Consider the following 461,373-nt stretch of genomic DNA (forward strand, 5'->3'; position numbering starts at 1 on the left):
CCAAGGGGCGAGGTATCAATTAGTTAGATAAAGACATTAGTCCGCCGCAAGCGGCTAGGAATTTACCCTACTGAGATTAAAATTAAACAACCCGAATTCATCCATCAGATCAGTGCTGAACATTCATATACTTGCCAAAATCACCGCTAGCTGCGTTATAAATTTTGCAAGTAGAAACGAAGCAACGACAGTTTTGTATGTCGGTAACCACTACTTGCTGCTATTCATACCTTGCTATCAGTAGTTTTTCTGCGTATATGAACGCTCCCTACCGATTTATTTAGGATCATTCAAAAACGTGTGGGCAACCGCCAAAATTATTAACTTGATCATTCCATCGGCGAACGTCATTCGCACGGCGCCAACGGGAATGGAAGAACTCCATTAAACAATTTCCCTGAGCCAGTTGGATAAGGATTTTGTCACCTTCATTCACTTTATCGTAATCAGGGTAACTATCTGTCTTTCCCCACGTTAAGCCACCATTTTGCTTTGCGTATTCGAGCCAAAATGGTTCAACATTCAACCAAGATTGGCGGTTGCTGTCCCACATGGTCAAAACTCCATTTTCACCTTGCTTCGCTTCACCATTTGTAGGTTCAGCTGTCGCAGCGCAAGCCGACAAGCCAAGCAATAACCCAATCGCTAATTTCTTCATATCATCCCCATATCGTTCACACGTAAATTCCTAATGAAAGACTGATAATACCAATTACAGTAATTAAATACTCAACTCAGAGCTAAGTACCTGATTATAAGTTATTGAGTACTTTTTTGTTCATAGTTTGAGTGCAATACAAGACGTGGGGAGGGACGCATAGCCGTAGCTATGCAACCTGAGACACAACGCTGTAGAGTGCTCAATATATGAGCAAAATGTTTAATAATTTATCGTCAGGTACTTATGTATGCGCACAAAGTACAAACGAAATTGCTGAAAACATAGTTATCTACGTTGAGATAATTTTGTGGAGTATTCTTTATAAACCAAAGTGTGCGCATACAAGCTCCCGAAGGGCAAGGCTAAAGGTTTCCATTACTGCGTTGCACGTTCTTGAATTATCCCGACAAAAGCACTAAGGGATGTCGCAGTTCAAATAATACCAATTTAAATTTCAACGCTTAATTTGTCATACCTGCGAACGCAGGTATCCAGCGACTTGTGCCCAAATTAACCAAAGACTCTGGACTCCTGCGTTCGCAGGAGTGACGATAAAATTGGTATACATTCTTCCGCCACGTCCCTAAGTGCGTTGAACGCCAGTTTTACATGGCGGCCGTAGGGTATATAGTACTTCGAACATGCGCCTTGTACTGAAAACCTTTATCTCTTGCTGAGTGAGAGATTAATTACTGTAATTGGTATAAGTATAGACCCTATGGCAGAACAATAACTTCCCGTACAGCTTGATGTTTTTGGTACAAGGCTAAACGCTGCTTTAACTCATTCGAAAGATCACTTTTCTGCTCCTCTTTTACGAATGCAATGGCTTTTGTTTGTAATTCAATGGCGGTTTTAAATTCGCCAAGCTCGGCATAAGCCGCAGCAAGATTATCAATAATTGTCAGACTAGTAGGATTTGATAAGTAAAGCTGCTTGCCAAGTTCAACAGCACGCTCACCATTACGATATTCGGCGTCTGGACAGGTTGCCATTACCCAAACCGCGTTTGACTTAGATAACTCATCTTCAGACTGTAAAAACTGTTTAATGGCTTTGCCGCAGTTACGCTCAATGCCATCACCGCCTGCAGCATAGATAAATCCTAACCGGAAATGAGACCACTGAGTCCCCTGCTCTAAATACCATTTTTCAGCCAACTTTAAATCTCGCGGCACCAGTTTTCCATCAAATGCAATATCAGCAATAAAACGCTGAGCTTTTTTATGACCTTGTTGTGCAGCAAGCGTTAACCAATGCACCCCAAGACCAATATCTCGTTCAATGATCCTTCCTGACATCAACAATAAGCCGTAAAGATATTGTGCTTCGGCTCTACCCTGTTCAGCTTTTACTTGAATAAATGCAATCTTACTCGCCACTTTTTCTGCTTGGGGCTGAGGAGTTGGAAACGCAAAACTTGACTGGCTAAAAAACCCCAGACATAAGACTAAAAAACCACTGGCTAATTTCATAATGTCCATATCAATTATGGTAATAATATACTTTCCTCTAGTTTATCCAGATAATTATGCTGATGTCGAGTAGATACAGAGCATTCCCATTAGCTATTAGGGATGTCGCAGTTCAAATAATACCAATTTAAATTTCAACGCTTAATTTGTCATACCTGCGAACGCAGGTATCTAGCGACTTGTGCCCAAATTAACCAAAGACTCTGGACTCCTGCGTTCGCAGGAGTGACGATAAAATTGGTATACATTCTTCCGCCACGTCCCTTACTGATAGCAAGGCATGAATAGAAGCAAGTAATGATTAGGAACTGTCCCAAAATAATTTCCCTGTTTTGCTGTCGTTTATTTTTGAGCTTATACAAAGCGAAGAAAGTGTGGTGTGGTGTAGTTACTCTACATAAGCTTTCGACAACACAGTAGAAGCCAAAAATAAACACAGCCCAAAGGGTTACGCTTAAAATTGCCACTCTCTGCGTTACTCATCTTTCATTTAGAATAACTAAACTTCATTCTTCGCGCCTTGATATTGACAATTTTAAGCAGTAACAAATCGGTAAATTATTTAGGGACAGTTCCTTACCGACATACAAAACTGTCGTTACTTCGTTTCTACTTGCAAAATTTATAACACAGCTAGCGGTGATTTTGGCAAGAATATGAATGTTCAGCACTCACCTGATGGCTGAATTCGGGTTGTTTAATTTTATATTTAACTTCAATAGATTAAAGTTAAATTGTGCGTTCTACCGATTTATTTAGGTTGAAGTCATTTATACAATAAAAGTTCATTGCGTTTTTCTGTATCTCGCAGGTATGATATCGGGCGTCCCCCCTATTTATATGAGGTTTGTTTCTTACCTATACATCATGTTGTATTACTTATTTATTGTTGCTAAAAAACAACAATGTAAAAGCATGATCACTTTTTTTTGCATTTTCAACTTTGTAGCTTATTGAAAGTGAAGAAAAAACTTTAAAAACAAACAAAGGTGAAACAGAGAACACTAAAGATCACCAGCCTAACCCATTAAATTAAAAGGAATATTTGAAAAAATATTGCACTGCGATTGACGATCTAAATCAAAGTTTTATCCAAAGTAATCGCGTACATTGAATGTAATTAATTTTCTTTGATTTCATTTTTAACCGATAGAGGAACATAACTATGGCTCTGATTGGTAAACCAAAACCTGATCCGACTCTCGAATGGTTTTTATCACACTGTCACATTCACAAATATCCAGCAAAAAGCACTTTAATTCACGCTGGCGAAAGCTCTGACACTTTATATTACATTGTGAAAGGGAGCGTGGCTGTACTAATTAAAGACGAAGAAGGCAAAGAAATGATTTTGTCTTACTTAAACCAAGGTGACTTTATTGGTGAAATCGGTCTTTTCGAAGAACAAGCAGAACGCACAGCATGGGTACGAGCTAAACAGGCATGTGAAATTGCAGAAATTTCCTATAAGAAATTTAAACAATTAATTCAGGTAAATCCTGAAATTCTCATGAAACTTTCTCAGCAAATGGCTTACAGGCTTCAAAGTACAAGCCAAAAAGTAGGTGATCTCGCTTTCTTAGATGTTGCAGGGCGCATTGCCCAAACATTGCTTCACTTAGCAAAACAACCTGATGCAATGACACACCCTGATGGCATGCAAATCAAAATTACTCGTCAAGAAATTGGCCAAATTGTTGGCTGTTCAAGGGAAACTGTCGGGCGGATTTTAAAAATGTTAGAAGAGCAGAATCTCATTCAAGCACATGGTAAAACTATAGTGGTTTACGGTACTCGTTAACCTTAATGTAGAGTAGGCTACTGGCTTCGCTATCGCTTATCCAGCAGCCCCTCTTCGATTCCGTGCATGAGGTTTTCCCTCACACGGCTCTGTTGTTACACTTCTCTCAGCCCCTTCACTTTGCTTATCATCTTGTCGTGGGTAAATACTCAAGACCAGCTTGGCGTAATTTTTCGTAAGCACCTCGTGATAGATACTTGCTTCGACGTTGACTTAAGCGACGATGCCAGCGATAGAACCGGTTTACTACAAATCCATTTATTCTGAAAAATACACCTCTGGGATAACCTATCCCACCAAAATAGTGTTTCCATCCCCTCAGAACTTGATTAACCTTATTTATCAGTACGCCAAGTGTATTTGAGGTTCGGTGTTTCACTATGTCTCTGAGTTTATTTTTCAGCTTTGTTTGGCTCTTCTTAGACGCCTGTATCTTGATGTAACTGGTGCCTTTGATGAGGCCTGTGATCCGTTGAAAGTTAAAACCGAGGAAATCAAACTCATTCATCAGCTTTCCCATATCCACACAGTGGGTTTTACTTTGATTTAGCTTCAGACCTTCATCACTTAATTGCTGTGTTATCCAGTCCAGTTGCTCTTGTGTGTAGGTTTGCTTATAAAGTACAACAAAATCATCTGCATAGGTAACGATTTTACACGGTGTTTTTTCGTGTATTTTCAAACAGAAATCGTTGAGATAGATGTTAGCCAGTAGTGGAGAGATAACTCCGCCTTGCGGAGTGCCACATCGGCTTGCTTCTATTCGCCATTTCCCGTTGACCGTCTCTATGCTGATGGGCGCTTTGATAAAGCTTTTCAGCAAACTCAGAAAGCTGCTGTCGCTTATTCGCCTTTCTACTTTTGCCATCAACTTAGCGTGCGGGATGGTATCGAAATAGGCGCTCAAGTCAGCATCAAGTACGTGCTGATAGCCTTGTTTTAGGCTCATTTCAATGACTTTTACCGCTTGCTGGGCGCTTCGACATGGACGATAACCATAACTGTGTTCATGTAAATGAGGTTCGTAGGCGGGTTGCATCACTATTGTCATCGCCATTTGCACAATTCTGTCACTGATTATCGGGATCCCAAGTTTCCGCGTTTTGCCGTTGTCTTTGAGTATTTCTACTCGTTTGACTGGGCTAGGTCGATAGTTTTTCTGTTGTAATTGAGTTTGAATTTCTTTTAACAGCGCAACGACTTTCTTTTGCTGCTCTAGATAACTGAATGTGATGCCATCAATTCCTGCTCCGCCTTTATTGGCTTTGCATCGTCGATAGGCTTCTTCGAGTATATCTAGGCGACTGAGTTTATCGTACAAGCTGTAAAATCGAAGCTCCGAGTTAAGCTTTGAGCGTAAGTAAAGTTTTCGCTGTAATATTCTGATATTTACTGGAGTGTTAGCCATATGGCAATTTCACCTCAAAAGTTACGTTAAAAAACGGGTGTAACACTGAGCCCCTTCCCTGATGTGAAGTTATGTTGTCTTCACGGTTAACGGTACTATGGGCTCATCCGACTGCCTGAGCGCCCTATCTGAAATTTCGGTTTACCTTATATTCGGATAGTGGAAGTCACTACCTTCCAACACTCAGGCTCTCCCACGTTCACTTTATTTCCTTCAATACATGCCACTTCATATTACGCCGGAAGATCAAACAGATGCATTTACCAGTTGCTTCTCTGTTTGTGTCAGGGTTCGTCAACTAGGAAAGACTCCCCATCTTCATTTTTTGATTTACGACGCTTAACTGAATTCGCTTGATGCTGCGGCCTACATTGCATCTCAACCTTTATTCAAGGCCTTTGTCACAGGGCTTCATGTCATAGCGGTTACCCATTATGCATGCCCGTCAGATTTCGGGATGAACTGGTAATTATCCCGTCAGGTACGTTTCAACCTGATGGACTTATTATAAATAATAACGTTGCTGTCTCTGGTTTATGGCCATGTAATCGCTTGGCTGCGTATACGTTGAGACAAATCCCGCAACAGAATAAAGCGCTTCGTGGCGCTCCCTAGAATCATCAGTTGACTGCGTTCTCAAGCGTAGAAAAAATGGCTGATAGTAAAGCATAGCTTGCAGCAAGTAGTTATTCTACTTGCAAAAGTTACAACGCAAATAGCAGTCATTTTAGCAAGCTTGTGAGCGTAGAGCACTTCACTCATTGGGTGAAAGCCATGATGATAAAATCATCATATTGCTCAAGCAGTTATCGTTCAACTGATGTTTTTAGATTCATTTGTCAGATGTTTAATGCCAGTTTAAAAGCTGGCATATGTCACTTCAAATCGATTTTAAATAACCCCACCGCAAGCAGCAGGGCTTAGCATATAGCAATTAAAAACCTATCGCTGCAGCTCCTGGTCTTCTTGGATCAGCCGATCCGTAAAAATAACCACCTTTATAAACGATAGATTGAGTACTACCCATCGAGTTTTTAGAGGTAACAACCTTATGACCTTTCGCTTTTAATAGCTCAATCGTATCCTTATTCAAACCCGGTTCTATAAGTATTTGATCCGGTAGCCATTGGTGATGAACACGTACAGCATGTGTAGCCTCAGCAATATTCATATCATGATCAATAACATTTAGAATAACCTGCATCACTGTGGTAATAATTCTGCTACCACCTGGGCTGCCCGTGACCAAAAATGGTTTGCCGTCTTTCATTACAATCGCAGGAGTCATCGAGCTTAGCGCACGTTTTTTAGGAGCAATAGCGTTGGCTTCACCGCCGACTAAACCATAGCCATTTGGCGAACCAGGTTTAGCCGAAAAGTCATCCATAACGTTATTTAATAAAATACCTGTACCTTTTGCTACGATACCTGAGCCGTAAGAGTAATTTAATGAGTAGGTGTTAGACACCACATTGCCAAACTTATCCATCACAGAGAAATGGGTGGTATCAGGGCTTTCTGGCAATGGTGCTGTACCCGGGTTTACGTCCTTTGATGAACGAGCTTTATCCATTGAAATTTGAGCAACGGTTTGTTTTGCATACTCGTTACTGGTCAACCATTTTATTGGAATATTATTGAAATCTGGGTCGCCTAAATGCTTACTTCTATCAGCATATGCTTGACGCATGCTTTCACTCATCAAGTGAATTGTCGCTGCCGTATTATGTCCCATGGACTTTAAATCAAACTGCTTAAAAACATTCAGCATTTGGGCAATGTGAACACCACCAGAGCTTGGGGGCGGCATAATCACTAAGTCATGTTTGCGATAACTGGTTCGCACTGGCTCGCGATCAGCCACTACGTAGCTTGCCATATCCGTTTGGGTAACTAAGCCACCGCCGTCTTTCATATCTGCCGCAATTCGTTGAGCAATTTCACCTTTATAAAAGGCATCAGGCCCTTTTTGAGCGATTTGCTCAAGGGACCAAGCTAAATCTTTTTGATAAAGTGTATCACCAGCTTGTAAAGGCTTACCATCTTCACGAAAAAAGATCCGTTTCGCTTCAGGATCTTTTCCTAGGCGTTTTGCTGCATAAACTAATGAAAAAGCTAAATCATCGGTGACCTTTATACCATTACGAGCAAGGTTAATTGATGGCTGCAACACTTCTGCCAAGGTCATAGTGCCATGTTCTTTAAGCGCTTTCGCAAATGCCGCAACTGTGCCCGGTACACCAAATCCTTTACGAGTATAACGAACCGAATGCTTGTCAACGCTACCGTCGGGCAAGATATACATATTGCGGCTCGCTGCAGCTGGTGCCATTTCTTTGTAATCTAATGCAACAAACTTATCTTTATCTGCAAGGTATACCAGCATAAAGCCGCCACCTGCAATGTTACCCGCTCTGGGTAACGTCACTGCAAGCGCAAACCCCACTCCAACAGCGGCATCAACAGCGTTACCACCACGTTTTAAGATATCGACGCCAACTTGCGAAGCCAGTACTTCTTGACTGGCGACCATGCCATTACGTGCAATAACAGGATGAACGATACTGCTGTATTCAAGGAGTGGTGGCGCACTTTGCGTTGCGGGTTTCGCTAAAACTTTTGAATCAGCAGCAACTTGACCTGCTGTTAGAAAAAAAACTGCAGCCAGTAGCGATGCAGTTTTTTTGAATTTTGTGGATATTGTCACAACTTATTCCAATTTAAATTTGATAGCCTGTAAATGCTATCACTAAAAATGGAGAAAAAACCAGCATAGAATCTGGTTTCTCCTCACCTTTTAATTAGAAAGCAAGGCTAGCTCTCAAATATACATAACGACCTTGGAAGCCATAGGGAGAAAAGTTAGCGTATGGAATGATGTAATCAAATTGACTGGCATCTTCACCATCTCTTACCACCGCAGACGTTGGGTATTTATCAAATAAGTTATTAACACCAATACTGCCGACTAAGGTATCGGTAAATTGATAATTAGCTTCAGCATCAAAGATAAACGCTTTATCAACCGTCACATCGCTGGCACTGATACTGCCCGGTTGTGTTACTTCACCGTAGTAATTGGTACGAAGCATTAAACTTAGGGCGTCTTGGTTCCAATTCGCAGTCACGTTCGCTTTATGCTTAGGTGCTGCATTTTCTAGACGTGCACGCTCACGACGTGCGAACAACTGATCTGAGGTAAATAATGATGAAGGCCCTGCACTATCAAGCACATCACTTACTTCAGTGTTGTTGTAGTTAAAGCCAGATGAAAGCCTTAAATCACCCGCAAGGAATTCAGTTTCATAAGCGAGATTAACATCAACACCTTCAGTAACACTGTTCACACCGTTGATAAAGAAACGAACTGCATTAACGCCTTCAATATTATTTTCAGCAAACACTCTTTGCACGATTTCACGCTCAGCATCGCTGTTACCAAGGGTTTCTGACAATACGACTCTGTCGTCAATTTTAATGCGGTAAGCATCAAGGGTTAGATTAATGTTTTCTTGGATATCCCAAGTGAAACCTAAGCTGTAGTTCGTAGCTTCTTCTGCATCGAGCTGCTGACCACCTAGCGCCGTAGCGGCTGCACTGGTTGACGCCACTGTACCCACTTCAAATGCAACACCTCCAATAAAATTCGTATTGGTGGAGGTATAAAATTGCTGTTGCAATGATGGCGCTCTAAAGCCTGTGCTGAATGAGCCGCGCAGTGCAAAGTCATCCGTCAGATTATAGCGCGTCGCTATTTTACCATTTGCCGTGCTGCCAAAGTCAGAGTAGTTCTCATAGCGTGCGGCAAGCACTAGGTTCCATTTGTCAGTTAGATCCATGTCTACTTCGGCATAAATCGCTTTTGAATTGCGGCTTTCATCTACTTCACTGGCTTGTGAAAAGAACAGTGAACCTTGAGCAAACAAACGACTTGTTGGATAAACAGGATTACCATCTTCATTGAAAATTGGGTTGCCATTTTCATCTAAAGAGGGGCGATTCGTGTAGGCTTCTACATCACCCGACTGTATTTCGTAATGATCTCGACGGTATTCAGCGCCAAATGCAAATGCAATTGGAGATTCCAAAAATGTCACATCATAGAAACGAGTAAAGTCTAGGTTAACAACATCTTGTCCAGAAACCAGCTTACCACCATAAAAACTCGTAGGGGTATCTAGTAAATAAGTCGCATTGGCCGTATTGGTATTGTTATACGAAACACTATTTTTACCAGTTACCACACTTGCATTGTAACCCCACTCACCAAGCTCACCTTTGTAACCAACCAACACAGACCAGTCATCGATATCGGCATTAATTTTAGGAGTAAAGCCGTCTGGGTAAATCTCTTGGATTAGCAATGCTTCATCTGAGGCTTCTCGGAAAAATGCACCTGAAACAGACTTACGGTTTTGCAGCGTAAAGGTAGAATATAATTCGCTGCCAGAATCAAAGTCATAACCTGAGCTTGCTAACAAAGAATATGATTCACTTTCTGGTGCACCAAAAAAGAAACGATCTCGATCAGTGGTAATCTCACGCTGATCAAAAGTTCCATCTTCATTTTTAGCATAAGTATCGCCGTCATCTAAGCCACCACGATTAGTAGCATTCGCATTGTTATATTCAGCGGTTAGATTTAAGTATCCTGAGTCTAAAAAACCAAAGCCTATGTTGCCTGCTAAGTTGACGGTTTCACCATCTTTACGGGAAATGTCATCCCCGTAGATACCTGCAACTCGATTGCTACCATTAGCGACCACATTACCATTAGCATCGGTTTGCACACCTGTTAACTCAGGTACGCCATCTAATGTCGTGATGTACTGTCCAGCAGTCGCGGTAAAAACGCCACCTTCTGCATCTTTTTTGGTAATAATGTTAATCACACCTGCTATTGCGTCAGAGCCATACTGAGCAGCTGCACCGTCACGTAAAATTTCAATACGTTCAATAGCCGCAGATGGAATAGCATTTAAGTCCACAGAAACAGAACCGCGACCAGCAGTACCATTTAAATTCAACAATGCACTTGAGTGAAAACGACGACCATTAACTAAAACTAGGGTTTGATCCGGTGCTAAACCACGAAGCGATGCAGGTTTAATGTGCTCAGTTCCGTCTGCCAAAGAAGGTTGATAATAGTTAAAACTTGGCACTGCATTTTGTAATTGACGGTTCATATCCGTAAAGCCGCCCCCTTGCAGTGCAGCTGCAGTTAGCACATCTACGGGAACATTACTGTCACTGATTGTACGACCTATACGGCGTGAACCTAAAACGGCAATACGCTCAACGCCTTCATCGTTTTGCGCTGAAACATCATCATTTTCAGCAGCATTAGCAACTGATGAAAGAGACAATCCAAGTGTAGAGATAACCCCGAAGGTAATTTTTGATAACGAGAACTTCATTGAGCCAATGATCCCTTAATTATATTTATTTCCTGACTTTAAAAAATGAGGAAGGTGTTTGAGTCTATTTAAAGACATCTTCATGATTGTGATCTTATCATTACAATCAGGGATCAATGACGATAATAAATGGTTCAATTTGTTATTTAATATAACCTAAAGTTTTAAAATTAAACTTTATATACCAAAAACAACTAAAGAAGAAAGCATATTTAACCATAAGTTAACCCAATGATATGATCCACTGAACAATCACAGAGAAAAACAACTAATGTCATTAACTGTATGGGAGTTGGCAACCGATTTTGCCATCGCAAGCACTTTAATTTTACTGTGCAAATTTATTCGCGTAAAAGTAACGATCTTTCAAAAACTTTATATGCCCGTGGCCATGATGGCTGGGCTACTGGCGCTAACTTTAGGACACAATGGCTTTGATGTTCTACCTTTATCTGATACCAGTTACGGTGGCGTACTAATCGCCATTATTTTCGCTTCACTTGGCTTAACAACGAGTTTCCCGAAGAAAGACGATTTAGTTCATCGAACAGGTAAACTACTGGCTTTTAATCAGATCATCACCATATCTCAATGGTTATTTGCGATTGTAATCGGTGGGTATCTTCTGCAAACGTTTTGGCCTGAATTACCACAAGCTTTTGGCTTAGTCATGCCTTCTGGATTTATGGGTGGACATGGAACCGCAGTTGCCGTTGGAGACACCTTAGAAAAATTGAGTTGGGATGATGCAACAAGTCTAGCACTGACAGCAGCCACTTTTGGTGTTTTTCTTGCGGTACTCGGCGGCCTTGTCATCGTTAACATTATTTCTAGACTCGGTATTGTGACTCATATTCGCCGTTTTGATGAGTTAGATGTTCACTTCAGAAAAGGCGTCATTCCAAACGAACAACGTGAAAGTATTGGTGCAGAAACCGTTTCATCTTCTTCTGTAAACGCTTTTACACTACATATTGCTTTGGTTGGTGCAGTTGTTGGTACGGCTTATTGGTTTTCAAACTTTGCTTCATCTTTCAATGAATTTGTTTCAGTGCCCACCTTTGCTTGTGCGTTTGTATTTGGCTGTTTATTAAGAGTGTTTCTGAAAACCACTCATTCTCTTCATCATTTCGATAACAAACTGTTGAACATGACTGCTGGCTCGGCCACAGACTATTTAGTTTTTTTCGGTATTGCATCAATCAAACTCAGCGTCTTAATCAGCTTTGCTGCACCATTTATGATATTAATGCTGCTTGGTATTGTGCTTTGCTTATTTCTTACATTTGTTCTGGCTCCAAAGTTGTTTGGCAAGCAATGGGTAGAAACAGGGTTATTCTCGTGGGGATGGATGACGGGCACTGTGGCAATGGGGATTTTGCTTTTAAAAATTGTCGATCCTAAAGGGAAATCAACGGTTTTGGATGATTATGCTATTGCTTATTTACCAGGATCTATTATTGATATTTTAATTGTGGCTCTTATACCGAGTTTAATCATGACAGGAAACATCAATGTCGTAATAGCAATATTAAGCAGTTATTTGCTTTTTGTTTTATTTGCAGCAACTAAGTTAGCTAAAAAATAGGTTAGCTAAAAAATAACTAACTTGCTCAGTAACCTGAAAACACTCTATTAACTTAGAAACATCAGTTGACTGCGTTCTCAAGCGTAGAAAAAATGGCTGATAGTAAGGCGTAGCTTGCAGCAAGTAGTTATTCTACTTGCAAAAGTTACAACGCAGATAGCAGTCATTTTAGCAAGCTTGTAAGCGTAGAGCACTTCACTCATTGGGTGAAAGCCATGATGATAAAATCATCGTATTGCTCAAACAGTTACTCATATACTCAGCGTTCAACTGATGTTTTTAGGTTAAAACTTTCTAAATCGCTAGATCCCTAAATTGTTATTTTACTTTTTTAACGATGTCACTCAGTCCCATATTTTTAGCAAGATCTTTAACTGTATGTCGCTTAACTCTTCCACTCAAAGCAGTATGTTGATATTTCAAATTCGTTGCAGCGTTATACTTTAACAGTTCATCAACAATTTCATAATACTGACGTGCAACAGATAAATACAACGCCGTTGGGCAAAAATCTTGTAGGGTTTCATTGTGATCTGTTCTCGCATTCACCTTCGCACCATAAGAAAGTAAACACTTAGTCGCTGTTATGCTTCTTTCATCAATTGCAATATGAAGTGGGGTTAACCACTGACCATTTTGAGATACGTCTACAGCTTTTTGCGCTCCTCTGTCAGCACGCGCTACTCGAGCTGGATTAAGTCTATGAGGGAAATAAAAACGACTCTCTGTGTTACCGCCTCTTTCAAGCAAAGTAGCAAGACAATCTGTTTTACCAGCCATTATTGCGACACAAATAGGGCTATCAACATCAGGTCTTGTGACATTAATGAGCGCCTTACACTGTTCAATATCCAACCTCAACAAATAACGTTGTAAAGCTTTTCTATTGCCGTGTTCTAAAATAAAATTGAGATGCCAAGTTTCGCATACAAACTTTTCCTTTGAAAACAATAGTGAAATCATCTCTGTTTGATTATTCATCACCGCAATATCTGAAAGATTTAACTCTTTGCCATCAATCATGCAATTTTTAATTTTAATAGGTAGAGTAAATAAAAATTCCACAAGCGCGCAATGTCCATTTTTTATCGCTAAATGCAATGCATTTTCATTTGTTGTTGGAAGGGCGGAATTAAATTCAACTTGATGTTCGCTTAAGAGTTTAACTATATCTAAATGACCGTTTTCAGCTGCAATCATGAAAGGAGTCATTCCATCCTCTCGTGGATTATTAAGCGTACCAAGCGAGTGAAACAAAATCGCTTTTACAATAGCAATATGTCCATATCTTGCAGCAATTAATAAAGGGGTTGATTGAAGGGCTGTTATAGCGGTTAAAGACAGGTCATTTTTTAAAAGTGTTTTGAAGCTGTTTAATTCGCCTTTTTCGGCGCAGCGATGAAGAAGCGTGCAACCAAATGAATCAACACAATTAATATCTAATTTGTTTTGTTGAAATAAAATATTAAACGTACCCTGTTGTTTAAACTCTACGGCTTCAAATAAATAATTTCCCCCATTTTCAGGGACCTTATAATCATTTAACTCTGCCTTTGTTAAACCGTTAACAATTCGCTCTACTCTACTCTCGTAACCACCTCGAATTAGCAAGCAAAAAGGGCTAGAATTAGTTGCTGAAGGTTTGTCCACCAACTTACGCTCTATTAATTCATCCAATAAAACATCAATTAACTCATTGTCTTTTTTAAAATAAGCCATTGTAAACGGAGTTACATAGTGTCTATTTTTCCCATTAACTTCCAGCTCTAATGTAGTTTCTTGTTGTATTTTTAGTTCTTTGCATGCCAAAAGTGTCTTAACACATTCACATTTTTGTTCAAAAACCGCTAAATGTAACGGAGCCATTCCTTCAGCATTCACCTCTAAACCTAAAGATACTTTTTTGCCAAGAATTGCTTTTACTGCTTCTATGTTGCCAGCGGTAACCGCTAGGTGCAGACAGTTGTTTCCCTTTTCATCCAACGATTCGAGATCGGCTCCTTCAAAGCCCAGTGCGAAATTAATGGCTTCTGAATTACCCGTGTTAATGATGTAGGTTAATAATGACATACCACAACAAACCTCATTAATGCTTACACCGTAAGCAACTAATTGCATCATTTTCTTCGGTTCATTCGTTTTTACCACGTACTCTAATAACTTATTTTTTAACCTAGGTGACAAAAGTTGCTTTACAATACCTTCTTCAACGACTTCAAGCCCCACGAAGAAACACTCGACAACCGAGGTTTCATCCTTTTTATCTGCCTTTGCAGCAATTTTTTCAGCTACAGATAATTTTAATACTTTTTGCTCGATGGCTCGTGATATTTGGTTTTGAAACACTTCTGTTATTTCACCTAAATTGGTTAATCCCCCCTCAAGAAAGCCCATAAGCTCTTGTATACTAGGCGAATGAGCAATAGCATGTTGGCACATTCGAATTAAAGTTAATTGACTAATGCCAGCTCCATTTTCAACTTGTGTTAAATCAAGCAACGAGGTGACTTTCTTTTCATTCCCCGCCTTCATCGTAATAAAGTACAAATTGGCATGTGTGGCTATATACCCTTCGTCATTGAGTAAGTTACAAACGTTTTGTAATTCCTTTTCTTTGCCATACATTAAAATCGCTATTGAATTGTGTAAGGCATCAACCAAGCCAGCTTCATGCATTGATACATTTCTATTTTTGCTTCTTCCCATAGAAAGCATTGCGTATAAAGGGGAGCTATCTCCCATCAAATCGAAAAGTTTTTGATCTGTACTCGCATAAGCTGCTCTCTTTTCTGTTATTGAAAACATTTTTACATTCTTCATGCCATTGAGAGTCGATGGCGCCTGTGTGTCCATGATGTACCTTGCCCAATCAATGGATAATCTAATGATCACTTCATTAATATCCAATTGATGCAATACCTGCTTTCTAAAATCATCTAACTGAGATTGCTTCAGCACTTCATCTTGCTTGCGAATGGAAACCGTTTCTAAACAAAAGTCAGCGCTGATGGATTCTCTCAACTGCTTCATTGCGACCATTAATGAGGCAGTTTTTAATTCGAGACCTTCCAAAAATCGCTGAGATTCATCAGCTACAATCCTTGTTATTACAGGTAAATAGTCTTGAAAGAGATCCGCTTGAATAATGTGCGCAACCAATGTGGCATGCATTAAGTTAATTTTCAGGTTATTATCATTTTCATCGTGTCTATAACGTATGTGTGCAAGAATAATGACTCTATCTGAGTCATTCAAATCTTGACTTTGTAGAATATTTATCAGTGTGTTTAAATTAAGCGAAAAGACTTGTGAGTCGACTTGCTCTAAATGCTTAACACTAAACTCTAACTCTCCAGTTTCCAGCTGGGTTAGTGTTTGCTTCAAGTTATCAAGTGCTAATTTTGGATCTATGATTTTGTTTACCAAGGAAATTAGTGGTTCGAACTCGGTAGAATATTTGCCAAGTGAAGCATTCTCAGCTTCTGCAGGCTCTTGCTCTTCAAAAGAAACTGCTTCACTTTCTATTTTAGTCATTTCTATGCTTTCAACGGCCATTTTCTTTCCTCAGCTTCAGTTTGAATGCAAATATCTGAGCTAACGACTTTTAAATACACTCACCCTCTAGTCAATGAAAAACCTCTCCTTCTTCAGTTACTGTAAAGCTAAAAAAAGCGCCCTTGAGCGCTTTTAAAAAAATATCAAAATTAATTAGGGTCTGTTGATCTTTAGTAATTGTTTTTGTAGCGATAAATTGGTTATTTTATGCAAGGCAGAGTTTGTGAGGTTTGGTTATTATCGACATACAAAACTGTCGTTACTTCGTTTCCAAATAAGAAAACGATAACGCAGCACCTTTTATTTAGAAAGAGCGACCAATTTACGCTCTCTCTTTTTTCGATGCTTTTGAGCATTTACTGTTCTGTGTTGTGACCAGCTCACTTAGATGGCTAAGCATCACTGCTCACGCCTTAAACCTAAAAACATCAGTTGAACGCTGAGTATACGAGTAACTGTTTGAGCAATAAGATGATTTTATTATCATGGTTTTCACCCAATGAGTGAAATGCTCTACGCTCACAAGCTTGCTAAAATGGATGCTATCTGCGTTGTAACTTTTGCAAGTAGAATAACTACTTGCTGCAAGCTACGCCTTAATATCAGCCATTTTTTCTACGCTTGAGAACGCAGTCAACTGATGTTTCTAGGTTGAACAGATAAATGCTCAAATAGCACAAAATTTAATCATAAAAGATCAACAGACCCTAGGTTTTCACATTGGTACTTTCGAAAATTTTATCTGCTGATGCAGCAACAAAACCGGTGTAGATTTCACCATCAGCTTTTGGATAACGGATGGCAAATTCATAGAAACAACTTGGGATTTCAACTTGCGCGTCGTCGAACTTAACCATAACTTTGTCGGCCATCGTTGATGATTGCTCAAGGAGTACTTCTTTTGATCCCTTCACTTCGCCACCTGCACTATTCAGTACAAAGTCGCCATCTTTTAGCGCTTGGTTCACTTCAAGGATGTTTTCATAACCCGGTAAATGATTAATTGACACAGTAAAATGATTAGCTCGATAACCAAAAGCTGCAACCCAAGCTGCATATTCACTTTCTGCCAACAAGGTTTGGTAAGTATTGTGATCTAACTTCCAATGACGACCAGAGTAGATAAAGTTTTCGGCTTTAGTCGCTTCAACATTTACTTGCTCAACCAAACTTTTAATGATGTTTTGTAACTCATCACTGAACGCACTGACATTAAGCTCCGAAATAAATACTTTGGGTTGAGTTGGATCTGGATGTTCAAAATGCTTAGCTGTTAGCTTTTTTGCTTCGAACTTATAATCACCACAGGCCACATAACCTAATGTTAAAAAGTGCTCAGCAAGAACATCAAGGTTAACTTTATCAATATCGAAGGTACGTAATGCGATATGATCATTGATTATCGCTTCGCCTTTACCTAGTAACTGTTGAATTTTGGCAGCTGATGGGGTCATTTCGATATAGTCTTGCCATAAAGCGGAAAATAGTGCGTTTACATCTGTATGCATCAGTGACTCCTTACTGCGATGCGACCGGTTATTCCGGTGAGAATATTTATCAAAAGGGAGTGGTTCTCCCTTTTAGTTCTTAGTTTATTTAAAAATGAATCACCTCGCCCCAGAGGGGCGAGGTATCGTTTAACGTTATCGTCACTTCAGCGAATGCTGGAAACGAAGAAACGACAGTGTTGCATGTCGGTAGTCTAGCGCCTTTTTCTTGTTTAGTGAAAGTCGCTGGATACCAGCCTACGCTGGTATGACAAAATAAACCCGAAGTGATTAAAGGCTTAAACCTGGACTTAATGTCCCAGGCAAGCTCACCGCATCAGCTTCAACAGAAGCGACAGGGTAAGCACAGTAATCAGCGGCATAAAATGCACTGGCCCTGTGGTTACCTGAAGCGCCAACGCCACCAAACGGTGCAGCACCTGAAGCGCCGGTAATTTGCTTATTCCAATTCACAATGCCTGCACGAATGCGGGCAATGAAATAATCATAATCCGAACGACTATCAGCTAGTAGGCCTGCTGATAAGCCATATTGTGTGTCATTCGCCATTTCAATCGCGTTATCAAATTCTTGATAACGAACCACTTGAAGCAGCGGACCAAAGTATTCTTCGTCTGGTAATTCAGCAATGGCGGTTACATCAATCAAACCAGGGGAAACTAAACCTGTGCCAGCTTCAAGGTGCTTCAATTCAACCAATGATTGCCCCCCCAAGCTCACTAGATTACTTTGCGCTTCGACCATACCTTTAGCCGCCCCTTCAGAGATCATTGATCCCATAAATGGCTGTGGCTGAATGTTCCATGGCCCGACTTTAATTTGTTTGACTGCATCAACGAGCTCAGCGATAAGCGTATCGCCTTTTTCCCCTTGCTGAACATACAGGCGGCGCGCACAGGTACAACGCTGACCTGTAGAAATATAAGCTGATTGCAAAATTTCATGAATAGCCGCTTTGGTATCTGTCACGTCTTTAACAATAAGTGGGTTATTACCACCCATTTCTAGTGCTAAGATTTTACCCGGATGACCGGCGTATTGCTGATGCAAAATGTGTCCCGTACGTGAACTGCCAGTAAAGAACAAACCATCAAGTTGCGGATGAGATGCTAATGCTTTACCTGTTTCAAGTTCACCTTGCACTAAGTTAACCACGCCAGCTGGCAAGCCTGCACTCTCCCACACTTGCAGCATAATTTCAGCTACTTTAGGTGTCAGCTCTGAAGGCTTAAAGACTACGGTGTTACCTGCAAGTAGTGCTGGCACAATGTGACCATTTGGCAAGTGACCGGGAAAATTATAAGGGCCAAAGACTGCAACAACACCATGAGGTTTGTGGCGAAGTACAGCACGACCTGATGGAATATCGCTTTGGGATGATCCAGTACGCTTATTATAAGCCGAGACTGATAGACCGATTTTACCAATCATGGCGCCAGCTTCAGTAGCGGTTTCCCATTGAGGTTTACCCGTTTCTTGAGCGATGGTTTCAGCGATTTCAGTTTTACGCGCTTCAAGTGCGTCACGGTAAGCTTCAACAATCGCTAAACGCCCTTCAAACCCAAGCATAAACCAATCAAATTGAGCGTTACGTGCCGCTTCAACAGCGGCATTAACTTGACTTGCTGTCGCACTGACACCATTCCAAATTACATCTTTACTCGCTGGGTTGGTTGATGCCATTTCATGGCCTTCACCAGCAACCCATTTACCATTAATAAACTGTGTCATGATCATTTCCTACTGCAATTTTATACGTCACTTGCAAGCAATTTACATTGCAAGTACACGAATTTGGTCACCCGCATTAACCATAAGAGCATCAGCCAGTTTATGACTGATAACCACTTCTGTTTTATCAACATCAACCGATAAATACGCTGAGGTAGCGCGGTAATTTTCTAATAAAGTATTAGAGATAATGTATTGCGTACTCGATTTTGCTGTTTCGCCAATGGAAACAGTTAACAAACGACTCAACTTCACTGAACGAATGTTTTCTAACTCACATTCAACCGTTGGTCCACCATCAAAAATATCGACATAACCACGGCATTGAAAACCTTCACCCTGTAATAACTTGAGGGCTGGAAGTGTGTTTGGATGTACTTCACCAATCACTTGTTGCGCTTCTTGTGGGAGTAAACATACATAGACAGGATTACGTGGCATCATTTCAGCCATAAAGGCCTTTTGTCCTAATCCTGATAAATAATCTGCTTTGAGAAAGTTAATACCCAAGAAGAATTGTTGCAGCCAACCATAAAACGATGAATTACCCTCAGCGTCTGAAACACCGCGCATTTCAGCTATCACTTTATCGCCAAATCGCTCAGCATGCTGCGCTAAAAATAAGAAGCGACTGCGAGATAACATGCGGCCATTATTATTTTTACGATATGAATCTTGTAAGAATAGCGTACACAGTTCGGCAGAACCCGTATAGTCATGGCAGAGGGTTAACGTTTCTACTTCATTACGAACGTCAATTTGCTCAGAATGATAAACTTCAGTACCAACGCGATAATGGTAAAACGCATCGATTAACCCAACAGCAGCTTCAAGTCCACATGTACCAACGACATCGCCAGTTTCTGTGTCTTCTAGCACCATTAGGTAACCTTCATCATGGGGCTTATTTTCTTTCTTTTTAAATGAAGCTTCAACGCGGGCTATCTTTTTGCGTAATAATTCTTCGTTAACGGGTAATGAGGTAAACCCGTGCCCCGACTCCTCAGCTATCTGCATTAATGCAGGTAGATCAGAACTTCGGATTGGACGAATGATTAACATTTTTCGATCTCCAAACGTGATTTCTTTGGTTCATAAAATCCGAACCTGAAACAAAAACAATATAAAGGGCGCTGACTTTCAGCACCCAATCAATTGTTAGCCTGCAACAACTTTTGCTACAGCACGTTCAAAACGCTCAAGACCTTCAATAATATCGGCTTCAGGGATAACTAAAGAAGGAGTGAAACGTACAACATTGGCACCAGCAATTAAACTCATTAGACCTTCAGCTACTGATGCGACTAGGAAGTCACGACTACGACCTTGGTATTTTTCATTCAGCACACCACCAATCAACAGGCCTTTACCACGAATTTCAGAGAATACTTGGTACTTATCATTGATTGCCGCTAAACCGTCACGAAGCATTTGTTCACGGCGTTTAACGCCTTGCAATGTTTCTTCAGTATTGACAACATCCAGTACAGCATTGCCAACAGCACAAGCTAATGGGTTACCACCATAAGTTGAGCCGTGAGTACCAATTTTAAGATGTTTTGCAATGTCGGTTGTGGTCAACATTGCTGCGATAGGGAAACCACCACCCAAAGCTTTAGCTGTCGTTAACACATCTGGCACAATTTCAGTGTGCATATAAGCATACAACTCGCCTGTACGACCTACACCTGTTTGTACTTCATCGAAAACCACTAGAGCATTGTGTTTGTCAGCTAAGCGACGTACAGCAGCAAGAAATTCAGGATCGGCATCAATGATACCGCCTTCACCTTGGATAGGCTCAAGCATGATAGCGCACGTTTTGTCAGAAATTTCAGCTTCAAGTGCTGCAATATCATTAAATGGCAAATGCTTGATAGATTGAGGCTTAGGACCAAAACCATCTGAATAAGCTGCTTGCCCACCAACCGTTACAGTAAAGAAAGTACGGCCATGGAAAGCTTTTTCAAACGCGATAATTTGATCTTTTTCAGCACCGTGATTATCTAAAGCGTAACGACGAACAAGCTTCAATGCCGCTTCGTTCGCTTCTGCGCCAGAGTTTGCGAAATAAACTTTATCTGCAAAGGTAGAGGCTGTTAATTTAGTCGCAAGTTCCAGAGCTGGTTCGTTGGTCATAACATTAGAAAGGTGCCATAGCTTTTCGCCTTGCTTTTTCAATGCACCCACTAAAGCAGGATGACAATGCCCTAAACAGTTCACGGCTATGCCGCCAGCAAAGTCAATGAACTCTTTACCTTTTTGATCCCACACACGGCTACCTTCACCACGAACAGGAATTACTGCTGAAGGTGCATAGTTAGGCACCATTACGTCGTCAAATTTAGCACGTGTCAGATTCATGTTACCGCTCATACAATCCATCCTTTGTTTTATAATGCAGGCTAAGTCCTGCTGAAATTGACCGACTTTTTAATACGTTAATAATATCGTCGGACATTTTCTTTATTGAATTATGAACATTATTAGCCAAAACGTGATCTAAATGCCAGTTTTCTGACATATTCTATTCACTAGAGCCTTTAAAAAGTGAATAAAGATTGCTATACAGGGGGTATAAAGTCGCATAATCGCGAATTTTTACGCATAAGTAATCATAAAAAACTTATTTGGCTGTGATGACGAACTCAATCTATTAACTATTCAACTTTAAAGACTAAAAACTCACTATATATAATACCAATTACAGTAATTAATCTTTCACTCAGCAAGAGCTAAAGGGTTTCAGTGCAAGGCACAAGCTCGAAGTATTATCGGGATAATTCAAGTGCTTGTAATACCAATTACAGTAATTAACTTCCCACTCAGCAAGAGCTAAAGGATTTCAGTACATGGCGCAAGTTTGAAGTACTATATTTCCTACGGCCGCCATACAAAGCTGGCGTTCAACGCACTTCATGCTTTTGTCGGGATAATTCAAAAACTTGTAACCTAGTAATGGAACCCTTTAGCCTTGCCCTTCGGGAGCTTGTATGTGCTCAAATTACTTCTCAAAATTGTCTTGACGTAGCAATGTAATAACGACAGCGGTGTATGTCGGTAACAACTATACCTTCATCAATTTCGATTGCACTTTGAGCACATAAGTACCTGATCATAAGTTTTTTAAGATTTTCTAGTGCCCAGTTTCAGCACTCTACGGTGTTGCAACTTCGGTTACATAGCTACGGCTATGCGCCCTACATTGCGTCTTGTATAGCACTAAACCTGAACACAATAATTATCAAAGAACTTATCGACAGGTACTTACATAGATCTGAGTTGAGCATTTAAGGGACGTGGCGGAAGAATGTATACCAATTTTATCGTCACTCCTGCGAACTCAGGAGTCCAGAGTCTTTGGTTAATTTGGGCACAAGTCGCTGGATACCTGCGTTCGCAGGTATGACAAATTAAGCGTTGAAATTTAAATTGGTATTATTTGAACTGCGACATCCCTAATTACTGTAATTGGTATAACAAGGTAAATCCTAATTGTTCAAAAAACACACTCACTAATTTACCGTTAACTCTTCATATTCAATTGAATAAATTGATGTATTTCATGTCTTGCTTGTGTCGCTTCAGGTAGCATTTCGAAAAGTGGAAATACATGTGGCATATTAGGATAGAACAAGCCTTGAACACGTCCTTCACAATCTTGTATTTTTTTAACCAACTGCTTAGCGTCTTGCAAGAGCAATTCACGTGTCCCTGCAATGATCATAACTGGCGAAAGATCGGAAAAATCACCTTGAAGAGGTGATACGCTATCTAGCATGGGGTTTTGTCCATTCAGATAAGCACCACGTAGCCTAAGCAAGGATTCTATTGTGAATAGAGGATCATCAGCGGCAAGCGTTTGCTCTACATTTCCAAGCAATGCAATATCCAAAGCTGGTGATAGCAGAACAGTGGACTTTGGCTGTGGCAGCCCCTGTCGTTTTATTTCCAGTAATAATGCTGCTGCAAGGTTACCGCCCGCTGAATCTCCCATCAACACAATGTTTGCATCGGGTTTAAGTTCAATGAGTTTTTGATAACCTTCAATCACATCATTTAATGCCGCTGGATAAGGGTGCTCGGGCGCTAATCGATAATCAGGAATAAAAGCATCAAGCTGGCAATGATGCATTATATTAGCAATGAATTTAGCGTGTGCATTTGGAGTTTTAAAGCAAAAACCGCCACCTCGAACGTAAAAAACTACGTCGTTTTGGGTATTGTTTGTTTTAAACTGATAAGCTAAAAGATGACTACTAGAGAGCGCTATTTTTTTAGAAATCAATGATTCAGGCCAAATAATCCAGCGTTTATCCATGTGCAACATTCGTTTGCGAATTTCAGAGATAGGTAATTTCGAGCGGCCACGGCTCATTGATGGTTTTGCTACATAAGACAACATTAAGTTTAAAATAGTAGACTGCCAACTCGACATTCGTCACCTCTCGAGCTACTCGTCGCTTAACGAGCAATTAATTTATAAACTGTGTTCATTCAATATATAAAAATCACAAAACATATAAAAGTTAATGATAATTTATTGTTTCTATTATTTAAATTTCAATATATAGGAGCTACAAGGTAAACGCATGAATGTTTTTCGGGCAAAACCGTAGACTTTATAATCCGTCATTCCCGTGAAAACGGGAATCCAGTGACTTTAGGTATTCAAATATAAAGAGCTAGATGACCGACATACAAAACTGTCGTTATTTCATTGCCCACTTTCGTGGGAATGACGAAATTACCACGTGGAGTTGTGTATATCGGTTGCCCTGATAGGAGCTATCTGCTTTGTATCATAAATTTTAAATTGTGTTATTTACCAAGTCTTTTTTAAAAAAAGAAAAACTCTTGAATATCAAACCAAACAATCCCACCTAAAAACAAAGTGCAAACACACTTATTTACCAATAAATTCAATACATTTTGACTAACCAGTCATTTTACGTAGCGTAGTACAATCTATGATATAAAGGATAATTATTACTCAATAACAATAAAATAAATAATGATAAACAGCGATTAGTAACCCTTCATTTCTTTCCACTCACTATTTTTCATATATTCGATTTATTGATTTTACCAAAACAATTTTACTCAAGCCGAAAACTTACTCATCATTATATCTGGAGAAAACTAATGGCTGTAGCATCATCCTTAACCATCTCACCTGAAGTGTTAAAGTGGTCTTCAACTGACAAACAATTATCAGGGCTTTCTGAAAACCTAGTAAAACAACTATCACTGGCTATAGAAAATAAAGACACTACTGTTTCTTTCAATGTGAAAACAGACAAAGCCAACCCTAAACTGATAAAATTTCATATTTTCCATGAGCAAAACGCTTCGGGGGAGCAACAAACCATACTTAAAGAAGGTAAAGTTCTTAAAACCCAAACTGACATTGCAGTAGCACTGATTAAGCAATATCGAATAGAATCTCAAAAAAGCAGTGCTAGCTCATCTGACGAGCCAACATCAAACTCATCACCTCAAACGTCCACACCTCCTTCTTCGACTAGTCAAGCTCATGAATTAGCTGATAATTTATCTACCGAAGGTACACAGGACTCACCGAATGCCCAAAAGGCTTCAGAGCCAGTGAAAACGCCTTCTTTAGAACGCAAGAACAGTAATGAATCCGATGATAATTACGAAGATGTTACCAATGCAATTCAAAAAACTGATGATGATGCTAATGTTGATAATGGTGCAGTTACAGCAGATGGTAAATCTGAGGCTTTAGCAGAGCAATCTAACAATGAGGAGACTGCATCTCAAAAATCTTCAGAATCACTGGCTGCAGATAAATCTACACCTTCAGAATCATCTAAATCTGATACTGCAGAAGAGTTGTCTACTGCAAAATCACTTGCTACTGATAAATCTGCTCCACAACAATCTCCAAAGACTGTGCGTTCAGAAGAATCTATTGCTGATGAGGAAACAACTAAACCTGAAGTAACATCATTAAAGGGAGATGAAGCTCAGGCGAAACCCGTTACACCCGATACGAGTCTGCACCCCAAAAAAACCAATGTTGATGGTGTTCAATATATTATTGTTCCCGTAAACAAACCTGCATCAGAAGCCACTTCTTCGACACCGATGAAACCAGTATCAATAGTTTTTCAACAAGAAGGCGATAAAATCAAATTGTATAATGCCAATGGCAGCGCTGAGTCTAATCAAGCGATAAAACTCCCAATTTCTGATCAATTTGAAGGCCCTTTTCACTCAGATGAAATTTTTGTTACTGAAATTAAAGCAGAAGGTAATTACACCTTGTTGTTTAAGCCTATAGAGAACAGTAATACAGCCAGCGTGATGGTGAAAAAAGTGGATGAAAGTGAAATAAAAAATAGCTAAGGGACGTGGCGGAAGAATGTATACCAATTTTATCGTCACTCCTGCGAACGCAGGAGTCCAGAGTCTTTGGTTAATTTGGGCACAAGTCGCTGGATACCTGCGTTCGCAGGTATGACAAATTAAGCGTTGAAATTTAAAGTGGTATTATTTGAACTGCGACATCCCTAAGGAAAGTTTGCGGGAGAAAGTATACCAATGAGTTCTCGTCACTCCAGCGCAGGCTGGAAACGAAGTAACGACAGTTTTGTAAGTCGGTAGTCTAGGGGCTGTTTATCTTTCGTGATTATTTTTGCAGCGATAAATTGGTCGTTTTATACAAGACAGAGCTTGTGCGGTTTGGTATTCCAAATACGCAAGCGATAACGCAGTAGAAATGACCAATTTATGTTGTCTTAGATGCTTTTGAGCGTTCACTGTTCTGTGTTGTAACCCGTTTACTTAGATGACTAAGCTTCACTGCTTACGCCTTGAACAGATAAACGCTCAAATAGCACAAAATTTAATCCTGAAAGATAAACAGCCCCTAGTGTCTTTGCTTTTTCTATAAAAGTCACTGGATACCAGCCTTCGCTGGCATGACAAAGATTGATACTTTCTAAATAGCTAGCTCTCTAAGTATTAAACCAACATTAAGGCAAGGATGCCTATTTAGGCTCTGTCGCAAACAGAAATTTTGTTGCTACAATTTAAGGGGATAGCTCCCTTCAAATACAATTAAGTACCTGTCGATAAGTTCTTTGATAATTATTGTGTTCAGGTTTAGTGTTATACAAGACGCAATGTAGGGCGCATAGCCGTAGCTATGTAACCGAAGTTGCAACACCGTAGAGTGCAGAAACTGGGCACTAGAAAATCTTAAGAAACTTATGGTCAGGTACTTATGTCGCTAAAGAATAGAATTGCTCCCAAGAAGTCATCCCTCAGGGTAAACGTGTGAATGTTTTTTAAGTAAAAACCGTAGACTTTATAGCTAGTCATTCCCTTAAAAACCAGTGGCTTTGGGTATTCAAATATAAAGAGCTAGAACCGACATACAAAACTGTCGTTATTTCATTACCCACTTTCGTTGGAACGACGAAATTATACCAATTACAGCGGAACAGATTTTAGCACTTTTAATTCCTGCCCAAGATAAAGCTTATCCCCACTCAATTTATTTATACTTTTCAATGATGTAGCTGTTGTTTGGAACTTTTTCGCAATACTGTAAAGAGTGTCATGTGAACGCACTGAATACAAAACCCATTTAAGTACACGTTCTTTTGAATAACCAGCATCTTTAATTGTAGAGTTTATAGGTAGCAAGATATAATGGTAGTCTCCTTTAACAGTCTCCCACTGTTTTAGCCCTGGATTCAGTTTAAGAAATTCTTTGTAAGAAACTCTAGCTTTGCTTATCATTTTTGTTAAGTCTGCTTTCCCATAAATTTTCTCTACAGCAATAACGGGTTTATATGGAATTTCCGGCAAAACTATGTGATATTTTTTTGCCCGTGAAATAACGAACTTTAAAGCTTCAAACTTTGCAATATAATTTTTTGTTTCACGAGGTAACTTTAAACTCCAAATTGAAGGCTGTTTACTTAAATTTCCTGAGATAGCATTATTGATAGTACCTTGACCGGCATTATAAGCTCCCATGGCGTACAGCCAGTTGTGTTCATTGGCCTCATACAAGTGTTTTAATAAATCTAGAGCCGCATTTGTAGATTCAAATATATTTCGACGACCATCGAACCATGGGTAAACCCTTGTACCAAATTCTTTCGCTGTAGGCCCTGTTAGTTGCCAAATACCCGCTGCTGACACTCTCGAGGTAGCACTTGGAATATATGAACTCTCAATAATTGGTAAAAGAGCAAGTTCGATAGGAAGATGGCGTTGCTCGAGCTCTTTTACAATCATGTACAAAAAAGAACTAGCATGTTCAGATATAACGACAAGAAAATTAGGATGTTGAATAAACCATTTTTTATAGTCATCTGCATGCTTGTTGTAGGAAAATTTAATTTTATTACTCGAAGCAATCCTCTGCCAAACTCCGCCTTCGAACTGTTTTGTGCATTGTCTATTTGACGGCTCTGAAAAATACGCACTGATGCTCGATGAGTGCATTAGACCAAGACTTAATAAAACTATTTTGGTTATTTTTTTCATTAATTATACTAATTTAGCTAAATTTATTGAAAGAATCATTCCTTCGAAATTTAAATTATGTAATACACTTACATTGCAATACGATAAAATTATAAGAATGAATAAAGTTACATATAAAAGAGGTATAGTTTAGTTGCGAAAACTCGCTTTAATTAGCGTTAGCATTTGATTCGCAACGATATAATTATCATATTTCAATAAAATTCGATGACTCTTGTACAGCTTCCCTTCATTAGTGACAAAAGTGATTATAAAACTTTAGCTTGGATTTATTTGAAAGCGGAAATTTATTACGGCCATCTATGATGGAAGCATAAATTTAGTTTTTTAACTTGGGCGTAAACACTCGAAATCTTTGACCTCTATTAAATAACAGCTTAATACCGCTCACCTTTTATCACCCACTTTATAAATAACAATACTTTGAAATACTTTAATAATATTTGATTTGTTAGTCGCTACAATACCACAAACTGTATACGCATATTTATATATTTCATTCCAAAAATGAATTTTTTATATTTATTGGATATGTTGCTGCCTTTAAATAAATTACCTCCTATTTAAACAGCAAAAAAAAGGAAACTCTTATGTCTTATATAGTTAATTTTGATATAAAGCTTAGGATTGATTTAAGATAGTATTAACACTAATAACAGTAGTTGGGCTCACTTATACACCCTCCATTTTTAAATCAAAAAAGTTAAAAAGTGACGACAGACAAATATTTACGTTTATATATGAAATCAAAATTATAGCGTATATACCTATCAGATATAACGTAGACAAAATAATCAATAATCATATTCAAGCCAAATACCGTTCAGGAGATGATTCTTTACTCTTAAATGTGAATATTAAATAAGTTATGTTTCATGATGTGCTTTATTTTATGCAGCATTCAATATTTAATAAAATTTTATATTATCCAAATGCATAATTATTTTGGTCAAGCATTAATTGAGTACCGTTCTTTATGAGTCTTTATGAAATAATCTTATTATATAACCCGAACGTATCTTACCGAACAGTAACACATTGAATATTAAAATTTTACTTTTTTAAAAGTAAGGATGAAAAGATATGGATGAAAGATTTTCTAACTTAGCACGTGATCATGATGCCTTTTACGTGCATTTTGAGCAATACAATAACCGAGGCTTATACAGAGGCCCATCAGGTTTGTCCCATGTTGCGTATGTTATGGGAAAGGAAAATGATGAATCTGATGGCTACTGTTTAGCATTAAGTATGTTTACTGTTGAATGCAATTTCTCACCTGACCGTTTTCTTGAGGACCATGCCACAGTTGAAAATCGAGGAAAAATAAGAGGTTACCAAAAAATCACTGAAATGCTGACTTCTGATGGGCAGGCTAAGTTCAACTTTATATCAAGCACAATGACTGACAGCCATACGAAAATCCAGAGAAAACAATACATTGATCTCGATCATCTAGCAACGCTACTTTCCAGCAAAAATAACGTCGATGTGATTCTTGAGCTTAGGAGTAGAAAATCTGCTCATGCTATAGCTGTTCGTTTAGGTGGTGGAAAAAGCCTGCTTTCCGGTGGTATGTTTTTTGATCCTAATTTTGGTTTTGCTGTCTTTAAAAAAAAGGAGTTAATAGGATCTTTCTTTAAGCGTTTTATGAACGAAATTTATTACACACATACCGGTATCACTACTGCAATGGTTTTTAAGCCGAACGGAACCTAGAGGTAGTAGACTGTATTGAACGAATAAACAACCCCGCATAAGCTATCTCTCCTTCGGTTCGACTTCGCTACGCGAAGCGGGGAATTAAACCCAAAGGGACTAAAGTTTGCCATTACCGCCTTGTGCGATCCTCAGTCCAATTTCAATAAAGGTTAAATAATTGGATTTAGCATTTTCCCCATCGGGATGAACAGCTGATAAATTAATACAACCTGCTACAGCCTGAGCGTACAAGTTAGATGGAGGAGGAATTATTGGCGCATCTACAGCCAACATACTTCCACCACTCCAAAAAGCGGCTTGTGCAGCCCAACCAGCACCAGTTTCAAGCCCTGCTGCTGCAGCTGTTTTTTCTGCTAATCGCCGAGATGACTCATCGGGATTGAAAACCCATGACTCAGCTGCATCGATAGCCTGTTTTTCAGGTATACTCCAATCAGTGCGATGTTTAGCACAACATACAGCCCACCAAATAGCTTCTCGAAATGGTAAACCATGAGCTAAGAAAGTGACCGTATCTGAAAATAATTCTTTTTCTAGCCCTTCATTAATCGCATCGTAGGGGGTGCAATCATTCTGAGCTACTATTGAAAGAAAGTTTGTATTTGCTTCGTATACATCAGTAATCTGACATGCTGCTGTATAAGGAATTTTAATCAATTTCATCAGTTTATTTTGGCAATGCCACCTTGTATTTCTACCATAGCCCCAGCTTTAACTTTAGTAATTGCTGAACCTTCTACTGAAACTATCGCGCCTTTTAGGTCAACTTTAGTCTGACCTTCAACGGCAACTTGTGCGGCCGATATCTCAGTTTTTGCTTGACCTTTAATTACAATTTTAGGAGCTTCAATGTTAATTCCGCTTGAACTTAAAGCAATCTTGCAGCTTCCGACGACGAGCTCTATTTTCGTTTTTCCATTTAATGAAAGTGTTTGTCCATCAATTTCAATTTTCGACTTAGCTTTAAGTCCCATATTGTTGCCTGATTCAGCTGTAGTATCTTTATCGGATTTCAGTTGAAGTGCACCTTTGGCTTCAGCTCCAAAATCCTTCTCTGTATTGATTGTGATCTGCTCTTTAACGGTACACTCAAGAGTCTTTTCAATTTGTGTTTTTTGGGCACCCTTAATCGTTGTTGATGCATCTTTTTCTACTTCAAGCGTCAATAAACCTTGTGAGTGCATAAAGATCTCTTCACTATCTTTTTTATCCTCAAACCTAACTTCATTGGATTGGGCGCTACTACCTTCTTTACTTGTCCGAGATTTAAAACCCGTTTGGGTGGGGACATCATAAACTGGAATATTCTTTTCATTATATATAGAGCCTATAACAACAGGTTGGTCAGGATTACCATTTATATACTGAACCAGTACTTCGTCACCAATACGTGGCAGAAATGACAATCCAAAACCATTACTAGCAAAACCTTGAGCGACAGGTAACCAACAAGAAGTATTCTCATCGTTTTTACCATCAGTATCCCAATGAAATTGAACTTTTACTCGAAGTTTTTCTGTATAAATTTCTTCTTTACTTGGCCCTGTCACTGTTGCACAGTGAAGACCTGAAATTAATGGTTTAGACACTATTTTGGGGCGAAAAGGTGTTGATTTCACAATGCATCTATATTCATTTTTGTAAACCATGACTGAGCTTTTTTCTTCAGGAGATATTTCGTGGGTGATATCTAATACAACAAACTCCTTGTTTAAATCAGATACAGGATGGTTTTTCAATTTAAATGTAGAACAACATGAAAGACTATAAAGTTTAGAGGACACTTCACAGCAAACTCTTTCAGCATCTAAAGACTCCATCCAAATTTTGGTTGCATCTTTAGCTTCACTTTTATCTTTAAAACCTTGCCCAAACCGGTATAAAGGAAGCGATTTTAGTTTTTGATTTAACGCTGACTCTTTAGCACTACTTTGGAACACATCAGCAAGCTCTTGTGTGTGGTCGGCTAACATAACTGAGCTAGTACCAGCGCAAGCAATATAGCTTAAATTATCTATGAATCCGTCATAAGAACCAGTTTTATCAACAAAGCTTATGTTTTCCTGTTTTGCATTTATGTAAGCGCTAGAAGAGTCAGCAATGATTAGCGTGGGGTTTTGTTCGTCGTGGGTCAAAAAGTAAAACCAGCCTTCTTCTGCTAACAACCGTTTAACAAATTCAGCATATGTTTCATTGATAACGGCACAATATTCATGCTCTTTTCCGGGTGAAGAAATTGAAAATTTGACAAACTTTTTCAAGCCAGTTTTGTCGAATACATCTTCAACGATCTTTTTCGTGGACAGGCTTTGATAAACAGCGTGAGTACGAGATAAGGAAAGAAAATGGATAGGGTCAACACTAACAACTCTATAAGTATATTGTTCACTTTCTTTGCTGTAACTTAATAGGGTAAACTCAGATATTAATGCCTTAAATGTTCTAATATCTGCAGTTTGCATATCAGCATATTCGACAATCACTTCTGCACCAACGATATCACTGGCAATGTATTCATCTGATGAAAATACTGAGGTTTGTATATATTTTTCTGAAATAGTTTGTGTTGCTTTGAAATAAGAACAAATATAAGGTCCTGTCCCATCTACCATGATGGTCAAATTTCTTGTTTTTGAGGAATACTTCATGACTTAAAGTCTCTGCGCAATTTCAACTGAATGATTATTTATTTTAAACCTATACCGCTTAAGATTTTATTATTAATAAGGTTTACCATTTAAATTAGCATAAATACTTTTCCTTGTTAGCTGTTATAATTCTTTTAAATTCACAAAAAGAATAAAAACTAATTTATTATTTTAAATTATGATATATGCAAACAATATATAGACTAAGCCGCTTTTAGCTTGACACTTTTTTAGTAGAAGCTGATCATTTATAAAAATATCTCGCCTACTACGAATAAATTAATATCTAATTATTTGTTGCTTAAGTTTAAGGTAACCTTGTTTTAGTTGGGTAATAAATGCTGACTGATGAAGACATTGAAAAAATGCACACTGTTATTAGCGAGGAGTATCCTTGCGGCGTTTCAATAAATAGTGATAGAACTGAATATAGGAAGCTTAGGAATTTATATAATGTCTGCCAAACATCTTTAAGAATGATGACTGAGGTTAATGAGGATGAAGATCTTGATACATATAGTGTTAAAAATGTAGAAAATTGGACGCAACTTTCTGAAGACTTGATCAATGTTTTTAGCACACGCTCAAAAGACATTGAATTGATAGGTTGGTTTATTATTGCGCAAATAATAATAGATAACAGCTTTGATAGTCTAGAGAATACTTTTAAATGGTTATATAAATTAGTTGATGAAAACTGGGATAATCTACCACCTTTAGTAAGCAAAGATAAACTTGATACAGAAAGCGAAGAGGATGCTAAAAAAGAGGTTACGAAATGCAAAACAAATGCTTTATCACCGATACTTGGTGATAGTCTAGAATCGACGATATTATTTCCACCTATTTTAATCCATGAAATTAATTCAGAAATTAAAGTGTTTGATTATATAAGTGCAGAAAAAAAATCAACTTTAGAGTCTTTGAAAGAGAGTGCGGCTCAACAGTTAATAGACAAGGATTACGAACTTAATAAAGTCAGTAACTTATCAACAATAATAGGATTGCTGGAAAACCTATCTGAAAAAATAAATGAAAAAACGATACGTTGCAACGTAAGTCATTGTAATTTTACATTTTTAATAAACTTATTTAATAAAGTGAAACAATCAATCACTTTTATTACAGATGTCGAACTCAATGAGACAGTTGATGCTGAAAGCAGCTTAGAGGATATTAGAGATGATGAATTAACCTCTAATGAAGACTTGGAAACTGGTTCAAAGCAACCTTCTGGAAGTAATATAATTAAAGAAAGTAAAATTAATTCAATGGATAAAAGTTATTTAGAGAATGCATACAAATCAAATCAAAATAGAAATGTTGCATTACAAAATCTAAAAGAAATTTCTGAATTCTTTTACATTACTGAACCACATAGCCCAGTATCATTTCTTCTGAATAAAACTATTAGATGGGCTAATTCTCCCCTATCAACACTATTGGATGAATTAATAGGTGGTTTTGATAAAGATTTATTGAATGATATATATCGAGCCACAGGAATTGAAGGACAAGTGCAAACCAAGATCATGAGAAAACAAAGAAATGACGAGAAAGTACAAGTTAGTGAGGTCGGCGATATAGAAGAAAACACAAAACATGTGTCGATAAACGGTAGCAATGATAAAGGTACTGTAGAGATAAAAAAAACTGAATCATCAAAAAATGGTGATGATAGTTTAAAAGTAAAACCTGTTAAGTGGTAGAAAGTATTTTAGTTGAGGAATAGTTATGGCTGGCATGTATATGAAGATAGAAGGCATGGATCCAACGGGTGCCGCAACTCTTAAATTGAACGGTGAAGATGGCTGGATTGCTATTAAATCATATAAGTGGGGCGGCACTCGTCATGTCGAAATGGATATTGGCAACAGTAACAATTCTGATAAAGGTGTGGTCAATCTTTCAGAGGTAACAGTAACGAAAGAAATTGATGGATCATCAGGTGATCTTCAATCATTCCTTTATGCACCAGGTAAAGAAGGTAAAAAAGTTCAATTTATGTTAACCAAGCCAGAAAAAGATGGAACTGGAGTGCTCGTTTTTTATCAAGTGCAAATAGATAATGCACGATTATCTGGTTTTTATGTTGAAGCGACAGATGGTGGAAATGTCGAAAACCTTGTTTTTTCGTATGTTCAAATAAATCAGAAGGTTAACACTGAAGATGCAAAAGGTGAGCTCGAAGAAGGTGGACTTGTTTCATTTAGTATACCTGATGGTGAAATGGTGTCTGGTTCTAAAGGTTAAATTTTATTTGTATAAATTGCGGACTATTCTGGAGGTCAGCCGATGGCACTAAATTCCCAGCATAAAAGAATTTCAAAGAATCGAGTGAGTATTACTTATGATGTAGAAACTAATGGTGCAAGTGAAACCAAAGAGCTTCCGTTTGTTGTCGGTGTTATCGGTGATTATTCTGGTCATAAACCTGAAAATGAGAAAATTGATCTAGAAGATAGGGAGTTTATTGGAGTAGATAAAGATAATTTTGATTCAGTCATGGCTAAGGTTGATCCTCAATTAACGTTTAAAGTTGAAAATGTTCTATTGAATGATGACTCGGAAATTGAAGTCAATCTCAACTTCAAAAATATGAAGGACTTTCATCCAGAAAGAGTCGTAGAGCAAGTTGAGCCGTTAAAAAAGCTGGTTGAGACAAGAAATCAGTTTAAGGTGCTGTTATCCCAAGCAGATAGGTCTCGCGAATTGGAAAAATGCTTAAAGCAAATATTACAGAATTCAGATACGTTAAAAGGTTTAGCTGGAGAGCTAGGAATTGAGACTTTAACAGGCAAGGAGGGTGAATAATGCCTGAAGAAGAACAAAAAACTACCGAAGAGGTCGGGGAAAATACTGTAGAAGAAAGCATATTAGACCGTGTTATAAACGCTACTTCGCAAACCCCTGCTGATAGTACCAAAGAACTGCTTTCTATGCTTACTAGTAACATTATGGAAGGCGTTGTAACTTGGGATAAAAACTTAACTCTCACCATTGAAAGTGCTATAGCTGGTATTGATGAAAAAATTTCAAAACAACTCTCAAAAGTTTTACAGGATAAAAATTTTAAGAAGTTAGAAGGGAGCTGGCTTGGTCTGCAAAAACTAACAAAGAATAGTGATCTAGGACCCATGCTTAAAATAAAGCTGGCTGATTATTCAAAAGACGAATTAATTGATCAGTTCGAATCTGCACCCGCAATAGACAGAAGTCGTTTTTTCAATGTGGTTTATCAACAAGAGTTTGGTACTGCCGGTGGGCAACCTTATGGACTATTAATAGGAGATTACGAGTTTGGATATGGCGATGAAGATGCTTGTCTTTTACGTTACATGGGGGAAGTTGCAGCTGCATCGCATGCTCCCTTTATAGCGGCTGCAGCTCCCAGTATGTTTGACTTCAAGTCTTTCTCCACGTTTTCCGATGGCAAGCCCGTTGCTGCTGGTTTTGACTCTCCCGCATACGCGAGTTGGAATGGTTTTCGAAGTAATGATGACTCACGTTACGTGGGTCTAACTTTACCTCGAACTCTGGCAAGACTTCCTTATGGTTCAGCAAGCAATCCTATAAAATCTTTCAATTTTGAAGAACTAAACCTTGCTGCAGACGGCCGTCAAATTGTTGAATCAGCGGATAGCTTTGTTTGGTCTAATGCCGCTTATGAAATGGGCTTACTTATGACAAGTGCGTTTACTGCATATGGTTGGTGTACTGCCATTAGGGGTATGGAAAATGGTGGCAAGGTAGAAAATTTACCAAATTTTACTTACTACACCGATGCTGGTGATTTACAGCAGCTTTGTCCTACAGAAGTTAACCTCACCGATGAGCGAGAAAAAGAGTTAAGTGATTTGGGTTTTTTACCCCTTGTTCATTATAAATCTACTAATTTCGCCGTGTTTATGGGAGGGCAGTCTACCCATAAACCAAAAACCTATACTGACCCAGATGCTACAGGAAATGCAGCGATTTCTGCAAGGTTACCGTACACAATGGCGAGCAGCAGAATTGCTCATTACTTGAAGGTCATGGGCAGGGATAAAATAGGTTCAAGCTTAGAAGTGAATGATGTTGAGAAAGAATTAAATACATGGATACATCAGTATGTAAATAAACTTGCTATAGGAAACGAAGCGAAAGCGAAACATCCGCTAGCAGAAGCAAAAGTGACAGTGAAGGAGCAACCAGGCAAACCAGGTGCTTATTCAGCCGTTGCCTACTTAAGACCATGGCTCCAGTTAGAAGAATTAACCACATCATTGAGAATGGTTACAAAAATACCGAGTAATTAACCTAAGTTTTGAATAATAAAGTCAATAAATCGATTTAGATAAATGACATAAAAATGCTACCTACAGTACTGATAGTTTTGCCAAAAACTTTAGTTTAGTCGTTACTTATTTATAAGGTGCTGCCCATGCAGATGACTTCATATTCAGGAATTGAACATAGCGATATAAATAAAACAACAAAAAAAATGATTAATCACTCACTTGTAGTTCATCTTATCAATAAATTGGATAAATTAATTAGCCGGCAACTGTCGTTAATAATACAAAACAAATGCTTTAAAGAACTTGAATCAGCATGGCTAGGTATACAACGGCTCATTTCTAATCGTTATAACCAACGAAGAGTTAAGGTAAAGCTACTTAATTTATCATGGTTTGAAATTGCAACAGATCTCAATATTTCTTTCGATATAAAACAGTCAATTTTATTTAATATTATTTACACACGCGAGTTTGGCACTCCTGGAGGTAAACCATTTGGTGTGCTTCTTATTGATCACAAAATTACCTTTGAGAATGACAATAACCATTCATTCGAGGATTTATTTACACTTCAACTTATTGCTGAGTTGGGTGAAAAATCACTATGTCCAGTTATATTAGGTTTGGATCATAATTTCTTTGGTGACTCCCCTATACGTACTCTCCACGACAAAAAGAGAGTAAACAGAATGCTTGAAAGTGAAGAATTCCATACTTGGAAACTTTTACGCAGTCGAGCATGTGCTCGTTTTTTACATATTGTTTTACCAGAATATTGCATTAGAAGGGCATATAAGAGCTATGCCGCAGGGTTCATATTTAATGAACAATTTAAAACTGAACATGCCTTATGGGGAAACAGTGGTTTTTTACTTGTAGAAAATATTATCAAAGAGTTTGAGCGAATAAGTTGGTTTGGTTTTTTACGAGCTTATGATCATACAGGTGTTAATGGTGCAATAGTCTGTACAAAAGATAAATCACCTACAGTTCCTAGAATCACTTTGTTTAGTGAATCAGATAGTTTTTGGGCTTATTTGGGCTTTGTTCCACTCACAAAAATTTATTTAACAAATCAATTAGGATTCTTTAGCAATCAGTCCGTTTGGGAAGCAAAGAATGAACAGCAAAGAATTATTGGAATGTTACAAACAAACTTGATGGTATGTCGTTTTGGACATTACATCAAAGTAAAAACAAGAGACATGGTTGGGAGCTTTGATAGTGCAATAGACTGTAGAGCTAGATTAGAAAAATGGTTAAGTCAATACGTAAGTAACATATCGTATGGTGAAGATTCGGTTATGGCAAAATATCCGTTGAAAAAGGTTAGCATAAAGCTAAAAACCGACCCAAAAGACCCGACTCATTATGTTTGCAGTATTACTATTCAACCTCAATATCAATATGAACTTATTGATGTCGATGTTGCATTAAGCACACCTATACCAACTAACAATATTCGTTAATGCCTATGAAGTTGATGATGAATTTGACGGAAGCGATAGTAAACGATGGCTACTCAGATCATGATGCAGTTATAAAACATATTTGCAATCTAATTTCTAGCCGTGCTCCGTTATGGGTTAATGCGCAACCTAACGAATATACTTCAGGAACCATTGTCGACTTAGGCATGAACTATTTTACTCATAATCATAGTAAGTTTAGAGTTGATGAGTTGAAAGCTAGAATTTTAAAATTGATTAAAGATTTCGAACCTAGGTTAACACAAGTCGCAATTGAAATTGATGAAAAGAGGTTTGGTACAAATGTAATTAAATTTGAATTATCGGCACTTTTAAATACTGATAAAGAAAATGAGGTACTGTCGCTTGAGTCTTTCTTGGACTTTAGTTCCAATAATTTTACAGTGAATAGTGGTGTAAACATTGTTTAGTACGCTTCTTAAATATTATGAACAAGAGCTTCGCTTTGTTAAAAACGAAGGTTCAAAGTTTGTAGAAAAACACCCAAAGGCAGCAAAGACTCTGGGGCTTAATAAACAAGGAGTGGCTGATCCAGAGTTGATGATGCTAATCGAGAGCTTCGCCTTCTTGAACGCTCGGTTACAAAGTTCACTTGATGATACTTTTCCAGACTTTACCAATGGTCTTCTAGAGCTATTTTTTCCTCACTATGTGAAACCGTTACCATCATATTCTCTTTTAAATTTTGATTTATTTACAAAAGTTAATGCAAGTCATGTAATTCCTAAAGGTACTGAATTCAATATACATGTAAATACTGAGTCTGAAATGATATTCCGTTCTTCTGAAGGAATTGTAATTCATCCTATTCAGCTTACTAACGTTACGGCAGAGTTTGCGCCTTTTAATAAAGACAGTGGCATAGATAATGAGCAAGCGAAAGCAATGATAGAGCTCCAGTTAAATACATTAGATGAGGATACACAGTTTAATGAACTAGATATTAATAAAATAAAACTGCAGTTGAGGGGCGAAAATAGTTTCATACTAAGACTGTACGATTCGATTTATAACAATAGAGTTGAAACTAGAGTTGTAGCAGATGGAAATTCATTTTTACTGAGTAAAAATAAAATATCTCCAGTTGGATTTAGTCATGAGGAGATTATTTTGCCTGAAGAGTCATCAAGCCTAGACGGATACAATATTTTAACTGAATTTTTTGCATACCCAGAGAGATTCTATGCATTCAATGTTGAACTTGGTGAAGTTATACAACATTTAACTGACAGTGAAATAAAAATCCAATTACTTTTGAAAGAACTCGATGTCGATGTTAAACGCCTTATTGATATTAATAACATCTCGATTTTTACATTGCCAATAGTAAATCTTCACGATGTAACCGCAGAACCTATGGAGATAGACTTTCTAAAAGAGGAGCATGAGATCATCATCGACTCATGGGACGTTGAAAGTCACAATATTTATTCGGTCAATAATGTTTTTGATATGACAGTATCTAAAGAAAAAGTGCCTAAAATTTTTGAGCATAAATTTTCAAACTCTACTTCTAACTATAGATGGCAGCTCGTGAGAAATAAATTAGAACTCGAATCTAAAAAAAGGTATCTAAAAGTATCTGATCTAAAGCATCAAGGTGATTTTAACGAAAAAAGAATTTGGCTGATTAAAACCACAGTATCACAACCAGACTTAGAGGATAAAGTGAACCAATCTAGTCAGGTCAGTTGTAGGGAAAGCTTTACCATTCCAGCTGATATAACACTCATTGAAAGACCAACAAAATCCCAATCTCAGCAAGAAAATGACGAAAGTATATGGACCTTACTAAATCATTTACATAAGAACTATCAAAGTATTTTTGATGCCAAAGATCCAGTTTATGAATTAAAAATAGTTCTCAGTTACTACAATTTTACAGAAAACTCGTTGAATAAACTTATGATCGAATCGATAGTTAATTTAAGTCAAGATCATGTAGTTGAAACTATAAGGTTAAATGGGAAAAACTGCTTTGCTTTTGGTACACAGATCACGATAACACTGAGTAATGAAGCTCTTTTTTTCGGTTTGACTCTTTTTTCGCAAATGTTGAATATCTATTTTTCACAGTTTGCTGGCTTTAATAGCTTTATACAAGTTCATATATTAATTGATGGTCAAGAGGGTGTTTATATTAGCTTTCCGAGAGAATTTGGATGCAAAAGTTCAATATGACACCTAGTAATTTGGAAGAGAGCCAAGTTGAGATCGTTAGGCTATCGCAGACTTTAAAGCACATTGCTGCAAAGCATGGTGATATTCCAAATATTAGGTTTACCACTGAGTTACTTCCAGCTTTTTATCACTCTCAAATTAGGAAGATTCAAAACAAATCTGACGCTTGGATTGTAGAAGTTAGTTCTGGTGCTCTTTATGGTAACAACTCTGTACTTCCTCATTACATGCAAAATCAGATTATTAAATTATTTGTAGAACTGTCAGATGAGTCACTAAAAGACTTTTTTGATATATTTAATAATCGTTATTGGAAACAATTTTGTAATTTATGCACCAAGCATAGCTTATCTATGCAACTGGAAGAAGAAACGTTCAAATGGAATAAATATAAAAAAGGGATCAGTCAGCTTTTAAAATGTCTAACAGGATTTAGTTGTAATGATCCTGTGCTGCCTAGTGAACACCTTATCCAGTATGTAGGCCTACTTGGCCCATCGCAGATAAACCCAAACTGTCTAAGAAAAATTCTTGAAGATTATTTTAATTGTAAATTTGAATTGTACAGCTCAAAGCTTGAATATCAAAAACTAACGTCATCTTCATTATGTAAAATAGGAATTTCAGGTCGAAAACAGCGATTAGGGCAAGAATTAATATTAGGAAAGAAAGTACCTGTAGTTGGGCAAAAGTTAATTTTAAAAATATGTCCTGAAAGCTATGATGAATATATTAAAACGCATGAAAACTCAAGCTTTGTCAAGGCTGTTAAGATTATAATTTCAAACTATATTGGGACTAATTTCAAATATCATCTTTTTATAAAAATAAATAGTAAATATTTATCTAGGTTACAAATATCAACAAATTTTAAACATTCTAAAAAGTTAGGACATTCTACATGGATATATGACTCTCAAGAGGGAGAACATTTTGTCGAGTTCCCATTAAAATAAATTGTTAAAAAATGAAGTGTTATTTTTAAATTATCTTTATTTAATTTAACTTAACTTATCTTATTTTTATGGGAGATATATTTACTTTAAGAGTCAGGATTTTTATTGATAAGATAAATTATATTGCTCATCATTAATTAAGTTGAGTTTGGTAAACATATTATGCAGAGAACACTATGTCACTTTCAATGAAAATAATCAAAAGTCCATATGGTGAAAGTATTTATGAGTGGGTTAAGACGTTTCCAAAGGACGGAGGTGATATAGGGAGAGCATTTGGAAATACATTTAAGCTCAGTGACTCTACTCAAGTAATATCAAACAGACACGCGAAAATATTACCAATTGAAGGTGGGTATAAAATTATTGATACGAGTAAAAATGGGTTATTTATAAATGATTCAAAAACACCTTTAGGAAGAAATAATGCAATTATGCTTAGTGACGGTGATGTACTAGGTGCAGGAGAGTACTTACTATTAGTTTCACTATTCAATCCATACGAAAATAACATAGATGAAGCCCCAGACGAAAACAATACTCTGGAAGTAGAGCCTATTTTTGCTGACGATCCATTTCACCAATTGGATTCAGAGAAGAGCGTTGTTTTGACTGCTGATGAAATTAATGGCATGTCTGATGATGAAGAGCGTGAGAGATATTTAGCGGAGTCTATTGAGCATGATGTTTTTGAAGATGTAGGAGAACATAAGGCAGAAATTGAAAATGATTTTTCTACAGGATTTACCAGCATGGAAGAAAACCCTTTTGAATCTCCTCTAGAAAACCCATTTGAAGAGACTAGTTTTAGAGCAACATCACAAACAAGTTTTGATGAAAGCTGTGTGCACTATGAGCGACCTCGTAAAGACATGCTTGTAGAGCATAAAACGGCTGAGGAACGTTTTGTACAATACTCTGAAAAAAGCATTGAAATAGCATTGAATCGTCTATTTAAAGATATAGATCCTGAAAAAATTGAAGAACTCTTTAAGGAACTCACTGGTACGAGTTTTTTTGCGGAAAAGTCTAGATATTGGAATATGTACAAAAAGTACTTTGCTAGATTGATAAGAGATCGAGATTTGCATATTAAGTTTTATTCGTATTATCAAGAAGCCATAAAGATACAAATCAGCCTCGATGGTGACCATTAAATGAAAAAGCATACAGCGGTAGTAATATTGATTTTAATGCTTATGGGTTGCCAAACAATCAAGCATTGGTTTTCCCCAATAGAACTCCATCAAATAACCGTTAAAGTTATAGCGGAAAAAAATATTAACCCGAATTTACAAGGTAAGCCTTGCCCCCTTGTTTTGCAGTTATACCAGATGTCAGACAGTGACGCGTTCAGCACGTCTGATTACATAAACATTTATAATGATCAACAAGGCACTTTAAAAAAAGATCTTCTATCAGAAAGAGTTATAGGCATTGTTTATCCTGGAAAGACAATTGAGAAAACATTTGATCTAAAAGATGGTGTTAGTTATGTCGGAGTAATCGCAGATTTTTCTGATTCTTCTGACGCCAACGCTAAAGTACTGTTTAAACCCAAATCTGAAGGTAAGTCACTCTTAGTTCTTGATGTCGATGGCGTTAATTTATCCTCGAGAAGGAGTGACAATAATGATTAAAAATAAAAAGATTACTTGGACAGAGGGGATGTTTATTTGTCCTCAACACTTTCAGCAACAAGAGCGTTATTTTGAAAGTTATGTTCTTCAATTTATTAACCAATTACAGCATCAGCTTTATGGGTTTTCTGAGTTAGAAATTGATGTAGAAATGCTGAAAATAGGTAAAGTTAGAGTTAATTCAGCAAAGGGAATATTTCCCGATGGCACTCCGTTTGAGCTTAATCAAAATATATCAATTGAAATACCGAACAACGTCTTAAAAAAGAAAGTATATCTTGTTCTGCCACTTACAAAGATCGGCGCTGTTGAAGTAGGAGAAGCTGAACATCACAGATACAAAGTTTTCCAACACGAAGCCTTCGATAGCTGTACCGATGAAAATGATCTCGTAAAACTTGATTTATCGGACTTGAACATGCAACTGAAGTTAGAAGGTGACAACTTGAATGAATACGCCATGCTTGAAGTTGTACAAGTTATGGAATTTGATTCTGACGGAAAAGTGGTATTAAACGAGGCTTTCATACCTCACTCTCTTCAGTATGGTGTCTCTAAATATCTGGGAGATAACTTAAGAGATATTTATGCACTGATGAAATATCGTGCAACTGCCATTTCCAATCGCCTGAGCACTGATACTGGGAGTAAGAGCTACCAAGCATTAATTAGAGACTATCTTTGGTTGCAAGCATTAGGTGTCTGGATTCCACAAATTAAACTGTTGTGCGATAACAAAGATTCATTGACATATCACTTATACAAAGACTGTATTGCTCTTACCGGGCACATGTTGGGATTAGATGGTAAAAATATTGAAGAGTTTCCCAATTTTAACCCCGGTGAACTGTATGACATCTTCTCTTATGTTTTTTCAAAAATCATATTGTTATTGAGAGAGATACAAACTGAAAATGTGCATACTTTGAAATGGGATTGGAGTTTATTCAAAACTAGGAGATTGCTAAGGACAATCATAAAAGATCCTAGTCTTTATGGTAGTGGGAAATTTATTTTGCTTGTGTCATCAAGTATGAATCTTTCAACATTAACTAACGAATTTCCTACTTGTGCAAAATTAGCAGGAAATAGCATTATCGCAGAGTTAGTTCGAAGTGCACTTCCAGGAATTCCACTAAAAAGTCTTCCATTTGCACCCGCTGAATTAAAAAACAAACCAGACACGGCCTATTTCGAGGTTGATACAAAGCATGAAATGTGGGAGGAAATTAGATCTAAGGGAGAAGTGATTGCCTTACATATAGATGAAAGAATTGAAAATGTTGATATTGGATTTCACATAATTAGGTAGGTGAAACTTGAATACATTATTTACTGAAGAAGAAACAAAGGAAGTAAGAAGAGCATACACTAAAACACCTGAAACGAAATTAAGCAAACCTGAAATTCCAGCAGTAGACATTTATGGTTTTGATAGATTGCTTGCAACATTGAATATCTATAAAAATCCACTATTAAATGAAGCTTCAGAATTACTGGGTATTTTAATCTCCATTCCAAGGCTCAAAAAGCCTAAAAATATTGAAAAATTCAGGCAATCCTTGCTTGAGTCACTAGCTAAATTTAGGAAGCAAGGAAGGTTATTAGATTTTCATTCCAGCATTATTGAAAAGAGTTGCTTTGTTATTTGTGCTGCACTCGATGAAGCTATTCTATCTACTGACTGGGGAAAGTCTGAATGTTGGGACAACAGCTCGTTATTAAGCATATCTTTTAAGGAAAGAAACGGTGGGGAAGTGTTTTTTGTTTTACTGGAAAAAGCGATGAAACAACCCACAATTCTTTCTGATTTTATTGAATTGCAATATATATTAATGATGCTCGGCTTTCAAAGCAAATATCGATATCGTGATGAAAAGATTCTTCAGCAAATTAAAAGAAATGTTTATGAGATTATTTACCGAAATACAGAGATTGAATCTAGGTTAGTCAGTCCCATTACTGTAACAACTGAAAAAGTGATAAAGCCAACAAGATTAATTAACATGAAACTGGTAACCTTACTGGTTTTATTATCGGTATGTGCTGGATATGGTATTAGTGACTATTTTTATAACATAGAAAGTCAGAGTATTATAAAGAAAATCGATAATATTAACAAACAGTCTGACGCAATAGTAAGTGGAAATATAACTGCAAGTGAACTCTATTATAAAAACAAAACAACTAACCAGTGGGAAATCTTATATGGGCAATTTTCGGAGATGCAAGATGCAAAACATTTCATTGCTTTATTAGATGATGATGGCTATAAAGCCTATACGAGACGATCCGGAAAAAACATAGAAGTTGTGTCGTCATCTAGTAATAACTTACCCATGCTAAAAAGTATTTTAAACGAACTAAATTTCAAGTTTGATGTAAATGCAGTAATTAGAAGAGCAAACAAATGACATTAAAAAAAATAATTTTATTTTTATCAATTATTGTAATAATTTTTAGTACTGCTTTAAGTTGGTTTTTTATTGGTACTGAAAGTAAATTCCTTTGGGTAAGGTATACTTCATTATCCGTTCTTATCGTCAGTCTATTATCCATAGCCGTTTTCTTTGCATTTAAAAAAGTAAAGTTTATTACTGATAAAAACAAGGTTGAGAAAGCAGAGCGTAAGCTGGTGAAGCTGCTTTTCAAATCCTTTATAAAAAAAATTAACGGGTTATATTTTGGGCAAGTAAAGCTCAAGAGTGTCTATGATATCCCTTGGTATTTGGTGATCGGTAGCAAAGATGATGATGTTAATGAATTTCTTTATCAAAATAGGCTGGAAAAATTAAGCTTTGAGAATGAGGCTCTATCTCAGACGGAAGGGTATCTCAGTTTTTGGGTAAGTGAACAAATAATCATCATTCAGGTCGGTGATAAAATATTTGATAACGTTCAAGTACACTTTAGTATGTGGAAACTTCTTATAAAACAGGTGAGGCGGTATAGGCCGAGGCAAGGTATAAATGGCGTTTTATCAGTAATAGCATGTGATAGAGTTTTAAGTAGCAGGCCTTTAGATACAAGGAAAAACAATGAACTCATTAAACTGGTTGTTAGCGATCTAGAAAACAGTATATCACTATCAGTTCCTGTTTATTTTATGTTTTCAAAACTTGATTCACTCGCGGATTTTGTTGAGTTCATGAATTATTATGTTGAAAAAGAACTGGAGCACCCGCTAGGTTTTACTTTTAATAAAAAACAGAAGAAATTTGATAAAGAAGTTTTTCAAAAAGATTATCAGAACTTCATACGGCATGTATCAGAAAAAAAAGAACTCATGCTTTTCAATATAAATGAAGGTATTTCTAACTCCATCATAGCCTTACCATATCAATTAAATTTCTTTTTTAAAATTATTGAAGAAAAGCTGGATGAAGTCAGCAAAGACAAAAGACAGAGTAAGTGTGTATGGATCAGAGGAGCATACTTTTTTAGCTGTACCCATTCAAATAAACACTATGATCTATTGTCTCAAGTTCTTGCGACTAAAAGCGATTTAGAAACGATAGAACCAAGTCGTATTGGTAGGAGAAATAAAGAGTACTTCGTATCGAACTTAATTAATCAAATTATTTTACCAGAGAAGTCCATTATTGGCATAAATAAAAGATTGAATGTAGCTGTCAATATAGGACAAGTAATGCTGTGCGTATCATTAGTCTTTGGAGGATTTCTATTAAAGAGGGTCTTTGATGATAACTGGAAACAAGATAAAGCCTTTCGTCAGTTAACGTTACATAATTTAAAAATATATGACACCGATTTAAAAATCGTCAACAGTAAACCCTCTAGCCTTGAAAATTTGACATTTGTATTAAATCAATCTAGAAAGATTTCGATAGAAGCGCCCACGAATACCCCTTGGTATAAGGCAATTAGCTTTAATCAAAATCAGTTGAGTAATAAACTTCATGATTCTTATTACTCTCAACTTAAAGCATATTTACTTCCTAAATTAATCGAAATGATTGGGTCTGAATTAAAATCTTCAATTGATCTATCAAAACCAACAAAAACTTTTAATATTCTAAGATACTACATGATGCTCTTTAATGTTAAAAACAGGAAGAATGGAGAACTTGTTAACTATATCAATCAACTTATATTGAATAATAACTCATTAGATTCAGATGGTCGTAATCGATTTATGCTTTTAGTTAATGATCTATTTTCTAGTAACTTTACTACAAACTTTTCACCTTCAAAAGAACTTATTAATTTAGCCAGAAGCAGTTTTGATGGACTGTCGAGAGACAAGTTAATATACGAATTAATCAAAAAACGCCCGGAATTTTATAACCGTGTTGACATAAGACACCAATTTGGTGGCGATTTTAATAATATATTCAACTTCAAGCCTCATTACAAAAACTACATGATGCCTTTGTTATTCACAAAGCAAGGTTATAAAAAATTAAATATTAACCCTGAATCGTCACTGCTCAAAGAACAATTGCGGGAAGTTAATATTGTCACAAATTCTTCTGAAAGAGTAACAATAGTAGAATTAGCTAAGTCCAGTATCAATATAAGAAAGATGTATTTTTCAGAGTATATAGAAAAGTGGAAAGATGTACTGAGCAACATTAGTCTTAACAAATTTAAAACTTCAATGGAGTTATCGTATGCGCTTCAAATACTACGTGATCCATCGAGAAGTCCATTAAATATGTTAATCGAAGCGGTAGTCGAAAACACTCAATTAGCAAAAACAAAAGCAAGCAATAAAACAGTTGATGCTCTAACAAAAAAGGCAGGTGCTGAAATTAATTCGATGATAAAAAGTAATATCAATAAGATAAAACCTTCACTTGCTGTAAATAATGCCTTTGCTGAGTACGCGACTTACTATAGTAAAAAGAGTACGGTAGGTACTATAGAAAATTTAACAAAATCAATTGACTCACTAAATAATGATTTTAATTCTTTACTTACTGATGAAAACCCTGAACAGGTAATGTTTAAATATGCTGTAGCCCACACAAAAGGTAGCCAAGATTCAATAAAATCTTTGAGTAATGAAGTAAAAGCTGAGCCTGATAATGTTCAAAGGTGGTCTAAAAGCCTTATTGATCAGATTTGGGCAAGTGTACTTAATTATGGAGTGAATTATTCAAAAGGTGTATGGGTTGATAAAGTATACAATTTTTATTACGACCGTATCTTTGATCATTTTCCATTTTCACCACAAGCTACGATTAACGTTTCATTGGCTGACTTTAAAGCATTCTTTGCTCCAAATGGAATTTTAGATAGCTATATTCAAACATATATTCTTCCATTTTCAAGTTGGCAAGGTGGTAAGCTGCAATTACACGCATACAACGGGCGAATTTTACCAATGTCACAACACTTACTTGATGAAATAAGCAAGTACAAGGGTATTGAACAAGTATTCTTTAATGGGGTGAGTAATAAATTGAACCTTAGCTTTCAAATAAGAGCTAAGTACATGGATTCTGACATAACTAAATTTGAAATTCGTGGCAATACAGAGCTGTTCAATTACATGAATGGCCCAAGAGAGTGGAGCAAGATTAATTGGCCTAACAAAGCTGATGAAGAATCAATTTCATTTAACTTTTATAAGGATGATAATAGAGTTACTCATGATACTTTCTCTAGTGAGTGGAGTGTCTTAAAACCATTATTAGAGTCTAAATGGTCTGAAACAGACGATAGTAAAATTCAGTTACTCACTTATTCTTCAAAAGGACATAGTATTTCTCTAGATTTTAGCTCTCTTGATTCTAACGTAATTTTTGCTAAATCATTGTTTACGTCGTTTTCATTGCCGCCAAAATTATAGGTTCTTTCGTTGATGAACAATTAAAGCGACAACTATCTTAAAAAACAGCGGCAGCGCACGTGCGGGGGTGAGTGCAGTAATGCTCATTCCTACTGCGAACATACTAATTGACTTATGATGACTGAGCTAAAAATTTTGCGACCATTACATCTGCTATATTCTCCACTTGGATGGAATCATTATGAGCGTCTTCTGCCTCTCTTGGGTTTATCCTTTCAATGAGTCTTTCGATAACTTCCTTTTGTGCACTATTAACTTTTTCTGAATCTTCATAAAAATAGTTTGAAGTAAAATGAAAAGTGACTTTTAGTAACGTTAACTCAGGGTGGTCAGTACCAGAACAGTTCAACTCTACGTTTAAGTCTCGCTGATAGTGCAATGCAATTAATGACTTAAGATGTCCCATTAATAGAACTCTCTCTCGAAGTTCATTATTAATTTTTTTTCCAGATATCATTTTTAGCAACTCTTTCGCTCGTTCGGTTTCAGTTGAGCTCGCTAGCAAACGTTCAAATTCATTTTCAAAAAAATCATCAAATTCTTTTTCTCCTAACATTTTTATATCAATGGGACCAGTCGATGCATCAGTTGCTCTTTGGGTATACTCTGGTGAAGATACCTGACAATTTAAACTAACGCTCATATGAAAACCTCGCTGTTAAATAGTTATACCAATTACATTGCTCAAGAGGATTTAAGGAAAGTTGCGGAAGAAAGTATACCGATAAGTTCTCGTCACTCCATCGCAGGCAGGAAACGAAGTAACGACAGTTTTGTATGTCGGTAACCACTACTTGCTGCTATTTATGCCTTGCTATCAGTAATTTTATCTGCGTATATGAACACTCCCAACCGATTTATTTAGATTAAAGAATATTTTGTTTACGGTAATTCTTGCCTTTCAAATGTGCAAGTTCTTCAGTGCTAAATTCATAATAATCAAACATGAGTTGCTTTTCTTGGGGTGATAATTGCTGCTGCTCTTCCATCAACAATGTTTTCGCATAAACCGTCGCTTTCATCGCTAACGCAGAATCAGTGCACAATTTCCTGAACTCCAAGGTTTGATCAATTTCATGGAGCACTTTACAGAATTTTAAATTACCAAACTCAAAATGCTCTAAGATTTGCCAATTCAGTTTACTGCCGTGTTTGAGTACGTTTTCAAAAACTTGTTGAGACGGAAACTCTGTGGCTAAAACTGCATCATGAACCGCTTTATCGCGGCTATCACTAGCCTCTCGTAGCCATTTACCACGAATGCCTTCAAACACTTGTGCGCAATTACCCAGCACCACAGTTGTTCCCATTAGATTGGTTAGTGTTGTGGTATAAATTAAACTGATGTCTCCTTCATGAAATTCACCGAGTGCTTTTGCCGCTATCGCCGCAACATTCGCAAAACGCCAAAGCTTTCGTGTTGTCCATAAAATGGATGTATTTTTTTTAGGTAACCAATTGCGCAAACAGTAATATGGAATAATCAGCTTGAGTTGCTCTATACCTATATAGTTGAGCACCAGTTTTAAATCTGACACTTGAACTTCAGTTTCCTGAGCGCGGCTTTGGCGAAAAGCGGGACTATTAACAAGATTAATTAAATCTCGGCTTAGCCAGCTAATTTTATCCAACACTTTTTTTAGACGGCTTAAGTCGAGCGTATTCGATTGCAAAAACTCTAATAATAACCATTGCTGCGAAGAAACAGTTGAATGAGAAAGTAATGGTTCAACAGTGTCAAATTGATGCTGCATTGAGTCTATAATCGTCGCCATAAGTTGGCTCGATACGGCTTCAAAAACTTGTTTCTGTTGTTGTTGCTTCAATAATCGCTCTTGCAGAGCTTGCTGCTCAATCTCAAGCTTATTGGCTACATCCAGTAACTCATCATCCAAATCATCCTCTGCCCATAAAGACTGTTCGTTCCCAACAATCAGCAGATGGTAAAAACGATTTTCTATGTCAATGATCATGCCTGGCTTCATTCCACCAGCAACTGAAAATACCACTCGTTATCCTATCTATGACTTTCATTCTTTAGAAATTCTAGTCGCTAGCGTGACAGAAGTAAAAAAGCTTCCATTTGGAAGCTTTTTATCGGTTATATTTTGGGCGAACTCCTGCGCATTACTTAAGCTCTTGCTCAAATAATTTATAAATACGACGATATTCGTCCAACCAACTGGATGGTTGCTTAAAACCATGAGGTTCAACAGGGTAAATTGCCGTTTCAAACATTGGCTTTTCTAACTCAATCAAACGTTGTACCAAACGAACACTGTCCTGAAAGAACACATTATCATCGAGCACACCACTCATGATTAGTAATGGTTTTTCTAATCCTTCAGCGTGGTAGATTGGTGAGCTTCGCTCATAAGCAATGGCATCGTCTTCTGGCGTATTCAAAATGTTTGAAGTATAAGGTGCATTGTAATGCGCCCAATCCGTTACAGGACGAAGTGCCGCGCCAGCTTGAAATAATTCAGGCTCGTTAAATAGCGCCATAAAGGTTAAAAAACCACCGTAAGAGCCACCATAAGTCCCGACTTTATTAGCATCAACATGAGCATTGCCTGCCATCCAATTTACGCCATCAATAAGATCTTCAACTTCAGGATGTCCCATGTTCCGATAAATTGCCGTTCGCCAGTCACGTCCGTACCCTTTAGAGCCTCGATAATCCATATCCATGACCACATAGCCCTGCTGAGCCAGTAAATTATGGAACATGTATTCACGGAAGTACCCCGAGAAACCATAATGAGCGTTTTGTAGATAACCTGCACCGTGGTTAAAAATTACCGCCGGATATTTATCCGCATTTTGTTTACTGAAACCTTGTGGCACATAAACTCGTGCATAAACTTCACCGGCATTATGGCTAGATTTCACTTTTACCACTTCAGGCGCTTGCCATTGGTAGTTGAGAAAAATCTCGCTTGTATAGTGGGTAAGTTGGGTTAAATCGCCGCCTATTTTTTGGTTGTACAGCTCGTTTGGCTTAGTACGAGTTGATGCAGTAAGCAACAACGACTGCCCATTTGGACTTAACCGATAATCGAGCGTACCTTCCCAGTCAGTAAGTTGCTCATCTTTACCTGTGTTAATGTTTACACGGTAAACATTGTATTTTCCCGGGTGACTTTTATTCGCTTTGTAATAAAGATACTGACTATCTGGCCCTACAGTGACACTACTGACTACGTACTTACCTTGGGTTAACGGCTTGGTATCTCCACCGAGTGTTCTCAAATAAAGGTGTGAGTAACCGCTCTTTTCAGATAAGAAGTAATATTGTTCAGTGTCACCAATCCAGCTGTACTGGTTATGGGTGTAATTGACCCAAGCATCATCGTGTAAACGATCTTCGGTTACTAATTTACCGCTGTTCACATCGACATTGGCAATCCAGCGATCTTTATTGTCCACAGCTTCTATCATAACGAGCAATTTATTGTCTGAGCCATGCCATTGCACCGCGCTTTGAGACCAACCCCAATCTTGCATAAGTTGCAATTTACGTGGTGATTTTTTGCTTTCATAGCGCTCGCCAATGCGCTTGGCGTTTTCAGCTTTCACCGCAGCAAGCACATCTTCGTCGAAGCCATTTAATCCTTCGATGGTGATTGGATATTTTTTATGTAACTTAAGATCCAGCAGCACAAAATCTTGCCCAGGATACTTATCTTCGGCCACACGAGCTCTTGCTGGAACCGCATCTACATAGCCATCTTGGCCAATGTAATTAGGCATAATGTCGTGTTTATCACGCCAGCTGTACTTATTGCTTTCAAGTGCAACAAATAAATAGCGACCATCTGGCGATAAACTTTGTTCAACAACTTGATTATCTTTCCCTAAATACCATGCTTTAGCCGCACGAGAAGGGTCAACTTGCTGCAACTTTTGCTGATAGGCTTCTCGTTGTTCGGCATTTTTCTGTTTGTTCGCCACATAATTAATCAATTTATGTTGCTCTTTAGCAAGATAAGCTTCAGGTTTTGTCACGCCTTTTGGCTTATTGCCCATTTTTATATCGGCAAGCTGTTCAATCAAGCCGGTCAAACCATGAATGCGAAATACGCCCAAGCCTTGATAATAAGCTAAATCACCGTTGGTAAGATAACGTACGCCGCTGATTCTTTTATTTTGACGAGTGATTTGAATCACTTCGCCACTGTTTAAGTCTTTTACGAAAACGTTGCCCTGATAAACATACGCTTTTTTCGTGCGCTCTTGGTTAAAAACACCTTGGTTTTGATCCGCCAGATGTAGCTCAGACAATTCAAGTTGTTTCGCTTTACCATTTAAGCTTTGTTCATAATATTGCTTAATCGGAGAACCATATTTTTCTCTGACAAAATAAATGGACTCACTGTCATCTCCCCAATAAGCTTGTTTGGCCAGTACGCCCATCCAGTCAGGATTAGCCATAATTTGTTTCAAAGTAAGTGGCTGTCCAACTTGAGGCGGCGAAACCAATGGTTTAACTTGAGTTTGTTGCTCTACCACAGGCTTTGAAGATGGTGCTGTAGAAGCACAGGCAGATAAAATCGCAAGGCTTAAGGTGCCTAACGCAAGATTTCGACTCAGCAATTTCATGCTTTTTCCTTTTGTTATTTTATTGCTAAAAAATTATTCAGCAGTTCCAAACCTTGCTCGGTTAAAATAGACTCTGGGTGGAACTGAACGCCATAAAGCGGCATCGTTTTGTGGCTCATGGCCATAATTTCTCGGCCACACTCTGCATCATCAAACCAGGCATCAATATTAAAATCAGACGGTATACTATCCACCAGCAGCGAGTGATAGCGCGTCACTGTAAGCGGGTTAGCTAACTGCGTAAATAAACCTTCACCACAATGCTCAATTACGCTGGTTTTTCCATGCATAACTCGTTTAGCTCTGATCACTTTAGCGCCATGTACTTGTGCTATCGCCTGATGCCCTAAGCAAACGCCCAACAGAGGTATTTTCCCCGCAAAATGTTCAATGACTTCTATTGATACGCCTGCCTCATTTGGAGTACATGGGCCTGGAGATATCACTATATAGCTCGGATTCAATTGCTCAATTTCAGCAATTGAAACGTCATCATTTCGCTTAACTAGAACTTTTTGATCCAATTGCTGGAAATACTGAACCAAGTTAAAGGTAAACGAGTCATAATTGTCGATCATTAGTAGCATAACCCTGCTACCTCTCTCAATAAAAACATCAATACTTTCCGAATGAACGACATAAAATCCGTGGCAAAATAATAGCATTAACCCAGAACGAACTTAAGTTTTAATCTTTAGCCTTATGGCCTAATAAAGTCATTTAGTGTTACAGTCTATAAACAAGGGTAACTAGCTATATTTATTCAGGAAACCCCATGATCAATAAAATATTTTGGATTTTTCTTTTATTACCATTTCAACTTTTTGCTAATGATGAGCCCCTCTCCCTTGATAGGGTTGTACCCAGTAACTTTACGCTGGCCTTTCCAAACGAAGACAATATTCGTCCCAGCATCAGTACGTTTAAAGTCAATAACTTTGCCTTAATGAGCAATGAAACGGGCGAGCGATGGGCCATTGTCACGCTGACAAACCAAGCCAGTGGCAGAAGAACGATCAGCCAAAAACATTTGATGGCATTAGTTGCTGACGGGGAGCACATCACTCCTTTTGAAATAAGTCAGTCGTTTAAAGCGGGGGAAACCTTATCGCTTACTCTTTATTTTGGTGTTAGTAAGTTTCCCATATTAACGGTTTTTACCAGAACAAAAACATAAGGAGTTGCCTACATAAAATATCAACCAATCAATTTTAACAGAAGCATGATTTATTAATGATACTTGAACCTAAAAACATCAGTTGAACGCTGAGTATATGAGTAACTGTCTGAGCAATAAGATGATTTTATTATCATGATTTTCACCCAATGAGTGAAGTGATCTACGCTCACAAGCTTTCATAACGTAGAAGAATAAGTGTTGAAATGCTCAGGTAGTGCGACTTCTCTTAACATAGCAATGTAATAACGACAGTTTTGTATGTCGGTAATAACTTATGTCTTCATCAATTTCACTTGTACTTTGAACACATACATAGCTCTGAGCTGGGAATTTAATTAGTATAACTCTCACTAAAATCATGCATTATCAGACAACATGAGTATATTTTGCCTTATTCTTAGTCTTGCGGATTATTTACCCCTTAACCCCTTATTACAGCCGTTTATAAATCTTAAATATATTTCATTTGTACTCATTTAAAATGATATTTACCATTCTAATCTCAACTGCTAGTTGCGGCTTAAATTCAAGAGGGAATTTGCTTTGATAAATCCTGGGTGAAATAAGGATGATTAGCAAGGAGGATAATATGTTTAATCAGCCAATACCTATATATAAACTCAAAAACACCTGCACTTAAAGAAGGTAGTAAACATGGCACTCAACTCCACTTCAAATGCAGTTTCCGGTGCCATGTATGATACATCCTCAAGCTCAAATTATGCTGAGAAGTCAAGCCGTAAAAGATCGAGGACTGAAGAAAGCAAACCCGGTTCTAAAAAATCGCGCATCACAACTGCGGCGAGTAAATGTTATTTAGTTTCGCAGGATAACAAACTGCCTAAAGAACTTCAGGACACAATGGATAGCAAAGGCATTAAAGTTGCTCCTGCATTCATAACGTTATTATCAAAGGTCGAGATTGAATCTGAAGCGCAACGAGCTCAATACAGCAATAAACTAACACTTTTTTTTATAAACATCGCCGATAAAAAGATAAAAGATACCAGCTTTTTTACTAGCATGGTTCGTCGAAAGTATAAAATAGAAATGTTCTTTAACTTCAGCGATAAACACATCATTCTGATAGCACAAACCCAACCGATGAAATCCCTGTCGGCAATGTTTCATAAACGCGGTTTGCCTGAAAAAAAGGAGATAGAGCGCTTCAATCTGCTGTTAACACTGCCGGAGCTGCAGGAGGGCGGTACATTAAACCTGCCACTGTTCAAATCCCTGTCGTCAATATTTCTTGGTTGTGGATTGCCTAACAGATCGGATATTAAGAGCTTTAAAACGTTACTAAAGCGACCACAGCTGCAGGAGAACGGCAGATTAAGCCTGCCGCGACTCAAATCTTTATCGTCGATACTTAGTGGCTGCGGTTTGCCAAACGAAACAAAGATAACGCATTTTATTGAGTTGCTAAAACTGCCGCAGCTGCAGGAAGGCGGCAAATTAAACCTGCCGTTGCTCAAATCCCTATCGTCGATAATTAGTGGCTTTGGTTTGCCTGACGAAGTGGATATAGCGCGCTTTATTGAGTTTCTGGAACTACCACAGCTGCAGGAAGGCGGCACATTAAGTCTACCGCGCCTCAAATCCATGTCATCGATATTTAGTAGCCGCGGTTTGCCCGACAAAGCATCGATGACGCGCTTTATCGAGCTGCTAAAACTGCTGCAGCAAGAAGTCGGTACTTTGAGACTGCCGTTGCTCAAATCCCTGTCGTCGATATTTAGTGGTCGTGGCTTACCTAAAGAAGCGACTATAACCCGTTTTATTAATCTGCTGAAACTGCCACAGCTGCAAGAATACGGCAAATTAAGTCTGCCGCTGTTCAAATCCCTGTCGTCGATATTTAATGGCCGTGGTCTGCCTAACGAAGCTACAATGGCGCGCTTTATTAAGGTTTTGGAACTGCCGCAGCTACAAGAGGGCGGCAGATTAAGTCTGCCGCTGTTCAAATCCCTGTCGTCGATATTTAATGGCCGTGGTTTACCTGATGAAGCGGAGATGACGCGCTTTATTGAGCTGCTTGAACTGCCGCAGCTGCAAGAGGGCGACACATTGAACCTGCCGTTGTTCAAATCTCTGTCGTCGATATTTTGTGGTTGTGGTCTGCCTAACGAAGCAGCGATGAGGCGCTTTATTGAGCTGCTGAAACTGCCGCAGCTGCAGGTGGGAGGCAGACTAAGTCTGCCGCTATTCAAAACCCTGTTATCGATATTTTGTAACCACGGTCTGCCTGGCGAAGCAACGATGACGCACTTTATTAAGTTGCTGAAACTGCCACAGTTGCATGAGGGTGGCAGATTAAATCTGCCCTTGTATAAGCAGTTATTAATTAAAATGATGAGGCAGCCTGATAATGCCGACGGTTGGTTTAACTTGCTTGAATACTCGGCGCTGCAGCAAAATGGCCGAGTCCACCTTCTTAAATTAGCCTGTGTCTTTGCGGTTTTCCCTCTGCCGCCAAAACAGGATGAAATAACTCACCTACTTTCTTTATTAAGCATTGATGGTAAACCCGACGATAAACTACTGCAACTCTGCATTCACGAGTGGAAACAATCATCTCTTAAAGCGGTGAAAAAGGCTTTTTCCTGCTCACCTATCGTAGATCTGTTCACTCATGATAAGGATGAACTAACATCGCTAAAAGCGGTGGCGTTAACCATTAAAGGCGAGCCTGAGCTGCTGAAAAACTTGCGTAACTACTGCTCCTTGAGTTCGTTCGAAACAACGGGATTAGGGCACCAATACGTAATAAAAAGCCATTTGAACGCACTCGGTGAAATCAGCTTCGCCAACGGTCAGCTGGGATTAAAATTATTCTTTGCAAATGCGCCTTGTCCAAAGAGTGGCCAGCTTCTGAGCACTGAGGAAGTGAAGGAATCCTCATACTGGGAACGATTGCTCAGTAAGCCAATCAGTAAAAGCACCCTGTCCTGTGCGCTCGAATTAAAAGGGCAGAGCCATGAAAGTATAAGCCATTACTTTCATTTTTGCAGGGTAACCCGCTCATGTCCCACATCTGCACAATGGGTTAATACCTTGTATCCGGTGGTGATTAAGGGCGTTGAGGATGAAGATGTGAATACGATTCAGGCATATTTAATTGCAGCCAGCTTGATTTCATTCGTGTCTGAAACTGAGATATTGCTTAGCGATCTCAGTTGTTGGCGGGTGTTATGCCAAGTGTTCAGTACTGCCAATGACCTATATCAATTATCGATGACATTATCAGCTAAAGAATTTTGTACACTTTGCCTAGCGGGAAAAGATTACGGTCAGTATCTGAAAGAAGCCGTAAAACCCAAAATAAAAACCATGAATACACTTAATTTTGGGCTGGTCATTAGGGGGATAATCTTGCCTATAAAGCACCCTACAACTTTAAATGCCGTAGCGTTTCATGTATCCACCGACGGTATGAATACAAAAAAAGGAGTCACATTACGCATTGAAGAGCAATCACAACAAACAGATTGCCCCGTGGTGCTTTTTTGTTATTGGTTCAGCTTATCCTTTGCCTGCGCCCCTACTCCTTATCATATAACTCAAACTCAAATGACGCTGCTCAATATTGATGAGGAAGTGGTTAAGCTACCTTTTCCTCAGTTAAGCCAAAGTAGTTCAAAGAGTATCACTATCCGCAACTGGTCTGCCGATGAGCTTTCTCTGTTTATTGATACATTAAACAGTGTCTTTCCGGTTAAGTTTACTGACATCAATGGACAAAGCGTTGTCAGTACATACGTTACACGACGACGAGAACGGTTGTCACAAAAGCAAGTGACAACAGCCACAGGCAACACGGAGGCACAGCAGGGTAGCTGGCTTGATTTGGCCATCATTGAAAAGTGTGTTCAAAAAGGCTTGTACCTGAACCAGAAAACCCGCCACAATCTCGTGTATCATGCCGATTCTCTGAGCACTCCTACAGTAAAAGCGCTCGTTGAGAAATACTCCCTCGCCGACATTCCTTTCGCATTAAGAGAGAAGTTAAGTTCATCTGTGCAGTACCAAAACATACCGCTCGTTTCATGGCTTCAGGATAGTGCAGCAACGAATGACATTGCGCAAGAGCCTGAGCTTATGGAAACGAGTGTTTGCCAAGATGGTGAAAAGGAGGCTTTGTTTCCTTTAATAAAAGACGATGTCTTTTGGGGTACGGCCACGTTATGCAAAGATAATCAGCCAGTACAATTAAGCGAGCTTGATGACGAATGGACCAGCAGTTTATTCTTAGATTTACCGACTGAAGCAGGCTCTAACCCAATTTTAGATAAGCCTCAACTGGGTACAGAAGACGTTGAGGTGCTGTTAGCTCGTATTGAGGAGTTCACCCTCTCAGAGTTAACAGTTATTCTGAGCAGAATAAGCAGTGATGTCGATAGTAGGTTAGTCAAACGACTTGATAAAGCATATGAAAGCCAGCAAAAAGACATGTTACTTAAAAATGCCGCGAACCATGAAGACGCACTCTCTATTACGGATTTTTCTGATTACACAACATTTCCACCGCCATAACATCAAGCGATCGATACTGCTATCATAGCCTTTGTTAAAATGCCTTTAAATAAACTACCCCGCAGCAAGCTGTCTTACCTTCGGCTCGACTTCGCTCCGCGAAACGGGGTATTAATCTCAGAACAACGTTAACTGATTATCTTTATGTAGAGCTTTGTACTTATCGCCTTTTCCTTGGCTATTGACGTAATTCGCTATCATCGATTCATCACCATGTTTTTCGACCGTGCTTGCAAAATAACCATCACTCCATTAAGTAGGATTACTGACAATTTTCAAACCCTAAAATCTGCAATTTGAACTCCGTTGGGTAAGCATATTAATTCATCCCTGTATAGTTATTTAATCTAAATAAATCGGTTGGGAGCGTTCATATACGCAGAAAAAATTACTGATAGCAAGGCATGAATAGCAGCAAGTAGTGGTTCTACTTGCAAAATTTATAACGCAGCTAGCGGTGATTTTGGCATGTATATGAATGTTCAGCACTCACCTAATAGGTGAATTAGGGTTGTTTAATTTTGTATCTAATTTCAATAAATTAAAGTTAAATTGTGCGTTCAACCGATTTATTTAGGTTTAATCGTCAACTACACCAGTGGCGACGGGGTATCACTGGATGTGGGGTTATATTATATGCCAATGCGGTAGGTCGATTATTAGGTACGGTATTATCAGGCTGGTTATATCAAATACATGGTTTAGAGGCTTGCTTATGGATATCAAGCGGATTATTACTCTGTGCGATGTTGGTTTCGGTTAAGCTTAAAAAATTAATTACCTCTAAACTTATTTCTCTAACGTAGGAAAAGGCTCACCTTTTGATATTAAATAAAAGTGACAATCATTAGGTTTATTATATTTTTGATCATCAAACAGCATTGATTCGTGTTTAAAGCCAGCATCATCTAAAAAGTCTGCTTTAGCTGTATCAAAGCCTTTGAAATACGGCGCATTAAAGTATTCTGCCTGCTTAAGCTCAATGCCAACGGTATAAAATAGAAATTTTATTTCAGAGTATGAATATGTAGCGTGTGTCATCACTAATATTTTGTGCCCCTTTGACTGTATAGCTGCAACTTCACGCAACGCTTTATAATCGTAATAAAAGGTTAATCGTCCATTTTGTGTAACAAACTCCTCATTAAATCGACCATAAGCCTTCCCAAGTGATAAAAGAGTTTCGTCTAAATCAAGGATCATGGTTAAAGGAGGGTTAATATCAGACACAAATAAAGCCGCTCTTTCCAACCACTCTTCTTTAGTTTCTGGGTATTGATATTCAAGCTCGATAGCTCCTTCATTTTCAAGCAGCCGTTTTTTCTCTTGTGTAACGTCTTGTTGAGTTTTTACCGCTTTACACCTATGAACATAGGCTTTAGAAGGCTGAAAAAAACGGTTAACCTCAGGGAAAAAAACCGATTTCACGTGATCAAAGTTAAGCGTCTTCTGTCCTTCGGGCTGTATGAAAATGCTTTCCTTTTGGCTACTCAAGATTTTATTATCAAGAGGCATTGAATTACCTAAAACTTGTGATGGAAATAAAATCGTATATGAAACGCTCATTCATTAGCCCTCCAAAGTTTATTTCAACAAATGTAATCTAATACCAACTACATTAATTGATCTCTCACTCAGCAAGAGATAATGGTTTTCAGTACAAGTCGCATGTCGAAGTACTATATTCCCTACGGCCGCCATACAAAGCTGGCGTTCAACGCACTTCGTGCTTTTGTCGGGATAATTCAAGTGCCTGTAACGCAGTAATGGAACCCTTTAGCCTTGCTGAGCGATCACTATTGAATGCGGATTGGTATTACTTCAGTCCTTGCTGATACGCTTTTAAACCTTCCCGAATGCTATCAATCGTGGATAATAACCAACAAGCTACAAGCAATTTAAACTCAAACCCTGCTGATACTAATAGTTCACCATAGATACCTTGGTGTATTTCTGCCATTATTTGACCCAGTTCGATGGGCAACTCACCACTGACGATTTTATCAGCAACTTGTTGAGAAATCGCCATAATGCTCTGAAGCAGCATGATTAAGCTAATTAACGTGACAGCAATAAAAGCATACCCTCTATAGCGCTTTTTAAGTAAAAGGTGTCCGCTTCCCGGTAAAACAAAAGCAGAGTACAAGCCCGCCTTTAAAGCAATATGCATCTTATCATCCAATTCTTTTTAATACCCTGAACCGATTTATTAAGCATAAACCAAAAATTATAAAACTAAGGTAGTCATTACAGTTTTATTTCATTGTAGATTTTACTAATACCAATTACAGTAATTAAATTCCCAGCTCAGAGCTATGTATGTGTTCAAAGTACAAGTGAAATTGATGAAGACATAGTTATTACTGACATACAAAACTGTCGTTATTACATTGCTACGTTGAGACAATTTTGCGTAGTAATTTGAACACATACAAGCTCCCGAAGGGCAAGGCTAAAGGATTCCATTACTACGTTACAAGTTTTTGAATTATCCCGACAAAAGCACGAAGTGCGTTGAACGCCAGCTTTGTATGGCGGCCGTTAGGGTATATAGTACTTCAAACTTGCGCCTTGTACTGAAATCCTTTAGCTCTTGCTGAGTAGGAAGTTAATTACTGTAATTGGTATAATCTCATTTTTAGAAACAACCCAAGAGGAGTATCTATACTTTTATGCATTCACAAGGTTCCTATTACCCATTTTTTCTTTAGACAACAAAAAAGGAGCCACAGCTCCTTTTTTATTTACTCAAATGAATTGGGTTAGTTAACCATTATCTCTTGAGCGACGTGGACGGTCTGAACGATTACGATCGCCACTTGGACGGCGATTACGATCACCGCGAGGTCCGCCTCTGTCATTACGACGACGAGGTGCGCTCTCAGGGATCACTTGATCACCCGCTTCACGAATATTTAATTGACGTCCACACACTCGTACTTTCTTCAAGTGTTGTACAACATCTTTAGGCATGCCTTCTGGTAGATCAATTGTTGTGATCGCATCATACAATTGAATTTGCCCAATAAACTTACTTTCAATATTGGCTTCGTTAGCAATGGCACCAACAATGTTTCCTACACCTACGTTGTTATCACGACCTACATCAATAACATAGCGGCACATTTTCACATCAGGGTTATCTTTTAACGCGTCAGCTTTACCTACATTAATAGGTCCACGCTCACGACGACGACCATCACGACTGTCTCGGTTATCACGATTACGCTCTTGAATCGCTGGTAACTGCAATGGACGCTCTTTTTGCACTTGTTGCAACAATGCCGCCGCCAATAAATCTGTATCGACTTCTAGCTGGTTACACAATTCGGCAACCGCATTTTTCATGTAGTCTAGATCCCCAGCCAAAGTCTTAGCCATTTGCTCGCCCAAACGAGACAAACGCTTCTCTGAAACTGTTTCAGGACTTGGAATTGTCATTGGCGAAATACGGCTATTCGTTGCACGCTCAATCGTGCGCAACATACGCATCTCTCTGTGCGTTACGAATAAAATAGCCATACCTGTACGCCCAGCACGACCAGTACGACCAATGCGGTGAACGTAAGCTTCAGTGTCATACGGAATATCATAGTTAATTACATGACCAATACGCTCTACATCTAAACCACGCGCTGCAACGTCTGTTGCAATGATGATGTCCAGACGACCTTTTTTGAGCATTTCAACAGCACGTTCACGCGCTTGTTGGTTCATGTCACCGTGCAAAGGTGAAGACGCATAGCCGCGAGCTTCTAGTTTTTCAGCAAGCTCAACACATGAATTACGTGTGCGGACGAAAATGATAATACCTTCAGTATTTTCAACTTCTAATACTCGAACAAGTGCTTCAAGCTTGTTGTGTTGCGAAACCTGAACAAAGCGTTGCTCGATGGATTCAACGGTAGTGTGGCTAGCCGCAATACTGATTTGAGTCGGTTTGTTAAGGTGCTTATTAGCAACTCGCTTAATTTGCTCTGGCATAGTAGCCGAGAAAAGCGCTAATTGGCTTTCTTTTGGCTTATGCTCAAGCACCCACTCAATATCGTCGATGAAACCCATTTTTAACATTTCATCTGCTTCATCGAGTACTAATGCTTTTAAGTTATCTAACTTAAGCGTACCGCGACGCATGTGGTCCATAACACGACCAGGAGTACCAACAATGACTTGTGGTCCACGTTTTAGGTGTTGTAATTGTTGCCCCATGCTTTGACCACCGTATATAGGTAGTACATGAAAGCCCTTCATAAATTTAGCATAACTGCCAAATGCTTCAGCAACCTGCACGGCCAATTCACGTGTAGGAGCGAGTACCAGAATTTGTGGTGCACTTAATTTGGCATCACACTGACTTAAAAGAGGAAGTGCAAATGCGCCTGTTTTACCAGTACCTGTTTGAGCTTGGCCTAAAATATCTTTACCCGCCATGAGAGGCTCGATACTTGCTGCTTGAATTGGGGTAGGTTTTTCATAACCAAGTTCATCTAAAGAACGTAGTAATGGTTCGGATAGACCGAGATCACGGAAAGTTTTTTCAGTGGTTGACATTGAGTTGTAGCCTTGTGGATGCGCTGAGGAGCGCTTAAGTTTCACAGACAGAAAATCAACCCCGTGTCGATTCCCCGCGTCGAAGGCGGCGGAGTATAGCAAGACTTGCGACACTTCTCCAGCTATAATTATTTCTTTAGGTAATTTATTTGATCTTATTCATAGCAGCCTGAATTCTTGCATAGTCTCTTCTATCTTCAGCGCTTACCAAATTTTGTATTCTGTTATGTCTTTTACTAATAGGTGCATGCGGTTCAAAATGGCGCAGCAATGCTTCTTGTCCATCGGCTAATCGCATTCTATATTCAATACTGTCATTCACGCTAACTTTATAAAAATTTACATCGTGGCTTTGGCATTCACGATTTAAATAGCTTAAATAAGTGTCTAATTCCCTTTCGCTTGCCCACTTTTTAGTCATCAATAACTCAAGCTGTTCATTTGCCGCTTTTGAGTGTTCAAATTGACCTTTAAGGTGGTCCTTAATCGCAATTAATCGATAACGGATGTTAAGAGAATGAATATTTGGTACGCAAGATAACAGTTTTGGCGGTTCAACTTGATCTAGAAGGATAGGATCTTGACCATCAATCACAAGACTATATTGATAGAAGGTTTTATTGTTCTCTTGAATTTCTTTGCACTGAACTCGGCCTGAAGCACCCTCACCCAACTGAGAATTTAAGCTATTCATGGCCTGATCACAGTCATACTTATTCTTTGAATGTGTTAAAGTAAATAGATCTTTAGAGGCCGCTTCAAATTTAACCCCAAACATACTACAAACCAGTTCAACAATGGTGCGTAACGGATTGATATTTGGTTGCGACTGATCTTTTATTTGTTGGATAGATTCAGCATCGAGAGCAAGATCACGCTTGCCCGAAAAACTAAACGGCCTTTCTGAAACGGTAAACTGAGACATACTGCCTCCTAAAGAGTCCTAAATACCACTCTTTAAGCATAGCTTATGCTAGATTAAGTGAGTTTTTTCAAGAAATTAATTAAGGTTCACCTAATTTTTAAGGATATTTAGCAACACTTTCGATAAAGATTGTGCTAATCAATTTGCCTGTTTAAAAATATCTTGCATGTGATTGATTTCAACATAGAAGCGTTAGCTGCTTGATTTTATCCATTCAATTTACTGAGAAGAGCACTCCCTAATTGAACATAGGGAGCTTTTATCGTACGAGGGAGCCGACCGAACTAATGAAGCATCGGTTTTAAAAAGCGCGCCGTATGCGAGGTAGGATGCAGTGCAACCTGTTCGGGCGTACCCGTCACCAAAATAGTGCCACCGCCATCACCACCTTCTGGGCCTAAATCAACAATCCAATCCGCAGTTTTTACCACATCAAGATTATGCTCGATGACCACAACCGTATTACCGTGTGATTTCAAACGGTGCAATACATCAAGAAGCATTTGAATATCAGCAAAATGCAGACCAGTTGTGGGTTCGTCTAAGATATATAAGGTTTTCCCCGTATCTCGTTTCGACAACTCTTTCGCTAATTTAACTCGCTGCGCTTCCCCACCAGACAATGTCGTCGCACTTTGACCTAAACGAATATAAGACAAACCAACATCCATTAGCGTCTGGAGTTTACGAGATATAGCAGGAATAGCATCAAAAAACTCACGAGCATCTTCTACTGTCATTTGCAGTACTTCGTGAATATTTTTTCCTTTGTAACGCACTTCTAAGGTTTCACGGTTATAACGCTGGCCTTTACATGAATCACAAGGGACATAAACATCAGGTAAAAAGTGCATTTCGACTTTAATTAAGCCATCGCCTTGACAGGCTTCACAACGCCCACCTTTCACATTAAATGAGAAGCGTCCCACTAAATAACCGCGCGTACGTGACTCTTGAGTACCTGCAAACAGTTCTCGAATCGGTGTAAAAATTCCGGTGTAAGTAGCTGGGTTCGAGCGCGGCGTTCGACCAATGGGGCTTTGATCAATATCGACCACCTTATCGCAATTGTCCATGCCGATGATTTCATTATAAGGCGCAGGTTCATTAACCGTGGCATTATTGAGCATGATATGAGCAATTTTATAAAACGTGTCGTTGATCAATGTTGATTTACCGGAACCAGATACCCCTGTAATGCAGGTCATCAAACCAACTGGAATGGTTAAATCTACATTTTTTAGATTATTACCACTCGCGCCTTTTAATTGAATGGTTTTTTCGGCATCAAACTCAACACGCTCACCTTTCACATGGATTTGCTTCTCACCTGAAAGGTACTGCCCTGTTACTGACTGTTTACACTTTACTAAGTCATTAAGCTTACCGCTGGCGATCACTTCTCCGCCGTGCACACCAGCACCGGGACCAATATCAATGACATGGTCGGCCATGCGAATTGCATCTTCGTCGTGCTCAACCACAATCACTGTATTACCAAGATCACGAAGGTGCTTTAGCGTGCCTAATAAACGTTCGTTGTCACGTTGATGTAAGCCAATGGAAGGTTCATCAAGTACATACATGACACCCACAAGACCCGCACCAATTTGGCTGGCAAGCCGAATACGCTGTGCTTCACCACCGGATAAGGTGTCCGCTGAACGGGATAGATTCAAATAATTCAAACCAACATTGACCAAAAAGCCTAACCGTTCCCGCACTTCCTTTAAGATTTTATCGGCAATTTTTGCTTTTTGTCCCGAAAAAGCCAAGGCTTCAAAATACGCAGAGGCTTCACCAATAGACCATGTGGTGACTTGCGGTAAATTCACCTCATCAATGAAAACATTACGGGCTTCTTCCCTAAGGCGGGAGCCTTCACAGGTCTGGCAAGACTGAGTATTAATGAATTTAGCCAGCTCTTCGCGCACAGAATTACTTTCAGTTTCTCGATAGCGCCGATCCATATTATTTAGGATCCCTTCAAAAGGATGCGTACGCTGCACGACATCACCTTTGTCATTCATATACTGGAAATTTATTTTTTGTTTGCCTGAGCCGTAGAACACAATTTTCTGAACTTTGTCATCTAACTCATTAAATGGCTGCTCAACATCAAATTTATAATGCTCTGCCAGTGAGTTTAACATTTGAAAATAATAGAAATTACGTCTGTCCCAACCGCGGATCGCGCCACCAGCCAGCGATAAGTCTCCATTAATAACGACACGTTCTGGGTCAAAAAATTGCTGAACACCCAGTCCATCACAAGTGCCACACGCACCTGCGGGATTATTGAATGAAAATATTCTTGGCTCTAATTCCGCCATCGAATAACCGCAATGTGGGCATGCAAAATTAGCTGAAAAAATCAAAGATTCTTCATCTGATGCTTCTAAAGGCGCAACAATGGCAATACCGCCAGACAAGGCTAAGGCTGTTTCAAACGATTCTGCCAATCGCTGCTTAATCTCATCACGTACTTTAAAACGGTCAACCACGACTTCGATCGAGTGTTTGACATGTAAATCTAGCGCTGGCGGATCGGACAAGTCACACACCTCGCCATCAATACGCGCACGCACATAACCTTGTGCCGCTAATCCTTCAAGTAACTTAACATGTTCGCCTTTGCGCCCGTTGACCACAGGTGCCAACAACATTTGACGACTGTCTTGAGGCAAAGCTAAGGCATTATCCACCATCTGACTGATGGTTTGTGCTGTTAATGGTACTTGATGCGTAGGACAACGCGGCTCACCCACTCGAGCAAACAAAAGACGAAGATAATCGTAAATTTCAGTAATGGTACCCACTGTAGAGCGCGGGTTATGTGAAGTTGATTTTTGCTCAATCGAAATCGCTGGGCTTAACCCTTCGATATGATCCACATCGGGCTTTTCCATCAAACTCAAAAATTGGCGAGCATAAGCAGACAGAGATTCGACGTAACGTCGCTGCCCTTCGGCATAAAGCGTGTCAAAAGCGAGAGAAGATTTACCTGAGCCCGATAGCCCTGTAATGACAATCAACTCATTTCGAGGAATCGTTAAGTTGATATTTTTTAGGTTGTGTGTCCGAGCCCCGCGTATTTCAATCTTATCCATCTGACTTTAGTCACCTTAGCTCTGAAAAAAAGATTCATAGTATGCCAGATTCTATTTACCGAGGTAATAACATTTAAATTCTGAAGCTAAACTGACAAAGAACCATTTATTACCCCAAAAAAAATATGTAACGATAGAATCAGCTTTCATCGTTATTAACTATTAGTTAGGGGTGTTTAATGGCTATACAAACTGTAACAAAATCTGAATTAGCAGGCCTTTGGGCAGCGAACTATTTAACCCACGTTGTAACCGAAGGAATCGCCCTTGGACCTGCTGCTCCAATGGCACCTTTTATGGCGCTTGGAACGGCAACCATTCAGACCACGATTCAGTATGAGATTCGCAATTCTAAACACGCCGATAATAAAATGTTAAACGTAGGCACTTGGATTGCAGAGGCCGGATTAGTCACAATAGCCACTGGTGGATTCGCTGCCTTTTTTCGAGGAGGAAAATTGACTCTCGGTATAGGTAAAGCCGCATGCACTTCATTATTTTCCAATCTTTCAGCCGAAGCTTTAGATCAGTTTTTTGCTCATCAAGGCTTCCCCCAAGAAAGTCGCTTGAGAAGATGGGGAAGACCTATGACTAAACTAATTTCAAGTGTCCCACTTGGAGTTGGCTTTTCTTATTTATTAGGCGGTTCTACAACAGCAGCTGGTGCGGGAGCCGTAGTAAAGAATGGCCTAAGACAAGAGCATGAAATAGACACTCGGCAAGCAGAAATGCCAACTAATGATACAGCTCAAAACCCAGAAGCAACCACTCAATCGTCTCCTTCTATTCCCACTCCAGTTTCAGAAAATCAACCAAGTGAGGGTTCACATGTCAACTTACCTCTCACTCTCGGGATAGCTTTGCCTGGTGGAGTTCTTTTCATTACATTGGGCATCTGCTTATGTGGCTTAGTTATTCATAGCGCAAAAGATGCGAGTAAAGCGGCAAATCTATTACTAAAAAAATGCCAAGACGCAAACTTAAACTACACCAAAAAAGATGTACTGAAAGCCATATCTGAATACGGTGAAGAAGCTGAACATAAATTATTAGTCGATAGCATTCCAGCAAGGCAAATCCATGGTGTTATTGAAAGAACAACCACGGTCTAAAGCAACATTTTAAAATATCGGGAATCAAGACTTGTTCAAGCTGGTTTCTGCCTAATTTTAAGCATTAAGGATTTAGTATTATATGAAATTTCTCTGGTTAATCAAAATTAATAAATACAGGTAAAACAACAATACCAACATCAACAGATTAAATATCAATAACTTACAACAATATTAATACGGAATTACCCAACTTTGTTTTTGAGTTACCTAATTTCCCTATGGTAATATGATCGTTCTGCAGTTTTTTGATGTTTAAGGTAAAAACATGGCCAATAGTGGCTTATCTAACATAGAAAAAAAAGTCGCCTTCTCTCTCGCCAGTGTGTTCGGCTTGAGAATGATGGGATTATTTATGATCATGCCCGTCTTCGCACTTTATGGTCAACATCTTGAAGGATTTTCACCATTATGGGTTGGTGTTGCCATTGGCGCTTATGGTTTAACCCAAGCTCTTTTGCAAATTCCATTAGGCATTTTATCGGATAAGATTGGCCGTAAGCCAGTCATACTGTCTGGTTTGCTCTTATTTGCCATCGGCAGCATTATTGCCGCCAATTCAGACAGTATTTACATGGTCGTTTTCGGCCGCGCGGTACAAGGTATGGGAGCAATTGCCGCTGCCGTGTTAGCGCTTGCCGCTGACTTAACCCGCGATGAGCAACGTACCAAAGTCATGGCAATTATTGGTATGTGTATCGGGTTTTCATTTGCACTGGCGTTATTAGTCGGACCGATTATTGCCGAGCATCTTGGGCTTTCTGGGCTGTTTTTTATGACCGCTTTATTTGCGGTATTTGGCATGATCATCGTACAAGTTTTTATTCCGACTCCAGTATCACACGCCCCTAAAGGCGATACACTCGCGGCTCCGGCACGCTTAAAAGCCATGTTAAAAGATCCGCAATTGCTCCGTCTCGACCTCGGCATATTCATTCTTCATTTAACTTTAACGGCTGTATTTGTGGCTTTACCATTTGTGTTGGTCGATGCTGGTTTTGCGAAAGAACAACATTGGAAACTCTATTTCCCTACCTTTATCGGTGCTTTCTTTTTAATGGTGCCCTTGATCATCATTGGCGTAAAAAAGAAAAACACCAAAGTTACTTTTCAAATTTCGCTTATCATCATGGCACTTGCATTGGGAATATTAGCCATATCCGCAGGGCATTTACCGCTTATCATCATGGCGATTTTATTCTTCTTCACAGCCTTTAATTACCTCGAAGCCTCACTGCCCAGTTTAATTGCAAAGTTTTGCCCAGCTGGTGATAAAGGCTCAGCCATGGGCGTATATTCAACCAGTCAATTTTTGGGTGCATTTTGTGGCGGCATGCTTGGCGGAGGCATCTATCAGTTTGTCGGAGCAACAGGTGTATTTTTATTGGCTTTAGCTTTAATATGTTTTTGGCTAGTATTAACCTTAGGCATGAAAAATCCGATATTGCTAAAAAGCTATACCTTAGCGGCTAACATTAAAGATAAACAGCAAGCCAGTGTTATTGCAGAGAAATTATCCGCCATGAAAGGCGTTGCTGAAGCAATATTGATCATCGAAGAGCAAGCGGCATACTTAAAGGTTAATGACCAATTTGATATATCCGAAGCTCGAGCTGTGTTAGGCTCTACAGAATTGTAAAAAATCGAACCGCGTACCTTTGCCGTAACGCAAGTAAGCAATAATTCAAAATAATCTCAGGAGATATTAATGGCCAGTCGTGGTGTTAATAAAGTAATTCTAGTTGGTAATTTAGGTCAGGACCCTGAGGTTCGCTACATGCCAAATGGTGGGGCTGTCACTAACTTCACTATCGCAACTTCCGAAACTTGGAAGGATAAACAAAGTGGTGAGCAAAAAGAGAAAACTGAATGGCACCGTATTGTGATCTATCAGCGTTTGGCTGAAATTGCCGGTGAATACCTGCGTAAAGGCTCAAAAATCTATGTTGAAGGTCGTTTACAAACAAGAAAGTGGCAAAATCAGCAAGGTCAAGATCAATATACGACCGAAATCATTGTTAATGAAATGCAAATGCTAGACAGCCGTCAAAGTGGCCAAGGTGCGCCTGCTCAAGGTGGTTATGGTAATCAAGCTCAGCAACAACCTAAGCAAGCTTATCAACCACAACAGCAAGCACCTGCTGCACCTGCTGCACCTGCTTATCAACCACAACAACAAGCTACACCTGCTTATAACCCTGCACCTCAACAGACACCAGCTCAAGCTGCGCCAAAACCGGCACAAGCCGATCAACCACAGCAAAACTTTACACCGAATTTAGATGACGGTTGGGATGACGACATCCCATTTTAACTTAAGATAAATGACTAAGGAAAATTGCGGAAGAAAGTATACCGATGAGTTCTTGTCACTCCAGTGCAGGCTGGAAGCGAAGTAACGACAGTTTTGTATGTCGGTAGTCTAGTGTCTTTGCTTTTTTCTATAAAAGTCGCTGGATACCAGCCTTCGCTGGCATGACAAAGATTGGTACTTTCTAAATCGCTAGCTCCTAAATGTTGAAAAACATTCACTCTGTATAAAAAAGCCCAGCCACTCACTGGGCTTTTCTTCTGTAAAAAAAGGGATTAATAGTTTATTATTTCACTTCACTTCAAGGAATGAGGATTATTTTATGCTTACAAGGACGTGGCATTTTGCTTTATTTACTATTTTTTTATGTTTATCTTTACCCACTAATTCAAAAAACATTACTAAAGCAGATGTTATCAAGACTTCACTGCCATTTATAAAACAGAGTTTGAATGCAGCACCTTTAGAGTGTTTAGGGATCAGCAAGTCACAGCTTGACTCAACCTTCGAACAAGCGAACCAGACCTGTCAATCCAATATCCCTCAATCAATGCCGCAACATGAATTTGAACAACAGCTTGATCAGTTTTCCAACTGTATATCGGCTGGTGTACAACAAGCTTTTGATATACCGGATGAACAAGTGCAACAATGTGTAGATCTTGCCGAATTGAGAGATTCAGAATTCGTAGAATCTGACTATGATGATCCCAAAGCTTATCTAGAACGAATGACTGGTAAATTAAATGATGCTTTAATTCAACACGCTCAGTTGTCTGATACAACAAATATCCCATTTCCTTTATATCCTAATCATAAGGTGATCAGTCACTTCCCTGATGGAATGGGGAATTTGTCGAATGAAAAGTCTTTGCCTGTATTGGTTATTGCGAGCAACGACTCATTTGATGATGTCGTCACTTTCTACCAGAAGCATCTAACAAGCTTTCCACGCTATAACGTCAATGATGGCGTAATTTTTATGGAAGAAGAAGTCCCTAATTTTGACCTACTCAGGCATTTTAGTGTTTACACTTCAACACCTCATGTAATGATTGAAGATATGAGAGACAGTCCAATCGCTAATAAAGTGGGTGGTACAAAAGTCGAAATTAGCTATCGCAAGAAAAACTAAAAAAGGGCGATTCAGCCCTTTTCCTTAATCCTAGAAACATTAGTTGACTGCGTTCTCAAGCGTAGAAAAAATGGCTGATAGTAAGGCGTAGCTTGCAGCAAGCAGTTATTCTACTTGCAAAAGTTACAACGCTGATAGCAGTCATTTTAGCAAGCTTGTGAACGTAGAGCACTTCACTCATTGGGTGCAAACCATGATGATAAAATCATCGTATTGCTCAAACAGTTACTCATATACTCAGCGTTCGACTGACGTTTTATCGTGAAAATAACCGCTAATACCTATTCCCAAGCCTGTTAGTGAAAACATAAAAGCTAAAAATCACTTCGTCTTTAGCTTTAGGTTGGAAATAATCTTCAAATCTCAGCGAATACAATTTTCATGGTGTAGGGTGATAGAAAAATAGATCAAAAGACCCTAGTGCCTTTGCTTTTTTCTATAAAGCCACTGGATACAAGCCTTCGCTGGTATGACAAAGATTGTACTTTCTAAATCGCTAGATACCTAAAAACTTTAACTCATTCACCGATAGAGAGTTTTATTTACTGTTTTTTCTTTATTAGGGTAAGATTACAATTAACTATCTAAAAACAAACTTTGGAAGGCATTATGACAATATCTAATACTTCCTCTGCTACCTCCCTTCAAGCAGTTAGCTTTCATCAAGGCGATTCTTCTTGCTCCCTTAGAAATGTCGACACACAAAGCAGCTCTAGTATCAATGAGCACAATAATGCACTAGGTAGTTTTCACTCAGGAAGTGAATCAGGACTCGGTTCAAGTGCTTCAAGTCAGGTTTTTTCAAACTCACCTTCAAAAAATCTTTCTACAACTAGCATGGGTGCACTACAAACATCCGAGCAGGGAATTGGGGCTAATGCACCTTTTAATATGAATTTTGATTTGTCATCCAAGTCACAAATCGCACTTACCAATGCTTCAGCATTAACTAAATTTATGAAACCAGGAAGGGTTAACAGTGAATTAGGACAATTCCACAATGCAACCCCTCCCATGTTCACCATAGGCAGCTCAAATTTAGAAGATTCAATCGAAGAGCTTAAATCCTCCTCTCCTCCGAATCAAAAGCCTGCTGAGTCCGTTCGTCACTCCCCAAAAAGTGAACTTTAATTTAATCCTAAGTTAAAGGATCCACCTTCTTAGAAGTTGGCTTTGCCTTTCGCCCCCCTATAAGGGGGCTGGTGCTTGCCCTCTTAGAAGGCAAGCTGTTGTCCCCGATACTTGCGAATTAAAAATCTAATCTTTCTTGTTCCTTTTCAAGCTCTTCCTGATACTTGGCATACTTTCTTATCATTTCTGCGTCTATGCCTACTGTTCAACACAATACCCTTTAGCCCAAAAATGATTACCCAAATATGGCTTTTTCCGTATATGTGGGAACTGTTTAACCTAAATGAATCAATTGGAAGCGTTCATATACGCAGAAAAAATTACTGATAGCAAGGCATGAATAGCAGCAAGTAGTGGTTACCGACATACAAAACTGTCGTTACTTCGTTTCTACTTGCAAAAATTACAACTCAGATAGCAGTCATTTTAGCAAGTTTGTGAGCGTAGAGCACTTCACTCATTGGGTGAAAGCCATGACCCTAGAAACATCAGTTGACTGCGTTCTCAAGCGTAGAAAAAATGGCTGATAGTAAGGCGTAGCTTGCAGCAAGTAGTTATTCTACTTGCAAAAGTTACAACGCAGATAGCAGCCATTTTAGCAAGCTTGTGAGCGTAGAGCACTTCACTCATTGGGTGAAAGCCATGATGATAAAGTCATCTTATTGACTCAAACAGTTACTCATATACTTAGCGTTCAACTGATGTTTTTAGGATGATGATAAAGTCATCGTATTGCTCAAACAGTTACTCGTATACTCAGCGTTCAACTGATGTTTTTACCGTGAAAATAGCCGCTAACACCTATTCCCAAGCCTGTTAGTGAAAGCATAAAAGCTAAAAATCGCTTCGCCTTTAGCTTAGGTTGGAAATAATCTTCAAATCTCAGCGAATACAATTTTCATGGTGTAGGGTGATAGAAAAATAGTAGTCAAAGTAAACGCATATGACATCTATGCCTATCATGAACGTTTAGGTTTAAAGAGGATGACTGTAAAATTTATGCTGATGATGGAACAAGAAATTCAGCAACCATTAAGCGAAAAATTTTGAACTTGGTGAAAAGTCACACTTCAAAAGACAGTGTTGCTGGCAAGGTGCAGCGAGCCTGATGGGATGCAAAATTTAGGGCTGAGATTTTGCTTGGTTAATAATCAATCAAAGCATAATCCCGCCCTGTATCAAATCGCCGTTGTTAGATTCATCTATACTCAAAATAGTCAAACCACTATGTGAATGGGATCTTTCTATGTCTTCAATGCCTCTCAATAAAAATTTACATTTTGTTAGAGAAGCGACCTCAATCGCCATCAATCAGCAGGTGTACAATAAAAAGCATCAAGGTGAGCGAGTCATTACACTATCGCTTGGTGAAGCTTATTTTGATATCCCTGATTTTGGATTTGATGCGATTAACTTTAAGCAAGGTTATCATTACAGCGACACGGCAGGTTTACCTGCTCTACGGCAAAAATTGGCTGCTCATTACTCCAATCAATTTAATATCCATTCCATAGATGCCGATAAAAACATCATTATTTCTGCGGGCTCTAAATTGCTCACTTATCTATCGATGCTTGCCATACTAAATCATGGCGATGAAGTGTTACTGCATGAGCCTGCTTGGTTAAGTTACCAAGATCAAGCCAGTTTATGCGGGGCTGAAACACGTTATATTCCTTATCATGTTAAGGCAGAAAACTTTAGACAGTATTTCTCAGAAAATACAAAGTTACTCATCATTAATAACCCCAATAATCCTGCTGGTTGGATTTATGACAAACACGAGTTAGTTCAACTTATTAAACTGGCTGAACAAAGTGGAATTTATGTCCTTTTCGATGAAGCGTATAGCGACTTTGTTGCGAATACTGAGCACTTCCATTCTGCAAGTTATTATATTGCCGACTTTGATAATGTTATCGTCGTAAATTCTATGTCTAAAAACTTTGGAATGTCAGGTTGGCGGGTAGGTTTTCTTGTTGCTACCCCTCATCTCGTGCAACATATATTGAAACTCAACCAACACATTATTACTTGTGCACCGACGCCATTACAGATGTATTTTGCCGAGCATTTCACTCAAATTTACCATTCATGCCAGCAACAGATTAACGCGCTCATGGTTAAACGACAACAGGTTGCAAACTTGCTTGAACAGCATCAACTTAAACCTTTATCAGGTAATGCTACTTTTTATTTTTTTATTGATATTAGCCAAAGTAGTATGAGCTCAAAACAGCTCTGTAAAACCTTACTTGAGCATTTCAATATTGCCCTTGTTCCAGGAAGTGCCTATGGACATTCTACTAATGGTTTTATCCGGTTATCTTTTGGCACCGAGCCCCTTACTGATATTGAATACGCAATAAAAACCATTGCATCATTCTGTAGCGGGGAGCAAGAATGAAACCTTGGATTATTCATATCGGTTCAGGGCAATGGCAACAACAAGCCATTATTGCAATGAAACAACGCGGATATAAAAACCTTGCTGTTGATGGCAATCCTCATGCTGCTGGCTTTGTTCATGCAGATGACACTTTAGTGACCGATATTTTAAACCCAAGCCTTACCTTACATACCGTCATCAACTATTGTCTTTTGCATAAGATTGTTCCAAATGCCATTTTCAGTATTGCCAATGAAGTTGGTCAAGTTTCAGCGGCGACCCTTAGACAACACTTTGCTCTTGCTGGTGTCCATGCGGAACTCGCCATGAAACTTACCAATAAAGCTTTGCAACGCCAACTCTACCAAGGACAGCGCTTTTCACCACATTACCAAGTGTTCGATACCAACTTGCTTGACCGTTTAATCCCATCGCATTTTCCTGATGGTTTTTTACAGCAAAAACTGATTGTAAAACCTGTTGACGCTTCAGGGAGTCGAGGGATAACCATTGTAGCGCCATCAGAAATTAATGAACTACGTCAGGCTGCTGAATATGCTAGCCATTGTTCACGGACTAAAAAGATTATTGTTGAACAATTTATTGAAGGACAAGAATATACCCTAGAAAGCGTTATCATCGAGGGGAGAACTCACCCTTTATTGATCACAAAGAAGGTGCAAGGGAATTGTGGCACAGTATCTCGTATGCTAATGACCGCCGAACTACCTAATTTAACCAAACAAGCCATCTACGACACTGTTGCCAATGCACATCGTTTATTACAATACGAAAATGGCATCAGTCATGCTGAAATCATTGTCGACAATAACAAACAAGTATGGATAGTAGAGGTTGCTGGCCGTGGTGCTGGTTGGGCTGTTTCTGAGAAATTCATCGAATTTGCCACTGGTTATCATTACTTTGATGCAAGTTTAGCTTTCAATTTAGGTGAAAGAATTGAAATTCCGAGTTCAATTCAACCATCTTCATGCTGCATTCGATTTTTTGAAACTCAATCGGGTGAGCTAATAGAGTTATCGATTCCTCAAATCGAAGGGGTTTACGGTGAACAAATACTTCTAAAAGGCGCAAAAATGCATGATGCTAAAACCGATAATGATCGCATTGGCTTTGCTATGTTAAAAGCCAACTGTAATAAACAATTAATTGAAAAACTGGATCATATAGAAGCACAAACTCAAGTCGTGTTAAAAACAAATTGAGTTTGTGCTTTTTATTTATCTACATATTTAATGGCTGAATTTATATTTTTTCAGCATTTGTGCCCATTGGTTAGAAACATTAGCACCAAGTACCAATAAACACGGCGTTAAGAACAAAGTCAGTATAGTCGCAAAACCTAAACCACCAGCAATCGCGCTAGATAACTGCGTCCACCACTGGGTTGAGGGAGCACCAAATGAGATTTCACGGTTAATAAAGTCAATATTCATCGACAATACCATTGGGATCAGTCCTAAAACCGTTGTGCCAGCTGTGAGTAAAACTGGTCTAAATCTCAGCTCTCCAGTTATAAGCGCCGCATCGATTGAGCGGTGCCCTGCTTTTACTAAACTGTTATAAGTGTCTATTAAAACAATATTGTTGTTCACCACAATGCCAGCTAACGCAACAATCCCTAGTCCAACCATCACCACACCAAAGGGTTGCTGTGCAATCAATAATCCAAGCAAGACGCCCGAGGTCGAAAACACAATCGCACTGAGTACAAGCAGACTTTGGTAAAAGCTATTAAATTGGATCAATAGGATCATAAGCATTGCAAATATTGCAATCAAAAAGGCTTGCCCTAAAAACAGACCTGTTTCTTGTTGATCCTCAGAGTCCCCTTTCACCGCGATGCGAATATCCGCTGCAAATGAAGCATCTTTGAGCTTTTCTTGCAAAGTAGTTAAACGCTCGTTAGCTAAAAAGCCTTCTCTTACATCCGACTGCACAGTAATCACGCGCTTAGCATCGACTCGTTTAATGGTGCCCACTTTCGCTACTGGCTTTAAGGTGACGAAGTTGGATAAAGGCACTGTGCCATTCACCGTTTGAAGATTAAAATTCACGAACTCATCAAGGTTTCGTGCGCTTTGTGGAAAGCGGATCACAATATCGACTTCTTCTTCTGAATCATCAGGGCGAAAATCGGTAACTTTATAACCACGAGTCATCATTTGGATCGCGCTGCCGATCAAGTTTACATCCGCACCATATCGAGCCGCTTCTTCTCGATTGACCGTAAGTTGCCAATCAATACCCGGCAATGGTCGGTTATCTTCCATATCTTTAAAGCCATCAAGCTCAGCCATGGCCTGACGAATTTGCGAAACCGCATCGTAAATGTGTTCTTGACTGATACCACTCACTTGCAACTGAATAGGTTTACCACCAGACGGCCCATTTTCTTGAGTGCGAAACTCTAAAATAACTCCTGGAATATCCGCCGTAGTTTTCTCCATTTCTGCCAAGATTTTGCTTGCTGGGCGTCTCAATTTCCAATCAACAAACTGAAACTGCAATGAACCAATCACATCTTCCGCTTTATTGTTCCCGGCCTGATTAAATGAGCGTCCGTATACTGATTTCAGTTCACTCAATCCCAGTAAACGTTTTTCAACCTTATTGAGTAAGGCATCTTTTTCATGGATGGACAGATCACCACGTGCATGTACAAACACTTGAGCGCTATCAGGCTCCACTTCAGGGAAAAACTCAGTACCTAAACCAAAGCTAAAATAACTCACATAACTGAGAATGATCGCAGCTAAGGAAATCCCCAATACTTTAGCTGGGTGGTTAAGTCCTAAGCGTAATACATCGGTATACCAGCCTTTACTCCCTGTACTGGCTTGCTCAATATCATCAAGGTTTATTTCAAGTTCATTATTACCTGTCAGTTTGCCATCTTTGCCAATCAAACCACCAAGAACAGGCAAAAAGACCAAGGCTACGACCAATGATGCAAGAAGACAAATCATCACTGTAATTGGCAAATATTTCATAAACTCACCAACGGTGCCTGGCCAGCCAACAAGGGGCACAAATACCGCTAAAGTGGTTGCCGTAGATGCAATAATCGGCCAGCTCATCCTTTTAGCCGCTAGCGCAAAAGCTTTACGCGCTGTCAGCCCTTCTTTTGCGTAACGGTTGGCCAGCTCAGTGACCACAATGGCTCCATCCACCAACATGCCAACAACTAAAATCAAGCTGAACAATACGACAATATTCAGTGTAAAACCAATAAGGTAAATGACTAAAATACCAGCTAGGAAAGACGCTGGAATGGCCATACCTACCAGTAATGATGAACGCACACCTAACGCACCAACAATGACAATCATCACCATAATGATGGCGCTGCTCACATTGTTTTGCAGATCTTTAAGCATGTCTTCAATTTGGCCAGATTGATCCAAAATATAATCGAGTTCAATATTGTCAGGCCAATAGCCTTGTTTATCCGCAACAATCACTTTGATCTGCTCAATCGTATCGATGATATTAGCGCCAACACGTTTCGAGACCTCAAGTGAAATAGCACTTTGCCCATTCACTCTTGCAAAACCGGGGGAATCTTTAAAGGTACGGCGTATACTGGCTACATCACCAAAAGTCACCACCGTATCATCCACAGTTTTGATCGGCAGAGACAACATGTCGTCGACGTTTTCGATTACACCCGGTACTTTAACCACTAAGCGTCCATCGCCATTATCTAACGCACCTGCAGCAACAAGTTTATTATTGTTACTGATACTGCTGATCACGCTTAGAAAGTCAATTTGGTAAGTCTCTAAGATCAGCGGATCGACGATAACTTCGAGCACTTCTTCTCGGTCGCCGCCAATATCGACCTCAAGCACCTCAGGCAGAGCTTCAATATCGTCTTTTAAATCTCGCGCCACTCGAAGTAATTGCCGTTCAGGGATTGGGCCAGATAAACTCAGCGAAAGTACCGGAAATAAAGCGACATTTACTTCGTGAACTTCAGGCTCTTCACCACCTTGCGGCAACTTAACTTTGGCTAAGTCGACTTTTTCTCGCACATCAAGTAAAGCTTGATCACTGTCAAAACCGGCATCAAATTCAAGGGTTACTGAAGCATGGCCTTCTGAGGCCACTGACTTCATTTCTTTCACTCCTTCAATGCTTCGCAGCTCTTTTTCCATAGGGCGAATAAGCAATCGTTCAGCATCAGATGATGAAATGCCTTCGTGAGACATTGAAACATAAATTGTAGGAATAGCGATATCAGGCTGTGATTCACGAGGAATTGACGCATACGCCACAATGCCACTAATAATTAAACACAATAGGAAAACTAAAACCGCTCGACTGCGAGACATGGCCCAATCAATGATCGAATTCATTCTTGATTATTCCTCGGCCGCTAATGCAACTTGCGGATCAACCAATTGACCTTGACGAACAAAACCTTGGCCAACAGTGATAAGACGCACCTGATTAGGCAGTCCAGCCAGATAAGTTCCGGTATTGTCAGAACGGATAATCGTCACTTGAATATCTTTGACTTTATTCTCACTGTCGACAGCTTTGACTTGCAATTGGCCTTGAGTCGATAAGTCGAGTAATGATGGTGACAATTTATGAGCCCATTCTTTTTCGAGTTCAATACTGACTTTGGCACTTTGTCCAAAAGCAGGAGCATCATTTAATTCACTGATCTTGGCCTCGATCCGATATGTCCGAGTTTTAGGATTGGCATCCTGCGACACATAACTTAATTTGGCCGTCAATTTACGCCCTGATATCAGTTCAGCATGCACAGGCATACCTAATTTAAGCTTTTGCACGAAATGCTGCGGTACATTTCCGACTATCAGCAATTGTTTATCGTCAACGAGGGTGCCGATTTTATCGCCTATCGATAAGTAGTCACCTTCATTTACCGTTAATTCATTTAAAACCCCATCAAACGCCGCACGTACCTTCGTATGTGCAACATCTAAAGCCAGTTGTTTCACTCTGGCTTTGGCTTGTGATAATTGCGCAAGCGCTTGTTTATTTTGATTATCAGATACGAGACTTTTTTGCATTAATTTGTTACTTGCTTTGAGCTCTGATTGCTTAAGCAATAAGTCCGCTTTGGCATAATCGAGTTCGGCTTGTCTATGGTTAACTTCAAGCTCAATGACCGTCTGTCCCTTTGTCAGTTTGTCGCCTTTCAAAGCTGATTTTTTAGCGACTTTTCCTTGAAGCTCAGACTTAATATCAATGCGGCGATATGCTTCAATTTGACCTTGTAATTCAACCAAATTTTCGATTGGTTCAGCGCTAAAGTCTTGCACCTGTACTTTGAATATAACTGGCGCCTTTGCTGACGATGTTTCGACATTATCTGTCGAGGCTTGAGATTGACTACCACTGATTGTGCCAGTAATGATCCAAACTACAGCAACCACCGACAACACCATTGCAATAATGAGCGAATTTGATTTTGATTTCAGCATAATCGTCCAACTTAAGAGTCCATAAATGACTTTTCATTTGCTTTTCAATAAGACGCAAAAAAGTCTAAAAGTATTTATTCTAACCACATATTATGACTACTATTCACAATGTGACTACCAGTCATAAGTTTGTTAATTTTTTTAGCGCAAATTCAACCTTGGTAACCAAGGATCCCTGCAATCATGAATTTGGTCGTAATGCGGATAAAATCTTCTTGTTTTACCGTACCATATTGCTGCAAATCGCCATCCCAAATCATTGCTAAAGCACCATGAAAATTAGCGTGTAAAGCCAAGGCTATTTCTTCAATCGGTTGAACAGGAATTTCACCTTTCTTCATCCCCATTTCCAACACTTTTTCAAAAATGTCGTCACACTTTTTATCAAAACGTTCGAACGCAGCAGTTAGTTCGGGAGATAACCGCTGTTTAAAGTCTGTACGTTTGCAATAATGCGCAATTTTAGCCGCGACAGGATGTGCAATCGAGGTGAGTAAAGATTGCTCGATGACTTGGCTTAACCAGTCAATCGCGCTTTGTTCATGATCTATCGCCAACCAAAGTTTTTCATAACCACCAAAATGAGCCAAAGCAATCCGTGCATAAATCTCTTCTTTACAAGAAAAGTGTTTGTATACTGTTCCCTTACCAATTCCGGCTTGCTTAGCGATGTGTTCAACCGTCACACTTTGCCAATCAGAGCCTTCAAACAAGCTCAGCGCCGCCGCAAGAATATCTTGCTCACGCCTTGCGAACTCACGCTCTTTTCGACTTGATTCGTTCTTCATCCACATAACCTTGTTGTACTTTTCAACATTAAATAGAACTCACAGTCATTTTGTGACTGCCAGTCACGAAATTAAAGCATAAATGAATTAAATATAAAAGGAAGAGAATTGATTTATTTAGCACCCACAATAGGTAATACCAATTACAGTAATTAAATGCTCAACTCAGAGCTATGTATGTGCTCAAAGTGCAATCGAAATTGATGAAGACATAGTTGTTACCGACAAACAAAACTGTCGTTATTACATTGCTACGTCAAGACAATTTTGAGAAGTATTCTTTATAAAGCAAAGTGAGCACATACAAACCCCCAAAGGGCAAGGCTAAAGGGTTCCATTACTGCGTTATAAGCACTTGAATTATCCCGACAAAAGCACGAAGTGCGTTGAACGCCAGCTTTGTATGGCGGCCGTTAGGGTATATAGTACTTCGAGCTTGTGCCTTGCACTGAAACCCTTTAGCTCTTGCTGAGTGAGAGATTAATTACTGTAATTGGTATAACTCAAAATTGTTCTGAGCGCATCCACCATGAGTGATAAAAAAATAAAGAGCATGCTTTATGAGTCATTTTCATTTGTTCTTGCCAAAAAATATCAAAATAAAAATTTTAAAATTGACGTTTATTCAGAACGCTCTCTTGTTGTTTGAGGTATCTTAAATAAAGAGTTCTGTGAGGTGTCTTAAATAAAGTAGAGTAGGCTACTGGCTTCGCTATCGCTTATCCAGCAGCCCCTCTTCGATTCCGTGCATGAGGTTTTCCCTCACACGGCTCTGTTGTTACACTTCTCTCAGCCCCTTCACTTTGCTTATCATCTTGTCGTGGGTAAATACTCAAGACCAGCTTGGCGTAATTTTTCGTAAGCACCTCGTGATAGATACTTGCTTCGACGTTGACTTAAGCGACGATGCCAGCGATAGAACCGGTTTACTACAAATCCATTTATTCTGAAAAATACACCTCTGGGATAACCTATCCCACCAAAATAGTGTTTCCATCCCCTCAGAACTTGATTAACCTTATTTATCAGTACGCCAAGTGTATTTGAGGTTCGGTGTTTCACTATGTCTCTGATTTTATTTTTCAGCTTTGTTTGGCTCTTCTTAGACGCCTGTATCTTGATGTAACTGGTGCCTTTGATGAGGCCTGTGATCCGTTGAAAGTTAAAACCGAGGAAATCAAACTCATTCATCAGCTTTCCCATATCCACACAGTGGGTTTTACTTTGATTTAGCTTCAGACCTTCATCACTTAATTGCTGTGTTATCCAGTCCAGTTGCTCTTGTGTTGTAGGTTTGCTTATGGAGTACAACAAAATCATCTGCATAGGTAACGATTTTACACGGTGTTTTTTCGTGTATTTTCAAACAGAAATCGTTGAGATAGATGTTAGCCAGTAGTGGAGAGATAACTCCGCCTTGCGGAGTGCCACATCGGCTTGCTTCTATTCGCCATTTTCTGTTGACCGTCTCTACGCTGATGGGCGCTTTGATAAAGCTTTTCAGCAAACTCAGAAAGCTGCTGTCGCTTATTCGCCTTTCTACTTTTGCCATCAACTTAGCGTGCGGGATGGTATCGAAATAGGCGCTCAAGTCAGCATCAAGTACGTGCTGATAGCCTTGTTTTAGGCTCATTTCAATGACTTTTACCGCTTGCTGGGCGCTTCGACATGGACGATAACCATAACTGTGTTCATGTAAATGAGGTTCGTAGACGGGTTGCATCACTATTGTCATCGCCATTTGCACAATTCTGTCACTGATTATCGGGATCCCAAGTTTCCGCGTTTTGCCGTTGTCTTTGAGTATTTCTACTCGTTTGACTGGGCTAGGTCGATAGTTTTTCTGTTGTAATTGAGTTTGAATTTCTTTTAACAGCGCAACGACTTTCTTTTGCTGCTCTAGACAACTGAATGTGATGCCATCAATTCCTGCTCCGCCTTTATTGGCTTTGCATCGTCGATAGGCTTCTTCGAGTATATCTAGGCGACTGAGTTTATCGTACAAGCTGTAAAATCGTAGCTCCGAGTTAAGCTTTGAGCGTAAGTAAAGTTTTCGCTGTAATATTCTGATATTTACTGGAGTGTTAGCCATATGGCAATTTCACCTCAAAAGTTACGTTAAAAAACGGGTGTAACACTGAGCCCCTTCCCTGATGTGAAGTTATGTTGTCTTCACGGTTAACGGTACTATGGGCTCATCCGACTGCCTGAGCGCCCTATCTGAAATTTCGGTTTACCTTATATTCGGATAGTGGAAGTCACTACCTTCCAACACTCAGGCTCTCCCACGTTCACTTTATTTCCTTCAATACATGCCACTTCATATTACGCCGGAAGATCAAACAGATGCATTTACCAGTTGCTTCTCTGTTTGTGTCAGGGTTCGTCAACTAGGAAAGACTCCCCATCTTCATTTTTTGATTTACGACGCTTAACTGAATTCGCTTGATGCTGCGGCCTACATTGCATCTCAACCTTTATTCAAGGCCTTTGTCACAGGGCTTCATGTCATAGCGGTTACCCATTATGCATGCCCGTCAGATTTCGGGATGAACTGGTAATTATCCCGTCAGGTACGTTTCAACCTGATGGACTTATTATAAATAATAACGTTGCTGTCTCTGGTTTATGGCCATGTAATCGCTTGGCTGCGTATACGTTGAGACAAATCCCGCAACAGAATAAAGCGCTTCGTGGCGCTCCCTAGAAACATCAGTTGACTGCGTTCTCAAGCGTAGAGGAAATGGTTGATAATAAGGCGTAGCTTGCAGCAAATAGTTATTCTACTTGCGAAAGTTGCAACGCAGATAGCAGCCATTTTAGCAAGCTTGTAAGCGTAGAGCACTTCACTCATTGGGTGCAAACCATGATAATAGAATCATCGTATTGCTCAAACAGTAACTCATATACTCAGCGTTCAACTGATATTTTTAGGATAAAGATTACAGACCGATTTCAAGCCCATGTTTATACAAGGCATTTTTCTTTAAACCATGTATTTGGGCAGTGAGTGCTGCCGCTTTTTTCAAAGGCAACTCTGAGCAAAGAATTTTAAGGGTCTCAATAGACTCTGCGGGTAAGGCTTCTTGCTCAACGACTTCTGCTCCATGGGTCATCAGTACCATTTCGCCGCGTTGCTGATTCGGATCAGACTCAACTTGCTGCAAAACCTCCGTAACCGAACCCGATAAAAAAGTTTCAAATGTTTTGGTTAATTCACGAGCCATTACCATTTTTCTAGCACCGCCCAAATGAGTCTGAATAGACTGTAAACTTGGTAAGATGCGGTGTGGTGATTCATAAAAAATTAACGTTCGTGTATCTTCTCTCAACGCTTTTAACTTATCGGCACGGCCTTTTTCTTTTGCTGGTAAAAAACCTTCAAATGAAAAACGATCTGACGGCAAACCCGAAGCGCTGAGTGCGGTAATCGCAGCACAAGCTCCCGGTAAAGGAATAACGGCAAAGCCTGCTTCGCGTACAAAATTCACTAAATGGTAACCAGGATCGGAGATCAAAGGCGTCCCCGCATCAGAAATCAATGCGACTGAACCACCAGCATTAAGTTGTTCGACTATCCAAGAGGCTTTCTCACGTTCATTATGATCATGCACCGCTGTAGTACGAGTTTTAATGCCTAAATGACTCAATAACCGACCGCTGTGACGCGTATCTTCGCAGGCAATTAAATTTACTTGATTGAGTATTTCAATCGCGCGAGAGCTGATGTCTCCCAAGTTACCAATTGGGGTGGGAACGATATAAAGTGCAACAACTTGATCCATAATATCCTCATTAACACACTCTGGACTTTCGTCATGGATAAGAGCAGGTTAAACTATATTCAAAATCAACGTTACTGTGACGAAAGTGCCACATTAGTCAGTCTCAGTAACAATGAAAATTCAGAGCCCGAATACTATCACACCAGAGAGTGAATCTGTGTTGAAAAGCCAAACGTTAAACAAGTTTATTACGCTAATCCTGCTGAGTTTGACTTTGTCAGCATGTAAATCCACTGCGCCAATAAATCAGCCAGTCGTGGATATCTCATTAAGGGAAGTATCTAAAACGGCTGAGCAATATTTATCTCAAGCGGCTTACGCACAAAATAATATTCAACGAGATAAATTGACTCTTTTAGCAGCTCACGCTGAATTGAATCAACAACGTATAGATTCTGCAGATAGATTATTAAAATCACTTAAAGTCAAACTGACGCCTCAACCTGAATTGTTGGCCGAGCATAAGCTTTTATCGGCTCAAGTATTTATTAAACGCCGACAATTAAATGATGCACTTAATGAACTAAATTACCCAAGTCAATGGCGGTTACCCAGCTGGCAGTGGATCACTTATCATCAACAAAAATCATCGCTTTATCAACAAACGCTACAACCAATCAAACAACTAGCTGAATTAAGCTTGCTCAGTAAATATTATTCCAGAGCAGACGCTCAAGCGATCAATGATCGTATTTGGCATGGCTTACAGCCTTTGAAGCAAGAACAACTTGCTAAGCTTTCGCAACAGACCACAGAGCCTCTATTTTCTGGTTGGTTACAACTTGGTTATATAGCTAAACATTATGGTGCCGATCCTTTGCAATTAGTGAGCTATTTAAGCCGTTGGCAAAAGCAACATCAGGCGCACCCTGCGGCGAGAAAACTACCTTCTGATTTAGAAAAAGCTTTAAACACGGAACCTTATCAGCCGAAACAGATTGCGGTTTTACTCCCGTTGAGCGGCACAAGGGCAACGCTAACCGACCCAATCCGTTCCGGTATTTTAAGTAGTTATCTAGAAATGAACATACCGCAAGTTTCGCTTAATTTCTATGATACGAGTTTGGGTGTCGAAGCTGCTTATCAACAAGCTCTTTCTGAAAATGCTGACTTTATTATTGGCCCAGTATTGCCAATGAATGTCACTAAATTAAAGCAGCTCCAAGCTCAGCAATCACAACCAAACACAATTCCTCAGCTGTTTTTAAATCAATATGAGGGCTTTACCGCTGATGCAGATCAATACTATTTCTCACTCTCACCACAGCAAGAAGCAGTGGATTCAGCGATGCATATGCACAAAGATGGGATTACAAGTCCTTTAATTTTCGCCAGTAACGATGGGTTTGGGCATAGAATGGCCACTGCTTACAAAGCGCAATGGCAACAACTTACAGGCAATCCAGCCGATGTGCACTTTTATGATGCTGGCGATAAAATGAAGCTCACGGTACAAGAAGCGATGGGCGTGAAAGCTAGCCAAGCCAGAATCAAGCAAATGAAGGCCATGTTTGGCAATAAAATCAAAGCCGATTTCCGTTCACGCCGAGATATCGATGCCATTTATATGATTTCAAGCTCACAAGACTTGTCATTACTTAAGCCATTTATTGATGTGAATTTCAGCGTGTTTGCTCAACCAGTTCCGTTATACTCAACCAGTAGAAGCCGTCCAAACGGTGGTCAACGACGTGCGGCAACAGAGTTTAATGGCATCACTTTAAGTGATGCCCCTTGGCTCATGCAAAACACCCCTGAAAATCGAGTTATTAATACTTTATGGCCCAACTGGACAAACAGCCAGCAACGTTTATATGCCATGGGATTCGATGCGTTTTCTTTGATCAATAAGCTGGCTCAAATGCGAGCCTTCCCTGGTTATCATCTTAAAGGGCATAGCGGTAGTTTATCGATTCAAGCTGACGGTGTTATTTATCGTCAATTACAGTGGGGACAATACCGTCGAGGATATTTAACCTCATTATGAATATTGGATCGCAAGGCGAAAAGAAGGCAAGAACCTATTTAGAGCAACATGGTCTTATATTTAAAGCGAGTAACGTACGATATCGTTTTGGTGAGCTGGATTTGATCATGAGGGATGATCAATACTGGGTATTTGTCGAAGTTAAATTTCGCAGTAACGCCCGTTTTGGTGGCGCCATCAGCGCAGTATCTACAAAGCAAATGGCTCGTATCCGTCTTGCTGCCGATCACTATTTACAACAACAAAAAATTGATGCCCCATGTCGTTTCGATGTAATAGCCATCGACAATGATGAAATTCAATGGCTCAAAGCCGCATTTTAGCACTTTGGGCTAAGAACAGATTATGGCAATATAGGTTTAATGTCATCGAAATCTACTATTTTCAACGATATTGAACAACTAAATTAATTTAATAGGATATATCCATGTTAGACCGTATTAAAGACAGTTTTACCGAGTCAATTCAAACTAAAATTGATGCTGCAGAAGCCTTACCGGAATCAATCGAACAGGCGGCTCAAATGATGGTGAACTGCTTACTAAATGGAAATAAAATCCTCGCTTGTGGTAATGGTGGTAGTGCAGGTGATGCGCAACATTTTTCAGCCGAGTTATTAAACCGATACGAAATTGAGCGCCCTCCTTTACCAGCCATTGCCCTCACCACTGACTCATCAACTTTGACCGCTATCGCAAATGATTACAGCTACGATGAAGTGTTTTCCAAACAAATTTTAGCCTTAGGTCAACCTGGTGACATTCTTCTTGCCATATCAACCAGTGGAAACTCGGGTAACGTAATTAAAGCTATGGAAGCTGCATTAAGCCGTGACATGACCATAGTGGCAATGACAGGCAAAGATGGCGGAGCCATGGCAGGCTTGATGGGACCAAACGATGTTGAAGTGCGTGTACCATCTAACATCACAGCTCGCATTCAAGAAGTTCACTTACTGGTAATTCACTGTTTGTGCGATAACATTGATAAAACATTATTCCCACAGGATGAACAATAATGATCCGATTAACGGCAATCTTATTAAGCTTAATGTTACTTCAGGGATGCGCGGGCTTGATTGTTGCTGGTGTTGTTGGTGGTGCTGTCATGCTCAACGATGAGCGGCCTCTTAAAACGCAGTTAGGCGATACAGACGCTGACTTTACCATCAGCGCGGCACTCGCGAAACATGAAGACATTAAAAATCACACTCATATTCGCGCCATTACGGTTAACCGCAAAGTGTTGGTGATTGGACAGGCACCCAATGAGAGACTTAAAGTTAAAGTCATTCAAATCATTAACGAATTAAAATTATCAGACAAAATCTACGATCAAATCCGTATCGGCTCACCAACCAACTTTGGCACACGAAGTAACGACACTTGGATCACAACGAAAGTTAAAGGTCGAATGCTGAATACCGATGGACTCGACATTACGCGTATAAAAGTCGTCACAGAAAACAGTGAAGTATTTTTGTTGGGTATAATTGATAAGAACCAAGCTGACATTGCGGCCGATATTGCTCGTTTTACTACTGGTGTAAAAAGGGTCATTAAAGTGTTTGAAAGCCCTAAAAAATAGTCAGTATTCCGCTTTAAAACGTCAAAAAGAATCTAGCAGCTAATTGTGCTGGATTTTCCCTTTAGACAGGTCAGTTAACCTAAACCTGGGATAATAAAACCTATAATTCAATATTTTATAAACAATAAGTTTAAATTCAACCTACAGTGCGGCTAGTTTCTTACTAGGCGAAAATAGCTGTGCTGTAGAGGTTTGCTTATCCAGAGTTCAGGTTATACCAATTACACTAACAAGCCTATCTTTTCATAAACGTTTTTAATTGTTACTTCAGCACGCGCTTGTGCTTTTTCCGCGCCTTCACGCATAACGGTATCTAAATAACTCTGATCCGCTCTGAACTCTTTATAGCGTTGTTGTAACGGCTCAAGCATGGCAACCACAGCTTCACCCGTTGCTACTTTAAGGTGACCGTACATTTTTCCTTCGAACTCTTTTTCGATATCAGCAATGCTCCGCCCTGAAGCGCCTGACATAAGGCTCAATAAATTCGAAACACCCGGTTTATTATCAACATCAAACGCGACTCTTGGTGGCTCTTCTGAATCAGTCACCGCTTTTTTCACTTTTTTCAATATCGCTTTTGGATCTTCAAGTAAGCCGATAACATTATTGCGATTTTCATCAGACTTAGACATCTTCTTAGCGGCATCTTGCAACGACATCACTTTTGCCCCTTGCTTGGGAATAAAGGGCTCAGGAATCGTAAAAGTGTCTCCATAAACATTATTAAAACGCGTAGCAATATCACGTGTCAGCTCAAGATGCTGTTTTTGATCTTGCCCAACAGGAATTTCATTGGCTTGGTATAACAATATGTCGGCAGCCATCAACACTGGATAGCCATACAAGCCCACGTTAATGTTATTTGAGTGCTTCTGGGATTTGTCTTTAAACTGAGTCATTCGATTCAGCTCACCCATTTGGGTATAACAATTTAAGGCCCAACCCAGCTGAGTATGTTGCGGTACCTGAGACTGAATAAATACAGTGCTCTTTTTAGGATCAACACCACATGCAAGATATAACGCGAGTGTATCTAAACAAGCTGTTCTTAATTCCTGAGGATCTTGTCTAACCGTAATGGCATGCAAATCGACAACACAATAAAGGCAATCATGACTGTCTTGCATTGACACCCACTGGCGTAACGCACCCATGTAATTGCCTATGGTGAGTTCACCGGATGGTTGTGCGCCGCTAAGTACGATGGGCTTAGTCATCTGCTTTATTGCTCCTTTATTTTACATTAATTATTATTCAGATAATTTGCGCAGTTTAAAATGAGTCAATACCCAAGATAAGATATCGCTAAAATCATCAAACACGGCATCAGAACCGCTGAGCCCAATATCTTCTCCGTAGTTATAGCCATAGGTCAAGCCTATTGAAGCAATTCCTGCGGATTTAGCGGCTAAAATATCGTTTTTAGAGTCACCCACCATTAAAAGTTGATCTTTTTTTAATGCCCATTCACTAATAATATAATTCAGTGGCATAGGATCAGGCTTTTTAGCCTCAAGACTATCACCACCTAAAATCAGTGAAAAACAGTGATCAATTTCAAAGGCTTTTAATATTGGCGCTACAAATTGGATAGGCTTATTGGTCACAACCGCGAGTTGATAACCTTGCTCTATGAGCTGAAGCAAAGTTTCTTTCACACCGTCATATAAACAACTGTGTTGATTAAGTTGTTGATGATAATGTTTCAAAAAAACCACTAAGGCTTGTTCAACTTGCGATGAAGTCGGGATCTGCTTATGTGCGTGTGCTAGTGCTCGTCGAACAAGCACTTCAGCGCCATTACCCACCCAACTACGAACCTCAAGTTCACTACAACTTGGTAAGGTTAATTCATTTAACATCAACTGCGCAGCGACTGCCAAATCCGGCACACTGTCAACCAGCGTGCCATCTAAATCAAACGCAATGGCTTTGAATTTAATATCCACCATTATGAATCGACTTTAGCCAATTCAACACGCATTTCATCAATCACCTGCTTATAATCAGGCTTGCCGAAAATAGCAGAGCCAGCGACAAACATGTCTGCACCAGCCGCTGCAATTTCTGCAATATTATCCACTTTCACTCCACCATCTACTTCAAGACGAATGTCATAACCACTCTCATCAATACGACGGCGAACTTCACGCAGTTTATTCAAGGTTTCTGGAATGAAAGATTGTCCACCAAAGCCTGGATTCACAGACATCAACAATATGGCATCTAATTTATCCATCACATGATCTAAATAATGTAATGACGTTGCTGGATTAAGCACTACCCCAGCTTTACAACCGGAAGACTTAATCAGTTGTAAAGTACGGTCAATATGCTCAGAAGCCTCAGGGTGAAAAGTAATTATCGAAGCGCCCGCATCGATAAAATCAGGAATAATCCGATCGACTGGCTTCACCATCAAGTGCACATCAATATCAGCAGTTACGCCATGATCACGTAATGCTTTACAAACTAACGGGCCAATCGTTAAGTTCGGTACATAATGATTATCCATAACATCGAAGTGGACGACATCCGCACCAGCGGCTAATACATTATCCACTTCCTCACCCAGGCGAGCAAAATCAGCAGATAAAATTGATGGAGCAATCAAAAATGGACGCATAGCAGACTCATGACAATGATAATTGTGGTTATATTACTCTGGCTGACCGTTAGTCTCTAGTATTCAGTTCTCAAAAATTTAGAAAAAAGAATTAGAGTAAATAAACTGTTTAAAAATAGAACTATCTTGTTATAATCGGCCATTGGAAAAGCAACAATGCACTTACGATTACATCTTATGAAAAGATACGGAAGGGATAACATGTATACTTATACGAGAAAGTTTCTAGCCTTGTTGAGCTTTCAAAAGTTTGGTACTCGCAAACGGATGTTGAGCTTCAGTGTTATCGCCTGCACGGCATATTTAGGTCTATTTGGTTCTCAAACATTATTTAACTCATCTGAGACCGCCGCTTGTATGTGTGAATCTGGGATCGCCTATAATGCGATGCTTCCTGCTAATCACCCTACCAATCGATGCGCTAACCAAACAAAACAATTAAATTGGGGAGCTTGGTTCGCTGGTCAAGGTTCTAATCAATTTCATTTTTTAGATTTAGTCGAATTATTAAATCGAAGTAAAAACCAACACATTGATTCTGACAATGACAACTTACCAGCGAGATAATTGATGATAACGAAACTGTGGCAAGTGTTTTCTAGTACTTTCGCGGCATTTTTTGGTGTTCAAACCGAAAACAACCGCCAGCGAGATTTTACCACTCACTCTCCAATATCTTTTATTATCATGGGCATAGTTATGGCCATTATGCTTGTTGGCGGTCTGATTATGATCGTTAATCTTGTTTTAACCTAGAAAAATCAGTTGAACGCATAGAAGTAAGATAACTAACCAAGTTCAACCATAAAAGCCACAAAGTGTATTCATCCATTGAGTGAATGCTTGACGTTCGTAAACTGGCTAAAATGACCGCTTGCTGCGTTATAAATTTTGCAAGTAGAAACAAAGTAACGACAGTTTTGGATGTCGGTAACCACAACTTGCTGCTATTCATGCCTTTCTATCAGTAATTTTTTCTGCGTATATGAACGCTCCCTACCGATTTAATTAGGTTCAAGTCACGCCTTGCTATCGAAAATTTTCTCTGCGTTTAAGAGTGCCACCAACTGATTTTTCTAGATTTAAATTAACTAGCGACTTATTACTATATTAAGTTAAATCGCTTTTGTGGTACTTACCATCATACAAGGCAATTAATTCGTTCACTTTTTTTCTTGAACTGCCTTTTTGACTGATGCTTCTTTGCACTTGGATCTGACGAAGCCTTGCCCCATGATATAACTCTCGAGTTAACGGAATATCATGATTACTTACCACGACATGAACCTCTTTTTCCATCGCCATATGACGAGAAAGCCGCGCTAAAATCGCCTGATCATCAAGCGAGAACCCTGCTCCAACATAAGTAGTAAAGCTGGCCGTTGTTGAAAGCGGTGCATAAGGAGGATCGCAATAAATCACATCCCCTGAAGTTGCCAGTTCAAATGCCTGTTCATAACCGATACATCTAAATTCTGCTTTTTGGGCTTTTTCTGCAAAAAATTGCAGTTCTTTTTCAGGGAAGTAAGGCTTCTTAAAAGAACCAAAAGGAACATTAAAGCCACCTTTACGGTTGTAACGACACAAACCATTAAAACCATAACGATTTAGATATAAAAAGTACAGGCTTCGCTCAAAAGCATCATCAGTTTGATTAAATTTTTCTCGAATCGCGTAATACGCTTGTTTTTCATTCATTGATTCGACAAACAACTTACTAGCTTCTTTAATGTAAAAGTCAGGTTGTTTTTTGACGACATTATAAAGATTAATGAGATCTTGATTAATATCACAGAGCAAATACTCTTCGTAATCGGTATTGAGAAATACACTTCCGGCACCCACAAAAGGTTCAATCAGTCTTTCACCTTCTGGCAAAAACTCCTTTAATGTATCAACAAGTTTGAATTTACCGCCAGCCCATTTAAGAAAGGCTCTATTTTTTTTATTCATGGAATGGGTTATGTGCCGAACAAAACAAAGATGACGATTGTACGATGAATATGACTCTCATGTCATCTGTGTTAATGATTTTCTCTACGGTTTATCAGTGTGAAATCCCCGTTAAGACGTTTTTCATTATCATTGAACGCTAGTCGATTGAAATTCAAACTGTTTAAGCGCTTTCCATTTCCTCAGCCAAGGTTTAGGAAGTGATGTTTCTTCACTCAATTTTTTCTCAAATTGTCGTGCCGTTTTTCTATCGGAAAAATCACCAACAACTACTACCCAATGTTTGTTAAAACGAGCAACTTTCACTGCCGAATAAGGCTTAAGTTGATTAAGAATATTAGTCAGAGAACGCTGCTTGGATACTGACGCAATCTGCAAAGTAAACCCCTCAGGATGCTCAATAATCGCAGTAAAACTAGTTTTCTGTTCGTTACTACTATCGTTTTGTTCAGCAGTATCAATTGGCTTTGCCCTATTTCGTGTCTCAGAATTTGGCTCAAAAGGCGCTGTTGTTTGCAAAGGTAACTCAGAGAGGCTTTCAGCGTCATGACTCGGCCGTTCTATCAGAGCTAAAGCCATTGTAGGTTCAGCTTCTGAATCGCTCAATGTGTTAACGGCTTCGAGTGCTTCTGAAGATACCTTTGGCTCTTTTTGTTTTGTGTCGTTATCAATATCACTTACTACAGGCGATACAAATCGTGTAGAAATATTATTAATACCTTCTGTTTTTACTGGTTGCAAAGCTGTAATAGCACCGACAAAGATTTCGCTTTTTGAAGATTTAATTGCTTTTGGTTGCTCATTAGCTTTTGGTATTTCTAGCCAACCAAATTGCCAATTTAATAATACCAATGCAACTAAAGTCATTACTGTTAAACCCGACCATAATAGCCAAAGTTTGTTCTTGTTACGTTTGCTATTAGGTGTTGTTGCTTCATCTAAAAATAGCTCGGTAATATCACCGACATATCTCTCCCCTTCGGTAAAGTCTGGTTTCTCCAGTTTCCGTTCTGAAAAACTCTGTTGGTTGGCGTTCGCCAATAAAGATAAGTACAGCGCATCTTGCTCTTGTACCGACAATGACTCAATTGCCAGAGACTGCAAATGGCCTTGATGAGACTTAGGCAGTAATTCAATAAAATCATCGAAAAACTCATTATCTGAACTGGCGACAACGGCTACGGGGCGGTTGTCTACCTGCATTTGACTCAAAGCCAAGAGTTCAGCCCAAATTTGATGTGAAAGACGATGAGCGTCGTCCAGTATGATTATAATCGGCCGTGCAAAGTCGTTTTCTATATTAATCAAAGTATCAGTTAACGCGGCTTCATCATCAAAGATCGGCGTGGTACAGAGTTGAACCCATATTTTCCGCCGAATTTCAACATCTTCACTATGTTTGGGACAAGCAATGAAGGCGAAATCGTAATCTTCGATGTTTGAGGCTAATTGAGTCAATAACCGAGTTTTTCCCGATTTTGAGTGGCCAGTAAGCACTTGCAATTGCTGACTATAATAGAAGTTATGCTGCAGCCGTTCCAGCAAATCAAGTTGTGAAGGCAACAAAATTGAATCGTCCATAAAGTCCCTAAATCGTTTTACACGCAGAAGCTAAAATTGGTGCAATTACGAGTATAAAATTAGGATGTTTTCCTTAACCCTAAATAAATCGGTTGAACGCACAATTTAACTTTAATCTATTGAAGTTAAATATAATTAAACAACCCGAATTCACCCATCAGGTGAGTGCTAACATTCATATACTTGCCAAAATCACCGCTAGCTGCGTTATAAATTTTGCAAGTAGAAACGAATTAACGACAGTTTTGTATGCCGGTAACCACTACTTGCTGCTATTCATGCCTTGCTATCAGTAATTCTTTATGCGTAAGATGAACGCTCCCAACCGATTTATTTAAGTTAACTTAGTACATCAATTAAGATTTTATTATCGACGTCAGAAGTAACCACTGCTGCACCGATTTTTGTGGGCAAAACCAAACGAATTTTGCCCTCAAGTACTTTTTTATCCCGCTGCATATGTTGGATAAAGTCTGCTGGATTCATTGCTTCTGGAGCGGCGATTGGTAAATCAAAGCGATTAAGAAGCTGAATAACTCTCTTAACGCAGTTTTGTGAAATCCAACCGAGTTCATTAGCTGTTTTTGCCGCCAGTACCATCCCTGTTGCCACTGCTTCACCATGCAACCAATTGCCATAACCCATGTGAGTTTCAATAGCATGACCAAAGGTGTGCCCAAGGTTCAACAAAGCTCGACAACCACGCTCAGTTTCATCTTCAGAAACCACGTCGGCTTTTATTTCACAGCAACGTGAAATGGCATAAACCAACGAAGATGCTTCCTGTGCTTTTAATTGATTTGCATTATTTTCAAGCCAGTTAAAAAAGGTTTCATCCCACATGATGCCGTACTTGATGACTTCAGCCATACCTGCGTTGAATTCTCGTTCAGGCAAGGTCGTCAAAAGTTGCGTATCAATCAGGACTGAATTGGGCTGATGAAAAGCCCCAATCATATTTTTACCTAGGGGATGATTAACGGCCGTTTTGCCCCCTACCGATGAGTCGACCTGTGCGAGTAAAGTTGTTGGCACTTGCACAAAATCAACGCCACGCTGATAGCATGCCGCCGCAAAGCCTGTCATATCACCAATAACACCGCCGCCTAAAGCCACTAACAAACAATCTCTCGCATAGTTTTCTAACAATAATTTGTTAAAAATCTTATCCAGATATTCAAGGGTTTTATATTGCTCACCATCCGGCAGCACTACAGAATCTATATTTGCAATTTCAGCAGCTTTGGATATTTTTGACAGGAATGACGAAAGATACAATGTCTCGATAGTATCGTTTGTAACGACTAACACACGCTTATTATGAAAATAGCGAGACAAAAGCTCGCTATTGGTTGGCAAGTTCAGACACAGCAAATTCTGGCCAATATAGATTGAATAACTTCTTTTACCTAAATTGACCGGAACAGTTTGCATGCTTAAATTTACCTAAGGTTTTTAGAAACCTAGTTTTTCGATAATTTGATTTGCAACAGCTTTAGCACTTTGATCGTCAGTTTTGACAACCACATCGGCAATTTCTTCGTAAAGCGGATTACGTGTCGTGGCTAATGCTTCTAATACTTCGCGAGGATCATCAACTTGTAAAAGTGGACGACGTTTATCGCGCTGTGTGCGTGCAACTTGCTTGTCGATTGTTGTTTCTAAATAAACAACAAATCCACGTGCTGACAAATGGTTGCGAGTCTCTTTACTCTCAATCGATCCACCACCTGTTGCTAGCACAATACCTTGCTTTTCAGATAACTCTGAAATCACATTGGTTTCGCGCCGACGGAAACCTTCTTCGCCCTCAACGTCAAAGACCCAAGCAATATCAGCACCTGTACGGTGTTCTATTTCTTGGTCAGAATCGTGAAAATCTAAATGAAGCATCTGCGCCAAATGGCGACCTATAGTGCTTTTACCTGCGCCCATTGGGCCTATCAGAAAAATATTGCGTTTTTCAGCCATGGTTGATACGTCTGAATCTTATGAAGTGTATGCCCATATCGATTTATGTTTAAACCGACCTAAATGTTACCTTGCTCTATATGAGACTTGACCACAGATTATCTCAGTTTATACCCATCAATGGCAAGTCAAGAACACGAAATATGCACGATTTATCCAAGTTATGTGCTGTTCAATGGGTCATAGAAATGACTAAGCCAGAGCTGACACTCTGGCTTAGTCAATGTTAATTAAAAGATTTTATAGTTTCATGTCGATGATTTTTGGTGTCACAAAAATAAGCAATTCTCTTCGCTCATTTCTTTTTTGAGTATTTCTAAACAGGTATCCTAAGTAAGGAATGTCGCCCAATACAGGTACTTTATTAACATTATTGACAATTTGTTGCTGGTAAATCCCGCCAAGGACAATCGTTTGCCCATTTTTGACTAAGGCCTGTGTACCAATTCTCTGCGTATCAATAGATACGGCATTACCAACGGCTGTTGCGACGGTTTCACCTTTTGAGTCTTGAGTGATATTTAAATCTAAAATAATTCGATTATCAGGAGTGATTTGCGGTGTAACCTCAAGCAAAAGTACCGCTTTTTTAAAGGTGACCGATGTAGCGCCACTCGAAGTTGATTGAACAAAAGGAATTTCAACCCCTTGCTCAATGTAAGATTTTTGCTGATTTGAAGCTCTAAGTCTCGGGCTGGCTACTACTTCTGCTTTATCTTCTTGCTCTAAGGCACTTAGTTCCAAATCTAACAAGGTGCCGTCGGCCAACTTTGCCACATGAAAAGCAATACTCGCAGCATTATTGTTACGAGCGGGTAAATTAACATTTAAGCGATCGTCTAAATTGGGAGTGATACCATTTGCAATGTCGTTAGCACCGATTAGCGTACCTGAAGTACCATCATCGCCCTGTTGATCACTAAATCCCCAACGAATACCTATATCTTCTGCAATGTTATCTCGCACCGTAACGACTCGCGCTTCAATCAATACCTGTCGAATTGGCACGTCCAATACTTTGACAAGCCGATGAATATTTTCTATCGATTCAGCCGTATCTTTAAGCAGTAACATATTAGTACGGGCATCAATGGCGACGGAACCACGCTTGGTGAGCAAAGTGGAGTCTTCATTCTTAAGTAATTCAGCTATTGAAGCCGCTTTCGCGTAATTAATTTGAATGTACTCGGTATAAGTTGGTATTAACTCTTCAACTTCTTGTTTGCTTTTAAGTTGTTGGCTTTCACGGATTGCAAGTTCTTCAGCTGGTGCAATCATTAATATATTGCCATCCAAGCGCTTGCCAAGCCCTTTAATTTGCAATATTTTCTCTAAAGCTTGATCCCACGGTACATCATCCAAGCGCAAAGTAATATCACCTTCAACAGTATCACTGGTAATCAAGTTAAAATTATTAAAGTTTGCAATGATTTGCAATGCTCTGCGCACGGATATATTTTGAAAATTGAGAGAAAAAGTTTTGCCTTTATAAGTTTTCTCTTCTTCGACGACAGAAACAATTTGTTTTTTATCTACATTAAGTTTGAGGGTGTTACCTTCTTGATTATAGTGGTAATCATAATCGCCCTCTACATCGACTAAAATTCTTGTGGTTAAGTCGTCACGAAAAGTTTCAAAACTATTGATAGGGGTATCAAAGTCTTTTACGTCAACGATATAGAGTAAATCATCATTGATTTCAGTGTTAAAGAGTTTTATTTCGAGCTTAGCGCCCACTTGTTCAATATTAGCGGCGACAGTATTGTTGTTTAATTCAATCAGTAATTCACTGCCGCCACTTTCAGCCCGTTTGAAGTCAATGTCTTTAATGCTATTAACAGAAACTTGTGTTTGCTGCTGGGTTTCTTGTTTCACTGCATCATTGATAGTAAGACGATAGCGATTTCCAATAGTTCGGCCTTGATAGGGCAAAACCTTGTCCATACTAATGGTTAATTGCAGACTCGAACTCTGCTGCTCGACGATTAAGCCTTCAACGCCAACTTTATTTACTGAAAATTCATCTTTTTCTAAATCTGAAACGCTATCAGCAAACTGCAACACAAGTTGAATAGGATCTGTATTCACATCAACTCTAGGCACCGCAATGTCATTTTCAAACAAGAATTCGATTTCAAGTTGATGATCAATCACAGCATGGTATTTAACATCGATTAAACGGTTAGCGCTAAAAGCTTGCGGAGCAAAGCCAATTAAAAATAGCAACCCCACAATGGATTGCAAAAATCTAGTTCGCAAACACTTGGCATGCAACAACCTTGTTGTCACCAATGAAGCTTTGTTAATGGCAGAAAATTCCATTGTTCTTATCCTTTGCTCTCTACTTACTTGTTAATTCCATTGTGCTGACTCTTTCAGTCCAGCATCCAGAACCATCAGGAATTAATTCAACGATGTTCACGTGTTGTTTAGTCACGTTCACTATTTTCCCGTGATACAAGCCTAAATGCTCACCCACTCCTACTTGATAAACACTATCAGCTCCTGCCTCAATTAATGCCCAAACTTTTCCATTGGAACTTAGTGTTCCACGCATTTTTAAGTTATCTAACGCGTACGTTTCTAATTGGCCTTTTCGGCGTTTCAAATTCGGTTGTAAACAATTTTTACTCAAATCAACCGCTTCTTCTGTCAACTCTCTTGAAGGTGGTACAAACGGGCTGCGCAACAGCTCAGCTTGATATGGGTAGTGTTCAAACCGTGGAGCCTTTTTTACTGTAGGAATATGTGCAACATGTTGGGCTTTCGTAGTTGTCACAAACAGCTCAAGATCGGTGCGTTCATTCGAACAGCCCACTAATACAAAAATAATTAATCCCAGAAAAAGAATACGCATTATTTATTCTCCTTCTTTTTCGGAGAGACTTCATTCTGCTCTGTGAAGCGATATGTTTTTGCCAGAATTTCCATCGCCAATTTGCCGGATTTATCTCTTTGAATCGTAAAGTCATGAAGACTCACAATTCTGGGTAATTTAGCCACACTCCCTACCATGTCACCGATTTGATGATAGTCACCAACGACCGACATGTTAATTGGAAATTCAATATAGAAATCTTTTGGAATTTCATCATCCCAATTTAAGCTATTAATTTTTAATCCTGAGTCTGTTGCAACAAAGGTTAAATCATCGACAAGGCCCGGCATTTCATTCTGTGACGGCAACATTTTCAACAATTCAGAAAATTGTTCTTCCATCTGAGCCAACTGCTCTCGGTACAATTTTAAATTAGCAGCCATTTGATATTTAAATTTAAAATCTTTGCGCAATTGAATCTCTTTGTCTTGCATTCGACCCAAACTGTCTATCTCGTCAGAAATAAACAAAAAGTAACTGGCCACAAATACAATTAATGACACTATCACAGCAAAAACCACTTTTACTTGATTAGGCCAAACGCCAATATTTTCAAAATCAACATCATTAAACTGACTTATATCAAACTTCATTTCGCCACCTCTTTAGCTGGTAACGACATCGAAAGATCTTTATCCACGATTCTTATGCTGGTACTGAATTTGTGTAATTGCCTATTTTCAGTCTCTTTTAAAACAATCTCTTTCATTGAATAACTGTCAAGCCATTTAGAGGTTTCTACTTTTCTCATCATATTGGTGACATGATTATTCGACTCACTTAGACCCTCTATCCAGAGTAAATTGCCTTTTTTCTCGATATTGGATAAATAAATTCCAGGGGGAACGATGCGAACAAGTTCATCCAAAACACGTGTTGGTAAATTTCTGGCTTGCTGTAAATCTAAAATAATATCAGTGCGACGTTCAATATTTTCTCGTCGCTTGGTGATCGCGCGAATTTCTTGAATTTGAGTTTCAAGCAATTGAATTTCTGACTTTAGATATGTATTTCTGTCACGCTGTTCATCTTTCATCATGCCAATGAATCCCATGACTGAGTAAACCATAAGGCTTGAAAAAATAAACACTAAGGCTAATATTCCAAGGTAATCACGCTTCTTTTTTTCCCTAGCTTCTTCCCGCCAAGGCAACAGGTTTACGTTCGCCATGGTGAATAGCTCCTTAGTGCAAGTCCACACGCCATCATATATTTGCTGATGTTATGTTGAAGAATTCCTTTATCTTTATCGTCGGCGGTTAAACACCCCTTAAAAGGATCTGCAATGATTGTGTGAATACCAAGTTCATTAGTTGCAAGATTAGCCATGCCTTCTAGCTTTGCTGTTCCACCCGACAAAACGATGTAGTCCACTTTTTCATTACCACTTGATGAGCAATAAATTTGCAGTGTCCGTTTAATTTGTTGCAGCAGTTGAGTTTGAAAAGGAGACAGGACTTCAAACATATAATCACGGGGCAGCTCACCAGTGGTTTTCGCGAGCTCAGCATCCTCGTATGACATATCGTAAAAAGACTGAATGGATTGAGTGAATTGTTCACCGCCAAAGGTTTGCTCTCGAATAAAACTGGTGTCACCATTATCTACAACGGCAAAAGTGGTGATATTGGCACCTACATCGACCATCGCAATAATTTTATTGGCGGCTCCATCGGGTAACTGATCCACAATAAGTTCTGACGAACGACCTAGTGCGAAACCTTCAACATCAATCACTTTAGCTTCAAGATCGACACTATCTAACGCATCAACTTTAGCATCTACATTTTCTGTTCGGCATGCACTCAGTAGTACATCAACTTTACTTGGATCGGCGCGGTTTGAGCCAAGCACTTCAAAATCGATACTCACTTCATCGAGTGAGTAAGGGATTAAATGATCTGCTTCAACATCGATTTCAGCTTCTAACTCTTCGTCATTTAATGAGGCATCCATATAAATGACTTTCGTCATCACCGCTGAACCAGAAACAGCTGCAGCAGCATATTTAACGCCTTTAGGTAATCGCCTTTTGATGAGTTCTAAACATTCAACAACTGCTTCTGAATCACGAATATCATGATCCATTACTGATCCTTTTTTAACTGGAACAGTAATACAATTGTTAATTTTGTATCCATCCGTTGTTTTACTCAGCAAAATAGCTTTTATTTCATGGGAACCAACATCGATCCCGACCATCTGCGGAGCCAAACGAGTCCATAAGTTTGCAAGCATAGTTGGTTATCACTTAAGCGTTAATATTCAAAATCAGGTTATTATAATACAGGCATGTTATCTTTTATCGAATAAGATGTTCAATAATTATGCATTTAACAGAATGTTTCTCAATAATTATTTTTCATTTTGTATACTTTTTATCAGCTTTTGCGATCAAACACCATAACTTAATGTCCATTTAACAATAAATTCATTAGCTTAAACGAAAAAAGCGTCAACTTTTTTTCAAAGAATGGGATATTGACGTTTTAGAATCCATCATCCACATTTTTGATTTTTATGTTTATACTAACGCGTTACTTATTACACTATTTGGAATAAAATCAAGTGAAATGGCTAAAACGCATTGGAATTATTTTCACAAGTCTACTACTGCTTGGAATAGGTTCTATTGCGGCAGCTTATTTTTACGTACTCCCTGATTTACCTGATGTTGCAACCTTAAAAACCATTCAATTGCAAACACCACTGCGCATCTACAGCCGTGATGGCAAGTTGATCTCTCAATTTGGAGAAAAACGCCGTATTCCCTTAAAGTTAGAACAAATCCCTAAGCCATTATTGCAGGCATTTCTAGCTACAGAAGATGCGCGGTTTTATGAGCACGGTGGTGTTGACCCTATCGGAGTATTACGTTCCGCATTTGTATTGCTCAGTACTGGTCAAAGGAAACAGGGGGCCAGTACCATCACGATGCAAGTCGCAAGGAACTTTTTTCTTACCCGTGAAAAAACCATCATTCGAAAAATAAAAGAAATTTTTATTTCTATTCATATAGAACAATTGCTCACTAAAGATGAAATCTTAGAGCTTTACGTCAACCGAATTTTTCTTGGTCACCGCGCATACGGTGTCGGTGCCGCTGCTCAAGTTTATTACGGAAAAAACGTTAATGCGCTTACTCTACCTGAAATGGCTGTAATTGCTGGCATTCCAAAAGCCCCATCAACAACGAATCCGATTTCTTACCCAACCCGAGCCATCTCACGTCGAAATATTGTTTTATTTAGATTAAAAGAAGTCGGCGATATTTCCGAAGCACAGTATGTAGAAGCTATAAAAACACCCAATACGGCTTCATATCACGGTGCTGAAATCGACCTTTATGCTCCTTATATCTCTGAAATGGCAAGAGACTATATGGTACAAAAGTATGGTGAAGAACAAGCGTATACGGGGGGTTACAATGTTTACACTACCATCTCATCAAAAATACAAATAGCCGCCCAAGCAGCACTAAGAAATAATGTTTATGCTTACGATCAACGCCATGGCTATAGAGGCCCCTACAAAGTGTTGTGGGATTCAAGTCTGCCTGAAATGATCCAACCTGAAGTCGACATTATCCAATCGAAACTTAAAGCAACATCGAACGTACAAGATTTAATACCTGTCGCCGTGATCAGTGTTACAGAACAAAAAGTTCATGTCATAGATAAAACAGGAAAAAGCTATTGGATTGAATGGGACGGCTTAAAGTGGGCTCGTTCATTTATATCGGATACTCGCCAAGGCTCCGCGCCAAAGAGCGCATTTGATATTGTCAAAGTGGGTGAGCAAGTTTGGATTAGAGTGGTTAATGGAGCATATCAATTGGCACAATTGCCAAGCGTGTCCAGTGCCGTCGTGACACTGGATCCTTACAATGGTTCGATACAAGCGCTAGTTGGTGGGTATTCCTTTAGCCAAAGCCAATATAATCGAGTTACCCAAGCGAAACGCCAATTAGGTTCAAATATTAAACCTTTTGTTTATAGCGCTACTTTAGAAAAAGGCTACACACTCGCAACCTTAATTAATAATGCACCAATTAATGAACCAGACACTCGACAAGGCATTGCATGGCGGCCAAAGAACTCTCCTGATGTTTACGGCGGCCCAACTAGATTGAGAGAGGGATTGGCGAAATCAATAAACGTCATGGCGGTTCGAGCTATGCGCCTAGCTGGACTCACATCAACTCGTCAACAATTGCTTGATTTTGGATTCAATCCTGATGATATTCCTCGTAATGAGTCTATTGCGCTAGGTTCCCCTTCTGTTACCCCTTTGCAAGTCGTTCGTGCATTCAGTACCTTCGCGAATGGCGGCTTTTTAGTTGAACCATTCTACATTGATAAAATCACCGATCCGCACGGTGAAACCATTGAACAAGCTATACCTACAATTGCTTGTAAAAATGAAATATCGCAAGCTCAAGCTGATGATCCGTGGGCAGAAACTTTTGCGGCAATGTCTGAAGAGCATGGGATAGTTACCGAAGAAGAGCATAAAGAAAACCTTAGTTGCGAAATTGATAGCGAATTTCGCTATGCTGAACAAGTTATCTCACCGCAAGTCTCTTTTTTAATACGCCAAGCACTCAAAAGTACTATCTGGGGCGGAGGTAATTGGAGTAAAGGCACTGGCTGGAATGGTACAGCTTGGCGAGAGCAGTCATTAAAACGCCGTGATATTGCAGGTAAAACCGGTACGACCAATGAATCCCGTGATACTTGGTTCAGTGGTTTTAATCCTGATTATGTCAGCACAGTTTGGGTTGGATTTGACGATCATGCTCGAGAATTAGGTCGAACTGCATGGAATAATAACTTAGGAAAAGCACAAATATACGGCGCCGAGTCAGGCGCTAAAACAGCCGGACCAGCTTGGAATGAATACATGAGTAGCGTGCTTAAAGGGCTACCAGAAAAACCTGATACGCCTCCAGAAAACATCATTTCAGTACGCATTGACTTAGAGACTGGCAAGCTGACACGAAAAACGGATTATACAACTCGCTTTGAATACTTTATTGAAGGCACTGAGCCTACCGAGTATGTAACCGATAGTACCAGCGATACTAATATTTTTATCAATAATAGCGAAGAAGATGATTTATTTCAGTAAGTAATACCAATTACTGTAATTGGTATAAAACTGTATTTATTCAAACATAGCACTGTCAAATTGACGGTGCTATGTTGTAAAGAGTTGACATAAACTGTCCATTACCATAAAAAACCTTTATCCTTAACGCACCCTCATCTGTTTCACTTAATTATCAAGACTAACTATCCATGCTAATTTTTCTATCCATTATCGGTGGCTTTTTAATATTAACTTTTGGTGCTGAAGCACTTGTTCGTGGCGCCAGCACTATTGCTTTGCGACTGGGCATTGCACCGCTCGTTATCGGATTAACCATTGTTGCATTTGGTACCAGCGCTCCAGAGTTAGCGGTCAGCTTGGAATCGGCACTTAACGAAAAAAGCGGTATTGCTTTAGGTAATGTCATCGGATCTAATATCGCCAATATTGGACTGATCCTTGCGATCACCGCTTTGATCAAACCCATAAAAATACAATCTCAGGTTGTTAAAAGAGACATCCCGCTCATGATCGGCGTGACATTATTGTTTTGGGGGTTATTGTTAGACGGCGAACTCGATATTATTGACGGAAGTATTTTATTTGCATTATTAGTTGGCTATTTAAGCTACAGCTACTACGACTCTAAAAAGACAGGTGATATAGAAGAGGTGCCTGAAGGCAAAGAGCATCCAATCATATCGTTTTTATTGATCATTTTTGGTATTGCCATGTTGATTGGTGGCGGAATAATTTTCGTCGACGGCGCTGTCGATTTAGCGAAGTATTTTGGTATTAGTGAAGTCATTATTGGACTCACAGTCGTTGCCATTGGCACGAGTATGCCAGAACTTGCCACAGCGGTTGTCGCCGCTCGCCGTGGACAAAGTGACTTAGCGATTGGGAATGTAATTGGCTCAAATCTATTCAATATTCTTGCTGTGCTTGGTATTACCGCGATTATTCACCCTATATCAGGTGACGGCTTAGAATTAATCGACTTTGCCGTAATGCTTTTACTCGCAGTTATCATGTTGCCTTTTGCATACACGGGCATGCGCATAAGCCGCCAAGAAGGTACCTTACTTTTACTTATCTACCTTGCCTATAACGTTTATTTGGTCAGCGAAGCTATCGTATAAGTTTTTATCTAAAGCTTCTGTGAGCTCGATTATTAACAATTACAGTAACTAATCGAGCTCTATATCTAAACGCATCCATAAAGAATCTAATAATGATTGCAAAAAATAATGTTGAGTTGAGGAATTGTTTTTAACAAAGAGAAAGGAAATTGGAGCGACATATCAGGTTCGAACTGATGACCTATACCTTGGCAAGGTATCGCTCTACCAACTGAGCTAATGTCGCATTTGGTGTGAATATTTTACAACGTAAAGTTGGAGCGACATATCAGGTTCGAACTGATGACCTATACCTTGGCAAGGTATCGCTCTACCAACTGAGCTAATGTCGCATCATAACACTTTACTATTCAAAATTATTGGAGCGACATATCAGGTTCGAACTGATGACCTATACCTTGGCAAGGTATCGCTCTACCAACTGAGCTAATGTCGCAATTTTGAATCATCTTTAACGAATACCGCTGAAAGATGAGGCCGCATTATAGGGGTATTTTACACTTGTGCAAGCCTTTCTTGGCAATATTCGTCTGATTGATTAAATTTTAAATACTTTGCTGCGATAATAAACCAATTCAGCGATTGACTCTTGAATGTCTTGCAACGCTTGATGAGTATTCTGCTTTTTGAACCCTTTTTGAACTTCTGGACTCCAGCGATTCACCAATTCTTTAATCGTACTAACATCAATATTTCGATAATGAAAATAATCTTCAAGCTCTGACATGTACTTATTCAAAAAACGCCTGTCCTGACCAATGCTATTGCCACACAAAGGAGACTTTCCAGCTGGTACATATTGTTTTAAGAAATCTAACGTCTGAGCAACAGCGTCGGCTTCTGAACACTGACTGATCCTTACTCTATCAATCAAGCCTGACTCACCGTGATGTTTTTGATTCCAATCATCCATTGCTGCCAGAACGTCATCAGATTGATGTATGGCAATAACAGGTCCTTCGCCGATAATGTTGAGTTCTTTATCGGTGACTAAGGTCGCAATTTCGATAACGCGATCCGTTGCTGGCTCTAAGCCTGTCATTTCTAAGTCAATCCAGACTAAATTGCTGTCGTTTACTGGCATATCACTGCTCCAAATAAGGAAATCGGTCTCAAGAGGGTGTATCATACCCACTTTTCAGATAACGCAACATCACCTTAGGAATCTTTGTGAGCAAAAAGAAGCCCCTAAGCAAAGGCCAACTCAGGCGGATGCGGGACAACCAACAAAAACGACTACAACGAAGTAGTGAAAAACAGGCTGAAAATTCACAAGACGGCTCTTTAGGTCCAGAGCAAGCTGGGCGTGTCATTTCAAGGTACGGGCAACATGCTGATATTGAAACATCAGACGGTACAGTTAGACGCTGCAACATTCGCCGCAATATCGATAGTCTCGTTACAGGTGATGAAGTCATAGTGCGTATGCCAGTGGAGCACCAAACTCAAGCCATTGGTGTAATCGAAGCCGTTCATCCAAGACGATCATCTTTAACCCGCCCAGATCTATACGATGGTGTAAAAACCATTGCGTCCAACATCGACCAAATTTTGATTGTGAGTTCAGTGGTTCCCGTTTTCAGTAGTCAAATCATCGATCGCTATATCGTTGCCGCCGAAGATACCGGAATTCAACCTGTAATCGTGCTCAACAAAATCGATCTTATGGATAAAGAGTTAAAAGAGCTGATCGACGAAACCTTGCAAGTCTATAAAAAACTGGGGTATCAAGTATTTCAGCTCAGTAGCCATACAGGTGAAGGTGTTAGCAAATTAAAACAACTATTGGCTGATAAGGTCAGTGTTTTTGTTGGACAATCAGGTGTGGGCAAGTCATCGCTTATCAACGCTCTCATGCCAGATGCTGAACTCGTAATAGGAGATGTATCGCAAAACTCTGGCCTTGGTCAACACACCACAACAACCGCTAAATTATTACATTTAAAAGATAGTGGCGACTTGATTGATTCCCCCGGTGTACGTGAGTTTGCTCTTTGGCACCTTCCAGCAGAACGAGTGGCGTGGGGCTTTACCGAATTTCGTGATATTCTCGGAACCTGTAAATTCCGTGATTGTAAACACCAAAATGATCCTGGGTGTGCCATTCAAGAAGCCTTTAAAGCGGGTTATATCGATGAAGAACGATTAGAAAATTATCATCGCATTATTGCCAGTCTTGATGAGCAAAGACATTCTCGGCAGTTTAGAGCCGGATCTGAAGACTAATAAATAAAGGAATACCTAGACCGTGGACAAAGTAAAGATAGCACTGCAGTACATCATGCCAAAGCATCTCATATCGCGTTTAGTTGGAAAATTAGCGGCGGCAAAAGCCGGAAAAATAACAACGTCTGGCATTAAGTGGTTTATCAAACAATACAAAATTGATATGGATGAAGCAGCCCAACCAGATCCTGAATCATACAAAAGCTTTAATGATTTTTTTACCCGTGCGTTAAAGCCGGGGATCCGCCCTTTATGCACCGACGCCGACAAGCTCGCACATCCTGTTGATGGTGCCGTCAGCCAACTGGGTCCAATTAAAGACGGCGAAATATTCCAAGCCAAAGGTCATTCATACTCAACCTTAGCTTTATTAGGTAATCAGCCACAAGATGCTGAACGTTTTGCTGGCGGAGATTTTGCCACTATCTATTTGGCACCAAAAGACTACCACAGACTACACATGCCAATAAAAGGCACTCTATCGAAAATGACTTATGTGCCTGGCGATCTGTTTTCAGTCAACCCACTTACCGCAGAAAATGTGCCCGGACTATTTGCTCGTAACGAACGGGTTGTTGCAATATTTGAGACAGAAATAGGCCCTATGGCTATGGTACTTGTAGGCGCGACTATTGTCGCTAGTATTGAAACCGTGTGGGCTGGCACAGTAACACCTCCTGCTGGCAAGCAAGTATTCACTTGGGATTACCCAACACAAGGCTCAGATGCGATCACCTTAGACAAAGGCGATGAGATGGGACGATTTAAGCTTGGAAGCACGATTGTTATGTGTTTTGCAAAAGACGCCATTGATGTCTTTGCTCAAGGCGTTGAACCTAAAGCAGCTACGCGTATGGGCGCTGAGTTTGCCCACATCAAGCGATAAGCTTTATCATATGCCCTAATATCAGTTAGGGCATCAGCTCGATTCATTCTTCTTAAACTGCTTATCATGAAAAGGGCAACAGTGTTTAACACTCTGCTGTGCACGTAACCGAGAAGTTGCATTGTCCCTGTAATGAGTAACCTTTTTTGGAGGTTTTGACCTGTTTGGTGCTGGTTTGGATGTGGCTTTTTTAGGATCTTCATGAATTTTAGTCGCTTCAGTTTGGGTAGCTTTGTCATGAACTTCTGGCTTTTTTTCGCAAGCTAGTGTCGAGACAGTTTTCAGCCAACTATCACTATCATTTAAAGGGCATTTAACTTCAAGAAACTCTTTGTGTATTTTCCTTTCGCTGGTTACAAATTTGGTTAAACACCGATCTGAAGTGGAAAGCTTTACAAGATGGACACAAACCGCATTGACATCATTACCTAATTCACTCGGCAAGCACACCAATCGAACAAGTGAATCTTGGAGAATCTGATTAAGTTGCCCGATCAAGGTGAGAGTTACAGAAGGTGTTTGAGTAGTGATAACCTCACTATAGATCTTTGCAAATTGTTCAAGCTTATCAACTGGACATTCGCTAGATAACTTTTCCCACTGGGGCAGCTCTTTAGGTGACAAAGGCTCAGTATCAGTATCAGCCAACCTATAGTGATAACTACCTGACGGTACTTGTGAATGAGATAAACTATATGAAGTTGACATTGCCATTTAGTTTTTACAACAGCCCATAATCATTTCTGCTCTTAACTCTTAAATTTGAACTTGCATTAATAATCATACACCTATGCTGGACAAAGCCTGAACCAATATGAAAAATACTAATTCGCATATATTATACCTATTACAGCAAATAGCTTCCCACTCAGTAAGAGCTAAAGGGTTTCACTATGGCTCTGAATTTATTTTTCAGCTTTGTTTGGCTCTTCTTAGACGCTTGTATCTTAATCCTAAATAAATCGGTTGGGAGCGTTCATATACGCAGAAAAAATTACTGATAGCAAGGCATGAATAGCAGCAAGTAGTGGTTCTATTTGCAAAATTTATAACGCAGCTAGCTGTGGTTTTGGCAAGTATATGAATGTTCAGCACTCAACTGATGGGTGAACTAGGGTTGTTTAGTTTTGTATTTAACTTCAATAAATTAAAGCTAAATTGTGCGTTCAACCGATTTATTTAGGTTAATGTAGAGTAGGCTACTGGCTTCGCTATCGCTTATCCAGCAGCCCCTCTTCGATTCCGTGCATGAGGTTTTCCCTCACACGGCTCTGTTGTTACACTTCTCTCAGCCCCTTCACTTTGCTTATCATCTTGTCGTGGGTAAATACTCAAGACCAGCTTGGCGTAATTTTTCGTAAGCACCTCGTGATAGATACTTGCTTCGACGTTGACTTAAGCGACGATGCCAGCGATAGAACCGGTTTACTACAAATCCATTTATTCTGAAAAATACACCTCTGGGATAACCTATCTCACCAAAATAGTGTTTCCATCCCCTCAGAACTTGATTAACCTTATTTATCAGTACGCCAAGTGTATTTGAGGTTCGGTGTTTCACTATGTCTCTGATTTTATTTTTCAGCTTTGTTTGGCTCTTCTTAGACGCCTGTATCTTGATGTAACTGGTGCCTTTGATGAGGCCTGTGATCCGTTGAAAGTTAAAACCGAGGAAATCAAACTCATTCATCAGCTTTCCCATATCCACACAGTGGGTTTTACTTTGATTTAGCTTCAGACCTTCATCACTTAATTGCTGTGTTATCCAGTCCAGTTGCTCTTGTGTGTAGGTTTGCTTATGGAGTACAACAAAATCATCTGCATAGGTAACGATTTTACACGGTGTTTTTTCGTGTATTTTCAAACAGAAATCGTTGAGATAGATGTTAGCCAGTAGTGGAGAGATAACTCCGCCTTGCGGAGTGCCACATCGGCTTGCTTCTATTCGCCATTTTCTGTTGACCGTCTCTACGCTGATGGGCGCTTTGATAAAGCTTTTCAGCAAACTCAGAAAGCTGCTGTCGCTTATTCGCCTTTCTATTTTTGCCATCAACTTAGCGTGCGGGATGGTATCGAAATAGGCACTCAAGTCAGCATCGAGTACGTGCTGGTAGCCTTGTTTTAGGCTCATTTCAATGACTTTAACCGCTTGCTGGGCGCTTCGACATGGACGATAACCATAACTGTGTTCATGTAAATGAGGTTCGTAGACGGGTTGCATCACTATTGTCATCGCCATTTGCACAATTCTGTCACTGATTATCGGGATCCCAAGTTTCCGCGTTTTGCCGTTGTCTTTGAGTATTTCTACTCGTTTGACTGGGCTAGTAGTCCATTCAAGAACAAATAATGACCGAATGGTTATATCCTAACAACTCCTGAACACAAGAAACACTGGAGTTGTTATGAGGGTTAAATACCACGTTCGTTTGAGTAATGAAGAACGTTCAATGCTTGAGGCTTTGATAAAGCAGAAGAAACCACGTGTTGCTCAACATAAGAAACGACACGCCCAAATTTTACTTGCTATTGATGAGAATAATTCGCCACTGACCAATCAACAGATTGCTAAAGCACTAAACATCTCACCACTTGCAGTAACGAGCCTTAGAAAGCGTTTTGTCGAAGAAGGATTAGAAGTCGCTGTGAATAGCAAACACAGCCATCAAGGCCGCAGACGCATAATGGATGGCGAAGCCGAAGCCCACCTAATTGCACTGGCCTGCTCTACGCCTCCTGAAGGACGTTGCCGTTGGACATTAAATCTTCTTAGAGACAAGATGATTGAACTCAAATATATCGATAACATATCAAGAACTTCTGTTCATTATGCTTTAAAAAAAACGAACTTAAACCATGGCTTAAAGAAGAGTGGTGTATACCTAAAGAGGAAAACGCTGCTTTCGTGAGTGCTATGGAAGATATATTAGAACTCTATAAACTTCCTTACAATCCTAAGCGTCCTTTAGTATGCCTTGATGAAACCAGCAAACAACAAGTTAAAGAAGTTCGCAATCCGTTACCCTTAGTTTCAGGTTATCCAGAGCGATACGATACAGAGTATGAGCGTAACGGTGTCAGCAACCTGTTCATGATATTTGAGCCTTTAGCGGGCTGGCGACATGTTGAAGTCACTGAACACAGAACGGCCATTGATTGGGCTCATCAAGTAAAAGCCTTAGTAGACGGGCGTTATAAGGACGCTGAGACAATTGTATTAGTTGAGGATAACTTGAATACTCATACACCGGCTTCATTTTATAAGGCCTTCGAACCAGAAGAAGCTCGTAGGTTGATCAATAAAATAGAATTTCATTACACGCCAAAGCACGGAAGTTGGTTGGATATGGCTGAAATTGAATTAAGTATCTTGAGCAGGCAATGCTTAAACCGAAGAATACCCGATCAGGAAACACTAAATACTGAAGTCGAAGCCTGGGTTACCGAGCGTAATGAGTCCAAGGCTAAGATGAACTGGCAGTTCACGACTGAGGAGGCACGTATAAAATTAAAGAAACTTTACCCCGTACTCCCAGAGTAAAGTGAGCCTTTTAACAGAAGTTCACTGATTAACGAAATCCAGTTACACATTCGTTAATCAAAGCATGAAAAGCTAGAATCCTACTGACTTGCCAAGGGGTGGGAGGAGGTGTTTTGTTCAGATATCACTTATTTGTCAATTGATTGTGAACAAAAGTTAAGTAAGAGTTTAAAACAATAAATATCGATATATGATTCTTAGCTCTCCTATGACTATGGTTTACCAGAACAGCTTTAACTGTAGAATTCATATGAATGGACTACTAGGTCGATAGTTTTTCTGTTGTAATTGAGTTTGAATTTCTTTTAACAGCGCAACGACTTTCTTTTGCTGCTCTAGATAACTGAATGTGATGCCATCAATTCCTGCTCCGCCTTTATTGGCTTTGCATCGTCGATAGGCTTCTTCGAGTATATCTAGGCGACTGAGTTTATCGTACAAGCTGTAAAATCGAAGCTCCGAGTTAAGCTTTGAGCGTAAGTAAAGTTTTCGCTGTAATATTCTGATATTTACTGGAGTGTTAGCCATATGGCAATTTCACCTCAAAAGTTACGTTAAAAAACGGGTGTAACACTGAGCCCCTTCCCTGATGTAAAGTTATGTTGTCTTCACGGTTAACGGTACTATGGGCTCATCCGACTGCCTGAGCGCCCTATCTGAAATTTCGGTTTACCTTATATTCGGATAGTGCAAGTCACTACCTTCCAACACTCAGGCTCTCCCACGTTCACTTTATTTCCTTCAATACATGCCACTTCATATTACGCCGGAAGATCAAACAGATGCATTTACCAGTTGCTTCTCTGTTTGTGTCAGGGTTCGTCAACTAGGAAAGACTCCCCATCTTCATTTTTTGATTTACGACGCTTAACTGAATTCGCTTGATGCTGCGGCCTACATTGCATCTCAACCTTTATTCAAGGCCTTTGTCACAGGGCTTCATGTCATAGCGATTACCCATTATGCATGCCCGTCAGATTTCGGGATGAACTGGTAATTATCCCGTCAGGTACGTTTCAACCTGATGGACTTATTATAAATAACTCATGTTACGCACCGCCTAAAAATTAGTGGCATAATCAAGCTATGAACGATGAATTACTAGAGCTGTATAGCGATTACCAACTATCTAGCTTTGGACAAGTAACAGCAACAGGGATGTCAGACTTACTAGATGGTGCTTACAGTCATGATCAGGTAACAAGACTCCTTTCTACTAACGAGTTCACCAGTAAAACTCTTTGGGGAATGGTTAAATCCACTGTAAGACAGGTCGAAGAAGATGATGCCGTTCTTATTTTCGATGATACGATTGAAGAAAAGCCTTATACGGACGAAAGCGACTTGATCGCTTACCACTACGACCACACAAAAAATCGAACCGTTAAAGGGATTAACCTTCTTAATTGTCTTTACTACTCCCAAGGTGTATCAATTCCAGTATCTTATAAGTTGATCACTAAGCCAATTCCCTATTGTGATCTGAAAACTAAGAAAGTTCGCAGAATGTCTGAAACAACTAAGAATGAAGATTTTAGAGAGCTTTTACAAATTAGTTACCAAAACCAACTTAAATTCAAATATGTTCTAGCAGACAGTTGGTTCTGTTCAAATGAAAATATGGTGTTTATCAAACACAAATGCCACAAGGATTTTATCATGGCGTGCAAATCTAATCGTCTTGTTTCTTTGAGTGAAGATGATAAGAAGCATAAGAAATCACAACGGGTTGATACACTTGAGTTTCAAGAAGGGCAGTCTGTCAAAGTTTGGATATCTGGGGTAGATTTTGAGTTACAGTTATCCAAGAAAGTCTTTAAAAACAAAGATGGAAGTACAGGCGAGCTTTACTTGTTATGCAGTGATTTAAGTTGTGATGATGAGTTCATCCAAGCGGTCTATCAAAAACGATGGAACGTTGAACTCTTCCATAAAAACCTGAAGTCAAATGCGGCAATTACCCGTTCTCCAGCACATACAGTTAAAACACAAAGTAATCATCAATTTTTATCAATTTATAGTGCATTTAGGCTTGAAACCTTAGCTTTAAAACTGAAAATGAATAAATTTCAACTGAGGGCGAAACTGTATATAAAAGCATTAAAAACAGCCTTTACAGAACTTCAAACTCTAAAAGCTGTTAGTGCGTAACATGAGTAAATAATAACGTTGCTGTCTCTGGTTTATGGCCATGTAATCGCTTGGCTGCGTATACGTTGAGACAAATCCCGCAACAGAATAAAGCGCTTCGTGGCGCTCCCTAGAAACATCAGTTGACTGCGTTCTCAAGCGTAGAAAAAATGGCTGATAGTAAGGCGTAGCTTGCAGCAAGTAGTTATTCTACTTGCAAAAGTTACAACGCAGATAGCAGCCATTTTAGCAAGCTTGTGAGCGTAGAGCATTTCACTCATTGGGTGAAAAACATGATAATAAAATTATCGTATTGCTCAAACAGTTACTCATATACTCAGCGTTCAACTGATGTTTTTAGGATAAATAGAACAGCCAAATATACACTGGGTGCCCGACTAAAGCATTCGGGCATGACGTTTGCGATTTAAGGAAAAGCTTATGAATTCTATGATATTTATTAATCCAAAGTTTGATAGTCACCTAAATCAAAATATTTTAATGAATTTAAATATTTAACCAGTGTCTTAAGAATAGAATAAACTCGTTGTATAAGGATATATACCAATGGCACTAACTTAAGAATTACTTCTGATATACCTTAAGCCTACGTGCTTGCTTTCTTGAATGTTGTAACCTTGGTGTCGGTTTCGGTCGCCTTTTCTTTGCTCTCGGTTCTTTTCTCCCTGGGCGATTGCCAACGATATGCTCGCCGATAATATCTGCTATCACATCCAATAAAGTGTCAATGATCCCTTCGGTGGCTTGCAAAAGTAATATCTGAAAATCTTGTAATGCGTCATGTGCGGCTTTAAAACTTGCCTCTCTAGGCGATATTCCTTTTTTTTTCTGCCGCTCGGCACATAAGTGCCCTTATCATGTTGTAAACTAACAAATGAACATCAATTTCCTTACGCACCATATCTGGACTACCACACCTTAAAATATCCATTTTCATCATGGTCTTGATTGACCTAAAATCCAACTCGATATGCCATCGTGAAACGTATAAATCAATAATATCTTGCTTCGGATAGACTTCTTTATCCGTGAGCGTGGTAACAATGATACGTTTCTTTGTTCCTACCATTCTGACGATAAGCTCTTCTGGCACTTGAGCGTAATCCTCTGGGGTCATCCATTCTGGACAGGATGGACGAATTAGCTTAAATAAACCATCTCGCTTACCCAGCTTTTCTTCACAGGTTCTGAAATCGACATTTCTGGCTCCGTTTTTTTCGAAAACAGCATCAACGCCTAACCCCATTAATCCTGCAAGAACAAAGTAGTTTTCGAAATTAGCATCTCCCAGCACAATGTCACTTTGTTTCAAGTCTGACTGCATACTTCTTAATAGTGCCTGCTCGCCAGTACCTTTCCCTTTACAAGGTGAAACAGCCGAGTCAATGACTGCACCGCTACCCAAAGAAATTAACACTAAAATCCGCAGCTGAGGAAAGCCCAGCCCTTCTTTTTGTGATTTAGGTTGAGGGAATTGGGCTTGGTTCTCGTGCGTATCAGGCATAGATAGTGTTGAGCCGTCAGTTAATAGCACTCTACGACCATGCCATAAGTATTTCCCTTGAATCGCTTCATCTAAGTTTTTTCCTGATTTCTTCAATAGCGATTTAATTGACTCTGGAGATAACCGTTTTCTTGCTTTACAGTAGGGACCTGTAATTGTGCTGTTTTTCTCTCGACCTATAGCAATTTGATCTCTAGCGTCACTGATTAGTGTGCAACGACAAGACTTGTTTTCACTGGCAACTTGCTTCATGAAAAGCGAAAGTGTGTGGCAGGCGGGATACTTGCGTACTCTTTGAGTATTATCTTTTTGAAAATCTTCTAAATCTTGCAGAGTGAGAATTGAAGAAAGTTCATCTTCTTCCGTTTGAGCAAAGCGACGTAACAATTCTGGGGCATCATTGAAGAATTGGCGAGTTGTAGTATTCATGGCGTGACACTAGAAAAACCTTAATCTGTATGATTTACTCTCTATTGTTCAATTAGTAAACCTTCAGCTAAATCTTAAGTTAGTGCCATTGGGATATATACCGTAAATGAAGCTTAAAAAAATAATAGTTAATTTGGCACTTTTTTTTGTTGCTTTCAGTACGAACGCAAATCAAAATAAAATAGACTGTGGTGGTATAAATGAATTAGAACTGATGAATAAACATCAGTTTATCATGCTAGGAGAAATACATGGAACGGTTGAAGTTCCTAAATTATTTGGTGATATTGTTTGTCATTCGGTAAACAAAAACAACAGAAACATAGCAGTAATGCTTGAGTTGCCTGCCAGCTTACAAGCCAGTTTAGATCTATACATGGCAAACGACATCAACGAAGATAAATTTCTTGCTCACCCTGTTTGGTCTTCCAAGTGGCAAGATGGGAGATTCAGTGTTGCCATGTTGGGTTTAATCAATAAATTAAAAACGATAAAGCAGCAATACCCGCAAAAACTTGATGTTTTTCTCGTTGATTTATTCAAAAACACCAATAATAAACCTAAGAGTCAATACTTGGCTAATAACATCTCTAAGCATCTATTAGGAGACTACCAGAAAACGCTAGTTTTAACTGGTAATTATCATAATAGGATTAACTTACAAGAGGAGAATTCGGCAGCAACAATATTGAGTGACTTCAACCCGTTTAGCTTAACCATTAAAGCACCAAAAGGTAGCTATTGGGCTTGTACTGGTCCCAAGCCGAGCGACTGTAAAGTGAATATTTTCAATAATGAACAAGTAGTAAAGCGTGAAGGTCTTATTCTTTTTGAAGAAAAAAAGCGTTGGCATGGAGCTTATCAATTTAAAAAGATAACCTTTTCACCCCCAGTTAGACCCTAAGCTGGATGACCTGCCAAGCATGCTTTTGCCCCAAAGTTACTTAGAGCTTTTTATTCACAAAAGTCTAATTGGGGTTGCAAGTCAGATTATAAGGGATGTCGCAGTTCAAATAATACCAATTTAAATTTCAACGCTTAATTTGTCATACCTGCGAACGCAGGTATCCAGCGACTTGTGCCCAAATTAACCAATGGACTCCTGCGTTCGCAGGAGTGACGATAAAATTGGTATACATTCTTCCGCCACGTCCCTAATACCGCAACTTTTCACTTTTATAGGGTCGGTTCATTTAGAGTGATAATGGGCTGAATAGGCAGTAAGAAACAACTATATATTAATTAAAAAAACCATCTGGAGCATCAGCTATCATTTGAAAAATTTTGTTATATTCCTGTGAGTGTGACTTTTTTTGTATAGCTTTAGTTAACATCTGAGTTTCAGATTGAGGGTCAAGTGTCTGTTTTATGTAGAGCTGTAAGTGGGTAATAGTTTCTTTTTTTAGATAGCGAAAAAATTCAAACTGCAACTCAGGTCTACATGTTTCAGCTATAACTCTTATTTTAATTACTTCTTTTTCATTATTAAGACAGCAATCTGGAAATAAATGATTTCTTGTTAAAAATTCTTCTGCAAAACCTAAAGTTATAAAATCTTTATCGTTACGTTCAGCCATACTGTTAAAGTACGTATGGACAGTGTTCCAAAAGATTTTTTCTTCTTTTTTTTCTGTGTTAGTTCCGTAGAACTTGATTTGAGAATCTAATTCAGTCTGAGTTGGTAGTCCATGGTTTTGCCTTAACAATTTATTTAAAAAACATTCAAATGTTTTTTTTAATTCAGTCGTAGCCATCGACTCAATAATGGCAATTAAATCAGCAGCTTCAACGCCTAAAAGAGAAGATGTTTTCAACTGTAATTGATAAGCTTGTTCGTGACCAAGGTGATTTTCTGGTGATGTACCAGAATGATACCATGGCGATACAGATAAATGACACTTTCCCAAATTTTGGTATAATTCTAGTGTATTAGCGCCTTCATAGAATACAGGTAAATCACTAATTGAAACCATATGCTCGAATATGGCTTTTGGTAATGAATATTGATGAAATAGGTAAATACACTTTCCCCGAGATAGAGTTATCTCTCTAAATTCTTCATCATCTCTTATCAATTTTATTGTATCAGTTGCAATGGATTCCCACTGGCATTCAATATCTCTATCGCCAGTACTTGAATTAACAATAAATAAAATAATAATTTTCTTTTCAAAAGACTCTAATTCAGATTTTATTGCTTCAATGAAGCAACATAAGTTGAATTTTCCGCTGTCGGAACTATTGTAGCCATGAGTTCCATATGAGAAGCTGATGTGAGCACTTTTTCTTTCGTATTGGTCTGTTATCCACTCAATCGATTTAATATTATTTTTTGTAGAGTTAAGCATCAAACTTCCAATTTGAGTAGTGTCTAAAAGGCATGAGTTTAGTGTATTAACTAAGTGCATAGGATAATACTTACTTTCAGAGTAACCTGAACTTTCTTGCTGTACAATACGATTAAAAACTATTTCATTATGACTTATCCATAAATATGGAGAAATTATAAAGTAATTGCGTTCACTAAGAAGCTTAGAGCAACCTAAAGTTGATATCGTAAGTGATTTAGGTATTTCTTGAAGAGGATTCTTTGTTAACAGTATCTCGCAATTCATGCCATCTATTAATAAAACGCTCTTAATAGATGTTATATCTAAATTAGGTAGCATTAAGGCTAATTTTCTTATGGTTTCGGTATCACCAGCATCTACTACTATTTGTACAGTTTGACTTTTAGATATATAAGACCAACTCCGTATAATATCTAATGTTACATTTAGGTTTCCAAAGGCAGGTCCCAGCGAAAGATAAATCCTAAGTATTGATACCTTATCAACCCGTTGTCTTACTTTTGTTAATTGGCTAAGGTAAGCATCAGCAGACAAAAATTCAGAGGGCTGGGCTGCAGAATAGAGGTTGGAAAAATCACGTTTATGATTTAAATAGTGCATTGATTGAACGCCTAACTTAGAGTTTTTTTTCCTCCCTTCTCTTACGTTATATTCTTTGTTGTTAGCTCCCTTAAGTATCTGGCACTCTGATGAACAAGCAATTGGCTTTACACTATAAGTATCGACTGAAGTAACTGCTGTTCTTAATTCCACTAGTTGACTCAAATAAAAGATAATATAAAAGTATATCTATTTTTTTATGCTGGTTAGTTAAATATCGTTAATACCTTGATAGCTCCAAATCATTGGGTGCTCAGCCTAAATAATGTGAAGATATAAGAAGAAAGTTCCTTTGTTTTAAAAAGTTAGGAACATGTAAAGGTTATATGTCCACTTAGTTCTTTCTAAATGATGTTAGCTAAAATTTCAAATTCAAAAAAATGCCAGATTTTGCTGTTTTAACCTTAAAAATAAGGTTAAAACTAGATATTTTTACCGAAATGGCGACTAAGTGGTTATAAAGGTGAAAGCCATTTACAGGTATTTTTATTTGTTCGCTTACAGAAAATCAATAAGTTAAAAAACTAACATCAATTAGGCTGAACACCCAAATCATTTATGTCCAAAAACGAGTCAACCAGCTGATATTATTTAATTTGTAGCTCATTTAAATTGGTTTATTTATAGAATCGTTTAAAGTGAGCAACATAGCTTTATAAAATCACTTAATCTGAGCAACTAATTTGATAAAAGCAATTAATGTGAGCAAGCTGGTTTTTATAAAGTCATTTATTGTGAGCAGAAAATGACGGATAAATGCGAGCAACTACAGTTAATGGGCAGACTTGCTCAATACTATCATTCCTGAGTTGAATTCATCCTCGATAAACTCAAGTCCAAATTCATCTTTGAGAAAACTTATCATTCCATTTTTTAACGTATTATTGCCATGGTATCCAGTTATGATCGATGTTATCTTGGGTTCATTGTTTTGTTTGTGGTAACAAAATAATAGTTTTGCGAAAGCTAATGGAACACCTTGAATATGTGTACCATCACCTGAATGTCCTTCGAAGATTTTATCCATATGCAAATCGATACAATGATTCATTAAGCCAACATTTTTTTTATATATTCCTTGTGTTATCCCTTTATCAATCATGCTTGCGAAATTATCTTTTTCAAGCGGCGCAAGTTGAGCATGTATTTGTGAAAAAGTACTCATGTTACATTTGTTCATTATTTTTTCTAAATACCATATTCCAGTGTCTAATTCCTTTGCCTTAATACATACTTTAATAAAGGCATTGTAAATGGCAACATCAGGCTTGATGCCCCATTGTTGCATTAAGCTGACTGTCGCTGTAGCCGTATCGCCATCGCCCAACACCAATGATTTGGCTTCTGTATAACGCCCCGCTTCAGCGCAGGCCGTCAGCAGATTCAGGCAGGTGATTGAATCTGCCTTTAGTGGTAGATGAGGTGCCATCACAGGCTCGTCACCACACACCAGTTGCCAAGCACTATCAAACTGGCCCGATTTAGCGCACACCGTGATAAAGGCACTGTAAATGGCAACATCAGGCTCGATGCCCCATTGTTGCATTAAGCTGGCTGTAGCTGTATTGCTATCGCCCAACACCAATGATTTGGCTTCGGCATAACGCCCCGTTTCAGCGCAGGCAGCCAGCAAATTCATGCAGGTGATTGAATTTACCTTTAGTGGTAGATGAGGTGCCATCACGGACTTATCACCACACACCAGTTGCCAAGCACTATCAAACTGGCCAGTTTTAGCACATACCGTGATAAAGGCGCTGTAAATGGCACCATTAGGTTTGATGCCCCATTGTTGCATTAAGCTGGCTGTAGCTGTATCGCCATCGGCATCGCCAAACACCAATGACTTGGCTTCGGCATAACGCCCCGTTTCAGCGCTGGCCGTCAGCAAATTCATGCAGGTGATTGAATCTGCCTTTAGTGGTAGATGAGGTGCCATCACGGGCTTATCACCACACACCAGTTGCCAAGCACTATCAAACTGGCTAGTTTTAGCGCATACCGTGATAAAGGCGCTGTAAATGGCAACATTAGGCTTGATGCCCCATTGCTGCATTAAGCTAGCTGTAGCAGTAGCTGTATCGCCATCGCCCAACACCAATGATTTGGCTTCGGCAAAACGTCCCGCTTCAGCGCAGGCCGTCAGTAGATTCAGGCAGGTGATTGAATCTGCCTTTAGTGGTAGATGAGGTGCCATCACGGGCTTATCACCACACACCAGTTGCCAAGCACTATCAAACTGGCCCGTTCTAGCGCATACCGTGATAAAGGCATTGTAAATGGCAACATCAGGCTTGATACCCCATTGTTGCATTAAGCTGGCTGTAGCTGTAACTGTATCACCCAACACCAATGATTTGGCTTCTGCATAACGCCCCGCTTCAGCGCAGGAAGCCAGCAAATTCATGCAGGTGATTTGATTGGCTTTTAAAGGTAAACGGAGTGCCATCACGGGCTTATCACCACACACCAGTTGCCAAGCACTCTCAAACTGGCCCGTTTTAGCACATACCGTGATAAAGGCATTGTAAATGGCAACATCAGGCTTGATGCCCCATTGCTGCATTAAGCTGGCTGTAACTGTAGTTGTATCACCCAACACCAATGACTTGGCTTCTGCATAACGCTCCATTTCAGCGCAGGCAGCCAGCAAATTCATGCAGGTGATTGAATCTACCTTTAACGGTAGGTGAGGTGCCATCACGGACTTATCACCACACAGCAGTTGCCAAGCACTATCAAACTGGCTAGTTTTAGTGCATACCGTGATAAAGGCACTGTAAATGGCAACATTAGGCTTGATGTCCCATTGCTGCATTAAACTGGCTGTATCACCATCGCCCAACACCAATAATTTGGCTTCTGCATAACGCCCCGTTTCAGCGCAGGTCGTCAGCAAATTCATGCAGGTGATTTGATTGGATTTTAATGGCAAATGAGGTGCCATCACGGGCTTATCACCACACACCAGTTGCCAAGCACTATCAAACTGGCCCGTTTTAGCGCATACCGTGATAAAGGCATTGTAAATGGCAACATTAGGCTTGATGCCCCATTGTTTCATTAAGCTGGCTGTAGCTGTAACTGTTGCTGTATCGCCCAACACCAATGATTTAGCTTCTGTAAAACGCTCCATTTCAGCGCAGGCCGTCAGCAAATTCATGCAGGTGATTGAATCTGCCTTTAGTGGTAGTTGAGGTGCCATCAATGGGTTATCACCAAGCACCAGTTGCCAAGCACTATCAAACTGGCCAGTTTTAGCGCATACCGTGATAAAAGCATTGTAAATGGCAACATTAGGCTTAATGCCCCATTGTTGCATTAAGCTGGCTGTAACTGCATCGCCCAACACCAATGATTTGGCTTCGGCATAACGCCCCGTTTCAGCGCAGACCGTCAGCAAGTTCATGCAGGTAATTTGATTGGCCTTTAATGACAAATTAGGTGACATCACGGGCTTATTACCACACACCAGTTGCCAAGCACTATCAAACCTGCCAGTTTTAGCGCATACCGTGATAAAGGAGCTGTAAACGGCAACATCAGGCTTGATGCCCCATTGTTGCATTAAGCTGGCTGTATCGCCATCGCACAACACCAATGATTTGGCTTCTGTATAACGCTCCATTTCAGCGCAGGCCGTCAGCAAATTCATGCAAGTGATTGTATCTGCCTTTAGTAGCAAATGAGGTGCCATCACGGGCTTATTACCACACACCAGTTGCCAAGCACTATCAAATTGGCCCGTTTTAGCGCATACCGTGATAAAGGCATTGTAAATGGCAACATTAGGCTTGATGCCCCATTGTTGCATTAAGCTGGCTGTAGCTGTATCGCCATCGCCCAACACCAATGATTTAGCTTCTGCATAACGCTTCATTTCAGCGCAGGCCGTCAGCAAGTTCATGCAGGTAATTTGATTGGCTTTTAATGACAAGTGAGGTGCCATCACAGGCTTATCACCACGCACCAGTCGCCAAGCACTGTCAAACTGGCCGGTTTTAGCGCATACCGTGATAAAGGCATTGTAAATAGCAATATTAGGCTTGATGCCCCATTTTTGCATTAAGCTAGCTTCAGCGGCATTGCCTAGCACCAATCTTTTGCCATCTGAAAAATTTAGATTCAACTTAATTAATTTCAGTAATAGTATGCATGTTTTCGATTCATAGGACGATTTAAATCGTGTTATGTCACTAAAAACACCGTCGAAATCAGATGAGTGGCTGTTAGGAAAATCGGCGGCTTTGTGTAACAGTTTATGGATTAATCTTATATCCCATGATGTTTCCATGACCCGTTTGTCGTTTTTTAGGGTGTGAATGATTTCAATAAGCTGCGAAAGTTTAGTGCAACCACCAATTAATGCATTTAAATCAATACCCAGTTTATTTTTGCTTTTCTGTCTAAGTTTCCAAGAGTGAATAAGCGCACTGGTCTGAGTAAAAAAGGGATCAGGGGAGGAAGGTGATTGCTGTATTTGCTTGGTATATCGAGTGCTCGATTTTGGAATAATGGAGCGAGATTCAGTTGCAAAGCGTCGGTAAGGATTACTTGACTTCTTACAATAATGAGCCTCTTGTGTACGAGAGTTAAAGCAAGTCGACGATGATTTATTGTTGAAAAAATCATACAGCTTTTGTCTATCGATTTTGCTTAATCTTTGATAACCCTGTTGTAACTCTTCATTATCATCAAACCTTGAAACCTCAAAGTTAAGATAGGATACGGCTTCGCTTGGGTATTCTTGGAGACTTTTGAGCATGAATCTATATATTGATTGTTGCTCAGCAGGTGTGCGCACTGTCGCCATCACATTACTCAATAAGTGAGTGAATTAACAAGCTAAGAAATAACGCACTGAAATGATAAATACAAAATTATTCAGCTTTAAGGCATTCTATAAATGTATAACAGAAAATTATCCACTGCACAGAGGAGCCTTTTGGTAGCTCATAGTTGTATCTCAGACTCAAACAAAAAATAATGGAATTGTGCGTAAATTGGTTTTGCCCCTCCCTTGCTAACTTGGTCAGCTGGCGCATTTCTGTCCAGAAAAAATTTAAGTAACGAAACGCTGAAAACCCAAAAACACAGTATACGACGTTCACAACTGAGCAATAAAATCCGGAATCGTCGCTTCACTGATATCGACAATACTTTTTCGATTTAGGGTGATCTTATATCTCGCATAACGCTTTTCTTGTTCACCATCTCGCACACATATAATGAGATCGATTTGATATCGCCGCTCGACAGGATGTCCGCTTACATGGCCTTCATGCTCGCTGTATACTCTGGCTTTCCCGCGTTGTAAGTGGCTTATAAATGGGATCAAACTGAACTGAACTTGCTCTCGCAAATGAGAATAACCTACCGGAAACTGCTCATTGTACATTTGAGTGTTTATTCGGTAATGCAATAATTTCGACTCAATATTATTTTGGCTACTTCTTCTTGAAAGTGTCGCACTTATGGCTTCTGAAATGTCTTTAGAACGCAGATATTCAAGCCATATAAATTGCTTTGCAATAATGCCCTTAGTGTTAGTGTCAATCAATGTTCGACTCCATTTTGGGCGACCTCGGCGTACCACTCGTAACAGTGTATTCCTTACGTCATTTAAAAATACATCACGTAAACCGTAGATGACCGCCATCACCAACACTAGCATCAAAGTCACATTGCTGAATTCAGCTTTTGCATAAAGTACCATGGCCGTTATCAACATCATCACAAGTGCCATCGAGATCCCTGATGTAAGCTTTTTAACTCCGCCTCCAAGTGGTTTGAGACATTCCTTTAACACCACACCTTGCTGCAGTAAACGCGCTGTCAACAGCATTTTATTTGAAATACGATTTGGATCGGCTAAGGTTTGTTTGGCGTTATATTTACGGTTCATTCTATGCGCGTTTTCATCACGACATAACTGCAATACTTGGTCACTCAAAACACTCTCTGATGCGTCATTTTGTGTTTTTTCGAGAAGTTTTAGCAACTGCTGCTCGCACAACCAAGAAAGGTAATTATCCGCATTATTAAAGTAGGTCTGACGGCGTTTATCATCGGGCTCATTATTACGAAATTGCATCAGTAATAACCTCACCTGCTGGCATAATTTTTCGGTTTCATTTTCAAAAAGTGTTGTGTCATTACTATGATGGATCAGTTGATTAACGTCATTTTCCACCGCGATACCTAGTTGATAGACGAACAGGTTTAAATGCAGTCGAAACTGCTCGACACTATGTTGGTTAAATTGAGTAAAACCTTGTTGAACATTAGGAAGATGCAAACCATCGGCGTAATAAAATCGCCGTCCAATAATCGCGCTATAAAAATACTGCTCTTCGTCTAACGTTTCTGAGCTGATGCCCATTTCTTTCGGAAGGGAAAAAAACAACTCCAATTGCCGATATTGTCCGCGGGTAAATTTTTGATCGATACCAATTGCCAATGAATCCAGTTTCGTCAATTGAACTATCGGCATGTATGGCTTCCATCATTTAGGCAGATAGTCCAAGTCTAGTGCCAGAATTTAGCGCATTCAAATTATCGGAAGGACAGTGATGCAACATCACCAAAAAGCGACGTTTTGGCAACAACCAAAACATCACTTGTGAAGACTTAACTTTGTAGGATTTTTAATGGCAGTGATAATAGCTGATCGCCACTGTCAGCGGTTAACCAAATGATCCCCATAAAGCCAGCAACGGTTAGAGCGTACCATACAGCAGAAAATAACTGCCAGTATTTATCCAACGGCAGTAAATGGCTTTGATGGCGTGCACGCCATTCAAGGACAATTTCAATAGATCCGATGGCAAGCAAAAAGCCGAATAAAGTAAAGCCAAACATATAGCAGATGACAACACCCAACACTGCACCAGCGATACAAATCGATAATCCGACTGAACTGTTCATCGAAAAGCTAATACTTTTAATAATATGTCCGCCATCAAGCGGTAAAATCGGCAACATATTAAAGAGGTTAAGCAACGCACTTAACGAGGCCAGCGCCGCGAAAAAGACATTATCGGTGAGCCAATAGCCCATTAGGCATGCCAATGACATAAACAAACCAAATGTAGGCCCCATAATGGATATCATTACATCTTGCCAGCGTGTATTAATTTTTTCGTCTGTCAGCGCCATGCCGCCCATGAATGGGATTAAATAAAAGCCTTTTGTTTTCATGCCAAAATACTTCATGGCACGAACATGTCCGTATTCATGCACCACCAAGCAGGCAATTAACGCTAACGCAAATTGAAAAGAGAATAACCATGAATACGCTGCTAGGCTCGCACCTGCCAACACCACTTTAATGACTTTGGCGCTTTTTAATAGCTTGAACCCAAGCGAGGCTAACCCCATTAATCCCGGTTTTCTGACTTCCTTCACTGGCGTGACAGGTTGCTGTTGCTCAATATCTTTAGTGTTTCTCTTCCCTTCAAGTTGATGTTGACCATCAACCATCAGCTGGTATTTCAAATCAAACGGTTGCCATTTAACATCAATGTTTAATTCAATCGAAATCGTTTTAGCTTCTTCCTGTTTATTCTCATCTTCGGCCAGCAAAGGAGAAGCCGCGCTCAGTTCAAAATGATGGCTAAATTTGCCTTCATTATTCTCACTGGCAACGTGCTGCGACACCAGTTGATTATCCCAAAATAATTGTTGCCATCCTGCTAAGGAGGCCTCTAAACGTAATTTTTTCCCTAAGCAATCAATATTCAGCAGTTCCATTTATTTCACCCGATTTTGGTAAACTTTGTATTTGTTGTTTTCAGCCACTACATTCACAGTGCCAAAATGTTGGTCGATATCATCGGCATAAGGTAAGTGTCGATTGGCGACAATCTGAAATACGCCATGTTTAAATAATGAATGCGCACTTTCTTTAACGAATTGCTGGGCGATATCTGTTGTTGCAGCTAACCCATCATGAAAAGGCGGATTCGAAATAACTCCGTTAAATTCGCCTTGAATTTGTGCGTAACCATCGGAAGCGTATACCTTAGCCTGGAGATTATTGGCTTGTAACGTCAACTCACAAGATGCCAGCGCCATGGCGTTTATATCAACGCAGTCAATCTCAAGTTCAGGCTGAACTTTTAGCAGTGCCGCAGAAATCACGCCAGCACCGCAACCAAAATCTAATACACGTCCTGAAAACTCAGCTAGATTTTCTAACAATAGTTTTGTGCCTGCATCTAACTGCTTTTGGCTGAACACTCCAACGCAATTACAGATATTAATTTCGCCTTGTGGCGTGGGTAATGAATAAGTAGTCACCCAATCATTGAGATCAAACTTTGGAGCTGGCGCAATCAACTCGGATGCGAATAACAAACAATGCCGTGCATTATCAATTTTTACCGGTGTTGAAAAATACTTAGGGAACTGCTTTGAAAACGACTTTATCCCGCCTTTGTTTTCACCAACAATAAGTACTTGCCCACCAACATCAAGATACTGAGCCGCCAAGGAAAATAAATATTCAGCTAATGGTTTCGCCTTAGGAAAATAAATAACTACTGTGTCAAACTTCGTCTGTGTGGGTAACTGATGAGAAAAGTGCAATGTTAGTTTATCATTTGCAAAGGGTTGCAGTTGCAAATGATGATTAAAATCTAACGCCAGTGCGGTGACATGAGTGGCTGCAGACAATTCACGTCCTAAATGATCTGCTTCGTGGTTTAATAGCAAAACACGCTGATCTGCAATCAATGAGTCGTTGCGTTGAATAATTTGTGATGGGTTGGTAAGCACGTTTTGACAGACCTATAATTGATTAGCCTTCTATTATACTCGGATGGGTGAATTGGTAAAATCAGCTTAAGCAGAATTCGACTCATTGATTTTACATTTAAAGTCCCATCCTCAACGCTAAACTCAGCTTGTCATTGTGTGATTACTTTTCACCATGAGCTTAAACTGCACGAGTGCCATCCAGATTCAAATACCCAAAATAGCAATTAGCTCATGGCAACTTCTGCTTCATCATCCGTTTGATAACGGGTAAAAGCTTGGCAAATATTGTGTTCGCCATTTTGTTTAGCCCGTTTTAAAGCGACTTCAGTATTATCAATAAACTGCTCAAGGGCTTGGTCTTTATGATACGCCGCAATTCCAACACAAATCCCTTCTGCCAGTCCGATATTATTAAGATTATCCACCAACTCAACCGCAAATTGATGTGCTTCATCAGCACTGGTATTAGGTAAGATAATCATCAATCGGCCAACTTGCCATTTCGCCAATTGGTAAGCTTTTGGTAACTCCAGCAGCAAATGCATTTCCACATCTTGTTGCCGCTTTTCAAGCTTATCGATATCACTCATATGACTAAAAACACCTGTTGGTGTAATGTCGATTAGCATCATACTGGAGTGTAAGCGTTTGGTATTATCTAAATGTTCAAAGTAGCGATATACATCTACATAATTGACCAAAACGGCGCTGCGATGAGGGATTTTTTTTAGTTTCTGGCTTCCGTTAAAACCATTATCTGCTGAGGGAATCAAGGTGCAAATCCATTTGTCTGCATCGGCTTCAACGGCCTGATCAATGTGAATATCAACATCATCATAACGCCCTTGCCATTGGCCTTTTAAGCTCAACTGCTGTTGTATGTTTAGCCATTGACTTTCAACTTCTGAGCCCAGCAAGGTTTTCATGTCACTTGATGAGCAACCTTCGCGTTTTAAACGCTCATTAAATTGTTGATTCGTATTGAGCAAGGTACCTTTTGTATCTGTTAATGCTACAGCAACGGCACTATTGGCTAACTGAGTTAATGATTGGTTCTGTTCTTTCACCACGCTCAATTCACTGATATCGTAAAAGGTAACCAGTACATAACGGCATTCTGAATGTTCTCGGCGATGACTGTCTGGTGCTGGAACAATTTGAATATTTAACGCATTACCTCCGTATGGACGTAAATCTATTTCCCCTGTCCAATACATATGCTCATTAAACTGATCCATAATCTTAACGTAACTATCAAATTCTAAATGAAAGATACGCTGCAAACTTCGTTCACTGAGCTCTTCTTTGGAAATATTTAACGTTTTAGCCGCCATACTGTTAGCAGAAATGACTCGGCCTCTATCCGTTGCAATGATATTGCCTTGTTTACCATTAAATAAGCTCTCAACAAGTTCAATATTGTAGAGCTTTGCTCGCCTTTCTAAGCGAAACAAATGGCTTAACAATATCAAAACAATTCCCATCAATGATATGCACACAGCGGCAAAAATCAATAAACTTTTCCAGTGTTCAAACTTAGCTTTAACGTCTTTATCTTGTAAATATGAGACAAGAAAGTAATTGCGCTTAGTTTGATCGTCTGCAGTCAAATCGAGTTTGAGATAAACGAAAGTTGCATTTTGACCATTAAACTGGCCAAATTTGCTCAGCGTAATTTCTCGCCATAGCATCGGATAATTCTGGCTTAAGCTGCTACCCACATCATCGTCGATGGCTTTTTTGATTAAAGATGGCTTGCCACTACTGCCCGCGTAAACCGTTCCCAGCGTATCAAGCATGATGAGTGGCGATTGCTTCATGCCTAAATCTGGACGAATCGACTGTAAAATACGACTCACCGAACTGTAAGTGATCAAAAAGCCACGGTGATTCATATCAGTATTTTCAAGCCAAGCAACTTGATAAAAGTAGGGTTCAAGCACACCATCAATGGGAGCAAAATAGATGGATGAAGTATAAATATCGCTGCTTCCAAGTGACCGTTGACCGCGCAGTATCTTTTGTGGGACTAACTCAAAGGGAAAGTTGTTCGATGTTGATAACAACAATTTTCCACTTGGACCAATTAATGCAATATCAAGCAGTTCTGGAATATTACCTGAAAGATTTAGCCAGTTTCCTATCAACTTTTGTTGACTTTCATCGTTCGATTTTTCTAAGTAATCCGTCAGTACTTCACTTTGAGAAAAAGTTCGGGTACGAAACTCTTGAAATGCTACTTTATCCGATAACAAAGTCCCAAGAGTTTGAAGTTCACTGTATCTTTGAGTCGCCCAATCGTTTTGTAGTCGTCTTTCACCCACGGTTATAACAATACTCACTAACAGTAAAACACCAAGAAGTAACATTAAAATTTGGCTCGCGACGGCCAGTTTACGTTGATATGACCAATGAATGCTTTGACCTGCAAACAAAAGTGATTTTAATTGTGGAATTGAGCCGTGTTTCAACATGAGCCATGCACAGTAAAGCAAACTTATTCACATGGTAACATGAAGGTAATACTCATGGCATCGACGTGAACCGTCAGAAGTTCAAATTAACATCGAGTAGGGTGAGGCGTTAGTGCCCCATCCCTCTCACAGAACCGTACGTACGGGTCTCGTATACGGCTCCTGCTTAATTTTATTCAATTACTTTGTGCTGAGCACATAGCCCGTTCGTACTTCTTCAAGATTGTATAGCCCCATCTCTGCAAACCATTTATTCGGCATTGCATAATGAGAGAGTGGACTACTTGCGTTCTTCCACTTCATCATTTGAATGAACTTAAATGGTGGCTTATAACCAAGTTGCTTAAGTCTGCGGTGTAGCCTACTTGGCTTTTTCGGTAGTGGGCTGAAGCAGTGAATTGATCTATCATCCTAAAAACATCAGTTGAACGCTGAGTATATGAGTAACTGTTTGAGCAATTGGATGATTTTATTATCATGTTTTTCACCCAATGAGTGAAATGCTCTACGCTCACAAGCTTGCTAAAATGGCTGCTATCTTCGTTGTAACTTTTGCAAGTAGAATAACTACTTGCTGCAAGCTACGTCTTAATATCAGCCATTTTTTCTACGCTTGAGAACGCAGTCAACTGATGTTTCTAGGATCATGGTTGCACTCTAGTTTCATTTATTTTAGAGAATATCATGCGTCACTCTGTAGATGTTCAATGCCCTCACTGCCAAAGTACTTCAATATCAAAAGCAGGAAAAAGCCCAAAGGGGCAGCAAAGATATTTATGTACCAACTCTGAGTGCCCGAAAAAACATTCTTACTTCATTATGTTAAGCGTGCTTGGGAAGATGGAGTAAAAGAAACAGCCATTGACATGGTACTTCTTCTTTCTGCCTGTCGGGTTTGCCAGCTTCGCTGGGCAAACAAAAAAGGAGCCGAAGCTCCTTTAATACCAATCCGCCCTAATGTTGTGGTTGCCACCACCAATTAAACAACCAATGGGATCCTTTTTTAATGTCATCAAAAATGACATACAAAGCTGGCATGAGTACCAGTGTCACTAGTGTGGCAAATACAATGCCGTATGCTAATGAAATCGCCATTGGAATTAATATTGCCGCTTGCAGGCTTTTCTCAAGCAAAATAGGTACTAGCCCTACAAAAGTCGTCAGTGACGTCAAAACAATTGCTCTGAAACGTCGGCAACCTGCATCAACGGCTGTCTCGAAAACAGAGATTCCTCTTGCTCTCGATTTATTGATGTAATCAACCAGTACTAACGCATCATTCACCACAACGCCTGATAAAGCTAAAATACCATACCAACTTAAAATACTCAGTGATGCATCATGAACCCAATGACCAAAAATCGCACCTATGATCCCAAAAGGCGCAACAATAAGGATCAAAATAGGTTGCGTGTATGACTTGAGCGGAATCGCCATCAAAGCGTAAATGGCCAAACAAACAAAAATCGCATTGAGTAAAAACTGCCACTTCGCTTCTTGTTCATCTAGGCTAGCACCTGTTAATGAAGTAGTCAGTTTCGGGTATTTTTGTAGCAGCTGAGGTATAAACTCGGCTTGTATTTCACCGACAATTTTTGAAGGCTCAATTTGAGTTTTATCAACACTGGCTTCTACTGAAATCGCTCTTTGCCCATCGGTACGATTGATTAAAGCCATAGACTCTCCAATATCAATCTGTGCAACAGTGTTAAAAGGAACTGTTTCACCTTGAGGCGTGCGGATCATCATATTTTCTAGATGTCCCATCGTCTTACGATGTTCTGCAGGATAACGCACCATCACTTTAACTTCTTCATTATCACGAAGAATGCGCTGGGTCTCATAACCATAAAAACCGTAACGCACTTGACGGGCTAAATCCGATAAGCTCAGTCCTAATGCTTCAGCTTCAGGGCGGATCTGCAAACGAACTTCTTGGCTGCCTGATGATAAATTGTCTCCAATACCATAAACACCCTGATATTCCGCTAATTTGTATTTAAGTTCGTTGGCCGCTTGCGTAAGCTGGTTAAGATCCGTCGACACTAAACTAAAAGCAATATCAGCACCTCCACCAGCAGCTGTACTACCATCAATAGACAGCTTTTTAACACCAACGAATTTAGGGAGTTTCTCTCGCCATGCTTTAGCAATCATGTCAGCGTTCGCTTCTCGGCTTTCCCCTTTAATCAGTTCAGCAAACAAAAAGGCAGAGGTATTCGAGTAAACATCTACCTGACTGTGCGCCAGAATTTGATAACCGTATTCCTGCTCCATTGCGGTATTAACTCGGTACAAAGCATCTTCAATTTCTTGTATTACATCTAACGTGTGCTGCTCTGACGTCCCTTTTTCCATTTCAACATTCACAGAAATAAAGTCAGATGGCAGATTTGGGAAAAATACTTCTCTTACCGCGCCACCGTCTTTCATACCTTTAGCTAAAAAGCCCAAAAGAATAAACAATGCGAGTACAACATAGCGTTGCTTGATGCACACTTTGATGAATGGACGATATTTATCAGAGATAAACGTCATCATACCTTGGTGGAAATTTTGCTTTGTCCGGCCAAATACTGTTTTAGGCGGTCTATTGAGTTTCATGCTCATTTGGGCTAGATGAGCTGGCAGAATTAACTTTGATTCAATCAATGAAAACAGCAAACAAAGGATAATTACCAGTCCTATCGATGATGTTATCGAGCCTAAAAAACCATCTCCCATCAGCAAGGTAGTAAACGCGACCATGGTCGTTAACACGCCAAACGTGGCCGGCATGGCAACACTTTTCGCGCCACTGATCACATTCGAGACAGAATGCCCTTTCGATTCTATCTCGCTATAAACACTTTCACCGATCACTATCGCATCGTCCACAACAATGCCCAGCACCAATAAAAATCCAAATAACGTGATCATATTGATGGATAAATCAAAAGGTTCATGGGGCATTAAAAATATGGCTCCCAAGAAACACACAGGAATACCCACCATGACCCAGAATGCTAACTTTACATCCAAAAAGAAGGCTAATAGTAAAAATACCAACAGAGCACCGTAAAACAAATTCAACAACATCATGTTTAATCTGTCTTTTAAGTAATGGGTTAAATCTCCCCAATAATCGATGCTGACTCCTTTTGGCAGCGTCGCTTGTTTATTATCGATGTATTGACGAACTTGATCGGCAATAGCGATAGCGTTTTGATCATCAACGCTCATGACTTCGATGATTGCCGCAGGCTTAGCGTTAAAGCGCGTATAAAAAAGCCCTTCTTCGAAACCATCCTTGATATCAGCCACCTGTGACAGCATGACTCGGCTACCATCATGACCCGTTCGCACCACAATACGTTCAAAATCATCTTGGGTATAAGCTTGGCTTTTGGTACGAAGTAAAATATCTCCGCCTTGAGCACGAATCGCACCGCCGGGTAGATCTAGTGATGACTTTTGCACTGCTTGAGCGACTTGTTCAAAACTTAAGTTATATTGTTTAAGCTTGCTTTCAGAAATTTCAATGGCCACCTCGTAAGCTGGCGTACCACGCAGGGTTAACTTAGTGATTTCTGGAAAAGCGGCTAAGTCGTCACGTACCGATTTCGTGATTTCTTTTATCTCTTTTTTACTAATGTCTCCGTAAATCGAAACCCAAATCACACTATTGATAGGTTTGATTCTTTGGATAGTCGGTTTTTCAATATTGGCAGGAAATGTGGCAATAGCATCAACGGCAAGCTTTATTTCATCGAGCACTCTAAACACATCGAAGCCAGAACTGACTTCAATATTCACAGAGCCAATACCATCACCGGCAACGGATGATATTTTTTTAATTCCATCGATTTCTTTAATGGCTTCTTCCACTTTTATGACAATGCCATCTTCAATGTCTTGTGGCGCGGCACCGGGGTAGGCAACCGACACTTGAACTTGGTTGATGTCATAAGTTGGCATCATTTCTTTCTTGATCATCACAGCACTAAACAAGCCACCAATGATAATGATCAGCATGAGCAAGTTTGCAGCCACGCTATTATGAGCAAACCAAGCAATCAATCCTTTAGGCTGCTCCATTATCGCTCACCTTGTAATATCATGCCCTGTCCCTGAACTTCGTCCGCTTTATCTCCTAAAATGGAAACTTCTAACCCATTTGACAACTGATTAAACTGAGCCAGCGAAATTCGCTCTCCAGACTTCAAGCTGCCTTGAATGTAAATAAACTCAGTGCCACTTTTGACTATATTCACGTCACGCATCGCAATTTTATTTGCTGCATCGATCACGGCCACTTGATTATCTCGTACCAAATGGCGAGGTAATTTCACCAGTTGTTCGACCTGCTTACCTTGAATTTCAGCGTCCACAAATGTGCCGAATTGCAATGGAAATCGATTTTGATCAAGCATGGCTCTTTGGTAAGGATCGTTAATTTCTGCAACCACATAAAGCATTCGATTTTCGTCATCAATCACGCCTTCACTACGAACGAGTTCAGCCTGCCATTGAAAGGTTTGTTGACCGACAGTACTGGTTAATCGCACGGGCGCATTAGGAGATTGAATAGAGTTGAGTTGAGTCATATCATCAAAACTTACGGGCAGGCGTACTTCGGCAATATCCGTGTTAAATAACTCACCGAGTTCGCTGCCAACCGAAACATACTGACCTAAATCTATGCTTCTTGTTTTCACCAATCCATCGAACTGTGCACGGATAAGCGTACGTTCAAGGTTACGTTTAGCTCGTGCTAATACAGCTTCAGCAGATTTAACATTCGCTTGTTCTCGTTGTAGTTGTGGTAATCGCAATCCTAGAGTTGGAGCACTGCCTTGCTTATAATCTTTAAACTCTACCTTAGCCACTTCACCACGGGCTTTTTCTTCATCCAATGATGCACGAGCTTTTGCAAGTTCAGCTTCAGCCAAAGCCAAGTCAGCTTGATAATCAGACGCTTCAATTCTTGCGAGTACATCACCTTGGCTAACCATTCCACCACTAATAAAAATGGGCTCAACATGAACAATTCGGCCACTGACTTCCGCAACGAGTCGAGTTTTATACTTAGGTTGCACCACACCAAATGAGGCTAAAGTTAGTGCAGACGTTTCAACGTTCACTTCCATTACCTCAACAATGGGTAATGATGGTTTTTGACTTTTTTGCTCTGGGTAGGCTTTTGATTGCGTTAACCATGCATAAATAAACGCGGCAATGACGATGATACTCACAGGTAACAATATACGTCTTAACCATAAACTCAAATTGCTCATAGGGCCTGGCTTTCCTTCTCAAGGCGAAATTCTGATCACGCTACCAGAGTTCATGTAAAATATAAACGCAATATTGTAAATAAATTGTGATAAGTATTCTTGATTTTTTACTAATACTAACAACAGCTTGCACACTTTTTAACCAGTCAAAAAATTGACGAAATTTAAGCTTGTGATTTACTTTATTAAAATCACAAAAAAAGGCCGCTCAAGCGACCTTTTTTGACGATAATAAACCAGCATTACCAATCAAGCTCAAAAAACTATTTTTTAGATTTCTTTTTCTTTGCCTTAGCTTTGGCTTTAATTTTTTCTTTGTTCTTTTTCTTAGCTGGCGCTTTAGCTTCTTTGTTTTTCGGTCTAAGAGTTTCAATCACTCGACGTTTCAGCTTTTGCTCTATGTAACGTTCGATTTTAGCTAAAATGCGCACATCATGAGCTTCAACCAGTGATATTGCAGTACCTTTAGCTCCAGCTCGTGCAGTACGACCAATACGATGAACATAAATGTCTGACGTTCGCGGCATGTCATAGTTAATCACATGAGTGATCCCTTCAACATCAATACCACGGGCGGCAACATCAGTACACAGTAATACATTTACTTCGCCTTTAGTAAAACGCCCGAGCGCCTGAAAACGCTTCTTTTGCTCCATATCGCCGCGCATAAAAGCACTACTGATCCCTGCTTGCTGCAAATGGCCTTCGAGACTTGCTAAACCTTCGCGAGTTTTGACAAACACTATCGCGCGCTCTACTTCTTCAGAATTCAATAAGTGGCACAGTAAATCAAATTTATGCTTTTTATTATCAGCAAGGTGCACCCACTGATGCACTTTCGCTTTTTCACTTCTTGGCGATTCAATCGTTACGTTTAACGGATTGATCAGCAACTCTTCAGCAAAACGCTTAACACCACCTGTTTCTAACGTGGCAGAAAACAGCATGTTTTGTTTTCGGCCTTGCGCTTCAGTAGCAATCGATTTAACGACCGATGAAAAGCCCATATCCAGCATGCGATCAGCTTCATCAATAATCAGGACTTCAACAGCTTCCGCTGAAAACTTACCTTTATCTAAATATTCTAATAAACGTCCCGGTGTTGCGACGAGAACATCATGCCCAACTTCAAGCATTTCTTCTTGTGGCCCATACGGAACACCACCAGTGATAATTCCTATGCTCAGATCAAGCTCTGTGGCCAAATGAGTCGCGTAGCGATGGATCTGACTCGCGAGCTCACGAGTTGGCGATAGTATTAACACGCGAGCGGGTCCTGGAAATCGTCTAGGAAAGTCAATCAAGTGTTGCAACGCCGGTAACAAGAAACTCGCCGTTTTTCCTGTACCCGTTGGTGCCATAGCAAGAATATCGCGCTGCTCTAAAGCTGCTGGGATCGTTTGTTGTTGGACAGTGGTAGCTGACTCATGCCCCATATATTTTAGGGCATCAAGTAAATCATGATCCAGATCGAATTCTTCAAATAGCATGGTAAGGCTCTCGGCATTTATTGGCGGCGCATTATATACCCAAAAGGTGCTGAAGTGCAGACTAAAGTTTTAAATAAAAAGCTTGAGTGAGGACTATCATTGCTTCGCTGTACTCTCCTGTCTTTTCTCGAATGATAAGCGCTGGCATTTCAATAGCAAAACTAATGTTAAACCCTACTTCGAGCAGCACTCTATTCGGCTGTTTTTCTCGAACACTGATGACACGCTGTTGTCGATGTATTGATAACTCCGAATCATTCAGCGCATTTTCGAAGAAACCCAAAGACTCAATTGGCAAAATCAAACTGGCTCGACCCGTTGACTTCAACAAACGTTCGATTTGAGTTAAAAGTACGGTAAAGGTTAATGAGTTTGTGTGCCTAGCTTCAGCGCGTTTTGAGTCTTGAGATTGCGGCCCTGATACAAAGTAAGGTGGGTTACAAATAATATGCTCGAAGCGTTCCTGTTTAGAACCCGTATATTCAGCGGTAAAGACATCAATACTTTGATTGACAATTTTCAGCCGTTCACCCCATGGACTTTTTAGGCAGTTGACTTTGGCAACATCACACGTGGTTGCATCGATTTCAACGCCCACTATCGTAGCTTCACTGCGTTGAGCTGCCATAATACTGAGCACACCGCAGCCTGTACCTATGTCGAGAATACGTTTTGCTGAACTTAAATTAGCCCATCCGCCAAGTACAATAGCGTCAGTGCTAACTCGCATGCCACAATGAGTATCGTCGATATGAAATTGTTTGAAGGTAAAAGGCATGTTTCGAGTATCTGGAAAAATCAAAATTGTACTGATAAAGCAGTGTGGATACCAGAATCTTCAGTAAACTCATGCAATTTTTTCAAAATATTAGACGTGATCATCTACAAAACTATCAATTTTCATATGTTGAAACTGTAGCCAAGTTCACAAATTTCGCTTAAGTTGTATCCATAAAAACAAAATGATCATTAAAAATGAGGCAAAACGTGCAGAACAATCATATGAGTGTTAGTGACACATTCGGTTTAGGTTTTATGACCTTTGCCTTTTTTCTAGGAGCTGGAAACCTGATTTTCCCTCCTTTTGCTGGTTATCTTGCAGGAGAAAACACTAATTGGGCTATGCTCGGTTTTCTCATCACTGCGGTAGGTTTGCCTTTGTCCGGCTTAATTGCGGTTGCAAAAACCAACGGTAATGTCATGTCACTTTTACCGCCTTTTGCTGCAACGGCACTGGCTGTTGCCATTTACATCATTATTGGCCCTGCATTCGCGGCACCTCGAACTGGCCTTGTTGCCTATGAAATTGGCGTAAAGCCATTTATTGACAATGCAACAGCCGTTATCCACATCGGTTCGTTGGAATTAAATCAATCACAAATGTTGTCGACACTTACTTTCTTTACGATTGCCATGTTGCTGTCGTTATACCCAGGAAAGCTTTTGGATAATGTCGGTAAGGTATTGACTCCTGTACTACTGTCTTTACTTCTAATTCTTGGCATTTCGATTTTGATGTTCAATGGTTCTGAACCGGGCAGTGCCATCGGTGACTACCAAGCCAATCCTTTAAGTAAAGGGATCATTGAAGGGTATAACACTATGGATACCTTAGCTTCTTTGATGTTTGGTATGCTGATTATTGACATTCTAAAACGTAAAGGGATCACTGAATCCAAATCACAAACTCGCTACTTAGTACGTGCCGCTATCATTGCAGCGTGTGGGCTTGCGTTTGTTTATATTTCTTTATTTATATTAGGATCTACGGCCGGAGAATTGGCCACAAACACTGAGAATGGTGGCCAAATCCTAACAAATTATGTTGATTCACAATTTGGCTCTGTAGGTTTATTACTGCTCTCCACCGTTGTTTCTTTGGCATGTTTAACCACGGCTGTAGGTCTCATTGTTGCCTGCTCTGAATTTTTCGAAGACTTGGTTCCAAGCTTTAGTTATCGCCCACTTGTTATTGTATTTAGTATTATTTGTGCCACTGTGGCTAACGTAGGTTTAAGCCAATTGATCAGTATCAGCATTCCTGTATTAGTCTCGATTTACCCTGTTGCTATTGCTTTGGTTGCTATTACTTACATCACACCAAAACTTTCCCGTCCAGCATTCTCTCATCGTCTGGTGTTAAGCGTTGCGTTAATATTTGGTGTTATCGATGGATTAGGCGCCGCGGGTGTTAATGTTGACATGTTCGATTTTTTACCTCTATTTGCACAGGGTATGGCATGGGTCATTCCAACCTTAATTGCTATGCTCGTCTGCTTATTTTTGCCAAAAAAGGTATTAACACAACCAGCGTAGTTTTAATTATGCTTGAACATTATGCATGTCAGAAAGTTCTGACATGCATAATGTTCTGAGCTTATACCAATTACAGCAATTAAATGCTCAACTCAGAGCTATGTATGTGCTCAAAGTGCTATCGAAATTGATGAAGACATACTTGTTACCGACAAACAAAACTGTCGTTATTACATTGCTACGTCAAGACAATTTTGAGAAGTACTCTTTATAAACCAAAGTGAGCACATACAAGCTCCCGAAGGGCAAGGCTAAAGGGTTCCATTACTGCGTTACAAGCACTTGAATTACTCCGACAAAAGCACGAAGTGCGTTGAACGCCAGCTTTGTATGGCGGCCGTTAGGCTATATAGTACTTCGAGCTTGTGCCTTGCACTGAAACCCTTTAGCTCTTGCTGAGTGAGAGATTAATTACTGTAATTGGTATTACCCTCAAGATTCAAACTGAACAATTCCTGACACATTCACAAATAACTCAACGTTAAACTGTGTAACAACTAACAACTTCACTATATTTATTTACCTTAATCCTTCAGATGTACGCCCATTTTGTCAAAAGCAATCGTTCCAAGAATTGATATTATTGGTCTTTCCCTTATGGCTTTTGGGTTTATTTTTGGAGCAGGAAATTTAATTTATCCTTCTTTCATTGGATTTCAGTCAGGAAGCGATTTGATTTCATCGATGACTGGCTTTCTTATTTCAAGTAATGGCTTAACCGCACTGGCTTTTATTGCTATCGCAAAAAATCGGGGAGAATTAACTCGCTTTCTCCCTCAACAAATAACGATGATTTTTACTGGGGCAATATTCATCACTTTGGGACCTCTGATTGCTGGGCCAAGAACTGCTCTTGTTACCTATGCCATGTCAATTAAGCCCTTTATTTCTTATTTCTTATTCAGTACTGCTCATTTAAGTTCAACACACTTAAACAGCACGATAGATATTCCTCAAGTAATTTCAATCTTATTGTTTTTCGCTTTGGCCATGTTATTTGCACTTTCACCGGGTAAGTTAATTGATAATATAGGAAAAAAAATGACCCCGATCCTCTTGTGTATCATCAGTGTTATCTGTATTTCAGTGTATTTTTTACCAAACAAACCACTTTTATCAAGTGTAAAAGGCAGTCTGTCCTTTCCTTTTGTTCACGGATTAAAAACAGGCTATGCAACTCTTGATGGATTTTGTGCTCCTGTTTTTGGTTCAGTGTTACTTAATAGCATGAAAGAAAAAGGGCTCACAAATAGACAACAAAGCCATTACTTAATTAAAGCCGCCATTGCCGCTACGATTATTCTCTTGATCATATATGTATCACTATTTTTTGTTGGTGCAAGTGTATCTAACTTAGCCGAGGGAGCCACCAATGGCGGTCAAATTATATCGATTTACACTAAGTTGCACTTTAGCTTTGCTGGAGAATTAATATTAGCGAGTGTGGTATTGCTTTCTTGTTTAACTACCGCGATAGGTTTGATTGTTGCTTGTGCCGAATTATTTGAACAATGGCAGTCATTTTTTTCCTACCATCAATTAGTCATCATTGTAAGTCTGCTATGTGCATTAACGGCAAATATTGGTCTTGATACATTAATGACACTCACAATGCCGGTGTTAACATTTTTATATCCACTCGTCATTTCTATGGTAGCAGTTACTTTGATCCAACCTTACTTAAAACAACCAGCATTAACCCAACAACTTGTCTTTATTGCGGCAACCATTTTTGGGCTAATTGATTGTATAGAAACTTCTGGCTTTCACTTATTTTGGCTTGAAGTAATTCCATATAGCCAACAAGGAATGAGCTGGATATTACCTACTGTATTAACCATTTTCAGCTGTTTAATGCTGCCATCAAAAGAAAATTTACCCGCCTAGTCAAATTAACGTATACAATCTTGCTTAATGGCACTCTACTTTGTAACCTTTGTGAATAAACATCAATATCAAATCGACCCACTCATTGATACATTTCTCGATGATTTATGGTCAAACAATGGACTCAGCGATAATACATTAGCCTCCTATCGTACTGATCTGCGTCACCTTGATAAGTTTGTTCAACAAAAGCGTGCTTCACTGACCACTGCTACTCGTGCTGATATACAAGATTTTCTAGAAAAACGTTTCAGTGACGGTGCATCTAATGCCAGTAGTGCTCGGTTACTCAGCAGCATGCGACGATTATTTCGTTACTTACTCACAAAAAAAATCATTACTGAAGATCCAACAGCCTTGGTTCAATCGCCTAAACTCTCAAAACGATTACCAGAAAGCTTGACGGAAATCGAAGTCGAAAAGCTACTAAACGCCCCTTCGAATAACGATCCAATCGAAGCTCGAGATGCCGCGATGCTTGAGCTATTATACGCTACCGGGCTTAGAGTCAGCGAATTAGTATCATTAACAGTTGAGCAACTAAGTTTACGTCAAGGCGTAGTGAGGATAACTGGTAAAGGAGGCAAGGAGCGCTTAGTCCCGTTAGGAGAAATTGCCACAGAGCAAGTTGAACAGTACATAAACTTTGTCAGAAATGATTTATTAAAGAATAAACCTTCTGACGTGTTATTTCCTTCTAAACGCGGCACACAAATGACCCGCCAAACTTTCTGGCATAGGATCAAAACGTACAGTATCCGCGCTGGTATCAACGCCCATTTATCACCACACACATTAAGACATGCTTTTGCCACTCATTTACTTAACCACGGGGCCGATCTCAGAGTAGTACAGCTTTTATTAGGTCACAGTGATTTGTCGACCACACAAATATATACTCACGTGGCTAATGCTCGATTACAAGAATTACACAGTGAACATCATCCTCGTGGTTAGTACAACATTGCCAGAAAGCAGCGAAAGCATTTGATTATTAAACTATTAAACTCATGCACTTTCATTGTTTACAGGTATAATTACCTGAATAAAGAATCCTTCATTTGCTTTAGTTAAAATAAGCTTGTAACTTTTAAGCAAATACTCAGGTCTAAAATATAAGACTCTAAACCAGTTAGATTAGGACAATCCATGAAGTTACCCCGTATTTTGTCATTGTTAAGTATATTAGCTGTGACTTCCGCCTTCGCCGCAAACCAGACAGTATCATTACCTGACGCTGATGCAATTAAAGCCAAACTTCAAAATTCAATTGGGGTGAAAGTCATCGCGATGCAAGACTCGCCAATTAAAGATCTTTATCTTGCTATGACAGATCGCGGCATACTGTATATCAGCAAGGACGGCTCAAAAGTGTTGCATGGCAACATGTACGATTTAAATAATCGCATGAAAAATTTAACTGAAGCCGCCATGGCGAAACCAAGAGTTGAACAGCTTAAAAAGTTTGAACCTGATATGTTGGTCTATAAAGCTAAAGACGAAAAACACGTGATAACCGTATTCACAGACATCACTTGTGGTTACTGTCGTAAATTGCATAATCAAATGCAAGAATACAATGATGATGGCATTACAGTTCGCTACTTAGCCTTTCCTCGAGCAGGAGTTCCCTCTAGTGTAGCTAGCGAAATGGAAGCCATTTGGTGTGCCAAAGATCCGCTTAAAGCTATGACCGATGCTAAAGCTGGCAAAGACGTTACCAATAAAAGTTGTAATGCTAACATTGCCCAGCAATACGAATTAGGGCAAAGCTTTGGCGTAAATGGTACGCCTGCTATTGTTTTAGATGACGGCACGCTCATCCCAGGTTATCAACCGCCTGAACAGTTATTGAAAACCATAGAAAACCACTAAAAAATCCGCTAGGATTTGGAAAAGGCGGCTTAAGCCGCTTCTTTTTTATGTTCTTCATTCTTGATCAATTTGGAACTTTCTGTGCATTATAATGTTATTCGTCGTCCAAATGTTGATGACTCACACCTGCCTGCAACCTTACCATTTTTATTAAAACAGCTGTACGCACGCAGAGGGGTTACTGTCAGGGACTGTAACAGCAGCCTAGCGTCGTTATTACGTCCTGATACTATGAAGGGTCAACAACAAGCCGCAACTTTAATTTGTGACGCTATCGAATCTAACAAAGCCATCATCATCGTCGGTGACTTTGATGCCGACGGCGCGACATCAACTAGCATTTGCTTATTGGCGCTGAAGATGATGGGTGCCAAGCGTGTCAGTTATCTCATTCCAAATCGCTTTGATTACGGTTATGGTTTAAGCCCTGAAATCGTTGAAATTGCCGCTCAACAAGGTGCCGAACTGCTCATTACTGTTGATAACGGTATATCTTCCATTACCGGTGTTGCTGCAGCTAATCAACTCGATATCCCAGTAGTGGTTACTGATCATCATTTGGCTGGAGATACCCTTCCTGAGGCGGCAGCCATTGTCAATCCAAACCAACCTGACTGCCCTTTTGCCAGTAAGGCTATTGCTGGAGTTGGGGTTGCCTTTTATTTAATGAGTTCAATTCGTGCTGAGCTTAAACGTCGAAATTGGTTTGAATCTCAACACATCATTGAACCTAATCTTGCTATTTTATTAGACATTGTCGCATTAGGAACCGTCGCCGATGTCGTCCCTTTAGATTCAAACAATCGCATCATCGTCGAAGCGGGTTTACGCCGAGTTCGATCGGGTCGCTGCCGAGTAGGGATCACAGCCTTGCTTGAAATTGCTAAAAGAAATCCACAACGAGTAGTTGCATCCGATTTTGGTTTTGCTGTAGGTCCTAGACTTAATGCCGCTGGTCGGCTTGATGAAATGTCACTCGGTGTAGAATTGTTACTTTGTGAGGACATCAATAAAGCACGTACCATGGCCGCTGAGCTTGATGGCTTAAATCAAGAACGCCGTGAAATCGAAGCGGGGATGCAACATGAAGCCCTCGCAAAATTAAAACAACTCAATATTAATGACGACAACCTGCCCCAAGGGTTAGTCGTATATCAACAAGATTGGCATCAAGGTGTGATCGGCATTTTGGCTTCACGCATTAAAGACAAATACCATCGTCCCGTTATTGCTTTTGCTCAAGCAGAAAACGGTGAAATAAAAGGTTCAGCGCGCTCTATCAAAGGTGTGCATATGCGAGACTTACTTGAAAAGATAAATACTCTGTCACCTGATTTGATCATCAAATTTGGTGGTCATGCTATGGCTGCGGGACTGTCCATTAAAGCAGAGGCCATATCAAAATTTGAACAGTTATATCATCAAGTAATCGCTGAAACCGTTACTCCAGAATTACTCACCGGTGAGCTTTTTAGTGATGGTGAATTAGCCGCTAACCAGTTGGAAATAGAAACCGCCGAAATGATCCGTTATGCAGGTCCATGGGGACAAGAGTTCGAAGAGCCTTGTTTTGATGGTCGCTTTACTATCATCCAACAACGCTTAGTGGGTGAGAAACACCTTAAGTTGGTGCTTGAAACTGAATGTGGCAGTAAATTAATTGATGCGATAGCTTTTAATATTGATCTAAAGGCTTGGCCAAATTTACAAGCAAAGAAAGTTGATGTCGTTTACAGCTTAGAGATCAACGAATTTAGAGGTAACCAAAGTTTACAGCTTATGGTGAAGCAGATTAGCGCCGTTTAATCTCAGTAGGGTAAATTCCTCGCCGCTTGCGGCGGACTAACGTCTTTATCTAACTAATTGATACCTCGCCCCTTGGGGCGGGGTGATTCATTGCTAGGGCGAGCCCTAAGAGCGGCTAACAATACTGCTTCTTCTTGAACTGACTCTAGAAGTTGGTACCGATTTTCCTTCGGCTTTTAGTTTTTCTGCTTCAAGGGTTTTTTTAGCGCTTTGATTAGTGACTAAATCATATTCACCGAAATCTTCCTCATCCATAAACTCATCCATTAACTCCTGTTCTGCAGCGGCTTCTTCCGCTAGGCGATGTTGTTCTATGGTATCAGCTTCCCGCTGAGCTTCATCAGCCCTTTCTTTTTGGGCTTTCTTGTCATCTGCAAATCTTCTTAGGTTTTGTAATCTTGAATTGAAATCATCGGATAGCTTGCGCTCTTCTCTGGCAAACCAATCGTCCTGGACGCCATCACTGGATTTAGGTCCTTGAGGTCTGAGTGTTTCGTGATCACTTAATTCAATATCACGCCCATGCAGCTTATCGTGAACATTTTTTCTAATTTCTTGCAGTCGTACTGGATCAATATTACGTTCAAGATTCTCAGGATGTTTTGCGTAAGGAGCTGTATGCACAGCGGTAAATGGTGCTACAACTAGGCGAATACCCAATGAAATTCTGTCGGCATACTTTTCTCGTTTTTGAGAGTCTTCAACACCGAAACGTTTTTGCATTACGTTGATCAGTTCAGCAAGGCTATCACCACGATGTGTAAAACCCTCTTTACCATTCGCTCGATTTCGCCAGTCTTTAAAGGACATACCAGCATCTATGGCTGACATAGTAAATGAGCCACCAGCAACGACCAATAAGATGGCTCCGCCACCACCTGTTGCTAAGGTCAACACCACTGCCCCCGCCAGTAATCCTGCTGAATACAACAAAGTTAACATACGTTCCATAAACTCAGTTCGTGAAAAATCGGCATTCATCATCCGCATCATTTTTTCTGACGCGGCTTGTTGTTCTTTGGCTTGCGTACGAATAGCTTCGTGATCGGCTCTGATCTTTTCTTGAGTATCGAGTTTATGGGAAGTCGTTTTTAATGGAGGAAGCGGAACAGTCTTTGGTTGAAAGCTCACACCTGTCACTGGCCGAGTATGTTTAGGATCAACGTCGTTATCTAAATTCCTTCCAAGGTCAATTTGATCAGGTATCCCAGCTTGAGATTCCAGCCCCATCGCATCTAAAGTCGGAGAATCACTGTGGACAACTGGTGGTTTATTGATTGGAGGAACACTCATCATTTGACCTCATAAATTGGCTGACTTTTTAAGCTGACACAATTTAAACGTTATAATGCCACTTGATCCTAAATAAATCGGTTGAACGCACAATTTAGCTTTAATTTATTGAAGTTAAATACAAAATTAAACAACTCTAATTCACCCATCAGGTGAGTGCTGAACATTCACATACTTGCCAAAACCACCGCTAGCTGCGTTATAAATTTTGCAAGTAGAAACGAAGTAACGACAGTTTTGTATGTCGGTTACCACTACTTGCTGCTATTCATGCCTTGCCATCAGTAATTTTTTCTGCGTATATGAACGCTCCCAACCGATTTATTTAGGTTGATGTATTAAATATAGCTCCTGTAAAAATAACCAGCAACAGCCTGAAATAAAATCTGAATTAAGCTTTGTTCATAAATCACATAAAAAAAACCGCTGCACAAGGCAACGGTTTTTATTCGTTAAGAAATTAAGCGGCAATAATTACTTTTTAGCTTCTCTTTCTTTAACTTCAGCAATTACTTTTTCAGCAACGCTGTTAGGACATGGAGCATAGTGTGCGAATTCCATAGAGAATTGACCACGACCTGAAGTCATTGTACGTAGTGAACCAATGTAACCGAACATTTCTGATAACGGCACGTCAGCTTTAATACGAACACCAGTAACACCAGCCATTTGATCTTTGATCATGCCACGACGACGGTTAAGGTCACCAATAACATCACCAACATTGTCATCTGGGCTGAATACGTCAACGTTCATGATAGGCTCAAGAAGTTGTGCGCCAGCTTTGGGCATTGACTGACGGAAAGCGCCTTTAGCAGCGATTTCGAACGCGATTGCTGATGAATCCACGGCGTGGAAAGCACCATCTACAAGTTCAAGTTCAACGTCCAAGACTGGGAATCCAGCAACAGTACCTGTTTGCATCAATGAAGCGAAACCTTTTTCTACTGCAGGCCAAAATTCTTTAGGTACGTTACCACCAACAACTTTAGAGCTGAAAGTGAAACCAGAATTCTGTTCACCTGGACGGATTACATAGTCGATCTTACCGAACTGACCTGAACCACCAGACTGTTTCTTATGCGTGTAGCTGTCTTCAACTTCACGAGTAATCGTTTCACGGTATGCTACTTGTGGCTCACCTACGATTAGGTCAACGCCATAAGTACGCTTCAAGATATCAACTTTAATATCTAAGTGAAGCTCACCCATACCTTTAAGGATGGTTTCACCTGAATCTTCATCAGTTTCAACGCGGAAAGATGGATCTTCAGCAATCATTTTACCAATTGCGATACCCATTTTCTCTGATCCGCCTTTATCTTTTGGCGCAACAGCGATAGAGATAACAGGCTCAGGGAATACCATAGCTTCAAGTGTACAAGGATGCTTAATATCACATAAAGTGTGACCAGTTTGTACGTTCTTCATACCAACAATAGCGATAATGTCACCCGCTTGAGCGGCATCCAATTCGTTACGTTCGTCAGCTTGCATCTCAACCATACGACCAACACGTTCAGTTTTACCTGTCGCGCTGTTAAGAATGGTGTCGCCTTTCTTGATTTTACCAGAGTAAATACGTACGAAAGTCAAAGCACCAAAACGGTCATCCATGATCTTAAACGCAAGCGCTTTAAATGGCTCATCAATTGAAACTAAAGCGTGTTCGCCAGTTTCGTTACCTTCTTCATCAGTAAGTGGCTGTGGATCAACTTCAACTGGGTTAGGTAGGTAATCAACAACAGCATCAAGAAGAAGCTGCATGCCTTTGTTTTTGAACGCACTACCACAGTACGTAGGGAAGAAGTCCATTGTACGAGTACCTTTACGGATACAACGCTTAATGTCGTCCATTGATGGCTCTTCACCTTCCATGTACGCTTCTAGAAGATCATCGTCTTGCTCAAGAGCAGTTTCGATAAGCATTTCACGGTATTCTTCTACTTGATCAACCATGTCCGCTGGAACATCTTCAATTTTGTAGTTTTCAGCTTCACCTGTTTCATCCCATATCCAAGCTTTACGAGTCAATAGGTCAACAACACCAGAGAACTCATCTTCGATACCAATAGGTAGAACCATAACAAGTGGATTAGCAGCAAGAACGTCTTGAGTTTGCTTAACAACACGTAAGAAGTCAGCACCCATACGGTCTAACTTGTTTACGAAGATGATACGAGCAACTTCTGATTCATTCGCGTAGCGCCAGTTTGTTTCTGATTGAGGTTCAACACCGCCTGAACCACAGAATACACCAACACCACCGTCAAGTACTTTAAGAGAACGATACACTTCAACTGTGAAGTCAACGTGTCCTGGAGTATCAATAACGTTAAAACGGTGATCGTTCCAGAAGCAACTAACAGCAGCTGACTGAATGGTAATACCACGTTCAGCTTCCTGCTCCATGAAGTCAGTAGTAGATTCACCATCGTGAACTTCACCGATTTTATGGATCTTACCGGTTAGTTTTAGGATACGCTCAGTAGTTGTGGTTTTACCCGCGTCAACGTGAGCGAAGATACCAATATTTCTGTACTTTGATAATTCGGCCATGATTCAACTTTATCTTATAGGTTAAGAAGTAGACGGAGTATGAGACGTAATACCAACACACTACACATCAGAATTTAAGGCGCATATTGTAAAGTGGAACCCTCTTTGGTGCAATTAACTCCTGCAAATTTTAATACTGCCACAAACAAGCGGTTAGCAAGTAGTTGCGATAAAATCAATTAAAAACAACAACATAAATAGGCTCCATATCATTTATTTCTAGTGATTTTTTTCGCTTGTTTCACAGTTTTGATTAAAATATTTCCCTATAAATCCCGTTATTTTGACGTTCGACTGCAAAACGAACGATAAAATTTACTTTATTGTTTCAATTTTAATCTATGGAAGCGCTCGTTCACTCCAATTTTTACTCTCAAGAATATAAACCCGAACCTAGACTTGAGAATGATTTTTTCCTTACCCTTAAAAACAAAAAAGCTCTGATCCGATAGATCAGAGCTTTTGTATTATCTAGCGAGTTCGAGCTTTATCCCTCGATAGGAGACACAACAAACAACAAATCACCTTGAGATACTTGCTGTCCATTACCGTTTAATATCCTTTCAATACGGTACTTTTTATCCGCTGGGTATAATTCGGCATCTTTACGGTTAAAGTTAGCCAAACTAAGCTGTGAAAACATCTTCATCGCTTCTGTAAGAGCAAGTGTTTGATCAACAGTGACAACATCCCCTTCTCTAACAAAATCAGCTTCACCTGGCGCTGGTGAGGTGTAGAAGATACCTGCACCTTGAGCCAACACCTTCAACTCGTTACTTTCACCAACTCGTAATGATTCAGTTGAAACGCCAGTTGTTTCAGCAGCAGCTTCCATTTCTTCAATCAAAGCTGGAATATCAAGCTCCGCCATCAAACGAGGTAGATAATTGGTGTCGTATACCCCTTCGTTAAAGGTACCGTCTTTCAATATACGTTTTAGCAAAGGAATATTGGTTGCAATACCTTTGATTACTACTTGCTGATCGAGGTAATCATGAAGTTTATTAATGACATCTTCACGGTTTTCACCACGCATAATGACTTGAGCAATCAAGCTATCGTAGTATGGCGAAACTTCTTTTCCTTCAGATGCTATCGAGATAACTTCAACATCATCACGCTCTGGGAATTCACAATCCGTAATTGAACCTGGGTTAGGGATCAACTGCAAAATACCTTCGCCATCTAGCGCTGCTTTTTCTGCGGTGATCCGCACTTCCATTGCATAACCAATTTGACTAGGCGATAAGTCTTCAATAGAACGGCCAGCTGCGATATCAAACTGTGCACTAACAATATCAATACCAGATGTGGCTTCCGTCACAGGATGCTCTACCTGCAGACGAGTATTCATTTCCATGAAATACACTTCATTGGCATCTAAGTTATAGATGAACTCAACAGTACCTGCCCCCATATAGTCCGTTACATCACCTAGTGCGCGGGTATATTCTAGTACTTGCTGTTGAAGCTCAGCAGGCAGCATTGTTGACTCTGATTCTTCAACGACTTTTTGGTTATTACGCTGTACAGAACAATCACGTAAGCCCAATACCTTAGTGTTACCAAATTTATCACGTAGCAATTGCACTTCGATGTGGCGCAATGATGTGACATACTTCTCTAAATACAAGTCACCATTACCGAATGCGGCTGCGGCTTCTGTAGAGGTTTGCTGGAACAAAGCAATCATGTCATCTGGACGTTCAACAACTTGGATACCTTTACCACCGCCACCTTGTACGGCTTTTAAGAGTACTGGATAACCAATTTCTGCTGCTACATTCACTGCTTGCTCAGCATTATTCAGAATACCGTGAGATCCAGGAACAACAGGAACATTCTGACCTTGTGATGTTTTAATTGCGTTCGACTTGTTACCCATTGTCGTCATTGAATAAACGCTTGGTCCAACAAAATTCACACCATTATTCACACATAAAGCGGCAAACTGCGGGCTTTCAGACAAGAAGCCAATACCTGGATGCAATGCATCAACATTTTCGTACTCAGCAACTTTCAATACAGAATAAGCGTTTAAGTAACTTTCGTCTGAAGTATTACCACCGATACAAACCAGTTTATCATTTGGTTTAAGCATATCAGCTGGGACTGACGTCATATCTGGGTCGGATGCCACTAACACGACACTGATATTATTATCATGTGCTTTACGAATGAGCTTCACCGCAGTACAACCACGAGCATGGATCAATACTTTGTTAATTGGTGCCATCAGAGCGCGCGGATCGTCTTGTAAGATTTGATCATCTTCTGCAGTGACTTCAGGTACCAAAGTCGATAATGCGTTCGCAATAACGTCTTCAATGTGAAGTGTTGGCAGTGGCATTAATGGATCAATGCTGGTCAACTGTGCATCTAAGGTGTCGCTAAACGGATTAATCACCATTCCATTCATCGCACCCGGCACTTTAGACAAATAGTTAGAAAGTGTCGATGTAGACGGCAAGTATGCTGGTACAACCATTTGCCCAGCAAATGGCATATTTGTACCTGATAAATAATAAGTTTGCACTAAGGGATGAGTAACAAAACTTGCTTGTGCGCCACCTGTACAGTCACCATAACCAAACATCATGACAGGCAATTCATTATCACGAATAAAACGAGTAATACGATCATTCACAACGGCCATAGAGAACAGCGCTGCAGCACCTTCTTTGGTCTGCATGCCGCCTGAGCTAATAAAGCAAACAACAGGTAAATTGCGCTTGGCACATTCAATCAATAAAGCACTGAATTTTTCTGCCGCCGCCATATCAAATGCACCGGCTTGGAAAGCAGTATTTGAAACAGCAACACCGACACGCAATCTTTGACCATCTCGTTCAAATTCACCGACACCTGTGATCAAACCACATGGTCGAATACCTTTGTCTAACGCATCTTCGATAGATAATCTAAACCCTGGGAAATTTAACTGGTTAGCTGACATTAAGTCGCCGTTAATTTCTTCAAATTGACTGAAGAATTTAGCCACAATGTTTTCCCAGCTCATCTTGCCAGCACGTTTTTCATCACGCAGCACTTTTTGGATAAGAAGATCTTGATAACCCATTGTCAAACGGTTCCAGAAGTCTTTACGACGTCCAATACGTACTGGGTTAATAGCACCTGTGTAACTGCTATTGTCATCTTCACTATCGAAGTATTCAGGTAATAGACGCTCAAAGAAATAGGTCAAGATCACGAACAAGCTGTCGTTCAATTGAGGGAAACCAACACTTTTCCACTGCTCTACTCGTGTCAATAATTCCGCACGATTTGATTGAGACATGAAGTACTTCAACCACTTATAGAACTTACTCTTATCATTTGCGATATCTTGGGTTGAGATGGCTTTATCAATTGAAGTATGCAATAAACTGTCAACTGAACTGCGAGACAAGCCTTTTGCCATCATCGCTTCTTTTGCGATGGACGCTAAATTAACCACAACGTTGTCATAAAGCGCGTTAAAAATCAGAATGTTGTAACATTGCCAAATAAAGTCTTCACGCAGTTCATCATTAACCACGACATCGAGTACCGTCAATTGGTTCAGTTCAGGCCAATCTTTTTGAGTAACTTCTGACGGTAAACTTTCCAAATACTGGATCAAGCCTTGGAAGTTATTCGCCGCATTACTCTTCCAACGGTGATATAACGACCAACCGATGTTAAATAATAATGCCTTACGGGCTTTTTTATAGTTCTCTTTTGGCTCACCCAAAATAAAGCGAGTCAACATATTACGTTCTGTAGAAATCTCATCACGTTTCGACGTAAAGTTGCTCCACAGCTTATTTAACTCGTCGTCATAAACCAATTTATCAGGGCTGGCTAACCAAGTTTGGAAGACTTTGTCTTGCTCTTGCTGAATACGTGCAAGCAAATCACCTTCAGGTACGCTGACTTTTGACAATCGCCCATATTCACCTTCTGAAATGGAGTGAATACGGCTACGAAGTGTTAAGTAACGTAAATAACGATAAGCACTACCAAACAAGTTCAAATGCATGGTTGGGTTACTTGCCACAGCCAGTTCAGCATTCACTTCAAGTGAAACTAAATTCGCAGAAGGGTTGAGAAAACGGTTTAGACTGCGGTCATAATGTTCACGAAGATCATCAGAATCCCGAACAAAATCAATCGCTGCTTTTTCTACCGCTTCGATACTGCTGATAATGGCGCGACGTAAGTTATGTTGACGTTCATCTTTATCAGCGGGCGTAAAGTCGATAACCCCATCAATACAACCTGTACTGTATAACTCTTCTGGTGAAACACCGACCGATTTAGCACACTCTTGCCACGATAAGTTGTACTTACGAGCAATACTTTGTAAACCTTGAGGCTGAATGGTATTAAATATACCATCACGTAATGACAACAGAATATTGGCAGCAGCAAGTGGAATAGCCCCACCTGAGTAACCTGCGCCAATTACAATCCCTACCGTTGGCACATCGACATTGGCACTTTCTGCAATCGCTTTTGAAATTGAGTGTGCTTGGTTTTGACTATTAGCGACTTCACCTGCATCAGCCCCAGGAGTATCAATTAGATAAACAATTGGCATCGACAATTCGGCAAAATGACGAATGGCTTTACAGGCCGCAATGTGGTGCTCTGGCATCCATGCACCATTAGATGTTGAACGCTCTTGTGCAATAAACCCGACACGTCTTACGCGCGAACCAAAACTTAATTCCACTTCTGCACTGTAAAACGGTCCAAGATGCGTATCTAAAATGACTTGACCTTTCAAGTCTGCGATAATTTTCTTCGCGCCTGGACGGTTTTTGTCAAGTGTTGGCTGAATTACTTTCGAAACGTAGCCATCAACGTCGAGTTGAGATAATGTTTTTAAGTTAGCTTGAACCGTATCTTCATCTAACAAACCTTTCACTTCATCCGAAAGGCTTTGCTTACTGTGCTTGGGAAATAAAGAAAAATCGTTTGCCAATTGTTCGGCTTTTAAAAAAAGCAAGTCTGCGTTTTGAGCTTGAGTCGTGCTCATGGGCTGATTGTTGCTGGTCATCCTAAGATCCTCTGCTTATCCTAGCCTCAAGGTCCCGTATTCGCATCTCATTAGTAATCAAAGTCCAAATGAGAAACGTCAACAAAGCCTTATAATTTTTATAAGAATTAAATATAACTTTTATCTATCCCAAATTACTATTAAACTGCACTAGACGCTTTGTTCCATTTTTGAGACAGTGGTAAAAACATGCCTGATTTGAACGGGATGATACTCTTTGCGGCCGTAGTTCGAGCTAAAGGTTTCTCTCAAGCAGCCAGAGAAACTGGACTGCCAAAGTCAACGATTAGCCGTAAGATTGCTCAACTTGAAGAGCAACTTGGGGTAAGGCTATTGCAACGAGACACTCGTAATGTAAGTCTGACACAAGTCGGAGCACTGTTTTATCAACATTGCGATACGATTGGGAACGAAATCGAAGCTGCAAAAGCAACTATAGAAAACACCCATAATGACGTATCAGGTTCATTAAGAATTGCCATCCCAGTATCCTTCAGTCAAGAACTGATTGCCAACTTGGCAAGCGGATTTATGCGACTGTATCCTAATGTCACCTTAGATATCCAGTTTACTGATAACGATGTTGGACTGGTCGGAGAAGGTTACGACATAGCTATTAAATATGGTCCTTTGCAATCGTCCGATCTTGTGGCTCGTTTACTTATTGAAAGGCAACCAATTTTAGTAGCTAGCCCAGTGTATTTAAAAACCAAAGGTACGCCAGCGACACCTAAAGCATTGATTGAGCATGATGGCATTTTGTTAGGTACATCTCGCTCAGCTCCAATCTGGCCTCTTGGTAAGGGATCACGTAAAACAATGGTCAGTTTTCAAAAGAAAGTGCGAGTAAACAGCGCCGTTATGGTTAAAAAATTAGCCCTCGATGATTTTGGTATCGCCATGCTGTCTAACTCAAGTTGTAAGCAAGAACTCGCTTCAGGTTCATTAGTTCCAATTTTGCAAGAATGGCCAATTGAGCCGTTTAAAATTTATGGCGTTTATTCAAGTCGACGCCAATTAGCGACTAACATTAGTACCTTTTTAGACTACTTCACCAAGCGTTTTTCGAGTCAAGAGTCACTTCAATCATTAATGATGTAATAATTCATTTAATTCGGCTTTATGCAATTGTAAAATCTGGTTCAATAACTTATTTACATAAAGGCACATAATGTGTCATCGTCTAATTTAATCCATCACTCTATTGAACTCACGACAAATCAGGCATCACACATGATTAAAAAGTTTATAATTATTAGCTTATTGCTTTTTTCAAATCTGAGTATCGCAACCTCTTTAGATGTGGAAGAAGCGCGAGTTAAGAAAGCAGAAAATGCCCTGCCAAAAGTTGCTCAACGTTATAACACTTTTATGGAATCATTAACTGAATCCGTGAAAAATAGTACAACTGAAAGCCAAATATCACAATCAGTCGCTGACCTATCACATCGTTTGTGGCAACAAGCCGTAAGAGACGTTCAATCTGGTTCAAACGATGATCGCCCATTGTATTGGAGCCGTTTAACAATGAGGCGAGCACTAAAACAACTTTCCCCAAATTTTAAAATGCTTCCATGGCAACGAGAGGTTTTGTTACGTTCAGTAGAAACAGCAACAAGAGGCTTGAATGATGTATCTTTCTCAGAAGATAGCCAAATAAAAATTCTACTAACAGGATTTGATCCTTTTTTTCTTGATAGAGATATTAGCCAAAGTAATCCATCTGGGCTCGCCGCATTGGCATTAGATGGTCATAAATTTAACGTTCATGGCAAGCAGGCACAAATAGAAACCGTTATGATCCCTGTTAGATTCAAAGATTTTGATGATGGTATGATTGAATCTATTTTGACACCTGTCTATCGCGATAATCTAGCCGATATGGTTTTTACCGTTAGCATGGGACGCTCAGATTTTGATCTTGAACGATTTCCTGGACGTAATCGCAGTGCCAACGCCCCTGATAATTTAAATGTGTATACAGGTGCAACCAAAAGGGTTCCAAAAGCCCCAATGCTTAATGGTTCAACTTTAAACGGTAATGAATTTATTGAATTCACTTTACCCGTTGCCGCTATGCAAGCTGTTAAAGGGAAGTGGAAGGTGAATGATAATGCAAATATTTCAACATTAAAAAAAGGTGAGTTCATAGCAGAATCCTTATATCAATTAAGGGATGAAACTTCTGTAACAGGCTCTGGTGGAGGATATTTATCAAATGAGATTTCTTACCGAGCTTTGAGGTTGATGCATCAATATCATTCAAACATACCTGTAGGACATATCCATACACCTAGAGTCAAAGGGCATGATCCCATGCTTGAAGCTGCCATTGTTCAGCAAATTAAAAAAATGGTTATATCGGCCGCGAAAGCTTACTAAAATTCTTTTGATTCGACTTTTGCTAATAAGCCAGATGGGCTCTTCAAGAGTGAGACTAAAGCTACTGTTTCTTGATGCACTTCATTTGGCTGCCTACATAAACTCACTTTTCCGTTTTGAATAAGCGTAAAAGTAATATCGTCACCAGTCACCATAGTGCCGATTTCCGCTAAACTTAACTTTACTTTTGCAAGTTCAGCCAACAATGGCGGATAATGAAAATCGGTTTCAGGCAACACTTCCTCAACGATCATCTCACCATGTCCAGCATCAAGTTCATCATTTATCTTAACTTTTGCAATTGGCCCTTGCCACCAAAGTATGGCTTCACCTTGCTCAACATCAGTGCTGTGATCAAGCCATAAACCGGCTCCTTTATTCGGTAACAAAGGTTCTTTAGAAGTCTGGTTTTTATAACCAGCGATTAAACTAAGTTCAATTTCTGGTGATTCACCGGTAAAGGGTGCCCAGTGAGCCACCATAGATTTCCATTGCTCCATAGGCCAGTCAATCAGCACACAACGTATCCCTGCTAAGGTAAACACTGGGTATATATTGTTTTCTAATGTGCGATTTTCAGGGGTTTCTTTTACACCTTCTACCAACCAGTCGCCAGCAACTTCCAAAATGGCGGCGGTTACACAGGGTAAAAAGTCTTCGGGAACTTGTTCAAGTATCGAGATACCTGTATAAGTCAGGATTGCCTTTTTCCAGTCGCTTAACGGGCACCATATTCCTACTCCAGCAGGTAGCTCTTGATGTTGCCAAAACACACCATCTCCGCCAATATGCTTTAATTCAAAAAGACAATCTTGAGCCTCAAGCCCATAACCAATCGCTTGGCTGGCACTAATTATCACCCGACTATCCATCTACATTCCTATTATTTTTTACTTAGCAGCTAAATAACTGCAACCAATGATGTGAGATGACACCTCTAACCTCACTCTTATACTCACCAAACTATTTTCAACCTAAATGAATGTATTACTTACCTTTTACCGCCATTAAATTTAATGAAATCGGATGGCGCCTTCCTTTCAAGTTTTGACTCAGATTTGGTAAAACATTTTGTATTGCTGTAGCTTGCCGAGCATTCTTCGGAAATAAACTTAATCGAATGCCTTTTTTATCGTAATTCGCCTGAATAATTAATCCCATCATTGGGCCATTTAATAAACGATAATGAAGCATATCTCCATTGCGTGTAACTTCTGCACTACCTACCTTGCAAACCCCACCATGCTGACTTAACACCGACTTGGCCGATTCCAGCACTTTTTTTGATATGCCAGAGTCCCCCTCTGCCTTTTCTTGAACTGGCATCAACATACCTAAGAATTGACTGACAGCACCCGATTGCGGCTCAGATTTATTCTCATGTTTATCTTCTGGCAACTTAGGGTGATGTGTTCGACCAACATTAATTTGATTACTCATCAAACACCGCCTTTAATTTTTCTTGATCTTTTACTAATTGTAGAACTTCACGATTCATTTGCTTTATTGTTTGCTCTATTTCTTCTATTTCCTGCCCGATAGAAATCACGTTTTCAGCCAGTTTTCTTTCATCTTGATAACATTTAGCCAGTTTTATTTTAAATTTAGTCAGTTTGTTTTGGCTTAACGATTCTGTTGGCAAATCTAGCTGTTTGATATAGCGAATCACTTCTAGACGTTCATCAATGGTCTGTTGCTTTTTGTCACTCAGTTGGGCCGATTGCTTTTTCGTTTGACTGATTTTTCGGCGCAGCTTATCTTCTTTTTTGGAGCGGATCTCAAGAATTCTTAGCAGCATCTCTTTGTCATTTGGGTCAAATTCACCTTGTTTCATATCATGCCTATAGTTCAATAACGGTGAAATGAGTTATTGATGCGAAGTTCATCAAAAATTTCCAAAGGTAACTGAATTTAATTGAATTTGTGTATCTTCGTAAGCGCTATATTCATCCGTTGTTTGGCGCAAAAATTGTTGAATCGCCGGGTAACGCTCAATCGCTTCATCGGTTTCTTCATCTTGTCCAGTTTCGTATTCGCCGACTCGGATAAGCAGTTGAACGTCTTCATAACTTGCTAGCATTTTTCTGAGTTTTGCCGCTTGCATTTGCTGCTCTTTAGGCACAATTTGATCCATCACTCGGCTCACACTAGCATTAATATCGATGGCGGGATATTGCCCTGCACCGGCTAGCTTTCTGGATAAAATAATATGTCCATCCAAAAGTGAGCGAACCTCATCCGCAATAGGTTCATTCATATCATCCCCTTCAACCAGTACCGAATATATCCCAGTAATACTTCCTACTGCTGCTGGTCCAGCCCGTTCAACTAAAGATGATAATTTAACAAAAACACTCGGAGGAAAACCGTTTGAAACCGCAGGCTCTCCTGCTGCTAATCCAATTTCTCTTGCACTGCGAGCAAAACGCGTCAATGAATCCACCATCAGCAACACGTTTTTACCTTTATCTCTAAAATACTCTGCGATTGTTGTTGCTGTTATTGTTGCTTTCATACGTTCGAGTGGCGGCCTGTCAGAAGTTGACACAACCATTACCGTGCGCTTTTTAGCTTCTGGAGTTAAGTTATATTCCAGAAACTCTTTCACTTCACGACCACGCTCCCCCACCAAAGCCAACACAATGACTTCTGCATCACATTTAGAAGCAATCATCCCAAGCAATGTACTTTTTCCTCCTCCCGCAGCGGCGAATATGCCCACTCGTTGCCCAACTCCGCAAGTCAAAACACTGTCAATTGCTTTTATCCCCAAAGGCAAAATATCTTTGATTAAACTTCTACTTAAAGGGTTTGGGGCAGAACCTTGGTTCAACCTCACTTCAGAAGTTACTAAGTCACCTTCGTCAATCGGTCGACCCAATCCATCAAGCACACGGCCTAAAAGTCCATCTCCAAGCGCAATTTCATGACCATGTCCCAACAGCTCGACATCTTCACCAGTTTGCAACCCTGTTGTACTATCAAAAGGAGACAAAAGTGCCTCATCACCATTTACACCTATAACTTCAGCTTTTAATTTCCCAGCTATTAAGCAAAGATCCCCTTGATGTGCACCTGTTAATGAAGAACGTACAAGTGTCGCGCCGACTTCCTTAATGCGTCCAAAAAAACGAACCGATGGAATCGATTTTTGAACATCAAACGGATTCAAAAATAACTGTTCAGATAGTTCTTCCACAATTTCATTTACTTCTGGCAACTTCATTATTCAACCTTAGCAACTAACTATTCATGGCGTTATCAAGCGCATCACCCACAAGATCCACGTGGTCAATGACCTTTATTTCTACGTCATCACCCAGTTCTTGATACGACAACACTGCAGTAGTAAATAGTTCTCGCTCGACAATTTTTCTTAAGTAACGTCTTACATCAAGCGAAGTTAATAATGCACAATGTTGATTTGGAGGCAGTAACTCTTTTATTGCTGTTAAAATAATGTGTGTTTGTGCGGTATTAAGAACTGAATATGATCCAGCCGTTGACTGCCTAATTGACTCCCTAATTAAATTCTCAATTCCTTCACCAACCATAAGCACAGCAATCCAGCCTTGAGGAGTCGCAAACTTTCGACGAATATGTCTCCTTAACGAGATACGCACATACTCAGTCAGCATAATAATGTCTTTCTCTTTAGGTACCCACTCAACGAGTGTTTCAAAAATTGTTCGCAAATCTCGAATGGATATACCTTCTTCAACTAACCGTTGCAGTATTTCAGCGACTTTACCGACTGAGAGTAATCGCTGTAATTCTCTAATAAGTTCACCATACTTACCTTCCATGGCATCCATTAAATATCGAGTTTCTTGGACCCCTATAAATTCACCAATAAATCGATCTACAACGATATTTATCAGGTGAGTAGGAATCGCTTCACCTTCTACCACTGAAAAACCTTGAGCTCTTACTGCACTAATTTCTGACTTTTTGATCCAATGTAAACTTTGTCCATTAAAGCTCATTACTTCTTCACGAGTCGTAATGGTAGGAAATGGAACATCTAACAGAGCTTCTTCGGGATCTAACTGCAACTGCAACACAGACTCTTGATAAAGATGAATATCACACTGACCGGACTCACTTTTGTTCACTACCTGCAATTGTATTTCAGGCAAAGGAACACCCAACTTTTCGAATAAAGACCAACGTAGCCGATGTAATGCTTCTTTCATGCCTTGGTGAGGGGAATCAGAACTTAAATAAAGGGTTAAGGGGACTGCGCCTGGCTGCATATTCGCATCATCACTGGCTTCTTCACTGCCAGCTTCGGAAAAGGCTTGATCGTCTGTGCTATCACTTTTCTTCTGCAATCGACCAAGCCACCAAGTGCACAAGAAGATAATGGTGCCAATCGAACCAAAAACCCACCAAGGAAAACCTGGTATAATCGCAAAGGTTACCATGACCAAACCAGCCATTTGTAAAGATGACGGCTGCTTTGAAACTTGGACAACCACTTCTTTACCTAAATTCTGCCTTTGCTCACCTGGTACTCGAGTGACAATTAAACCCGCGGTAAGTGAGATCAGCAGTGAAGGAATTTGCGCAATTAAGCCATCACCAACAGAAAGCACAGCATAGGTATCTAATGCTTCTGATGCAGACATCTTATGTTGCATCACCCCCACCGCAATACCACCAATAATATTCGTTAAGATGACAATAATACTCGCTATCGCATCACCTTTAACAAACTTCATTGCACCATCCATAGCACCGTATAACTGACTTTCTTTTTGTACTTTTGAACGTAATTTTTTAGCTTCTTTTGCATCAATAACACCAGCACGCATATCACCATCGATACTCATTTGCTTGCCTGGCATTCCATCAAGTGAAAATCGAGCACTTACCTCAGCAACACGTTCTGAACCTTTAGTAATAACGATAAACTGAACGATGGTAATAATAGAAAAGATAATAATACCAACAGCCAAATTTCCACCAACAACGAAGTTACCAAAAGTGTAAACAATGTCACCAGCGTCGTGCTGCAGTAAAATCAAACGACTAGTACTAATGGTTAATGCTAATCGATACAGTGTAGTAATAAGCAAAACGGAAGGAAACACTGAGAACTCAAGAGGATCTCGAATGTAAATTGCAATCATGAGCAACACAATTGATAGCGCTAAGTTAATTGCAATAAGGACATCAACGAGAGGTGTTGGTAACGGTATAATCATCATGAAAACCGCCACCATGAGCATAACCGCTAAAATAATATCATGCCTTCCAGCCGCTTTATTCAACCATTCAGATATAGAAATCAAACGAGACCTCCATGATCTACTTTGCTCAAGAACTGCTGCTGTAATAGGAGCATTTGATACCAATTTCGTCCTTCTGAATTCGATGGACACAAACAGCTGATCATCATTTTTTGTTTTATCAAAAATAACCTCTGTGGAACACCTAAGAAAGCTTGAGGGTGCCAACGTGTAAGCCATATATTAAGATCTTGTACTTGGGTATCTAATAACCAAGACGTCATCAATAGCCTCTGATCCTTAATTTCTAGCATCAAACCGTATGGAACCCAGTGATATTCCATCTGATCTTCCAATGACACTGGCCAACGGTTTAACAAATGAAACAACTCTTCTAGATTTCTTGACGACTGCAAATCCATCTTATCGGCCTACTTAATTACTCAAGCAATAAATACAAAATGTTCGTATGTTTTATGTAAAACAATTCATTAATAACCCTCTACCCTAAATAAGCTTAGGAGCAATATAAAAAAACGATAAATAAATCTTAAAATAAATCTTAAATATCTGTGTTTATTTTATATTTTGGATTAGCTATAAAATAAATATGACTCGAAATGAATACTAAATTTTGCGAAAGAAAAGACTATTCGTCTTCACACCATTGATCGAGAAGATCCATCATTGATTCAGCAATATGCTCTTGCTGCTCTGGATCACGAAAACACTTATGTGGTAACTGGAGAAGCAGATCTCGCCATCTCCTTAAAAAGCCAATTTTTTTGTCTTCTGCGAGTGACAAGCTATTAATTCGTTCTTCAAGCCACTCTGCATAAACCCAAGATTGCTCTACAAGTTCTAAAGTTACAGTAAGAACGCTTGAATCTTCAGCCTGACAAGATCTCGCCAATAACGTGCAATAATCCTCAATACTCATAAAAATAAGCAAACGCCTAAGATCGTCAATCACTGAAATCAGTTTGACCATGTCCGCGCTCGTATCATTATCATTGAGCGAATTTGATAACGCTCTTAATAACACTTTTATACGCTTACGCCTTTCAGGCATATCTTTTAATAAGCTAAACCATTTCGCTAATCCGTTTTCCCCATGTGTTGCTCTTTGATACAAGTTTTTAAGCGAATCTAAGCCTGATTGGTCAAGAGGTAAATCTTCCATTGCAGCGATTAGTGCAAGCTCGGAGCCTTCTTCAGCCAGCATTTCTTGCAACATTTTTCGGAGTTTTTTAAGCACTTCTTCACTTAAACCACCAGACCCAATAATGCTGGCTAATAGCATCATCACATTACCAGTATCTAAGTTCATTTGACCTATTTGGGACATTATTGCATCGGCATCGCCTAAGCTTGCTAATTCACCAGCAAGTTTAGACATTTCAGCCCCTTGCTTACCTTCTATAGTCGCAACAAGCTCCTCAAGATCCGTAACTCTTGCTTCATCTTGATTATCTTTACTGAGTGTTTTTTTGAATTTACTCGCGACAAGACCAATATCTTCGAACGCTTGCTCCATTGATTCAGCTTCGATATTAAATTCTTCAATTGCTAGTGACGATGAAGTGTGAGCAGGTTGTACCTGTCCATTAACTGATTTTAAGTTAACTTCTGTATTAAAGTTTACAGCATTTGCATTATCCACTCGCATAACCAGTACCCTTTCTATTTTTTAAGAACACTCGTTTTATTTATTGTTCAGAAATTTCGATACCTTCAGCTTCATTATCTCCTTGATCCAACTCATTTTCATATTCGTACTCAGAATTGAATGAATAATCTACTTCAACAACTGGCTCTGATTGATCCACATTGGCATCAATAGCTTCGTTTTTTAGTTCTGATATTTCGTCAACATCTGTAGATTTATTCGAGACAAACGCATTGATAATAAGATCTAAATGCTCAAATAACTTTATGTGTGCAGATAACGCGTTCGAACGCAATTCAGCATCTCCAGAGTCAAGCGAAGAGTCAATTTTGACCTCAAACTTATCATTAAACTCTCTAGAAACGCTCTCGAAATCCTCTTCTGAAACCATCAAACAAATTTCACCATCACCTAGGTTATTGATTACTTCTTCTGATAATCGCTCAGCAACCAGAGGACCAATTTCTACTTCCTGAGACCAAGATCGAATTACATTGCCTATTTGCTGTGATATTTTTGGTTTTAATTCTTGAAGCACTGCTTTGGTAAACGATGCTTCGTCTTTAACCCAATCTACTGCATCTTGGATAGCTACAGCCTGAGCTTCAGCATGCCATTGCAACATTTTTGCATCCGCTTCTTTCTTAGCTTCCTCAATAATATCTTGAGCCTGCTCACGAGCATCCTCCCTTTGTTGATGAGCAGCCTTTAGCGAGAGCTGAATTCTTTGTTTAACTTTCTGCTCCATATCTATTAATTGAGCTGAAGCTGCCAATTGAGTCTCTGAAACAAAGTCATCGCCATCTCTCTCTATTTCGCATTGCAAAATTTCTATATTAAATGGATTCATAACAAGCGCTCCAGCCTTAGCAGCCAACGCTTTAAATTTATTACTGTTATGGAGTTCTGATATTTATCTAAATTGACTTCATCTGCGTCATTAACTGAAATAGGTAATGTCATTGCTAACGCTCTCCATATTTGATCGTCTTCCATCTCTTTAGTCAGCAATAATAAGCCGATGACTTGAGCATTAATAATGAGTTTGTCTGCCGAAATAGTATCTAATGACTCGCTTTGCTCTGCCGTAGGCCTTTGAGGCCACAATGCCCATGCTTGTTGGATTTGGTCATCTGTTAGTACATCAGCTAATGCTATTCTGTACTCTTTCAAAGACAAATACTCTGGACAATTCAGACAGAAAATCCCTAGAATAGTCACTAAACTCGGTAAACGTTCCTTTAAGCTAAACAGTAATTCATCGTTTTCAGACAATTTATTAGGCAGGGGCTTATCCACTATCCCCATTCTTTTAACTATCAGCGTTTCAATTCGCTCATTCAGAGTCGGACTTCGATGAAAAACCGATTTCCATTGCTGTAACCCTAATTTTTTCCACCAACTTGGATGCATTTGTTCTGCTGGATGCCAAACAAATTCGTAGTACTGCCTAAGTTCAGATTTCTCACCTGACTCTGTTGAAAAAAAATCAGAACTCATAATGCCCCCAATTAGGCCATACCCAAGTTATTTTTTATCATTTTCTTCTTAGCCAAAAGAACCCAAACATACAGAGTAATAACAACATCCCTAACCCAATAACTATAGGCACTTTATTGTACTCAATCTTGGCAATGAGTTTAGCCCATTCATTGTCGTTCTTTACTGGCGGAGCTGATTGGTAACCATAATTTGCTGCCTGTATAAAGAGTGTAATTCGATCATAGGAAAGCCCTGGCACTGCATTTTGAATCAAACTTTTTATTTGATTCTCTTGGGTAGTCAAATTCGCTTGGGGTGAATATTTAATATAAACAGACGCGGACTTTTCTTCTTTCACTTGAAATTCATCTGATTGAGTAGACTCGGCGATTGACACTCTCGCACTGATAACCCCTTCTAGATTTGATAAAGTACGCTCTAACTGCTGCTCTTTAAGATAACTAATTTTTGCATCTTCTTGGGCTGGTGATGTAACTAGCTGCCCTGAAGGAAATAGATCCTCAATACTCATGTATTTAGGTTTTGGAAATCCATTCTGCCTCAATAATGCAACGGCATTGATAAATTTGTTTTCATCAATCATGAGTGTAGCCATACCTGTTTTAGGATCGATATCATTGCTTGCATCAATGTTATTTAACCTAAGCAATGCAACCATGTGATTCGCTTCATCTTGAGGTAGGTCACGATAAAGCTCGACTTTACAAGCCGTAAGTAACAGCAATAATATTGCCAAAATACTAAAACGAAGTTTCATTGCATACTCGCCAGCTTATTAATGGATTGTGACAATGACCCTGCAATTTTAGCTACTAGGTCTACTTCTACAACTGCTTTACTAATAGACTTTTGGCTCTCTAATATTGCAAGCGGCGACATGTTTTGACCCATTTTTTCTGCCATAGCAGGATCTGTAGGCGCCATTTTTTTAATCAAATCAGAGTCACTTCCAAGTGCAGCACTTGATGTGGCTTGAGTTAAATCTTTATTACCAATACTTAAAAGGTTTTTAAACTTATCCACCAACTCAGTACTTACGTCATTACTTTCTTTCTTGGTGGGTGCTTGTGGAGCAACCTTTTCTACATGATGAATAGGTATATTACTCATAGTAGCCTCCTTACTAACTTCTTACAGCTATCAGTTTATTGGACAACACTTCTTTCTGCTTTTGGCTAGAAATAGGTCCTGAAAACAACACCCTAAGCGCTTGGGCTGCTTCGCTATTACAAGACTGCAACTCACTCACTGCTTTAGATGCTTCATTTAACGCAAAATAAATCACACTGGTGCATATTTTTCTGTCTTCCTCATCAAGAATAAGCTCAGGAAAGACTTTTATCATTGCATATGCTTGCTTTTTTAAACCATGATTGCCTGCAGCAACTGCGGCTTCGACTAGTAGTCTTTTATCTTCACTTTCCATTATTTTTTACTCATAAAAAATTAAATATCTAATTCAGTTAATCTTTGCAATAATTCCTTGAATCATGTCTTTTATCATCTTGATGATTGCACTTTCGTAACCAACAAAATTTGAGTATTGCTGAAGTGAAAACTGTGCTTTCAGCATTTTATCCGTATTATTGATATCGCCAGCTTTCATATTTGACTGAGCATTTTGCGCTGACTTAGCCGAAAGTTGAGATAATTGATTAACAACAGAGCTTAAATCCATATAACCCTCTCTAGAGCGACGTTGCTCTTACCACTGTAGGACAACACATGTATCTTTTTTTAAACGCATCAGTAAAATGCGCATGGTTACTAAAGCCACTATCCAGTGCGATGTCTGCAATTTTCTTTGATGTAATCAATAATTGCTTCCTTGCATAACTGAGTCTTCTTTCCAACAACCATTTTTTTGCCGATACACCATAATTTTTATAAAACAAAAAATTAAGTTTCTTTACATCAACATCTAAATCTTCTGCAAATTGTGTAACAGGCCAAGGGTTCATAAAATGTTCTTCAAGATAACTCAACACTTTGTCATTATGAGCTAAGTAATAAATAAGCATTTTTGAGAAATATTCTTTATCCATGCTTAAACAATAAATAAAAATAAATTTCATCATCATATTCTTATTATTACTAAGCTGCTCTATCACCTTAACCAACTGACTTGCTACTGGTATCGTTTTAGTAAAATCCAATTTAAAAAACTTCACTTCTTTTTCTTGTGAAATTAAATCTACCACTTCGTTGTAAAGCGAATGTAACTCTCCTGAATAACAAAATAAGTTAATCCAATTTTCTCTACTTACCGCAGAGACCATTGCATCTTCTGATGTCATAACAAGCTGATTAGCAGCAACATTCGACACTTCATTTTGATAACGAATAACACCAGGCTCTTTAAACAAAACAATTTGAATTGCACTCATGTTATCTGCGCCTCAAAATAGAACATAATTCATTTTTAAATAACCCTGACCAAACCTATATCAGGTAATGACCTTAGTTTTTTATTTTTTTCATTAAGTTCCTTTAATTATTAGTATAGATTAATTTCATGAAACTAGGATTTAGATCCAGTACTGAAATATTTATCTAATGTTTTGAGCAATCGTTTTATTCATCTCAGCTAATAATGTTTGCATTGCATTAATTAAGCTAACTGTGACATTGTATTTTTGTAACAACCCTTGAAGCTGCAATTGAGATTGTGAAACAAAATCTGAAGCTCTGTTTGATTCGGTTTCAAGTGCATTTTTTACAGCTTGTAACTGCCCCTTCTTTAAATTTGTACCGTTCTTTTTCAAAAAATCTTCAACAGATAAGCCATCTACTGGAATATGCATTTTTTTCATAAAATCTAATGCTTCTTTGGGTATTTCAGCTGTGGCATCTTGTCCACTCACTGAAACACCACCTATGACTTCATCCAACTGATTAGCCATGCTGTGTGCATCCCGAGATAAATTGGCTTTCTCCTGTAACATCTTATATTTATCGCTCGCTTGCTCAGAAAGCATATTCATATTATTAAATAACGTATGAATACCATTAGAGAACATTGAGTCCCCTTGAGCTTGGGGTAAGCCCCCGTCAGAGCTTGCATTAACCACGGCTCCCGAATTGAGAACATTTGTATTTGTGGTTACACTCGAACTTGAATTACCTACAATAGATGGAGACATTGTTAAACCTCACTGTTACACAATTACACAATTACACAATACTATTTACTGTTGATATAACTTAAGTTAAAGGTAGCTCCGCACCTTCTTCTTTTTAGCTTTTGGCGGGTCAATTTCAGCAGCCTCTAATCCATTTTTATCATTACCTTCCGTACCACTTTTAATGGCCTTTTTAGGTGCTTTCTTATCACTAATATTTACGAATTCTTGCTCTAATTGTTTAAAGTTTTGCCCTAACTCAGCGACTTTTCCTAATACTTTCTCCTGCTGCTTACCGAAACCCTCAGGAAATGCGGCCTGTAATTTTAATAATTTATCTTGAGCAGACTTGTCTGTTTTCGCTTGTTGAACCAAAGTTCTTATTTCTGCTTGTAAACTTTGAAACTCCTGCAACTGATTATTAATAGCTTTTTTTCTTTGCTGTATGTCGTTCATTACAGATTTTATATCTTGAAAAATATTCATAATTTAACCTTTATTTCACCTTATGAAATTAAACATTCAGCTTTTACTTCCGCTTCTTTAACCTTTTGTATAACAACTCTATAACTTCTAAAGCTGAGTCTAGCGCTATTTTAAAATCCGCTTTTTTTTTAAACTCTGAATCATTGAGCTCTGAATGCATCAACTCAAATCTAAGCTGATATTCTTCCAATGTATTTACTCTTTTTCTAATATCATCTTCTAGTTTAGTTAGTCTTGGCATGTTGTATTTCCTTAAAATAATAGAGGAATATGAATAATTTGCCCGTTTTTACTCAAATCAACGCCTTTAATATCAATAAATTCGATAACATATCCGTTATCAAGTTCATTCCCTATGCTAAGCCTATACCCATTTTCTAATTCGATAAAAGGCAATTCAGAGTTTCCACCAAAACTTACTACCGGTGATGTTAGGATTCTATTAACCTCGTGCCTAACCGGAATATTTTGAAATACGATTTTTATACCATTCTGTTGAATTTTTTTAATATTATGAGCAATTTTAATGACCCTTGCTTCTGAGTTCTGATCGACCTCTCCGGTTATTACAATTGAATCATCCAATTGAGTTATCATTAAACTTTCAATTAAATTTTGCTTTCTTAATGCGTCAATTAAAGGTTTAATTTGCACTCCAGATTCATTAATTACATGCCAACTTACTAAACTAGGAATTGTTTTCAAAACAGTAATAGCTTTATTCCATCTTTCTCCAGCTTGAATAGCACCAGATATTGTAACGCTTCCAGGGATAATATTTTGCTCAACAGATACATTTTGAAACCCGTTCTGATTCAAAACTTGTTTTACATCAGTAACCAACTGATCCGTACACTCCGCATGCATTACAAATAAAATTCCATGTTTTTTTACTTCGTCAACAAATTGATTAAGTTTTTGCGAATTCTCACAAAAACCGTTAAAAGTAACGACTCCATTTTCTGACCATATAGACTTAATTCCATCCAATTCATTAACTGTTAGTCTTTGATCTACCCACTGTTTTGGTGTCACACTATGTTGAGGAGCATGAACAGGATCAATTAATAACAACACAATTAATAGAGTTGAGAAAACTGAAATGATAAACAGCGCCCAATGAGAAGCGCTTTTCTTTGGCATTTTCTTTCTAGGTATACTTTTCGCTTCAATTTCTGTATCTGCATCACCTAAAATAAATGCAATACCTTCTATCTCGATTACTTCTCCATGTGCAATTTCATCGATAGATTCTTGCTTTTCGCCATTCACCCAAACTTCAGTTTCATTAACTAAGCTGACTTTATCTTCCGAAATATCAAATTCAAGCTGTTCAGAGTTATCTAATACAGCTAAAACATCACCATCGGAGCCAATAGTAAAACTCCCTAGAGGAAGTACTAGCTGTCGTCCTTTGAGCGGACCGTTTAACCATAATATTTTAAATGTCGATGGCATATGGTTCTCATTGATTAACTGGTTCAGCTTTTATTAAAAACAATCTCATCACCCTCTGCGTATGATGTTCAGTTGATCTGAATAATCCCCCCAAAATTGGAATGTCTCCAAGTAAAGGGATTTTATTCTTACTCGTCTCATCTTTATCTTGAACAAACCCGCCTATCAATAAACTTTCTCCTGATTTAAGCGTCGCTTGTGTCGAAATTTCAGAGTTTTGAACTTGTGGTATACCATCAGTTCCTTGAACCGCAGCGCTTTGTTGACCATCCTGTATATTAAGTACAAGCATCACTTCCTGCTGACCATGATCTGTAATGATCCTCGGTGTAACTCGTAATAATGAGCCTGTTGTTACAGATTCAAGCTTTGCAACTTTCTCACCACGAACTTTAGTATAAAAAGTGATGTTTTTATCCAAAACGGCTTGAACATTATTGAGGGTAACAACTGAAGGACGTGACAATACTTTTGCTTTCGAGTTTTGCTCTAACGCATTTAAGCGAACCATAAAGTTTCCAGTATTCCCTATAACCGTGGAGAAATTATCTCCCACTGAACCAGAATTAAAGCTTACCGAACCTCCACCAAGTTTGGCTGATGCTGACCAATCAATCCCTAACTGATTGAAATTTGAAGCATCAATATCAAAAATTGACACTGACACCTCAATCATTGTCGGTTTTATATCCAATTGTTTAATAAGGGTTTCGAAGGTTTTTTGATCTTGTGAACTGCCCCTTACTATGATCGCATTCTGTCTTGGGTCGGCAGCAAAAACTGGCCCTGTAGCCTTATCCGATTGCTGTAATTCTTTCCCCATTTCACGAAGTACACTAACTAAGCCCGGAACCGTTACGGGCTGCATGCGGTAACTGTAATCAGAATCACTCGCTGATGCGTAACTTAAATGATAAACCTTCACAATTTCATGATTTTCTGAAGCTTGTTTTGCATTTGAGTCAAGCTTTTCGGTGAGCTTTGTAACATTCATGACGCATATCGGTACGCCAACTAACTGCAAACTACTGATCCCTGGCTCTGGTTTTACGTTACAGGCATGTTTATCAAGTGCCCCAGCGTTCCTTAAGTATCGGCTTACTTCAACAGGTGTAATATTGTTAAGTGGTAAAACTTCACTCATCAGTTCGCTTGTTTTGTAAACATATAGAACACCGTTGTTGTAATACCAGACAAGACCATATTTTCGACTTAATTCAGTAATAACAACTAATGGTTTTTTATTTTGAATTCGACCACTAAACTGATCCGTAATCTGGCTACTAATCACAACAGGAATACCATAATTAGTGCCGAAGTCAGTAATCACTGCATTTAAAGGCGTACCTCTACTAATCATGACAAAAGGATCACCTTGCCATCGAATACTGTTTAATGAAGCAGCTTGTGTAGCACCAGTTACTAATAACAAAACAATCAAGACTATTCTTTTCATGTTCTCATTCTCATGACAAAATCACGCTTATGATTTTTCTTCTCTTTGAAACCCTTTTCTAAGTACTTAGCTATTGCTAAATGCATTACTACTCCCTGAGATAACTCATTTTCATCAACATTGTCATCGTAAAACCGCCACAAAAGCCACTTTTCATCTTGCAGTTGCAAGCTACAATCCTGACCACCTTCATAAGCCGCTAAAATTAAGGTTGCTTTTCTTAACCATTTTAGTAGCTCTGACTTTTCAACCGTCGGAATTATTTCAATTGCGACGGTTAATGAATCAGAAATTTTCAACACACTTGCGTTGTGATCGGCAAGCTTCCATTGATCATGTTTGGGTTCGGGAGCCTGAGCTTTTAAAAAGCCTGTTTCAATTAGCCTTTGTAACATTCTGGCTCCGAATTTTTCTCTTGGTTATTTTAAAGCTACACTCAAAACTCACTATCAGGTATTCACCTTAATTTTTGAAGATTAAGCTTGTCGCTTCAAATCAAATATTAATGTGAAACTATTCAATTACAGCGAATGGATCTAGGTTTATTAAGGTGGTCTTTTCAGAAGTATAGTTAGGAATTTCTTGTTCGCTAGAATATTTACGGTGGTATTTATTATAAATCTATCTCTAGGGTCTGTTGATCTTTCGTGATTGTTTTTGCAGCGATAAATTGGTTATTTTATGCAAGGCAGAGTTTGTGAGGCTTGGTTATTCCAAATAAGAAAACGATAACGCAGCAGAAATGACCAATTTACGCTGTCTTCGATGCTTTTGAGCATTCACTGTTCTGTGTTGTGACGAGCTCACTTAGATGGCTAAGCATCACTGCTCACGCCTTGAACAGATAAATGCTCAAATAGCACAAAATTTAATCTTGAAAGATCAACAGCCCCTAGGATGCTGATCCCTAAAAATCCACTAATATTAAGTATCTTATCGAATAAGTTGGAATACTCGGTCATCAACGAATAGCTGAAGCTACCGACTAAACCCCGATTTGCATACATCGTGATGGAGGCAGATATTTTAATGAGAAAATTATCATTAGTTTCTAAGCTCACCATAACACTAGTGAGTCTTTTTATTGCGTGGTGGTTACTGATTGAGTATCAATCCTACCAACAAACTATTCATCAGAAAATACATAAAGGCCTACTCGATTACCAATCAATGAACCAGCTTCAACTCGATTTAGTTGATCAATCACTTATCTCAGCAAAAAAAAACTTAATCGCTTATAACCACATACTGAAAAAGAACTCATTCCAAAAGACCAAAGAAGGTCAAGCCGCATTTGGCTATTACATTCCTCGCATAGGTTCATTCCCTGAAAAGGGCCTAAAAAAAGCTGAATCAACAATAGTAACTATTCCACCATTAATCCACTCTAATTATCCATTTGTTATTGTTTCTAGCCCTACTGGCGACTCATGGGTGTATTCCAAATATAAAATGCAACTGGCTCAACTTACACAAATAGTACTCTTACTTAAATCGAATGTTTCTGCTGAACTTGATAAGTTTGTATGGTCAAAATCGTATAAAAACTTTACTAATGAAGTGACTTCTATTCTGAGTTATAAAGCAAATCGTTCAAAGGAAGCACTCACTATCAGTATTCCAGTGACAATATATTCCTCCCTATTAACAAGGTTGCAATCACACAGTAAAAGTCAGTATGCATTAGTCACTCCCCGAGATCATTCCTTATCTTTCATAGCTAACCCAGATAAACTCGCTCCATCGCAAGAACTTGTTGACCTTGTTTTAAATAACCGACATTTACCTGAACAACAGCTAAACAAGGAAGTCGTTATTAATGGCATGGACTACTTTTTTATGAGTTCGTTTACTGAAAACCCCAATTGGCAACTACTCTCCATCATGCCTAAAAGTGAAATAGCTACCTCGGCTAAAAATGCTTTTATCCAAAAGCTTTCATCTTCTCTTTTCCTTTTACTCGCACTCACTATTTTGGTGGTTATCATATTCAAATTACATTTAGAAAAACCAATCAAAACCTATATCAAAATTTTACAAGATGATAATACTCCAAATCTTGAGCGTTATTTACCTCATTCTCCCTACGAAGAGTTAGACGAAATTGCCCAAGCCTATAACCGACTATTGGATGAAGTAAAATTGAGTCACCAAAGGCTTGAGCTTCAGGTTGCAGAGCGAACGAAAGAACTACTGGCTGCATCTCAAGCTGCTGAACTGGCGAATGAAAGAAAAACCGAGCATTTAACCAGTATCAGTCATGAAATCAGAACACCATTAAATGGTATTTTGGGTGCGCTTGAGTTGTTGCTTAATAATAGCTTATCGGCTAAGCAAAAGAGCCTGATTATAACCGCTTCCAACTGCTGCCATTCGTTGCTCTCATTAATAAATAATCTCTTAGATTTTTCGCGAATTGAAGCCGAACAAATTCAACTAAAATTAGCGCAATATTCTTCATTAGCACTCATTGACGAAGCTATGGCCAGTATAGAGTCTCAGGCCATTTCTAAAGGTTTACGCCTTAATGTACAAGTTAACACGAATGTCCCAGAATACATTAATTTAGACGCCCAGAGGGTTCGGCAGATCCTCACAAACTTGCTAGGAAACTCAGTTAAATTCACCGATAAAGGTCATATTTTTTTACAACTTTCATTTTCAGTGCAACAACTTCATTATCAAGTTGAAGACACGGGTTGTGGCATGAACGAACAAGAGCAATTAACCGTTTTTGAACCTTATGTTCAAGGACAGCATCAAAAAATTGGTTCAGGTTTAGGCTTACCCATTTCTCAAAAACTGGCTCAAATAATGGGAGGTACTCTTACTGTCAGTAGTGTAAAACATCAAGGCAGTGTGTTTTGTTTAAGTATTCCTATTACCCATGCTATGGATATAATCAACTTGCAAGGACAGCACATTTCAGCACCAGAATCATTACATGCCCAACTTCTGCTATGGAAGGCCATTCCTGTTAATTCAGAAAGCCAGATACTCCAATCATCCGAGCTTACTTATATGCCTGCAAGGTTATTACAATTTTGTCGAGAAATTCAAAACAACTTTCCCCATTTCGCCCACAGTAATATGCCAGCACTTCTCACTTGGCAATTAAAAGTATTAGTCGTAGACGATGTTGATGTGAACCGAGAAATTTTGTCAAAAATGCTTCATGAGCTTGGTCAAAAAACCTATACGGCTGCAAGTGCTATGGATGCACTTGATTTAGCGACCAAACATGTCTTTGATTTGGTATTGATGGACATAAGAATGCCTGAAGTAGACGGCTATCAAGCTTCAAAACTCTGGCGACAATCCAACAGCATTCTTGATGCAAATTGTCCAATATTTGCCTTAACGGCCAATGCTGAACCACAAGCTCAAGCTGAAATAGAATCCTGTGGAATGCAACACTATATTACTAAGCCTATTTCTTTAAGGTCGTTAAACCATGCTTTAGAAATTGCTGCAGATATTCAACTTGAACGGGATATGTCACTCACCATTAATAGTGATATTGACACGCCACTCATCGATATCATGCAGACTGATTTAACTCACAAGCTATACAGCCAACTAACAGAAATGTTATTGACGTTAAAAAAACAAATAGATACAAACGATTTCGAGAAAACCAGTCATTTACTTCACACCTTAAAAGGAACTTCTGGGCTAGCGGGTCTTCATGATATTGTCGCTGAGGTAACAAAATTAGAATCTATATTTGTATATGATTCTGAGTTGAAGCTACCCCAACTAAAAGCCCTAAATACACTCATTCAATCTATTGATGATCAATCATTTGAGTCCTAAACGGTCTGCCCAAGAGATCAATTCTGCTACGTTATGTGCGTCGAGTTTTCTCATCAAATTCGTACGATGAGTTTCGACAGTCTTTAATCCAATCACAAGATCTTCGGCAATATCTCTATTTCTTCGGCCTTCACAAATCAAAGTAAGCACTTGTTTTTCTCTATGAGTCAAGATAGGTAATTCATTATCATGAGCATTACTCAAAGCGATAATCTGTTGCTCATCAAGATTTGGATCGATAAAAATTTTTCCTTTGAGCACACTCTTAATGGCCGCAAATAATGTACTTTTAGGGCTATTTTTAAGTAAATACCCATTAGCACCAATATCTAACGCTTCTCTTGCACTTTTTTCTTCTGCTACCGCCGTTAGCATAATGATCAACATGTTAGGCCATCGCTGCTTCAATTGCCTTATAACCTCTAATCCGTTCATTTTTGGAAGCTTTAAATCCATAAAAACCAGATCAGGCTGCAACTTTAAGCACTCTTGATATACCCCTAAGCCATCAGCGACAAAGCCAACCAATTGCATATTTTGGTAAGGCGCTAAACAACTGTTGAGGCCATCGAAGATAAGAGAATGATCATCAACAACAAGAATTCGTGTTGGTTTTACTTGATCGAAAGCCACCATATTTTCCTTAAATAAGAGACAAATATGATTTCAGTTTAACTTAAAATGGGCGATATATTTGAATGAACTATTGCCAAATACATTTGCATGTCGCCAAATGCATTTGGTTTTAATACCAATTACAGTAATTAAATGCTCAACTCAGAGCTATGTATGTGCTCATAGTGCAATCGAAATTGATGAAGACATAGTTATTACCGACATACAAAACTGTCGTTATTACATTGCTACGTCAAGACAATTTTGAGAAGTATTCTTTATAAACCAAAGTGAGCACATACAAGCTCCCGAAGGGCAAGGCTAAAGGGTTCCATTACTGCGTTACAAGCACTTGAATTATCCCGACAAAAGCACGAAGTGCGTTGAACGCCAGTTTTGTATGGCGGCCGTAGGGAATATAGTACTTCGAGCTTGTGCCTTGCACTGAAACCCTTTAGCTCTTGCTGAGTGAGAGATTAATTACTGTAATTGGTATAAGGTTAAAAACGCCCTCTAGAGGTAAGTCAGTGTACCGCTTAAATGGGGACGCTTGCCTTTCTTATCTCTCAACTCAAACACAACAAGGTCTTCATTAACATCCTGACAAAAACCAATTTCAGATGGCATGAAAATTGGTAATTTAAACTCAACGTCAATTGAAAACTTTTCACTCTTTAAATTACTTGAAAGCTTAGACATACAACAAGCTTTAGACCACATTCCATGTGCTAACACTTTTTCGAACCCAAAGCGCTTAGAAAGCATCGGATGTAAGTGGATCAAATTGTAATCATCAGAAGCCCGAGCATATTTCCAACCTAAATCTGAAGATAAAACTATTGGCTTAGCATTAGAAAAATCAATACTATTTGCTCTTGGAGGTCTTTTTCTTTTTCCACCTTCAACGCGGTACAAATAAGTTGAAGTAGACTCCCACACCAATTCGTGATCGATAAATGCCTTAGAATGTAACACAAACTCTAGTCCCGAATCAGTCAGGTCACTGCTGACAAGTTCGCAAATCGTATTCACTTTTTCTGATACATTAATATTACGATAATGATGAATTTTATTTTTTAAATGGATCATTCCAAGTAAAGGAAATGTCACTGAATCTTGAGTAAATATTGCAGCATGCAAACGAAACATAATGACATGTAAATAAGTCGGAGGAACGATATTATCCTTGAACTCGAAGCCACAAACCTGCGCATACTGCACCACTTTTTTGCGATTTAACTCTACATTATCTAGCGACATGCGGATAAAAGGTAACGGTTTGTTGTCCCAACCAGGTTTACGAGCAAAAAAAATTTTTCGATAAAGCGAAAACAATGACGGCATTGTTTGCAATTCAACTTTCTGTTGCATACCTAGGTTCATTTCCTTGAGATGATAATTTAAGCTCCGAATTATATAGCAATATTCCCTTTTTGAAACATGGTTATCAGCTGCAATGTTTCATAAGTAAAGCAAGCACAGATTAACCATTTGATATAAAAGTTATTTTCATATCAAAAAATACAGAGTTTATAAAAAGCATCATAATTTAAACTGCGATACAGTCGTCTCGACTTGTTTCATCGAATTGAGTACGCTCATACTGCTTGTTTGCAAAGTATTACTTCCTTGAGCTGTTTGCTCTGCAATCACGACAATATTGCTTAAGTACGTATTTACACCCTCTGATACTTCAACTTGATGGCCACTTTGCTCAGTGATGATTTCGCTGGTTCGTTGAATACTGGTTACACGTTCAAGCACTTCATTTAAGGAGGACGACAACTCAGTGTTTTTTTGCATACAACTTTTGCTTCCATCTAACCCAACTAGCATCAATTCTCTGGCTTGATGAGTTTGATCTTGGATCATCTTAATCGTGTGTTGAATGTCTTTCGTTGATTCTTGAGTTTTCATTGCTAAAGAACGAACCTCATCAGCCACCACCGAAAACCCTCGTCCTGCATCGCCAGCTCTTGCCGCTTCAATCGCCGCATTTAAAGCGAGTAAATTTGTTTGATCGGCAATATTTTCAATAACTTCTAGAACTTTTCCAATAGCAGCGCTCGATTCAGACAGCGAATAAATGACTTCAGAAGTATGTTCTACGTTATTTGTTAGAGCACTTAACTCTTGTGTCGCTTCGGTAACAAGGGCCGAACTGTCTTTCGTGCCTTTAAATATATTATCAGCTTGCTCTTTCGCGGTATTAACACTTTCACTGACAGTGATCACTGAACCTGACAGTGTATCCATCGCTTGAGTGATATGCTGAATTTGTTGTTTTTGTTCAGTAGTCCCTTGGCGAGTCTGCTCAGTAATCGATGAAAAATCATCAAGTTGGTTATGAACAATACTCACTGATCCTGCAACATCAGAAACCGAACATTGCACTTTTTGAATAAATAAATTAAATTCTCGGGACAAGTTTCCCATTTCATCATTGCTGTTTTCGTCCAATCGTTTAGTTAAATCACCATCTCCTCGAGTTAACTCAATGACAGCTGAAGTTAATTTCCGCATTGGATTCACGATGCTTTTGGTAATAAATAACGCTGAGAAAATAGCAATGCCGCTAATTGAAATCAGTAAACTCAGTACCCAAAATAGCTGAGATTGAACATTAACCTCTACCTTCTTTGCTAGGTGCATCGCTTCTGTAAGTGTTTCATCAATTAGCTCATGTAACCCTTTTTGGATAGCATTGCGTTTCTGATTCAAAATACGACGATCTAATAATCGTTGCTCACCATTGCTTGCTAAGTGCTGCTCAATATTCTTAAACCAACTTTTCGCTTGCTCCTCAATACGCTGACTTTGTTGTTTCGCAGTGTCTTCTAGGGCATTTATCTTTGCTAATTGTAATTGATTAAAAAACGTCTTCTCTAAAGCTGTTAATCTATTAAGTACATGATCTGCAACTTTTGGCTCTGTCATTGCCATTATTTCGTTGGCATACATCTCTATTTCGAGAAAAGTTTCCCACGCACCTCGACTGTTATTAATTGCTATCAGAGGCTGATTAAGCGCAAAAACAGTCTGCTTACCTTGATCATCCAATTGCTTTATCAAAAACAAACTTAACAAAGTAAACAGCAAAATGAGCAAGGAAAAACTGAATATGACTTTATTTTTTATTTTCATGATATCGCCTAATAAGGAAGGATAGGTAAACTAACTGCAGCATCCTTGCCTGTCAGTGTTAACAAAAACGCTTCGATATCTGCGATTTCTGAAGGAGATAATCGAACGGAGATCATTAACGGGGATAACGAGTCACGACGAAGAAAACGACCGGAATAATGTTTAATTACCTCAGTGAGGTCATTCATCGAGCCATCATGCATGTATGGGGCTCGTTGGCTGATGTTCCTCAAACTCGGCGTTTTAAAAGCAAAGTTATGTTCAGTATTACCGCTAATTAAAGCCCGACCTTTATCATTACTGGCAAGCCCAATGTCATGGTACTTTTGATCAGTAAAATTCCATCCACTGTGACAACTTACACAACCCGCTTTTCCATTAAACAATTTAAAACCGCTTTTAGCCGCTAAGCTAATTGCATTCTCATCTCCTTCAACCCAGCGATCGAATGGCGACTCACCTGACACAATCGTACGTTCAAATGTGGCTATCGCTTTTCGTACATTTGTCTCATTAAGACCTGTATCACCAAATACTTCGGTAAATAAGTTGCGATAACCAGAGACTTGACTAAGACGATCAACAACTTCATCCATACTGATGTTCATTTCAACAGCCGCTTCAATGGGTCCTTGAGCTTGTGCTTCTAAATTTCCGGCTCGACCATCCCAAAAAAACTCATTACCCCAAGCGACATTGATGATGGTTGGCGAATGTCTGCCAAGTTCAGTATTCTGACTTCCTACAGAACGTGCTGTTGCATCCTCCCATCCGAAACTCGGGTTATGACAAGTTGCACAGGTTAAGTTACGGTTTTTACTTAAACGAGGATCAAAAAATAACATCTTACCCAAAGTAGCTTTGGCCGCACTGTATGGGTTCGAAGCCGGAAATGGAATATGATCGGGCCTGCGATATTGAGTTTTATCTACTGCAACAACAGTGCTTGAAAAAATGAGAGAAAAAAGACAACTGAAAACAAATTTTTTTTTCATAGATAACCTAAACATACATTATTTTGGTCGCAAATTACGACACTTAAAGCCCATAAGTCGCAGGCACACTTTTCAAGTAGAGTAGGCTACTGGCTTCGCTATCGCTTATCCAGCAGCCCCTCTTCGATTCCGTGCATGAGGTTTTCCCTCACACGGCTCTGTTGTTACACTTCTCTCAGCTCCTTCACTTTGCTTATCATCTTGTCGTGGGTAAATACTCAAGACCAGCTTGGCGTAATTTTTCGTAAGCACCTCGTGATAGATACTTGCTTCGACGTTGACTTAAGCGACGATGCCATCGATAGAATCGGTTTACTACAAATCCATTTATTCTGAAAAATACTCCTCTGGGATATCCTATCCCAGCAAAATAGTGTTTCCATCCACTCAGAACTTGATTAACTTTATTTATCAGTACGCCAAGTGTATTTGAGGTTCGATGCTTCACTATGTCTCTGAGTTTATTTTTCAGCTTTGTTTGGCTCTTCTTAGACGCCTGTATCTTAATGTAACTGGTGCCTTTGATGAGGCCTGTGATCCGTTGAAAGTTAAAACCGAGGAAATCAAACTCATTCATCAGCTTTCCCATATCCACACAGTGGGTTTTACTTTGATTTAGCTTCAGACCTTCATCACTTAATTGCTGTGCTATCCAGTCCAGTTGCTCTTGTGTGTAGGTTTGCTTATGAAGTACAACAAAATCATCTGCATAGGTAACGATTTTACACGGTGTTTTTTCGTGTATTTTCAAACAGAAATCGTTGAGATAGATGTTAGCCAGTAGTGGAGAGATAACTCCGCCTTGCGGAGTGCCACATCGGCTTGCTTCTATTCGCCATTTCCCGTTGACCGTCTCTATGCTGATGGGCGCTTTGATAAAGCTTTTCAGTAAACTCAGAAAGCTGCTGTCGCTTATTCGCCTTTCTACTTTTGCCATCAACTTAGCGTGCGGGATGGTATCGAAATAGGCGCTCAAGTCAGCATCGAGTACGTGCTGATAGCCTTGTTTTAGGCTCATTTCAATGACTTTTACCGCTTGCTGGGCGCTTCGACATGGACGGTAGCCATAACTGTGTTCATGTAAATGAGGTTCGTAGACGGGTTGCATCACTATTGTCATCGCCATTTGCACAATTCTGTCACTGATTATCGGGATCCCAAGTTTCCGCGTTTTGCCGTTGTCTTTGAGTATTTCTACTCGTTTGACTGGGCTAGGTCGATAGTTTTTCTGTTGTAATTGAGTTTGAATTTCTTTTAACAGCGCAACGACTTTCTTTTGCTGCTCTAGATAACTGAATGTGATGCCATCAATTCCTGCTCCGCCTTTATTGGCTTTGCATCGTCGATAGGCTTCTTCGAGTATATCTAGGCGACTGAGTTTATCGTACAAGCTGTAAAATCGAAGCTCCGAGTTAAGCTTTGAGCGTAAGTAAAGTTTTCGCTGTAATATTCTGATATTTACTGGAGTGTTAGCCATATGGCAATTTCACCTCAAAAGTTACGTTAAAAAACGGGTGTAACACTGAGCCCCTTCCCTGATGTAAAGTTATGTTGTCTTCACGGTTAACGGTACTATGGGCTCATCCGACTGCCTGAGCGCCCTATCTGAAATTTCGGTTTACCTTATATTCGGATAGTGCAAGTCACTACCTTCCAACACTCAGGCTCTCCCACGTTCACTTTATTTCCTTCAATACATGCCACTTCATATTACGGCGGAAGATCAAACAGATGCATTTACCAGTTGCTTCTCTGTTTGTGTCAGGGTTCGTCAACTAGGAAAGACTCCCCATCTTCATTTTTTGATTTACGACGCTTAACTGAATTCTCTTGATGCTGCGGCCTACATTGCATCTCAACCTTTATTCAAGGCCTTTGTCACAGGGCTTCATGTCATAGCGGTTACCCATTATGCATGCCCGTCAGATTTCGGGATGAACTGGTAATTATCCCGTCAGGTACGTTTCAACCTGATGGACTTATTATAAATAATAACGTTGCTGTCTCTGGTTTATGGCCATGTAATCGCTTGGCTGCGTATACGTTGAGACAAATCCCGCAACAGAATAAAGCGCTTCGTGGCGCTCCCTAGAAACATCAGTTGACTGCGTTCCAAGCGTAGAAAAAATGGCTGATAGTAAGGCGTAGCTTGCAGCAAGTAGTTATTCTACTTGTAAAAGTTACAACGCAGATAGCAGCCATTTTAGCAAGCTTGTGAGCGTAGAGCACTTCACTCATTAGGTGAAAGCCATGATGATAAAGTCATCTTATTGACTCAAACAGTTACTCATATACTCAGCGTTCAACTGATGATTTTAGGTTCAAGGAGAAATTGGTAAAAAGTGACTATTTATTTTTTATTAAACAAACCTAACATAATTACAGTATTTTAAATGGTTAAATCATCATCAAATGAGTTTAATTTATTAGCATTCGGATAAATTCATAGATTTAAGTCTTACTTAACGGCTGATAAACATCATTCTTTAACTAATTTAAAGGATTTTATTCATCTTTTATACACAGAAAGGTTACGTCATGCTCCCTCAGTATTTTTCCCACATTTCTTTTAAACAACCCGGTAATCCCGATGTACTTTCTCTTTCAATGTCACCCCTTCCTAAGCCTATCGATGAACAAGTTCTCATCAAAGTTTCTGCTGCTGGAGTGAATGGCCCTGATATCGCTCAAAGGCAAGGTATCTATCCTGCACCTATTTCAGCGTCACCGATTTTAGGGCTTGAAGTTTCTGGAGTTATCGTTGCCATTGGAGAACAAGTTTCACACTGGAAAATTGGCGATAAAGTTTGTGCATTATTGCCTGGTGGCGGTTATGGAGAATATGTACTCACCCAAAGTAGTCATTGCTTACCGATTCCAAAAGGATTTTCTGACATCGAAGCCGCCGTATTACCTGAAACAATGTTTACGGTTTGGGGAAATCTATTTGATCGCGGGGAATTACAAGCTGGCGAAACCGTGCTGATTCACGGAGCCTCTGGCGGATTAGGAAATTGTGCCATCTCTCTCGCAAAAGCGTTTGGCGCTACCGTTATCACCACTTCAGGCTCAGAAGATAAACAACAACACTGCCTTGGACTTGGCGCTGATCATGCTTTTAACTACCACGACCCAGAGTTATTAGAACAAATCAATCAAGTTACAAACCATCAGGGCGTAGATCTGATTTTTGATATGGCGGCTGGAGATTTTGTAAACTTAAATTTAAAACTGCTTGCCGAGGATGGTCGTTTGGTCACTGTAGCCCTTAAGCGAGGTGCAAAAGCCAATGTAGATGTATTCCGCTTGATGGCGAAACGCATAACATGGACAGGCTCAACTTTACGTCCACAAAGTGATGCTGCCAAAGCTAATATTGCTAATCGGTTACTTCAATCTGTATGGCCATTATTAGAGCAAAACAAATTTAGGCCTCATATTCATCAAACTTTTAAGCTCACCGATGCGAAAAAAGCGCATGAATTGCTCGAATCTGGACAACATAGAGGCAAAGTAGTGCTCAAGATCTGCTCTCTATAGCATTAGTGAATTTCCCCAGTATGAGCCCAATTACTTTCTATAAAGTAACGAAAGAGCCTAAAATTTCACTAAAAATTGAAATGTCGTAAATGTGAAACAATTCAAAATTAATATTGGAAATAGCAAAAAAACTTGAAGCCCAGAAATTTTCGGCTACAGTCGTAATGAGTCAAGTGGAAAGCACGTATGAGTAGGCTTTCCACTAAGTTAACCGTAAATTGAGATCTTTTTTGAAGTCTGAATCTTCAATATTTCGATGTAAAATTCAGACGTATGTGTTGAGTGAAGGACATTAGCATATATGAACAGCATGACAAAAAATCAAGTTTGGTATGGTGAGTTACGCTCATCAAGAGGTAATACTGTTGTCATTTACGATAAAGATCTCCCCGAAGCCTCCTCTGGGCGGATATACTTATATAATACAAGTCGTCAAGCAATCGTCGAATATGTAAAAGATATCGTAGAAAATAATCTGCATGATCTCGACACAAGTAGTCTCAAAAAAGCACAAGATAATTTCACAGAAGCTTGGAAAAGTGCCAAAAACAAATTCTTAGAAGAACATAACAAACATGTGACTCTTGAAGAAGACGTAGTCAGCATTATTGGTACTAACACAAGTGACGATGAACCTGCTCTTGATATCTCAGGCTCTGACACTGTATCCGATACTGAAAGTGACAGCTGGGAAACTGGTTTCGATGATGATGACGTTTAAATCAATGGCCACTCATGATGTTATCAATCATTAATTATACCAATTACAGTAATTGGTATTAAACATCAAAAGTGCTCACTGATACAAAATGCTTTGCTACTTAATCGTTTCAAATTGGTAACGACTAAGGTGATGATAAGTTTGATCCGGCAATGTCCACCCTTCACTAGACAGTTTTGGACTATTAGGCGCATTAGGAAAGAGTTGAGGCTCAATACATATCGCTTGGTGTTGTTGATAAACTTTTTGATTTTTACCTACGGTGCCTTGTAGAAAATTTGCCGTATAAAATTGCACCCCAGGTTGGTTAGTATGTACTGTCATCTCAATGCCACTAACAGCTGAACTTACACAACCAAACCTTTGTAACTCTTCGTCATTTTCAGCCATAACAAAACAATGATCAAATCCTTTAGTTGCTGACAGTGACTCGCTCTGCAAACCTGCTGATAACGTTTGTTGATATGCAAAATCGAGCTCAGTATCGGCAGTAGACTCAATAGAAATTGGTATCCCTTCATGATCGGCTTTCAGGTAACTTGTGCAATCTGTTTGAAAGCTGTGCGAACCAATATGTGTCGAGCCATCTAAATTAAAATAACTATGTTGCGTTAAATTAATGGGGCAAGGTTTTGTGGTTGTGGCATAAATCTCGACAAACAAGTTATTACCAACTAAACGATAATCAAGCTGTACACTACACTTGCCCGGAAAACCCATCTCACCATCAGGGCTGCATAAAGTTAATCGAACACCATCTACTAAATGGCCAATTTTCCATTGTTTTTGATTAAATCCGTCACGGCCACCATGTAAACAATTCGCCTGATTGTTAATATCAAGCTGATATTGTTGACCTTCGTGTTCTAACTTCCCTTTGGCGATACGGTTAGCAAAACGCCCCGCGATGGCTCCAAGGTGCGCATTTTGTTCTAAGTAAGCTTCAATAGAGTCGCAACCCAAGACAATATTTTGTCGAGTTCCATCTCGATCTGGAACCCATAAATTGCGAATAATTCCGCCTAAACTCAGCACTTCAATCGCGATAGTACCGTTATCAACAATGACACGATCAATTTGACCTCCGCGAGGATCGGCCCATGGTTCTAGTACCTTAATATGATTCATTGGTATTCTTCTTATCCTATGAGCAGAGTTTAAGTATCAATTCTTGATGCCGCTGAAGCTGCGCTACACAAGTACACTTGGGCTTCAATTCCCGTTGCTTTTAAGTATTCACTCTCAACCGCATAAACGACATCATCGGTCAGCTCATGCTCAACAAGTGCGACCACACTGCCACCAAAGCCACTACCCGTTAAGCGAACGCCTCCTCTTTCACCGATACAAGCCTTAACAATGTCAACCAACTTATCTAACTCTGGAATACTCATTTCAAAATCATCTCGCATCGATTGATGCGACTCTGCCATTAAGCTACTAAGCTTTTTAATGTTACATTGCTCTAAGGCTCTCGCAGCATTTTGAGTTCGGCGGTTTTCTGTGATGACGTGTTTGGCTCTCCGATACAATTGTGTTGATAACTCTGCTTCAATTTCATGCAATTGATTTAATTTCACATGCCTTAAGCTTTCTAAACCCAAATGCTCAGCAACCTGCTGACATTCATGCTTACGTTGTTGATATTTTTGCTGAACTTCGCAAGCATATTTTCCAGAATGTATAATGATTAAACTTAAACTTTCCGGAATCGCCACAGCTTCATAATCAAGATCAAGACAGTCAATAAGTAAAGCTTGGTTTTGTTCAGCTAGGGCACTGATCATTTGATCTTTCATACCACAAGTGCGCCCCATATAATTGTACTCACCACGTTGAGCGATTTGTGCGACCGCTAACGGTGATAAGTGCAGTTGATGGGCATCGTTCAATGCTGAACCAAAGGCAATTTCTAAAGCCGAAGAAGAGGAAAAACCACTTTCGATAGGGATATCGCTGACAATAGCAATATCAAGACCATTCGCTTCTAAGCCTGACTGCGCTAAAGCAGAAGTAAAACATTTTAAATAGTTTGCCCAACAAACTCCCGTTGCTTGTACACCTTCATCGCCGAAATTCCATTCAATAAATTCATCCGGTGCGATGTCAGTTACAGCACGAAATACCTTGTCATCTCTGCGTTTTGCGGCTATCACAACACGAAAGTTAATCGCAGCAGGAAGTACAAACCCCTCATTGTAGTCAGTATGCTCTCCCATAAGATTAATCCGCCCTGGTGCTTGATAACAAGCATCGGCGGTAGTGCCAAATGTTCTGACAAATAACTTGGTTGCACGTTGAACTGGGGATGACATAAAGGGCTATACTTCCAACATTAATTATTTTTCACTATTTGAGAGTTATATCACGACTTTAATCCTAATGTAACCAAAGACCGCGATTCTAAAGGGCTTACGAAGAAGAACACCAAACAAATGGAAGTGACCTCAAGGGAGAGGCCACTATAAATTCGTTACTTTTAGGTAGTAGCAGGGTTTGTAGCTGATGAATAATAATGGAAAACTTTACTCAATATTAACGTGATCCCTATCGTCATAGCTAAAGTAATCGCCATTAAATCAATAAAATGCAATGGGCTCCAAATAAAAGTAAACACGGCATAGATGCCAACACCAATGACTAGACCAATTTTAATCGCCCTAGCGTGAACATTTTTAAATACTAAGGCACAAATAAATGCGGCAAGTACTGGCATAGAATATAAACCATTCAGTTGCTGCAACAAGCTGATAATGCTTTCTGACTGCGCAAAGACAGGAACCAAGCACAGTGCGATTAAAGTGAACACGAGTGCAACTCTTGAACCCACTTTTTTCACATCAGCCGAGTCGTTTACATAATTCAGGTGGATATCACAGGTATAAAGTGCAGCAGCAGAATTTAAGCAGGAATTAAATGAGCTCAAAACAGCACCCGCGATGACAGCAGCAAATGCGCCTGAAAGCCACGAAGGTAATACATTGCCAACTAGCATGCCATAAGCCACATCTCCCACATCACCATAAAGTTTTAATGCGACTAAGCCGGGCAAAACGACAATCAAGGGAATGATGAGCTTCATGAATACCGCGGCATATAAGCCTTTTTGTGCTTCACGAACCGACTTAGCGGCCAAAGCTCTTTGGGTGATCACCATATTGGTTCCCCAATAGAAAATTTGAATAAAAATCATCCCAGTAAAGAGCGTATGCCAAGGGATATCTGAATTTTCATCTCCGATAAGAGTCAAATTTTCTACAGGTAAACCGGATAAATCCCAATTGATGGCATGCATGGCTAAATAGGACACTACAACACCCATCAATAATAAACCAATGCCGTTCATTGTGTCAGAAATAGCAATGGCTCTTAGCCCGCCAAAAATCGCATAAATGGAACCTGCAATAGCAAAGGTAATGGCCAGAACGACCACAGAGATATCAAGGTTGAACATTGATTTCATAAACAGCGAGCCCGTATAAAGCACCACAGGCAATAAAATAAATGCGTACCCCATCATAAAGAGTACTGACACCATGGCTCGAATACCTTTATCGTTATACTTTTTTTCGAGCAACTCCGTCGTTGTCGTACAGTTATACTTGTAATAAATCGGGATCAGCCATTTAGCTAAGATGACCAAACCTACCGCAGCAGCAATTTCCCACCAGGCTACCAGTAAAGTTTGTGCGCCATTCATGCCGACGATTTGCTCGGCACTGATATTGGTCATCACCAGTGAGCCTGCAACAACAACCCAGCTTAATCCCCCGCCAGCAAGAAAGTAATCACGGCTATCATTGGTATCTCTTGGCGTTTTGCGACATTTAACATAGGTAATAGCAGCGACTAATGCTGTCAGCAATACAAATATACTTACTTGAATAATAGTATCCACGATATCAGTCCTGTTTCAGTAATTGAGTTTGACCAATCTGACGCGCCACGGTTGCAACATCGTCGCTGGCTTCAATTGGTTTTAAGATAAAGCTAAAATGCATAGGTTGCGACGGAATTCGATAAGGCTTATGTACTGGTCGTCCCCAAGACGTGTCGCCACCAACGCCCATCTGTTTTGCATCAATATTCCAAGTAACAAAATCTCGTAATGGAATTTCTCCACCATGGTTTTGTGTAACTGGCACTAAACCAGACGCTGAGTTTTGCGAATCCCCATCTCGAAAGTCAATGTCCGATTGAGCAAAAGGCCAAAAACTAGTCTGCAACTCATTCGCCGCAACCACCACCAACCCCTTACCTTTCGTATCTGTTACAGCGGCGTAACGAACTTGTGTTCTTTGTCCTGTCTCTTGTGGACGAGAGTAACGATGAAACCCTTCCTCAACAGGCAAGTGATACCAACCCAGTGGATTTCCTGACAGTCTGTCAGCATAAGTTTCTTCAGGCCCGCGTCCATAGTAATGCATTACTCGTTGACTGAAAGGCAATCGAGTACTAAAACCAAAACGGGGTAAATCTGCTAATTTTTCTACCCCTGACTGATAGTAACTACTTACCACCAAACTACCTTGAGCACCAACTTGATAAAAAGTGACTAAATTAAATCCTAAACTAGGGTGAGAATGAGTGACTTTCACACCCCGTTCAGCGGTTCTTTCGATGTTCGTAACTTCAAGTTCAGCGGCCGCATCTTGCCAAATATCAGCCCATTTAGGCATACCATTGCCTAAATCATTATCCGTCGGCGCCCGCCAAAAGTTCGCAGCCAGAGGTTGTATTAGTAATTTTTCGTCTTTATTTAAAATTTGCGCCAACCAGCCGTTTGTTTTTGAAATTTGATAACTCACGCCTTGGCTGTTCAATAACCATAAATCATCCGTCTGTTTCAATTGATGCTCAGGGGCTTTAGCACCTCGGTTTGCAGTGGGTGATACCAATAAAAATTGTTCGAAAGCGATTTTATGACCAATAGGCAGTAACGGCTGAGGTGCATCCACTTCAAGAATCAAGAGAAGTTGATATTCATAGAGAGGGTCAACCGCAAAGCTGAGTGGGATACTTAACGATTTCTCTTGTTGTGCGGGAATACTAAGCGCGTTCTTCCGCCCCGATATTATGGTGACACCATCTTTTTGAACCTGCCATGTAAGGCTTAAACCCGCGCTGCTGATAAAATCATATTTATTGTTCAGCGTGACATTTACCTGATTATTGTCATAACTAAAATCTGTAAAACTAAAAGGCTGGTAAACTTTCTTCACTTCACTTAAATGAGGATGAGGATTACGATTGGGATCCACCAGCCCGTTATTTAGAAAATTCCCATCCGTTGGCATTGTTGGATGATAATCCTTACCATAAGCAAAGAACTTTTGACCATTTTTATTTGTTCTTTCAAGTGATTGATCAACCCAATCCCAAATAAATCCGCCTTGTAAATGTGGATAACGCTCAATCACATTCCAATAGTCTTGCAGATTTCCGACAGAATTCCCCATTGCATGAGCATACTCGATCATGATCAAAGGCCGCTCAGGATTATTCTTCGCGTATCGTTCAATTTTTTCAATCGATGGATACATTGGCGCATAAATATCAACATAATCAGCTAATTCTGCGGGTTCATACTGTACTGGACGACTGCTATCCCGCTGCTTTATCCAATGTGAAAGTGCCTCAAAGACACGCCCTTCACCGGCTTCATTACCTAATGACCAAATAATTACCGAAGGGTGATTTTTATCACGCTCAACCATACGTTCAACACGCGCCATGTGCGCGGATAACCAACTTAACTCATCGCCAATTTGAGTTTTTTCATCAATAGCTAAAGGGTGAGATTCAATATTGGCTTCATCCACCACATACAAACCATACTTATCGGTGAGCTTTAACCAATATGGATCATTAGGGTAATGGCTAGAGCGGACGGCATTAATGTTATTTTGTTTCATCAAACGAATGTCTTGTTCCATGCGGTCACGACTGACGACATGAGCGGTAACTGGATCCGTTTCGTGACGATCAACACCTCGAATAGTAATGGCTTGATGATTAACGGTCAGCTGACCGTTTTTAATTTCAATATGACGAAAACCAATTTGTTGGCTGCTTACCTGCAATAACTTGCCTTCAGCATTATAGATGCTCACCAATAATTGATATAAGTGAGGTGTTTCTACCGTCCACAATTTTGGTTCTAATAATTGCACATCAAAATCAACGACTTGCTCATCAACAAGCTCAACATTTTTTTTGGCGCTTGTCACAACAAGTCCATGAGGAGATAACAGCTGATAATCAACTTGAACGGTTTCAGGTTGGTCATGATTGTTGAGCAAAACTTGAACATGGGCGCTGGCTTTATCTAATTTTTTATTCAGCTCAGATGAAAACTCGATATCGGCAATGCGCTGGGCCTCTGTGGCATACAAATAGACGTCTCGTTCAATCCCTGATAACCGCAGCATGTCTTGGCTTTCTAAATAACTGGCATCACTCCATCGAATTATTTTCATACCAATGACATTGACACCTGATTTCAATGCTGGAGTGATATCAAATTCAGCGGCAGTTTTCGCGCCTTGGCTGTACCCAATTTTTTGACCATTTACGTACAAGGTCACTGATGACCGTGCGGCTCCAAGATGAAAGAAAACTTGTTTATTTTTCCAATCCTCAGGCAAAACAAATTCACGCCGATAACTTCCGGTAGGGTTATAGTCCTCTGGCGCGTCAGGCCATGTGGTGGTAAACGGGTAACGTTCATCAAGATAAATCGCATGGCCAAAACCTTGTGACTCCCAATTACCCGGAACCTGTATGTGACTCCAACCTTCAGTGTCAGTATCGGCTACGCTAATATCAGCTGGCGCAGAAGCTGGATTATTAGCAAAATGGAATTGCCAAATACCATTTAGATCATAAAAATTTCGGCTTAAACGATGATCGTCTGCCATCGCAAATTTCATTGATGAGTAAGGAAAAAAACTCGCATGTGCAGGTAATTTATTGTCTTCGAAGTATTGGTGGTTTTGCCAAGGCTCTTGAGCTATCACTATGGTCGACAACAAGAAACTCAGCCAAACGCTAGGTATAATCCATTTAAAGTAAAGTTTTTTCATCGCTATTCTATTCCCAATAAAATCACTTTTAAGCGAGTCGTTCCAAAAAGGTAAGTTCGTTGGTTATTTTCTGCTCCAAACGATGGTTATATAACGATTATTTGGGCTAACGGCAATACGATTGGCCATCTTGTGATCTTTACTCGGCGGCACCAAGCTTGTTACCTTTTGCCAGCCCGTTTGTGCTGAAGGGAGCCCAGTTTCAGGTAATTGCCATGCAAATAGCCCATCGTCTGATGCATTAAATATCCATGGTGAGCCAACAAGTTGCTGACCGCTCCATGCATAGTCTTCACTGCCAGAGTCCAAACTCACTAATTTACGATGGCTATTTTGCAGTGGATCAAATTGTGTAATTTGACGATCACCGTCTTGTTTCTTTAGCAAATAACTGAACGTCTTTGAATTAGGCACAACATGTAGACTTCGGCCTGCGTTGGCCACGGTAAAATGACCTTCATTAGCTTCTTGACCTTTTGGTTCGAAATACAAACTGTAGGCATATCGAGCCCAAATTAGAGTACCCAGTTCCGGATGGGTGGCGTAATAGCCAGCAGGGATATAACTTTTTATCGCTCGTTGTCTTGCTTGTCCAGCTTGTTTAACCCATACACTCTGGCGAGGGACGGCTTGTTCAACTACATACTGGAGCCCACTGGCAGTATCAGTTGGAGAAAATTCACTTTCATCTGGGGTATTGGTTAACTGGGTGAAAGTATTGGCTTCGATATTATATCGGTAAATATCATTGTGATTGGCATTTCTATTTGAAGAGAACACAATCCCTTTACTGTCTTGAGTAAAGCTGGCTTGATTGTCATAACCTTCACGGTTAGTAAGCATTTTGCCTTTACCGAGAGACCAAGATGACGTTTCAGAATCAAAAGAGAGTGGGTATAACACGATATCGTAGCCAGCGGCTTGAACAGTAGAAGTGAGCAGTACACTTAGAGTAAGAGATTTCAATAAACGCATAATGTTAATAATTTGTAATAGTTATTTCCCTCACCATATATTAGTTTTTGAATAATGTATACAGAAGGGTTATTCGATAACCCTTCTGTATTACAATCAGTTATTATACCAATTACAGCAATTAACTTCCCACTCAGCAAGAGCTAAAGGGTTTCAGTACAAGGCGCAAGTTTGAGGTACTATATACCCTAACGGCCGCCATACAAAGCTGGCGTTCAACGCACTTCGTGCTTTTGTCAGGATAATTCAAAAACTTGCAACACAGTAATGGAATCCTTTAACCTTGCCCTTCGGGAGCTTGTATGTGTCCAAATTACTACGCAAAATTGTCTTAACGTAGCAATGTAATAACGACAGTTTTGTATGCCGGAAATAACTATGTCTTCATCAATTTCACTTGTACTTTTAACACATACATAGCTCTGAGTTGGGTATTTAATTACTGTAATTGGTATTACTCAACAATCACATCAGCATTTCGTACCAAGGTAAAATATTCCTCATTTTGATTCAGTTTTAAGTCTATAGAGACTCGGTAACTTTCATCATCACGCTTACTAACATGACCCTTACCCAAATTAATATCCACGTTAAAATTGACGACTTCTAAGCCATCTTTAAGAATATCTTGTTTGGTTTTTAAAAAAACTTTCTGGTTTTCTGAATTGAGCTTAAAGGTATAAATGTTTTTTTCAGGTGTAGGGATTATCCAGCCTTGCTTAGGATCTTTATGCTTGTGAGAAACCAGCTGTAAAGGAAACTTCAGTAATGCGTTGCTCCCATGCTCCTTCAGACGATATGATAATGTCAACAAAACAACATCTGACTCTAGTTTTATTCCACCTTTATAAGTGATCTTTGCTCTTAATTGCTCTGCATTTGCCTGTTCTAACACTTCTCTATCAGTATGAGAAAAAATAAATAGCGTTGTTAAAGGAACACTAGCGCACCCTGTGAGTAACGAAAAACCTATAATAAGGCTAAATACACGTTTCAACATTTTACTTTCCTTTATAACCAATCTGTTCAAACGTCCATGTACTGTTATCCAAAAACATTTCGAAACAAAATTAACACTCAATTAACAATCAAACAAGGCGAATTATACCAATTACAGTAATTAACTTCCCACTCAGCAAGAGCTAAAGGATTTCAGTACAAGGCGCAAGTTTGAAGTACTATATTCCCTACGGCCGCCATACAAAGCTGGCGTTCAACGCACTTCGTGCTTTTGTCGGGATAATTCAAAAACTTGTAACGTAGTAATGTAATAACGACAGTTTTGTATGTCGGTAATAACTATGTCTTCATCAATTTAACTTGTACTTTGAACACATACATAGCTCTGAACTGGGAATTTAATTACTGTAATTGGTATTATTGCCCGAAGAGGTACAACCACAACACATTAAAGTAAATTCAGCTTATTTGAGTTTGCAAATTTAGAAGAAGTTCAACGGTTTTGAAAAAATGTAGAAGATTAGGGAGCTAGCGATTTAGAAAGTACCAATCTTTGTCATGCCTGCGAAGGCTGGTAGCCAGTAACTTTTATAGAAAAAAATAAAAGCACTAGGGTCTGTTGATCATTCAGGATTAAATTTTGTGCTATTTGAGCATTTATCTGTTCAAGGCGTAAGCAGTGATGCTTAGGATAGGAACTGTCCCTAAATAACTTCCCGATTTGTTACTGCTTAAAATTGCCAGTATCAAGGCGCGAAGAATGAAGTTTAGTTATTCTAAATGAAAGATGAGTAACGCAGAGAGTGGCAATTTTAAGCGTAACCCTTTGGGCTGTGTTTATTTTTGGCTTCTACTGTGTTGTCGAAAGCTTATGTAGAGTAACTACACCACACTTTCTTCGCCTTGTATAAGCTCAAAAATAAACGACAGCAAAACAGGGAAGTTATTTTGGGACAGTTCCTTAGCCATCTAAGTGAGCTGGTCACAACACAGAACAGTGAATGCTCAAAAGCATCGAGAAAAGAGAGAGCGTAAATTGGTCGCTCTTTCTAAATAAAAGGTGCTGCGTTATCGTTTTCTTGTTTGGAAACGAAGTAACGACAGTTTTGTATGTCTATAATAACCAAACCTCACAAACTCTGCCTTGCATAAAATAGCCAATTTATCGCTGCAAAAACAATCACGAAAGATCAACAGACCCTAATACCGACATACAAAACTTTCGTTACTTCATTTCCAGTCTGCGCAGGAGTGACGAGAACTCATCGGTATACTTGCTTCCGCAACTTTCCTTAGAGCTTGTTGTTCAGTTTTAGCAACTCGATAGGTCTGTGGACAATAAAATTAGCAGATTCTGCGGTTAATTCAGCCAATGAACCATAACCCCATAATACTGCGGCTGATCTCAAGCCGTTTTGTTTTGCCGCTGAAATATCAACCCCACGATCACCAATCATAATAGTAGAACTATCCACAGCTCCTTGTTGTTTCAAACTGGCAATTTGCTGGCTTTTTTGAATGCCAATGTCGCCGCCGCTGATAAACTCAAAATAAGCGTCTAACTTGAATAACTCTAAGATTTGTTGAGCGAAGTGGCGTGGCTTTGAGGTACAAACTCCCAATATCACATTTTGTTTTTGTAAAGTTTCAAGTACAAGTGGGATATCATCATAGAGTCGATTTCCAGAAAAACCGACTTCGCTAAAACGTTGACGATACTTTTGCACCAACGTCTGAATTTCAACGGGGTTACTCTGTCCAGTTATTTGTATAAAGGACATATCAAGCGGTGGACCAATATACTTTGCCACCTCAGCTTTCGATAGACTTGGATAGCCAAACGACTTGAGTGAGTAATTGATGCAATTTGTAATCCCGTCAATTGGGTCGCTTAAAGTGCCATCAAGATCAAAAAGCAGTTTGGCCATCATGATCATATTTCCTTATATAAATAAATCACCCCGCCCAGAGGGGGAGGGGCGAGGTATCGTTTAACGTTATCTTCACTCCAGCGAAGGCTGGAGCCTAGAGGCTTTTTCTTGTTTAGTGAAAGTCGCTGGATACCAGCCTACACTGGTATGACAAGGTACAAACCTTTTGTGTTAGTTCGCCTCAAGGGGAGGGGAATTAAACCCGAAATGATTAAACCCCTGTTTGTTTCACTTGTTGAAGCCAACCGTTAGGGGCTGTGCGTTTACCTAACTGCATATCGGTAAATACTTGGTAGATATTTTTAATGTGTTTACCAACCTTACCATCACCAACGGTAACGATACGGCCATCTTCAAAAATGTATGAGCCTACTGGCGATACCACTGCCGCAGTACCAAAGCCGCCTGCTTCAATGATTTCACCAGATTCGATATCTGCAATAAATTGGTTAAGCATTACGGTTTCTTGTCTTACTTCACACCCCAATACCTCGCCAAGCTCCAATATGGTTAAAGAGGTGATCGATTTTAAGATAGTGTCTGTAAATTTAGGAATGACTATACTGCCATCTTTGCGAACGTGAAAATGGTTCATCGCGCCAACTTCTTCAAGCTGAGTATTGGTAGAGTCCAAGTACAAGACCTGAGCGGCACCATATTCTGCGGCTTCTTTCGCGGCTCTCAGTGAAGCAGAGTAATTGCCAGCCGCTTTAGATGCGCCCGTACCACCTGACACAGCACGATGAAATTTTTTCGTGATCAATAGACGAATAGCTTTATCAGTACCAGCCTTATAATAAGCACCACTTGGACTTAGCATGACACAAAATGTGTATGCTTGGCTTGGGCTTACTGACAGGCGATCTTCAGTAGCAAAAATAAACGGCCTTACGTATAAGCATGCGCCGTCTTGCTCTGGAAACCATAATCGATCCACATCAATCAGTGCATGAATCGCTTGTTGTTGCAAGTTTTCATCTAAGTTGGGAATACAAACAATATCTGCAGAATTGTTCATGCGTTCGGCATTTTTGTCTAAACGGAAGGTATAAATTTCACCATCATCATGTTTAAACGCTTTAGCACCTTCAAAAATAGATTGTCCATAATGAATACACATTGCCCCTGGCATCATGCTTATTGACCCGTAGGGAACAATGCGTGGATCTTGCCAAACACCATCTCGATAATCCATCAGAAACATATGATCAGTACGCAAACGGCCAAAGCCAACTTCACCTTCCGGTGCAAATGGCTCACTACGACGCTCAGATGCCGCTTTTAACTGATAATCTATCTTCATGTTTCCTCACTCTTTGACTGCAAAACTGCATTGGTATCCACTAAATTCATTAGCAATACCTTGCAAAATTGGCTGAAGCCTAAAAACCCAAGTGAGCAATGTCAAGAAAACCCGAAGCGAGAGCATGATCTAACTCTCATCAGGCTGTAAAGTTTGTGAGCCGATGAGATAAATAGAGTTAGATTATGTTATTGAAAGTGCTTTAGATTATCAGCATTTAACATTCAACAAACTCACTGCCGCCTAAGGAGGCTCCCCCAAGCGGCAAATGAGTCAATCAACTCTTATTTTTACGATAGTATGTTTTTATTGCAAGGTATGAAAACACTAAAGAGTATAAAACCAAGATGCTGATATGCTTAATAATTGAGCCACCAGCATCCATATCTATGATTTTAAGTCCAAGCTGAGCTAAGTGATATGGCGGAAACACATTGGCGATTTCTTGCAGCGCTTTTGGCATCATATTTATGGGTATCCATAAACCAGATAAAAAGCTCATGGGTAAATAAATTAAGTTAATGATTGCCGCTGCACTATTGGCCTTTAAATAAAGCCCTAATGTCATTCCAATGGCACAAAAAGGCAATGAGCCAAAAACAAAGATCCCCGCCAGACTCAACCACTTAATCAATGGCAATTCCACATTTCCTAATGTCGCTCCTATCATGAACAAAATCAGCACAATAATTACCGCAAAAATTGCACTTAAAACGATCCTTGAAACAATGTAGGCTGAAGCTGGCATCGGTGATACTTCTTTCAAATGAAACCACCCTTGACCTCTTTCTACCGCAATGCCGACACCAAATGAAAATAATGCAGGGCCTACGATACCAAACACACAATAAGTGATCATTAAATAAGTGGGGGCCGATGATGGGTTTTTCGAAAACACCACACCAAAAAACACATAGAACATCACCGGAAATAGTATCGTGGGTAAACTAAACGCGGGGGTGCGTATTAAACGCTGTAATTCAGCTTTTGACTCCATAAAAAAGATTCTAAAAAGACTGACTTTATTTGCTGTTAACGTGCTCATTACTCTACCTCCAATATGGTTTCACTATTGTCATCAAGCGAGTTAATCATTGTAAATGCTTGCTCTAAGTCAGCCCCTGTTACCGTAAGATCACTCAGAGGTACGTTTCGATTGAATAATTCTTTTAAGGTTTCTTCAGCACAACTGGACTCTATGGTGTACTGAAATTGTTGTAAATCAGAATCATAATGGCTTGAAAGGTTAACAGCACGGCTGACGTTGGTGATTTCAACGTTACAAGTAAATTTGATGCATTTCACTTGGATTAGAGTTTTAATTTCTTTAGGCGTTCCTTCATGGATAATATTGCCACGGTTTAGGATGACAACTCGATCAGATAATCTATCCGCTTCTTCTAAATAATGCGTTGTTAATACGATAGAAGTGCCAGTGAGTTTAAGCTGCTCAATTGCTTCCCATAATGCTTTTCTTGAATCAATGTCCATTCCAACGGTTGGTTCATCTAAAAATAAAACTTTTGGATTTCCACAAATTGCTAATGCAAAAAGTAGTCGTTGTTTCTGGCCACCTGAAAGGTTCTTGCTGTACTCATGCTCTTTTTCTTGCAAACCAGAATAACCGAGCACTTTTTGGTAACTCATTGGGTTGGGGTAATAACTCTGAAACAACTTGATGTGTTCAGAAACAGTCGACATGTCCGGTACACCTGAAACTTGCAACATCACACCAGTTAGACGCCTAATACCGATATCACCAGCTTGATACCCTAAAAGGCTAATCTCTCCTTTTTTAGGTTTTATTTGGCCTAACATGGCTTTAATCAAGGTCGTTTTTCCAGCGCCATTTGGGCCTAAAATCGACAGCGTTTCACCTTGTTTAATTTTTAGATTTACATCATTTAAGACTATGTTTTCTTTATAGCCAAACGATAATTTATTCACTCGGCCCACTGTTTCCATTTGCTCACTCATCATGACGCGTCCTTGTATTCCATTTCAATAGTGGCAATTATCGACGTAACGACAATCAAACAACACTGAGCCTTGTCACCACATGACCATGACAAATGTCATTCTTATACCAATTACATGATTAACTCACTGGAAATTATTCAAAAAACAAAAAGAATTATCAATGAGCATAAGCAATGCTTAATGAGATATGCGTAATGCCTATTTTGGTAGCAATACAGGGGAGTTAGCATCAGAATTATTATGGTTATTAGCTACAGTTGTTGGTTTATATATTCATATTATTTAATTTAACCAATCACCTACGGCTTGAATCGGCTTACCTTTATACTCAACCCAACTTACCCAAGCCAGTTTTTCAGCTTGTTGAGCCAATGACGGCGCAGTTTTCACTGTTCCAGAAAACTCTAAATTCGAACCTGCACTAAATGATTGTAAGCTGATCACAGTAAAATCTTGCTTTAAAAACTTATGACGATTTTCGCCACGTAATACGTCTGTTTTAAAACCACTGCCAACCAAGGCCAATTTGAGCTGGTAATCTTCATTATTGTTTTGAGTAATTTGATTTGAAGGTTTAAATGAAGCAATGAGTTGCTGCTGGTGAATATCAAGATTAAGCTGGCCTACGCTATGATTTCCCGCTTGCTGTACTTGACGAAAATCTCTATCAAACCACCCTCGCCACTCATTTCCATTAACTAAAAATCCTGGAGTATAAACCTGACGAATATTCAGTTTATTAAGATGATCATACTGACGTTGACTAAACTGTCTTTTTGAAAAAGGATCGCGCCAGCCGAGATAGTTCCAATAAGTCACATGAAATGAAACTGGAAAATAGCTTTGCCACAGTGCGTCTTCATCCATAAATTTTGACAACCATTCTTCTGCTGGCGGACAACTGCTGCAGCCTTGGGAGCTAAATAATTCGATAAATATCGGCTTTTTAGAATCACTTTGTTTCGTGAATTCCGTTAAGCTTTGCGCTTGAGTACCCGATGCTAATGCCACCAATAACGCGCCAATAATCATTCGAACCATATTTACCTCGCACCGTATGCATATTTTCTCTATTGCTTATAAGACCACTTACTTGTTAAGTTCATTTCAACCTTCACTTCATTATAAGTTACCATGATGACGCCATATCAACCTATTAGCTGCAGCCTTTATGATCAAATCGAACTCGCCTGCATAAAAGGGAAAACCATCAAAATTGAACTACTTGATGGCAGTGAGATCACCGCCGTACCGAAAACAACTGAAACCCACTCTGACAAAAACGAGTATTTAGTGCTGACAAATGCTGAACAAGAGGTAAGTATTCGACTGGATTTAATCGCAATGCTTCATTTCTGCCTCTAAACTGAATGAATAGGCTCAAAAAGGCAGGAAGTGGATGAAAAATGAAATATCTATTCTGCACCTTAGTTTTATTACTTTTTCAGACAGCAAGTCTGGCGCACTAAACAGAAAAAATTCAGATATCCATTAACTTCGTCAATAAGTCAAACTGCTTCATGAGCAAGTTTGTCGCTTAGAATCAGAATTGCCACACATAAATTTAAACTCAGCAGGAGCTGCCGCTGCGTACTGTGTTACATGCAGCAACACAGTACGCCTAAGAAAATCAAATTTTTCATTAAGACATTGATCATTCAGGATTAAATTTTGTGCTTTTTGAGCGTTTACCTGTTTAAGACGTGAGCCATGAAGCTAAGGGATCTAGCGATTTAGAAAGTACCAATCTTTGTCATACCAGCGGAGGCTGGTATCCAGTGACTTTTATAGAAAAAACAAAGGCACGAGACTACCGACATACAAAACTGTCGTTACTTCGTTTCCAGCCTGCGTTGGAATGACGAGAACTCATCGGTATACTTTCTTCCGCAACTTTCCTAAGCCATCTAAGTGAGCGGCTCACAAAACAGAACAATGAACGCTCAAAAGCATCAAAGACAGTAACAACGATTGATGAACACAATAATTTTTATTCTGGGGGGAAGAAAAATTATCTCGGGTTAAAACTGAAAGATTGTCCGGCCAACGAAGCTTCAAGCATCAAGCCACCTTTCGCGACCGTGAAAACGGCCAAGCCGTTAATGTATTCACCCGCTGAGGCTTGTTTACCACCCGATTGTCCTGCCCCTACAGAATTACCTGTTGTACCAATTTGAGCATTGGCGCCTAAATTAATCGCAACGGCCGTGGCTTGTGCATTAAATTCGAAATTGCCACGAGTAAATGTGTCGTAAGCTTTTTTATCTTTAAAGAAAATGATTTCACTGTAAGCTTGCCCACCAATCTGAAACCCTATTGATAATTGTGTTAAGGTCGTATCACCAGTGTTTATTCCGGCTTGGTACACTTTACCTTGCCCATAGGCGCCACCAACTCCCAGCCCAGCTTTACCGACAGTAGGAAAAATGGCGTAACCATAAGCATTATTCAAATATCGCTGTGTTTCAGAGGCGTGAGAAAAATTATCTACGGCTTGTGAATAGCTGTCCGATGCAAAAGCGTTTGATATTGTTAAGTTAGTAACAATAAGGACAATAAGATATGTGATTCGATAATACGACTGCATGATGCTTACCTATTTATATTTAGAAACATTAACTCAGAATATCGACTATTCACTTTAGAGCTCTTTTTTTATGCATTCATGTCAGTTTAAATTCAGAAATCTTTACCTTGAATTACCTTAGATAAGAATGCCTTTTCATCTTGATTCAACACAGTTTCGTTCTGCTCTGATGCTTTAGCATCATGACTTGTATTCAATCCCGATTGATACCCAATAATAGTAAGCTGCTGTAAACGATAAATAGCTAACAAATACAAGGTTAACAATAAACTTAGTTGAATCGCAGTTTGAGCAAAAAGGACAAATTGATCGCCTAAAATAAACGATAAGCTCGCCAACAAACTCCGCACAAACCAATTTACTATCACGGCACTGGCTAAAATTAATAGCCAGCGTATAGTGACATCGGAAAGTGGTTCAGTGTTAATACTGAGTTGCTGTTTATATCGACGTATTAACTTCACGATACAAATAGAATAAATAATAACTTGAATCATCAACAGAACCGGTAACAAAACACCTAAAAAAGTCATGTTATGCATTGATTCACTCATTATAAAACTGGACAAGTTATAATGGGTTGTGGAGAAAAAAACCACACTAAGCGCCACTATTGCAGCTGGAACTAAGTGCCACACTAAGACACTAGAATGTGTCGCTGTAGGCAAAGTTTGGCGACAGTATTGATAAAGCAGCGGCATTAATAGAAAATAAATAGGGGTCATTAACGCCAATAATAAGTGCATTGGCAAAGGTGTGTTTTCACGGTTGAGCAACCCTGTAAAAAAGTAAACCGCTAAGGTGATAAATATCAAAAATTTCGTGTGATTTTTCGCACTGTCTGAATGTTTTTTCCAAATCAAGAACATAAAGGCAAGCACGACGCAGTGAATACCACCAATCAGTGATAACCACCAATACGCTTGATGCAAAAATTCCACTAACGAACTCAAATAGATACTCCAATTCAATTAAAAATGCTTAAAAATCATCATTTTTATTGATTATGATGACTAAATATCGAAAAACTTAGCAAAAATGCAAATAAACACTTGATTTTATAGTCACCATTGCTCTAAATATAGCCTTGACTGGTTAATTATTCGACTCTAACATTTCATCACCTTGGAATGTGAGCGAATTAACACATCAATGATTAACAACATTACTTGATAGAGGAAAGGATTTTGGTTAAATTTTTAGCACTGGTTGTAATCGTAGGGTTGGGATATTTTTTATACAACCGTGCCCGTCGCAAAGACAGCAGTGAAACTCTGCCAACCTCTGAAAAAGCCCCTACTCCTACAGAGACTGAAGAAGTCGTGGCTGTAGAAGATTCACCAAAGGCTGAAACTCAACACGAAGATGAACCTGAAGTCGCCGTGGTTGCTGAAGCTCCTCAGCTTGATTGGGCCGATGACAATTTAGTTAATGCCATGACTCAAGTGAATAGATCTGACGATTCAAACCAACAATACCAAGGCATGCTCTCGGCCATTGCTGTGTGTTATAAGCAACGCAAAACACAGCAATATTTGATCTTTGGCTATTCATTGAGTCAGCAATATCAAACTCTGTTTGGGCAGCAGGAATCATCAGCCAAACTAAATGGCACAGGTTTTATGCAATTAGCCACACTTGCCACAGATAATGGCGATTTCGATTTGGCCATCAATTTGTGTCAACAAGCCTTGGATAACGACTTATCTGACGGCACCGTGACCGGATTCGAAGGTCGTATCAAGCGCATACAACAAGCGCAAAAGAAAGCAGCTCAATAAAGCAAATACAGCCGTTCCATTGAAGGGTATAATCCATCACTAATTTATACGCCCAAATACTTTTCAATGGAACTTTAAGTGGCCAATCCTTTACTCAAATTTAACCTTCGCCATATTCAACTCGACACAGAATCAATGAACCTTCAATTTCAAGCCGACATTGATTTTGAACAGTTCGACTTATTTGCTGATGTTTTCATTCAATCTATTGATTGTCGCTTAATAGAAAAACACTGGGGCGCAGATCGTCATCAATGGCTTATCAATTTCGAAGGTTGTTATATTTCACTCAACTATGAATTTTACGGTGACTGCTGCTGGCTGAGCGTCGAGCAAGCGTCTGATATGGAAACTTTACGCTTTTTGTCCGGTCTAATTCAAAATGCTATTGTTGAACCCTTGGCTGAAACATCGCCACCAGACGCGGAGAGTGCAAATGAATAATGACACATTATCTGTTGAAGGCAATTACGGCAATCAACACTCGGATAGCATCATCCAAACGCCTGAAATCAATGATGTGCCAAGTGCAGGCTTCCATTACCAATCTCTCACTCCCGATAGCATTCTTGATGCCATCGAAAGCATAGGTATTTATCCTGAAACAGGGCTATTGGCATTAAACAGTTATGAAAACCGCGTCTACCAATTTCGCAGTGATGATGGCAAACGCTATGTCGTAAAGTTCTACCGTCCCGAACGTTGGAGCGACAAGCAAATCATAGAAGAACATGAGTTTTCGTACGAAATCGCTGACGCTGAAGTGCCACTTGCTTTGCCACTCACCATCAATGGCACCACGTTACATGAACATAATGGGTTCAAATTTTCGTTATTCCCCTCTATTGGTGGGCGTAATTTTGAAGTCGACAATTTAGAACATTTGGAAATCGTTGGTCATTTTATCGGGCGCTTGCATCAATGTTCTATGCGTCAAGATTTTGATCACCGTCCCATGTTAACTCCTAAAAACATGGGTGATGATGCCATTGCTTGGTTAAGAGACTCTGGTCATATTCCTCAATCACTTGCCGAGCCATTTTTTACCATTGTTGAGCATGTTCTATCCGAAGCGAAAAGCATTTGGATGAATATTGATTGTCAACACATTCGACTACACGGTGACCTGCACCCCGGCAACATTTTATGGACGCCCGATGGTCCTGGATTTGTGGATCTCGATGACGCTCGCAGCGGCCCAGCAATCCAAGATCTATGGATGATGCTCACTGGCGATCGCACACAACAAACCATGCAATTAGAAATTCTGCTCGAAGCTTATGAAGACTTTTGCGAGTTTGATACTCAGCAATTAAAACTGATCGAACCTTTGAGAGCACTAAGAATGTTGTATTACAATGCATGGATCAGTCGACGTTGGGACGATCCAGCATTTCCAATGCATTTTCCATGGTTTAATACTGAAAAATATTGGGAACAACAAATTTTAGCCTTTAAAGAGCAGCTGTCGGCATTGAATGAACCACCATTAACCTTAATCCCTTACTGAATTTGTAACAATTTCAGTAGCAAATTTCGTGAAATTTACTTGAGTTAATAGGTAAAAACGTATTATGTTATCGGCAATTATACAGTTCCGTTCGGTAATGAAGTTCCAACTTACATAAAATAGGATACCAAATGAAAAAGATATTATTCATGGCTGCGGCTTTATTTTTAGTCCCTATGCTCTCACAAGCAGCGCAGTATAAAGAAGGCGTCCATTACACCGTTATTCATGACGGGGCAGAAACTGCCAAGCCAGAAATCAAAGAATACTTTTCATTTCTTTGTGGTCATTGTTTTAACTTCTACCAAACCGTACTTCCAAAGCTTAAAAAAGGCTTACCAGAAGGCGTGACATTCAAACAATCACATGTTGACTTCCTTGGCGGTAAAGTGGGTGTCGAACTCACTAAAGCTTTTGCTGTGGCTTATCAGCTCAATATTTCAGCCAAAATGGAAAAAGCATTTTTCAATGCAATTCATGTACAACGTAAACGTTTAGTATCAGCAGATGATATTCGCCAAGTCTTTATTAGCAATGGTGTAGACGCGAAAAAATATGATGCCGCGGCGAGTTCATTTATGGTGAATGCACAGGCTAAAAAAATGGGCCAAGATGCACGAAAAGCTAAAGTAACGGGTGTACCCGATCTTGTCGTCAACGGTAAATACCGCATTGAAAAAGGCGCGATTAAATCGTGGGATGATTACCTAGCGATTGCGTTTTATTTAGCAAAAAAATAAGTAATACTCATATATATCAATTAGGGAGCTCAGGCTCCCTTTTTTACACTTATCGTTATTTCTATTCCAAGAACAAAAGATGAAACGCTCATTGACAGCACCACTCATAATAATCATATTGTCATTACTTCCAGCAATGTCGCACGCTACTGAATTCAAGCAAGGCGTTCATTATCAAGCGATTGATAACCCATCAGTTACATCCACACCAACGTTTACTGAATACTTTTCATTTTTTTGTGCTCAGTGCTACCGATTTTCAAAAACGTTCGCACCTGTTGTCCGCAAGAAACTGCCTACAAACATCAAATTTAGACAAGTGCATGTTGACGGCTCTCAGGTCACGAATGAACTCAGTAAAGCCTATGTACTTGCAGAGCGGCTCCACAAAGACATTGAAGTTGAAACTGTTTTATTCGATGCAATTCATCAACACAAAGATCGTCCAAAGAATATCGAGGACGTTCTCAAATTAGTCACCCAATCAAGCCTTAATGATAAAAGCTACGCACAAGTTAATTCATTTACCGTTAATTCAGCCGTTGCCGCGAACCGAGCCGAAGTAAAGCACTTTAACATCACCGTCATCCCCACCCTCATCGTCAACGGCAAATACCAAATTAATTATTCATCGCTTAAATCAGAACAGCAACTGATTGAGTTAGTGACGTATTTAGTGGCTAAATAGACAGTTTTTGTCGGTAGTCTAGTGCCTTTTTCTTGTTCGAAGACAGTCGCTGGATACCAGCCCACTCTTGTATGACATATTATAGGTTTGCTTACGCAGAGCTCAGCTAAAATGAGGAAGTTAAATGAAGTTTGCTCAAACTCGGTTTCAAGATAATTTTTCACGTTTTTACGAAGCATTTTGTTATATCTGTTATTTAACCTTTGTGGCTGTCATTCTTAATTATGTATTTTCTATTGATTCCAGTTTTGTTAAGCAGGAAATATTTATTGTCATTATATTTACGATTGGCACTTTCATTTACATCAAAATTAAATTTAAGTCGGGTTCTCACTCATTAGAAATTGATGAAAATAAAATTATATTTAAAGATGAAAGGTTCATTACAGAAATAAAGAAGGCTGATTTTCAAGGTTATCGGATTACTACGCTCATGCCACATCGAGTAGTGATAAAAAACAAAATCTACGGTAAAACCTCTTTCAGTTATTATGCTTTTTCGCCCAAACAACGTAAAAAGATTTTCGATTTATTGAATAATTATTACTAACCAGAATTCAGGGCAACCGCACGAGTAGACGCAAGATATTGCGTCTACTCGTTCAAATTCAATCCTCAAGAATTATCCTAATGACTCTAGATACTCAACCAAAGTATTCACTTGTACATCAAGTGGGTCTGAGCTGGTATCAATGGTCAATTCTGCATTTAATGGCGCTTCATACGGTGCATCAATACCCGTAAATTGCTTAATTTCACCTGCTCTGGCTTTTTGATATAAACCTTTGGGATCCCGCTGTTCGCAAATCTCAAGCGGTGTGGATACATGCACTTCAATAAATTCGGCTTGAGGAAACTGTTCTCGCACCCTTTGTCGTTGGAGCCTTGAAGGCGATACAAACGCGGCTAACACAATCAATCCTGCATCGAGCATCAATTTACTGACTTCCGTGATGCGGCGTATGTTTTCGTTTCTGTCTGTTTCACTAAATCCTAAATCATGGCACAAGCCATGACGTATATTATCACCATCAAGCAAATAAGTGAGTTTACCATTTTGATGTAATTTATGCTCCAGCGCCCCCGCAAGTGTCGACTTTCCTGAGCCTGAAAGCCCTGTAAACCAAAGTATTCTTGACGTTTGATTTAATAGTGCGCTGCGTTGTTCGCGATCAACATCATGAGAATGCCAGCCAATGTTACTCATTACTCTTCCTTACAAAAATCTACTTAAACTTAGAAAAATTACTTTGACGCATTGAACCTAAATAAATAGGTTGAATGCACAATTTAACTTTAATTTATTGAAGTTAAATATAAAATTAAGCAACCCTAATTCACCCATCAGGTGAGTGCTGAACATTCATATACTTGCCAAAATCATCGCTAGCTGCGCTATAAATTTTGCAAGCAGAAACGAAGTAACAACAGTTTTGTATGTCGGTAACCACTACTTGCTGCTATTCATGCCTTGCTATCAGTATTTTTCTGCGTATATGAACGCTCCCAACCGATTTATTTAGGTTTAAGTAGAGTAGGCTACTGGCTTCGCTATCGCTTATCCAGCAGCCCCTCTTCGATTCCGTGCATGAGGTTTTCCCTCACACGGCTCTGTTGTTACACTTCTCTCAGCCCCTTCACTTTGCTTATCATCTTGTCGTGGGTAAATACTCAAGACCAGCTTGGCGTAATTTTTCGTAAGCACCTCGTGATAGATACTTGCTTCGACGTTGACTTAAGCGACGATGCCAGCGATAGAACCGGTTTACTACAAATCCATTTATTCTGAAAAATACACCTCTGGGATAACCTATCCCACCAAAATAGTGTTTCCATCCCCTCAGAACTTGATTAACCTTATTTATCAGTACGCCAAGTGTATTTGAGGTTCGATGCTTCACTATGTCTCTGAGTTTATTTTTCAGCTTTGTTTGGCTCTTCTTAGACGCCTGTATCTTAATGTAACTGGTGCCTTTGATGAGGCCTGTGATCCGTTGAAAGTTAAAACCGAGGAAATCAAACTCATTCATCAGCTTTCCCATATCCACACAGTGGGTTTTACTTTGATTTAGCTTCAGACCTTCATCACTTAATTGCTGTGTTATCCAGTCCAGTTGCTCTTGTGTGTAGGTTTGCTTATGAAGTACAACAAAATCATCTGCATAGGTAACGATTTTACACGGTGTTTTTTCGTGTATTTTCAAACAGAAATCGTTGAGATAGATGTTAGCCAGTAGTGGAGAGATAACTCCGCCTTGCGGAGTGCCACATCGGCTTGCTTCTATTCGCCATTTCCCGTTGACCGTCTCTATGCTGATGGGCGCTTTGATAAAGCTTTTCAGTAAACTCAGAAAGCTGCTGTCGCTTATTCGCCTTTCTACTTTTGCCATCAACTTAGCGTGCGGGATGGTATCGAAATAGGCACTCAAGTCAGCATCGAGTACGTGCTGGTAGCCTTGTTTTAGGCTCATTTCAATGACTTTTACCGCTTGCTGGGCGCTTCGACATGGACGATAACCATAACTGTGTTCATGTAAATGAGGTTCGTAGACGGGTTGCATCACTATTGTCATCGCCATTTGCACAATTCTGTCACTGATTATCGGGATCCCAAGTTTCCGCGTTTTGCCGTTGTCTTTGAGTATTTCTACTCGTTTGACTGGGCTAGGTCGATAGTTTTTCTGTTGTAATTGAGTTTGAATTTCTTTTAACAGCGCAACGACTTTCTTTTGCTGCTCTAGATAACTGAATGTGATGCCATCAATTCCTGCTCCGCCTTTATTGGCTTTGCATCGTCGATAGGCTTCTTCGAGTATATCTAGGCGACTGAGTTTATCGTACAAGCTGTAAAATCGAAGCTCCGAGTTAAGCTTTGAGCGTAAGTAAAGTTTTCGCTGTAATATTCTGATATTTACTGGAGTGTTAGCCATATGGCAATTTCACCTCAAAAGTTACGTTAAAAAACGGGTGTAACACTGAGCCCCTTCCCTGATGTAAAGTTATGTTGTCTTCACGGTTAACGGTACTATGGGCTCATCCGACTGCCTGAGCGCCCTATCTGAAATTTCGGTTTACCTTATATTCGGATAGTGCAAGTCACTACCTTCCAACACTCAGGCTCTCCCACGTTCACTTTATTTCCTTCAATACATGCCACTTCATATTACGCCGGAAGATCAAACAGATGCATTTACCAGTTGCTTCTCTGTTTGTGTCAGGGTTCGTCAACTAGGAAAGACTCCCCATCTTCATTTTTTGATTTACGACGCTTAACTGAATTCGCTTGATGCTGCGGCCTACATTGCATCTCAACCTTTATTCAAGGCCTTTGTCACAGGGCTTCATGTCATAGCGGTTACCCATTATGCATGCCCGTCAGATTTCGGGATGAACTGGTAATTATCCCGTCAGGTACGTTTCAACCTGATGGACTTATTATAAATAATAACGTTGCGGTCTCTGGTTTATGGCCATGTAATCGCTTGGCTGCGTATACGTTGAGACAAATCCCGCAACAGAATAAAGCGCTTCGTGGCGCTCCCTAGAAACATCAGTTGACTACGTTCTCAAGCGTAGAAAAAATGGCTGATAGTAAGGCGTAGCTTGCAGCAAGTAGTTATTCTACTTGCAAAAGTTACAACGCAGATAGCAGTCATTTTAGCAAGTTTGTGAGCGTAGAGCACTTCACTCATTGGGTGAAAGCCATGATGATAAAATCATAGTATTGCTCAAACAGTTACTCATATACTCAGCGTTCAACTGATGATTTTAGGTTTAAGAGCGCCAACAACTGATTTTTCTAGGTTAAACTAAAACGGAAACCACAACGGCACCAAAAATACCACAATGGATGAATACAAAATCGATAACGGCAAACCCAAAGAAATAAAATCTTTAAATCGGTAACCTCCCGCATTAAACACCATCAAATTAGTCTGGTAACCATAGGGCGATATGAAACTCGCACTAGCACCAAAAACAACCGCCAATATGAAGGGTTTTGCGTCAACACCTAAGCTGGCCGCAATCGCTAACCCGATAGGAAACGCTAAAGCCGCTGCGGCATTGTTAGTGATCAGCTCTGTCAGTAATAGGGTCAGAAAATACACACCGACGAACGCGCCAAAAACACCATAACTCGCTGATACACCGCTGAGTAATTTTGCCATGTTATCGGCAAGTCCTGTCGATAACATCAAATCAGCCAAACACAACGCGCTGCCGACAATGGTAACCAAAGTCACAGGAAAACGTCGCTTAATGTCACTCATCGTCAGTATGCCACTGACGAGAAAAACCAAGAGCAATAATATCAACCCTTTAGCCAGTGAGAGTAGACCAATTAAGCTCATCGCTAAGGTAGCGGCAAAACCAAACATCACCCAATGGCTGCGCTTTTTATCCAGTTTTAACGCGAGATCTAAACCATTCAATGCTGCAAACTCATTTTGCTGATCTATGTCGGCTTTAAAATCCACTCCTGGGCTCAGTAATAACACATCACCTGGGCGAAGAATGACATCACCTAATCCACCTTTAAGTGGTTCACAACCACGACGAATGGCTAACACTGCAGCAGAGAATCGCTCCCTAAACTGTGCTTGTTTCAGTGAGACTCCAACCAAACTACTGCTTGGAGCAATGACGGCTTCAATTAAGTTTTGTCCATTAGCCTGTTGCTTACCAAACCATTCTAAACCATCAAATTGATGTAATAGTTCAACGGATTCCATCGCACCACTAAAGCGTAATGTATCCCCTTGCAACAACACCATATTGGGCGGCACTGGTGACATTCTTACTCCATTGCGTTCAAGTTCAACGAGGTACAACTTCTTTAATGCACGCAATTGATTTTGCAGTACCGTTTGACCAATTAAACTGGAGTATTCGCCGATTCTGGCTTCTAATAAATACGGTAGGCCAATTTCACTCTCTTCACGTCCACGCTCTGGCAGTCGATGTGACAACAGCAGTAGCAGCAACATGCCAGCAATCACTAATACAACGCCAACTTGGGTAAATTCAAAGAAAGATAAAGGTGCTAGCCCTGCGTGCTCGACAAATGAATTCACAATAAGACTGGTCGATGTACCGATTAACGTCATTGTGCCACCCAGAATGGTGGCGTAATTCAAAGGTAGCAATAACTTTGAAGCACTGTGACTTGAATTTTTTTGTACGGGACCAATTAACGAAGCAATCACTGCTGTATTGTTGGTGAAAGATGATAATAACGCTGTAGAAAAACCCAATTTTACTAAGGTCATGGGAAATGATTCTTTGGCAATAAATTGGCTTAGTTTACTGAGTAGATAAGTTTTTTCTAATGCGCTGGCCACCAAAATTAACAATACTAACGTGATCAAACCACTGTTGGTAAAACTGTTCAACGCCTGACTTAAGTCAACCAACCCAAATAAATAGCAGGCCAACGCGGCGCAAGCAAAACAAATTGCAGGCACCACTTTACCAGTAAATAACCCCGCTAAAAGTCCAACTAAAATTAGCGTCAGAACCGTCACATCGGTCATTAGCTCTGACTCAAGTCTTTCGCATTCCAGTGTGGATAATACTCACGCACCCACGCATTAAGTGCGAGTTCTTCTGCTGAATAACGGGCTGATGAGTTAGTTGTTGTGCTTTTGGCAAACGTGGCTGGCGTTGCATTAACAACCATCAATGCGGCCAATGTCGCATTAGACAAACGATCAATGAGGATCAAACTCCCTGTCGCCTGACACTGACTGTAAGCTTCAAGTGGTAACGCTTCTACCAACTGAAGTTGCACTCTGGCGATGGTATTTAATCCAACAAGGCCTGTTGTAGTTTCTAAGCTATTTATATCTTTAATGTGATCGATATTAACGATCTTAGCTTGGGTCAACTTACTCGCCACTTTGACGTTGTATAAGCGATCAATTTCGAGCGGAGTTTCATCAAGCCACACCAAATCAACGGTTACTGAGTTACTGATCGTTGGCAGTAGATTATGATCATCACCGCTAACGATCAGATCGCCCCGTGACACATCAACTTCGTCGGCTAAGGTTATTGTGATCGCTTGCCCAGTTTGTGCGCTGTCTAAGTTGCCGTCGAAAGTAACGATACTGACGACTTGAGTTTGCTTACCAGAGGGTAAAATTGTCACTGGATCGCCGACTCTGACATGGCCCGATGCAATGTATCCAGAGAAACCACGAAAGTTGAGATGTGGACGTTGAACATGTTGAACTGGGAATCGAAACCCTTGAGTGATCGTTTTATCATCACTATTAGCATCGAGATCAATGGACTCTAATGCCAACAACAATGTTTGACCTTGATACCAAGGCATTTCACTGGATACATTCACAACATTATCACCGTCAAGGGCAGACAGTGGTACATAGTCGACATTTAATGGAGCCAGTTGCTTGGAAAACTCTGCAAACTGCTCTGAAATATCTTTAAACACTGATTGCTCAAAGCCCATTAGATCCATCTTATTAATTGCAATCACTAAATGTTTAATACCCAACAAACTAGCAATGTACGCATGTCTTCGAGTTTGGGTTTGTACGCCATAGCGCGCATCAATCAAAATAACAGCAACATCACAGGTTGAAGCTCCGGTAGCCATATTACGGGTGTACTGCTCATGCCCTGGTGTATCGGCGATGATAAACTTACGTTTATCGGTGCTGAAATATCGATAGGCCACGTCGATGGTAATACCTTGTTCCCGCTCAGCTTGCAGGCCATCAACTAAAAGGGCTAAATCAAGTTTGTCACCTGTGCTGCCTATACGAGCGCTTTCTTGCTCTAATGTCGCCAGCTGATCGTCGTAAATTTGTGCACTATCGTGCAGCAATCTACCGATCAAAGTACTCTTGCCGTCATCCACACTGCCACAGGTTAAAAATCGCAGTAATTGCTTTTGCTGTTGTTGTTCGACATAACCACCCAGATCTAATTCGTTTTCATTTTCTAATGACTCATGAACGGATACTTCATTCATCAGTGATCGACTCAAAGAAACATCTGTAATTTTTGTGTTTTGATTGATCATTAGAAATACCCCTGCCGTTTTTTAAGTTCCATTGATCCCGCTTGATCCGCATCAATTAAACGCCCTTGTCGTTCACTGGATCGCGTAAGCAGCATTTCAGTAATGATCTTATCGAGACTATTTGCACTTGAATGCATAGCCGCTGTCAACGGGTAACAACCCAATGTCCTAAACCGCACCTGTTCATGTTTGACTTCGCTTTGATCGTGGGGCAAACGATCATCATCGACGAGGATCATCATGCCATTCCGTTCGATCACAGGCCTTTTCTCAGCAAAATAAAGGGGAACGAGTTCAATATTCTCTTGTTTGATGTATTGCCAAATGTCCAATTCTGTCCAATTCGACAAAGGAAATACTCGGATACTTTCACTAGGATTAAGCGCCGAATTATAATTATTCCACAGTTCTGGGCGCTGGTTTTTAGGATCCCAACGATGGTGATTATCACGGAACGAATAAATGCGCTCTTTTGCACGGGATTTTTCTTCATCACGTCTTGCGCCGCCAAAAGCCGCATCGAAGCCATATTTATCTAGAGCCTGCTTCAGTCCTTGTGTTTTCATGATGTCGGTATGTTTAGCACTGCCATGATCGATGGGGTTGATGTTTTGAGCCACCCCGTCAGCATTCTTATGGGTTAACAGTTCAAAACCATATTTTTTCGCCTGCTGATCACGAAACGCAATCATCTCTTTAAACTTCCATCCAGTATCAACATGAAGCAGTGGGAATGGAATTTTACTTGGATAAAACGCTTTACGAGCCAAATGCAGCATGACTGAAGAATCTTTGCCAATTGAATAAAGCATGACTGGGTTTTGAAATTCAGCGGCGACTTCACGGAGAATGTGAATACTTTCAGCTTCTAATTGCTGTAAATGGGTGAGTGGGGCTTTATCCATGATTAACTCCTTTTTCAGCCGAATATTCATGCGTATTTTCAGGCTCGCGATTAAACCAACTTAAATCCTGTGACAACTTGGTCACTTCCCCCACGATGATTAACGTGGGTTGCTTTTTAGGGATCTGATTGGCCAATATCTCCAATTCAGAAAGTTTGCCTAATAGCAGCTGTTGTTTTGGCGTAGATGCATTGCTCACTAGTGCGACTGATGTGTCTGCATTTCTTCCTGCGATGAGTAATTGAGTTTTAATGCGACAAGCTTGAGATAACCCCATATAAATCACTAAGGTGTGATTCGATTGTCCATACTGTTTCCAGTCAACTTTACTTGGCGCATTGAGTTTTTGATGGCCAGTGATAAAGCTCACTGCTTGTGTATGATCGCGGTGGGTTAACGGAATGCCCGCATAAGCAGCGGCTCCAGCGGCGGCAGTGATACCAGGCACAACTTCAAATTCAATTTTAGCCTCAGCGAGAGTTTGCAACTCTTCACCACCACGACCAAAAATAAACGGATCACCACCTTTCAAACGGATGACGATTTTATTGTGGTAGGCTTTCGTCACAAGCAACTGATTAATTTCTGCTTGCTCTGCACTGTGATGGCCAGCCCGCTTGCCAACAGAAATTTTTTCAGCCGCTTCAGGGATCAGTGCCAATATTGCTTCGCTGACCAATGCGTCAAATAACACCACGTCAGCTTGATTAAGCAAGCGCCATGCTTTTAACGTAAGCAGCTCTGGATCGCCGGGCCCAGCACCAATGAGGTAAACTTTTCCTTGTGCGCTGTTTGCCGATAATGACACCAGTTCCATAAGTTTTATCCGCTATATCTAAGATTTGAAATTTGATGAGTAAAATATAGCGACTTTCTTATATTATTTTAAATATAAAAAACAGAATAGTTATTACTTTTTAATATAAGCAGTATGTGTTTTTAGGAGAAAATCGATGTTGGAAAAGTAAGCGTCTAGCAATCTCCACATTCCCACTTCGAATTCAAAACGTAATCATTACCCATTTAGATAATGTTAACGGGAATAGTATGATCCTAAAAACATGAGTTAAACGCTGAGTATACGAGTAACTGTTTGAGCAATACGATGATTTTATCATCATGGCTTTCATCCAATGAGTGAAGTACTCTACGTTCACAAGCTTGCTAAATGACTGCTATCTGCGTTGTAACTTTTTCAAGTAGAAACGAAGTAACGACATTTTTGTATGTCGGTAACAACTGCTTGCTGCAAGCTACGCCTTGCTATCAGCCTTTTTCCTGCACTTGAGAACGCAGTCAACTGATGTTTCTAGGATGATGGCAGTCAATGCCCAAAAACAATGGCAGATGCTGATTAGGGCACCGCCGAAAGGCTTTACCACTGTTGAACGAGTTTAAAGTCTAGCTGGACAAGTCTGTCAGTTAAATGTTACCAAGTCACTAACCGATATCGCAGTGGAGTAAGTCTAAACCAATAGCCTAAGCTACTTCGCTATATCGAGGACGGTCGTCTTGATATTGATAACAACCGTGCGGAAAGAGCGGTAAAGCCGTTTGTCATTGGCAGGAAAAACTGGCTGTTCTTTCATACGACGAGAGGGGTCAAAAACAGCGCAGTTCTCTACAGTGTCATTCAAACTTGTAAGGCTAACGGAATCAACACAAGCGATTACCTGACTTACATTTTAAAACAATCATCATGCAAAACATCTGTCACAGAGCAACTTATGTCTTGGAACCTTAAAATTAATGATTATTTCAAGTGAGTCAGGAAATAGAATACAAACTTATCAAGATATGGCTGAAAACTGCCTATCCAAGTACGTTCCTATCAGCGAAGATAAAACTATAGATAAAGAACGTTTTGTGAGTAAAGCTCAAGATATTTATGATACAAGAAGTACAGCAACATTTACTCTGGCCGAGCACACATGTTTTGGGGCTGGTGTCGAATGGCTACGGTGTTATTAAAAATAGCACCAGTTTTGACTGCGAGAAAGCTGCAACCATACAGCAAAGTTATTTTGCTACCTGTTCTACCTGTACTAATGGGTCTTTACCTAGAGAACAAAAATATGCTATTTCACAACAAGGAATTTATTGTTACTTAAATCAAGAAATGGACCAATATGGATTGAACGTAAAACTTGAAGGAGCCAGTTTTGATCATATCAAATCAATGATTGGCTGTTTTTCAGATATTTTCTGCTCTATGAGTAAATGTGCAGTATTTGTAACGCTTCATGGGGGGATTATCGAAAATGGATTTTACCATTATTATGCACATAATATTATCTTAGCGAAGACATCACAAATAGAAGTTGAAAATAATGTAGAGGATAAAATCCTTTTATTTGATTGTTGCGGTATTGAGTTAAGTTGGACTAGAGAGAAGCTGTAGCCTCTTACTTCGTTCATAGCCAAAGTTATGAATGAGATTTCGGTTTGGGTGGAAGGTTTAGTATTCTGCGATAATTACAAGCAAGAGCAATTTAGGACTTGTTATGTATATGAAGGCTCATGGCCTAAGACTCTGAGCATAGACTAACAACTAATTCCAGAGGATTGGACATCACTATGCTTCTGTTGCTTTGCTCTCTTTTGGTGGTATTTACTAGACGCTTACTTGGAAAATATTGGTAAGAGATAAAATAAAACGGGCACGATAACCCGTTTTACTCTCAATAAAGCACAACAATTACTACTTTACTACTTTGCCTTTATCGTCATTTTTTCGTTGATGACGATGCCATTAGCAGTAAAATCAATGGATACACTAATTTGACCATCTTCTTGCATCATCTTCAATTCATCTGGGATAGCTTGCCCTGATAATTCGGCCATCGCTAATATTGGCTTCATGATTTTGGCCTGATCGCCACCGAAGTGCATAAAGCCATTTGCTTCAACGGCTTCATTCGTTAGGCTATCCGCCACTTTTTCTGCTTTACCCGGCGTATAAAGTACAATATTTTGCCCTTTAATCGCCAACATAGGTTTAACTCCTAATTCTGCAGGAATTGGCAATAACGTAGATAAATCAACTGGTTCACCGTTTTCAACTAATGAAACATTCGCAAACATTGGAGCAAAGCTTTTCAGATTATTGAATAGAGTCTCAGGCTTTAATGCTGTAACACTGACTACAGCATCCAATTGTTTCACTTTCGGCTCTGCAGTCCCATTGGCTGAGTCCAGTTCAAAATCTAAAATAGCCGCTGAAATACCCTTCACGCCCGGTGCCATACCAGTAAACATGCCTAACATGGCTGGGCTTTGCTGTGCTAATTGAGCTTGCATTTGCGACAATGGCTCACACTGATAATCTGGTGTTTGTAGCTCGGTCCAAATATCGGATAATGCTGACACTAAGTTATCGTTATCAACTCCAAAACCCATGCTAAACGCGGATCGTCCATGTGCTGAAACATAATCAGGAATAAAACCACGCAGCTTACTTAGTGCCGTCATCATCACCTGATTTCGGCTTTCAACCACTACTGATACATCCATATCAGCAGCGGAGTCGCTTAAATTAAACTCATTGAATCCACCGACAGTTCGCGGCCAATTCTGTGAAATTTGCTGTAACTCAGTGGCACATTGAGCTTCTTTGATCTCTGAGAGTGGATCTTGATTCGTAAGCGCGAAAATTCCAGTGAGTTGTTTCGCAAGTTCATTACCATCTGTGGTGGTTAACCCTTTCACTATCTCAATATGATCCATAAAAAAGATACTATTTGGGTTAAAGCCGTATTGCTCAATAACTTGGTTAACTTCACCGGATTCGGTTAACGATTTCTGTGGCTTTTGCTGACCTAATGCGATGTTAAGCGCTGTACCATCGATTGAAAAACCATCAAGAGTAATCGTTAACATGCCGTTTTGTTCAGCAAATAACAATTCCATTGGCGAGCCATTGGGGCCTTGCTCCATTATCCTATAGGCACGATATGATAATTCGCCCAGTTTACGTTGCTGATGAGTAAAGCCGCTTTCTTGTTCGGCATTATCTAATAATGCCCAGAAAGCTTGTGGTTTATCGAGCTCAACTTTTACGACTGGCATAGCACCAATAGTATAAAAATAAGATTTGCCTTCATCAGGTATGCCTAAGCTGGCAAGAAGCGACGCAGGATCATCTGAATGGTTTACTACGGCATAAAACAGTGCCATACCAAATTTAGCCAGAGGTTCGTCTGGCTTATCAAACTCTTTAAGCTTATCTGCTTGCATTTTCAGCGAAGACAAATTGACATGTTCTAAATACTTTTTAGTCGGAAAATCCGTTAAGCTCCCTGAAAATAACAGCGTATCGGCAGGAATATAATCCAGAACAGGATTATCATCGATGGAAGGCGTTTGATTTTGAGTAGCCCAATAACCAGCGGCTCCAGCAGCAACGATGGCTACTGCAATAGCGGCTTTTTTCATTTTAAACTCCATTTTATAATAAGCTGAAATATTTTGTGCTTAAACTGACTTTTAATCAAGCAGTTAATCGTGAAGCTTTGATGTCTCAGACCTTGCTGTCATCAACTCTGTCGTCATTTTAACCCAATGAATTAGCAATAACACTGGGAAACCAATTAAGCTTGCTGCAATAAAAAAATTGACGTAACCGAAATTATCCACATAAACGCCCGAGAAACCCGCAATAAATTTAGGAAATATTTGCATAATTGACGATAAGATAGCGTACTGAGTCGCACTGAATTGGTTACTGGTTAAACTCGACAAGTAAGCTAAAAACGCAGCAATGGCGATACCACCACTGAAGTTATCGACCGAGATGACAAGCGTCAGCAAAGTCACGTTATGGCCTTCAACCGCTTGCAGCGCGAATAATAGATTCGTTATCGCGGTCAGCAGAGCCCCCAAAAAAAGAATTTTCATGGTGCCAAAGCGCTTTAACAATAACCCGCCTACACCTGCGCCCACAAGCGTCATAATCACGCCATAAACTTTGCTAATTGATGCTATTTCACCTTTAGTAAACCCCATATCGACATAAAACACATTGGCCATGATCCCCATAACAATGTCCGAAATTCGATAGGTTGAAATGAGGGCTAGAATCAAAATTGCCGCCCAACCATAGCGTTTTGAAAAATCTACAAATGGCAACACAACGGCTTGATAACCCCATGAAAAAAACGCCGCCAATTGCGGTGAATATTTCAAGCTCAACTTCGCTTTCATTTCCAGCTGTGATTTATTGACTTCACTGTCATCGATGTTCGGCTCTTTACTCAGCAAGGTGGCCAACACCCCCAGAAACATCAATCCTGCCATCACTTGAAATGACGTTTGCCACGCCAATAATTGATAAGTTTGGCTTTCGGTTTCAAACCATGCGGCTAAAGTCAGTACCCCCGCGGTACCTGCAATCATGGCACCTCGATACCCCACAAGATACGAAGTCACTAGTGCTGCTTGCATATCTTCAGGTGCTGAATCGATACGAAACGCATCAATCACAATGTCTTGAGTCGCTGATGCAAATGCGACCATCAAAGTAAATATCACTAAGTGTTCGAGATCTTGTAATGGATCACTCATCGACATGCCGATAATGGCGGTGATCAAAGTGGCTTGCGCCAGTAAAATCCAACTTCGTCGTCGCCCAAATAATCTTGTTAACCAAGGCAATGACATTCTATCCACCAGCGGCGACCACAACCATTTGAGGGTATAAGCCACGCCTATCCAACTAAAATAACCAATCGCTGTACGATCGACACCAGCTTCTCTTAACCAAAAAGAGAGGGTTGAAAACACTAATACATAGGGTAAACCTGAGGAAAACCCCAAAAATAACAGACTGAGCACTCGTTTATGAGCATAAACAGAAAACACCTCTGCTATGCGCGTCGAAAACGTCATAGTTGAACCGAATAAAGATTATGTTAATGCAAGCTTACGGATCGACTTGAGGATATTCAAGTTATTGCCGTAAGTAGCCGTTTGAGTGATAAGAAAAACCAAAAAATTTCCTGATTACCCTTTAAGTAGAGTAGGCTACTGGCTTCGCTATCGCTTATCCAGCAGCCCCTCTTCGATTCCGTGCATGAAGTTTTCCCTCACTCGGCTCTGTTGTTACACCTCCGGCTCTGTTGTTACACTTCTCTCAGCCCCTTCACTTTGTTTATCAAAAGTGTCGTGGGTAAATACTCAAGACCTGCTTGGCGTAATTTTTAGTAAGCACCTCGTGATAGATACTTGCTCCGACGTTGACTTAAGCGGCGATGCCATCGATAGAATCGGTTTACTACAAATCTATTTATTCTGAAAAATATCGCTCTGGGAGAACCTATCTAACTCAGATATGGCTTGATGCTCACCCACTAATAAATGTTGGTAAACTTCCTTAACAGGCTCAGAATACTCAATCAGTTCATCATCTTGCGGCACAATAGTAGAAGTTCGCAGTAAAGACTGCCTATGACTGATCCCCCGCAGATATTGATAGCTGTTAATCAACACTTTTGCTCTTGCTTCATCTAATAATTTTATTTCTGTTAACCGCTTGAAGATCCGAATATTATCAGACCACTCTGCCAGTTCAGGGTATTCATTTGAATAACAAAGCACTAAAAACTGGGCGATAAATTCTATATCTACAATGCCGCCATCACTGTGTTTTAAGTCAAACTCGTTTGGCTTTACTTTCGTCAAGTGTTCACGCATTTTTAAACGCATTCGATGAACATCCTCGGCCAGTTTAGGCTGCACTCTATTCTTCTGCAAAATTTGGCGACGATGAGCATTAAACTGTTTTTCGAGTGCGCCGTCGCCGTAAATACATCGAGCGCGAACCAGTGCTTGCTGCTCCCAAGTTTTCGCTTGGCGTTGATATTCACCAAAGCTCTCAACTTCGCTGACTAACAGGCCTGATGCACCTGATGGTCGCAGCCGCATGTCAACTTCATACAGCTCACCTGAACTTGTCCGTGTTGAAAATAAATGAATAATACGCTGTGCCAATTTGACGTAAAATCGCACGCTATCAATGGGCTTGTCACCGTCCGTTTGGGAATGAGTTTCGGTTAAGTTGTGTAAGAATACTAAATCGAGATCGGAGCCGTAGCCAAGTTCGCGTCCACCCAATTTACCGTATCCAATTACAGCAAATCCCATTTCATCATCCACAAGGTACGAAGGCTTACCGTGGCGAAAAACCAACTGTTGCCATGCATAAATAACCACTTGCTCTACAATCGCTTCCGCCAGAAATGTTAAGTGATCACTGACTTGGATAACAGGTAGTACGCCAGTAATGTCAGCGGCGGCAATTTTTAATTGTTGCGACAACTTAAATTGACGCAACGCTTCCATTTGCTGCTCCATGTCATCATCTTGCACACGTAAGCAGTATTGCCTTATTTCGCTGTGGTAATCATCGAATTCCGTTGTGTCATAGAGCTGTTTAGGATCAATAAGATCATCCAACAACATTGGAAATTCAGCGAGTTGCTCAGCAATCCAAGGGCTGGCTTTACAGAGTTTGACCAGTTGTTTTCTTGCCCCAGGATTTTCGCACAGCAATTCTAGATAAGTGGTTCGACAAACAATTTGCTCAATTACTTGTGATACAGGAATAAACACCTTGATGGCATTTGCATGCTGGAGTATTTCTGCCAACATGTATGGCATTAACTTATCTAAGGTATCTCGCCCTCTTGGTCCTATAGGCTTTTTATGTACATGAGTACGCCATTTTAATAATGCGGGGATAAGTTCTGAATCTTCTATTCCCTGAGCTATTAACACTTTTTGTGCATGCTCTAATTCGGTTTCTTCCCACAATTGCTCCGCCCAAGACTCTTGCTCATTATCTTCAGTTTCACCGCCAACACTGTTTAAAAACTGTTGATTAATCTTCGCCATGACATCTTGAATTTTTTTGCGTAATACTTGTTCAGTGTCTACGCCTAATACCCAACAAATGCGTTGCCAATCGAGCCGATTGTCTGGCAGTGTTTGAGTTTGCATATCGCTTAACCCTTGGAGCAGATTTTCTGACTTTCTTAGGAATAGATAAGCGTTACGCAATTCAACCATTAAGTTGTAATCTAAAAAGCCGTGGTTAAATACGCTTTCAATGGCAAGAAAAATATTTTGTTTGCGTAAGTCAGGTTGTCGACCACCATGAATAAGCTGAAAGTTTTGCACGATAAATTCAGCCTCACGGATACCACCAGCGCCAAGTTTAATATTATCTGTTAGCTGACGACGGCGAACTTCTTGCGCAATGAGCTGTTTCATTTTTCTTAATGATTCAATGGCGCTGAAATCAATATAACGTCGATAAATAAATGGCCTTAATAGCGCAATTAAATCTTTTTTATCCTGACATATTGGCCCTAAGACTCTTGCTTTTACTAAGGCGTAGCGTTCCCATTCACGACCTTGATCTTGATAATAGTGTTCAAGCGCATTAAAGCTACACACTAATGGACCACTTTCACCGTAAGGTCTTAGCCGCATATCAACCCGATACACAAATCCATCGACAGTAACTTGATCCAATAAGGCAATCAGTTTTTGCCCCAACCGAGTAAAGAACTGCTGATTATCGAGCTCACGGCGACCACCACGGGTTTGGCCTGATTCTGGGTAAGTAAAAATTAAGTCAATATCGGATGAGAAGTTCAACTCACCTCCGCCCAATTTTCCCATCCCCATAATAAGCAGGGGTTGAGGCCTACCTTCGGCATCGGTTGGTGTGCCATATTGATCGCATAACCTGTTATACATCCAGTCACGGGCGTTAATGATTAAGGTCTCAGCCAAGGTAGAGATATCCCATAATGACTGCTTAATGGTGCCATGTGACATAAAATCTTGCCATGCGATACGTACCATATGGCGATTACGAAAGTCACGCAGCACACGCTTTGTTACTTCTTCGTCATTGACGTCTTGGAGTTTCTTTTGCAGCATAAAGCGATAAAATTGACAAATATCTGTTTCTTTTACTTCATCGACTAACACCGTTATCCACTCAGGGTGCCGTTGCAATTGATGATTAATGTAGTCACTTAATCCAAGCACTGCAGTGAGTTCAACCAGACATTCTGGCTCAAGCTTGGCAATGATTTCAGGTTGCTGTGCTCGAATTTGCTCAACTCGTTCGTCTGCGAGTTTTTGAATTTCTGTAGGAATTGGCTTGTTACTGTGAGTGTCCATCGTCATAATCATTCCAAGACGCTTAACTATCGACATATTATGTCGTTAGTGATATACAGAGAGTTTACTGATCCTAAATCGCTATTATCGAAAAAGCTATTTATATCATTCAGTAAAAGCAATATTACCGTTTACTTTTAGCTTAACCTATTTTTGGAGAGCCCATGGCAGGTATGCTACGTCGAGTCATCATAATGTGTACTCTTGTGTTAGGAACCTTATTTTTAGCAGGATGCGGTGACGAACGACCTGACAAAATCGCCCAGTATCAGCAACTCACAAAAAGCCGAATTGACAGTCTTGCAGTGATGCTGAATAACGGCCAATTACGTAATGCTGAGCTATTAAAACAATACAGCCAAGTACTGGGGGAATCGAGAACAGAATTAACGCCGTTACTGAATCAATTGTCTAAAGACGCGACTCCTGAAGGCACAATGTTTTTAAGCTTAGAACAACGCTTAAAAGACGCTTCAGTGGCCAGTAATTTTGTCGATTTAGATCAACAACTCGCTGAAATTGAAAACTTATATCAAGCGACAGATCCAAGTTTGTTCAATGATATGCTTTCTGATCCTGTCAACGTGATTGCTGATATGTCAAACGGCAGCCTTGCCAGAATTAACGCCATTAGTCGTGAAGCTGAGTTATTGGCTAATGGTGCGCAAGATTTTGGTTCTGGCAGTCAACTCGTCGGTAATCCAAGTTACGGAAGTTGGCAAACGAATAGTAGCGGTATGTCATTTTGGGCATGGTACGGCATGTACTCAATGTTCTCGAACCTGTTTCGATCGCCCATCTATTATGACAATTGGTCGAGTCGTCGAGGTTACAGTTACTATGGTGACAAAGGTCGCTATCGTTATACTTCCCCGAAACAGCATCGCAGCCAAGAAAAAGTGTACCAAAATACCAAAAAACGCTTTTCAAGACAGGGAAAAACCTTCAACAGCCCCTATGCTAAAACACGCACCGGAGCGACTAGCTTATCAAGAGCCAGTCAGAGCGCACCAAAAAGCTCAACAAATGCTCGAAGTAAGTTTCGGTCAAATTATGCGAAAAGCAGTGGTTTTCGTAATTCATCCAGTCGAACGTCTCGCAGTGTCAGTCGCGGCAAATAATCAGTTTAATGTTAGATAAGGAAAGATAATGTCCATATTTGAAGAATTCGGCCTTACCTCAGAGCTGCTGATCATCTTGTTGATTGATCTTGGTATTGCTACGGTACTGCTGACCTTAATGCGCTATTTATTTGGCTGGAGCGCCAATGTGAACAGTGCTCACGAGCTGGCCGAAAAAGATAATTTCGCTTTTGGCATTAGCACCGCTGGCGCTGTAGCCGCAATGGGGATTGTGCTGACTGGTGCTATTACCGGTGAAGCAGGCAGCAGTTACGCGATTGAAGCCATTGGCTTAACAGCTTATGGCATTTGCGGACTCATACTCATCAAACTAGGCCGTTTATTGCATGATAAAATCGCTTTAAATAAGATCAATAAAACACAGAGCATACTGGCAGGCAATAAAGCCATCAGTATCGTGGATGCTGGTGCTGTAATCGCCACAGCTATTATCATCAGAGCGACATTATTGTGGGCAGAAGGTATGACAATCAATACCTTTATTGCAATTATCAGTAGCTTTGTTGTTTCTCAATTAATGATGGTGCTATTGACTCGCTGGCGTGAATACAGCTACACCAAGCGTAATCAAGGTGAAACCTTCCAACAAGGTCTGCAAAATGGCAATACGGCATTAGCATTGCGTCACTCAGGCTATTTAATTGCCATGGGATTAAGCTTTAATGCCGCAAGTCATTTCATTGTGTTCTCACCGACTGAATATGTCACCAACATTGTGTCTTGGCTGGTGTTTTCAATCATCATGCTGTTGGTACTTTCAGTCATACAGGCCATAGTGAAAACAGTGGTTTTAAATAAAATTAATCGCAGTTTAGAAGTGGAAAAGCAACAAAATATTGGTGTCGCCGCCATTGAGATGGCAATCAGTATTTCAGTCGCAATGATCTTAACGGCACTCATGGCATAACCTTAATGACAGTTTCAGTAAGTGCTCAGCCACCGATAAAAAAGGTGGCTGCTTTATCTCGTATTGATGATGTATTGTTACTTGGCATTATGGCGATGCTAGCGGGCTGTGGACTTATTTATGAGTATTTACTATCACATTATGCGGGTCGCGTATTAGGCGCACTCGAAGCCGCTATTTACACTATGATTGGCTTAATGATTGTTTCTATGGGGTTTGGGGCATTTGCAGCACGTAAAATTCGTTGTGCTTTCACCGGATTTGCCATTTTAGAACTCACCGTGGCCATTTGCGGCTCATCAGCCATTATCATTACTGCCGCAATTATTGGTTTTGGCCAGCAACTACCACAAATACTCACGCAGACTTTTAACCTTCCTCCTGATCAATTGTTAGATGGACAAGCTATAGAAACATTGCAGTTCATCAGCCAATATTTGCCTTATATGTGGGGCACCATTCTTGGCTTGATGATCGGTATGGAGATCCCGTTAATTGCAAGAGTAAGACAATCACTTTCAGATGAACATCTGCTACATAATGCCGGAACCATTTATGGTGCCGATTATATTGGTGCCGGTGTTGGTGCCGCTGTATGGGTTGGGTTCATGCTGGCTATGGATATTGAGCTTGCAGCAAGCTTAACCGCGAGTGTCAATCTCCTTGCTGGTTTTGTATTTTTATTCCGCTTTAAAAAACGTATTCGAGGTTTTCGCTGGTTACTCATCGGCCATGTGTTGGCATCGGGATTATTATTGATCTTAGCCACTTTTGGACCGAACTGGCAGCAAGGGTTTAATAACCTCCTCTACAAAGATACTGTCGTCTTCACTAAAGCTACCCGTTTCCAACAACTTACTTTTACAGAGCGATTACGTGGAAATGGGCTTGAACCGGTTTATTCTATGTATATCAATGGTAAGTTGCAGTTTTCCAGCGAAGATGAACACATCTATCACGCTTTTTTAGTTCACCCAACCTTGGCAGCCAGTGCCCGCCACGATAATATTCTTGTCATTGGTGGCGGTGACGGTCTTGGCGTTAAACAAGTACTAAAGTGGCACCCTAAACTCGTCACACTGATGGATTTAGATCGTGGTTTAGTGGATTTATTCACTAAAGATGAAGTCAGCATGCCAGCGTATTTAAGCCGAGCACTGCACCGATTAAATGGTGATGCATTGAATGATCCAAGAGTTAACATTATCTTCGATGATGCTTTTAACGGTACAGACAAGCTTATTGCCCAGCAACAAAAATACGACGCCATTATTGTTGATTTACCGGATCCAAGCCACCCAGATTTAAACAAATTATATTCTGATGTGTTTTATCGAAAACTAAAACAGTTGCTTAGTGCTGATGGTGTCATCACAGTGCAATCAACGTCTCCCTATCATGCTCAACAAGCCTTTATTTCAGTGGGCAAAACATTAGAATCTGCTGGATTTAAGGTGAAACAGTATCATCATAATGTACCGAGTTTTGGTGAATGGGGATGGAGCATAGCCACCGGGTCAGGTGCCGATGCTCAAAAACGATTGGAAGTTGTAAAACAATTTCCGATCAATGAGCGTTGGCTAACCCCTTCTCTAACACGAGCAGCATTTGAATTTCCGGGTAACTTTTATCAACATAAAGGTGAAGTAAAGCCCAATATACTGGGATCGTTACAATTGTATCGATACCATCAAAACGCATGGTCACAAGAGCTTGGACTAGAATTACCGACCAATGAAAATTAAACTTAAAAAAGCGCTTGACATATTATGTCTCAATGCTAAAGTTTGGCTCAGACATAATATGTCAGTAAGGATAAAAATGAATATTCACACGATTGCAAATTATTTAAATGGACTTGGCGATCAAGGACAAACTGGCTTCAATTTTGATTGTTACCCCATTGATGGTGAAGTGGAAGTCGTACAAGTTAATGTGGCTGGACGCGAAGAGATTCCAGTTTTTATATCTGTTACAGATAACCAAATTTTGTGCATTAGCTACCTTTGGGACGAAACCGAAGTTAACCCAGATAAGCGCACAGAAATGTTTGAAACCATGCTAGAGCTCAACATCCCAATGCCATTATCGGCATTTGCCAAAGTTGACAATAAATACGTGGTATACGGCGCCTTGTCGCTACAATCAAGCTTAAATGAAATTGAACAGGAAGTAGCCGTTCTTTCCGATAACTGCATCGAAGTTATCGACGAAATGGTCAGCTATCTGAAATAAGGAGAGAAACTATGGGTATTTTAAATAAGATTCTTACCGCGTTTCGTGGCGGTGCCACTGAAATCGGTGAAAACATTGTAGACGCAAACTCAACACGTATTTTTGAACAAGAAATTCGTGATGCTAAAAAGCATTTAACCAATGCAAAGCGTGAACTTACCGATGTAATGGCGAAAGAAATGCAGGCCAGTCGTGAAGTTGAACGCCTAAAGCGCAGTGTTGAAGAACACGAAGGTTATGTGGCTCAAGCGCTAGAAAAAGGCAATGAAGCGTTAGCACTAGAAATCGCTGAAAAAATTGCTCAACTCGATGAAGAGTTGAATGAGCAACGCTCAGCGAATGAAAGCTACAACAGTCACGCGGCACGTTTGAAAGATTTAGTGAAAAAGACCGAAAGACAATTGAATGATTACCAACGTCAATTGAGCATGGTTAAAACCACTGAAAGCGTGCAGAAAGCCACGGCTACCATTACCGACTCTTTTGCATCAAGCAATTCAAAACTGATGAATGCTAAAGATTCACTAGAGCGAATCAAAGCACGCCAGCAAAACTTCGATGATAAACTTAAAGCTTCAGAAGCGCTGGAAGATGAAAACAGTGACAAATCGCTACACGCGAAACTTGCTGAAGCGGGTATTGGTGAGCAAAAGTCTGATGCCAGCGCTGTACTAGATCGCATCAAAGCTCGAAAAGGTTAAAAAGTAACAAATTAAGCTCCCTTGCTTATCGCCGCTTATTTTGTACCCTAAACGAAATAAACGACAACTTTTGCGACTCATGCAGACGGTCTCCCAACCACCAATTTCTGCATGAGTCGTGTTCTTGTTTCTGGAGTACTCTAAGGAGTTTATGTGGGATTTCTGAAATCAATATTTGGTAAAAAAGAAGCAAAAGCTCGCCAATTAACCCGTCCTCATGATCTGTTAGCCGATGATTTAATCACGCTAGATGACAGTTTCGCATTGCCCAAACAGCTTAAAGGGCAACAATTCAAAGTTGAGTCAATAAACACCTACGAATTTGAACACAAACTGACAACAGAATGGCAACTCAAAGGTGTGAATGATCAAGCCATCTATTTAACTCTCGATGAAGATGATGAAGTCTATCTCGCGCTTTCAATGAAAGTCACCCGCGATCAAGTAGAGCAGCTCTTTGATTTAGAACAATTCAGTCAAATTTTTGAAGAGCCAGGCCAAGCCCGTATTCAAGTGCTTGCCGATCAACCATTCAGCGAATTACAGCAATGGTTAGGGGAGCATTATCAACAAACCAGTTTTGCTGAATTTGGCTATTTCCATCACAAAGATTATCGTGGCAGTCGCCCTCCTCAAGAGGAAGGCCATGGACAAGGTGAAGAATTTGAAAGCTACCAGCTTATGGATGACACTGAAAAGTATGCAATAGACATTGAAGTTTATCATGGTGGCGAAACTGAAATTAGTTTGGTGATGTACCGACCTGTGACCGATATTCGAGAGTACTGGCCAGCCAGCTAATACCATAAAATGGTTACCAAACTACTGACGATTTTTGCTAGTATGTTGACAGAATATGACAAACCGCGTGAGCAGGTGATCGATAAATGAGTAAAGCTAAACACAGTTTGCCCGAGCCGTGGCGCCAAAATCAAAAAGCCGCTAAAGCAAGTCAAGTGGCGTTTGATTTGGACGAACAATTCCAATACTCCATTCGAAAGGCGGCACTCGACTCAGGTGTCAGCCCTTCTGATCAAATCCGCACCATTCTAGGTTTGTCTGTCTCCAAACGTCCTAAACGACCTCGTTTAACGGTTTCGCTCAGTGAAGACGATTACGCCATACTCGCCCAAAAGTATGATTTGGCTGCTGATGCTCAATTAGAAATCAAAAAGCGTGTATTTGATGATTTAGTCCAGTTTGTTTCTTTAGAGCTAGAATAACGTAGTCCAATTAATAGAGAAATTTCTAAGATGAGCAATCAGCATAAATGGCTTCCGGACGATATTGATGGCCCCACAGCCTTTGAACTAGCTCTGATGCTATTATCTCTGTTTGCCGTAATGATTATGTTGGTTTTGGCATTCGGATCCCTTGACTCTGAAACTCATCAATTATTGTTTTTTATTGATACTGGTATTTGTTTCATTTTTATCAGTAACTTCTTTTTTTGCTTATTTAAAGCTAAACATAGAGTCCAATATTTTCGACGTCATTGGATCGATCTTGTTGCCAGCATTCCTGCCGTAGAGCCGTTGAGAGCCGCACGAATTTTTCAAGTATTGCGTGTCGTGCGTCTTATTCGCTCCAGTCGCTCTCTGTTAGTCCCGTTAATCAAACAAAAGAAAGAAGCGACCCTAGCCAGTTTATTATTAGCCACACTGACCATTCTTGCGATTTCATCAGTCGTGATTTTATTAGTAGAAAGTGGTGAGCAAGGTGCCAATATTCATACTGCGGAACAAGCTATTTGGTGGGCGTTGGTGACCATATCAACCGTTGGTTACGGTGATTATTACCCAGTTACTACAGTCGGGCACATCATTGGCAGTATTGTCATCATCACAGGCGTCAGCTTTTTCGGGGTCATTTCAGGTTACATGGCTTCGATTTTTGTCGGACCTGATGAACATAAAATCAACGAACAACAAACTACTCATCAGCAAGAAATTCGCTCTGAACTTGAACAAGCCCTAAAACGCATGGAAACCAACCAAGCGCAAATGGAACAAAATCAGAAAATCATGCTGGCTGAAATCAATTCACTTAAACAATTAATTAATCAGCCACCGAGAACTGACACCTAATACCAATTACAGTAATTAATCTCTCACTCAGCAAGAGATAAAGGTTTTAAGCACAAGGCGTATGTTCGAAGTACTATATTCCCTACGGCCGCCATACAAAACTGGCGTTCAACGCACTTAGTGCTTTTGTCGGGATAATTCAAGAACGTGCAACGCAGTAATGGAAACCTTTAGCCTTGCCCTTCTGGAGCTTGTATGCGCACACTTTGGTTTATAATCCTAAAATCATCAGTTGAACGCTGAGTATATGAGTAACTGTTTGAGCAATATGATGATTTTATCATCATGGCTTTCACCCAATGAGTGAAGTGCTCTACGCTCACATTTTTTGCTAAAATGACTGCTATCTGCGTTGTAACTTTTGCAAGTAGAATAACTACTTGCTGCAAGCTACGCCTTACTATCAGCCATTTTTTCTACGCTTGAGAACGCAGTCAACTGATGTTTCTAGGATAAAGAATACTTCACAAAATTATCTCAACGTAGCAATGTAATAACGACAGTTTTGTATGACGGTAATAACTATGTTTTCACCAATTTCGTTTGTACTTTGTTCGCATACATAGCTCTGAGTTGAGCATTTAATTACTGTAATTGGTATAACATTGTGCAGATTACTTTATTAACATTCATAACCCTATAGCACTAATACTTTATTACTATTTTATTTGACGAATCCAATTTCATGCACTCTAGCTGGTGACGAACGTCATCGAAACTTGCTAATGTAACCAGCATAAGAATAATTAATGGATATAAGCGGCTACGCTATGAGATGGATTCTCACCAAGACCCTGTGGTTCGGTCTACTGTTATCATTTACTACACAGTCATCTGCCAATTCAGAAGGTATTGAAATTAGCGGTCTGGTTATTGATAGAACCCTGACCAGATTCGGTAAAGACTTCAATTTCTACTATTCGAGCTACTGGCGCGATCTGCCTTATACTCAAGGTTATAACGTTACGCTAACCGAAACCGTCTTTCCACAAGCTGGCACACTGTTATTACTTGAAATTAATGGTAAAGCAATTTACAGAACGCACTTTGGCCGGAGAATGAGCCCCGTAGAAGAGCGCGCTAAAGAAGCCATGCTGTTAACACTGGATTATATTGCCAAAGTCAGAGCTAATGAAATGACTGGTGACGCATCACTACAACTCGATGGATTTTAATTTTAGGGATGAAACATGAAAAAAATCATATTCGCTGGACTTGTGCTTAGCTGCACGCTAGCACCACAATCGTTCTCAACGGAATTAATTTATACCCCAATCAACCCTACATTTGGTGGAAACCCGCTTAATGGTTCGCTTTTACTGGCTAAAGCGAATGCCCAAAATGATAACTCTGAAAGCCAAGAAAGAGACTTTGTTCAACGTTTTAAAGAGTCTTTAGAAAGAAACATACTCAGTAAAATTACTCGTGGGATTTCATCAGGAGAACTCACGGAAGGAAGGTTTGTAACTGGTGATCATACCATTGTAGTTGCAGATTTAGGTGAAGGGCACTTTGAGATCAGTATCACAAACGATATTACAGGTGAAGTCACTGTGATTGAAATTTACAACCCTGAGAATTTGAGTGGGCAATAATGAAAAAATTAATAATGAGCTTCACCTTACTGTCGCTGACGGCTTGTAGTATTGTCCCTAAACCAGACTTAAACATTTCGCCTGCTCAAATTAACCTTCCTAGTTCAACAATGCTAGCCATACAAAAGAAGGCATCACCGAAATATCCTATCCCTGTGGCGGTTTACTCTTTTAGGGATCAAACGGGTCAATACAAGCCACAACAAAATGTCAGTTCATTCTCTACAGCAGTCACTCAAGGTGCGACACCCATTTTGGTGCAAACCTTACTTGATTCGAATTGGTTTTCACCAGTGGAACGTGAAGGGTTACAAAACCTGCTTACAGAGCGAAAAATTCTGCAAAAAAACCAAGTAAAGAAAGATAAATCTAATAAACACCTACCTGATCTTGCCAACGCTAGACTGTTACTTGAAGGCGGCATCGTCAGCTATGAAACTAACGTCAGCACTGGTGGCATAGGAGCTGGTTATTTTGGGATCAGTGCTTCAGAGTTATATCGTGAAGACCAAGTTACGGTTTATCTCCGTGCCATTGATGTTCACACAGGCAAGGTCATGCTTTCTGTAAACACGACCAAAAAGATCTATTCTCAAGAAATCCGAGCAGGCTTAACTCGCTTTACCAGCTTAAGTCGTCTTGCTGAAGCTGAAATGGGCTATACCACGAATGAACCTGTTCAAATTTGTGTCACTCAAGCTATTGAGTTAGCGGTTTCACAACTTATCGATTCAGGAATCGAAAAAGGTCTATGGTCGGGAAACAGTGACTCAAAGGCACTATAAACCCCAGACTGATCTTGATTATTAGGCTCTTTATTTTTCTGAGCCTAATAATAACCGCTTGTGAATATATTAAAACGCTGTTAGATTCCAAAATAGCTAATACAAAATAATTAGTTATCGACAAATGACAGCAGATTGTGTAACTTTATCGTTAAATTTTGAACGAATGCATTAGTTGAATACTCTATCGTTAACTTGAGTACGAAGTCATTAACCTATCACTGTAGAAAGCTTAACAATAAACCTATATGAACAATTCCATAGGTTAAAAACGCGCTACGAGCATAATTGAACTTTTAGGGAGAAAAGTGATATGTCTCAAGTAAAGGAACTACTATTTCTTCATGAATTTAATACCCCTTGCCATTTAGCAATTTTAGCTGAATCTGTCGGTCTGAAAGTCAGGGTTTTAAAATCTACCGCTGAGGTTATTCAAGCGAATAAAAATGCTGAAAGCTTTTGTTTAGTACCGCAGAAAGGCATGCCATTAGACAGTAAAGGCATGCCTTTAGCCATAGCAAAGCTCATCGGTGAAATGTCAATCGCTATCTATCAAGCCGAACGCGGACGACTAGCGGAAGAGCAAGCTATCGTCTTAGGTATACAAGGCATACTTTATTCCGATCTTGGCATGGATCTGCTACTGACCGGACTAAAAAAAATGCTCAATAATGAACTTTGGTATGATCGTAAACTGCTCAGTAATACACTGCAAAATCTGGTGAAAAAGATACAGCCTGAAATAGAGCACAGCATCAACGAAGAAAGTCTTGCCATGTGGCAAATGCTGACATTTCGAGAAAAAACAATTATTAAACTGGTTGCCAGTGGAGCACGCAATAAGGAGATTGCGTATCGTCTTTGCATCAGTGAGCACACAGTAAAAGCACACATTTCATCAATTTTTAGAAAAACGCAATCACGGAACCGAGTCGAATTACTGCGTTGGTCTAATAACTACCAAGCACAGTTTGTATAAATGCATCGTCTTTTTTTAATAAAACGGTTTTCATAAAAATATGAAAACCGTTTTATTTGGGGTATTAGAAATAATCCTAAATAAATCGGTTGAACGCACAATTTAGCTTTAATCTATTGAAGTTAAATACAAAACTAAACAACCCTAATTCACCCATCAGGTGAGTGCTGAACATTCATATACTTGCCAAAACCACCGCTAGCTGCGTTATAAATTTTGCAAGTAGAACCACTACTTGCTGCTATTCATGCCTTGCTACCAGTAATTTTTTCTGCGTATATGAACGCTCCCAACCGATTTATTTAGGATAATGATTACAAGCTTATATCATTATCATTACCGCCGACTTCCACTCTATCGACACGCTGTAATCCTCGTGGCAGTTTAGCGCCACGGCGACCACGCTCACCTTGATAATATTCTAAGTCAGCAGGTTTTAAAGTTAACTTGCGCTTGCCTGCCCACAGAGTTACCGACGTATCAGCGGGAACAATGTGCAAATGAGCTAACCATTCATCACGAGTTTTAGCGCGTTCAGTAGGAATACCTATGATCTTATTGCCTTTACCCTTACTCAACTGAGGCAATGCATTGAAGTTAAACAGCAACATACGGCCCTCATTAGAAATCGCTAAAATAGAGGCGTTTTCAGACACATTAACTAATGTTGGGGTCAAAGATTTCGAATTCTTAGGTAAACTCAGTAAAGCTTTGCCCGCTTTATTCCGAGAAATCATATCGGCAAAGGTACAAATAAACCCATAACCTGCATCACTGGCTAACAAGAAACATTGTTTATCTTCTGATAAAACGACATGCTCCATGCGCTCATTGGGAGCCAAATTAAAGCGAGTGGTAATAGGCTCGCCTTGGCTACGCGCGGATGGCATAGTATGGGTTTCGGTCGCAAACGCACGACCAGAAGAGTCAATAAACACCGTTTGTTGGTTACTTCGTCCTATCGCACTCGATAGATAACTATCACCCGCTTTATAGGATAAGGTTGTCGGATCAATATCGTGTCCTTTCGCACAACGTATCCAACCTTTTTCGGATAACACCACGGTAACGGGTTCACTGGGCACTAATGCTTGCTCAGATAACGCTTTGGATTCACTGCGTTCAATCACTGGCGTTCTACGATCATCACCGTAGGTTTCGCCGTCTTTGATCAATTCTTTTTTAACCAGCGTTTTCAAACGACGATCAGAACTTAGAGTTAGCTCTAGTTTGTCACGCTCTTCGGCTAATTCATTTTGCTCAGTTTGAATTTTAACTTCTTCAAGCTTTGCTAAATGGCGAAGTTTTAAATCTAAGATGGCTTCGGCTTGACGCTCACTCAGCTTAAAACGAGCCATCAATTCCGCCTTAGGATTATCGTATTGCCTGATAATTTCAATGACTTCATCGATATTAAGGAATGCAATCATTAACGCATCGAGTACGTGCAAACGAGCTAATACTTTATCAAGTCGGTATTGCAGACGTTTACGAACCGTTTCAGTCCTAAACGACAACCATTCTGTCAGTATTTGCTTCAACCCCTTAACCTGTGGACGTCCATCCAAACCGAGTACATTTAAATTAACTCTAAAACTTTTTTCGAGATCCGTTGTGGCAAACAAGTGTGCCATCAATTGATCGCAATCGACACGATTCGAGCGTGGAATTATCACTAATCTTACTGGATTCTCATGATCAGATTCGTCCCGTAAGTCAGCAACCATAGGCAATTTTTTCGCCTGCATTTGCGCTGCGATTTGCTCTAATATTTTAGCACTGCCGACTTGATGTGGCAGTGCAGTAACGATGATTTCACCTTGCTCCATGCCAAACACTGCGCGCATTTTGATTGAACCGCGCCCTGAAGCATAAATCTTTTTAATGTCTATTGCAGGAGTAATTATTTCAGCTTCTGTCGGATAATCAGGTGCTGGCACAAACTCCATAAGACGTTCTAAATCAGCCTTAGGGTTATCGAGTAATTCAACACTGGCTCCCACCAGTTCATTAACATTATGCGGTGGTATATCGGTCGCCATACCAACGGCAATACCGGTAATACCATTAATTAAAATATGCGGAAGTCGTGATGGCAACACTAATGGCTCTTTCATTGTACCATCAAAATTTACTCCCCAATCGACCGTACCTTGTCCAAGCTCACTCAATAATACTTCTGAAAACTTTGATAATTTTGCTTCGGTATAACGCATGGCGGCAAAGGATTTAGGATCGTCGGGCGCCCCCCAGTTACCTTGACCATCAACGAGTGGATAGCGATATGAGAATGGCTGCGCCATCAGTACCATGGCTTCATAACATGCACTGTCACCGTGAGGGTGATACTTACCTAAAACGTCACCCACTGTACGGGCTGATTTTTTATACTTCGCCGCAGCAGATAACCCTAATTCACTCATGGCATAGATGATACGGCGTTGTACAGGTTTAAGACCATCCCCAATATTCGGTAATGCTCGATCCATAATGACGTACATAGAATAATTAAGATAAGCTTCTTCGGTGAAACGCCTTAATGGCATTTGTTCGACACCATCTAAACTTAAATCAATTGCATCACTCATGATTTATTTCCTGTTACTTTTGGCTTAGGTGAAGGAGGATTTTTATAAAACAGGCGATAAATGTTGCCTTTTAAATCATCAGAGATATACATAGCACCATCATGGCCTATCGCTAATGAGTAAGGTCTTGCAACGGGAAATGCACCATCTAAAAAACTGATTAAGGTATTACGTTTAACAACTTTATTATTTTCTACTTCTAACCACACCACCTGATATCCGACTTTACTAGAACGATTCCAAGAACCATTTTCAGCAACAAACAACTGATCATGATATTTCTCAGGGAATTGTGTCCCACGATAAAAGCGGACGCCCACAGGTTCTACGTGGGCTGGCAGCTCAAATGTTGGAAGGGTGATGGTTAAACTTTTTGGCTTTCGATAAGCGGGTTCAACAACAGTACGTCCGTGTAAATATGGGAATCCAAAATGGCTGCCTTTTTGTTCAACACGATTAATTTCATCGGCTGGGATATTATCCCCCATCCAATCACGACCACTGTCAGCAAACCACAATGCATCATCAGTCGGAGACCAATCAAAACCTTTTACACTGCGAACGCCACTCGCTATCAATTCATTGGCGCCAGAGGTTACATCAATGGCGATAATGCTACCCAATGGTGTTTCTGGCTCACAGACATTACATGATGCACCAACCGCCACATATAAACGTCCATCTGGGCCAAAGTGCATGGTGCGGCTGCCACGTTTTTTTGACTCGGGCAAATTATCATAAATGACTGCCGGACGTCCTGGGCGACGAAGCCTTTGCTCAATGTCTGAGAACCGTAAAATGCGATTTTCTACAGCAACAAACAAGCTACCATTGTGAAAAGCGATTGCATCGGGATTTTTCATGCCTTTAGCAATTACATATCGTTTTTCGACTCGTCCATCTAAGTCTGTATCGACCAGAGCCGTAACGGTACCAGTCTTACCAGAGCCAACAAATACCGTTCCTTTATCACCTATCGCAAGCTGCTTAGCATCACCAAGATTTGAAGCGTACAGCGTCACACCAAAGCCTTTTGTGACCGTAATCAATAATGGTTTTGAAGCCGCAATAACTTGGTTGGCCGCGGCCAACAATGCTATAAAACTAGCAAACCACACGAATAGCTTGTATTTAATATTCAGCTTCATCATTGCCTCAACTAACCGCATCCTTATAGTTCGGCTAAATCACCTTTTGACTCTAGCCACACTTTGCGGTCTGCAGAGCGTTTTTTGGCTAGTAACATATCCATTAACATCATCGTTTCTTCAGCGCTATCAATGGTCAATTGTACCAAGCGACGGGTATTTGGATCCATCGTAGTTTCACGCAATTGTAAAGGGTTCATTTCACCCAGACCTTTAAATCGGGTGACTTGCACTTTACCTTTTTTATTTTCAGCAGTTATCCGATCTAATATGCCTTGTTTTTCAGCTTCATCAAGGGCATAAAAGACCTCTTTACCAATATCTATTCTAAATAATGGCGGCATAGCTACATAAATATGTCCAGCTTCAACCAAAACTTGATAATGCTTCATAAACAATGCACACAACAAAGTAGCAATGTGAAGTCCATCGGAATCAGCATCCGCTAGAATACAAATTTTACCGTAACGTAATTCTGAAATATCACTGCTGTCTGGATCGCAACCAATAGCGACGGAAATATCATGTACTTCTTGAGACGCCAGTACTTGAGAAGCATCTACTTCCCATGTATTTAATATTTTGCCTCTAAGGGGCATGATAGCCTGAAACTCTCGATCTCGTGCTTGTTTAGCACTGCCTCCTGCTGAATCCCCTTCTACTAAAAACAATTCACCACGCATGGGATCTTGTGAGCTGCAATCTGTGAGTTTACCCGGCAACGCTGGCCCTTGAGTCACGCGCTTTCTGGCCACCTTTTTAGCGGCTTTCAGGCGACGCTGCGCATTATTAATGCACATGTCTGCCAATGCTTCTGCGAGCTCAGTATTCGAATTCAACCATAATGAGAATGCATCACGCACAACACCTGATACAAAGGCCGCGCATTGCCTGCTGGAGAGCTTTTCTTTGGTTTGCCCTGAGAACTGGGGATCTTGCATTTTCACCGACAGCACATAAGCTGATCGATCCCAGATGTCTTCGGGAGAGAGTTTAAGTCCACGCGGTGTGAGATTACGAAAATCACAAAACTCACGCATGGCCTCCAAAAGCCCCTGTCTAAAGCCGTTAACGTGTGTTCCGCCAAGTGAGGTAGGAATGAGGTTGACGTAGCTTTCATTAATGCAGTCGCCACCTTCAGGCAACCAAGTAATTGCCCATTCTGCGCCCTCGAGTTGTGCACTAAAGCTTCCAACAAAAGGCTGCTCTGGCAACATGACATGGTCCTTTACCGACTCTACCAAATAATCAGTAAGCCCATCTTGATAATGCCACTCATGGGTGTCACCGGTTTGTTTATTGCTGAATTTAATATTCAAACCCGGACATAATACGGCTTTCGCGCGTAATAAGTACACGAGCTTAGTAACCGAAAAGTTCGCTGAATCAAAGTAACTAGGATCTGGCCAAAAATGAACGCGTGTACCTGTGTTTCTTCGTCCGCAAGTACCCTTTTCTGCTAGAGATTCAACCTTATCACCGTTTTCAAAAGCAATTTGATACACTTTTGCATCACGACGAACACTGACTTCAACCCGTGTCGATAGCGCATTGACTACCGAAATGCCCACTCCATGTAAGCCACCTGAAAACTGGTAATTTTTGTTTGAAAATTTACCACCAGCATGAAGCTTTGTGAGGATCAATTCTACCCCAGGAATACCTTCTTCTGGATGAATGTCAACGGGCATGCCACGACCGTTGTCAGTTACTTCTAATGAGTTATCAGTGTGTAGCGTCACTTCAATTTTTGTCGCGTGACCCGCTAAGGCTTCATCAACGCTGTTATCAATGACTTCTTGGCCTAGATGATTAGGACGTGTCGTGTCCGTATACATTCCGGGGCGGCGTTTTACTGGGTCAAGTCCATTCAGGACTTCAATTGCATCTGAAGTATATTGGTTCGTCATAGCTCTAAAAGTTATTAAGAATTATGGCCATGTTGCGGCCCTGTATATTAATTTGTCAACTTCAAAAAATTACTTATTTCAGGTAAATGCTTTTTATAATCGACAAAACCGTGGTCGCCATTAGGCTCTATCAACATTTTACAACAATGATATTTATTTACCGCTTGACGATAATCTAACACTTCGTCGCCAGTTTGCAGTAGGACAAAAAATCGGTCTGGATGCGTGATGACTTCGCTATCAATTTCTTTCAACCATTGCTGATGCTCTGGTGTAACCTCAAAAGACTGCTCTGTAAATGGATTGTATTGTGTACCGAGCAACTCTTCCATTAGCTCATAGGGTTTAACGACAGGGTTTATCAATACAGCCTTGCCGCCATAATGTTGTGCCAAATGCGTCGCAAAGTATCCCCCAAGCGATGAACCAATATACCTAAGAGGTTGATTAGCAGCTTTAGCTTGCTGCACTATGTTACTTAATAGTTCGATAGCCTCTTTAGCGCAATTGGGTAATTGAGGCTGACAAAAGTTTAGTTCAGGAAAGGTACGCTGTATAAATTCAGCGGTTTGTATGCCTTTATCCGATAAAGGCGAACTATTAAATCCATGAATGTAGAGCAGCATAGTTCCTCACGCTGCGGTGTCTGGCAATGAATGATTCGTTGTCGCCTAATAACCGCTGACTTCATTTTCTGGGGTAAACCGATCGCCAACAACACGATGCACTTGGGTGACAATGCTACCATTTGCGTGCAAGTGCAGCAATCGATAACCCGGCTGTAAGCCATCTACAGCAAAATGATCGGACTGTGGCGTAAATTGAATGCAGGTCGAAGGCGTCGCCATAAGCGAAATGTCATGATGTTCACCACGATGTGTATCATCAAACTCTTGGTGAATATGCCCCCATAAAACCCCTCTTACTTGAGCATATCGTCCAATCCGTTGTAAGAACTCATCACCGTTCGTCAACCAATGCCTATCGAGCCAATCACAATTTATCTTTAACGGGTGATGATGCAGGCAAATTAGCACGTGTTTTTCAGGGTATTGTTCGATAGCCTTTTGAATAAACTGAAACTCTAACTCTGGCAAAAAACCTGCTGGTTTCTTCGCAATTGTAGAGTTCAATAACAACACTTGCCATTCATCAAACACAATTTGCCGTTGAGGCTTAATATGCTTGGCTATCATATGTTGTTGCATCAACTGCCATTCATCATGGTTGCCGGGTAGATAATGGCAAGGCAATGCCAGTGCTTCTGAACACTTATTGAAACGTTGATAGGACTCACTGGTATAGTCTTGACTGATGTCTCCGGTTGCCAGCAAAACATCGGCTTCATGTTTTTTTAAGCTCATGAGATCAACCACAGCCTGCATGCTGTTTGCCGTGTTCACTCCCAACAGTTGACCATCAGGATCGGCGAATAGGTGAGTATCGGTCATCTGCATTAAACAGATGTTGTTGCTATCCTTTTTCGGATAATAAATTGCTGCGTCGCGCACCATTATTTTCCAGAATTATTGTGTGTAGGGACGGTTACCGAATCGTGGCGACCAATTTTAAGTAATTCTTCCAAAAATGCATTAATTTGATATTTTTCATTAGGCTGATGCATCGATGGATTAGGGTAATGATACACCGGAAGTAATCGATAAATCTGTTGACTAGTTAACACTTCTGCTAATTGTGCATCATGATAAATCCGAACTAACACTTTGGGTTGATTAACAAATTGACTCCCAGAGTGAGGGCGGATCACTTCAATCAATTGAGTGTATTTAGTGCTCTCTAGCAACTTAACATCGAGCGTGCCCACTTGGCTGCTGACTTGCCACCTAGATTCATCACTAGGTGGCAACCATAATAAAATTCGATGATAATTTCGGCTGCATAATGCTAAAAATTGACTGACATTAGGTCGATACCGACGTGACATTAACGTCATTGCATACACCTTACGTTAAGTCTTGATAATTCAATTGTAGCCATTGCAAGCCAATGACAGAGGCCGCGTTACTAATCTCGCCGCTTTTTACCATTCTGTATGCACTTTCACGATCAATAGCATGCACACGAATATCTTCATTTTCAATGTCTAATCCATGTATTCCCTTAGCATCGTTTGCATTGACACTGGCCCAGTAAAAATAAAATAGTTCTGTTGTACCTCCGGGGCTTGCAAATATTTGTGATATTGGAATCAAACTGTTGGCTTTTACTCCAGCTTCTTCGAACAATTCATCATTCGCAACTTGCTCTGGTTGGCGATGTTTATCCACCATGCCGGCCACCAGTTCAAACATCCAAGGCGTGCCTTTCTCCCTCAATGAAGGAATACGAATTTGTTCAATCAATATCACTTTGTCGGTAACAGGGTCATAAGGCAACACTACAACAGCATCACCTCTTTCGAACACTTCACGGCGAATTGGCTGACTCCAACCACCAGCAAACAAACGATGTTTAAAACAGTATTCATCTACTTTAAAAAAGCCTTTAAAAACAGTTTTCTTTTCTATTAACTGCACATGGGTATAATTAAACTGGCTGGTTAATCGCGTCATATCAAGAACCGGAACAATTAGTTGCAAATTTCCTGTAAGGTTATCACACAGTTGTCAAATAAAATCTGTTACACTTTTCGTTTGACTGAAATACCATTGGTTTTTAATATCTAACGTATTAAAAATTTGCTGTATCGGGAAGCGTCGGGAAGCGCAAACCGCCAGTGTTTTCAAAGAAATTCTTGCCTTGTGCCAGACTTTGAAAATAAGGCATATTTTTGAAGTTAATATGTCTTCACTATAAGAAGACCGAATGTCTAAAAGGACAGCACATGAAATTTAAGCTTAAATCTGTTTGTGCCGCGCTTACACTCGCTGTAGCGTCAACAGCCGCTCATGCAGATGATTTATTACAGATCTATCAGCAAGCGTTAACCAGCGATACCATTGTTTTGCAAGCCAAAGCGCAGCGTGATTCTTCGTACGCCAAAATTGAACAAACACGAGCAGGCTTACTGCCAACGCTAAGTGGCTCAGTAGGTTATAACAAAAGATGGGGAAATTCTTCTGAATTTACTTCTTCAGGTATTTCTACCGGTTTAACTCTAACCCAAAGCGTTTACGATCATAGCGTTTGGATCGGTTTAAGCTTAGCCGAAAAAGCAGCTGCACAAGCGGATTCATCTTATGCCTCTGCATTGCAAGAATTGATGGCACGAGTGACATCAAGCTATTTTGATGTATTAACAGCAAAAGACAATGCCGAATTCAAAATTGCTGAAAAGCGCGCCATTGAACGTCAACTTGAGCAAACTAAACAACGTTTTGCGGTCGGTTTAACTGCCATTACCGATGTTCATGAAGCGCAAGCTCAGTATGACTTAGCCACGGCGTCTGAAATCTTGGCTCAAAACACTCTTGATAATAGCTATGAAGCATTGCGTGAAATTACTGGTATTGATCATCTCAATATTGATGCTTTAGATACTGAACGTTTTTCAGCGGTGACACCTGCACCACAATCATCTAAAGATTGGATCAAAATTGCTGAAGCAAACAGTATAGAGTTAATTGGCCAGCGTTTAGGCAAAGATATTGCTCGTGACACAATTAAAGTATACGAAGCGGGCCACTTGCCATCGCTTAATTTTAATGCTGGTTACAGCAAGAGTTTCGATCAAGATACTAATGATGCGAGCGATACTAATTTAAATAAAGAAAGCAAGAACGTAGGGCTCACGCTCTCCGTGCCTATCTTCCAAGGCTTTGCAGTTGATTCACAAGTTGAACAAGCTAAGTATGATTATATTGCTGCAAGCCAAAAGCTTGAGCAAACGCATCGCAGCGTTGTTAAAAATATCCGCAATAACTTTAACAATGTAAAAGCGTCTATCAGCTCAATTAAAGCGTACCAACAGTCAGTCATTTCTTCTGAAAGTGCGTTAAAGGCGACTCAAGCAGGTTTTGAAGTCGGTACTCGTACAATTGTTGATGTATTAAATCGTACTCGTGATTTATATGACTCTAAACGCCAACTTTCTGATGCACGCTATGGATACATTAAATCTGTATTTGCCCTTAAACAAGCGGCAGGTACACTGAGCGAAGACGACATCATTGGTATTAATAACGGCTTAAAAAAGTAAGTTCATTAGAATCATAATGTGTTTATTTAACAATAAAAAACCGCCAAAAGGCGGTTTTTTATTGTTTCAACCCTAGGGTCTGTTGATCTTTCAGGATTAAATTTTGTGCTATTTGAGCATTTATCTGTTCAAGGCGTGAGCAGTGACGCTTAGCCATCTAAGTGAGCTGGTCACAACACAGAGCAGTGAATGCTCAAAAGCATCGAAAAAAGAGAGAGCGTAAATTGGTCGCTCTTTCTAAATAAAAGGTGCTGCGTTATCGTTTTCTTATTTGAAAACGAAGTAACGACAGTTTTGTATGTCGATAATAACCAAACCTCACAAACTCTGCCTTGCATAAAATAACCAATTTATCGCTGCAAAAACAATCACGAAAGATCAACAGATCCTAGAATGCCTCAAGTGATTAAAAATCGATTTCTAATCCTAAGAAATAACCATCGATTTTAGTATTCGCATTCACACCAGAAAAATTATCCGCTTCAAAATTAAATTCACGATAACCAGCCCGAATACGATAATCAAGCGCCAAGCCATCAAAGGTGTAGCCCATACCAACGGAGTAATCGTAGACGTCTTTTTCATTGATACCAGCCATCACATCAACAAAACCATACAAATCGAAGCCGGGTAAGCTGGCTGTTGCATTTGCATAAGCCATAACAATACCACTGTCGATATCAGTGCGATTACCCGATATTTTTAAATTACCATGCATCTTTCGATAAGCTGCACCCGCATCAAGCGAGACCAAGTCATTATCAAGCAGTTCATAATAAAGCGTAAAATCAAGATGACTTAAATCGGTACTGTCATCTGCATTCACATTTTTACCGTCAATCTTTAAGAAGTTTTCTCGAAGCATAACATTGGGAATAAATGGAACTGGATGCTCAACCGCTATCCAAGCTCGCCCTTGTTTTTCCGAATCAAAATCACTTAACGAACCCGTATCTGTCGATATCGCCCCTGCTGAATCTAAGGCCCAAAGATCGGCGCCTAAATGAACACCCGCGACAGTAGCCGCTTGAGTTGCACCACTCGCCAACAACGCCGCTGTAACAAGTAATTTCTTCATGTTTATCCCTTTGATAATAAATGAGTTAAGTCAATGATAGCTGCATTAGCTCGTGAGATATAATTCGCCATCACTAATGAGTGGTTAGCAAGTAAACCAAAGCCACTGCCATTAAAAATCATTGGACTCCACACAGGTTGCTGAGTGGCTTCTAATTCACGAATGATTTGTTGAAAACTCGCTCTGGCGTTTTTCTTTTCGAGCACATCTGCAAAGTCCACTTCCACAGCTCGCATAAAGTTAAGCAAGGCCCAAGCGCTTCCTTTCGTTTCATAAAAAACGTCATCAATTTTCCACCAACTGGTTTTTACTTTATGCTCTGAAAAATTGAATGTTGATTGCCTCGCATCAGGATCGCCGGCAAGATCGGTATTAACACGAGTTGTCGCTACACTGGCAGATAATCGTTGTGACAAACTGCCAAGCCTGTTTTTTACGTCTCTCAACCACTCATTAAGATTATCGGCTCTGGCATAAAACTGGACATCAGGGTTATTTGGATCAGTAATACTTTGGCGATATAAGTTCACTAAATTCACTGCATCTCGGTATTCAGTTTCAGGCCGTGGGATCAACCAGCTAGTATGGTCGATATTTAACTTAGCTTGAGCTTGACTGAGATCTTGATTTTCAACCGATTGTGATTGGGAACGGCTAAACTCTTTACGCATCACTCGCACTAAATCTCTGGCTTGTTCAAGAGCACCAAATTCAAAAGCGTGCATATTATCCATGAACACTGACGGTGGCATGGTATCGTTCGATGTCCAGCCACCAGGTTTTTCTAACAGCACCGTGACAGTATTGATCAAAGCACTGCTGGTAGCATATCCAACTACTGTTTGCCCTGTTGTTGATAGCTTAGTTTCTGGCTGGATTGGATCAGGCTCTATACCCCACCATACACCTAAGCTAAATAACAAAACAAACATCACAACCAAACCGATTGCAATTTTTTTACCTAATTGTAAATTCCAATTGATCGCCATTGGATGGTTCCTTAATGATGATGTTTATGTTCGTGCTTGTGATCATGAGGCATGGCCATTTTCTTAACCAGAAGCTCAATGGTCATTGAACTATTATCAGAAAATGTCAATGTAAGCGGTATTTTCTGATCAAGTTGTAATGGTTTCTTAAGCCCGATAATCATGATGTGATTTCCAGACTGCGAAAGGGTTAATTTGCCATGCTCCGCAATATCATAGCTTTCTACTCGGCGCATTTTTATTATGCCGTTTTCTTCTAATAAGGTATGCAATTGTGCTTCTTTGGCAACTGGTGTTTCAGCCGCAACCAAACGAATGGCAGCACCATGATTCTCTAATGTAAAATAAGCGGCGGTATTAGGTACTGTCGCAGGCATAGCTCGAACATGACCTTCAATTAAATGGAGATCATTAGCCCAAACTTGAAAAGTAAAGCTCGCTACGATCAATAATTTCAATGAGTATTTAAATACGCTTAGCAATGTCATAAACTCCGTGTAGGTTCACACCCTTCTTTAAGGAAACCCAATTATGAGCAGTCTCCTGATTAATGATAGTAATGGCGTGAGAACAATTCGCTTTAACCGTCCCGATAAGCGTAACGCCATCGATCTTGAGATGTATAAACAACTGACAGAATACCTTATTCAGGGTGAGGCCGACAATGAGATTCGAGTATTTCTATTTACAGGAACCGATGATTGCTTCACTTCTGGCAACGATATCGCCGACTTTATCAAAAATAGTGATTTAAAGAACGATCACCCCGCTGTTCGCTTTCTATATTGCTTACTTGAGCTTAAAAAACCCATCGTAGCAGCTGTCTCTGGTGCCGCTGTCGGTATCGGCACGACAATGTTATTACATTGCGATCTTGTCTATGCTGCTCCCAGTGCCAAATTTCAATTGCCTTTTGTCAATCTTGCACTGGTACCTGAAGCAGCTGCAAGTTTGTTATTACCTGAATTAGTTGGCCATCAAAAATCTGCTGAATTACTGCTGCTGGGTGAAGCCTTTAGTGCTGAGCAAGCCCACAATTTCGGTTTAGTCAATCAAGTTATCGGGGAAAAAGAATTACATCAATTTAGCCTAAAACGCGCAGAACAACTTGCAGCGCAACCCGCTGATGCCGTTCAAGCCACAAGAATGCTTATGCGACCGAATAAAAGCCGAATTCAACATCAAATGCACCAAGAGTTAGAAATATTCAGTGAATGTTTGAAAAGCGAAGAAGCAAAAAAAAGATTCAAAACCTTTTTAAGTTAATATCTTTAGTGATGGGCTGATGACGTCTTATATTTTTTGTAAAAGGCTCTCAGTCCAAAACAACCAATTAATATAACGGTGAACAATAATAATATCCCAGGCCAAGTCATCAAATGGGTGGCGATAAAAGCCATGCCTGTTGCCAATAATGCAAAAAATGCCTGAATCATACTTAAGTTAAAAAAAAGTATATAAATCCCACCTAAAAGGATACTCGTCAAACCTATGAGCCACCATGGCGTAGACCTAGGGCAAACGGGTCTAAATTAGACAGCCAGTTTGCCCACAGTTAATACCTTCATCAAATATTCTTCATCCCAGCCCGCTTTTAAACGTTTGCTTTTTATTCCTACTTTTGCTGTTTTCTCATTTTTCAGCATGTTGAGTGCTGTTTTATTCATGATAGCCATATTCTCTGCTGCGTTTCCACTTCTTAACCGACATGAGTCTTCATCAAAGCTTACATCCAGTTGCCAGTGGAGTTTATTTTCAACAAACCAATGAGAACGTATTGCATTTGAGATAAACTCAGCTTTAGGTTTCAAATGACTACTGATGTAATAGCGTCTTTCCATGGTCTTCTCTATCCCTTTTTGTTCCCTAGTAGATTCTACGACTACAATGCTGTTTAAGCTTGACCATCTACTATGGCGTTTTCTGAGCCACTCTACGTCAGACGTGACCCAAACTTTTCTTTGTTCAATTCGACCGTGATCTTTATCGACTTCCTCAAACATATCGCAGTGAATTTTTTTAAATCTAGACTCGAGTTCTGTATCTAAAAATAATTTGATATCTTCAAAGAACTCACCTTGGCTACCTTTAAGGGCGAAAATATAATTAGCTTTTTTTTCAATGATTTTATCGGCAATTTTAAACTGGCAACCCATTGCATCAGTGGTAATGGTTGCCCCTTTAATATCGAGGAGCTCTAACAACTTAGGAATGGCTGTTATCTCGTTGCTTTTACCGTCAACTTTCATTTGCCCTAAGCAAAGATTATTTTTTACTGACCAAGCATTAACGATATGTATTGCTGGAACTTCATTCACTTTATCCAGAGTTCTTCTCAGTGTCTTGCCATCAAGAGGAATGATATCTTCGTCAATTGTACAAAGGTATTGCGCCCACGCTATAAAAGCGGCATGAAAAGCCTTAGGACATAAGCGGTTGAGAACATCGTTAAAGGTATCATGGCTTGGGACGCCATGAGGCATATCTAAAAAAGTTTCGAACCATTTTTTCTTCGATTTCCCATATTCTTCAATAGCATTGAAATTATCGCAGCCACAGATAACCGCACATAGAGTAATGGTTATAATGTTAATCAGAGGATGATGTAAAGTTCGTGACATACGAGGGTCGGGTAGGCCATCAAAAAAGTCGCTGATTGTCGTAGTTTTCATAGAAATTAACAAGCAAAGACTATTATAAACCACGATCGCTATAGTTTGGCAAACGATCAAATTTGATTGCTTATTTTTGACCCGTTTGCCCTACGTAGACCCGATAAATTGTACAGTTTCTAACGTAAAACTGAATTGCTGCAGCGCTTCTCCGTCTACTAATGAATAACTACTATTTGGAATAAACAACCACCCAAAGGCGACCAAACATGCGAATAAACTCCCTACTACACTCAATAGACGTGTAAAAAAAACCATTGTTCTATTGCTCATAATGCGTACTCACTAACGACGCTGAGGCATGAATTGGGCAAGCGCTAGATAGGCAACTGCGGTTAATAATGGTGCCGCAAAACAACATCCTATCCAAACGACTCTTGTCCAGAGCGGTGACCACGAAAACCGATGTGCGATTTCAGCAGCGACACCACAAATCATTTGGGGTGATTTTTTAAAACGTAATTGCCATTGTTCCATCGACATTATTTTTCTACCTTATATCTTTGAATAAATAACGCTAATCCACCGCACACTCCAAAGCTCAGTACCGGCATCAATAGCAGAGTTGCCAAATTTTGTAGGATGAAATGCATTACTGATCACCTTCTTTAGTGTTCTTAGCCTTTGCTAACTGTTTAGTATCAGCGGTTGTTTCAGACTCTAAATTCACCAATCCTGTTGTTGACATTTCATTCATTATTTCTGCAAGTTGAGTTTCAATAGACAACATGATTTCCGTTTTCGCTACTTTCAATAATTCAGCTCTTTGCTTGGCTATGCTCTGCTCAATACTGCTTGAAATATCTGAAGGTAAAACCGAGGCTTGTGCAGAGAAACTTAAACCAAGCACCATAGTTAATCCAATAAGCGTGTTGGTTGTTTTTTTAGTCATTTGAGTAAACATAATAAATTTCCTTGTTAATAAATTCCTTAGACATAGGGTTTACTACAAGGGGCGTGCCAACTTTAAGACCTAGGCGTAACAGGCTGAATTTAAAGGTATAAATAACTTTAAAACGAAATATGGACCAAGGATAATTAAAACCAGTGAGATTGATTTGGTGAAAATAACCACTGGTTTAGCTATTTTCACCAATAAGATATTTAGAGCTCAACTTTGCTGAATGCGGTTTTAATAACTTCGATTCCTGCACCTTGTTTATGTGCATTTTCGCTCAAATAACGACGCCAATTTCTTGAGCCTGGTAAACCTTGAAATAAGCCTATGATATGGCGAGTGATATGGTTTAATCGCCCTCCTTGTTTAAGATGCCGCTCTATATACGGCATCATTTGCTCAATGACCTCAGCGCGAGTCATTACAGAAGCATCAATCCCACAGAGTTGAGAATCCACTTGGCTTAGAATAAATGGGTTGTTGTATGCCTCTCGGCCAACCATCACACCATCGACATGCTCTAAGTGCGATTTCATTTGCTCAATACTGTTAATTCCGCCATTAAGGCTTAGATGAAGGTGCGGGTAATCCTTCTTTAGCAGATATACTCTTTCATAGTCTAAAGGTGGAATTTCACGATTTTCCTTTGGACTTAACCCGTTCAGCCATGCTTTTCGAGCATGAATCGTAAAATCAGTGCATCCCTTAGCTTGAACAATGTCAATAAATTGAGTTAAAAACTCATAGCTATCAAAGTCATCAATGCCAATTCTTGTTTTGACCGTCACCGGAATATCAACAACCTGCTTCATGGCATCAACACACTCCGCCACCAACTCAGGCTCTGCCATTAAACAAGCCCCAAAACGCCCATTCTGAACACGATCGGACGGACAGCCCACATTCAAATTGATCTCATCATAACCACGATCCGACGCAATTTTTGCACATTTGGCCAGTTCGACAGAATTTGAGCCACCTAATTGAAGAGCAAGAGGATGCTCCTCTTCGTTATAAGCAAGATAATCGCCTTTACCATGTAAAATGGCTCCTGTAGTCACCATTTCAGTATAAAGCAACGCCTGCTTAGACATGATCCTAGCGAAATAGCGATAATGTCTGTCCGTCCAATCCAGCATCGGGGCAATGGAAAAAGTTCTGTCTATGATTTTCGCTGAATTCATTGGTATCTCTAGGTTTTTATTGGGTTCTATACTTTTCATATTTTCTGATATTTTGATACGTTTTTGCCTATTTTAAGTAGTTCAGGTACCCTCACAGCAACCCTGGTTACTTTGGACGATTTCAAAAATGGCATTTTTCCAAGTAGAAAAACGTACCAGTAATAAGACTGGAGCTGTCACCTACAAATGCTCGATTCGTGTTAAATCAAAAGGGAAGATATTGTATAGCGAATACCGCAACTTTAGCAAAGCTCAAGCCGCTAATGCTTGGGGCAGAGCAAGAATTGCTGAAATAGAACTCAATGGCATTCCAAGCCAACAAGATGAACTTCCAACATTACAAGGTTTGATCAAATTCTGCTTTGAAGATAACAACATCAACACCACCATCGGTCGTTCAAAACGCTACGGATTAAGCCTCATATCAGATTGTAATATAGCCAAGCTCCCAATTGATCAATTAAAAACCAAGCACATCATTGAACATTGTAAATTACGCCGAGCAAGTGGAACAGGCGCTTCAACCGTAGCAACCGACATCAGTTTTATTCGTTGGGTATTCAAAACTGCTAAAGTAAACTTCAGTCACGAGATAAATGACTCATGCATTACTGAAGCATACGATATTCTTTATTCGCAAAATCTCATATCTAAATCAGAAAAGCGAAGCCGAAGGCCAATAGAGCTTGAAAAACTAAAAGTAGGATTAGCAGAACGCCAAGCACAAAGAGCCAGTGGTGACATCCCTTATGTTGAAATGCTGGATTTCTCAATATTAAGCTGTATGCGCATCGGCGAAGTTTGCAAAATCACATGGGAAGATCTGGACGAAGAAAACAAAGCCGTCATTGTTCGGGATAGAAAAGATCCCCGCAAAAAATCTGGGAATCACATGCTAGTGCCTTTAATCGGTGGTGCATTCGAGTTGGTGATGAAGCAACCAAGAAAGGACGAACGAATTTTCCCATATAATTCAAGATCGGTAACTCCAGGCTTTCAACGAGTACGAGCTAAACTGGGTATCGAAGATCTCCGCTATCACGATCTTAGGCGAGAAGGTGCAAGCCGACTATTTGAAAAAGGCTATGCCATAGATGAAGTGGCTCAGGTGACAGGACATAGAGCAATGGCACTAACTTAAGAATTACTTCTGATATACCTTAAGCCTACGTGCTTGCTTTCTTGAATGTTGTAACCTTGGTGTCGGTTTCGGTCGCCTTTTCTTTGCTCTCGGTTCTTTTCTCCCCGGGCGATTGCCAACGATATGCTCGCCGATAATATCTGCTATCACATCCAATAAAGTGTCAATGATCCCTTCGGTGGCTTGCAAAAGTAATATCTGAAAATCTTGTAATGCGTCATGTGCGGCTTTAAAACTTGCCTCTCTAGGCGATATTCCTTTTTTTTTCTGCCGCTCGGCACATAAGTGCCCTTATCATGTTGTAAACTAACAAATGAACATCAATTTCCTTACGCACCATATCTGGACTACCACACCTTAAAATATCCATTTTCATCATGGTCTTGATTGACCTAAAATCCAACTCGATATGCCATCGTGAAACGTATAAATCAATAATATCTTGCTTCGGATAGACTTCTTTATCCGTGAGCGTGGTAACAATGATACGTTTCTTTGTTCCTACCATTCTGACGATAAGCTCTTCTGGCACTTGAGCGTAACCCTCTGGGGTCATCCATTCTGGACAGGATGGACGAATTAGCTTAAATAAACCATCTCGCTTACCCAGCTTTTCTTCACAGGTTCTGAAATCGACATTTCTGGCTCCGTTTTTTTCGAAAACAGCATCAACGCCTAACCCCATTAGTCCTACAAGAACAAAGTAGTTTTCGAAATTAGCATCTCCCAGCACAATGTCACCTTGTTTCAAGTCTGACTGCATACTTCTTAATAGTGCCTGCTCGCCAGTACCTTTCCCTTTACAAGGTGAAACAGCCGAGTCAATGACTGCACCGCTACCCAAAGAAATTAACACTAAAATCCGCAGCTGAGGAAAGCCCAGCCCTTCTTTTTGTGATTTAGGTTGAGGGAATTGGGCTTGGTTCTCGTGCGTATCAGGCATAGATAGTGTTGAGCCGTCAGTTAATAGCACTCTACGACCATGCCATAAGTATTTCCCTTGAATCGCTTCATCTAAGTTTTTTCCTGATTTCTTCAATAGCGATTTAATTGACTCTGGAGATAACCGTTTTCTTGCTTTACAGTAGGGACCTGTAATTGTGCTGTTTTTCTCTCGACCTATAGCAATTTGATCTCTAGCGTCACTGATTAGTGTGCAACGACAAGACTTGTTTTCACTGGCAACTTGCTTCATGAAAAGCGAAAGTGTGTGGCAGGCGGGATACTTGCGTACTCTTTGAGTATTATCTTTTTGAAAATCTTCTAAATCTTGCAGAGTGAGAATTGAAGAAAGTTCATCTTCTTCCGTTTGAGCAAAGCGACGTAACAATTCTGGGGCATCATTGAAGAATTGGCGAGTTGTAGTATTCATGGCGTGACACTAGAAAAACCTTAATCTGTATGATTTACTCTCTATTGTTCAATTAGTAAACCTTCAGATGAAGCTTAAGTTAGTGCCATTGGTATATGATCACAAAGTAAGATCTGGGTCAAACTTTATTCTCCAATCGGTTAAAAAGCGTTCGCGATCTTGCCCTGCCGTTTTACTGTGCCTAGACTGCATTCTTTACCTGTTGAATTCTGTATTAAAGACTGCGCTCTTTTAAGTTGATGAGGCTCTTCATCAACAAATGATTTTAAGAGTGAAGCTTCCTCTTGAGAGTAAATGCTAGGTCGACCTGAACACGTTTGTCATCAAATAAACTTGAGACACCTTGCTCGTACCAAGCGGTAATCCAGTTTGATACTGTAATTTCGCAAACTTCGAAAATGTCAGCTATCTGTTTAATTGAAAACTTCTTATTACTTAACAGAAATGCGTGTGCTCTGGTTCGACTACGATGTTTGGGATGATGTGCTACGGCTGCTTTCAATGTTTCAATTTCAAATTCTGAAAGTGCTACGACTTTTTTCATGATAACTCTCGCACATGAGATAAAACTATATTTAGGGTACTAAGATTTAAAATAAAATTTTATGAGGAACTTCAATTTTCTGAATAGTTTTGTGATTTAAAAAACTTTTAGTCGACTACTTAGTTTTGTTCGAGAACCAAGTTGATTGCGTCAAGCTTAAATTCTTTTGAGTATTTCTTTCTAGTCATTTTCATTCTCCAGTTAAGTTATTATTTCTTAACTGGGGTGGTCATATCCGTTAAACCACGTCAAGCCTTGCTAAAAGATGCAGAGATAGAATGTCCTGAGCCACCCAAGATAGATGGGAAACGAGGAAGAACAAAAAAAGTAAAAGCCGAAACCTCTTAGAGCGACTACAAAATTACGAAAAAGAAGTACTCCGATTTATGGTTAACCCTGATATTCCTTTTACCAATAACTTGGCAGAAAATAACATTAGGATGACCAAAGTTCATCAGAAAATTTCAGGTTGCTTCCGAAGCGAAGAGGGAGCGGAAATTTTCTGTGTGGTTCGCAGTTACATATCAAGCTGTCGCAAACAAAGTATCAGCGCATCAACTGCCCTACAACTACTGTTTACTGGGCACCTTCCCGATATTTTTGTTCAACATGCTGAATAGTTACATTTATTTTATTATTTATTCTTGCTCGCTACAGCTAATGTAAGCTCTTGTTTCTTTATAGTAAAAGACTCAGAAGATGAATTTAAAGGTGAGCTCTTCTCTCTCAATATAGCCTGTTGAGCTTTCAGCTCATCATTTTCTGTAGTTAGCTGTATTATGGTCTCATCTCTTGCTTTAAAACTTTCCTGAAGCTGTTCAAATCTCTTATCACATCTTAACAATCTACTTTTTGCTTCTTCTAACTTTTTCTTTACCGTTTTTAACTCACTTTCTATATCATCAAGTGTTTGCCTTAACACTTTTAAGTCATCTTGTATAGGGGAGTCAGGGACTGTAAGTGATTGAGAAGAAACTTTGAAAAACTTTTCTTTTGCTGCCTGAACTTTATCCGCCGTCAAATTTTTATTCCTATCTCGTAAAAGAGAGACAAAACCTTCAATACCCTCATATCTTTTATTTTTCTTGCTTTCTGGATCAGCCCACCACTTTAATAATACTTCGTAACAGTGAACACAGCTATCACCGTGATCAATTTTTAAATTTTCGACATTAGGATATTCCATCATTACTGCATAATTTTCCCACTGATGAGCCAAAGGTTCAGTCTCTTTTAGTAATTCATTTACGTCAATTTCTTTTGTTAGAGGATAACTATGAAGTCCCCCCATAGCTGAAGTAGTTGCAGTCATATTTATCCTAAAAAATTATATTGGTGGAGTTGAAGCTTACATTCCGACATTCCGCACCTAGAAAATTGCATTTTAAACACTGATACATCAAAAGGTTAAAGGATAAAATTTAAAATCAATAAGTTACGATTTATTTTGCTTTATCATTTAAATTCAATAAGTTGACTTCACCATTTTTAACAATGTGCGATACTACTGGTATGGCCAATTCAGTAATCTATTGTTTTCTTAACTATATTCAGGTTCGGAAAGTGGGCTGAAAGATCAACAGACCCTAATAAATTAATTCAACGTATACACGTCTGAAATTAGACGTTTTAGGTTAAAGCGAATCACCTATAACCGACTAAGGAGTCCTATAGACATGTTTTAAATTTGAAAAGGTTTTTCCACGTACCACGCTGTAAAAGCCTAAAGAAAGTAGTGAACATTGTTGCTTGGCTCCAATCTCTTTTAACTTAATAATACAATCTAATTTATTGCAATAAAATGCTAAGTGCAAAGGGGTAGAACCTTGACGGTCGCGTCTGTTTAGTTCATTGCCGAGTGTTTTAGTTTTCAGTACATCAACCAATTCGACCTGATTGCCCAACACAGCAGCATGAAATACATTTGAACTGTAATTATTTCGTATGGATGCATTCGCACCACTATCAAGTAGTTTCTGTGCACATTCAGTTTGCCCGTAACTTAGCGCTACTAAGATTGCGGCATTACCAAATTTACTCTGAATATTTCGACAACGTTCCGTATTGAGGAGATCCAAACATGCTGAATAACCGTATTTTGCTGCCACTATTAGAGGTGTCGCCCCCTTTTTATTGACAACTATTTCAGATGCACCATGTTGCATAAGAAAATTTACGCATTCTGGACGATTACTTAAAGTAGCAAACTGTAATGCCGTTCCCCCCCCCTTACTTTTTACATCAACAGCTACGCCTTGCTTCAGTAGCTCCTTGATTATTTCAACATGCCCATTTATTGCCGCAATATGTAATGCAACAAGCCCATTTCTATTAGTCTGATATAAGTTCAATCCTTTCTCTAGGAGGTGTTGAATACCAGCCCCCCCAGTTTGACACTCGTCAAATATGGCTTCGTATAGTTCCTTATTAATTATATTTAATGCTGATTCAATAGTTGGAATATCATTCACTGTGATTTTTTCACTAAGAACTCCTATATCACTTATATCACTACCTGCATCCAAAGGTGGTTTGCTTATTGAAACACCTTCCTCATACTGAGGGCCCTTGTTTTTTGAATACCTTACACAGACGACTTCATCAGGTTTCATTAAAGGTTGAGAATTAGATCCTGAAGAAAGGAATCGTGTGAATTTATACTGATTTTTCACTCGCTGAACTTGATAATGCTTTTCAGAACCTTCTTCGTCAAAAACTATAAATGGAGAAGCGTCAAGTGCAGCAGTTTCTGTAAGAAATTGAGTGCTAAAACCCTGAACATCAACCATCGAGCCCAATTCAACAGGTACACAGGATGCCATGTATGTATAATCCAATTAATAAGTTTTGTTTATGTACAGAGTAGAGGTGATGACTAATGAAGATAAAGAGTTTTTGGATATAAACAATAACTCAGAGACTGGATAGTTAGTGAACTTAGTGAAAAGCGCTGTTTGTCTCAAACAATAATACACCTAACATCCAGAGTAATCGCACGAGTGAGTGATATATGCACAATTCCATATGGTAATTTCGTCATTCTCACGAATGTGGGAATCTAATGCCTTATCCTATTAATTGCAGTAATTAAATGCTCAACTTAGAGCTATGTATGTGCTCAAAGTGCAATCTATATTGATGAAGGCATAGTTGTTACCGACATACAAAACTGTCGTTATTACATTGTTACGTCAAGACAATTTTGAGAAGGATTCTTTATAAACCAAAGTGAGCACATACAAGCTCCCGAAGGGCAAGGCTAAAGGGTTCCATACTGCGTTACAAGCACTTGAATTATCACGTCAAAAGCACTAGGTGCGTTGAACGCCAGCTTTGTATGGCGGCCGTTAGGGTAGATAGTACTTCGAGCTTGTGCCTTGCACTAAAACCCTATAGCTCTTGCTGAGTGAGAGATTAATTACTGTAATTGGTATTATATTGGAATCCCAAAAGTCACTGGATTCTCGTTTTCACGGGAATGACGGATTATAAAGTCTACGGTTTTTGCTCAAAGTATACCGATGAGTTCTCGTCACTCCAGCGCAGGCCGGAAACGAAGTGACGACAGTTTTGTATATCGGTAGTCTAGTAGTCTGTTGATCTTTCAGGATTAAATTTTGTGCTATTTGAGCATTTATCTGTTCAAGGCGTGAGCAGTGATGCTTAGCCATCTAAGTGAGCTGGTCACAACACAGAACAGTGAATGCTCAAAAGCATCGAAAAAAGAGAGAGCGTAAATTGGTCGCTCTTTCTAAATCAAAGGTGCTGCGTTATCGTTTTCTTACTTGGAAACGAAGTAACGACAGTTTTGTATGTCGATAATAACCAAACCTCACAAACTCTGCCTTGCATAAAATAACCAATTTATCACTGCAAAAACAATCACGAAAGATCAACAAACCCTAGTGCCTTTGCTTTTTTCTATAAACGTCACTGGATACCTGACTTCGCTGGTATGACAAAGATTGGTACTTTTACGTAAGTTGAATGAGCTTAAAATGATATTTCATAATAAAATTCGCACTTATTTTTATTGGAATAGCGACAGCAATTCTTCTGCCCTCCCTTCCCATGCGGTTTGTTTTTTACCTGAAAACACACTATCCGCTATACCTTGTTTATGTTTTTGCATTTCTTGAATTTTTTCTTCAATTGTCCCTTCAGCAATTAGCTTATACACAAACACAGCTTTATCTTGTCCTATTCGATGGGCTCTGTCTGTTGCTTGTTTTTCTACAGCAGGATTCCACCATGGATCATAATGTATTACGGTATCTGCTGCAGTCAGGTTAAGCCCTGTACCACCGGCTTTGAGGCTAATTAAAAATACAGAATTCGTGCCTTCTTGAAAACCATCTATTTGCGGTTGGCGCTTGCGCGTTTGCCCCGTTAATTTACTGTACCTAATGGATAGTTCTTTTAGCTCAGCTTCAATGAGCCCTAGCATAGTAGTAAATTGACTAAAAATAATTATCTTCCGACCTTCTGCAATCATTTCAGGTAAGTTGTTGATCAACCAATCCAATTTTGCATTGCTTTTGACACCTTGTGCTTGCTCTAATTTGACTAAACGAGCATCACAACAGGCTTGACGTAATTTCAATAATGCATCTAAAAATTCTATGTGACTGTTTGCCATTCCTTTTTTTGCGAATAAATCACGAATCTTTTTCTCCATGGTCACTCGAATAGCTTCATAGAGGTTACGTTGATCTTTCTCCAGTATGACGTTTTGCTCAATAATCGTTTTCTCTGGCAACTCGGCCATGACTTCATTTTTTGTGCGCCTCAATAAAAACGGCTCAATTCGACGGCTTAACTCTTTAGCCTTTGCTACATTGCCATGCTTTTCAATCGGCTGCCTAAAATATTTATTAAAGTGTTGATGGTTACCTAATAAGCCAATTAAAGAAAAATCCATTAAAGACTTAAGCTCACCTAAATGGTTTTCAAGCGGTGTGCCCGATAAACAAAGTTTAAATCCGGCTTTTAACTCTTTTACCTGCTGCGTAACTTTAGCTTGTATATTTTTGATTTGTTGCGCTTCGTCCAATACGATATGATCAAATGCTCTGTCTTGGTAATGTTTGCTATCACGCACAATTAACGGATATGTTGTTATCACAATGTCATACTCATCTAATGTGCTTAAAATTGACTGCCTTTTACTTCCGTGACAAACCACAACCCTTAAATCGGGTGTAAATTTTTGTGTTTCTTTTAGCCAATTTCCAACTAAGCTCGTTGGACAAATAATTAAGCTGCCTCTTTGATTCAGACTAAGCTCTTGTTGCTTCATAATAAAAGCTAACGTTTGCAGTGTTTTGCCAAGCCCCATATCATCGGCAAGCGTACCACCAAAGCCATATTCTTTTAGAAAACACAGCCAGTTAAGCCCTTCTTGTTGATATTCTCTAAGTGTCGCTTGCATCGACTTAGGCACAATAACAGGTTCAATACCGTTAAAGTCAGCGAGTTTATCTGCTAACGCTTTCACTCTTTGTCCGTTTATCAGACTGATGTCATGGGCAGAAAAATCATTGAGCAACATGGCACGATTTTGAGGAATACGTAACTGCTCGTCTCTTCCAGTAAAGAGTTCTTCAATCAAGCTTATGATAGGTCTAATAGAAGATACTTTAATTTTAACAAAACTGCCGTTGGGCGTCGGCAGAAGAAGTTCTTCTTCATCTTTAGGCTCTTTATTATGACTCAACCATGCAGCAATCAAAGGTAATAGTGAGATTTGTTGGCCATCAATATCAGCAGTTAATGCCATTGAGAACCAACCTAAGTCTTCTTGATCGTCAATATCAATAATCAATTCTGGTTCAACAATTTTTAAATCAAAATCGTCCGCGACTTCGACAATAAAACCACTATTTTTACATTGCTCAATTCCAACCGTTGTGAATCCTATCCAATCCTGAATACCTTCTGGCAAATGCCCTAACGTCCAAACACTACCTTCTTCTAATTGCCTTTCTACACCCTCTTGCAATGCTTCAAGAGGTAAGTATTCGGAAGCAATTGCACCTAAGCTTAATAAATGGAGATCATCGATAGCATACTGCTCAGCTCTTAAATCTCGAATGACCTTAATGTTTTTACTATGTTGTTTAAGAATAGTAAACCTATCCTTATTCGAATGTGCTGGAAAACTAATATCCCCATAAATGAACTCAGCAATAACAACTGGCTGTAATTGAACTTGATTTGAGAATTGCGCCATAGTTAAGGTTATTTTTTTTATAAGAGGCAGGTTAACCTCTTCGAATTCAACCAGTAGAGTTTCTGGTAACACGTTGACAGGGAAGTGCTTAATGAGTTGATGGCTCAATTGTTCGACGTTTGCATCAGACATAACAGGTGCGTGTTTCAACAACATCAATTTTTCAATGGGGATGTCAGTATTAATTTCACCTATGTTGAAATTATCTGTATCGATATAGGTTACAGGCTCTGTGGGAAGCAGTTGCCAGTTTTCTACATTTGCTAATTCAAGATGAAGTTGTTGTTGGTTGCCCTGTAAGCTATTCCAAATAAAACTAATATCTTTAGTTTCATTTATTCTTAAAGGGGTTCTATCATCTCCCAAAAAACATCGACCTGTAGCCAACATTTTTTTTAACGCTAAATAACCTTCTTCTTTTTTGATGGTAAGTTTGCAGTCATAGTGATTTTGATCCGCAAGTAATCGTATCAATTTTATTTCTTCTTCGGAAAATTTCCAACTTGAAAGGTAGTTTGGATTACTAATAGCTATGACAGAACCCTTACCATAAAACCCTTTTTTGTTTAACTTTCCTTTACGAATTTCAACGAAACAATTTTTACTAGTAAGGCGTAAAACATATAAATGTTGGCGCTCATCAATTTCCTCAGTCTCCTTTTCATCGGTAATATCATCAAGTTTTTCAAGCCAACTCTCTACAATATCGTCATTATTATTGGAGTGAGAAATAAAATGATAAATGACTGCAGCTGCATGTTTACAACATTTACCAACTGGACAATCACATTGGCTGAATATAAATGTTTGAGAGCCTGAACTAAAAGCACCAACAATTAATGCGTATTTTTGATTTGTTGAACTTAATACTGTCGCACTGGCCGTTAAATGACCTTCACTGTAATCCACCGCCAGTACTCGCCCTTCTTTAAAGTACTGCTGACCTTTTGAGAGGGTAATTTCACTAAAAAACGAAGCAAGGTTTTTTGAGGTAAGTTGCGCTAAGGGCTTTGGTTGAGTAGAAGGCATTGTAAGTATTGTAGTTAGTTAACAGCGAGCAGCATAATAACGAAATTTATCATCAAGAAATATATTTATTGTCGTTTGTTAATATAACCTGATGTGTGAATTTTCTAACTCATTGAAATTGCTTAAATCGTCATTCCTACGAAGGCAGGAATCCAGCGTCTTTTTCTTTTTTAGAGCAAAAAGGCACTAGATTCCCGCTTACAACATGCGGGAATGACAGACGTTTGAATGGTTCAGTGGCGCAGTTAGACTGCCAACATTCCCTCAAATTTCATTACATCTCTACCAAACTCAAGATTGAGATAAGCACCACTGGTTAATCCCAGCATCTTTCTTCCCATTCGACTGGTCAAGTGCCACAAGTCTCGGCAGTTAACATGCTCAATATCAAAATATTTAACAAGTTGTCCTATGGTTGTTTCAACCCTTCTGCGTACATTCATTATTAGCTTTACTGCCCATTTAGGACGACTATCTTTCATATTTTTTCGTAACGGTGTAAATCAATGTCAGCTTGAAGACAGTCTTCATTGAGTATTGGTCTAATAAGCCCTTTATCACCAATTAAAAGACCTTTGATATTATTGATAATTTCATAAGCGGCATCACGTTCGTCAATATTTGCGGCGGTTAAAGTGAACTCTACTGGAATGCCTCTTTCATCAACAAGTAGATTCCCATGAAAACCGTAGTATCTCATATCCTTAGAGGCACAGTAGCCATAATTTGGGAACCCATCAGATACGGGTAACAAATAGATGAGAAAATCTGAGGAGAAAAACGTTATTTATTGAGATGATAAGCCGACTAAAACTATTCTCAAAATAAAATGCCGATACTCGACCGAACACCGCTTAACTCCTCAGACAAACTCGATCTTCTCTTAAAAACTATCGCTTGCCAAGTGCATGGTGCAGTTGCTTCTCTTTCTGATGAATTTAATGTTTCTCGTAAAGCCGTTTAGTCCGCTAAATATGCGGCTCAATCGGCACTAAAGTGCCTTGTTACTACCAACGACGAGTCTGATGTCATTACATCTGTAAATGTTGACGTACCACATCTTCGCCGTTCTATTGTGGCTTTATCAATCACAGCACCTAACTCCGAGCAATTGAAGAACAAATCCCACTCATTTATCCAGGCTATAAAGTCAGTTACGGTTACATTCAAGGCGTTATCGTTGAAGCTCAAGAGCAGGCTAAGTTATTTAACGAAAAAGTGTCGCTATCAGCCATAAAGTAGAGTAGGCTACTGGCTTCGCTATCGCTTATCCAGCAGCCCCTCTTCGATTCCGTGCATGAGGTTTTCCCTCACACGGCTCTGTTGTTACACTTCTCTCAGCCCCTTCACTTTGCTTATCATCTTGTCGTGGGTAAATACTCAAGACCAGCTTGGCGTAATTTTTCGTAAGCACCTCGTGATAGATACTTGCTTCGACGTTGACTTAAGCGACGATGCCAGCGATAGAACCGGTTTACTACAAATCCATTTATTCTGAAAAATACACCTCTGGGATAACCTATCCCACCAAAATAGTGTTTCCATCCCCTCAGAACTTGATTAACCTTATTTATCAGTACGCCAAGTGTATTTGAGGTTCGGTGTTTCACTATGTCTCTGATTTTATTTTTCAGCTTTGTTTGGCTCTTCTTAGACGCCTGTATCTTGATGTAACTGGTGCCTTTGATGAGGCCTGTGATCCGTTGAAAGTTAAAACCGAGGAAATCAAACTCATTCATCAGCTTTCCCATATCCACACAGTGGGTTTTACTTTGATTTAGCTTCAGACCTTCATCACTTAATTGCTGTGTTATCCAGTCCAGTTGCTCTTGTGTGTAGGTTTGCTTATGAAGTACAACAAAATCATCTGCATAGGTAACGATTTTACACGGTGTTTTTTCGTGTATTTTCAAACAGAAATCGTTGAGATAGATGTTAGCCAGTAGTGGAGAGATAACTCCGCCTTGCTGGGCGCTTCGACATGGACGATAACCATAACTGTGTTCATGTAAATGAGGTTCGTAGACGGGTTGCATCACTATTGTCATCGCCATTTGCACAATTCTGTCACTGATTATCGGGATCCCAAGTTTCCGCGTTTTGCCGTTGTCTTTGAGTATTTCTACTCGTTTGACTGGGCTAGGTCGATAGTTTTTCTGTTGTAATTGAGTTTGAATTTCTTTGGGTGTAGATCTTTTAGATCGACGAAAAGCATGAAAAGATCATTAATTATCAATTGGATGGGTTTAATAAATGGTGCGAAAGGAGCAATTTTATAGTACTTATCAGTTTCCACACACAACAAGTATATAAAAAGGCTCCTTTCATGAAACTAGCATACTCAAACTCACTCGAATTTTCATTCTTTTCTGAAGCCAAATTGAAATTTGAGCGTATTATTTCGCACCTCGAAGACAAACAAGTTAAGCAAGAGAGCCATGGAGAAGTTGAAGCCTATATCGATACCGAAGGAACTGAGTTGTTGCGGTGTTTATTGCAGGGTTTCTTAGATATCAAAACCGCTGAAGAGCCCCGTCAGCAAGTTTGTTCCAACCGTGACATTGCATTGAATTATTTGAAAAATAACTGCAAACGAAACTTAGAAAGTTTATTTGGTACCGTAACGATGCATCGAAAAGGTTACAGTCAACGTCGGTGTGATAGCGTGTTTCCAATGGATGGTGAGCTGAATCTTTCGAAAGATAAATACTCTGATGGTGTACGCCTAAGACTCGCTACAGAAGCAGTCAAAGGCTCATATGATGATGCAGTAAGCTCAATAGATACCACCACAGGTGCGCACGTGCCCAAGCGACAAGCAAGGCAAATTGTGCAGGATATTGCACAAGATTTTGATGGTTTTTATCTCCAGCAGAGATACCTTAAGCCAGAAAATACATCTGATTTACTGGTATTGACTATGGATGGAAAAGGCATCGTTATGCAACCTAATAGCTTGAGAGAGGGCACGCAAAAAGCAGCGAAACAACAGAAGCTCAAAGGACGCCTAAGTGCTGGAGAAAAAAAAGACCGCAAACGAATGGCAGAAGTTGCAGCGGTATACACCACCAAGCCTTTGCATCGTACCCCAGAATCAATCATGTCTAGAAACGATAATTCAAATGTTCGTCCATTACGTGTGCCACCAAGAAATAAACGTGTGTGGGCAAGCGTAGAAAGAAGCGCTGCGACTGTGATTGAAGAAGCATTTTTAGAAGCTCTGGAACGAGACCCTACTCAAAGCCGTCAGTGGGTTGTACTCGTTGATGGTCATCCTCATCAGCTAAAACAAATTTATCGGGTGATGAAGAAACTCAACATCAATGCAACGGTGGTCATGGATTTCATCCATGTGCTTGAATATCTCTGGAAAGCGGCGTGGTGCTTATTTGAAAAAGATGATCCAGAAGTCGAAGATTGGATAGAAAATCGAGCGACTGAAATCTTACGAGGTAATGCGTCACAAGTAGCAAAAGGCCTTGGGATCAGTGCAACAAAACGGAAATTAAAACAACGAGAAGGCATTAATAAGTGCATCGGTTATCTATTGAAAAATAAATCAAGATTAGAATACGGTAAAGCGTTAGAGCAAGGTTTCCCAATTGCTAGCGGTGTCATTGAGGGAGCTTGTCGTCATCTGATTAATGATAGGTTGGATATCACTGGAGCGAGATGGAGCCTTGAAGGTGCAGAAGCTATATTAAAACTTAGGTCGTTAAGATCGAGTGGTGATATTGAAAAGTATTGGGAGTATCACAAAAAGCAATCCAAACAGAGGTTATACAGATGTGGGTAACTTCGTCGTTTTAAAAGACCCACACCCAATTTCTTTTAACAGCGCAACGACTTTCTTTTGCTGCTCTAGATAACTGAATGTGATGCCATCAATTCCTGCTCCGCCTTTATTGGCTTTGCATCGTCGATAGGCTTCTTCGAGTATATCTAGGCGACTGAGTTTATCGTACAAGCTGTAAAATCGTAGCTCCGAGTTAAGCTTTGAGCGTAAGTAAAGTTTTCGCTGTAATATTCTGATATTTACTGGAGTGTTAGCCATATGGCAATTTCACCTCAAAAGTTACGTTAAAAAACGGGTGTAACACTGAGCCCCTTCCCTGATGTAAAGTTATGTTGTCTTCACGGTTAACGGTACTATGGGCTCATCCGACTGCCTGAGCGCCCTATCTGAAATTTCGGTTTACCTTATATTCGGATAGTGCAAGTCACTACCTTCCAACACTCAGGCTCTCCCACGTTCACTTTATTTCCTTCAATACATGCCACTTCATATTACGCCGGAAGATCAAACAGATGCATTTACCAGTTGCTTCTCTGTTTGTGTCAGGGTTCGTCAACTAGGAAAGACTCCCCATCTTCATTTTTTGATTTACGACGCTTAACTGAATTCGCTTGATGCTGCGGCCTACATTGCATCTCAACCTTTATTCAAGGCCTTTGTCACTGGGCTTCATGTCATAGCGGTTACCCATTATGCATGCCCGTCAGATTTCGGGATGAACTGGTAATTATCCCGTCAGGTACGTTTCAACCTGATGGACTTATTATAAATAATAACGTTGCTGTCTCTGGTTTATGGCCATGTAATCGCTTGGCTGCGTATACGTTGAGACAAATCCCGCAACAGAATAAAGCGCTTCGTGGCGCTCCCTAGAAACATCAGTTGACTGCGTTCTCAAGCGTAGAAAAAATGGCTGATAGTAAGGCGTAGCTTGCAGCAAGTAGTTTATTCTACTTGCAAAAATTACAACGCAGATAGCAGTCATTTTAGCAAGCTTGTGAGCGTAGAGCACTTCACTCATTGGGTGAAAGCCATGATGATAAAATCATCGTATTGCGCTCAAACAGTTACTCGTATACTCAGCGTTCAACTGATGTTACCGTGAAAATTAATAGTATTAGACGCAACATAGTCCTCCCCGCAATTATTGAAGGGATAAAAATAAGTCTGGCTGTCTGTTAAGCTTTTTGCTTAACTGTTTATACCATATTGTATTTAACCATCATTTGAAGCCATCGGGGACTATTTCTCCTGACCATTAACTCCTCGTAGTTAATATCTGGGTCAAAATAGGCTTTCCTTCGGCTTAATACTGTGTAGATAATACGTAAAAGTTTGTGGGCGATAGCAATGATACTTCTCTTGTGTCCTCAACGGATGACCAAACCTTGGTACTTGCCTTTGAATTGACTTTTCGTCTTAACGGCAGCATTAGCTACTTCACACAAGAGTGTTTTGACCATTTTGTTTCCTTTACGCATTCGCCCACTTTTTCTTTTTCCTGCACTTTCATTATTTCCCGGACATAAACCTGCCCATGAGCTGATACCCTTCATTCCATCGAAGCAACTCATGTCGTCACCGATTTCACCAATAAGACAAGCTGCACTGATAACACTAGTGCTCGGTATCGTTTGCAAAAGTTCCAGAGCCTCATTCCACGGTTTTATCGTTTCAATAAGTAAGGTTTCTAGCTCAGCAAGCTGCTTCTCTAGAAACTCAATGTGACTTTTGATATTACGCAAGATATAAAGGTGTGACGGAGTAAGAGTTTCGTCCATACTCGCCATAAGTTCACTTCTATCGGCTTTCAGTCTTGGGTCGACCATTTTTATCAAGTCACACAATGGCTTTCCTTCAATCAGACCGTTCACGAGTATTTGCCCTGATTTCCCGTTAATGTCGCTAATAAACCCGCCCAGACGAATACCAGCATCATCTAAGGTTTTATGTAATCGATTTTTCTCATTACTCAATTCCTTTTTTTGTTTGTCTCTTCTGCGAGTCAGTAATCTGAGTTGCTTCTGCTGTGGCGCTGGAACGAAACTTGACCGAACAAGTCCAGAGTGACCAAGTGAAGCGAGCCATTGACTGTTAATGACATCTGTCTTTCGACTGGGAACATTCTTGACATGTCTTGCATTAACGACCTGCGTTTTTATGCCAGCTGTAACAAGTGAAAGGTAGATGCTTTTCCAGTAAACACCTGTACTTTCCATTACAGCTAGCTCAATATGATGCTGCTTGAGAAAATGGCATAATTTCAAGCGTTCTTTTTTTAAAGTACCAAAGGATTGAGTGGTTTCTTAAATTCCCTGCTCTGTCTCCTTGCGGATAGTGACCATCATCTTGTGGACATCTAATCCTGCACAACTGTTTACAATAGGTTCCATAAAATACTACTCCACTGAATTAAAGTGAGTAGCAGAGCCTAGTGGATAGATTGGATTGCCAAGAACTCTAACGAGAACTGGTCATTTTACCGTTCATTCAATGCGTAAAAGCTGAAATAGCCGAGGGTACGAGCAACCATATCCAGATCAGTTTAGGTTCAGTTATGAAAACTAAAAAAAATGCGACCACGATTTAAGCTCTGCTAATAGTTAGAATAAAACAGAAAGAATTTTCATGGTGTAGTGTGATAGAAAAATCGAAATTAAAGTAAACGCTCATGACATCTATGCCTATCATGAACGTTTAGGTTCAACCGCATAATGCGCTGAAGGCAAGAAACTCAATTTGATCAACGCTTGGTCGAGACACTAAATTACGAGGGTGAAGGGGCAACTGATTTTTTTTGGTTGATGGATGGAACTGCTCTTCAAATATCGGACTTAGTATATCGTTTAGGCATTGTTGTACGATTCGGTCTCGAACTGTTGGTATCCCAAGCTTTCTCACTCCACCATCATCTTTCGGGATTTCTACCCGTTTGACGGCTGAAGGTCGGTATTGCTTGGTTTTGAGTTCGATAAGAAGTTTATCAAGTTCGTTACTCAGATTTGAGGCGAATTGCTCTAAGCTCTGCTCATCAATTCCAGCAGTGCCTTTGGCTCTCCACACTTTCTTAAATCCGTTGTACAGTGATTCTTTGTTAAGTAAGCGACCATACAAGCTGTAATAAACTCTTATTGATCTCTCTGTGTGCGTTGTTTGGGTTCAGTGTCTTGTTTTCATCAGTTGGTGTATTTCACTCAGCCTCAAAGCCTTCTAGCCCTTGGCAATTTACTTTGATATGACTGAATTACTCCCGTATACGGCTTCGGTCTCCAGAGTCATTATTCCTAATGCCTCCAGTCGGAAATGCCTCACTCATCTTTTTTTTTGTGATTTTCTGTATCTGTGAAAAAAAATCCTGTCCATCACAAACTTAAATTAAGCTTCACCCCTTCGCCAACATCAAGGCTTTTGGCTGTTGATGTCGCCAATAAACTACGTCATTGGTCAATCCAGTTTTGCCCTCCACACCATTACTGGCTTTCATCGGCTGGATTTTACTCACTACTACGGGCTCATCGGCCACCTCGCACCAACTTCTACCTTGAGTTTCCTCTTGTATAAAAGCTTCTGGACTATCCCAGATAAGGTGTCAGGCTTCCCCAGTTACTGCACTCGCTCCCTGTTAGAAATCCCACCCTCAAGCACATGATAGAGCTGACTGAGTATATGGCGTTGCGCTATTTCGCACGCTTACCTCTCTATTATGCCGAATCAGGTTCGCTTTCGCTGTGTACCTCTAACTTCCTATGGCTTCCTTCAGACCTTGCCGTTAGCCCATAACGCCCTTGCCATTCGGATTATCTTCCCCTCAGTCTGGGTGATACAGGCTTCTTTCTGCCTGTCGGGTTTGCCAGCTTCGCTGGGCAAACAAAAAAGGCGCTATTTTAAATAGCGCCATTCATTTGAGATTCACAAAGTCAGTGATTGGTTAACTAATTTTTCCGTGACACTGCTTGTATTTCTTTCTCGAACCGCAAGGGCAAGGATCGTTGCGACCAATCTTTTCACCGTCTCGAACTATCGGAGTATGAGATTCGAGCGCAGCGACTTCTTCTGTTTCAGCTCCAACCATTGACTCAGCCTGCTGATGTTGGAAGTCACGATGCAAACGCGCTTCTTCTTCACGGCGACGCTGTTCCATCTCATCGACATCCGATTGGGCTTGAACTTGTACTTTAGACAAGACGCTAATGACATCATATTTAAGAGTGTCTAGCATTTGTTGAAACAACTCAAAAGATTCACGCTTATATTCTTGCTTTGGATTCTTTTGAGCATAACCTCGTAGGTGTATACCTTGGCGAAGATGATCCATCGCCGCGAGATGCTCTTTCCAAAGCGAATCTAATGTTTGAAGCATGACTGACTTTTCAAACTGTCGTAAAACAGAACCACCTACTGCTTCTTCTTTTGCGGCATAAGCTTCCGACCAGCTAGTAACAATACGTTCGCGTAATGTTTCTTCATGAAGATCGTCTTCTTTCTCTAACCATTCATTAATTGGTAATGCTATTGAGAACTCTTGCTGCAGACGAGTTTCTAATCCAGGGACGTCCCACATTTCTTCAATTGACTGAGGTGGAACATATTGCTCGATGACACCAGCAATAACATCTTCTTTTACGTTATCTATGGTATCTGCAATACTTTGCGCATCCATAAGATCGTTTCGTTGTGAATAGACAACTTGTCGCTGATCATTCGCTACGTCGTCAAATTCAAGAAGTTGTTTACGAATATCAAAGTTACGTGCTTCAACTTTACGTTGAGAGTTTTCAATTGCACGTGAAACCCAAGGATGTTCGATGGCTTCGCCTTCTTCCATACCTAATTTTTTCATCATGCCTGAAACACGATCTGAAGCAAAAATCCTCATCAAACTGTCTTCCATTGATAAATAGAAGCGAGATGAGCCGGCATCACCTTGACGACCTGAACGACCACGTAGCTGATTATCGATACGACGCGACTCATGACGCTCTGTACCCAATATGTGCAAGCCACCGGATTCGATAACTGCGTCATGACGAACTTGCCATGCATCTTTAATAGCAGTAATTTGCTCAGTTGTTGGATTATCTAGCTCAGCGACTTCCGCGTTCCAATTGCCGCCCAGTACAATATCAGTACCACGTCCAGCCATATTGGTTGCTACGGTAACCACACCAGCTCGGCCAGCTTGCGCCACAATATCTGCTTCTTTTTCATGGAATTTAGCATTCAAAACACTGTGCTTAATCTTCTGTGCATTCATTAAGCGCGACAACAATTCAGATTGCTCAATAGACACTGTACCTACGAGAACTGGCTGACCACGTTCTTGACAGTCTTTAATATCTTCAATGATCGCATTGTATTTTTCTGCGGCTGTCAAATACACTAAATCAGGCATATCTTTACGCACCATTGGACGATTCGTTGGAACCACAACGGTATCTAAGCCATAAATATGCTGAAATTCAAAAGCCTCGGTATCAGCAGTACCTGTCATGCCCGCTAATTTCTCATAAATACGGAAGTAATTCTGGAAGGTTATAGAAGCAAGTGTTTGGTTTTCATTTTGAATATGAGCCCCTTCTTTAGCTTCTACCGCTTGGTGTAAGCCTTCAGACCAACGTCTACCCGGCATTGTACGACCAGTATGTTCGTCTACGATAATAACTTCATCATCTTTAACAATGTAATCAACATCTCTTTCGAATAAAGTATGCGCACGTAACGCGGCAGTAACATGGTGTAATAAGGAAATGTTTGCTGCAGAATATAATGAGTCGCCTTCAGGTAATAACCCACGTTCGACCAATAGTTGTTCAACTTTTTCTTGACCACGCTCAGTCATGTGAACTTGCTTGGCTTTTTCATCAATACTGTAATCGCCTTCACCAACAAATTCTTCAGTATCTTCTTTTTCTTGACGTACAAGATTAGGAATAAGCGTATTCACTTGCATGTACAATTCAGAACTGTCTTCGGCAGCTCCTGAAATAATCAATGGGGTTCTTGCTTCATCGATAAGAATTGAGTCGACTTCATCGATTAACGCATAATGCAACGGGCGTTGAACGCGTTCTTGCGGAGAAAACGCCATATTGTCACGCAGATAATCAAAGCCAAATTCGTTATTGGTTCCGTATGTGATATCTGCAGCGTAGGCTTGCTTTTTCTCTTCTGGCGATAATCCCGCGACATTAATACCAACAGATAAGCCTAAGAATTCAAATAAAGGTCGATTAAATTCAGCATCACGGGCTGCTAGGTAATCATTCACGGTAATAATGTGAACGCCTTTACCTGTTAAACCATTAAGGTATGCGGGTAATGTTGCGGTAAGGGTTTTACCTTCACCTGTACGCATTTCTGCAATACGGTTACTATCCAAGACCATGCCGCCGATAAGCTGCACATCAAAATGTCGCATTTCAAAAATACGCACAGATGCTTCGCGAACAACTGCAAAAGCTTCCGCCATGATATCTTCGAGCGTTTCGCCATCAGCAATTCGTTTACGAAACTCTTCGGTTTTTGCTGATAACTCATCATCAGAAAACTTACTGTACTCTGCTTCTAATGCATTTATTTGATTAACTATTTTGCCGAAACTTTTAAGGGTACGATCGTTACGACTACCAAAAACTTTTGTCAGTAATTTTCCAAACATCTGAATCACTTATCTCAATGGAGGCTGTAAATTATTTAATTTTATGCCAATGTTTCAATTAACCTGCCTTGCGGTAGACGTATTTTTGAGGATCGATTTGTCGCCCGCCCCGCAACACTTCATAGTGTACGTGTGGCCCAGTTGAGCGGCCGGTGCTGCCCATACTTGCCACTTTTTGTCCTTTAATGACCACATCTCCTACTTGAACACTCAAGGATGCATTGTGTCCGTATCGAGTATGAAGTCCGTTACCATGATCAATTTCGACAAGATTGCCGTAACCAAACATGCTACCAGCCCAAGTCACTACTCCTGCTGCAGTAGCAACAACTTCAGTGCCTTTCGCACCAGCGAAATCAATCCCTTTATGCATTGCGCGACGACCTGTAAAAGGATCATTGCGTAAACCGAAAGGAGAAGATAACCAGCCTTTAGCGATCGGACGACCAGAAATATATCGTTCTTTATCTATATGGAGATTAGATACCACAGTTTCAAGTACTGAAAGCTGTTGTTCTCTATGATCAATCTGAGAAGCGAGTTTATCCATGTCTTGAATAAGTTGGTTCAGCTCGACGCTTGCTCCTAAATCACTCATACCACCCACACCGACTTCATCGGAGAAATCAAATTGTCCGTCGAGATCATTTTGTGATGCTACTTGCTGACCGAGTGCTTCAAGACGAGTTATTTTAGCTTGCATTCTCGCGACATGAGTGACTAATAACGATAATTGGGATTCTGTCGCTTGTTTGAGATTGAGCACTTGTTGTTTTTGCTCTTCCCTTTCTAGGCGCTCAGAGTTCATGTTCGCTTGCTGATCGACAAAGCGTGCATTACTGTTTTGATATAGAATGATAGCAAGCGCAGCTAGGATGACAGGCAGCATTAACCAACGTTTGCCAAGATGCCAACGTTTTACATCTTTTCTGCCTTGGATAAATACTGTTACACTCATATTCTTATCAAGCCACCAATTATCATATGAAAAAGCTACCTCACGATCTCAGTCAGTTATTGAACGTTTCCGGCAAACTTCCTGAGCTTAAGGAAAAAGCTGAATTATTATTAAGTTTAGACCAACTCATTAAACAGCAGCTGCATGGTCCAATTATCACGCAAATTAAAGTCGCTAACTTGCGTGAAAGCACATTGGTTGTTGAAGTTTCTTCAGCATCTTGGGCTACAAGACTCAACTTTCAAAAATCACAATTACTGCTTAAACTTCAAAATGAAGCGTTACCAATGCTCTCTAGTATTGACGTTAAAGTCAACCCAAGGATGTTTGCGGTCGCTTCAAATGTCGAGCAAAATCATGCGCATCTTAGTAATACAGCGGCCTCACACATTGAAGCTTTGGCTGAAAATATAGAAGGTAGCCTAGGCCACAAACTAAAACGGCTGGCTGCATTAGCCAGCCGTCAAAGGCATTTCAGTGATGATTAGGTCGTTATCGCAGCATTATTCATTGTCATAAAGCTCACTGGGACATCAGCCTCATTTTCATAACTGATCAATTCCCAAGCTTCTTGCTCGGCGAGTAATGCTCTGACTAATTTATTATTTAAAGCATGACCTGTTTTAAAGGCTGAAAACTCACCAACAATGGCATTACCTGCAACATAAAGATCGCCAAATGCATCAAGAATTTTATGTTTCAAAAATTCATCATCATACCTTAAACCATCAGGGTTTAAGACTTTGTATTCATCTAAAACAATGGCATTTTCCATACTGCCACCTAATGCTAAATCGTTAGCACGTAAATACTCAATGTCACGCATAAAGCCAAATGTTCTGGCACGGCTAATATCTTTAATGAATCCAGCGGTAGAAAAGTCCATAATCATATGTTGCTGGCTACGAGCTATTTCTGGATGTGAAAAATCAATTTTAAAGTCAATTTTGAAACCTTGATACGGCTTCAGCATTGCCCATTTATCACCGTCTTCAACTTTAATCGTTTTCTTAATGCGTAAATATTTCTTAGGCAAGGACTGTTGCGCGACTCCCGCTGACTGGAGTAAAAATACAAATGGACTGGCGCTCCCGTCCATAATGGGAATTTCAGGGGCATCGACTTCAATGATGGCATTATCGATACCTAAACCGGCTAACGCTGCGAACAAGTGTTCAATAGTTGCGACTTTAACGCCATCATCATTCGCTAACACGGTGCAAAGCATGGTTTCTCGAACTTGTTCAGCTTTAGCTGTTATGGCAACGGTTGGTTCAAGATCGGTGCGAATAAACACAATACCACTATTAACTGGTGCTGGTTTAATTGCCAATGTGACCTTATTACCCGAGTGTAAGCCCACTCCAGTAGTTTTCACCATTTTTTGAATAGTTCTTTGAAAAATCATTCAGTTACCAGTACCTAATTTTTTTAAATTAAAATTTTTCCGACCAAAAACAAACCGCAGGCAAGCTTGGCTGGTCGGATATGCTAACATATTTTTACGGTGAAACAAAAAACCACCGATATTACATTGTACAAAGCAGATCAAAATCATACTTTTACACGCATACTTTAGTCAGCTTGTTTGCGTAAAAACGCCGGAATATCTAAATAATCTATGTCATTTTTTTGGGCCGGACTCGCTTGACCAACGCCAACTTGAACGACATTTCCAGCCGTTGTAGTTGCCATATCAGGACTCGGCTCCGCCACTGATACTTTTTCAGATGCTCTAGATACCGATAACACTTCCGGAGCAGCTTCTGCTCTAGGAGTTGGTTTACTCACTAATGTGATATCAGGCTTTTTTTCTGCACCAATTCCTGTTGCAACAACCGTTACTCTAAGTTCATTACTCATTTCAGGATCGATAACCGCACCAACTACAACCGTTGCGTTATCAGAAGCGTAAGCTTTAACATGATTACCAACCGTTTCAAACTCTTCGATACTCATGTCCATTCCGGCAGTGATGTTCACTAACACACCTCGAGCACCAGCAAGATCAATATCTTCGAGTAAAGGACTGGCAACCGCAGCTTCTGCTGCTTCTTCTGCTCTATCTTCACCACTCGCAATACCTGTTCCCATCATGGCATTGCCCATTTCAGACATTACCGTTTTGACGTCCGCAAAGTCGACATTGATCAAACCAGGGCGGGTAATCAATTCTGCAATACCTTGCACGGCACCAAGTAACACATTATTCGCAGCCGCGAAGGCATCCAATAACGATGTGCCTCGGCCTAATACTTTTAATAACTTCTCATTCGGGATCGTGATCAATGAATCAACGTTTTTACCAAGTTCTTCAATACCTTGCTCGGCAAATGTCATTCTCTTTTTCCCTTCAAAAGGAAAAGGTTTTGTCACAACCGCTACCGTTAAAATACCTTCTTCTTTAGCAATTTGCGCGACGACAGGTGCTGCACCTGTTCCAGTACCGCCCCCCATTCCAGCTGCAATAAAAATCATATCGCAACCTTTTATCGCTGAACGAATGCTTTCTTTATCTTCCTCAGCGGCTAAACGACCGACTTCAGGATTTGCACCTGCTCCCAGCCCTTTAGTCACATCACGCCCTAACTGAATTGTAGAGCCAGCAGAAGATTTACGCAGAGCTTGAGCGTCAGTATTCGTCGCTACAAACTCTACCCCTTCGATATTGTGCTTCACCATGTGTTCGACAGCATTACCACCTCCGCCGCCAACACCGATGACTTTAATCACCGCTTCATCTGAGTGAGTGTCCATGATCTCAAACATAGTTTGAACTCCATATTGCCTGCATTAAAAACTAAAATTCACCTTTGAACCAACTTTTGATCCGGCTCAGAGCATCGGTTACGCCTTGACGTTCCGGACGCTCAAATTCACTGTCCATGATGCGTCTTGCACCATAATGCAACAAGCCGATACCTGTTGAGTAAAGTGGTTCGCTGACATAATCGTATAGGCCTTTTACTTCGAGTGGGCCTGAGACTCTAACTGGCATTCCGAATGTAGCTTCTGCAACATCAACGACGCCTTCAATTGAGGCCGTACCGCCAGTCAGTACTATTCCCGCCGCTATTTGTTCTTCATAACCGCTGTCACGCAGCTCTTGTAGTATCAATTCAAACATTTCTTGATACCTTGGCTCGACGACCTCTGCCAAAGTGTGCCTCGACATTGACCGCGATGGCCGGCCACCGACTGATGGCACTTCAATATTTTCTTCACGACTGACCGCTGCACTTCTTGCATTTGCAAACTGTACTTTTATTTGTTCAGCATGCGATAAAGGGGTTCTGAATATCTTTGCGATATCATTTGTGACTTGATTACCCGCAACAGGTATCACCGCACAATGGCGCAATGCACCATTCGTGTAGATAGCAATATCTGTCGTACCGCCACCAATATCCACAAGGCACGCGCCTAAATCTTTTTCATCATTTGTGAGTGTCGCATCAGCTGAAGCAATACCAGAGAAAACTAGATCATCCACTTTTAAGCCACAACGCTCAACACTTTTTGTGATATTTTTCGCCATATCGTTGGCACAGGTCACAATATGTACTTTTGCTTCCATCCGCATACCTGACATTCCCATCGGGCTTTTAATGCCTTCCTGTACGTCGATAGCATACTCTTGTGGTAATACATGTAAAATTCGGCGTTCCGTCGGTATCTTAACTGAGCGAGCTGTGTGTATAACATTATCCACATCTTCTTGAGTGACTTCATCGTCATCAATTGACACCATACCATTCTCGTTTTGGCAGGCGATGTGCTTTCCTGAGATGCTCAAATAAACAGATGTAACCTGACAATCGGCCATCAGCTCTGCTTGATCTAATGCACGCTGCAAGCTTCGAACAATCGAATCTAAATCATTCACCCCGCCTTTATCCATACCTCTGGAGGGGTGGTTACCAAGACCTACGACCGTAATTTCGCCATCAGGTAATACTTCACCTATTATCACGGCGACTTTTGCTGTTCCTATGTCCAATCCAACAATCAGATTTCTATCTTGGTTCTTGGTCATCAGTTATCGACTCTCACTTTGCGTTTGGGCCCAACCCACGGCTAAACCAGTATCGTATCGTAAATCAATTCTTGCTATGGCCTTATCTTGCTCCTTTAAATAAGGGTATACATCTATAAAGCGTTGGACTCGGCTTATTTTATCTTCACGCCCTAAGTCCAATTGAATACCATTATCAAGTAACAAATTCCATGCATGTCGCGGAGTTAAACTTAGTTGATTTAAACTCAACCCGTTAATTTTTAATAATTCTGCTAACTGCTCATACGTCGTTAAAATATTTTTAGCCATACCTTCAGGACCTGACAACGATGGAAGCTTCAGTGATTCATCCGAAAGTACTGCTTCAAACACATCTCCATGACGATTTAACCACGAGTTTCCGTTCCAGTGTGCCGCAACGTCTTGTTCTTTAATAAATACTTTTAACTTTGCTGGCCATTCTCTTTGTACTGAAGCTCGATAAACCCAAGGCAACGTCTCTAACGTTTTTTGAATTTCGGAAACATCAGCACTAAAAAAACTGCTTTTCAATAGCCCCTGTAAAGCGAGCTGTATTTCAAGATCACTGGTGTATTTTCTTTCGCCTTTGATCACCACCGCTTCTATTGGCAACTCTTTCGCATCATTTACGATACGATTCAACTTCCAGCCCGCAGCACTCAAGCCTATAATCACTGACAATAAAAACACTAAGCCACAGCAAAAATACCAATTTATTTGGTGTTTTTTTCGCTGAGAAATAGCATTTTTTATTTTCAAAAACACAGTGATACAAACTCCTACTCTATTTGTTGTTCAATATGATCAAAGTTCCCTTTATAGGATGCCATATCTCATTAATAAATACTGAGTTTTTACAGTATTAATTCTCAATACGGTTTAAGAAACCTAACTCAGTAGCAACCAATTGTTTCGCAACGGCACCTATGGTTCCTGCACCTTGCGTTAACAGTAAGTCATTTTCTTTTAATACATCCGGTAACAGTTCTATCAGCTGTGTTTTATCCGCAATGAAAATAGGCTCAATTTTTCCTCGTTGACGAATCGCTCTACATAAAGCCCGACCATCTGCACCAGGAATTGCTTGCTCGCCGGCGGAATACACTTCTAAAAGCAACAAACAATCAACTTGAGATAATACCTCGGCAAAATCTTCAAATAAGTCACGTGTTCGCGAAAATCGATGTGGTTGATAAGCCATTACTAAACGTTTTTCGGGGAAAGCCAATCTCGCAGCTTGTATCGTCACAGCAACTTCACTAGGATGATGACCGTAATCATCCACCAACAGGATATTTCCCTTCGCCGTATCAAACTCGCCTAAATGTTGAAAGCGACGACCAATTCCTTGGAATTCTGATAATGCTTCTACAATAGGTGCATCACTTATTTCATCTTCCGATGCAACGGCAATGGCGGCAAGTGCGTTCTGAACATTATGTTTACCTGGCATGTTCAGCTCGACAGGCAAATCAGCTTTTCCTTCTCGATGTACAGTAAAGCGAGTAATTGTACCCACTTGGCTAAAGTTTTTAGCTTGTACATCCGCGTCATCACTGAACCCATAAGTGACGACTTTACGACTGATCTTAGGGAGCAGCTCTCGCACAATAGGATCATCGATACAAACAACAGCCACACCGTAAAAAGGGAGGTTATGTAGAAAGTCGATAAATGCTGTTTTTAAATTTTCAAAGTCACCACCATAGGTATCCATGTGATCGGCTTCAATATTGGTGATCACCGCAATCATAGGTTGTAAATGCAAAAAACTGGCATCACTTTCATCAGCTTCAGCAATCAAATACCGACTGCTGCCTAAACGTGCATTTGTTCCTGCACTATTCAATAAACCACCAATGACAAAAGTCGGATCATTTCCAGCCTCGCCGTAAACACTCGCAATTAAGCTGGTCGTAGTGGTTTTTCCATGGGTTCCAGCGACAGCAATGCCATGTCGGTAACGCATGAGTTCAGCTAACATTTCAGCACGGCGCACAACCGGTATGCGTTGTGTTTTTGCTGATATCAACTCAGGATTATCTGACGAAATAGCCGTTGAGACGACAACGACATCAACACCAGTAATATTTTCCTCACGATGCCCAATAGCAATGATTGCACCAAAAGCTTTGAGTCTTTCTGTTACATTATTAGTCGCAATATCTGAACCGCTGATAGCATAACCTTCGTTTAATAACACTTCAGCAATACCACCCATTCCAGCACCACCTATCCCAACAAAATGAATGCGTTTAATCCGACGCATTTCAGGGATTTGACTTCGTAATTGTGCGTGCTTTTCTGACTTAGTCATATTATTTTTTCACCGTTAACGCAGCGCAAACGTTAGCTACTCGTATAGTCGAGTCTAATATTGCTACCTGCTTTGCTTTCTGTCCCATTTTAATTAATTCTTGTCTGTCATTTGCTAGCATATTTAACTTATTTACTAAGCTCTCAACATTAACAATGGGTTGAGGCAGTAAAAACGCTCCACCGGCTTCAACAAGCACTTTCGCGTTGAGTGTTTGATGATCATCCACGGCATGAGGATAGGGCACTAATATGCTGGCTTTTCCAATCGTTGCTAACTCAGACACGGTCAACGCACCAGCTCGACATAGTACAACGTCTGCCCAGCCGTAAGCGGCTTCCATATCGTCAATAAATTCAGCAACTTTAACTGTTTCTAACTGTCCATTGCTCTGGTAATCATTTTCGATTGATTCTTTATTATTGCGACCCACTTGATGCCAAACTGTAATGGGATGAAATTGCCCCAAGTTAGCCGTAACTTTAGGCATTAAATCATTAAATACCTTTGCTCCAAGGCTACCGCCAACCACTAAAATTTTCAGCGCATCATCGCGGCTTTCCACTTCTTGGTGTCTAAGAGCTACAAGTTCTTGTCTGATCGGATTTCCAACTACCTCAGCTTGAACTTTTCCTGTAAATGTATCTTTAAAAGCGCACAATACTCGGTTAGCAATATTTGACAACAATTTATTGGTCATGCCGGGTACAGCATTTTGCTCGTGCAGCACTAAAGGTATACTCGATAACTTAGCCGCCACGCCACCTGGGCCGCTTGCAAAACCTCCCATTCCAAGCACAACATCTGGTCGAAAGTGTTTAATTACCCTTCGAGCTTGTACGATTGAGCGAAGTACTTTAAAAGGGGCTGCTAACATTCTTAATAAACCATTCCCTCTTACCCCTTTAATATCGATAAACTCGATATTAAAGCCATGCTGTGGCACCACTTTCGCTTCCATCCGCTCAGCTGTACCTAACCAAAGAATTTCCCATCCTTGGTTTGCTAAATATTTTGCAACGGCTAATGCTGGAAATACATGCCCTCCAGTACCTCCAGCCATAATTAATATTCTTTTTTTCATTGAGCCGTTTTCACTCATGGTTTACCCCGTCGCTGTACTGCCTGAGTGAGATCTAATCGTCTTTCATGATCAATCCTGATCAACAACATAGCGGCCGCAGTCATAATCCATAAACTACTTCCGCCATAACTAATAAACGGGAGCGTTAATCCTTTCGTTGGTAGCATTCCAATACTTGCGCCGACATTTACTACGGTTTGAAAACAAATCCAGATACCTATGGCATAAGCCAAATAACCATCAAATGCTTTATCCTTTTGTAAGCAAAGGCTGCCTAATATTATCGCTCTGTATGCTAGCCAAAACAACACCGCTAATATGACTAGAATACCGATAAACCCTAACTCTTCTCCTATAACGGCGAAGATAAAGTCCGTATGCGCTTCAGGTAAATATTCCAATTTCTGAATACTATTGCCCAGTCCTTGGCCAGACCAGTCACCTCGACCGTAGGCCATCAACGACTGAGTTAATTGATAACCACTGCCGAAGGGATCATCCCAAGGATTCAAGAAAGAAGTGACCCGGCGCATTCGGTATTCTGCTGTTGCCACCAAAAAAACAAACAATACTGTGCCGAACAACATCATTAAGAAAAAATCGACCAGCCTTGCCCCGGCCAACCACAATAAGCCAACAGTAATAACAAATAGCACTACAACTGAACCTAAATCAGGTTGCATGAGCAGTAAGCCTGCAAAAATAATCAATACAATAATTGGCTTTAAGAAACCAAACATTCGTTCACGCACTTCTTGATGGCGACGAACAAGATAGCCTGCGAGATAAACACAGAAGGCAAATTTTGCAACTTCTGCAACTTGAATTCTAATTGGGCCAATATTCAGCCATCGGGTTGCCCCATTTACTGTGGTGCCTACTATCAATACTGCAATCAAACCAAATAGTACGGCAAGCAACATCACTGGACTGAACTTTTGCCACCAATGCAATTCAATTCTAAGCACAACGGCGGCTATCAATATGCAACCCACTAGATTTCTTAAGTGCCGCAGCACAAAATGAAACTGATTGCCCTTTAAACTCTCTCCTTCAGGCATCGAGGCAGACATTACCATCACGAAACCGAGAGATATTAATGAAATAATCGCCAACAATAACTTGCGATCATATAACTGACTGCCAGGGCGATCATAATCAATACTCCATTTTGGCCACGTCCATTTAAGCCCTGAGCCGAATAAATTAAGCTGCTTTTCTTCAGAAGCCATGTAGCGCCTCCACTTGCAGCTTAAAATCATCACCACGTTCGGCAAAACTTTTGTACATATCGAGACTGGCACATGCAGGCGATAGCAAGACAATGTCACCCGTTTCAGCTTCTTTAGCCGAAATTGTTACCGCTTGTGCCATATTTTCAACTCGAATCGTGTCATCTTTTAACTTAGCTAACTGCTGAGCATCTTTACCAAAAACAATCACCTTTTTGACAAACTCTAACCCAGCGATAAGGGGAGACAGATCAGCGCCTTTAGCATCACCACCTGCAATCAAAATAATCTCGCCTAACTGTTCTCTTAGTCCATTGATTGCTGCTAATGTAGCTCCGACATTAGTCGCTTTAGAATCATTGATATAAGTAATACCGTTCTTCTCAGCGACTTTTTCACACCGATGAGGAAGTCCCATGAACATTTTTACAACCTCATTCATCGCTTCAGTTTTAATGCCCGCAGCGTCTGCTAACGCCATGGCTGCCAGTATGTTAGCTTGGTTATGCAAGCCTACCGCCGCCGCTTCATTTACTGAAAGCAAAGTACTATTACCATGAACAAATGCACCGTTTCGTATGCCCCAATCGTCTGATTCAGGTACATTAAGCCCAAAGCTAATTTGATTTTTAGGTTGTAAAGGTTGGGTCAATTCATCTTCACGATTAATAACGACTAATTTACTTTGATCATACAAACGAAGTTTTGCCCGACGATAGGCTTGCAAGCTCTCGTATCTATCCATATGATCAGCTGTGACGTTCAAACACGTCGATGCAACACATTTTAAGCTAGCCGTAGTTTCAAGTTGAAAACTGCTGAGCTCTAACACGTATAAACCAACATCATTGTGCAGTAAGTCTAATACTGGTATACCAATATTACCGCCAACACTTACCTTCAACCCTGCTTGTTTCGCCATTTCACCGACCAGTGTTGTCACCGTCGATTTCCCATTAGAGCCTGTTATTCCAATAACTTTAGGCGGCTGATTAATTAGCTCTCTTGCAAATAATTCGACATCACCAATGATTTCAATGCCAATATCTGCTGCGGCTTTTACTTCTGCGGTATTTAATGCAATTCCAGGGCTGATAATAATTTGCTGAGCTTGCACCAAATATCGAACATCAAATGAACCACAAATGAGAGTAATATCAGGAAACTCTTCAGCCAACACATCAGCACCTGCGGGCTTAGGACGGCTGTCCATAACTAGCGGGCGAATACCTTGTCGACTAAAATAGCGCACAACAGAGAGCCCAGTGACTCCTAATCCTAAAACGATGTGCGTATAAGCTTCCTGCATACCTTACCTCAACTTTAAGGTCGCAAGACCTAACATGACAAGAAACAAAGAGATAATCCAAAAACGTACAATGACTCGTGGCTCAGGCCAGCCTTTCAATTCATAATGATGGTGAATAGGAGCCATTTTAAAAATACGTTGGCCACGTAATTTATAAGATCCAACCTGTAAGATGACAGACACGGTTTCCATTACAAAAACACCGCCCATGATCACTAATAGAATTTCTTGCCTGACTAAAACAGCAATAGCACCAAGGGCCGCACCCAATGATAAAGAGCCAACATCACCCATAAAGACTTGAGCAGGATAGGTATTGAACCACAAAAAACCCAACCCTGCGCCAACCATTGCGGTACAGACAATAACCAGTTCACTCGCACCGGGTAAATATGGAATATGCAAGTAATTGGCAAACTGGACATGACCAGATAAATATGAAATCAAGCCAAACGCGCCTGCAACCATCACGGTAGGCATTATCGCCAAGCCATCTAAACCATCCGTCAAATTCACTGCATTACTAGAACCAACAACAGTGAAATAAGCCAGCACAATAAAGAATCCGCCAAGTTGAGGCATAATATCTTTAAAGAAGGGCAAGACAAGTTGAGTTTCTCCGACATGGGTGGATGACCAATACAAATACACAGCAACAATCATTGCGGCAATGGATTGAAAGATATATTTCCATCTAGCAATCAGACCTTTTGGATCTTTTCTGACCACTTTACGATAGTCATCTAAGAAGCCTATTGCCCCGAAACTAAACAGAACAAACAACACTACCCAAACGTAACGGCTGCTTAAGTCACCCCATAATAATACACTGGCAAAAATCCCAAATAGGATCAATAATCCACCCATTGTTGGCGTGCCACGTTTACTAAAGTGAGATTCAGGACCATCATTGCGAACTACCTGTCCAATTTGCATCAACTGCAATCGCTCTATTAACTTAGGCCCAAGCCATAAGCTAAATAACAGTGCCGTCACGAGACCTAAAATCGCTCTAAAAGTGACGTAAGAAAATACGTTAAAACCCGAATAAAACTCGGTCAAATATTCCGCTAGGTAAACCAGCATTAACTCCACTCCTCACGCTCATAGGCGTTACTCAATGCTTGTACTACATGTTCCATTGCGGCACTACGCGAACCTTTAACCAGCATATTCACTGGTCCGTGATGCTGATTAATCTCATTAATTAACGCCAATACTAGAGCGTCTAAATTTTGAAAATGTGTACCACCAAAAGCCGAAGAGGTCAGTTGGCTAACCTGGCCTTTAGTGAAGACTTGCTGAACGTTATTATTTTTTGCATAGACACCCAAGGATTGATGCATTGCATGTCCTTCTGTGCCTAATTCAGCGAGATCTCCTAACACTAAGATATTGTTACCATGACGCCTTGAAAGCCAATCAATCGCAGCGTTCACTGATGAAGGGTTGGCATTATAACTGTCATCAATTAAGAGTACACGCCCAAGTTGTCTTGGCTCCATCCTTCCAGCAACGGGCTTAACCGATTGCAAACCAGAGGCTATGACGCCAATATCGATATCCAACGCAAGACAAATCGAAGCGGCTGCAAGTGCGTTGTACACTTGATGCAGTCCATTTAGTGATAACTTAATATCAGTGTGTTTATCTTGGTAACGCAGTTTAAATGAATATTGCCCAAGTTCATCTTCAGTAAGGTTTTGAGCGGTAACATCTGCTGTTAGCTGGATACCAAAACTTAGACAACTGTGTGGATAGCAGGCCCGTTTGAGCTGTTCTGCAAAGGCATCATCCGCATTATATACTCCTACACCTTTAGGCTGTAGGTGGCGATAAATTTCAGATTTTGCAGCAGCTACGCCTTCTAGACTTCCGAAGCCTTCAATGTGTGCCTGACCAATATTGTTTACTAGTGCTACTTGTGGTTGCACCAAGTTGGAGGTGTAATCGATCTCACCTTGATGATTGGCACCAAGTTCGAACACACCAAAATCATGTTGAGTCTCTAGTCTTAATAAAGTTAATGGTAACCCAATGTCGTTATTGAAATTTCCTGCTGTAGAAAGCACTTGATGCTGTTGCGATAAAATAGCGGAAACCATTTCTTTTACGCTGGTTTTTCCATTCGAACCCGTGATCGCTATCGATATTGGAGTTACACGCTTTCGGACTAATTCTCCTAATGAACCTAATGCGACACGCGTATCCGAAACTAACAATTGCGGCACCGATATGTCCTGCTTCTTTGATGTGATTACTGCCGCTACACCATTTTCAATTGCTGTTGGTACAAAATCGTGTGCATCATATCTCTCTCCGATTAACGCAATAAACAGCCCTTTGCGACCAATGTTGCGACTATCAGTACTGACGCTTTCAATAGAAGCATTCGCACCAATCAACTCCGCATTAAGATGCTTCGCAATGTCGGATAATAACAAGCTAATCATGGCTGAGCCCTCACGAGTTCAGTAACCAAAGCACGCTCATCATAGTGATGCTTAACGCCATTAATTTCTTGGTAGGTTTCATGACCTTTTCCAGCAAGTAATAACACATCACCAGCCTGAATTTGTGCGAAAGACTGTTTAATCGCCGTCACTCGGTCAGCTTCTACAGAAACAGTATTTAGACGGTTAATGCCAGTAAGGATATCGGCGATAATTTGTTGCGGTGATTCAGTTCTTGGATTATCACTGGTTATGACAACATTGTCCGACTTTTGCTCTGCAGTTTTTGCCATTAGGGCGCGTTTTCCTTTATCTCTATCACCACCACAGCCAAATAGACACCATAATTGGTTGTCACAGTGCAATCTAATGGCATCTAATGCTTTGGCAAGTGCGTCAGGAGTATGAGCATAATCTACGACAACAGAGGCTCTGTTTTTAGTGTGGTAACACTCCATCCTCCCTGGTACAGCTTCAAGCTTTGGCACATTTTCCAGCAACTGATGGACATCAAAGCCTTCCAATGCCATAACCGTAATGGCCGCCACTAAATTGGATAAATTAAAATGCCCAAGTAAAGATGATTCTATTTTTCCATGACCATCTGGCCATGAAAAATCGGCTGTCATACCTTGAGGGTGAAACTGCTCATTCCTAGTTGCAAATGTAGCCCCATTTTGTTGCTCAACGCTAAAACCAACCCCAATGTCTGAGCTCATCTCAACAAACCATTGCTGAGCCGTATCATCATCTAAATTGAATACTTGATGCGATAAAGATGGAAACTGAAACAGTTGCTTTTTTGCGGCCGCATAAGATGCCATGTCGCCATGATAGTCCAAATGATCACGGCTCAAATTTGTCATAATTGCACTTGAAAAAGAAATAGCCGCTACACGATGTTGGATCAATGCATGACTTGACACTTCCATCACACACAACCGCACCCCTTGTTGCTGTAATTCATGCAACTGCTTTGCGACTGTAATCGCGTCTGCTGTGGTATTTCCAGTATCTTGTAACTGCCCCCAAAGGCCGTTTCCTAAGGTTCCCATCACAGCAGAGTTTATGCCTGTTAGCCGCGCTAGTTGCGCGATGAGCTGTGATACCGTCGTTTTTCCATTAGTACCTGTCACAGCAATTATCTTCAAAGCGTTATTATCTACTGGATAACGATGACAAGCGATCGTCGACAGCTGCTCTGCAAGCTGGTAGAAATAAAGTATTTTACTTTTTTCCGCCTGCTCTATTAGGCCGTGTTGTTTCATTTCATTGGTGTGCGCTAAACAAAGCACAGCGCCACGCTCAATAGCTTGGTTAATGAATCTTCGGCCATCAACTTGATGTCCTGGAATCGCCACAAAGATATCTTCTTGTTGTACTTTTCGGCTATCTAATACCAAGTGTTCGAAATGCGTTTTACAGAGCTCATTATCTGATAAATCGTCAAACCACGGAGCGAGAAAATCGGCAATTTTCATTATTTCACTCCTCTTGAGTAGGCGGCTAAACGCGATTGCTCGGTTGAACTGATTGGCTCAACATTCAACATTTGCAGCGCGCCAGACATAACTTTTGCAAATACAGGTCCTGCGGCATCACCACCGTAATAACTGTCAGTTTTGGGATCGTTTATTACGACTGAAATAGCCAGTCTTGGATTGTTTACTGGCGCGATGCCAGCAAAAAGTGCAACGTAATCGTCACCATATCCACCAGCAACAGCAATCCGGCTAGTTCCAGTCTTACCAGCCACTGGGTATCCATCAATATGCGCTTTCTTGGCTGTTCCGCCCTTCTCTGTTACTCCAACCAGCATTTTCATCACATTATCGGCCACTTGTGGATCGAGCACTTGTTCGCCTTTAGGTTGCTGTTTCAATTTCAATACCGATACCGGATACAATACGCCACCGCTGCCTAGAGTAGCGTACATACGTGCAAGCTGAAGAGGGGTAGCCGTCAGTCCGTAGCCAAAGGACAGTGTTGCACGTTCAAAATCAGACCAGCGGTGACGATCATGGATTAACCCTGCACTCTCGCCGATAAGGTTAATACCTGAATAATTCCCCAATCCCATCGACTGATAGGTGCCAAGTAACTGCTGTACAGGCATTCTTAATGACAACTTACTGACACCCATATTGCTCGACTTAACCAAAATTTTAGCTAATGACATATCGCCATAATTAATGGGATCTCGAACTTGTCGACCACCAATACGCATCCAGCCCGGTGACGTTGGCACGATTTCATCTATTTTCACAACCCCAGCTTCTAAAGCCGCTGCGACTACAAAGGGTTTTATGGTAGAGCCAGGTTCATAAGTATCGGTCAAGGCCCGATTACGCATTCGATGACTTTGCATCCCTTCTCTGGAATTAGGGTTATAAGATGGTGTATTTACCATAGCGAGTACTTCGCCCGTGTGAACGTCAAGTACAACAACCGAACCTGAAGTCGCTTGATTATACTCAGTGGCAAGCTTCAACTCTCGATAAGCCAGTGCTTGAATTCGTTGATCAATGCTCAATACGAGATCATTCGGGCTTTCACCTTCTTGCACTACTCCTAATCGTTCTACAACATGTCCATCTCGTGATTTTCGAACTTTTTGTTTAGATGGTGTACCAGTTAGCCATTCATCATAACCCCGTTCAATTCCTTCAATACCAACGTCATCAATATTGGTAATGCCTATCAATTGAGCATTAGTTTCCCCTGCGGGGTAATATCGACGAGACTCAGCTTTTAAATAAATACCCGGTAATTTTAACTGCTTGATATAGTCAGCCACCGCGGGAGCGACCTGCCGTTTAATGTAAGTAAAACGCTTTGTTGGCTTATCTTTAATACGTTTTAATAATGTATCAATGGGCATTTGCAAAACATCAGCTAAAGCTTGCCAGCGACGCTGATCTTTAAAACCGTTTCTATCGTGAACGATTTTAGGATCCGCCCACACTGCACGCACAGGAACACTTACCGCAAGCATTTCACCATTACGATCACTGATTAAGCCTCGGTGTACATCATGACTAGTAGTACGTAACGTCCTCATGTCGCTTTCGTGTCGCAGCTTTTCAGGTTCAATAATTTGGATATAAGCTGCACGGCCAATCAAGCTAACAAACATCAAAAACACAAACCCTAACAGCGTGTATACACGCCATTGAAATGATTGTGGTTTATGTTTCTGCTTCGCTTGTTTCGTCATGGTATTTTCACCACCTTTTCCTCGTTCGGTAACGGCCTTTTCATATCCAACTCTTTTGTCGCAATGCGAATAATTCGACTGTGCTCAGTTTGCGCTTGTTCTTCTAACAACAAATTTCGCCACTCAATATCTAATCGATCTCTTTGTTGCAGTAGTTGATCCCATTCACTGGTTAACTTACGGCTTGCATGGCTGGTATACACGACAACCACAGCGTTCAAAACCACAATTACAGCCATTACTATCAACCACTTATGATTCCATAAATCTTGAATAATAATGCTTGGTAAGCTCAACTGTCCTTTTGTCACCTACAACTCCCTAATAACTCAGCCGTTGCGCGACTCGTAGTACCGAGCTGCGAGCTCTAGGGTTGTGTTCGACTTCGATGTCTGACGGTTTTTGTGCTTTGCCAACCGCTTTTAACTTTCGGTTTTTATTTAATTCGGCTTCCGTAACTGGCAAACCAAATGGCGCTTCGGCGGCTTGACTGTGACGCCTGATGAAACGCTTTACGATACGATCTTCTAATGAATGGAAACTGATCACTGATAGTCGTCCTTCAGGCGCTAACACATTCATCGCACCTTGAAGTGCTTGTTCAATTTGCTCTAACTCACTATTTATATATATTCTAATGGCCTGAAACACCCGAGTGGCTGGATGTTTATGCTTCTCTTTTTTCTTTGTGATCCGAAAAATCAAATCTGCTAGGTCTTTCGTACGTAAAAACGGAGTCTTTTCTCGATCCGCCGCGATACATCGTGCAATGTGACGTGAATTTTTTTCTTCACCATAGGTTTTAAATACCCATGCCATATCTTCAATTTCGGCTCGCGCTATCCACTCTGCCGCTGTTTGGCCTTGGCTATTATCCATCCGCATATCAAGTGGACCATCACGCAAAAAACTAAAGCCCCGTTCTGCATCATCCAACTGGGGTGAAGAAACACCAAGATCTAACAAAACACCATCTATTTTACCGACTAGATTTAATTCATGAACATACTGTTCCAATTGACCAAATCCACCATGAACAATGCAAAACTTTGCATCATCTGAAAATTGCTTTGCTGCTTCAATAGCTTGAGGATCACGATCAATAGCAATTAAACGACCATGAGAACCCAATTGAGAAAGCACGATCCGTGAATGCCCTCCACGTCCAAACGTGCCATCAATATAGATGCCGTCAGGTTTAATATTTAATCCGCCTACGGTTTCATTCAGTAGGACGGACAAATGGGCATAATTTTCACTCATACAGCTCTTCTTTTAGTTGCTATCACCTACAGCGAAAAGTTAGCCAATCTTTCATTATTGGCTAAGGCTTCACTTGATATGGCTTGTTTGCTTTCTTCTATGAGACGTTGCCACTCGTCAGCATCCCACAATTCAAATTTATTTAATTGACCCACTAGCATGGTATGCTTTTCGAGCCCAGCATATTTTCTCAGGCTTAATGGCAGCAGTAAACGACCATTATTGTCTAACTCACATTCGTGAGCATAACCAAGTAATAATCGTTTTAATGCGCGCTCTGTCGGCTGAGTATCAGACAGTGATAGCAACTTAGTTTCAATGTGTTGCCATTCATGAATGGGATATATCAATAAGCAGGAAGATTGTATATCAACGGTAATGACTAATTTTCCAGAAGATTCAACGCGCAGTAACTCTCGGTATCGCGTTGGCATCGCGATCCGACCTTTACTGTCTAAGTTAATCCCACTGGCGCCTGAAAACACTGTTTACCATCCTTGTCAGCAAATGTTCCACAATTACCCACATTTTCCCACATTAGCTAAGTTTAGGGACAGTTGACAATAAATGTCAAGCAATGTTCACTTTTAAGAATCCCGCCACAAAGCGGGTTATAGACCAATGGCACTAACTTAAGAATTACTTCTGATATACCTTAAGCCTACGTGCTTGCTTTCTTGAATGTTGTAACCTTGGTGTCGGTTTCGGTCGCCTTTTCTTTGCTCTCGGTTCTTTTCTCCCTGGGCGATTGCCAACGATATGCTCGCCGATAATATCTGCTATCACATCCAATAAAGTGTCAATGATCCCTTCGGTGGCTTGCAAAAGTAATATCTGAAAATCTTGTAATGCGTCATGTGCGGCTTTAAAACTTGCCTCTCTAGGCGATATTCCTTTTTTTCTGCCGCTCGGCACATAAGTGCCCTTATCATGTTGTAAACTAACAAATGAACATCAATTTCCTTACGCACCATATCTGGACTACCACACCTTAAAATATCCATTTTCATCATGGTCTTGATTGACCTAAAATCCAACTCGATATGCCATCGTGAAACGTATAAATCAATAATATCTTGCTTCGGATAGACTTCTTTATCCGTGAGCGTGGTAACAATGATACGTTTCTTTGTTCCTACCATTCTGACGATAAGCTCTTCTGGCACTTGAGCGTAATCCTCTGGGGTCATCCATTCTGGACAGGATGGACGAATTAGCTTAAATAAACCATCTCGCTTACCCAGCTTTTCTTCACAGGTTCTGAAATCGACATTTCTGGCTCCGTTTTTTTCGAAAACAGCATCAACGCCTAACCCCATTAGTCCTACAAGAACAAAGTAGTTTTCGAAATTAGCATCTCCCAGCACAATGTCACCTTGTTTCAAGTCTGACTGCATACTTCTTAATAGTGCCTGCTCGCCAGTACCTTTCCCTTTACAAGGTGAAACAGCCGAGTCAATGACTGCACCGCTACCCAAAGAAATTAACACTAAAATCCGCAGCTGAGGAAAGCCCAGCCCTTCTTTTTGTGATTTAGGTTGAGGGAATTGGGCTTGGTTCTCGTGCGTATCAGGCATAGATAGTGTTGAGCCGTCAGTTAATAGCACTCTACGGCCATGCCATAAGTATTTCCCTTGAATCGCTTCATCTAAGTTTTTTCCTGATTTCTTCAATAGCGATTTAATTGACTCTGGAGATAACCGTTTTCTTGCTTTGCAGTAGGGACCTGTAATTATGCTGTTTTTCTCTCGACCTATAGCAATTTGATCTCTAGCGTCACTGATTAGTGTGCAACGACAAGACTTGTTTTCACTGGCAACTTGCTTCATGAAAAGCGAAAGTGTGTGGCAGGCGGGATACTTGCGTACTCTTTGAGTATTATCTTTTTGAAAATCTTCTAAATCTTGCAGAGTGAGAATTGAAGAAAGTTCATCTTCTTCCGTTTGAGCAAAGCGACGTAACAATTCTGGGGCATCATTGAAGAATTGGCGAGTTGTAGTATTCATGGCGTGACACTAGAAAAACCTTAATCTGTATGATTTACTCTCTATTGTTCAATTAGTAAACCTTCAGCTAAATCTTAAGTTAGTGCCATTGGGTTATAGACTATTTACTGGGGGTTAGAGCTTATATTTAAGGCTGTTAACAGATTAAGATTAATGTATTTATTTCATAGACAATAAGATTCAAATTTGTTTAATTTAATCTATTGATCACCTTTTGCTGATCTAAATCAGAGCATTTCGATATAAGTTAAATACCCTATATCGAATTGAGAGTTAGGTTTTATTTGTATTGAGCATCATATTTTATGTGGAAGAATACTCGACGTTGGCACTGGTGGTTATCTATTTTAATTGGAGCTCAAGTGCTGATTTGGAGCTTATCTGGTGCTTATATGGTACTCACAGACATCCATTTTATTCGCGGGCAACATTTAACTAAACCTCTGTCGCCTATCGAACTAACACCGAAACATATTGGTTATGGTTTTCAACAGGTTTTTACTGATTATCCTGAAGCTACAGATGTACAATTAAACTTAACCACCCAACCGCCACAGATTCAGTTTAACACTGGCCAACAAATCATTAACGTAAGTATTATTGACGGTAAAGTGTTACCGAGGTTAACAGCAGAAGATATTTCAGCCCTAGCTCATGCCCACTATGCGGAAAAAGCATCAATTAAAAACATCCAATTACTTGAGCAAGCTCCTTCCGAAATAAGTGCCCGTCACGCACCCATTTGGCAAGTTACTTTTAATGACACAGCAAATACTACCTTTTACTTCAATGAGGAAACCCATCAATTAGTAATTAAACGTCATGATTTTTGGCGCGTTTTTGATTTTTTATGGCGACTACACATTATGGATTATTGGCAAGGTGAAAATATTCACACACCTTGGCTTACCGCAACCAGCATCTTTACATTGTTCATGTCACTATTAGGGTTGTTGTTAATTTATCCATGGCTAAGACATTCGTTTTTTAGTCTCAAAACAATCAAGAGGAAATGACAATGTGGCGTAAACTCCATCGCTATTTAACGCTTATTGTCGGTCTGCCTTTTTTATCTTGGCTATTGAGTGGACTAGCTTTTAATTTATTCAGCGACAATGCATTAAGTGGAAGAACACATTTTCAAATCACCCCTATAGTCGAAACCAAGCTACCCTGTAATTTCAACCTTCAGCAGACATTGAGCCAATTGAACGTAAAACGTCCCCAACACTCAATATCTAAGATAAGGCTTTCACAATCATTGGGACGTTCTATTCTGATCATCAAATCTAAAAAAATATCACTTACTGACACTCAATATTTATGGGCTGATACCTTGTTACCCATTGAATTGACTCAACAACAACTATTAGAGTTAGCAAAGGCTTCTTACCGATATAAAGAAAATGATGACAACAATAGTAATAAAGTCACTTTTTCTACCCCAGAATTATTGCCAGAGCATTTTAGTCGATTTAGAAATGAAGGTTCAACGCACCATAATCATTATCTGGTTCAGGTTAACGATAGACTAAAAACTCGTATTTATCTTAATGGAAACACGGCAAAAGTACTTGCCCATTTAAATCAGCAATCGGATGTAAAAGATATTTTATTTGCATTTCATTTTTTCGATTTTGATCACGATAATGGCTTGGCCTTCAACCATTGGTTTATTCGGGTGGTTGCAGTGTTAACACTTTTATTGGCGATTTCCGGTACGGTCATCTTGTATCGCAAGTTGAAGCTAAAATTTCAACGAGTTTGTTAGGGTCTGTTGATCTTTCGTGATTGTTTTTGCAGCGATAAATTGGTTATTTCATGCAAGGCAGAGTTTGTGAGGTTTGGTTATTATCGACATACAAAACTGTCGTTACTTCGTTTCCAAATAAGAAAACGATAATGCAGCACCTTTTATTTAGAAAGAGCGACCAATTTACGCTATCTTCGATGCTTTTGAGCATTCACTGTTCTGTGTTGTGATCAGCTCACTTAGATGGCTAAGCATCACTGCTCACGCCTTGAACCTAAAGACATCAGTTGAACGCTGAGTATACGAGTAACTGTTTGAGCAATACGATGATTTTATCATCATGGCTTTCACCCAATGAGTGAAGTGCTCTACGCTCACAAGCTTGCTAAAATGACTGCTATCTGCGTTGTAACTTTTGCAAGTAGAATAACTACTTGCTGCAAGCTACGCCTTACTATCAGCCATTTTTTCTACGCTTAAGAACGCAGTCAACTGATGTTTCTAGGTTGAACAGATAAATGCTCAAATAGCACAAAATTTAATCCTGGAAGATCAACAGACCCTAGTACGTTAAATGTCACTGTTCACATCTTGAACCTAGATAAATCGGTTGAACGCACAATTTAACTTTAATCTATTGAAGTTAAATATAAAATTAAACAACCCGAAGTCACCCATCAGGTGAGTGCTGAACAGATAAGCACAAATATCCAGTCTTAAGGGACGTGGCGGAAGAATGTATACCAATTTTATCGTCACTCCTGCGAACGCAGGAGTCCAGAGTCTTTGGTTAATTTGGGCACAAGTCGCTGGATACCTGCGTTCGCAGGTATGACAAATTAAGCGTTGAAATTTAAATTGGTATTATTTGAACTGCGACATCCCTAAATAAGAAGCAACTCTTAATTGGTACGAGTTCTAGATACGGCCTGTTGCCAACCTTGGCCAAGCGATTGTCGTTCATTATCATTCATATCTGGAATAAAATGCTTTTCAGCTTGGGTTTTATGTTTTAACTCTTCAATCGAAGACCAAAAGCCTACGGTTAAACCTGCAAGAAATGCGGCACCCAATGCCGTTGTTTCTTCAACACAACTTCTGATCACCTTGATATTAGCGATATCAGCTTGAAACTGCATGAGAAAGTCATTAATTACCGCACCTCCATCAACATTTAATTCAGACAGTTCAACACCACTGTCTTTTTCCATGGCATCAAGTAAATCTTTGGTTTGATAAGCGATGGATTCTAACGCAGCTCGAATAATGTGGTTACGATTTACCCCTCGTGTTAATCCAACAATTGCACCTCGAGCATCAGCATCCCAATATGGAGCACCTAATCCAACAAACGCTGGTATTAAATAAACATTGTTAGTATTTTCAACTTGTGTCGCAAAATATTCGGTATCTTTGGCATGACGAATAAGACCCAGCTCATCGCGCAGCCACTGTATGGTTGCTCCTCCCATGAAAACAGAACCTTCTAGTGCATAAGTCACCTCCCCTTCACCGCCAATGGCAATGGTCGTCAACAGCCCATGACTTGATGTAACGATGTTGTCTCCAGTGTTAAGCAATAAGAAACAACCTGTTCCATAAGTATTTTTTGCTTGGCCTGGCTTTACACATAACTGTCCGAATAAAGCCGATTGTTGATCGCCTGCGACTCCAGCGATAGGCACATTGGCGCCTTCCCCGATAATTCGGCTATAACCAAAGATTGAACTTGAACCTTTGACTTCTGGCAGCATGTTAATGGGGATATTAAATAACGTCAGTAATTCGGTATCCCAAGCTAACGTATGAATGTTATAGAGCATGGTACGAGCGGCATTGGTTGGATCGGTACAATGCACATTTTCTTCGGTTAGTTTCCAGATTAACCATGAATCAACGCTGCCAAACAGTAACTCCCCTCGTTCGGCTCTTTGTTGTCCATCATCGATATGATCTAAGATCCAACGAATTTTCGAGGCTGAAAAATAGGGATCTAACACCAACCCGGTCTTTCGAGTGATTTCTGTTTCGTGTCCTTGTTGTTTTAAGGCCTCGCAAATATTGTTACTGCGCCTACACTGCCACACAATCGCATTGTATACGGGTTCACCTGTTAGTTTATCCCATACAATAGTCGTTTCTCGTTGATTGGTGATCCCTATAGCCGCGACTTGATCTTTGGGAATATTTGCTCGTGCAATCACCTCAGCTAACGCCGAACTTTGCGATGACCATATTTCCATCGGATCATGTTCAACCCACCCAGCTTTAGGGTATATTTGTTTAAACTCGCGTTGAGACTGAGCAACCATTTTAGCGTTATGATCAAACACTATGGCTCTTGAACTTGTAGTGCCTTGATCTAGAGCTACGACATATTTCTTCGTCACCAAGTCATCCATTTTTTATGATCATGAATAAGTTAAAACTATCAGAAAATCAGCGATATCCCAAAAGATAGTCAACTCAAGTAGTAAAAAGCCCAGCATTAGCGAGGCTTTTTTAAAGAAATATGATATTAAAACCTGTAACTGATTTGGGAACCCACTAGCCAAACATCACCTTGTGCTTCACCTTCAAAATCAATTTCGGCTATATTTTCAAATGGCAATCCTGGTGGCGCTTTAATCGCTTGCTTTTCAATAATCGGAGCTTCACCACGAGATTTGATATAAGTGATGCCAAAATCAACATTCAAGTTTTTACTGACTTGATAACCTGCACCGACTGAAAACCATAAACGATCGGAATCAGGAATGGTCGTGGTTCGATATTCATCACTGACAGCGGTTTGATCGAGTGCCATACCCGCTCTCATTGCCAACGATGGGTTTACTTGGTATGTTGCACCGATGGCATATCGCCAGTTATCTTCGAAATTTTCAACTTTCAACACTTGATTGGCTATCGGCAAGTCAGTTGATGGATCAATAGGCTTCTCGATTCCAGGAAATTGCGCTCGTAATTCTTTAAATTCACTCCATTGTGTCCAATTGATACTGGTATGGATTGCAAAATTATTGCTCAATTGATGATGGGTTGAAAATTCAGCAAAAGCAGGAAGTTCAAGAGGTAACTGACCATCAAACTTTATATTTTTACCCTGCGCGTTTCGATACAATGCACCAGAGGCTGTACCTTTCAGTTCTAGCTCGACACCCGAGTGATAAGCAAGACCGAAACGATGGTTTGCAGACAACTTATAATTTGCTCCTAATTGCCAGCCAAAAGCAACATCATCACCTTCAAGTGATTTTAAACTTGTGCCTGCTGCTGGTAATCTTTGTGCAATTGATTCAGGAATATTAGGATTGGCCTTTAATCCTTCAATCCACCCCGGCATCGAGGCATTGAGCTCACCATCACCATACACAACACGAACACCCGCGCCTAAAGACAGTTTATCGTCAACCTTAAATGCAATATTCGGGTTAAACTCAACCGTCTTCACTGAGGTATGTTGACCAAATAATGCTGCGGCATGAGTCGCATCCACCTCTGTAGCTAAACCATAATTAGAGTTGACTGCCATGCCCCAAGTCCAATGCTCATTTAATTGGTTTGAATAGTAGAAGTTTGGTACAACCGCATTATCTGCCACATCAGTGGCACTAGCAGGCATCATGAGTGGTGCAGAGCCTAGCAGAGGCGATAAAATAGAGACATCTCCTGGCACATCAACATTTGGCATGACATAAATTGCGCCAGCAGACACTTGGCGGCCTTTAAGTTCGATAAGTAATGCAGGGTTCTTTGCTTGAGCACTCGCATTATCAGCAATGGTTGCTTCACCAGCAAAAGCACGGCCTAAACCAGTTGATGAGTACTCTGCTAATTGAAAGCCAGCAGCGTGAACTTGAGTTGTTGAAGTGAATAATGCAGTCATTATTGCTGCATTTAATATACGTAGTTTCATTATGTTATTTCTCTGATTTGTTACTGCGCGCTGTTGATAAACAGCCACAATTAGAGCAAACACTCGACTGAGTAGACGGGAAGTGTACTGTGCAGATAAATCTTTGCAACTTTTTCCATTAATTATGGTCTCAGGCTATGCATCACATCTAGCTAATATGAAATAGAACAACATTCTGTTTTGCAGATATTATTCTTATCTCCGTTGCTATTCACTAATCATTACCGGATTGTTACAATCAATTCATTATTGAGAAAAATAAAAAGAAAAGTTCGTCATTTTGGGAGTTTTTAAATGGATTTTCGTTACTTAGTACTGGGACTACTTTTGTGGTTGCCCAATGTACATTCCTCTCCAATGAAACAAATGGATGAATTGGTTCCTTTAATTAGTCAATCTCCTTCAAAAGCTTACGAAAAGATAAATTATTTACAGTCTAAACAATCTGATACTCTCTCACCAAGAGAATCTCTTCGATTAAATGTTTTAAAGTGTTTTACTTTAATCACATTAGGCGAAAGTAAAGCTGCAATTAATCTCGCTTTACTCGGTGCAGCAAAAGCAAAAAGCTCAAATATTAGTGAAGCTCAACCTTACTTTCTTACATGCATGTCAGAAGCTAATATTGATCTTGGAAATTTTAAAGAAGGTCTCCCTCTACTTGACACATCAATTGCACTCTCTAAAGAATATCAACAACCGCAAGCATTATCCTACGCATTAAGAATGCGGGCTCAGCATGGTACCAACTCAGAAGATTATGGTTCCGTAATTGAAGATTTACGTCTCATGTTAGATGTTTATAGAGATATTTTTACCCAAAAAAATAACTGGTTTTGGTCATCTGAAGCTTATATATACTTAACTGCAGCAAATTTTTGGTATTCCTCTGGAGATCTAGAAAATGGCCTTAAATACCTTAGCTTATCCTTGAATGCTAAAGATTCTATTGGTGCTATTCATCACAGAATATTATTAACGGCCTCTAAAATTAATTTTCATACTAACAACTTTGAAATAAGTAAAGCGCAATTAACAGAAGCGAAAGCTTCCATTTCTAGTCTCGACTCGTCCTTAGAAATGGCATACAGCTACGCTATAATTGCATCAATTCATGTTGATTTTGGTCAATTCAATCAAGCTGAAAGTTTTGTTTTATTGGCACTAACGAAAATGAAAAGCCGTTTTAAATTCATCGACGTTATGAGAGTAAACCGTTTACTTGCTCAAATAAAGTTTTCACAAGGAAAGCCCGAAGAAGCTTTGAAATTGATGAAAACCATTGTTGCTCAAGCAAATAGACTTAAACAATATGGTGATCTTAAAGAGTTTTACCACATCCTAAAAGATTATTATTTATCGCAAAACGATTATCCAAAAGCTTACGAGTATTTAAACAAAGCATTAGAAGCCACCAACGAAGCCAACAAAACGCTCAACAGTGCCCGTTTTATACAATACAAAGCAAGGTTAGATAGACAAGCCGCATTAAACAACAAGGATAAATTTTCTGAGTTTAAATCCAAACCGACTCGCAATTTACTTTACGATCAGTGGATGATAGTGGCAGCGACATTCGTTACTTTGATAATCATCGCTTTGTTTGTTTTGGGGAATCACCGCAAAAAACTGGCCACTAAACGTAAAGCCAAAGCCAATGAAAAAAGAACAATCTTCACTCAACTTGATGAAATATTGAATCAAGCAAAGTTTAACGAGTACCCACTATCTTTACTGCTTGTCGATATTTCAAAACTCACAGATAATCAATATGAAAAATTAGAGCAAGGCGGTAACGATGTACTCAGAGAGCAAGATTTCATGGTTCGTTACTCTGATACTGAATGGCTCATTTTACTCCCTCACACTACTAACGCTGGTTGCCATAGAATCATTCGTCAGTTTCAAATTAACCTGAAACAATATACCAATGACGAACACATTTTTGGTATGAGTTCACTGCAACAGTTTGATAGTTTGGACAGTTTGATCAAGCGAGCCAATTTAGACCGATTAACTCAGTTTAAAAACCGTCAAATCCGCGTTAACTCGTTTGAGTCGCAAGCGTCCTAATATATATTGATGATGACCGAAATTCAGAGTTTTAGTCATCTAATACCAATTACAGTAATTAAATGCTCAACTCAGAGCTATGTATGCGCACAAAGTACAAACGAACTTGGTGAAAACATAGTTATTACTGACATACAAAACTATCGTTATTACATTGCTACGTTGAGATAATTTTGTGAAGTATTCTTTATAAACCACAGAGTGCGCATACAAGCTCCCGAAGGGAAAGGTTAAAGGTTTCCATTACTGCGTTGCACGTTCTTGAATTATCCCGACAAAAGCATGAAGTACGTTGAACGCCAGCTTTGTATGGCGCCCGTTAGGGTATATAGTACTTCGAACATGCGCCTTGTACTGAAAACCTTTATCTCTTGCTGAGTGAGAGATTACTGTAATTGGTATAATTTTGGCTATTTTTGATATCACTATGCATTAGGGTCTGTTGATCTTTCAGGATTAAATTTTGTGCTATTTGAGCATTTATCTGTTCAAGGCGTGAGCAGTGATGCTTAGCCACCTAAGTGAGCTGGTCACAACACAGAACAATGAATGCTCAAAAGCATCGAAAAAAGAGAGAGCGTAAATTGGTCGCTCTTTCAAAATAAAAGGTGCTGCGTTATCGTTTTCTTATTTGGAAACGAAGTAACGACAGTTTTGTATGTCGATAATAACCAAACCTCACAAACTCTGCCTTGCATAAAATTAACCAATTTATCGTTGCAAAAACAATCACGAAAGATCAACAGACCCTAGCCAAATATTCGTTAATTTCAGCTAAAAAATCAGCGCCAAAACGCTCCAACTTGCGTTCACCGACACCATTAACAGCCAGTAGCTGTTGATTATTGGTCGGCATATTGGCAGACATCTCCGCCAATGTTGCATCGTTAAACACTAAATACGGAGGAATATCTAGCTCATCCGCTAAACTGCGTCGTAATGCTTTCAGCTTGGCAAACAATTGTCGATCATAATGCTGCGGTGCTCGGCTGTTTGACTTCGATTTTCGAGTAGCGACTGTGAACTGCATTCTCGGTTCGGCTAACATCAACATTTGCTCTCCTTTCAACACACTTCTTGCGGTCGGGTTGAGCTTAACCGATGAGCCTCGAGTTATATCCTGACTCGCTAAACCTAAATGGATTAATTGACGACAAATACTCAGCCAATGTTCATGGCTTTTGTTCTTGCCGACACCCCAAGTTGATAAAGTATTATGCCCTCGCTCAACAATCAAGCTGGCTTGTGATCCTCGTAGAACGTCAATCAGGTAATTGATACCATATTTTTGCTGAAGACGATAAATACACGACAACACTTTTTGAGCATCTTCAGTGCCATCATATTGAGTGGGGGGATCTAAACATACGTCGCAGTTGCCACATGACTCTAATGAGGGCTCATCAAAATAATGCAATAACACCTGTCGTCGGCAAGTTTGGGCTTCAGCAAATGCTGCCATCGCATTCAATTTGTGGCTTTCGACCAATTGCTGCGGCCCCGGCTCAGACTGCTCAATTAAATGACGTACCCGGCCAATATCACCAGGATCAAATAACAATAAGGCTTCTGCATCTAAACCATCACGCCCTGCTCGTCCTGTCTCTTGATAATAAGCTTCAATACTTTTTGGGATATCGTAATGCACGACAAATCTTACATTTGATTTATTAATTCCCATTCCAAAAGCGACCGTTGCGACCACAACATCAATATGATCTTTTAAAAATTCGTCTTGAATGTTAGCGCGCTCATTAATATCCATGCCCGCATGGTAAGCCTGAGCTTTCACACCTTGTAACTTTAAGCGTTCGGCAACTTCATCAACACGGCGACGACTTGTGCAATATACAATACCATTCTGACCTTGCTGCAATTTAATAAACTGACTGAGTTGTTGAGCAGCATTGAGTTTTTCAACCACTGTATATCTAATATTGGGCCTGTCAAAGCTCGATAACCACTTAAAAGGGTTAATCTCTAAGCGCTGACAAATGCTTTCACGTGTAGCTTGATCGGCCGTTGCAGTGAGCGCCATAACTGGTATGTAAGGAAATACTTGTTTCAAACGACCTAACGCCGCATATTCAGGCCTAAAGTCATGCCCCCATTGGCTAATACAATGTGCTTCATCAATAGCAAATAAGCTAACATTTACTTCAGCTAACCTTTCAAGAAATCCACCATTAAGCAAACGCTCTGGAGAAACATATAACAGTTTTAACTCTCCAAAATTCAATTGGCGCAGTACAGCGCTGCTTTGCTCTCTCGGTTGAGACGAGTTTAAATAAGCGGCCGCAACACCAGATTGAATTAAGCTATCAACTTGATCCTTCATTAATGATATCAGTGGTGAAACAACGATAGTCACACCAGGTAACAACATAGCGGGGATCTGGTAACAAATACTCTTACCACCGCCAGTCGGCATAATCGCCAGCGTATCTTCACCCTCTAAACAATGTTCAATAATTTCTCGTTGCCCATTTCTAAAATCTCGGTAACCGAAAACTTGCGCAAGGCAATCAGATAGGGGATCAGCAGCATTATGAACAACAGTGTCGGGCATCAGGTAGCTTATTCAGAAATCAGTAATGGTCGTTATTCTAATCGACACAACCTGTTATGTCTCGAATCACAGAAATAAAAAATGCTTCATTTAAGGCCAATGCCTTGAATAACGCTATACTCACTCATACAATTCACATCTCTACCTCTTTGAATTTATACAATTATGCCCGACACTGAACACCGCAAAGGCGTTGCACTTGCCCTTTGTGCTTATTTCCTTTGGGGAATTGCTCCATTGTATTTCAAACTAATTGATACAGTTGCCGCGACGGAAATTTTATTGCATCGCGTCATTTGGTCATTTTTATTCATGCTTATATTGATGTATTTTATAGGCGGCTTTAGCAATTTTAAGCGCCTATTTAACCATCCTAAACAGCTTGCAGTGCTATGTGTCACTTCAGTATTAATCGCCGGCAATTGGTTATTGTTTATTTGGGCTGTGAATAATGATCATATGCTTGACGCAAGCTTGGGTTATTTTATCAATCCACTGCTGAATGTGCTAATCGGGTTAATTGTTTGGGGAGAGCGACTGCAACGTCTTCAATGGATTGCTGTGGGTCTTGCTTTGACAGGCGTATTGGTGCAATTGATATCGTTTGGTTCAATCCCACTCGTATCTCTCGCCTTAGCGGGCTCTTTCAGCATTTACGGTTTATTGAGAAAGAAAGTCAATGTGGATGCTAAAACCGGGTTACTTGTTGAGACGGCAATACTGCTACCGATTGCGCTCATTTATATTGGTTATCAGTTACTATATGGTGATATGGCTTTCTTTAGTCACCCTTTGACGCTGAATATGCAGTTGATGCTTGCAGGAGTCGTAACATCCATTCCCTTATTGTGTTTTGCTGGTGCCGCAATTCGGATCCCGTTTTCAGTATTAGGTTTTTTTCAATATATTGGACCAAGCTTGATGTTTATTATCGGTACTATGATTTATCAAGAACCGTTTAATTTAGAAAAAGGCATTACTTTTGGTTTCATTTGGGCAGCATTGCTTGCATTTACAAGTAACATGTATTTGAACTACCGTAAAACCTCAAAACGGCGAAAAACCGTTTAATTGTTCGACCACGTCTTCAGGATTATCGACACTGAAAATCAACAATAGATTTTCAGTTGTCGGCACTACAATTACTTTACTCGGTTCAGTCACTGAAACTAGCGCCATTGAAATCTCATGATAAGGCCTCTGAAGACGGTAATACCCTAACTGATAACCTGGTAAGCCGATGCCATTTTGACGATAGTCCAGCTTAATGGCCTTAGAAGTTGATAAATCGATGGTTGAAATTTTAGAAAATTGGACATCGGTTAGCGGGAGGGTTTTATGATAAAAAGGCACATTAAACACGAGATCATCAGCAATAATGTTAACTGTTGAATGCCAACTTTTAATGAACACATAAGTTAACATTCCTAAAATACCAACAATAATAATAACCCAAAGGTATTTAAAGCCACTTACTGCCGTTCTCGCTCTTAAAAAAGCAATAAGCAATATCGCTATTAATCCAACAAATGACCACAATCCAATTGTGCTCAATGTTGTCATCGGTATCGTTAAACTTTCCATGTCATCCTTTCCATGTAAGTACTTATTTATTCATGATTACACAGATGACAATATCAATTCAAATCTAGCCATTTGCAGGCATAAAAAAAGCCCCTTAACGGAGCTTTTTATGGCTTACAAAGTAAAAAATTATTTAATTTTTGATTCTTTGTACATAACGTGCTGACGGATTACAGGATCAAACTTTTTGATCTCCATCTTTTCAGGCATATTACGTTTGTTCTTTTCAGTAGTGTAGAAGTGACCAGTTTTAGCACTTGAAACTAATTTGATCTTCTCGCGATTACCTTTAGTTTTAGCCATTTTCTATTATACCTTCTCGCCACGGGCACGAAGTTCAGCAACAACAACTTCAATACCTTTCTTATCAATAATACGCATACCTTTAGTAGATATACGCAACTTAACAAAACGCTTTTCAGTTTCTAACCAAAAACGGTGGTTCTGTAGGTTAGGCAAAAAGCGACGACGAGTCGCGTTCTTTGCGTGTGAACGGTTGTTACCAACCATTGGACGCTTGCCAGTTACTTGGCATACTCTTGACATGTCAATCTCCAAAACAATTTTTTAACGCTCGAGCATTTTTAGTGTGCCTCGTATGGCCGTCGCCCGAGACACAAAGAGGGCGCATTTTATACACGATTCATAGGGTAAGATCAAGAGAATTTTCAATTAATCCATCCGCGCTCTGCAAAAGATACAATATCTTGATCACCAATAACTAAGTGATCAAGCAAAGCCACCTCTATGGTTACCAAGGCATTTTTAATGCGCTCAGTAATGTGTTTATCCGCCAGACTTGGTTCAGCAACCCCTGACGGATGGTTATGACACACGATCACTGCTGCGGCGTTTTTTTCTAACACCAGTTCAACCAATTCTCGTGGGTAAACTGATGCGGCGTTAATGGTGCCGCGAAATAACTCAACAAATTGAATTACCCTATGCTGACTGTCCAGCATTAAAACGGCAAACACTTCATAATTCCGATCCGCTAATTGTCGAATTAAATAATCACGAGTGATATCAGGATTACTCAACACCGGACCACGATGCAAGCGCTCTTGCGCCAAACGCTTTGAAAGTTCAGCTACAGCTTGCAACTGCGCGCATTTTACAGGTCCTACTCCCGGAAGTCGACACATCTGTTTCGTTGTTGCCGACAACAACGCCCTTAATCCGCCAAAAGTAGTGACTAACTCTCGGCTCAGTTCCACAGCATTCAGTTTTTTACTGCCATTGCCAATGATCACCGCCAGCAGTTCAGCGTCTGACAAATAACTGCTGCCCCGCGTTAATAATTTATCCCTCGGCCCTTCTCCTTCTGGCCAGTGTTTGATTGCCATAATCATCCTTGATTAGTCACTATATTAATCACAGTATGCCAAGTTTTTCACGTAAGACAATAACTCAAACTATTAGCTTTATGGTATGGTTAAACAATGTGAAATTATAAATTGAGCAAGATGGTGGAGCTGAAAAATAAAAAAATTCTCTTAGGAATTTGCGGCGGAATTGCCGCTTACAAAAGTGCTGATTTGGTCCGAAAACTTAAAGAGTGTGGCGCCGATGTCCGAGTTGTCTTAAGCCAAAGCGCAAAAGAATTCATTACACCACTTACCTTACAAGCACTTTCAGGCCACCCTGTTGCAGACAGTTTGCTCGACCCTAATGCTGAAGCGGCAATGGGGCACATTGAACTGGCTCGCTGGGCTGAACTTGTGATTATTGCTCCTGCGACCGCCAATTTTATCGCAAGACTGACTGCTGGAATGGCGGACGAACTCATCACTACATTATGCATTGCTACCGAAGCAGAAGTTGTCATTTGTCCTGCGATGAACCAACAAATGTATCAACACCCTGTTACCCAAGAAAACCTAAAAACCTTAGCCCTGCGTGGTACGAAAATATGGGGGCCAGACTGTGGCAGTCAAGCATGTGGTGAAGTTGGCCCCGGTCGACTATTGGAGGCTGTTGATATCACGCAACGGGTCATCACATACTTTCATCACGTCAGCGCAGACAAGCCTTTGCTTGGAAAAAGGGTAATGATAACCGCAGGCCCGACTCGTGAAGCTATCGACCCTGTGCGTTATATTTCTAACCACAGCTCAGGAAAAATGGGCTATGCCTTAGCGGTTGCCGCTCGAGTTCTTGGCGCTCAAGTCACCATAGTATCAGGCCCTGTTGCTTTAACATGCCCAAGCCAAATAGCAAAAATTGATGTTGAATCAGCTGAAGATATGTTGAAAGCTGTAATGACGGATATCGATAAGCAAGATATTTTCATTGGCTGTGCTGCCGTCGCCGATTACCGCATTGAGCAAGCCTCTTCCGATAAAATAAAAAAATCAGCAGAAAAAATGCAGCTTGCACTGACACGTAATCCTGATATCTTAGCCACGGTTTCAGCACTTCCACAACGACCTTTTACGGTAGGTTTTGCTGCTGAAACCAGTAATGTTGTCGATTATGCTCGCGACAAACTCAAGCGTAAAAAATTAGATATGATTGCGGCAAACGATGTGTCAATTGCAGATCAAGGTTTCAATTCAGACAGTAATGCTCTTCAAGTTATTTGGGATGGTGGACAACACGCCTTACCCGCCATGAATAAACAGATCTTAGCCCATCAATTGATGTCGATTATTGTTGAGAATATGAGTAATAAATGAAAACACCAATAGAACTAAAAATCCTCGATTCACGTATTGGATCTGAATACCCACTTCCTGAATACGCTACTGTAGGTAGTGCAGGCATGGATTTACGTGCCATGATTGATACAAATATTATTATTGAACCGGGTGAAACTCAGTTAATTCCTACAGGAGTAGCTATACACGTAGCCGATCCAGGACTTGCCGCCGTGATCCTTCCTCGTTCAGGCCTTGGACATAAACATGGTATCGTGTTAGGTAATTTAGTCGGTTTGATTGACTCCGATTACCAAGGACCGCTCATGGTTTCGTGCTGGAATCGCGGAAATACTCCATTTTCATTAGACATTGGTGAACGTTTAGCACAACTGGTTTTTGTTCCTGTCGTGCAAGCACAATTTAAACTCGTTGATGAGTTTAATACTTCTGATAGAGGTGATGGTGGCTTTGGCCATTCAGGCACTCAATAAATCCAAACGTCAACATTTTAAACATCGCTCGTCAGCTTAAAAAAATAAAAGCAAGAAAGCGCTAAGGAACAGACAATGGCTGCAAGCCCCAAGAAGAGTCGTAAAGAACATATTCTACAATGTTTAGCACACATGTTAGAAACCAATCCTGGACAACGCATTACGACAGCAAAACTTGCTGCTGAGGTTGGCGTATCTGAAGCGGCTTTATATCGTCATTTCCCAAGTAAAGCTCGTATGTTTGAAGGATTAATTGAGTTTATTGAAGAATCGATATTGTCGCGCATTAACTTGATCATGGATGAAGAGAAAGACACCATGCGTCGTTGTCAGCTAGCATTACAACTACTATTAATGTTTGCTGAGCGGAATCCGGGGATTTCCCGAGTCCTAAGTGGTGATGCACTTCTTGGTGAGCACGAACGTTTACGCGAACGCATCAATAATCTATTTGGTAAAATTGAAACTTTACTGAAGCAAATTTTACGCGAAAAAACATTGCGTGAAGGCCAAGGGTTCAATCTCGATGAAGCTGTATTAGCGAATTTACTGCTCGCCGTTGCTGAAGGTCGAATTTCACAATTTGTTCGCAGTGAGTTTAAACAAAAACCGACTCATAATTTTAATGAACAGTGGCAGTTCATTCAAAAGCAATTATTGCAAAGCTAAAATTAACATGTATTCCTTCTAGCGCCTGAATATACTGGGCGCTCATGATCTCTTTTCTTCATTTAATCTAAACAATCTCTCTACTTTTACCAACCATTTGTTTACAATATTTTAAAACTAAAACAAACAAGGATGTAAAGTGAATAAACTCCTTTTATTAATCTGTGCTATAACACTCACCTGCTCTAATTCGTTTGCAAAAATACCCTCCGATATTGATGAGCAGATTTCAATATTTACCAAACCTTACCAATACTCTGAAGTAAAAATTTCCCCTAATGGAACCTACATCAGTTTTATTTATAACGAAAATAACATCAGAAAACTCGCATTTTTAGATGCCAAAACCTACCAAGCTACTTATGTAGTCCGATTTTCTGGTGATGAAGAAGTAGGAAGTTATGAATGGGTAAATGATGAACGCGTGGCGCTAGAGAAAGTCTACAATCGTGGTTGGAAAGAAGAGCCTGAATATTACGGTGAAATATTTTCCGTTAATGCTGATGGTAAAAAAGCTACCTATCTTTTTGGCCAAAAACATGGTGGTCAAACTACAGGGTCTCGTTTGCACAAAAACACAGCAATCAATGCTATAGGCTATATTCGCCACGGCTTACCCGCTAATGATAAATATATGCTTATCAAAGCTTACCCTTTCAATAACGGTACTTCAGGGTTCATGTCAAAAGTACAACCTCAATTGTATAAAGTGAATGTCTATTCTGGTAAGCGCAAAAAAATAGCTACGGCCCCAATCACTAACGCCAATTTTATTTTAAATAAAGACTTAGAACCGACTTTTGTTTCAGGAACAAACAGCAACAATGAAACTCATCATTTTCAGTTGATTGACAAAAAATGGAGCGAAATTGATCTCATTAGAGGTCGTCTAAATAATTTTTCTATTATAAGTGTCTCTGATAAAGCCGATCATATTTACGCTGAAGGATTTTTACCGAATGAGAAACAAGCACTGTTTGAAATCAACACAAGGACAGGAAAGCAAACAAAAATAGTCAGCAATGATAATGTTGAGCCTCAAAAGTTTTGGGTCGATGATAACACCAATGAGCTGTATGCCGTTGAATTTGAAGACGGTTACCCTGAGTATGCTTTTGTTAACAAGGAGCATAACTCTGCAAAGCAATTAAAATCATTATTGAGTGCTATTCCAGGTCATCAACTACATCTGCTCAGCAAGACCTTAGATGGACACAAATCGATTGTTGCTGCATTTAATGACCGTAATCCGAGTGATTATTATGTTTACAATAGTAAGAAGAATGAGATTAAGAAAATACTTGCACAGGCTGAATGGTTGAACCCAGATGATCTTGCTGACGTTAAACCCATCAGCTTTAAAAGCCGCGATGGATTAACAATTCACGGTTTCATTACCATGCCATACGGCATTGAACATAAAAACCTCCCTTTAGTCGTTAATCCACATGGGGGTCCCATTGCCCGAGATTATTGGGGCTATAACTCACAAGCCCAGTTCTTGGCACAACAAGGTATTGCCACGTTACAAATTAACTTCCGTAGCTCTAGCGGTTATGGGTTGGCCTTTGAGAAAGCAGGCAATGAAAACTGGGGGACTAAAGTCCAATACGACATTATTGATGGCACACGCTATGCTATTAATCAGGGTTGGATCAACAAAGATAAAATATGCATCGAAGGCGGCAGTTTTGGTGCTTACAGTGCAATTCAAAGCGCGATTATTGAGCCCGATATGTTCAAGTGTGCAATTGGTGTGGCAGGGGTATATGACTTAACCCTAATGAAAGAAGAAGGTGATATTCCATCGATTAATTTTGGCTCAAGTTATCTTAACGAAGTACTTGGTAATGATCAGAGTAAACTGCAAGCAATGTCACCTGCACATAATGTCAATAAACTTAAAGCCAAGATACTCTTAGTTCATGGAAAAAAAGATAAAAGAACGCCCATAGAGCAATACGAGGCATTAGAAGATGCACTCAATTCAGCTCAGTATTCATTTGAAAAAATGATTTTTGACAAAGAAGGCCATGGATTATTCAATCCTGAGAATAGAGCAAAATATTATAAAAAAATGCACAGCTTTTTAAAAGAAAATCTAGCACTATAACCTACTGGCACGTCTAAAAATTAAACGTCCCAAGTATCATAATTGAACTGGGACGTTTTTTTAATTGTCTCGCAAATATACCGTTAAAAATGGATTTCAGCTGTAAATTAACAGGGTTTCACGTTATTCTAGTCGGCTTGCTTTATGTTATCTTTTGACTGAGAGTCAGCGATTAAAGGCAGAACCGTTACTGTAAGCCAGATTTATATCTATACTTTCGGTAATGTTAATAGACGCTAATGTGAGAAATCTATGACAATACAAGCTGTAACACTCAACCAACCTCTACTCAGTGACGCTGCATTAAAAGTCCAGCAAGCTTTAATTGAAAAAGGCTTAGAGACACCAATGCTTCCGAACACGCTCAGCAGCGAGCAACGTAAGGAAAAAATTGAGCATCATATGCGAGAAATCTTATCGCTCATGGCGTTAGATTTAAACGATGACAGCTTGGCGGATACACCCAGACGCGTCGCTAAAATGTATATCGATGAGATTTTTTCTGGATTGGATTACTGTAACTTTCCCAAGATCACCATGATCGATAATAAGATGAATGTTGAAGAGATGATCAAAGTGCAAGACATCAGTCTCACCAGCACTTGTGAGCATCATCTTGTTACCATAGATGGCGTGGCCACTGTCGCTTATTTGCCGCGTAAGAAAATCATTGGATTATCTAAAATCAACCGCATTGTGCGATTTTTTGCTCAGCGGCCTCAGGTACAAGAGCGGTTAAATCAACAAGTGTTGATCGCACTGCAAACGCTGCTTGAAACCAATGATGTAGCCGTAAAAATGGATGCGGTACATTATTGTGTGAAATCACGTGGGATCATGGACGCCACCAGTTCCACCACCACCTCTGCATTAGGTGGGATTTTTAAATCTGATCCTGCCACCAGAGCTGAATTTTTGATGCGTAAATAAACGCGTTTATATAAAAGCCAGATATGCTCAACATAAGCATTATCTGGCTTTATACCAATTACAGTAATTGGTATAATTGCTTTATTCAGTCAGTTAGGAACTGTCCCAAAATAACTTCCCTGTTTTGCTGTCGTTTATTTTTGAGCTTATACAAGGCGAAGAAAGTGTGGTGTAGTTACTCTACATAAGCTTTCGACAACACAGTAGAAGCCAAAAATAAACACAGCCCAAAGGGTTACGCTTAAAATTGCCACTCTCTGCGTTACTCATTTTTCATTTAGAATAACTAAACTTCATTCTTCGTGCCTTGATATTGACAATTTTAAGCAGTAACAAATCGGTAAGTTATTTTGAGACAGTTCCTTACGATTTTAAATTCCGAATTGCTCACGATAAGCGCGCACAGCAGCCAACTCTGTTTTCATCCCAGATTCTTGCTCTAAATAAATCAATAAATCTGCTAAGGTCAAGATAGAAATAATCTGACAGCCAAAATCACGCTCTACTTCCTGAATAGCCGATAACTCACCCTTACCTTTCTCTTGTCTATCCAAGGCAATCAACACCCCTGCAAGCTCTGCCTTATTCGCCGCAATGATTTCCATTGACTCACGGATTGCTGTGCCAGCAGTAATTACATCATCCACCAGCATGACCTTACCATTTAGTTCACTCCCCACTAACGAGCCACCTTCACCGTGTGTTTTTTTCTCTTTGCGGTTAAAACAATACGGCGCATCAATATCATGATGCTCTGCTAGCGCCACAGTAGTAGTGGTGGCAATTGGAATACCTTTGTATGCTGGGCCAAAAACCAAATCATAATCAATGCCCGAATCGACCAGTGCAGCCGCATAAAATCGCCCCAGCTTGGCTAAATCACGACCAGTATTAAACAAACCGGCATTAAAAAAGTAAGGGCTGGTGCGACCTGACTTTAAAGTAAATTCGCCAAAACGCAGAACCTTACGTTCAAGCGCAAATTCAATGAATTCTTTTTGATAGGCTTTCATTAATTTATCCTATTTTCGTTTTTATGGTTGTAGAATACGGTCAGAAAAAACGCTCCAATTCGGAGCGCCTGATAATTAATTCAATGCAGTTTTTTGCACATCAATGATTTCTCGAATGCTGTTTTTAGCTAATGCCAATAACTCGAGTAACTCTTCATGACTGAAAGGCTCACCCTCTGCCGTACCTTGTACTTCAATCATTTTACCCGTTTCAGTCATCACGACATTCATGTCGGTTTCAGCTTCGCTGTCTTCTAGATATTCCAAGTCACTGATAGGCTCGCCTTTGTAAATACCAACACTTACTGCAGCGATTAAGAATTTAAGAGGATTTGTTTTGATGATCCCTTTGCTTCTAGCGTGATTTAATGCATCCACCAATGCCACACAAGCACCTGTAATTGAAGCTGTGCGAGTACCACCGTCCGCTTGGATCACATCACAATCTATAACAATAGTATTTTCGCCTAGGGCTTTCATATCAACACAAGCACGTAAACTGCGACCGATTAGTCGCTGAATTTCCTGAGTACGTCCAGATTGCTTACCACGAGCCGCTTCACGATCCATTCTTGAATGAGTCGAACGAGGAAGCATGCCGTATTCAGCCGTCACCCAGCCTTGCCCTTGGCCTTTCAAAAAGCGAGGGACGCCTTCAGTGAAACTCGCTGTACATAATACTTTCGTTTCACCAAACTCAACTAAAACAGAGCCTTCTGCATGAGCGGTAAAGTTGCGTGTAATGGTAATTGGGCGAGCTTGTTCTGGCGTACGTTTGCTAGGGCGCATGGGTATATCCTTTAGACAGGCAAAATAAATATTGCGAGCATTATAAGGGTTTGTCGTGTCAGCACCAATAGCCAAACTCAATTGTCAATGATTCTACCCATACAGAGGTAAACTATTGCCAATAAAGAAGTGTATAATCAAACCAATTTCACTATTCACATATGAAAAGGATTTGTTCATGATCCAGAGCATGACCGCCTACGCTCGCCTTGAGCACAAAGCCAATTGGGGTGCAGCTTCATGGGAGATTCGCTCGGTTAACCAACGTTACCTTGAGACCTATTTACGTTTGCCCGAGCAATTCCGCAGCTTTGAGCCCATCTTGCGCGATAGGCTCCGTAAACGCCTTAACCGCGGTAAACTTGAAGTCAATTTACGTTACGATCTTAACGATAAATCATCTGATGAAATGCAGTTTAATCAAAGCTTGGCCAAGCAATTGATTGATACCGCAAATTCACTACAACAACAAGCTGGTCAAGGCAACATAGACATCGTAGAACTGATGAAATGGCCCGGAGTTCTAGCAAGTAGTGAACAAGATATGGACGCCATTGGCAAAGAGTTACTATCAATATTTGATGCTGCCATCGATCAATTCATCGAAGCGCGCTCTCGCGAAGGCGAAGCCATTAAAACTATGCTTGAAACTCGCCTTGTTGCCATTGAAGAACAAGTTTTAATCGTCCGTGAGCACATGCCAAAAATTATGCAATGGCAACGTGAAAAACTGCAGTCCCGTTTCGATGAGATCCAAGGTGCACTCGACCCTGCACGTATTGAACAAGAGATGGTTTTATTAGCTCAAAAGCAAGATGTCGCCGAAGAAATAGACAGGCTTGAAGCCCACATAGCCGAAACCCGCCGAATTTTAAAAAAAGGCGGCCCACAAGGCCGTCGTTTAGATTTTATGATGCAAGAATTTAATCGTGAATCAAACACCTTGGCATCAAAATCCATCAGTTCTGAAGTAACTGCTGCCGCTGTTGAACTGAAAGTGTTAATTGAGCAAATGCGTGAGCAGATCCAGAACGTTGAATAATTTCTCAGCAGTGCTCATTACGTTTTATTTTTATTTAAATTCATAAGGTTAAACTAAAACATTGTATCACAATCTCTCAGATCAGATCACGTAATCTTATAATTAGTGGTGAGTACATCGGTAAGTACTCACCATGTTGACATCACTCTTACTGGTCAGTACATTTGTTGTACATCAATCAACCAGTTAGAGTGACTTTATGGCATCTCTCGAAGATACAGACTTCGCAGAATTAATCAGAAATGGTGAAAGCAGAACAAGCCTCGGAGATGGTTTGTACTTTGTCGTACCAAAGCGTGGACAAGCCTATTGGGCCTTCCGGTATGTGTTACACAAAAAACGTAAGCTGATGACTTTAGGTAAATATCAAGAAATGCTACCTAGAGACGCTAGGGAAGAAGCCATTCTTAAAGCTAGAGAAATCAGAACAGGTATTGATCCTATCCGAGCTCGCAAAAAAGCGATGCAAGAAAATATACACACTGTTAATACTCTGTTTGAAGACTGGCATAAAGGAAATGTTCGAAGGCTAAAGTACCCAGAGATCCCCGAGCGAGTTTATCGTAAAGATATTGCCCCACATATCGGTGAGTTTCTGCTCAGCCAAGTTACAGCTAGAGACATCAGAAATATCATTGAGGCAATCACAGCCTCTGGTCGGCCAACAGTCTCTAATGACGCCCTTGCATACTGCAAACAACTTTTTAATCACGGTATAAAATTAGATTTGGTTGGTGCTAATCCAGCTGCCGCATTTAACGTGTCTGACGCTGGAGGGATAGAAAAAAGTAAAGTTCGACACTTAACAATTGAAGAAGTAACACATTTTTTCAATGTGGCCTATGAAAATTCAGACAGCTTTAGTCGAGAGAATTATATCGCTATCAGTTTACTTATTTGTCTTGGCGTGCGTAAATCCGAATTAGTTGAAGCTAAATGGTCTGAATTTGATCTGCCAAAGCGAATTTGGTTTTTGCCTAACGAAAGAAGTAAAACAGGGGTAGGGATCAGCATACCGCTTTCTGAAACGGTCATTGAGTGGATTCAAGAATTACAAGTCAGAGCTTGTGATTCGGAATATATTTTCCCAAATAGAAGAGCAGGTAAAGCCCCTCATATGGGCAAAGACACTCTTAACCGTGCGATTACAAAACTTTTTGGGCATGAAGCTGGTAAGAAAAAGCAACCGCTAAACCTAATGGGAAAAATGAACCATTTTACTGTTCATGATCTAAGAAGAACATGCCGAACTCTTTTGGCTAAGCAAGGCACATTAGGACATGTTGCAGAACGTTGTTTGAATCACAAACTCAAAGGCATTGAAGGGATTTATAACCAACACGATTACTTTGATGAACGAAAAGAAGCGTTAGATCAGCTATCTTTAACTATCGCTAACATAGTGAATAGATAGGCCTTTAATACTGATAACTGTGAACATTGTTTTGAGGTAGAAAAATTACGGCATGAACTAGGATTAAAACCTTAACGCCATGTATTTAAAGGCTTGTTTATATTTATATAGACAAGCCTTTTTGTTTTGAACCCACAATTGAACCCACATTTATTCCTGTTACCATTTTTATAGCCATCAACTAAACGATAATGAATATCATTCATATTAATTAAACCCTTATTTTCCTTGGTTAGCACTACACAGGTATTCTCACTTTTTCTTTATCAACGCCATTACGACAGCTTGGTTGTTCGTTACCTCTGAAGTTACTGCATCCCCAAAATTCCTTATTGCCACTTTTTCGTAATACCATGTCACCACCGCATTTACTGCACAGTGGGGCGATGTAGCCACAGTGGCTATTGATACACGCTTTGAATCCCTTATAGCGCTTTCTTGTCATTGGGCCTGAGCATCTAGGACAACCCTTTTCTTTGTGATCGCATAGTGGGTAATGTGAGCAAGAATAAAACTGACCGAACTTACTGGTTCTTGGCTGCAGTGTCCCCGTCGTGCATTGCTGGCAATTTATTTGTTCAAATAGTTTTTGCACGTCAGAAGTAGCAAACTCATCCAGCTCTATAGGGTACTTTTCCTTAATGAGTTCAACCACAAACGGACTCACATTGGTCATGTCAGCTAAGACATAAGCTCGATGTTTGGCACGGGTTAAGGCTACGTAAAATAAACGACGCTCTTCTGCAAATTTGAATGCTTCCTCCTTTGGAAGCATGGCATCTAACAGTGGTGGCGTCACTTTCATTGATGGGAAACCATGAAGTCCGGTAGTCAATCCCATAATGATCACATAATCAGCCTCTTTACCTTTTGAAGCGTGGAATGATTGATTTTCTATTTCAAGATTTGGGAATTGACTTTTCAACGCATTCAAATGGGTTAAGTCGGGAAGCTGATACCAAAACCGAGCGAGTAAATAGACTTTTTGTTTTGATGTTTGGTTACTTATCTTGTTATTGATAGCTGCTAGGGCTTGAGTTACTGCATCTGGAGTCGGTTCTTCATTTGTTGCACCTTGATTTGCTCCCCGGCGGAGAATGGATACAGCAGCGTGCTTCACTTGTTTGAATGAGCGAATGTCTTTCTTCAATTGAACAGGGTTTTGAGTGACAAACTGAGTGGCTACTTCACCGATGGCATTATTAAACCGAAAGGTACAATCTAAATAGGTTTTAGCCGTTGGACCAAAGTACTGAGTAAAATTGGTCGTTAAGCTCACATCAGCACCACTAAAGCGATAAATAGCTTGCCAATCGTCACCCACACAAAATACCGATGCCTTGGCATTTGAATCACGCAGCGCTCGCACTAACCTTGCTCTAGGCTCTGAGATATCTTGAAACTCATCAACCATAATGTACTTCCAAGGCGCTGAAAATTGCCCTTGTTCAACATAATTAATAGCTGTGCTTATCATATCTTCAAAATCAATCTCAGATCGTTCTGACAAGTGTTGCTGATATCGAAGTAAGATAGGTTCAAGCAGCTCAAGCGCTTTTGTCATTTGTAACCTATCAGCCGCATTGTTCAGTACTCGCTGTAATCTTTGCTCGTCTAAACAAGCCGCTTTATACAAACCAATTAGCTGACTGAATAGCTTAGCCATTGCAGTGACTCGGCCAAGTTCACGTAAAGTCTCTAGTATGGCTTCATCTGGTAGCGGATATAATTCAGTGTTCAGTTGCTGCAAAGTGTGAGCTAATACATCCGTTAAATTGCCTTTGCGTTGCTGGTGGTAAAATAACTCAATACAAATCGTTTGATGTTGGTTATGTAAGTCTCGCTTCCATTGCATGGACTCATGGTAAACGTTTTGATCAACATAAGGTGCCGTATTGCCTTCTTCATCAATACCGTAATATTCAATATAAATATCGAGCTCAGGCAAATAAAAATCAGGTTCGTATTGGCGAAAATCAACACTTCTTACATCATGTTGATATTTCGCCTCATACTGATACTCAATGCCATTTTGAAATAACCAATTTGCGATATACAGCTCACCAAAGCTTTTTACTTTTTCACCTTTCAATGTGCGGATATCGTTATCATTGAGATAGGAAAAGTATTCGCCTTCTGTTTCAAATTCAAAAGGGCTTTTTTCAACATAATAATACTGGCTAAAGTAGGTAAAGAGTTTCTTACGATAATCATCTTCTAAGATGAGTGATTCAAGTTGATCGTGTACCCACTTATCTTTGGCTTTTTCGTCATTCACCCAAGGTGATAAACTCGGTTTGGCTTGCTCAACTTCTGCAATGATTTTCATGCCTAAACTATGAAAGGTACTGGCTTTAATACTATCAGTATGCAGTTTTATCTTGATTCGCTCGTCCATTTCATCGGCGGCTTTTTTACCATAAGCCAACAACAGAATATCAGTAGCACTGGCTTGCTGACTTTCTATCAGATATCCGGCTCGACCTACCATGACGCTCGTCTTTCCTGTTCCGGCTCCCGCTAACAGTAAGTTATTGTTGTCATCAATCACGCAAGCTTTCCGCTGCTTATCCGTCAACGGGTTTGACTCAACACTTTGAAAGAAATCGGCGTATTTGATGAGCTGAGACTGAACGTAATCATCACGTACTTGTTGTATATCTGACTCTTTCCATTGATGTATCGTACATAGCTTAATAAGCATCTGTTGAAGTGATTGAGGAAAATGTTGTGCTCTCGCTTCACTCCAAGGAAACCAGCGACGGTACTCCCTATCGACTCGTTGTGCTATCAACTCTAGTCTGGAGTGGCGTAAATATTCTTGCGTACATGCTTGATCGATTTTAGCGAGTAACTTTTCTAAATGACTCGTATTATGCACAGCCCAGCAGTCTTCAATGAGTGAAGCGAATTTGTGTTTAGACAGATAACCCAGAAACGGGATCTGAATTTGTTTACCACCAGCATTAAAGCATAAGATCAAACCCAGCCAACTCCAAACAAACTCAGGCGGTCTGTTAAGCTGTTCCCATGGTATGCAGGTTACTTTGGTATTGTTACTGTCTTTAAAAGAAAAATTAGTATCTGTCAGCTCTACAGCCGAAAATCTTGGCTGGAGTATACGCCCAATCCAAGACAATGAAATTTTGTGTGATGACAACTTAACACCTACCACTCACTACAAACGAGCATTAATTTGCTACTAAAGAAGCAGCATTATGAATCTAAACCGTACTAATGACCACAATGCTGTCGTTTACATGGTTTGCCATCACCATCACCGTCCATGATGGTGCCAGGACAGTTGTTCAAATAAAATGTTGCCTCTGCGCATGACCTCATCTCTGAGCAATGTTTCTTACCGTTACAGCTGAACTTCTGAGAGCTTCTTGATGGCCCACTTTCAAAGGTTCGAGTAGGTTCGACCGGAACAGGCTCAAATATTGGTGCACTGTTTATTGGAGTATGAGGTGCTGTTATCTTTGTATATTGCTGGTAGAGATAAACGCCACCAGCAAGTAGGGCGATAATAACCAACTTACTCATAAAACTTGATTTTTTTCTATGTGTCTTGCGCTTACGTTGCGCTTTTTTGGCGACACCTTCAATTCGGCAATGTACCGCTCTTTGCTTTCCATCGCTTTGTGTCTCAACATCAAAATGAATAACGTCACCAATAACAGGTTTTCGAGACATGTGCTTGAGTGCGGAAATATGAATAAACGTGTTGGAGTTAAACGAACTGGAATATATGAAACCAAACCCTCGTTCATCATTCCATGATTTTAATATTCCTTGGTACATCAGAGTCTCTTATTGTAATTGTGTTGTGAATCTAATATTACTTTCCACGACTTGCTAAGCCAAAAATGAGAGCCGTTAGTGCCGCTCCAACAACGAAACCTTTCACACCAGTATTGTCTTTATTCTCTTGCTTAGACTTAGAGGTGTTTCCTCGTACTTGAGGCTCAACTTTAACGCTATTACTTTGTAACTTACCTACGGTAGTAGTTAACTGTTGAAAAAGTTCATTAGGATCGATGCCTAAAGCTTCTGCGCATTGAAACATTTGATCTATCGAGAAAGCTGACCGTCCTGACTCTAACCTACTGTAGCTAGCTTGCGACAAACCTACCCTTTCTGCGACTTCTCCTTGCTCTAAATTCATAGCTTTTCGGTTGTTAGCAATGACAGCACCAAAAATTGCTGAATATGAAGTGAGTTCTTCAGACATATGATCACCTTAAAAAAATGCTTGCATAAAAATAAAAATGCAATAATATAGCTCTTACAACATAATTATCGTTAAACGTAAACTGAGTTATAAAGTGGAAATGGATTTAAATATAGGTGATTTACTGTACCGAAGCAAGGGGATTGTTCAGCATGTAGGAGTATTTCTTGGTGGCAATAAGGTGCTTCATAACTCACCGGACTGTAATACTGCAATTGTATCGCTTGAAAAATTTTCAGCGGACAAGCCAATTAAAGTAGTTCGTCGCAGCATTAAAGAACCAGAATTCTTCAAGCAAAGAATCGATTACGCTTTAACAATAGAAAAAACATACAACCCATTCAGCTATAACTGTGAACAACTGGCAACTTATGTCGTAGAAGGGAACAGTCAGAGTAAGCAAATAGTGGGGACAGTTATTGGGAGCGCTATTGGGTTAATCGTTGATAGAGTTTTCAACTTAAAATCCCCTGTTCTTTCAATGGCTGCTGGTGGTATTGCTGGTTGTGCTGTAATCAATAAACAGAGGCAATATGACTCTAAGGTACATGTCTAAACGGTCTGTACAGCACCAAACCATAAAGCCCAATGCTTATCAAACTTGAGCGTTTAGTTGTAACCAGTTTTGAGCTTTTAAACGTTCAAAAGCTGAAACAATATGGCTTGGTTTCATACTGGCTTTATGCTCATTCCAGCTATGTACTCTTTGTATAAGATCAGTTTCAGTGAGATCAATATTCGCTGAATCTTGAGTCGCAACCCAATGAACTGTTGACAATAGTTCCATCCCATTTTGAGATTCAAAACCTTCAATCAAATTGGCGACTTGCTCAAACCTTTTTTTAGTTTCTGGCTCCGATTCAAGAAACTCAAAAGCATCTCTGACGGCATCATCTTTAAGTGAAATAGGCGTTTCTGGTTTATTTTTACCATCGCCATAGCCAGTAATGAAATGCCCATCCATTCTCTCTAACACATGTCTTAATACATCTGCATAAGGTCCGAAATGATGTTTAACAAAATGAACTTTATTTAGATGCTCACCTGTCGCAGTTAAAAAATAAACCAGCTTTTGCACTTCTAGTAACGACAATCTATACCCAAACCCAGTCGATAAGTAACGGTCAATTAAACCAATAATTGCTGCTCGGCCTTTGGTCATTTTAGGTCGTTTAGTGTTATTTATCATTTGTTCAGCCTGTGGTGATTGCTGAGGTGGATAAACCCGCCAATCAACTTCTGGCATATCTGATAAAGAGCGCTCTATTAGACTGTAGACCTCTTGCCAATTCAGTCCACCAAGACCACTACCCAAAGCAGGTATCGCAACTGACTTTAAACCAAGTCGATTCACTTCTTTTTTTAAATCTACCAGCCCTTGCTCAATATATTCAATCTTAGATTTTGCTTTCCAGTGCGCTTTAGTTGGAAAGTTGATGATATAAAAAGGGCTGCTCATGCTATTAAGTTCCACAGATAGCACTTTGCCTGTTACTAAAGAATCATCATCACATGCTTTTTTATAAACAGTAAAATTATGAGGAAAGGCTTTTTTGAACTGCAAGGCTAACCCTTTGCCCATTACACCAACAGTATTTACCGTATTAATAATGGCGTCGGCTTGGTCATGTAGAATATTACCTGTTAATTGAGTGATCATAATTTTCCTATCAATAGTACCAATCAGGTTTTACTATCACCTTTGGCTGGTGGTTAGCACCTTCTAGCAAGATATTAACCTCTTGCGCCATTTCATCAGTTTTCACACCAATGTATTGAATCACATTCCAGTTTACGCTTTCGAAGGCCAAAAACTCAGCTTGTTTTTCTTCTTTAATTGCCGACCAAAAACGCTCTTTTGAAATCTTATCTATATCAAGCTCGTGAATCCTACTAAAGTCATCTATCTGTTCTGCGTAATCTAAATCAGCGTGAATGTCGGTAAAAAAGCAGCCAGAGTTTGTCTGACGAACCTTATCAGTATTACTGATCAAGTGTAGTATACGGTCTTGTCCACCTTCAAAATCAGCATAACCACGATGAATCACATATAACATTACTGAACGAGGACAAAAGTTAAAAGGGACATACTGACCTATAGTACCACCAGCTGAGACACGAACAGGACGACGTAAACGGCGATCTTTAATATGGCTATAGCCTATATTCTGGTTTACCAACTCCAGTTCAATACGCTTTGAATCTGACCACAAGCAACCTTGCTTAAGAATACTGGTTAGGTTATCAATATGAGTAATATGCGAAATTTTAACTGTCATATCTTTAGTATTATTTCCACTTTAAACTCGAATAATATTATTAAAATAACCAAATTTGGCTTACTCGCATACACTACGTTCATAAACAGGGCTGATTTCACTAAATATTGTAGCCTCTTGCATTTCGCCTAGCTTAGCCAGCTTTAATGATTGTCTAAATCCAGAAGAGTGATCGCATTGGATAGCTTGGCACAATGTTACTACTTCACTAAGTTCAAGTAGCCAATATAGGTCTTCCCCAACTTGTGATACATCAATGCCTGATTGCTGAGCAGAAATCTCATCACGTTGCTTCTGTGTTGCTTTTTTGATCCTATAAACCTTTGTAATTTCAAGCGAGCTAGCATTACTCTCAATGATCGCTAAATAGCTTAACTCTTGTGCAATATGCTTCCCAAACTTTGCATCAAAGACGGAAACAGGGATATGAAACCACTTTGCAGTCCCATTATTGAAGCCGTCGTAGTAAGTTTGATCTCGCTCTTCACCAAGTTTTGAAATCAATACAAGGTCGTGGTGTAAAACCTGCTTCATATCCGAATACGGAATTCTTGCAGGTTCATTAACATAAAGTGCATCACGTATAAAATCCGTTGAATAACTGAACGAACCTGCACCTAACTGCTGCAATAAAAAGTTTTCTAGCCAAACGTTTTTATATTCATCAGTGCTCGGTAACATAGCAAACGCACCAATACCAACTTCATTGATTACAGTTTGATATGGGTTATCTGCTTTTTCTTGATTATAAAAACCTGGATATAAAGCAAATGCACCAAAAACTGGACGGCTTTTTGACTCAAAATCACTTTGGTTATCAATTCTAATTAGTGCATCACGATAACGGTGCATCTGATTGATAGCATCATCAGGTACATAATCATTGCAATCAATATCATCGGTATCATAACGGTTATTTTTACTCTTTATACGATACTTAGCATCAAACAACCAAATACACTTCTTACCATCAGGGAACGTGACTTCTAGTAAAATATCGGGTTTTTGTGTTACCCCAAATGAACGAATATATTTACTTGTTCGACGAAAGACGGGCTCATGCGCTAATCGTGCATTGAGGCCATCGAGTCGACCAAACTCAAAGGCCCCCGCCCCAGTTAATCCATCTTCTAGCTGTAACTCAAAATAATCATTCAGCTTTAACTTTGATTTCAGTTGCGCTTTTTCTTGGAACCCAAGTACATTAATTAAGATTTTTCGAATTTCTAAAAAGCACCATACTTCATATGTCTCTGCGACAGACTTCATTGACACTGTAGAGTGCTTGGATAAAACATCTAGGTAGTATTTTAATTCCTGCCACGTCTTATAAACAGTGCTGTAGCCCGTCTTTTGCTGTAGCACTAAAGATTCACGTTGCTGCCCATTGAAATTGCCAACTTCTTTTAAAAAGCTCTGCCTTTCCATTTGTAATAATGGCTGTTGCCAAGTTTTCAACTCGTTCAGGAAGTGCTCTGATAAACGGGAGTAGGTTTTATTATTTTTATTATTATAAAGTTCGAGCTGTTTTAATATTTGTTCTAATTGATGCTTACATTGAATAACGACCATTTTGATGTAGCGGTTTTCAGGCGTGTCGACGCTGAGGTGCTTTTTTTTCTGCTGGTAACGCCCATCATAAATTTTATTAACGATATCCTCTCTAACCTGCTCAGCTAAGCGATTGGGTAAGCGGCCTTTTAGTCGATCAGCTTTAGTATTAAAGTTTTTATTCTGTAGTCGATTATGAGGAGAGTTTGCTATGATTTTTAACCCAAGTTCAAATGCTTCCCTCAACATCTTAAACTGAGCCAGCCACAACAACGGGAAATTACCACGATTCTGGCTCTTAGCTGCATTTTGTTCTGTCTTTTCCGCTAGGCTAAAACGCCATAATGGAAAAGCCTGGTCAATACATCGATACATAGAAGGCAAATCTTTATGAAGCTGCATTTTCGTTGGTAAAACTTCTAAAGTAAGCTTAAATTGCTTTATATTGCCTTCAATCTGAAGGGTAAGTGGCAAAGTCAATTGTCCGATATCATTACTGGTATTGATTGTGCCTATTAGGCTTGCTGCGCTATGTTTACGCTTCGGCGTAAAACGAAAAGCGTCAGAAACCCCTTTTAAAGGGTGAGTAATAAAAGCCTGCTCAACGCCTTTTTGTAAAAATATCCACTCAAATTGGTAGAAAGCATTTTCAAAAAATATGGGCTTGGGGATAATGACTTCAGACACAGGCAACTCGTCTATAAACTCATAATTTTGACCACATAGGGTTATTTTTTCTGGGCTAATTTCCGGTTTAATTTGCAGCAGACTAGGTAGAAGCTCAGCACCTCTTAGGCTAAGCATATTGAAATAAGTATTCTGCCTAGCTTCTAAGTGCTGGCTACTTATCGTTAACTCCCACTCGGGTGTTTCTATACAAATCAGAGCTTGCATCCCTACCTACCACCCTTGTTTATGGCCAAAAGCTTGTGAAGCCATGCTTCAATTGAGCATTCATCCACTCTAGCTTCATTTTACTACGGCACTCAATCTTTATTATTGGGTCGTCATCAAGTGACTTTAGGAACAAGTCATGCCGTGTGTTTGTATCCCATATTGTCGATAATTCAGAGGTCAATAATGCACTAAGTTGTTCTAGGATAGTTTGATTGCTATCACCTTTAGTGAGCTTATCAATATCACCTTCAATTCGAGGTAACACTTTACACATTAAAAAATCATCCAAAACCGATTGCAGCTCTATTTCACTTTGAGGGCTCTGAGTTATTACAGCTAATAGCAATTCATTTAACGCACGGTAAGCAAGCTTAAACGGGGTGTGTTCTAAAATAATATTGATTTGTTTTAAGAAAGATAACGACAGAGCCCCGTCTTTATCAAAAGTGCCGCTTAATTCGGCCTTATCTCTCCCATCGGTAAGCACTGGGTAACTTAAGGCTTTAGGTGTAGAATTTGGCTCGAAAAACGCATCAAAATCATTAGGGAAAAATTCGCCAAAATCAAATGTTAACGCTCGGTCAATCACTTTTCGAGAAAAACCATGGGTGGTCTCATCCATGTTAACGGTACCAGCAACAATTAAATTAAATGGAATTGCAATACCATTAGCAATAAAGTGTTGCCATAACTCTTCATGCTCATCTAAGCCTAATTCTTGTTTAAGCTTGTCTTGGCTGACGGTTTCAAACACAGTGGACTTTAGTAGAGCATCACATTTATACGTAAAATTTTCGCCTTGCCATTCCCATTCTCTGGTTTCTAACACTGATAGATAGTCGGCAAAATATTGCTCGATAGGTGCAAGGTTCATTTCATCTAGACATAACCAAAATGGTTTTACTTGCTGTTGTTGGATTTGTTCTCCAGTAACCTCTTTGCCCTGAAATATAATTCCTGCTTGCTCTAACGCAATCCACGCTTTTACAATAAATTTGAGTACATCGGTGACTATGTATTCAGTGTTACCACTAAGCCTTGAGACATATCCAAGTATGTCGGAAGGCTCATGCCAGTCTGGGCGAACGGAAGTTAGGCAATAAGTATCTTCTATCGAGCCCGTAAATTTGGCTTGCTCTCGAATAAAGCGAGTTTTTCCAGTTCCTGAAATTCCTGCTAGGAGAAGGAAAGGTTTAGAGAGAGGATGAGCCTGTTTAATAGCTTCTCTATTTGGTGTTTGGATTCCTGTATGAACATCAGCGTATATTTCCAAAAGCTCCGTTAGATCTGAAATTAGAACACTATCATCTGGCATGTTTTCTAATGGATAAAATTTTGCCCCCGCCGAAGCCCACTCATAAGACCTGCCTAAGGACGTTGTGGAACGAAGGTCAATCTTCTCATCCCAACGATTCAATCTCAGATCTGAGTTACGTATATTACTTCTCAGCTCTTTAGCCTTAAACCTCGCTTGTGCTGCCCCATGCTGTTTTTTAAGGTCTGTAGTTCCAAAACCTAAAGATAAGTAAACTCCACTACCATCAGAGCAAAATAGATAAACAGGATAAACTCCTGATTGAGTAGATTCGGTAATGGCAGGGTTTAAAATTGAAAGCCATGGCACATCGGCCCAATTGCCCGCGCCTGCACTAGCTTTTATCAAATAGTTGCTTTGAAGGTCTAGCTTACTTTTAATTGCTAAAATTAAATCTTTTCTTAGTAAGGTTGCTATAGGGTGGCCAGTAAACTTCTCATTTTTAGCTTTTACCCAACCGCCTTCTATTTCTGATAGAAGTCGTTTTAAACTCATAAAAATCCCTTATATTAAGACTAGAAATTTCTGATATTTCAGTTCGATTTTTTTGTTTTTACATATCCTGAAGATATTAGATTTGCAATTCCAAAAACTTTCATGCCTTTCTGCGTCCTCGATACATTACTGACCGCTCTGCCTATCAGAGAGGCTAGCTCAGTCACTGATCTCGGCTGCTGTTCAGCAATAACTTTTAATAAGTGTTGATTTTCTTTCGACAACACATTGGCAACTGATTTTAGTGAATTAAACCAAATATCTACCGAATAATCAGCATCTGATTATTGCCCATGTATGCCAATCACAAAGCTCTTCTGTCTGATGTGTTTTATAACGCTCTCTTGTAGGGCTTAACTGTATGCATATACACATAGCGCAAATCCTATCATTTGATGATAATTGAGCAAGTTAATTTTATTATTTGGCCTTTCCCCTTGTTCAATTATGGTTATACAATTATTGAATCAACTTTAAATCTTAATCGAATTGCGACTACGGCTAGTGTCGTGCAACCCAAATTAGATGTTTAAATATGTAATCATTTCAAGTAATTGTTTTATCAAAAACCTCCATTTGTTTAAGACAAATAGAGGCTCACTAAATGTACTGCACTAACCATTTTTGTAGTAGTTACTGTCGAATCAAATCTAATACTTCATCGAAATATGGTGCTTTTTTATGTGCTTTAGGTGAAGGGGAGAGAGCTAACCTCCCATAGCCACACTGGGCTCCAGTCAAATTCATCATTATTTTATTTACAAGCAATCACTCGATTTATCGGCTCGTAATATCCCCAGCTATGATTCAATGCGACTGATTGTTCTAACAATATGGTTAGACAGTTAGATAAGGTCATCGCACTATGTGCTCGATCAATCACGTTCAGCGCACTTTTCTTCTATCCACTCGATAATTTCACTTTCTCGCCAAACGACAGAGCGAGCACTGAGCACAACTTGCTTGGGAAATTGCTGTTGTGCCATAAAACGGTAGATGGTGGCACGGCTAAGGCTGGTTAAATTCATGACGTCTTTAAGTTTGATGAGTTTCATAATAATTGTCCGGTTGTCTTATGTCATACCATGACGTCTCCAATAATTTTTTACCGTTTTACCCCGATTGAAAGCTGCTTCAGATATATGTCATCTCCCTGAATTCATTCATCAACGGTTTATTTGGAGGCAGATATGTCTGATGTTGAACCACCCCAATCTTCTTTACTGGCCTTAAACGGCTATGAGTTGTTAGAAAAAGCGGCGCAGTTTCTGGCGCAGCAATTCAGTGACAAGGATGTCTACGCCAACCCCGACACCACCAAAGCGTTTTTAAGTTGCAAACTAGCCCATCTTGAGCGTGAAGTGTTTGCCATCATGCTGCTCAATAACCAGCATCAACTCATTCAGTATCAAGAATTGTTTCTAGGCAGTATCGACGGTGCACAGGTGCACCCCAGAGAAGTCGTAAAAGTAGCGCTTAAATACAATGCCGCCGCAGTGATTGTGGCGCACAACCACCCTTCAGGGGTGGCAGAGCCTTCAGAGGCCGACAAACACCTCACTCAGCGCTTAGTTGATGCGCTGAGTTTGATTGATGTCAGAGTGTTGGATCCTATCGTGATAGGTAAAGAGCCAGTGTCGTTTGCAGAACGAGGCTACCTCAATACGGGAGGCGCTTATGAAGCTTAATCTTCAGCGGTTAGCCATTCCAGGGATGCCGGATGGCGTATATGAGATGTTGGCAAAGGCTTTAATATCTTATCCAGAGCCAAGTGCTGAGACTACTCGGCTCACGCTTAATTTATTCGATTCTGACTACGACATGGACAGCGGCGGTTTTCATCCAGTAGAAATTAGCCTGATTCGTCAAGGGGAGGAGTGGCAAATCAGTTATATCACTGACTTTGCCTATCACAGCCAGCCATTTCCTGAGCTCATCAAAGACATTGATGTCGATATTGAGCAGGGTTGTGTTGAGCATGTGTTTACCGGTCGGCAGTCATTAGCAGCAGGCGCTGAGCTGACGCAGTTGTTCATCTCTAATCTGATCGCTTATTATGACATGGGCGTCTATCAGCAAAAGTTGACCATCGACGACCTGTCTTAGTTCACCCCATTACCACTTTTAAACCCCTTCCCAGTTTGCGATTGTGGGCAGTTAACCCCTCAGTGTTTATCGGCCTTTCAACGCCTTACCTCACTTTGGCTACCCACAATCGACCTAGAGAGAAAAGGAGGAAGCATGCAAGAAGTCGACGCCATCAAGCAGCTCGATACCGTGCATCTCATCGGTCATTTACTTAAGCGTCGCTGCTCTGAGCAAATGGCGGATGTGTGGCACATTGGCCTCAATCTGGCGCTGCGCATTTCTGACTTGTTATCCATTCGTTTTGATGACATAGACGGGCAGCGACTGCGATTAACCGAAAACAAAACCGGCAAGCGTGCCGACATTCCGCTCAATCGCAAGGCGTTAGAGCGCATTGAGCGAATTCGGGCTCAGTTCCCTTGTCACGTCTATTTGTTTCAATCCTATCGCAATGCTCAGTCATTTCGAGGATCACCTCGGCCACTGAGTCGCCGTGCCGTCAGCGCCGCCTTTGCCCTAGTCGGTGAAGAGTTGGGGCTGCGTCTTGGCACCCATTCGATGCGTAAAACCCGAGGCTATCTGCTCTATCAACAAACCAAAGACATTGGCCGAGTGATGCACATGCTCCGCCACTCCAAAGAGAGCGTCACCTTGCGTTACATCGGCATCACCCGAGCACAAATCGATCACGACTTTCTGTCATTAGAGTTGTAACCCTTAGCCTTACTGTCACAAGGATGTGGTTTTCACACCATCAATATATTCATTCATGTTGGGACCACCATTATGTCACCTTGTTCACCTTCCTATCGCCTTGGCGATCACCTGATCACTCGTTTTGATGCCTATGGCATCCTCCATCACCACGGTTTGTACGTGGGTAACGATGCGGTCATTCACTTAAGTCCAGATGCAAATGGCGTTGAGCTCACCGGCCTGTCTGGCTTTGCCAACCATCACCCTATTCACGTCAAACGCCATGCTCCCAATCCCGAGCAGGCGGTCAATCGAGCTTATGCGTTATTGGACGACGGCAGCTACCACTTGCTGCATTTTAACTGTGAACATTTCGTCAATTATTGCATTGATGGGATTGGCTACAGTGAGCAAGTCGGCCAAGCGTATTTCACAGCAGAACTGACTGCCAGTGCCAGTGGATTATTGGGCAAAGAGATGCAGCGCCATGTGACCAACACCCCGCTCAGCACATTACAGCTTGCCGGGAATAGAATAGCGGCACCACTGGAAAGAGCCGTGTCCGGCGTAAGCACTACCCTATCCGATACGACTGCGGCTTTATGTCAGGGACAGGTATTACAGGCGGCTGAGCAGTTGATAAGCGGCCTGTGGATCACCAGCACCGAAAGCGTAGAACTCATCGTTCACCAAGCCGTTAACGATATTAGTGCTATTAAAGAGAGCATTGAGGACATGTGGGATTGGCTGTGGAGGTAAGCTTACGGCCAAGGACGGCTAGCGACTGCATCCAAAGCAGCGTTTGCCTTCCCCACGAGGCTTGGTTCTTTTTTTGGCAAAATAGCTGAGGCGATTGAATAAGACTGAATAGTCTTGCTCCCAACCAGGCTTACCATCTTTAATCCAATAGCTGTGGTTATCAGGAAAATGTACAAGCGTCTTCACTTCTTGTTCTTGCTCACCTAATGCTCGGGCCCAAGCCCGTTGGATAAGACTCAATACACTGTACTGATTTTGATGGTTACCTAAAGTATTAAATCGGTCCTTATTAAAAAACAACACCAGATGAAAGTGATCAACGAGGCTACGATGTCGCTCTCGGCACCACACATAACGAATTCGACAGGAATATTTTCGCTTGCCGAGTCGCTGTCGACGTCGGTCTAACGCTTCTATTTGCGCTCTGAGTGATTCAATAAAGCGTTTCATTAATCGCTCCGATACTGGCACTTCATACACTTCGTCACGATGCCGTTTGTGTTGCGGTACAAAGAGCGACGGTAAGCGCAAATCCACTCGCAGCGCATACGTGCGAGGGTAATGCATCACGGCTTTATTTAACGTATTTAAGGTTTGCGCTAAATAGCGCTCTTCGCTGTCGGCAAGCAACTGCTGTATGGGTAGCTCTTCAAACCAATCTTTGATGATCAGTTTATGTTTAGGGTGTTGTGGTTTAATTATGTCCATGGGTTTGTCCTATGAGTGGTTAATTCATAGGTATGCCCATGGTCATTATTTTTTACTGGATTGTGATGAGGTGTAGCCTTTCTCAATACTTGTTATTGGTGCTACTTCTTTCACTGATCAATCTGTTTATTGGAATACCCTATACAAAAGATCCTATTGCTATATTACCTATCCAACTGCTTGAGCTGTTCTTGGCCTTATCTACGTAAGGGATATTCCACAACATGAACTCTGCTTTTATGTAAACATCACACTGAGTGATAGAAACCGATGTATTCTTGTACCAATGAAACGACAGTTTATGCCAGTGTTTATCAGGATTTTCTGAAAATTTGACCTTTTTACAACACTAAAAATACACTCTAACCTTGTTAATAATACACCTAGGCATCACTTTAACTTCTTTAAAAGACACGATAAACCAACTTAGAAGTGATTTAATTTTTAGCTTGAATAGTGTGAGTGATGGTTGTATTTCAGTCATTAAATGTTGCTTAAATTGATTATCAATTAAGGCTTATCACTTACTAAAGTACAATAACTAAGGAAGGTTAGAGATGGCGTTTAATGTCGTTACTCATGACGAGACCAAAGAAGAACTCAACCCAATGAGTTTTCGTGAGTGTTGGTTTTATTTTGGATACTTAATCGAGCACTATAAGGCCAGAAAACCACATAACCCCCATGAGCTATCGCTTTCAGACCTAGTCGGTAGATTAAATGATGATATTTACTCAATTGTCGAACAAAGTGACACTAAGACAATTTATAAAATTAACAATGAGTTAATCAAGGAATTTGAGAAGCAAGATCAGCTTGCGGTAAGTGAATTAAAATGGTTAACATCCCAAGGTGAACGTTTTTGCAATTGGGTATGGTGTGTATTGAAAGATGCATCTCAACGCCAGCCACTTAATAAGTACTATAGACGAGAAGGTCTTCTCCATAGGCTAAGAGAATACCTTCCTCGTAAAAGTTTTGACGACAATTGTAATAATCATCATGACCGCCAGCAGGATATAATAAAAGCGTTTAAACATAGTGAACTAGCTAGAAAGGATCAACTTCTTCTTACTAAAGAAATTGTGGAGTTCAGCAAAGATAGGCTCGAAGATAATCGTATCTGTAAGATGTTTGATAAGCATAGCTATGATCCACAATGGGCATGGGAATACGTGCAGAATGCATCGAAAGATGCTGAATATTTAGCTTGGCGCCCCACCTCTGATGATGAATATAAAGCAGCGACGATTGCTTTTATCAATATGAATCATACAAAACTGATTAAGAACTCTTTGATAAGCGGACTCAGCAGAGCATGGAGTCAACGACTGCAGCGACAGAAGAATGAAGATAAGAGTTGTTGCAATATCTATTTAAATCCAGCACATAAAAGTTGGCTCGACACCATGGTTCGACAAGATAAAGTACGCTTGGCAGAAATGGTTGAAAAACTCATCGAACAAGAAGCTGAAATGAGAAACTTAACTTAGGCGAGTGCAATTTTATAGCGCTGGCTTCTGCCTCCAGCTTCACTCTTGCATAAACAGCCCTGTTCAACTAAATAAACGAGGTGTCGAGTCGCTGTGGCTCGGCTCACCTTAGCCACCTTTTGATATTGGCTGCTACTGATCCCCTCAGAAAAATCGCCATCAAGTAAACGATTCAGCACTTTGACTTGCTCTTGAGTCAAAGCCGTTTGATCGACACGCTGCCAAAACTGGGTCTTAGCGACCGTTTGCTCAATATCTTTTAAGGTATAGAGCAGAGTTTGATTCAAGGTTTCTAAAAACCAGTGCAGCCAAGGAGTAATGTCCAGTGTGCCTTTTTGGCTGTTTTCTAATAGGTTGTAATAGCTTTTACGCTTTCCCAGAATGCTCACCGACATGGCATATAAACGAATCGATTGGTTTTCAGCTTGTGCCAATGCTAAATCGGTCAGTAACCGAGTGATACGCCCATTGCCATCGTCCAGAGGATGGATAGTCACGAACCATAAGTGCGCAATAGCGGCACGAACAAGTGGGTTGAGCAATGTGTCTAATCTAGATTCATTAAACCAATCAATAAACTGAGCCAGCTCCGATTCTAGTTCAGCTCTTGGCGGCGCTTCAAAATGTACGGTTGGTCTATCCAATCGACCGGATACCACTTGCATTGGCATATCGCCTCGCAAAGTGCCACCAGCGATTGGGTTAAGTGCCGTCTGCTCAACAGGGAAAAGCAGTAAATGCCAATACAATATACGCTCTAGCGTAAGACGTTGGTCCCAGTTATCAATAGCATCGACCATCATCTCGGCCAAGCCTTCAGTCTGCTTAGATGTTGGATAGGGCTTTGTTTCTTGTACGCCAAGCTTATTCGCCAGAGAAGAGCGCACTGAGCTGGCATTGAGTTTTTCGCCTTCAATAGCACTAGAATGAACGATATTTGCAAGCAGAGTGTCTAAGGTAACCTGAGCATTGGCATGTCCCATTTGCCCTAATAATTTACCTTGATTGAAATGCACTTCACACAAAAGTGGATTAATGCACTCGTGGCTCCATTCAAAGTTAGGCCAAGCCGGTTGTTGCCAAATCCACATAATCGATTCCTGAGGCGAATAATGACTTTATTTTAATCATAAAATGAGTCAAATACAAAATTATTTAACTCACAATTTGAGTAGATTAAGATTGCTAATGTACTCAATCCCATGAAAAATCAATCTAATGATTGGCCAAACATGTTGCTCACCTCATTGATAGATCAAATTGCAATCCGTTTGGCTCTTCCTCTCACGCCAGCAAAAATTGCTGCTGCAATATGTTCAGGAAATTGTGTTGGGATCTTACTTTCCACCAGCTCAATCGCTGTTTCTAACTCATCAGCAATGCGCTCTAACGTTTGCTTAGCGGCAAGCTCAGAATAACCAACCTGTCTTGCGGTAGATAAAAAGTGTCGAGGCAGGATCTTATCCCACTTCCATTGGGTATTTTTTCCTTTTAATGACATCGCCATTTTTATTTTTTGCTTTGCCAAACCACCTGGTTTTTGCATTAACGGGTGAGCTGACAATATGTCGTACAGTGGTGTCATTCGATACCGATTATCCGGCATTAAGTACACACTGAAATTTTTCGCATGACCATCGATGCCCGCTAATAACCAAAATAATATTTGGCTACTGAAAAAAGTGTCTCTATCTTCTTTACAAGAAGAAGCGCTCAGCAGTTTCATGCAGGCCTGAATATCAGGACCACCATCCGCTTGATATTTCAATGCTGATGACATTCCCATAGCCTGGCAAAAATCTTCTTGAGGCAGACGCATTAGCCAAGAACCATCTCTGGCATATTTACGGTCAAAGCGTTCAACACTCAGTACTCGTTGCGATCCAAACTGTACCACTTCACTGCGAGCGGCTTCAAACCCTAATGCCCGAGCGAGCTCTAAACAAACAAATTCGTTTTCGCAACTTTCCGACAAGTCGATATTCACATGCGGCAACTCCCCCATTGGCAATTTTAAAATATGGCTGGTGGGCGTTGATCCTATGGGCTTATTCCAGGTATCTCCGATTTTAAGCAAAGCTGTTTTCTCTTGGGCTCCGGCAATGGAGATCCGAAAATCCGTATCCTCGGCCAGCATTCCCAATGGAGCTTCACGGTAACCAGCCAATAGCTGCTCGATATCGGTTTCGGTCAGTGACTCATATTGCATGGTCTTAACGGAAACCGGAGCATGTTGAGATAATTGAATGGCTCCGACGCAATCGTGGCCAATAGCAGCTAACAAATCAAAAGCATGATTGGTGGATAATTGAAATCGTGATTGAATTTTATTTCGTATCGCTGGGTTATCAGGCAATAAATTGTCGAAGAAGTTATAGACGATCTCACCAGAATACTTTTGTGCGGTTAATGGCAAAGAGAGCGAAATGGGCCTAGCCCCCGCCGTTGATAGCCACTCAGATGTGTATTCAAAATAAAGACCACCATGCTTGTCTTTAGATAAATACCCCACCACGAAATCATTCAAGCTGACATGCAATTTCATACTCACCATTCCTCAGTCCATTGCCGAGCATCAGGTACGGTTTCATGTTGAGTCTGAAGGTGCACTTCTAGCCCTAGTTCATGAGCAATTCTAAATAAGGTTTCAATTTTAGACTGATCAGACTGCTTCTCAAACGAAGAGAGCGATGGCTGGTGGAGACCAATTTTTTCGCACACATCGGCTTGTGAACGCTTGAGTTGCTTTCTCTGTGCTTTGAGAAAAGACGACAACTCTGCTGGAGAATTCAGTTTCATATATCCCCTCTTTAAGTGAAAACCCTAAATTATAACCTGCAACATATAATAATAACTTTATATGCTAAAGGATATAAAATCAAAATAATTACTCGAAGGTAATAGTTGAAAGCATTATCGAGGGTAAAGAGCTTAAACGAGGTTCAATGAAGTACCCCCTGCATTATCTTTAACAAGCGAAAAGATTTACTGGTAATTATGCAGTTAGGGTATTCATTAACATTACACCTTTAAATCAACATATGTGATTTATATGTTTATACAATGATACAAAAAGAGCAATAAACAAGCATAATTCCATCAAATAAAGATCTAATGGTCAGTACAGAGGTAAGTATAATTAAGTAAAAAAACCTAAAACACCCATATAAAGCCCAGCGAATTAACATTTAACATAAATGTTAATAAATAGATCCAGAATATTGAATAACATTTCACAAGGTTCAACGAAAGTAACTACTCAATAAGTTGTGGTAGTTACACATTTAGGGCATCAAAATTGAAAGACTTTTTAGCCTTAGGAGAAATTCATGCTCCACTCACTATAAATTCGTCATTTCGCACTGATATGACCGTGATACTGTGCCTTATTTTTTGGCTTTATGGATGATTTATTTCGTCCCCTTAAGCCCTTAGGGATGTCGCAGTTCAAATAATACCACTTTAAATTTCAACGCTTAATTTGTCATACCTGCGAACGCAGGTATCCAGCGACTTGTGCCCAAATTAACCAAAGACTCTGGACTCCTGCGTTCGCAGGAGTGACGATAAAATTGGTATACATTCTTCCGCCACGTCCCTTACCACAGTTTGTAAATCTTAAATATATTCCATTTGTACTCATTTAAAAGGCCATTTAACATTTCAAAACCCTGCTGCTAATGCAGTATGAGCTCAAGAAGAAGGCTTCATTTATCTATACCCGTGATGCTTAAAGAGGCAACTATCAGGGCATTTTCAGGTAAAACGAGTATATAAACTCAAAAACACCCGCCCTTAAAAAAGGTAATAAACATGGCACTCACCTCCACTTCAAATACGGCTTCCGGTGTCATATATGACACTCCCTCGTCCTCAAATAACGCTAATAAGTCTAGCCGTAAAAGGCCGAGGGCTGAAGAAGGGAAAGTCGGTTCTAAAAAATCGCGTATCACAACGGCGGCGAGTAAATGTTATTTAGTTTCGCAGGATAACAAACTGCCTCAAGAACTTCAGGATACAATGGATAGTAAAGGCATTAAAGTTGCTCCTGCATTCACAAAGTTATTATCAAAGGTTAAGGTGCAATCCGAAGAACAACAAGCACAGTACAGCAATAAACTTACACTTTTTTTCAAAAAAATAGCCGATACAAAGGTAATAGATACCAGCTTTTTTACCAGCATGATTAATGAGGGTAAGATAAAGAAGTTCTTTAGCTTTAGTGATAGTCACATCGCTCAGGTGGCGCAAACCAATCCGATGAAACCACTATCGTCGATATTTCATAGATACGGTTTACCTAACGAAGCCGAAATTACGCGCTTTTTTGAATTGCTGAAACGGCCGGAGCTGTATGAGGACGGAGTATTGAGTTTGTCGCTGCTCAGGTCTCTGTCGTCTATATTTAATGGAAGAGGTCTACCTAACGAAGCGGAGATAGAGCGTTTTTTTGAACTCCTGGAACGGCCGCAGATGCAGGAAGACGGCAAATTAAGCCTGCCTCGGATCAAGTCCATATCGTCGATGTTTAGAGGTCGCGGCCTACCTGACGAAGCGGAGATGACGAAAGTTCTTGAACTGCTGGAACTACCGCAGTTTCAGGACGGCGGTAAATTAAGCCTGCCGCGGCTCAAGTCCATGTCGTCGATATTTAATGGCTGCGGTCAGCCTGACAAAGTGGAAATGGATCGCTTTACTGAGCTGCTGGAACTGCCGCAGCTGCAGGAGGGGGGCACATTAAAACTACCGTTGCTCAAATCCCTGTCGTCGATATTGAATGGCCACGGTCTGCCTGATGGAGTAACAGTGACGCGCCTTATTAAGCTGCTGGAACTGCCTCAGCTGCAGCAAAACGGCAAACTAAGTGTGCCGTTGCTCAAGTCCCTGTCATCGATACTAAGTAGCTTCGGTTTGCCTGACGAAGCGGATATTACGCGGTTTATTGAAATTGTGAAACTGCCGCAGCTGCAAGAGGGCGACGCATTAAACTTACCGTTATTCAAATCCCTGTCGTCGATATTTAGTGGCCAAGGCCTGCCTGACGAAACAGAAATGAAGCACTTTTTTCAGCTGCTTGAACTACCGCAGCTGCAGGAGGGCGGTAAAATAAGCCTGCCGTTGCTCAAATCTCTGTCGTCGATATATCATGGCTGCTGCCTGCCTGACAAAACAGAGATAGAGAGCTTTATTAAGCTGCTAAAACTGCCGCTGTTGCAGATGGATGGCACATTAAGCCTACCGTTGCTCAAATCCCTATCGTCGATATTTAATGGTCGCGGTCTGCCTGACGAAGTGGCAATGGAACACTTTATTAAGATTCTCGAACTGCCGCAACTGCAGGAGAACGGTAGATTAAGCCTGCCGTTGTTCAAATCTCTATCGTCGATACTTAATGCCCGCGGTCTACCTGACAAAGTGGAAATGGACCGCTTTATTGAGCTGCTTGAACTACCGAAACTGCAAATGGGCGGCACATTGAGCCTGCCGTTACTCAAATCTCTGTCGTCGATATTTCATGGCCACGGTCTGCCTAACGAAGCGGAGATGAAGCGCTTTATTGAGTTACTGAAGCTTCCGCAGCTGCAGGAGGGCGGCACATTGAGTCTGCCGTTACTCAAATCCTTGTCGTCGATATTTAATTGTCGCGGTCTACCTAACGAAGCGGAGATGAAGCGCTTTATTCAACTGCTGAAAATGCCGCAATTGCAGGATGGCGACAGATTAAGCCTACCGCTGTTCAAATCCCTGTCGTCGATATTTAATGGCCGAGGTCTGCCTGACGACGCCAGTATGAAGCGCTTCATTGAGCTACTGGAACTGCCGCAACTGCAGCAGGGCGGCAGATTAAGTCAACCGCTGTTCAAAAAGTTGTCGTCAATATTTCGTGGCTGTGGTCTGCCTAACGAAACCGATATGAAGCGCTTTATTGAGCTGCTGGAACTGCCGCAACTTCAGCAGGACGGCAGATTAACTCTGCTGCTGTTCAAATCCTTGTCGCTGATATTTCATCGCCGTGGTCTGCCTGACGAAGTGTCGATGACGTGTATTGTTAAATTGCTGAAACTGCCACATTTGCATGAGGGTCGCAAATTAAATCTGCACTTGTATATGCTGATATTCGTTAAAATGATGAGTCGGCCTGTTAATGCTGACAGCTGGTTTAATTTGCTTGAAGACTCTGCGCTGCAGAAAAATGGTCGGATCCACCTTCTCAGATTAGCTTGTGCTTTTGCGGTTTTCTCGGTGCCGCCAACAGTGGATGAGATAACTAAGCTGTTTTCTTTATTAAACATTGATGGTCAACCCAACGACCAACTACTGAAGCTCTGTATTCACGAGTGGAAGCAATCATCTCTTAAAGCTGTGAAAAAGGCTTTTTCCTGCTCACCTATCGCAGAGCTGATCACTCACTTTCGCGATAAGGGTAATGATGAGCTAATATCGCTAAAAGCGTTGGCGTTGACCATTAAAGGTGAGCTTGAGCTGCTGGAAAACTTGCGTAACTACTGCCTATTGAATTCGTCCGAAATAACGGGATTATCGCTCCCATGCTCAATAAAAATCCATCAAAGGATATTGAGCGCGCTCGGTAAAATCTGTTTTGCCAACGGTCAGCTGGGATTAAAATTATTCTTTGCAAATGCGCCTCGTCCTGAGGGAAACCGCCCTCTGGGCGATGAGGAAGTGAGGAAATTCTCCTGCTGGGAACAATTACTCTGTAAGCCAATCAATAAAACCATTCTATCCTGTGCTCTCGATTTAAAAAACCAGAATCATGAGAGTGTAAGACATTACTTTCATTTTTGCAGGGTAACCCGCTCATGTCCCACATCAACACAATGGGTTAATGCTTTGTATCCGATCGTCCTTAAGGGCGTTAATATTAAAAGTTTGAATCAGGTTCAAGTGTATTTAATTGCAGCCAGTTTGTTTTCATTTGTGTTAAAAACTGAGATATTTTTTAACGATATCAACTGTTGGCTGGTATTATGCAAGGTATTCAGTACTGCTAATGACCTACATCAATTATCAATTTTATTACCAGCTAAGAAATTTTATACCCTTTGCCTAGCGGGAAAAGATTACGGTCAATATCTGAATGCGGCTGTAAAACCCAAAGAAAAAACGATGAACACACTTAATTTTGGACTGGCCATCAGAGGGGTAGTTTTGCCAGTAAAGTATCCTAGAACAATAAATGCTGTGACTTTTTATGTACTCAGCAACAGTATGGATACAAATAAAGGAGTCACATTACTCACTGATAAACAATCACAACAAACAGATTGCCCCATGGTGCTTTTTTGTTATTGGTTCAGCTTATCCTTTGCCAGCGCCCATACTCCTTACCATATTAATCAAGATGATATTCGTCTGCTCAATATTGATGATGAAGTGATTGAGCTGCCCTTTCCTCAGTTAAGCTTAAGTACTCAAAATAGTATCACTATCAGCAACTGGTCTGCCGATGAGCTTTCTTTGTTTATTAATACATTAATCAGTGACTTTCCGGCTGAGTTTGCTAACAACTGTCCGCAAGCCGTTGTCAGTACTGACGTTATACAACGAAATGAGCCGTTGTCACAAAAGCAAGCGCCAAGAGCCACAAACAACAAGCAGGCACAGCAGGAAATTTGGCTTGATATAGACATGATTGAGAAGTGTATACAAAGTGGCTTGCTCCTGACCTCGGAAGTCCACCGCAGTATCGTGTATCATGCAGACTCTTTGAGTTCCCCTACATTAAAAGCGCTCCTTGAGAAATATTCGTTCTGCGACGTACCTAGCCAATTGAGAGAGAGACTAGGTTCATCCGTGCAGTACAAAAATATACCGTTCACTTCATGGCATCACGATGGTGCAGCGACGAATGACACGGAGCAAGAGTTTGAGCCTATGGATACGAGCGCCAGCCAAGGTGGTGAAGATGAGGCAATTTTGTCTTTAATGGATGACGATGACCTTTCGGGTACTACCTCGTTAAGTAAGGATAATCAGCCGGTGCAATTAAGTGAGTTTAGTGAGGAATGGCAGAGCGGTTTACTTGTGGATTTATCGATTGCAAACTCTCACCCAATTTTAAATAAGCCTCAACTGGACTCAAAAGACGTTGAGATGCTGTTAGATCGTATTGAGGAGTTCACCCTCTCAGAATTAACAATTATGCTGAGCAGAATGGGCAGTGATATCGATAGTACATTAGTCAAACGACTTGATGAAGCCTATGATATCCAGCAACAAACCAGATTACGTTTTAATGCCGCGAACTATGAGGACGAGCTTTCCTTCATGGATATTTTCTGATTACACATCATCTCCACCGCCATAACATCAAAGTGATCGTTACTTAGCCAGTGGTTTCGCAACAAAATCTATAATAATTTGATTTTAAAAAGATAATCCTAAATAAATCGGTTGGGAGCGTTCATATACGCAGAAAAAATTACTGATAGCAAGGCATAAATAGCAGCAAGTAGTGGTTCTACTTGCAAAATTTATAACGCAGCTAGCGGTGATTTTGGCATGTATATGAATGTTCAGCACTCACCTAATAGGTGAATTAGGGTTGTTTAGTTTTGTATCTAATTTCAATAAATTAAAGTTAAATTGTGCGTTCAACCGATTTATTTAGGATAATGAAAATATTATTTATAGTGAAGATAGTTATATGAAGTTTATGGTTTAGTTGCTTACGCAGCTTACATAGAAACGCATTATTATTGATTTGATTATCCTATATAATTCTACGACTTCTCAAATTTTGGTTTTTGATTTTTTTATTGAAATTCATTATGAAAAGTTCGATGTGCTGTTTTATATTTATAACCCAGCGCTACAGTGAAAAGAATTGGTCACAATGAATTCCAGTATTTGATCACTTTTAAGCTTTATATTTTGGCTTATGTTATTAATAAAAGCTGTTAAACGTAGAGAGCTTATTTTGAAATTAATCACTGCGATAAAGTTCACAAATATATTAGCCTTGGCCTTGGTTGTCTCTACACAAGTTGTAGCCAACGACAGATGTGCGTACTCCAACTCACCTCTTAAAACAAAAGATAAAATAGACATCTATGCCCATCGTGGTTTTAGAGCACTCGCCCCTGAAAACACTCTTATTGGCTATGAGACAACTCTTAATCTCGGTGTGGATGTAGTCGATATTGATGTCAATATGACAAAAGACGGTGTTTTGGTTGCCACTCACGATTATAAGCTCAACCCTCAATCAACTAAAGATAAGTTCGGTAAATGGATAAATCTGCCTATTGCAGTTCGCTCGCTAACACTAAAACAATTACAAACCTTCACTGTTGGTGAGTTGAAAACAAACTCACGGTTAAAAAAAATGTACCCATATCGAGTCGACAAAAAACACATCATCATCCCGACACTTGAGCAAGTTATCGATTTTGTACAAGCCAATAAACAAAGGCCTATCCGTTTTCAAATAGAAATGAAGACAGATCCTACAATCAGAAATATCACCGTTGCACCAAAGGTTATGGCTAAGGCCTTAGCTAAAGTGATCAACCATAAACAAATTACTGCAAATACTGAGGTACAAGCTTTTGAATGGGCCGCCTTGCTAGAGTTAAAAAAATTAGTACCTAAGGTGAAGACAGCATTTTTAAGCTCTCAATCCTACAGCCCTTATTCACATGCCGATCAAGTCTCTATTGGCGATGGGTATTTATGGACTGCTCCCTTAAAAGCCGCTGATTTTAGCTTTAATTATCCGCAAATGGTACATAAGCTAAATGGTGATTTATGGGAACCCTTCGAAATGGAACTGACTAAAAAGGCACTCAATGAAGCTCAGTCACTTGGGATAAAAATCGTTACTTGGGGTTGGACTGAACAGCAAGGCACCGATTTTAACTACGCAAAAATCCAACAACTTATGTGTTGGGGAGTGGATGGAATTATCACTGACAGACCTGACATTTTACGAGGCATGCTCGTTTCCCATGGTTTTCCTGTACCATAATATCACTCAAGTATTTATTGTTTATCAATTAATTATTTATAAAAAGTTAGATGAAGCCCACGTTTCGCACCTTGAATTAATTAATTTTCAATATTGATACAAAAGTCTCAATTAATAAGCTTTTACTGACAATAGATCACAAACTTTATAGCAATTAGATCACATACAGACTTCAAAATCATTGGCATGATGTAGCTTATTTTGTCAAAGAATTTATCGATTTTTATGGGTTCAACCTAAAAACATCAGTTGAACGCTGAATATACGAGTAACTGTTTGAGCGCAATACGATGATTTTATCATCATAGCTTTCACCCAATGAGTGAAGTGCTCTACGCTCACAAGCTTACGAAAATGACTGCTATTTGCGTTGTGACTTTTGCGAGTAGAATAACTACTTGCTGCAAGCTACGCCTTACTATCAGCCATTTTCTCTACGCCTGAGAACGCAGTCAACTGATGTTTCTAGGTTCAATACTATCAGGATTTTTGACCTGTCTTAACGTCGTGCCAATATGACCTTTTTGCCCGCCAGCCTTACTATTATTACGAGGCTTTTTGTCTTTATTATTGTCAGGGTCGGTTGATGGTGGCTTACTACTGTTTTTATTGTTCAAACCTAAGCGATTGGCAAGTATATGAATGTTCAGCACTCACCTGATGGGTGAATTAGGGTTGGGTTGGGTTGTTTAGTTTTGTATTTAACTTCAATAGATTAAAGCTAAATTGTGCGTTCAACCGATTTATTTAGGATCATGGCTTTCACCCAATGAGTGAAGTGTTCTAAGCTCACAAGCTTGCTAAAATGACTGCTATCTGCGTTGTAACTTTTGCAAGTAGAATAACTACTTGCTGCAAGCTACGCCTTACTATCAGCCATTTTTTCTACGCTTGAGAACGCAGTCAACTGATGTTTCTAGGTTCAATAAATATTTGAAAGTGCTTGCCACTTTCAAATAAAAAGCTTTTACTGTCTGGTAACATAAATTGTTAATATAAGTACGCTTAAATAAACAATCTTTAACAAGGATGACTGCACAAACGGCACGGAAAGCTGTGACATAAACAAAATCAGCCAAAAATTCCGAACTGGACGTGAGTACCCTACTGTTATGATACGAGTAATACACTTTGCTTTTTTAATCTTAAGTGGATTGTTAAGCGTTACATTTATCAGTGAAAGTAAAGCAGAAAAAGTTGTTAAGCGGGTTATTTCAGCTAACAATGGCCTGAATTCTGGCGTTAAAGATATCGCATTTGATGAAAAGGGTTTTGCTTGGTTCGCCACTGAAAATGGCTTGTATCGAGCCCATAATACCACGTTATTGCGGATTCATTCAGAGGATAAACACCAAGAATTAACCGATCAATTTTTCTACAAAGTGATCAGTATTGGCGATAACAAACTACTCACATCCAACTTTCAGCAAGATTATATCTTTGATATTACCACTAACGTTTTTACGCCATTAACTCACTTTGCGGCATTTACCGATTATCTTAGCATCAATATTACGGATGCTATACGCCTTAACAATGGCACTTTACTGATGCTAACCGATTCTGGAGATTTGATGACAATTGATGATCTCAATCAGCCAGCTACATCGATATTACAACTGGACGCTCCGACGAACTTTCCCTACAAAGGGATGACATTAATAGCGAATAATAAAGTTTTAGTTTATACCGAACATAAAATTGAACAAATCGACTTGTTCACCAAAAAAGTAATTCGCGAATGGAATTTTAGTGATAACACCATCAATCAAATAGTAACAGACGATAACCAATTGTGGGTTGCAAGTAACCGCGGTTTATTGCAGATCGATTTAACCCAAGAAGTCACCCTTGAACATCCACAATTTTCACAAGCTATATTTTCAGTAGCCACAGATCAAAATCAATTCTGGCTAGCCACAGAGCATGGTGTTTTTCATTGGCTCCCGAAAACGAATGAGATTATTCCAATTAACGATGAGTTAAAACGGACTGCTAACTTTACTCGTCCTATGAAAATTGCTATTGACGACTCAGGGCTCGCATGGATTTACGATGACGTGCTTGGTATTGCATTATTGCATAATCGACCACAATTTATACAAAATACCATTCATTCTGGTTATCAATCATCCATTTTTGAACAAGATATTTGGTCCATATATTCTACCAACAACGAGCTTTGGTTAAGCAGCAATAACAAGCTTATTCGTATTGAACACGCCAATCAGCAGCCACAGCCCATCACCATTCAAGGGTTGGAGGCCACCGATAGAATTTACGGTATTCAACCTTGGGATGATAAACACCTTTTGTTATTAACGACTCATGGGTTACATGTTTTTAATACCGCAACCATGCAAACTCAAAGTTTCTCTGCCTTGACGAATAGTGCTCCCGTTTTAGCAAACGAAACCATATTCAAAAGTACCTTTGATCCAATGGAAAAGCGTTGGTGGTTTGCGACATCGGCTGGCTTGTATTATTGGCAGAAAAATCAAAATCAACTGCTTGAATTTCCCCTTATCCACAATCCTAAGAATGTACTGTCTGTTCGAAGCGTATTTTTAGCTTCTGATAGAAAACTCTGGATTGGCGGCGAAAACATTTTTGGCTATATCAAAGATCAGGAGTTTGTTTCTCAATCAGCAGATTTGTTAAACCTAGACAGCCTACCGACAATATCTCATATTGCAGAACCAACACCTAATACCTTGTGGTTTGGCACCGCCTTTAAAGGGTTATTTGAGTATGAACAAACGACCCAAAAAACGACTTCACTTAATCAGCAATGGGGAACTCAGTGTGATAGTGTTTTTTTCATTCAACCTGCTAACAAACACTATTTAACAGGCTGTGATGAAGGTTATCTTATCAAATACAATACGCAAACAAAAACTGTCGCTTCCTTCGATGTAAATGATGGATTAATCTCTAGCGACTTAAATGAAGGCGCAGTATTTTATCACCCTAAACAAGGTGCCTATGTAGGGACTCCAGAAGGTGCCATGCTCATTGATGTTGAAAATATGCAACAGAGATTAGCTGAAGATGGCGTGTTTTTAGCGTCGACTGAAATCTACTATGATCACCATACTGAGATAAATTTATTACCTACTCATGAAATCCACATAAAACCTGATGTGCAATTAATTACCTTACAATTAGCCAGCCATGATTATTTAGATCAAAATTTGCCACACTTGCAATATCGACTGCAACGGGAAGGAGCCGAACCTAATAATGCATTAGTGTCGCTCTTTGGCCATTCACAACTCACTCTTTCAGGGCTTCAATCAGGCCAGTACCGATTAGAATTTTTTAGCGTAATCAATGGAGTAAATCAAACCAGTCTTCACCCATACATTTTTATCGTCGACGAGCATTGGTGGCAGTCTCAACAAGTGAAATCACTGGTGGTTTTTACGCTATTTATGTTTGGTGTTCTCATAGTAATTCGCCATCGTGCACGTACAGAGAAATTTAAAAGGTTAAATAGCACACTGTTTGAAACTCAAGATCGGCTCCATCAAGCCCTGAGAGGCAGCGAATCTGATTTATGGGAATGGCATGTTGATGATTTAAAATTGCACCTCGGCAATTACACTACAATTCTCCATCAAGGCTCAGATAAACTCGTTTATTCAATGGAAGAACTCAAAATCCACCCCGATGACCAACAAGTTTTGCTTGAAAAATGGCTGCTCATGGTTTCAGGTAAAGTAGACGTTTTTACTGCTGAGTATCGACAGATGGATAAACATGGGCAGTGGCGTTGGTTGCGCACCATAGGTAAACCAGTCAAACTCAATATCGACACCAAAAAAGTTGAAACTGTAGCCGGCATTTCCACGGACATCACTGAGTCAAAAACATTTGAAGATAAAGCGAATATACTCGCTCAAGCATTCGAGAACACTTCAGAGGGCGTGCTCATTTTCACCGCTAATGAGATGGTCACTGTGAGTAATGCTGCTGCACAAAAAGCGTTCAACAAAAACACCAAAACATTAATGACCATGTCGTTCAATGAACTCATTCAACAACATGCTCAACCAATTTCAATTAACACTTTATTGAATGGTTCGAAGTCATGGACCGGAGAGCTAACGTTAATAATCTCAGAGACTGAAAGTTGTCCAGTGTGGCTTAATTTATCTGTTATTCAGTCAAGTAATGACAGAGAGTCTCAATATGTGACTGTATTTTCTGACATCAGTGAACGTAAAGTCGCTGAAGCAGAGCTGTTACGCTTAGCCAATTATGATGATTTGACTGGGTTATGTAACCGTTCTGCCTTTTCTGCCACATTAAATCAAGCCATAAACGATGCATCAAAAGCCAACAATAGATTGGCATTATTGTTTTTAGATCTCGACCGCTTCAAGCACATCAATGACTCATTTGGTCACAGTATGGGCGATGAATTGCTCATTGAAGCCGCCCAGCGTTTATCTAACTGCCTACCCGATTCTGGCTTATTGTGTCGATTTGGCGGAGATGAGTTTGTGGTGTTACTACGAGACGCAAAAAACATGCGACTCATCAACAACATTGCCCAAGCCATGTTGGATCAAATTATTGCGCCATTTGAATTATTTGGTCGTGAGTTCTTTATCAGTACCAGCATTGGGATCAGTATTTGGCCTGACGATGCAAAAACGTCTGAAACCTTGATTAAGAACGCTGATATGGCCATGTATCATGCCAAAGATGAAGGCCGAGGTCGCTACCAATATTATTCATCCGACAGAAATCAACAAAAACTATACGCTCTGAAGTTAGAAAACGATCTGCGTAAAGCCATCAAAGCTCAGCAACTTGAGCTGTACTATCAGACCCAAGTCGATGTGTTATCGGATGATAAAGTTATAGGTATGGAAGCACTTTTACGCTGGCACCATCCCGAAGAAGGTTATATCAGCCCAGATGTTTTTATACCTATTGCGGAATCGAGTGGACTCATTATTGATATCGACCGCTGGGTGTTTGTGCAAGCTTGTCGACAAGTAGAAAAATGGAAGCAAAGGTATCAACAACCTTTTCGTATTTCGGTCAATGTGTCTGGGGATCATTTCAGGCACCCTGATTTTGTCCAGCATGTACAAGATATCTTGCGACAGAGAAATATTTGTGGGCAATATATCGGTCTTGAAATCACCGAAGGCGTCTTGATGAAAGAACTCGAAATGGGACAACGACATCTCAAACAACTTCGAGCACTAGGCGTAGAGATCTCTATTGATGACTTCGGTACAGGCTATTCATCTTTGGCCTATTTGAGAAACTTGTCAGTCAGCACACTAAAAATTGACCGTAAGTTCATTATTGATATCATCACTAACAAAGCTGACCAAGCGATTGTAAGCAGTATTGTTGAGTTAGCTCGTAATCTAGGGTTGAAAGTCGTGGCTGAAGGCATTGAAGACGTTGAGCAACTGGAACAGTTACTTCGCCGAGGCTGCTATTTAATGCAAGGTTACTATTTTTCTATGCCCAGCAACTGGAAAGTGATGCAGGCCCATTTAGATAATACCATTGGTCGACGTGAAACTCTGCCATTGAACGACCCGGAAATGGAATCAATTGGATAAAAGGATTTAACCATGTTCTCAAAACGCGTCTTTATAAGTTTCATCGCGTTACTCGCATTTTGTACAAGCGCTCAAGCAAGACCAAAAATCGGTTTAGTACTCAGTGGTGGAGGCGCTAAAGGGGCTGCACATATTGGAGTGCTAAAAATACTTGAGCAAAACAATATTCCTGTTGATTACATTGCCGGAACCAGCATTGGTGCCTATGTTGGTGGCATGTATGCCCTAGGTTACAGCGCTAACGAAATTGAACAATTAATGCTTCATTCAGATTGGAATAAAGGTTATTCGGATTCCATTCCAAGGCAGTCACTCAGCTACCGCGATAAACAACAACGAGATCAATTCAATGTGCCCATTTCAATAGGGCTCAACGAAGGACAAGTCGAAACCCCAAGTGGTCTTCTTCAAGGCCAAAATATGTCGATGCTGTTCCGCGATTCGACCAATCTTGTTCATGAATTTTCCAGTTTCGATCAACTCGCGATACCGTTTCGTGCGGTCGCCACTGATTTAGCCAGTAGCAATGCGGTGGTACTCGACTCAGGCAGTATGATTTTTGCTATGCAAGCATCAGCAACCGTGCCAGGTGCGCTAGAGCCAGCTAAATGGCAAGATAAATTACTCATTGATGGTGGCATCGCCAATAACATGCCCGTTGATGTGGTTAAAGCCATGGGCGCAGATATCATCATCGCCGTCGATATTGGTTCGTCACTGGCTCCTAAGAATGCTCTCACTAGCACCATTGCAGTTTTAAATCAGCTGTCAACGATTCTGACGAATGCCAGTACGGATAAACAAAAAGCCTTGCTCAGCAATCAAGATTTTCTAATTCGTCCAGTTGTAGGCCAAATGAGTACTACCGATTTCAGTATCTTACCCGAAGCGCTGAAACTGGGTGAGAGTGCGGCAACAATACTACTACCCAAGCTCAAGGCATTATCTATCTCTGACGAAAATTTTGCCAAATATGCCCTAGCAAAAAGCGATAAACGTAAGCAGTGGTTTGATCCAATCAAACAACCAGTCACACAAATAGTGCTCAATAATCATTCTACTACTAATGATTCTGTGATTTATGAACGCCTACAATTAAAGAAAGGGCAAGTTATCAGTCAAAAGCAACTTTCTAGTGCGATTGAACGAGTCTATTCGTTAAATGAATTTGAGCGTGTTAATGCTGAATTCACCGACACGGATGCAGGACGAATTTTAACCATCACCACCAAAGCCAAGTCGTGGGGACCGAATTATTTTCAATTAGGGCTCAATTGGGAAGACGATTTTAATTTAGGATCCAGCACTTCTGTTAGTCTGGCCTATACCTTAACCGACATTACAGATAATGGTGGAGAGTGGCGCAACGAGTTAAAACTTGGTTATGAAAAACTACTGGCTACCGAGTTCTATCAACCGTTAGATCTTAAGCAAAAATTTTATGCCAAGTTGCGTTATCAATTTGATAAAACGAATCAAACGATTTTTGAAAATAATGACGCCATTCTTGGGCTCGAACGCAGTACCAATCTGGCAAGGCTTGGAGTCGGTTACAATTTAACGCAAAACACCGAAATCGAAATCGGCTTTCGTGGACTGAAAGGAACCATTTCCAATAATGCGCTGTCTGATCAAGATGTTGACACCAAGGGGTATGGTGGTTACATCAATTTGGGTTACGATAACTTAAATAGCATCAGTTTTCCGACCGACGGAGACCGATTTACACTACAAGTTCGATTTGGCCGCGATGACGTTACACAAGGCAACGAAGACTTTTCATCTCATTTTACCCTGCATTATCTGGCGGATTGGAAAGGGGCGCTGAGTTTCGGCAACCACGGTTTTGTCGGTAAGCTCTCTCTGGAGACTCAAGATACCGACTTGAATGAATTAGTGCCCGAACCTGCTGAGCTTGGTGGATTTTTAAATTTATCTGGATACCATAAAAACTCACTCATCGGTAATCACAAAATATTCGGTGCTTTTATTTATCAATACGACTTAAGTAAAGACGTATTCGGATTAGATAATTTCCCTCTCTATTTAGGCGCAAGTATCGAAGCTGGTAACGTGTGGCTCAATAAAGACAGTGTCGATCTCGATGACTTAATTTACTCAGGCAGCCTCTATTTAGGTATTGATACGGAGCTCGGTCCAGCCGCGTTGGCCTTAGGATTTACCGATGATAACGAACATGCCATCTATCTATTCGTCGGTAAGAATTTTTAATATGTCTTACCTGCAGGTATAGGGCAAACGGGTCAAAAATAAGCAATCAAATTTGATCGTTTGCCAAACTATAGCGATCGTGGTTTATAATAGTCTTTGCTTGTTAATTTCTATGAAAACTACGACAATCAGCGACTTTTTTGATGGCCTACCCGACCCTCGTATGTCACGAACTTTACATCATCCTCTGATTAACATTATAACCATTACTCTATGTGCGGTTATCTGTGGCTGCGATAATTTCAATGCTATTGAAGAATATGGGAAATCGAAGAAAAAATGGTTCGAAACTTTTTTAGATATGCCTCATGGCGTCCCAAGCCATGATACCTTTAACGATGTTCTCAACCGCTTATGTCCTAAGGCTTTTCATGCCGCTTTTATAGCGTGGGCGCAATACCTTTGTACAATTGACGAAGATATCATTCCTCTTGATGGCAAGACACTGAGAAGAACTCTGGATAAAGTGAATGAAGTTCCAGCAATACATATCGTTAATGCTTGGTCAGTAAAAAATAATCTTTGCTTAGGGCAAATGAAAGTTGACGGTAAAAGCAACGAGATAACAGCCATTCCTAAGTTGTTAGAGCTCCTCGATATTAAAGGGGCAACCATTACCACTGATGCAATGGGTTGCCAGTTTAAAATTGCCGATAAAATCATTGAAAAAAAAGCTAATTATATTTTCGCCCTTAAAGGTAGCCAAGGTGAGTTCTTTGAAGATATCAAATTATTTTTAGATACAGAACTCGAGTCTAGATTTAAAAAAATTCACTGCGATATGTTTGAGGAAGTCGATAAAGATCACGGTCGAATTGAACAAAGAAAAGTTTGGGTCACGTCTGACGTAGAGTGGCTCAGAAAACGCCATAGTAGATGGTCAAGCTTAAACAGCATTGTAGTCGTAGAATCTACTAGGGAACAAAAAGGGATAGAGAAGACCATGGAAAGACGCTATTACATCAGTAGTCATTTGAAACCTAAAGCTGAGTTTATCTCAAATGCAATACGTTCTCATTGGTTTGTTGAAAATAAACTCCACTGGCAACTGGATGTAAGCTTTGATGAAGACTCATGTCGGTTAAGAAGTGGAAACGCAGCAGAGAATATGGCTATCATGAATAAAACAGCACTCAACATGCTGAAAAATGAGAAAACAGCAAAAGTAGGAATAAAAAGCAAACGTTTAAAAGCGGGCTGGGATGAAGAATATTTGATGAAGGTATTAACTGTGGGCAAACTGGCTGTCTAATTTAGACCCGTTTGCCCTACCTGCAGGTATTACTCATATTATTTTACAAAATTAAGCTATAGATCTGCAGGTGATTTTGGTAGCGTTAACGGTTAACACTTTATCAAATTCATTATCGACATTAGGGATCAAAATGAAAAAAGTAAGCACACTCGCGCTAAGTATCGCGTTCAGCCTAGGACTCGCGTCTTGCGGTTCTGAGCAATCAGCAGAAACAAAAGTCGCGGCTACTCCAGTTAGCACTGAAAAAGCAATATCAGGTGTTGAATTAGCAAACTTTGATAAAGCTGTACGTCCTCAAGACGATTTTTATTACAGTGTAAATGGCACTTGGTTGAAAGACACCCCTATTCCTGCAGATAAATCCAACTATGGCGCATTTTCTGTGCTTTACGAGCAAAGCCAGCAAGCGCTGAAAAAGATTATCGAAGATACGGCAGCCAAGCCAAACAAAGCTGCTGGTTCGAGTGAACAAAAAGTCGGTGATTTTTATACCAGCTATATGAATACCGATAAAATTGAAGCTTTAGGCATTACGCCATTGACTGCCATATTAAGCGAAATTACTGCCGCTAAAACTCATGATGATATCGCGTCATTAATGGGTAAATTATTAGTCAATGGCACCAGCATTCCTTTTGGTTTTTATGTAAATAACGATGCCAAAAATTCAAGCCAGTATGCGGTGTATTTCTATCAAGCTGGACTGACACTGCCAGATCGTGACTATTATCTAAAAGACGATGAGAAATTTGTCGCTAACCGAAAAGCCTTGCGCCAATATACGCAAGACTTGTTAACACAAGCAGGTTATAAAAATGCCAAAAACGCGCCTGAAAGCGTTTTATCTATTGAGCATTTTATCGCTGAAAATCAGTGGGATCGTGTTCAAACTCGTGACGCAAACAAACGTTACAACAAACTGCAACGCGCTGAAGTCACCACACTTTTAGGTAATGTTAACTTCGAACAGTTTGCTCAAGCTTCTGGTCTTGGCTCAAACGTCACTGAAGTCATTGTAGGCCAACCTTCCTATCTTGAAGCCTTGGGTAAACAATTCAACCAGTTTTCTGTTGATGCATGGAAAGATTACTTAGCCTTCCATTTAGTTGATGGCTACGCTAATTTACTCAGCAAAAACTTTGAAGATTTAGCCTTCAACTTTCATTCTAAAACCTTACAAGGTATCGAAGAGCAGAAACCACGCTGGAAACAAGCCGTCGATGCAGCTAACGGTGTCATTGGTGAACTTGTCGGCCAAGAGTACGTTAAAGAAAACTTTAAGCCTGAAGCCAAAGCTCGTATGGAAAAACTTATCCATAACTTGATCAAAGGGTTCGAAGTCAGCATCAACGAACTTGAGTGGATGACGCCTGAGACTAAGGTCGCTGCACAAGAGAAACTTTCTAAGTTTACTTACAAGATTGGCTATCCTGATAAGTGGAAGGACTACACGAACCTAAGCATCAATGCTGACGAACTTGTTGGCAACTACTTACGTTATTCTCAGTTTGAATACAGCGAAATGCTAAATAAACTCGGGAAACCAATTGATCGCACTGAATGGCACATGACCCCGCAAACCGTGAATGCCTATTACAATCCAGTGATGAATGAAATTGTATTCCCAGCGGCTATTCTACAGCCTCCTTTCTTTAATATGGAAGCAGACGACGCGGTTAACTACGGCGGTATTGGTGCGGTAATTGGTCATGAACTCAGCCATGGGTTTGATGATCAAGGTTCAAAATACGATGGTGACGGGAATCTGCGCAACTGGTGGTCAGAAAAAGATCAACAAGAATTTAAAAAGCGCAGCCAACAACTGTCTGCACAATACTCTAAGTACGAAGCTCTACCGGGGAAATTTGTCGATGGTGACTTTACCTTGGGTGAAAACATTGGTGACTTAGGCGGATTAACCGTCGCTTATCGTTCATACCAAATGAGCCTAAACGGTGAAAAATCACCAGTCATAGACGGCTTTACCGGCGAACAACGTCTATTTATCGGTTGGTCACAAGTATGGCGTCGTAACTATCGTGACACTGAATTGGCTCGTCGTTTAAAGACTGACTCACATTCACCAAGCCACTTCCGCGCAATGGGTACACCACGTAATATCCCTGCATTCTATGAAGCCTTTGAGTTAAAAGAAGGCGACAAAATGTACTTACCTGAAGACCAGCGTGTCAAAATCTGGTAAACGTAAAGCTTGATTAAGACAGGCGTGCTGTCTAAAAAATTAGACTGGAACACGCCTAAAAAATACCGTAATCCATGTGGTTGCGGTATTTTTTAAGCTTTTATACCCGTACATTTTTTTCTAGAGGAGTTTCTTTCGATAAAGCCCTGCTTTGCGACTCACTAACACAAAGCTTTTCTCTGACTCATATAAATTAATATCTTCTTTTATTCCCGTAACTAAATACCCCCGGGAAATCAACGTATTCCTGATTACTTCCAATGCACTCAGCTTGGTTGTTTTTTCAAAATAAATAAAAACGTTTCGACATAATACTAACTGCGCTGAAATGAATTCAGGCTGCTGTATTAAGTCATGCTGTTCAAAAGTGATGTGTGACAGCAGCTCTTCACGCAATTTAACGCCATGTGACGAATAATCAAAATAATCGTCAAGACTATTTTGTCCATTAGATTGCTTATAGTTATCACGGTCTTCTTCTGTGGGTGGTAATTGCAATACGCCAGAAGTGGCTTGTTCTAGTGCGTTTGGACTAATATCTGTTGCATAAATCTGGGTATGCTTTAATAACCCTGCTTCCGATAAAAGGATGGCTAATGAGAAAGCTTCTTCACCATTTGCGCAACCGGCCACCCAAATTATTGGCCTCGGAAACGATTCTAAATATGAAAAAACTTCACTTGTAATGCGCTGAAAAACAACTGGATCACGAAATAACTGAGAGCAACTTACGGTTAAGTTATCAATCACATAATCACGGAAATGCTTGTCATCTATCACTCTAGGGATCAATGACGCAAGGGATTTCGTTTTCTGTAATGCCATTAATCGGCGCACTAAGCGCTTTAAAGAAGGCTCTGAATACTGACTAAAATCATGACCTGTAAAGCGCCGAATCGCTTCAATAAAAATATCAAATTCTATTTGTTGTTTGGCGTCCCATAAGTGTGCACTTGGTTCCGTTACGGTAGACAACGTTTCATTCGCTCCAACAATAGTGGGACATCAATTGGCTTAGGCAAATAATCATTGGCTCCTGCGGCTAAACATCTTTGTTTATCACTCTCAAAGTTGTTCGCTGTTAAAGTGATAATTGGCAGTGTTTTAAATTTCGCCTGCTTGCGAATATTAGATAACGTATGATATCCGTCATTCTCTGGCATCATGATATCCAAGCAAACAATATCAATTTTAGGAGACTCCTGTAAAAGCACTAATGCTTGTTTGCTGTTTAAAGCAATTTCAACGGACATATCGTGATTACGCAATACCTTGGCAAGTGAAAATGTATTACGCATATCATCATCAACAAGCAAAACTGTTCGTCCTTTTAGAGCACTATAATCGGCGTTTTCTGTAGACGTTGATTCACTCGCTACATCATTTTTAACAGAATAAGAAGGCTTAAATAACTGATTTGTTGCTTTTTCATTCATCAATGAGGTTAATTCTTCATTCAACCGTTCTTCAAATCGTGCAGACTGCATAATAATTTTATTCGTATATTTATTGATATCGAAAACTTGGCTGTCCGTAAATTCACTTGAGCTGCAAATAATAATGGGTGGCAATGCACGGCTTACACTGTTTGATAGTTCCGGTAAAATATCTAAAGCTGTCTCATCATCAATAACAAAATTCATCACCAAAGCATCATATCGTCTATTGTTCAACGCACTTGTTGTTTCCATACGATCTTTCGCTGAATCAACATTAACATTCTTTAATATCAAAGATGCTGTTATTTCAGCTGTCCATGGCTCGCCAACGACTAAAACTAAGAAACTATCTAGCTGGCTCTGAATGTTCGACGTGTCTGAAATAATATCAGATTTTAACTCTTCAACGTTTAACACAATATTTGTTTCAAGATCTGACGTCACCAACGGTAAAACTAATCTAAATGTACTGCCTTTTCCTTGTATCGTTTCAAGCTCAACTTCGCCATTTAGTAGTGACGCTAATTTTGTACTGATTGAAAGACCAAGGCCTGTGCCACCATATTTACGAGTCATCGAACTGTCAGCTTGCTGAAAAGCATTAAATATTTTCTCATGCTTATCTTTATGAATCCCAATCCCTGTATCTTTAACATTAAAATGAATTTGCTGTTGATCTAATTCATTGGTTGAACTCAATACTTCAACGGTTACATTCCCTTTGTTGGTAAATTTCAACCCGTTACCAATCAAATTCGTTAATATCTGTTCAACTTTAAGCCTGTCGCTGATGAAATAAGCTGGGGCATTCGAATTTATTATAAATTTAAATTCAATGCCTTTCTCTTTAGCAATGACGGAAAAGCGATCTTCGAGACATTGTTTGAATTCAGCCAACATTACTTTTTCTTGAGTAATATCCATATGACCGGACTCAATTTTTGACAAGTCCAAAATATCATTAATTAACGCTAATAAATGCTTACCACTTTGCTCGATGGTATTGGCGGAATAGACTTCTTCTTCGTCTAAATGCCCACTACTGTTTTCTTTCAACGAACCCGCTAAAATGAGCAAACTGTTTAAAGGTGTTCGCAATTCATGTGACATATTCGCCAAAAATTCTGATTTATAGCGGTTTGCGTTTTCCAGTTGCTCAGCTTTCTTTTCAATCTCTATTTTAGAGTTTTGTAATGATTGCTTTTGATCCTCTAATTCTTCCGTTTTTTTCACGAGCAAATCATTTGAGATTCGAAGCTCTTCTTGTTGCGTCTGAAGTTCTTCAGATAGAGTTTGAGAAGAATCTAACGCATTCTTCAAACTCTGATTAGCCAATATGTTTTCAAATGTAATACCGAGACTTTCTCTTATTCGCTCAAAAAACTCTTTTTTCACATCAGTAACATCGGTAAAAAAACCGAGTTCCAACACCCCTTTTAACTCATTTCTGTAGAAGAATGGAATGACGACAACATGTGTCACTGGGCTTTCACCGATTGAAGATTGAACTACCATGTAATCTTCAGGAATATCATTATAAATAATAATTTCACCATCTACCGCTGCCTGCCCAATTACTCCTTCACCTAGCTGATAATTTTTTTTATTCGCCATAGAGTCATAGTAAGAAAAGGTCGAAATATTTTGTAACTCTCCTTTTCCATCATCATGAACATTCTTTTTCCAAATATAAAGAGAGCCAATTTTTGCGCCCGAGTAATTCGCTAAAATAGAAAGAACACTTCGACCAAGTACATTAGGGTTCTGTTCTTTTCTTAAAACATCATCAGTTAGCGCTTGCCCTTGCTGAAGCCACGACTGAGCTTCAAGTTTAGCTCGATTTTTTTTCAAACTCTTATTCATTATGCTCAGAGATTTATACAGCCCATTGGCTTTGTCTTTGAATGAGTAGTGAAAATTTCCTTTGGTAATTTGATAAGCAATATCTTGTAATACTTGTGGCTCTTCTCCTAGAGGTTTAAGTATATAACGCACTAGAGCCCATGAGGTGGTTAAGGTAAATAACACAAGAAATAGAGACATAAAAATTAATACATTGAATAAAAATTTACCATCTTTTGAAAAGGTATCGACGGCTGACCTTGTTCTCACATTGAGCAGATTAAAAAACTCATCAACAGGTTTCATAATTCGATATTTTTCAAGATGATACTTATTATCGTGCATCATCATGGTCGCTAAGTCGTAATTAGTGCTATTTTTATCAAGAGAGGAATAAGGGCGGTTTTCTACCATATTCATTGCTATTGTTTCAATTTTCACCAATTCATTAGAATTATTTTCTGCAGTTTCCAATGCGGTAAACTCTTGTTGTGAAATTCCTTGTTCTTCCATTAACTTATGTAGAGATTTTGTCTCCCCATCTTGCCTTGGAGCAAAACCATTTGCCAATAAATCCCAGTAAATCCTCTCGTAGTGTTTTGGTCGTGGCTTATCACCATTGCGAATCGCAAGCACCTCAAAATAAAACTCTTTATATTTTTTATCACCTGTAACCACATAGGTGCGAGCAAAACGAGTAAGATCATCTGAGCTTTGACGAAGTTGATCGGCAAGTAGATATGATTCATAACGACTTTCGTAACTATCCAGTAATTTGTTTTTGTTTGCATCGATTAAATAAATCAATCCCAATAATGCAATACAAAAAAGCATCATAAATAAGATAATAAAAGCAACTACTCGTTTGATGGTCATGAACTTCCCTTACTCTTGGCTGCCACTTTTACCAATATCATTTTTTTAACCTAAATATATCAGTTGAACGCACAATTTAACTTTAATCTATTGAAGTTAAATACAAGATTAAACAACCCGAATTCACCCATCAGGTGAGTGCTGAACATTCATATACTTGCCAAAATCACCGCTAGCTGCGTTATAAATTTTGCAAGTAGAACCACTACTTGCTGCTATTCATGCCTTGCTATCAATAATTTTTTCTGCGTATATGAATGCTCCCAACCGATTTATTTAGGTTTAAATAAGCATTAAATTGTTCACTGTCGATTGCTTTTGAGAAGTAATAACCTTGGGCTAAATCACACCCTTCAGCTTTTAAAAATTCCCATTGTTCTTGAGTTTCGACCCCTTCAGCAATCACTTCGATGCCTAGTGCATGGGACATCATAATGATAGCTCTCACGAGTGTGTTACATTCATTATCATGTGGTGTATCAGTGATAAACGATTTGTCAATTTTCAATTTATTTACAGGGCATCGTTTCAAATAGCTTAATGATGAATATCCTGTACCGAAGTCATCGATAGAGATATCAACCCCTAAATCTCTTATCTCATGGAGCATTTTTTTTACTCTTTCAGTCTCTTCTAATAACAATCGTTCAGTTATTTCAATACACAAATTGTTATTTGACAGCTCCCCAGCTCTAAACAATCGTTTTATCTCAAGAAAAAGCTGCTCATTATTGAATTGAAGTGAGGATGCGTTGATCGATACTTCCAAATCAGAGTGCTGTTTTGCAAATGACATTGCAGAAGATAGCACCCACAACCCAAGTTCATTAATAAAACCATTACCTTCTGCAACTTGAATAAATTCTTCAGGACTTACGGTTCCTAATTCAGGACTATGCCAGCGTAATAACGCTTCTGCAGCGACAGTAGTCCCCGTCTGTACATCAACAATCGGTTGGTAATGGAGCGTTAATTCATTTTGAGTGTGTGCTTGTTTTAGCTTTTTTTCTAAAAGAATTTTTCTGAGTAACTTTTTATTCATTTCGGTGGAGTAAAATCGAAAAGTATTTTTACCGACCTTTTTAGCCAAGTACATCGCACTATCAGCACAGCTGATCAATGCGCTCGTCGTATTACCATGATCTGGATATATGGATACTCCGATACTCCGATACTCACACCAGCATTCATCACTCCATCTTTCCAGCTGATATCTTTCGATACTGATGTTATTAAACTTTGCAATTTGTTTGATAAGGCAATTGAATCTTCAATATCAGCCAAAACGATGACAAATTCATCGCCACCATAACGCGCTGCAATGTCAAAGCTTCTTATTTCTATTTTAAAGCGAGCCGAAACTTGTTTAAGAAATGAGTCACCTGCATCATGACCGAGTTCATCATTTATTTTCTTAAAACCGTCCAAATCAAGAAATAACACCGCAAAGCGATTATGACTTCGCATGGAACGATTAATTAGTTTATCGAGCTCTAAATGAAGTTGGCGTCTGTTGATTAAATGGGTAAGTGCGTCGTGTTGTGCTAAATACTCGATTTCTTTTTTCAACAGAAATTCGGCGTTTAATTTCTTGCTCCATATCGAAATTAATTCGCCACATGTTTAAAAAGATGTCGACTTTATGAAGCAGAACATTTGGATGGACTGGTTTTACGATATAATCGATAGCTCCACTACTATCAATGGCACTAACTTAAGAATTACTTATGATATACCTTAAGCCTACGTGCTTGCTTTCTTGAATGTTGTAACCTTGGTGTCGGTTTCGGTCGCCTTTTCTTTGCTCTCGGTTCTTTTCTCCCCGGGCGATTGCCAACGATATGCTCGCCGATAATATCTGCTATCACATCCAATAAAGTGTCAATGATCCCTTCGGTGGCTTGCAAAAGTAATATCTGAAAATCTTGTAATGCGTCATGTGCGGCTTTAAAACTTGCCTCTCTAGGCGATATTCCTTTTTTTTTCTGCCGCTCGGCACATAAGTGCCCTTATCATGTTGTAAACTAACAAATGAACATCAATTTCCTTACGCACCATATCTGGACTACCACACCTTAAAATATCCATTTTCATCATGGTCTTGATTGACCTAAAATCCAACTCGATATGCCATCGTGAAACGTATAAATCAATAATATCTTGCTTCGGATAGACTTCTTTATCCGTGAGCGTGGTAACAATGATACGTTTCTTTGTTCCTACCATTCTGACGATAAGCTCTTCTGGCACTTGAGCGTAATCCTCTGGGGTCATCCATTCTGGACAGGATGGACGAATTAGCTTAAATAAACCATCTCGCTTACCCAGCTTTTCTTCACAGGTTCTGAAATCGACATTTCTGGCTCCGTTTTTTTCGAAAACAGCATCAACGCCTAACCCCATTAGTCCTACAAGAACAAAGTAGTTTTCGAAATTAGCATCTCCCAGCACAATGTCACCTTGTTTCAAGTCTGACTGCATACTTCTTAATAGTGCCTGCTCGCCAGTACCTTTCCCTTTACAAGGTGAAACAGCCGAGTCAATGACTGCACCGCTACCCAAAGAAATTAACACTAAAATCCGCAGCTGAGGAAAGCCCAGCCCTTCTTTTTGTGATTTAGGTTGAGGGAATTGGGCTTGGTTCTCGTGCGTATCAGGCATAGATAGTGTTGAGCCGTCAGTTAATAGCACTCTACGACCATGCCATAAGTATTTCCCTTGAATCGCTTCATCTAAGTTTTTTCCTGATTTCTTCAATAGCGATTTAATTGACTCTGGAGATAACCGTTTTCTTGCTTTGCAGTAGGGACCTGTAATTGTGCTGTTTTTCTCTCGACCTATAGCAATTTGATCTCTAGCGTCACTGATTAGTGTGCAACGACAAGACTTGTTTTCACTGGCAACTTGCTTCATGAAAAGCGAAAGTGTGTGGCAGGCGGGATACTTGCGTACTCTTTGAGTATTATCTTTTTGAAAATCTTCTAAATCTTGCAGAGTGAGAATTGAAGAAAGTTCATTTTCTTCCGTTTGAGCAAAGCGACGTAACAATTCTGGGGCATCATTGAAGAATTGGCGAGTTGTAGTATTCATGGCGTGACACTAGAAAAACCTTAATCTGTATGATTTACTCTCTATTGTTCAATTAGTAAACCTTCAGCTAAATCTTAAGTTAGTGCCATTGCCACTACTATATCCTTCAAGACGAGTAGCTTCATCTTGGTTATTTGCAGTTAAAAATATAATAGGGATGTTGCTCGTTTCGTCCAATTGCTTAAGCAGTCTAGCAACTTCAAAGCCATCCATCTGCGGCATATTTACATCTAGTAAAACTAAAGCAATATTATCTTCTAAAGCAAGCGCTAATCCTTCATTACCTGAATTCGCCGTGAGAAGAACAGTATCGGTATTTTTTAATAATACTTTCATTGCAACTAGATTTTCTGAAGTATCATCAATGACCAAAATCTTAGGCCGAACAATCTGAGCATTAGCTTTTACGGGTGATCCCATACGTCTCTTTCTAAATTCATGCCATTGTTCAAATAAGGCGATTGCTACCAATATCCTCTTGATAAACTATATAATACAGTGAATATCGAGAATTATTATCAAAGATAATAGTTAAGATCATAGAACGGTTGATCTTCTGAGTTTAATTTATAGGGCTTCTATGTTAAACCTACATCTTGCAGCAAATTATAGACAAAAAAGTAACAACATACACAACCGTAAAGCATTATCCTTTTTTATGTCTCTAAAAGTAGTATCAACTGTGGTTAAAATATAAAGAGAAAGCTCATTGTAAATTCTGGTGCTATTTCATCTATAAAATGCTTAATAGCTCTACTAAGTCGCCCATTTGATGATGAGCGATTTGCCATTGACTTAAATGTTGTTGCTCTTGCGCTGGAATGGACACTGTTTGCATGTTTGCTGCTCTAGCAGCAATTAATCCGTTGAAAGAATCTTCAATAGCAAGGCATTGCCTTGGGTTAATTTGTAAAGCTGTCGCACAATTTAAGTACACTTCAGGGTGGGGCTTGCCGTATTGTAGATGCTCTGCCGATTGTATCGATTGAAAGTAACCTCTGATTTGTAGCTTATCTAACACCGCATCAACCAAATTCATGGAAGAAGATGTGGCTAGGCCAATTTGATAACCATTAGCATGGCAATACTCGAGCGCTTCTAGAACACCTCGCATCGGTTTACCATCATGATTAATATAATCAATCACTTTAGAGACAATATCTATAGAGGTTTTTTGGTTGTTATACTCTCGCCAAGGGTGTCGTTGATACCAATATTCGACCACTTGATCGATTCTCAGCCCCGTCGTCAGCAAAGTATCATCATGAGTCAAAGGCACTCCAAGCTGAATCAAGATATCCAGCTCAGCCTGTTGCCATGCTGGCTCTGAATCAATTATGACTCCATCCATGTCAAAAATGACCGCTGATATCTGTGACGGTAACATAAGTGCCCTCTTTAAAATTATCCATTATACCAATCAGCAATAAGTATTATAACCTCAGGGAAACGCATAAATGTTTTCGAACAAAAACCGTCGGCTTTATAATCCGTCATTCCAGTGAAAACGGGAATCCAGTGATTTTGGATATTCCAATATAAGGCGCTAGATTCCCACTTTCGTGGGAATGACGAAATTACCACATGAAGTTGTGCATATTTCACTCACCCCTGCGGTTTCCTGATTATAACCTGTGCATTTTCCATTACAGTAAATACTTATCTTTGCCAATTCTTTATCTGCTCAAGAGTGTGAGCTGATTCATACTTTTTCAAAGCTGTAGTATACTGTGTGACTAATTTTTAGAGTTGAGTCTAACCGACTGTCAGCTTCAATTTATAACGAAGTGCAGTAGGTTGTTGAAGTGCTAATAAAAGAGGAATGTTGCCGTGCTAGAAGCATATCGTAAACACATCGAGGAGCGCGCAGCGCAGGGCATAGTCCCTCAGCCGCTGAATGCCCAACAAGTTGCTGAACTGGTTGAGCTAGTAAAAAATCCACCAGCTGGTGAGCAAGAGTTTATTTTAAATCTGTTGGAAAACCGTATTCCTCCTGGCGTAGACGAAGCCGCTTACGTCAAAGCCGGTTTCCTTGATGCATTAGCAAAAGGCGAAGTCAGCTCTCCTATTGTTTCTCGCGAGCACGCCATTAACCTACTTGGCACTATGCAAGGTGGTTATAACATCGAGCCACTTATTCACCAGCTTGATGATGCTGAACTTGCGTCTATCGCCGCTGAAAAGTTATCTCATACGTTATTGATGTTTGACGCGTTTCACGACGTAGTTGAAAAAATGAATGCAGGCAATACTCACGCTAAACAAGTAGTTGAGTCATGGGCTAATGCGGAATGGTTTACCTCTAAGCCAAAACTGGCTGAAAAAATCAGCTTACGCGTATTTAAAGTTACGGGTGAAACTAATACCGATGACTTATCACCAGCACCTGATGCATGGTCACGTCCAGACATCCCATTACACGCTCTAGCCATGTTAAAGAACGCTCGTGAAGGGATCACTCCTGATGAAGCTGGCGTTGTTGGTCCAATCAAAGAAATTGAATCAATAAAACAACAAGGTTTCCCATTAGTTTATGTGGGCGACGTTGTAGGTACAGGTTCATCACGTAAGTCTGCGACAAACTCAGTACTTTGGTTCATGGGTGATGATATCCCAAATGTACCAAACAAACGTGCTGGCGGTTTCTGTTTCGGAGGTAAAATTGCTCCTATCTTCTTCAATACCATGGAAGATGCAGGCGCCCTACCGATTGAGCTTGATGTCGATAAAATGAAGATGAATGACGTCATTGATGTTTACCCATACGAAGGTAAAGTTAAGCGTCACGACAGCGACGAAGTGATCTCTGAGTTTGAACTGAAAACCGACGTACTGTTAGATGAAGTTCGTGCAGGTGGTCGTATTCCATTGATCATTGGCCGTGGTCTTACTGATCGTGCACGTGAAACCTTAAAATTAGACGCTTCTGACGTATTCGTTCGTCCACAAGACGTAGCAGATACAGGTAAAGGCTACACACTCGCACAGAAGATGGTTGGTAAAGCATGCGGCGTACAAGGTGTTCGCCCAGGTCAATACTGTGAACCTAAAATGACCTCTGTAGGCTCGCAAGATACTACAGGCCCAATGACTCGTGACGAACTGAAAGACTTAGCTTGTCTTGGCTTCAGTGCCGACCTAACCATGCAGTCATTCTGTCATACTTCAGCTTATCCTAAGCCAATCGATGTGAATACGCACCATACTCTACCTGACTTCATTATGAACCGTGGTGGTGTATCACTACGTCCAGGTGACGGTGTAATCCACTCTTGGCTAAACCGTATGCTATTACCTGATACTGTCGGTACAGGTGGTGACTCACATACTCGTTTCCCGTTAGGTATTTCATTTCCAGCAGGTTCTGGTCTTGTAGCATTCGCAGCAGCAACAGGTGTTATGCCATTGGATATGCCTGAGTCAATTCTTGTTCGCTTTAAAGGTGAAATGCAGCCGGGTATCACACTACGTGATCTCGTTCATGCCATTCCACATAAAGCAATTGAAATGGGTCTGTTGACGGTTGAAAAGTCAGGTAAGATCAATGCCTTTTCTGGCCGAGTTCTTGAAATTGAAGGTCTTGAGCACCTGAAAGTTGAGCAAGCGTTCGAGCTTTCTGATGCATCAGCGGAGCGTAGTGCAGCCGGTTGTACCATCAAGCTAGATAAAGAGCCAATCATCGAGTACTTGAACTCGAATATCGTTATGCTTAAGTGGATGATCTCTGAAGGTTACGGCGATCGCCGTACTATCGAACGTCGTATTAAAGCAATGCAAGAGTGGTTAGCAAATCCAGAGCTCATGGAAGCGGATACTGACGCTGAGTACGCCGAAGTGATTGAAATTGATTTGAATGAAATCAAAGAGCCAATCCTTTGTGCACCAAACGATCCAGATGATGCTCGCCTACTATCTGAAGTTAAAGATACTAAGATCGACGAAGTATTCGTAGGTTCTTGTATGACCAACATAGGTCACTTCCGCGCCTTAGGTAAGATGCTAGACAAGTTTGCCACGTCTATTCCAACTCGCCTATGGATTGCACCGCCAACGAAAATGGATAAAGATCAGCTGATTGAAGAAGGCTACTACGGTGTATTCGGTCGCACAGGCGCACGTATCGAAACCCCTGGTTGCTCACTTTGTATGGGTAACCAAGCACGTGTTGCTGACAACTCAACGGTAGTATCAACTTCTACTCGTAACTTCCCGAACCGTCTAGGTACAGGTGCAAACGTCTACTTAGCTTCAGCTGAACTTGCTGCAGTCGCTGCACTTTTAGGCCGTTTGCCATCACCAACCGAATATCAAGAATACGCTCAAGAGTTAGATGCTACAGCCGCTGACACTTATCGTTACTTGAACTTCAACGAGATCAAACACTACACTGACAAATCAGAAGAAGTGATTTTTCAATCAGCGGTTTAATTTATTAAATTCAAAAAGCTATCTTTAAGATAAAGTTAGAGAGTTAAATTGACTTAGCAGTCAACTTTTTATTGACTGCTAAGTCAAAATGGCAAATAATCTTCACATAGCACCCACGGCTTCGCATGGTTTTTTATTTAATGACTATGCCTTTCCCGTGGGTTTTTTGTTTTTAAGGGATATACACTTATGGATATGAGAGTTGCGGTTTTAGTTGATGCCTCTTTTTTCTTGAAGCGTTTAGAATTTTTTAAGAAAAAATACTTTCCTACACAAGCCGAATTAGAACCAAAGCAAGTTGTTCAGGTGCTTAATATTTGCATAAAACGTCATCTCAATGATTTCAATTCCAATGTATATCAACATTTGTATAGAGTTTTTTATTATGATTCACCGCCTTTAAATATTAGGGTGCATTACCCTCTTATTAACGAAGGTGAAACAAATCCTCGCGTTCTTGATTTTTCAAAGTTGCCTGAAACTAAGCATAGAAATGATATACTTACAGAAATAAAAAAGCAGAGAAAATTTGCCCTTAGATTGGGATCCATAAAGCATGATAAGCAATGGAAGCTTTCTGATCGAGCTTTAAATTAAATACTAAAGGGACATCGAACATTTGGTGATTTAACAAATGATGATTTTTATTATGGTATGCGTCAAAAAGGTGTAGACATAAAGTTAGGAGTCGATATTGCTACGATTTCACAAAATAAACTTGTTGATAAAATTATTTTAATTGCTGGTGATAGTGACTTTGTTCCAGCCGCAAAACTAGCAAGAATGAGTGGTATCGATTTTGTATTGGATGCTTTAAGGAATAATATTGATAATAGCTTACATGAGCATATAGATGGTTTAGTCTCACACGATTTAGTCGCTATTTTGAAAGATGTTTTGGATAAAAACCCAGAGAAAACCCCCAGCTGGTGATCAAATGGTACTAGGCCGGCTAAAAGCAAAAGAAAGAAGTAGTTGAATAAAAATATAACAGGCAAGTCACGCTTTATACTTCATCCAAACTGGCATCACGCGATCTAAAAAGCACATGAATTTTCCTAAACCGACATCGTATTCAACATTACCAAGGGGATCAACAACGCGGCATGGGTAGGCAATGCCAAGCCCAAATAATCCCGAAGCAATGATGCCATTGGTATCGTTATGTTCCAGATTATGCCCAAAAGGCCTAATATTTATATTTTTCCTTTTCTCAAAACCTATCGCATAAATAACTTTTGTGCACTCTGCCATTTCCTTTGGTTCAGTATCTCCAGTACAGTGCACTCTTTGTAAATTTGCGGGTAACGATCCGTCAATGTGTTTTCTCGCCCAATTGGCTGCGCCATCTTTAAGCCCTGTGTTATCAAACAAGATAAAATCATCTAAATACACGGCATACTTCAATGGGTTACGATAAAAATTGATAACTTTCTTTGCGTTACAATTTAATAAGTTTTCAAGCACCACCATTGCAGAATGCGACGAACCAAATACGCCTATAATCTGATCTTTGAGATCAAGTCGCATTAGTTTTTCATCATTCAAAGCAACATCGAGTGCAATATTAGGTTTATCAAAAGTGAGATTCTTTGGCTCAGCACCGTGTGCCAATACAACATTATCAGCGGTTATGGTTTGGTTGCTTAATTCGACATGCCACTGATGATTATGCATTGAAAGAGCTTTAACGGAAGCGGTAAGATCTTTAACTTTTTTCCTGAAATTCGAGGTGATCCATTGTAAAGGTTCAGCGATATGTTCAAGTCTACAACTTATTTCAGGATTAAATGTGCTAAGTATAAACTTCGGTGCCTGAGCGTAGTTGAAGCTTCTGCAATGAGCGAGGTAATTAACAAAACTTTTAACTTGCGTATTGCCCACTACACGATGCCATTTTTTTTGGAAATCACCCACTTGAAAGTACGGATCAACCCACGCGATTCTATCGCTTTCGATACCAGCATCTAATAATTTACCCACAGCAGCTATGCCAGCAGGCCCTGCTCCAACAACACACCATAAGAAGTGATCCATAACAGTGCCTTATGTTTATACTTTCAATGAGTGTAGCAGGAGGAACCGTCTCATATTCAGACTGAATATGGAAATGCTGAAAAATTATATAATTATATCGAAGGTGGTAAATTGTAAGATACAGGGTTTTTGACTTAAAAAATGTCGATATTATACCAATTACAGTAATTAACTTCCCACTCAGCAAGAGCTAAAGGATTTCAGTACAAGGCGCAAGTTTGAAGTACTATATACCCTAACGGCCGCCATACAAAGCTGGCGTTCAACGCACTTCGTGCTTTTGTCGGGATAATTCAAAAACTTGTAACCTAGTAATGGAATCCTTTAGCCTTGCCCTTCGGGAGCTTGTATGTGTCCAAATTACTACGCAAAACTGTCTCAACGTAGCAATGTTATAACGACAGTTTTGTATGTCGGTAATAACTATGTCTTCATCAATTTCACTTGTACTTTGAACACATACATAGCTCTGAGCTGGGAATTTAATTACTGTAATTGGTATTATGAGCGTAGGGCTCAAGATATCGACAGAGTTTTAACTTGAACTAGGGTCTGTTGATCTTTCAGGATTAAATTTTGTGCTATTTGAGCATTTATCTGTTCAAGGCGTGAACAGTGATGCTTAGCCATCTAAGTGAGCTGGTCACAACACAGAACAGTGAATGCTCAAAAGCATCGAGAAAAGAGAGAGCGTAAATTGGTCGCTCTTTCTAAATCAAAGGTGCTGCGTTATCGTTTTCTTATTTGGAAACGAAGTAACGACAGTTTTGTATGTCGATAATAACCAAACCTCACAAACTCTGCCTTGCATAAAATAACCAATTTATCGCTGCAAAAACAATCACGAAAGATCAACAGACCCTAATATCTGGTTATTTTACTCGAACCACTTCGCCACCGAGCTTTTTAAACTTATCTTCAATGTGCTCGTAACCGCGATCAAGGTGATAAATACGATCAACCAGTGTAGTCCCTTCAGCCATCAAACCCGCAATCACTAAACTGGCAGACGCTCTCAGATCTGTCGCCATTACTGGAGCAGCCTTCAAGCTTTCAATTCCATGAATGATACAAGTGTGACCCTCAAGCTCCATGCTAGCTCCCATTCGGATCAGCTCAGGCACATGCATGAATCGATTTTCAAAAATGGTTTCAGTAATGGTACTGCTGCCTTCAGCCAGTGCATTCATTACGCAAAACTGAGCTTGCATGTCCGTTGGAAAACCCGGATACACCGCGGTACGAATATTAACGGCTTTGGGACGGCGCCCGTGCATATCAAGCTCTATCCAATCTTTACCTTTAGTGATCTGTGCACCTGCTTCTTCAAGCTTAACAGTGACCGACTCTAATGAGGCTGGATCTGCATCTAAACATCGGATCCGTCCACGAGTGATCGCCGCTGCGACAAGGAAGGTACCGGTTTCAATGCGATCTGGCATAACCCGATATTCACAACCACTCAGCTTTTCAACACCTTCAATAACTAACTTAGCGGTACCAATACCAGAAATTTTTGCGCCCATCGTCACAAGGCAATTGGCAAGATCGGTAACCTCAGGCTCTCTGGCAGCGTTTTCGATGACAGTTTCTCCGTCAGCCAATGAAGCCGCCATCAATAAGTTTTCCGTCGCTCCAACACTGACGGTATCCATAAAGATATGCGCACCTTTCAAGCGGCCATCGACACGAGCTTTGATGTAACCGTCTTCAACGTCAATTTTCGCACCCATTAGTTCCAAACCATGCAAATGAAGATTCACAGGTCTTGCACCAATGGCACAACCACCAGGAAGCGATACATCGGCTGTGCCATAGCGAGCTAGTAGTGGCCCTAAGATCAATATGGATGCACGCATGGTTTTCACTAATTCATAAGGCGCACAAAAATGATCTAGGTTTTTGGTTGAGATCCGAACTTGGCCATCTTCATTATGAGTAACTTCAGCACCGAGGCATTGCAGTAACTTACAACTCGTTTTCACATCTCTTAATTCAGGAACATTCGAAACAAAAAAATCAGTCTCAGCTAATACGCCCGCCATCAAAATCGGTAAGGCCGCATTCTTAGCACCCGATATAACAACATTGCCAGCTAAGGGTGCACTGGCTTGTATGGTCAGTTTATCCACATCAATTCTCTATTATTAATTATGCTGGCATATTAAAGATTTTTTCACGTTTCCACTGCTCGGGAGTGAAGGTCTTGATTGTTAATGCGTGCAGTGCGCCGCTGGCAATATGCTCATTTAATGGAGCATAAATAGCTTGTTGCCGTTTCACTGGCGATAGTTCACCAAAAAAATCAGCAACAGCAATAATTTTATAATGAGTGCCCTCTGAGCTAACAAACAGCTCTTCTACGTCAAGTTTTTCGCGCAGGATATCTTCTACTTGTTTGCATTCCATCTGATGTACTACCTTAAAAATGAAGTCAGGATTGGCTAAGCTTCGCTAAATAATGTTTGTAGATTATACAGAGCTATTAGCGGTTGTAACTGTTCGGCGGGATTAATTAATTTCAATGGCTTGTTGGCTTGCTGCTGTTGCTCTACGAGATGAAACAAAAAAGCAATGCCTGAACTGTCTATAAACTCCAGTGCTGACAAATCCATCAACTCAACTTCAGCCGCAAGCAAAGTATCTTGCTTGGGCCAAAGCGTCACAACATCTTGGCGTGCTAGCCGCCCTGTCACTTTGCAATAATTGTTGTAGTTTTGGAACTCAGCCATTACTTACTGCTCGCTTTCTGGGCTTCAACGCTCGCTTTAGCACGTTCGTTTAGCATGTTAATGACTGATTCAATACCTTCTTTTTGAACTAAACCACCAATTTCAGACTGTTTAGATTGTAATAAACTGATACCTTCAGCTACTAAATCTATCGCTTTCCATTGATCGCCAACTCTTGGTTTTTTGTCCTTACGTTTGCCCGTCATCAATCGGCGCACTTTAAAAGAGAGTTTAATTGGCGGTCGTCCTGCTTCAATGACCTGTACCGCAACATTGACAAATTTCTCATCATCAAATTTTTTCGCGGGAGCGAAACTGACTTTCTGATGTGTATAAGCCGTAAATGCTGACGCATAAGTACTGACTAAGTAACCGCGAAACGCTTGAGCGAAAGCGGCACGTTGTGCTTTTGTAGTTTTATTCAAATACTTACCAAGCACTTTATAAGCGGCGTACTTGTAATCAATGTAAGGCAATAATTCTTGCTCTATGATAATTTTCAAATGATTAGGATCAGCCTTAATTTTCGATTGATCCGCATCAAAGCGCGCAAAGGTTTTCTTCGCCGCTTGTTCAATCATTTGATAAGGATCTTGCGTATTTACAGCACTGGCTGCAATCACTTGTCCACAGCTTAATAGCATGGTCAGTGGTAATAAAACACGAGCCATCAATTTTAACATCTTAAACTCCTAATCTTTTTTGCCTGTGCTGTATAGAAACTGGCCTATCAAATCTTCTAAAACCAACGCTGAGTGTGTATCTTCGATTTTGTCACCATCGGTAAGCATCGCAATGTCATCGTCAACAAAACCCGGCGTTAATCCAAGAAATTGCTCCCCAAGCAAACCAGATGTTTGAATAGCTACGCTACTGGTTTCAGGGAATTGATCATAAGTTTTGTCGATTTGAATGGTCACAATGGCATCTAATTTCTCAGGATCGAGGTGAATGTCACTCACTCGACCCACCACCACGCCACCCACTTTTACCGGCGAACGTACTTTCAAACCACCAACATTACTAAAATGCGCGCTAAGGCTATATGTATCGTCACCTGAGCTAACTTTAACATTGGCGACATTAAAGACTAAAACCAGAAAAGCCACCAAACCCGATAATAAAAACATCCCAACTAAAAATTCAATTTTACGTGTCAACATATAGGCCTACCACAGTTCAATAAACTCATAAAAACGAACAGATTCCATTGTTCGTCATATTAAATAATTATTATTTGGCATTAATTGCCAAACATCAGCGCCGTTAATAAGAAATCAAGTGCTAAAACGGCCAAACTTGCTTGTACAACGGTTTGCGTAGTCGCTCGGCTGATCCCTTCAGGATTTGGTATTACCTTATAGCCGCGATATAACGCAATCCACGTCACAACAATGGCAAAAATACCACTTTTTATTAAGCAGTTAACGATGTCTTGTCGCCATTCAACCGATGCTTGCAATATAGACCAGAACGCCCCGTTATCAATGCCTTTCCACTCCACTCCAACCAAATATCCGCCATAAATGCCGACAGCGGTAAAAATAAGTGCCAATAAAGGCATGCTAATAAAGCCAGCCCAAAATCGAGGAGCGATAATGTGTCGCAGTGGATCTATCGCCATCATCTCTAGGCTTGAAAGTTGCTCTGTGCTTTTCATTAACCCGATTTCAGCCGTTAATGCTGAGCCCGCTCGACCAGCAAACAATAGCGCCGTCACCACAGGACCTAACTCACGCAGTAAGCTTAACGCCACCATGGGCCCTAAACTTTGCTCTGTGCCAAATCCAACCAAAATGGTGTAGCCTTGCAAGGCTAATACCATGCCGATAAATAAACCTGAAATCGTAATGATGACAAGTGATTGAACCCCAACAACATAAAGCTGTTTGATCAACATCGGTGTGCCTTTTTTGAATCGTGGCCAATGGGCAATTGCCCCCCACAACATCAACCCTGCATTACCGAGATTGGTGATCATTTCAATACCGCTACGACCCAATGATGCGATTCGATCAAAAATGCTCACGTATTAACTCCTTTGCATAACTTTCTGCCGGAAAATGGAACGGGACAGGGCCATCAGGCTCGCCTCCCATAAACTGGCGTAGCTGCGGATTATCAGACTGTTGAAGCTCGTCCGGAGTGCCTTGGGCAATCACAGTTTTATCGGCCACAACAAAAACGTAATCGGCAATACTTAATACTTCGGTTACATCATGAGACACAACAACGGAGGTTAAGTTTAATGAGTCAGATAACTCTTTAATTAATTTAACGAGTACGCCCATCGCAATCGGATCTTGCCCCGCAAAGGGTTCATCGTACATCACCAGTTCAGGCTCTAAAGCGATGGCACGAGCTAAAGCGGCACGGCGCTGCATCCCACCTGAAAGCTCATTGGGCATCAATTGACCTGCGCCTCGTAATCCAACCGCTTCAAGCTTCATCGACACAATCTTTTTAATGATCGATTCTGGTAGCTTTGAGTGTTCACGCAAGGCAAAACCGACGTTATCACTGACGTTCATGTCCGTAAATAACGCACCACTTTGAAACAACATGCTCATACGCTGTCTCAACTGAAATAATTCATTACGACTGATTTGATGGATATCTTGACCATCGAAGAGTACCTGACCTGAGTCAGGTGTAAGTTGGCCGCCCATCAATTTTAATAATGTTGTTTTGCCAATACCACTGGGGCCCATAATGGCCGTGACTTTACCTGTGGGGATCGTAAGATTGATATTGTCGAAAATAACACGTGAGCCACGGCTAAAGCTCATATTGCGAACTTCTACCAGTGTTGGAGTATCTTGTTCCATGCCGGGCCTTATATAATCAGTAAGTTAACCGCGCCTACTGTAATCGAGAAAGTCATTAATTGTACGTAAATGTATAACTGTAATCAATGAAGACAGATTAATTCGGCGTGAGTTCATTGTTTGATAATGAAAGCGACAAAAAAGATTATTAAAGAGCGCTTATCAGCTCAGTTCAAGAATAAAAATAAACCGTAAGTCCAGTACAAGTAAGCACTTTCATTGATAATAGGAGTCATAACACCTGAGAGAATGACGACTATTGATTAAGATACTTTCAATTTATGTCAATACCAGCGAAAATACTGTTTATTAGATCTAGGATCTGTTAGCTCCGCTAATAGACGCCGCGTATTAAGAGACAAATATGGCCGATAAAACCCAGCTCCAAAAATGGGGCAGTAAAGTAATCGATATTGAAAAAGCGGCATTGGACAATTTGTATCAATATGTAAATTCTGACGAATTTGAAGACGCCTGCAAGCTAATATTACAATGCTCTGGCAAAGTCATTGTCATGGGGATGGGCAAATCTGGCCATATCGGCAACAAAATTGCTGCAACCTTAGCCAGTACAGGCACACCAGCGGTATTTGTTCATCCCGGAGAAGCCAGTCATGGGGATCTTGGGGTATTATCTAAAAATGATATTGTTATTGCGATTTCAAATTCTGGTGAATCTTCTGAAATTCTTACTTTAATCCCTGTAATAAAAAGAATGGGCATTCCATTCATTTCCATCACAGGTGTTCCCACTTCAACAATGGCAACCCACGCCAAAATCCATTTGTGTATTCAAGTACCCGAAGAAGCTTGTCCACTTGGGTTAGCGCCAACATCTAGCACCACAGCAACACTGGTAATGGGCGATGCCTTAGCCGTGGCTCTGTTGCAAGCTCGTGGTTTCACGAAAGATGATTTCGCCCTTTCTCACCCGGGTGGCATGTTGGGTCGTAAATTACTCTTAAAAGTCAGTGACATCATGCACAAAGGCGTTCAGCTACCTTTGGTCTATGAAGACACCTTAATTACTGAGGCCTTATACGAAGTGTCACGTAAAGGTCTAGGGATGGCGGCCATAATAGATAACGACAACAAGCTATTAGGCGTATTCACCGATGGTGATTTACGTCGTATCATCGACGCTGAAGTGAACTTAAGTACCACTAAGATATCTCAAGTAATGACACCAAATTGCATTACGACCCATGAAGATGTTTTGGCGGCTGAAGCATTAAAAGTTATGGAACAAAAAAACATCAATGGACTGATTGTTGTTGATGAAGCACAATGTCCGGTTGGCGCGCTTAACATGTTAGACATGGTGAAATCGGGAGTTATCTAAAATTGGCAAATACGACAAGAGAGAGTTTATACGGCCCGATTTCCAATGATGTTTGGAAAAAAGCCAGCCAGATTAAGCTGGTTATTTTCGACGTAGACGGTGTGTTTTCAGATGGTCGAATTTATTTGAGTAATAGCGGTGAAGAGCTCAAAGCCTTTCACACTCGAGATGGATTCGGGGTGAAGTCGCTACTCAATGCTGGTTTTGAATTAGCGGTGATCACTGGACGAAAATCAAAGCTGCTTGAAAAAAGAATGGCAGCGCTGGGCGTAAACCGAATTTACCAAGGTGTCGACAATAAGTTAGTCCCCTTTGAAGCCTTACTTTCCGAACTTAAGTTAACGGCTGAGCAAGTCGCTTATATTGGCGATGACATGGTTGATTTACCCGTTATGCAGCATGTCGGTTTGTCGGTTTGTGTCGCTGACGGGCATCCTTATGTGAAAAAACACACAGACATGATCACGTACACGAAAGGTGGCCACGGCGCGGTGAGGGAATTAACGGATTTAATACTGCAAAGTCAGGGATTGTTTGAATCAGCACAAGGCATGAGTGTATGAATCGCGTTACGATAGCGATTGTTTTATTTTTTGGCACCGCCTTGTATTTATATTGGCAAGTGCAAGTAAAACAAAGCCAAAAAGAAAATAATCTCCCAAGTGTTGAACAGCCAGACTATGTTGCCACAGATCTGCGCAGTGCAGAGTTCAATGAACAAGGCCTGATAAGCAGCCGAGTTACAGCTAAGCACATGGAGCATTACCAAGATAATAATGTGACATTATTTACACAACCAGTATACATCGTATACGGTACTGATAGAACCAGTCCATGGCGGATAACTGCCGAAAAAGGACAGTTTCAGAAGGACATGGGCAAGGTATACTTGCAAGGCGATGTCACATTACAAGCCGTTGATCTTCAAGAGCCGCTACAAAGTGTCAATACCAACGCCTTAGAAATGGATTTGATAACAAAAACCATGACAACCGAAGAAATGGTATACATCAAAGGAAACAGTTTTAATAGTCAGGGGAAAGGCATGTTTGCTGATAAAAATGCTCAGACCATCCGTTTGAACAGTCAGGTAACAGGAACTTATGAAGCAAAGTAAAATATTAATGGCTATTATGTGTTGCCTATTAGCAACACCTTCGATAGCTAAACTGGACGACATCAATCAAATCATTGAAATTGACGCGGATCATTCTGAAGCCGATTTTCAAAATAACCTTATTTTTTATAAAGGCAATGTCAAAATCACTCAAGGCACAATCAAAATTAACGCTGAAGAGTTGAATGCTTTTAATGATAAACAAAATGGCAATAAAATTTTAACTGTTTTAGGAAATCCTGCTACATTTTTTCAAATATTGGATGACGGTCAACAGGGTACGGCGAGTGCAAAAAAAATTCGTTACGATAAAAAAACGGGTACGTTAGTGCTATCCGGAAATGCCATTTTAGATGTGGGTGGTAGCAAGTGGACCGCTGAAGTCATTCGTTATAACATTGAAAATCAACACGCTATTGCAGAAAGCTCTTCAGATGGTAACAGCCGAGTTAGAACGGTTATTCCTGCTGACAACTACCAAAAGCTGAATAAGCAAGAGAAAGACAAAAAAAAAGCTCAAACTGAGAAAAAACAATGACTCAGAAAACCTTAACAGCCAAACATCTCGCCAAAAGTTATAAAAATCGTCAAGTCGTTAAAGATGTCAGTTTAACGATTTCAACGGGTCAAATCGTTGGGTTACTCGGGCCCAATGGTGCAGGTAAAACCACCACTTTCTACATGGTTGTTGGTCTGGTAAAAAGCGATCTCGGTGAAATCCTGATCGATGATGACAATTTAACCCTTGACCCTATGCACCTACGCGCTCGCAAAGGCATAGGTTACTTACCGCAAGAGGCCAGTATTTTCAGAAAGTTGTCGGTATTTGATAACATCATGGCGGTATTGCAAACTCGTAAAGACTTAAGCGTCAACGAACGTTCAGAGCAACTTGAACACTTGCTCGAAGAATTCCACATTACTCACATTCGAGACAATCTAGGCATGTCATTGTCTGGTGGTGAACGCCGCCGTGTTGAAATTGCACGCGCTTTGGCGGCTAATCCTCAGTTCATTTTATTGGATGAACCATTTGCCGGTGTTGACCCTATTTCAGTGATTGATATCAAAAAAATTATCGAACAGTTGCGTGATCGCGGTTTGGGCGTATTAATCACTGATCACAATGTGCGGGAAACACTGGATGTTTGTGAACGTGCTTATATTGTCAGTCACGGTAACTTAATCGCCGAAGGCACGCCGGAAGAAATATTAGATAATCAGCAAGTCAGAGCAGTGTACTTAGGCGAACAATTCACGTTATAGTTAAGGCATGAAGCCAACGTTTTTTACGAAAAAATAACAATAAGGGAATAGCGGTAACATGAAAGCGTCACTCCAGCTCAAGTTGGGACAAAGTCTAACCATGACGCCTCAACTGCAACAAGCCATTCGCTTATTGCAGTTGTCGTCGTTAGAGTTGCAGCAAGAAATCCAACAAGCTCTTGAGTCAAACCCACTATTAGAACTCGATGAAGAACAATTTGGTGATACCGACACCAGTGAAAACCTTAATACAGATAGCCATGACACCAGCGAAGATTCTACTCCAGTAGAAACCGCTGCCGTTGACACCTCCGATGCCATGACTCAAGACTCAATGCCAGAAGAGCTGCCCGTCGACACCACGTGGGATGAAGTGTATACCGCTGCACCAAACTCAAGCTCTGGTGCTATGATTTCTGATGATGACACGCCATTTCATGGAGCAACCAGCCACGGTTTATTTGAACATTTAGAATGGCAAAAAAACCTCACACCTTTCACTGACATTGATGCTGCCATCGCCACTACCATTATCGAAGCCATTGACGAACGTGGTTACTTAACCCAAACCACCGAAGATATTCTTGAAGCAATGGGAGATCCAGAAGTAGAACTCGACGAGGTAGAAGCGGTATTAAAACGGGTTCAGCACTTCGATCCTATCGGTGTAGGCGCCAGAGACATCAGTGAATGTTTATCAATTCAGCTTTCTCATATTGATCCCGAAACACCATTACTAGAAGTCACAAAACAGTTAGCCCATGAATTTTTACCCTTGATTGCTACTCGTGACTTTCGAACTCTGATGAAAAAAACTAAGCTTAAAGAAGCTCAGCTAAAAGAGGCGATAGCACTTATTCAAACTTTAGACCCTAGACCGGGCTTATCCATTGGTCAAACGACGGATGATTATGTGATACCGGATGTATCAGTAACCAAAAAAAGTGGTCGCTGGCACGTAGAGCTTAACCCCAACAATATGCCAAAAGTAGGGGTTAACCAACAATATGCTGCGCTTGCTAAAACAAGTCGCGGCAATGCTGATGGACAGTTTTTACGTGGGCACCTGCAAGATGCAAAATGGTTTATAAAAAGTATAGAGAGTCGTAATGATACCTTATTAAAGGTATCCAATTGCATCGTTAAAAATCAGCAAGCTTTTCTTGAGCATGGCCCTGAAGCCATGAAAGCCATGATCCTCAATGACGTGGCAGAAGAAGTAGAAATGCATGAGTCGACGATATCTCGGGTAACGACACAAAAGTTCATGCATACCCCAAGAGGTGTTTTTGAGCTTAAGTACTTTTTCTCTAGCCATGTCGCGACCGACGATGGCGGTGAATGTTCATCAACGGCCATCAGGGCATTCATTAAAAAATTAGTTGCTGCTGAGAATCAAAAGAAGCCATTGAGCGATAATAAAATGGCGCAATTACTGGCAGAACAAGGAATTAATGTTGCAAGGCGCACAATAGCCAAATACCGAGAAGCAATGCTAATACCACCATCAAATCAGCGCAAGAGTTTGTAATGACTTAAAAAACACAAGCAGGAGGCAATGGATATGCAAATTAATATTACTGGGCAGGAACGTGAAGTCACTCAATCACTTAGAGAATACGTCAGCAATAAGTTTGCAAAACTTGAACGTCATAGTGAACAGATCAATAATGTGCGCGTTGTTTTAAACGTACAAAAAACCAATCAAACCGCTGAAGCAACCATTTTGCTCAGAGGAAAAGAAGTATATGCCAAATCACAACACGTTGAGATGTATGCGGCGATTGATACCTTACTTGATAAACTGGATAGACAAGTGATTAAACACAAACAAAAGCTGACTAACTATTGATGATGGAACTTAAAATCATCCTGAAACCAGAATGCACAACTTGTGCAACACCTGGTAGCAAAAAGAAAGTATTAGAGCTGATCAGCGATTTAATTGCCGCTCAGTACCCTGATTTATCAGGCCAAGAAATATTCGAAAGCCTATTGAGCCGAGAAAAAATGGGCAGTACAGGTATCGGTAATGGCATTGCAATACCACATGGTCGATTAGACAGTATTGATACTCCGATTGCCGCACTTATCAAATGTGAACAGCCAGTTCAATTTGAAGCCATTGATAAGCAACCCGTTGATATTTTGTTTGCTTTATTGGTGCCATCTGATCAATGCCAGCAGCATTTAACCACATTGTCAGCCGTTGCTGAAAAACTCAGTGACAAGCAAACCTTAAAACAGTTACGTCGTATCCACGATGAACAAGAACTCTACCAGGTGATAACGCAATGAAGCTGGTCATTGTTTCCGGTCGAAGTGGCTCAGGAAAATCCGTTGCTTTACGGGTCTTAGAGGACATGGGATATTATTGTGTCGACAATCTTCCCGTTCCTTTGCTCGGTGATTTAATTAATGAACTCAAACCCAGTAACGATTTCGTAGCCATCAGTGTTGATGTGCGAAACATGCCTGAGCAAGACAAAGTACTGTCACAGCAATTAGACCAATTATCTGAGCTAGAAATGACCAGTTTCTATCTCAGCTCAAGCGATGATATTTTGTTAAAACGTTACAGTGAAACTCGGCGCTTACACCCACTTTCGAAAAATGAAGTGACATTACCTCAAGCGATTCAGTTAGAGGGCGAGCTTCTCAGCCCTATGTCAAAATTAATGGATCACTTTATCGATACTTCTCAGCTCAATATCTATCAATTGAGTGATAAAGTCAGAGAGATCTTATTAGGCCGAGTCGAAAAAGAACTGGCCATTAATGTCGAATCTTTTGGCTTTAAACACGGTATGCCGACCGACGCCGACTTCATGTTTGATGTACGTTTTTTACCTAACCCCCATTGGGAAGCTGAATTACGCCCATTGACTGGATTGGACATGCCTGTTCAAGAGTTTTTTCAATGTCAGCCACTCGTCAGCAAATTTGTCTGGCAAATAGCCAACTTACTTGATACTTGGCTTCCACACCTTGAACGCAATAACCGCAGCTATTTGACAATTGCTATCGGCTGTACAGGAGGTCAACATCGCTCCGTTTATGTCACCGAACAATTAGTTAAATACCTACAATCCAGTAAACATAATGTCAAAGCTCATCATAGGGAACTGGATAATGGCACAGCTTGAGCGTCAAGTAACGATCTGCAATAAACTTGGTTTACATGCCAGAGCAGCCACGAAACTTGCGGTATTGGCCGCTGAGTTTGATGCCAATGTTACGCTCAAACAAGGTGATAAAACCGCTTCAGCATCCAGTGTACTTGGCTTGTTGATGCTAGAAACCGGCATGGGGAAAACCATCACAGTAATTGCAGAAGGTAAAGATGCAAAAGCGGCATTAGCTTCGGTTTGTCAATTGATCAATGATTGCTTTGATGAAGCCAGTTAATCACTATTTCCATAACCTGCCTTGGAGTTAATTTAACCTTCTCGATTCAATTAAATCTCGTAAAAAACGCAAAATTTGATTTATCAGTTAAAATTACCCATAGCATAAAAGCATCAGGAGTAGCGCTTTATGACAGATAAAATGATAGGATAAATCAGCCAAGAAGGAGACGACACATGCCAGTAGAAGCACTCGATAACGAACTCACTGAGCAACGCCTCTTTCAACTTAACGAAGCATTAAATAGTGGGATGTTTGTCCACGTCAGACACATGCTACATGATATGCCAGCCTCTGATGTCGCTTTGATCCTTGAGTCATCCCCCCCAAAAACCCGTGAAGTATTGTGGCAATTAATCGAGCACAACCAAGCTGGTAGCATCCTTGAGGAGTTAGGTGAGGAGCTAAAAGACTCGTTTATCATGAATATGTCTCCAGAGCGTGTTGCTAAAGCAACCGCAGGAATGGATACGGACGATCTCGCTTACGTACTTAGAAGCCTGCCAGACAGCATTTATCAACAAGTTCTACAATCTATGAGTAGCCAAGATCGACTTAGAGTCGAACACGCACTCTCATACCCAGAAGACACCGCTGGCAGTATCATGAATAACGATACCGTCACGATCCGCCCTGATGTAACCATTGACGTGATTCTCAGGTACCTTCGAAGTCGTGGTAGCCTACCTGAAGCCACAGATACCCTTTATGTGGTTGATCGAAAAGACGCGTTCTTGGGTGGCATCGCCCTTTCTGATTTACTGACTTGCGATCCTAACCTTTCGGTTAAAGCGGTTATGAACCTCGATCTCGAAGGTATTCCTGTCATGATGGAAGACACCGATGTCGCGCAATTATTTGAACGACACGATTGGATTTCAGCGCCTGTAATTTCCGATAACGGCAAGCTCCTTGGTCGTATCACCATTGATGACGTTGTTGACATCATTCGTGAAGACGCCGAGCATTCCATGATGGGAATGGCCGGCATGGAAGATGATGCCGACACCTTCGGCCCTGTACTAAAAAGTAGTTTTCGGCGTTCAATGTGGCTTATTATCAATCTTTTTTCGGCATTTTTAGCGGCTTCTGTCAGCAACATGTTTGAAGGCACCATCGAAGAATTTGCCACTTTAGCAATTTTAATGACCATTGTCCCCAGTATGGGAGGCGTCGCAGGGAACCAAACTCTTGCCCTTGTAATTAGAGGGATTGCCCTCGGTCATATAGGTAAGAGTAACTCCCGCTGGCTAATAGGCAAAGAGCTAGCCATTGGCTTTCTTAACGGCGTTTTTTGGGCTGCTATTGTTTTTGGATCTGTTTGGATGTGGCGAGGTGACATATTACTTGCGAGCTTGATTGCCGGCGCGATGTTAATCAACATGACCGTAGCAGGTTTATCCGGTGCAGTGATTCCTATTGTGCTCAAAAAATTCAATATCGATCCCGCATTAGCCGGTGGCATGCTACTCACCACAGTTACGGATGTGATTGGATTATTTTCGTTTCTAGGGCTAGCCACCTTATTTCTAATGCAATAAGGTTCACACTAACAATTCTAAGTTACTGCAGTTCCTCTAGGTATAATGGCCTAAATTCATAAATTGAACTCTTCACATAAGTATCTGAATATGATTCAAGATCGCGATATGAAAGGTTATGGTGCCACCAGCATAGATCCCAAGTGGCCTAACAAGGCTAAGCTTGCTGTGCAATTTGTGATTAACTACGAAGAAGGTGGTGAAAACTGCATACTCAATGGTGACAAGGCGTCAGAAGCCTTTTTATCTGAAATCGTAAACGCACAACCAATTATTGGTATGCGAAACATGAACATGGAATCACTTTATGAGTATGGGAGTCGAGCAGGGTTCTGGCGCCTTCTCCGTATTTTCACTCAACATCAATTACCCGCCACAGTGTTTGCCGTCACAACAGCACTGCAAAAAAACCACGACGTGATAGAGGCCATGCAGAAAGCCAACTGGGAAATTGCTTGCCATGGATTAAAATGGGTTGATTATCAATTTATGGATAAAGCCACTGAACGTGAACACATCACACAAGCCCTAAATGGACACCGAAAGCTAACGGGTGTATTTCCTCAAGGTTGGTACACTGGCCGCATAAGCCCAAATACTCGAAGTTTGGTTCTTGAGCAAACTGATTTGGCTTATGACTCTGACTCCTATGCCGATGATTTGCCATACTGGTGCTACGATTATGACAAACCACACTTGATAATTCCCTATACTCTAGATACGAACGACATGCGATTTTGCACTTCTCAAGGGTTCAATTGTGGCGATCAGTTTTTTTTCTATCTTAAAGATGCCTTCGATCAACTCTATTCTGAAGCTCTAGCTAATCCTAAAGCCGCCAAGTTGCTTAACATTGGCTTACATTGCCGGATCACTGGACGTCCAGCGAGAACAGCATCATTAGCTCGATTTATCAATTATATCAATCAGTATCAAGATATTTGGGTAACCCGAAGAATTGACATCGCAGAGCATTGGAAAAAACACCACCCCCCTATGCTTTTGAAGGCTTAGTTGATAACCATTTGTAGCACGCACTGGCTAACATAGCACCGAAAATCCCACTGAAGTTCGACAAATCAACCATCAAACCATGCCACTGGGATTTTTCAGCAAACTCAGGTAACAGCACAAATAAAATGCTGATCAAGGCCGCTATAGACAAAGATAATATTGCCGTTCGATTAAACCCATGAAAATACCAGTACTTTCCGTCTTGTTCGCAATGATACAGTTCAGCTATAACAATACGTTGTTTTTTTATCAAATAGAAATCAGTGATAACAATGCCCAAAACCGGCCCCATAAAGGCGGCAAGTAAATCTATCGTGTAATGAATAATTTGTGGATTATTAAATAGATTCCAAGGAGTGACACATGCTGATAATAAAGCAGTGATCATTCCAGCTGTTTTTAAATTTAATCGGTTTGGCTGTAAATTAGAAAAGTCAAAAGCACTTGAAACAAAATTGGCCACGATATTAATTCCTAAGGTGGCCGTTATAAAGGTCAAAGCACCAAAAAGCACAGCAGTAAAAGAATCGATACGTGCCACGGTTTCCAATGGATCAAGAATTAATTGCCCAAATACCGGTATTGTCCCAGCTGTGATAACCACTGTTATGACGGAAAAAAACACAAAATTGACCAAAATACCCAGCAAATTGCCTTTTAATATGTCACGAAAACTAGTGGCATACCGAGCAAAATCGCCAAAATTAAGGATAACTGGCAAAAAATAAGACACGACGAGAGATACGGATATGACTAATTGCCAACATTGCTGACCTGCCGACAAATTTTTGGATGCTAAGTTAAAATCAATATTCTCCCAACCTGCTTGTGTCACTATCCAGTACACTAGTAATAGCATTACGGCGTAAACCGCAGGTCCAGCAAAATCCACGAAGCGCTTAATGGTTTCAATACCACGCCAAAATAAAATCATTTGCAGTAACCAAATAACGATAAAACACATCCAACCTAGCGAATGTAAACCAGCAAACAAAGTTCCTTCAGTATATTTCGATAATTGAGGTGCAACATGCAATAACATGATTTGTAGTGACACGGACGCTAAATAGGTTTGAATTCCGTACCACACAGTAGCCACAATGCCTCTGATCATTGCGGGAATATTGGCGCCTAGCACTCCGAATGCCAATCGGCAAACTACAGGAAACGGTATACCAGATTTTTGACTGGGTTTCGCCATCAAGTTAGTGAGCTTCATCACCACCACTACACTGGTTATTAAGCCAACAAATACCAGCCATGGCTCCATACCCAATGTAAAAAGGCTGGCCGCAAAGATATAACCGCCAACACTGTGAATATCAGCCATCCAAAAAGCAAAAATATTGTACCAATTCCACGATTGGCGCTGTTTCCCTGATATCGGAGCCAAATCTTCATTATAGAGCCGTGGGTCATACTGAACATTAGATGGCATAGGAGGCACTCTTTGGCGTTAAAAAATTAAACAGATTTATTCTCGGGATAATTCAAAGGATAGCTGATTGGCTACCGCTTATCGCTTTAATTGATGTTGAACCTAAATAAATCGGTTAAATACAAAATTAAACAACCCGAATTCACCCATCAGGTGAGTGCTGAACATTCATACACTTGCCAAAATCACCGCTAGCGGCGTTATAAATTTTTCAAGTAGAAACGAAGTAACGACAGTTTTGTATGTCGGTAACCACTACTTGCTGCTATTCATGCCTTACTACCAATTACAGTAATTAAATGCTCAACTCAGAGCTATGTATGTACTAAAAGTGCAATCGAAATTGATGAAGACATAGTTGTTACCGACATACACAACTGTCGTTATTACATTGCTACGTCAAGACAATTTTGAGAAGTAATTTGAGTACATACAAGCTCCCGAAGGGCATGGCTAAAGGGTTCCATTACTGCGTTACAAACACTTGAATTATCCTGACAAAAGCACGAAGTGCGTTGAACGCCAGCTTTGTATGGCGGCCGTAGGGAATATAGTACTTCGAGCTTGTGCCTTGCACTGAAACCCTTTAGCTCTTGCTGAGTGAGAGATAAGTTACTGTAATTGGTATTACTATCAGTAATTTTTTCTGCGTATATGAACGCTCCCAACCGATTTATTTAGGTTGAAGAATGATATTCTGTTTTTAAATACACCACTTTTTAGCTAAAAGACGCTCTTCTTTGTAATTTAGCCTGAGTATCCTTTAGTGCTTCCTTATCAACAGAAGTCCGCACTTGCCTTCTTATTTTTGCTTTATAGCCGATTTTACAAAAATGATTTGGTCCACTTTCACAATTGGATTCGTGAATCATCTTGGCGGTATGTTGCCAGAATAACATGGCAAACTTTAAGTCACTGAAGATAATTTTAGCCCCCTTTCTAAAACCAAAGTGAGCGATAAACTTTTCAATTGAGGATTCAAACAAGCTATTACAAGGTAACGCTTGGTTTTCAATGGCATGCTGACAGCAACTTTGAAAAAGCAAATAATTGACGAACATAAAGTTGACGGCGTTCATTGGGATAAGTTCTAGTCGATTAAAAGTATACCGCCCAGCCATGAAATTTGGATCAAGTTTTTCGTCAAACGTAAACTCTTGATCAAGAAATGGCCTCTTTTTCTCCATTGATTGCTTCAATTCCAGATATTTTTTCGCCTCATCAAAAGTCAACCATGTTCTCGCAGGCGTTGCTTTAGAATACTTGAGTAGTAGATCACACAGCTTATAATAATAATTTTTGAATACTTGATTCTCACTTTCTATGAGGAGGGAGAAGCCTTCAATCGCTCGGCTATTGTCTGCCACTCCAAAGAATTGCAAGCAGTAGGTATCGAGATCGAGAAACATATTCCGATAAGGCTTTGGAATTGTGCTAAGTAATTGGGCGTGATACAAATCATGCAGCAAACCAAATAACTGATCACAATAGATACGATCAGGACAAGTGAGATTGTTATCCACGAGATCGTTATACACTAATACAGGGTGTTGTTGCTGAAGTCTCATCACTTTCATATCTTCAGCCGATGTAGCTCCTAGCACTGGCATCATTGCAATAGGATGGCCATGTAACTCACACAATCGCTCTACTGTTAAAACCGATAAGATATACAAGCGCTTGGTATAAAAATCAAATACCACCGGCCCACTTTCTACAACAATTAACACATTCGCCCACCGCCTCGGTTTTCCTGGCCTACAGTCTCTTGCTTCTTTTGATTCTCTTACTATTATTTCTTCAGGCGTTTTTTGTTGTCTATTTTTTACCCTTGGAGAAGTCATATTGTCATTTCTTATAAAAAATGGTGCTTCTTTATCGGTTAATTGACAACAAATAACCTGAGCTTCTTCAGTCGCATATTCAGTCAAGAATTGATGCAATTTAGGTTTACTTGCTTGACCTCTAGATGAAGCTAAAACTCGTTCTTTGTGTTCTATGTTACTAGGATGGTTGAGATCTAATACTTCAACATTAGATGTTGCAATGGCGTACTGAGACGGCATAACGGATTGATTAAATTGTTTGAATGTTAAAACAATTTGTGTAGTAAAAAGGTAAATTGACTTGCTGATTTTCCCCATAACGTACAAAGCAATAAGAATATTTTCTATCTCTTCTTGTTTGAATTCAACCGCATTCCAATCCTTGCGCTCACAGCATTCGAGCACATACTCAACTCTATTTTCTTCAAGGCTAAGCAGAGCCTCGATAAGCGCAGAGCAATCATTAACACTCAGGCATAAGTTAGTCATGCACTCATTTTTCATCGCTTTTATTAAGTCAGAATGAAATGAGGTCTCATGGCTCTTTTTCTCATAGGACTGCCAAGTTTCAATTGATGAAAATTCAATTAGCGGTCCAACGTGACTCACGTTTGCAGTACACACCTAAGATACTCTACAAGATAAATTACGTACTCCCATTGTGCGCGAATTTAAGTAAATAACGGTTAAATTAAATAAAAAGTAATGCAGAATTCATTATTCAACCTAGAAAATCAGTTGGCGGCGATATTAAGCCTAAATAAATTGGTATAACTCTCCCATCTACCAAAAAGGCAGCTATATCAGCTACCTTTTTATCTTTTAAAATCAAATCGTAAGTTATCTTTGTCTTACCGCTTCGAACAAGCACACACCTGTTGCAACCGACACGTTCAAACTTGATACCTGCCCGGCCATGGGAATGGAGACTAAACTATCACAGGCTTCACGGGTAAGGCGACGTAGTCCTTTTCCTTCTGCGCCCATTGCAATAGCCAGTGAGCCTTTTAAGTCTGCTTGATATAAATCACTGTCGGCTTCGCCCGCCGTACCAATAATCCAAACACCAACTTGTTGGATGTGACGCATGGTGCGCGCCAGATTTGTCACTTGAAAAACAGGCACAATTTCAGCAGCGCCGCAAGCCACTTTACTCACTGTTGAGGTAACTGTAACCGAATTATCTTTTGGAATAATGATCCCATGAACACCTGCTGCATCAGCATTACGTAAACAAGCGCCTAAATTATGCGGATCCGTTACCCCATCTAAAATCAGTAAAAATGGTTTATCTGTTTTTTTGAGCAGAACATCAAGATCGTTTTCTGTCAGAGCTTTCGCAGGCTTAACTCGTGCCACAACACCTTGGTGCTGGCCACTTTGTGCTTTATCTTCAAGTGTCTTTTTTGCTGCTCTTTGCACCGTAACGCCAGTATTGTTAGCTAACGAAACAATTTTTTTTAGGCGGTCATCTTCCCGACCTTGCAACAACCATAAATCGAGTACACGTTCTGGTGCTTGAGTTAATAAAGATTCAACGGCATAAATGCCGTACATCATATCTTGTTTTTTCATAGTAATATCTTACTTCTTAACTGTTCGTTTTTTCACGCGAGTTCTGCTTTTAGATTTCTTCGCAGTTCCTGATTTTGTATTGTTAGTTTGGGTTTTATTTTTAGCTGTTTTTTTCACCGAGTCTTTCTTTTTCGGATCTGTTGCCTTAGCTTTGCGTGAGTATTTAGCTTTATCAGAACCTGTTGATGATTCCTTTTTTGACTTAGCCTGCTTAGCACCTTCAATATTAACCCGCTCTCTTGCGGTTAATGGTTTACGCGCTCCGCTTTTACGCCTCGATTTTGAATCACCCACAATGGCTAAATCAATTTGTCTGTCATCAAGGTTCACCCCTGCAACACTAACCGTGACTGCATCACCGAGTTGATAAACTTGTCCCGAGCTTTCACCGATCAAACGCTGTCGACTCGGATCAAATTGGAAATAATCGCTCGCCAAGGTCGATACATGAACTAACCCATCAATAAACAACTTGTTAAGGCGTACAAAAAAACCAAAGTTAGTTACGGAAGCAATCACACCATCGAAGGTATCACCAACATGATCCTGCATGAACTCGCACTTAAGCCAGTCACTGACATCGCGCGTAGCTTCATCGGCGCGGCGTTCATAATTCGAACAGGTTTCCGCTAATACATCCAGCTCTTCGAGTTGATAATGATAACCGCCATCACGTGTCCATTTTTCTTTATTTTCGCCTTGTTCTTTAGCCAGTAAGTGCCTAATTACACGATGCAATACCAAGTCTGGATAACGACGAATGGGCGATGTGAAGTGTGCGTATTGCTCTAAGGCTAAACCAAAGTGACCATTATTGTCAGGTGTATAGACCGCTTGGCGCATCGAACGCAGCAACATCACTTGGATCAACTCAGCATCTGGCCTGTCTGCTATCTCCAACATCAAATTCTGATAGTCAATTGGATCAGGCTCATTACCGCCGTCCATGGTCAAACCCCGTTCGGCTAAAAAGGCTTTAAAGTTACTCAGCTTTTGATCAGACGGAGAATCATGCACACGATATAACACTTCACCTTTATGCTTTTTAACAAACTTCGCGGCGGCTACATTAGCCAAAATCATACATTCTTCAATGATTTTGTGTGCTTGATTACGGCTGCGTGGTTCGATGCGTTCAATTTTACGTTGTTCATTAAAAATAAACTGGGTTTCAAGGGTCTCAAAACCAATAGCACCTCGAACAGCACGTTGCTCATTTAAGGTTAAATATAAGCTCTGTAAGCACTGTAAATGTGGTAGTAAAGCTTGGTGTTCATCCAGCCCTTGTGCGCCTTCGAGCATGGCCGCCACTTGGGTATAAGTGAACCGCGCATGGGAATGCATTACCGCAGGATAGAATTTGTAACCTGATAACTTACCATTGGCTGAAATGGTCATTTCAGTCACCATACATAAACGATCCACCTTAGGCTTTAATGAACATAACCCGTTCGACAGCTTTTCAGGCAGCATTGGGATCACTTGTGATGGGAAATATACCGATGTACCACGTGATTGTGCTTCTTTATCTAACGCTGAATCGGTGCGTACATAATGACTGACATCGGCAATCGCGACCCACAAGCGCCAGCCACCACTTTTTTTAGTTTCCGCATAAACGGCATCGTCAAAGTCTCTGGCGTCTTCACCATCGATGGTCACTAATGGTAAATGGCGTAAATCAACGCGGTTTTGCTTTTCCTCTTCAGTCACGTCATCAGGAATGCGGCGTAATTTTTTTTCAATCACACTTGACCATTCATGAGGCAGATCATAATTACGCAGCGCGATCTGAATTTCCATACCCGGTGCCATTTGCTGACCAAGTACTTCAACAACTTTCGCAGTGGCTTTAATATAACGGCTAGGACGGCGTGTCAGTTCGAGCACGACTACATCGCCATGTCTCGCACCATTTTTATCTTCTTTAGGTATGAGTATTTCTTGGCTGATGCGTCTGTCATCGGCGACAACAAATCCCATTCCTGCATCGAGGTAATAGCGACCAACCAGCGGCGCTTTTCGCTCTGATACTAAACGCACAATGCGCGCGTCACGGCGGCCACGTTTATCTGATCCCGCTTTTTGTGCCAGCACTTTATCGCCATGAAAGTACATTTGCATATCACGGGCGGAGATGTACAAATCATCGCCACCTTCATCTGGCTTAAACCAGCCAAAACCATCTCGATGACCTAACACAGTGCCGGTAATTAAATCCATTCGTTCTGGCAAACCATAACTGTGACCGCGGGTATACACTAACTGTCCATCACGCTCCATTGCACGTAAACGACGACGAAGGCCTTCGAGTTGTTCTTCATCGGTGATGTCTAACGCGGTAGCAATTTTTTCACGTGTCATCGGTGAGGTTTGCTTGGTTAAGTACGCTAAAATGTACTCACGACTTGGGATAGGGTTTTCGTATTTATCTTGTTCACGCTCAAAATGAGGGTCTATTGTCATTCATGTTCCAATTTTTTATGGCAGAAAAGGTCTTCAATAGCCTCTTTCTGCACGTTTAACAGCACTGACGGGCATTTTTGTCGCCAATTGCTGTAATAAATGTTCGGCTTGTTGCTTAGTATGTTGCGAGTCAAAAGTATTGTTATGCAATAAACGGTAACCTGTTTCATAGTCTACAGGGCTACCGATATCTTCAATAAATAACTTCACCAACAGCATTTGTGCCGGAATATAACCGCTGTATGCAGCGGGCAAGGCATACTTCATTGCCTTGTCTTTATTTTGTATCACTAACTCGCCTTTATCATGGTAGCTGGCTAAACGATACATGGCCTCAGCTAAACCTTGTTTAGCACTGTCTGCCACCAAAGTCATACCACGCTTCAAGTCAGTGTTCACACAGGTCCCTGTATTGAGCATTTCACCCCATAAAAATTGATACAAGGGCTCTTTTAATACTTCAGCTCGTGCTTCAATGTCTTGCACAAGCTGGCAATCATCTGCTTTTACTCGTTGCAAATACTGGTTATTACGGATCAACTGTGACAATTGCTTTTGTGAATATATGTCGACGGCCTCTAGCTCTGCCTTTGCAGTGAGACTTAAACATAACAACATAACAGTGCTAATGATACGTAACATAAGCGATCTCAATGACAGGAATATTACTCTATGCATCGGCATTATAACTCATTTCTTGAGCAATCGATGATTCTAGGGGCAAAAAGAACATAATAAATGGAATTGTTAATTCGATCTTAACGGTTGGCTCCTGAAATGTAGATTATTCCGTTCAACTTAGAAACATCAGTTGACTGCGTTCTCAAGCGTAGAAAAAAATGGCTGATAGTAATACCAATTACAGTAATTAACTTCCCACTTAGCAAGAGCTAAAGGATTTCAGTACAAGGCGCAAGTTTGAAGTACTATCGGGATAATTCAAAAACTTGTAACGTAGTAATGGAATCCTTTAGTCTTGCCCTTCGGGAGCTTGTATGTGTCCAAATTACTACGCAAAACTGTCTCAACGTAGCAATGTAATAACGACAGTTTTGTATGTCGGTAATAACTATGTCTTCATCAATTTCACTTGTACTTTGAACACATACATAGCTCTGAGCTGGGAATTTAATTACTGTAATTGGTATAAGGCGTAGCTTGCAGCAAATAGTTATTTTACTTGCAAAAGTTACAACGCAGATAGCAGTCATTTTAGCAAGCTTGTGAGCGTAAAGCACTTCACTCATTGGGTGAAAGCCATGATGATAAAATCTTATTATTGCTCAAATAGTTACTCGTATACTCAGCGTTCAACTGATGTTTTTAGGTTCAACCACACTATCATCGCAATTAAAGAACTCATGGCAAGCAAACGGAATGAAATGCCACAATGAAGCTATGGTGAGGTATTAAAGAGCACTAGCGAAAAGTGTCCCCATATTGCCACCCCGGGTATTAGCAGATACAAAAATGCCGCTCAATAATATGAGCGGCATTTTTATTGCAGTCAATTAACTGAGTAATTTAGATACTGAAAGATTTAGTTGAATGGGCTAACCAAAACCATAGTTTCGTTACGATCTGGCCCTGTAGAAATAATATCTACCGGTGTTTCAAGCAACTCTTCGATACGTTTGATGTAATTACGTGCGGCTTGAGGTAATTGCTCAACAGAAGTCGCGCCAAAGGTTTCTTCACTCCAACCTGGCATACTTTCATACACAGGTGTGACTTCATCATAGCCTTCTGCTGCCATTGGCGTTTGCTTCATGATAGAGCCGTCTGGCATTTGATAGCCAATACAGATTTTCACCTCTTCCAAACCGTCTAACACGTCAAGCTTAGTTAAACAGAGGCCGGTAATACTGTTAATTTGTACCGCGCGCTTCATCGCAACCACATCTAACCAACCCGGACGACGTTTACGGCCAGTAGTCGCACCAAATTCGTGACCTTTTTCACCAAGGTAATCACCAATTTCGTTATTCAACTCTGTTGGGAACGGACCGCTTCCCACGCGAGTGGTATAAGCTTTAATAATGCCTAAAACATAATCTAAATGACAAGGACCAAAACCAGAACCTGTCGCGACACCACCAGCGGTTGTGTTTGAAGAGGTTACAAATGGGTAAGTACCGTGGTCAATATCAAGCAATGTGCCTTGCGCACCTTCAAACAATATTGGCTCACCCGCTTTACGCGCGCTATCCAGTAGCTCCGTCACGTCAACACACATGGCTTGTAAGTAATCAGCAATCTCAAGTGCATCAGCCAATGTTTTCTCGTAATCAACGGCTTCGCATTTGTAGTACTCGGTGAGCATAAAGTTGTGATATTCCATCACCTCTTTTAGCTTTTCTGCGAATAGCGCTTTGTTAAACAAATCACCCACACGCAAACCACGACGAGACACTTTGTCTTCGTACGCAGGACCAATACCACGACCAGTAGTACCGATAGCGTTATTGCCACGTGCTTTTTCACGGGCTACGTCTAATGCACAATGAAACGGAAGAATTAACGGACAAGCTTCAGAAATTTGAAGACGCTCTTCAACCGGAATACCGCGCTCTTTCAGCATGGTAATTTCTTTCAATAATGCGTCAGGAGCCAGCACTACGCCGTTACCAATAATGCATTTAACATTATCGCGTAAAATACCTGATGGAATTAAATGAAGTACGGTTTTATCGCCGTCGATGACGAGCGTATGACCAGCGTTATGGCCGCCTTGATAACGAACCACATATTTTGCCTGTTCTGTCAGAAGGTCGACAATCTTACCTTTTCCTTCGTCACCCCATTGAGTGCCGAGAACAACTACGTTTTTGCTCATTTTTCGCTGTGTAGGTTGAGATTAAAAACGGATTCTAACAGATTTGAGCCATGAAAAGGCAAGCAATTTATGAAAAAATAACCAATAAAACCAAACCTGCCGTCACCAAGCACCCTCCCAGCCGTTGCATAGCCTGAGGAGACTGTTCTGAAAATGAAGCTAATACCTTTTTCCAGCGCTTTGGGATCAATAAAGGCCCAAAACCTTCAAAAATGAGCATTAAGCCTAAAGCGAGCATGATTACTGTAAATGTCATACATTCCCTTTTAAATTAAGTATTGTGATTTCCGTCTTCAGCAGCTACGAGATGGGTATGTAAAACTCCCTCTATTTAATACTTCGAAAATAATATTCTTTGAACGTTTTCATAAACTCATATCTAATGCTTCAAACTGTAATTTATACTCATTTCTGTGCATTTTCCCTTTGAGTATTCCTTGCAACTCAGCTGATAGTTTATTGGAGTAAAGTCCGTGAACCGTATCACAATTGAATTGATATTTTTTTATATTTGTAATTAGTGTATTTATATTTTCGTTATTCACATTGCACCCAAGAAAAATGCGTCCTATTTTTCTTGGGTGCCCCAGACAACCTTCATTTATTCGTGAAAAGAACATAGTGTCGTTACCATCTGAGTTATGCCAAAGCTTGCTGATTAATCCCAAACTTCCAGTGGAGTTAATCCCAATGTGATCCGGTTTGATGAAATACGTTTTATCTTTTTCAGATTTCTTATCATCTATACATTTTATTCGATCTGAATACTTACCTAAGATTTCTTTTGCTATCTCATATCCATTTTTTTGAGAATAATTGTAGTAACCCAAATGAATCACCCCGCCCCAAGGGGCGAGGTATCAATTAGTTAGATAAAGACGTTAGTCCGCCGCAAGCGGCTAGGAATTTACCCTACTGAGATTAAATAGTATTTATGATGTTCGCAAGACAAGTGAATACAAAAGCTGTTTTATTTCCCATAAAAAAACCCAGCATAAGCTGGGTTTTTCGACAAACTCCTGAGCGTAATATTAACGCTTAGAGAATTGTCTCTTACGACGAGCTTTACGGAAGCCGACTTTCTTACGTTCAACTTCACGAGCATCACGGGTAACGAAACCAGCAGCACGTAGAGATGGACGAAGCGTTTCGTCAAGTTGCATAAGAGCACGTGTAATACCGTGACGGATCGCACCAGCTTGACCAGTAGTACCACCACCTTTAACAGTGATGTTTAGGTCTAGTTTTTCTAGCATCTCAACCAATTCAAGTGGTTGACGTACTACCATGCGAGCAGTTTCACGTCCAAAATATACGTCTAAAGAACGTTTATTTACAGTGATGTTTCCACTACCTACTTTTGCGAATACGCGAGCGGTAGAAGTTTTGCGACGGCCAGTGCCGTAATACTGAGTTGCAGCCATTAGCTTAATCCCGTTTAGATATCAAGAACTTGAGGTTGTTGTGCAGTGTGGTTATGTTCTGCGCCAGCGTAAACTTTAAGTTTACGGAACATAGCGCGACCCAATGGGCCTTTTGGTAACATACCCTTAACTGCTTTCTCGATAATCATTTCTGGCTTATGAGCTTGCAGCTTCTCGAAGCTGATTTGCTTAATGCCACCAGGGAAGCCTGAGTGCGAGTAGTATGTTTTGCCTTTCGCTTTATTACCAGTAACAGTAACTTTATCAGCGTTAACAACGATGATGTAATCACCAGTATCAACGTGAGGAGTATATTCTGGCTTGTGTTTACCACGTAAACGAGTAGCAATTTCAGTCGCAATACGACCTAAAGTTTTGCCGTCTGCGTCAACGACAAACCAGTCACGTGTTACAGTTTCTGGTGTAGCAGTAAAAGTCTTCATTTTACAAAAACCCAAAGTTATGTGTTGTTTCACACGTTATTGCCTATGCAAATAACGTAAAAAGTGCCTTCATTTTTGCCCCTTCGAGCAAACGAAATGGCTGAATAATCCGCTAGTTAAAACGGTTTAACGTGGGCAGGCGACGGATTATATAGAAATATCGGCTAAAAATCATCTATTTTTTATTTAATGCCATGATTCTTTTTTATGGTAAATGCTCTAACGCTAAATAGTCATGGGATTGCATTTCTATTAGTCTGGATCGACATCGTCGAAACTCAAAGTTAAGCCTTCCATCTGTGTAAATGTTTTCCAACGCCACTTCAGCTGAAATGATGAGTTTCACGTGTCGTTCGTAAAACTCATCCACCAAAGCTAGAAACCGCCTTGCTATGTCGTCACCGGTAAGCTGTTCGCCCATTTGTTTGACGCCACTTATCATCACTGTATGGTGTAAGCGCGCTAGTTCCATATAGTCACGTTGACTGCGAGGCCCATCACACAGTGCAATAAAATCGACCAACAACACACCTTGGGCTTGTTGCCTGATTGCAATTGGGCGATCTTCAATGTCAATGCTTCCCGTTGTCACTTCAGACTCCGGCGCTAACTTTGAAAAATAATCCGCTAAGTTTTGTTCTGCTTTGTCATCTAGTGGGTAGTGATAAATTTCAGCTTGCTCTAGGGTGCGAAGTCGATAATCTACGCCTGAATCCACATTCAACACTTGGCAATTATTTTTTATCTCATCAATAGCAGGCAGAAAACGGGCGCGTTGGAGCCCGTTTTTGTATAACTCATCAGGAATAATATTTGAAGTCGCGACTAATACCACCCCTTCATCGAATAAGGCTTGAAATAAAGTCCCTAGTAACATGGCGTCGGTAATGTCTGAAACGAAAAACTCATCAAAGCAAATAACACGATATTGCTTCGCCATTTTGCTCGCCATCGTAAGAAGTGGATTTTGTGTGCCCTTAAGCAAGCTTAATTCATGATGGACTTGATGCATAAAGCGGTGAAAATGCGCTCTTAACTTATTGTCAAAAGGCAGTGCGTCATAGAAAGTATCCATTAAATAGGTCTTCCCTCGACCAACCCCTCCCCACAGGTATAGCCCTTGCACTGAGTCTTTGCTTGAATGTCCAAACCAACTCAAGGCCTTTCTCCATACGGAGTCGCTTTGAGATTCATTCAATAAATCATCGTAAACGCGTTGTAAAGAAATAACAGCTTGCTCTTGTGCTGGATCATGTGAAAAGTCATCGCGAAATAAGTCTTGTTGATAATGTTGCCATGGGGTTAGATTCGACACTGAACTGCTGCTCACTTTCTATTTGTTGTTAATCCTTCTGAGAATTTTAGCATGCCAATCAATAGCCTGATAGACGTAATTGTTTTCCCTCTGATGCACTCAATCATTTGAGTTTGTGACAGCTAATGGTTTGATAAAATCAAAATTATTTTAATTATCGTCAGCTTACGTCCAAGTTTAATCGTGATAATAGTGATACGTACTCTTTAATTGACTATATGAGTGAGCACATTATGGCTGTAGCATTAAATCCTCAACAATCGACGTCTTCATTACAAGAAGCACAGTATACACAGCAAACTGTCAACACCTTAGCACAAGACGAGAGCAGCAAAAGCTATGCTGTTGATTGTCCGTATGGGGTTCAAGCTACCGTTGTGGCTGCGGCACTGAGGATTATTGACTTCCATAGCAGTTTTTCAAGTCAGCTCATACCTTCGAACTGCTTTTTTCTCGATGTGACCAGTGAATGTTCAGCAGAAGATAATTTTTCCGTACAATGCGCACTCACTCTTACTTGCCAAGAATCAAGCAAATGCTCACAATATGACACCGCCGTAGTTAATTTTTTTAAGCTACCAACTCCGAATCAAGTTCCAGCAGCAAAGTCCACCAATAAGCTGAGCACCTCCGCTCACACTAAAGTTGAATCTGCAAAAGAAGCTCAAACTCAACTTATTGCGCCGCCATTTCATGCCTTTTACAGCAAAACGACAAAGGGTAAACAGCATTTAGAGCATATGTCAGCAAAATTAAAAACCTTAACGGATCATCCTTTTCTCATTCACCCAGCCATTCACCATTTGAGAGCCATCGGCAACCCCGCACCATCAGTGTTATTGAACACGCCTCCACAGTTTCAGTTTTTATCACTGTTAGTGTTACAAAACTATAATATGTCCAACTTAACAGAAACTGCAAAACATTATGTTGAAGGAAATATGTCCGACTTCTCCGAAATCCGTCCAAATCAGTTGTCAGACGACGAAATGCTTATGGTTATTGAAAAATTAATCGAAGGCTTCCTTGAATTAAAACGAAGAGGCTTTTCTTGTCACAATATCACTTTCCATGATTTATCCTTCGACTTACATAGCATGCAGCCATACATCAATAATATGGAATGTGTCTGTCCGGCATCTGATACAAATCCTGACGTTCCTTCTCCATTAGGTGCGCATCCTCACGAGATGACTTCGTCAACAGAAACCCTCTGCCCGAGTCAATCAAAAGCCCTAGAGACTCAAGAGCAACAATCTGTAAGACAATTAGGTGAGATATTTTTATTACTTACAGGGCACGTCCCCAAGTACATTGGTGAAATCATTGATGGACAAACAGGTCTAAAGCCAACTAAAGAGTATAATTGGCACAAAATGAAAGCCGATGCCGTTCAAGCCCAAGCTGAATTCTCAGTAACAAGCAATAAGGGTAATAAGCTAAAAAAGGTATTTTCATCCACAACGGGGAAAATCCAACAGAAAAACTACAGCAGTAAACAACCATTCAAGGTTAATCTATTTAAGTTTTTAGAGTTATTACTGAGAGGCACGCCAGAAAAACGTCCAGGGTTTGGTGACCTGCTTGACCATATCACATCATTAAAAGAAAAACGTACAGCATATAAAACAGGCAAAAAATAACTGAATCATACAGATAGAAGACTTGATATTTTAGCCATTCGCACCTATCTATAGTAAATGTGGATTAGGTGCTGAAAAAGCATCCAACCAATTAATGTTTAAAATGAATATTGAACTTTCCCCTGCCAACTGAGGTCGGAAAAGAACACTCTTATTCAATAAATACAAATGTTTCACCGCTTTTATCTTTTGCCAAGACATCTCGCAAAAGTGTTGTGAACAATGGATGAGTTACCCATGCTTAAGCAATTTAGGTTACTCAAATATCAATATTATTGACGTTTTTGGAGCAATAACTACATGAAGATTAAACTCTCTGCCCTGTCTGCTGCCGTTTTAGGTGCAGCGTTAACCTTAGCCCCTGTAGTGTCTCATGCGGCAATGCCTGTAGCGATTGATGGCCAGCAAATGCCTAGCCTTGCGCCTATGCTTGAACAAATCACCCCGGCTGTTGTTTCCGTTAACGTATCTGGTGTACAAGTATCAAAGCGTCAATTGCCTGATGCATTTCGTTATTTCTTTGGACCTAATGCCCCGAAAGAACAAGTCCAAGAACGCCCATTCCGTGGACTAGGCTCAGGCGTTATTATTGACGCCAAAAAAGGCTATATCGTAACCAACCATCACGTTATTAATAATGCCGATGATATTACTATAGGCTTAACCGATGGTAGAGAAGTTCCAGCAAAACTTATTGGCAGCGACTCTGAAGCGGATATTGCATTATTGCAGATTAAAGCCGATAACCTTTCTGAAATTAAGTCGTCAGATTCAGATGACTTACGAGTCGGTGATTTTTCAGTGGCTATTGGTAATCCATTTGGATTAGGTCAAACCGTCACGTCAGGTATCGTTAGCGCATTAGGCCGAAGTGGTCTTGGTATCGAGATGTTAGAGAACTTTATTCAGACCGATGCTGCAATCAATAGCGGTAACTCTGGTGGCGCATTAGTGAACTTACGCGGTGAATTAATTGGGATTAATACCGCAATTGTTGCACCAAGCGGCGGCAACGTTGGTATCGGCTTTGCTATTCCAGCGAACATGGTACATAACCTAGTCGACCAGATTATTGAACACGGTGAAGTCCGCCGTGGTATTTTGGGTGTAATGGGTCGTAACTTGGATGCCGATCTAGCCAAAGGTTTTGGTTTAGATACTAGGCACGGTACCTTTGTCAATGAAGTGCAACCTGATAGTGCGGCTGACAAAGCGGGTATCAAAGCGGGTGATATCATCGTCAGTGTAAACGAACGCAAGATCAAGTCATTTGAAGAGCTCAGAGCCAAAGTTGCCAGTTTAGGTGCTGGAGCGAAAGTAACACTTGGTTTGATCCATGACGGTGATGAAAAAACCGTTGACGTCATTTTAGGCGAAGCGAAACAAGTCGCAGAAAAGAGCGCAGGAGCTTTACACCCTATGCTTGACGGTGCAGCCTTAAAAGATGGTAATCAGGGTGTTGAAATCACCGATATTGCAACAGGATCGCCCGCGGCTGCCAGCCAACTCCAGAAAGGCGACATCATCATTGGCGTGAATCGCGATCGTATTCGTACATTAAAGTCACTACGTAAGATCCTGAAAAACAAAGAAGGCGCCGTTGCACTTAAAATTCTTCGAGGTAAAACTCATTTATTTTTAGTATTACGTTAATTAGTCGCTGATCAATAAAAGGAGGCTTATGCCTCCTTTTTTATTTTCAAGATACAAATCAAGGTACTCCAATACTAACAATTAAAAAAGACTCATTTTGAATCAAACATTTTGTCTGATAGTATTCTCGATTTATAGACTAACTTTTTGAGCCGTAATGCTGGTAAAAGACACCTTGCTGTATATATGTAAAGCCGTTATTTTTGGCCTTATTATGGCTGCGGCCATTCTTATTTTTAGCCCATCTTCTGGTAAGTTTTTTTCCTTCAGTCATTTGTTTAGCCAAAGCAACAATTCTAATCAACTGTCATTTTCTAGAGCCGTCAGAGAGGCTGCCCCTTCTGTTGTTAACATTTACAGCATTAATATTGTTACGGCTCGACAATTAGATTCGAGTTCACTGCAAAATAGAAGCGAGCTTCAAGGCCTTGGCTCTGGTGTGATCATGAGCCACCAAGGTTACATATTAACCAACTATCATGTTGTAAATAAAGCCGATGAAATTGTGATCATCTTGCAAGACGGTCGTCGTTTTGAAGCCGAGGTGATCGGTATGGATCCCGCCACCGATTTAGCGGTCATTAAAATTAACGGTGAAAACCTCCCTATTGTACCGCTTGACCTCGATGTATTACCGAATGTTGGTGATGTCGTATTAGCCATTGGTAACCCTTACAACGTAGGTCAAACCATCACTCAGGGGATAATTAGCGCAACAGGTCGCAACAGTTTAAGCTCAGGCTACCAAGAGTTTCTCCAAACGGACGCCGCCATCAACGAAGGCAACTCCGGTGGTGCGCTTATAAACACCAATGGTGTACTGATTGGCATTAACACCGCAGCGTTTCAGGTGGGTGGAGAAAGCGGTAAAGGGATTAATTTTGCAATACCGACTAAGCTTGCTTACCACATTATGGAAAAACTGATTGAGTCAGGTCGGGTAATCCGTGGTGCGATCGGTTTCAATGGTCAAGCCTTAAGTCTAACCCCCAAATACGCTCAAGTGCTTGGGTTAAAGAACCTCGAAGGTGTTGTTGCCACTGACATCGAGCCAAACAGTCCAGCTTTCCATGCACAATTACGTAAAGGTGATGTGGTCATAAAATATCGAGAAGAAGTGGTTCCAGCAGGCCCTGCTGGCGTATGGATGCTTCGTGATCGTATTGCTGAAACAAAACCCGGTACTCAGGTTGTACTCAGTATTATACGCCGTGGTTTAGCAATGGATTTAACGGTTACCGTTGCCGAAAAGTCTACGGTCAATATTCCACAGCAGTAAATATTTATACCAATGACCCATAAAAAAGCCCTCATAGCGAGGGCTTTATATTTAAGAATCAATTACTTCTTTTTCTTTGCCTTTGGATTTGGCAGATCAGTAATAGAACCTTCGTAGATTTCAGCCGCTAGACCAACAGACTCATGCAATGTTGGGTGTGCATGGATAGTTAGAGCGATGTCTTCTGCATCACAACCCATTTCAATTGCTAGGCCGATTTCACCAAGTAATTCGCCACCATTAACGCCTACAATAGCACCACCAATCACACGGTGAGTGTCTTTATCGAAGATAAGCTTAGTCATACCATCTGCACAATCAGATGCGATGGCACGGCCACTTGCTGCCCATGGGAAAGTCGCAGATTCAAAGTTAATACCTTGCTCTTTAGCTTCTTTCTCAGTAAGACCAACCCACGCTACTTCAGGAGCTGTATATGCAATAGAAGGGATAACCTTTGGATCGAAGAAGTGCTTCAAGCCAGAAATGACTTCTGCCGCTACGTGACCTTCATGCACACCTTTGTGCGCCAACATTGGTTGACCAACGATGTCACCGATAGCATGAATGTGCGATACGTTTGTGCGCATTTGCTTATCAACGTTAATAAAGCCACGCTCATCAACATTAACACCGGCTTTTTCGGCATCGAGTAGCTTGCCATTTGGCGTACGACCAATAGCAACCAAAACAGCATCATAACGTACAGGCTCACTAGGCGCTTTTTTGCCTTCCATTGATACGTAAATACCGTCTTTTTTCGCTTCAACCGCAGTCACTTTGGTTTGCATCATCAAGTTAAACTTCTTCTTGATTTGCTTAGTGAACACGCGAGCGACGTCTTTATCAGCCGCAGGGATCACTTGATCGAGCATTTCAACCACATCAATTTCACTGCCTAATGCTTCATACACAGTACCCATTTCTAAGCCAATGATACCGCCGCCCATAACAAGTAGCTTGCCAGGCACTTCTTTCAATTCTAGTGCGTCAGTTGAATCCCAGATACGTGGGTCTTCATGTGGAATGAATGGTAGTTGGATTGGCTTAGAACCCGCCGCGATGATAGCGTTGTCGAAGTTAACAACTGTCTTACCGTCTTCGCCTTCTACTTCAATCGTATTAGGGCCTGTGAATTTACCGTAGCCGTTAACTACGTTCACTTTACGCATTTTAGACATTCCGCCTAAGCCGCCAGTCAATTGGCCAATCACTTTTTCTTTGTAGCTGCGAAGCTTGTCTAGGTCGATTTGTGGCTCACCGAAAACTACACCATGATGGCTCACTTCTTTCGCTTCTTCAATGACTTTAGCAACATGAAGTAGTGCTTTAGAAGGGATACAACCTACGTTTAGACAAACACCACCTAAGGTGCTAAAACGTTCGATGATAATAGTTTCTAGACCTAAGTCAGCGGCGCGGAATGCAGCAGAATAACCAGCAGGGCCTGCACCTAATACGACGACCTGAGTTTTGATTTCTTTACTCATGTTTTCCTCTAATTTCATTCATTCCGTTGGAGGGCGCACCTGCCAACTGAACATGTTCAGCTTTGTAAGGTGAGCGCATTTTACATTGGCTTTATTGCCAAGCACAACAAAAAGGCTGCCTTTACAGCAGCCTCTTTAATCGGTATTACAAAATCATAGTACGAATGTCGGACAAGATACCAGATAAGGTCACACTAAAGCGTGCTGCCATGGCTCCGTCAATCACTCGGTGATCATAAGAAAGTGATAACGGCAACATAAGCTTAGGCTCAAAGTCTTTACCATTCCACTTAGGCTTAATTTCAGACTTAGACACTCCTAAAATAGCCACATCAGGATAATTTACAATAGGCGTAAAGGCTGTACCACCAATACCACCCAAGCTTGAAATCGTGAAACAACTGCCTTGCATATCCGCTGATTTCAACTTGCCTTCACGAGCCTTAACAGAGATTTCCATTAATTCTCGTGACAGCTCATGAATGCCTTTTTGGTCAACATCACGTACCACTGGCACGACTAAACCATTAGGCGTATCAACCGCAACTCCAACATGGTAATATTTCTTCATTACCAGTGATTCACCATCAGCACTTAAGCTTGAGTTAAAGACAGGGAATTGTTGTAGTGCTTTAGCCACGGCCTTGATCATAAACACAAGCGGAGTAATTTTGAGATTCTGCTTCTGTTTGGCTAACAATTCATTTTGTTGCTTGCGGAACGCTTCCATTTCTGTGATGTCAGCTTCATCAAACTGTGTTACATGAGGAATCGTTACCCAGTTGCGATGCAAGTTTGGCCCAGAAATTTTCTGAATACGGCTCAATGGCACTTCTTCCACTTCACCAAATTTAGCAAAATCCACTTTTGGTGCAGCAATCACTTGCAGGCCACCAGCGCCACCAGCAACCGACGATGCTGCCGTTGCTTTAGGGCGAGACAGTTCATACTTCACATACGCTTGAACGTCTTCTTTTACAATGCGTCCCTTGCGACTTGTGCCTTTCACTTGAGTAAGATCAACACCAAACTCACGAGCTAAACGACGAACAGAAGGCGAAGCGTGTACAACTCCGGTAGATACTGGCGTTCCAGCACTTGGATGATACGGCACTGGTGGTTTACTCGCAGAAGCAGGCTTAGCAGGGGCTGCTTTTGGTGCTTCCACTTCAGCGGCTTTAGGTGCTTGAGCAAGAGCGGCGGCTTGTGTTTCGCCAGCAACTTCTAGGGTAATTACAAGTGTACCTTGGGATACTGTATCGCCTACCGATAACTCAACTGACTTCACCACACCAGCGTGCGATGAAGGCACATCCATAGTCGCTTTGTCGGTTTCAAGTGTTACCAAGCCAGCTTCAGCTTCAATGGTATCACCCACAGCAACCAAAACTTCAATTACTGGCACATCTTCGTCGCCACCAATATCAGGAACCGTAATGTCCATAACAGAAGGTGCCTCGTCAACAACTGGCGCAACTGACTCAGCTTGAACAGGCGCTGCTTTTGCTGCTTTTGCTGCTTTTTCTGCTTTTTCTTCAGCAGCAGGAGTCGCTTCTGCAGAGGCTTCACCGCTCATCATGGCAATTAAGGTGCCTTCAGAAATGGTATCGCCTACGGCTACTTTTAACTCGGCCAAGGTACCAGCAAAAGGTGCTGGAATATCCATGGTCGCTTTATCGCTTTCTACAGTAAGAATTGAGTCATCTGCTGCTAAGCTATCGCCTACCGCTGCACACAATTCAATTACTTGCACCTCGTCCCCGCCTATATCAGGAACTAATACTTCTTTTAATTCAGCCATTAGGTTTCCCTCTTACGCGTATTGCGGGTTAACTTTGTCAGTGTCGATGCCGTATTCTTTGATGGTTTTTGTTAACACATCCACTGGCAGCTCACCACGATCAACTAAACTCTTCAATGCCGCGATTACAATAAACTTCGCATCAACTTCGAAATGATGACGCAAGTTATCACGACTATCAGAGCGACCGAAGCCGTCAGTACCTAATACTTTATAGTCCGTAGGCATATAAGCACGTAATTGCTCACCGTACACTTTCATGTAATCTGTCGCTGCAATTGCGGGGCTATCGCTAGAAATGACATCACTGATGTACGCTGTTTTTGGTGTTTCAGTCGGGTTTAGCATGTTCCAACGCTCAGCGGCTTGACCATCACGGGTCAGTTCATTGAAGCTGGTTACGCTGAACACATCGGCTGTAATGCCAAAGTCTTTTGCTAAGGCTTGCGCCGCGCTACGTACTTGCTCAAGGATAGTGCCACAACCCATAAGTTGGACTTTACCTTTACCAGAACCTTCAACAGTCTCTAACTTATAAATACCTTTGACAATGCCTTCTTCAGCACCCGCAGGCATTTCAGGCTGAACGTAATTTTCGTTCATTGTTGTCAAGTAGTAGAATACGTCTTCTTGATTCTCACCGTACATGCGACGAATACCATCTTGTACTACTACAGCGATTTCATAGCCGTATGTCGGATCATAAGTAACACAATTCGGAATGGTATTCGCCAATACGTGGCTGTGACCATCTTGATGCTGTAAACCTTCACCATTAAGCGTTGTACGACCTGAAGTACCACCGACTAAGAAACCACGCGCTCGCATATCACCAGCTGCCCACGCCATGTCGCCAATACGTTGGAAGCCGAACATTGAGTAGTAGATATAGAACGGGATCATCGGTGTATCGTTCACCGAGTAACTGGTGGCCGCTGATACCCAAGATGACATCGCGCCAAGCTCGTTAATACCTTCTTGCAACACTTGACCGGTTTTATCTTCACGATAATAAGCCACTTGATCTTTATCTTGCGGTACGTACTTTTGACCTTCATGTGCATAAATGCCCACTTGACGGAACAAACCTTCCATACCAAATGTACGTGCTTCATCAGGGATGATTGGAACGATTTTTTGTCCAACGCCTTTATCTTTCAGCAATGCCGTCAAAATACGAACAAAGGCCATTGTCGATGAAATTTCACGCCCATTTGAACCTTTTAATACCGCATCAAAGATGTTCAGTTCAGGGACTTTGATTTGCTCAGAGAATTGCTCAAGACGTTTTGGCATTGAACCATGAAGCGCATCACGACGCTCCATCATGTATTTGATTTCTGGTGAATCGGCACCTGGATGGTAGAAAGGAATATCTTCTAATTTGTCATCCGGTACTGGAATATCAAAACGATCACGGAAGTGTCGTACTGAATCCACCGCCATTTTCTTCACATTATGGGCGATATTTTTACCTTCACCAGCATCACCTTGACCATAACCTTTCACAGTTTTAGCCAAAATAACCGTTGGACGACCTTTGGTCTTTTTCGCTTTATCTAATGCGGCGTATACTTTAACTGGATCATGACCACCACGGTTCAAACGCCAAATGTCATCGTCAGACATGTTAGCGACCATTTCTGCCGTTTCTGGGTATTTACCAAAGAAGTGCTCACGCGTATACGCGCCACCCTTAGCTTTACAGTTTTGGTATTCACCATCAACGGTTTCTTCCATCAACTGCAATAGCTTACCACTGGTATCACGAGCTAATAGTGCATCCCAATAACGACCCCAAATCACTTTGGTCACTTCCCAACCTGCGCCGCGGAATTCGCCTTCGAGCTCTTGGATAATTTTACCGTTACCCCGCACAGGGCCATCAAGACGCTGTAGGTTACAGTTAATAATGAAAACTAGGTTATCCAATTCTTCACGAGCCGCAAGCCCAATGGCGCCCAATGCTTCTGGCTCGTCACACTCACCATCACCTAAGAAACAATAAACCGTTTGCTCTGAACAATCTTTAATACCACGATCGGTCAAATACTTAAGAAAACGTGCCTGATAAATTGCTTGGATAGGACCAAGACCCATAGAAACTGTAGGAAACTGCCAGTAATCACTCATCAGTTTAGGGTGAGGATAAGAAGACAGACCTTTACTATCGGCTTCTTGACGGAAATTAGCGAGTTGCTCTTCAGTCAAACGCCCTTCAAGGAATGAACGTGCATAAATACCCGGTGCAATATGACCTTGGAAATAAACCAGATCACCACCATCTTTATCATTTGGCGCACGGAAGAAGTGATTAAAACACACATCATAAATCGTCGCGCTTGATGAAAAGCTTGATATATGACCGCCCAGTTCAAGATCTTTCATTGAACCACGCAATACCATAGCAAGCGCGTTCCAACGAACTAACGCACGAATACGGCGCTCCATTTCTTGATTGCCCGGCATGTTTGGCTCTTGGCCGGCTGGAATGGTGTTTATGTAAGCCGTGGTTGCAGTATATGGTAAGTGAGTACCATTGCGGCGTGCTTTATCAATCATCTTTTCTAAAAGATAATGAGCCCGTTCAGGACCTTCTTGCTCCAATACAGCTTGCATGGCGTCAAGCCATTCTTGAGTTTCTAATGGATCTACGTCTTGTAGCATATCTTCAGACATGACACTGTCCTTCTCTCTATCAGATTTAGGTATCAGGCAATTGCGCCTAATCACCACTCTTCAATCGGCGCAAACTACGCTGCAACCGGCTATCTTCTTCCCGCATGGATAACATGACTTCTTCAATGTAGCTTAAATGCTCATTAGAGGCTTCACGCGCCAATTGTGGGTTTCGTTCTACAATGGCAGCCAACAACGCTCTACGATGTTGATTAGCCATTTTAGCCGCGTCTTCACGGCGGCTCAGCAATACTAAATTTTGAGCGACATTTTTGTGTAATACAGGCTCAAGACTAAGCACTAAATGCAACATGGCAACATTGTGAGAAGCCTCAGCGATTGAGCGATAAAAACTCACAATTGCCGCGGCTTTTTCTTCAATATCGTCGGCTTGCTCGACTTCCAAAATACGACGTTTAATGCTTTGCATGTCTGCATCTGTACCGCGAAGTGCGGCAAAATAAGCCATCATGCCTTCCGTTGCATGACGAAACTCCAACAAGTCATACTGACTTTCGGAGTCATTATTCATCAGTTCAACAATGGGATCGGCCAAGCTTTTCCAAAGCTGCTGTTTGACATAAGTGCCACCACCTTGGCGGCGCATTAACAAACCTTTGGCTTCTAACTTTTGAATGGCTTCGCGCAATGATGGACGTGATACATCGAATTGGGTCGCTAACTCGCGCTCTGGCAATAATTTTTGCCCGGGTTGCAAGCTGCCTTCGAGGATCATTTGTTCCAACTGCCCCATAATGACGTCAGAAATCTTGGGTTGATTAACTTTACTATAAGCCATATGGCTCCCTGTAAATTGGTCTTACCAATTTTTTTGAGTGGCCGCACTTTATCAAATCAATGTGTTAATGTCCACAAAGTGCGATTTTACTCTGTGTGATCTCGCTCAGTGAGCTTGATCAACATTTACTTGAGCATAACCCAAAATGTTGGCAAAGGGGTCAGACCATTTGACCCTTTAATAAAATTGATTGGTTGAGAAAAAATCGATAATTGATATAGTTAACTTATAAAAAGCTGATTAAGTAATGATAAAATATGGCTCATGAATGGAAATCAGGTTGGTTTATTCCAGCACAGCATCGTGAATCACCTCATTTTAACGCTCGTCCGACAGCTGAAGTTAGTTTGTTAGTGATCCACAACATCAGTTTACCTGCTGGAAAATTTGGTCAACGTTATGTGGATGACTTATTCATGGGAAAGCTTGATTACCAAGCAGATAATAGCTTTCATTTACTTGAAGGGATCCGAGTTTCAGCTAATTTTTTCATTCGTCGAGATGGCGAGCTCATTCAATATGTCAGTTGCGACGACAGGGCGTGGCATGCCGGAGTCTCCGAATTTGAAGGGCGTTCAGGTTGTAATGATTTCTCCATCGGCATTGAGCTTGAAGGCACTGACCACCAGCCGTTTACTCATAAACAATATCAACAACTTATCCAGTTAACTCGAGCTATTATGGCTCAATACCCTGACATAACGAAGCAAAGGATCACTGGTCACAGCGACATTGCTCCCGAACGCAAAACTGATCCAGGCCCTTATTTTGATTGGCAATATTACTTAACTCAATTATGCTAACTCACGAGTATCATTTACATCTCAGCGAATAGGATTTTTTAACATGGCGTTATTTTCACTTTTAATCGCAATTTTCGCTGAGCGAATGAAATTCCTCCCTCAAAATTGGCAAATCGCATCACTGCTATCCCAATTTCAACAGCGGTTCATAGGTTCACATTCGTTATCCTCTCCTGTGTTTACTGTAGTAGCTTTAACCTTTCCCGCGGCCAGTATTGCGGTTTTATTATGGTTAGCCCAAGGCGTTTTATTTGGTGCGGTAACATTATTACTCTGGGTTGGGATATCGGTCATTTGTTTAAGCCATTTTCACCTCAGATCAACCTTTAAACATTTTATGCAAGCCGCTTGTCGAGGTGATGTGCAAGCCTGTTACCATTTGTCTACAGAATTAGAAGGCACCTGTACTAAAGCAGTCTCAGAATCCGAATTGGGTACAACTGTGGGGCAAAGTGTTGCTTGGATCAATTATCGAAATTACGGTGCGGTAGCCATTTATTTAATTGCCTTAGGTCCTGTAGGTGCCGTATTTTATAGTACACTACGTTTTTATAGTGAAACGGCACAAAAAGAATCAATCAAGCCGCCTTTTGTCTCTCAATTGTGTTTTTTATTGGATTGGCTGCCAAGTCGACTATTTGCTTTTGGTTACTTGCTCAGTGGACATTTTTCTCACGGCTTATCAACTTGGTTACCTTTAATTACTAAACCAGCCACCCCAGCACGAACCATCATTGTAGATACCGCGCTTGCATCTGAAGTATTACCTGAAAAGTCTACGGCTCCCATTTGTATTCAGTCTACTATTGCCTTGCTGACGTTAGCAAAACGCAGTTTCATTTTATTTGTTACTTTAGTCTCACTGCTGACTATTTTTGGCTGGTTAAACTAGAAACTATGAAGGACAGTAACTCAACTACCCTTTAGTTACCACAACACAAGGGGAATATTATGAGCACCGTCCTTCAAGTAAAAGATAACGCAAAATTTGTTAATTTGTACATTGCTTTTGAACTTAGCAGTAAAACTTGGAAGCTTGGCTTTTCAAATGGTGAAAAAAAGAGAGTCAAAACGATTGATTCCCGAGACTGGAAAGCCCTACATCATGAAATAGCCTTAGCAAAAGAAAAGCTATTCTGCGTTGAAAACTGCAAAGTCATTAGCTGTTACGAAGCAGGTAGAGACGGATTCTGGATACACAGAGCGTTAATTAAAGACGGCATCGAAAATCATGTGATTGACTCAGCCAGTATTGAAGTCAGCCGAAAACAGAAGAAAGTCAAAACCGATAGAGTTGATGTGATTGCTTTGCTCCGTTTACTGATGCGTTATCACTCTGGAGAGCAAGAAGCTTTAAATATCATCAATGTTCCAAATGTAGAAGCTGAAGATAAGCGACGAATTAACCGAGAGCGAGAACGATTAGTAAAAGAGCGTGGCAGTCACAGCGCACGAATTAAGTCACTTCTGTGTTTGCATGGTATCAGCGTGGAAAATATCTCTAAACTAAAGGGGAAAGTTAATCAACTTAAGACGGCGGTTCTCAATAAGCCTTTACCGACAGATTTAGTGACGGAAATAGAGCGAGAACTTGATAGGCATGAAATTGTCGACAAGCAAATTAAAGCAATTGAGAAATTACAAAAACAACGTGTTCTTGATGACTGTGATGACGCATCGCAAAAAATTAATCAGCTCATGCAGCTTAAAGGCGTAGGCTGGCAATCGAGCTGGGTATTAGTAACAGAGTTTTTCCATTGGCGAGAATTTAAAAACGCTAAACAAGTGGGAGCTTGTGCAGGAATGACACCAACGCCTTACGATAGTGGTGACAGTCAAAGAGAGCAAGGCATTTGCAAGTCAGGTAATCGACGAATACGAAAGATTATGGTTGAACTCAGTTGGTTTTGGTTACGGTATCAACCCAAATCAGAATTGAGTTTATGGTTCGAACAGCGTTTCGCTCATGGCAGTAAACGAATGAGACGCATCGGCATTGTTGCTATGGCACGTAAACTTCTTATCAAACTGTGGAAGTATTTAGAGCATGGAGAAGTGCCATCAGGTGCAACGATGTCACTTTAATCAAAATAACCAAGTAAAGAGTAAAATGTAGTAAAGCGTTGTTCGATGCTAACTGTACAGCCCCTTGATAAGCAAGGCTAAATCGTTTTTCTAGAAGAGTTAGTATCATTATTCAGGTTAGGCGTGATAATGCGCATGCAATTTAAGGTGACTGACTAAAGTCAGAACGGATAGAAGGTGGTTAGCCATTAAGCTGACACAACAAAACCTGAGCAACACTTTTAACCAGAGAAACTGAATGAAATAAAGTAAAAACTGAAGGGCTTGACAAAGATGTCCTCATAGAAGGGGCTGTTGATCTTTCGTGATTGTTTTTGCAGCGATAAATTGGTTATTTTATGCAAGGCAGAGTTTGTGAGGTTTGGTTATTATCGACATACAAAACTGTCGTTACTTCGTTTCCAAATAAGAAAACGATAACGCAGCACCTTTGATTTAGAAAGAGCGACCAATTTACGCTCTCTCTTTTTTCGATGCTTTTGAGCATTCACTGTTCTGTGTTGTGACCAGCTCACTTAGATGGCTAAGCATCACTGCTCACGCCTTGAACCTAAATATATCAGTTGAAGGCACAATTTAACTTTAATCTATTGAAGTTAAATACAAGATTAAACAACCCGAATTCACCCATCAGGTGAGTGCTGAACATTCATATACTTGCCAAAATCACCGCTAGCTGCGTTATAAATTTTGCAAGTAGAACCGCCGTAGCTATGTAATTGGTATAACCGAAGTTGCAACACCGTAGAATGCTGAAACTGGGCACTAGAAAATCTTAAGAAACTTATGGTCAGGTACTTATGCTTTCATCAATTTCGATTGCGCTTTGAGCACACACATAGCTCTGAGTTGAGCATTTAATTACTGTAAGTTGGTATTAGTTGAGCAACTTGAGTACTTAACATCGCTGATTGCCCCCATGAAAGCCCTTTTGGCCGCCGAGGTTTTATCATCACCTTTAACCGATGCAGAAGAACTATTTTCATCGGCTTTTCTCTGTACGGTTAACAGAGCGTTTCCACCCCAAACACTGCTCCCAGAACTCTTTGTACTATTCCAAACTTTCTCAGGTTCTTCCACCAACGACCTTGGTTTCACTTGTTTCTTTCCTGTTTTTTCAGTATTTTTAACTTTTTGATGAACGACTGACTTAGCCTGCTCCACCTTCTCTTGCCGTTGCTTTAAATTCAATTGAGCCAGAGTAAAAGCTTGCTCTTCCCGTTGATACTGTTGGGTATAATATACTTGCCAATGCGCTACGCTTTTTAGTCTTTTTGCTAATACACCGAGTTTTTGATTTTCAATTTCAACTCGTGCACATTGTTTCTGGTATTCCTGTTTAATAGATTCCATTTGAGTTTGTATTGCTAAGTAATTGTTTTGCGCCTGTAAAAACTTTTCTTCTTGTCGCGTTGCACATCGAGTTGCATCTGTAAGTTTACGATTGCCTCTCAGTTGATGTTGAATCGCAGCTTCTAAATCCATCCTATATCTCTGTTCTATCTCATCTTCGAGGTCAGAAACCATTATTGGCGAACTTTGTTTTTCAGCTGAATTCTGTTTTGGTATTGATAATGAACTAAAATTTGCGCTTAACTGCGGTACATCATTTTCGCTCTCAGTCAAACAATACGCTTGTGCTTGTGATGAATCTGGTGTACCTGAACTCTCCTTCATAAACTTCAATAGATTCGAATTTTCCCTACTAGCAGGCACTGCAGCAAAATCGTGGCTAAACAGAGATGTTTTCTCCGATTGTTCAGCAACTGGGCGGACACAATTTCCTTCTGCTTGCACCGTAAACACAGCGTTAACCTTTGTAGCTATGCCATGACTCGCCATGAGTAATACATCAGTTGGAAAATTTGAAATTCAGTATGCCAGCAAAAAAGATAAGCAGAGGTTAAATATCGTTCATCAATTTTTTGGCGATTGCAAAAATGCAACCCTTTCCTTAACCATTGCAACGGTTACGGTTTCGAAGCCTTTTTTGTTGTAACGCCTCATCATTAATGTGTATTTTTTTGGCCCTGCTTTTTGAGTATGTTTTTTGATAATACCGTCAAGTATGGCTAAATCCGCTTGATTCATTTCCTTTAAACTTTTTGCTTCATTTTTCGGAAGCTCTGACAACATGAAATGTCTTCCATGTGCTGGCACTGGTACTCGTTTATATTCTCTCGCAGTTTGAGCATTAGGAGTTGTCATACGCAATGGTCGTATAGCATCGACATCTACCGTAGGTTTCTCTGCTTCAAAATTTGATGGCATCTCTGCTAAGTGTTCAGCCCTAGCCTTCACGAGATCACTGTTAACTTCGCCCAATTTTGCGCTGTTAAACTGCGTTGCAATAAATTCATAACGATTTTCCAATGAAGGGTCTTGATGCAGGTAAATTAATTTATCTAAACGTTGTAAATTGTAAGGAGGTAACTTTATAAATTTGGTCACAGTTTTAGCAGAAAAGTGAGAAACCTTAAAATGCATGCCCCTTTCTGAGTGCATTTCATCGATTATTGTAGTTTCCACCAATTTTGGGTACTTAACAGAGCGGCTATCTTCAGATGCTTCTACTGAGTTTATGGCGCGTTTTTGAGGTCGCTTAGCTTGCGTTGCGGACGTGTTTAATCTCTGATACGTATTGGCTTGTCCGCGTGGCTCACTACTAATATTACTTTCCTGAATTCTTGTTACCTGTGATTCTGCATTTTTCGACCTTTCATTAACGAATTTAGTTAACGCTTTTGCTACGGCGATAAGTTCACTTTTAATTAATCCCCACATTTCAATTTCATTAACTTTAATAATGGCTATGCCTCGAACTTCCTTTGACAAAGAAACAAAATCTCCACCTCGCAAAATGAGATCTTCAGCAATTTGTTCAATTTTTGTTTTTTCGGTAGCTATAGCCGTAACTTGTGCAACATGGTCACTCGGTGACTGAATTTTAGAGCGCTGATCTAAATCACCAAACAATTTATCAGCCAATTGCGCTCTACTGTCTTCATCTAACATAATCATTGGCTGAGTGTTTTTACTGCTAGTAGCATGAGATGGTGATACAGGCTGACTGGTTGCATCAATTTCGATCGAAAAAGGTTGTCTCGCTTCAGCTGATGGTAAATTAACCTCCGAGTTAACGCTTGTAAATTCAATATCTCTCCCAGTTATCGTTGTGCTGATCCTTCTTACTAGGCGCCTATCCGTATTCAAATTTCCAATGAACGCTGTTTGATCCTGTTTTTCAAGTAAATCTCTTTCGCCCTGCTGCATCTTCCATAAATCAGTCATATCTAAGTCCATGGTCTCTATATCATCAAATTTTCCGTCAATTCCAAAATCTGGATGACTGGATATTCTGGATAATCGCCTTTGTGGTATCAAAGTCTGACTTTGAGAATAATTTATAGGGCCATGTATCGATGATTGCCCAAAAAAACGTTCCTTAAGCGTGTCGCTCAATTCCAAAGTGTGAGTGTGAGTCGTTGCTTTACCATGCGCAACATCGCTAGGCTTACTTGTTGTTCCTTCCATAACTGAACTGTAAGCAAGACTTTGTTGTTGCAATTGCTGCTGTTGATGCCATTGCTGTGTCGAACGAGATGTCATCACATTTGGAGGCATGACGCTAAGTTCTTCGAGCCACTCCACAGGTTGCTGTGTTGGATAGCTTGGCTCAAGCATAAGTGGAGGAAAATTGTCAGATATTAGTGTATTGGGTTCTGACATAACTGAAGTATAAAATGACTCTTGATTAGCTTGTGCTGGATAGAAGTTATGTGGGTTTAGCATTGAGTAACTAGGCACTTGTTTCGTTAAAGGTTCGGGTTGAAGAACTGGACGAGAATTGAGAATATTGATTATCGCTATTCGCTTATAGTACCAATTTAGCTTATTTAGTTCATCGTTGTTGAGTGCCGTTGGCTTTGCACTCAACTCTGCACTTTTTGCTTGCAAATATAAGTAATACCAACCTCTGACGCCCGGCCTATCACTCAATACCTTCATGATATGTGCTTCATCCAAGCTATTGAGTAAAACCGTATACTCAACCATTTTACCAAAATAATCAAACACCTCTGGCGCTAACCGTGCTCTTAATGCATTGCTACTTGGTGTGAATTTTGGTGTAAATTGTTGCGATGCAGTTTGTGCCCCATCAGTGAGTACTCCCATCGTGCCGATATTGTTGTAGCTCGGTGGTGCATCAGGCACATCACTGTGATTTTGGAATGAAAAAGCGGGCAAACCTTCAAGTAAACCAGGTGTCATCGCCTCATTGATATTAAAGTCTTTAAATTCGAAGTCCTCTTTTTCTTTTAAACAAATATCAAGGTTATTTATTGAGCCTGCATTATTGTCTGTTTGTGCTATAGGTGTGGACTCGCCGATTGCCTCAATATTCTCTGTTTGCACTTCTGGTGTTGTCTCATGACGCTTATCACTACAAGTTTCCTCATGGTGTGAAACCACAGAAACCACACTATCTTCGTCATCTCTCTCAAAGTCATAATCACAATCATTGTATGGCGCAGGTGTTTTGGCAATCGTTGATTTAGGAAGTCCAGCTGCACTCGGTTTGAATCTTGCTAGATTCAATCTCAGACGGTCACGATTTTTAATCGCCTCACTTTTCTTATTAAAACTATTTTCTGAATCAGAAGGTATCGGTATTGATCTTGGGGTCGCTGGAGATAAAGATTCCACAAGAGAGGATTGAGGGCTCAAACAAGTCAATGACCCGTCATCTGATGAACTCTCATCTGATGAACTTTCACCTGATGAACTTTCACCTGATGAACTTTCCAGATCAGGATAAAAATCCTCAAAGACATTATTATACGAAGGGGAATTATCCTGTGTTTCAATTTTTTCAGGAGAAAGCAAATCACTTACAGATACCATAGAATCATTTCGGTTAAATTGCTTTTCAGCCGTGCCGCGACTGACCACGACCACTTCTGGTTTCATTTCAGGCTTATCAGCATCCACTTGAAACGCCATCGCATCAAGTGGTGCCACCAATTTAGGCCCAACCAATACAGCTGGTTTGCTTGAAACTTTCCCATTTTCAATTTTCACTAAAGCAAGCTGTGTACTATCACCTTGACGAGCAACTAAATCTTTTTGACCAACATTAGAGCGTACATAGAGCCATTTACATATTTTGAAACGATAAGGTGAATGATTTTTCGCTAAATACTCATTTACCCAGCCTGCCAATTGATTCTGCTCATCTAAGTTTTTCAATTTATGTCTAGTTGTATTAGAAAGCGCACTACTTTCATCAGGTGCGTCAAGACCTCGAATATAACCGACAACAGGCGCAGGTAAATCACCAAAGCTCTGCATATGCGCGAGCAACGCCTGTGCAGATTGGATTTCATCAGGCATCAAATTCTCAACGACCACAGGTTTGGCGTCTTCAAATTGTCGAATGGATGCGACTCCAACAGTTGAAACACTTGACATAAACTGGACAGCCTCGTTCAATAAACAATACAAAATACTGAAACCGAGAAAAAGTTTCGAGTTATACCAATTACAGTAATTAATCTCTCACTCAGCAAGAGCTAAAGGATTTCAGTACAAGGCGCAAGTTTGAAGTACTATATTCCCTACGGCCGCCATACAAAACTGGCGTTCAACGCACTTAGTGCTTTTGTCGGGATAATTTAAGTGCTTGTAACACAGTAATGGAACCCTTTAGCCTTGCCCTTCGGGAGCTTGTATGTGCTCACTTTGGTTTATAAAGAACACTTCACAAAATTGTCTTGACGTAGCAATGTAATAACGACAATTTTGTATGTCGGTAACAACTATGCCTTCATCAATTTCAATTGCACTTTGAGCACATACATAGCTCTGAGTTGAGCCTTTACTTACTGTAATTGGTATTAATTATTATTCACATCATAGTTAATTCTTTTTCGCTAACTCTCTATTAGCTTCATGAACCAATTGGATAAACTTGCACAGTGAAATATTCAGTGTTTTATCTGTACCCAGCTCAGTCATAGCTGTTTCATAATTGGCGCAGGTTTTTCCTTCTTGTTGTAGCTGAGCAAGAATCACATCCTTCACTCGCTTAGTTTGTGGTTCCGTTAAAGGCACGTTATGAGCAGAATGAAAAAAACTTATTTGTGAGTATGGCTTTTGTGAGGGGATCAGAATGGTGGTTTTCTTTTCAGTGGCTTGTGTCATACCTTCACTGCGACGCTTTTTAGTATGAACATGACTTTTTTTATCAGAATCCACTGACAAATGCGGCAAGTTATTGGTTATGGGTATATCAGTAGGCCGCGGCCTTTTGGATGGTGGAGCACTATCTATTTTGGGTTCACCAGCTTTGGACTCATCAGCTTTGGATTCACCAGCGCGTCCACAATTTTTGATATGATCCTCTGCCTTTAACTCTGCTTCCATTGACCTCTTCTGAACTTTTAGTCTTGTTTCTTCCATCACAAGCGTGCTTTTCTGCGGGCGTTTTAGTGGCTTTTTTTCTATTTCAGCTATTGCTGATTTAGGTTTATGCGAACATGGGCAAGACGATAACGTCATCTGCAAGTTAAAATAACTTTGCTCAATTTCTTTTATTCGAGCAGTCACTTTTAGCAGCTCTTGTTGGCACAGTACATATTGAGCCAGTAGCGTTGCCCCCATCGTTTTTATATTATCCAACATAGCCAAAGTTTGTGATGACGACTGTTGGTTAACTAGCGTAGATAAAATTACACCTGTTTCTTGAAGGTTATTCTTTTCAACACAATGATGACCAGATAGTTCATCAATGGCGGCAGGAAAACATCTCACTTCAGATTCCGGCTCCGTTTCCGACATTCTTACAATGGCTAAATGCCTGTACGCTCTATCATCAACAAGGTTGTTCGGCGCATGTGAACAAAAGGCCAATAAAAGATCACAATTTGGATTTAAACTGTTATTCACGGAAACCGCAATTTCTTCACGTCGTGCATTCGTAGTAAAAGCCGTCAATAACGCTAATTCTTTAGCCACAAAGTCAGATTTTCCAGCTTGAATATTTGGTGCTAATAGCGCCCAAGCCTGCCGATAACCGTCATAAGGCTCTTTATTCAGTCTCGGCTGAAATTCCGCAGCATCACAATGTTCAAAAGATCTATTTTGTACGATAGAAAAAGCCATTAACGTAACCATCTCCCCCAACCTCTTTCTCGCCTCCATACTACTTAACTCATTACAACATATCAGGTTAATTATTATTCACGCCTCGGTAAAACCACTAGGGTCTGTTGATCTTTCATGATTGTTTTTGCAGCGATAAATTGGTTATTTTATGCAAGACAGAGTTTGTGAGGTTTGGTTATTATCGACATACAAAACTGTCGTTACTTCGTTTCCAAATAAGAAAACGATAACGCAGCACCTTTTATTTAGAAAGAGCGACCAATTTACGCTCTCTCTTTTTTCGATGCTTTTGAGCATTCACTGTTCTGTGTTGTGACCAGCTCACTTAGATGGCTAAGCATCACGGCTCACACCTTGAACAGATAAATGCTCAAATAGCACAAAATTTAATCCTGAAAGATCAACAGACCCTAATAGCTCGCTGGTTCATTTTCATTGATTCAGGGGATATGTTAACCTCTCGCTCTTTACATTATCCTTTCCGCTCAAGGACAGCATTCATGCTTAACAGTGATATTCAATTAGCCGTAACGACTGCACTTTATGAAGATCTTGGTGTCACACTCAAACCTCACCAAGCTCCTCAAGATGTCCGAGGTCAAGATCTGCTCGCCGCTGATGTTACTGCCCAATTGATCCCAGCGAATAAAACTGCAACCGCTCAGTTAATCACTCGTGAATCAGGCATTTTTTGTGGTAAAGCTTGGGCGGAAGAAGTGTTTGTTCAATTGGGCTCTGAAGTGGTCATTAATTGGCAAGTAAGCGACGGTGATGCTGTTACTCCTAACCAAGTACTATGTACCTTAACTGGCTCAGCTCGCGCTATTTTAACCGGTGAACGCACCGCAATGAATTTTATTCAAACCTTGTCTGGTGTTGCGAGTCTTACTCAGCAATATGTTTCACAATTAGCTGGCACCCACACCCGTTTATTAGACACACGCAAAACCATTCCTGGGTTGCGACAAGCGCAGAAATATGCCGTCACCTGTGGAGGCGGGAGCAACCATCGCATTGGCTTATTTGATGCTTTTTTAATTAAAGAGAACCATATTATGGCCTGCGGCAGCATCGCTAAAGCCATTCAAACAGCAAGGCAAATGCATACAGACAAAACCGTAGAAGTAGAAGTCGAGTCATTAGATGAGTTAACCCAAGCCTTAGACGCTGGGGCAGACATCATTATGTTAGACAACTTTACCGTTGAAATGATGCATAACGCCGTAGCGTTAAATAAGCAGTTTATTGAAAATCATAAAGGCAGCAAGCTCGAAGTATCAGGCAATGTCACCATTGACACCTTAGCTGAATTTGCCGCAACTGGGATCGATTATATTTCAGTTGGTGCATTAACCAAACATGTTCGCGCATTAGATTTATCATTAAGATTAGGGTCTGTTGATTTTTCGTGATTGTTTTTGCAGCGATAAATTGGTTATTTTATGCAAGGCAGAGTTTGTGAGGTTTGGTTATTATCGACATACAAAACTGTCGTTACTTCGTTTCGAAAACGATAACGCAGCACCTTTTATTTAGAAAGAGCGACCAATTTACGCTCTCTCTTTTTTCGATGCTTTTGAGCATTCACTGTTCTGTGTTGTGACCAGCTCACTTAGATGGCTAAGCATCACGGCTCACGCCTTGAACAGATAAATGCTCAAATAGCACAAAATTTAATCCTGAAAGATCAACAGACCCTAGTGTAGATCAGTATTGGTGTAGTTCAGGAGTTACTTGGGCATCAGCAACGAGTTAGTGAGCCGTTTTCGAAACCATTGCCAACAAATTTTGTTGGAATGTCGCAAGCTCATTCACTGTTTCCGTTAACCATGCATGATTGATTGCGAGCTGCTTATTCAGATCTTGTTGCTGTACTATATCAACCCTAGAAGGCAGCAAAGCCAAGTTATATTCAATCCTATCAACTTGATTCCTGAATCGATTAAACAAACCTTGTAATTGATCTGGCAACATCGCTAATTCCTGCTCATAACAAGGTTTTTGTCCCCATAAGTCATTTGGCCTAACCACTTTTGCCGCTGCAGGTCTCACTATATCCTTATAAGATCGGTGGGTTATTTGACTGATGATTAATATCTGCTCTCTTACTTTTTCAATGAAACGGGCTAAATAATCTAATAATTGTGACAAATTTTGTTGGTCTAATTGCCTCCCTATGAGCCCTTTTGACATTAAACCAAACAGTTTGAATAAGTTAATTTTATCCTTCTCTAAGTCATACACCAGCGCTTGTATCATAGTGACTTTTATTTGGGGTGGTGTCGTTGGTACTGCCGCCGTTTTAGAGGGAGCAGCCACTTGCATTGCATCAACAACGGAATATACACTTTGCTGTTTCAATAAAGGTGGTTGAGGGTGTACAGTCGCAACAGGTTTGTCGCACGAAGTCAGTGATAGGTGACTCTCAGATAATGCTGCGTTATTCGCTAACAAAGTTTGAGATAACGCCTCTAACTTTTTCATGTGTTCTCGAGTTTCAGCAGCTGACATTTCATGATTTACTGAGCCAATTAATGTTTTCAATTGCTCGTAAGAATGCCCAGTTTCTCTTTCCAATTTTCCGACATCAAATTCAGGCATAGCGGCTAACATTTGGGCTTGCATTGATGGATTCGGCACTTTATCAGTTAGGTTGACGTCAATAACTTTTAATTTCTTAACCTCTGATGACTCAACAGAGGTGGAGACAAAAGCTCTTTTTCCCCCTAATCTTTCCTTCTGCCCCTGGATTTCACTTTTTTTACTAGCTTGTTTTTTATCGGGTGAAATCGCTGAACAAGGTTGTGCCATAGGCACTTTATTCGCTTTTCTTTTTGTGCTCGAAAACACCTCTTTACAAGGTGCCGTGATTAAAGGTTCTTCCGATATAAAATGAAACAAAGCCTTGTTCCATCCGCCTTTTCTAGAAAGGATCAACTGATATTGGTAACTGTACTTAGGCTGAGTGTCTTCAAGTTTATGATCAGTAGGTAATTTAGGCAGATGTTTGAATTGCGCTGACGGTTTCAGTGGCCTCTCCACTTCAAGTGGATGCTTAGTCACAAAATTGAACCCAAGCGCATAACCACGGCCTCTAATAAGTACGTTTATCTCAGCGCAGGCGTTTAATTCCACCTTCTTACCTTGCCCGAAATACAATTTATCAATCGCTTGTTCTAATTTTGATTGTTGTTCAGTAGGTGTAGCTTCTTTTAATAACCCATTCAAGTATCGTCGACTGCGGTGCCTTGCAGCCATAGTCGTTAAGATTTGACAGTCTCGTGATGCCGATACATCAGGTAATACCAGCGGCAAACCGGATTCAGGGCATTGTTTTGGCTTATCAATAACTGAGGGCACTTGATGAAAGTGGCCAGAACTGAGTACTTTAGCAACAGTACTTTCAACGGGCTTTTGAGGCACTTCCACTATGTGTTCAGCCGCATTGAACTCTGGTATCGCTTTCAGAAAATACCGATAACTCAACCCTCGCCGCCTGTCATTAACCAACTCATCATCAACAATAAAGCCTATTTTCCGTAACGATTCAGATAATTGGCATATCGCATCCACATTACACTTGTTTTTTTTCCCACGACCGAGAGATGCTAATCCATCTTCAATTTCTGATATATTTTCAGTGATTGCATCCCTAAATAATCCTGAGTTCATTTGCTCTAACAATAATGAACTCACGTCTTGCCTAAGGACACCAATATCTTCTGTTTCACGATAACCATTAGCCAATTTGGCAAAAGCCAACTGCATAATACGATGTTCAATATTCACTTCTTCCGATAAGGGTTGGCTCGGCGCGTAAATCATACTCTCGAATCCATTAGAGTCAGAATAATAGTCGGTGAGCCAATTTGTTTGTGCTTGTGAATAAACGGCTTGCATCATAATTTGAACCTAATGGGTAAAAATAATATGGGTCAATATACCCAACACAACATTGATAATCTCGTTAACATTTATTCATTAAAATAAACAACTTTATACATCAAAGACGCACGATGCTTATCAAACTTTCATTCTTCTTTTACTAAGGGAGCTAGCGATTTAGAAAGTACCAATCTTTGTCATACCAGCGAAGGCTGGTATCCAGTGACTTTGTATAGGTTTAAGATTCGTTCTCGCCACTGGCTGTATTCGATCTTTTACGTACCCGCTTAAGCGTACAACTAAATTCAGGGTGCGGTATAGATCGCTCATCATTATCGTCAGCTGTACTGGTTTCCATACTTTGCGCCCTTTTTCCTAGCATTGAATCAGGACAACTAAAACTCCTAACATACTTTGTTTCATTGGTATCAAGCTGGTTGGCTAATTTTCGACTTATTGAATTAAAATCAGGATGCGTGAGCTTTCGTTCTTCCCATGATAATAACCGCACAAACTGTTTACCTGTAACAGGATGGAAGCTTTTAGTTCTACTTACCGGTGATGATTGGGGGGTAGGCGGACAGTATCCAGACACACTATCTTGAGCATGATTAAAACCCTCATCAACGACCTCCATCGACTCAGACTCTATATCGTCAGGAAAATCATACATTCCATATGCACATGCACCTCTAGGCTCTATCGCCATAAACAACACCAACTGAATATTTTTTTTGATGTTAACAGTACTCAGGTTGGATCATTAATTAAATAAGCTTAACGGTTATCACTCGCCATACTGTCATCTTGTTTTTCCCTATTAATCAGGCTCGATTTGATTGGCATTGCTAGCCGAGTCAACTCTGAAATGTGTTGTGTTTGTTCTTCCTCACTTAAAATCTTGTCAGTACCAATAAACTTACTTAAAAATTTCGATAATATTGGATTTACCCGCTGGGCATTCTGCGCATTAGTGGATCCCGCCGCCTGTGTCGACAAGGCCGAAGACGGATCACTTGTTAAAGCAGGGAACTCAACTGAAGGCTCTCCCCAACAGCGTCCACGTCGATTATTGCTTGAACTCATTCTTAGGTGGCCTTGGGGCTTAGAATGAACCGCAGAGCTTTCACTACCGCTAAACGAGCTATCTAAACGCTGCCTTTTCATTGCCCGAAAGGACTCTGATAAATCCGCCGCAGATTGGTTTAAGCTCCCCGCCGAGGACTCATCATGAAAAACCGATTCATTGTCTTCATCTATTTCGGGTAGTTCATCCACATCCGCTAATGATCGAAGATCGTCTGAGGAAGTAAACTGAGTACTGATACTGCTGCGTCTGGACAGGCTGCCATCACTTTCAGCCACACCTGACACCAGCCAATAGCGTTTTGTTCTCCCTAAAATATCAAGTTTTCCTTTATCACTGTGTTCATTACCACTGTATCTCAGTTGAATGTGGTGAGGCGCAAGATATTGATTTAATTTAATCATTGCATCTATTTGCTTAAATAAATCCGCAGTGCTCAGCGCATTAATCCAAAACTGGACATCGGTACGGTCAACATTAACTCCGCGACTATCTAATAATCGACCTAACAATACCGACTCATCATTCGGCTTTACTAGCGTTTGAGTGATCGGTTTATTGGTTTTTACAGCAGGTACAATCAAGCCTAAGCTCATCGGCTCATTGGCTTGTTTTTTAGATAATGAAAACAAGCCTGTGAGTAGCTTTTGAGTTTTGGGTGATTTTAACGGTGGTTTTATTGTTAAGTAATTGCTGCTTGCGCCGTTCGTCCGTGACGTTTGACGTGACAAAGCACTCAGATAACCAGTAACAGGATAACCAATCACCGGATAGTCAGCCGCCGCTGAAGCCTGTACAAGATTAACCTTTTGATGTGTGACAGCCAAAGGTTGAGCAATATGCGGTAGCCTACTTTGATTTTGAGCCTGCTCAAGCACTGGTTGTTGTACACGATAACCGACAGAGCCCTTTGAATGAGCACCTTGATCTAATGGTTTGCCAAATAAGCTTAATACAGGTACGACAGCATCTTGCTCAGGTGAATACTGAACTTGCCGAATATCAGGGACTAAGCGACATAGTTTAAATTCGTTAATTATCACTTGGCTAGCATGACGGCCTCTTGCCTGCAAAGCCGCCCCATTGGAATAGTCACTAGCTGGTACAGCACTTAGTGACACATTGGTAGAAACAGTCATTGCACTCATGCTTAGCGGCCTTAACGTAATTCAGCAGTGATATTATACAAATCTACTCTGCCCTCCTTTACAAGGCTCGTTAACTTTTATTCATTAACAATCTCGTTAATAAAGAGAGCCTCTAGTCAAAAAAACATCACTACTCTGCCATTTGTCAATTTTTAGGCTGAAATTAATCAAATAAGACGTTAATAAAGCATAATGCTCTGTATTTTTGATTAACAATTCAATCTAAACACTGCTTTTGATCAAAATTTAATACATTTTGTACGAATTAATGTTTCAATTTATCTGTGTTTGTAATACTTTTATCCATGTAATTGAAATGATCACATTAAATCAACATTTTCTTTGATCATTTACCATGTCTCGACAGAGCAAGGATAAAAGATTAAGTGGTTAAGCTGTTTTAAAGCAATAATGATAAATCACTTTAATACAATTACTTATAGAAAAAACCATAGGGAACAGGCGTACTAACAAGTACAACGACAGTTCAAAATGTTGTCAATTTAATGGATTGCAACAATGGTGGAAGTGAAAAGGTTAGAGTCAATAGTCTAATGTTGTCACGCTCAATCATCAATTAATCTTGATGGTGTGAGTAAAAAGTAAGCAACAAAGCAACACTTTAGAATTACGGCCTAACTATTTACCCTTTTTGCAAAAATATGCAAAGCCATAGCCATTATTGACAGTCAGGAAAACAACTAACGGCTCATCGCGTACAGCAAGATAGAATTTGGTGCAAAATTGTTTGAAAAATATACGCCAACCATCTTTATGAGTCAGTGAAAACAGTGTTACCATGTAACAAAACTTAATTTACATATAGTATACAATAGAAAGTTGAAGCCCTATCCATCACAGGATGCGGCTGAAGCTCCAACTATGGACAAACGGAGAAACACCCATGAAAGGTATTAAACTAAACAAGAAAGCTCAGGGTTTTACTCTGATTGAATTGATGATTGTTGTGGCAATTATTGGTGTGTTGGCGGCAATAGCATTGCCTGCCTATCAAGATTATACACGTTCAGCTCGTTCAACTGGTTTGGTAAATGCAGCAATGTCGTATAGAAGTGCTGTTGAAATTGCCGTTCAAACTGGTCAAGTCACTACCCCAGCTGGAATTACTCTTGGTAGCGATAGTGTACCTACTGCTGTTTCAATGCAAGAAGACTCTAATGTAGCAACTGCAGCTCTTGCAGCTGGCGTATTAACGCTTACCGGTACTACAAATTTAGGTACAACTTCTAATGTACTAACTCTTGCACCCGCAATTGATGCAACCACTCTTAATGTTACTTGGACATGGGGTGGTAACTGCTTTACTTCTGATGTATGTAAAGTTAGCAACTAAATCATATACAATAGTAATAGGCCGCTTAAGCGGCCTTTCCTTTAACCTACACAACAAGAACACAAACAACAAGATAATGGATTATCACTTTTTACTACACGGTATGCAGAGCCGTTATGATTTATTCAAAACTCTGCCACACTTTTATTAAGGATAGCCAATGCCCACCAGCGGACTGCATCTTGGTCTTTCCAGTTTATTACTACGCAAACAGCTACTGACTCAGCCGCAGCTCGATGCGCTGATCCAAAAATCCCGTAAAAATAACCACACCTTAGTGCAAGCCCTCGTTGCCGATAATATAGTCACCGCCCGCGATCTCGCCCAGCTTGGCCACCAAGAATACGGCACGCCCTTATTAGATATTGCTGAATTTGACCTTACCAGCATTCCAGAAGAATACTTAAACCGTAAACTCATCGAGCGCCATCGCTGCTTGCCGCTGTTTAAACGCGGCAACCGACTGTACATTGCCCAAAGCGACCCTACGAATATTGCCGCCCTTGAGGACTTTCAATTTAATGTCGGCATGCACACCGAATCGGTATTGGTTGAAGACGATAAGCTCGCTATCGCCCTTGAAAGAGTGCTCGAAGATGACTTAGACAGCCTAGACATTAGCGACCTTGACGAAGCCTCCCTCGGCGACATCGAAGTCGCCGACACTGAGCGCAAACACGATGACAACGAGGGTGACGGCAAAGACGACGCACCAATTGTTATTTACATCAATAAAATTCTCACCGATGCCATTCGTAAAGGGGCGTCGGATTTACACTTTGAGCCCTATGAAAAACGCTATCGCATCCGTTTTCGTGTCGATGGCGTATTGCAAGAAGTGTCGCAGCCGCCCATAGGCTTAGCTTCACGCATTGCCGCCCGTTTAAAGGTGATGTCTAAACTGGATATTGCCGAGCGCCGTGTCCCCCAAGATGGCCGCATTAAGTTAAAGCTAGGCCGTAACCGCAGTACCGATTTTCGTGTCAGCAGCTTGCCCACACTGTGGGGCGAAAAAATCGTGATGCGTATTTTAGACTCCGCTTCAGCGCAGCTGGGTATTGAAAAGCTAGGCTATGAGCCTGAGCAGCAAAAGTTATACACCGACGCTCTTGCACAGCCCCAAGGGATGATACTGGTCACAGGGCCAACGGGCTCGGGTAAAACCGTATCTTTATATACTGGTCTTAATATTCTCAATACCGAAGAGCGCAATATCTCTACCGCCGAAGATCCCGTTGAAATCAACCTCGAAGGCGTTAATCAAGTCCACATTAATCTAAAAGCCGGGTTAACCTTTGCCTCGGCATTAAAATCGTTTTTGCGTCAAGACCCTGATATTGTGATGGTGGGTGAAATACGGGATTTAGAAACCGCCGAAATAGCCATTAAAGCGGCGCAAACTGGTCACTTAGTCTTGTCGACCTTACACACTAACTCAGCGGCAGAAACCTTAACCCGTTTATCCAATATGGGCGTACAAGGCTATAACATTGCCAGCTCAGTAAGTTTGATTATTGCCCAGCGCCTTGCAAGGCGTTTGTGCCAGCATTGCAAAACTCCTGAAGAGATCCCCGATACCGAATTACTCCGCTTAGGTTTCAGCCAAGCGCACATCGACAGCCAATTTACGGTATTTAAGCCCGTTGGCTGCGAGCAATGTACTGGTGGATTTAAAGGTCGCGTCGGGATTTACGAAGTGATGAAAATGTCGGAAGAGTTAGCCCGAGTCATTATGGAAGGCGGCAATTCCCTTGAATTGCTGAAAATCGCTAAGCAACAAGGTATGGCTGATTTACGCACTTCAGGTTTACTTAAAGTCATGCAAGGCATCAGCAGTATTAACGAAATCAACCGAGTCACCAGCTTTTAGCTTAGGAAAGTGGCGCAAGAAAGTATACCGATGAGTTCTCGTCACTCCAGCGCAGGCTGGAAACAAAATAACGATAGTTTTTGTATGTCGGTAGTCTAGTGCCTTTGCTTTTTTTATAAAAGTCACTGGATACCAGCCTTCGCTGGTATGACGAAGATTGGTACTTTCTAAATCGCTAGTTCCCTTAAACCAGCAACAGGACACTGATTATGGCCATTGCCAACCCAGCAAGTCACACAAGCCGTCGTAAGCCCAAAAAACCTAAGGCCGAGCCTAAGGTCGTCACCTTTCAATGGAAAGGTACCAACCGCGATGGCAAAAAAACCTCCGGTGAACTGCAAGCAATCTCAATGACTGAAGCGCGAGTCATGTTGCGCAGTCAGGGCATTAGTCCTAAATCAGTGCGTAAAAAAGCCGCCTCCTTGTTCAGTGGTGATAAGCCAATCAAACCTATGGACATCGCCATGATCACCCGCCAGATAGCCACTATGCTATCAGCCGGAGTGCCATTGGTAACCACTATTCAAATGCTCGGCCAAGGCCACGAAAAACCAAAAGTCCGCCAACTGCTCGGCACCATATTGAATGATTTAGAGGCGGGGATCCCGCTGTCAGACGCTTTGCGCCCACACCGCCGTTACTTTGATGAACTCTATGTTGATTTAGTCGCCGCTGGTGAAAATTCAGGGGCGCTAGATACGGTTTTTGACCGCATTGCCACTTACCGTGAAAAGTCCGAAGCCTTAAAATCCAAAATAAAAAAAGCCATGTTTTACCCGATTGCCGTCACCGTTGTCGCCATTTTAGTAACGGTTGGCATGTTGCTGTTTGTTGTACCGCAATTTGAAGATATCTTTAAAAGCTTTGGTGCCGAGTTGCCTGCTTTTACCCAATTTATTTTAATGTTATCTCGCGGGTTACAAGAGTGGTGGTGGGTTTTCTTCATTGCCATTGTCGCTGGAGTGTTTTTATTTATCCGCAGCCATCGTAATTCCCAAAAGTTTCGCGACCAAGTGGATGGAATAAAGCTCAAAATTCCTGTTATTGGTGAAATACTGCATAAAGCCGCTATGGCACGTTTTGCCCGCACCTTAGCCACCACTTTTGCCGCTGGTGTACCACTGATTGAAGGCATAGAGTCAGCCGCTGGTGCTTCTGGCAATGCGGTATATCGTGATGCCTTGCTGAAAGTACGTCAAGAAGTCATGTCTGGCATGCAAATGAATGTGGCCATGCGCACCACCGATTTGTTCCCCGATATGCTCATTCAAATGGTGATGATTGGTGAAGAATCCGGCTCGCTGGATAATATGCTTAACAAAGTGGCTAATATTTATGAAATGCAAGTAGACGACGCCGTCGATGGCTTAGCCAGCTTGATTGAACCCATTATGATGGTGGTCATTGGTACTATTGTTGGCGGCTTAATTGTGGGCATGTACTTACCCATATTCGAAATGGGTAAAGTGGTGGGGTAAAGCTACCCAAAATGTTCAAATAGGCACTGTGAGTGGTTCATGAGAATCCAACAATGATTAAGATGTTGTTAAGCTTAGGTTTGTTATTTTAACGGCATCTTTAATCAATGCATTACCATCTTGATGTATTCACCATCTACAAATCATTCATCGGCCAATCTGTTATCCAATATTGGCATTGAATCGCTACCTGTATCGATACCACTTAGGCTATTAAACCACTTTACTTTACGCTCGACTCATCATTCACCAGCACGACTCTCACAGTGGCATGAACTTGAGATCCAAGCCCATTCAAAACAAAAATTACATGAACTGATTGCTCGTTATCAATTGAATAGGCCAGCCTATGTTGAAGATCTAACACCAGCCTGCCAGAAATCTAGATTGGATAAACGGGCAGATATGAGACCTCAGTTGCAGTACATAACTAGTCTTATCCATGAGCTCGTTCAGCAGTGCCAAAGTCGGTATCCACAGTTGCAAGCTGAAGAACTCCCAGAATTAATAGAAAGTACTGTACATCACTTGGCCATTTGGTTTGAAAGTGAGTTTGTCTCAAATTTTTCCTGCCCACATTTACAGACCTATACCACTCAATTATTTCATGAGCTGCATTGCAGAATAAACCATCACTCTTCTCAATACACAAGCAACAATTTTTGTTTAACCGATAGCAAATTTATGTTTCAACTCAGTAATACAGAAGAAATCGTCTATTTGGCGCTTGTCTTAAAGCTTGTCGCAAGCTCAAAAGGTATTGAGGTATTAAAAGATTATAATCATGAAAAATGGAAGCCCGCTTACCTTGGAATATGGCACCTGAGTCATACCTTAAGCACAGAGCAAGTATTTAATTGTGAAGCGGATCTCCTTTATGAGCTCATCATCACTCATCAGTTAACTGATATCGACATTAAGCAATATTTACATCCAACGGCTGAAATTATCATCAGTGCCAAAGCACTCCAATGGTGGCACAACTTACCACTTGAGCTAATAACACGCTCCCTTGCTCCAGTAACCCCTCTAGCCGCTCCATTTGCTCAAGAAGATCACTGTTTAAACAGTATGGTGGCGCCTTTTTTATTTGATGCCAACGCAGGTCTTCACAATGATGTGGCCGTAAAGGCTCCACGGGTTGAGTCTCTGGTTTTTGGTGAAGAAATAGAGTTGCATTTTAGTCTCCCTTCATTCACTCCTGATCCAGACTCAATTTTCTCTATTTATAAGTGGCATGAAAGCTTAGTGCAATTATGTATTGACCAAGGTTTTGAAGTGAGCTCAGCTTGTATTAATAATCTTAAGTATATTTTGCAAATTGGAGATTGGCAGCTTATGAGCTTTGTCGATGGTAATGTCATAGAGTGTCACACCACACCTTATACCGCCGAGCAATGCTTTACCGTTGTGAAACACAACGAAACAAAACGGATGAGGAGTTCAGAGTTACTGGAAATCACAGTGTTAGACTTGGCGGACACTAAACAACTTCAAGGACGCTCTGGACATAAACATATTGATGTTTCAAGCGTATTCAATGGTAATCCCGAATTTGTGCTGCGCTTTATTCTGTTATTTAATCAAATGACCTTTTTACCTCGAGTGCTTGATAGACTTTCAAGACTTGAGCAATTCAACTATCTAGCGATAAAACCACAAACTCAGCGCGCGGTGTCTCTACTTAATAAACATATCGATGAGCACAGAATTCCTTTGCAAAATGATTATCATAAATTAATTGATTTAGTCATTTTATTTAAAAAACTGTTTAATATGAAAGGCAAATACATTGCCGTTAATTTAGAGCACCTTAAAGCAGGTACCCCATCAAGGGATATGCTCACAAGCCCTAATAGCACGATAGAATTACGAATGTTTCATTGCCCCCAAACACGGCTAGAAATCGATTCCATCAACAAATTCATCCAAGGAATGATAACTCTCGCATGGATAGAAATGATACAACGTAAACCAATCACGCTACCTAAACACTCTCCACCTGAGTATTATGAAAGAACAGAGCAAGCGCAGCAGGAAATGGCTCTTATGTGTAAACAAATTGGGTTAAACTTTACAGAGTTTTGTGCCCTAATGAGAATTGACGTCACAGAAGCTTGTACCGTCCAAGGTGGCTATTCGTTAAGTGAATTTAAGGAATATAAACAGAGATCACTGCAGCAATAAATCAAAAAAGACTCATAAAAACCGTTCAACATAGCGAAGGTTTCATATTACAATCAAATTCATATATTTATAAATATTAAGTCGTTAATACTTATGTCTGAGTTTCTCATTTTACTGAACGCACAACCATACTTGTTTGTCGTCATCGCTTTTATTTTTGCTGCGATGCTCGGCAGTTTCATTAACGTCGTAATCCATCGACTCCCTGTGATGTTAAAAAGAGAATGGCAACAAGAGTGTAACCAGTACCTCAATGAATATCATCCAGAAAAAGTCAAAAAATTAGGTGAAACTGAACTCAACAAAGCCATTGATCCCTTTCCTGAGAAATACAATTTAATCGTGCCGACTTCGGCGTGCCCTAAATGCAACAGCAAGATCAAACCTTGGCACAATTTACCCATTTTAGGTTGGTTGATACTCAAAGGAAAATGCGCAAACTGTGGCAATGCTATTTCTGCTCGTTACCCGATTATTGAGTTCATCAGTGGCGCATTAGTGGCAACATTAGCGTGGCATTTCGGGCCAACCATAGATTTTGTAGCAACTGCAGTATTAACCCTAGTGTTAATTGCACTTACAGGTATTGATCTTGATGAAATGTTACTCCCTGATAATTTAACCTTACCGCTATTGTGGCTGGGAATAATTTTTAGCTTAACCGATGGTTTTGTGAGCCTAAATGACTCAGTCATTGGTGCCGTTGCAGGGTATTTGAGTTTATGGTCTGTATTCTGGTTATTTAAGATCGTCACAGGTAAGGAAGGCATGGGTTATGGCGACTTCAAATTAATGGCCGTATTTGGCGCGTGGCTTGGCTGGCAAATGTTGCCCTTAATTATTTTACTGTCCTCTCTTGTTGGCGCAGTTGTTGGTATTAGTCTGATTGTGAGCAAAAAACTTCATTCAGGTAACCCAATTCCATTTGGCCCTTATATCGCCGCTGCAGGATGGATAGCTGTGGTTTGGGGTCAAGACATTGTGAATTGGTACTTAGCTCATGCAATTTAAAAGAGAATGTTTAAATAGGAGTGCCAAGTGATGAGTCATTTTATTGTTGGGCTCACTGGTGGCATTGGTAGCGGCAAAACCACAGTTGCCAATTTATTTGCCGAACAAGGCATTGATCTGATTGACGCTGATATCGTAGCCAGAGAAGTCGTAGAGCCAGGCTCAGAAGGATTAGCCGCCATTGTCGAACATTTCGGTGAACATGTCTTACAGTCAGACGGACAATTAGACCGCTCCGCATTACGTGAGTGTATTTTTTCACAACCAAAACAACGACTTTGGCTTAATGAATGCTTACATCCCCTTATAAGAAAACGTATGTTGGAGTTGATTAAACAGTCAACAAGCGCGTATGCTGTACTGGTAGTACCTTTGCTCTTTGAAAATGGGCTCGATAGTTTGGTCGATCGTACATTAGTTGTTGATATTTCGCCTGAACTACAAATTAAACGAACTCAAGATAGAGATGGTGTGGATAAAGGACAAATCGAAAATATCATTCGCAGTCAAATGCCGCGACAACAGCGCTTAGACAAAACCGATGACATTATCGATAATCAAGGAGAGATTCAGGAGATAGAGCAGACTGTATTTGCTTTGCATAAACAATATTTGTCTTTATCGAAAGCAGTTTTATCAACAGAAGCTAAACTTTGACTATGACTGATATCATATATGAACAACCACTGAATGAAAAAATACGCAGTAGCTTAAGGCTAGAGTATTTGGCTGAGCAATTAACGTATAACTTCAACCATGACCACCGTCATGCCTGCTTTTTTCCATTATTTTCACTATGGGAACTGACTGAGCGGTGTGATTATCGTAATGATGTTCTCAAAGATATTGATAGACAACTCGCCTTATTCAACAAGTGGTGTCTATTGCCTGAAACGGATCACCAACAAGCTTCTCTACTCATCGAGCAACTTAACACCGCTCGTGCTGATTTAGCGAATTGTCCTCGTTTAGGACAAGAATTAAAGCAAGATCGCTTTTTAATGGCCATTAGGCAAAGATTCAGCATGCCCGGTGCGAGTTGTAATTTTGATCTTCCTCAGTTGCATTTTTGGTTGGCTAAGCCGTGGTCAGAAAGGCAGCATCATTATCAACAATGGTGTGAACATTTTCAGCCCTTACTTAATGCCATAAAATTACTCCTTAAGCTGGTTCGTGAAACGAGCACATTTGAACCAACTACTGCACAAGGTGGATTTCATCAAGGTGACAGCAGTCAACCGCTTTCCTTAATACGAGTGGCATTACCACAAGAGCAAAACTGTTATCCAACCATCAGTGGTAATCGCAATCGTTTTGCGATCCATTTTGTCAATTTTGAACGTCATAAACACACGGATCAAATGATCGATTTCAAACTGGCAGCGTGTCGATAAAATAGATATGATCCAAGATTAATTTTTTCACGATGAGTAAATCATGCCTTTAACGGTTCAATGCCCAATTTGTAAAGCCACAGTTGAATGGACTAACCAATCAAGTTTTAAACCTTTCTGTAGCGAGCGTTGCAAAACGATTGATCTCGGCGACTGGGCCAGTGAGAAACATGCTATACCAGTAAAACCAGAATCTGACATCAGCCTATTAGATGACATGGGTTATGACGAGCCTGACTTCTTTAAGGATGAACAATGAAGCGCATTCATGTTGCCGTTGGGGTAATTATTGACCCAACAGATAGAATCCTTATTGCCAAACGACCAGAGCACTTACACCAAGGTGGAAAATGGGAGTTTCCCGGTGGTAAAGTAGAGATAGGAGAAACCACTGAACAGGCGCTGATCCGTGAGTTAAAAGAAGAAGTTAATCTTACTGTGTTCTCGTCAGAGCCATTTATTAAGCTCAGCTTTGATTACCCTGATAAGCAAGTATTGTTAGATGTGCACTCAGTTATAGCCTTTACAGGACAAGCTAAAGGCATGGAAGACCAACAAATCAAGTGGGTATCTAAAGCTGAAGTAATAGAATATAATTTTCCTGAAGCTAATCAGCCAATCCTTGAGAAAATCATCTCCAAACAGCAGTAATACCAATTACATTATCAGCTCATTATTTTTTTCAGCACTGGTGAGACCTTAAAGCTTGGTTGATTATAACCATCAATTTCCAGCAATTCTCCGGTTTGAGGGTTTCGCCCTTGCTTGGGCAAGTGATATCTCAATTCAAATGTACCAAACTGGGGTAAATACACTTTCTCACCTTCACTCAGTGCCTGTTGTACATTAGAGAGAAGCGCATTCAAAGCCCGCTTGGTGTCAACTTGTGAAGCATTTGAAAGGTTAGCCATTGTTTTAATGAGTTCAGATTTGTTCATGATAATATTTCTTCTTGGATACAAAAAAGCCTCGTCATTTCTGACGAGGCTTCGTTGTGTTGGCGGAACGGACGAGACTCGAACTCGCGACCCCCGGCGTGACAGGCCGGTATTCTAACCAACTGAACTACCGCTCCAACTCTTTCATTTTATTTGCCTTGCAAATAAAACTATTCTTTTTACTTCACTCTGTCACCAGTGAAACTTACTTTATTAAAAGCAATTTGGCGCCTAGAAATTACCTACTCTCACATGGGGAAACCCCACACTACCATCGGCGATACTGCGTTTCACTTCTGAGTTCGGAATGGGATCAGGTGGTACCACAGCTCTATTGTCTCTAGACAAATTCTGTTTTATCTAACTGGTGCTGATACCCAGAATCGAACTGGGGACCTCATCCTTACCAAGGATGCGCTCTACCGACTGAGCCATATCAGCAAATTTTTTAGTCGTAAAGCGACTTCATCTACCTTTAATGCCAGCAGATGTACAATCTCTTTTTGTTTCACTTCTACAAAAAAGTGTAACCAATTTGGCGCCTGGAAATGACCTACTCTCACATGGGGAAGCCCCACACTACCATCGGCGATACTGTGTTTCACTTCTGAGTTCGGAATGGGATCAGGTGGTGCCACAGCTCTATTGTCTCCAGACAAATTCTGTTTGCTTGTTCTTTTCTTTATTTACCGCTCTTTTAGCCGTAAATTAATAATTTGGTTGGCTGATACCTGTTTTACAAGAAATTATCTCAAAGTTCTTACTTTATTAAGCGCTTATATATTCACTAAGGTTGTAAAACCCATCTGGGTTGTATGGTTAAGCCTCACGGGTCATTAGTACAAGTTAGCTCAACGCCTCACAACGCTTACACACCTTGCCTATCAACGTCCTAGTCTCGGACGGCCCTTTAGAGAGCTTAAAGCTCTAGAGATGACTCATCTCGAGGCTCGCTTCCCGCTTAGATGCTTTCAGCGGTTATCGATTCCGAACGTAGCTACCGGGCAATGCTATTGGCATAACAACCCGAACACCAGCGGTTCGTCCACTCCGGTCCTCTCGTACTAGGAGCAGCTCCTCTCAATCATCTAACGCCCACGGCAGATAGGGACCGAACTGTCTCACGACGTTCTGAACCCAGCTCGCGTACCACTTTAAATGGCGAACAGCCATACCCTTGGGACCGACTTCAGCCCCAGGATGTGATGAGCCGACATCGAGGTGCCAAACACCGCCGTCGATATGAACTCTTGGGCGGTATCAGCCTGTTATCCCCGGAGTACCTTTTATCCGTTGAGCGATGGCCCTTCCATTCAGAACCACCGGATCACTATGACCTACTTTCGTACCTGCTCGACGTGTCTGTCTCGCAGTTAAGCTGGCTTATGCCATTGCACTAACCGTACGATGTCCGACCGTACTTAGCCAACCTTCGTGCTCCTCCGTTACTCTTTGGGAGGAGACCGCCCCAGTCAAACTACCCACCAGGCACTGTCCTTACTCTCGATGAGAGAGCCAAGTTAGAACATCAACACTACAAGGGTGGTATTTCAAGGTTGACTCCACATCATCTAGCGACAACGCTTCAAAGTCTCCCACCTATCCTACACATGTAGGGTCAATGTTCAGTGCCAAGCTATAGTAAAGGTTCACGGGGTCTTTCCGTCTAGCCGCGGGTATACGGCATCTTCACCGCAATTTCAACTTCACTGAGTCTCGGCTGGAGACAGCGTGGCCATCATTACGCCATTCGTGCAGGTCGGAACTTACCCGACAAGGAATTTCGCTACCTTAGGACCGTTATAGTTACGGCCGCCGTTTACCGGGGCTTCGATCATGAGCTTCGACCTAAGTCTAACCCAATCAATTAACCTTCCGGCACCGGGCAGGCGTCACACCGTATACGTCATCTTGCGATTTTGCACAGTGCTGTGTTTTTGATAAACAGTTGCAGCCACCTGGTATCTGCGACTCCCAACAGCTTAGAGAGCAAGTCTCATCACCGTCAAGAGCGTACCTTCTCCCGAAGTTACGGTACCATTTTGCCTAGTTCCTTCAGCCGAGTTCTCTCAAGCGCCTTGGTATTCTCTACCCAACCACCTGTGTCGGTTTGGGGTACGATTCCTACTTACCTGAAGCTTAGAAGATTTTCCTGGAAGCAGGGCATCAACGACTTCATCACCTTAGTGACTCGTCATCAGCTCTCAGCCTAATGTAAACCCGGATTTGCCTAAGTCTACAGCCTACAGCCTTAAACGCGGACTACCAACGCCGCGCTCGCCTAGCCTTCTCCGTCTCTCCATCGCAGTAAGCAGAAGTACCGGAATATTAACCGGTTTCCCATCGACTACGCCTTTCGGCCTCGCCTTAGGGGTCGACTCACCCTGCCCTGATTAACATTGGACAGGAACCCTTGGTCTTTCGGCGAGGGAGTTTTTCACTCCCTTTATCGTTACTCATGTCAGCATTCGCACTTCTGATACGTCCAGCGTGGGTTACCCCTTCGCCTTCTACCGCTTACAGAACGCTCCTCTACCGCGTTTGTGCATCCCACATACGACTTATTCTCCACAACCGCCTCAACGTGTTGCGTGCTTAAACTGACATTTAAAAAACAAATGTCAGTTCGCTGAAATCGCATCTGGTGATGCACAAACACCCATAGCTTCGGTGTATTGCTTAGCCCCGTTAAATCTTCCGCGCAGGCCGACTCGACTAGTGAGCTATTACGCTTTCTTTAAAAGATGGCTGCTTCTAAGCCAACTTCCTAGCTGTCTAAGCCTTCCCACATCGTTTCCCACTTAGCAATAACTTTGGGACCTTAGCTGATGGTCTGGGTTGTTTCCCTTTCCACGACGGACGTTAGCACCCGCCGTGTGTCTCCCGAGTAGTACTCATTGGTATTCGGAGTTTGCAAAGGGTTGGTAAGTCGGGATGACCCCCTAGCCTTAACAGTGCTCTACCCCCAATGGTATTCGCTCGAGGCGCTACCTAAATAGCTTTCGAGGAGAACCAGATATCTCCCGGTTTGATTGGCCTTTCACCCCCAGCCACAAGTCATCCGCTCATTTTTCAACATAAGTCGGTTCGGTCCTCCAGTTGATGTTACTCAACCTTCAACCTGCCCATGGCTAGATCACCGGGTTTCGGGTCTACACCTTGCAACTCAACGCCCAGTTAAGACTCGGTTTCCCTACGGCTCCGCTATTCGCTTAACCTCGCTACAAAATGTAAGTCGCTGACCCATTATACAAAAGGTACGCAGTCACGGTCTCAAGAACCGCTCCCACTGCTTGTACGTATACGGTTTCAGGTTCTATTTCACTCCCCTCACAGGGGTTCTTTTCGCCTTTCCCTCACGGTACTGGTTCACTATCGGTCAGTCAGGAGTATTTAGCCTTGGAGGATGGTCCCCCCATGTTCAGACAACATGTCACGTGTGCCGTCCTACTCGTTTTCATCTTCGGTTAGTTTTCGTGTACGGGGCTATCACCCTGTGCCGCTACGCTTTCCAACGTATTCCACTAACACCCCAAAGACTTAAGGGCTAATCCCCGTTCGCTCGCCGCTACTAGGGGAATCTCGGTTGATTTCTTTTCCTATGGGTACTTAGATGTTTCAGTTCCCCACGTTCGCCTCACACAGCTATGTATTCACTGTATGATAATCACTTATGTGATTGGGTTGCCCCATTCGGAAATCTCAGTCTGTAACGCCTTTTATCGACTTAACTGAGCTTATCGCAGATTAACACGTCCTTCATCGCCTCTGACTGCCAAGGCATCCACCGTATACGCTTAGTCGCTTAACCATACAACCCAGATGAGTTTCACTTCTTGCTAAAAAACAAGTCGTTAACATCATTGAGCTGCATTGCAACTAGCTGGTTTTTACTGATAATCATTGCACCAACGGGTAAGTTGATGCTGATATCGCCTTAGTTTTGAATATTCAAGACACTTAATAAAGTGTTTGAGAACTCTTGATGCTTTACCATTTAATGTAATGCATCGTTTTTGAGATTTTTCGTATGATTTACTATTCAAATGAACAATAAATCCTACTATCAGCTTTCCAAATTGTTAAAGAACATCGTTGTCGCTAGGACAAACGAGTATGCCGTTTCATCTTTCGATAAAACGTCAAGCATATCTGTGTGAACACTCTACAAAAACAACAAAATCGTGTCGATAAGGAGGTGATCCAGCCCCAGGTTCCCCTAGGGCTACCTTGTTACGACTTCACCCCAGTCATGAACCACAAAGTGGTGAGCGTTCTCCCGAAGGTTAAACTACCCACTTCTTTTGCAGCCCACTCCCATGGTGTGACGGGCGGTGTGTACAAGGCCCGGGAACGTATTCACCGTAGCATTCTGATCTACGATTACTAGCGATTCCGACTTCATGGAGTCGAGTTGCAGACTCCAATCCGGACTACGAACAACTTTATGAGATTAGCTCCACCTCGCGGCTTCGCAACCCTTTGTATTGCCCATTGTAGCACGTGTGTAGCCCTACTCGTAAGGGCCATGATGACTTGACGTCGTCCCCACCTTCCTCCGGTTTATCACCGGCAGTCTCCCTAAAGTTCCCACCCGAAGTGCTGGCAAATAAGGATAAGGGTTGCGCTCGTTGCGGGACTTAACCCAACATTTCACAACACGAGCTGACGACAGCCATGCAGCACCTGTCTCAGAGTTCCCGAAGGCACCAATCCATCTCTGGAAAGTTCTCTGGATGTCAAGAGTAGGTAAGGTTCTTCGCGTTGCATCGAATTAAACCACATGCTCCACCGCTTGTGCGGGCCCCCGTCAATTCATTTGAGTTTTAACCTTGCGGCCGTACTCCCCAGGCGGTCTACTTAATGCGTTAGCTTGAGAACCCAGTCTTCAAGAGACCAAATTCCGAGTAGACATCGTTTACGGCGTGGACTACCAGGGTATCTAATCCTGTTTGCTCCCCACGCTTTCGTGCATGAGCGTCAGTCTTTGTCCAGGGGGCCGCCTTCGCCACCGGTATTCCTTCAGATCTCTACGCATTTCACCGCTACACCTGAAATTCTACCCCCCTCTACAAGACTCTAGTCTGCCAGTTTCAAATGCTATTCCCAGGTTGAGCCCGGGGCTTTCACATCTGACTTAACAGACCGCCTGCGCACGCTTTACGCCCAGTAATTCCGATTAACGCTCGGACCCTCCGTATTACCGCGGCTGCTGGCACGGAGTTAGCCGGTCCTTCTTCTGTGGGTAACGTCACGGCTGCTGGTTATTAACCAACAACTTTTCCTCCCCACTGAAAGTGCTTTACAACCCGAAGGCCTTCTTCACACACGCGGCATGGCTGCATCAGGCTTTCGCCCATTGTGCAATATTCCCCACTGCTGCCTCCCGTAGGAGTCTGGGCCGTGTCTCAGTCCCAGTGTGGCTGATCATCCTCTCAGAACAGCTAGGGATCGTCGCCTAGGTGAGCTCTTACCTCACCTACTAGCTAATCCCACCTGGGCTTATCCAATTGCGCAAGGCCCTAAGGTCCCCTGCTTTTCCCCGTAGGGTTTATGCGGTATTAGCAGTCGTTTCCAACTGTTATCCCCCACAACTGGGCAAATTCCCAGGCATTACTCACCCGTCCGCCGCTCGTCAGCAGAGTAGCAAGCTACTCTCTGTTACCGCTCGACTTGCATGTGTTAGGCCTGCCGCCAGCGTTCAATCTGAGCCATGATCAAACTCTTCAATTAAAGTTTTTGCTCGAAGCTAATGAAAGCTTCTGCTCAATGAATTCTGTCGATTTGACTTACTTCTCTTTATGAAAAGGAAAGTAAACCAAATTTGCATGTTCAAAATGCTTATTTACTTAACGTAAGTAATCACTTTGAAAGTTTGCGTGAACACAATTAATTGAGAAAATTTTTGACTGCTTAATCTATTCACCGAAGTGATAAACCAATACAGTTTCGATTTTGTCAATCTCTGTGAGTGCTCACACAGATTTGCTTGATATATTGTTAAAGAGCGTTTTGACTCTGCGCTTCAAACCTTGATTTAATCAGTGTCCTCAGCGGGTCAGGGCTGCGTATTCTACAGACCTTGTTGTTGGCGTCAAGCAGTTTTTGTAAACTTTTTTCTGCCGTTCAATCCGAGGTTAATTTACTTTTAAAAAGCGCCTTATTTTCGACTGAACCTGACTCGCCAACCTTGCTGCTTAATCGCATCATTTATGCTAAGAAGAGCTGCTGTGCCGTGTCAGTGGATGCGCATTATAGGGAGATTCTGAAACTGCGCAAGGGCTTTTTTAACTGAACCCTATCAAGTGTGGAGCTTTTGTACGATTCGTGTTTTTTTCAGACTATTCGCCTTATATTTACATCTATTGTTGGCATATTATTGTAGTTTAATGACGATTAACGTTTATTTTTTCAACAACACACTGGTTTATAGGTCAATTATTCTTTAACATAGCTATTGTTTTTAACAGTTACATACTATTTTTCAGTAAACAGAGATCATTTATATGCAGAAGTCACTTCTCATCTTATTGGTTGTCGCAATTGTTGGTGCCGTTACGATTTTCAAATTCGTGCCTGAGCTTCCAGCTTACCTTACCTTCTTAATGGGGATTGTAATCGCTGGTATCGTTTTCATTTTGTCTCAATCAGGTAGCCAAACTTCCATAGCGACTTATAAAGGTCCAACTAAAACCCTTTATGTAGGTAATTTGCCATACCGAGTTCATGAATCCGAAGTTAAAGCGTTATTTCAAGATCACGGCCCAGTAACGTCAGTCAGGCTTGTTCGTGATAGAAAAACCGGCCGCCGTAAAGGCTTCGGTTTTGTGGAAATGTCTGAAGTTGGTGCTGATAAAGCACGATTAAAGTTGAATGACTACACTTTCCAAGAGCGTACGTTAAAAGTACGTGAAGCTCGTACTCAAGAGTCTTTCAATAATCGGGATGAAGACGAGTAAGCTGTTTCCTGACAGCTATTAACACTATGAGCCCAATAAATGTATTATTCGTTTATTGGGCTTATTTTTTTAAAACCATACTCGAACAAGGTTTCTGTTAGTTCGTGACTTAACTGTTTACTGGTATACCAAGCTGTCAAATTTGCACTTTCTGTAACACCACTTTTTTTTGATCCGAATGACTCGACAAGTATCGTTTCTACTCGTCGTGCGATTGCTTTGCCTGAATCCATCAATAATACTTCATCATCCAAAATTTCGGTTATTTCAGTTTTCAATAATGGAAAATGAGTACAACCTAACACCAGTACGTCGACACAGCTCTCTTTAATTGGCGCTAATACTGTTTGTAACTGCTCTTGGTCAATTTCTTTTTTATTCAGTTTATCTTCAGCCATGTGCACCATTTCTGAAGATGCGACTGAAATTACCTGACAGTCACCAGCAAATTCAGCAATCAAATCTTTGGTGTATTGGCGGGTTATAGTTGCCGGAGTCGCAAGTAAAGCGATACATTTTGTTTTCGAATAGACTGCAGCTGGTTTAATGGCTGGCACCACTCCCACAATCGGCACTGAGAGTTGATTTCTTAGATGTGAAAGAACAAGCGTGCTCGCGGTATTACACGCTATGACCACTAAGCAAGCATCAATGCTACTTACCGTATCTGCAATTAAGGTTACAACTCCTTCAATAAGCTCTTGATCATCCAGCTCACCGTATGGCAATCTCAGGTTGTCGAAAAGGTAATGATAATTTTGCTGAGGTAACCGTTGCTTGATCTCACTGAGCACGGTTAATCCACCGATCCCAGAGTCGAATACCAGTATTGGTTGCGACAAGATAACCCCTTTCTACTATTGAACATTGGACATTACATCGTTCTAGTATAATAATTTGCGCCCAAATTTACAGAAGATAGTGACAAAGCACATGAATTTTGCAGCAATGGACCCACAGCAATATGACGCTCAACTCGAACAAAAGCGTCAAAAGCTACAACAAATGTTTGCATCGTTTAATGTACCTGAAGTCGAAATATTTGCTTCTGATCCAACACACTATCGGATGCGTGCCGAATTCAGAATGTGGCATGATGGTGATGATCTTTACTATTACATGTTCGATAACGTCAAAAAAGAAAAAGTACGTTGTGATAGCTATCTTCCCGCCAGTACATTGATCAATCAGCTCATGCCAGTACTTGTAGAAGAACTCAAACCTAATCCAAGTTTGCGTCATAAACTGTTTCAAGTGGATTTTTTGTCTACGTTAAGTGGGGAAATATTAATATCACTGCTTTATCATCGTCAGCTTGATGATGACTGGTTACAGCAAGCTCAGCAACTTAAGCAGCGCTTATCTAACCAATTTAATATCAACCTTATTGGCCGCGCTCGCAAAATGAAGCATTGCTTAGACCGAGACTATGTCGTCGAAAGCCTGCAGGTCAATGACAAGCAGTATACTTATCAGCAAGTTGAAAATAGTTTTACTCAACCTAATGCTAAAGTTGCCGAAAAAATGCTGGAATGGTCATTAGATGTTACCCAAAACTCCAGCGGTGATCTGCTTGAACTGTATTGTGGCAATGGCAACTTCTCCATCGCATTGGCACAAAATTTTGATAAAGTGTTGGCTACCGAACTTGCCAAGCCTTCTGTAGAGTCTGCGCAATATAATATTGCTGCAAATAATATTGAAAATTTGACCATCATTCGGATGTCTGCAGAAGACTTCAGTGATGCAATGGCAAAGAAAAGAGCATTTAGACGCTTAAAAGATGTTGATTTAGACAGCTATAACTGCAATACCATTTTTGTTGATCCACCAAGAGCAGGCATAGACGACAACACCTTATCTTTAGTGCAAGGCTACGATCGTATTTTATACATCTCTTGTAACCCAAGCACGCTTGTTGATAACCTCAATATGCTCAGTAGCACACACAAAGTATCTCGTTTTGCGTTGTTTGATCAATTTCCATATACCGACCATATGGAGTCTGGTGTATGGTTAGAAAGAAAATGACACCATTACAGTGTGTGATTGGTTAGCCTAAACTCAAACCATCCTATTAACTTAAGATGGTTGAGTGCTTTCATTGCGAACTTGTAAAGCTTGTGCGCCTTTAGCGACAATTCTTAACTGTAAAACAAGTTGCTCTGCTAATTGACGGCGCTCCGAACGATTCATGTCCAAAGCCGCGGCTCCAGCATTAAATACTAAAATCACCAACGCCTCCGCCTGAGCTCTCGCCAACAATTGAGAACGATTTGTTTTTTGCTCAGTGTAATGGGCAAGTTCAGAAATAAAATGCTCGATTTCTCTCGCAACCGCAGCACGAAAAGCCGCCGAAGTGCCCGACCGTTCATGTAACAAAATTCGGAACGCATTTGGATTTGATTCCAACACTTCCATGAACGTTTCGACAGAAATTCGGATCACACTTCCACCAGCTTCGGCTCGTTGACGGCCTTTACGCATAATTTGTCTGAGGGCTAACCCACCTTCGTCAACCATAGTCAAACCAAGTTCATTTAAGTCTTTAAAATGACGATAAAAAGAGGTTGGTGCTATATTGGCTTCACGAGCGACTTCACGCAGGCTTAGGCTAGAAAAACTTCGTTCCGCGCTTAGTTGATTAAATGCCGCATCGACTAATGCCCGACGAGTTTTTTCTTTTTGTTGCGCCCTGATCCCCATGTGATCCCTTCTAGTCGATTTAATTTATAAATAATAACCTGAATATCTTAGAAACGCAGCCCCTGAATTGTTGACGGCATACTGCACTTTAAGCTAAATTAGCGAACAGTTGTACGCTCAAATATATATTGGATAATAATGAAAAAACCACCCCTCATTTGGCTAAACATCACTTTGTTCGCCACCACCTTCTTAGCTGCTATTGTATTTGTTCCTTGGCGAGGTATCACCCACGGCTTTGAATTAACTGAATGGCTTACATTTGTAGGCTTAGCTTATTACAGCGGTTTATCAATAACGGCGGGATATCATAGACTTTGGTCACATAAAACCTATAAAGCCAACTCTGTCATTCGTTTCACCTATGCATTAGGCGGCGCATTAGCGTTACAAAACAGCGCATTGCATTGGTCGTCGGATCACAGGATCCACCACAAGCATGTCGATAATAATGATAAAGATCCCTATTCAGCGAAAATGGGGTTTTGGTACAGCCATATTGGTTGGATGTTAAGGGAGTATCAATCTCAACGTTACCATGACTATAAAAACGTCCGTGATTTACAAAACGACAAAATCGTCATGTGGCAACACAAACACTACTTGTTATTAGCAGTCATAATGAACATCGGTCTACCAGCATTATTAGGCTGGATGAATGGGGATGTATGGTCAATGCTGCTCATCGCTGGTGTATTGCGTTTAGTGGTTGTACATCATTGCACTTTTTTCATTAATTCATTAGCGCACATTTGGGGCTCACAACCTTATACCGACAAAAACACGGCAAAAGACAATGGTGTTTTAGCTCTATTTACCTATGGTGAAGGTTATCATAACTACCATCACATATTTGAGAATGACTATCGCAATGGGATTAAATGGTGGCATTACGATCCAACAAAGTGGTTAATCAAACTGTTACATTGGTGCGGTTTAGCTCACGATTTGCGTAAAGTGCCTCAAGAAAGAATCGAAGCAGCCAAATTTCAAATGCAATTATTAAAGACGCGAAATAAAACGGCTCACTTACCCAATGCCGATGAAATTGTTGAACGCTTACAAGGCGAGTATGAATTACTAAAAGCGCATTTAACTGAGTATTACACCGCAAAAAAAGCTTTATTAGAAGCAAAGCGAAAGCAAGTCGCGGATTCTCAACTTGTACAACAAGTCGCAGAGCTAAAAGCAGACTTTAAAGCTCAAAAGAGAAATTGGCGCAGTTTAACGGCCAGTTACTAAGGTTATTATTCTGGCGATTTTTTCTTTTAAAAAGATCACTGACTTGGTTTGAGAGTTGATTTAATTGTCTAAAGAATTGAGCCTGCGCTAACTTGGCAGGCTCGGATTCGCTGATATCACCTTCAAGGTTCTTTATCACTTCCTTTACTAGCTAATAACTGTTCATTTGGGCTGCAAGAGCTAGAAGATTCTCCTTCTGTAGTAGTGAGTTGTCACATTGGAGCAAAAGTCGGTTTAACTGTATCAAAGTGAGCAATCTCGCTTAAACTTCTTGTAGCGAAGCTACACCATAAATTTGACGCCTGATCAAAACCAGATATCTGGTATCATATCGATAACCCGTTAAGCTAGGAGATATTTCTCGTGCCCACAAGTGAAATCAAACTTACCCAATACAGTCATGGTGCTGGATGTGGTTGTAAGATATCTCCTAAGGTATTAAATGAAATACTGTCTTCGCAGCTACCGACTTTCAACGACCCCAACCTATTGGTAGGCAACGATACTCGTGATGATGCAGCCGTTTATCAACTCGATGAACATACTGGTATTATCAGCACGACTGATTTTTTTATGCCAATTGTCGATGATCCATTTACCTTTGGTCGCATTGCCGCCACCAATGCCATCAGTGACATTTATGCTATGGGTGGCAGCCCAATGATGGCCATTGCCATTCTAGGTTGGCCAGTCAATAAATTACCTGCCGAAGTAGCATCAAAAGTCATTGATGGTGGCCGCCAAGCCTGCAAAGATGCAGGGGTTATGCTTGCAGGCGGGCACAGTATTGACGCCCCAGAGCCAATTTTTGGCTTAGCGGTCACAGGGCAAGTCAGCCTCTCTCACCTTAAACGAAACTCGACGGCTCAAACGGGTGATAAATTGTATCTCACCAAACCCATTGGCATTGGGATCCACACGACGGCTCAAAAAAAGCAACTACTGCGCAAAAGTGATGCTTCAATTGCCATTGATGCCATGTGTCAATTGAATAGGATCGGCTCAGTAATTGCTAAAATGAGCGGAGTACATGCGATGACCGATGTGACTGGTTTTGGTTTGGGAGGACACTTAATTGAAATGTGCCAAGGGGCAAACCTCTCAGCCAAACTCGACTTTAGTGCTATCCCTTTGCTCGAACACACTCAATTTTATATCGACAACCAATGTATTCCGGGTGGCAGCCAACGTAATTACGACAGCTATGGGCAGCACTTACCTACATTATCTCCTCAGCAACAAACCATTTTATGTGATCCACAAACCAGCGGTGGATTACTTGTTGCGGTTGCCGCTGAAGCAGAAAATAGGTTTATTGCTGAACTTGAAAAACATGATTGTCTTGTTCAAGCCATCGGTGAGATGACGACACCTTCACACACATCGCTGATCGAGCTAGTTTAATGGCCTTTAATACTGTTACATCAAGCGCATATCGAGACATTTTTATCAATGATCATCCAATCATGGATGTGCGTGCGCCGATTGAATTCAACAAAGGTGCTTTTGCCAATGCCATTAATGTGCCTTTAATGACGGACGCTGAACGACAACAGGTTGGGAGTTGCTATAAGCAACAAGGTCAACAAGCTGCCATCAGCTTAGGTCATGAGTTAGTCTCAGGTGAAATAAAACAGCAACGCCTATCGGCATGGCAGCAATTTAATCAACGACACCCTCAAGGTTATCTCTACTGTTTTCGTGGTGGGCTTAGATCTCAAGTCACTCAGACTTGGTTACAGGAAGTAGATGTTGATATCCCCTTTATTGAGGGTGGCTATAAATCCATGCGTCAGTTTTTGATTTCAACGATTGAGCAAGCCAGCACTTTCCCCATGAAGATCATTGCAGGCAGTACTGGTTGCGGAAAAACGGAATACATAAAATCCCAACATAATGCTATTGATTTAGAAGGCATCGCCAACCACCGCGGATCTAGCTTTGGCAATAATATCACGCCCCAGCCCACACAAATTAATTTTGAAAACCAACTCGCAATAGCCTTACTTAAACATCAAGCCGCAGGCCACAAAACTTTAGTGCTCGAAGATGAAAGCTTTATGATTGGTCGCAACGCCATTCCAAAGTGCTTTTACAATGCAATGAAACAAGCGCCAATTCATGTTTTAACTTGCAGTTTTGATGACCGATTACAGAGAATACTGAACGATTATGTGGTTGATATGCTCTCACAATTCATTGAAAAATACGGGCAAGAAGATGGTTTTGCTGCTTTTTCACAGTATTTGATCAGCAGCATTGATAAAATAAAAAAACGTTTAGGCGGTAAACAGCATCAGCAGATCCAAACCATAATGACGCAAGCACTAAAAGAGCAACAAAACCGAAATTCTGTTGCTCTTCATTTGGAGTGGATTCAACTACTTTTAGAGCTGTATTACGATCCTATGTATAAATATCAATTGAAGAAAAGATCTCTCGAATGAAGCCCGCTACTGTCTAATTAAAATTCGTTCATGGGTCACATTTTCAAGGTAAGGCGTCCACTTGCCGCTGTCGATTCTACTATATTTAGCCGCTTCGCTTCGCCATTCATCAATGCCACCTTTAATTAAGTCATAATCGGTAACGGACAAATATAAACTTACGTTCTGTGCATCTTCAAACTGCGCTTCGATATCTTGAGGTAAAGATAACGAAGGGAAGACACCCGATACTTGTGCATTGATTCGCCATGTTGGTGAGTTATCTCCGGCCACTCTCAAATAAATTTTATCGTAGCTTCTGTTTAACGTTGAAAAATCATAAGTTGCCGGAACATCACTATCCAACGCTTCTAATAACTGCTGCGTATTAGCTATTAATGCTTGTGAGTTATCAGGCAAACTGAAGAAGTATGTCTTTGTAACATCGTCGACTTTTATACGCTGAAAAGACCGAAAACTTATACTTGATGAATCACCAGCGTCCACACTAAAATACTCAGCATTATTAACGTAATAATTTTCATACAGGCCATCGAAAATTACGGCTTCATTGAATCTACTATCTAAGTACACGTTACCAAAATCAGTATTTGCTGTGACTCCAACATTATTTAAAATTCCTTCAGGGTCAAGATTAAGCGCATCACCTTGCACTAAATCGTCATGAGTAAGGACGACTCGATGATCTGATTGTGTATCATCAAATTCAACCTTTGCAGCAAATACAGGCAAACCTTGAGAATAACGATTAGACAGGGTTAGTGAAACAGGTCTAAAGACGCCTCGCTCTTTACAGGCCGTGACATTATGATACTCACCTGTCGTAGTTGATGAACCATCAACCAAAAATTCATAATCACTGTTGTAAAAAGCACTAATTTCAGAAAAATCAACGGTAAAATCACGACAATCACATTGAGAATCCAACAACCTATTCTGAACGTAAATTTTTCCCAAATCTCCTTTCTTTAGATTGAGCTCGGTATCAAGTAAAGTAGTTGTGCTGCCATCATCATCAATAGGGTTTAATACAGATGTTAGGTGTGACTCATTACCATCCCATTTTACCTCTAAATGCCCCTGCGAATCTGTCTTTTCTTCTCGTAAAACGTTTCCATTACTTTCATGAACCACAAACCGAGCATCATTTATTGGACGCTCAATTAGACATTTTGGACTGTAATAAACCACATCAGCGATCACCTTAGGGATCAACGGAGGTGGAGGTAGAGTTGCTACGCCATGAGTAGGATCATGGCTATCTCCACTACTACCACCACATCCTGATACAACGGTAGCCATAGCAAGCGCACAAAATATTTTTCTCATAGTTTATCCTTAACTATTTATTGTTATTTTTCGCTAATAATTTATCATTTTTAATTGGATGTATGTTAAAAAATTGTTATTTGAAAAGTTTCAAAACTTTTTCTCTTAATTGATTACGTTCAGCTGCTTCTCCATCAACCATACTTCCAATATTCACACCAATCTTCGACCAAACACGCTTTGGTCGGGTGGTAAGTGCATGTCCATCTTTATGGCTAAAGTAAGAACCCCATAGTCCTTGAAGGGCCATTGGCACAACAGGGACAGGATCGCGCTCTAGTATTTTATTGATACCCGGACGAAATTCACCAATTTCACCATCTGGAGACAAGCGCCCTTCTGGAAATATGCACACTAGCTCATCATTGTTAAGGGCTTGATGAATGGATTCAAACGCTTGCAAATAAGTCTCTTTCGATTGTTTGGGTGAACAAATTGGAATGACACCAGCGTGACGAAATAAGTACTTCAATAGCGGGATTTCACTGATTGATTTGTCCATAACAAAACGAATTGGTCTTGTTGATGCCCCCATTAACACAAGTGCATCCACGTATGTAACATGATTACAAACCACTATCGCCGCACCTTGCTGAGGTATATTTTCTCGCCCAGAAACCTTAATGCGATACAAAACATGGCTAAGTAGATAACTCACGAAACGTTGAGCAAACTCAGGCACTTGTATGTATACGTATATTCCGACGAGAAAATTAGCAATCGCAAGAATGAGGAACAATTGAGGAATAGATACCTGAAATACGGTCAAAAGGACAATACTCAGCGCCGCTGAACCGACCATAAATAGCGCATTCATTATATTGTTTGCTGCAATGGCTTGTGCGCAACTTTCTTTGGATGCTCTGGTTTGAATAAAGGCATACAAAGGTACAATGAATAAACCGCCGCTGACTCCTATCATCGCAAGATCAAACATCAAGCGATAGTGCTGGCTGTTTTCAATAAACGCACTAAACCCATAAATAAAGTCCGTTTGCTCTGGTGCTGTAGGAATAGCCCATAACATATCAATACCAAATACTGTTAATCCCATTACACCAAAAGGCAGCACGCCCAACTCAACATGACCGAAGGAAATTCGCTCGCAAATTAACGAACCAATCGCGATACCAACTGAAAACAAAGTGAGCAGTAACGATACAACAGAGGCGTCAGCATATAAATTTACACGGGCAAAATTAGGAAACTGGGTTAAATAAGTCGCCCCTAAACACCAAAACCAACTGATGGCTAAAATGGCCATCCAAATTGTTGGTGTCTGCCTCGTTCGTTGTATTAACGAATACGTACCAGACAATGGACGAAACGCAATGTCAGTGACCTTACCCAAAGGAGGATAATCTGGGATCCCTCGGCTCGTCAGATAACCTAAGGCGGCAAGAAACACAACGGTCACTGCAGCCAGTTGAGCACCATATTCATAAACGACAATAAGGCCAGCACTTAATGTTCCGAATAGAATTGATAAGAAGGTGCCCATTTCAACCCAAGCATTACCGCTCACGAGTTCAGACTCTGGTAACGCTTGTGGCAGCAAAGAATATTTTACTGGACCAAAATAGGCCGACTGTGTGCCCATCAAAAAGAGCAAGCCTAAGAGCACAAGATAGCTTTGAGTCATCATTGCGATGGCGGCACAACTCATGATCACCAGCTCAAATAATTTCAAGCGGCGGATCAATAATGCTTTATTGCTATTGTCTGTTATCATCCCTGCATGAGCCGAGAATAAGAAAAAAGGAAGAATGAACAGCCCTGCGGCGAGATTGACAAATAAGTTTGTACTAAATGGTAAATCACCAACTTGACTGTAAGTCACTAGCAAAATCAGTACGTTCTTATATACGTTATCATTCAATGCACCTAAGCACTGAGTGATGAAGTAAGGGAAAAACCGTCTAGTAAGAATCATAACCTTCCTTATTAAAGCTTATACCATTCACACTGATTAACGATTAGGGAGCATTAGCAAAGCTAAGGTTCAATTTCTCACAAAGTTAATGATACGAACGGTATGATATAAGCCATTGATTAAGGTCACTATAACTCAGTTAGTTATCAGTTAAAACAACTCATCAAACGGTTAACTTGCTGCTTTTAATAAGTCTTTCCAATTCCGAGTTGACTGACCGACTACAATAAAGTTTGGGTTTTCAAGCGTTTCTCTGCGATTGTATGTCAAGGGTTGTAAATCAGTCGTCATCACCTGTCCACCAGCTTCTTTAATTATCACTTGAGCGGCCGCTGTGTCCCATTCCCCTGTGGGTCCGATACGAATGTAACAATCAGCTTGCCCTTCAGCCACTAAGCAGCTTTTTAATGCTGCTCCTCCTAACCGCACCAGTTCATAGTCTTGTTTCTTATTGAACATATTGAGTACAGTATTAGGATCTTGGCGACGGCTTACGGCAAGCTTCAATGCGCTTTCGTTTTGCTCATACCCACTACGACAGTGTATCGGGAAATCTTCTCCCTGAGATCGTTTATACGCACCATTCCCCAAACTCGCAAAGTAACATTCTTGTGTCATAGGAACATAAACAACACCTAGTACGGGTTGATGATTATCCACTAACGCAATTAATACCGAGAAGTCGTTGCTGCCAGCAATAAACTCGCCAGTGCCATCAAGCGGATCAACAAGCCAATACCGTTGCCATGATTCACGTATTGAGAGTGGAATTTCAGCATCTTCTTCAGATAATACTGGAATATCGGGGGTAAGAGACATCAGCCTTTCACAGATTACCTGATGAGCGGCAAGATCCGCTGATGTCACTGGTGTTGAGTCTAGTTTAATGGTTTGCTCAAAGTCACCTTGATGAAATATGGCTTTGATTTTCTGACCAGCTTCTGTCGCAATGGCAATGACAGACTCAATCAACTGCTCTGGCCTATTTACTGCTGCCATGATGTACTACTCCTCACTACTTCCATTACTTAGACTTACATTAACTGGCAATATGATCCATAGCCAAAAGCAAGGCACTTACGCTGCGTGCTTCATTAAACCGATTTTCATTAATTAAACTGCGCCAATCTTCTACCTTCCAATTTATCACTTCTATATCTTCAGGCTCATCACCTTCTAAACGGCTGAAGTACAAGTCTTCAGCGATAAATATTTGCATTTTACTCGAAAAATAGCTGGGTGCTAACGACACTTCCTTTAATAATGTGAGCTTATTAGTCGCAAAACCAATCTCCTCTTGCAGTTCTCGATTTGCCGCTTGCTCTGCAGTCTCACCGGGATCGATAAGCCCTTTTGGAAAACCAAGCTCGTATTCATGTGTCCCAGCTGCATACTCAGAAGCTAATAATAGCTGGCCATTATGAATAGGTACAATCATCACTGCGCCGCGACTGTGTCCTTTCATTCTTTCATATTGACGCTTAACACCATTACTAAAACATAAATCCAGCTGTTCAACAGTAAACAAGCGACTTTTGGCAACAACTTCAGTATGTATAATTTGTGGCTTCTTTTGTCCCTTGTTCATAAACACCCCAGAATGAATTAATTATACCAATTACAATGCTATTAACCACTTTTACGTTACAATCTTACTACCTCCGCATGGACTTACAACAGGAATTTTAATGCTTCCTTGGCAACAGATTGATACTGTTTTACTTGATATGGACGGCACACTGCTTGACCTCCACTTTGACAACCACTTATGGCTAACCAAAGTTCCACTTGAAATTTCACAGGTTCACCAAGTCAGCCTTGCACAAGCAAAGCAAATGGTCGAAACCGCCTATTACGAAGTCGCTGGCACATTAAACTGGTACAGTCTCGATTATTGGCAACAACGCTTTAATATCGACATTATTGCCCTACATCATGCATCAACGGAAAATATTCAGCTAAGAGCCGATTGCATGCCTTTTTTATCCTCACTCAAGACAATGAAAAAAAACAGGATTCTTGCTACCAATGCACACCCTGAAAGTTTAGCCCTTAAACTCGAACATACTTGCTTAGCTGAAGGACTCGATGACATGATTTCGAGTCATGAAACGGGTTATCCAAAAGAAAATCCAAAATTTTGGGTCGCCTTGTTTGAGCGTTTTTCGCTAGATCCAAGCCGTTGTTTATTCATTGATGATAATGAAAACATCCTCAAAGCATCTCAAAAAGCGGGAGTAGGCTTCCAATTAGGTATTCAAAATCCTGACAGTCAAATGCCACATAAAAGCTATGTTGACTGTCTTTCGACCCATGATCTAACCCATATATTACCAACCATTAATTAAGATTAATCAACAACTCATCTTTAAAACAATAGAATGCTCTGGTCAATTGACTAAACCATTGATCAGACACTTCACCTCTGTGGATATAGGATCGTAAAACGTAAGAGAACAGGGAGCGAGGAATGCACAGTTATTATTAAGAGTGAAGACACTGATCCTAACCATTGTGAGGGTTTTCATGTTTAAACATTATTTGCTCGCGATAATCGCTACTGTTTCCTCAGCTTCCCAAGCTGACACACCTGAGCCTATGTACTGGGTAACACTAAAAAATGATGCCGTATCTCAAGAGGTGCAATCGCAAATCACACCTTTGAATCACGGTTTACAAGCAGCACCTACTGATGTTTCTGTGATTCATATTAATCAATCCCAACTAAAGCAGCTTCAACAAGACCTTCACCAAGGTGGAGAGCATGGTGGCTACATGGTGCATGCTTCGAGGCAAGATGCCCTTGATAGCGCTAACATGCCAATCACCTCCAACATTTTTACCGCCCCAACACTCAACCAACAAGCCATAATTGAATCTTTATTGCCTCAGCTGGATGCAGCAAAAATCATTGATATGATCAATAAACAGACTCAATTTAAAAATCGAATTTACACCTTAAGTACTGGACAACTTGCCTCCCATGCTTTACGCCAGAATTGGGCTAATTTAGTCAAAGGGTTACCTTATGCTTCTGTAAGTCAAATTAAGCATCAAAAATTCCTTCAAGACTCTGTACAAGTTACTTTTACAGGTAGCAAGTACCCTGACGATATTGTTGTATTAGGCGGACACTTAGATTCGACGGCTGGCATGTTTCATACCAAGCATACCAAGGCTCCTGGCGCCGATGACAATGCATCCGGTATTGCTTCTTTAACAGATATTATTCGAGTGTTTGCCGAGAATCAGATCCAACCTGAACGCACTATCATATTTTTCGGCTATGCGGCTGAAGAAGGAGGATTATTAGGATCGCAAGATGTCGCAAGAAACTATGAAAATAAACATGTGCTATCCGCATTACAGATGGATATGACTAACTATCGTGGTTCAGATAAGGACTACGTATTCATGACAGATTACACTGACACTGGTTTGACTCACTTTCTTGAAACACTCAGTGATACTTATTTAAGTGATCTTACTTATGGCGAGGATAGGTGTGGCTACGCGTGCTCAGATCATGCCAGTTGGCACAAAATTGGCGTTCCATCAGCGATGCCATCTGAAGCCAAAATGCGAGAAATAAATAGGTATATTCACTCTTCTAATGACACCCTCGAACATTCAGACACCACAGGGATACACGCCTTGAACATCAGTAAGTTGGCACTAACTTACGCCGTTGAAATGGGTTTTATTGACTAAAATGTTTGACTATGAAAGTGGATACATTTTGTATCCACTTCTTACACAAGTATTTAAATTTTAGGTAAAGCGCCTGCAAAACTAATTTTATAATACCCTTGGTTATCGGGCTGGCCCAACAAATTAAGGCTATTGCGTATATCTTCTGGTTGCTCAGCTATAGGTTTAATTTTTGCTTGAATGCGATAACGATTATTTTCACCAAACAACACGCTACCTGACAATCCTAGTTTATTATGTCTCTCATCCCCATTTAGCGCAATTTGACCATCTTTACAGCCTAAATTCAATTCAAACTCTCCTAATGGAAAGTCTCCAAACTGATTGTTAACTTGTAGATTATGCAAAAAAAGTTTACCCGTTAGTTGCTCACAAAGAGGCAGACCTTGAACAAAATCATCAATAAACAAACTGACGTCTCCGCCCACTTTAGTTCGAAAGGGCATTCGAGTATTACCAATTAAAAAACCATTACTCGATTCAATGTTCATGTCACTCAGACTGACTCCTGAAGAAGTGACGAGTACATGACCTTTGGTGCTGAATGCCGTTGCTTTTGAGCCTACTTTTAGCTCTATACTCAGCTGCCCTAAGGCCAACGGCCACGGATTAATATCCCAATGGATTTGTTCAAATTGACGGTTCTCAAATGTGGCACTGGTGGCTTCACCCGACCAAACACTACCCTCTACACCACTTAATTGCACTTGCTCGGGCAATGGCATGAGCCAAAGTGCAACTTTTGCAGGCAGTAACGCCAACAAAAATACCAAATAGATAACACCACCAATTAATATTTTCTTAAATAAACTCACGTTGTATTCCTGCAACTGTTCTTGCAACTCATTGGTTGCAATTATTGTGACAATTGTATCCGTCTCACTTTCACTAACCCTGCCGTTTCAGTCTCTGTGACGTCGAAAGTATCGAGTGACAACCCCTGATTTTGCGTTAATTCATTTAAGTAGGCCAATAAATCATTAAACGGTACATCATCCATCCAAATTTGGACTTTTTTTCCTTGAGGCTGCATGCGACTGATCACAACCCCATAACGACTGGCGATGGTATTAACGATTGAGCTCAAGCTGCCTTTCCGAGTCGATGTTTGTCCTGACTGTTTGGCTGCTACGATTTTATTCACACTTTGTTTCACATAACTGAGAGTTTTTTGGGATTGCACAAGACGCCTTTGCGCATCTTGCTCAGCGTTGCTAATTGGACTCCAGATCCCCCAATAAAAAATACCAATAATGAGAAAAATACTGCATACAGCAACCAATTGTTGCTCCCGATACGCCAGTCCATTCCACCAGGTGAGTAAATTGTCTTTCATTATTTACTCCTTATCGTCAAGGTCGTAGTAACTTTATCATCAAGACTATTCATCACTCCCGACTTGGTATCAAAGTTCTTACCTAGTGCTTGTTTAAATCGCTCTACGGATGAATAATTTTTGGCTGTGATTTGCATTCTCAATTCACCTCTGTTGCCATCAAACCGTACCGTATTAGGCACTAAATCTGGCACTTGCTTGAACGCTGGCTCAAGCAAAGTGAGCATTTTAAAAAATACGCTGCCATTGCCGGAGCCTTTGATTTTTTTCAGCTCTGTTCTTACTAAAGGTCTTAAATTCGCGTTTGTGACCCGATTAAATCCAGTAGCTTGTTTGAATATCTCTACAGACTGCTGCTGCACATCTGTGATTTGCTGATTGGTGTGATACACCATAAATCCTTTATTGAGTAAGCTCAGTAAAATAGCCACTCCTAAAACGATGGCTGCATTTTTCCATACCAGTAAGTTTTTACTGTATTCACGTTTGGGACGATAGGGCCCTGTCAATAGATTTAATGGCGCTTGCAATGCGCCTTTAGCTAACACTAGCATAGGTAGTTCAACAGGCTGAGGATTAAGGCTAACGCCTTCCAACTGCAATTCAGAGTAATTCGCTACGGCAATGTTATCTTGGAGATCATCAGCATCTTGTACCGGCAATAATTTAGGCAAAAGCATTGATTGCCATTGAGATGGTATACTGTGTCCTTGCCCCGTTGAAGTTCGCAATAATAATTCATCACCAACAACCATCGTCGCCCACTGACATCCCATTAAAGGTAATGCTAAACAATCAGGCAGCAAGCGTTTCACCACCAAACCTGCAGCCGACAACCACTCTAGCCAAAGTTGCATTTGTTGATGAGCTACAACAGCGACACTTAACTGGTTGCCATTGCGAGCACCAGCCACAAAATGCAATTTATCCACATCTTCGGCGAATGCTTCCTCCAACATAAATGGCAACGCTTTGATCGCTTGCCTTTGACCTTTTTCAGGCAACTCGACTTCTGTTAGCGTCATTGCAGAAGCTTGTACTAACACATCCACAGGTCGTTTGCCTGCTCGCTGTGATAAACTGTTCAGCTGCTTTGCACTATTTAGTTCACCTGATGCGATGATCTCTTGCTCTTGCTCTGACCACACCAGCCACGAGCATGCATGCTCGACTTTTGTGCCTAATCGAATAAAAAGCCGTTCACTCACAGTGTATCTCCACCGGTAAGGCAATATGATTATTGATCACTGCCATTATCATTTTTGACCGCCATATTGACGTGTTAACACATCAACATAATTATTTTTTGCCACTTGCAGAACACTCTCCAGCCGGAAAATAGCCTCATCGACTTTGGCTCCACCATCAAGCAGAAAGTACTCACTTTTGACGGCAAAACTGGATTTTAATAAATTATCATTTTTCAATGCACTCAGTTCTGAAATATTCCAAAAGTCATCAATGCTGTCATAACCATTTGCAGGTCGCTGATTAATAATACTTTCAGCTTCGCCTACAGAAACTTTGTTTTGTAACATACCAGCTAACAGAGGCGCTTGCTCAACTTTGATGGTATTCACATTCAATAATTGTCTGTTATTGCCGGGTATGGCACAAATATAGGGTACAAGTTTTAAGTATGCTTCTTGGGTGAAACCAAGCACCGCTCGTAATTCACTGCGATGATTCATCACGGTTTTAGCCGCTCGATAAGGGACATCACGTGATTCATAAGCGGCATCGCCACTGCTAAAACCACCTGACGCTGAGCTTGAGCTAATGTAGTCTTTTAACGATACCGCAAGCGCTTCTGCAGTAAAGGGCTCCATCCCTAAGGCGATCAGTAATCCAGCGAATTGCTCTCCGGCTAATGGAAGTTTTTTGGGGTTCTGATTATTACTGTTCCCTGCATCAGCGACTTTGGCATTTAAACCATTAATATTAAAACATGCACGCATATCGGTAATGGTTCCCGAAATTTGTCCGTTCTCAACCGGAAAAAGTACATCTGCTTGAGCCCAATATTGCTGCAAGTGCACTTTTTTTCCCTCTGCATCATCGAGATCTTGTTTTATTACCTTCTTTGCTAACTCTTCTGCGGATAATGCATACCAATAGGCTTGATCATACTGAGCTAAATTTAAGGTTCTTCGAACCGCTAACTGATTACGACTGGTAATATCGATAGCAATCACGGCCACCACGGCCACAATCAACAGCACCACAATTAATGCCACACCTTGTTGTTTGTTAACGTGCTTAATCAATTGTTATTTCCTCCACCAGCAGCAGTGTTATTGCCATTGCCGCCTTTTTTGGAGTTATTATTTTTATTACCCGGATTGTTCCCTGTACCATTTTGATTGCTGTTATTTGCCTTGTTATCAACAAGAGCACCTTTTGGTAAAATAAATTTTCGTTGAATTTTGCCGATACCCTCAATGTCTATTTCAACCGCAATAGCCTTTGGCAACTTGGTCGCATTTAATGTTTTTTGCCAGCTTTTTCCATCGAAAAAGGCATAGTCAGCGTCCAAAACATTATTCATAATTATCGTTTTTAACGGCTCAGCACCAATTTCAGGCTCTGGGTACGGGTAATACCAACGTTCAAACCGATCTTCTACTAACACATAGGCAACGGATTGAATGCTGCCTCTTGGTAACATGCCATCGGGATTCAGCCAACCAATGCGATAAAAAACCAAGGCTTTTCCATCAATATCTGGAATGATATCACCCACCTGAATAACCGTTTTGCCTCGTCCACCTTCGAGAAACCGGGGTGTTCGAGCCACGATTTGTCCCATATCCCGCTCGATAACACCAAAGCCCTGCTGCAATGATTTTAACCTTGCGGCAAAGTTTTTTGTGGTTTCATCATTGGTGAGTACTACGCTAAGTACTGAGTTCGCGGCAATGCCTAACATGGCAAAAATCGCTATCGCCACAAGCATTTCAAGTAAGGTGAATCCTGACTGAGCGCTATTTCGTTTTAAGCACATACGTATTCACCTGTGCAATAATATTGCTATAACGCTCATCCAAGCTGACACTAACTCGAAGTAATCGGAAATCATCATCAGTGGTTTTTACTGCTTCTTTGCGCCAATACCACTCTTTACCCGCCATTTCCACACGGCCTTCTTTTTTACCTGCCGCTGGAAACGTGGGATCCAGCTTAGCATCGACTAATACGTTATCTGCCACCCATTGAGCATAAGTGCGCTCTTCTAGAATTGGCATGTTAGCAATTAATTCACCAATACTTTTCGTGATCGATATAGCCGCAATGGCAAAAATGACTAATGCCACCATAACCTCAAGTAACGTCATGCCTTCGCTTTTACTGTTCTTCATCAGGCCTCCCAAGCGTTAACCGCCCTAATGAGTCACCAACGACTAATACATCAATGTTGTTACCGTATTCATCTGTGGTAATAAAGTGCAATTCGAATGCGCTGATTTCTCCGCTTGGAAACAATAAAATTTGTGGCTCTGGGTGCTTCTTTTTTTCTTCTTCTGTTCTGTCAATTAACGGATCGCCACTGTCGTCATCAAATAAACTTTGATCATCTTCATCGCTTTGCACCAGAGGCAAACCGTCAACAACGACTTCCAACCCTACACCTTCAGGCATGACTTGATCACCAAGCAGACGATCGGACTCTAAAGGCTGCCATTTTTGTTCGTGATACATCACAAATCGATACGAGTCTGGCTCGATGACTAGCCCTAACAACTGCCCACTTAACACCGTTTCGTCTAACACCAACTCCGCAGAAGCGATAAACTTTTTCGCTTGCTTTTCTAGCGCTTCTTGAGCACCAGCATGGCTGAATGACAAGGTCACCACGGCGGCAGACAATCCCATAAGTAGCACAACGAGCATAACCTCTAACAGAGTAAAACCTGCTTGACGCAACGATTTCATATTATTGATAATCGCTTAGGTTCCAGTTACCGATATCATCTTCTGTGCCCGCTTGGCCTGATGGACCGGCGCTATACACATCGATTTTTCCATGTTCACCTGGGCTTATCATTAAATAATCATTGCGCCATGGATCTTGTGGTAAACGCTTGAGGTAACCATCTTCGCGATAGTTTCTTGGCTCAGGAGAGCTTGGTTTTGAGATCAACGCTTCTAATCCTTGCTCTGTTGTTGGGTAAACGCTGTTATCAAGCTTATACATGTCTAATGCATTTTCTATGGCGACAATATCTGAGACGGCTTTTTGCTGATCGGCTTTCTCTTTGTTACCAAGCAGGTTCGGGACTACTAAAGAGGCTAAAATACCTAAAATCACGATAACAACCATGACTTCTAATAAAGTAAAACCTTCTTGCTTATTCGTTACTTGCATGTACTACTCCTAGAAATTGTTAATTTTATGATTAACTCACAAAACCATTATTAGCCACTGACTAAGTTGTTTAATGCCAGTATTGGCTGCAAAATAGCCAATACAATGAATAACACGATACCGGCCATGCTGATCACCAAAGCAGGTTCAAAGATCCCAAGCGCAATGGTAACATTCGCTTCAAACTGTCTATCTTGGTTATCAGCAGCACGTTCCAGCATCTGTTCAAGTTCACCACTTTTTTCACCGGATGAAATCATATAAAGCATCATAGGAGGAAAAAGTTTAGTTGCCGTTAACGCAGCGCCTAAACTCGTCCCCTCACGTACTCTAGCGGTGGCTTCTTCTACCGCCCCTTTAACTTTCAGGTTTTGCAGTACATCGCTGGCGATCCTCATACCATCTAATAACGGTACAGAACTGGCTGATAAAATACTTAATGTACGGGCAAAACGAGCCGTATTGATACTCTTACTTACCTTACCAATCACTGGTAAGGTTAATAGACTACTGTGAAATTTTAATCTGGGGCCGGGCTTTTGGAGCATGCGTTGGAATATCACTCCGCCTCCTAGCACCAGCAACAAAAGGCCTAAGCCATAAGTACGAACAAAATCAGACAATGAAATCAATAATCGTGTTGAGAAAGGTAACTCTTGCCCCATATGCTCAAATTGACTGACCACTTGTGGCACAACGGCAGCCAGTAATATCGCAATAACACCGATAGCCACTAAGGTTAAAACCGTTGGATAAATCATGGCTTGAGTTAACTTAGATTTTAGCTGTTGTCGGCGCTCGGTATAATCAGCTAACCGATTTAACACCACATCTAAATGACCAGACTTCTCTCCAGATGCCACCATCGCGCGATATAAATCGTCAAAAATATGTGGAAATTCGGCCATAGAGTCAGCCAAACTATAACCTTCGACCACTCGTGAACGTACAGCCATTACCATACTGGCCAGTCGTTCTTTTTCACATTGCTGACCTACGGCTTTTAACGCTTCTTCAATCGGTAAACCCGCCGCCACTAAAGTTGCAATTTGGCGGGTAATAAGTGCCAATTCAGCCACTGAAATGCCGCGTTTAAAAAAACTAACACCGCCACGCTTGGCTTCTTTATCTGTAACAGGTTCAATCTGTAAAGGCGTTAATCGCATGTCCCGCAGTTGGCTACGAGCATGCCTTGCGGTATCGGCTTCGATAACGCCTTTAGTTTGCTTGCCACTCGCTTCTAATGCTTTATATTCAAATGCAGGCATCGACTATTCCTCGCGAGTCACTCGCAGTACTTCTTCCAATGTCGTGATACCCATCAATACCTTACTCATGCCATCATGACGAATACTGGGTATTGTTTGGCGAAGGTGTTTTTCAATCGCCAGCTCACCTTTTCCGGTATGGATAAGTTCTCTAATGGTGTCATTCACAACCAATAATTCATGGATGCCAGTACGACCACGATAACCGTTATAACCGCAATTTTTACAACCATTGGCTCGATAGACAGTGCGATGTTCATGTTCAGCAATACCTAAGAGTTCACACTCGCTGGCATCTGGAACATGCTCTTGTTTGCAGTCGTTACACAGTGTTCTTACTAGCCTTTGTGCTAATACACCGAGTAAACTCGATGACACTAAAAAGGGTTCAACCCCCATATCTTGAAGACGAGTAATAGCACCTGAAGCGGTATTAGTATGTAGTGTTGATATTACCATGTGTCCAGTAAGCGAGGCTTGTACAGCGATTTGAGCCGTTTCTAAATCACGGATCTCACCAATCATGACGACATCAGGATCTTGACGTAATATAGCCCGTAATCCGCGCGCAAAGGTCATATCAATTTTAGTATTCACTTGGGTTTGGCCGATGCCTTCAAGCTCATATTCGATGGGATCTTCAACGGTCAGAATATTGGTATCTTTTGAATTCAGTTCGGTTAACCCAGCATAAAGCGTGGTACTTTTACCTGAGCCAGTCGGCCCTGTGACCAAAATGATACCGTGTGGCTTACGGATCAGTTCATCAAATTGAGTGCGGATCCCATCCGTCATGCCCAGTTGTTTAAGATCGAGATTACCTGCATTTTTATCGAGTAAACGCATTACGACACGTTCACCATGACTCGATGGCATAGTTGATACCCGCACATCAACCGCTCTTCCAGCGATTCGCAACGATATACGTCCATCTTGTGGAATACGCTTCTCAGCAATATCCAATCGAGCCATCACTTTAATACGCGATACTAATACGGATGATAATTTGCGATTAGGCTTTAACACTTCTTTCAGCACACCATCAACACGAAAACGTACCACCAGTTGTTTCTCGTAGGTTTCTACGTGAATGTCCGAGGCTTCTTCTTTAATCGCTTCGGACAACAACGCGTTGATCAGTTTAATGATCGGCGCATCATCATCGCCTTCTAGCAAATCTTCGGTTTGCGGTAATTCTTCAGCAAGAGTAAATAAGTCCATTTCATTGCCAATATCTTCCATCAACTGCTGAGCTTCAGATGAATTAGCCTGATAAGCTTGGGTCAGTTTTGCTTCAAACTGTTGTGGGCTTAACTCTACTAAGGCTAAATCAACCCCTGCATAGCGACGAGCTTCGAGCATCATTTCAACTTGAGTAGTGTTGGTATGATACAAAGTCAAAACACTCTCGGCATCTTCGGCTAAGACTAAAGCATGACGGTGCGCAAAGGCAAACGGCAAACGTTCATTACTACCAGAATGAAAAGCTTCGTCAGTTTGTTGCTCGACGTTCATACCCAGCTCTGATGAAACCGCGGATAATTCAGTCTCTGTAGCTTGTTGAGGTTCACTCATTGGCATCGTCTTTATTTTCAGTAATGATTTTCAACGCAGGATCTGTCTTGCGCATTTTAGTTTCGATGCTTCTTCCTTGCTGATAATTTTCAAGGATATTGTTCACCGCATCTGGAATGTGCTCGCTTTGATCCCACTCATCCAAAACAGGCACTTGAGTATTGGGCATTAAATTCACCCCTTGCTCTCGTTGCTTTAACTGCAATGCACGGAAATAGTTATATTTTCTACCAGCAATTCCTTCCATCGTCACGCCATCACGAATGATCGTCGGTTTAATAAATACCATTAGATTACGTTTAACTTTTCGACTCGATGACGACTTAAATAAATGCCCTAAAATCGGAATATCACCAAGGAATGGAACTTTCTGAACACTTTCTTGAACTTCTTCGTTGATTAAACCA

At 40.5% G+C, this 461,373-nt stretch carries 367 protein-coding genes, 5 tRNA genes, 4 rRNA genes and 6 pseudogenes (1 of these 382 only partly in view); 141 read left to right on the forward strand and 241 right to left on the reverse strand.

Annotated features, from left to right (window positions below; translation table 11 throughout):
* Window positions 1–286: 286 nt before the first annotated feature.
* Together E2I05_RS18450 and E2I05_RS18455 are read right to left on the reverse strand one after the other, a co-directional pair.
* Window positions 287–658 carry a hypothetical protein gene (locus tag E2I05_RS18450; RefSeq protein ID WP_121854628.1) on the reverse strand — a complete coding sequence of 124 codons (372 nt, stop codon included), beginning with the start codon at window positions 656–658 and terminating at the stop codon, window positions 287–289.
* Between the two features lie 719 nt (window positions 659–1,377).
* Window positions 1,378–2,145 carry a tetratricopeptide repeat protein gene (locus E2I05_RS18455; RefSeq protein ID WP_121854627.1) on the reverse strand — a complete coding sequence of 256 codons (768 nt, stop codon included), beginning with the start codon at window positions 2,143–2,145 and terminating at the stop codon, window positions 1,378–1,380.
* A gap of 1,156 nt (window positions 2,146–3,301) precedes the next feature.
* On the opposite strand from E2I05_RS18455, the gene crp reads away from it, so the two are divergent.
* Window positions 3,302–3,937 (forward strand): cAMP-activated global transcriptional regulator CRP, encoded by a 636-nt coding sequence (gene crp / locus E2I05_RS18460; RefSeq protein WP_121854626.1) that lies wholly within the window; start codon window positions 3,302–3,304, stop codon window positions 3,935–3,937.
* A gap of 127 nt (window positions 3,938–4,064) precedes the next feature.
* On the opposite strand, the gene ltrA (E2I05_RS18465) is transcribed toward crp, so the two are convergent.
* The 3 genes from ltrA (E2I05_RS18465) to E2I05_RS18475 all read right to left on the reverse strand — a co-directional run bounded on the left by ltrA (E2I05_RS18465) (window position 4,065) and on the right by E2I05_RS18475 (window position 10,762).
* Window positions 4,065–5,345, reverse strand: a complete 1,281-nt coding sequence (gene ltrA / locus E2I05_RS18465; protein ID WP_133309420.1) for a group II intron reverse transcriptase/maturase — start codon at window positions 5,343–5,345, stop codon at window positions 4,065–4,067.
* A 934-nt stretch (window positions 5,346–6,279) separates the two neighbouring features.
* Window positions 6,280–8,052 (reverse strand): gamma-glutamyltransferase, encoded by a 1,773-nt coding sequence (gene ggt / locus E2I05_RS18470; RefSeq protein WP_243641014.1) that lies wholly within the window; start codon window positions 8,050–8,052, stop codon window positions 6,280–6,282.
* A gap of 94 nt (window positions 8,053–8,146) precedes the next feature.
* Window positions 8,147–10,762: a TonB-dependent receptor plug domain-containing protein gene (locus E2I05_RS18475; protein WP_121851857.1), complete on the reverse strand. Its 2,616-nt coding sequence runs from the start codon at window positions 10,760–10,762 to the stop codon at window positions 8,147–8,149.
* Window positions 10,763–11,033: 271 nt separating this feature from the next.
* On the opposite strand from E2I05_RS18475, the gene E2I05_RS18480 reads away from it, so the two are divergent.
* Entirely contained in the window at window positions 11,034–12,350 is a 1,317-nt protein-coding gene (locus tag E2I05_RS18480; RefSeq protein ID WP_121851858.1) for a sodium/glutamate symporter, read from the forward strand.
* A gap of 318 nt (window positions 12,351–12,668) precedes the next feature.
* On the opposite strand, the gene E2I05_RS18485 is transcribed toward E2I05_RS18480, so the two are convergent.
* The 6 genes from E2I05_RS18485 to E2I05_RS18510 all read right to left on the reverse strand — a co-directional run bounded on the left by E2I05_RS18485 (window position 12,669) and on the right by E2I05_RS18510 (window position 23,582).
* Window positions 12,669–15,905, reverse strand: a complete 3,237-nt coding sequence (locus E2I05_RS18485) for an ankyrin repeat domain-containing protein (protein WP_121851859.1) — start codon at window positions 15,903–15,905, stop codon at window positions 12,669–12,671.
* 707 nt (window positions 15,906–16,612) lie between these two features.
* Window positions 16,613–17,413, reverse strand: coding sequence for a DUF1338 domain-containing protein (locus E2I05_RS18490; protein ID WP_121851860.1), 801 nt, complete (start codon window positions 17,411–17,413; stop codon window positions 16,613–16,615).
* A 270-nt stretch (window positions 17,414–17,683) separates the two neighbouring features.
* Entirely contained in the window at window positions 17,684–19,144 is a 1,461-nt protein-coding gene (gene astD, locus E2I05_RS18495; protein ID WP_121851861.1) for a succinylglutamate-semialdehyde dehydrogenase, read from the reverse strand.
* Between the two features lie 42 nt (window positions 19,145–19,186).
* Window positions 19,187–20,206, reverse strand: coding sequence for an arginine N-succinyltransferase (gene astA / locus E2I05_RS18500; RefSeq protein ID WP_121851862.1), 1,020 nt, complete (start codon window positions 20,204–20,206; stop codon window positions 19,187–19,189).
* Between the two features lie 96 nt (window positions 20,207–20,302).
* Entirely contained in the window at window positions 20,303–21,520 is a 1,218-nt protein-coding gene (locus tag E2I05_RS18505; RefSeq protein WP_121851863.1) for an aspartate aminotransferase family protein, read from the reverse strand.
* Between the two features lie 1,150 nt (window positions 21,521–22,670).
* Window positions 22,671–23,582, reverse strand: coding sequence for an alpha/beta hydrolase (locus tag E2I05_RS18510; RefSeq protein WP_121851864.1), 912 nt, complete (start codon window positions 23,580–23,582; stop codon window positions 22,671–22,673).
* Window positions 23,583–24,289: 707 nt separating this feature from the next.
* On the opposite strand from E2I05_RS18510, the gene E2I05_RS18515 reads away from it, so the two are divergent.
* A complete protein-coding gene (locus tag E2I05_RS18515; protein ID WP_121851865.1) occupies window positions 24,290–25,519 on the forward strand; it encodes a hypothetical protein in 1,230 nt (409 codons plus the stop codon).
* 1,089 nt (window positions 25,520–26,608) lie between these two features.
* Here E2I05_RS18515 and E2I05_RS18520 read toward each other — a convergent pair.
* A complete protein-coding gene (locus E2I05_RS18520) occupies window positions 26,609–27,676 on the reverse strand; it encodes a transglycosylase SLT domain-containing protein (protein WP_121851866.1) in 1,068 nt (355 codons plus the stop codon).
* 1,083 nt (window positions 27,677–28,759) lie between these two features.
* Between E2I05_RS18520 and E2I05_RS18525 the strand changes: the two genes are divergently transcribed.
* Complete coding sequence (locus tag E2I05_RS18525) at window positions 28,760–29,395, forward strand: YopT-type cysteine protease domain-containing protein (protein ID WP_121851867.1); 636 nt, start codon at window positions 28,760–28,762, stop codon at window positions 29,393–29,395.
* A gap of 99 nt (window positions 29,396–29,494) precedes the next feature.
* Here the strand turns inward: E2I05_RS18525 and E2I05_RS18530 are convergent, their stop codons facing one another.
* Both E2I05_RS18530 and E2I05_RS18535 read right to left on the reverse strand, forming a co-directional pair.
* Window positions 29,495–30,061 (reverse strand): DUF6931 family protein, encoded by a 567-nt coding sequence (locus tag E2I05_RS18530; protein WP_121851868.1) that lies wholly within the window; start codon window positions 30,059–30,061, stop codon window positions 29,495–29,497.
* Complete coding sequence (locus tag E2I05_RS18535; RefSeq protein ID WP_121851869.1) at window positions 30,061–32,046, reverse strand: type VI secretion system Vgr family protein; 1,986 nt, start codon at window positions 32,044–32,046, stop codon at window positions 30,061–30,063. The genes E2I05_RS18530 and E2I05_RS18535 overlap by 1 nt, the downstream gene beginning before the upstream one ends.
* 338 nt (window positions 32,047–32,384) lie before the next feature.
* Here E2I05_RS18535 and E2I05_RS18540 point away from each other — a divergent pair, with 338 nt between their 5' ends.
* The 13 genes from E2I05_RS18540 (at window position 32,385) to tssM (ending at window position 48,411) form a co-directional block, all read left to right on the forward strand.
* Window positions 32,385–33,755 carry a type VI secretion system protein TssA gene (locus tag E2I05_RS18540; protein ID WP_121851870.1) on the forward strand — a complete coding sequence of 457 codons (1,371 nt, stop codon included), beginning with the start codon at window positions 32,385–32,387 and terminating at the stop codon, window positions 33,753–33,755.
* 25 nt (window positions 33,756–33,780) lie between these two features.
* On the forward strand, window positions 33,781–34,299 hold the full coding sequence (locus E2I05_RS18545) for a type VI secretion system tube protein Hcp (protein WP_121851871.1): 519 nt from the start codon (window positions 33,781–33,783) through the stop codon (window positions 34,297–34,299).
* Between the two features lie 42 nt (window positions 34,300–34,341).
* The gene (gene tssB / locus E2I05_RS18550) at window positions 34,342–34,860 is read left to right on the forward strand and encodes a type VI secretion system contractile sheath small subunit (RefSeq protein WP_121851872.1); all 519 of its coding nucleotides are present in this window, start codon (window positions 34,342–34,344) and stop codon (window positions 34,858–34,860) included.
* Window positions 34,860–36,344: a type VI secretion system contractile sheath large subunit gene (gene tssC / locus E2I05_RS18555; RefSeq protein ID WP_121851873.1), complete on the forward strand. Its 1,485-nt coding sequence runs from the start codon at window positions 34,860–34,862 to the stop codon at window positions 36,342–36,344. The genes tssB and tssC overlap by 1 nt, the downstream gene beginning before the upstream one ends.
* A gap of 125 nt (window positions 36,345–36,469) precedes the next feature.
* The gene (locus E2I05_RS18560; protein WP_243641015.1) at window positions 36,470–37,795 is read left to right on the forward strand and encodes a type VI secretion system contractile sheath domain-containing protein; all 1,326 of its coding nucleotides are present in this window, start codon (window positions 36,470–36,472) and stop codon (window positions 37,793–37,795) included.
* Window positions 37,795–38,226 carry a GPW/gp25 family protein gene (locus E2I05_RS18565; protein WP_121851874.1) on the forward strand — a complete coding sequence of 144 codons (432 nt, stop codon included), beginning with the start codon at window positions 37,795–37,797 and terminating at the stop codon, window positions 38,224–38,226. Before E2I05_RS18560 ends, E2I05_RS18565 begins: the two co-directional genes overlap by 1 nt.
* On the forward strand, window positions 38,219–39,997 hold the full coding sequence (gene tssF / locus E2I05_RS18570; protein ID WP_121851875.1) for a type VI secretion system baseplate subunit TssF: 1,779 nt from the start codon (window positions 38,219–38,221) through the stop codon (window positions 39,995–39,997). The genes E2I05_RS18565 and tssF overlap by 8 nt, the downstream gene beginning before the upstream one ends.
* Window positions 39,994–40,953: a type VI secretion system baseplate subunit TssG gene (locus tag E2I05_RS18575; protein ID WP_170179654.1), complete on the forward strand. Its 960-nt coding sequence runs from the start codon at window positions 39,994–39,996 to the stop codon at window positions 40,951–40,953. Before tssF ends, E2I05_RS18575 begins: the two co-directional genes overlap by 4 nt.
* 176 nt (window positions 40,954–41,129) lie before the next feature.
* Entirely contained in the window at window positions 41,130–42,110 is a 981-nt protein-coding gene (locus tag E2I05_RS18580) for a type VI secretion system-associated FHA domain protein (protein WP_121851877.1), read from the forward strand.
* A complete protein-coding gene (tssJ, locus tag E2I05_RS18585; protein WP_121851878.1) occupies window positions 42,111–42,593 on the forward strand; it encodes a type VI secretion system lipoprotein TssJ in 483 nt (160 codons plus the stop codon).
* Window positions 42,586–43,905, forward strand: coding sequence for a type VI secretion system baseplate subunit TssK (gene tssK / locus E2I05_RS18590; protein ID WP_121851879.1), 1,320 nt, complete (start codon window positions 42,586–42,588; stop codon window positions 43,903–43,905). The genes tssJ and tssK overlap by 8 nt, the downstream gene beginning before the upstream one ends.
* Before the next feature lie 7 nt (window positions 43,906–43,912).
* Complete coding sequence (gene icmH, locus E2I05_RS18595; protein ID WP_121851880.1) at window positions 43,913–45,007, forward strand: type IVB secretion system protein IcmH/DotU; 1,095 nt, start codon at window positions 43,913–43,915, stop codon at window positions 45,005–45,007.
* Window positions 45,004–48,411, forward strand: coding sequence for a type VI secretion system membrane subunit TssM (tssM, locus tag E2I05_RS18600; protein WP_121851881.1), 3,408 nt, complete (start codon window positions 45,004–45,006; stop codon window positions 48,409–48,411). Before icmH ends, tssM begins: the two co-directional genes overlap by 4 nt.
* Before the next feature lie 112 nt (window positions 48,412–48,523).
* Here the strand turns inward: tssM and E2I05_RS18605 are convergent, their stop codons facing one another.
* From E2I05_RS18605 to E2I05_RS18620, 4 genes are all read right to left on the reverse strand, one after another.
* A complete protein-coding gene (locus E2I05_RS18605; RefSeq protein WP_121851882.1) occupies window positions 48,524–49,054 on the reverse strand; it encodes a hypothetical protein in 531 nt (176 codons plus the stop codon).
* A gap of 223 nt (window positions 49,055–49,277) precedes the next feature.
* Window positions 49,278–50,420 carry an HDOD domain-containing protein gene (locus tag E2I05_RS18610; protein ID WP_121851883.1) on the reverse strand — a complete coding sequence of 381 codons (1,143 nt, stop codon included), beginning with the start codon at window positions 50,418–50,420 and terminating at the stop codon, window positions 49,278–49,280.
* 118 nt (window positions 50,421–50,538) lie between these two features.
* Entirely contained in the window at window positions 50,539–53,013 is a 2,475-nt protein-coding gene (locus E2I05_RS18615; RefSeq protein WP_121851884.1) for a S9 family peptidase, read from the reverse strand.
* 14 nt (window positions 53,014–53,027) lie between these two features.
* A complete protein-coding gene (locus E2I05_RS18620) occupies window positions 53,028–53,600 on the reverse strand; it encodes an anthranilate synthase component II (protein ID WP_121851885.1) in 573 nt (190 codons plus the stop codon).
* A gap of 188 nt (window positions 53,601–53,788) precedes the next feature.
* On the opposite strand from E2I05_RS18620, the gene E2I05_RS18625 reads away from it, so the two are divergent.
* Window positions 53,789–54,190, forward strand: a complete 402-nt coding sequence (locus E2I05_RS18625) for a hypothetical protein (protein WP_121851886.1) — start codon at window positions 53,789–53,791, stop codon at window positions 54,188–54,190.
* 657 nt (window positions 54,191–54,847) lie between these two features.
* Window positions 54,848–58,729, forward strand: a complete 3,882-nt coding sequence (locus E2I05_RS18630; protein WP_121851887.1) for a hypothetical protein — start codon at window positions 54,848–54,850, stop codon at window positions 58,727–58,729.
* Window positions 58,730–58,846: 117 nt separating this feature from the next.
* Here E2I05_RS18630 and E2I05_RS22695 read toward each other — a convergent pair.
* Window positions 58,847–58,981: pseudogene (locus E2I05_RS22695) on the reverse strand (IS200/IS605 family transposase); the annotation flags it as partial.
* A 327-nt stretch (window positions 58,982–59,308) separates the two neighbouring features.
* Here E2I05_RS22695 and E2I05_RS22700 point away from each other — a divergent pair.
* Window positions 59,309–59,535 (forward strand): annotated as a pseudogene (locus tag E2I05_RS22700) (organoarsenical effux MFS transporter ArsJ); the annotation flags it as partial.
* On the opposite strand, the gene E2I05_RS18645 reads toward E2I05_RS22700, so the two are convergent.
* The 5 genes from E2I05_RS18645 to uvrA form a co-directional block, all read right to left on the reverse strand.
* Window positions 59,519–60,295: a hypothetical protein gene (locus E2I05_RS18645; protein WP_121851888.1), complete on the reverse strand. Its 777-nt coding sequence runs from the start codon at window positions 60,293–60,295 to the stop codon at window positions 59,519–59,521. The pseudogene E2I05_RS22700 and the gene E2I05_RS18645 sit on opposite strands and share 17 nt — an antisense overlap.
* Window positions 60,296–60,545: 250 nt before the next feature.
* Window positions 60,546–60,899, reverse strand: coding sequence for a hypothetical protein (locus E2I05_RS18650; RefSeq protein WP_121851889.1), 354 nt, complete (start codon window positions 60,897–60,899; stop codon window positions 60,546–60,548).
* A 596-nt stretch (window positions 60,900–61,495) separates the two neighbouring features.
* The gene (locus E2I05_RS18655) at window positions 61,496–63,280 is read right to left on the reverse strand and encodes a DEAD/DEAH box helicase (protein WP_121851890.1); all 1,785 of its coding nucleotides are present in this window, start codon (window positions 63,278–63,280) and stop codon (window positions 61,496–61,498) included.
* A 145-nt stretch (window positions 63,281–63,425) separates the two neighbouring features.
* Window positions 63,426–64,205 (reverse strand): hypothetical protein, encoded by a 780-nt coding sequence (locus E2I05_RS18660; RefSeq protein WP_121851891.1) that lies wholly within the window; start codon window positions 64,203–64,205, stop codon window positions 63,426–63,428.
* Between the two features lie 284 nt (window positions 64,206–64,489).
* Window positions 64,490–67,315 carry an excinuclease ABC subunit UvrA gene (gene uvrA, locus E2I05_RS18665; protein ID WP_121851892.1) on the reverse strand — a complete coding sequence of 942 codons (2,826 nt, stop codon included), beginning with the start codon at window positions 67,313–67,315 and terminating at the stop codon, window positions 64,490–64,492.
* Between the two features lie 179 nt (window positions 67,316–67,494).
* On the opposite strand from uvrA, the gene E2I05_RS18670 reads away from it, so the two are divergent.
* The 7 genes from E2I05_RS18670 (at window position 67,495) to E2I05_RS18705 (ending at window position 76,619) form a co-directional block, all read left to right on the forward strand.
* The gene (locus E2I05_RS18670) at window positions 67,495–68,427 is read left to right on the forward strand and encodes a hypothetical protein (protein ID WP_121851893.1); all 933 of its coding nucleotides are present in this window, start codon (window positions 67,495–67,497) and stop codon (window positions 68,425–68,427) included.
* 268 nt (window positions 68,428–68,695) lie between these two features.
* Window positions 68,696–70,066: an MFS transporter gene (locus E2I05_RS18675; protein WP_121851894.1), complete on the forward strand. Its 1,371-nt coding sequence runs from the start codon at window positions 68,696–68,698 to the stop codon at window positions 70,064–70,066.
* A gap of 69 nt (window positions 70,067–70,135) precedes the next feature.
* Window positions 70,136–70,741 (forward strand): single-stranded DNA-binding protein, encoded by a 606-nt coding sequence (ssb, locus tag E2I05_RS18680; protein WP_121851895.1) that lies wholly within the window; start codon window positions 70,136–70,138, stop codon window positions 70,739–70,741.
* 319 nt (window positions 70,742–71,060) lie between these two features.
* Entirely contained in the window at window positions 71,061–71,873 is an 813-nt protein-coding gene (locus E2I05_RS18685) for a hypothetical protein (protein WP_121851896.1), read from the forward strand.
* Between the two features lie 609 nt (window positions 71,874–72,482).
* Window positions 72,483–73,004 (forward strand): hypothetical protein, encoded by a 522-nt coding sequence (locus tag E2I05_RS18690; RefSeq protein ID WP_121851897.1) that lies wholly within the window; start codon window positions 72,483–72,485, stop codon window positions 73,002–73,004.
* Window positions 73,005–74,250: 1,246 nt separating this feature from the next.
* Entirely contained in the window at window positions 74,251–75,411 is a 1,161-nt protein-coding gene (locus tag E2I05_RS18700; protein WP_121851898.1) for a pyridoxal phosphate-dependent aminotransferase, read from the forward strand.
* Window positions 75,408–76,619, forward strand: coding sequence for an ATP-grasp domain-containing protein (locus tag E2I05_RS18705; protein ID WP_121851899.1), 1,212 nt, complete (start codon window positions 75,408–75,410; stop codon window positions 76,617–76,619). Before E2I05_RS18700 ends, E2I05_RS18705 begins: the two co-directional genes overlap by 4 nt.
* A 27-nt stretch (window positions 76,620–76,646) precedes the next feature.
* On the opposite strand, the gene E2I05_RS18710 is transcribed toward E2I05_RS18705, so the two are convergent.
* The 6 genes from E2I05_RS18710 to rsmI form a co-directional block, all read right to left on the reverse strand.
* Entirely contained in the window at window positions 76,647–79,775 is a 3,129-nt protein-coding gene (locus tag E2I05_RS18710; protein ID WP_121851900.1) for an efflux RND transporter permease subunit, read from the reverse strand.
* A gap of 6 nt (window positions 79,776–79,781) precedes the next feature.
* Window positions 79,782–80,876 carry an efflux RND transporter periplasmic adaptor subunit gene (locus E2I05_RS18715; protein WP_121851901.1) on the reverse strand — a complete coding sequence of 365 codons (1,095 nt, stop codon included), beginning with the start codon at window positions 80,874–80,876 and terminating at the stop codon, window positions 79,782–79,784.
* A gap of 152 nt (window positions 80,877–81,028) precedes the next feature.
* Window positions 81,029–81,664 carry a TetR/AcrR family transcriptional regulator gene (locus tag E2I05_RS18720; RefSeq protein ID WP_121851902.1) on the reverse strand — a complete coding sequence of 212 codons (636 nt, stop codon included), beginning with the start codon at window positions 81,662–81,664 and terminating at the stop codon, window positions 81,029–81,031.
* Window positions 81,665–82,474: 810 nt separating this feature from the next.
* Window positions 82,475–82,978: a group II intron maturase-specific domain-containing protein gene (locus tag E2I05_RS18725; RefSeq protein ID WP_170179655.1), complete on the reverse strand. Its 504-nt coding sequence runs from the start codon at window positions 82,976–82,978 to the stop codon at window positions 82,475–82,477.
* Window positions 82,911–83,756, reverse strand: coding sequence for a reverse transcriptase domain-containing protein (locus E2I05_RS18730; protein ID WP_133309802.1), 846 nt, complete (start codon window positions 83,754–83,756; stop codon window positions 82,911–82,913). The genes E2I05_RS18725 and E2I05_RS18730 overlap by 68 nt, the downstream gene beginning before the upstream one ends.
* Window positions 83,757–84,606: 850 nt before the next feature.
* Window positions 84,607–85,449 carry a 16S rRNA (cytidine(1402)-2'-O)-methyltransferase gene (gene rsmI, locus E2I05_RS18735; RefSeq protein ID WP_121853828.1) on the reverse strand — a complete coding sequence of 281 codons (843 nt, stop codon included), beginning with the start codon at window positions 85,447–85,449 and terminating at the stop codon, window positions 84,607–84,609.
* Window positions 85,450–85,606: 157 nt separating this feature from the next.
* Between rsmI and E2I05_RS18740 the strand changes: the two genes are divergently transcribed.
* The 4 genes from E2I05_RS18740 to E2I05_RS18755 all read left to right on the forward strand — a co-directional run bounded on the left by E2I05_RS18740 (window position 85,607) and on the right by E2I05_RS18755 (window position 89,023).
* The gene (locus E2I05_RS18740) at window positions 85,607–87,436 is read left to right on the forward strand and encodes a penicillin-binding protein activator (RefSeq protein ID WP_121853852.1); all 1,830 of its coding nucleotides are present in this window, start codon (window positions 85,607–85,609) and stop codon (window positions 87,434–87,436) included.
* The gene (locus tag E2I05_RS18745; protein ID WP_121853829.1) at window positions 87,433–87,759 is read left to right on the forward strand and encodes a YraN family protein; all 327 of its coding nucleotides are present in this window, start codon (window positions 87,433–87,435) and stop codon (window positions 87,757–87,759) included. The genes E2I05_RS18740 and E2I05_RS18745 overlap by 4 nt, the downstream gene beginning before the upstream one ends.
* 104 nt (window positions 87,760–87,863) lie before the next feature.
* Window positions 87,864–88,454: a phosphoheptose isomerase gene (locus tag E2I05_RS18750; RefSeq protein WP_121853830.1), complete on the forward strand. Its 591-nt coding sequence runs from the start codon at window positions 87,864–87,866 to the stop codon at window positions 88,452–88,454.
* On the forward strand, window positions 88,454–89,023 hold the full coding sequence (locus tag E2I05_RS18755; RefSeq protein ID WP_121853831.1) for a BON domain-containing protein: 570 nt from the start codon (window positions 88,454–88,456) through the stop codon (window positions 89,021–89,023). The genes E2I05_RS18750 and E2I05_RS18755 overlap by 1 nt, the downstream gene beginning before the upstream one ends.
* Window positions 89,024–89,244: 221 nt before the next feature.
* On the opposite strand, the gene trpS is transcribed toward E2I05_RS18755, so the two are convergent.
* From trpS to rpe, 3 genes are read right to left on the reverse strand one after another with little or no spacing between them, the layout of a single operon-like run.
* Entirely contained in the window at window positions 89,245–90,243 is a 999-nt protein-coding gene (trpS, locus tag E2I05_RS18760) for a tryptophan--tRNA ligase (RefSeq protein WP_121853832.1), read from the reverse strand.
* 33 nt (window positions 90,244–90,276) lie between these two features.
* A complete protein-coding gene (locus E2I05_RS18765; RefSeq protein ID WP_121853833.1) occupies window positions 90,277–90,978 on the reverse strand; it encodes a phosphoglycolate phosphatase in 702 nt (233 codons plus the stop codon).
* Complete coding sequence (gene rpe / locus E2I05_RS18770) at window positions 90,978–91,652, reverse strand: ribulose-phosphate 3-epimerase (RefSeq protein WP_121853834.1); 675 nt, start codon at window positions 91,650–91,652, stop codon at window positions 90,978–90,980. Before rpe ends, E2I05_RS18765 begins: the two co-directional genes overlap by 1 nt.
* 201 nt (window positions 91,653–91,853) lie before the next feature.
* On the opposite strand from rpe, the gene E2I05_RS18775 reads away from it, so the two are divergent.
* Together E2I05_RS18775 and E2I05_RS18780 are read left to right on the forward strand one after the other, a co-directional pair.
* Window positions 91,854–92,219: a hypothetical protein gene (locus E2I05_RS18775; RefSeq protein WP_121853835.1), complete on the forward strand. Its 366-nt coding sequence runs from the start codon at window positions 91,854–91,856 to the stop codon at window positions 92,217–92,219.
* Window positions 92,220–92,222: 3 nt separating this feature from the next.
* Window positions 92,223–92,408, forward strand: coding sequence for a DUF2970 domain-containing protein (locus E2I05_RS18780; protein ID WP_121853836.1), 186 nt, complete (start codon window positions 92,223–92,225; stop codon window positions 92,406–92,408).
* A 354-nt stretch (window positions 92,409–92,762) separates the two neighbouring features.
* Here the strand turns inward: E2I05_RS18780 and E2I05_RS18785 are convergent, their stop codons facing one another.
* The 9 genes from E2I05_RS18785 to E2I05_RS18825 form a co-directional block, all read right to left on the reverse strand.
* Window positions 92,763–93,605 (reverse strand): Dam family site-specific DNA-(adenine-N6)-methyltransferase, encoded by an 843-nt coding sequence (locus tag E2I05_RS18785; protein WP_121853837.1) that lies wholly within the window; start codon window positions 93,603–93,605, stop codon window positions 92,763–92,765.
* A 129-nt stretch (window positions 93,606–93,734) separates the two neighbouring features.
* Window positions 93,735–95,186: an AAA family ATPase gene (locus E2I05_RS18790; RefSeq protein ID WP_121853838.1), complete on the reverse strand. Its 1,452-nt coding sequence runs from the start codon at window positions 95,184–95,186 to the stop codon at window positions 93,735–93,737.
* Window positions 95,187–95,525: 339 nt separating this feature from the next.
* Window positions 95,526–96,620: a 3-dehydroquinate synthase gene (gene aroB, locus E2I05_RS18795; RefSeq protein WP_121853839.1), complete on the reverse strand. Its 1,095-nt coding sequence runs from the start codon at window positions 96,618–96,620 to the stop codon at window positions 95,526–95,528.
* A gap of 21 nt (window positions 96,621–96,641) precedes the next feature.
* Window positions 96,642–97,157, reverse strand: a complete 516-nt coding sequence (gene aroK / locus E2I05_RS18800) for a shikimate kinase AroK (RefSeq protein WP_121853840.1) — start codon at window positions 97,155–97,157, stop codon at window positions 96,642–96,644.
* Between the two features lie 240 nt (window positions 97,158–97,397).
* Window positions 97,398–99,479, reverse strand: coding sequence for a type IV pilus secretin PilQ (locus tag E2I05_RS18805; protein WP_121853841.1), 2,082 nt, complete (start codon window positions 99,477–99,479; stop codon window positions 97,398–97,400).
* A 19-nt stretch (window positions 99,480–99,498) separates the two neighbouring features.
* The gene (locus tag E2I05_RS18810; protein ID WP_121853842.1) at window positions 99,499–100,014 is read right to left on the reverse strand and encodes a pilus assembly protein PilP; all 516 of its coding nucleotides are present in this window, start codon (window positions 100,012–100,014) and stop codon (window positions 99,499–99,501) included.
* Window positions 100,014–100,628, reverse strand: coding sequence for a type IV pilus inner membrane component PilO (locus tag E2I05_RS18815; protein ID WP_121853843.1), 615 nt, complete (start codon window positions 100,626–100,628; stop codon window positions 100,014–100,016). The genes E2I05_RS18810 and E2I05_RS18815 overlap by 1 nt, the downstream gene beginning before the upstream one ends.
* A complete protein-coding gene (locus E2I05_RS18820) occupies window positions 100,625–101,206 on the reverse strand; it encodes a PilN domain-containing protein (protein WP_121853844.1) in 582 nt (193 codons plus the stop codon). The genes E2I05_RS18815 and E2I05_RS18820 overlap by 4 nt, the downstream gene beginning before the upstream one ends.
* Window positions 101,194–102,273, reverse strand: a complete 1,080-nt coding sequence (locus tag E2I05_RS18825) for a pilus assembly protein PilM (protein WP_121853845.1) — start codon at window positions 102,271–102,273, stop codon at window positions 101,194–101,196. The genes E2I05_RS18820 and E2I05_RS18825 overlap by 13 nt, the downstream gene beginning before the upstream one ends.
* Before the next feature lie 330 nt (window positions 102,274–102,603).
* On the opposite strand from E2I05_RS18825, the gene E2I05_RS18830 reads away from it, so the two are divergent.
* Together E2I05_RS18830 and E2I05_RS18835 are read left to right on the forward strand one after the other, a co-directional pair.
* Window positions 102,604–105,165: a penicillin-binding protein 1A gene (locus tag E2I05_RS18830; protein ID WP_121853846.1), complete on the forward strand. Its 2,562-nt coding sequence runs from the start codon at window positions 102,604–102,606 to the stop codon at window positions 105,163–105,165.
* Between the two features lie 170 nt (window positions 105,166–105,335).
* Complete coding sequence (locus E2I05_RS18835) at window positions 105,336–106,268, forward strand: calcium/sodium antiporter (protein WP_121853847.1); 933 nt, start codon at window positions 105,336–105,338, stop codon at window positions 106,266–106,268.
* Window positions 106,269–106,418: 150 nt separating this feature from the next.
* Here the strand turns inward: E2I05_RS18835 and E2I05_RS18840 are convergent.
* From E2I05_RS18840 to orn, 4 genes are all read right to left on the reverse strand, one after another.
* Window positions 106,419–106,494, reverse strand: a tRNA-Gly gene (locus tag E2I05_RS18840).
* 30 nt (window positions 106,495–106,524) lie between these two features.
* Window positions 106,525–106,600: transfer RNA gene (locus E2I05_RS18845), tRNA-Gly, on the reverse strand.
* Between the two features lie 28 nt (window positions 106,601–106,628).
* Window positions 106,629–106,704, reverse strand: a tRNA-Gly gene (locus E2I05_RS18850).
* A 102-nt stretch (window positions 106,705–106,806) separates the two neighbouring features.
* Entirely contained in the window at window positions 106,807–107,352 is a 546-nt protein-coding gene (gene orn, locus E2I05_RS18855; protein ID WP_121853848.1) for an oligoribonuclease, read from the reverse strand.
* An 86-nt stretch (window positions 107,353–107,438) separates the two neighbouring features.
* Between orn and rsgA the strand changes: the two genes are divergently transcribed.
* Entirely contained in the window at window positions 107,439–108,494 is a 1,056-nt protein-coding gene (gene rsgA, locus E2I05_RS18860) for a small ribosomal subunit biogenesis GTPase RsgA (protein ID WP_121853849.1), read from the forward strand.
* A gap of 22 nt (window positions 108,495–108,516) precedes the next feature.
* A complete protein-coding gene (gene asd, locus E2I05_RS18865; RefSeq protein ID WP_121853850.1) occupies window positions 108,517–109,380 on the forward strand; it encodes an archaetidylserine decarboxylase in 864 nt (287 codons plus the stop codon).
* Window positions 109,381–109,413: 33 nt separating this feature from the next.
* Here the strand turns inward: asd and E2I05_RS18870 are convergent, their stop codons facing one another.
* Both E2I05_RS18870 and ltrA (E2I05_RS18875) read right to left on the reverse strand, forming a co-directional pair.
* Window positions 109,414–110,094, reverse strand: a complete 681-nt coding sequence (locus E2I05_RS18870) for a hypothetical protein (protein WP_121853851.1) — start codon at window positions 110,092–110,094, stop codon at window positions 109,414–109,416.
* A gap of 595 nt (window positions 110,095–110,689) precedes the next feature.
* Window positions 110,690–111,745: a group II intron reverse transcriptase/maturase gene (gene ltrA, locus E2I05_RS18875; RefSeq protein WP_133309804.1), complete on the reverse strand. Its 1,056-nt coding sequence runs from the start codon at window positions 111,743–111,745 to the stop codon at window positions 110,690–110,692.
* Between the two features lie 40 nt (window positions 111,746–111,785).
* Here ltrA (E2I05_RS18875) and E2I05_RS18880 point away from each other — a divergent pair.
* Window positions 111,786–112,921, forward strand: a protein-coding gene (locus E2I05_RS18880) for an IS630 family transposase (RefSeq protein ID WP_133309486.1) whose coding sequence is annotated in 2 segments (ribosomal slippage) — window positions 111,786–112,209 and window positions 112,209–112,921 — 1,137 coding nt in all. Because the reading frame shifts where the segments join, the coding sequence is not laid out codon by codon here.
* A gap of 246 nt (window positions 112,922–113,167) precedes the next feature.
* Here the strand turns inward: E2I05_RS18880 and E2I05_RS18885 are convergent.
* Window positions 113,168–113,449 (reverse strand): hypothetical protein, encoded by a 282-nt coding sequence (locus E2I05_RS18885; RefSeq protein WP_133309805.1) that lies wholly within the window; start codon window positions 113,447–113,449, stop codon window positions 113,168–113,170.
* 558 nt (window positions 113,450–114,007) lie between these two features.
* On the opposite strand from E2I05_RS18885, the gene E2I05_RS18890 reads away from it, so the two are divergent.
* A complete protein-coding gene (locus tag E2I05_RS18890; protein WP_133309569.1) occupies window positions 114,008–115,072 on the forward strand; it encodes an IS701 family transposase in 1,065 nt (354 codons plus the stop codon).
* A 564-nt stretch (window positions 115,073–115,636) separates the two neighbouring features.
* Here E2I05_RS18890 and E2I05_RS18895 read toward each other — a convergent pair.
* Together E2I05_RS18895 and E2I05_RS18900 are read right to left on the reverse strand one after the other, a co-directional pair.
* Window positions 115,637–115,822 (reverse strand): hypothetical protein, encoded by a 186-nt coding sequence (locus E2I05_RS18895; protein WP_133309406.1) that lies wholly within the window; start codon window positions 115,820–115,822, stop codon window positions 115,637–115,639.
* Window positions 115,823–115,877: 55 nt separating this feature from the next.
* On the reverse strand, window positions 115,878–117,005 hold the full coding sequence (locus E2I05_RS18900; RefSeq protein WP_133309806.1) for an IS4 family transposase: 1,128 nt from the start codon (window positions 117,003–117,005) through the stop codon (window positions 115,878–115,880).
* A 106-nt stretch (window positions 117,006–117,111) separates the two neighbouring features.
* Between E2I05_RS18900 and E2I05_RS18905 the strand changes: the two genes are divergently transcribed.
* Window positions 117,112–117,909, forward strand: a complete 798-nt coding sequence (locus tag E2I05_RS18905) for a hypothetical protein (protein WP_121855225.1) — start codon at window positions 117,112–117,114, stop codon at window positions 117,907–117,909.
* Window positions 117,910–118,243: 334 nt separating this feature from the next.
* Here the strand turns inward: E2I05_RS18905 and E2I05_RS18910 are convergent, their stop codons facing one another.
* The 6 genes from E2I05_RS18910 to E2I05_RS18935 all read right to left on the reverse strand — a co-directional run bounded on the left by E2I05_RS18910 (window position 118,244) and on the right by E2I05_RS18935 (window position 131,190).
* Complete coding sequence (locus tag E2I05_RS18910) at window positions 118,244–120,109, reverse strand: hypothetical protein (protein ID WP_121855226.1); 1,866 nt, start codon at window positions 120,107–120,109, stop codon at window positions 118,244–118,246.
* Between the two features lie 619 nt (window positions 120,110–120,728).
* Window positions 120,729–124,769, reverse strand: coding sequence for a pentatricopeptide repeat-containing protein (locus E2I05_RS18915; RefSeq protein ID WP_133309807.1), 4,041 nt, complete (start codon window positions 124,767–124,769; stop codon window positions 120,729–120,731).
* Window positions 124,770–125,063: 294 nt separating this feature from the next.
* The gene (locus tag E2I05_RS18920; protein WP_121852203.1) at window positions 125,064–126,449 is read right to left on the reverse strand and encodes a hypothetical protein; all 1,386 of its coding nucleotides are present in this window, start codon (window positions 126,447–126,449) and stop codon (window positions 125,064–125,066) included.
* 137 nt (window positions 126,450–126,586) lie between these two features.
* The gene (locus E2I05_RS18925) at window positions 126,587–127,708 is read right to left on the reverse strand and encodes a site-2 protease family protein (RefSeq protein ID WP_121852202.1); all 1,122 of its coding nucleotides are present in this window, start codon (window positions 127,706–127,708) and stop codon (window positions 126,587–126,589) included.
* Entirely contained in the window at window positions 127,709–128,734 is a 1,026-nt protein-coding gene (locus tag E2I05_RS18930; protein ID WP_121852201.1) for a methyltransferase, read from the reverse strand. It abuts the gene before it with no gap.
* Between the two features lie 206 nt (window positions 128,735–128,940).
* Complete coding sequence (locus E2I05_RS18935) at window positions 128,941–131,190, reverse strand: PAS domain-containing protein (RefSeq protein ID WP_121852200.1); 2,250 nt, start codon at window positions 131,188–131,190, stop codon at window positions 128,941–128,943.
* Window positions 131,191–131,874: 684 nt separating this feature from the next.
* Between E2I05_RS18935 and E2I05_RS23090 the strand changes: the two are divergent.
* A pseudogene (locus E2I05_RS23090) lies at window positions 131,875–132,083 on the forward strand (IS1/IS1595 family N-terminal zinc-binding domain-containing protein); the annotation flags it as partial.
* A gap of 61 nt (window positions 132,084–132,144) precedes the next feature.
* Here E2I05_RS23090 and E2I05_RS18945 read toward each other — a convergent pair.
* From E2I05_RS18945 to E2I05_RS18960, 4 genes are all read right to left on the reverse strand, one after another.
* Window positions 132,145–135,267 carry an efflux RND transporter permease subunit gene (locus E2I05_RS18945; protein WP_121852198.1) on the reverse strand — a complete coding sequence of 1,041 codons (3,123 nt, stop codon included), beginning with the start codon at window positions 135,265–135,267 and terminating at the stop codon, window positions 132,145–132,147.
* On the reverse strand, window positions 135,267–136,466 hold the full coding sequence (locus tag E2I05_RS18950) for an efflux RND transporter periplasmic adaptor subunit (protein ID WP_121852197.1): 1,200 nt from the start codon (window positions 136,464–136,466) through the stop codon (window positions 135,267–135,269). The genes E2I05_RS18945 and E2I05_RS18950 overlap by 1 nt, the downstream gene beginning before the upstream one ends.
* A 263-nt stretch (window positions 136,467–136,729) precedes the next feature.
* Complete coding sequence (gene srmB / locus E2I05_RS18955; RefSeq protein ID WP_121852196.1) at window positions 136,730–137,956, reverse strand: ATP-dependent RNA helicase SrmB; 1,227 nt, start codon at window positions 137,954–137,956, stop codon at window positions 136,730–136,732.
* A 61-nt stretch (window positions 137,957–138,017) separates the two neighbouring features.
* A complete protein-coding gene (locus tag E2I05_RS18960) occupies window positions 138,018–138,734 on the reverse strand; it encodes a tRNA1(Val) (adenine(37)-N6)-methyltransferase (protein ID WP_121852195.1) in 717 nt (238 codons plus the stop codon).
* Window positions 138,735–138,958: 224 nt separating this feature from the next.
* Here E2I05_RS18960 and brnQ (E2I05_RS18965) point away from each other — a divergent pair, with 224 nt between their 5' ends.
* From brnQ (E2I05_RS18965) to recJ, 5 genes are all read left to right on the forward strand, one after another.
* Entirely contained in the window at window positions 138,959–140,272 is a 1,314-nt protein-coding gene (gene brnQ, locus E2I05_RS18965; protein WP_244935399.1) for a branched-chain amino acid transport system II carrier protein, read from the forward strand.
* A gap of 549 nt (window positions 140,273–140,821) precedes the next feature.
* Window positions 140,822–142,159, forward strand: a complete 1,338-nt coding sequence (gene brnQ / locus E2I05_RS18970) for a branched-chain amino acid transport system II carrier protein (protein ID WP_133309808.1) — start codon at window positions 140,822–140,824, stop codon at window positions 142,157–142,159.
* Between the two features lie 27 nt (window positions 142,160–142,186).
* Window positions 142,187–143,116: a site-specific tyrosine recombinase XerD gene (gene xerD / locus E2I05_RS18975; protein WP_121852193.1), complete on the forward strand. Its 930-nt coding sequence runs from the start codon at window positions 142,187–142,189 to the stop codon at window positions 143,114–143,116.
* Window positions 143,117–143,308: 192 nt separating this feature from the next.
* Complete coding sequence (gene dsbC, locus E2I05_RS18980) at window positions 143,309–144,034, forward strand: bifunctional protein-disulfide isomerase/oxidoreductase DsbC (protein ID WP_121852192.1); 726 nt, start codon at window positions 143,309–143,311, stop codon at window positions 144,032–144,034.
* Window positions 144,035–144,115: 81 nt separating this feature from the next.
* Window positions 144,116–145,840 (forward strand): single-stranded-DNA-specific exonuclease RecJ, encoded by a 1,725-nt coding sequence (recJ, locus tag E2I05_RS18985; protein WP_121852191.1) that lies wholly within the window; start codon window positions 144,116–144,118, stop codon window positions 145,838–145,840.
* A 105-nt stretch (window positions 145,841–145,945) separates the two neighbouring features.
* On the opposite strand, the gene E2I05_RS18990 is transcribed toward recJ, so the two are convergent.
* From E2I05_RS18990 to E2I05_RS19000, 3 genes are all read right to left on the reverse strand, one after another.
* Window positions 145,946–147,136: a hypothetical protein gene (locus E2I05_RS18990; protein WP_133309809.1), complete on the reverse strand. Its 1,191-nt coding sequence runs from the start codon at window positions 147,134–147,136 to the stop codon at window positions 145,946–145,948.
* A gap of 471 nt (window positions 147,137–147,607) precedes the next feature.
* Window positions 147,608–149,692: an elongation factor G gene (gene fusA, locus E2I05_RS18995; protein WP_121852189.1), complete on the reverse strand. Its 2,085-nt coding sequence runs from the start codon at window positions 149,690–149,692 to the stop codon at window positions 147,608–147,610.
* 487 nt (window positions 149,693–150,179) lie between these two features.
* Window positions 150,180–154,736, reverse strand: a complete 4,557-nt coding sequence (locus E2I05_RS19000; RefSeq protein ID WP_121852188.1) for an ATP-binding protein — start codon at window positions 154,734–154,736, stop codon at window positions 150,180–150,182.
* A gap of 189 nt (window positions 154,737–154,925) precedes the next feature.
* On the opposite strand from E2I05_RS19000, the gene E2I05_RS19005 reads away from it, so the two are divergent.
* Window positions 154,926–155,837, forward strand: a complete 912-nt coding sequence (locus tag E2I05_RS19005; RefSeq protein ID WP_121852187.1) for a LysR family transcriptional regulator — start codon at window positions 154,926–154,928, stop codon at window positions 155,835–155,837.
* A gap of 132 nt (window positions 155,838–155,969) precedes the next feature.
* Window positions 155,970–157,118, forward strand: coding sequence for a pyroglutamyl-peptidase I (locus E2I05_RS19010; RefSeq protein ID WP_121852186.1), 1,149 nt, complete (start codon window positions 155,970–155,972; stop codon window positions 157,116–157,118).
* Here the strand turns inward: E2I05_RS19010 and E2I05_RS19015 are convergent.
* The 20 genes from E2I05_RS19015 to E2I05_RS19110 form a co-directional block, all read right to left on the reverse strand.
* The gene (locus E2I05_RS19015; protein WP_121852185.1) at window positions 157,115–157,990 is read right to left on the reverse strand and encodes a hypothetical protein; all 876 of its coding nucleotides are present in this window, start codon (window positions 157,988–157,990) and stop codon (window positions 157,115–157,117) included. The two genes, E2I05_RS19010 and E2I05_RS19015, sit on opposite strands and share 4 nt — an antisense overlap.
* A 115-nt stretch (window positions 157,991–158,105) precedes the next feature.
* Window positions 158,106–158,558 carry a hypothetical protein gene (locus E2I05_RS19020; protein WP_121852184.1) on the reverse strand — a complete coding sequence of 151 codons (453 nt, stop codon included), beginning with the start codon at window positions 158,556–158,558 and terminating at the stop codon, window positions 158,106–158,108.
* Window positions 158,551–158,952, reverse strand: a complete 402-nt coding sequence (locus E2I05_RS19025; protein ID WP_121852183.1) for a hypothetical protein — start codon at window positions 158,950–158,952, stop codon at window positions 158,551–158,553. The genes E2I05_RS19020 and E2I05_RS19025 overlap by 8 nt, the downstream gene beginning before the upstream one ends.
* Before the next feature lie 51 nt (window positions 158,953–159,003).
* Entirely contained in the window at window positions 159,004–160,344 is a 1,341-nt protein-coding gene (locus E2I05_RS19030; protein WP_121852182.1) for an EscN/YscN/HrcN family type III secretion system ATPase, read from the reverse strand.
* 16 nt (window positions 160,345–160,360) lie between these two features.
* Window positions 160,361–162,352 (reverse strand): EscV/YscV/HrcV family type III secretion system export apparatus protein, encoded by a 1,992-nt coding sequence (locus E2I05_RS19035; protein WP_424450110.1) that lies wholly within the window; start codon window positions 162,350–162,352, stop codon window positions 160,361–160,363.
* Window positions 162,353–162,411: 59 nt separating this feature from the next.
* Window positions 162,412–162,774: a type III secretion apparatus gene (locus E2I05_RS19040; RefSeq protein ID WP_121852180.1), complete on the reverse strand. Its 363-nt coding sequence runs from the start codon at window positions 162,772–162,774 to the stop codon at window positions 162,412–162,414.
* 227 nt (window positions 162,775–163,001) lie between these two features.
* A complete protein-coding gene (locus E2I05_RS19045) occupies window positions 163,002–164,015 on the reverse strand; it encodes a TyeA family type III secretion system gatekeeper subunit (RefSeq protein ID WP_165905432.1) in 1,014 nt (337 codons plus the stop codon).
* Window positions 164,016–164,061: 46 nt separating this feature from the next.
* The gene (locus E2I05_RS19050; protein ID WP_121852178.1) at window positions 164,062–164,871 is read right to left on the reverse strand and encodes a hypothetical protein; all 810 of its coding nucleotides are present in this window, start codon (window positions 164,869–164,871) and stop codon (window positions 164,062–164,064) included.
* Entirely contained in the window at window positions 164,868–165,521 is a 654-nt protein-coding gene (locus E2I05_RS19055) for a type III secretion system domain-containing protein (protein WP_121852177.1), read from the reverse strand. The genes E2I05_RS19050 and E2I05_RS19055 overlap by 4 nt, the downstream gene beginning before the upstream one ends.
* Before the next feature lie 37 nt (window positions 165,522–165,558).
* Complete coding sequence (gene sctJ / locus E2I05_RS19060; RefSeq protein WP_121852176.1) at window positions 165,559–166,281, reverse strand: type III secretion system inner membrane ring lipoprotein SctJ; 723 nt, start codon at window positions 166,279–166,281, stop codon at window positions 165,559–165,561.
* A complete protein-coding gene (gene sctI / locus E2I05_RS19065) occupies window positions 166,278–166,634 on the reverse strand; it encodes a type III secretion system inner rod subunit SctI (RefSeq protein WP_121852175.1) in 357 nt (118 codons plus the stop codon). Before sctI ends, sctJ begins: the two co-directional genes overlap by 4 nt.
* A gap of 13 nt (window positions 166,635–166,647) precedes the next feature.
* Entirely contained in the window at window positions 166,648–166,950 is a 303-nt protein-coding gene (locus E2I05_RS19070; protein WP_243641032.1) for an EscG/YscG/SsaH family type III secretion system needle protein co-chaperone, read from the reverse strand.
* 33 nt (window positions 166,951–166,983) lie between these two features.
* Window positions 166,984–167,202, reverse strand: a complete 219-nt coding sequence (sctF, locus tag E2I05_RS19075; protein ID WP_121852173.1) for a type III secretion system needle filament subunit SctF — start codon at window positions 167,200–167,202, stop codon at window positions 166,984–166,986.
* Between the two features lie 10 nt (window positions 167,203–167,212).
* On the reverse strand, window positions 167,213–167,911 hold the full coding sequence (locus tag E2I05_RS19080; protein WP_121852172.1) for a helix-turn-helix domain-containing protein: 699 nt from the start codon (window positions 167,909–167,911) through the stop codon (window positions 167,213–167,215).
* A 162-nt stretch (window positions 167,912–168,073) separates the two neighbouring features.
* A complete protein-coding gene (gene sseB, locus E2I05_RS19085) occupies window positions 168,074–168,667 on the reverse strand; it encodes a type III secretion system translocon protein SseB (RefSeq protein ID WP_121852171.1) in 594 nt (197 codons plus the stop codon).
* Window positions 168,668–168,733: 66 nt separating this feature from the next.
* Entirely contained in the window at window positions 168,734–169,132 is a 399-nt protein-coding gene (locus tag E2I05_RS19090) for a hypothetical protein (RefSeq protein WP_121852170.1), read from the reverse strand.
* A gap of 43 nt (window positions 169,133–169,175) precedes the next feature.
* Window positions 169,176–169,373 carry a hypothetical protein gene (locus E2I05_RS19095; RefSeq protein WP_121852169.1) on the reverse strand — a complete coding sequence of 66 codons (198 nt, stop codon included), beginning with the start codon at window positions 169,371–169,373 and terminating at the stop codon, window positions 169,176–169,178.
* 11 nt (window positions 169,374–169,384) lie between these two features.
* Window positions 169,385–170,590: a type III secretion system inner membrane ring subunit SctD gene (sctD, locus tag E2I05_RS19100; RefSeq protein WP_121852168.1), complete on the reverse strand. Its 1,206-nt coding sequence runs from the start codon at window positions 170,588–170,590 to the stop codon at window positions 169,385–169,387.
* A gap of 7 nt (window positions 170,591–170,597) precedes the next feature.
* Window positions 170,598–172,046: an EscC/YscC/HrcC family type III secretion system outer membrane ring protein gene (locus tag E2I05_RS19105; RefSeq protein WP_121852167.1), complete on the reverse strand. Its 1,449-nt coding sequence runs from the start codon at window positions 172,044–172,046 to the stop codon at window positions 170,598–170,600.
* Window positions 172,043–172,441: a hypothetical protein gene (locus tag E2I05_RS19110; protein ID WP_121852166.1), complete on the reverse strand. Its 399-nt coding sequence runs from the start codon at window positions 172,439–172,441 to the stop codon at window positions 172,043–172,045. The genes E2I05_RS19105 and E2I05_RS19110 overlap by 4 nt, the downstream gene beginning before the upstream one ends.
* Before the next feature lie 634 nt (window positions 172,442–173,075).
* On the opposite strand from E2I05_RS19110, the gene E2I05_RS19115 reads away from it, so the two are divergent.
* A complete protein-coding gene (locus E2I05_RS19115) occupies window positions 173,076–175,862 on the forward strand; it encodes a response regulator (protein WP_165905430.1) in 2,787 nt (928 codons plus the stop codon).
* Here the strand turns inward: E2I05_RS19115 and E2I05_RS19120 are convergent.
* The 5 genes from E2I05_RS19120 to ltrA (E2I05_RS19140) form a co-directional block, all read right to left on the reverse strand.
* Window positions 175,848–176,498 carry a two component system response regulator gene (locus tag E2I05_RS19120; protein ID WP_121852163.1) on the reverse strand — a complete coding sequence of 217 codons (651 nt, stop codon included), beginning with the start codon at window positions 176,496–176,498 and terminating at the stop codon, window positions 175,848–175,850. The genes E2I05_RS19115 and E2I05_RS19120 overlap by 15 nt on opposite strands.
* A 492-nt stretch (window positions 176,499–176,990) precedes the next feature.
* Window positions 176,991–177,821: a MaoC/PaaZ C-terminal domain-containing protein gene (locus E2I05_RS19125; RefSeq protein ID WP_121852204.1), complete on the reverse strand. Its 831-nt coding sequence runs from the start codon at window positions 177,819–177,821 to the stop codon at window positions 176,991–176,993.
* 198 nt (window positions 177,822–178,019) lie between these two features.
* Window positions 178,020–179,621: a methyl-accepting chemotaxis protein gene (locus E2I05_RS22160; protein ID WP_121852162.1), complete on the reverse strand. Its 1,602-nt coding sequence runs from the start codon at window positions 179,619–179,621 to the stop codon at window positions 178,020–178,022.
* A gap of 8 nt (window positions 179,622–179,629) precedes the next feature.
* Window positions 179,630–180,616, reverse strand: coding sequence for a cytochrome-c peroxidase (locus tag E2I05_RS19135; RefSeq protein WP_121852161.1), 987 nt, complete (start codon window positions 180,614–180,616; stop codon window positions 179,630–179,632).
* 196 nt (window positions 180,617–180,812) lie between these two features.
* Window positions 180,813–182,093, reverse strand: coding sequence for a group II intron reverse transcriptase/maturase (gene ltrA, locus E2I05_RS19140; RefSeq protein WP_133309811.1), 1,281 nt, complete (start codon window positions 182,091–182,093; stop codon window positions 180,813–180,815).
* A 1,061-nt stretch (window positions 182,094–183,154) separates the two neighbouring features.
* Between ltrA (E2I05_RS19140) and E2I05_RS19145 the strand changes: the two genes are divergently transcribed.
* Window positions 183,155–184,156, forward strand: a complete 1,002-nt coding sequence (locus E2I05_RS19145; protein ID WP_121854788.1) for an NAD(P)H-quinone oxidoreductase — start codon at window positions 183,155–183,157, stop codon at window positions 184,154–184,156.
* A 301-nt stretch (window positions 184,157–184,457) separates the two neighbouring features.
* Window positions 184,458–184,877 (forward strand): hypothetical protein, encoded by a 420-nt coding sequence (locus E2I05_RS19150; RefSeq protein WP_121854789.1) that lies wholly within the window; start codon window positions 184,458–184,460, stop codon window positions 184,875–184,877.
* A gap of 96 nt (window positions 184,878–184,973) precedes the next feature.
* On the opposite strand, the gene E2I05_RS19155 is transcribed toward E2I05_RS19150, so the two are convergent.
* From E2I05_RS19155 to E2I05_RS19205, 11 genes are all read right to left on the reverse strand, one after another.
* Entirely contained in the window at window positions 184,974–186,005 is a 1,032-nt protein-coding gene (locus E2I05_RS19155) for an aldose epimerase family protein (protein WP_121854790.1), read from the reverse strand.
* A 29-nt stretch (window positions 186,006–186,034) separates the two neighbouring features.
* On the reverse strand, window positions 186,035–187,192 hold the full coding sequence (gene galK / locus E2I05_RS19160) for a galactokinase (RefSeq protein ID WP_121854791.1): 1,158 nt from the start codon (window positions 187,190–187,192) through the stop codon (window positions 186,035–186,037).
* 164 nt (window positions 187,193–187,356) lie between these two features.
* The gene (locus E2I05_RS19165) at window positions 187,357–188,775 is read right to left on the reverse strand and encodes a solute:sodium symporter family transporter (RefSeq protein WP_121854792.1); all 1,419 of its coding nucleotides are present in this window, start codon (window positions 188,773–188,775) and stop codon (window positions 187,357–187,359) included.
* A gap of 4 nt (window positions 188,776–188,779) precedes the next feature.
* Window positions 188,780–191,962 carry a glycoside hydrolase family 2 TIM barrel-domain containing protein gene (locus tag E2I05_RS19170; RefSeq protein ID WP_121854793.1) on the reverse strand — a complete coding sequence of 1,061 codons (3,183 nt, stop codon included), beginning with the start codon at window positions 191,960–191,962 and terminating at the stop codon, window positions 188,780–188,782.
* A gap of 63 nt (window positions 191,963–192,025) precedes the next feature.
* The gene (locus E2I05_RS19175) at window positions 192,026–192,928 is read right to left on the reverse strand and encodes a TolB family protein (protein WP_243641142.1); all 903 of its coding nucleotides are present in this window, start codon (window positions 192,926–192,928) and stop codon (window positions 192,026–192,028) included.
* A 463-nt stretch (window positions 192,929–193,391) separates the two neighbouring features.
* Window positions 193,392–193,937: a hypothetical protein gene (locus E2I05_RS19180; protein ID WP_121854795.1), complete on the reverse strand. Its 546-nt coding sequence runs from the start codon at window positions 193,935–193,937 to the stop codon at window positions 193,392–193,394.
* Window positions 193,938–195,189: 1,252 nt separating this feature from the next.
* Entirely contained in the window at window positions 195,190–195,828 is a 639-nt protein-coding gene (locus E2I05_RS19185) for an HAD-IA family hydrolase (protein WP_207805263.1), read from the reverse strand.
* A gap of 211 nt (window positions 195,829–196,039) precedes the next feature.
* Window positions 196,040–197,131, reverse strand: coding sequence for a branched-chain amino acid aminotransferase (locus E2I05_RS19190; RefSeq protein WP_121852855.1), 1,092 nt, complete (start codon window positions 197,129–197,131; stop codon window positions 196,040–196,042).
* A gap of 277 nt (window positions 197,132–197,408) precedes the next feature.
* The gene (locus E2I05_RS19195) at window positions 197,409–198,128 is read right to left on the reverse strand and encodes an ABC transporter permease (protein WP_244935400.1); all 720 of its coding nucleotides are present in this window, start codon (window positions 198,126–198,128) and stop codon (window positions 197,409–197,411) included.
* A gap of 47 nt (window positions 198,129–198,175) precedes the next feature.
* The gene (locus E2I05_RS19200; RefSeq protein ID WP_170179656.1) at window positions 198,176–199,096 is read right to left on the reverse strand and encodes an ABC transporter ATP-binding protein; all 921 of its coding nucleotides are present in this window, start codon (window positions 199,094–199,096) and stop codon (window positions 198,176–198,178) included.
* Window positions 199,097–199,393: 297 nt separating this feature from the next.
* A complete protein-coding gene (locus tag E2I05_RS19205) occupies window positions 199,394–200,152 on the reverse strand; it encodes a DUF1223 domain-containing protein (protein ID WP_243641051.1) in 759 nt (252 codons plus the stop codon).
* 93 nt (window positions 200,153–200,245) lie between these two features.
* Between E2I05_RS19205 and E2I05_RS19210 the strand changes: the two genes are divergently transcribed.
* Window positions 200,246–200,476 (forward strand): Rho-binding antiterminator, encoded by a 231-nt coding sequence (locus E2I05_RS19210; RefSeq protein ID WP_121852852.1) that lies wholly within the window; start codon window positions 200,246–200,248, stop codon window positions 200,474–200,476.
* A 646-nt stretch (window positions 200,477–201,122) separates the two neighbouring features.
* On the opposite strand, the gene E2I05_RS19215 is transcribed toward E2I05_RS19210, so the two are convergent.
* Both E2I05_RS19215 and E2I05_RS19220 read right to left on the reverse strand, forming a co-directional pair.
* On the reverse strand, window positions 201,123–201,698 hold the full coding sequence (locus tag E2I05_RS19215; RefSeq protein ID WP_121852851.1) for a lipid-binding SYLF domain-containing protein: 576 nt from the start codon (window positions 201,696–201,698) through the stop codon (window positions 201,123–201,125).
* 92 nt (window positions 201,699–201,790) lie between these two features.
* Window positions 201,791–202,651, reverse strand: a complete 861-nt coding sequence (locus tag E2I05_RS19220; RefSeq protein ID WP_121852850.1) for a hypothetical protein — start codon at window positions 202,649–202,651, stop codon at window positions 201,791–201,793.
* Between the two features lie 234 nt (window positions 202,652–202,885).
* Between E2I05_RS19220 and E2I05_RS19225 the strand changes: the two genes are divergently transcribed.
* The 6 genes from E2I05_RS19225 (at window position 202,886) to E2I05_RS19250 (ending at window position 206,967) form a co-directional block, all read left to right on the forward strand.
* On the forward strand, window positions 202,886–203,479 hold the full coding sequence (locus E2I05_RS19225; protein ID WP_121852849.1) for a hypothetical protein: 594 nt from the start codon (window positions 202,886–202,888) through the stop codon (window positions 203,477–203,479).
* Window positions 203,480–203,557: 78 nt separating this feature from the next.
* The gene (locus E2I05_RS19230) at window positions 203,558–203,923 is read left to right on the forward strand and encodes a DUF3630 family protein (RefSeq protein ID WP_312018402.1); all 366 of its coding nucleotides are present in this window, start codon (window positions 203,558–203,560) and stop codon (window positions 203,921–203,923) included.
* Window positions 203,916–204,989 (forward strand): serine/threonine protein kinase, encoded by a 1,074-nt coding sequence (locus E2I05_RS19235; RefSeq protein WP_121852848.1) that lies wholly within the window; start codon window positions 203,916–203,918, stop codon window positions 204,987–204,989. The genes E2I05_RS19230 and E2I05_RS19235 overlap by 8 nt, the downstream gene beginning before the upstream one ends.
* 131 nt (window positions 204,990–205,120) lie before the next feature.
* On the forward strand, window positions 205,121–205,729 hold the full coding sequence (locus tag E2I05_RS19240) for a thiol:disulfide interchange protein DsbA/DsbL (RefSeq protein WP_121852847.1): 609 nt from the start codon (window positions 205,121–205,123) through the stop codon (window positions 205,727–205,729).
* Window positions 205,730–205,808: 79 nt separating this feature from the next.
* Complete coding sequence (locus tag E2I05_RS19245) at window positions 205,809–206,417, forward strand: thiol:disulfide interchange protein DsbA/DsbL (RefSeq protein WP_121852846.1); 609 nt, start codon at window positions 205,809–205,811, stop codon at window positions 206,415–206,417.
* 124 nt (window positions 206,418–206,541) lie between these two features.
* Window positions 206,542–206,967 (forward strand): hypothetical protein, encoded by a 426-nt coding sequence (locus tag E2I05_RS19250; RefSeq protein ID WP_121852845.1) that lies wholly within the window; start codon window positions 206,542–206,544, stop codon window positions 206,965–206,967.
* Between the two features lie 72 nt (window positions 206,968–207,039).
* Here E2I05_RS19250 and cysC read toward each other — a convergent pair whose 3' ends face one another.
* From cysC to cobA, 6 genes are all read right to left on the reverse strand, one after another.
* Window positions 207,040–207,624, reverse strand: coding sequence for an adenylyl-sulfate kinase (cysC, locus tag E2I05_RS19255; protein ID WP_121852844.1), 585 nt, complete (start codon window positions 207,622–207,624; stop codon window positions 207,040–207,042).
* 442 nt (window positions 207,625–208,066) lie between these two features.
* Entirely contained in the window at window positions 208,067–209,347 is a 1,281-nt protein-coding gene (gene ltrA / locus E2I05_RS19260) for a group II intron reverse transcriptase/maturase (protein WP_133309548.1), read from the reverse strand.
* A gap of 879 nt (window positions 209,348–210,226) precedes the next feature.
* On the reverse strand, window positions 210,227–211,951 hold the full coding sequence (locus tag E2I05_RS19265) for an SLC13 family permease (RefSeq protein ID WP_121853183.1): 1,725 nt from the start codon (window positions 211,949–211,951) through the stop codon (window positions 210,227–210,229).
* Window positions 211,951–213,417 (reverse strand): sulfate adenylyltransferase subunit CysN, encoded by a 1,467-nt coding sequence (gene cysN, locus E2I05_RS19270; RefSeq protein WP_121853188.1) that lies wholly within the window; start codon window positions 213,415–213,417, stop codon window positions 211,951–211,953. The genes E2I05_RS19265 and cysN overlap by 1 nt, the downstream gene beginning before the upstream one ends.
* A gap of 50 nt (window positions 213,418–213,467) precedes the next feature.
* Window positions 213,468–214,373 carry a sulfate adenylyltransferase subunit CysD gene (gene cysD / locus E2I05_RS19275; RefSeq protein ID WP_121853182.1) on the reverse strand — a complete coding sequence of 302 codons (906 nt, stop codon included), beginning with the start codon at window positions 214,371–214,373 and terminating at the stop codon, window positions 213,468–213,470.
* Window positions 214,366–215,190, reverse strand: a complete 825-nt coding sequence (gene cobA, locus E2I05_RS19280; protein ID WP_121853181.1) for a uroporphyrinogen-III C-methyltransferase — start codon at window positions 215,188–215,190, stop codon at window positions 214,366–214,368. The genes cysD and cobA overlap by 8 nt, the downstream gene beginning before the upstream one ends.
* A 661-nt stretch (window positions 215,191–215,851) precedes the next feature.
* Here cobA and E2I05_RS22230 point away from each other — a divergent pair.
* The 3 genes and pseudogenes from E2I05_RS22230 to E2I05_RS19295 all read left to right on the forward strand — a co-directional run.
* A pseudogene (locus E2I05_RS22230) lies at window positions 215,852–216,139 on the forward strand (IS66 family transposase); the annotation flags it as partial.
* A complete protein-coding gene (locus tag E2I05_RS19290; RefSeq protein WP_133309812.1) occupies window positions 216,123–216,344 on the forward strand; it encodes a hypothetical protein in 222 nt (73 codons plus the stop codon). The pseudogene E2I05_RS22230 and the gene E2I05_RS19290, both read left to right, overlap by 17 nt.
* Complete coding sequence (locus E2I05_RS19295) at window positions 216,319–216,774, forward strand: hypothetical protein (RefSeq protein ID WP_133309813.1); 456 nt, start codon at window positions 216,319–216,321, stop codon at window positions 216,772–216,774. The genes E2I05_RS19290 and E2I05_RS19295 overlap by 26 nt, the downstream gene beginning before the upstream one ends.
* Window positions 216,775–217,082: 308 nt before the next feature.
* Here the strand turns inward: E2I05_RS19295 and E2I05_RS19300 are convergent, their stop codons facing one another.
* The 3 genes from E2I05_RS19300 to glnE all read right to left on the reverse strand — a co-directional run bounded on the left by E2I05_RS19300 (window position 217,083) and on the right by glnE (window position 223,571).
* The gene (locus E2I05_RS19300) at window positions 217,083–218,807 is read right to left on the reverse strand and encodes a hypothetical protein (protein ID WP_121853179.1); all 1,725 of its coding nucleotides are present in this window, start codon (window positions 218,805–218,807) and stop codon (window positions 217,083–217,085) included.
* Between the two features lie 63 nt (window positions 218,808–218,870).
* Window positions 218,871–220,259 (reverse strand): AmpG family muropeptide MFS transporter, encoded by a 1,389-nt coding sequence (locus E2I05_RS19305; RefSeq protein ID WP_121853178.1) that lies wholly within the window; start codon window positions 220,257–220,259, stop codon window positions 218,871–218,873.
* Between the two features lie 393 nt (window positions 220,260–220,652).
* Window positions 220,653–223,571, reverse strand: a complete 2,919-nt coding sequence (glnE, locus tag E2I05_RS19310; protein WP_165905470.1) for a bifunctional [glutamate--ammonia ligase]-adenylyl-L-tyrosine phosphorylase/[glutamate--ammonia-ligase] adenylyltransferase — start codon at window positions 223,569–223,571, stop codon at window positions 220,653–220,655.
* A 158-nt stretch (window positions 223,572–223,729) separates the two neighbouring features.
* Between glnE and E2I05_RS19315 the strand changes: the two genes are divergently transcribed.
* The 12 genes from E2I05_RS19315 to E2I05_RS19370 all read left to right on the forward strand — a co-directional run bounded on the left by E2I05_RS19315 (window position 223,730) and on the right by E2I05_RS19370 (window position 233,996).
* Window positions 223,730–224,686 carry a hypothetical protein gene (locus E2I05_RS19315; RefSeq protein ID WP_121853177.1) on the forward strand — a complete coding sequence of 319 codons (957 nt, stop codon included), beginning with the start codon at window positions 223,730–223,732 and terminating at the stop codon, window positions 224,684–224,686.
* 28 nt (window positions 224,687–224,714) lie between these two features.
* Window positions 224,715–225,614 (forward strand): DUF350 domain-containing protein, encoded by a 900-nt coding sequence (locus tag E2I05_RS19320; RefSeq protein ID WP_121853176.1) that lies wholly within the window; start codon window positions 224,715–224,717, stop codon window positions 225,612–225,614.
* Window positions 225,615–225,619: 5 nt separating this feature from the next.
* A complete protein-coding gene (locus E2I05_RS19325; protein WP_121853175.1) occupies window positions 225,620–227,359 on the forward strand; it encodes a polyamine aminopropyltransferase in 1,740 nt (579 codons plus the stop codon).
* Between the two features lie 76 nt (window positions 227,360–227,435).
* Window positions 227,436–227,849 carry a YjfI family protein gene (locus tag E2I05_RS19330; protein WP_121853186.1) on the forward strand — a complete coding sequence of 138 codons (414 nt, stop codon included), beginning with the start codon at window positions 227,436–227,438 and terminating at the stop codon, window positions 227,847–227,849.
* 11 nt (window positions 227,850–227,860) lie between these two features.
* Complete coding sequence (locus tag E2I05_RS19335; protein ID WP_121853174.1) at window positions 227,861–228,550, forward strand: PspA/IM30 family protein; 690 nt, start codon at window positions 227,861–227,863, stop codon at window positions 228,548–228,550.
* A gap of 153 nt (window positions 228,551–228,703) precedes the next feature.
* The gene (locus E2I05_RS19340) at window positions 228,704–229,351 is read left to right on the forward strand and encodes a hypothetical protein (RefSeq protein ID WP_121853173.1); all 648 of its coding nucleotides are present in this window, start codon (window positions 228,704–228,706) and stop codon (window positions 229,349–229,351) included.
* An 86-nt stretch (window positions 229,352–229,437) separates the two neighbouring features.
* Window positions 229,438–229,773 carry a hypothetical protein gene (locus E2I05_RS19345; protein ID WP_121853172.1) on the forward strand — a complete coding sequence of 112 codons (336 nt, stop codon included), beginning with the start codon at window positions 229,438–229,440 and terminating at the stop codon, window positions 229,771–229,773.
* A gap of 30 nt (window positions 229,774–229,803) precedes the next feature.
* On the forward strand, window positions 229,804–230,637 hold the full coding sequence (locus tag E2I05_RS19350) for a potassium channel family protein (protein ID WP_121853171.1): 834 nt from the start codon (window positions 229,804–229,806) through the stop codon (window positions 230,635–230,637).
* A 749-nt stretch (window positions 230,638–231,386) separates the two neighbouring features.
* Window positions 231,387–231,812, forward strand: a complete 426-nt coding sequence (locus E2I05_RS19355; protein ID WP_244935401.1) for a curli production assembly/transport protein CsgE — start codon at window positions 231,387–231,389, stop codon at window positions 231,810–231,812.
* Window positions 231,813–231,827: 15 nt separating this feature from the next.
* Entirely contained in the window at window positions 231,828–232,232 is a 405-nt protein-coding gene (locus E2I05_RS19360) for a curli assembly protein CsgF (RefSeq protein ID WP_121853169.1), read from the forward strand.
* Complete coding sequence (locus tag E2I05_RS19365; RefSeq protein ID WP_121853168.1) at window positions 232,232–233,017, forward strand: CsgG/HfaB family protein; 786 nt, start codon at window positions 232,232–232,234, stop codon at window positions 233,015–233,017. Before E2I05_RS19360 ends, E2I05_RS19365 begins: the two co-directional genes overlap by 1 nt.
* A 313-nt stretch (window positions 233,018–233,330) precedes the next feature.
* The gene (locus E2I05_RS19370) at window positions 233,331–233,996 is read left to right on the forward strand and encodes a helix-turn-helix transcriptional regulator (protein ID WP_121853167.1); all 666 of its coding nucleotides are present in this window, start codon (window positions 233,331–233,333) and stop codon (window positions 233,994–233,996) included.
* 314 nt (window positions 233,997–234,310) lie between these two features.
* On the opposite strand, the gene parC is transcribed toward E2I05_RS19370, so the two are convergent.
* The 7 genes from parC to E2I05_RS19405 are packed head-to-tail and all read right to left on the reverse strand — an operon-like array spanning window position 234,311 to window position 242,215.
* The gene (gene parC, locus E2I05_RS19375) at window positions 234,311–236,584 is read right to left on the reverse strand and encodes a DNA topoisomerase IV subunit A (RefSeq protein WP_121853166.1); all 2,274 of its coding nucleotides are present in this window, start codon (window positions 236,582–236,584) and stop codon (window positions 234,311–234,313) included.
* Window positions 236,581–237,753: a PQQ-dependent sugar dehydrogenase gene (locus tag E2I05_RS19380; RefSeq protein WP_244935402.1), complete on the reverse strand. Its 1,173-nt coding sequence runs from the start codon at window positions 237,751–237,753 to the stop codon at window positions 236,581–236,583. The genes parC and E2I05_RS19380 overlap by 4 nt, the downstream gene beginning before the upstream one ends.
* Window positions 237,754–237,755: 2 nt before the next feature.
* Window positions 237,756–239,642 carry a DNA topoisomerase IV subunit B gene (gene parE, locus E2I05_RS19385; protein ID WP_121853165.1) on the reverse strand — a complete coding sequence of 629 codons (1,887 nt, stop codon included), beginning with the start codon at window positions 239,640–239,642 and terminating at the stop codon, window positions 237,756–237,758.
* A gap of 47 nt (window positions 239,643–239,689) precedes the next feature.
* Window positions 239,690–240,268, reverse strand: coding sequence for a YqiA/YcfP family alpha/beta fold hydrolase (locus E2I05_RS19390; RefSeq protein WP_121853164.1), 579 nt, complete (start codon window positions 240,266–240,268; stop codon window positions 239,690–239,692).
* 45 nt (window positions 240,269–240,313) lie between these two features.
* Window positions 240,314–241,156, reverse strand: coding sequence for a 3',5'-cyclic-AMP phosphodiesterase (gene cpdA, locus E2I05_RS19395; RefSeq protein WP_121853163.1), 843 nt, complete (start codon window positions 241,154–241,156; stop codon window positions 240,314–240,316).
* The gene (locus E2I05_RS19400; protein ID WP_121853162.1) at window positions 241,156–241,596 is read right to left on the reverse strand and encodes a DUF1249 domain-containing protein; all 441 of its coding nucleotides are present in this window, start codon (window positions 241,594–241,596) and stop codon (window positions 241,156–241,158) included. Before E2I05_RS19400 ends, cpdA begins: the two co-directional genes overlap by 1 nt.
* A 10-nt stretch (window positions 241,597–241,606) precedes the next feature.
* Window positions 241,607–242,215 carry an NUDIX domain-containing protein gene (locus E2I05_RS19405; protein WP_121853161.1) on the reverse strand — a complete coding sequence of 203 codons (609 nt, stop codon included), beginning with the start codon at window positions 242,213–242,215 and terminating at the stop codon, window positions 241,607–241,609.
* 272 nt (window positions 242,216–242,487) lie between these two features.
* Between E2I05_RS19405 and tolC the strand changes: the two genes are divergently transcribed.
* Window positions 242,488–243,801: an outer membrane channel protein TolC gene (gene tolC, locus E2I05_RS19410; RefSeq protein WP_121853160.1), complete on the forward strand. Its 1,314-nt coding sequence runs from the start codon at window positions 242,488–242,490 to the stop codon at window positions 243,799–243,801.
* 406 nt (window positions 243,802–244,207) lie between these two features.
* On the opposite strand, the gene E2I05_RS19415 is transcribed toward tolC, so the two are convergent.
* The 3 genes from E2I05_RS19415 to E2I05_RS19425 are packed head-to-tail and all read right to left on the reverse strand — an operon-like array spanning window position 244,208 to window position 246,356.
* A complete protein-coding gene (locus E2I05_RS19415) occupies window positions 244,208–244,879 on the reverse strand; it encodes a TIGR04219 family outer membrane beta-barrel protein (RefSeq protein ID WP_121853159.1) in 672 nt (223 codons plus the stop codon).
* Between the two features lie 2 nt (window positions 244,880–244,881).
* Window positions 244,882–245,868, reverse strand: a complete 987-nt coding sequence (locus E2I05_RS19420) for a DUF2333 family protein (protein WP_121853158.1) — start codon at window positions 245,866–245,868, stop codon at window positions 244,882–244,884.
* 11 nt (window positions 245,869–245,879) lie between these two features.
* Window positions 245,880–246,356, reverse strand: a complete 477-nt coding sequence (locus E2I05_RS19425; RefSeq protein WP_121853157.1) for a copper chaperone PCu(A)C — start codon at window positions 246,354–246,356, stop codon at window positions 245,880–245,882.
* Window positions 246,357–246,399: 43 nt separating this feature from the next.
* On the opposite strand from E2I05_RS19425, the gene E2I05_RS19430 reads away from it, so the two are divergent.
* Window positions 246,400–247,134 (forward strand): enoyl-CoA hydratase, encoded by a 735-nt coding sequence (locus E2I05_RS19430; RefSeq protein ID WP_121853156.1) that lies wholly within the window; start codon window positions 246,400–246,402, stop codon window positions 247,132–247,134.
* Between the two features lie 266 nt (window positions 247,135–247,400).
* On the opposite strand, the gene E2I05_RS19435 is transcribed toward E2I05_RS19430, so the two are convergent.
* From E2I05_RS19435 to dusA, 4 genes are all read right to left on the reverse strand, one after another.
* Window positions 247,401–248,540, reverse strand: coding sequence for an ISAs1 family transposase (locus E2I05_RS19435; RefSeq protein ID WP_133309786.1), 1,140 nt, complete (start codon window positions 248,538–248,540; stop codon window positions 247,401–247,403).
* A 285-nt stretch (window positions 248,541–248,825) separates the two neighbouring features.
* Window positions 248,826–249,023 (reverse strand): PspC domain-containing protein, encoded by a 198-nt coding sequence (locus tag E2I05_RS23095; protein WP_121855255.1) that lies wholly within the window; start codon window positions 249,021–249,023, stop codon window positions 248,826–248,828.
* A gap of 109 nt (window positions 249,024–249,132) precedes the next feature.
* The gene (locus tag E2I05_RS19445; protein WP_121855254.1) at window positions 249,133–249,444 is read right to left on the reverse strand and encodes a hypothetical protein; all 312 of its coding nucleotides are present in this window, start codon (window positions 249,442–249,444) and stop codon (window positions 249,133–249,135) included.
* Between the two features lie 200 nt (window positions 249,445–249,644).
* Entirely contained in the window at window positions 249,645–250,661 is a 1,017-nt protein-coding gene (gene dusA / locus E2I05_RS19450; protein WP_165905592.1) for a tRNA dihydrouridine(20/20a) synthase DusA, read from the reverse strand.
* Window positions 250,662–250,749: 88 nt separating this feature from the next.
* Here dusA and E2I05_RS19455 point away from each other — a divergent pair, with 88 nt between their 5' ends.
* The gene (locus E2I05_RS19455; RefSeq protein ID WP_121855252.1) at window positions 250,750–251,763 is read left to right on the forward strand and encodes a site-specific integrase; all 1,014 of its coding nucleotides are present in this window, start codon (window positions 250,750–250,752) and stop codon (window positions 251,761–251,763) included.
* 3 nt (window positions 251,764–251,766) lie between these two features.
* On the opposite strand, the gene E2I05_RS19460 is transcribed toward E2I05_RS19455, so the two are convergent.
* The 3 genes from E2I05_RS19460 to E2I05_RS19470 form a co-directional block, all read right to left on the reverse strand.
* Window positions 251,767–251,952: a hypothetical protein gene (locus tag E2I05_RS19460; RefSeq protein ID WP_133309406.1), complete on the reverse strand. Its 186-nt coding sequence runs from the start codon at window positions 251,950–251,952 to the stop codon at window positions 251,767–251,769.
* 55 nt (window positions 251,953–252,007) lie between these two features.
* Window positions 252,008–253,135 carry an IS4 family transposase gene (locus E2I05_RS19465; RefSeq protein WP_133309736.1) on the reverse strand — a complete coding sequence of 376 codons (1,128 nt, stop codon included), beginning with the start codon at window positions 253,133–253,135 and terminating at the stop codon, window positions 252,008–252,010.
* A 265-nt stretch (window positions 253,136–253,400) separates the two neighbouring features.
* On the reverse strand, window positions 253,401–253,679 hold the full coding sequence (locus E2I05_RS19470; protein ID WP_133309814.1) for a helix-turn-helix domain-containing protein: 279 nt from the start codon (window positions 253,677–253,679) through the stop codon (window positions 253,401–253,403).
* A 258-nt stretch (window positions 253,680–253,937) separates the two neighbouring features.
* Here E2I05_RS19470 and E2I05_RS19475 point away from each other — a divergent pair.
* Window positions 253,938–254,299: pseudogene (locus E2I05_RS19475) on the forward strand (IS66 family transposase); the annotation flags it as partial.
* A gap of 14 nt (window positions 254,300–254,313) precedes the next feature.
* Here E2I05_RS19475 and E2I05_RS19480 read toward each other — a convergent pair.
* The 5 genes from E2I05_RS19480 to E2I05_RS19500 all read right to left on the reverse strand — a co-directional run bounded on the left by E2I05_RS19480 (window position 254,314) and on the right by E2I05_RS19500 (window position 261,694).
* A complete protein-coding gene (locus E2I05_RS19480) occupies window positions 254,314–254,991 on the reverse strand; it encodes a hypothetical protein (RefSeq protein ID WP_121854967.1) in 678 nt (225 codons plus the stop codon).
* A gap of 346 nt (window positions 254,992–255,337) precedes the next feature.
* Window positions 255,338–256,468 (reverse strand): ankyrin repeat domain-containing protein, encoded by a 1,131-nt coding sequence (locus E2I05_RS19485; RefSeq protein ID WP_170179657.1) that lies wholly within the window; start codon window positions 256,466–256,468, stop codon window positions 255,338–255,340.
* Between the two features lie 1,241 nt (window positions 256,469–257,709).
* Complete coding sequence (locus E2I05_RS19490) at window positions 257,710–260,940, reverse strand: DEAD/DEAH box helicase (RefSeq protein ID WP_121854969.1); 3,231 nt, start codon at window positions 260,938–260,940, stop codon at window positions 257,710–257,712.
* A gap of 245 nt (window positions 260,941–261,185) precedes the next feature.
* A complete protein-coding gene (locus tag E2I05_RS19495; protein ID WP_121854970.1) occupies window positions 261,186–261,422 on the reverse strand; it encodes a hypothetical protein in 237 nt (78 codons plus the stop codon).
* A complete protein-coding gene (locus tag E2I05_RS19500) occupies window positions 261,419–261,694 on the reverse strand; it encodes a transposase (RefSeq protein WP_341538255.1) in 276 nt (91 codons plus the stop codon). Before E2I05_RS19500 ends, E2I05_RS19495 begins: the two co-directional genes overlap by 4 nt.
* Before the next feature lie 75 nt (window positions 261,695–261,769).
* Between E2I05_RS19500 and E2I05_RS22805 the strand changes: the two genes are divergently transcribed.
* Window positions 261,770–261,904, forward strand: a complete 135-nt coding sequence (locus tag E2I05_RS22805) for a hypothetical protein (RefSeq protein ID WP_280525307.1) — start codon at window positions 261,770–261,772, stop codon at window positions 261,902–261,904.
* Between the two features lie 394 nt (window positions 261,905–262,298).
* Here E2I05_RS22805 and E2I05_RS19505 read toward each other — a convergent pair whose 3' ends face one another.
* Entirely contained in the window at window positions 262,299–262,994 is a 696-nt protein-coding gene (locus tag E2I05_RS19505) for a reverse transcriptase domain-containing protein (RefSeq protein ID WP_133309816.1), read from the reverse strand.
* Between the two features lie 272 nt (window positions 262,995–263,266).
* Between E2I05_RS19505 and E2I05_RS19510 the strand changes: the two genes are divergently transcribed.
* On the forward strand, window positions 263,267–264,736 hold the full coding sequence (locus tag E2I05_RS19510) for an ISKra4 family transposase (protein WP_133309522.1): 1,470 nt from the start codon (window positions 263,267–263,269) through the stop codon (window positions 264,734–264,736).
* Here E2I05_RS19510 and E2I05_RS19515 read toward each other — a convergent pair.
* The 6 genes and pseudogenes from E2I05_RS19515 to E2I05_RS19540 form a co-directional block, all read right to left on the reverse strand.
* Window positions 264,719–264,994 carry a hypothetical protein gene (locus tag E2I05_RS19515; protein WP_133309817.1) on the reverse strand — a complete coding sequence of 92 codons (276 nt, stop codon included), beginning with the start codon at window positions 264,992–264,994 and terminating at the stop codon, window positions 264,719–264,721. The two genes, E2I05_RS19510 and E2I05_RS19515, sit on opposite strands and share 18 nt — an antisense overlap.
* 1,112 nt (window positions 264,995–266,106) lie before the next feature.
* Window positions 266,107–267,021: pseudogene (locus E2I05_RS19520) on the reverse strand (IS110 family RNA-guided transposase); the annotation flags it as partial.
* Window positions 267,022–267,439: 418 nt separating this feature from the next.
* Entirely contained in the window at window positions 267,440–267,799 is a 360-nt protein-coding gene (locus tag E2I05_RS19525) for an RNA-dependent RNA polymerase family protein (protein ID WP_244935403.1), read from the reverse strand.
* Between the two features lie 319 nt (window positions 267,800–268,118).
* Complete coding sequence (locus E2I05_RS22170; RefSeq protein WP_170179659.1) at window positions 268,119–268,259, reverse strand: hypothetical protein; 141 nt, start codon at window positions 268,257–268,259, stop codon at window positions 268,119–268,121.
* A gap of 405 nt (window positions 268,260–268,664) precedes the next feature.
* Window positions 268,665–271,394 carry a preprotein translocase subunit SecA gene (secA, locus tag E2I05_RS19535; RefSeq protein WP_121854110.1) on the reverse strand — a complete coding sequence of 910 codons (2,730 nt, stop codon included), beginning with the start codon at window positions 271,392–271,394 and terminating at the stop codon, window positions 268,665–268,667.
* A 58-nt stretch (window positions 271,395–271,452) separates the two neighbouring features.
* The gene (locus E2I05_RS19540; protein WP_121854109.1) at window positions 271,453–272,352 is read right to left on the reverse strand and encodes a M23 family metallopeptidase; all 900 of its coding nucleotides are present in this window, start codon (window positions 272,350–272,352) and stop codon (window positions 271,453–271,455) included.
* 26 nt (window positions 272,353–272,378) lie between these two features.
* Between E2I05_RS19540 and E2I05_RS19545 the strand changes: the two genes are divergently transcribed.
* Window positions 272,379–272,840, forward strand: coding sequence for a DUF721 domain-containing protein (locus E2I05_RS19545; RefSeq protein ID WP_121854108.1), 462 nt, complete (start codon window positions 272,379–272,381; stop codon window positions 272,838–272,840).
* Here E2I05_RS19545 and lpxC read toward each other — a convergent pair.
* The 17 genes from lpxC to E2I05_RS19630 all read right to left on the reverse strand — a co-directional run bounded on the left by lpxC (window position 272,837) and on the right by E2I05_RS19630 (window position 291,272).
* Window positions 272,837–273,760, reverse strand: a complete 924-nt coding sequence (lpxC, locus tag E2I05_RS19550; RefSeq protein ID WP_121854107.1) for a UDP-3-O-acyl-N-acetylglucosamine deacetylase — start codon at window positions 273,758–273,760, stop codon at window positions 272,837–272,839. The genes E2I05_RS19545 and lpxC overlap by 4 nt on opposite strands.
* Window positions 273,761–273,927: 167 nt before the next feature.
* On the reverse strand, window positions 273,928–275,121 hold the full coding sequence (ftsZ, locus tag E2I05_RS19555) for a cell division protein FtsZ (RefSeq protein ID WP_121854106.1): 1,194 nt from the start codon (window positions 275,119–275,121) through the stop codon (window positions 273,928–273,930).
* Between the two features lie 31 nt (window positions 275,122–275,152).
* A complete protein-coding gene (gene ftsA / locus E2I05_RS19560) occupies window positions 275,153–276,388 on the reverse strand; it encodes a cell division protein FtsA (RefSeq protein WP_121854105.1) in 1,236 nt (411 codons plus the stop codon).
* A gap of 3 nt (window positions 276,389–276,391) precedes the next feature.
* A complete protein-coding gene (locus E2I05_RS19565; RefSeq protein WP_243641097.1) occupies window positions 276,392–277,156 on the reverse strand; it encodes a cell division protein FtsQ/DivIB in 765 nt (254 codons plus the stop codon).
* 97 nt (window positions 277,157–277,253) lie between these two features.
* Window positions 277,254–278,708 carry a UDP-N-acetylmuramate--L-alanine ligase gene (gene murC, locus E2I05_RS19570; protein ID WP_121854104.1) on the reverse strand — a complete coding sequence of 485 codons (1,455 nt, stop codon included), beginning with the start codon at window positions 278,706–278,708 and terminating at the stop codon, window positions 277,254–277,256.
* A gap of 1 nt (window position 278,709) precedes the next feature.
* Window positions 278,710–279,810, reverse strand: coding sequence for an undecaprenyldiphospho-muramoylpentapeptide beta-N-acetylglucosaminyltransferase (murG, locus tag E2I05_RS19575; RefSeq protein WP_121854103.1), 1,101 nt, complete (start codon window positions 279,808–279,810; stop codon window positions 278,710–278,712).
* The gene (ftsW, locus tag E2I05_RS19580; protein ID WP_121854102.1) at window positions 279,807–281,024 is read right to left on the reverse strand and encodes a cell division protein FtsW; all 1,218 of its coding nucleotides are present in this window, start codon (window positions 281,022–281,024) and stop codon (window positions 279,807–279,809) included. The genes murG and ftsW overlap by 4 nt, the downstream gene beginning before the upstream one ends.
* On the reverse strand, window positions 281,014–282,333 hold the full coding sequence (murD, locus tag E2I05_RS19585; RefSeq protein ID WP_121854101.1) for a UDP-N-acetylmuramoyl-L-alanine--D-glutamate ligase: 1,320 nt from the start codon (window positions 282,331–282,333) through the stop codon (window positions 281,014–281,016). Before murD ends, ftsW begins: the two co-directional genes overlap by 11 nt.
* A 3-nt stretch (window positions 282,334–282,336) precedes the next feature.
* Entirely contained in the window at window positions 282,337–283,419 is a 1,083-nt protein-coding gene (mraY, locus tag E2I05_RS19590; RefSeq protein WP_121854100.1) for a phospho-N-acetylmuramoyl-pentapeptide-transferase, read from the reverse strand.
* Window positions 283,419–284,786, reverse strand: a complete 1,368-nt coding sequence (locus tag E2I05_RS19595; protein WP_121854099.1) for a UDP-N-acetylmuramoyl-tripeptide--D-alanyl-D-alanine ligase — start codon at window positions 284,784–284,786, stop codon at window positions 283,419–283,421. Before E2I05_RS19595 ends, mraY begins: the two co-directional genes overlap by 1 nt.
* On the reverse strand, window positions 284,783–286,270 hold the full coding sequence (gene murE, locus E2I05_RS19600) for a UDP-N-acetylmuramoyl-L-alanyl-D-glutamate--2,6-diaminopimelate ligase (protein ID WP_376707903.1): 1,488 nt from the start codon (window positions 286,268–286,270) through the stop codon (window positions 284,783–284,785). The genes E2I05_RS19595 and murE overlap by 4 nt, the downstream gene beginning before the upstream one ends.
* A complete protein-coding gene (locus E2I05_RS19605; RefSeq protein ID WP_121854097.1) occupies window positions 286,267–288,003 on the reverse strand; it encodes a penicillin-binding transpeptidase domain-containing protein in 1,737 nt (578 codons plus the stop codon). Before E2I05_RS19605 ends, murE begins: the two co-directional genes overlap by 4 nt.
* On the reverse strand, window positions 288,000–288,314 hold the full coding sequence (gene ftsL / locus E2I05_RS19610) for a cell division protein FtsL (RefSeq protein WP_121854096.1): 315 nt from the start codon (window positions 288,312–288,314) through the stop codon (window positions 288,000–288,002). Before ftsL ends, E2I05_RS19605 begins: the two co-directional genes overlap by 4 nt.
* A gap of 10 nt (window positions 288,315–288,324) precedes the next feature.
* Window positions 288,325–289,266 (reverse strand): 16S rRNA (cytosine(1402)-N(4))-methyltransferase RsmH, encoded by a 942-nt coding sequence (gene rsmH, locus E2I05_RS19615; RefSeq protein WP_121854095.1) that lies wholly within the window; start codon window positions 289,264–289,266, stop codon window positions 288,325–288,327.
* 26 nt (window positions 289,267–289,292) lie between these two features.
* Window positions 289,293–289,751, reverse strand: coding sequence for a division/cell wall cluster transcriptional repressor MraZ (mraZ, locus tag E2I05_RS19620; protein WP_121854094.1), 459 nt, complete (start codon window positions 289,749–289,751; stop codon window positions 289,293–289,295).
* A 154-nt stretch (window positions 289,752–289,905) separates the two neighbouring features.
* The gene (locus E2I05_RS19625) at window positions 289,906–290,091 is read right to left on the reverse strand and encodes a hypothetical protein (protein WP_133309406.1); all 186 of its coding nucleotides are present in this window, start codon (window positions 290,089–290,091) and stop codon (window positions 289,906–289,908) included.
* The gene (locus E2I05_RS19630; RefSeq protein WP_133309819.1) at window positions 290,049–291,272 is read right to left on the reverse strand and encodes an IS4 family transposase; all 1,224 of its coding nucleotides are present in this window, start codon (window positions 291,270–291,272) and stop codon (window positions 290,049–290,051) included. The genes E2I05_RS19625 and E2I05_RS19630 overlap by 43 nt, the downstream gene beginning before the upstream one ends.
* A gap of 305 nt (window positions 291,273–291,577) precedes the next feature.
* Between E2I05_RS19630 and E2I05_RS19635 the strand changes: the two genes are divergently transcribed.
* Both E2I05_RS19635 and E2I05_RS19640 read left to right on the forward strand, forming a co-directional pair.
* A complete protein-coding gene (locus E2I05_RS19635) occupies window positions 291,578–292,288 on the forward strand; it encodes a PepSY domain-containing protein (protein ID WP_121855272.1) in 711 nt (236 codons plus the stop codon).
* A 2-nt stretch (window positions 292,289–292,290) separates the two neighbouring features.
* The gene (locus tag E2I05_RS19640) at window positions 292,291–293,043 is read left to right on the forward strand and encodes a PepSY domain-containing protein (RefSeq protein WP_165905596.1); all 753 of its coding nucleotides are present in this window, start codon (window positions 292,291–292,293) and stop codon (window positions 293,041–293,043) included.
* 884 nt (window positions 293,044–293,927) lie between these two features.
* Here E2I05_RS19640 and glpK read toward each other — a convergent pair.
* A complete protein-coding gene (gene glpK, locus E2I05_RS19645; RefSeq protein WP_121852370.1) occupies window positions 293,928–295,415 on the reverse strand; it encodes a glycerol kinase GlpK in 1,488 nt (495 codons plus the stop codon).
* Window positions 295,416–295,543: 128 nt separating this feature from the next.
* A complete protein-coding gene (locus E2I05_RS19650) occupies window positions 295,544–296,941 on the reverse strand; it encodes an outer membrane protein transport protein (RefSeq protein ID WP_121852369.1) in 1,398 nt (465 codons plus the stop codon).
* A gap of 294 nt (window positions 296,942–297,235) precedes the next feature.
* On the opposite strand from E2I05_RS19650, the gene E2I05_RS19655 reads away from it, so the two are divergent.
* On the forward strand, window positions 297,236–299,014 hold the full coding sequence (locus tag E2I05_RS19655) for a tetratricopeptide repeat protein (protein ID WP_121852368.1): 1,779 nt from the start codon (window positions 297,236–297,238) through the stop codon (window positions 299,012–299,014).
* A gap of 739 nt (window positions 299,015–299,753) precedes the next feature.
* Here E2I05_RS19655 and recQ read toward each other — a convergent pair.
* Complete coding sequence (recQ, locus tag E2I05_RS19660; protein ID WP_121852367.1) at window positions 299,754–301,583, reverse strand: DNA helicase RecQ; 1,830 nt, start codon at window positions 301,581–301,583, stop codon at window positions 299,754–299,756.
* A 165-nt stretch (window positions 301,584–301,748) separates the two neighbouring features.
* Between recQ and rarD the strand changes: the two genes are divergently transcribed.
* Window positions 301,749–302,654, forward strand: coding sequence for an EamA family transporter RarD (rarD, locus tag E2I05_RS19665; RefSeq protein ID WP_121852366.1), 906 nt, complete (start codon window positions 301,749–301,751; stop codon window positions 302,652–302,654).
* Here rarD and E2I05_RS19670 read toward each other — a convergent pair.
* The 4 genes from E2I05_RS19670 to radC (E2I05_RS19685) form a co-directional block, all read right to left on the reverse strand.
* Window positions 302,631–303,167 carry a hypothetical protein gene (locus E2I05_RS19670; protein ID WP_121852365.1) on the reverse strand — a complete coding sequence of 179 codons (537 nt, stop codon included), beginning with the start codon at window positions 303,165–303,167 and terminating at the stop codon, window positions 302,631–302,633. The genes rarD and E2I05_RS19670 overlap by 24 nt on opposite strands.
* A 129-nt stretch (window positions 303,168–303,296) precedes the next feature.
* Window positions 303,297–303,470, reverse strand: a complete 174-nt coding sequence (rpmG, locus tag E2I05_RS19675) for a 50S ribosomal protein L33 (RefSeq protein ID WP_121852364.1) — start codon at window positions 303,468–303,470, stop codon at window positions 303,297–303,299.
* A gap of 6 nt (window positions 303,471–303,476) precedes the next feature.
* Window positions 303,477–303,713 (reverse strand): 50S ribosomal protein L28, encoded by a 237-nt coding sequence (gene rpmB, locus E2I05_RS19680; protein WP_121852363.1) that lies wholly within the window; start codon window positions 303,711–303,713, stop codon window positions 303,477–303,479.
* Between the two features lie 122 nt (window positions 303,714–303,835).
* Window positions 303,836–304,513 (reverse strand): RadC family protein, encoded by a 678-nt coding sequence (radC, locus tag E2I05_RS19685; protein ID WP_121852362.1) that lies wholly within the window; start codon window positions 304,511–304,513, stop codon window positions 303,836–303,838.
* A gap of 123 nt (window positions 304,514–304,636) precedes the next feature.
* On the opposite strand from radC (E2I05_RS19685), the gene coaBC reads away from it, so the two are divergent.
* The 5 genes from coaBC to folE all read left to right on the forward strand — a co-directional run bounded on the left by coaBC (window position 304,637) and on the right by folE (window position 310,012).
* Window positions 304,637–305,845 carry a bifunctional phosphopantothenoylcysteine decarboxylase/phosphopantothenate--cysteine ligase CoaBC gene (coaBC, locus tag E2I05_RS19690; RefSeq protein ID WP_165905436.1) on the forward strand — a complete coding sequence of 403 codons (1,209 nt, stop codon included), beginning with the start codon at window positions 304,637–304,639 and terminating at the stop codon, window positions 305,843–305,845.
* Entirely contained in the window at window positions 305,842–306,300 is a 459-nt protein-coding gene (dut, locus tag E2I05_RS19695) for a dUTP diphosphatase (protein WP_121852360.1), read from the forward strand. The genes coaBC and dut overlap by 4 nt, the downstream gene beginning before the upstream one ends.
* Window positions 306,301–306,375: 75 nt before the next feature.
* A complete protein-coding gene (gene slmA, locus E2I05_RS19700) occupies window positions 306,376–306,969 on the forward strand; it encodes a nucleoid occlusion factor SlmA (RefSeq protein ID WP_121852359.1) in 594 nt (197 codons plus the stop codon).
* Between the two features lie 139 nt (window positions 306,970–307,108).
* Window positions 307,109–309,082, forward strand: a complete 1,974-nt coding sequence (locus tag E2I05_RS19705) for an alpha/beta hydrolase family protein (RefSeq protein WP_121852358.1) — start codon at window positions 307,109–307,111, stop codon at window positions 309,080–309,082.
* A gap of 252 nt (window positions 309,083–309,334) precedes the next feature.
* On the forward strand, window positions 309,335–310,012 hold the full coding sequence (folE, locus tag E2I05_RS19710; protein WP_121852357.1) for a GTP cyclohydrolase I FolE: 678 nt from the start codon (window positions 309,335–309,337) through the stop codon (window positions 310,010–310,012).
* A gap of 371 nt (window positions 310,013–310,383) precedes the next feature.
* Here folE and pyrE read toward each other — a convergent pair whose 3' ends face one another.
* Both pyrE and rph read right to left on the reverse strand, forming a co-directional pair.
* A complete protein-coding gene (gene pyrE, locus E2I05_RS19715) occupies window positions 310,384–311,025 on the reverse strand; it encodes an orotate phosphoribosyltransferase (protein ID WP_121852356.1) in 642 nt (213 codons plus the stop codon).
* A gap of 75 nt (window positions 311,026–311,100) precedes the next feature.
* Window positions 311,101–311,814 (reverse strand): ribonuclease PH, encoded by a 714-nt coding sequence (rph, locus tag E2I05_RS19720; protein ID WP_121852355.1) that lies wholly within the window; start codon window positions 311,812–311,814, stop codon window positions 311,101–311,103.
* Between the two features lie 178 nt (window positions 311,815–311,992).
* Between rph and E2I05_RS19725 the strand changes: the two genes are divergently transcribed.
* Together E2I05_RS19725 and E2I05_RS19730 are read left to right on the forward strand one after the other, a co-directional pair.
* Complete coding sequence (locus E2I05_RS19725) at window positions 311,993–312,856, forward strand: YicC/YloC family endoribonuclease (RefSeq protein WP_121852354.1); 864 nt, start codon at window positions 311,993–311,995, stop codon at window positions 312,854–312,856.
* A gap of 199 nt (window positions 312,857–313,055) precedes the next feature.
* Window positions 313,056–314,270, forward strand: a complete 1,215-nt coding sequence (locus tag E2I05_RS19730) for a tyrosine-type recombinase/integrase (RefSeq protein ID WP_121852353.1) — start codon at window positions 313,056–313,058, stop codon at window positions 314,268–314,270.
* A gap of 238 nt (window positions 314,271–314,508) precedes the next feature.
* On the opposite strand, the gene E2I05_RS19735 is transcribed toward E2I05_RS19730, so the two are convergent.
* From E2I05_RS19735 to E2I05_RS19745, 3 genes are all read right to left on the reverse strand, one after another.
* A complete protein-coding gene (locus E2I05_RS19735; RefSeq protein ID WP_376707891.1) occupies window positions 314,509–317,430 on the reverse strand; it encodes a UvrD-helicase domain-containing protein in 2,922 nt (973 codons plus the stop codon).
* 74 nt (window positions 317,431–317,504) lie between these two features.
* Window positions 317,505–318,074 carry an excalibur calcium-binding domain-containing protein gene (locus E2I05_RS19740; protein WP_121852351.1) on the reverse strand — a complete coding sequence of 190 codons (570 nt, stop codon included), beginning with the start codon at window positions 318,072–318,074 and terminating at the stop codon, window positions 317,505–317,507.
* A 37-nt stretch (window positions 318,075–318,111) separates the two neighbouring features.
* Window positions 318,112–318,504 (reverse strand): helix-turn-helix domain-containing protein, encoded by a 393-nt coding sequence (locus E2I05_RS19745; protein WP_121852350.1) that lies wholly within the window; start codon window positions 318,502–318,504, stop codon window positions 318,112–318,114.
* Window positions 318,505–318,604: 100 nt separating this feature from the next.
* Here E2I05_RS19745 and E2I05_RS19750 point away from each other — a divergent pair, with 100 nt between their 5' ends.
* On the forward strand, window positions 318,605–319,060 hold the full coding sequence (locus E2I05_RS19750) for a C40 family peptidase (protein ID WP_121852349.1): 456 nt from the start codon (window positions 318,605–318,607) through the stop codon (window positions 319,058–319,060).
* 39 nt (window positions 319,061–319,099) lie between these two features.
* Here E2I05_RS19750 and darG read toward each other — a convergent pair whose 3' ends face one another.
* The 6 genes from darG to E2I05_RS19780 form a co-directional block, all read right to left on the reverse strand.
* Window positions 319,100–320,164, reverse strand: a complete 1,065-nt coding sequence (gene darG, locus E2I05_RS19755) for a type II toxin-antitoxin system antitoxin DNA ADP-ribosyl glycohydrolase DarG (RefSeq protein ID WP_121852348.1) — start codon at window positions 320,162–320,164, stop codon at window positions 319,100–319,102.
* A gap of 10 nt (window positions 320,165–320,174) precedes the next feature.
* Window positions 320,175–320,783, reverse strand: a complete 609-nt coding sequence (darT, locus tag E2I05_RS19760) for a type II toxin-antitoxin system toxin DNA ADP-ribosyl transferase DarT (protein ID WP_121852347.1) — start codon at window positions 320,781–320,783, stop codon at window positions 320,175–320,177.
* A gap of 60 nt (window positions 320,784–320,843) precedes the next feature.
* Window positions 320,844–323,228 (reverse strand): restriction endonuclease-like protein, encoded by a 2,385-nt coding sequence (locus E2I05_RS19765; protein WP_121852346.1) that lies wholly within the window; start codon window positions 323,226–323,228, stop codon window positions 320,844–320,846.
* A 19-nt stretch (window positions 323,229–323,247) separates the two neighbouring features.
* A complete protein-coding gene (locus tag E2I05_RS19770) occupies window positions 323,248–325,041 on the reverse strand; it encodes an MrcB family domain-containing protein (protein ID WP_121852345.1) in 1,794 nt (597 codons plus the stop codon).
* A gap of 38 nt (window positions 325,042–325,079) precedes the next feature.
* A complete protein-coding gene (locus E2I05_RS23135) occupies window positions 325,080–325,268 on the reverse strand; it encodes an HVO_A0114 family putative DNA-binding protein (RefSeq protein ID WP_446500440.1) in 189 nt (62 codons plus the stop codon).
* A gap of 648 nt (window positions 325,269–325,916) precedes the next feature.
* Complete coding sequence (locus tag E2I05_RS19780; RefSeq protein ID WP_179952731.1) at window positions 325,917–326,096, reverse strand: AlpA family phage regulatory protein; 180 nt, start codon at window positions 326,094–326,096, stop codon at window positions 325,917–325,919.
* A gap of 135 nt (window positions 326,097–326,231) precedes the next feature.
* Between E2I05_RS19780 and radC (E2I05_RS19785) the strand changes: the two genes are divergently transcribed.
* The 4 genes from radC (E2I05_RS19785) (at window position 326,232) to E2I05_RS19800 (ending at window position 328,584) form a co-directional block, all read left to right on the forward strand.
* Entirely contained in the window at window positions 326,232–326,729 is a 498-nt protein-coding gene (gene radC, locus E2I05_RS19785) for a RadC family protein (protein WP_121852343.1), read from the forward strand.
* Complete coding sequence (locus E2I05_RS19790) at window positions 326,719–327,147, forward strand: DUF2787 family protein (protein WP_121852342.1); 429 nt, start codon at window positions 326,719–326,721, stop codon at window positions 327,145–327,147. The genes radC (E2I05_RS19785) and E2I05_RS19790 overlap by 11 nt, the downstream gene beginning before the upstream one ends.
* Window positions 327,148–327,282: 135 nt before the next feature.
* On the forward strand, window positions 327,283–327,843 hold the full coding sequence (locus tag E2I05_RS19795) for a tyrosine-type recombinase/integrase (RefSeq protein ID WP_121852341.1): 561 nt from the start codon (window positions 327,283–327,285) through the stop codon (window positions 327,841–327,843).
* A 72-nt stretch (window positions 327,844–327,915) separates the two neighbouring features.
* Entirely contained in the window at window positions 327,916–328,584 is a 669-nt protein-coding gene (locus E2I05_RS19800; RefSeq protein WP_121852340.1) for a lecithin retinol acyltransferase family protein, read from the forward strand.
* 18 nt (window positions 328,585–328,602) lie between these two features.
* On the opposite strand, the gene E2I05_RS19805 is transcribed toward E2I05_RS19800, so the two are convergent.
* Window positions 328,603–329,292: an inovirus Gp2 family protein gene (locus tag E2I05_RS19805; protein ID WP_121852339.1), complete on the reverse strand. Its 690-nt coding sequence runs from the start codon at window positions 329,290–329,292 to the stop codon at window positions 328,603–328,605.
* A gap of 557 nt (window positions 329,293–329,849) precedes the next feature.
* Between E2I05_RS19805 and E2I05_RS19810 the strand changes: the two genes are divergently transcribed.
* Window positions 329,850–330,785 carry a hypothetical protein gene (locus E2I05_RS19810; protein WP_121852338.1) on the forward strand — a complete coding sequence of 312 codons (936 nt, stop codon included), beginning with the start codon at window positions 329,850–329,852 and terminating at the stop codon, window positions 330,783–330,785.
* Here E2I05_RS19810 and E2I05_RS19815 read toward each other — a convergent pair.
* From E2I05_RS19815 to E2I05_RS19825, 3 genes are all read right to left on the reverse strand, one after another.
* Complete coding sequence (locus E2I05_RS19815) at window positions 330,782–331,876, reverse strand: Fic family protein (RefSeq protein WP_121852337.1); 1,095 nt, start codon at window positions 331,874–331,876, stop codon at window positions 330,782–330,784. The genes E2I05_RS19810 and E2I05_RS19815 overlap by 4 nt on opposite strands.
* Before the next feature lie 164 nt (window positions 331,877–332,040).
* A complete protein-coding gene (locus E2I05_RS19820; RefSeq protein WP_121852336.1) occupies window positions 332,041–333,330 on the reverse strand; it encodes a type II toxin-antitoxin system HipA family toxin in 1,290 nt (429 codons plus the stop codon).
* A 2-nt stretch (window positions 333,331–333,332) separates the two neighbouring features.
* A complete protein-coding gene (locus E2I05_RS19825; protein WP_121852335.1) occupies window positions 333,333–333,584 on the reverse strand; it encodes a helix-turn-helix domain-containing protein in 252 nt (83 codons plus the stop codon).
* 1,014 nt (window positions 333,585–334,598) lie between these two features.
* Here E2I05_RS19825 and E2I05_RS19830 point away from each other — a divergent pair.
* A complete protein-coding gene (locus E2I05_RS19830; protein ID WP_121852334.1) occupies window positions 334,599–339,089 on the forward strand; it encodes a hypothetical protein in 4,491 nt (1,496 codons plus the stop codon).
* Window positions 339,090–339,726: 637 nt separating this feature from the next.
* Complete coding sequence (locus E2I05_RS19835) at window positions 339,727–340,776, forward strand: glycerophosphodiester phosphodiesterase family protein (RefSeq protein ID WP_165905435.1); 1,050 nt, start codon at window positions 339,727–339,729, stop codon at window positions 340,774–340,776.
* A 452-nt stretch (window positions 340,777–341,228) separates the two neighbouring features.
* Here E2I05_RS19835 and E2I05_RS19840 read toward each other — a convergent pair whose 3' ends face one another.
* The gene (locus tag E2I05_RS19840) at window positions 341,229–341,429 is read right to left on the reverse strand and encodes a DUF6444 domain-containing protein (RefSeq protein WP_121852332.1); all 201 of its coding nucleotides are present in this window, start codon (window positions 341,427–341,429) and stop codon (window positions 341,229–341,231) included.
* A gap of 459 nt (window positions 341,430–341,888) precedes the next feature.
* Between E2I05_RS19840 and E2I05_RS19845 the strand changes: the two genes are divergently transcribed.
* From E2I05_RS19845 to E2I05_RS19860, 4 genes are all read left to right on the forward strand, one after another.
* Window positions 341,889–346,370, forward strand: coding sequence for an EAL domain-containing protein (locus tag E2I05_RS19845; protein ID WP_121852331.1), 4,482 nt, complete (start codon window positions 341,889–341,891; stop codon window positions 346,368–346,370).
* Window positions 346,371–346,382: 12 nt separating this feature from the next.
* Window positions 346,383–348,602 (forward strand): patatin-like phospholipase family protein, encoded by a 2,220-nt coding sequence (locus E2I05_RS19850; protein WP_121852330.1) that lies wholly within the window; start codon window positions 346,383–346,385, stop codon window positions 348,600–348,602.
* Window positions 348,603–348,714: 112 nt separating this feature from the next.
* On the forward strand, window positions 348,715–349,854 hold the full coding sequence (locus tag E2I05_RS19855) for an ISAs1 family transposase (RefSeq protein WP_133309786.1): 1,140 nt from the start codon (window positions 348,715–348,717) through the stop codon (window positions 349,852–349,854).
* A gap of 133 nt (window positions 349,855–349,987) precedes the next feature.
* The gene (locus tag E2I05_RS19860; RefSeq protein WP_121855014.1) at window positions 349,988–352,060 is read left to right on the forward strand and encodes a M13 family metallopeptidase; all 2,073 of its coding nucleotides are present in this window, start codon (window positions 349,988–349,990) and stop codon (window positions 352,058–352,060) included.
* A gap of 120 nt (window positions 352,061–352,180) precedes the next feature.
* Here E2I05_RS19860 and E2I05_RS19865 read toward each other — a convergent pair whose 3' ends face one another.
* From E2I05_RS19865 to hxpB, 8 genes are all read right to left on the reverse strand, one after another.
* Window positions 352,181–353,035: a CheR family methyltransferase gene (locus E2I05_RS19865; protein WP_121855013.1), complete on the reverse strand. Its 855-nt coding sequence runs from the start codon at window positions 353,033–353,035 to the stop codon at window positions 352,181–352,183.
* Complete coding sequence (locus E2I05_RS19870) at window positions 353,023–356,217, reverse strand: response regulator (RefSeq protein ID WP_121855012.1); 3,195 nt, start codon at window positions 356,215–356,217, stop codon at window positions 353,023–353,025. Before E2I05_RS19870 ends, E2I05_RS19865 begins: the two co-directional genes overlap by 13 nt.
* A 232-nt stretch (window positions 356,218–356,449) precedes the next feature.
* The gene (locus tag E2I05_RS19875; RefSeq protein WP_179952732.1) at window positions 356,450–357,307 is read right to left on the reverse strand and encodes a putative bifunctional diguanylate cyclase/phosphodiesterase; all 858 of its coding nucleotides are present in this window, start codon (window positions 357,305–357,307) and stop codon (window positions 356,450–356,452) included.
* A 26-nt stretch (window positions 357,308–357,333) separates the two neighbouring features.
* Window positions 357,334–357,786 (reverse strand): GGDEF domain-containing protein, encoded by a 453-nt coding sequence (locus tag E2I05_RS19880; RefSeq protein WP_165905570.1) that lies wholly within the window; start codon window positions 357,784–357,786, stop codon window positions 357,334–357,336.
* A gap of 152 nt (window positions 357,787–357,938) precedes the next feature.
* Complete coding sequence (locus E2I05_RS19885) at window positions 357,939–358,124, reverse strand: hypothetical protein (RefSeq protein ID WP_133309821.1); 186 nt, start codon at window positions 358,122–358,124, stop codon at window positions 357,939–357,941.
* A gap of 55 nt (window positions 358,125–358,179) precedes the next feature.
* Entirely contained in the window at window positions 358,180–359,307 is a 1,128-nt protein-coding gene (locus tag E2I05_RS19890) for an IS4 family transposase (RefSeq protein ID WP_133309822.1), read from the reverse strand.
* 63 nt (window positions 359,308–359,370) lie between these two features.
* Complete coding sequence (locus tag E2I05_RS19895; RefSeq protein WP_207805261.1) at window positions 359,371–359,778, reverse strand: response regulator; 408 nt, start codon at window positions 359,776–359,778, stop codon at window positions 359,371–359,373.
* Window positions 359,779–360,040: 262 nt separating this feature from the next.
* Window positions 360,041–360,694, reverse strand: a complete 654-nt coding sequence (gene hxpB / locus E2I05_RS19900; RefSeq protein ID WP_121852631.1) for a hexitol phosphatase HxpB — start codon at window positions 360,692–360,694, stop codon at window positions 360,041–360,043.
* A 443-nt stretch (window positions 360,695–361,137) separates the two neighbouring features.
* Here hxpB and acnB point away from each other — a divergent pair, with 443 nt between their 5' ends.
* The 3 genes from acnB (at window position 361,138) to E2I05_RS19915 (ending at window position 364,668) form a co-directional block, all read left to right on the forward strand.
* Complete coding sequence (acnB, locus tag E2I05_RS19905; RefSeq protein ID WP_121852632.1) at window positions 361,138–363,735, forward strand: bifunctional aconitate hydratase 2/2-methylisocitrate dehydratase; 2,598 nt, start codon at window positions 361,138–361,140, stop codon at window positions 363,733–363,735.
* Window positions 363,736–363,924: 189 nt separating this feature from the next.
* Complete coding sequence (locus E2I05_RS19910; protein ID WP_121852633.1) at window positions 363,925–364,332, forward strand: hypothetical protein; 408 nt, start codon at window positions 363,925–363,927, stop codon at window positions 364,330–364,332.
* A 57-nt stretch (window positions 364,333–364,389) separates the two neighbouring features.
* Window positions 364,390–364,668 (forward strand): NYN domain-containing protein, encoded by a 279-nt coding sequence (locus E2I05_RS19915; protein WP_121852634.1) that lies wholly within the window; start codon window positions 364,390–364,392, stop codon window positions 364,666–364,668.
* A gap of 66 nt (window positions 364,669–364,734) precedes the next feature.
* On the opposite strand, the gene E2I05_RS19920 is transcribed toward E2I05_RS19915, so the two are convergent.
* The 8 genes from E2I05_RS19920 to mlaF all read right to left on the reverse strand — a co-directional run bounded on the left by E2I05_RS19920 (window position 364,735) and on the right by mlaF (window position 371,332).
* Window positions 364,735–365,772: an FAD-dependent oxidoreductase gene (locus tag E2I05_RS19920; RefSeq protein WP_121852635.1), complete on the reverse strand. Its 1,038-nt coding sequence runs from the start codon at window positions 365,770–365,772 to the stop codon at window positions 364,735–364,737.
* Between the two features lie 872 nt (window positions 365,773–366,644).
* A complete protein-coding gene (gene murA, locus E2I05_RS19925; protein WP_121852636.1) occupies window positions 366,645–367,904 on the reverse strand; it encodes a UDP-N-acetylglucosamine 1-carboxyvinyltransferase in 1,260 nt (419 codons plus the stop codon).
* A 19-nt stretch (window positions 367,905–367,923) separates the two neighbouring features.
* Window positions 367,924–368,181, reverse strand: coding sequence for a BolA family protein (locus E2I05_RS19930; RefSeq protein WP_121852637.1), 258 nt, complete (start codon window positions 368,179–368,181; stop codon window positions 367,924–367,926).
* Window positions 368,182–368,216: 35 nt separating this feature from the next.
* Window positions 368,217–368,504, reverse strand: a complete 288-nt coding sequence (locus E2I05_RS19935; protein ID WP_121852638.1) for an STAS domain-containing protein — start codon at window positions 368,502–368,504, stop codon at window positions 368,217–368,219.
* Complete coding sequence (locus E2I05_RS19940) at window positions 368,504–369,187, reverse strand: MlaC/ttg2D family ABC transporter substrate-binding protein (protein WP_121852639.1); 684 nt, start codon at window positions 369,185–369,187, stop codon at window positions 368,504–368,506. Before E2I05_RS19940 ends, E2I05_RS19935 begins: the two co-directional genes overlap by 1 nt.
* Before the next feature lie 9 nt (window positions 369,188–369,196).
* Window positions 369,197–369,667, reverse strand: coding sequence for an outer membrane lipid asymmetry maintenance protein MlaD (gene mlaD, locus E2I05_RS19945; RefSeq protein WP_121852640.1), 471 nt, complete (start codon window positions 369,665–369,667; stop codon window positions 369,197–369,199).
* An 80-nt stretch (window positions 369,668–369,747) separates the two neighbouring features.
* On the reverse strand, window positions 369,748–370,533 hold the full coding sequence (gene mlaE, locus E2I05_RS19950; protein ID WP_121852641.1) for a lipid asymmetry maintenance ABC transporter permease subunit MlaE: 786 nt from the start codon (window positions 370,531–370,533) through the stop codon (window positions 369,748–369,750).
* Window positions 370,520–371,332, reverse strand: coding sequence for a phospholipid ABC transporter ATP-binding protein MlaF (gene mlaF / locus E2I05_RS19955; protein ID WP_121852642.1), 813 nt, complete (start codon window positions 371,330–371,332; stop codon window positions 370,520–370,522). The genes mlaE and mlaF overlap by 14 nt, the downstream gene beginning before the upstream one ends.
* Before the next feature lie 364 nt (window positions 371,333–371,696).
* Between mlaF and E2I05_RS19960 the strand changes: the two genes are divergently transcribed.
* The 12 genes from E2I05_RS19960 (at window position 371,697) to puuE (ending at window position 381,020) form a co-directional block, all read left to right on the forward strand.
* Entirely contained in the window at window positions 371,697–372,674 is a 978-nt protein-coding gene (locus E2I05_RS19960; RefSeq protein WP_121852643.1) for a KpsF/GutQ family sugar-phosphate isomerase, read from the forward strand.
* Between the two features lie 2 nt (window positions 372,675–372,676).
* Window positions 372,677–373,237, forward strand: a complete 561-nt coding sequence (gene kdsC / locus E2I05_RS19965; protein WP_121852644.1) for a 3-deoxy-manno-octulosonate-8-phosphatase KdsC — start codon at window positions 372,677–372,679, stop codon at window positions 373,235–373,237.
* The gene (lptC, locus tag E2I05_RS19970) at window positions 373,234–373,791 is read left to right on the forward strand and encodes an LPS export ABC transporter periplasmic protein LptC (RefSeq protein WP_121852645.1); all 558 of its coding nucleotides are present in this window, start codon (window positions 373,234–373,236) and stop codon (window positions 373,789–373,791) included. Before kdsC ends, lptC begins: the two co-directional genes overlap by 4 nt.
* Window positions 373,778–374,329: a lipopolysaccharide transport periplasmic protein LptA gene (gene lptA, locus E2I05_RS19975; protein ID WP_121852646.1), complete on the forward strand. Its 552-nt coding sequence runs from the start codon at window positions 373,778–373,780 to the stop codon at window positions 374,327–374,329. The genes lptC and lptA overlap by 14 nt, the downstream gene beginning before the upstream one ends.
* Entirely contained in the window at window positions 374,326–375,057 is a 732-nt protein-coding gene (lptB, locus tag E2I05_RS19980; RefSeq protein ID WP_121852647.1) for an LPS export ABC transporter ATP-binding protein, read from the forward strand. Before lptA ends, lptB begins: the two co-directional genes overlap by 4 nt.
* 58 nt (window positions 375,058–375,115) lie before the next feature.
* On the forward strand, window positions 375,116–376,588 hold the full coding sequence (locus E2I05_RS19985) for an RNA polymerase factor sigma-54 (RefSeq protein WP_121852648.1): 1,473 nt from the start codon (window positions 375,116–375,118) through the stop codon (window positions 376,586–376,588).
* Window positions 376,589–376,621: 33 nt separating this feature from the next.
* A complete protein-coding gene (gene hpf / locus E2I05_RS19990; protein WP_121852671.1) occupies window positions 376,622–376,909 on the forward strand; it encodes a ribosome hibernation-promoting factor, HPF/YfiA family in 288 nt (95 codons plus the stop codon).
* A gap of 2 nt (window positions 376,910–376,911) precedes the next feature.
* Window positions 376,912–377,355, forward strand: coding sequence for a PTS IIA-like nitrogen regulatory protein PtsN (ptsN, locus tag E2I05_RS19995; RefSeq protein WP_121852672.1), 444 nt, complete (start codon window positions 376,912–376,914; stop codon window positions 377,353–377,355).
* Window positions 377,352–378,203 (forward strand): RNase adapter RapZ, encoded by an 852-nt coding sequence (gene rapZ, locus E2I05_RS20000; RefSeq protein ID WP_121852649.1) that lies wholly within the window; start codon window positions 377,352–377,354, stop codon window positions 378,201–378,203. The genes ptsN and rapZ overlap by 4 nt, the downstream gene beginning before the upstream one ends.
* A complete protein-coding gene (locus tag E2I05_RS20005) occupies window positions 378,190–378,465 on the forward strand; it encodes an HPr family phosphocarrier protein (protein WP_121852650.1) in 276 nt (91 codons plus the stop codon). Before rapZ ends, E2I05_RS20005 begins: the two co-directional genes overlap by 14 nt.
* Window positions 378,466–378,641: 176 nt before the next feature.
* Window positions 378,642–380,006, forward strand: a complete 1,365-nt coding sequence (gene mgtE / locus E2I05_RS20010; protein ID WP_121852651.1) for a magnesium transporter — start codon at window positions 378,642–378,644, stop codon at window positions 380,004–380,006.
* A 90-nt stretch (window positions 380,007–380,096) separates the two neighbouring features.
* Entirely contained in the window at window positions 380,097–381,020 is a 924-nt protein-coding gene (gene puuE, locus E2I05_RS20015) for an allantoinase PuuE (protein WP_121852652.1), read from the forward strand.
* On the opposite strand, the gene E2I05_RS20020 is transcribed toward puuE, so the two are convergent.
* The 11 genes from E2I05_RS20020 to zapE form a co-directional block, all read right to left on the reverse strand.
* Window positions 381,001–382,458, reverse strand: a complete 1,458-nt coding sequence (locus E2I05_RS20020) for an NCS1 family nucleobase:cation symporter-1 (RefSeq protein ID WP_121852653.1) — start codon at window positions 382,456–382,458, stop codon at window positions 381,001–381,003. The two genes, puuE and E2I05_RS20020, sit on opposite strands and share 20 nt — an antisense overlap.
* A 719-nt stretch (window positions 382,459–383,177) precedes the next feature.
* Window positions 383,178–384,893, reverse strand: coding sequence for a hypothetical protein (locus tag E2I05_RS20025; RefSeq protein ID WP_121852654.1), 1,716 nt, complete (start codon window positions 384,891–384,893; stop codon window positions 383,178–383,180).
* A gap of 231 nt (window positions 384,894–385,124) precedes the next feature.
* Window positions 385,125–385,859, reverse strand: a complete 735-nt coding sequence (gene rlmB / locus E2I05_RS20030) for a 23S rRNA (guanosine(2251)-2'-O)-methyltransferase RlmB (RefSeq protein ID WP_121852655.1) — start codon at window positions 385,857–385,859, stop codon at window positions 385,125–385,127.
* Window positions 385,860–385,868: 9 nt separating this feature from the next.
* Window positions 385,869–388,325: a ribonuclease R gene (rnr, locus tag E2I05_RS20035; protein ID WP_121852656.1), complete on the reverse strand. Its 2,457-nt coding sequence runs from the start codon at window positions 388,323–388,325 to the stop codon at window positions 385,869–385,871.
* Window positions 388,326–388,358: 33 nt separating this feature from the next.
* Window positions 388,359–388,967 carry a tetratricopeptide repeat protein gene (locus E2I05_RS20040; RefSeq protein WP_121852657.1) on the reverse strand — a complete coding sequence of 203 codons (609 nt, stop codon included), beginning with the start codon at window positions 388,965–388,967 and terminating at the stop codon, window positions 388,359–388,361.
* Window positions 388,968–389,865: 898 nt separating this feature from the next.
* Window positions 389,866–391,161, reverse strand: a complete 1,296-nt coding sequence (locus tag E2I05_RS20045) for an adenylosuccinate synthase (RefSeq protein WP_121852658.1) — start codon at window positions 391,159–391,161, stop codon at window positions 389,866–389,868.
* A gap of 67 nt (window positions 391,162–391,228) precedes the next feature.
* Window positions 391,229–391,417, reverse strand: a complete 189-nt coding sequence (locus E2I05_RS20050; protein WP_121852659.1) for a DUF2065 domain-containing protein — start codon at window positions 391,415–391,417, stop codon at window positions 391,229–391,231.
* Window positions 391,418–391,526: 109 nt separating this feature from the next.
* The gene (locus E2I05_RS20055; RefSeq protein WP_133309823.1) at window positions 391,527–391,991 is read right to left on the reverse strand and encodes a hypothetical protein; all 465 of its coding nucleotides are present in this window, start codon (window positions 391,989–391,991) and stop codon (window positions 391,527–391,529) included.
* 201 nt (window positions 391,992–392,192) lie between these two features.
* Window positions 392,193–392,585 carry a 30S ribosomal protein S9 gene (gene rpsI, locus E2I05_RS20060; protein ID WP_121852661.1) on the reverse strand — a complete coding sequence of 131 codons (393 nt, stop codon included), beginning with the start codon at window positions 392,583–392,585 and terminating at the stop codon, window positions 392,193–392,195.
* Window positions 392,586–392,599: 14 nt separating this feature from the next.
* Entirely contained in the window at window positions 392,600–393,028 is a 429-nt protein-coding gene (gene rplM, locus E2I05_RS20065) for a 50S ribosomal protein L13 (protein ID WP_121852673.1), read from the reverse strand.
* A gap of 205 nt (window positions 393,029–393,233) precedes the next feature.
* Complete coding sequence (gene zapE / locus E2I05_RS20070) at window positions 393,234–394,343, reverse strand: cell division protein ZapE (RefSeq protein ID WP_121852662.1); 1,110 nt, start codon at window positions 394,341–394,343, stop codon at window positions 393,234–393,236.
* A gap of 233 nt (window positions 394,344–394,576) precedes the next feature.
* Between zapE and E2I05_RS20075 the strand changes: the two genes are divergently transcribed.
* From E2I05_RS20075 to degS, 3 genes are all read left to right on the forward strand, one after another.
* Window positions 394,577–395,986: a hypothetical protein gene (locus E2I05_RS20075; RefSeq protein WP_121852663.1), complete on the forward strand. Its 1,410-nt coding sequence runs from the start codon at window positions 394,577–394,579 to the stop codon at window positions 395,984–395,986.
* Window positions 395,987–396,286: 300 nt separating this feature from the next.
* The gene (locus E2I05_RS20080) at window positions 396,287–397,639 is read left to right on the forward strand and encodes a DegQ family serine endoprotease (protein ID WP_121852664.1); all 1,353 of its coding nucleotides are present in this window, start codon (window positions 396,287–396,289) and stop codon (window positions 397,637–397,639) included.
* A 157-nt stretch (window positions 397,640–397,796) separates the two neighbouring features.
* Entirely contained in the window at window positions 397,797–398,918 is a 1,122-nt protein-coding gene (gene degS / locus E2I05_RS20085) for an outer membrane-stress sensor serine endopeptidase DegS (RefSeq protein ID WP_121852665.1), read from the forward strand.
* A gap of 62 nt (window positions 398,919–398,980) precedes the next feature.
* Here degS and lpdA read toward each other — a convergent pair whose 3' ends face one another.
* From lpdA to pdhR, 4 genes are all read right to left on the reverse strand, one after another.
* The gene (lpdA, locus tag E2I05_RS20090) at window positions 398,981–400,408 is read right to left on the reverse strand and encodes a dihydrolipoyl dehydrogenase (RefSeq protein WP_121852674.1); all 1,428 of its coding nucleotides are present in this window, start codon (window positions 400,406–400,408) and stop codon (window positions 398,981–398,983) included.
* Between the two features lie 145 nt (window positions 400,409–400,553).
* Entirely contained in the window at window positions 400,554–402,209 is a 1,656-nt protein-coding gene (gene aceF, locus E2I05_RS20095; RefSeq protein WP_121852666.1) for a dihydrolipoyllysine-residue acetyltransferase, read from the reverse strand.
* A gap of 12 nt (window positions 402,210–402,221) precedes the next feature.
* Window positions 402,222–404,888: a pyruvate dehydrogenase (acetyl-transferring), homodimeric type gene (aceE, locus tag E2I05_RS20100; RefSeq protein WP_121852667.1), complete on the reverse strand. Its 2,667-nt coding sequence runs from the start codon at window positions 404,886–404,888 to the stop codon at window positions 402,222–402,224.
* Window positions 404,889–404,934: 46 nt separating this feature from the next.
* Complete coding sequence (pdhR, locus tag E2I05_RS20105) at window positions 404,935–405,687, reverse strand: pyruvate dehydrogenase complex transcriptional repressor PdhR (RefSeq protein WP_121852668.1); 753 nt, start codon at window positions 405,685–405,687, stop codon at window positions 404,935–404,937.
* A 257-nt stretch (window positions 405,688–405,944) separates the two neighbouring features.
* On the opposite strand from pdhR, the gene ampD reads away from it, so the two are divergent.
* Genes ampD through E2I05_RS20120 form a run of 3 tightly spaced genes read left to right on the forward strand, consistent with a single transcriptional unit; the run spans window position 405,945 to window position 408,575 of the window.
* A complete protein-coding gene (gene ampD / locus E2I05_RS20110) occupies window positions 405,945–406,490 on the forward strand; it encodes a 1,6-anhydro-N-acetylmuramyl-L-alanine amidase AmpD (RefSeq protein WP_121852669.1) in 546 nt (181 codons plus the stop codon).
* A gap of 43 nt (window positions 406,491–406,533) precedes the next feature.
* Window positions 406,534–407,382 carry a beta-lactamase regulator AmpE gene (gene ampE / locus E2I05_RS20115; protein ID WP_121852670.1) on the forward strand — a complete coding sequence of 283 codons (849 nt, stop codon included), beginning with the start codon at window positions 406,534–406,536 and terminating at the stop codon, window positions 407,380–407,382.
* A 59-nt stretch (window positions 407,383–407,441) separates the two neighbouring features.
* Entirely contained in the window at window positions 407,442–408,575 is a 1,134-nt protein-coding gene (locus E2I05_RS20120) for an IS110 family RNA-guided transposase (protein WP_133309449.1), read from the forward strand.
* 861 nt (window positions 408,576–409,436) lie between these two features.
* On the opposite strand, the gene E2I05_RS20125 is transcribed toward E2I05_RS20120, so the two are convergent.
* The 3 genes from E2I05_RS20125 to E2I05_RS20135 form a co-directional block, all read right to left on the reverse strand.
* On the reverse strand, window positions 409,437–410,417 hold the full coding sequence (locus E2I05_RS20125; RefSeq protein WP_121855042.1) for a hypothetical protein: 981 nt from the start codon (window positions 410,415–410,417) through the stop codon (window positions 409,437–409,439).
* A 75-nt stretch (window positions 410,418–410,492) separates the two neighbouring features.
* Window positions 410,493–414,047, reverse strand: a complete 3,555-nt coding sequence (locus E2I05_RS20130) for a hypothetical protein (protein WP_121855041.1) — start codon at window positions 414,045–414,047, stop codon at window positions 410,493–410,495.
* A 447-nt stretch (window positions 414,048–414,494) separates the two neighbouring features.
* A complete protein-coding gene (locus E2I05_RS20135) occupies window positions 414,495–415,739 on the reverse strand; it encodes a hypothetical protein (protein ID WP_121855040.1) in 1,245 nt (414 codons plus the stop codon).
* Window positions 415,740–416,242: 503 nt separating this feature from the next.
* On the opposite strand from E2I05_RS20135, the gene nadC reads away from it, so the two are divergent.
* Window positions 416,243–417,154, forward strand: coding sequence for a carboxylating nicotinate-nucleotide diphosphorylase (gene nadC, locus E2I05_RS20140; protein ID WP_121854485.1), 912 nt, complete (start codon window positions 416,243–416,245; stop codon window positions 417,152–417,154).
* 340 nt (window positions 417,155–417,494) lie between these two features.
* Here the strand turns inward: nadC and E2I05_RS20145 are convergent, their stop codons facing one another.
* The 3 genes from E2I05_RS20145 to E2I05_RS20155 all read right to left on the reverse strand — a co-directional run bounded on the left by E2I05_RS20145 (window position 417,495) and on the right by E2I05_RS20155 (window position 421,862).
* Window positions 417,495–419,645 (reverse strand): hypothetical protein, encoded by a 2,151-nt coding sequence (locus tag E2I05_RS20145; RefSeq protein ID WP_121854472.1) that lies wholly within the window; start codon window positions 419,643–419,645, stop codon window positions 417,495–417,497.
* A 220-nt stretch (window positions 419,646–419,865) separates the two neighbouring features.
* Window positions 419,866–420,336 carry a hypothetical protein gene (locus tag E2I05_RS20150; protein WP_121854473.1) on the reverse strand — a complete coding sequence of 157 codons (471 nt, stop codon included), beginning with the start codon at window positions 420,334–420,336 and terminating at the stop codon, window positions 419,866–419,868.
* A gap of 68 nt (window positions 420,337–420,404) precedes the next feature.
* Window positions 420,405–421,862 carry a hypothetical protein gene (locus E2I05_RS20155; protein ID WP_121854474.1) on the reverse strand — a complete coding sequence of 486 codons (1,458 nt, stop codon included), beginning with the start codon at window positions 421,860–421,862 and terminating at the stop codon, window positions 420,405–420,407.
* Between the two features lie 904 nt (window positions 421,863–422,766).
* Between E2I05_RS20155 and E2I05_RS22810 the strand changes: the two genes are divergently transcribed.
* The 9 genes from E2I05_RS22810 to mutT all read left to right on the forward strand — a co-directional run bounded on the left by E2I05_RS22810 (window position 422,767) and on the right by mutT (window position 431,807).
* Entirely contained in the window at window positions 422,767–423,216 is a 450-nt protein-coding gene (locus tag E2I05_RS22810; RefSeq protein WP_121854475.1) for a pilin, read from the forward strand.
* 160 nt (window positions 423,217–423,376) lie between these two features.
* Complete coding sequence (gene pilB / locus E2I05_RS20165) at window positions 423,377–425,086, forward strand: type IV-A pilus assembly ATPase PilB (RefSeq protein ID WP_121854476.1); 1,710 nt, start codon at window positions 423,377–423,379, stop codon at window positions 425,084–425,086.
* A gap of 209 nt (window positions 425,087–425,295) precedes the next feature.
* Complete coding sequence (locus tag E2I05_RS20170; protein ID WP_121854477.1) at window positions 425,296–426,564, forward strand: type II secretion system F family protein; 1,269 nt, start codon at window positions 425,296–425,298, stop codon at window positions 426,562–426,564.
* 123 nt (window positions 426,565–426,687) lie between these two features.
* The gene (locus E2I05_RS20175; RefSeq protein WP_121854478.1) at window positions 426,688–428,751 is read left to right on the forward strand and encodes a hypothetical protein; all 2,064 of its coding nucleotides are present in this window, start codon (window positions 426,688–426,690) and stop codon (window positions 428,749–428,751) included.
* A 93-nt stretch (window positions 428,752–428,844) separates the two neighbouring features.
* Window positions 428,845–429,762, forward strand: a complete 918-nt coding sequence (locus E2I05_RS20180; protein WP_121854479.1) for a prepilin peptidase — start codon at window positions 428,845–428,847, stop codon at window positions 429,760–429,762.
* A 30-nt stretch (window positions 429,763–429,792) separates the two neighbouring features.
* The gene (coaE, locus tag E2I05_RS20185; protein ID WP_121854480.1) at window positions 429,793–430,419 is read left to right on the forward strand and encodes a dephospho-CoA kinase; all 627 of its coding nucleotides are present in this window, start codon (window positions 429,793–429,795) and stop codon (window positions 430,417–430,419) included.
* Between the two features lie 2 nt (window positions 430,420–430,421).
* The gene (zapD, locus tag E2I05_RS20190; protein ID WP_121854481.1) at window positions 430,422–431,156 is read left to right on the forward strand and encodes a cell division protein ZapD; all 735 of its coding nucleotides are present in this window, start codon (window positions 430,422–430,424) and stop codon (window positions 431,154–431,156) included.
* A gap of 43 nt (window positions 431,157–431,199) precedes the next feature.
* Window positions 431,200–431,415 carry a DNA gyrase inhibitor YacG gene (gene yacG, locus E2I05_RS20195; RefSeq protein WP_121854482.1) on the forward strand — a complete coding sequence of 72 codons (216 nt, stop codon included), beginning with the start codon at window positions 431,200–431,202 and terminating at the stop codon, window positions 431,413–431,415.
* A complete protein-coding gene (gene mutT, locus E2I05_RS20200; protein ID WP_121854483.1) occupies window positions 431,412–431,807 on the forward strand; it encodes an 8-oxo-dGTP diphosphatase MutT in 396 nt (131 codons plus the stop codon). Before yacG ends, mutT begins: the two co-directional genes overlap by 4 nt.
* Before the next feature lie 14 nt (window positions 431,808–431,821).
* Here the strand turns inward: mutT and E2I05_RS20205 are convergent, their stop codons facing one another.
* The 7 genes from E2I05_RS20205 to E2I05_RS20235 form a co-directional block, all read right to left on the reverse strand.
* Window positions 431,822–432,094, reverse strand: coding sequence for an HU family DNA-binding protein (locus tag E2I05_RS20205; RefSeq protein WP_121854484.1), 273 nt, complete (start codon window positions 432,092–432,094; stop codon window positions 431,822–431,824).
* 60 nt (window positions 432,095–432,154) lie between these two features.
* Window positions 432,155–432,231: transfer RNA gene (locus tag E2I05_RS20210), tRNA-Asp, on the reverse strand.
* A gap of 92 nt (window positions 432,232–432,323) precedes the next feature.
* Window positions 432,324–432,439: ribosomal RNA gene (gene rrf, locus E2I05_RS20215) — 5S ribosomal RNA — on the reverse strand.
* Window positions 432,440–432,459: 20 nt separating this feature from the next.
* A tRNA-Thr gene (locus E2I05_RS20220) sits at window positions 432,460–432,535 on the reverse strand.
* A 99-nt stretch (window positions 432,536–432,634) separates the two neighbouring features.
* Window positions 432,635–432,750: ribosomal RNA gene (gene rrf / locus E2I05_RS20225) — 5S ribosomal RNA — on the reverse strand.
* Window positions 432,751–432,909: 159 nt separating this feature from the next.
* Window positions 432,910–435,905, reverse strand: a 23S ribosomal RNA gene (locus E2I05_RS20230).
* A gap of 380 nt (window positions 435,906–436,285) precedes the next feature.
* Window positions 436,286–437,827, reverse strand: a 16S ribosomal RNA gene (locus E2I05_RS20235).
* The 16S, 23S and 5S rRNA genes sit together here with 2 tRNA genes alongside, the layout of an rRNA operon.
* 773 nt (window positions 437,828–438,600) lie before the next feature.
* Here E2I05_RS20235 and E2I05_RS20240 point away from each other — a divergent pair.
* A complete protein-coding gene (locus tag E2I05_RS20240; RefSeq protein WP_121852248.1) occupies window positions 438,601–439,053 on the forward strand; it encodes an RNA recognition motif domain-containing protein in 453 nt (150 codons plus the stop codon).
* Window positions 439,054–439,097: 44 nt separating this feature from the next.
* On the opposite strand, the gene murI is transcribed toward E2I05_RS20240, so the two are convergent.
* Window positions 439,098–439,895 carry a glutamate racemase gene (murI, locus tag E2I05_RS20245; protein WP_121852249.1) on the reverse strand — a complete coding sequence of 266 codons (798 nt, stop codon included), beginning with the start codon at window positions 439,893–439,895 and terminating at the stop codon, window positions 439,098–439,100.
* A gap of 91 nt (window positions 439,896–439,986) precedes the next feature.
* Here murI and trmA point away from each other — a divergent pair, with 91 nt between their 5' ends.
* Window positions 439,987–441,084, forward strand: coding sequence for a tRNA (uridine(54)-C5)-methyltransferase TrmA (gene trmA, locus E2I05_RS20250; protein ID WP_121852250.1), 1,098 nt, complete (start codon window positions 439,987–439,989; stop codon window positions 441,082–441,084).
* Between the two features lie 51 nt (window positions 441,085–441,135).
* Here trmA and fabR read toward each other — a convergent pair whose 3' ends face one another.
* Window positions 441,136–441,759 (reverse strand): HTH-type transcriptional repressor FabR, encoded by a 624-nt coding sequence (fabR, locus tag E2I05_RS20255; protein ID WP_121852251.1) that lies wholly within the window; start codon window positions 441,757–441,759, stop codon window positions 441,136–441,138.
* Between the two features lie 138 nt (window positions 441,760–441,897).
* Here fabR and E2I05_RS20260 point away from each other — a divergent pair, with 138 nt between their 5' ends.
* The 3 genes from E2I05_RS20260 (at window position 441,898) to mnmH (ending at window position 445,448) form a co-directional block, all read left to right on the forward strand.
* Window positions 441,898–443,001 (forward strand): acyl-CoA desaturase, encoded by a 1,104-nt coding sequence (locus E2I05_RS20260; RefSeq protein WP_121852252.1) that lies wholly within the window; start codon window positions 441,898–441,900, stop codon window positions 442,999–443,001.
* 363 nt (window positions 443,002–443,364) lie between these two features.
* Complete coding sequence (gene selD / locus E2I05_RS20265; RefSeq protein WP_121852253.1) at window positions 443,365–444,405, forward strand: selenide, water dikinase SelD; 1,041 nt, start codon at window positions 443,365–443,367, stop codon at window positions 444,403–444,405.
* Window positions 444,405–445,448 (forward strand): tRNA 2-selenouridine(34) synthase MnmH, encoded by a 1,044-nt coding sequence (gene mnmH, locus E2I05_RS20270; protein WP_121852254.1) that lies wholly within the window; start codon window positions 444,405–444,407, stop codon window positions 445,446–445,448. The genes selD and mnmH overlap by 1 nt, the downstream gene beginning before the upstream one ends.
* A gap of 6 nt (window positions 445,449–445,454) precedes the next feature.
* On the opposite strand, the gene E2I05_RS20275 is transcribed toward mnmH, so the two are convergent.
* From E2I05_RS20275 to nudE, 4 genes are all read right to left on the reverse strand, one after another.
* Window positions 445,455–446,777 carry a hypothetical protein gene (locus tag E2I05_RS20275; protein WP_121852255.1) on the reverse strand — a complete coding sequence of 441 codons (1,323 nt, stop codon included), beginning with the start codon at window positions 446,775–446,777 and terminating at the stop codon, window positions 445,455–445,457.
* A 76-nt stretch (window positions 446,778–446,853) separates the two neighbouring features.
* On the reverse strand, window positions 446,854–448,710 hold the full coding sequence (locus E2I05_RS20280) for an MFS transporter (protein WP_121852256.1): 1,857 nt from the start codon (window positions 448,708–448,710) through the stop codon (window positions 446,854–446,856).
* Between the two features lie 171 nt (window positions 448,711–448,881).
* Window positions 448,882–449,709: a 3'(2'),5'-bisphosphate nucleotidase CysQ gene (gene cysQ / locus E2I05_RS20285; RefSeq protein ID WP_121852257.1), complete on the reverse strand. Its 828-nt coding sequence runs from the start codon at window positions 449,707–449,709 to the stop codon at window positions 448,882–448,884.
* A 40-nt stretch (window positions 449,710–449,749) separates the two neighbouring features.
* A complete protein-coding gene (nudE, locus tag E2I05_RS20290) occupies window positions 449,750–450,298 on the reverse strand; it encodes an ADP compounds hydrolase NudE (protein ID WP_121852258.1) in 549 nt (182 codons plus the stop codon).
* Between the two features lie 100 nt (window positions 450,299–450,398).
* Here nudE and yrfG point away from each other — a divergent pair, with 100 nt between their 5' ends.
* Both yrfG and E2I05_RS20300 read left to right on the forward strand, forming a co-directional pair.
* Window positions 450,399–451,058 (forward strand): GMP/IMP nucleotidase, encoded by a 660-nt coding sequence (gene yrfG, locus E2I05_RS20295; RefSeq protein WP_121852259.1) that lies wholly within the window; start codon window positions 450,399–450,401, stop codon window positions 451,056–451,058.
* Window positions 451,059–451,236: 178 nt separating this feature from the next.
* Complete coding sequence (locus E2I05_RS20300) at window positions 451,237–452,421, forward strand: M20/M25/M40 family metallo-hydrolase (protein WP_121852260.1); 1,185 nt, start codon at window positions 451,237–451,239, stop codon at window positions 452,419–452,421.
* A 53-nt stretch (window positions 452,422–452,474) separates the two neighbouring features.
* Here the strand turns inward: E2I05_RS20300 and E2I05_RS20305 are convergent, their stop codons facing one another.
* The 11 genes in view from E2I05_RS20305 to gspD are tightly spaced (at most 50 nt apart) and all read right to left on the reverse strand, a layout consistent with a single transcriptional unit that may run on beyond the window.
* Window positions 452,475–453,236, reverse strand: coding sequence for a type II secretion system protein N (locus tag E2I05_RS20305; protein WP_121852261.1), 762 nt, complete (start codon window positions 453,234–453,236; stop codon window positions 452,475–452,477).
* Window positions 453,237–453,277: 41 nt separating this feature from the next.
* Window positions 453,278–453,757 (reverse strand): type II secretion system protein M, encoded by a 480-nt coding sequence (locus tag E2I05_RS20310; RefSeq protein ID WP_121852262.1) that lies wholly within the window; start codon window positions 453,755–453,757, stop codon window positions 453,278–453,280.
* On the reverse strand, window positions 453,757–454,965 hold the full coding sequence (gene gspL, locus E2I05_RS20315; protein WP_121852263.1) for a type II secretion system protein GspL: 1,209 nt from the start codon (window positions 454,963–454,965) through the stop codon (window positions 453,757–453,759). The genes E2I05_RS20310 and gspL overlap by 1 nt, the downstream gene beginning before the upstream one ends.
* A gap of 48 nt (window positions 454,966–455,013) precedes the next feature.
* Window positions 455,014–456,024, reverse strand: a complete 1,011-nt coding sequence (gspK, locus tag E2I05_RS20320; protein WP_121852264.1) for a type II secretion system minor pseudopilin GspK — start codon at window positions 456,022–456,024, stop codon at window positions 455,014–455,016.
* Window positions 456,021–456,761: a type II secretion system minor pseudopilin GspJ gene (gene gspJ / locus E2I05_RS20325; protein ID WP_121852265.1), complete on the reverse strand. Its 741-nt coding sequence runs from the start codon at window positions 456,759–456,761 to the stop codon at window positions 456,021–456,023. The genes gspK and gspJ overlap by 4 nt, the downstream gene beginning before the upstream one ends.
* On the reverse strand, window positions 456,742–457,116 hold the full coding sequence (gene gspI, locus E2I05_RS20330; protein WP_121852266.1) for a type II secretion system minor pseudopilin GspI: 375 nt from the start codon (window positions 457,114–457,116) through the stop codon (window positions 456,742–456,744). The genes gspJ and gspI overlap by 20 nt, the downstream gene beginning before the upstream one ends.
* Window positions 457,103–457,690, reverse strand: a complete 588-nt coding sequence (gene gspH, locus E2I05_RS20335; protein WP_121852267.1) for a type II secretion system minor pseudopilin GspH — start codon at window positions 457,688–457,690, stop codon at window positions 457,103–457,105. Before gspH ends, gspI begins: the two co-directional genes overlap by 14 nt.
* A 1-nt stretch (window position 457,691) precedes the next feature.
* Complete coding sequence (gspG, locus tag E2I05_RS20340) at window positions 457,692–458,123, reverse strand: type II secretion system major pseudopilin GspG (protein ID WP_121852268.1); 432 nt, start codon at window positions 458,121–458,123, stop codon at window positions 457,692–457,694.
* 50 nt (window positions 458,124–458,173) lie between these two features.
* Complete coding sequence (gene gspF / locus E2I05_RS20345) at window positions 458,174–459,391, reverse strand: type II secretion system inner membrane protein GspF (protein ID WP_121852269.1); 1,218 nt, start codon at window positions 459,389–459,391, stop codon at window positions 458,174–458,176.
* A gap of 3 nt (window positions 459,392–459,394) precedes the next feature.
* A complete protein-coding gene (gene gspE, locus E2I05_RS20350; protein WP_121852270.1) occupies window positions 459,395–460,966 on the reverse strand; it encodes a type II secretion system ATPase GspE in 1,572 nt (523 codons plus the stop codon).
* Window positions 460,959–461,373 carry the end of a type II secretion system secretin GspD gene (gspD, locus tag E2I05_RS20355; RefSeq protein WP_376707892.1) on the reverse strand. 1,688 nt of this gene lie beyond the right edge of the window, so only the last 415 of its 2,103 coding nucleotides appear in the window; its start codon lies off the right edge, out of view; its stop codon occupies window positions 460,959–460,961. The genes gspE and gspD overlap by 8 nt, the downstream gene beginning before the upstream one ends.

The sequence above is a fragment of the Parashewanella spongiae genome (assembly GCF_004358345.1).
GTDB classification, from domain to species: Bacteria; Pseudomonadota; Gammaproteobacteria; order Enterobacterales; family Shewanellaceae; genus Parashewanella; species Parashewanella spongiae.

Coding starts and splice junctions, on each gene's coding strand:
- rsmI (WP_121853828.1), bottom strand. CDS start 85,449: ATGGATCAAGTTGTTGCACTTTATATCGTTCCCACCCCAATTGGTAAC.
- E2I05_RS19125 (WP_121852204.1), bottom strand. CDS start 177,821: ATGCCGTCATTGTTTTCGCTTTATCGAAAAATTTTTTTTGCTCGTAAA.
- ssb (WP_121851895.1), top strand. CDS start 70,136: ATGGCCAGTCGTGGTGTTAATAAAGTAATTCTAGTTGGTAATTTAGGT.
- E2I05_RS20145 (WP_121854472.1), bottom strand. CDS start 419,645: ATGATGCAAGCCGTTTATTCACAAGCACAAACAAATTGGCTCACCGAC.
- ampE (WP_121852670.1), top strand. CDS start 406,534: ATGGCGTTATTTTCACTTTTAATCGCAATTTTCGCTGAGCGAATGAAA.
- E2I05_RS19960 (WP_121852643.1), top strand. CDS start 371,697: ATGGCCGATAAAACCCAGCTCCAAAAATGGGGCAGTAAAGTAATCGAT.
- E2I05_RS18675 (WP_121851894.1), top strand. CDS start 68,696: ATGGCCAATAGTGGCTTATCTAACATAGAAAAAAAAGTCGCCTTCTCT.
- E2I05_RS19030 (WP_121852182.1), bottom strand. CDS start 160,344: ATGAAGTTGCCAGAAGTAAATGAAATTGTGGAAGAACTATCTGAACAG.
- E2I05_RS19215 (WP_121852851.1), bottom strand. CDS start 201,698: ATGCAGTCGTATTATCGAATCACATATCTTATTGTCCTTATTGTTACT.
- rnr (WP_121852656.1), bottom strand. CDS start 388,325: ATGACAATAGACCCTCATTTTGAGCGTGAACAAGATAAATACGAAAAC.
- ftsW (WP_121854102.1), bottom strand. CDS start 281,024: ATGGCTTCTGAAGAAAAGCAGCTTAATTTATTCGGCTCAGGGCTTAAA.
- E2I05_RS20180 (WP_121854479.1), top strand. CDS start 428,845: ATGTCTGAGTTTCTCATTTTACTGAACGCACAACCATACTTGTTTGTC.
- parE (WP_121853165.1), bottom strand. CDS start 239,642: ATGACGAACCAATATACTTCAGATGCAATTGAAGTCCTGAATGGACTT.
- E2I05_RS19540 (WP_121854109.1), bottom strand. CDS start 272,352: ATGAGTGTAACAGTATTTATCCAAGGCAGAAAAGATGTAAAACGTTGG.
- E2I05_RS19155 (WP_121854790.1), bottom strand. CDS start 186,005: ATGAATCATATTAAGGTACTAGAACCATGGGCCGATCCTCGCGGAGGT.
- rarD (WP_121852366.1), top strand. CDS start 301,749: ATGCCCGACACTGAACACCGCAAAGGCGTTGCACTTGCCCTTTGTGCT.
- E2I05_RS18810 (WP_121853842.1), bottom strand. CDS start 100,014: ATGCGTATTCTTTTTCTGGGATTAATTATTTTTGTATTAGTGGGCTGT.
- E2I05_RS19640 (WP_165905596.1), top strand. CDS start 292,291: ATGTGGCGTAAACTCCATCGCTATTTAACGCTTATTGTCGGTCTGCCT.
- zapD (WP_121854481.1), top strand. CDS start 430,422: ATGACTGATATCATATATGAACAACCACTGAATGAAAAAATACGCAGT.
- E2I05_RS19080 (WP_121852172.1), bottom strand. CDS start 167,911: ATGAGTGCAATTCAAATTGTTTTGTTTAAAGAGCCTGGTGTTATTCGT.
- E2I05_RS19805 (WP_121852339.1), bottom strand. CDS start 329,292: ATGGACATAATTAAACCACAACACCCTAAACATAAACTGATCATCAAA.
- E2I05_RS19940 (WP_121852639.1), bottom strand. CDS start 369,187: ATGTTAAAATTGATGGCTCGTGTTTTATTACCACTGACCATGCTATTA.
- nadC (WP_121854485.1), top strand. CDS start 416,243: ATGCTTAACAGTGATATTCAATTAGCCGTAACGACTGCACTTTATGAA.
- E2I05_RS18785 (WP_121853837.1), bottom strand. CDS start 93,605: ATGAATAAAAAAAATAGAGCCTTTCTTAAATGGGCTGGCGGTAAATTC.
- E2I05_RS19055 (WP_121852177.1), bottom strand. CDS start 165,521: ATGAGTTCTGATTTTTTTTCAACAGAGTCAGGTGAGAAATCTGAACTT.
- E2I05_RS19400 (WP_121853162.1), bottom strand. CDS start 241,596: ATGACGTTAATGTCACGTCGGTATCGACCTAATGTCAGTCAATTTTTA.
- tolC (WP_121853160.1), top strand. CDS start 242,488: ATGAAATTTAAGCTTAAATCTGTTTGTGCCGCGCTTACACTCGCTGTA.
- lptB (WP_121852647.1), top strand. CDS start 374,326: ATGACTCAGAAAACCTTAACAGCCAAACATCTCGCCAAAAGTTATAAA.
- E2I05_RS20310 (WP_121852262.1), bottom strand. CDS start 453,757: ATGAAAGACAATTTACTCACCTGGTGGAATGGACTGGCGTATCGGGAG.
- tssB (WP_121851872.1), top strand. CDS start 34,342: ATGGCACTAAATTCCCAGCATAAAAGAATTTCAAAGAATCGAGTGAGT.
- puuE (WP_121852652.1), top strand. CDS start 380,097: ATGATTCAAGATCGCGATATGAAAGGTTATGGTGCCACCAGCATAGAT.
- E2I05_RS19020 (WP_121852184.1), bottom strand. CDS start 158,558: ATGAGTAATCAAATTAATGTTGGTCGAACACATCACCCTAAGTTGCCA.
- tssJ (WP_121851878.1), top strand. CDS start 42,111: ATGAAAAAGCATACAGCGGTAGTAATATTGATTTTAATGCTTATGGGT.
- E2I05_RS20260 (WP_121852252.1), top strand. CDS start 441,898: ATGAAAAAACCACCCCTCATTTGGCTAAACATCACTTTGTTCGCCACC.
- E2I05_RS19345 (WP_121853172.1), top strand. CDS start 229,438: ATGAGTAAAGCTAAACACAGTTTGCCCGAGCCGTGGCGCCAAAATCAA.
- E2I05_RS19470 (WP_133309814.1), bottom strand. CDS start 253,679: ATGAAAAAAGTCGTAGCACTTTCAGAATTTGAAATTGAAACATTGAAA.
- E2I05_RS19800 (WP_121852340.1), top strand. CDS start 327,916: ATGTCACCTTGTTCACCTTCCTATCGCCTTGGCGATCACCTGATCACT.
- E2I05_RS18625 (WP_121851886.1), top strand. CDS start 53,789: ATGATCAATAAAATATTTTGGATTTTTCTTTTATTACCATTTCAACTT.
- E2I05_RS19390 (WP_121853164.1), bottom strand. CDS start 240,268: ATGCTGCTCTACATTCATGGATTTAATAGTTCGCCTTTATCGGATAAA.
- E2I05_RS19650 (WP_121852369.1), bottom strand. CDS start 296,941: ATGAAACTACGTATATTAAATGCAGCAATAATGACTGCATTATTCACT.
- E2I05_RS22805 (WP_280525307.1), top strand. CDS start 261,770: ATGCCGATACTCGACCGAACACCGCTTAACTCCTCAGACAAACTCGAT.
- E2I05_RS18455 (WP_121854627.1), bottom strand. CDS start 2,145: ATGGACATTATGAAATTAGCCAGTGGTTTTTTAGTCTTATGTCTGGGG.
- E2I05_RS19830 (WP_121852334.1), top strand. CDS start 334,599: ATGGCACTCACCTCCACTTCAAATACGGCTTCCGGTGTCATATATGAC.
- E2I05_RS19455 (WP_121855252.1), top strand. CDS start 250,750: ATGGCATTTTTCCAAGTAGAAAAACGTACCAGTAATAAGACTGGAGCT.
- E2I05_RS18545 (WP_121851871.1), top strand. CDS start 33,781: ATGGCTGGCATGTATATGAAGATAGAAGGCATGGATCCAACGGGTGCC.
- sseB (WP_121852171.1), bottom strand. CDS start 168,667: ATGTCTCCATCTATTGTAGGTAATTCAAGTTCGAGTGTAACCACAAAT.
- E2I05_RS20050 (WP_121852659.1), bottom strand. CDS start 391,417: ATGACATTTACAGTAATCATGCTCGCTTTAGGCTTAATGCTCATTTTT.
- E2I05_RS18825 (WP_121853845.1), bottom strand. CDS start 102,273: ATGCTTGCAAACTTATGGACTCGTTTGGCTCCGCAGATGGTCGGGATC.
- uvrA (WP_121851892.1), bottom strand. CDS start 67,315: ATGGATAAGATTGAAATACGCGGGGCTCGGACACACAACCTAAAAAAT.
- E2I05_RS19350 (WP_121853171.1), top strand. CDS start 229,804: ATGAGCAATCAGCATAAATGGCTTCCGGACGATATTGATGGCCCCACA.
- parC (WP_121853166.1), bottom strand. CDS start 236,584: ATGAGTGATGCAATTGATTTAAGTTTAGATGGTGTCGAACAAATGCCA.
- E2I05_RS23095 (WP_121855255.1), bottom strand. CDS start 249,023: ATGTCGATGGAACAATGGCAATTACGTTTTAAAAAATCACCCCAAATG.
- E2I05_RS19595 (WP_121854099.1), bottom strand. CDS start 284,786: ATGATTAGCTTGTTATTATCCGACATTGCGAAGCATCTTAATGCGGAG.
- E2I05_RS18520 (WP_121851866.1), bottom strand. CDS start 27,676: ATGAAAAAAATAACCAAAATAGTTTTATTAAGTCTTGGTCTAATGCAC.
- trmA (WP_121852250.1), top strand. CDS start 439,987: ATGAATTTTGCAGCAATGGACCCACAGCAATATGACGCTCAACTCGAA.
- E2I05_RS22160 (WP_121852162.1), bottom strand. CDS start 179,621: ATGAAAATAAAAAATAAAGTCATATTCAGTTTTTCCTTGCTCATTTTG.
- E2I05_RS18890 (WP_133309569.1), top strand. CDS start 114,008: ATGAACGATGAATTACTAGAGCTGTATAGCGATTACCAACTATCTAGC.
- E2I05_RS19420 (WP_121853158.1), bottom strand. CDS start 245,868: ATGGCGATCAATTGGAATTTACAATTAGGTAAAAAAATTGCAATCGGT.
- E2I05_RS19325 (WP_121853175.1), top strand. CDS start 225,620: ATGACAGTTTCAGTAAGTGCTCAGCCACCGATAAAAAAGGTGGCTGCT.
- E2I05_RS18780 (WP_121853836.1), top strand. CDS start 92,223: ATGATAACGAAACTGTGGCAAGTGTTTTCTAGTACTTTCGCGGCATTT.
- E2I05_RS19300 (WP_121853179.1), bottom strand. CDS start 218,807: ATGAAAAAAGCCGCTATTGCAGTAGCCATCGTTGCTGCTGGAGCCGCT.
- E2I05_RS20120 (WP_133309449.1), top strand. CDS start 407,442: ATGAGCACCGTCCTTCAAGTAAAAGATAACGCAAAATTTGTTAATTTG.
- pyrE (WP_121852356.1), bottom strand. CDS start 311,025: ATGAAAGCCTATCAAAAAGAATTCATTGAATTTGCGCTTGAACGTAAG.
- aroB (WP_121853839.1), bottom strand. CDS start 96,620: ATGCAAACTGTTCCGGTCAATTTAGGTAAAAGAAGTTATTCAATCTAT.
- E2I05_RS20040 (WP_121852657.1), bottom strand. CDS start 388,967: ATGTTACGTATCATTAGCACTGTTATGTTGTTATGTTTAAGTCTCACT.
- E2I05_RS19860 (WP_121855014.1), top strand. CDS start 349,988: ATGAAAAAAGTAAGCACACTCGCGCTAAGTATCGCGTTCAGCCTAGGA.
- E2I05_RS19910 (WP_121852633.1), top strand. CDS start 363,925: ATGGATATGAGAGTTGCGGTTTTAGTTGATGCCTCTTTTTTCTTGAAG.
- ltrA (WP_133309548.1), bottom strand. CDS start 209,347: ATGGCTAACACTCCAGTAAATATCAGAATATTACAGCGAAAACTTTAC.
- brnQ (WP_244935399.1), top strand. CDS start 138,959: ATGAGTGTTAGTGACACATTCGGTTTAGGTTTTATGACCTTTGCCTTT.
- mnmH (WP_121852254.1), top strand. CDS start 444,405: ATGGCCTTTAATACTGTTACATCAAGCGCATATCGAGACATTTTTATC.
- radC (WP_121852362.1), bottom strand. CDS start 304,513: ATGGCAATCAAACACTGGCCAGAAGGAGAAGGGCCGAGGGATAAATTA.
- glnE (WP_165905470.1), bottom strand. CDS start 223,571: ATGACGATGGACACTCACAGTAACAAGCCAATTCCTACAGAAATTCAA.
- gspH (WP_121852267.1), bottom strand. CDS start 457,690: ATGAAATCGTTGCGTCAAGCAGGTTTTACTCTGTTAGAGGTTATGCTC.
- rpmB (WP_121852363.1), bottom strand. CDS start 303,713: ATGTCAAGAGTATGCCAAGTAACTGGCAAGCGTCCAATGGTTGGTAAC.
- dsbC (WP_121852192.1), top strand. CDS start 143,309: ATGAAGTTACCCCGTATTTTGTCATTGTTAAGTATATTAGCTGTGACT.
- E2I05_RS18575 (WP_170179654.1), top strand. CDS start 39,994: ATGACACCTAGTAATTTGGAAGAGAGCCAAGTTGAGATCGTTAGGCTA.
- E2I05_RS18475 (WP_121851857.1), bottom strand. CDS start 10,762: ATGAAGTTCTCGTTATCAAAAATTACCTTCGGGGTTATCTCTACACTT.
- E2I05_RS19810 (WP_121852338.1), top strand. CDS start 329,850: ATGGCGTTTAATGTCGTTACTCATGACGAGACCAAAGAAGAACTCAAC.
- E2I05_RS19315 (WP_121853177.1), top strand. CDS start 223,730: ATGGCAGGTATGCTACGTCGAGTCATCATAATGTGTACTCTTGTGTTA.
- E2I05_RS18905 (WP_121855225.1), top strand. CDS start 117,112: ATGAAGCTTAAAAAAATAATAGTTAATTTGGCACTTTTTTTTGTTGCT.
- cysQ (WP_121852257.1), bottom strand. CDS start 449,709: ATGGCAGCAGTAAATAGGCCAGAGCAGTTGATTGAGTCTGTCATTGCC.
- mlaF (WP_121852642.1), bottom strand. CDS start 371,332: ATGGAACAAGATACTCCAACACTGGTAGAAGTTCGCAATATGAGCTTT.
- lpxC (WP_121854107.1), bottom strand. CDS start 273,760: ATGATTTTTCAAAGAACTATTCAAAAAATGGTGAAAACTACTGGAGTG.
- lptC (WP_121852645.1), top strand. CDS start 373,234: ATGAATCGCGTTACGATAGCGATTGTTTTATTTTTTGGCACCGCCTTG.
- degS (WP_121852665.1), top strand. CDS start 397,797: ATGCTGGTAAAAGACACCTTGCTGTATATATGTAAAGCCGTTATTTTT.
- E2I05_RS18655 (WP_121851890.1), bottom strand. CDS start 63,280: ATGTCAACCACTGAAAAAACTTTCCGTGATCTCGGTCTATCCGAACCA.
- E2I05_RS19515 (WP_133309817.1), bottom strand. CDS start 264,994: ATGGCTAACACTCCAGTAAATATCAGAATATTACAGCGAAAACTTTAC.
- E2I05_RS18960 (WP_121852195.1), bottom strand. CDS start 138,734: ATGCCTTTTACCTTCAAACAATTTCATATCGACGATACTCATTGTGGC.
- E2I05_RS19005 (WP_121852187.1), top strand. CDS start 154,926: ATGCCTGATTTGAACGGGATGATACTCTTTGCGGCCGTAGTTCGAGCT.
- E2I05_RS19435 (WP_133309786.1), bottom strand. CDS start 248,540: ATGAAAACTACGACAATCAGCGACTTTTTTGATGGCCTACCCGACCCT.
- E2I05_RS18510 (WP_121851864.1), bottom strand. CDS start 23,582: ATGTCGAGTTGGCAGTCTACTATTTTAAACTTAATGTTGTCTTATGTA.
- E2I05_RS19035 (WP_424450110.1), bottom strand. CDS start 162,352: ATGCTCATGGTGGCGGTTTTCATGATGATTATACCGTTACCAACACCT.
- E2I05_RS19725 (WP_121852354.1), top strand. CDS start 311,993: ATGATCCAGAGCATGACCGCCTACGCTCGCCTTGAGCACAAAGCCAAT.
- mgtE (WP_121852651.1), top strand. CDS start 378,642: ATGCCAGTAGAAGCACTCGATAACGAACTCACTGAGCAACGCCTCTTT.
- hpf (WP_121852671.1), top strand. CDS start 376,622: ATGCAAATTAATATTACTGGGCAGGAACGTGAAGTCACTCAATCACTT.
- cysD (WP_121853182.1), bottom strand. CDS start 214,373: ATGGATAAAGCCCCACTCACCCATTTACAGCAATTAGAAGCTGAAAGT.
- E2I05_RS18565 (WP_121851874.1), top strand. CDS start 37,795: ATGCCTATGAAGTTGATGATGAATTTGACGGAAGCGATAGTAAACGAT.
- E2I05_RS19630 (WP_133309819.1), bottom strand. CDS start 291,272: ATGAATACTACAACTCGCCAATTCTTCAATGATGCCCCAGAATTGTTA.
- galK (WP_121854791.1), bottom strand. CDS start 187,192: ATGTCATCCCCAGTTCAACGTGCAACCAAGTTATTTGTCAGAACATTT.
- E2I05_RS19425 (WP_121853157.1), bottom strand. CDS start 246,356: ATGACATTGCTAAGCGTATTTAAATACTCATTGAAATTATTGATCGTA.
- E2I05_RS18505 (WP_121851863.1), bottom strand. CDS start 21,520: ATGAGCGGTAACATGAATCTGACACGTGCTAAATTTGACGACGTAATG.
- E2I05_RS19405 (WP_121853161.1), bottom strand. CDS start 242,215: ATGACGCGATTAACCAGCCAGTTTAATTATACCCATGTGCAGTTAATA.
- E2I05_RS18560 (WP_243641015.1), top strand. CDS start 36,470: ATGCAGATGACTTCATATTCAGGAATTGAACATAGCGATATAAATAAA.
- E2I05_RS19850 (WP_121852330.1), top strand. CDS start 346,383: ATGTTCTCAAAACGCGTCTTTATAAGTTTCATCGCGTTACTCGCATTT.
- sctF (WP_121852173.1), bottom strand. CDS start 167,202: ATGGATTTAAGCTCTGTTGTTAATCAATTATCTCAACTTTCGGCTAAG.
- E2I05_RS19845 (WP_121852331.1), top strand. CDS start 341,889: ATGATACGAGTAATACACTTTGCTTTTTTAATCTTAAGTGGATTGTTA.
- tssK (WP_121851879.1), top strand. CDS start 42,586: ATGATTAAAAATAAAAAGATTACTTGGACAGAGGGGATGTTTATTTGT.
- E2I05_RS19815 (WP_121852337.1), bottom strand. CDS start 331,876: ATGTGGATTTGGCAACAACCGGCTTGGCCTAACTTTGAATGGAGCCAC.
- astA (WP_121851862.1), bottom strand. CDS start 20,206: ATGTTAATCATTCGTCCAATCCGAAGTTCTGATCTACCTGCATTAATG.
- E2I05_RS20080 (WP_121852664.1), top strand. CDS start 396,287: ATGAAGATTAAACTCTCTGCCCTGTCTGCTGCCGTTTTAGGTGCAGCG.
- trpS (WP_121853832.1), bottom strand. CDS start 90,243: ATGACTAAGCCCATCGTACTTAGCGGCGCACAACCATCCGGTGAACTC.
- E2I05_RS19235 (WP_121852848.1), top strand. CDS start 203,916: ATGAATAATGACACATTATCTGTTGAAGGCAATTACGGCAATCAACAC.
- darG (WP_121852348.1), bottom strand. CDS start 320,164: ATGATCACTCAATTAACAGGTAATATTCTACATGACCAAGCCGACGCC.
- E2I05_RS19040 (WP_121852180.1), bottom strand. CDS start 162,774: ATGGATTTGCAGTCGTCAAGAAATCTAGAAGAGTTGTTTCATTTGTTA.
- E2I05_RS18710 (WP_121851900.1), bottom strand. CDS start 79,775: ATGAATTCGATCATTGATTGGGCCATGTCTCGCAGTCGAGCGGTTTTA.
- E2I05_RS18535 (WP_121851869.1), bottom strand. CDS start 32,046: ATGAAGTATTCCTCAAAAACAAGAAATTTGACCATCATGGTAGATGGG.
- E2I05_RS18615 (WP_121851884.1), bottom strand. CDS start 53,013: ATGAAATTGCTGAGTCGAAATCTTGCGTTAGGCACCTTAAGCCTTGCG.
- nudE (WP_121852258.1), bottom strand. CDS start 450,298: ATGAACAAGGGACAAAAGAAGCCACAAATTATACATACTGAAGTTGTT.
- E2I05_RS19935 (WP_121852638.1), bottom strand. CDS start 368,504: ATGGCTGAGTTCCAAAACTACAACAATTATTGCAAAGTGACAGGGCGG.
- E2I05_RS18765 (WP_121853833.1), bottom strand. CDS start 90,978: ATGGTGGATATTAAATTCAAAGCCATTGCGTTTGATTTAGATGGCACG.
- yacG (WP_121854482.1), top strand. CDS start 431,200: ATGCCTTTAACGGTTCAATGCCCAATTTGTAAAGCCACAGTTGAATGG.
- rapZ (WP_121852649.1), top strand. CDS start 377,352: ATGAAGCTGGTCATTGTTTCCGGTCGAAGTGGCTCAGGAAAATCCGTT.
- secA (WP_121854110.1), bottom strand. CDS start 271,394: ATGTTTGGAAAATTACTGACAAAAGTTTTTGGTAGTCGTAACGATCGT.
- E2I05_RS19360 (WP_121853169.1), top strand. CDS start 231,828: ATGAAAAAAATCATATTCGCTGGACTTGTGCTTAGCTGCACGCTAGCA.
- E2I05_RS18755 (WP_121853831.1), top strand. CDS start 88,454: ATGATCCGATTAACGGCAATCTTATTAAGCTTAATGTTACTTCAGGGA.
- E2I05_RS18685 (WP_121851896.1), top strand. CDS start 71,061: ATGCTTACAAGGACGTGGCATTTTGCTTTATTTACTATTTTTTTATGT.
- E2I05_RS19820 (WP_121852336.1), bottom strand. CDS start 333,330: ATGAAATTGCATGTCAGCTTGAATGATTTCGTGGTGGGGTATTTATCT.
- E2I05_RS19985 (WP_121852648.1), top strand. CDS start 375,116: ATGAAAGCGTCACTCCAGCTCAAGTTGGGACAAAGTCTAACCATGACG.
- E2I05_RS19200 (WP_170179656.1), bottom strand. CDS start 199,096: ATGGAAACAGTGGGCCGAGTGAATAAATTATCGTTTGGCTATAAAGAA.
- E2I05_RS19415 (WP_121853159.1), bottom strand. CDS start 244,879: ATGAAGAAATTACTTGTTACAGCGGCGTTGTTGGCGAGTGGTGCAACT.
- E2I05_RS19370 (WP_121853167.1), top strand. CDS start 233,331: ATGTCTCAAGTAAAGGAACTACTATTTCTTCATGAATTTAATACCCCT.
- E2I05_RS19180 (WP_121854795.1), bottom strand. CDS start 193,937: ATGTTGAAACGTGTATTTAGCCTTATTATAGGTTTTTCGTTACTCACA.
- E2I05_RS19000 (WP_121852188.1), bottom strand. CDS start 154,736: ATGACCAGCAACAATCAGCCCATGAGCACGACTCAAGCTCAAAACGCA.
- E2I05_RS18990 (WP_133309809.1), bottom strand. CDS start 147,136: ATGATGAGTGTTCCTCCAATCAATAAACCACCAGTTGTCCACAGTGAT.
- recQ (WP_121852367.1), bottom strand. CDS start 301,583: ATGCCCGACACTGTTGTTCATAATGCTGCTGATCCCCTATCTGATTGC.
- E2I05_RS19920 (WP_121852635.1), bottom strand. CDS start 365,772: ATGGATCACTTCTTATGGTGTGTTGTTGGAGCAGGGCCTGCTGGCATA.
- gspG (WP_121852268.1), bottom strand. CDS start 458,123: ATGCAAGTAACGAATAAGCAAGAAGGTTTTACTTTATTAGAAGTCATG.
- E2I05_RS19505 (WP_133309816.1), bottom strand. CDS start 262,994: ATGGCGATGACAATAGTGATGCAACCCGTCTACGAACCTCATTTACAT.
- ltrA (WP_133309420.1), bottom strand. CDS start 5,345: ATGGCTAACACTCCAGTAAATATCAGAATATTACAGCGAAAACTTTAC.
- ftsA (WP_121854105.1), bottom strand. CDS start 276,388: ATGACCAAGAACCAAGATAGAAATCTGATTGTTGGATTGGACATAGGA.
- E2I05_RS19170 (WP_121854793.1), bottom strand. CDS start 191,962: ATGAAAAAACTTTACTTTAAATGGATTATACCTAGCGTTTGGCTGAGT.
- E2I05_RS19090 (WP_121852170.1), bottom strand. CDS start 169,132: ATGAATATTTTTCAAGATATAAAATCTGTAATGAACGACATACAGCAA.
- radC (WP_121852343.1), top strand. CDS start 326,232: ATGTCTGATGTTGAACCACCCCAATCTTCTTTACTGGCCTTAAACGGC.
- E2I05_RS19070 (WP_243641032.1), bottom strand. CDS start 166,950: ATGGAAAGTGAAGATAAAAGACTACTAGTCGAAGCCGCAGTTGCTGCA.
- E2I05_RS19825 (WP_121852335.1), bottom strand. CDS start 333,584: ATGAAACTGAATTCTCCAGCAGAGTTGTCGTCTTTTCTCAAAGCACAG.
- E2I05_RS18925 (WP_121852202.1), bottom strand. CDS start 127,708: ATGGAACTGCTGAATATTGATTGCTTAGGGAAAAAATTACGTTTAGAG.
- E2I05_RS19095 (WP_121852169.1), bottom strand. CDS start 169,373: ATGCCAAGACTAACTAAACTAGAAGATGATATTAGAAAAAGAGTAAAT.
- folE (WP_121852357.1), top strand. CDS start 309,335: ATGACAATACAAGCTGTAACACTCAACCAACCTCTACTCAGTGACGCT.
- E2I05_RS20175 (WP_121854478.1), top strand. CDS start 426,688: ATGTATTCACCATCTACAAATCATTCATCGGCCAATCTGTTATCCAAT.
- E2I05_RS19795 (WP_121852341.1), top strand. CDS start 327,283: ATGCAAGAAGTCGACGCCATCAAGCAGCTCGATACCGTGCATCTCATC.
- E2I05_RS19135 (WP_121852161.1), bottom strand. CDS start 180,616: ATGAAAAAAAAATTTGTTTTCAGTTGTCTTTTTTCTCTCATTTTTTCA.
- E2I05_RS18700 (WP_121851898.1), top strand. CDS start 74,251: ATGTCTTCAATGCCTCTCAATAAAAATTTACATTTTGTTAGAGAAGCG.
- E2I05_RS20045 (WP_121852658.1), bottom strand. CDS start 391,161: ATGAGCAAAAACGTAGTTGTTCTCGGCACTCAATGGGGTGACGAAGGA.
- orn (WP_121853848.1), bottom strand. CDS start 107,352: ATGCCAGTAAACGACAGCAATTTAGTCTGGATTGACTTAGAAATGACA.
- E2I05_RS18690 (WP_121851897.1), top strand. CDS start 72,483: ATGACAATATCTAATACTTCCTCTGCTACCTCCCTTCAAGCAGTTAGC.
- E2I05_RS19870 (WP_121855012.1), bottom strand. CDS start 356,217: ATGACCATCAAACGAGTAGTTGCTTTTATTATCTTATTTATGATGCTT.
- E2I05_RS20135 (WP_121855040.1), bottom strand. CDS start 415,739: ATGGCTTTTTCTATCGTACAAAATAGATCTTTTGAACATTGTGATGCT.
- E2I05_RS18730 (WP_133309802.1), bottom strand. CDS start 83,756: ATGGCTAACACTCCAGTAAATATCAGAATATTACAGCGAAAACTTTAC.
- E2I05_RS20005 (WP_121852650.1), top strand. CDS start 378,190: ATGGCACAGCTTGAGCGTCAAGTAACGATCTGCAATAAACTTGGTTTA.
- sctD (WP_121852168.1), bottom strand. CDS start 170,590: ATGCCATCGACATTTAAAATATTATGGTTAAACGGTCCGCTCAAAGGA.
- fusA (WP_121852189.1), bottom strand. CDS start 149,692: ATGGCCGAATTATCAAAGTACAGAAATATTGGTATCTTCGCTCACGTT.
- E2I05_RS20155 (WP_121854474.1), bottom strand. CDS start 421,862: ATGAGTGCAATGACTGTTTCTACCAATGTGTCACTAAGTGCTGTACCA.
- sctJ (WP_121852176.1), bottom strand. CDS start 166,281: ATGAAACTTCGTTTTAGTATTTTGGCAATATTATTGCTGTTACTTACG.
- aceE (WP_121852667.1), bottom strand. CDS start 404,888: ATGTCTGAAGATATGCTACAAGACGTAGATCCATTAGAAACTCAAGAA.
- E2I05_RS19545 (WP_121854108.1), top strand. CDS start 272,379: ATGAAAAAGCTACCTCACGATCTCAGTCAGTTATTGAACGTTTCCGGC.
- E2I05_RS20150 (WP_121854473.1), bottom strand. CDS start 420,336: ATGGCGATAGAGCCTAGAGGTGCATGTGCATATGGAATGTATGATTTT.
- E2I05_RS19205 (WP_243641051.1), bottom strand. CDS start 200,152: ATGGTTCGAATGATTATTGGCGCGTTATTGGTGGCATTAGCATCGGGT.
- gspF (WP_121852269.1), bottom strand. CDS start 459,391: ATGCCTGCATTTGAATATAAAGCATTAGAAGCGAGTGGCAAGCAAACT.
- ftsZ (WP_121854106.1), bottom strand. CDS start 275,121: ATGTTTGAGATCATGGACACTCACTCAGATGAAGCGGTGATTAAAGTC.
- gspI (WP_121852266.1), bottom strand. CDS start 457,116: ATGAAGAACAGTAAAAGCGAAGGCATGACGTTACTTGAGGTTATGGTG.
- E2I05_RS18705 (WP_121851899.1), top strand. CDS start 75,408: ATGAAACCTTGGATTATTCATATCGGTTCAGGGCAATGGCAACAACAA.
- ampD (WP_121852669.1), top strand. CDS start 405,945: ATGGCTCATGAATGGAAATCAGGTTGGTTTATTCCAGCACAGCATCGT.
- E2I05_RS18715 (WP_121851901.1), bottom strand. CDS start 80,876: ATGCTGAAATCAAAATCAAATTCGCTCATTATTGCAATGGTGTTGTCG.
- E2I05_RS20280 (WP_121852256.1), bottom strand. CDS start 448,710: ATGATTCTTACTAGACGGTTTTTCCCTTACTTCATCACTCAGTGCTTA.
- E2I05_RS18720 (WP_121851902.1), bottom strand. CDS start 81,664: ATGAAGAACGAATCAAGTCGAAAAGAGCGTGAGTTCGCAAGGCGTGAG.
- E2I05_RS19635 (WP_121855272.1), top strand. CDS start 291,578: ATGTGGAAGAATACTCGACGTTGGCACTGGTGGTTATCTATTTTAATT.
- cysC (WP_121852844.1), bottom strand. CDS start 207,624: ATGAGTAACATTGGCTGGCATTCTCATGATGTTGATCGCGAACAACGC.
- E2I05_RS19250 (WP_121852845.1), top strand. CDS start 206,542: ATGAAGTTTGCTCAAACTCGGTTTCAAGATAATTTTTCACGTTTTTAC.
- murD (WP_121854101.1), bottom strand. CDS start 282,333: ATGCAGGAAGCTTATACGCACATCGTTTTAGGATTAGGAGTCACTGGG.
- E2I05_RS19120 (WP_121852163.1), bottom strand. CDS start 176,498: ATGGTGGCTTTCGATCAAGTAAAACCAACACGAATTCTTGTTGTTGAT.
- aroK (WP_121853840.1), bottom strand. CDS start 97,157: ATGGCTGAAAAACGCAATATTTTTCTGATAGGCCCAATGGGCGCAGGT.
- rpe (WP_121853834.1), bottom strand. CDS start 91,652: ATGCGTCCATTTTTGATTGCTCCATCAATTTTATCTGCTGATTTTGCT.
- E2I05_RS19750 (WP_121852349.1), top strand. CDS start 318,605: ATGGATTTAAATATAGGTGATTTACTGTACCGAAGCAAGGGGATTGTT.
- pdhR (WP_121852668.1), bottom strand. CDS start 405,687: ATGGCTTATAGTAAAGTTAATCAACCCAAGATTTCTGACGTCATTATG.
- E2I05_RS18805 (WP_121853841.1), bottom strand. CDS start 99,479: ATGGAATTTTCTGCCATTAACAAAGCTTCATTGGTGACAACAAGGTTG.
- E2I05_RS19010 (WP_121852186.1), top strand. CDS start 155,970: ATGATTAAAAAGTTTATAATTATTAGCTTATTGCTTTTTTCAAATCTG.
- E2I05_RS18870 (WP_121853851.1), bottom strand. CDS start 110,094: ATGGCAATGTCAACTTCATATAGTTTATCTCATTCACAAGTACCGTCA.
- E2I05_RS20125 (WP_121855042.1), bottom strand. CDS start 410,417: ATGGCGAGTCATGGCATAGCTACAAAGGTTAACGCTGTGTTTACGGTG.
- darT (WP_121852347.1), bottom strand. CDS start 320,783: ATGACAGTTAAAATTTCGCATATTACTCATATTGATAACCTAACCAGT.
- cysN (WP_121853188.1), bottom strand. CDS start 213,417: ATGAATGAAGTATCCGTTCATGAGTCATTAGAAAATGAAAACGAATTA.
- E2I05_RS20020 (WP_121852653.1), bottom strand. CDS start 382,458: ATGCCATCTAATGTTCAGTATGACCCACGGCTCTATAATGAAGATTTG.
- E2I05_RS20300 (WP_121852260.1), top strand. CDS start 451,237: ATGTTTAAACATTATTTGCTCGCGATAATCGCTACTGTTTCCTCAGCT.
- E2I05_RS19105 (WP_121852167.1), bottom strand. CDS start 172,046: ATGAAAAGAATAGTCTTGATTGTTTTGTTATTAGTAACTGGTGCTACA.
- E2I05_RS19605 (WP_121854097.1), bottom strand. CDS start 288,003: ATGACGAAACAAGCGAAGCAGAAACATAAACCACAATCATTTCAATGG.
- E2I05_RS18945 (WP_121852198.1), bottom strand. CDS start 135,267: ATGGAGCAGCCTAAAGGATTGATTGCTTGGTTTGCTCATAATAGCGTG.
- E2I05_RS20075 (WP_121852663.1), top strand. CDS start 394,577: ATGGCTGTAGCATTAAATCCTCAACAATCGACGTCTTCATTACAAGAA.
- E2I05_RS18580 (WP_121851877.1), top strand. CDS start 41,130: ATGTCACTTTCAATGAAAATAATCAAAAGTCCATATGGTGAAAGTATT.
- E2I05_RS19305 (WP_121853178.1), bottom strand. CDS start 220,259: ATGACGTTTTCGACGCGCATAGCAGAGGTGTTTTCTGTTTATGCTCAT.
- E2I05_RS18515 (WP_121851865.1), top strand. CDS start 24,290: ATGGCTGTAGCATCATCCTTAACCATCTCACCTGAAGTGTTAAAGTGG.
- slmA (WP_121852359.1), top strand. CDS start 306,376: ATGGCTGCAAGCCCCAAGAAGAGTCGTAAAGAACATATTCTACAATGT.
- E2I05_RS19110 (WP_121852166.1), bottom strand. CDS start 172,441: ATGTTACAAAGGCTAATTGAAACAGGCTTTTTAAAAGCTCAGGCTCCC.
- E2I05_RS18490 (WP_121851860.1), bottom strand. CDS start 17,413: ATGCATACAGATGTAAACGCACTATTTTCCGCTTTATGGCAAGACTAT.
- mlaD (WP_121852640.1), bottom strand. CDS start 369,667: ATGTTGACACGTAAAATTGAATTTTTAGTTGGGATGTTTTTATTATCG.
- E2I05_RS19330 (WP_121853186.1), top strand. CDS start 227,436: ATGAATATTCACACGATTGCAAATTATTTAAATGGACTTGGCGATCAA.
- crp (WP_121854626.1), top strand. CDS start 3,302: ATGGCTCTGATTGGTAAACCAAAACCTGATCCGACTCTCGAATGGTTT.
- E2I05_RS19265 (WP_121853183.1), bottom strand. CDS start 211,951: ATGACCGATGTGACGGTTCTGACGCTAATTTTAGTTGGACTTTTAGCG.
- E2I05_RS18820 (WP_121853844.1), bottom strand. CDS start 101,206: ATGGCGAACGTAAACCTGTTGCCTTGGCGGGAAGAAGCTAGGGAAAAA.
- E2I05_RS19185 (WP_207805263.1), bottom strand. CDS start 195,828: ATGATGGCCAAACTGCTTTTTGATCTTGATGGCACTTTAAGCGACCCA.
- E2I05_RS19445 (WP_121855254.1), bottom strand. CDS start 249,444: ATGTTTACTCAAATGACTAAAAAAACAACCAACACGCTTATTGGATTA.
- E2I05_RS18450 (WP_121854628.1), bottom strand. CDS start 658: ATGAAGAAATTAGCGATTGGGTTATTGCTTGGCTTGTCGGCTTGCGCT.
- rpsI (WP_121852661.1), bottom strand. CDS start 392,585: ATGGCTGCAACTCAGTATTACGGCACTGGCCGTCGCAAAACTTCTACC.
- murG (WP_121854103.1), bottom strand. CDS start 279,810: ATGAGTGAAAACGGCTCAATGAAAAAAAGAATATTAATTATGGCTGGA.
- E2I05_RS20240 (WP_121852248.1), top strand. CDS start 438,601: ATGCAGAAGTCACTTCTCATCTTATTGGTTGTCGCAATTGTTGGTGCC.
- murC (WP_121854104.1), bottom strand. CDS start 278,708: ATGACTAAGTCAGAAAAGCACGCACAATTACGAAGTCAAATCCCTGAA.
- E2I05_RS19465 (WP_133309736.1), bottom strand. CDS start 253,135: ATGAATACTACAACTCGCCAATTCTTCAATGATGCCCCAGAATTGTTA.
- E2I05_RS18480 (WP_121851858.1), top strand. CDS start 11,034: ATGTCATTAACTGTATGGGAGTTGGCAACCGATTTTGCCATCGCAAGC.
- E2I05_RS18885 (WP_133309805.1), bottom strand. CDS start 113,449: ATGGCTAACACTCCAGTAAATATCAGAATATTACAGCGAAAACTTTAC.
- E2I05_RS18660 (WP_121851891.1), bottom strand. CDS start 64,205: ATGTCTCAGTTTACCGTTTCAGAAAGGCCGTTTAGTTTTTCGGGCAAG.
- E2I05_RS19290 (WP_133309812.1), top strand. CDS start 216,123: ATGATTATTTCAAGTGAGTCAGGAAATAGAATACAAACTTATCAAGAT.
- E2I05_RS18525 (WP_121851867.1), top strand. CDS start 28,760: ATGGATGAAAGATTTTCTAACTTAGCACGTGATCATGATGCCTTTTAC.
- E2I05_RS19025 (WP_121852183.1), bottom strand. CDS start 158,952: ATGAAACAAGGTGAATTTGACCCAAATGACAAAGAGATGCTGCTAAGA.
- E2I05_RS18790 (WP_121853838.1), bottom strand. CDS start 95,186: ATGGACGATTCAATTTTGTTGCCTTCACAACTTGATTTGCTGGAACGG.
- E2I05_RS19745 (WP_121852350.1), bottom strand. CDS start 318,504: ATGTCTGAAGAACTCACTTCATATTCAGCAATTTTTGGTGCTGTCATT.
- E2I05_RS18900 (WP_133309806.1), bottom strand. CDS start 117,005: ATGAATACTACAACTCGCCAATTCTTCAATGATGCCCCAGAATTGTTA.
- E2I05_RS18920 (WP_121852203.1), bottom strand. CDS start 126,449: ATGCCGATAGTTCAATTGACGAAACTGGATTCATTGGCAATTGGTATC.
- E2I05_RS18485 (WP_121851859.1), bottom strand. CDS start 15,905: ATGGCCGTTGAAAGCATAGAAATGACTAAAATAGAAAGTGAAGCAGTT.
- dusA (WP_165905592.1), bottom strand. CDS start 250,661: ATGAAAAGTATAGAACCCAATAAAAACCTAGAGATACCAATGAATTCA.
- tssC (WP_121851873.1), top strand. CDS start 34,860: ATGCCTGAAGAAGAACAAAAAACTACCGAAGAGGTCGGGGAAAATACT.
- mutT (WP_121854483.1), top strand. CDS start 431,412: ATGAAGCGCATTCATGTTGCCGTTGGGGTAATTATTGACCCAACAGAT.
- tssM (WP_121851881.1), top strand. CDS start 45,004: ATGACATTAAAAAAAATAATTTTATTTTTATCAATTATTGTAATAATT.
- E2I05_RS19855 (WP_133309786.1), top strand. CDS start 348,715: ATGAAAACTACGACAATCAGCGACTTTTTTGATGGCCTACCCGACCCT.
- E2I05_RS19740 (WP_121852351.1), bottom strand. CDS start 318,074: ATGTACCAAGGAATATTAAAATCATGGAATGATGAACGAGGGTTTGGT.
- E2I05_RS18630 (WP_121851887.1), top strand. CDS start 54,848: ATGGCACTCAACTCCACTTCAAATGCAGTTTCCGGTGCCATGTATGAT.
- hxpB (WP_121852631.1), bottom strand. CDS start 360,694: ATGTTACCGTCACAGATATCAGCGGTCATTTTTGACATGGATGGAGTC.
- E2I05_RS20170 (WP_121854477.1), top strand. CDS start 425,296: ATGGCCATTGCCAACCCAGCAAGTCACACAAGCCGTCGTAAGCCCAAA.
- E2I05_RS19380 (WP_244935402.1), bottom strand. CDS start 237,753: ATGCGGTTAGTTGAGGCAATGATGAAGCTGAATATTAAATACAAGCTA.
- xerD (WP_121852193.1), top strand. CDS start 142,187: ATGGCACTCTACTTTGTAACCTTTGTGAATAAACATCAATATCAAATC.
- E2I05_RS20130 (WP_121855041.1), bottom strand. CDS start 414,047: ATGTCAAGTGTTTCAACTGTTGGAGTCGCATCCATTCGACAATTTGAA.
- E2I05_RS19655 (WP_121852368.1), top strand. CDS start 297,236: ATGGATTTTCGTTACTTAGTACTGGGACTACTTTTGTGGTTGCCCAAT.
- E2I05_RS18645 (WP_121851888.1), bottom strand. CDS start 60,295: ATGAGCGTTTCATATACGATTTTATTTCCATCACAAGTTTTAGGTAAT.
- pilB (WP_121854476.1), top strand. CDS start 423,377: ATGCCCACCAGCGGACTGCATCTTGGTCTTTCCAGTTTATTACTACGC.
- rph (WP_121852355.1), bottom strand. CDS start 311,814: ATGCGCCCTAGCAAACGTACGCCAGAACAAGCTCGCCCAATTACCATT.
- E2I05_RS18650 (WP_121851889.1), bottom strand. CDS start 60,899: ATGCATATTGCTTTAAAGGCGGGCTTGTACTCTGCTTTTGTTTTACCG.
- E2I05_RS20275 (WP_121852255.1), bottom strand. CDS start 446,777: ATGAGAAAAATATTTTGTGCGCTTGCTATGGCTACCGTTGTATCAGGA.
- E2I05_RS18935 (WP_121852200.1), bottom strand. CDS start 131,190: ATGTTGAAACACGGCTCAATTCCACAATTAAAATCACTTTTGTTTGCA.
- E2I05_RS19485 (WP_170179657.1), bottom strand. CDS start 256,468: ATGGTTGATGTTCAGGGTTTTAGCACTCAATTTCTTACAGAAACTGCT.
- dut (WP_121852360.1), top strand. CDS start 305,842: ATGAAAACACCAATAGAACTAAAAATCCTCGATTCACGTATTGGATCT.
- srmB (WP_121852196.1), bottom strand. CDS start 137,956: ATGCTATTTGAAGAATTCGATCTGGATCATGATTTACTTGATGCCCTA.
- yrfG (WP_121852259.1), top strand. CDS start 450,399: ATGCTTCCTTGGCAACAGATTGATACTGTTTTACTTGATATGGACGGC.
- E2I05_RS18915 (WP_133309807.1), bottom strand. CDS start 124,769: ATGGCGACAGTGCGCACACCTGCTGAGCAACAATCAATATATAGATTC.
- E2I05_RS19770 (WP_121852345.1), bottom strand. CDS start 325,041: ATGAGTTTAAAACGACTTCTATCAGAAATAGAAGGCGGTTGGGTAAAA.
- astD (WP_121851861.1), bottom strand. CDS start 19,144: ATGACACAGTTTATTAATGGTAAATGGGTTGCTGGTGAAGGCCATGAA.
- E2I05_RS18815 (WP_121853843.1), bottom strand. CDS start 100,628: ATGAAGTTTGATATAAGTCAGTTTAATGATGTTGATTTTGAAAATATT.
- E2I05_RS18835 (WP_121853847.1), top strand. CDS start 105,336: ATGCTAATTTTTCTATCCATTATCGGTGGCTTTTTAATATTAACTTTT.
- E2I05_RS19015 (WP_121852185.1), bottom strand. CDS start 157,990: ATGGATAGTCGGGTGATAATTAGTGCCAGCCAAGCGATTGGTTATGGG.
- E2I05_RS19430 (WP_121853156.1), top strand. CDS start 246,400: ATGAGCAGTCTCCTGATTAATGATAGTAATGGCGTGAGAACAATTCGC.
- aceF (WP_121852666.1), bottom strand. CDS start 402,209: ATGGCTGAATTAAAAGAAGTATTAGTTCCTGATATAGGCGGGGACGAG.
- E2I05_RS18620 (WP_121851885.1), bottom strand. CDS start 53,600: ATGCTACTAATGATCGACAATTATGACTCGTTTACCTTTAACTTGGTT.
- ptsN (WP_121852672.1), top strand. CDS start 376,912: ATGGAACTTAAAATCATCCTGAAACCAGAATGCACAACTTGTGCAACA.
- cpdA (WP_121853163.1), bottom strand. CDS start 241,156: ATGGTGCGCGACGCAGCAATTTATTATCCGAAAAAGGATAGCAACAAC.
- E2I05_RS19915 (WP_121852634.1), top strand. CDS start 364,390: ATGCGTCAAAAAGGTGTAGACATAAAGTTAGGAGTCGATATTGCTACG.
- E2I05_RS19320 (WP_121853176.1), top strand. CDS start 224,715: ATGTCCATATTTGAAGAATTCGGCCTTACCTCAGAGCTGCTGATCATC.
- gspJ (WP_121852265.1), bottom strand. CDS start 456,761: ATGTGCTTAAAACGAAATAGCGCTCAGTCAGGATTCACCTTACTTGAA.
- E2I05_RS19490 (WP_121854969.1), bottom strand. CDS start 260,940: ATGCCTTCTACTCAACCAAAGCCCTTAGCGCAACTTACCTCAAAAAAC.
- E2I05_RS19670 (WP_121852365.1), bottom strand. CDS start 303,167: ATGGAAAGTTTAACGATACCGATGACAACATTGAGCACAATTGGATTG.
- E2I05_RS19150 (WP_121854789.1), top strand. CDS start 184,458: ATGAACAGCATGACAAAAAATCAAGTTTGGTATGGTGAGTTACGCTCA.
- E2I05_RS19510 (WP_133309522.1), top strand. CDS start 263,267: ATGAAACTAGCATACTCAAACTCACTCGAATTTTCATTCTTTTCTGAA.
- E2I05_RS18775 (WP_121853835.1), top strand. CDS start 91,854: ATGTATACTTATACGAGAAAGTTTCTAGCCTTGTTGAGCTTTCAAAAG.
- E2I05_RS19210 (WP_121852852.1), top strand. CDS start 200,246: ATGATGACGCCATATCAACCTATTAGCTGCAGCCTTTATGATCAAATC.
- coaE (WP_121854480.1), top strand. CDS start 429,793: ATGAGTCATTTTATTGTTGGGCTCACTGGTGGCATTGGTAGCGGCAAA.
- E2I05_RS19495 (WP_121854970.1), bottom strand. CDS start 261,422: ATGAAAGATAGTCGTCCTAAATGGGCAGTAAAGCTAATAATGAATGTA.
- rsmH (WP_121854095.1), bottom strand. CDS start 289,266: ATGAGTGAAAATTATGCCCATTTGTCCGTCCTACTGAATGAAACCGTA.
- E2I05_RS19240 (WP_121852847.1), top strand. CDS start 205,121: ATGAAAAAGATATTATTCATGGCTGCGGCTTTATTTTTAGTCCCTATG.
- E2I05_RS19245 (WP_121852846.1), top strand. CDS start 205,809: ATGAAACGCTCATTGACAGCACCACTCATAATAATCATATTGTCATTA.
- E2I05_RS19115 (WP_165905430.1), top strand. CDS start 173,076: ATGAGAAAATTATCATTAGTTTCTAAGCTCACCATAACACTAGTGAGT.
- cobA (WP_121853181.1), bottom strand. CDS start 215,190: ATGGAACTGGTGTCATTATCGGCAAACAGCGCACAAGGAAAAGTTTAC.
- E2I05_RS19930 (WP_121852637.1), bottom strand. CDS start 368,181: ATGGAATGCAAACAAGTAGAAGATATCCTGCGCGAAAAACTTGACGTA.
- E2I05_RS18745 (WP_121853829.1), top strand. CDS start 87,433: ATGAATATTGGATCGCAAGGCGAAAAGAAGGCAAGAACCTATTTAGAG.
- E2I05_RS18950 (WP_121852197.1), bottom strand. CDS start 136,466: ATGAGCAATTTGAGTTTATGGTTAAGACGTATATTGTTACCTGTGAGT.
- E2I05_RS19480 (WP_121854967.1), bottom strand. CDS start 254,991: ATGACTGCAACTACTTCAGCTATGGGGGGACTTCATAGTTATCCTCTA.
- E2I05_RS20205 (WP_121854484.1), bottom strand. CDS start 432,094: ATGAACAAATCTGAACTCATTAAAACAATGGCTAACCTTTCAAATGCT.
- E2I05_RS19730 (WP_121852353.1), top strand. CDS start 313,056: ATGGCATCTCTCGAAGATACAGACTTCGCAGAATTAATCAGAAATGGT.
- E2I05_RS18540 (WP_121851870.1), top strand. CDS start 32,385: ATGCTGACTGATGAAGACATTGAAAAAATGCACACTGTTATTAGCGAG.
- E2I05_RS19335 (WP_121853174.1), top strand. CDS start 227,861: ATGGGTATTTTAAATAAGATTCTTACCGCGTTTCGTGGCGGTGCCACT.
- rpmG (WP_121852364.1), bottom strand. CDS start 303,470: ATGGCTAAAACTAAAGGTAATCGCGAGAAGATCAAATTAGTTTCAAGT.
- E2I05_RS18670 (WP_121851893.1), top strand. CDS start 67,495: ATGGCTATACAAACTGTAACAAAATCTGAATTAGCAGGCCTTTGGGCA.
- E2I05_RS19190 (WP_121852855.1), bottom strand. CDS start 197,131: ATGAAGATAGATTATCAGTTAAAAGCGGCATCTGAGCGTCGTAGTGAG.
- gspE (WP_121852270.1), bottom strand. CDS start 460,966: ATGAGTGAACCTCAACAAGCTACAGAGACTGAATTATCCGCGGTTTCA.
- lpdA (WP_121852674.1), bottom strand. CDS start 400,408: ATGAGTAAAGAAATCAAAACTCAGGTCGTCGTATTAGGTGCAGGCCCT.
- E2I05_RS19765 (WP_121852346.1), bottom strand. CDS start 323,228: ATGCAAGCTCTGATTTGTATAGAAACACCCGAGTGGGAGTTAACGATA.
- ltrA (WP_133309811.1), bottom strand. CDS start 182,093: ATGGCTAACACTCCAGTAAATATCAGAATATTACAGCGAAAACTTTAC.
- lptA (WP_121852646.1), top strand. CDS start 373,778: ATGAAGCAAAGTAAAATATTAATGGCTATTATGTGTTGCCTATTAGCA.
- fabR (WP_121852251.1), bottom strand. CDS start 441,759: ATGGGGATCAGGGCGCAACAAAAAGAAAAAACTCGTCGGGCATTAGTC.
- E2I05_RS19145 (WP_121854788.1), top strand. CDS start 183,155: ATGCTCCCTCAGTATTTTTCCCACATTTCTTTTAAACAACCCGGTAAT.
- E2I05_RS18605 (WP_121851882.1), bottom strand. CDS start 49,054: ATGAGCGTTAGTTTAAATTGTCAGGTATCTTCACCAGAGTATACCCAA.
- E2I05_RS18750 (WP_121853830.1), top strand. CDS start 87,864: ATGTTAGACCGTATTAAAGACAGTTTTACCGAGTCAATTCAAACTAAA.
- rlmB (WP_121852655.1), bottom strand. CDS start 385,859: ATGAAAAAACAAGATATGATGTACGGCATTTATGCCGTTGAATCTTTA.
- rplM (WP_121852673.1), bottom strand. CDS start 393,028: ATGAAGACTTTTACTGCTACACCAGAAACTGTAACACGTGACTGGTTT.
- sctI (WP_121852175.1), bottom strand. CDS start 166,634: ATGAGTAATATACCTATTCATCATGTAGAAAAGGTTGCTCCACAAGCA.
- E2I05_RS19195 (WP_244935400.1), bottom strand. CDS start 198,128: ATGGAGTCAAAAGCTGAATTACAGCGTTTAATACGCACCCCCGCGTTT.
- E2I05_RS19890 (WP_133309822.1), bottom strand. CDS start 359,307: ATGAATACTACAACTCGCCAATTCTTCAATGATGCCCCAGAATTGTTA.
- E2I05_RS19365 (WP_121853168.1), top strand. CDS start 232,232: ATGAAAAAATTAATAATGAGCTTCACCTTACTGTCGCTGACGGCTTGT.
- E2I05_RS19790 (WP_121852342.1), top strand. CDS start 326,719: ATGAAGCTTAATCTTCAGCGGTTAGCCATTCCAGGGATGCCGGATGGC.
- mraY (WP_121854100.1), bottom strand. CDS start 283,419: ATGCTGGTTTACCTAGCGGAATATTTGACCGAGTTTTATTCGGGTTTT.
- E2I05_RS19780 (WP_179952731.1), bottom strand. CDS start 326,096: ATGAAACTCATCAAACTTAAAGACGTCATGAATTTAACCAGCCTTAGC.
- E2I05_RS19355 (WP_244935401.1), top strand. CDS start 231,387: ATGGATATAAGCGGCTACGCTATGAGATGGATTCTCACCAAGACCCTG.
- E2I05_RS19050 (WP_121852178.1), bottom strand. CDS start 164,871: ATGAATCCATTTAATATAGAAATTTTGCAATGCGAAATAGAGAGAGAT.
- E2I05_RS22810 (WP_121854475.1), top strand. CDS start 422,767: ATGAAAGGTATTAAACTAAACAAGAAAGCTCAGGGTTTTACTCTGATT.
- E2I05_RS18530 (WP_121851868.1), bottom strand. CDS start 30,061: ATGAAATTGATTAAAATTCCTTATACAGCAGCATGTCAGATTACTGAT.